412 protein-coding genes, 2 tRNA genes, 3 rRNA genes, 12 pseudogenes and 1 riboswitch (2 of these 430 running past the window's edge) are annotated in these 457,335 nt (G+C 70.4%); of the genes and pseudogenes, 252 read left to right on the plus strand and 177 right to left on the minus strand.

All coding sequences use genetic code 11. The annotated features are described in order from the left end of the window. Window positions 1–422, plus strand: the 3' end of a protein-coding gene (gene pyk / locus OG844_RS36475) for a pyruvate kinase (protein ID WP_406389368.1). 1,012 nt of this gene lie to the left of the window's left edge; the window shows 422 of its 1,434 coding nt (coding positions 1,013–1,434); the start codon falls outside the window, past its left edge; the stop codon is at window positions 420–422. A 13-nt stretch (window positions 423–435) separates the two neighbouring features. On the opposite strand, the gene OG844_RS36480 is transcribed toward pyk, so the two are convergent. Then, on the minus strand, window positions 436–1,224 hold the full coding sequence (locus OG844_RS36480; protein ID WP_406389366.1) for a helix-turn-helix domain-containing protein: 789 nt from the start codon (window positions 1,222–1,224) through the stop codon (window positions 436–438). An 84-nt stretch (window positions 1,225–1,308) separates the two neighbouring features. Continuing rightward, a tRNA-Leu gene (locus OG844_RS36485) sits at window positions 1,309–1,392 on the minus strand. Between the two features lie 93 nt (window positions 1,393–1,485). Here OG844_RS36485 and OG844_RS36490 point away from each other — a divergent pair. Further along, window positions 1,486–2,142, plus strand: coding sequence for a response regulator (locus OG844_RS36490; RefSeq protein ID WP_329212156.1), 657 nt, complete (start codon window positions 1,486–1,488; stop codon window positions 2,140–2,142). Between the two features lie 81 nt (window positions 2,143–2,223). On the opposite strand, the gene OG844_RS36495 is transcribed toward OG844_RS36490, so the two are convergent. From OG844_RS36495 to OG844_RS36525, 7 genes are all read right to left on the minus strand, one after another. Further along, window positions 2,224–2,940 (minus strand): ABC transporter ATP-binding protein, encoded by a 717-nt coding sequence (locus tag OG844_RS36495; RefSeq protein ID WP_406389365.1) that lies wholly within the window; start codon window positions 2,938–2,940, stop codon window positions 2,224–2,226. Continuing rightward, on the minus strand, window positions 2,937–3,914 hold the full coding sequence (locus tag OG844_RS36500) for an ABC transporter ATP-binding protein (protein WP_406396059.1): 978 nt from the start codon (window positions 3,912–3,914) through the stop codon (window positions 2,937–2,939). Before OG844_RS36500 ends, OG844_RS36495 begins: the two co-directional genes overlap by 4 nt. A 5-nt stretch (window positions 3,915–3,919) precedes the next feature. Next, entirely contained in the window at window positions 3,920–5,653 is a 1,734-nt protein-coding gene (locus tag OG844_RS36505; protein ID WP_406396058.1) for a branched-chain amino acid ABC transporter permease, read from the minus strand. Window positions 5,654–5,658: 5 nt separating this feature from the next. Next, a complete protein-coding gene (locus tag OG844_RS36510) occupies window positions 5,659–6,591 on the minus strand; it encodes a branched-chain amino acid ABC transporter permease (RefSeq protein ID WP_406389364.1) in 933 nt (310 codons plus the stop codon). Window positions 6,592–6,692: 101 nt separating this feature from the next. Continuing rightward, window positions 6,693–7,925 (minus strand): branched-chain amino acid ABC transporter substrate-binding protein, encoded by a 1,233-nt coding sequence (locus OG844_RS36515; RefSeq protein ID WP_406389363.1) that lies wholly within the window; start codon window positions 7,923–7,925, stop codon window positions 6,693–6,695. Window positions 7,926–8,509: 584 nt separating this feature from the next. After that, window positions 8,510–8,980: a PaaI family thioesterase gene (locus OG844_RS36520; protein WP_406389362.1), complete on the minus strand. Its 471-nt coding sequence runs from the start codon at window positions 8,978–8,980 to the stop codon at window positions 8,510–8,512. A gap of 98 nt (window positions 8,981–9,078) precedes the next feature. Continuing rightward, window positions 9,079–11,349: an FdhF/YdeP family oxidoreductase gene (locus OG844_RS36525; RefSeq protein WP_406389361.1), complete on the minus strand. Its 2,271-nt coding sequence runs from the start codon at window positions 11,347–11,349 to the stop codon at window positions 9,079–9,081. A gap of 250 nt (window positions 11,350–11,599) precedes the next feature. On the opposite strand from OG844_RS36525, the gene polA reads away from it, so the two are divergent. Beyond that, a complete protein-coding gene (gene polA, locus OG844_RS36530; RefSeq protein WP_406389360.1) occupies window positions 11,600–14,311 on the plus strand; it encodes a DNA polymerase I in 2,712 nt (903 codons plus the stop codon). Window positions 14,312–14,371: 60 nt separating this feature from the next. On the opposite strand, the gene OG844_RS36535 is transcribed toward polA, so the two are convergent. Beyond that, window positions 14,372–15,238 (minus strand): DUF4184 family protein, encoded by an 867-nt coding sequence (locus OG844_RS36535; protein WP_406389359.1) that lies wholly within the window; start codon window positions 15,236–15,238, stop codon window positions 14,372–14,374. 188 nt (window positions 15,239–15,426) lie between these two features. On the opposite strand from OG844_RS36535, the gene OG844_RS36540 reads away from it, so the two are divergent. Next, window positions 15,427–17,109: a lytic transglycosylase domain-containing protein gene (locus OG844_RS36540; protein WP_406389358.1), complete on the plus strand. Its 1,683-nt coding sequence runs from the start codon at window positions 15,427–15,429 to the stop codon at window positions 17,107–17,109. A gap of 72 nt (window positions 17,110–17,181) precedes the next feature. Here OG844_RS36540 and hrpB read toward each other — a convergent pair whose 3' ends face one another. Then, window positions 17,182–19,683, minus strand: coding sequence for an ATP-dependent helicase HrpB (hrpB, locus tag OG844_RS36545; RefSeq protein WP_406389357.1), 2,502 nt, complete (start codon window positions 19,681–19,683; stop codon window positions 17,182–17,184). A gap of 25 nt (window positions 19,684–19,708) precedes the next feature. Continuing rightward, a complete protein-coding gene (locus OG844_RS36550; RefSeq protein ID WP_383806101.1) occupies window positions 19,709–20,533 on the minus strand; it encodes a class I SAM-dependent methyltransferase in 825 nt (274 codons plus the stop codon). Between the two features lie 395 nt (window positions 20,534–20,928). Here OG844_RS36550 and rpsA point away from each other — a divergent pair, with 395 nt between their 5' ends. After that, the gene (gene rpsA / locus OG844_RS36555; RefSeq protein ID WP_406389356.1) at window positions 20,929–22,443 is read left to right on the plus strand and encodes a 30S ribosomal protein S1; all 1,515 of its coding nucleotides are present in this window, start codon (window positions 20,929–20,931) and stop codon (window positions 22,441–22,443) included. Window positions 22,444–22,572: 129 nt separating this feature from the next. Here the strand turns inward: rpsA and OG844_RS36560 are convergent, their stop codons facing one another. Then, a complete protein-coding gene (locus tag OG844_RS36560; protein WP_406389355.1) occupies window positions 22,573–23,535 on the minus strand; it encodes a right-handed parallel beta-helix repeat-containing protein in 963 nt (320 codons plus the stop codon). A gap of 362 nt (window positions 23,536–23,897) precedes the next feature. Here OG844_RS36560 and OG844_RS36565 point away from each other — a divergent pair, with 362 nt between their 5' ends. The 4 genes from OG844_RS36565 to OG844_RS36580 all read left to right on the plus strand — a co-directional run bounded on the left by OG844_RS36565 (window position 23,898) and on the right by OG844_RS36580 (window position 27,546). Then, the gene (locus tag OG844_RS36565; protein ID WP_406396056.1) at window positions 23,898–25,421 is read left to right on the plus strand and encodes a flavin monoamine oxidase family protein; all 1,524 of its coding nucleotides are present in this window, start codon (window positions 23,898–23,900) and stop codon (window positions 25,419–25,421) included. An 81-nt stretch (window positions 25,422–25,502) separates the two neighbouring features. After that, window positions 25,503–26,441 (plus strand): PAC2 family protein, encoded by a 939-nt coding sequence (locus OG844_RS36570; RefSeq protein ID WP_406389354.1) that lies wholly within the window; start codon window positions 25,503–25,505, stop codon window positions 26,439–26,441. A gap of 43 nt (window positions 26,442–26,484) precedes the next feature. Beyond that, the gene (gene coaE, locus OG844_RS36575; RefSeq protein ID WP_406389353.1) at window positions 26,485–27,087 is read left to right on the plus strand and encodes a dephospho-CoA kinase; all 603 of its coding nucleotides are present in this window, start codon (window positions 26,485–26,487) and stop codon (window positions 27,085–27,087) included. Window positions 27,088–27,177: 90 nt separating this feature from the next. Next, window positions 27,178–27,546, plus strand: a complete 369-nt coding sequence (locus tag OG844_RS36580) for a tetratricopeptide repeat protein (RefSeq protein WP_406389352.1) — start codon at window positions 27,178–27,180, stop codon at window positions 27,544–27,546. A gap of 15 nt (window positions 27,547–27,561) precedes the next feature. Here the strand turns inward: OG844_RS36580 and OG844_RS36585 are convergent, their stop codons facing one another. Then, the gene (locus OG844_RS36585) at window positions 27,562–27,840 is read right to left on the minus strand and encodes a DUF6343 family protein (RefSeq protein ID WP_406389351.1); all 279 of its coding nucleotides are present in this window, start codon (window positions 27,838–27,840) and stop codon (window positions 27,562–27,564) included. A 51-nt stretch (window positions 27,841–27,891) separates the two neighbouring features. Here OG844_RS36585 and OG844_RS36590 point away from each other — a divergent pair, with 51 nt between their 5' ends. From OG844_RS36590 to OG844_RS36600, 3 genes are read left to right on the plus strand one after another with little or no spacing between them, the layout of a single operon-like run. Then, window positions 27,892–29,067 carry an ADP-ribosylglycohydrolase family protein gene (locus OG844_RS36590; protein WP_406389349.1) on the plus strand — a complete coding sequence of 392 codons (1,176 nt, stop codon included), beginning with the start codon at window positions 27,892–27,894 and terminating at the stop codon, window positions 29,065–29,067. A 60-nt stretch (window positions 29,068–29,127) separates the two neighbouring features. Then, complete coding sequence (locus tag OG844_RS36595) at window positions 29,128–29,826, plus strand: class I SAM-dependent methyltransferase (protein ID WP_406389348.1); 699 nt, start codon at window positions 29,128–29,130, stop codon at window positions 29,824–29,826. A 35-nt stretch (window positions 29,827–29,861) separates the two neighbouring features. Beyond that, window positions 29,862–30,437 carry a DoxX family protein gene (locus tag OG844_RS36600; protein ID WP_406389347.1) on the plus strand — a complete coding sequence of 192 codons (576 nt, stop codon included), beginning with the start codon at window positions 29,862–29,864 and terminating at the stop codon, window positions 30,435–30,437. On the opposite strand, the gene OG844_RS36605 is transcribed toward OG844_RS36600, so the two are convergent. Continuing rightward, window positions 30,431–30,805 (minus strand): hypothetical protein, encoded by a 375-nt coding sequence (locus OG844_RS36605; protein WP_406389346.1) that lies wholly within the window; start codon window positions 30,803–30,805, stop codon window positions 30,431–30,433. The two genes, OG844_RS36600 and OG844_RS36605, sit on opposite strands and share 7 nt — an antisense overlap. 220 nt (window positions 30,806–31,025) lie before the next feature. Here OG844_RS36605 and OG844_RS36610 point away from each other — a divergent pair, with 220 nt between their 5' ends. The 3 genes from OG844_RS36610 to OG844_RS36620 all read left to right on the plus strand — a co-directional run bounded on the left by OG844_RS36610 (window position 31,026) and on the right by OG844_RS36620 (window position 36,441). Beyond that, window positions 31,026–32,138 (plus strand): SPFH domain-containing protein, encoded by a 1,113-nt coding sequence (locus OG844_RS36610; protein ID WP_406389345.1) that lies wholly within the window; start codon window positions 31,026–31,028, stop codon window positions 32,136–32,138. A 122-nt stretch (window positions 32,139–32,260) separates the two neighbouring features. Next, window positions 32,261–35,161, plus strand: a complete 2,901-nt coding sequence (locus OG844_RS36615; protein WP_406389344.1) for an SNF2-related protein — start codon at window positions 32,261–32,263, stop codon at window positions 35,159–35,161. After that, a complete protein-coding gene (locus OG844_RS36620; protein ID WP_406389343.1) occupies window positions 35,158–36,441 on the plus strand; it encodes an SWIM zinc finger family protein in 1,284 nt (427 codons plus the stop codon). The genes OG844_RS36615 and OG844_RS36620 overlap by 4 nt, the downstream gene beginning before the upstream one ends. On the opposite strand, the gene OG844_RS36625 is transcribed toward OG844_RS36620, so the two are convergent. The 4 genes from OG844_RS36625 to OG844_RS36640 all read right to left on the minus strand — a co-directional run bounded on the left by OG844_RS36625 (window position 36,422) and on the right by OG844_RS36640 (window position 39,669). Next, window positions 36,422–37,081, minus strand: coding sequence for a TetR-like C-terminal domain-containing protein (locus OG844_RS36625; protein WP_406389342.1), 660 nt, complete (start codon window positions 37,079–37,081; stop codon window positions 36,422–36,424). The two genes, OG844_RS36620 and OG844_RS36625, sit on opposite strands and share 20 nt — an antisense overlap. A 128-nt stretch (window positions 37,082–37,209) precedes the next feature. After that, complete coding sequence (locus OG844_RS36630) at window positions 37,210–37,644, minus strand: DUF3574 domain-containing protein (RefSeq protein WP_406396055.1); 435 nt, start codon at window positions 37,642–37,644, stop codon at window positions 37,210–37,212. Window positions 37,645–37,822: 178 nt separating this feature from the next. Continuing rightward, window positions 37,823–38,461: a peptidase gene (locus OG844_RS36635; RefSeq protein WP_406389341.1), complete on the minus strand. Its 639-nt coding sequence runs from the start codon at window positions 38,459–38,461 to the stop codon at window positions 37,823–37,825. Then, window positions 38,458–39,669 (minus strand): pyridoxal phosphate-dependent aminotransferase, encoded by a 1,212-nt coding sequence (locus OG844_RS36640; RefSeq protein WP_406389339.1) that lies wholly within the window; start codon window positions 39,667–39,669, stop codon window positions 38,458–38,460. The genes OG844_RS36635 and OG844_RS36640 overlap by 4 nt, the downstream gene beginning before the upstream one ends. A gap of 88 nt (window positions 39,670–39,757) precedes the next feature. On the opposite strand from OG844_RS36640, the gene OG844_RS36645 reads away from it, so the two are divergent. The 3 genes from OG844_RS36645 to OG844_RS36655 all read left to right on the plus strand — a co-directional run bounded on the left by OG844_RS36645 (window position 39,758) and on the right by OG844_RS36655 (window position 41,709). After that, window positions 39,758–40,423 carry a winged helix-turn-helix transcriptional regulator gene (locus OG844_RS36645; RefSeq protein WP_406389338.1) on the plus strand — a complete coding sequence of 222 codons (666 nt, stop codon included), beginning with the start codon at window positions 39,758–39,760 and terminating at the stop codon, window positions 40,421–40,423. Between the two features lie 83 nt (window positions 40,424–40,506). Continuing rightward, window positions 40,507–41,001 carry a cupin domain-containing protein gene (locus OG844_RS36650; RefSeq protein ID WP_406389337.1) on the plus strand — a complete coding sequence of 165 codons (495 nt, stop codon included), beginning with the start codon at window positions 40,507–40,509 and terminating at the stop codon, window positions 40,999–41,001. A gap of 66 nt (window positions 41,002–41,067) precedes the next feature. Beyond that, on the plus strand, window positions 41,068–41,709 hold the full coding sequence (locus OG844_RS36655) for a uridine kinase (RefSeq protein ID WP_406389336.1): 642 nt from the start codon (window positions 41,068–41,070) through the stop codon (window positions 41,707–41,709). Window positions 41,710–41,712: 3 nt separating this feature from the next. Here the strand turns inward: OG844_RS36655 and OG844_RS36660 are convergent, their stop codons facing one another. The 5 genes from OG844_RS36660 to OG844_RS36680 form a co-directional block, all read right to left on the minus strand. After that, window positions 41,713–42,618 carry a carbohydrate kinase family protein gene (locus OG844_RS36660; protein WP_406389335.1) on the minus strand — a complete coding sequence of 302 codons (906 nt, stop codon included), beginning with the start codon at window positions 42,616–42,618 and terminating at the stop codon, window positions 41,713–41,715. Continuing rightward, window positions 42,615–43,562: a pseudouridine-5'-phosphate glycosidase gene (locus OG844_RS36665; RefSeq protein WP_406389334.1), complete on the minus strand. Its 948-nt coding sequence runs from the start codon at window positions 43,560–43,562 to the stop codon at window positions 42,615–42,617. Before OG844_RS36665 ends, OG844_RS36660 begins: the two co-directional genes overlap by 4 nt. Before the next feature lie 61 nt (window positions 43,563–43,623). Then, entirely contained in the window at window positions 43,624–44,904 is a 1,281-nt protein-coding gene (locus OG844_RS36670; RefSeq protein ID WP_406389333.1) for an MFS transporter, read from the minus strand. Between the two features lie 107 nt (window positions 44,905–45,011). Further along, window positions 45,012–45,557, minus strand: a complete 546-nt coding sequence (locus OG844_RS36675) for a methylated-DNA--[protein]-cysteine S-methyltransferase (RefSeq protein WP_406389332.1) — start codon at window positions 45,555–45,557, stop codon at window positions 45,012–45,014. A gap of 55 nt (window positions 45,558–45,612) precedes the next feature. Continuing rightward, on the minus strand, window positions 45,613–46,485 hold the full coding sequence (locus tag OG844_RS36680) for a glycerophosphodiester phosphodiesterase (protein WP_406389331.1): 873 nt from the start codon (window positions 46,483–46,485) through the stop codon (window positions 45,613–45,615). Between the two features lie 213 nt (window positions 46,486–46,698). Here OG844_RS36680 and OG844_RS36685 point away from each other — a divergent pair, with 213 nt between their 5' ends. The 5 genes and pseudogenes from OG844_RS36685 to OG844_RS36705 all read left to right on the plus strand — a co-directional run bounded on the left by OG844_RS36685 (window position 46,699) and on the right by OG844_RS36705 (window position 53,784). Then, entirely contained in the window at window positions 46,699–47,571 is an 873-nt protein-coding gene (locus OG844_RS36685) for an MHYT domain-containing protein (RefSeq protein ID WP_406389330.1), read from the plus strand. Between the two features lie 39 nt (window positions 47,572–47,610). After that, window positions 47,611–49,727, plus strand: a pseudogene (uvrB, locus tag OG844_RS36690) (excinuclease ABC subunit UvrB). 132 nt (window positions 49,728–49,859) lie between these two features. Continuing rightward, window positions 49,860–50,438, plus strand: coding sequence for a TerD family protein (locus OG844_RS36695; protein ID WP_351175929.1), 579 nt, complete (start codon window positions 49,860–49,862; stop codon window positions 50,436–50,438). A gap of 109 nt (window positions 50,439–50,547) precedes the next feature. Then, entirely contained in the window at window positions 50,548–52,518 is a 1,971-nt protein-coding gene (locus tag OG844_RS36700) for a TerD family protein (RefSeq protein WP_406389328.1), read from the plus strand. 258 nt (window positions 52,519–52,776) lie between these two features. Further along, the gene (locus tag OG844_RS36705; RefSeq protein ID WP_406389327.1) at window positions 52,777–53,784 is read left to right on the plus strand and encodes a TerC family protein; all 1,008 of its coding nucleotides are present in this window, start codon (window positions 52,777–52,779) and stop codon (window positions 53,782–53,784) included. A 96-nt stretch (window positions 53,785–53,880) separates the two neighbouring features. Here OG844_RS36705 and OG844_RS36710 read toward each other — a convergent pair whose 3' ends face one another. Further along, window positions 53,881–54,537, minus strand: a complete 657-nt coding sequence (locus OG844_RS36710) for an MBL fold metallo-hydrolase (RefSeq protein ID WP_406389326.1) — start codon at window positions 54,535–54,537, stop codon at window positions 53,881–53,883. A 10-nt stretch (window positions 54,538–54,547) separates the two neighbouring features. Beyond that, window positions 54,548–55,237 carry a maleylpyruvate isomerase family mycothiol-dependent enzyme gene (locus OG844_RS36715; RefSeq protein ID WP_406389325.1) on the minus strand — a complete coding sequence of 230 codons (690 nt, stop codon included), beginning with the start codon at window positions 55,235–55,237 and terminating at the stop codon, window positions 54,548–54,550. Between the two features lie 174 nt (window positions 55,238–55,411). Between OG844_RS36715 and uvrA the strand changes: the two genes are divergently transcribed. From uvrA to OG844_RS36790, 15 genes are all read left to right on the plus strand, one after another. Further along, window positions 55,412–58,435 (plus strand): excinuclease ABC subunit UvrA, encoded by a 3,024-nt coding sequence (uvrA, locus tag OG844_RS36720; RefSeq protein WP_406389324.1) that lies wholly within the window; start codon window positions 55,412–55,414, stop codon window positions 58,433–58,435. A 276-nt stretch (window positions 58,436–58,711) separates the two neighbouring features. After that, a complete protein-coding gene (locus OG844_RS36725; protein WP_406389323.1) occupies window positions 58,712–59,140 on the plus strand; it encodes a Rieske (2Fe-2S) protein in 429 nt (142 codons plus the stop codon). Window positions 59,141–59,268: 128 nt separating this feature from the next. Next, on the plus strand, window positions 59,269–61,410 hold the full coding sequence (uvrC, locus tag OG844_RS36730; protein ID WP_406389322.1) for an excinuclease ABC subunit UvrC: 2,142 nt from the start codon (window positions 59,269–59,271) through the stop codon (window positions 61,408–61,410). Beyond that, window positions 61,407–62,366: an RNase adapter RapZ gene (rapZ, locus tag OG844_RS36735; RefSeq protein WP_406389321.1), complete on the plus strand. Its 960-nt coding sequence runs from the start codon at window positions 61,407–61,409 to the stop codon at window positions 62,364–62,366. Before uvrC ends, rapZ begins: the two co-directional genes overlap by 4 nt. After that, window positions 62,363–63,397, plus strand: coding sequence for a uridine diphosphate-N-acetylglucosamine-binding protein YvcK (yvcK, locus tag OG844_RS36740; protein ID WP_406389320.1), 1,035 nt, complete (start codon window positions 62,363–62,365; stop codon window positions 63,395–63,397). Before rapZ ends, yvcK begins: the two co-directional genes overlap by 4 nt. After that, a complete protein-coding gene (gene whiA, locus OG844_RS36745) occupies window positions 63,388–64,377 on the plus strand; it encodes a DNA-binding protein WhiA (RefSeq protein WP_030919772.1) in 990 nt (329 codons plus the stop codon). The genes yvcK and whiA overlap by 10 nt, the downstream gene beginning before the upstream one ends. 211 nt (window positions 64,378–64,588) lie before the next feature. Next, window positions 64,589–67,522 carry a M14 family zinc carboxypeptidase gene (locus OG844_RS36750; protein ID WP_406389319.1) on the plus strand — a complete coding sequence of 978 codons (2,934 nt, stop codon included), beginning with the start codon at window positions 64,589–64,591 and terminating at the stop codon, window positions 67,520–67,522. 223 nt (window positions 67,523–67,745) lie between these two features. Continuing rightward, on the plus strand, window positions 67,746–68,756 hold the full coding sequence (gene gap / locus OG844_RS36755) for a type I glyceraldehyde-3-phosphate dehydrogenase (RefSeq protein ID WP_351176312.1): 1,011 nt from the start codon (window positions 67,746–67,748) through the stop codon (window positions 68,754–68,756). A 112-nt stretch (window positions 68,757–68,868) separates the two neighbouring features. Next, on the plus strand, window positions 68,869–70,080 hold the full coding sequence (locus OG844_RS36760) for a phosphoglycerate kinase (RefSeq protein WP_406389318.1): 1,212 nt from the start codon (window positions 68,869–68,871) through the stop codon (window positions 70,078–70,080). Window positions 70,081–70,086: 6 nt separating this feature from the next. Continuing rightward, window positions 70,087–70,863, plus strand: a complete 777-nt coding sequence (tpiA, locus tag OG844_RS36765; RefSeq protein ID WP_406389317.1) for a triose-phosphate isomerase — start codon at window positions 70,087–70,089, stop codon at window positions 70,861–70,863. A gap of 114 nt (window positions 70,864–70,977) precedes the next feature. Further along, window positions 70,978–71,214 carry a preprotein translocase subunit SecG gene (secG, locus tag OG844_RS36770; RefSeq protein ID WP_069172160.1) on the plus strand — a complete coding sequence of 79 codons (237 nt, stop codon included), beginning with the start codon at window positions 70,978–70,980 and terminating at the stop codon, window positions 71,212–71,214. A 109-nt stretch (window positions 71,215–71,323) separates the two neighbouring features. After that, window positions 71,324–71,659, plus strand: a complete 336-nt coding sequence (locus OG844_RS36775; RefSeq protein WP_079099553.1) for an RNA polymerase-binding protein RbpA — start codon at window positions 71,324–71,326, stop codon at window positions 71,657–71,659. A gap of 154 nt (window positions 71,660–71,813) precedes the next feature. Then, window positions 71,814–73,466 carry a glucose-6-phosphate isomerase gene (pgi, locus tag OG844_RS36780; RefSeq protein ID WP_406389316.1) on the plus strand — a complete coding sequence of 551 codons (1,653 nt, stop codon included), beginning with the start codon at window positions 71,814–71,816 and terminating at the stop codon, window positions 73,464–73,466. A gap of 4 nt (window positions 73,467–73,470) precedes the next feature. Then, a complete protein-coding gene (locus tag OG844_RS36785) occupies window positions 73,471–73,974 on the plus strand; it encodes a PH domain-containing protein (protein ID WP_406389315.1) in 504 nt (167 codons plus the stop codon). Further along, the gene (locus OG844_RS36790; protein WP_406389314.1) at window positions 73,971–75,479 is read left to right on the plus strand and encodes a PH domain-containing protein; all 1,509 of its coding nucleotides are present in this window, start codon (window positions 73,971–73,973) and stop codon (window positions 75,477–75,479) included. The genes OG844_RS36785 and OG844_RS36790 overlap by 4 nt, the downstream gene beginning before the upstream one ends. A 13-nt stretch (window positions 75,480–75,492) precedes the next feature. Here the strand turns inward: OG844_RS36790 and OG844_RS36795 are convergent, their stop codons facing one another. The 6 genes from OG844_RS36795 to tkt form a co-directional block, all read right to left on the minus strand. Next, window positions 75,493–75,852, minus strand: a complete 360-nt coding sequence (locus OG844_RS36795; protein ID WP_406389313.1) for a VOC family protein — start codon at window positions 75,850–75,852, stop codon at window positions 75,493–75,495. A gap of 70 nt (window positions 75,853–75,922) precedes the next feature. Continuing rightward, window positions 75,923–76,705: a 6-phosphogluconolactonase gene (gene pgl / locus OG844_RS36800; protein ID WP_383182105.1), complete on the minus strand. Its 783-nt coding sequence runs from the start codon at window positions 76,703–76,705 to the stop codon at window positions 75,923–75,925. Beyond that, complete coding sequence (opcA, locus tag OG844_RS36805) at window positions 76,702–77,733, minus strand: glucose-6-phosphate dehydrogenase assembly protein OpcA (RefSeq protein ID WP_406389312.1); 1,032 nt, start codon at window positions 77,731–77,733, stop codon at window positions 76,702–76,704. Before opcA ends, pgl begins: the two co-directional genes overlap by 4 nt. Beyond that, a complete protein-coding gene (zwf, locus tag OG844_RS36810) occupies window positions 77,730–79,262 on the minus strand; it encodes a glucose-6-phosphate dehydrogenase (RefSeq protein WP_406389311.1) in 1,533 nt (510 codons plus the stop codon). The genes opcA and zwf overlap by 4 nt, the downstream gene beginning before the upstream one ends. A 5-nt stretch (window positions 79,263–79,267) precedes the next feature. After that, window positions 79,268–80,386: a transaldolase gene (gene tal / locus OG844_RS36815; RefSeq protein WP_406389309.1), complete on the minus strand. Its 1,119-nt coding sequence runs from the start codon at window positions 80,384–80,386 to the stop codon at window positions 79,268–79,270. 34 nt (window positions 80,387–80,420) lie between these two features. Next, on the minus strand, window positions 80,421–82,508 hold the full coding sequence (gene tkt, locus OG844_RS36820) for a transketolase (protein ID WP_406389308.1): 2,088 nt from the start codon (window positions 82,506–82,508) through the stop codon (window positions 80,421–80,423). 285 nt (window positions 82,509–82,793) lie between these two features. Here tkt and OG844_RS36825 point away from each other — a divergent pair, with 285 nt between their 5' ends. Together OG844_RS36825 and OG844_RS36830 are read left to right on the plus strand one after the other, a co-directional pair. Next, complete coding sequence (locus tag OG844_RS36825) at window positions 82,794–83,747, plus strand: heme o synthase (RefSeq protein ID WP_406389306.1); 954 nt, start codon at window positions 82,794–82,796, stop codon at window positions 83,745–83,747. 97 nt (window positions 83,748–83,844) lie between these two features. Further along, window positions 83,845–84,207 carry a hypothetical protein gene (locus OG844_RS36830; RefSeq protein ID WP_406389304.1) on the plus strand — a complete coding sequence of 121 codons (363 nt, stop codon included), beginning with the start codon at window positions 83,845–83,847 and terminating at the stop codon, window positions 84,205–84,207. A 72-nt stretch (window positions 84,208–84,279) separates the two neighbouring features. On the opposite strand, the gene OG844_RS36835 is transcribed toward OG844_RS36830, so the two are convergent. The 3 genes from OG844_RS36835 to OG844_RS36845 all read right to left on the minus strand — a co-directional run bounded on the left by OG844_RS36835 (window position 84,280) and on the right by OG844_RS36845 (window position 87,037). Then, a complete protein-coding gene (locus tag OG844_RS36835) occupies window positions 84,280–85,260 on the minus strand; it encodes a COX15/CtaA family protein (RefSeq protein ID WP_406389302.1) in 981 nt (326 codons plus the stop codon). A gap of 86 nt (window positions 85,261–85,346) precedes the next feature. Continuing rightward, on the minus strand, window positions 85,347–86,114 hold the full coding sequence (locus OG844_RS36840) for an ABC transporter permease (protein ID WP_406389300.1): 768 nt from the start codon (window positions 86,112–86,114) through the stop codon (window positions 85,347–85,349). After that, on the minus strand, window positions 86,111–87,037 hold the full coding sequence (locus OG844_RS36845; RefSeq protein WP_406389298.1) for an ABC transporter ATP-binding protein: 927 nt from the start codon (window positions 87,035–87,037) through the stop codon (window positions 86,111–86,113). The genes OG844_RS36840 and OG844_RS36845 overlap by 4 nt, the downstream gene beginning before the upstream one ends. Before the next feature lie 343 nt (window positions 87,038–87,380). Here OG844_RS36845 and OG844_RS36850 point away from each other — a divergent pair, with 343 nt between their 5' ends. The 10 genes from OG844_RS36850 to OG844_RS36895 all read left to right on the plus strand — a co-directional run bounded on the left by OG844_RS36850 (window position 87,381) and on the right by OG844_RS36895 (window position 98,130). Further along, window positions 87,381–90,911 carry a S8 family serine peptidase gene (locus tag OG844_RS36850; protein WP_406389296.1) on the plus strand — a complete coding sequence of 1,177 codons (3,531 nt, stop codon included), beginning with the start codon at window positions 87,381–87,383 and terminating at the stop codon, window positions 90,909–90,911. Window positions 90,912–91,141: 230 nt separating this feature from the next. Beyond that, window positions 91,142–91,882, plus strand: a complete 741-nt coding sequence (locus OG844_RS36855; protein ID WP_406389294.1) for a helix-turn-helix transcriptional regulator — start codon at window positions 91,142–91,144, stop codon at window positions 91,880–91,882. Then, window positions 91,879–93,300, plus strand: coding sequence for a Fe-S cluster assembly protein SufB (gene sufB, locus OG844_RS36860; RefSeq protein ID WP_329212265.1), 1,422 nt, complete (start codon window positions 91,879–91,881; stop codon window positions 93,298–93,300). Before OG844_RS36855 ends, sufB begins: the two co-directional genes overlap by 4 nt. A 59-nt stretch (window positions 93,301–93,359) precedes the next feature. Further along, a complete protein-coding gene (gene sufD / locus OG844_RS36865) occupies window positions 93,360–94,541 on the plus strand; it encodes a Fe-S cluster assembly protein SufD (protein ID WP_406389292.1) in 1,182 nt (393 codons plus the stop codon). Then, window positions 94,541–94,858 (plus strand): bifunctional 3-phenylpropionate/cinnamic acid dioxygenase ferredoxin subunit, encoded by a 318-nt coding sequence (locus OG844_RS36870; protein WP_329212268.1) that lies wholly within the window; start codon window positions 94,541–94,543, stop codon window positions 94,856–94,858. The genes sufD and OG844_RS36870 overlap by 1 nt, the downstream gene beginning before the upstream one ends. 7 nt (window positions 94,859–94,865) lie before the next feature. Next, entirely contained in the window at window positions 94,866–95,630 is a 765-nt protein-coding gene (sufC, locus tag OG844_RS36875; protein WP_406389290.1) for a Fe-S cluster assembly ATPase SufC, read from the plus strand. Then, window positions 95,627–96,895 (plus strand): cysteine desulfurase, encoded by a 1,269-nt coding sequence (locus OG844_RS36880; RefSeq protein WP_384611488.1) that lies wholly within the window; start codon window positions 95,627–95,629, stop codon window positions 96,893–96,895. Before sufC ends, OG844_RS36880 begins: the two co-directional genes overlap by 4 nt. 16 nt (window positions 96,896–96,911) lie before the next feature. After that, window positions 96,912–97,367 carry a Fe-S cluster assembly sulfur transfer protein SufU gene (sufU, locus tag OG844_RS36885; RefSeq protein WP_329212275.1) on the plus strand — a complete coding sequence of 152 codons (456 nt, stop codon included), beginning with the start codon at window positions 96,912–96,914 and terminating at the stop codon, window positions 97,365–97,367. Further along, on the plus strand, window positions 97,364–97,702 hold the full coding sequence (locus OG844_RS36890; RefSeq protein WP_014156915.1) for a metal-sulfur cluster assembly factor: 339 nt from the start codon (window positions 97,364–97,366) through the stop codon (window positions 97,700–97,702). The genes sufU and OG844_RS36890 overlap by 4 nt, the downstream gene beginning before the upstream one ends. A 62-nt stretch (window positions 97,703–97,764) precedes the next feature. Further along, window positions 97,765–98,130 carry a VOC family protein gene (locus OG844_RS36895; RefSeq protein ID WP_406389287.1) on the plus strand — a complete coding sequence of 122 codons (366 nt, stop codon included), beginning with the start codon at window positions 97,765–97,767 and terminating at the stop codon, window positions 98,128–98,130. A 9-nt stretch (window positions 98,131–98,139) separates the two neighbouring features. On the opposite strand, the gene OG844_RS36900 is transcribed toward OG844_RS36895, so the two are convergent. Beyond that, window positions 98,140–99,156 (minus strand): hypothetical protein, encoded by a 1,017-nt coding sequence (locus OG844_RS36900; RefSeq protein ID WP_406389285.1) that lies wholly within the window; start codon window positions 99,154–99,156, stop codon window positions 98,140–98,142. A 325-nt stretch (window positions 99,157–99,481) separates the two neighbouring features. Between OG844_RS36900 and OG844_RS36905 the strand changes: the two genes are divergently transcribed. From OG844_RS36905 to dapD, 4 genes are all read left to right on the plus strand, one after another. After that, window positions 99,482–99,802: a DMT family transporter gene (locus OG844_RS36905; RefSeq protein ID WP_406389283.1), complete on the plus strand. Its 321-nt coding sequence runs from the start codon at window positions 99,482–99,484 to the stop codon at window positions 99,800–99,802. After that, the gene (locus OG844_RS36910; RefSeq protein WP_406389281.1) at window positions 99,802–100,350 is read left to right on the plus strand and encodes a TetR/AcrR family transcriptional regulator; all 549 of its coding nucleotides are present in this window, start codon (window positions 99,802–99,804) and stop codon (window positions 100,348–100,350) included. The genes OG844_RS36905 and OG844_RS36910 overlap by 1 nt, the downstream gene beginning before the upstream one ends. After that, window positions 100,337–100,639 (plus strand): hypothetical protein, encoded by a 303-nt coding sequence (locus tag OG844_RS36915; protein ID WP_406389280.1) that lies wholly within the window; start codon window positions 100,337–100,339, stop codon window positions 100,637–100,639. Before OG844_RS36910 ends, OG844_RS36915 begins: the two co-directional genes overlap by 14 nt. 81 nt (window positions 100,640–100,720) lie before the next feature. Continuing rightward, window positions 100,721–101,719, plus strand: coding sequence for a 2,3,4,5-tetrahydropyridine-2,6-dicarboxylate N-succinyltransferase (dapD, locus tag OG844_RS36920; RefSeq protein WP_351174238.1), 999 nt, complete (start codon window positions 100,721–100,723; stop codon window positions 101,717–101,719). Here dapD and dapA read toward each other — a convergent pair. Beyond that, a complete protein-coding gene (gene dapA / locus OG844_RS36925) occupies window positions 101,716–102,603 on the minus strand; it encodes a 4-hydroxy-tetrahydrodipicolinate synthase (RefSeq protein WP_406389278.1) in 888 nt (295 codons plus the stop codon). The two genes, dapD and dapA, sit on opposite strands and share 4 nt — an antisense overlap. Before the next feature lie 138 nt (window positions 102,604–102,741). Here dapA and OG844_RS36930 point away from each other — a divergent pair, with 138 nt between their 5' ends. After that, window positions 102,742–103,401, plus strand: a complete 660-nt coding sequence (locus tag OG844_RS36930) for a DUF4232 domain-containing protein (RefSeq protein ID WP_406396053.1) — start codon at window positions 102,742–102,744, stop codon at window positions 103,399–103,401. Window positions 103,402–103,419: 18 nt separating this feature from the next. Here OG844_RS36930 and OG844_RS36935 read toward each other — a convergent pair whose 3' ends face one another. Next, on the minus strand, window positions 103,420–103,863 hold the full coding sequence (locus OG844_RS36935) for a GNAT family N-acetyltransferase (RefSeq protein WP_406389277.1): 444 nt from the start codon (window positions 103,861–103,863) through the stop codon (window positions 103,420–103,422). Window positions 103,864–103,985: 122 nt separating this feature from the next. On the opposite strand from OG844_RS36935, the gene OG844_RS36940 reads away from it, so the two are divergent. The 5 genes from OG844_RS36940 (at window position 103,986) to OG844_RS36960 (ending at window position 110,237) form a co-directional block, all read left to right on the plus strand. Next, window positions 103,986–104,693 (plus strand): antibiotic biosynthesis monooxygenase, encoded by a 708-nt coding sequence (locus tag OG844_RS36940; RefSeq protein WP_406389275.1) that lies wholly within the window; start codon window positions 103,986–103,988, stop codon window positions 104,691–104,693. Between the two features lie 186 nt (window positions 104,694–104,879). Then, complete coding sequence (locus tag OG844_RS36945; RefSeq protein WP_406389273.1) at window positions 104,880–106,352, plus strand: hypothetical protein; 1,473 nt, start codon at window positions 104,880–104,882, stop codon at window positions 106,350–106,352. A gap of 184 nt (window positions 106,353–106,536) precedes the next feature. Then, window positions 106,537–108,009, plus strand: coding sequence for an alkaline phosphatase PhoX (locus tag OG844_RS36950; protein ID WP_406389272.1), 1,473 nt, complete (start codon window positions 106,537–106,539; stop codon window positions 108,007–108,009). A gap of 338 nt (window positions 108,010–108,347) precedes the next feature. Then, window positions 108,348–109,928, plus strand: coding sequence for a TROVE domain-containing protein (locus OG844_RS36955; RefSeq protein ID WP_406389271.1), 1,581 nt, complete (start codon window positions 108,348–108,350; stop codon window positions 109,926–109,928). A gap of 78 nt (window positions 109,929–110,006) precedes the next feature. Next, the gene (locus tag OG844_RS36960; RefSeq protein WP_014156926.1) at window positions 110,007–110,237 is read left to right on the plus strand and encodes a hypothetical protein; all 231 of its coding nucleotides are present in this window, start codon (window positions 110,007–110,009) and stop codon (window positions 110,235–110,237) included. 116 nt (window positions 110,238–110,353) lie between these two features. On the opposite strand, the gene OG844_RS36965 is transcribed toward OG844_RS36960, so the two are convergent. The 3 genes from OG844_RS36965 to OG844_RS36975 all read right to left on the minus strand — a co-directional run bounded on the left by OG844_RS36965 (window position 110,354) and on the right by OG844_RS36975 (window position 112,779). Next, entirely contained in the window at window positions 110,354–111,595 is a 1,242-nt protein-coding gene (locus OG844_RS36965; protein ID WP_406389270.1) for a TerD family protein, read from the minus strand. 64 nt (window positions 111,596–111,659) lie between these two features. After that, window positions 111,660–111,893, minus strand: a complete 234-nt coding sequence (locus tag OG844_RS36970) for a hypothetical protein (RefSeq protein WP_351174211.1) — start codon at window positions 111,891–111,893, stop codon at window positions 111,660–111,662. Window positions 111,894–111,969: 76 nt separating this feature from the next. Next, window positions 111,970–112,779, minus strand: coding sequence for an NAD-dependent epimerase/dehydratase family protein (locus OG844_RS36975; RefSeq protein ID WP_406389268.1), 810 nt, complete (start codon window positions 112,777–112,779; stop codon window positions 111,970–111,972). A 334-nt stretch (window positions 112,780–113,113) separates the two neighbouring features. Between OG844_RS36975 and OG844_RS36980 the strand changes: the two genes are divergently transcribed. Both OG844_RS36980 and OG844_RS36985 read left to right on the plus strand, forming a co-directional pair. After that, the gene (locus OG844_RS36980; protein ID WP_406389266.1) at window positions 113,114–114,079 is read left to right on the plus strand and encodes a 5-dehydro-4-deoxyglucarate dehydratase; all 966 of its coding nucleotides are present in this window, start codon (window positions 113,114–113,116) and stop codon (window positions 114,077–114,079) included. Continuing rightward, a complete protein-coding gene (locus tag OG844_RS36985) occupies window positions 114,076–115,257 on the plus strand; it encodes a hypothetical protein (protein WP_406389265.1) in 1,182 nt (393 codons plus the stop codon). Before OG844_RS36980 ends, OG844_RS36985 begins: the two co-directional genes overlap by 4 nt. A 26-nt stretch (window positions 115,258–115,283) precedes the next feature. On the opposite strand, the pseudogene OG844_RS36990 reads toward OG844_RS36985, so the two are convergent. Beyond that, window positions 115,284–116,552: pseudogene (locus OG844_RS36990) on the minus strand (MFS transporter). A gap of 170 nt (window positions 116,553–116,722) precedes the next feature. Here OG844_RS36990 and OG844_RS36995 point away from each other — a divergent pair. The 13 genes from OG844_RS36995 to OG844_RS37055 all read left to right on the plus strand — a co-directional run bounded on the left by OG844_RS36995 (window position 116,723) and on the right by OG844_RS37055 (window position 131,954). After that, window positions 116,723–117,379, plus strand: a complete 657-nt coding sequence (locus OG844_RS36995) for a GntR family transcriptional regulator (protein WP_383183942.1) — start codon at window positions 116,723–116,725, stop codon at window positions 117,377–117,379. Between the two features lie 50 nt (window positions 117,380–117,429). Next, window positions 117,430–118,332 carry a dihydrodipicolinate synthase family protein gene (locus OG844_RS37000; protein ID WP_406396051.1) on the plus strand — a complete coding sequence of 301 codons (903 nt, stop codon included), beginning with the start codon at window positions 117,430–117,432 and terminating at the stop codon, window positions 118,330–118,332. After that, the gene (araD, locus tag OG844_RS37005; protein ID WP_406389263.1) at window positions 118,329–120,068 is read left to right on the plus strand and encodes an L-arabinonate dehydratase; all 1,740 of its coding nucleotides are present in this window, start codon (window positions 118,329–118,331) and stop codon (window positions 120,066–120,068) included. The genes OG844_RS37000 and araD overlap by 4 nt, the downstream gene beginning before the upstream one ends. 145 nt (window positions 120,069–120,213) lie before the next feature. Next, a complete protein-coding gene (locus OG844_RS37010) occupies window positions 120,214–121,146 on the plus strand; it encodes a sugar ABC transporter permease (protein ID WP_329212320.1) in 933 nt (310 codons plus the stop codon). Further along, on the plus strand, window positions 121,143–122,054 hold the full coding sequence (locus OG844_RS37015) for a carbohydrate ABC transporter permease (protein ID WP_329212322.1): 912 nt from the start codon (window positions 121,143–121,145) through the stop codon (window positions 122,052–122,054). The genes OG844_RS37010 and OG844_RS37015 overlap by 4 nt, the downstream gene beginning before the upstream one ends. A 5-nt stretch (window positions 122,055–122,059) precedes the next feature. After that, window positions 122,060–123,406 (plus strand): polysaccharide lyase family 1 protein, encoded by a 1,347-nt coding sequence (locus tag OG844_RS37020; protein ID WP_406389262.1) that lies wholly within the window; start codon window positions 122,060–122,062, stop codon window positions 123,404–123,406. Continuing rightward, the gene (locus OG844_RS37025) at window positions 123,403–124,572 is read left to right on the plus strand and encodes a Gfo/Idh/MocA family protein (RefSeq protein WP_406389261.1); all 1,170 of its coding nucleotides are present in this window, start codon (window positions 123,403–123,405) and stop codon (window positions 124,570–124,572) included. The genes OG844_RS37020 and OG844_RS37025 overlap by 4 nt, the downstream gene beginning before the upstream one ends. After that, window positions 124,569–125,393, plus strand: coding sequence for a PmoA family protein (locus OG844_RS37030; RefSeq protein ID WP_406389260.1), 825 nt, complete (start codon window positions 124,569–124,571; stop codon window positions 125,391–125,393). The genes OG844_RS37025 and OG844_RS37030 overlap by 4 nt, the downstream gene beginning before the upstream one ends. Then, on the plus strand, window positions 125,390–126,934 hold the full coding sequence (locus OG844_RS37035; protein WP_406389258.1) for a family 43 glycosylhydrolase: 1,545 nt from the start codon (window positions 125,390–125,392) through the stop codon (window positions 126,932–126,934). Before OG844_RS37030 ends, OG844_RS37035 begins: the two co-directional genes overlap by 4 nt. A 107-nt stretch (window positions 126,935–127,041) precedes the next feature. Further along, window positions 127,042–128,373, plus strand: a complete 1,332-nt coding sequence (locus OG844_RS37040) for an ABC transporter substrate-binding protein (RefSeq protein WP_406389257.1) — start codon at window positions 127,042–127,044, stop codon at window positions 128,371–128,373. Window positions 128,374–128,542: 169 nt separating this feature from the next. Further along, window positions 128,543–129,364 (plus strand): rhamnogalacturonan acetylesterase, encoded by an 822-nt coding sequence (locus OG844_RS37045; RefSeq protein ID WP_406389256.1) that lies wholly within the window; start codon window positions 128,543–128,545, stop codon window positions 129,362–129,364. A 50-nt stretch (window positions 129,365–129,414) separates the two neighbouring features. Then, window positions 129,415–130,743 (plus strand): polysaccharide lyase family 1 protein, encoded by a 1,329-nt coding sequence (locus tag OG844_RS37050; protein WP_406389254.1) that lies wholly within the window; start codon window positions 129,415–129,417, stop codon window positions 130,741–130,743. 107 nt (window positions 130,744–130,850) lie between these two features. Further along, window positions 130,851–131,954, plus strand: a complete 1,104-nt coding sequence (locus OG844_RS37055; protein ID WP_406389252.1) for a pectinesterase family protein — start codon at window positions 130,851–130,853, stop codon at window positions 131,952–131,954. Window positions 131,955–132,469: 515 nt separating this feature from the next. Here the strand turns inward: OG844_RS37055 and OG844_RS37060 are convergent. From OG844_RS37060 to OG844_RS37075, 4 genes are all read right to left on the minus strand, one after another. Then, window positions 132,470–133,312 (minus strand): pectate lyase, encoded by an 843-nt coding sequence (locus OG844_RS37060; protein ID WP_406389251.1) that lies wholly within the window; start codon window positions 133,310–133,312, stop codon window positions 132,470–132,472. A 136-nt stretch (window positions 133,313–133,448) separates the two neighbouring features. After that, window positions 133,449–134,171 carry a hypothetical protein gene (locus OG844_RS37065; protein WP_406389249.1) on the minus strand — a complete coding sequence of 241 codons (723 nt, stop codon included), beginning with the start codon at window positions 134,169–134,171 and terminating at the stop codon, window positions 133,449–133,451. Continuing rightward, window positions 134,171–134,743: a SigE family RNA polymerase sigma factor gene (locus tag OG844_RS37070; protein ID WP_406389248.1), complete on the minus strand. Its 573-nt coding sequence runs from the start codon at window positions 134,741–134,743 to the stop codon at window positions 134,171–134,173. Before OG844_RS37070 ends, OG844_RS37065 begins: the two co-directional genes overlap by 1 nt. 181 nt (window positions 134,744–134,924) lie before the next feature. Next, complete coding sequence (locus tag OG844_RS37075; RefSeq protein ID WP_406389247.1) at window positions 134,925–135,554, minus strand: XRE family transcriptional regulator; 630 nt, start codon at window positions 135,552–135,554, stop codon at window positions 134,925–134,927. A 429-nt stretch (window positions 135,555–135,983) separates the two neighbouring features. Between OG844_RS37075 and OG844_RS37080 the strand changes: the two genes are divergently transcribed. After that, window positions 135,984–137,456: an NCS2 family permease gene (locus OG844_RS37080; RefSeq protein ID WP_406389246.1), complete on the plus strand. Its 1,473-nt coding sequence runs from the start codon at window positions 135,984–135,986 to the stop codon at window positions 137,454–137,456. A gap of 42 nt (window positions 137,457–137,498) precedes the next feature. Here the strand turns inward: OG844_RS37080 and OG844_RS37085 are convergent, their stop codons facing one another. The 3 genes from OG844_RS37085 to OG844_RS37095 all read right to left on the minus strand — a co-directional run bounded on the left by OG844_RS37085 (window position 137,499) and on the right by OG844_RS37095 (window position 140,291). Further along, window positions 137,499–138,950 (minus strand): peptidoglycan D,D-transpeptidase FtsI family protein, encoded by a 1,452-nt coding sequence (locus OG844_RS37085; RefSeq protein WP_406389245.1) that lies wholly within the window; start codon window positions 138,948–138,950, stop codon window positions 137,499–137,501. 92 nt (window positions 138,951–139,042) lie between these two features. Then, the gene (locus tag OG844_RS37090; protein ID WP_406389243.1) at window positions 139,043–139,516 is read right to left on the minus strand and encodes a GNAT family N-acetyltransferase; all 474 of its coding nucleotides are present in this window, start codon (window positions 139,514–139,516) and stop codon (window positions 139,043–139,045) included. Window positions 139,517–139,520: 4 nt separating this feature from the next. Beyond that, window positions 139,521–140,291: an IclR family transcriptional regulator gene (locus tag OG844_RS37095; RefSeq protein WP_406389242.1), complete on the minus strand. Its 771-nt coding sequence runs from the start codon at window positions 140,289–140,291 to the stop codon at window positions 139,521–139,523. A 165-nt stretch (window positions 140,292–140,456) separates the two neighbouring features. Here OG844_RS37095 and OG844_RS37100 point away from each other — a divergent pair, with 165 nt between their 5' ends. From OG844_RS37100 to OG844_RS37110, 3 genes are all read left to right on the plus strand, one after another. Continuing rightward, window positions 140,457–141,977 carry an aldehyde dehydrogenase (NADP(+)) gene (locus OG844_RS37100; protein WP_406389241.1) on the plus strand — a complete coding sequence of 507 codons (1,521 nt, stop codon included), beginning with the start codon at window positions 140,457–140,459 and terminating at the stop codon, window positions 141,975–141,977. After that, entirely contained in the window at window positions 141,974–142,579 is a 606-nt protein-coding gene (locus tag OG844_RS37105) for a DUF1349 domain-containing protein (protein WP_406389239.1), read from the plus strand. The genes OG844_RS37100 and OG844_RS37105 overlap by 4 nt, the downstream gene beginning before the upstream one ends. 641 nt (window positions 142,580–143,220) lie before the next feature. Further along, window positions 143,221–144,195, plus strand: a complete 975-nt coding sequence (locus OG844_RS37110) for a polysaccharide lyase family 1 protein (protein WP_406389238.1) — start codon at window positions 143,221–143,223, stop codon at window positions 144,193–144,195. Between the two features lie 52 nt (window positions 144,196–144,247). On the opposite strand, the gene OG844_RS37115 is transcribed toward OG844_RS37110, so the two are convergent. Continuing rightward, complete coding sequence (locus OG844_RS37115) at window positions 144,248–144,454, minus strand: DUF397 domain-containing protein (RefSeq protein WP_406389237.1); 207 nt, start codon at window positions 144,452–144,454, stop codon at window positions 144,248–144,250. Further along, a pseudogene (locus OG844_RS37120) lies at window positions 144,451–145,310 on the minus strand (Scr1 family TA system antitoxin-like transcriptional regulator). Before OG844_RS37120 ends, OG844_RS37115 begins: the two are co-directional and overlap by 4 nt. A 158-nt stretch (window positions 145,311–145,468) precedes the next feature. Here OG844_RS37120 and OG844_RS37125 point away from each other — a divergent pair. Further along, window positions 145,469–145,870: an ATP-binding protein gene (locus OG844_RS37125; protein ID WP_406389236.1), complete on the plus strand. Its 402-nt coding sequence runs from the start codon at window positions 145,469–145,471 to the stop codon at window positions 145,868–145,870. Here the strand turns inward: OG844_RS37125 and OG844_RS37130 are convergent. Next, window positions 145,863–146,273 (minus strand): SgcJ/EcaC family oxidoreductase, encoded by a 411-nt coding sequence (locus OG844_RS37130; protein WP_406389235.1) that lies wholly within the window; start codon window positions 146,271–146,273, stop codon window positions 145,863–145,865. The two genes, OG844_RS37125 and OG844_RS37130, sit on opposite strands and share 8 nt — an antisense overlap. Window positions 146,274–146,368: 95 nt before the next feature. On the opposite strand from OG844_RS37130, the gene cpt reads away from it, so the two are divergent. Beyond that, window positions 146,369–146,902, plus strand: coding sequence for a chloramphenicol phosphotransferase CPT (gene cpt, locus OG844_RS37135; RefSeq protein ID WP_406389234.1), 534 nt, complete (start codon window positions 146,369–146,371; stop codon window positions 146,900–146,902). A gap of 30 nt (window positions 146,903–146,932) precedes the next feature. On the opposite strand, the gene OG844_RS37140 is transcribed toward cpt, so the two are convergent. After that, entirely contained in the window at window positions 146,933–147,211 is a 279-nt protein-coding gene (locus OG844_RS37140; RefSeq protein ID WP_406389233.1) for a DUF664 domain-containing protein, read from the minus strand. A 353-nt stretch (window positions 147,212–147,564) separates the two neighbouring features. Between OG844_RS37140 and OG844_RS37145 the strand changes: the two genes are divergently transcribed. Together OG844_RS37145 and OG844_RS37150 are read left to right on the plus strand one after the other, a co-directional pair. After that, on the plus strand, window positions 147,565–148,296 hold the full coding sequence (locus OG844_RS37145) for a DsbA family oxidoreductase (RefSeq protein ID WP_406389231.1): 732 nt from the start codon (window positions 147,565–147,567) through the stop codon (window positions 148,294–148,296). Between the two features lie 69 nt (window positions 148,297–148,365). Continuing rightward, complete coding sequence (locus OG844_RS37150; protein ID WP_406389230.1) at window positions 148,366–149,427, plus strand: aminotransferase class V-fold PLP-dependent enzyme; 1,062 nt, start codon at window positions 148,366–148,368, stop codon at window positions 149,425–149,427. Window positions 149,428–149,446: 19 nt separating this feature from the next. Here the strand turns inward: OG844_RS37150 and OG844_RS37155 are convergent, their stop codons facing one another. Further along, on the minus strand, window positions 149,447–149,953 hold the full coding sequence (locus tag OG844_RS37155) for a MarR family winged helix-turn-helix transcriptional regulator (protein ID WP_406389229.1): 507 nt from the start codon (window positions 149,951–149,953) through the stop codon (window positions 149,447–149,449). Window positions 149,954–150,121: 168 nt separating this feature from the next. On the opposite strand from OG844_RS37155, the gene OG844_RS37160 reads away from it, so the two are divergent. Continuing rightward, a complete protein-coding gene (locus OG844_RS37160) occupies window positions 150,122–151,192 on the plus strand; it encodes an alkene reductase (RefSeq protein WP_406389227.1) in 1,071 nt (356 codons plus the stop codon). Between the two features lie 102 nt (window positions 151,193–151,294). On the opposite strand, the gene OG844_RS37165 is transcribed toward OG844_RS37160, so the two are convergent. Genes OG844_RS37165 through OG844_RS37180 form a run of 4 tightly spaced genes read right to left on the minus strand, consistent with a single transcriptional unit; the run spans window position 151,295 to window position 155,465 of the window. Then, window positions 151,295–152,329, minus strand: coding sequence for a LacI family DNA-binding transcriptional regulator (locus OG844_RS37165; RefSeq protein WP_406389226.1), 1,035 nt, complete (start codon window positions 152,327–152,329; stop codon window positions 151,295–151,297). 42 nt (window positions 152,330–152,371) lie between these two features. After that, complete coding sequence (locus OG844_RS37170; protein WP_406389225.1) at window positions 152,372–153,229, minus strand: carbohydrate ABC transporter permease; 858 nt, start codon at window positions 153,227–153,229, stop codon at window positions 152,372–152,374. Continuing rightward, window positions 153,226–154,152, minus strand: coding sequence for a carbohydrate ABC transporter permease (locus OG844_RS37175; RefSeq protein WP_406389224.1), 927 nt, complete (start codon window positions 154,150–154,152; stop codon window positions 153,226–153,228). Before OG844_RS37175 ends, OG844_RS37170 begins: the two co-directional genes overlap by 4 nt. Continuing rightward, complete coding sequence (locus OG844_RS37180) at window positions 154,149–155,465, minus strand: ABC transporter substrate-binding protein (RefSeq protein ID WP_406389222.1); 1,317 nt, start codon at window positions 155,463–155,465, stop codon at window positions 154,149–154,151. Before OG844_RS37180 ends, OG844_RS37175 begins: the two co-directional genes overlap by 4 nt. A 189-nt stretch (window positions 155,466–155,654) precedes the next feature. On the opposite strand from OG844_RS37180, the gene OG844_RS37185 reads away from it, so the two are divergent. Next, the gene (locus tag OG844_RS37185) at window positions 155,655–157,700 is read left to right on the plus strand and encodes a beta-galactosidase (protein WP_406389221.1); all 2,046 of its coding nucleotides are present in this window, start codon (window positions 155,655–155,657) and stop codon (window positions 157,698–157,700) included. Window positions 157,701–157,776: 76 nt separating this feature from the next. Further along, complete coding sequence (locus tag OG844_RS37190) at window positions 157,777–159,333, plus strand: arabinogalactan endo-beta-1,4-galactanase (RefSeq protein WP_406389219.1); 1,557 nt, start codon at window positions 157,777–157,779, stop codon at window positions 159,331–159,333. A 3-nt stretch (window positions 159,334–159,336) separates the two neighbouring features. Here the strand turns inward: OG844_RS37190 and OG844_RS37195 are convergent, their stop codons facing one another. The 7 genes from OG844_RS37195 to OG844_RS37225 form a co-directional block, all read right to left on the minus strand. Then, a complete protein-coding gene (locus OG844_RS37195) occupies window positions 159,337–160,344 on the minus strand; it encodes a VOC family protein (protein WP_406389217.1) in 1,008 nt (335 codons plus the stop codon). A gap of 99 nt (window positions 160,345–160,443) precedes the next feature. Continuing rightward, window positions 160,444–160,809 carry a cupin domain-containing protein gene (locus OG844_RS37200; RefSeq protein ID WP_406389215.1) on the minus strand — a complete coding sequence of 122 codons (366 nt, stop codon included), beginning with the start codon at window positions 160,807–160,809 and terminating at the stop codon, window positions 160,444–160,446. A gap of 171 nt (window positions 160,810–160,980) precedes the next feature. Then, entirely contained in the window at window positions 160,981–161,874 is an 894-nt protein-coding gene (gene thpD, locus OG844_RS37205) for an ectoine hydroxylase (protein ID WP_406389214.1), read from the minus strand. Window positions 161,875–161,879: 5 nt separating this feature from the next. Further along, the gene (locus tag OG844_RS37210) at window positions 161,880–162,278 is read right to left on the minus strand and encodes an ectoine synthase (RefSeq protein WP_037691652.1); all 399 of its coding nucleotides are present in this window, start codon (window positions 162,276–162,278) and stop codon (window positions 161,880–161,882) included. Between the two features lie 63 nt (window positions 162,279–162,341). Continuing rightward, window positions 162,342–163,610 carry a diaminobutyrate--2-oxoglutarate transaminase gene (ectB, locus tag OG844_RS37215; RefSeq protein ID WP_406389213.1) on the minus strand — a complete coding sequence of 423 codons (1,269 nt, stop codon included), beginning with the start codon at window positions 163,608–163,610 and terminating at the stop codon, window positions 162,342–162,344. A 73-nt stretch (window positions 163,611–163,683) separates the two neighbouring features. Beyond that, window positions 163,684–164,214 (minus strand): diaminobutyrate acetyltransferase, encoded by a 531-nt coding sequence (ectA, locus tag OG844_RS37220; protein WP_406389211.1) that lies wholly within the window; start codon window positions 164,212–164,214, stop codon window positions 163,684–163,686. 336 nt (window positions 164,215–164,550) lie between these two features. Beyond that, window positions 164,551–165,657, minus strand: a complete 1,107-nt coding sequence (locus OG844_RS37225) for a pyridoxal-phosphate-dependent aminotransferase family protein (protein ID WP_406389209.1) — start codon at window positions 165,655–165,657, stop codon at window positions 164,551–164,553. A gap of 102 nt (window positions 165,658–165,759) precedes the next feature. Here OG844_RS37225 and OG844_RS37230 point away from each other — a divergent pair, with 102 nt between their 5' ends. Then, window positions 165,760–166,860 (plus strand): amidohydrolase family protein, encoded by a 1,101-nt coding sequence (locus OG844_RS37230; RefSeq protein WP_406389207.1) that lies wholly within the window; start codon window positions 165,760–165,762, stop codon window positions 166,858–166,860. Window positions 166,861–167,175: 315 nt separating this feature from the next. Beyond that, complete coding sequence (locus tag OG844_RS37235; protein ID WP_406389206.1) at window positions 167,176–168,324, plus strand: SCO1860 family LAETG-anchored protein; 1,149 nt, start codon at window positions 167,176–167,178, stop codon at window positions 168,322–168,324. A 77-nt stretch (window positions 168,325–168,401) separates the two neighbouring features. On the opposite strand, the gene cobC is transcribed toward OG844_RS37235, so the two are convergent. Then, the gene (gene cobC / locus OG844_RS37240) at window positions 168,402–169,913 is read right to left on the minus strand and encodes an Rv2231c family pyridoxal phosphate-dependent protein CobC (protein ID WP_406389205.1); all 1,512 of its coding nucleotides are present in this window, start codon (window positions 169,911–169,913) and stop codon (window positions 168,402–168,404) included. 78 nt (window positions 169,914–169,991) lie between these two features. Between cobC and OG844_RS37245 the strand changes: the two genes are divergently transcribed. Next, complete coding sequence (locus OG844_RS37245; RefSeq protein WP_356419606.1) at window positions 169,992–170,714, plus strand: ZIP family metal transporter; 723 nt, start codon at window positions 169,992–169,994, stop codon at window positions 170,712–170,714. A 14-nt stretch (window positions 170,715–170,728) separates the two neighbouring features. Here OG844_RS37245 and OG844_RS37250 read toward each other — a convergent pair whose 3' ends face one another. The 7 genes from OG844_RS37250 to OG844_RS37280 form a co-directional block, all read right to left on the minus strand. Then, a complete protein-coding gene (locus OG844_RS37250; RefSeq protein WP_406389204.1) occupies window positions 170,729–172,075 on the minus strand; it encodes a cobyrinate a,c-diamide synthase in 1,347 nt (448 codons plus the stop codon). Next, entirely contained in the window at window positions 172,069–172,677 is a 609-nt protein-coding gene (cobO, locus tag OG844_RS37255; protein WP_406389203.1) for a cob(I)yrinic acid a,c-diamide adenosyltransferase, read from the minus strand. Before cobO ends, OG844_RS37250 begins: the two co-directional genes overlap by 7 nt. Then, entirely contained in the window at window positions 172,677–174,716 is a 2,040-nt protein-coding gene (locus OG844_RS37260) for a putative cobaltochelatase (RefSeq protein WP_406389202.1), read from the minus strand. The genes cobO and OG844_RS37260 overlap by 1 nt, the downstream gene beginning before the upstream one ends. Beyond that, complete coding sequence (locus OG844_RS37265) at window positions 174,713–176,365, minus strand: cobyric acid synthase (protein WP_406389200.1); 1,653 nt, start codon at window positions 176,363–176,365, stop codon at window positions 174,713–174,715. The genes OG844_RS37260 and OG844_RS37265 overlap by 4 nt, the downstream gene beginning before the upstream one ends. Beyond that, window positions 176,362–177,309, minus strand: a complete 948-nt coding sequence (locus OG844_RS37270) for a cobalamin biosynthesis protein (RefSeq protein ID WP_406389199.1) — start codon at window positions 177,307–177,309, stop codon at window positions 176,362–176,364. Before OG844_RS37270 ends, OG844_RS37265 begins: the two co-directional genes overlap by 4 nt. A gap of 129 nt (window positions 177,310–177,438) precedes the next feature. Next, a riboswitch (cobalamin riboswitch) is annotated at window positions 177,439–177,566 on the minus strand. Window positions 177,567–177,729: 163 nt separating this feature from the next. Continuing rightward, the gene (locus OG844_RS37275) at window positions 177,730–177,951 is read right to left on the minus strand and encodes a hypothetical protein (protein WP_329212435.1); all 222 of its coding nucleotides are present in this window, start codon (window positions 177,949–177,951) and stop codon (window positions 177,730–177,732) included. Between the two features lie 12 nt (window positions 177,952–177,963). Then, the gene (locus OG844_RS37280) at window positions 177,964–179,226 is read right to left on the minus strand and encodes an anion permease (protein WP_406389197.1); all 1,263 of its coding nucleotides are present in this window, start codon (window positions 179,224–179,226) and stop codon (window positions 177,964–177,966) included. Between the two features lie 304 nt (window positions 179,227–179,530). On the opposite strand from OG844_RS37280, the gene OG844_RS37285 reads away from it, so the two are divergent. The 3 genes from OG844_RS37285 to OG844_RS37295 all read left to right on the plus strand — a co-directional run bounded on the left by OG844_RS37285 (window position 179,531) and on the right by OG844_RS37295 (window position 182,881). Next, window positions 179,531–180,190 carry a class II aldolase/adducin family protein gene (locus tag OG844_RS37285; protein WP_406389196.1) on the plus strand — a complete coding sequence of 220 codons (660 nt, stop codon included), beginning with the start codon at window positions 179,531–179,533 and terminating at the stop codon, window positions 180,188–180,190. Window positions 180,191–180,258: 68 nt separating this feature from the next. After that, window positions 180,259–181,389, plus strand: coding sequence for an alpha/beta hydrolase (locus tag OG844_RS37290; RefSeq protein WP_406389194.1), 1,131 nt, complete (start codon window positions 180,259–180,261; stop codon window positions 181,387–181,389). Window positions 181,390–181,573: 184 nt separating this feature from the next. Beyond that, window positions 181,574–182,881: a hypothetical protein gene (locus OG844_RS37295; protein WP_406396049.1), complete on the plus strand. Its 1,308-nt coding sequence runs from the start codon at window positions 181,574–181,576 to the stop codon at window positions 182,879–182,881. A gap of 30 nt (window positions 182,882–182,911) precedes the next feature. Here the strand turns inward: OG844_RS37295 and OG844_RS37300 are convergent, their stop codons facing one another. The 3 genes and pseudogenes from OG844_RS37300 to OG844_RS37310 all read right to left on the minus strand — a co-directional run bounded on the left by OG844_RS37300 (window position 182,912) and on the right by OG844_RS37310 (window position 184,414). Then, window positions 182,912–183,322 carry a VOC family protein gene (locus OG844_RS37300; RefSeq protein WP_406389193.1) on the minus strand — a complete coding sequence of 137 codons (411 nt, stop codon included), beginning with the start codon at window positions 183,320–183,322 and terminating at the stop codon, window positions 182,912–182,914. 98 nt (window positions 183,323–183,420) lie between these two features. Continuing rightward, window positions 183,421–183,876 (minus strand): annotated as a pseudogene (locus OG844_RS37305) (neutral zinc metallopeptidase); the annotation flags it as partial. Between the two features lie 10 nt (window positions 183,877–183,886). Further along, a complete protein-coding gene (locus OG844_RS37310) occupies window positions 183,887–184,414 on the minus strand; it encodes a neutral zinc metallopeptidase (protein WP_406389192.1) in 528 nt (175 codons plus the stop codon). Between the two features lie 147 nt (window positions 184,415–184,561). Here OG844_RS37310 and OG844_RS37315 point away from each other — a divergent pair, with 147 nt between their 5' ends. The 3 genes from OG844_RS37315 to OG844_RS37325 all read left to right on the plus strand — a co-directional run bounded on the left by OG844_RS37315 (window position 184,562) and on the right by OG844_RS37325 (window position 187,691). Then, window positions 184,562–186,160, plus strand: coding sequence for an ABC-F family ATP-binding cassette domain-containing protein (locus OG844_RS37315; protein ID WP_351168700.1), 1,599 nt, complete (start codon window positions 184,562–184,564; stop codon window positions 186,158–186,160). Window positions 186,161–186,527: 367 nt separating this feature from the next. Beyond that, a complete protein-coding gene (locus tag OG844_RS37320) occupies window positions 186,528–186,749 on the plus strand; it encodes a helix-turn-helix domain-containing protein (protein ID WP_018518904.1) in 222 nt (73 codons plus the stop codon). Between the two features lie 150 nt (window positions 186,750–186,899). Further along, window positions 186,900–187,691 carry an enoyl-CoA hydratase/isomerase family protein gene (locus tag OG844_RS37325; protein WP_356419568.1) on the plus strand — a complete coding sequence of 264 codons (792 nt, stop codon included), beginning with the start codon at window positions 186,900–186,902 and terminating at the stop codon, window positions 187,689–187,691. 46 nt (window positions 187,692–187,737) lie between these two features. On the opposite strand, the gene OG844_RS37330 is transcribed toward OG844_RS37325, so the two are convergent. Continuing rightward, entirely contained in the window at window positions 187,738–188,433 is a 696-nt protein-coding gene (locus tag OG844_RS37330) for a hypothetical protein (protein ID WP_406389190.1), read from the minus strand. A 94-nt stretch (window positions 188,434–188,527) separates the two neighbouring features. Here OG844_RS37330 and OG844_RS37335 point away from each other — a divergent pair, with 94 nt between their 5' ends. Genes OG844_RS37335 through amaP form a run of 5 tightly spaced genes read left to right on the plus strand, consistent with a single transcriptional unit; the run spans window position 188,528 to window position 190,858 of the window. Then, entirely contained in the window at window positions 188,528–189,019 is a 492-nt protein-coding gene (locus OG844_RS37335) for an Asp23/Gls24 family envelope stress response protein (RefSeq protein ID WP_406389189.1), read from the plus strand. A 36-nt stretch (window positions 189,020–189,055) separates the two neighbouring features. Next, a complete protein-coding gene (locus tag OG844_RS37340; protein WP_406389187.1) occupies window positions 189,056–189,250 on the plus strand; it encodes a hypothetical protein in 195 nt (64 codons plus the stop codon). After that, the gene (locus tag OG844_RS37345) at window positions 189,247–189,591 is read left to right on the plus strand and encodes a hypothetical protein (RefSeq protein WP_406389185.1); all 345 of its coding nucleotides are present in this window, start codon (window positions 189,247–189,249) and stop codon (window positions 189,589–189,591) included. The genes OG844_RS37340 and OG844_RS37345 overlap by 4 nt, the downstream gene beginning before the upstream one ends. Then, window positions 189,588–190,274 carry a DUF6286 domain-containing protein gene (locus tag OG844_RS37350; RefSeq protein WP_406389184.1) on the plus strand — a complete coding sequence of 229 codons (687 nt, stop codon included), beginning with the start codon at window positions 189,588–189,590 and terminating at the stop codon, window positions 190,272–190,274. The genes OG844_RS37345 and OG844_RS37350 overlap by 4 nt, the downstream gene beginning before the upstream one ends. Before the next feature lie 5 nt (window positions 190,275–190,279). Then, entirely contained in the window at window positions 190,280–190,858 is a 579-nt protein-coding gene (gene amaP, locus OG844_RS37355) for an alkaline shock response membrane anchor protein AmaP (RefSeq protein ID WP_406389183.1), read from the plus strand. A 22-nt stretch (window positions 190,859–190,880) separates the two neighbouring features. On the opposite strand, the gene OG844_RS37360 is transcribed toward amaP, so the two are convergent. The 5 genes from OG844_RS37360 to OG844_RS37380 form a co-directional block, all read right to left on the minus strand. Then, complete coding sequence (locus OG844_RS37360) at window positions 190,881–191,636, minus strand: SDR family oxidoreductase (protein ID WP_406395900.1); 756 nt, start codon at window positions 191,634–191,636, stop codon at window positions 190,881–190,883. A 4-nt stretch (window positions 191,637–191,640) separates the two neighbouring features. Beyond that, the gene (locus OG844_RS37365; protein WP_406389182.1) at window positions 191,641–193,434 is read right to left on the minus strand and encodes a glycoside hydrolase family 15 protein; all 1,794 of its coding nucleotides are present in this window, start codon (window positions 193,432–193,434) and stop codon (window positions 191,641–191,643) included. Between the two features lie 133 nt (window positions 193,435–193,567). Further along, window positions 193,568–194,362 carry an SURF1 family protein gene (locus OG844_RS37370; protein ID WP_406389181.1) on the minus strand — a complete coding sequence of 265 codons (795 nt, stop codon included), beginning with the start codon at window positions 194,360–194,362 and terminating at the stop codon, window positions 193,568–193,570. Window positions 194,363–194,430: 68 nt separating this feature from the next. After that, on the minus strand, window positions 194,431–194,664 hold the full coding sequence (locus tag OG844_RS37375) for a hypothetical protein (RefSeq protein WP_073747930.1): 234 nt from the start codon (window positions 194,662–194,664) through the stop codon (window positions 194,431–194,433). 64 nt (window positions 194,665–194,728) lie between these two features. Further along, complete coding sequence (locus OG844_RS37380; RefSeq protein ID WP_406389179.1) at window positions 194,729–195,730, minus strand: DEDDh family exonuclease; 1,002 nt, start codon at window positions 195,728–195,730, stop codon at window positions 194,729–194,731. Between the two features lie 142 nt (window positions 195,731–195,872). On the opposite strand from OG844_RS37380, the gene OG844_RS37385 reads away from it, so the two are divergent. The 4 genes from OG844_RS37385 (at window position 195,873) to OG844_RS37400 (ending at window position 199,335) form a co-directional block, all read left to right on the plus strand. Beyond that, window positions 195,873–196,592: a VIT family protein gene (locus tag OG844_RS37385; protein ID WP_406389177.1), complete on the plus strand. Its 720-nt coding sequence runs from the start codon at window positions 195,873–195,875 to the stop codon at window positions 196,590–196,592. 110 nt (window positions 196,593–196,702) lie between these two features. After that, complete coding sequence (locus OG844_RS37390) at window positions 196,703–197,593, plus strand: sterol desaturase family protein (RefSeq protein ID WP_406389176.1); 891 nt, start codon at window positions 196,703–196,705, stop codon at window positions 197,591–197,593. Beyond that, a complete protein-coding gene (locus OG844_RS37395) occupies window positions 197,590–198,270 on the plus strand; it encodes a lysoplasmalogenase (protein ID WP_406389174.1) in 681 nt (226 codons plus the stop codon). The genes OG844_RS37390 and OG844_RS37395 overlap by 4 nt, the downstream gene beginning before the upstream one ends. A gap of 21 nt (window positions 198,271–198,291) precedes the next feature. After that, the gene (locus OG844_RS37400; RefSeq protein WP_406389172.1) at window positions 198,292–199,335 is read left to right on the plus strand and encodes a zinc-dependent alcohol dehydrogenase family protein; all 1,044 of its coding nucleotides are present in this window, start codon (window positions 198,292–198,294) and stop codon (window positions 199,333–199,335) included. Between the two features lie 70 nt (window positions 199,336–199,405). Here the strand turns inward: OG844_RS37400 and OG844_RS37405 are convergent, their stop codons facing one another. Beyond that, window positions 199,406–200,935: a S8 family peptidase gene (locus OG844_RS37405; RefSeq protein WP_406389171.1), complete on the minus strand. Its 1,530-nt coding sequence runs from the start codon at window positions 200,933–200,935 to the stop codon at window positions 199,406–199,408. Between the two features lie 302 nt (window positions 200,936–201,237). Between OG844_RS37405 and OG844_RS37410 the strand changes: the two genes are divergently transcribed. The 3 genes from OG844_RS37410 (at window position 201,238) to moaA (ending at window position 204,399) form a co-directional block, all read left to right on the plus strand. Continuing rightward, window positions 201,238–201,603: a DUF485 domain-containing protein gene (locus OG844_RS37410; protein ID WP_406389170.1), complete on the plus strand. Its 366-nt coding sequence runs from the start codon at window positions 201,238–201,240 to the stop codon at window positions 201,601–201,603. Continuing rightward, window positions 201,600–203,252, plus strand: coding sequence for a cation acetate symporter (locus OG844_RS37415; RefSeq protein ID WP_406389169.1), 1,653 nt, complete (start codon window positions 201,600–201,602; stop codon window positions 203,250–203,252). Before OG844_RS37410 ends, OG844_RS37415 begins: the two co-directional genes overlap by 4 nt. Before the next feature lie 157 nt (window positions 203,253–203,409). Beyond that, entirely contained in the window at window positions 203,410–204,399 is a 990-nt protein-coding gene (gene moaA / locus OG844_RS37420; RefSeq protein ID WP_406389168.1) for a GTP 3',8-cyclase MoaA, read from the plus strand. Here the strand turns inward: moaA and OG844_RS37425 are convergent. Together OG844_RS37425 and OG844_RS37430 are read right to left on the minus strand one after the other, a co-directional pair. Further along, on the minus strand, window positions 204,382–204,630 hold the full coding sequence (locus OG844_RS37425) for a hypothetical protein (RefSeq protein WP_406389167.1): 249 nt from the start codon (window positions 204,628–204,630) through the stop codon (window positions 204,382–204,384). The genes moaA and OG844_RS37425 overlap by 18 nt on opposite strands. A 207-nt stretch (window positions 204,631–204,837) precedes the next feature. Then, window positions 204,838–205,215 (minus strand): DUF3099 domain-containing protein, encoded by a 378-nt coding sequence (locus tag OG844_RS37430; protein ID WP_406389165.1) that lies wholly within the window; start codon window positions 205,213–205,215, stop codon window positions 204,838–204,840. A 209-nt stretch (window positions 205,216–205,424) separates the two neighbouring features. Here OG844_RS37430 and OG844_RS37435 point away from each other — a divergent pair, with 209 nt between their 5' ends. After that, entirely contained in the window at window positions 205,425–205,706 is a 282-nt protein-coding gene (locus tag OG844_RS37435) for a GlsB/YeaQ/YmgE family stress response membrane protein (protein ID WP_356419508.1), read from the plus strand. Window positions 205,707–205,788: 82 nt separating this feature from the next. Here OG844_RS37435 and tyrS read toward each other — a convergent pair whose 3' ends face one another. The 3 genes from tyrS to OG844_RS37450 all read right to left on the minus strand — a co-directional run bounded on the left by tyrS (window position 205,789) and on the right by OG844_RS37450 (window position 210,035). Continuing rightward, window positions 205,789–207,057, minus strand: coding sequence for a tyrosine--tRNA ligase (gene tyrS, locus OG844_RS37440; protein WP_406389163.1), 1,269 nt, complete (start codon window positions 207,055–207,057; stop codon window positions 205,789–205,791). Between the two features lie 63 nt (window positions 207,058–207,120). Then, window positions 207,121–208,515, minus strand: a complete 1,395-nt coding sequence (locus tag OG844_RS37445) for a metallopeptidase TldD-related protein (RefSeq protein WP_406389162.1) — start codon at window positions 208,513–208,515, stop codon at window positions 207,121–207,123. After that, entirely contained in the window at window positions 208,512–210,035 is a 1,524-nt protein-coding gene (locus OG844_RS37450; RefSeq protein WP_406389160.1) for a TldD/PmbA family protein, read from the minus strand. The genes OG844_RS37445 and OG844_RS37450 overlap by 4 nt, the downstream gene beginning before the upstream one ends. Window positions 210,036–210,255: 220 nt before the next feature. Between OG844_RS37450 and fabG the strand changes: the two genes are divergently transcribed. The 3 genes from fabG to OG844_RS37465 all read left to right on the plus strand — a co-directional run bounded on the left by fabG (window position 210,256) and on the right by OG844_RS37465 (window position 212,262). Next, window positions 210,256–210,975, plus strand: a complete 720-nt coding sequence (fabG, locus tag OG844_RS37455) for a 3-oxoacyl-[acyl-carrier-protein] reductase (RefSeq protein ID WP_329212497.1) — start codon at window positions 210,256–210,258, stop codon at window positions 210,973–210,975. A 5-nt stretch (window positions 210,976–210,980) separates the two neighbouring features. After that, entirely contained in the window at window positions 210,981–211,748 is a 768-nt protein-coding gene (fabI, locus tag OG844_RS37460; protein WP_406389159.1) for an enoyl-ACP reductase FabI, read from the plus strand. Between the two features lie 148 nt (window positions 211,749–211,896). After that, complete coding sequence (locus OG844_RS37465) at window positions 211,897–212,262, plus strand: hypothetical protein (protein ID WP_406396048.1); 366 nt, start codon at window positions 211,897–211,899, stop codon at window positions 212,260–212,262. Window positions 212,263–212,378: 116 nt separating this feature from the next. On the opposite strand, the gene OG844_RS37470 is transcribed toward OG844_RS37465, so the two are convergent. Beyond that, window positions 212,379–213,053 carry a FadR/GntR family transcriptional regulator gene (locus OG844_RS37470; RefSeq protein ID WP_406389158.1) on the minus strand — a complete coding sequence of 225 codons (675 nt, stop codon included), beginning with the start codon at window positions 213,051–213,053 and terminating at the stop codon, window positions 212,379–212,381. Between the two features lie 128 nt (window positions 213,054–213,181). Between OG844_RS37470 and OG844_RS37475 the strand changes: the two genes are divergently transcribed. The 4 genes from OG844_RS37475 (at window position 213,182) to OG844_RS37490 (ending at window position 215,611) form a co-directional block, all read left to right on the plus strand. Beyond that, window positions 213,182–214,495 carry a CynX/NimT family MFS transporter gene (locus OG844_RS37475; RefSeq protein ID WP_406389156.1) on the plus strand — a complete coding sequence of 438 codons (1,314 nt, stop codon included), beginning with the start codon at window positions 213,182–213,184 and terminating at the stop codon, window positions 214,493–214,495. Between the two features lie 17 nt (window positions 214,496–214,512). Beyond that, a complete protein-coding gene (locus OG844_RS37480) occupies window positions 214,513–214,632 on the plus strand; it encodes an SGM_5486 family transporter-associated protein (protein WP_329212505.1) in 120 nt (39 codons plus the stop codon). Between the two features lie 146 nt (window positions 214,633–214,778). Continuing rightward, window positions 214,779–214,985, plus strand: a complete 207-nt coding sequence (locus OG844_RS37485) for a hypothetical protein (protein WP_406389155.1) — start codon at window positions 214,779–214,781, stop codon at window positions 214,983–214,985. Window positions 214,986–215,092: 107 nt separating this feature from the next. After that, window positions 215,093–215,611 (plus strand): SixA phosphatase family protein, encoded by a 519-nt coding sequence (locus tag OG844_RS37490; RefSeq protein WP_384611318.1) that lies wholly within the window; start codon window positions 215,093–215,095, stop codon window positions 215,609–215,611. A 67-nt stretch (window positions 215,612–215,678) separates the two neighbouring features. Here OG844_RS37490 and serB read toward each other — a convergent pair whose 3' ends face one another. Continuing rightward, window positions 215,679–216,926, minus strand: coding sequence for a phosphoserine phosphatase SerB (gene serB / locus OG844_RS37495; RefSeq protein ID WP_406389153.1), 1,248 nt, complete (start codon window positions 216,924–216,926; stop codon window positions 215,679–215,681). A gap of 279 nt (window positions 216,927–217,205) precedes the next feature. On the opposite strand from serB, the gene OG844_RS37500 reads away from it, so the two are divergent. Next, on the plus strand, window positions 217,206–219,779 hold the full coding sequence (locus OG844_RS37500; RefSeq protein WP_406389152.1) for an FHA domain-containing protein: 2,574 nt from the start codon (window positions 217,206–217,208) through the stop codon (window positions 219,777–219,779). Window positions 219,780–219,917: 138 nt separating this feature from the next. Here the strand turns inward: OG844_RS37500 and OG844_RS37505 are convergent, their stop codons facing one another. From OG844_RS37505 to OG844_RS37515, 3 genes are all read right to left on the minus strand, one after another. After that, a complete protein-coding gene (locus OG844_RS37505; protein ID WP_406389150.1) occupies window positions 219,918–220,670 on the minus strand; it encodes a transglycosylase SLT domain-containing protein in 753 nt (250 codons plus the stop codon). Window positions 220,671–220,973: 303 nt separating this feature from the next. Further along, window positions 220,974–222,029: an S-adenosylmethionine:tRNA ribosyltransferase-isomerase gene (locus OG844_RS37510; protein WP_406389149.1), complete on the minus strand. Its 1,056-nt coding sequence runs from the start codon at window positions 222,027–222,029 to the stop codon at window positions 220,974–220,976. Beyond that, window positions 222,026–222,730, minus strand: coding sequence for an SDR family NAD(P)-dependent oxidoreductase (locus OG844_RS37515; protein ID WP_406389147.1), 705 nt, complete (start codon window positions 222,728–222,730; stop codon window positions 222,026–222,028). The genes OG844_RS37510 and OG844_RS37515 overlap by 4 nt, the downstream gene beginning before the upstream one ends. A 381-nt stretch (window positions 222,731–223,111) precedes the next feature. Here OG844_RS37515 and OG844_RS37520 point away from each other — a divergent pair, with 381 nt between their 5' ends. The 3 genes from OG844_RS37520 (at window position 223,112) to OG844_RS37530 (ending at window position 225,307) form a co-directional block, all read left to right on the plus strand. Further along, window positions 223,112–224,257: a GAF domain-containing sensor histidine kinase gene (locus OG844_RS37520; protein ID WP_406389145.1), complete on the plus strand. Its 1,146-nt coding sequence runs from the start codon at window positions 223,112–223,114 to the stop codon at window positions 224,255–224,257. Then, window positions 224,250–224,894 carry a response regulator transcription factor gene (locus OG844_RS37525; RefSeq protein WP_329212524.1) on the plus strand — a complete coding sequence of 215 codons (645 nt, stop codon included), beginning with the start codon at window positions 224,250–224,252 and terminating at the stop codon, window positions 224,892–224,894. The genes OG844_RS37520 and OG844_RS37525 overlap by 8 nt, the downstream gene beginning before the upstream one ends. Window positions 224,895–225,055: 161 nt before the next feature. After that, complete coding sequence (locus OG844_RS37530) at window positions 225,056–225,307, plus strand: chaplin family protein (protein WP_406396047.1); 252 nt, start codon at window positions 225,056–225,058, stop codon at window positions 225,305–225,307. Between the two features lie 145 nt (window positions 225,308–225,452). Here the strand turns inward: OG844_RS37530 and OG844_RS37535 are convergent, their stop codons facing one another. After that, a complete protein-coding gene (locus OG844_RS37535; RefSeq protein WP_406395902.1) occupies window positions 225,453–226,232 on the minus strand; it encodes a hypothetical protein in 780 nt (259 codons plus the stop codon). A 122-nt stretch (window positions 226,233–226,354) separates the two neighbouring features. On the opposite strand from OG844_RS37535, the gene OG844_RS37540 reads away from it, so the two are divergent. The 4 genes from OG844_RS37540 (at window position 226,355) to OG844_RS37555 (ending at window position 229,558) form a co-directional block, all read left to right on the plus strand. Then, window positions 226,355–227,152, plus strand: a complete 798-nt coding sequence (locus OG844_RS37540; protein WP_406389143.1) for an ABC transporter ATP-binding protein — start codon at window positions 226,355–226,357, stop codon at window positions 227,150–227,152. 67 nt (window positions 227,153–227,219) lie between these two features. Further along, window positions 227,220–227,648 carry an NfeD family protein gene (locus tag OG844_RS37545; protein WP_406389142.1) on the plus strand — a complete coding sequence of 143 codons (429 nt, stop codon included), beginning with the start codon at window positions 227,220–227,222 and terminating at the stop codon, window positions 227,646–227,648. A gap of 128 nt (window positions 227,649–227,776) precedes the next feature. Next, window positions 227,777–228,706 (plus strand): SPFH domain-containing protein, encoded by a 930-nt coding sequence (locus OG844_RS37550; RefSeq protein WP_329212534.1) that lies wholly within the window; start codon window positions 227,777–227,779, stop codon window positions 228,704–228,706. Between the two features lie 84 nt (window positions 228,707–228,790). Beyond that, window positions 228,791–229,558 carry a sulfite exporter TauE/SafE family protein gene (locus tag OG844_RS37555; RefSeq protein ID WP_351177476.1) on the plus strand — a complete coding sequence of 256 codons (768 nt, stop codon included), beginning with the start codon at window positions 228,791–228,793 and terminating at the stop codon, window positions 229,556–229,558. A gap of 51 nt (window positions 229,559–229,609) precedes the next feature. Here OG844_RS37555 and OG844_RS37560 read toward each other — a convergent pair whose 3' ends face one another. From OG844_RS37560 to OG844_RS37570, 3 genes are all read right to left on the minus strand, one after another. Then, window positions 229,610–230,116 carry an HNH endonuclease gene (locus OG844_RS37560; RefSeq protein ID WP_329212538.1) on the minus strand — a complete coding sequence of 169 codons (507 nt, stop codon included), beginning with the start codon at window positions 230,114–230,116 and terminating at the stop codon, window positions 229,610–229,612. Window positions 230,117–230,257: 141 nt separating this feature from the next. Next, entirely contained in the window at window positions 230,258–230,791 is a 534-nt protein-coding gene (locus OG844_RS37565) for a YbhB/YbcL family Raf kinase inhibitor-like protein (protein ID WP_406389140.1), read from the minus strand. A gap of 53 nt (window positions 230,792–230,844) precedes the next feature. Then, on the minus strand, window positions 230,845–231,627 hold the full coding sequence (locus tag OG844_RS37570; RefSeq protein WP_406389138.1) for a sporulation protein: 783 nt from the start codon (window positions 231,625–231,627) through the stop codon (window positions 230,845–230,847). Window positions 231,628–231,713: 86 nt separating this feature from the next. On the opposite strand from OG844_RS37570, the pseudogene OG844_RS37575 reads away from it, so the two are divergent. Continuing rightward, a pseudogene (locus tag OG844_RS37575) lies at window positions 231,714–231,971 on the plus strand (DNA-3-methyladenine glycosylase); the annotation flags it as partial. 14 nt (window positions 231,972–231,985) lie between these two features. After that, window positions 231,986–232,597: a DNA-3-methyladenine glycosylase gene (locus OG844_RS37580; RefSeq protein WP_406389136.1), complete on the plus strand. Its 612-nt coding sequence runs from the start codon at window positions 231,986–231,988 to the stop codon at window positions 232,595–232,597. A 359-nt stretch (window positions 232,598–232,956) separates the two neighbouring features. Here the strand turns inward: OG844_RS37580 and OG844_RS37585 are convergent. The 4 genes and pseudogenes from OG844_RS37585 to OG844_RS37600 form a co-directional block, all read right to left on the minus strand. After that, a pseudogene (locus OG844_RS37585) lies at window positions 232,957–233,482 on the minus strand (DUF6879 family protein). A gap of 286 nt (window positions 233,483–233,768) precedes the next feature. Then, window positions 233,769–234,065 carry a hypothetical protein gene (locus OG844_RS37590; RefSeq protein ID WP_406389135.1) on the minus strand — a complete coding sequence of 99 codons (297 nt, stop codon included), beginning with the start codon at window positions 234,063–234,065 and terminating at the stop codon, window positions 233,769–233,771. Between the two features lie 189 nt (window positions 234,066–234,254). Then, entirely contained in the window at window positions 234,255–234,959 is a 705-nt protein-coding gene (locus tag OG844_RS37595) for a recombinase family protein (RefSeq protein WP_406389134.1), read from the minus strand. A 59-nt stretch (window positions 234,960–235,018) separates the two neighbouring features. Next, window positions 235,019–235,219 (minus strand): annotated as a pseudogene (locus OG844_RS37600) (recombinase family protein); the annotation flags it as partial. A 69-nt stretch (window positions 235,220–235,288) separates the two neighbouring features. Here OG844_RS37600 and OG844_RS37605 point away from each other — a divergent pair. The 6 genes and pseudogenes from OG844_RS37605 to OG844_RS37630 form a co-directional block, all read left to right on the plus strand. Then, a pseudogene (locus tag OG844_RS37605) lies at window positions 235,289–235,668 on the plus strand (DNA-3-methyladenine glycosylase); the annotation flags it as partial. A gap of 676 nt (window positions 235,669–236,344) precedes the next feature. Next, window positions 236,345–237,870: ribosomal RNA gene (locus tag OG844_RS37610) — 16S ribosomal RNA — on the plus strand. Between the two features lie 301 nt (window positions 237,871–238,171). Further along, window positions 238,172–241,296: ribosomal RNA gene (locus tag OG844_RS37615) — 23S ribosomal RNA — on the plus strand. Between the two features lie 138 nt (window positions 241,297–241,434). Continuing rightward, a 5S ribosomal RNA gene (gene rrf, locus OG844_RS37620) occupies window positions 241,435–241,551 on the plus strand. The 16S, 23S and 5S rRNA genes sit together here, the layout of an rRNA operon. A gap of 284 nt (window positions 241,552–241,835) precedes the next feature. Next, window positions 241,836–243,284 (plus strand): hypothetical protein, encoded by a 1,449-nt coding sequence (locus tag OG844_RS37625; protein ID WP_406389133.1) that lies wholly within the window; start codon window positions 241,836–241,838, stop codon window positions 243,282–243,284. Next, complete coding sequence (locus OG844_RS37630) at window positions 243,284–244,018, plus strand: hypothetical protein (RefSeq protein WP_406389131.1); 735 nt, start codon at window positions 243,284–243,286, stop codon at window positions 244,016–244,018. The genes OG844_RS37625 and OG844_RS37630 overlap by 1 nt, the downstream gene beginning before the upstream one ends. A 71-nt stretch (window positions 244,019–244,089) precedes the next feature. Here the strand turns inward: OG844_RS37630 and OG844_RS37635 are convergent, their stop codons facing one another. Beyond that, window positions 244,090–245,367, minus strand: a complete 1,278-nt coding sequence (locus tag OG844_RS37635; protein ID WP_406389130.1) for a DUF1015 domain-containing protein — start codon at window positions 245,365–245,367, stop codon at window positions 244,090–244,092. 72 nt (window positions 245,368–245,439) lie between these two features. On the opposite strand from OG844_RS37635, the gene OG844_RS37640 reads away from it, so the two are divergent. From OG844_RS37640 to OG844_RS37655, 4 genes are all read left to right on the plus strand, one after another. Then, window positions 245,440–246,468 (plus strand): HAD hydrolase-like protein, encoded by a 1,029-nt coding sequence (locus OG844_RS37640; RefSeq protein WP_406389128.1) that lies wholly within the window; start codon window positions 245,440–245,442, stop codon window positions 246,466–246,468. Between the two features lie 149 nt (window positions 246,469–246,617). Next, window positions 246,618–247,598, plus strand: a complete 981-nt coding sequence (locus OG844_RS37645) for a FecCD family ABC transporter permease (protein ID WP_406396045.1) — start codon at window positions 246,618–246,620, stop codon at window positions 247,596–247,598. Beyond that, on the plus strand, window positions 247,595–248,653 hold the full coding sequence (locus OG844_RS37650; protein ID WP_406389127.1) for a FecCD family ABC transporter permease: 1,059 nt from the start codon (window positions 247,595–247,597) through the stop codon (window positions 248,651–248,653). Before OG844_RS37645 ends, OG844_RS37650 begins: the two co-directional genes overlap by 4 nt. Before the next feature lie 68 nt (window positions 248,654–248,721). Beyond that, a complete protein-coding gene (locus tag OG844_RS37655) occupies window positions 248,722–249,537 on the plus strand; it encodes an ABC transporter ATP-binding protein (RefSeq protein WP_406396043.1) in 816 nt (271 codons plus the stop codon). 10 nt (window positions 249,538–249,547) lie between these two features. Here OG844_RS37655 and OG844_RS37660 read toward each other — a convergent pair whose 3' ends face one another. Beyond that, window positions 249,548–249,895 (minus strand): SCP2 sterol-binding domain-containing protein, encoded by a 348-nt coding sequence (locus OG844_RS37660; RefSeq protein WP_406389126.1) that lies wholly within the window; start codon window positions 249,893–249,895, stop codon window positions 249,548–249,550. Window positions 249,896–249,938: 43 nt separating this feature from the next. Between OG844_RS37660 and OG844_RS37665 the strand changes: the two genes are divergently transcribed. From OG844_RS37665 to OG844_RS37685, 5 genes are all read left to right on the plus strand, one after another. Next, window positions 249,939–250,247 carry a hypothetical protein gene (locus tag OG844_RS37665; protein WP_406389124.1) on the plus strand — a complete coding sequence of 103 codons (309 nt, stop codon included), beginning with the start codon at window positions 249,939–249,941 and terminating at the stop codon, window positions 250,245–250,247. Window positions 250,248–250,254: 7 nt separating this feature from the next. Then, complete coding sequence (locus OG844_RS37670) at window positions 250,255–251,070, plus strand: TlyA family RNA methyltransferase (RefSeq protein ID WP_406389123.1); 816 nt, start codon at window positions 250,255–250,257, stop codon at window positions 251,068–251,070. Next, window positions 251,067–251,990 carry an NAD kinase gene (locus OG844_RS37675; RefSeq protein ID WP_406389122.1) on the plus strand — a complete coding sequence of 308 codons (924 nt, stop codon included), beginning with the start codon at window positions 251,067–251,069 and terminating at the stop codon, window positions 251,988–251,990. The genes OG844_RS37670 and OG844_RS37675 overlap by 4 nt, the downstream gene beginning before the upstream one ends. An 81-nt stretch (window positions 251,991–252,071) precedes the next feature. Then, on the plus strand, window positions 252,072–253,817 hold the full coding sequence (gene recN / locus OG844_RS37680) for a DNA repair protein RecN (RefSeq protein ID WP_406389120.1): 1,746 nt from the start codon (window positions 252,072–252,074) through the stop codon (window positions 253,815–253,817). 173 nt (window positions 253,818–253,990) lie between these two features. Beyond that, a complete protein-coding gene (locus tag OG844_RS37685) occupies window positions 253,991–255,085 on the plus strand; it encodes a glycosyltransferase family 4 protein (protein WP_406389119.1) in 1,095 nt (364 codons plus the stop codon). A gap of 50 nt (window positions 255,086–255,135) precedes the next feature. Here the strand turns inward: OG844_RS37685 and OG844_RS37690 are convergent, their stop codons facing one another. The 3 genes from OG844_RS37690 to OG844_RS37700 form a co-directional block, all read right to left on the minus strand. Beyond that, on the minus strand, window positions 255,136–256,761 hold the full coding sequence (locus OG844_RS37690; RefSeq protein WP_406389118.1) for a PucR family transcriptional regulator: 1,626 nt from the start codon (window positions 256,759–256,761) through the stop codon (window positions 255,136–255,138). A gap of 82 nt (window positions 256,762–256,843) precedes the next feature. Then, a complete protein-coding gene (locus OG844_RS37695) occupies window positions 256,844–258,241 on the minus strand; it encodes an FAD-binding oxidoreductase (protein WP_406389117.1) in 1,398 nt (465 codons plus the stop codon). A 113-nt stretch (window positions 258,242–258,354) separates the two neighbouring features. After that, on the minus strand, window positions 258,355–260,157 hold the full coding sequence (locus tag OG844_RS37700) for a glycoside hydrolase family 15 protein (protein WP_406389115.1): 1,803 nt from the start codon (window positions 260,155–260,157) through the stop codon (window positions 258,355–258,357). Between the two features lie 440 nt (window positions 260,158–260,597). Between OG844_RS37700 and OG844_RS37705 the strand changes: the two genes are divergently transcribed. The 14 genes from OG844_RS37705 to OG844_RS37770 all read left to right on the plus strand — a co-directional run bounded on the left by OG844_RS37705 (window position 260,598) and on the right by OG844_RS37770 (window position 276,131). After that, window positions 260,598–262,268: a CTP synthase gene (locus OG844_RS37705; protein WP_406389113.1), complete on the plus strand. Its 1,671-nt coding sequence runs from the start codon at window positions 260,598–260,600 to the stop codon at window positions 262,266–262,268. A gap of 74 nt (window positions 262,269–262,342) precedes the next feature. Then, window positions 262,343–262,969, plus strand: coding sequence for an NUDIX domain-containing protein (locus tag OG844_RS37710; protein WP_406389112.1), 627 nt, complete (start codon window positions 262,343–262,345; stop codon window positions 262,967–262,969). A 343-nt stretch (window positions 262,970–263,312) separates the two neighbouring features. Then, entirely contained in the window at window positions 263,313–265,385 is a 2,073-nt protein-coding gene (locus tag OG844_RS37715) for an NB-ARC domain-containing protein (RefSeq protein WP_406389110.1), read from the plus strand. Window positions 265,386–265,529: 144 nt separating this feature from the next. Further along, window positions 265,530–266,645, plus strand: a complete 1,116-nt coding sequence (gene ald / locus OG844_RS37720; RefSeq protein ID WP_406396042.1) for an alanine dehydrogenase — start codon at window positions 265,530–265,532, stop codon at window positions 266,643–266,645. A 369-nt stretch (window positions 266,646–267,014) separates the two neighbouring features. Next, complete coding sequence (locus OG844_RS37725) at window positions 267,015–268,133, plus strand: ParA family protein (RefSeq protein ID WP_406389108.1); 1,119 nt, start codon at window positions 267,015–267,017, stop codon at window positions 268,131–268,133. Continuing rightward, on the plus strand, window positions 268,130–268,732 hold the full coding sequence (locus OG844_RS37730; protein WP_406396041.1) for a hypothetical protein: 603 nt from the start codon (window positions 268,130–268,132) through the stop codon (window positions 268,730–268,732). The genes OG844_RS37725 and OG844_RS37730 overlap by 4 nt, the downstream gene beginning before the upstream one ends. Window positions 268,733–268,840: 108 nt before the next feature. Next, window positions 268,841–269,947 (plus strand): segregation and condensation protein A, encoded by a 1,107-nt coding sequence (locus tag OG844_RS37735; RefSeq protein WP_406389107.1) that lies wholly within the window; start codon window positions 268,841–268,843, stop codon window positions 269,945–269,947. Next, window positions 269,944–270,594, plus strand: coding sequence for an SMC-Scp complex subunit ScpB (scpB, locus tag OG844_RS37740; RefSeq protein WP_406389106.1), 651 nt, complete (start codon window positions 269,944–269,946; stop codon window positions 270,592–270,594). Before OG844_RS37735 ends, scpB begins: the two co-directional genes overlap by 4 nt. After that, window positions 270,594–271,745 carry a pseudouridine synthase gene (locus OG844_RS37745; RefSeq protein WP_406389104.1) on the plus strand — a complete coding sequence of 384 codons (1,152 nt, stop codon included), beginning with the start codon at window positions 270,594–270,596 and terminating at the stop codon, window positions 271,743–271,745. The genes scpB and OG844_RS37745 overlap by 1 nt, the downstream gene beginning before the upstream one ends. Window positions 271,746–271,877: 132 nt before the next feature. Next, entirely contained in the window at window positions 271,878–272,528 is a 651-nt protein-coding gene (gene pnuC, locus OG844_RS37750; protein ID WP_406389103.1) for a nicotinamide riboside transporter PnuC, read from the plus strand. Further along, on the plus strand, window positions 272,525–273,604 hold the full coding sequence (locus tag OG844_RS37755; RefSeq protein WP_406389101.1) for an AAA family ATPase: 1,080 nt from the start codon (window positions 272,525–272,527) through the stop codon (window positions 273,602–273,604). Before pnuC ends, OG844_RS37755 begins: the two co-directional genes overlap by 4 nt. Then, window positions 273,601–274,332: an NUDIX hydrolase gene (locus tag OG844_RS37760; RefSeq protein ID WP_406389100.1), complete on the plus strand. Its 732-nt coding sequence runs from the start codon at window positions 273,601–273,603 to the stop codon at window positions 274,330–274,332. The genes OG844_RS37755 and OG844_RS37760 overlap by 4 nt, the downstream gene beginning before the upstream one ends. Continuing rightward, on the plus strand, window positions 274,329–275,351 hold the full coding sequence (locus tag OG844_RS37765) for an ADP-ribosylglycohydrolase family protein (protein ID WP_406389099.1): 1,023 nt from the start codon (window positions 274,329–274,331) through the stop codon (window positions 275,349–275,351). The genes OG844_RS37760 and OG844_RS37765 overlap by 4 nt, the downstream gene beginning before the upstream one ends. A gap of 3 nt (window positions 275,352–275,354) precedes the next feature. Beyond that, complete coding sequence (locus tag OG844_RS37770) at window positions 275,355–276,131, plus strand: DNA polymerase beta superfamily protein (RefSeq protein WP_406389097.1); 777 nt, start codon at window positions 275,355–275,357, stop codon at window positions 276,129–276,131. Here the strand turns inward: OG844_RS37770 and OG844_RS37775 are convergent. Together OG844_RS37775 and OG844_RS37780 are read right to left on the minus strand one after the other, a co-directional pair. Next, window positions 276,128–276,823 carry a DNA polymerase beta superfamily protein gene (locus OG844_RS37775; protein ID WP_406389095.1) on the minus strand — a complete coding sequence of 232 codons (696 nt, stop codon included), beginning with the start codon at window positions 276,821–276,823 and terminating at the stop codon, window positions 276,128–276,130. The two genes, OG844_RS37770 and OG844_RS37775, sit on opposite strands and share 4 nt — an antisense overlap. An 18-nt stretch (window positions 276,824–276,841) precedes the next feature. After that, entirely contained in the window at window positions 276,842–277,288 is a 447-nt protein-coding gene (locus OG844_RS37780) for a Rieske (2Fe-2S) protein (protein WP_406389093.1), read from the minus strand. Between the two features lie 152 nt (window positions 277,289–277,440). Here OG844_RS37780 and OG844_RS37785 point away from each other — a divergent pair, with 152 nt between their 5' ends. The 7 genes from OG844_RS37785 to der all read left to right on the plus strand — a co-directional run bounded on the left by OG844_RS37785 (window position 277,441) and on the right by der (window position 282,958). Next, window positions 277,441–277,803 (plus strand): DUF1304 domain-containing protein, encoded by a 363-nt coding sequence (locus OG844_RS37785; protein ID WP_351179172.1) that lies wholly within the window; start codon window positions 277,441–277,443, stop codon window positions 277,801–277,803. Window positions 277,804–277,808: 5 nt separating this feature from the next. Further along, a complete protein-coding gene (locus OG844_RS37790) occupies window positions 277,809–278,435 on the plus strand; it encodes a TetR/AcrR family transcriptional regulator (RefSeq protein ID WP_406389091.1) in 627 nt (208 codons plus the stop codon). A 36-nt stretch (window positions 278,436–278,471) separates the two neighbouring features. Continuing rightward, complete coding sequence (gene aroH, locus OG844_RS37795) at window positions 278,472–278,834, plus strand: chorismate mutase (protein ID WP_406389090.1); 363 nt, start codon at window positions 278,472–278,474, stop codon at window positions 278,832–278,834. Then, entirely contained in the window at window positions 278,831–279,916 is a 1,086-nt protein-coding gene (locus tag OG844_RS37800; protein WP_406389088.1) for a prephenate dehydrogenase, read from the plus strand. The genes aroH and OG844_RS37800 overlap by 4 nt, the downstream gene beginning before the upstream one ends. Before the next feature lie 102 nt (window positions 279,917–280,018). After that, on the plus strand, window positions 280,019–280,735 hold the full coding sequence (gene cmk / locus OG844_RS37805) for a (d)CMP kinase (protein ID WP_406389086.1): 717 nt from the start codon (window positions 280,019–280,021) through the stop codon (window positions 280,733–280,735). Then, entirely contained in the window at window positions 280,732–281,409 is a 678-nt protein-coding gene (locus OG844_RS37810; RefSeq protein ID WP_406389084.1) for a lysophospholipid acyltransferase family protein, read from the plus strand. Before cmk ends, OG844_RS37810 begins: the two co-directional genes overlap by 4 nt. Before the next feature lie 79 nt (window positions 281,410–281,488). Then, window positions 281,489–282,958, plus strand: a complete 1,470-nt coding sequence (gene der, locus OG844_RS37815; protein ID WP_406389083.1) for a ribosome biogenesis GTPase Der — start codon at window positions 281,489–281,491, stop codon at window positions 282,956–282,958. Window positions 282,959–283,021: 63 nt separating this feature from the next. On the opposite strand, the gene OG844_RS37820 is transcribed toward der, so the two are convergent. Together OG844_RS37820 and OG844_RS37825 are read right to left on the minus strand one after the other, a co-directional pair. Continuing rightward, on the minus strand, window positions 283,022–283,324 hold the full coding sequence (locus tag OG844_RS37820) for a hypothetical protein (RefSeq protein WP_406389081.1): 303 nt from the start codon (window positions 283,322–283,324) through the stop codon (window positions 283,022–283,024). A gap of 137 nt (window positions 283,325–283,461) precedes the next feature. Next, window positions 283,462–284,244 carry a hypothetical protein gene (locus tag OG844_RS37825; protein ID WP_406389079.1) on the minus strand — a complete coding sequence of 261 codons (783 nt, stop codon included), beginning with the start codon at window positions 284,242–284,244 and terminating at the stop codon, window positions 283,462–283,464. Window positions 284,245–284,546: 302 nt separating this feature from the next. On the opposite strand from OG844_RS37825, the gene OG844_RS37830 reads away from it, so the two are divergent. Both OG844_RS37830 and OG844_RS37835 read left to right on the plus strand, forming a co-directional pair. Further along, the gene (locus tag OG844_RS37830; RefSeq protein ID WP_406389078.1) at window positions 284,547–285,830 is read left to right on the plus strand and encodes a glycosyltransferase; all 1,284 of its coding nucleotides are present in this window, start codon (window positions 284,547–284,549) and stop codon (window positions 285,828–285,830) included. Window positions 285,831–286,237: 407 nt separating this feature from the next. After that, on the plus strand, window positions 286,238–286,453 hold the full coding sequence (locus OG844_RS37835) for an I78 family peptidase inhibitor (protein ID WP_406389076.1): 216 nt from the start codon (window positions 286,238–286,240) through the stop codon (window positions 286,451–286,453). An 85-nt stretch (window positions 286,454–286,538) separates the two neighbouring features. Here OG844_RS37835 and OG844_RS37840 read toward each other — a convergent pair whose 3' ends face one another. Then, window positions 286,539–287,570, minus strand: a complete 1,032-nt coding sequence (locus OG844_RS37840) for a phosphatase PAP2 family protein (RefSeq protein WP_406389074.1) — start codon at window positions 287,568–287,570, stop codon at window positions 286,539–286,541. Between the two features lie 500 nt (window positions 287,571–288,070). Between OG844_RS37840 and OG844_RS37845 the strand changes: the two genes are divergently transcribed. Both OG844_RS37845 and OG844_RS37850 read left to right on the plus strand, forming a co-directional pair. After that, on the plus strand, window positions 288,071–289,771 hold the full coding sequence (locus OG844_RS37845) for an MFS transporter (RefSeq protein WP_406389072.1): 1,701 nt from the start codon (window positions 288,071–288,073) through the stop codon (window positions 289,769–289,771). A gap of 73 nt (window positions 289,772–289,844) precedes the next feature. Beyond that, window positions 289,845–291,053, plus strand: a complete 1,209-nt coding sequence (locus OG844_RS37850; RefSeq protein ID WP_406389070.1) for an acyl-CoA dehydrogenase family protein — start codon at window positions 289,845–289,847, stop codon at window positions 291,051–291,053. Between the two features lie 41 nt (window positions 291,054–291,094). Here the strand turns inward: OG844_RS37850 and OG844_RS37855 are convergent, their stop codons facing one another. Beyond that, window positions 291,095–291,535: a cell division protein SepF gene (locus OG844_RS37855; protein ID WP_406389068.1), complete on the minus strand. Its 441-nt coding sequence runs from the start codon at window positions 291,533–291,535 to the stop codon at window positions 291,095–291,097. 308 nt (window positions 291,536–291,843) lie between these two features. On the opposite strand from OG844_RS37855, the gene OG844_RS37860 reads away from it, so the two are divergent. Next, window positions 291,844–293,040, plus strand: a complete 1,197-nt coding sequence (locus tag OG844_RS37860; protein ID WP_406389067.1) for a DUF5685 family protein — start codon at window positions 291,844–291,846, stop codon at window positions 293,038–293,040. 68 nt (window positions 293,041–293,108) lie between these two features. Here the strand turns inward: OG844_RS37860 and OG844_RS37865 are convergent, their stop codons facing one another. Next, window positions 293,109–294,047 carry an ABC transporter substrate-binding protein gene (locus OG844_RS37865; RefSeq protein ID WP_406389066.1) on the minus strand — a complete coding sequence of 313 codons (939 nt, stop codon included), beginning with the start codon at window positions 294,045–294,047 and terminating at the stop codon, window positions 293,109–293,111. Window positions 294,048–294,496: 449 nt separating this feature from the next. Between OG844_RS37865 and OG844_RS37870 the strand changes: the two genes are divergently transcribed. From OG844_RS37870 to OG844_RS37915, 10 genes are all read left to right on the plus strand, one after another. Next, the gene (locus tag OG844_RS37870; RefSeq protein WP_406389064.1) at window positions 294,497–295,363 is read left to right on the plus strand and encodes an amino acid ABC transporter permease; all 867 of its coding nucleotides are present in this window, start codon (window positions 294,497–294,499) and stop codon (window positions 295,361–295,363) included. Then, complete coding sequence (locus tag OG844_RS37875; protein WP_406389063.1) at window positions 295,360–297,201, plus strand: FAD/NAD(P)-binding protein; 1,842 nt, start codon at window positions 295,360–295,362, stop codon at window positions 297,199–297,201. The genes OG844_RS37870 and OG844_RS37875 overlap by 4 nt, the downstream gene beginning before the upstream one ends. A 41-nt stretch (window positions 297,202–297,242) precedes the next feature. Further along, entirely contained in the window at window positions 297,243–298,139 is an 897-nt protein-coding gene (locus tag OG844_RS37880) for an amino acid ABC transporter permease (protein WP_406389061.1), read from the plus strand. A 50-nt stretch (window positions 298,140–298,189) separates the two neighbouring features. Continuing rightward, window positions 298,190–298,942 (plus strand): amino acid ABC transporter ATP-binding protein, encoded by a 753-nt coding sequence (locus OG844_RS37885; protein WP_406396040.1) that lies wholly within the window; start codon window positions 298,190–298,192, stop codon window positions 298,940–298,942. 60 nt (window positions 298,943–299,002) lie between these two features. Continuing rightward, the gene (locus tag OG844_RS37890; protein ID WP_406389059.1) at window positions 299,003–299,977 is read left to right on the plus strand and encodes an ABC transporter substrate-binding protein; all 975 of its coding nucleotides are present in this window, start codon (window positions 299,003–299,005) and stop codon (window positions 299,975–299,977) included. Between the two features lie 18 nt (window positions 299,978–299,995). Next, window positions 299,996–301,072: an LLM class flavin-dependent oxidoreductase gene (locus OG844_RS37895; protein ID WP_406389057.1), complete on the plus strand. Its 1,077-nt coding sequence runs from the start codon at window positions 299,996–299,998 to the stop codon at window positions 301,070–301,072. Then, window positions 301,069–302,358 (plus strand): NtaA/DmoA family FMN-dependent monooxygenase, encoded by a 1,290-nt coding sequence (locus OG844_RS37900; RefSeq protein ID WP_406389055.1) that lies wholly within the window; start codon window positions 301,069–301,071, stop codon window positions 302,356–302,358. Before OG844_RS37895 ends, OG844_RS37900 begins: the two co-directional genes overlap by 4 nt. A gap of 4 nt (window positions 302,359–302,362) precedes the next feature. After that, the gene (locus tag OG844_RS37905; RefSeq protein ID WP_406389053.1) at window positions 302,363–303,169 is read left to right on the plus strand and encodes a DUF1684 domain-containing protein; all 807 of its coding nucleotides are present in this window, start codon (window positions 302,363–302,365) and stop codon (window positions 303,167–303,169) included. Between the two features lie 267 nt (window positions 303,170–303,436). After that, window positions 303,437–304,336: a S1 family peptidase gene (locus OG844_RS37910; protein ID WP_406389051.1), complete on the plus strand. Its 900-nt coding sequence runs from the start codon at window positions 303,437–303,439 to the stop codon at window positions 304,334–304,336. Between the two features lie 185 nt (window positions 304,337–304,521). Then, on the plus strand, window positions 304,522–305,001 hold the full coding sequence (locus tag OG844_RS37915) for a hypothetical protein (RefSeq protein WP_406389049.1): 480 nt from the start codon (window positions 304,522–304,524) through the stop codon (window positions 304,999–305,001). 10 nt (window positions 305,002–305,011) lie between these two features. On the opposite strand, the gene OG844_RS37920 is transcribed toward OG844_RS37915, so the two are convergent. Further along, window positions 305,012–305,941: a DUF4231 domain-containing protein gene (locus tag OG844_RS37920; protein ID WP_406389047.1), complete on the minus strand. Its 930-nt coding sequence runs from the start codon at window positions 305,939–305,941 to the stop codon at window positions 305,012–305,014. Between the two features lie 312 nt (window positions 305,942–306,253). Between OG844_RS37920 and OG844_RS37925 the strand changes: the two genes are divergently transcribed. From OG844_RS37925 to fxsT, 5 genes are all read left to right on the plus strand, one after another. After that, window positions 306,254–306,940: a hypothetical protein gene (locus OG844_RS37925; protein ID WP_406389045.1), complete on the plus strand. Its 687-nt coding sequence runs from the start codon at window positions 306,254–306,256 to the stop codon at window positions 306,938–306,940. Between the two features lie 412 nt (window positions 306,941–307,352). After that, window positions 307,353–307,526, plus strand: a complete 174-nt coding sequence (locus OG844_RS37930) for an FXSXX-COOH protein (protein WP_351171290.1) — start codon at window positions 307,353–307,355, stop codon at window positions 307,524–307,526. Between the two features lie 55 nt (window positions 307,527–307,581). Then, window positions 307,582–309,831 (plus strand): radical SAM/SPASM protein FxsBH, inactivated beta-hydroxylase extension form, encoded by a 2,250-nt coding sequence (gene fxsBH, locus OG844_RS37935; RefSeq protein WP_406389043.1) that lies wholly within the window; start codon window positions 307,582–307,584, stop codon window positions 309,829–309,831. Between the two features lie 148 nt (window positions 309,832–309,979). Then, window positions 309,980–311,326, plus strand: coding sequence for an FxsC protein (gene fsxC, locus OG844_RS37940; RefSeq protein ID WP_406389041.1), 1,347 nt, complete (start codon window positions 309,980–309,982; stop codon window positions 311,324–311,326). Then, on the plus strand, window positions 311,323–315,258 hold the full coding sequence (gene fxsT / locus OG844_RS37945; RefSeq protein ID WP_406389039.1) for an FxSxx-COOH system tetratricopeptide repeat protein: 3,936 nt from the start codon (window positions 311,323–311,325) through the stop codon (window positions 315,256–315,258). The genes fsxC and fxsT overlap by 4 nt, the downstream gene beginning before the upstream one ends. Before the next feature lie 61 nt (window positions 315,259–315,319). On the opposite strand, the gene OG844_RS37950 is transcribed toward fxsT, so the two are convergent. Beyond that, complete coding sequence (locus OG844_RS37950) at window positions 315,320–316,204, minus strand: alpha/beta fold hydrolase (protein ID WP_406389037.1); 885 nt, start codon at window positions 316,202–316,204, stop codon at window positions 315,320–315,322. Window positions 316,205–316,630: 426 nt separating this feature from the next. Here OG844_RS37950 and OG844_RS37955 point away from each other — a divergent pair, with 426 nt between their 5' ends. Then, window positions 316,631–317,716: a S1 family peptidase gene (locus OG844_RS37955; protein ID WP_406389035.1), complete on the plus strand. Its 1,086-nt coding sequence runs from the start codon at window positions 316,631–316,633 to the stop codon at window positions 317,714–317,716. Window positions 317,717–317,845: 129 nt separating this feature from the next. Here OG844_RS37955 and OG844_RS37960 read toward each other — a convergent pair whose 3' ends face one another. Continuing rightward, window positions 317,846–319,846, minus strand: coding sequence for an N-6 DNA methylase (locus OG844_RS37960; protein ID WP_406389033.1), 2,001 nt, complete (start codon window positions 319,844–319,846; stop codon window positions 317,846–317,848). Window positions 319,847–320,110: 264 nt separating this feature from the next. On the opposite strand from OG844_RS37960, the pseudogene OG844_RS37965 reads away from it, so the two are divergent. Beyond that, window positions 320,111–320,377, plus strand: a pseudogene (locus OG844_RS37965) (PIN-like domain-containing protein); the annotation flags it as partial. A gap of 11 nt (window positions 320,378–320,388) precedes the next feature. Here the strand turns inward: OG844_RS37965 and OG844_RS37970 are convergent. From OG844_RS37970 to OG844_RS37980, 3 genes are all read right to left on the minus strand, one after another. Then, window positions 320,389–321,798, minus strand: a complete 1,410-nt coding sequence (locus tag OG844_RS37970; RefSeq protein WP_406389031.1) for a hypothetical protein — start codon at window positions 321,796–321,798, stop codon at window positions 320,389–320,391. After that, window positions 321,795–322,148, minus strand: coding sequence for a hypothetical protein (locus OG844_RS37975; RefSeq protein WP_329212645.1), 354 nt, complete (start codon window positions 322,146–322,148; stop codon window positions 321,795–321,797). The genes OG844_RS37970 and OG844_RS37975 overlap by 4 nt, the downstream gene beginning before the upstream one ends. Before the next feature lie 211 nt (window positions 322,149–322,359). Further along, window positions 322,360–322,908: a hypothetical protein gene (locus OG844_RS37980; protein WP_406389030.1), complete on the minus strand. Its 549-nt coding sequence runs from the start codon at window positions 322,906–322,908 to the stop codon at window positions 322,360–322,362. A gap of 605 nt (window positions 322,909–323,513) precedes the next feature. On the opposite strand from OG844_RS37980, the gene OG844_RS37985 reads away from it, so the two are divergent. Both OG844_RS37985 and OG844_RS37990 read left to right on the plus strand, forming a co-directional pair. Then, entirely contained in the window at window positions 323,514–324,767 is a 1,254-nt protein-coding gene (locus OG844_RS37985; RefSeq protein WP_406389028.1) for a hypothetical protein, read from the plus strand. A 101-nt stretch (window positions 324,768–324,868) separates the two neighbouring features. Then, entirely contained in the window at window positions 324,869–327,280 is a 2,412-nt protein-coding gene (locus tag OG844_RS37990) for a hypothetical protein (RefSeq protein WP_406389026.1), read from the plus strand. 504 nt (window positions 327,281–327,784) lie between these two features. Here the strand turns inward: OG844_RS37990 and OG844_RS37995 are convergent. From OG844_RS37995 to OG844_RS38005, 3 genes are all read right to left on the minus strand, one after another. Further along, window positions 327,785–327,967 carry a hypothetical protein gene (locus OG844_RS37995; RefSeq protein ID WP_406389024.1) on the minus strand — a complete coding sequence of 61 codons (183 nt, stop codon included), beginning with the start codon at window positions 327,965–327,967 and terminating at the stop codon, window positions 327,785–327,787. Between the two features lie 173 nt (window positions 327,968–328,140). Beyond that, window positions 328,141–328,638 (minus strand): phospholipase, encoded by a 498-nt coding sequence (locus OG844_RS38000; protein ID WP_406389022.1) that lies wholly within the window; start codon window positions 328,636–328,638, stop codon window positions 328,141–328,143. A 227-nt stretch (window positions 328,639–328,865) separates the two neighbouring features. Beyond that, window positions 328,866–329,906, minus strand: a complete 1,041-nt coding sequence (locus tag OG844_RS38005) for a DUF3533 domain-containing protein (protein ID WP_406389020.1) — start codon at window positions 329,904–329,906, stop codon at window positions 328,866–328,868. Window positions 329,907–330,242: 336 nt separating this feature from the next. Here OG844_RS38005 and OG844_RS38010 point away from each other — a divergent pair, with 336 nt between their 5' ends. The 3 genes from OG844_RS38010 to OG844_RS38020 all read left to right on the plus strand — a co-directional run bounded on the left by OG844_RS38010 (window position 330,243) and on the right by OG844_RS38020 (window position 335,747). After that, a complete protein-coding gene (locus tag OG844_RS38010; RefSeq protein WP_406389018.1) occupies window positions 330,243–333,698 on the plus strand; it encodes a DNA polymerase III subunit alpha in 3,456 nt (1,151 codons plus the stop codon). Next, window positions 333,695–334,675, plus strand: a complete 981-nt coding sequence (locus tag OG844_RS38015; protein ID WP_406389016.1) for a DNA polymerase thumb domain-containing protein — start codon at window positions 333,695–333,697, stop codon at window positions 334,673–334,675. Before OG844_RS38010 ends, OG844_RS38015 begins: the two co-directional genes overlap by 4 nt. A 166-nt stretch (window positions 334,676–334,841) precedes the next feature. Then, a complete protein-coding gene (locus OG844_RS38020) occupies window positions 334,842–335,747 on the plus strand; it encodes an esterase/lipase family protein (protein ID WP_406389014.1) in 906 nt (301 codons plus the stop codon). 53 nt (window positions 335,748–335,800) lie between these two features. Here the strand turns inward: OG844_RS38020 and OG844_RS38025 are convergent, their stop codons facing one another. After that, window positions 335,801–336,835, minus strand: a complete 1,035-nt coding sequence (locus tag OG844_RS38025; protein ID WP_406389012.1) for a lytic polysaccharide monooxygenase — start codon at window positions 336,833–336,835, stop codon at window positions 335,801–335,803. 422 nt (window positions 336,836–337,257) lie between these two features. On the opposite strand from OG844_RS38025, the gene OG844_RS38030 reads away from it, so the two are divergent. Beyond that, the gene (locus OG844_RS38030) at window positions 337,258–338,427 is read left to right on the plus strand and encodes a right-handed parallel beta-helix repeat-containing protein (RefSeq protein ID WP_406389010.1); all 1,170 of its coding nucleotides are present in this window, start codon (window positions 337,258–337,260) and stop codon (window positions 338,425–338,427) included. Window positions 338,428–338,523: 96 nt separating this feature from the next. Here the strand turns inward: OG844_RS38030 and OG844_RS38035 are convergent, their stop codons facing one another. Then, window positions 338,524–340,098 carry an alkaline phosphatase D family protein gene (locus tag OG844_RS38035; RefSeq protein WP_406389008.1) on the minus strand — a complete coding sequence of 525 codons (1,575 nt, stop codon included), beginning with the start codon at window positions 340,096–340,098 and terminating at the stop codon, window positions 338,524–338,526. A gap of 261 nt (window positions 340,099–340,359) precedes the next feature. Between OG844_RS38035 and OG844_RS38040 the strand changes: the two are divergent. Both OG844_RS38040 and OG844_RS38045 read left to right on the plus strand, forming a co-directional pair. Further along, window positions 340,360–340,623: pseudogene (locus OG844_RS38040) on the plus strand (tripartite tricarboxylate transporter permease); the annotation flags it as partial. A 13-nt stretch (window positions 340,624–340,636) separates the two neighbouring features. Next, window positions 340,637–342,115 (plus strand): trifunctional class I SAM-dependent methyltransferase/NUDIX hydrolase/VOC family protein, encoded by a 1,479-nt coding sequence (locus OG844_RS38045; protein WP_406389006.1) that lies wholly within the window; start codon window positions 340,637–340,639, stop codon window positions 342,113–342,115. A 21-nt stretch (window positions 342,116–342,136) separates the two neighbouring features. Here OG844_RS38045 and OG844_RS38050 read toward each other — a convergent pair whose 3' ends face one another. Continuing rightward, window positions 342,137–342,631, minus strand: a complete 495-nt coding sequence (locus tag OG844_RS38050) for a DUF402 domain-containing protein (protein WP_406389004.1) — start codon at window positions 342,629–342,631, stop codon at window positions 342,137–342,139. Next, window positions 342,612–343,532, minus strand: a complete 921-nt coding sequence (locus OG844_RS38055) for a GNAT family N-acetyltransferase (RefSeq protein ID WP_406389002.1) — start codon at window positions 343,530–343,532, stop codon at window positions 342,612–342,614. Before OG844_RS38055 ends, OG844_RS38050 begins: the two co-directional genes overlap by 20 nt. 114 nt (window positions 343,533–343,646) lie before the next feature. On the opposite strand from OG844_RS38055, the gene OG844_RS38060 reads away from it, so the two are divergent. Next, a complete protein-coding gene (locus tag OG844_RS38060) occupies window positions 343,647–344,021 on the plus strand; it encodes a GntR family transcriptional regulator (protein ID WP_351179308.1) in 375 nt (124 codons plus the stop codon). A 75-nt stretch (window positions 344,022–344,096) separates the two neighbouring features. On the opposite strand, the gene OG844_RS38065 is transcribed toward OG844_RS38060, so the two are convergent. From OG844_RS38065 to OG844_RS38090, 6 genes are all read right to left on the minus strand, one after another. Next, window positions 344,097–345,191, minus strand: coding sequence for a DUF5925 domain-containing protein (locus tag OG844_RS38065; RefSeq protein WP_406389000.1), 1,095 nt, complete (start codon window positions 345,189–345,191; stop codon window positions 344,097–344,099). Further along, a complete protein-coding gene (locus OG844_RS38070; RefSeq protein WP_406388998.1) occupies window positions 345,175–345,744 on the minus strand; it encodes a hypothetical protein in 570 nt (189 codons plus the stop codon). Before OG844_RS38070 ends, OG844_RS38065 begins: the two co-directional genes overlap by 17 nt. A 58-nt stretch (window positions 345,745–345,802) precedes the next feature. Then, window positions 345,803–346,576, minus strand: a complete 774-nt coding sequence (locus OG844_RS38075) for a polysaccharide deacetylase family protein (protein ID WP_406396039.1) — start codon at window positions 346,574–346,576, stop codon at window positions 345,803–345,805. A gap of 20 nt (window positions 346,577–346,596) precedes the next feature. Beyond that, window positions 346,597–347,640: a glycosyltransferase gene (locus OG844_RS38080; RefSeq protein ID WP_406388996.1), complete on the minus strand. Its 1,044-nt coding sequence runs from the start codon at window positions 347,638–347,640 to the stop codon at window positions 346,597–346,599. Then, window positions 347,637–348,407 carry a glycosyltransferase family 2 protein gene (locus OG844_RS38085; protein ID WP_406396038.1) on the minus strand — a complete coding sequence of 257 codons (771 nt, stop codon included), beginning with the start codon at window positions 348,405–348,407 and terminating at the stop codon, window positions 347,637–347,639. Before OG844_RS38085 ends, OG844_RS38080 begins: the two co-directional genes overlap by 4 nt. A 408-nt stretch (window positions 348,408–348,815) precedes the next feature. Further along, the gene (locus OG844_RS38090; protein WP_406388994.1) at window positions 348,816–349,157 is read right to left on the minus strand and encodes a hypothetical protein; all 342 of its coding nucleotides are present in this window, start codon (window positions 349,155–349,157) and stop codon (window positions 348,816–348,818) included. A 232-nt stretch (window positions 349,158–349,389) separates the two neighbouring features. On the opposite strand from OG844_RS38090, the gene OG844_RS38095 reads away from it, so the two are divergent. Both OG844_RS38095 and OG844_RS38100 read left to right on the plus strand, forming a co-directional pair. Beyond that, window positions 349,390–350,199, plus strand: coding sequence for an SGNH/GDSL hydrolase family protein (locus OG844_RS38095; protein WP_406388992.1), 810 nt, complete (start codon window positions 349,390–349,392; stop codon window positions 350,197–350,199). 213 nt (window positions 350,200–350,412) lie between these two features. After that, window positions 350,413–350,676 (plus strand): hypothetical protein, encoded by a 264-nt coding sequence (locus tag OG844_RS38100; RefSeq protein ID WP_329212691.1) that lies wholly within the window; start codon window positions 350,413–350,415, stop codon window positions 350,674–350,676. An 11-nt stretch (window positions 350,677–350,687) separates the two neighbouring features. Here the strand turns inward: OG844_RS38100 and OG844_RS38105 are convergent, their stop codons facing one another. The 3 genes from OG844_RS38105 to OG844_RS38115 form a co-directional block, all read right to left on the minus strand. Next, window positions 350,688–351,917, minus strand: a complete 1,230-nt coding sequence (locus OG844_RS38105) for a CaiB/BaiF CoA transferase family protein (protein ID WP_406388990.1) — start codon at window positions 351,915–351,917, stop codon at window positions 350,688–350,690. Between the two features lie 70 nt (window positions 351,918–351,987). Next, complete coding sequence (locus OG844_RS38110) at window positions 351,988–352,740, minus strand: ABC transporter permease (RefSeq protein WP_406396036.1); 753 nt, start codon at window positions 352,738–352,740, stop codon at window positions 351,988–351,990. Between the two features lie 86 nt (window positions 352,741–352,826). Beyond that, window positions 352,827–353,795 (minus strand): ATP-binding cassette domain-containing protein, encoded by a 969-nt coding sequence (locus tag OG844_RS38115; RefSeq protein WP_406395905.1) that lies wholly within the window; start codon window positions 353,793–353,795, stop codon window positions 352,827–352,829. Window positions 353,796–353,858: 63 nt separating this feature from the next. On the opposite strand from OG844_RS38115, the gene OG844_RS38120 reads away from it, so the two are divergent. Further along, on the plus strand, window positions 353,859–354,569 hold the full coding sequence (locus tag OG844_RS38120; protein WP_406388988.1) for a TetR/AcrR family transcriptional regulator C-terminal domain-containing protein: 711 nt from the start codon (window positions 353,859–353,861) through the stop codon (window positions 354,567–354,569). A 19-nt stretch (window positions 354,570–354,588) separates the two neighbouring features. On the opposite strand, the gene OG844_RS38125 is transcribed toward OG844_RS38120, so the two are convergent. The 3 genes from OG844_RS38125 to hmgA all read right to left on the minus strand — a co-directional run bounded on the left by OG844_RS38125 (window position 354,589) and on the right by hmgA (window position 358,040). Further along, on the minus strand, window positions 354,589–355,830 hold the full coding sequence (locus OG844_RS38125) for a type ISP restriction/modification enzyme (protein WP_406388986.1): 1,242 nt from the start codon (window positions 355,828–355,830) through the stop codon (window positions 354,589–354,591). A gap of 70 nt (window positions 355,831–355,900) precedes the next feature. After that, window positions 355,901–356,677, minus strand: a complete 777-nt coding sequence (locus OG844_RS38130) for a GntR family transcriptional regulator (protein WP_406388985.1) — start codon at window positions 356,675–356,677, stop codon at window positions 355,901–355,903. A gap of 43 nt (window positions 356,678–356,720) precedes the next feature. Beyond that, window positions 356,721–358,040 carry a homogentisate 1,2-dioxygenase gene (gene hmgA / locus OG844_RS38135; protein ID WP_406388984.1) on the minus strand — a complete coding sequence of 440 codons (1,320 nt, stop codon included), beginning with the start codon at window positions 358,038–358,040 and terminating at the stop codon, window positions 356,721–356,723. Window positions 358,041–358,255: 215 nt separating this feature from the next. Between hmgA and OG844_RS38140 the strand changes: the two genes are divergently transcribed. From OG844_RS38140 to OG844_RS38170, 7 genes are all read left to right on the plus strand, one after another. Beyond that, a complete protein-coding gene (locus tag OG844_RS38140; RefSeq protein ID WP_406388982.1) occupies window positions 358,256–358,903 on the plus strand; it encodes a TetR/AcrR family transcriptional regulator in 648 nt (215 codons plus the stop codon). Between the two features lie 138 nt (window positions 358,904–359,041). Continuing rightward, window positions 359,042–361,222 carry a molybdopterin oxidoreductase family protein gene (locus OG844_RS38145; RefSeq protein WP_406388981.1) on the plus strand — a complete coding sequence of 727 codons (2,181 nt, stop codon included), beginning with the start codon at window positions 359,042–359,044 and terminating at the stop codon, window positions 361,220–361,222. A 121-nt stretch (window positions 361,223–361,343) separates the two neighbouring features. After that, complete coding sequence (locus tag OG844_RS38150; RefSeq protein ID WP_406388979.1) at window positions 361,344–362,747, plus strand: CitMHS family transporter; 1,404 nt, start codon at window positions 361,344–361,346, stop codon at window positions 362,745–362,747. Continuing rightward, window positions 362,747–364,015, plus strand: a complete 1,269-nt coding sequence (locus OG844_RS38155) for an MFS transporter (RefSeq protein WP_406388977.1) — start codon at window positions 362,747–362,749, stop codon at window positions 364,013–364,015. The genes OG844_RS38150 and OG844_RS38155 overlap by 1 nt, the downstream gene beginning before the upstream one ends. 140 nt (window positions 364,016–364,155) lie before the next feature. Further along, the gene (locus OG844_RS38160; protein ID WP_406388975.1) at window positions 364,156–365,493 is read left to right on the plus strand and encodes an ABC transporter ATP-binding protein; all 1,338 of its coding nucleotides are present in this window, start codon (window positions 364,156–364,158) and stop codon (window positions 365,491–365,493) included. A 146-nt stretch (window positions 365,494–365,639) separates the two neighbouring features. Further along, window positions 365,640–367,034: an aldehyde dehydrogenase family protein gene (locus OG844_RS38165; protein WP_406388973.1), complete on the plus strand. Its 1,395-nt coding sequence runs from the start codon at window positions 365,640–365,642 to the stop codon at window positions 367,032–367,034. Window positions 367,035–367,124: 90 nt separating this feature from the next. Then, window positions 367,125–368,204, plus strand: coding sequence for a Zn-dependent alcohol dehydrogenase (locus OG844_RS38170; protein WP_406388971.1), 1,080 nt, complete (start codon window positions 367,125–367,127; stop codon window positions 368,202–368,204). Window positions 368,205–368,292: 88 nt separating this feature from the next. Here the strand turns inward: OG844_RS38170 and OG844_RS38175 are convergent, their stop codons facing one another. Beyond that, entirely contained in the window at window positions 368,293–369,015 is a 723-nt protein-coding gene (locus OG844_RS38175; protein ID WP_406388969.1) for an ArsR/SmtB family transcription factor, read from the minus strand. A gap of 15 nt (window positions 369,016–369,030) precedes the next feature. Next, the gene (locus OG844_RS38180; RefSeq protein WP_406388967.1) at window positions 369,031–369,705 is read right to left on the minus strand and encodes a TetR/AcrR family transcriptional regulator; all 675 of its coding nucleotides are present in this window, start codon (window positions 369,703–369,705) and stop codon (window positions 369,031–369,033) included. A 64-nt stretch (window positions 369,706–369,769) separates the two neighbouring features. On the opposite strand from OG844_RS38180, the gene OG844_RS38185 reads away from it, so the two are divergent. From OG844_RS38185 to OG844_RS38195, 3 genes are all read left to right on the plus strand, one after another. Beyond that, window positions 369,770–370,921: an acyl-CoA dehydrogenase family protein gene (locus OG844_RS38185; protein WP_406388965.1), complete on the plus strand. Its 1,152-nt coding sequence runs from the start codon at window positions 369,770–369,772 to the stop codon at window positions 370,919–370,921. 60 nt (window positions 370,922–370,981) lie between these two features. After that, window positions 370,982–371,272 (plus strand): YiaA/YiaB family inner membrane protein, encoded by a 291-nt coding sequence (locus tag OG844_RS38190; RefSeq protein ID WP_329212709.1) that lies wholly within the window; start codon window positions 370,982–370,984, stop codon window positions 371,270–371,272. A gap of 85 nt (window positions 371,273–371,357) precedes the next feature. After that, on the plus strand, window positions 371,358–371,981 hold the full coding sequence (locus OG844_RS38195; protein WP_356416091.1) for a TetR/AcrR family transcriptional regulator: 624 nt from the start codon (window positions 371,358–371,360) through the stop codon (window positions 371,979–371,981). Between the two features lie 51 nt (window positions 371,982–372,032). On the opposite strand, the gene OG844_RS38200 is transcribed toward OG844_RS38195, so the two are convergent. Beyond that, window positions 372,033–372,494, minus strand: coding sequence for a MaoC family dehydratase (locus tag OG844_RS38200; RefSeq protein WP_406388962.1), 462 nt, complete (start codon window positions 372,492–372,494; stop codon window positions 372,033–372,035). Window positions 372,495–372,653: 159 nt separating this feature from the next. On the opposite strand from OG844_RS38200, the gene soxR reads away from it, so the two are divergent. Then, a complete protein-coding gene (soxR, locus tag OG844_RS38205) occupies window positions 372,654–373,136 on the plus strand; it encodes a redox-sensitive transcriptional activator SoxR (RefSeq protein ID WP_406388960.1) in 483 nt (160 codons plus the stop codon). Window positions 373,137–373,265: 129 nt separating this feature from the next. On the opposite strand, the gene OG844_RS38210 is transcribed toward soxR, so the two are convergent. Continuing rightward, a complete protein-coding gene (locus OG844_RS38210) occupies window positions 373,266–373,877 on the minus strand; it encodes a hypothetical protein (RefSeq protein ID WP_406388959.1) in 612 nt (203 codons plus the stop codon). A gap of 223 nt (window positions 373,878–374,100) precedes the next feature. Between OG844_RS38210 and OG844_RS38215 the strand changes: the two genes are divergently transcribed. Continuing rightward, entirely contained in the window at window positions 374,101–376,929 is a 2,829-nt protein-coding gene (locus tag OG844_RS38215) for a penicillin acylase family protein (RefSeq protein WP_406388958.1), read from the plus strand. A 75-nt stretch (window positions 376,930–377,004) separates the two neighbouring features. Here OG844_RS38215 and OG844_RS38220 read toward each other — a convergent pair whose 3' ends face one another. Further along, complete coding sequence (locus OG844_RS38220) at window positions 377,005–378,273, minus strand: exo-beta-N-acetylmuramidase NamZ domain-containing protein (protein WP_406388956.1); 1,269 nt, start codon at window positions 378,271–378,273, stop codon at window positions 377,005–377,007. A gap of 172 nt (window positions 378,274–378,445) precedes the next feature. Between OG844_RS38220 and OG844_RS38225 the strand changes: the two genes are divergently transcribed. From OG844_RS38225 to OG844_RS38235, 3 genes are read left to right on the plus strand one after another with little or no spacing between them, the layout of a single operon-like run. Further along, window positions 378,446–379,210 (plus strand): SDR family oxidoreductase, encoded by a 765-nt coding sequence (locus OG844_RS38225; RefSeq protein ID WP_406388955.1) that lies wholly within the window; start codon window positions 378,446–378,448, stop codon window positions 379,208–379,210. Next, entirely contained in the window at window positions 379,207–380,874 is a 1,668-nt protein-coding gene (locus tag OG844_RS38230; RefSeq protein ID WP_406388954.1) for an AMP-binding protein, read from the plus strand. The genes OG844_RS38225 and OG844_RS38230 overlap by 4 nt, the downstream gene beginning before the upstream one ends. A 37-nt stretch (window positions 380,875–380,911) precedes the next feature. Then, window positions 380,912–381,505 carry a TetR/AcrR family transcriptional regulator gene (locus OG844_RS38235; RefSeq protein ID WP_406388953.1) on the plus strand — a complete coding sequence of 198 codons (594 nt, stop codon included), beginning with the start codon at window positions 380,912–380,914 and terminating at the stop codon, window positions 381,503–381,505. Between the two features lie 54 nt (window positions 381,506–381,559). Here the strand turns inward: OG844_RS38235 and OG844_RS38240 are convergent, their stop codons facing one another. Continuing rightward, window positions 381,560–382,270 (minus strand): DUF6215 domain-containing protein, encoded by a 711-nt coding sequence (locus OG844_RS38240; protein ID WP_406388951.1) that lies wholly within the window; start codon window positions 382,268–382,270, stop codon window positions 381,560–381,562. Window positions 382,271–382,615: 345 nt separating this feature from the next. On the opposite strand from OG844_RS38240, the gene OG844_RS38245 reads away from it, so the two are divergent. After that, entirely contained in the window at window positions 382,616–383,950 is a 1,335-nt protein-coding gene (locus OG844_RS38245) for a M28 family metallopeptidase (RefSeq protein WP_406388949.1), read from the plus strand. A 75-nt stretch (window positions 383,951–384,025) separates the two neighbouring features. Here OG844_RS38245 and OG844_RS38250 read toward each other — a convergent pair whose 3' ends face one another. Together OG844_RS38250 and OG844_RS38255 are read right to left on the minus strand one after the other, a co-directional pair. Continuing rightward, window positions 384,026–385,240: an acyl-CoA dehydrogenase family protein gene (locus tag OG844_RS38250; RefSeq protein WP_406388948.1), complete on the minus strand. Its 1,215-nt coding sequence runs from the start codon at window positions 385,238–385,240 to the stop codon at window positions 384,026–384,028. Window positions 385,241–385,246: 6 nt separating this feature from the next. After that, window positions 385,247–386,269 carry a phosphotransferase family protein gene (locus tag OG844_RS38255; protein WP_406388946.1) on the minus strand — a complete coding sequence of 341 codons (1,023 nt, stop codon included), beginning with the start codon at window positions 386,267–386,269 and terminating at the stop codon, window positions 385,247–385,249. A 140-nt stretch (window positions 386,270–386,409) separates the two neighbouring features. Between OG844_RS38255 and OG844_RS38260 the strand changes: the two genes are divergently transcribed. Beyond that, on the plus strand, window positions 386,410–387,699 hold the full coding sequence (locus tag OG844_RS38260; RefSeq protein WP_406388944.1) for a glucarate dehydratase family protein: 1,290 nt from the start codon (window positions 386,410–386,412) through the stop codon (window positions 387,697–387,699). Window positions 387,700–387,736: 37 nt separating this feature from the next. Here OG844_RS38260 and OG844_RS38265 read toward each other — a convergent pair whose 3' ends face one another. After that, window positions 387,737–388,078 carry a winged helix-turn-helix transcriptional regulator gene (locus tag OG844_RS38265; RefSeq protein ID WP_406388942.1) on the minus strand — a complete coding sequence of 114 codons (342 nt, stop codon included), beginning with the start codon at window positions 388,076–388,078 and terminating at the stop codon, window positions 387,737–387,739. Between the two features lie 98 nt (window positions 388,079–388,176). Between OG844_RS38265 and OG844_RS38270 the strand changes: the two genes are divergently transcribed. The 3 genes from OG844_RS38270 to OG844_RS38280 are packed head-to-tail and all read left to right on the plus strand — an operon-like array spanning window position 388,177 to window position 389,786. Next, entirely contained in the window at window positions 388,177–388,440 is a 264-nt protein-coding gene (locus OG844_RS38270; protein ID WP_406388941.1) for an NAD(P)-binding domain-containing protein, read from the plus strand. Further along, on the plus strand, window positions 388,380–388,814 hold the full coding sequence (locus OG844_RS38275; protein ID WP_406388940.1) for an NADPH-dependent F420 reductase: 435 nt from the start codon (window positions 388,380–388,382) through the stop codon (window positions 388,812–388,814). The genes OG844_RS38270 and OG844_RS38275 overlap by 61 nt, the downstream gene beginning before the upstream one ends. Before the next feature lie 36 nt (window positions 388,815–388,850). After that, complete coding sequence (locus tag OG844_RS38280) at window positions 388,851–389,786, plus strand: NADP-dependent oxidoreductase (RefSeq protein WP_406388939.1); 936 nt, start codon at window positions 388,851–388,853, stop codon at window positions 389,784–389,786. A 14-nt stretch (window positions 389,787–389,800) separates the two neighbouring features. On the opposite strand, the gene OG844_RS38285 is transcribed toward OG844_RS38280, so the two are convergent. From OG844_RS38285 to OG844_RS38300, 4 genes are read right to left on the minus strand one after another with little or no spacing between them, the layout of a single operon-like run. Continuing rightward, complete coding sequence (locus OG844_RS38285) at window positions 389,801–390,112, minus strand: DUF202 domain-containing protein (protein WP_406388938.1); 312 nt, start codon at window positions 390,110–390,112, stop codon at window positions 389,801–389,803. After that, complete coding sequence (locus OG844_RS38290; RefSeq protein ID WP_406396034.1) at window positions 390,109–390,492, minus strand: YidH family protein; 384 nt, start codon at window positions 390,490–390,492, stop codon at window positions 390,109–390,111. The genes OG844_RS38285 and OG844_RS38290 overlap by 4 nt, the downstream gene beginning before the upstream one ends. Before the next feature lie 17 nt (window positions 390,493–390,509). Further along, entirely contained in the window at window positions 390,510–391,037 is a 528-nt protein-coding gene (locus OG844_RS38295; protein ID WP_406396033.1) for an NUDIX hydrolase, read from the minus strand. Beyond that, on the minus strand, window positions 391,024–391,941 hold the full coding sequence (locus tag OG844_RS38300) for a DMT family transporter (RefSeq protein WP_406388936.1): 918 nt from the start codon (window positions 391,939–391,941) through the stop codon (window positions 391,024–391,026). The genes OG844_RS38295 and OG844_RS38300 overlap by 14 nt, the downstream gene beginning before the upstream one ends. A gap of 142 nt (window positions 391,942–392,083) precedes the next feature. Between OG844_RS38300 and OG844_RS38305 the strand changes: the two genes are divergently transcribed. Further along, entirely contained in the window at window positions 392,084–393,739 is a 1,656-nt protein-coding gene (locus OG844_RS38305; RefSeq protein ID WP_406388934.1) for an FAD-binding dehydrogenase, read from the plus strand. Window positions 393,740–393,910: 171 nt separating this feature from the next. On the opposite strand, the gene OG844_RS38310 is transcribed toward OG844_RS38305, so the two are convergent. After that, on the minus strand, window positions 393,911–394,147 hold the full coding sequence (locus OG844_RS38310; protein ID WP_406388933.1) for a hypothetical protein: 237 nt from the start codon (window positions 394,145–394,147) through the stop codon (window positions 393,911–393,913). Window positions 394,148–394,231: 84 nt separating this feature from the next. Here OG844_RS38310 and OG844_RS38315 point away from each other — a divergent pair, with 84 nt between their 5' ends. Continuing rightward, complete coding sequence (locus OG844_RS38315) at window positions 394,232–394,402, plus strand: hypothetical protein (protein WP_406388931.1); 171 nt, start codon at window positions 394,232–394,234, stop codon at window positions 394,400–394,402. 115 nt (window positions 394,403–394,517) lie between these two features. On the opposite strand, the gene OG844_RS38320 is transcribed toward OG844_RS38315, so the two are convergent. Then, complete coding sequence (locus tag OG844_RS38320) at window positions 394,518–394,943, minus strand: ASCH domain-containing protein (protein WP_406388929.1); 426 nt, start codon at window positions 394,941–394,943, stop codon at window positions 394,518–394,520. Window positions 394,944–395,180: 237 nt separating this feature from the next. On the opposite strand from OG844_RS38320, the gene OG844_RS38325 reads away from it, so the two are divergent. From OG844_RS38325 to OG844_RS38340, 4 genes are all read left to right on the plus strand, one after another. Next, window positions 395,181–396,146, plus strand: a complete 966-nt coding sequence (locus OG844_RS38325) for a hypothetical protein (protein ID WP_406388927.1) — start codon at window positions 395,181–395,183, stop codon at window positions 396,144–396,146. Between the two features lie 35 nt (window positions 396,147–396,181). Next, complete coding sequence (locus OG844_RS38330) at window positions 396,182–397,753, plus strand: APC family permease (protein ID WP_406388925.1); 1,572 nt, start codon at window positions 396,182–396,184, stop codon at window positions 397,751–397,753. Between the two features lie 69 nt (window positions 397,754–397,822). Next, entirely contained in the window at window positions 397,823–398,575 is a 753-nt protein-coding gene (locus OG844_RS38335) for a molybdopterin-dependent oxidoreductase (protein ID WP_406388923.1), read from the plus strand. Then, the gene (locus OG844_RS38340) at window positions 398,517–399,182 is read left to right on the plus strand and encodes a cytochrome b/b6 domain-containing protein (RefSeq protein ID WP_406388921.1); all 666 of its coding nucleotides are present in this window, start codon (window positions 398,517–398,519) and stop codon (window positions 399,180–399,182) included. Before OG844_RS38335 ends, OG844_RS38340 begins: the two co-directional genes overlap by 59 nt. Here the strand turns inward: OG844_RS38340 and OG844_RS38345 are convergent, their stop codons facing one another. Further along, on the minus strand, window positions 399,183–400,580 hold the full coding sequence (locus OG844_RS38345; protein WP_406388919.1) for a GntP family permease: 1,398 nt from the start codon (window positions 400,578–400,580) through the stop codon (window positions 399,183–399,185). A gap of 8 nt (window positions 400,581–400,588) precedes the next feature. Then, window positions 400,589–401,098 carry a gluconokinase gene (locus tag OG844_RS38350; RefSeq protein WP_406388917.1) on the minus strand — a complete coding sequence of 170 codons (510 nt, stop codon included), beginning with the start codon at window positions 401,096–401,098 and terminating at the stop codon, window positions 400,589–400,591. A 131-nt stretch (window positions 401,099–401,229) separates the two neighbouring features. Between OG844_RS38350 and OG844_RS38355 the strand changes: the two genes are divergently transcribed. Next, window positions 401,230–401,931, plus strand: coding sequence for a FadR/GntR family transcriptional regulator (locus tag OG844_RS38355; RefSeq protein WP_406388915.1), 702 nt, complete (start codon window positions 401,230–401,232; stop codon window positions 401,929–401,931). Between the two features lie 79 nt (window positions 401,932–402,010). Here OG844_RS38355 and OG844_RS38360 read toward each other — a convergent pair whose 3' ends face one another. Then, entirely contained in the window at window positions 402,011–402,151 is a 141-nt protein-coding gene (locus OG844_RS38360) for a hypothetical protein (RefSeq protein WP_406388913.1), read from the minus strand. 119 nt (window positions 402,152–402,270) lie between these two features. Here OG844_RS38360 and OG844_RS38365 point away from each other — a divergent pair, with 119 nt between their 5' ends. Together OG844_RS38365 and OG844_RS38370 are read left to right on the plus strand one after the other, a co-directional pair. Beyond that, window positions 402,271–403,356 carry an S-(hydroxymethyl)mycothiol dehydrogenase gene (locus OG844_RS38365; protein WP_406388911.1) on the plus strand — a complete coding sequence of 362 codons (1,086 nt, stop codon included), beginning with the start codon at window positions 402,271–402,273 and terminating at the stop codon, window positions 403,354–403,356. Then, the gene (locus tag OG844_RS38370) at window positions 403,356–403,985 is read left to right on the plus strand and encodes an MBL fold metallo-hydrolase (protein ID WP_406388909.1); all 630 of its coding nucleotides are present in this window, start codon (window positions 403,356–403,358) and stop codon (window positions 403,983–403,985) included. The genes OG844_RS38365 and OG844_RS38370 overlap by 1 nt, the downstream gene beginning before the upstream one ends. Before the next feature lie 12 nt (window positions 403,986–403,997). Here the strand turns inward: OG844_RS38370 and OG844_RS38375 are convergent, their stop codons facing one another. Further along, complete coding sequence (locus tag OG844_RS38375) at window positions 403,998–404,936, minus strand: RluA family pseudouridine synthase (RefSeq protein ID WP_406388907.1); 939 nt, start codon at window positions 404,934–404,936, stop codon at window positions 403,998–404,000. Between the two features lie 466 nt (window positions 404,937–405,402). Here OG844_RS38375 and OG844_RS38380 point away from each other — a divergent pair, with 466 nt between their 5' ends. After that, window positions 405,403–405,795, plus strand: a complete 393-nt coding sequence (locus OG844_RS38380) for a hypothetical protein (protein ID WP_406388905.1) — start codon at window positions 405,403–405,405, stop codon at window positions 405,793–405,795. Between the two features lie 59 nt (window positions 405,796–405,854). On the opposite strand, the gene OG844_RS38385 is transcribed toward OG844_RS38380, so the two are convergent. The 3 genes from OG844_RS38385 to OG844_RS38395 are packed head-to-tail and all read right to left on the minus strand — an operon-like array spanning window position 405,855 to window position 407,454. Continuing rightward, window positions 405,855–406,730, minus strand: a complete 876-nt coding sequence (locus tag OG844_RS38385) for a hypothetical protein (protein ID WP_406388903.1) — start codon at window positions 406,728–406,730, stop codon at window positions 405,855–405,857. After that, complete coding sequence (locus OG844_RS38390; RefSeq protein WP_406388901.1) at window positions 406,727–407,254, minus strand: sigma-70 family RNA polymerase sigma factor; 528 nt, start codon at window positions 407,252–407,254, stop codon at window positions 406,727–406,729. The genes OG844_RS38385 and OG844_RS38390 overlap by 4 nt, the downstream gene beginning before the upstream one ends. 38 nt (window positions 407,255–407,292) lie before the next feature. Beyond that, entirely contained in the window at window positions 407,293–407,454 is a 162-nt protein-coding gene (locus tag OG844_RS38395; RefSeq protein ID WP_406388899.1) for a hypothetical protein, read from the minus strand. A 517-nt stretch (window positions 407,455–407,971) separates the two neighbouring features. Between OG844_RS38395 and OG844_RS38400 the strand changes: the two genes are divergently transcribed. Continuing rightward, complete coding sequence (locus tag OG844_RS38400; RefSeq protein WP_406388898.1) at window positions 407,972–408,703, plus strand: SUKH-3 domain-containing protein; 732 nt, start codon at window positions 407,972–407,974, stop codon at window positions 408,701–408,703. A gap of 202 nt (window positions 408,704–408,905) precedes the next feature. On the opposite strand, the pseudogene OG844_RS38405 reads toward OG844_RS38400, so the two are convergent. Continuing rightward, window positions 408,906–410,117, minus strand: a pseudogene (locus tag OG844_RS38405) (immunoglobulin-like domain-containing protein); the annotation flags it as partial. Window positions 410,118–410,503: 386 nt separating this feature from the next. Here OG844_RS38405 and OG844_RS38410 point away from each other — a divergent pair. The 3 genes and pseudogenes from OG844_RS38410 (at window position 410,504) to OG844_RS38420 (ending at window position 415,319) form a co-directional block, all read left to right on the plus strand. After that, window positions 410,504–411,562, plus strand: a complete 1,059-nt coding sequence (locus OG844_RS38410; protein ID WP_406388896.1) for a rhamnogalacturonan acetylesterase — start codon at window positions 410,504–410,506, stop codon at window positions 411,560–411,562. A 43-nt stretch (window positions 411,563–411,605) separates the two neighbouring features. After that, window positions 411,606–412,633: pseudogene (locus tag OG844_RS38415) on the plus strand (family 43 glycosylhydrolase). 133 nt (window positions 412,634–412,766) lie between these two features. After that, window positions 412,767–415,319 carry an alpha-L-arabinofuranosidase C-terminal domain-containing protein gene (locus OG844_RS38420; RefSeq protein ID WP_406388894.1) on the plus strand — a complete coding sequence of 851 codons (2,553 nt, stop codon included), beginning with the start codon at window positions 412,767–412,769 and terminating at the stop codon, window positions 415,317–415,319. A gap of 45 nt (window positions 415,320–415,364) precedes the next feature. Here OG844_RS38420 and OG844_RS38425 read toward each other — a convergent pair. Next, a tRNA-Leu gene (locus OG844_RS38425) sits at window positions 415,365–415,452 on the minus strand. A 181-nt stretch (window positions 415,453–415,633) separates the two neighbouring features. Between OG844_RS38425 and OG844_RS38430 the strand changes: the two genes are divergently transcribed. The 3 genes from OG844_RS38430 (at window position 415,634) to OG844_RS38440 (ending at window position 418,257) form a co-directional block, all read left to right on the plus strand. After that, entirely contained in the window at window positions 415,634–416,959 is a 1,326-nt protein-coding gene (locus OG844_RS38430) for a M20/M25/M40 family metallo-hydrolase (RefSeq protein WP_406388892.1), read from the plus strand. A 164-nt stretch (window positions 416,960–417,123) separates the two neighbouring features. Continuing rightward, a complete protein-coding gene (gene chpH, locus OG844_RS38435; protein WP_406388891.1) occupies window positions 417,124–417,357 on the plus strand; it encodes a chaplin ChpH in 234 nt (77 codons plus the stop codon). A 135-nt stretch (window positions 417,358–417,492) separates the two neighbouring features. Continuing rightward, window positions 417,493–418,257 (plus strand): chaplin family protein, encoded by a 765-nt coding sequence (locus tag OG844_RS38440; protein ID WP_406388889.1) that lies wholly within the window; start codon window positions 417,493–417,495, stop codon window positions 418,255–418,257. A gap of 69 nt (window positions 418,258–418,326) precedes the next feature. Here the strand turns inward: OG844_RS38440 and OG844_RS38445 are convergent, their stop codons facing one another. Beyond that, a complete protein-coding gene (locus OG844_RS38445; protein ID WP_185301746.1) occupies window positions 418,327–418,515 on the minus strand; it encodes a DUF5703 family protein in 189 nt (62 codons plus the stop codon). Window positions 418,516–418,562: 47 nt separating this feature from the next. Here OG844_RS38445 and OG844_RS38450 point away from each other — a divergent pair, with 47 nt between their 5' ends. Further along, window positions 418,563–419,222 (plus strand): hypothetical protein, encoded by a 660-nt coding sequence (locus tag OG844_RS38450; RefSeq protein WP_384603578.1) that lies wholly within the window; start codon window positions 418,563–418,565, stop codon window positions 419,220–419,222. A gap of 69 nt (window positions 419,223–419,291) precedes the next feature. Here the strand turns inward: OG844_RS38450 and OG844_RS38455 are convergent, their stop codons facing one another. Both OG844_RS38455 and OG844_RS38460 read right to left on the minus strand, forming a co-directional pair. After that, a complete protein-coding gene (locus OG844_RS38455) occupies window positions 419,292–421,625 on the minus strand; it encodes a helix-hairpin-helix domain-containing protein (protein ID WP_406388887.1) in 2,334 nt (777 codons plus the stop codon). Further along, window positions 421,622–422,605 (minus strand): aldo/keto reductase, encoded by a 984-nt coding sequence (locus tag OG844_RS38460; protein WP_406388886.1) that lies wholly within the window; start codon window positions 422,603–422,605, stop codon window positions 421,622–421,624. The genes OG844_RS38455 and OG844_RS38460 overlap by 4 nt, the downstream gene beginning before the upstream one ends. A gap of 144 nt (window positions 422,606–422,749) precedes the next feature. Here OG844_RS38460 and OG844_RS38465 point away from each other — a divergent pair, with 144 nt between their 5' ends. After that, a complete protein-coding gene (locus OG844_RS38465; protein ID WP_406388884.1) occupies window positions 422,750–423,802 on the plus strand; it encodes an LLM class F420-dependent oxidoreductase in 1,053 nt (350 codons plus the stop codon). A 249-nt stretch (window positions 423,803–424,051) separates the two neighbouring features. Next, window positions 424,052–424,840 (plus strand): ferritin-like domain-containing protein, encoded by a 789-nt coding sequence (locus OG844_RS38470; protein WP_406396032.1) that lies wholly within the window; start codon window positions 424,052–424,054, stop codon window positions 424,838–424,840. Window positions 424,841–424,873: 33 nt separating this feature from the next. Here the strand turns inward: OG844_RS38470 and corA are convergent, their stop codons facing one another. Then, window positions 424,874–425,860 carry a magnesium/cobalt transporter CorA gene (corA, locus tag OG844_RS38475; RefSeq protein WP_406388882.1) on the minus strand — a complete coding sequence of 329 codons (987 nt, stop codon included), beginning with the start codon at window positions 425,858–425,860 and terminating at the stop codon, window positions 424,874–424,876. A 63-nt stretch (window positions 425,861–425,923) separates the two neighbouring features. Between corA and OG844_RS38480 the strand changes: the two genes are divergently transcribed. The 4 genes from OG844_RS38480 (at window position 425,924) to mshC (ending at window position 429,593) form a co-directional block, all read left to right on the plus strand. Next, window positions 425,924–426,634: a histidine phosphatase family protein gene (locus OG844_RS38480; protein WP_384603587.1), complete on the plus strand. Its 711-nt coding sequence runs from the start codon at window positions 425,924–425,926 to the stop codon at window positions 426,632–426,634. A gap of 108 nt (window positions 426,635–426,742) precedes the next feature. Further along, on the plus strand, window positions 426,743–427,333 hold the full coding sequence (locus OG844_RS38485) for a DUF3090 domain-containing protein (protein ID WP_406388881.1): 591 nt from the start codon (window positions 426,743–426,745) through the stop codon (window positions 427,331–427,333). After that, window positions 427,297–428,166: an SCO1664 family protein gene (locus tag OG844_RS38490; RefSeq protein ID WP_406388879.1), complete on the plus strand. Its 870-nt coding sequence runs from the start codon at window positions 427,297–427,299 to the stop codon at window positions 428,164–428,166. Before OG844_RS38485 ends, OG844_RS38490 begins: the two co-directional genes overlap by 37 nt. Window positions 428,167–428,363: 197 nt before the next feature. Continuing rightward, window positions 428,364–429,593, plus strand: a complete 1,230-nt coding sequence (mshC, locus tag OG844_RS38495) for a cysteine--1-D-myo-inosityl 2-amino-2-deoxy-alpha-D-glucopyranoside ligase (protein ID WP_406388877.1) — start codon at window positions 428,364–428,366, stop codon at window positions 429,591–429,593. A gap of 96 nt (window positions 429,594–429,689) precedes the next feature. Here mshC and OG844_RS38500 read toward each other — a convergent pair whose 3' ends face one another. After that, window positions 429,690–430,772: a PAC2 family protein gene (locus OG844_RS38500; protein WP_406388875.1), complete on the minus strand. Its 1,083-nt coding sequence runs from the start codon at window positions 430,770–430,772 to the stop codon at window positions 429,690–429,692. 329 nt (window positions 430,773–431,101) lie between these two features. Then, a complete protein-coding gene (locus OG844_RS38505; RefSeq protein ID WP_406388873.1) occupies window positions 431,102–431,773 on the minus strand; it encodes a FadR/GntR family transcriptional regulator in 672 nt (223 codons plus the stop codon). 249 nt (window positions 431,774–432,022) lie between these two features. Between OG844_RS38505 and OG844_RS38510 the strand changes: the two genes are divergently transcribed. From OG844_RS38510 to OG844_RS38525, 4 genes are all read left to right on the plus strand, one after another. Continuing rightward, window positions 432,023–432,106, plus strand: a complete 84-nt coding sequence (locus tag OG844_RS38510) for a putative leader peptide (protein WP_383805710.1) — start codon at window positions 432,023–432,025, stop codon at window positions 432,104–432,106. 228 nt (window positions 432,107–432,334) lie between these two features. Beyond that, on the plus strand, window positions 432,335–432,889 hold the full coding sequence (gene ssuE / locus OG844_RS38515; RefSeq protein WP_406388870.1) for an NADPH-dependent FMN reductase: 555 nt from the start codon (window positions 432,335–432,337) through the stop codon (window positions 432,887–432,889). Next, window positions 432,882–434,063: an SfnB family sulfur acquisition oxidoreductase gene (locus OG844_RS38520; RefSeq protein WP_406388868.1), complete on the plus strand. Its 1,182-nt coding sequence runs from the start codon at window positions 432,882–432,884 to the stop codon at window positions 434,061–434,063. The genes ssuE and OG844_RS38520 overlap by 8 nt, the downstream gene beginning before the upstream one ends. Window positions 434,064–434,085: 22 nt before the next feature. Next, entirely contained in the window at window positions 434,086–435,243 is a 1,158-nt protein-coding gene (locus OG844_RS38525) for an LLM class flavin-dependent oxidoreductase (RefSeq protein ID WP_406388867.1), read from the plus strand. A 35-nt stretch (window positions 435,244–435,278) separates the two neighbouring features. Here OG844_RS38525 and OG844_RS38530 read toward each other — a convergent pair whose 3' ends face one another. The 6 genes from OG844_RS38530 to OG844_RS38555 form a co-directional block, all read right to left on the minus strand. Then, window positions 435,279–436,337, minus strand: a complete 1,059-nt coding sequence (locus OG844_RS38530; RefSeq protein WP_406388865.1) for an LLM class flavin-dependent oxidoreductase — start codon at window positions 436,335–436,337, stop codon at window positions 435,279–435,281. A gap of 37 nt (window positions 436,338–436,374) precedes the next feature. Next, window positions 436,375–436,632 (minus strand): hypothetical protein, encoded by a 258-nt coding sequence (locus OG844_RS38535; RefSeq protein WP_406388863.1) that lies wholly within the window; start codon window positions 436,630–436,632, stop codon window positions 436,375–436,377. Between the two features lie 118 nt (window positions 436,633–436,750). Beyond that, window positions 436,751–438,361, minus strand: a complete 1,611-nt coding sequence (locus OG844_RS38540) for an FAD-dependent oxidoreductase (protein ID WP_406388862.1) — start codon at window positions 438,359–438,361, stop codon at window positions 436,751–436,753. 6 nt (window positions 438,362–438,367) lie between these two features. Continuing rightward, entirely contained in the window at window positions 438,368–439,903 is a 1,536-nt protein-coding gene (gene glpK / locus OG844_RS38545) for a glycerol kinase GlpK (protein ID WP_406388860.1), read from the minus strand. A 42-nt stretch (window positions 439,904–439,945) separates the two neighbouring features. Then, window positions 439,946–440,737: an MIP/aquaporin family protein gene (locus tag OG844_RS38550; protein ID WP_406388858.1), complete on the minus strand. Its 792-nt coding sequence runs from the start codon at window positions 440,735–440,737 to the stop codon at window positions 439,946–439,948. A gap of 274 nt (window positions 440,738–441,011) precedes the next feature. Further along, window positions 441,012–441,776, minus strand: a complete 765-nt coding sequence (locus OG844_RS38555) for an IclR family transcriptional regulator (RefSeq protein WP_406388856.1) — start codon at window positions 441,774–441,776, stop codon at window positions 441,012–441,014. Window positions 441,777–442,016: 240 nt separating this feature from the next. On the opposite strand from OG844_RS38555, the gene metH reads away from it, so the two are divergent. The 3 genes from metH to OG844_RS38570 all read left to right on the plus strand — a co-directional run bounded on the left by metH (window position 442,017) and on the right by OG844_RS38570 (window position 448,238). Next, a complete protein-coding gene (metH, locus tag OG844_RS38560; protein ID WP_406388854.1) occupies window positions 442,017–445,529 on the plus strand; it encodes a methionine synthase in 3,513 nt (1,170 codons plus the stop codon). Window positions 445,530–445,669: 140 nt separating this feature from the next. Beyond that, window positions 445,670–446,374, plus strand: coding sequence for an HAD-IA family hydrolase (locus tag OG844_RS38565; RefSeq protein ID WP_406388852.1), 705 nt, complete (start codon window positions 445,670–445,672; stop codon window positions 446,372–446,374). A gap of 277 nt (window positions 446,375–446,651) precedes the next feature. After that, on the plus strand, window positions 446,652–448,238 hold the full coding sequence (locus OG844_RS38570; protein ID WP_406388851.1) for an ABC transporter substrate-binding protein: 1,587 nt from the start codon (window positions 446,652–446,654) through the stop codon (window positions 448,236–448,238). A gap of 84 nt (window positions 448,239–448,322) precedes the next feature. Here OG844_RS38570 and OG844_RS38575 read toward each other — a convergent pair whose 3' ends face one another. Together OG844_RS38575 and OG844_RS38580 are read right to left on the minus strand one after the other, a co-directional pair. Beyond that, entirely contained in the window at window positions 448,323–448,994 is a 672-nt protein-coding gene (locus OG844_RS38575; protein ID WP_385610509.1) for a response regulator, read from the minus strand. Window positions 448,995–449,003: 9 nt separating this feature from the next. Then, window positions 449,004–449,849, minus strand: coding sequence for a RecB family exonuclease (locus tag OG844_RS38580; RefSeq protein ID WP_406396031.1), 846 nt, complete (start codon window positions 449,847–449,849; stop codon window positions 449,004–449,006). 171 nt (window positions 449,850–450,020) lie between these two features. Between OG844_RS38580 and OG844_RS38585 the strand changes: the two genes are divergently transcribed. The 3 genes from OG844_RS38585 (at window position 450,021) to OG844_RS38595 (ending at window position 453,065) form a co-directional block, all read left to right on the plus strand. Next, window positions 450,021–451,271: a site-2 protease family protein gene (locus OG844_RS38585; RefSeq protein WP_383811499.1), complete on the plus strand. Its 1,251-nt coding sequence runs from the start codon at window positions 450,021–450,023 to the stop codon at window positions 451,269–451,271. An 88-nt stretch (window positions 451,272–451,359) separates the two neighbouring features. Next, window positions 451,360–452,268 carry a tRNA (adenine-N1)-methyltransferase gene (locus OG844_RS38590; protein ID WP_406388848.1) on the plus strand — a complete coding sequence of 303 codons (909 nt, stop codon included), beginning with the start codon at window positions 451,360–451,362 and terminating at the stop codon, window positions 452,266–452,268. Window positions 452,269–452,477: 209 nt separating this feature from the next. After that, window positions 452,478–453,065: a hypothetical protein gene (locus OG844_RS38595; RefSeq protein ID WP_406388846.1), complete on the plus strand. Its 588-nt coding sequence runs from the start codon at window positions 452,478–452,480 to the stop codon at window positions 453,063–453,065. A 4-nt stretch (window positions 453,066–453,069) separates the two neighbouring features. Here the strand turns inward: OG844_RS38595 and OG844_RS38600 are convergent, their stop codons facing one another. Continuing rightward, window positions 453,070–453,381 (minus strand): ferredoxin, encoded by a 312-nt coding sequence (locus tag OG844_RS38600; protein ID WP_351175720.1) that lies wholly within the window; start codon window positions 453,379–453,381, stop codon window positions 453,070–453,072. Window positions 453,382–453,622: 241 nt separating this feature from the next. On the opposite strand from OG844_RS38600, the gene arc reads away from it, so the two are divergent. From arc to OG844_RS38615, 3 genes are all read left to right on the plus strand, one after another. Further along, window positions 453,623–455,389 (plus strand): proteasome ATPase, encoded by a 1,767-nt coding sequence (gene arc / locus OG844_RS38605; RefSeq protein WP_406388844.1) that lies wholly within the window; start codon window positions 453,623–453,625, stop codon window positions 455,387–455,389. A gap of 236 nt (window positions 455,390–455,625) precedes the next feature. Beyond that, window positions 455,626–457,137, plus strand: a complete 1,512-nt coding sequence (gene dop / locus OG844_RS38610; protein ID WP_406388842.1) for a depupylase/deamidase Dop — start codon at window positions 455,626–455,628, stop codon at window positions 457,135–457,137. Window positions 457,138–457,257: 120 nt separating this feature from the next. Next, window positions 457,258–457,335 carry the 5' end (the start) of a ubiquitin-like protein Pup gene (locus tag OG844_RS38615; protein ID WP_329212782.1) on the plus strand. 141 nt of this gene lie beyond the right edge of the window, so only the first 78 of its 219 coding nucleotides appear in the window; the start codon lies at window positions 457,258–457,260; its stop codon lies beyond the right edge, outside the window.

A 457,335-nucleotide genomic window follows, 5' to 3' on the forward strand; every position in this document is an offset into this window, starting at 1 on the left:
CCAAGGGCCTCCCGCCCCTCACCGACCGCAACAAGCCCCGCACCCAGGGCGGCGCGGTCGCCCGCGCGGCGGCCGAGATGGGCGACTTCCTCGGCGCCAAATTCCTGGTCGCCTTCACCCAGAGCGGCGACACGGTCAAGCGGCTCTCCCGCTACCGCTCCCCGATCCCGCTCCTGGCCTTCACCCCGGACGAGGCCACCCGTGCCCAGCTGAACCTCACGTGGGGCGTGGAGACGTTCCTCGGGCCGCACGTGGACTCGACGGACGCGATGGTGGCGCAGGTGGACGAGGAGCTGCTGAGGATCGGGCGGTGCCAGAAGGGGGACGTCGTCGTGATCACGGCCGGCTCCCCGCCCGGAGTCGCGGGCTCGACGAACCTGGTGCGGGTGCACCACATCGGCGAGGACGACAGCCCGAAGTAGGGGCGCGCTCGGCTCAGTATTTCGGCCCGACGTGAGCATCCATGAGCGCGACGGATGCCCGTCGGGCGACGGAGATGTTGTACTTCTTGCCCGCGCGGGTGCAGTGCGTCCACTCGATGCCGAGCTTGTCGAGAGTGTCCGTGTAGAGCGTCCGGATGTCGTCCGAGACGTTGGTGAACCAGTACCGCGGATACTCGTACCGCTTCCGTACGCCGCCGACCATCCGGGTCGTCCAGTTCATGTTCCGGCAGCCGTCGGAGTGGATGAGGCCGCGGATGAAGTCCCAGGGGTGCGCGTCGACGATTTCCTGCTGCCAGGGTTCGAGGATGATCGGGCGTTCGTGCTTCCTGCCCGGGCCGTGCTGAGGGAAGAGGCATTCAAGGTGCTTGGAATAGACCTTGACGTTCTGGCACCCAATCTTGCGCACCCGGCACACCTTGTTGTCGGGAAAGACATCGCGCAGTGCCCGCTCGGCGGCGTCCATGAGACCGGGCCAGACGTTGCCGCACGTGATCATGAGATTCGGGACCCGGTGGCCGGAGTAGTGGCTGACGTGGCCGTCGCCCAGGTAGAGACCCAGCAGGTACGCGTAGGCGGGCTCGTCCAGTGCACGGCGATCGCAGCGCGGGCACTTGGGATCATGTGAGCCGGGGCACTCGCCGCGTTTGGTGCGGTCCATGTGTTTCCAGTAGCTGATGGTGCCTGCGGGGATGTTGAGCTTGCGGGCCACATCGGCATTCCTGGCACCGTTCCGGAGCATTGTGACTGCCCTGAGCCGGACTTCAGATCCATGGAAGTTCATATGACCACCATGAGTTACTGCGAGTCGCCTTGTGTAATGCAAAGCGGATGTTCACGAGAACGTGAACATCCGCTTTGACTGTTGTGCCGGGTATGGGATTCGAACCCACATGTCCTTTCGGACAGAGGTGTTTGAGACCTCCGCGTCAGCCAGTTGCGCCAACCCGGCTTGGTAGCCGGTCAGAAGTGTACCTGGTGACCAACGGGCGCAGCAGGTAGGTAGGCTCGTGGGAGCAGTATCTGCCCCATACCGAGGAGCCCCGTGACCACCCCCGAGTCGCCCCAGCCCGTAGACGCCGCCGACGACGACAAGTCGCACGTCCCGCCGCTGACGACCCGTGTCGTCATCGCCGAGGACGAGGCGCTCATCCGTCTCGACCTCAAGGAGATGCTGGAGGAGGAGGGCTACTCGGTCGTCGGTGAGGCCGGCGACGGCCAGCAGGCCATCGAGCTCGCCCGGGAGCACAAGCCGGACCTGGTGATCCTCGACGTGAAGATGCCCGTACTGGACGGGATCTCCGCTGCCGAGAAGATCACGGAGGAGTCCATCGCCCCCGTGCTGATGCTCACCGCGTTCTCGCAGCGCGACCTCGTCGAGCGGGCCAGGGACGCCGGTGCGATGGCGTACCTGGTGAAGCCGTTCAGCAAGAGCGACGTCGTGCCGGCCATCGAGATGGCCGTGTCCCGTTTCTCGGAGCTGAAGGCCCTGGAGAACGAGGTCGCCGACCTCTCGCAGCGGCTGGAGACCCGGAAGCTGGTGGACCGGGCGAAGAGCATTCTGCAGACGGACTACGGCCTCTCCGAGCCCGCCGCGTTCCGGTGGATCCAGAAGACGTCGATGGACCGCCGGCTTTCCATGCAGCAGCTCGCCGAGGCGCTGATCGAGGACGCCGAGGAGAAGAAGAAGGCGGCCGAGTAGGCCCGTACGGACATACGAAGGAGGCCCGCACCCCGGATCGATCGGGGTGCGGGCCTCCTTCGTGTACGGGAGCGGAGGGTGTCAGTCCTCGCCGAGGTAGGCCTTGCGGACCGACTCGTCGTGGAGGAGGTCCGCGCCGGTGCCCGAGAGCACGACCTTGCCGACCTCCATGACGTGGCCCTGGTCCGCGAGGGAGAGGGCCGCCTGGGCGTTCTGCTCGACGAGCAGGATCGTGGTGCCTGCCGCCTTGAGCTCGACGATGGTCTCCATGATCTTCTGCATCATGATCGGCGAGAGTCCCATGGAGGGCTCGTCGAGCATGAGCAGCTTGGGCTGGGACATGAGTGCGCGTCCCATGGCGAGCATCTGCTGCTCGCCGCCGGAGAGGGTTCCTGCTGCCTGCTTGCGGCGTTCCCCGAGGATGGGGAAGAGGTCGTAGGCGCGCTGGATGTCCTTCTCGATGCCTGCTTTGTCCGTGCGGAGGAAGGCGCCGAGCTGGAGGTTCTCCGCGATGGTGAGGCGGGGGAAGATGTGTCGGCCCTCGGGGGAGTGGGCGAGGCCGAGTGACACGATCTTGTGTGCCGGGATGCCGGTGAGGGGCTTCCCGTCGAAGAGGATCCGGCCGCCGGAGGGCTTGAGGAGGCCGGAGAGGGTGCGCAGGGTGGTGGTCTTACCGGCGCCGTTGGTGCCGATGAGGGTGACGACCTGGCCGGCTTCGACGCTGAAGGAGATTCCCTTGACGGCTTCGATCTTGCCGTAGGCGACCCTGAGGTCCTCGACCTCGAGCAGTGCGGTCACTGGTCTTCCCCTTCTGTGCTGGTGGTGCGCTCCGTCTTGCCCGCCTTGAGGGCTTCGGATCCGGGCGTTGCCGCCTCGGCCGGGGCTTCCTCGGCTTCTGCCTCCTGGGCCTCGGGCGTGGTGTCGGCTTCGGGGGCCGGCTCCGGCTCGGGTGCCTGTGCGGGGGTTTCGGCCTTCTCGGGGGTGTCCGCCTCGAAGGGCGTGCCGAGGTAGGCGGCGACGACTCGTTCGTCGCTCTGGACGACGGAGGGCGTGCCCTCGACGAGCTTTTCGCCCTGGACGAGACAGGCGACGCGGTCGCAGAGGTTGAAGATGAAGCGCATGTCGTGCTCGATGACGAGTACGGCGATGCCCATGTCCCGGATGGCGAAGATGAGCTCTTCGGTGACGCGGGTTTCCTGCGGGTTCATGCCGGCGGTGGGCTCGTCCAGGAGGAGGAGGCCGGGGTCGCTGGCGAGGGCGCGCGCGATTTCCAGCTTGCGCTGGTCTCCGTAGGGGAGGTTGCGTGCGAGGTGGTCGGCCTTGTCCTGCAGGCCGATGAACTCGAGGAGTTCCATGGCGCGTGCGTGGGAGGCGGCTTCGGCCCTCTTGAATCCGGGGCCGCGCACGAGGGCGGACCAGAGGCCTTCCTTGGTCCTGGTGTGGCGTCCGACGAGGACGTTCTCCAGGACGGTCATGTTGGCGAAGAGCCGGATGTTCTGGAAGGTGCGGGCGATGCCGGCCTGGGTGACGAGGTGGGGCTTGGGCGGCAGGACGGTGCCCTTGTAGCTGACCTTGCCCTCGGTGGGGATGTAGAGGCCGGTGAGGCAGTTGAAGAAGGTGGTCTTGCCGGCACCGTTGGGGCCGATGAGGCCCACGATCTCGCCCGCGTTGACGGTGAGGTCGACGTTGCGTACGGCGGTGAGGCCGCCGAAGCGCATGGTGACGCCGCTGGCGTCCAGCACGGGCGTGGTGGTTGCGGTGGTGGTCGTCATGTCGTTCACGCCCCCGCCTTCACGGTGCCGACGCCGGATTCGGGCAAGGTGCCTTCGGGCGTGTCGAGTTGGCCGGTCTCGTGGTATTCGAGCTGGGCCCGCCGGTTGGCGATGAGGCCTTCCGGGCGGAAGCGCATCAGCAGGATGAGCGCGAGGCCGAAGCCGAGGAGCTGGTAGTCCTGGAGGAACTGCAGCTTCGCCGGGATCATGTACAGGAGCGTGGCGCCGATCAGGGGTCCGCTGATCGTTCCCATGCCGCCGAGGATGACTGCGGCGAGGAGGAAGGCGGAGTTGGGCGGCACGGGGCCGGCGAAGACGTACATCTCCGGGACGACGGTGCTCTGTACGTGTGCCTGGACGGTGCCGGCGAGGCCGGCGAGGGTGGCGCCGAGGGCGAAGGCGATGAGCTTGACGCGGAAGCCGTTGATGCCCATGGCGGTGGCGGCGGTCTCGTCCTCGCGGATGGCGACCCAGGCGCGGCCGATGCGGGAGCTGCCTGCGCGGCTGAAGACGAGGACCACGAGGATCATCGCGAGCAGCATGAGCAGGTAGTAGTTGGCGTATCCGCCGAGTTCGAAGCCCAGGATGGTGTGGGAGTCGCCGAAGTCGTATCCGAAGAAGACGAGGTCGGGGACGTTGGGCACGCCGTTGGGGCCGTTGGTGATCTGGGGTCCGGATACGCCGTCGAGGTTGCCGACGGTGATGCGGAAGATCTCGCCGAAGCCGAGGGTGACGATGGCGAGGTAGTCGCCGCGGAGGCGCAGTGTGGGCGCTCCGATGACGACACCGAAGATCAGGGAGACGGCTGCTCCGGTGAGGACCGCTGCCCAGAAGGGGAAGTGGACGTCGAAGGCGGAGGCGGTGGTTCCGGAGACGAGTGCGGCGGTGTAGGCGCCGACGCCGAGGAACGCGACGTATCCGAGGTCGAGGAGTCCGGCGAGGCCGACGACGATGTTCAGCCCGAGTGCGACGGTCGCGAAGATGAGGATGTTGACCGCGATGAGGGTGAACTGGTCGGTGCTCTGGGTGAAGGGGAATGCTGCGGCGGCCACGAAGGCGGCGGCCACGGCGATGGGGCGGTACTTGGTGGTGAGTGCGGAGAGCCGGGCCATGATGCCGGACTTGAACAGCGCGCCGACGGCGAAGCCTGCGGTGATCATGTAGCCGGTGAAGAGCTCGGCGTACTCGGTGTCGATGCCGTAGGTGACGACGAAGAGGCCGGTTCCGAAGGCGGCGACGATGATGAGGATCTCGGCCCAGGAGGGGAGGTCCTTGGGGCGCGTGGCCTTGCGGGTGTCGTCGGGCAGACGGAATGCGACGAGGGGGATGAGGGAGGCCACCGCTGCGACGTAGCCGCCGGGTTCCAGGTTGACCACGCCACCGAGTTCGACGGCGATGGCGATGACGGTGAACCAGGTGGTGGCGACGGCGCCGAGGGCCAGGAACTGGAGGGCCTTGGTGGTGCCGGTCGGGGCGAGCCAGCGGAAGCCCCGGATGTCGAGGGCGGCGAGTGCGTACAGGAGTACGAGGGCGCCTGCGACGAGGGTGAGGACCTGGAGGCCGCCGGGGTAGCCGTAGACGGTGAGGTCGCCGGGGAACTCGTCGGTGTAGGTCCAGGACATGAACGTGCTGGCGATGGTCGCGATGCCGCCGAGGGCGGTGAGGCGGCGCAGGCCTGCCGTCCGGGAGCCGGTGTCGGCCGGTGCGGCGGCGGTGATGTCGGTGGTTTCGGTTGTCATGGCACTCACGCCCGATCCGCGACGCGCTCGCCGAGCAGGCCTTGTGGCCTGACGAGGAGGACGACGATGAGAAGTACGAATGCCCAGACGTTGGCCCAGGCGCCGCCGCCGAGCTGCTGCATGCCGGGGATCTCTTCGATGTAGGCGATCGAGAGGGCCTCGGCGAGACCGAGGACGACTCCTCCGACCATGGCTCCGTAGATGTTGCCGATGCCGCCGAGGACTGCGGCGGTGAAGGCCTTGAGTCCGAGGAGGAAGCCCATCTCCCAGCCGATCTGGCCCTTGTCGACTCCGTAGGCGACGGCTGCGACGGCTGCGAACGCGGCACCGATGGCGAAGGCCATCACGATGATGCGGTCGGTGTTGATGCCCATGAGCTTGGCCGTGTCGGGGTCCTGTGCGGTGGCCTGCATGGCGCGGCCGCTGCGGCTCTTGGAGACGAACATGCCGAGGGCGAGCATGCACATGGGGGCGAGCACGAGGATGAAGGCATCGGCGCGCTGGATGTACAGGTTGTCGAACAGCTGGAAGGAGCCGCCGTGGAACTCGGGGAAGCTGAGGGGCTTCTTCGCGTCGGGGTAGAAGCCCCAGACGAGCTGCTGGAGGACGATCGAGAGGCCGATCGCGGTGATGAGCGGGGCGAGCCGGGGGGCGCCGCGCAGTGGTCGGTAGGCGAAGCGTTCCGCGGCTGTGGCTATGGCGACGGAGGCGATTGCGCCGCCGACGATCATGAGGGGTATGGCCACCAGTAGGGACGTTCCGCTGGGGAGCGCCATGTAGGTGGTGAGGGCGCCGAAGCCCCCGATCATGAAAATCTCGCCGTGGGCGAAATTGATGAGCTGGACGATCCCGTACACCATGGTGTACCCGATGGCTATGAGGCCATAGAGCGCGCCGAGTGCGAGACCGTTGGCCAGCTGTTGCGGCAGTTCGTTCACCGCAGGGCCTCCGATGAGCTTGTCGGATATGACGCCGCGCGAGGGCGCTGTTTTCGCCCTCGCGCGGCTACGAGCAGGTGGGACGGGGGTTGAGCGGTGGGTCAGTCCTCGAACGTGGCGCTCTTGACGTCCTTCCAGGCACCCTTCTGGACCTCGTAGACGGTGAGCTGCTTGTTCGTGGTGTCACCGAACTCGTCGAAGGCGACCTTGCCGGTCACGCCGTCGAAGGAGACCTTGGCCATGGCCTCGACGACCTTGGCGCGGGCGTCCTCGGGGAGCTTGCCGTCGTTCGCGGCGACGACGGCCTTGACGGCCTGGATGATGGCCCAGCCGGCGTCGTACGAGTAGCCGCCGTAAGCCGCGTACGGGTCCTTGTACTTCTCGGCCGCGTAGTCCGCGATGAACTTCTTGGCGGTCGGGAGGGCCTCGACCGGGTAGCCGATGGAGGTGGCGAGGTCGGTCTCGTTGGCCTCACCGGAGGCGCTGATGAAGGCCGGGTCGTAGATGCCGTCTCCACCCATGGTGGGGATCTTCGCGCCGGTCTTCTTGATCTGGTCGGAGAGCAGGCCGCCCTCGGGGTACTGGCCGCCGAAGTAGACGGAGTCGGCGCCGGATCCCTTGACCTTGTCGGCGGTGCTGGAGAAGTCGGTCTCCTTCACCGTGACGTGGTCGGTGCCGACGACCTTGCCGCCGAGGCGCTCGAACTCCGCGGAGAAGATGGCGGCGAGGCCGGCGCCGTAGGTCTGCTTGTCGTCGACGACGTAGACCTTCTTCTTCTTGGCGTCGTTGTACAGGTACTGGGCGGCGAACTTGCCCTGGACGACGTCGGTGGCGCAGGTGCGGAAGTACGTCGCGAAGGGACGCTTGAAGTCGCCCTTGCCCCAGTTGTCACCCTGGCTGAGTGCCGGGTTGGTGTTGGCCGGGGAGACCTGGACGAGGTTGGCCTTCTCGAAGTCGCCCTGCATCGACTGGGCGACGCCGGAGTTCAGCGGGCCGACGGCTCCGATGACGTCCTTCATGCCGACGAGCTTGGCTGCGTTGGCCTTGCCGGAGGCGGGGACGGCCTGGTCGTCGAGGGCTTCGATCTTGAACTCGATGCCCGGGACTTCGTTGTTCTTGTTCGCCGTCTTGGCGGCGAGGTCAACGGAGTTCTTGATGCCCTGGCCGAGTGCGGAGAGAGAGCCGGTCAGCGGGGCGTCGACGCCGATGACGACGGTGGTCTTCTTGCCGCTGTCGTCGTTCTTGCCACTGTCGTCGCGCGACCCGCAGGCGGTGAGGGTGAGTGCTCCTGTGGTGAGCACTGCGGTGAGGATGAGCGAGGAACGGTGTCGCACGAAAGGTCCTTTCCCTGGCGCGGCCTCCTCTGCTGAGGTGCCGTGACGATCGCCGGGCCGTACTGGTGGTTTAAAAGGCTGTGCAGCAGTGGCGCCCGGCGGCGCGGTGACTGGCCGTGACTCTATGGGCAGCCGAGGGGGTGCGGGACAGGTCCGCTGATGATGTGACTGTCTTGTTATGCCATGGGGAAGGGTTGGTGGGAGCAGTGTGGACATTTACGGCTTGCGAAGTGACCGCATGCTGAGAACGCGCAGCTCTGCTAAGGCGCTTGAGGCGATCTTGGTGCTGTCGCACGAATCGGGGCGCAAGGGGCGCGGCGAGGCTGTCCCTCCGGACCGGGGACGCGGCGCGCGCTATTTTTCGTGTATTGCACACCTGTTACGCAGTGTTACATCTGGGTGATGTGTTCGATTCGCTGCGGTGACCGCTGTGGCTGCTGAAGTGGCTCATGGAACGTGTGCCGTGGTCAAGGGTGTTGACCGAGCGTGGTGGTCAACGTCTCAGCCCTGCTCCGGATATGGGTCTGCCCGGTCCGGAATGCGGTGCGATTTCCGGACCGGGCAGGGGTGTTGTGGCGATCGGTTCAGCCGGCGGCGGGCGGGGGGACGTCGCGGAGCAGGCAGGTGAGGCGGGCCGTGCAGACGCGCTTGTCCTGCTCGTCGGTGATGACGATCTCGTACGTGGCGGTGGACCGGCCGCGGTGTACGGGGGTGGCGACGCCCGTGACGAGGCCGTTCCGCACCCCGCGGTGGTGGGTGCAGTTCAGGTCGACGCCGACGGCGATCTTGGTGGCGCCGCCGTGGAGCATGGTGCCGATGGAGCCGAGTGTCTCGGCGAGGACGGCGGAGGCGCCGCCGTGGAGCAGTCCGTAGGGCTGGGTGTTGCCTTCCACGGGCATGGTGCCCACGACGCGCTCGGCGGAGGCCTCGACGATCTGCACGCCCATGCGCTCGCCGAGGTGTCCGGCGGAGAAGAGGGCGGGGAGGTCGACGCCGAGTGCGGCGTACTCGTCGATGATCTCCTGGGGGAACGTGGGTGCGATGTGCTCGCCCATGGGGTCCGGCTCCGTTCGTCTGCGGTCGTTCGTTGCTGTGTGCACTGTTCTTACCAGACGGCTGAGCGAACGCTTAGCCGCTGGTGGGTCCAGGATTCTCAGGCCTTCTCGAAACGGATGACGACGGACTTGCTGGCCGGGGTGTTGCTGGTGTCGGCGGTGGCGTCGAGCGGGACGAGCACGTTGGTCTCGGGGTAGTACGCGGCGGCGCACCCGCGCGCGGTCGGGTAGTGGACGACGCGGAAGCCCGGTGCGCGGCGCTCGGCGCCGTCCTTCCACTCGCTGACCAGGTCGGTGTACGAGCCGTCGGCGAGCCCCAGGGCGCGGGCGTCCTCGGGGTTGACCATCACGATGCGCCTGCCGCCCTTGATGCCGCGGTAGCGGTCGTCGAGGCCGTAGATCGTGGTGTTGTACTGGTCGTGGGAGCGCAGGGTCTGCAGCAGCAGCCTGCCTTCGGGGAGCTCGGGGTACTCGACGGGTGCGGCGGTGAAGTTGGCCTTGCCGGTGGCGGTGGGGAAGCGCCGTTCGTCGCGGGGGGCGTGGGGGAGCGCGAAGCCGCCCGGGCGGGCGACGCGGGCGTTGAAGTCCTCGAAGCCGGGTACGACGCGTGAGATGCGGTCCCGGATCGTCCCGTAGTCCTTCTCGAACTCCTCCCACGGTGTCGTGGAGGCGGGGCCGAGGACGGCGCGGGCCAGGCGGGCGACGATCGCCGGCTCGGAGAGCAGGTGGGGGCTCGCGGGCGTGAGGTTGCCGCGGGAGGAGTGGACCAGGCCCATGGAGTCCTCGACGGTGACGAACTGCTTCTGCCCGGCCTGGACGTCCTTGTCGGTGCGGCCCAGGGTGGGCAGGATCAGGGCGCGGGTGCCGGTCACGGCGTGGGAGCGGTTGAGCTTGGTCGACACGTGCACGGTGAGCCGTGCGCGGCGCATAGCCGCTTCGGTGACGGTGGTGTCGGGTGTGGCGGCGACGAAGTTGCCGCCCATGGCGAAGAAGACCTTGGCCTCGCCGTCGCGCAGCGCCTGGATGGACCGTACGACGTCGTAGCCGTGGTGGCGCGGCGAGGTGATGGCGAATTCCCTGTCCAGGGCGTCCAGGAAGGCGGCGGAGGGCCGTTCGAAGATGCCCATGGTGCGGTCGCCCTGGACGTTGGAGTGGCCGCGCACGGGGCAGACGCCGGCGCCGGGCCTGCCGATGTTGCCGCGCAGCAGGAGGAAGTTGACGACTTCGCGGATGGTCGGCACGGAGTGCTTGTGCTGGGTGAGGCCCATGGCCCAGCAGACGATGGTCCGCTGGGAGGCGAGGACCATGGCGAGCGCTTCTTCGATGTCGGCGCGGTCCAGGCCGGTGGCGGTGAGTGTCTGCGCCCACTCGGCGGCGCGGGCCGCTTCGGCGAAGTCCTCGTATCCGTGGGTGTGCCGGGCGACGAAGTCGGTGTCGACGGCGCCCTCGGTGTCGAGGATCAGCTTGTTGAGCAGGCGGAAGAGGGCCTGGTCGCCGCCGATGCGGATCTGCAGGAAGAGGTCGTTGAGGGCGGCGCCCCTGATCATGCCGCGGGCGGTCTGCGGGTTCTTGAACCGCTCCATGCCGGCCTCGGGCAGCGGGTTCACCGAGATGATCTTCGCTCCGGCGGCTTTGGCCTCTTCGAGGGCGGAGAGCATCCGGGGGTGGTTGGTGCCCGGGTTCTGCCCGGCGACGATGATCAGGTCGGCGTGGTGGAGGTCCTCCAGGCTGACGCTGCCCTTGCCGATGCCGATGGTCTCGGTGAGTGCGGATCCGGACGACTCGTGGCACATGTTGGAGCAGTCCGGCAGGTTGTTGGTGCCGAACTCGCGGGCGAAGAGCTGGAGCAGGAACGCCGCTTCGTTGCTGGTGCGGCCCGAGGTGTAGAAGAGGGCCTCGTCGGGGGAGCCGAGCGCGGTGAGTTCCTCGGCGAGGATCCGGAAGGCGCGCTCCCAGGTCACGGCCTCGTACCGGTCGGCGCCCGCGGGCAGGTACATGGGTTGCGTGATGCGGCCCTGCTGGCCGAGCCAGTAGCCGCTGCGGGTGGCCAGGTCGGCGACGGGGTGCGCGGCGAAGAAGTCGGGGGTGACGCGGCGCAGGGTCGCCTCCTCGGCGACGGCCTTGGCACCGTTCTCGCAGAACTCGGCGGTGTGCCGCTTGTCGCCCTCGGGCCAGGCGCAGCCGGGGCAGTCGAAGCCGTCCTTCTGGTTCACCTTGAGGAGGGTCTGCGCGGTGCGGCGCACCCCCATCTGCTGCTGGGCGACGCGCAGGCTGTGGGCGACGGCGGGCAGCCCCGCGGCGGCGTGCTGGACCGCTTCGACCTGCGGCGCGTCCTGGACCGGGTCACCGGTCGGGGGCTTGGTGGCCATGGTGCTCCCCTTCGAGCGCTTGCGAACCCGCGATCCGCGCGTACGCGTCGTGGCGTCCTGTCACGTTTTCCCTGTCGGCGATGTGACTGTCTCCGATCCTGTCACGCACGGCCGCCGCGGCGTCCGGAGGGCGGCGGGGGTGCTGCGGTTTCGGGCGGGGTGCGCGGTCAGGGGCGCCCGGGCCGTGCTCGACCGGGGGACGAGCGGCGGCCGGTCCGGATTGTCGGTGGTCCGTGGCAGGATCGGGGGCGTGGCTGAGACGGCATCGAAGAAGACGGCAGACAACCGACCGCGCCTGCTCCTGATGGACGGGCACTCCCTGGCGTACCGGGCGTTCTTCGCCCTGCCCGCGGAGAATTTCACGACGGCGACGGGGCAGCCGACGAACGCCGTGTACGGCTTCATGTCGATGCTGGCGAACACGCTGCGCGACGAGGCGCCCACGCATTTCGCGGTCGCGTTCGACGTGTCCCGCAAGACATGGCGTGCGCAGAAGTTCCCTGAGTACAAGGCGAACCGTTCCAAGACCCCCGACGAGTTCAAGGGGCAGGTCGAGCTGATCGGCGAGCTCCTGGACGCGATGCACGCGGACCGGTTCGCGGTGGACGGGTTCGAGGCGGACGACGTCATCGCGACGCTGGCCACACAGGCCGAGGCGGCGGGCTTCGAGGTGCTGATCGTCACGGGCGACCGTGATTCGTTCCAGCTGATCACGGACAACGTGACGGTGCTCTATCCGACGAAGGGCGTCTCGGAGCTGACGCGTTTCACCCCGGAGAAGGTCCAGGAGAAGTACGGGCTCACGCCGGGGCAGTATCCGGATTTCGCGGCGCTGCGCGGTGACCCCTCGGACAACCTTCCGGGGATCCCCGGTGTGGGTGAGAAGACGGCTGCCAAGTGGATCAACGAGTTCGGGTCGTTCGCGGAGCTGGTCGAGCGGGCCGACGAGGTCAAGGGCAAGGCCGGCCAGAATTTCCGGGACCACCTGGACGCGGTGAAGATGAACCGCGTGCTGACCGAGATGGTCCGTGACGTGGTACTGCCGAAGTTCCCGGCCGAGCTCGAGCGTGCTCCGTACGACCGCACGGCCGTCACGGGTGTGCTGGACGTCCTGGAGATCCGCAACCCGAGCCTGCGCGAGCGGCTGCTCGCCGTCGATCCGGGTGCGGAGGAGGCCGGTCCGGCGGAGCCCGCGGCCGGCATCGAGCTGGACGGATCGGTTCTGGGCTCGGGCGAGGTCGCCCCGTGGCTGGAGGCCCATGGCGGGCAGCCGCTCGGCATGATGACCGTCGACACCTGGTCGCTGGGCACCGGCACGGTCACGGAGGTCGCGCTCGCAGCCGCTGACGGGGCCGCCGCCTGGCTGGACCCGGCCGAGCTCGACGAGGCCGACGAGCGGGCTCTGGCCGCATGGCTCGCGGACCCGGAGCGGCCGAAGGTCCTGCACAACGCCAAGAACGCCCTGCGGGTCCTCCCGGAGCAGGGCTGGCGGCTGGACGGCATCGCCATGGACACCGCGCTCGCCGCCTATCTCGTCAAGCCCGGCCGCCGCTCCTTCGCGCTGGACGCGCTGGCCGTGGAGTACCTCGGCCGTGAGCTGGCCCCCGCCCCCGCCTCCGACGGGCAACTGGCCTTCGGCGCGGACGACCGCGCGGAGGCCGATGCCCTGATGGCGCAGGCCCGCGCGGTGCTGGACCTCGGGGACGCGTTCACGACGCGTCTGCAGGAGGCCGGTGCCACCGAGCTGCTGTACGACATGGAGCTGCCCACGTCGATCATGCTGGCGCGCCTGGAGCGGCACGGCATCGCCGCCGACCGGGCCCATCTGGAGGGCATGGAGCAGCAGTTCGCCGGTGCGGTGCAGCAGGCGGTGAAGGAGGCGCATGCGGCCGTGGGCCGTGAGTTCAACCTCGGCTCGCCCAAGCAGCTCCAGGAAGTGCTCTTCGGTGAGCTGGCCCTGCCGAAGACGAAGAAGACGAAGACGGGCTACACGACCGACGCGGACGCGCTGGCGTGGCTGGCCGCGCAGACCGAGCACGAGCTGCCGGTCATCATGTTGCGCCACCGGGAGCAGGCGAAGCTGCGGGTCACGGTCGAAGGCCTGATCAAGACGATCGGTGCGGACGGCCGTATCCACACCACGTTCAACCAGACGGTCGCGGCGACGGGCCGGCTCTCCTCCACCGACCCCAACCTGCAGAACATCCCCGTCCGTACGGACGAGGGGCGGGCGATCCGCCGGGGCTTCGTCGTCGGCGAGGGTTTCGAGACGCTGATGACGGCGGACTACAGCCAGATCGAGCTGCGGGTGATGGCCCATCTCTCCGAGGACGCCGGTCTGATCGAGGCGTTCACCTCGGGCGAGGACCTGCACACGACGGTCGCCTCGCAGGTGTTCGGTGTCGAGAAGTCGGCCGTCGACGCGGAGATGCGCCGCAAGATCAAGGCGATGTCGTACGGGCTGGCCTACGGGCTCTCCGCGTTCGGGCTCTCCCAGCAGCTGAACATCGAGGCCGGGGAGGCGCGCGGTCTGATGGACACCTACTTCCTGCGGTTCGGCGGGGTGCGCGACTACCTTCACCGGGTCGTGGAGGAAGCCAGGTCCACCGGGTACACGGAGACGGTCTTCGGTCGGCGCCGCTACCTCCCGGACCTGAACAGCGACAACCGTCAGCGGCGTGAGACGGCCGAGCGGATGGCGCTCAACGCCCCGATCCAGGGGACGGCCGCCGACATCGTGAAGGTCGCGATGCTGAACGTGGACCGCGCGCTGACGGAGGCGAAGCTGACGTCGCGGATGCTGCTCCAGGTCCACGACGAAATCGTTCTGGAGATCGCGAAGGGTGAGCGGGAGCAGGTCGAGGAGATCCTGCGCCGGGAGATGTCCACGGCGGTCGAGCTCCGTGCGCCGCTGGACGTCTCCGTGGGTGTCGGCACGGACTGGGAGACGGCCGCGCACTGACGCGTCTGCCGCCTGAAAGGGGCCGCCTTCGGGGAGTGGGCCCTCCTCGATGGCGGTCCCTCAGTGCGCGTCCTCGTTCGCCGGGCGGGTCCGTGTACCGGGCCTGCCCGGCGGGCGGTGGTGGCGCGGTGTCCGCAGCCGCATCCACGCCCCGTACAGCACGAGTCCGACCGCCAGGCCCGCGCCCGCCCCGAAGCACGCGGTCGGGATGATGTCGAGCGGTGTGCTGAGCTGCCCGAAGTAGGCGTACCAGCGGGCACACCGGTGGACGACACCGAGCAGTACGCACACGGCGAGCAGGACGCCCGCCCATCGGCGCTCCGCCCGGCCGAGTACCGGTACGGACTCCGGGGCGGCCGCCGGCCCGGTCCGGCGCAGGCCCGTGTACGTGAACCAGGCCAGGACCGTCAGGGCCACGGCCGAACTCCCGTACTGGACGAACTGGAACACCGGGAAGCCGCCGATGCTGCGGCTGAGCACGGGAACGAGTTCGGTCCCCCACCGGTCGTGATGGGTGAAGGCGTCCCACACGACATGCGTGCCCGCGCCGATGACCGCGGACAGGACGAACCACAGAGCTTCGGGCACGGTCGGCAGTGTTCCGGGATCCCGCCGCCGGCCCCGTACGAAGGTGTGCACGCGGCCCTGCCACGCGGTGGGCAGGATTGCGACGAGCGGTTCGCGCAGCAGCAGCCAGAGCGCCACCAGGGCCGAGGCGATGGCCACGTCCACCGTGAACACCCCCCACACCGCGTGGGTGACCGCGCCGAACTCCATCGCCCCGGGAACGGCCGTGTCCGCGAAGTAGGTCATATCGGGTGCGAACGAACCCGCGACGAGTGCGGAGGCGGCCAGCGGGCCACGACCCGTCCCGGACCGGCGGATGCCCGGTAGTACGGCTGCGGCGTGGCTGAGCGTGAACGGCATGACGGCAAGTATGCGTGAGCCCCCGTCACTTGCCCGATCCGCCTGACCAAGGCAACGACAGCTTCGTGAAAAGTCGGTAAGAACCGGTCATGTGCCAGTGTTCGGGCGGCACAAGTTGCCGTAGGGTCGCCTGAGTCCTCGCGCTGGGGAGAGCGCGAACAGCCGTCGACGGGGAGGGACCAGAACGTATGGCAGCGCAATTCGGCCGACGGCTTCGCAGGGGGGCCACCACCACTGCGGTGGCGGCAGCCGCTGTCGCGGCCCTCTCCGCCTCGCAGGCTCCCGGGGCCCCGCTCGCCGAAGGCGGTGACCCGACGGCGTCCGGTTCCGCATCGCCCGGCGACAGTGCGGCCACCGGCAACTCGCCTTACTACACGGACCTGCCGCCGCTCAACACGCCCAACAAGCCCGGTTCGTCCGTCAATCTGCCGGTCACCGGCAGTGCGGAAGCGGGCATACCGGCATCGATCCTGGCGGCGTACAAGAAGGCCGAGCAGGACCTCGCGAGCTCCGACGCGGCCTGCGCCCTGCCCTGGCAACTCCTCGCGGCGATCGGCAAGGTCGAGTCCGGCCAGGCCCGCGGCGGCAAGGTCGACGCCAACGGCACCACGTTCTCCCCGATCCTCGGCCCGGCCCTCAACGGCCAGGGCTTCGCGCTGATCAAGGACACCGACGGCGGAGCGTACGACGGGGACTCCACCCACGACCGCGCGGTCGGCCCGATGCAGTTCATCCCGCAGACCTGGGCCACCTGGGGCCAGGACGGCAACGGCGACGGACGCAAGGACCCCAACAACATCTACGACGCGGCGCTGGCCGCAGGGCGCTACCTCTGCGCGGGCCCCCGGAACCTGGCCGTCGCCGCCGACCTCGACAAGGCCGTGCTGAGCTACAACCACTCGACGGAGTACCTGCGGACGGTGCGCTCCTGGTTCGAGTTCTACAAGCGCGGCACCCACGAGGTCCCCGACGGCACGGGCGTCCTCCCCTCGGGCGACACCAGCGGCTCCGGCTCGTCGCCGGACCCCAGCCCCTCCCCGCCCGGGACGGGCGGCAGCGGCGCGACCCCGAGCCCTTCGCCGACCCCGCCCAAGCCGGGCGGCAGCGGTACGCCCAGCCCCTCGCCGACGCCGCCGCCCGAGCCGACGCCGCCTCCCGCGCCGTCCCGGACGCTGGGCAGCCTCGAGAACGCGGGCACCGGCCCCCTCGCCGCGACGGCGGGCGAGGCGTTCACCGAGCGCGTCAAGGTGCGGGCCAGGGACACGCTCGGCTCGCCCCTCGCCAAGACCTCGGTCACCTTCACGATCACCGGCGACACCGACACCCGCTTCTCCGGCCAACGGAGCACGGTCACGATGCCCACCGCGGCGGACGGCACCGTCACCGCGCCCGTCCTCAACGCGGGTGAGAAGACCGGCGGGTTCAGGGTGACGGTCGTGGCCGGCACCAGCAAGCCGCGCATCCTCACCTACACGGCGGCCGTCGCCGCCCGGCAGGCCGACACGATCGCCCGGACCGACGAGAAGGCCCTGACGGCCGCCCCCGGCGCCGAGTTCGCCGACACCGTCGAGGTCAAGGCGACGTACAAGGGCATCGCAGTGGCGGGCACCGCCGTCACCGCAACGATGATCACCGACAGGGAGACACCGGCCGAGAACGACAAGGGCCCCCACTTCAAGGACGCGGACGGCAACACGGTCAGGACCCTGACGGACCTCAAGACCGGCGACGACGGGGTCCTGAAGCTCCCGAAGATCTTCGCCGACGACACGGCGGGCACCTTCCTGCTGCGTCTCACCACCGCGAGCGGCGCCACGCTCGTCGTCGAACTCGTGGTCGAGGCACCGGCTGTCGAGGCGCCCGCCGCCTGACCCGGACCGCCGGCACACCAGCCCCCCTGCCGCACCTGCGGCAGGGGGGCTGGTGCGTACCGGACCCAGCGCCTACTCGCGCCGCAGCCTGGCCGAGGTGAAGCGCGTCGCCTCCACCGTCGTCGGGTCCTCGGGCCACGGGTGCTTCGGGTACCGGCCGCGCAGCTCGGCCCGCACCGACTTGTAGCCCTCCCGCCAGAACGACGCCAGATCCGCCGTCACCGCCGCGGGCCGCCCGGCGGGGGAGAGCAGATGGACCAGGACGGGCACCCCGGCCACCCGGGGCGTCTCCCGCAGCCCGAACAGCTCCTGGAGCTTCACCGCGAGGACCGGCTGCTCGCCGCCGTACTCCACCCTGATCCTCGACCCGCTCGGCACCGCGATCCGCTCCGGGGCCAGTTCGTCGAGCCGGGCGGCATCGCCCGTCGCCCACGGCAGCAGCCGCCGCACCGCCTGCCCGGCATCGATCCGCGCCAGATCCGAGCGCCGCCGCGCCCGCGACAGTTCCGGCTCCAGCCACTCCTCGGTACGCGACAGCAGTGCGCCGTCCGACACATCGGGCCACGGAGTCCCCAGCTCCCGGTACAGGAACGCGAGCCGCAGCCGCAGCTGCTCGCTGTCCCGGGTCCACCGCAGCAGCCCCGTGCCCTCGCGCCGCAGACCGTCCAGCAGCGCGCCGCGCACCAGTGCGGGGTCGGGCTGCCTCAGCGCGCGCACCGACAGCTCGACAGCCCCGAGCCGCTCCACGGAACGGGCCACCACGTCGCCGTCCACCCAGCGGACCTCCTCGCCGGAGAACCGCAGATGCCCGGCCGCCAGCCGTGCCGTGTCCTCGTCGACGACCGCCGCCAGGCGCACCCGGGCGGACGCCGAGTGCGCCGGGCGGTCGGCGACCGCGACGGCCAGCCACGGTGCGCTGCGCAGCCGCGAGCCCTCCCGGAGCTCCGCCCCGGTCCCCGAAGCCATCAGGAAAGCCCCCTCGCCCCGGGCCCGCGCCACCCGCTCCGGGAACGCCAGCGCCGCCACCAGTCCCGCGGCCACGTCGTCCGACCCCGCACCCGAGCCGGTGGTGCTGCCGAGCGAGGACGACAGCCGCCTCACCTCCTGCCGCCAGCGCGCCGCGTAACCGTCGCCACCCCGCCGCGCGGTGCGCAGCGCTGCCGCCAGATCGTCCCCGTACTCCCGCGGCGGTTCCTCGCTGAGCAGCGCCACGACCTCCGAGGCCCGGCGCCCGCCCACCTCGTCCGCACCGTCCAGCAGGGCCCGCGCGAGGCGCGGGTGCAGGCCCAGGCGGGACATCCGCACGCCCCGGTCAGTCACCCGCCCCGACGCGTCCACCGCGCCCACCGCGGTCAGGACCTCCCGTGCCGCGCCCATCGCCCCGGCCGGCGGCGGATCCAGCAGGGCGAGCCCGGAGGCGTCCGGATCGCCCCAGCACGCCGCCTGCAGCGCGAACGCGGCCAGATCGGCCACCTTGATCTCCGGGGACGGGAACCGGGCGAGCCGCCCGTCCTCGGCCTGCTCCCAGCAGCGGTACACGGCGCCGGGCGCCTCACGTCCGGCCCGGCCCGCGCGCTGCCGTCCGGCCGCCTGGGACGCCCGTACGGTCGTGAGCGCGCTCAGGCCACGCGCATGGTCGGTGCGGGGCTCCCTGGCCAGCCCGCAGTCCACGACGACCCGCACCCCCGGCACCGTCAGCGACGACTCCGCCACGGAGGTCGCGAGCACCACCCGGCGCCCCTGCGACGACCCCGCGAGCACCGCGTCCTGCACGGCCGCGGGTGCCCGGCCGTGCACCTGGAGCACCTCGGCACCCACTCCCGCGAGCTGCCCGGCCACCCGGCCGATCTCCCCGACGCCGGGCAGGAAGCACAGCACGTCGCCCTCACGCTCGGCGAGCGCGCGGCGCACCACGGCGGCCACGTGCGTCAGCAGTGCCGGATCGACCCTCATGCCGTGCGGCGGGCGCACGGACCCGGCCGGCGGCGCCCACACCACCTCGACCGGGTGGGACACCCCCTGCGCCTCGATCACGGGAGCGCCGCCCAGCAGACGGGCCCAGCCCTCCGCGTCCGTCGTCGCCGACGCGGCGACCAGCCGCAGGTCCGGCCTGATGGCCGCCCGCACGTCGAGGAGGAACGCGGCGACCGTGTCGGCGTCCAGATGGCGCTCGTGGCACTCGTCGATGATCACGACATCGACGCCGGCCAGCTCCTGGTCGCGCTGCAGCCGCTGGAGCAGCACCCCGGTGGTCACGACCTCGACCACCGTGTCGCGCCCCACCACCCGCTCCCCGCGCACGGTGAAGCCGACGCGGCCGCCCGGCTGCTCACCGATAAGCCAGGCCATCCGCCGCGCCGCCGCCCGTGCCGCGATCCGCCGGGGCTCGGCGACCACCACCCGGCGCGCCGGACCGCCGCCGGTGAGGCCGGCGAGCACCAGGGGTACGAGGGTCGTCTTGCCTGTCCCGGGCGGTGCGCAGAGCACCGCGACCCCCCGGTCGTCGAGTGCCCGCTCCAGAGCGGGCACAGCGGTGCGTACGGGCAACTGGCCGAGGGCGTCGGTACGGATCACGCCCCCAGTCTCGTACGCCGGCCCTTCACCAGGTCCGGCGGTCCCGCTCGCACACGAAGATCGCGGTCCCGGGGATGAGGTTGCCACGCAGGGGGGACCAGCCGCCCCACTCCTGGTTGTTCCAGGCGGGCCACTCGGGCTCCACCAGGTCCGTGAGCCGGAAGCCGCCCGCCACCACGTCGCGCACCCGGTCGCCGAGTGTCCTGTGGTGCTCCACGTACACGGCGTCGCCCCGCTCGTCCTGCTCCACGTAGGGGACCCGGTCGAAGTAGGAGGCGGCGACCGAGAGCCCTTCGGGGCCCGGCTCGTCGGGAAACGCCCAGCGGACCGGGTGCGTCACCGAGAAGACCCAGCGGCCCCCGGGCCTGAGCACCCGGTGTACCTCACGGAACACCTGTACGGGGTCGGCGACGAAGGGCACCGCCCCGTAGGCGGAACAAGCCAGGTCGAAGGAGCCGTCCCGGAACGGGAGCCTGCCCGCGTCGGCCTCCACGAGGGGGACGTCGTCGCCGATCCGCAGCGCGTGCTGGAGCTGGCGGTGCGAGAGGTCCAGGGCCACCGGACGGGCGCCCTGCGCCGCCAGCCACCGCGAGCACTGGGCCGCGCCGGCGCCGATCTCGAGGATGTCCAGGCCCTTCAGCCCGGCGGCGGGGCCCAGCAGACCTGCCTCGGCCTCGTCGAGGCCCTCCGGGCCCCAGATGAAGCGGTCGTCCCCCAGGAAGGCCCCGTGGTCGCTCTGGTACTCGTCGGCGTTCCGGTCCCACCAGCCGCGACTTGCCCGGCTGCTCTCCGATTCCCCGGCCTCCCGGCGGGTCGCTTCAGGTTCGGACCCACGGATCTCTTGGCTCATCGTGCCCGTCGTTGTAGTTTGCCTTCACCCGCCCCACACGGTGCCCGACCGGGCTGTACGGGTGAGTACGGCCGCGTGCGTGCGGAACGGTGCCGTGGCCGATGTGGCCTCGGACAACATGAGTTGTGCCGGGAATGGGCTGTTGTGCCCCGCGTGTGCGCCTTCGCGCATTGACCGCTTCCGGCTGCCCCCGTATGCTACAAGTTGCGCCGCGAGCCTGCGCGCTTCAGACCTAGCAGGCCGCGCTCGCGTCTGTCGTACTCCCCTCGGTTGTCGAGGCTCCTTCCGGAATCCGGTCGGGTGCTTCCAGAGCTGTCCGGCGTCTTCAGAGGCGATACGGGCTTACGGCGTAGCAGTAACTTCGACTCTCTGTCCGTACCGGAGCCCTTTCCCACATGACGAGCAGCACCGAGACCACCGCCACCACTCCGCAGGTTGCGGTCAACGACATCGGCGACGCGGACGCGTTCCTCGCGGCGATCGACGAGACGATCAAGTACTTCAACGATGGCGACATCGTTGAAGGCGTCATCGTCAAGGTTGACCGGGACGAGGTTCTCCTCGACATCGGTTACAAGACCGAAGGCGTCATCCCGAGCCGCGAGCTCTCGATCAAGCACGACGTCGACCCGAACGAGGTCGTCAAGGTCGGCGACGAGATCGAGGCCCTGGTTCTCCAGAAGGAGGACAAGGAAGGCCGCCTGATCCTCTCGAAGAAGCGCGCTCAGTACGAGCGTGCCTGGGGCACCATCGAGAAGATCAAGGAAGAAGACGGCATCGTCACCGGTACCGTCATCGAGGTCGTCAAGGGTGGTCTCATCCTCGACATCGGCCTCCGTGGCTTCCTGCCGGCGTCCCTCGTCGAGATGCGTCGTGTCCGCGACCTCCAGCCCTACGTGGGCAAGGAGCTCGAGGCCAAGATCATCGAGCTGGACAAGAACCGCAACAACGTGGTCCTGTCCCGCCGCGCCTGGCTCGAGCAGACCCAGTCCGAGGTGCGCCAGACGTTCCTCACGACCCTGCAGAAGGGTCAGGTCCGCTCCGGCGTCGTCTCCTCGATCGTCAACTTCGGTGCCTTCGTGGACCTGGGTGGCGTCGACGGTCTCGTGCACGTCTCGGAGCTCTCCTGGAAGCACATCGACCACCCCTCCGAGGTTGTCGAGGTCGGCCAGGAAGTCACCGTCGAGGTTCTCGACGTGGACATGGACCGCGAGCGTGTCTCCCTGTCGCTCAAGGCGACGCAGGAAGACCCGTGGCAGCAGTTCGCCCGTACGCACCAGATCGGGCAGGTCGTCCCCGGTAAGGTCACCAAGCTCGTTCCCTTCGGTGCGTTCGTGCGCGTCGACGAGGGCATCGAGGGCCTGGTCCACATCTCCGAGCTGGCCGAGCGTCACGTGGAGATCCCGGAGCAGGTCGTCCAGGTCAACGACGAGATCTTCGTCAAGGTCATCGACATCGACCTCGAGCGCCGTCGCATCAGCCTCTCGCTGAAGCAGGCCAACGAGGCCTTCGGTGGCGACCCGGCTTCGGTCGAGTTCGACCCGACGCTGTACGGCATGGCCGCGTCGTACGACGACCAGGGCAACTACATCTACCCCGAGGGCTTCGACCCCGAGACCAACGACTGGCTCGAGGGCTTCGAGGCTCAGCGCGAGGTCTGGGAGACCCAGTACGCCGAGGCGCAGACGCGCTTCGAGCAGCACCAGGCCCAGGTCATCAAGTCCCGCGAGGCCGACGAGGCCGCTGCTGCCGAGGGCGCTGCTGCCCCGGCCGCCGGCGCCCCGGCTGCCTCCGGCGGCAGCGGTGGCGGCGGCTCGTACTCCTCGGAGTCCGACGACAACTCCGGCGCCCTGGCGTCGGACGAGGCGCTGGCTGCCCTGCGCGAGAAGCTGGCCGGTGGCCAGAGCTGACGCTCTGACCCCAGTCGCTCATCGGCCGTAGAGCTGTAGAGCTTGTCGGTAAGGCCCGCTCCCTTCGGGGGGCGGGCCTTACTCGTATCCGCGAACGCATCGGGACCGGGGGCCGGCCCGACAGGGGCCCTACGGGGTGACGGCGATGTTCGTCAATCCCCTGCCGCCGGTGACCGTGTTGTCGCTGTGGACGGTCGTGCGGCACGTGGAGCTCTGGTTGGTGACGTTGACGGCGAGCTGCTTGTCACCGGTGGCGCCGGTCAGGTCCGAGGCGTTGTTGCGGAACACCGTGCCGCAGCCCCAGCCACTCTGCTGGGTGTGCGTCTCGTACCCGTTGTTCGTCGTACGGGAGCCCCTGTTGTCCTGGACCAGGACGTCGTTCCCCTTCACGTCGACCCAGGAGTCGTCGTAGTTGGCACCGGTCAGCCCGTTGCCGTCGAAGGTGTTGCCGATGATCCGCGCCCCGGTGGTGCCTTCCTTGATGTCGATGTTCTCGCCGCCGACGCCGGGCCCGATGACGTTGCCGAGGATCTGCACCCCGTCACTGCGGTCGGACAGATCGCCCGCGGACCCGACGTACACGCCCTCGCCCATGCCGCGACCGTCGTGCCCCGTGTCGTAGATCCGGGAGTTCTTGATGACGCCGTCCCTGCTGGACTTCCGGAAGTGGACGCCTTCCATGTCGAGGTCGTACACAGTCACGCCGTCGATGACGACACCGGTGGCGGCGTCGGCCATGATCCCCTTCTGGCCGCCGGTGACGGTGATGCCCCGCACGGTCCAGTAGGACGCGCCGTTGAGATGCAGCCCGTAGCCGCCGCCCGCGGTGAGTACCGCTTTGGCGGAGCCGGTGAGGGTGATCCGGGCGGAGGAGGTGGCGGCGACCGTCGCCTTGAAGTTGCCCGTGTACGTGCCGTCGGCGAGCCGGATCGTATCGCCGGGGGCCGCGGCGGTGAGTGCCGCCTTGAGCTGGGCCGCTGTGGTCACGTCGATGACCGCCTCCGCCGACGCGCTGCCGGCGGAGGCGAGGGACAGACCTCCTGCGGTGAGCGCGGTGGCCAGCAGGGCGGGGAGCAGTGTGCGGGTGCGCATGGGGGTGCCTTCCCGTCGAAGGGTTCAGAGGTTCCCGCAGATGAGCATGTTTTTGTACATGAACGTGGGGCGAGTTTCTGAATCTGCTGCCCAGTGACGCTAGGGATGAGATGTGGCCATGTCAAGGTCTGGACCATTGCCCGCCCGCGTGGTGAACGGAGGGAAACGTGCGGGATACACGAGTAACTGACGGCCTGTAACAAGCGCTTGCCAAGATCCCGGCAACCCCAGGAACGAAGGTGAGCCAGGACATGACATACACGTCGAACACCTCGCGCGACGCGCAGACTTCCCCCGTGGCGGCCGGTGCCAGCCGTCGGAGTTTTCTGCGCAACGTAGGCATCACCGGCGGCGCGGGCGCCATGTTCGCCACCATGGGAGCGCTCGGTCTCGCGCCCACCGCCCAGGCCGCAGGCCGTGAACCCGCCTTCCGGGCTCCGAGCGAAGGGGACTTCACCCTCAAGGGGAGGGCGGCGGCGAAGGTCGTCGTGGTCGGCGGAGGCATCGCCGGTCTGGCAGCCGCGTACGAACTGGGAAAGGCGGGCTACGACTGTACGGTCCTGGAGGCCCGGGGCCGCACGGGCGGTCGTAACCTCACCGTGCGTGGCGAGGACTCGACCACCGACACGTACGGCAACGAGCAGACCGCGAAGTTCCACGACGGGCAGTACATGAACGCCGGTCCCGGCCGGATCCCGCAGTGGATGGTCACCCTCGACTACTGCCGTGAACTGGGCGTACCTGTTGAGGTGTTCACCAACGTGAACGCCAATGCCTATATATACAACGAATCGGCGGGCATGAAGGCTCCGGTGCGCTACCGCACCGCGAAGGCCGACGTGTACGGCTACGTCGCCGAACTCCTCGCGAAGGCCACCGACAAGGGCGCCCTCGACCGGCGGATCACCGTCGAGGACCAGGAACGGCTCCTGGAGTTCCTGAAGGACTTCGGGGACATCGGCGACAGCCTCGACTACACCGGAAGCCCGCGCCGCGGCTACCGCGTCGACCCGGCGGCGGCCGGCACCCCGGGCGAGGAGCTCGGCTCCGTACCCACCGCGTCCGAGGTGTTCGCGAGCGGTGTCGGACGGTACTTCTCCTTCGAGTTCGAGTACGACCAGGCCATGCTGATGTTCCAGCCGGTCGGCGGCATGGACCGGATCCCGGCCGCGCTCACCCGGGCCGTCGGGGAGCGCCGTATCAGGACGGGCGCGGCGGTCACCGACATCACCGACACGGCGCACGGCGTCACCGTGACCTACACCCGGTCCGGACGCACCCGGACCATCGACGCCGACTACTGCATCGCCGCGCTGCCGCCCAACATCCTCGCCAAGACCGCTCACAACCTCGGTCCCGCCGTCCAGACCGCGCTGGAGGCGTGCAAGCCGTCCTCGGCCGGGAAGATCGGTCTGGAGTACCGCAGCCGCTGGTGGGAGAGCGACCACCGGATCTACGGCGGCATCACGGAGACGGACCTGGACCTTTCCCACATCTGGTACCCGTCCTACGGTCACAACGGGGACCGGGGGCTCGTCATCGGGTACTACAACTACGGTTCCCAGGCCGACTCGTACGCCGCGCTCGCCCCGCGGGAGCGTGAGGCGCGCGCCGTCGCCCAGGGGGTCAAGATCCACGGCGAGAAGTACCGCACGGAACTCTCCTCGTCGTTCTCCCACCACTGGCGCCAGACCCCCTACCTGGAGGCCGCCTGGCACTCACTCTCCGGTGGCCCCGACGCCCCGGCCTTCGCACCGCTCAACCAGGCCGCGGGGCACGTCTACTTCGCCGGTGACTACCTCAGCCACACGGACGCCTGGCAGCACGGGGCCTTCACGTCCGCGCGGAAGGCGGTCACCGCGCTCCATAGCCGTGTTCTGACGTAACGACCGCGAAAGGGGTGCGGGCGGGAATGCCGGTGCCGTGCGGGGTGTTCTTGTCGAGGAACACGAGGAGGAGCGGTAACCGTGCCTGATCCGCAGAGTTTGTACGAATGGGAGCCGAAGGGCCTGGCCGTCGTCGACATGGCGCTCGCCCAGGAGTCGGCCGGCCTGGTCATGCTCTACCACTTCGACGGATACATCGACGCGGGCGAGACCGGCGAGCAGATCGTCGACGGCGTGCTCGAGACGCTGCCGCACCAGATCGTGGCCCGCTTCGACCACGACAGGCTCGTGGACTACCGCGCACGGCGCCCGCTGCTCACCTTCAAGCGGGACCGCTGGACGGCCTTCGAGACGCCGACGCTGGACGTGCGCGTGGTCCAGGACGCGACGGGCGCACCCTTCCTGCTGCTGTCCGGCCCCGAGCCGGATGTGGAGTGGGAGCGGTTCGCCGCCGCGGTCGAGCAGATCGTCGAGCGGCTCGGCGTCCGCCTCGCGGTCAACTTCCACGGCATCCCGATGGGCGTCCCGCACACCCGCCCGGTCGGAATCACCCCGCACGGCAACCGCACCGACCTCATGCCGGGTCACCGCAGCCCGTTCGACGAGGCACAGGTCCCCGGCTCCGCCGAGGCGCTCGTCGAGTACCGGCTGATGGAATCGGGCCACGACGTCCTCGGCGTCGCCGCCCACGTCCCGCACTACGTCGCACGGTCCTCGTACCCGGACGCGGCCCTCACCGCGCTCGAGGCGATCACCGCCGCGACCGGCCTGGTCCTGCCGAGCGTCGCGCACGGTCTGCGCGCGGAGGCACACCGCACCCAGACGGAGATCGACCGGCAGATCGGCCAGGGCGACGAGGAGCTCGTCTCGCTCGTCGAGGGGCTCGAGCACCAGTACGACGCGGTGGCGGGCTCCGAAACGCGTCGCAATCTCGTCGCGGAGCCGGTCGACCTGCCGTCGGCGGACGAGATCGGCCTCGAGTTCGAACGTTTCCTGGCCGAGCGCGAAGGCGACTCCTGAGGGCGGCTCCCGGCCGCCCGCAGGGCACCTCTAGGCTCGGCGCATGCTGAAAGTGGGCCTGACCGGCGGGATCGGCGCCGGCAAGAGCGAAGTGTCACGGCTGCTCGTGAGCTACGGAGCCGTACTGATCGACGCCGACCGGATCGCGCGTGAGGTCGTCGAGCCCGGCACACCCGGGCTCGATGCCGTCGTCGAGGCCTTCGGGCCCGGGATCCTCACCCCGCAGGGCACGCTGGACCGGCCGGCACTCGGCGCGATCGTCTTCGCCGACCCCGAGCGCCTGGCCGCGCTGAACGCCATCGTCCACCCGCTCGTCGGCGCCCGGTCCGCGGAGCTGGAGCGGGTGGCCGGACCGGACGCCGTCGTCGTCCACGACGTCCCCCTCCTCACCGAGAACGGCCTCGCCCCGCTGTACGACCTGGTCGTGGTCGTGGACGCCACCCCCGGGACGCAGCTCGACCGGCTCGTCGCGCTGCGCGGGATGACGGAGTCCGACGCCCGCGCGAGGATGGCCGCGCAGGCCACCCGCGAGGAGCGAAAGTCCGTCGCCGACCTGGTCGTCGACAACGACGGGCCGCTGGAGGCCCTGGAGCCGCAGGTCCGCGCCCTCTGGTCGGAACTGACCGCGCGGGCCGCCGGAGGCTGAGCCCGCGCCGGGGACGGAATACGAGGATCCGGCCGGACGTTGAAGTGCCCCGGACGTTGAAGTACCGCAGCCGAGGGGAAGGATGCCGGCATGCCCGAGCGAAACCCGGAAACCCATGTCATCGACTTCCGTGCGGCGGAGCAGCTCCTCGCGGCGCGGGACCCGAGGGGCGCGGTAAAACTCCTCGACTCGGTGATAGCCGCCCATCCGGAGAACACGGCGGCCCGGCTGCTGCGTGCGCGGGCCTTCTTCGCCGCCGCCCAACTCCGCCCGGCCGAGCTCGAGTTCGAGCTGGTCCTGGAGCGGGAGCCGGACAACGCCTTCGCGCACTTCGCCCTGGCCCGCACCTTCCAGCGCGCCGGCCGCCCCGAGCAGGCCACCCGCCATTTCCGGCTGGCGGCAGCGCTCGACCCGAATCCGGAGTACCTCAAGGCAGCCCGCTTCGACGAGGCCCCCTGACCCGCCCATCCGTGTTCATCGGCCGGGTCCGCCCCGCTCGCCGCGGTCGGGCTCGTACGGCGGGACGTCCCTGCCCGGCTGGTAGTGCGGGCCCTGGCGGATGCGGTGGACGACGAAGCAGAAGTCCGTGACCGTCACGACGAGGAGCACGCCGCACGCCGCCGCCCAGCCGGCGCGTCCGGTCAGCACGAAGGCCGTCAGGCCGAAAGCGGCCCAGATCATGCCCCATAGACTCAGCCAGAGTCGCATCCGCAGGGGACTGCGCGCGGTGGACGGTTCACTTCCGGTACGCATCGGCATCGCCTCTCCTCCAGCATGAACCCGCGGTGCGGCGTACGGAAACCGATGCCGGAGGATGAGGGGGAGCGGACCGTGGACGTCAGGGAACAGGGAAACGCCACCGGGGGAAGGGCGGCGTGGGGCGACGCCGTCGCCCGCCGGGCCCGGGTGCGCGGCGCCCTGCTGGGCGGCGCCGTCGGGGACGCGCTGGGGAACCCGGTCGAATTCCTCTCGCTCGGCGGCATCCGCCGCGCCTACGGGGAGCGGGGCGTGCGGGAGCCCGTCGCGGACGCGGACGGGGTCGTCGGGCGGATCACGGACGACACCCAGATGACGCTGTTCACGGTCGAAGGGCTGATCAGGGCCCATGCCAGGGCCAGGTCGAAGGGGGCCGGCGGCTCGGAGACCGCCCTCGTACGCCATGCCTACCTGCGCTGGCTCGACACCCAGAACCACCCCGCCCCGCCGACGCGGGGCGGGGAGAACGCCGTACGGACCGGATGGCTCAGGCAGCAGCCCTGGCTGTACGCGCGCCGGGCACCCGGCAACGCCTGCCTGACGGGGCTCGCGGCCGGCCACGTCCCCGGCGCCGACGCGCCGTTCGACGTACCGGGCCCCGTCAACCCGCACTCCAAGGGCTGCGGAACGGTGATGAGGTCCGCACCCTTCGGGCTGCTCGGAGCGGACGCGCCCAAGGGATTCGAACTGGCCGCCCGGTGCGCGCAGATCACCCACGGCCACCCCACAGGGGCGTACGCGGCTGGAGCGCTCGCCGCGATCGTCACACATCTGCTGGAGGGCGACTCCCCGGCGGGCGCCGTCCTGCGGGCCATGGATCTGCTGGCCCGCCACCGCGGCCACGAGGAGACGACGGCCGCGCTGCGGGCCGCCGTCGACCTGGCCGCCCGCGGCCGGCCGACCGCCGAGCGGGTGGAGTCACTGGGGGCGGGATGGGTCGCCGAGGAAGCCCTCGCCATCGCCGTCTACTGCACGCTCGTGCTGCCGGGATCCGACGACGTGGCCGAGGCGCTGCTGCTGTCCGTCAACCACTCGGGCGACAGCGACTCCACGGGCTCGGTCTGCGGCAACCTGCTCGGCGCGCACCACGGGGACGTGGCGCTGCCGGCCTCCTGGCTCGCCCCGACGGAGGGCAGGGCCGTGATCGCGGAGCTTGCAGACGACCTGTGCATGGAGCTCGAGCAGCCGGTGGTGTGGCCGGACGGCCGCTACCCGCAGTACTGACGGGGCACCGCCCACGGCGGCCCGGGGAACGGGGCCCGGCTGCCGTGCGTTCGGCCGGGTATGAGCGGACGACGGATACGTGAGGGACATTCGGGTACAGGGCCGGGCTCCATCACGCCGGACGGCTGCGCGGTCGAGCTGTATGCGCGGCTGTCCGCCGGAAACGAACCGGATGTGATCGAGGCGGCCGTGCCCGCCGGAGCGAGCATTCTCGAACTGGGCTGCGGGGCGGGCCGGGTGACGCACCCACTGGTCGAACGCGGCTTCGTGGTGACCGCCGTGGACGAGTCGGCGCAGATGCTGGGACACGTCGCAGGCGCACGCACGGTGCGGAGCCCCATCGAGTCGCTGGACCTCGGCGACGAGAGGTTCGACGTGGTCATGCTCGCTTCGTTCCTGGTGCACACGAGTGACCACCGCGTCCGGGAGGGGCTGTTGCGGACCTGCCGCAGGTACGTCAAGGACGGCGGCGCCGTCCTCCTCCAGCGGGAGGGTGCCGACTACCGCACCGATCTGCCGCGGGAGCGCGAGGATCCGGCCGCGGGCTGCACCGTACGCATCGTTTCGGCGGAGCCCCTGGGCGACGGGGTGAGCGAGGTCCGTGCCGAGTACGTGTTCGAGGACGCGCGGTGGACCCAGACCTTCCGGTCACGGGAACTGTCCCCCGAGCAGTTCGAAGCCTGTCTCGAAGCGGCCGGACTGACCGTCGACGGCTACCTCACCGACGACGGCGTCTGGGTGCTCGCCCGCCCCAAGTAGCCACCGGTCCAAGTGAATCCGAGGTCCGGAGCGCGATGAGTTCCGGACCCCGGCGGGGTCTACCCCTCGGTAAGCGCCGGGAAGGCGTAGCGGCAGGTTCGCCCCCGCCCCGGCGCACGTCATCCACGACGCCCTCCGAGGAGACCCCCCTGTCCGAAACCGGTACTGCCGCCGTTTCCCCCGCCGCACAGGCCACCGCTTCGCCGCGCCGCAGCCGGGCTTCCGTCGTCCTGACGGCGGCCCGGATCGTCCTCGCGCTCTTCTTCGGGCTGAGCGCCGTGCCCAAGCTCATCGCCCACGAGTCCGCGGTGGAGTCCTTCGACCGCATGGGCTGGAGCAGCGGCGCGATGTACACGATCGGCGGCCTGGAGACGGCCGGCGCCCTCGCCCTCCTGGTCCCGCTGCTGTCCGGGGTGGCAGCCATGGCCTTCGCCGGGCTGCTCGCCGGGGCCGCGATCGTGCAGCTGACGCTCCTGGACCCTCCGAACGCGGTCATGCCGGCGCTGCTCATCGCTGTGGTGATCCTGATCGCCCGGGACCGGAGGGACCGTACGGCGGAGCTGGTCGCGCTGGTCAAAGGGCGCGGCCGTACACGGCGCCGCGGTCAGTGAACGAACCTGTAGCTGCGCCAGGGCAGGCTGCGCGGGGAGTTCGCGTCGGTCAGCGTGGTGGCGACGTAGGTGGTGCCACCGCCGGTGCAGTCGCGGGTGCGGTACAGGATCATGTCGATCAGGGTCCTGTTGGCGACCTCGTCGGCGCCCGCGGGCGCCAGCCGGTGGCAGCCTTTCACCGAAGGGCTGTGCACGCTGACGACCCTGTCCCGCTCGGTGGTGTAGATGACCGGTCCGACCGCGGTGCGCCCGAGGCCGGAGCAGCTCGTGAGGCCGAGAGTGAGCAGGGCCGCGCCGACTGCGATGCCGGTGTGTCGGCGGTGGCGTCGGGGGCGGTCGGTGGCGGTCGCGGTCGCGGTGACGGACATGGGCGGGTCCTCGTCTGCTCGTCCGGCTCATCGGTACGGCACGGAGACGTGCTGGTGCTGGTCAGCCTGCCTGTTACGCGGAGCCCCGGCACCCGGTGCGCGGCCGGTCGGGCCACTGACACCCGGACAGAGGTTCGACGGGTGCGCATACCGGGCATACCGTGGTAATAGGGCGTGATCGACGGGTGCTGGAACGCACTCCCGGACGCAGGGGGCCGTGATGGTCCAGGAGCTGGTGATCGCAGCGGTGGCGGCGGTCTCGGGCGTGGCGGTGTACGGAATGGCCGCGGCCCGGGTGGTCAAGCAGTACGAACGCGGAGTGGTGCTCCGGCTCGGCAGGCTCCACGACCGTGTGCGACCGCCGGGATTCACCATGATCGTTCCGGGTGTGGACCGGCTCCGCAAGGTGAACATGCAGATCGTGACGATGCCGGTGCCCGCGCAGGACGGCATCACGCGGGACAACGTGACGGTCCGCGTGGACGCCGTCATCTACTTCAAGGTGGTGGACCCGGCGAGCGCGGTGATCGCGGTGGAGGACTACCGCTTCGCGGTCTCGCAGATGGCGCAGACGTCCCTCCGGTCGATCATCGGTAAGAGCGACCTGGACGATCTGCTGTCCAACCGGGAGAAGCTGAACCAAGGACTGGAACTGATGATCGACAGTCCGTCGGTCGGCTGGGGTGTGCAGATCGACCGCGTCGAGATCAAGGACGTGTCCCTGCCGGAGACGATGAAGCGGTCCATGGCCAGGCAGGCCGAGGCCGACCGTGAGCGGCGCGCGCGGGTCATCAACGCCGACGCGGAACTGCAGGCCTCGAAGAAGCTGGCCCAGGCGGCCCAGGAGATGTCCAGCCAGCCGGCGGCGCTGCAGCTCCGACTGCTGCAGACCGTGGTCGCGGTGGCGGCCGAGAAGAACTCCACGCTGGTGCTGCCGTTCCCCGTCGAGCTGCTCCGCTTCCTGGAGCGTGCGCAGCAGGGGCAGCCGCCCGCGGAGGTGCGGCAGCCGCAGAGTCCGTCCGGGTACGACGGGTCCTCCCCGCGGACCGAGCCCTCTTCGCGGACCGAGTCCCTGGCGCAGCCGGAGTCCCGGCCGCAGGGCGAGGACCTTGCGCAGGACGGGTCACGGGCCGCGCGCATCCCGGCGGATGAGCCTCCCGCGCCGCGTGACCCCGCGACCGCGTTGCCCGACCCCGGGACCACGCCGCGTGATCCCCAGACCGCGTTGCCCGACCCCGCGACGACGCCGCGTGACCCCGCGACCGCGCCGCCGGACTCCGCGGAGGAGCCGCAGCACGGCGGGGCCCACGCCGAGCCCTTCGCCCGTCACTGACGCGGAAACCACGCCCGCCCCGGCCCGTGGGAACACGTGCGGGGCGGGTGTTGTCGTACCCCCCGCCTAGACTCGCGAAGACAGGATTCGGGCACTCGGACCAGGCGGGAGGGGCAGTGGACATGGCACAGCGGACCACGGTCCCGGCCGCCGAGCGGCTGATGCGGTGCGCGGCGGTCTTCCTGCCGGCCGCGCTGCCCCGTGACGGCCGGATCGCCTTCTGGGACCCCGAGGGCAGTATCGCTTTCACCGGTCCCGACGAGCCGCCGGGCGACAGCGGGGATCCGCCGTACACCGTCACGGAGCTGGCGGTCGTCGGGCCGCACGGCGCGGGCGCGGCCCGGCGCCGCACGGTTCCCGCCGTGGTGCTGTCCGTCGCGGATGCCGTGCCGCTCCTCTCGGGCGCCCGGCACCGGGCCTCCGCCCACCCCGCCACGCGCGCCTGGGGCGCGGCCGCGCTGCACGCGCTCACCCTGGTGGCGCGCGGCAAGCTCCTGCCCGGTCTGACGGCCGACGACCACGACGCATGGCGGGCCGGGCCCCGCGACGCGGAGGACATCGCCCACCTCAGGGCCGTCGCCGCCTCGATGCCCCCCGAGGGATACGCGGTCCCGCTGGACGGCACACCGCTGCGGGTCCCGGACCCCCTGGCCCTGCTCGGAGCCTTCCTCGACGCCGTGGCGGACACCCTGCCCCGGACCCCTGCCGCGGGCCACGCGATGGGCGCACCGTTCGCCGCGCGCGAGGCACAGCGGCTGCCCGGCGCCCGCGCCTGGGCCGTCGAGGTGGCTGCCGGACTCGACGCGGGGGTGCGCGTCTCCCTCCGGCTCGACCTGTCCGTCCACGAACTCTTCGACACCGCCGGGCCCACCGCGGAGACGGACGAGGACGCGCACGGATCCCCGGCAGCAGCCCGCCACGCCGCCGCGGCCGTCACGCAGGTGCACAGCCTGGCCGACCCGACGTACGTCACCGATGCGGCGACGTTGTGGAGCGGCGGGGCAGGGGAGCCCTTCGGGCCGCGGGCGAGGATCGACGCGGTGCTCGCCCTGCGCCGCGCCGCCCGGATCTGGCCCCCGCTGGAGCGGCTGCTGGACCAGCCGGTCCCCGACGTGCTCGCGCTCGCCGAGGACGAGCTGTACGAACTGATCGGCGAAGCGGGACCACGGCTCGCGGCGGCCGGGGTCGCCGTCCACTGGCCCCGGGAGCTCGCCCGCTCGCTCACCGCCACGGCCGTCGTCCGGCCCGCGCCGGGCTCGGCCACCGACGGCACCTCCTTCTTCGACGCGGAGCAGCTCTTCGCGTTCAACTGGCAGCTGTCCCTGGGTGACGAGCAGCTCACCGAGGCCGAGATGGACACGCTGGCCGAGGCGCACAGGCCGGTGGTGCGGCTGCGCGACCAGTGGGTGGTCGTGGATCCCGCGCTCGTACGCAAGGCGCGCAAGCGGGAGCTCGGTCTGCTGGATCCGGTGGACGCGCTCGCCGTCGCACTGACCGGCGTTGCCGAGGTCGACGGCGAACAGGTCGAGGCGGTGCCGGCCGGAGCGCTCGCGGCACTCCGCTCGCGCATCCTCGACGAGGGCGCCACCCTCCCGCCGCCGCCCGGCCTCGACGCCACCCTCCGCGACTACCAGCTGCGGGGCCTGGCCTGGCTGGACCGGATGACCTCGCTCGGCCTGGGCGGCTGCCTCGCCGACGACATGGGCCTGGGCAAGACCATCACCGTCATCGCCCTCCATCTGCACCGCGCCCACGCCGCCCCCACGCTGGTCGTCTGTCCCGCCTCCCTCCTCGGCAACTGGCACCGGGAGATCAACCGCTTCGCGCCCGGTGTCGCCGTGCGCCGCTTCCACGGCACCGACCGCACGCTCACCGACCCGGACGGCGGCTTCGTCCTCACCACCTACGGCACGATGCGGTCCAGCGCGGGCCGGCTCGCCGAGCACACCTGGGGGCTGGTCGTCGCCGACGAGGCCCAGCACGTGAAGAATCCGCACTCCTCCACGGCCAAGGCGCTGCGCACCATCCCGGCCCCGGCCCGCGTCGCGCTGACCGGCACGCCCGTCGAGAACAATCTCTCCGAGCTCTGGGCCCTGCTCGACTGGACCACCCCCGGGCTGCTCGGCCCGCTCAAGGCGTTCCGGTCCCGGCACGCCCGGATCGTCGAGAACACCGGCACCGCGGCGGGCCTGGGCAACGAGGAGGCGGTCGAGCGGCTCTCCCGGCTGGTCCGCCCCTTCCTCCTGCGCCGCAAGAAGTCGGACCCGGGCATCGCGCCCGAGCTGCCGCCGAAGACGGAGACCGACCACGCCGTTTCCCTCACCCGCGAGCAGGCCACGCTCTACGAGGCGGCCGTGCGCGAGACCATGGCCTTCATCGAGCAGTCCGAGGGCATCGCCCGCCGCGGGCTGATCATGAAACTGCTCGGTTCGCTCAAGCAGATCTGCAACCACCCCGCGCAGTACCTCAAGGAGGAGCCGACCCGGCTCACGGGACGCTCGGGCAAGCTCGCCCTGCTCGACGAGCTCCTCGACACGATCCTCTCCGAGGACGCCTCCGTCCTGATCTTCACCCAGTACGTGTCGATGGCCCGCCTCCTCTCCGCCCACCTGGCATCCCGCTCCGTCCCCTCCCAGCTCCTGCACGGCGGTACGCCGGTGCCCGAGCGGGAGCGGATGGTGGACCGCTTCCAGTCCGCCGAGGTCCCCGTCTTCCTGCTCTCCCTCAAGGCGGCCGGCACCGGGCTGAACCTCACCCGGGCCGCCCACGTCATCCACTACGACCGCTGGTGGAATCCCGCGGTCGAGGAGCAGGCCACCGACCGTGCCTACCGCATCGGCCAGACGCAGCCCGTGCAGGTGCACCGGCTCATCGCGGAAGGCACCGTCGAGGACCGGATCAGCGAACTGCTGGAGTCCAAGCGTGCCCTCGCCGACGCGGTGCTCGGATCCGGCGAGGCCGCTCTGACCGAGCTCAGCGACCGTGACCTGGCCGATCTCGTCTCGCTCCGGAGGACGGCATGAGCCCGGCCGCGCACCCCCGTCCCACGGCGCGTCCCGGCCCCGACGACCTGCGGCGCACCTTCGAGGCGGTGCCCGCCCGCGCCTCGGACACCGCGGAACCCTTCGCGGACAGCTGGTGGGGCCGGGCGTGGGTGGACGCCCTGGAGTCCCTGTCGATGGACGAGGGACGCCTCGCCCGCGGCCGGACGTACGCCGACGGCGGCCAAGTCGCCGCGATCACCGTGACTCCCGGCCGGGTCATCGCCTACGTCCACGGCAGCCGCCCCCGCCCGTACCGGGCGGAGCTGCGCCTGCGTACGTTCTCGGCCTCCGACTGGGACACCTTCCTGGACGCCGTCGCGGCGCGGCCCGGGCATCTGTCCGCGCTGCTCGACAAGGACATGCCGCACTCCCTGGTCGACATGGCGGGGGAGACCGGCATCCGGCTGCTGCCCGCCGCCGGCGACCTCGACCCGGACTGCTCCTGCCCGGACCGCGGCTGGCCCTGCAAGCACGTGGCGGCGCTCTGCTTCCAGACGGCACGACTCCTGGACAGCGACCCCTTCGTCCTGCTGCTGATGCGCGGCCGGGGGGAGCGTGAACTCCTCGACGAGCTCGGCCGCCGCAACGCCGAGCACTCCGCCCGAGAACGCCCCGCCACACCGGCGATGCCCTCGCTCGCGGCGGCCGAGGCCCTGGCCGGCCGCTTCCTGCCGCCGCTCCCGGCACCGCTGCCCGTGCCGCCGTACCCCGGGCAGCCGCCCTCCTACCCGGACCTGCCCGGCGCCCATGACCCGCTGTCCCTGGACCACCTCGCCTCGGACGCGGCTGCCCGCGCCCACGCACTCCTGACCACCGGGGACGATCCGATCGCCGGGCTCAGCACTTGGCAGGACGCGGTGCGCATCGCCGCGTCCCGGCCGACCGCGGGGCTCACGGCAACCACCCGGGCGCTCTACCGCGAGCTGGCCTACGCCACCGGCCGCAGCACCACCGACCTGGCCCGCGCCGTCGCCGCCTGGAGGCAGGGCGGCGCGGAGGGCCTCGCGGTCCTGGAAAGCCCCTGGGACCCACCGGCGGGCCCGTTCGACCGGGCCCGCCCCGCCCTCGCGGCGGCCGACTTCCCGCGCTTCCAGCCCTGGCGCAACCACCTCACCAACACCGGGGGCACCCTCCAGCTCCGCTTCGGCCAGGACGGCCGCTGGTACGGCTACGAGTCGGACCCTGGCGCGGACGACTGGTGGCCCCGCGCCACCCCGGACCCCGACCCGGTGGCCGCGCTCACCGCCCTGCGGGGCTGACCCCTGTGCTCGGCTCTCGTTCCTGTGCGCTCGCGCGCGGCGGCGGAACCATGCGGCACACGGGGTGGACGACGCGGACCACGGACTCGGCGAAGCCTCGTGGCAACGGTGGTGCCTCGCGCAGCGCCGCCCGTACCCACTCGGAATCGGCCACGAGCTTCACGAGCAGCAGGGGCTCGGCTTCCGCGGGGAGTTCGCCGCGTTCGACGGCCCGAAGGAAGACCGGATGCTCGCGGGTGAAGCGGTCGGCGAAGAAGTCGCGGGCCAGGAGACCGAGTTCGTCCTCGAACGTGTCGCTGCCCGCAGCCAACGCGCGGACGGCCGACCGCGTGAGCTCACTCGTGAGCAGGGTGAGCACCTGGTCCACCAGAAACTCCAGATCGCCCCGAAGGCTGCCCGTGTCGGGGCTGCCGCTGCCGCGCGTCTCCGCCTCGATGAGAGCCGCACGCACAAGGCCGGGCGGCCCGAGGGGCCACGCCCGGCGGATCGCCTTGCTGTCGACACCCGACTCCAGGGCGACCGACTCGATGGTGAGCCGCTCGTGACCGCCTTCGGCAAGCAGGCGCAGCGTTGCGTCGAAGACCGGCTCGGAGACGCGGGGGCCCGGGAGGCTGGGGCGGGCAGGGGTCGGTTCCGGCACGGCGGCTCCAGACGGACGACGCGTAAGGCCACCGTCATCCTGGCACAGAGTTCTGCGGTCGGTGCGAGGCCCCTTCACCCGGGTGGGGCGCACGGGCCGCCCGTGGGGGCGCCACGCGGCCCCGGGGCTCAGAAGTCGGCGAGGGTGCGTTCGTCGAGGCGGGCCACCGAGTCCTGGGCGTAGGCCTTCTCGTACGCTGCGCGGATCCGCTCGATCTGCGGGTCGCGCAGGCGCGCCTCCGACGCCGGGTAGAGCAGGATCAGTTCGTACGAACGCTCCCGTTCGATCACCCCGTCGGAGTCGCGCCACTGCCCCCGGCCGTCCTGGATCGTGAGGCCGGCCGGGAAGTCCGGTGTGACATACCGGTCGACGAAGGCGAGGAACTGCGGGTCGGTCACATCCGGTCCGCCGTCGGGGCGTTCGGTACCGAAGAACAGCCGGGTCTCCACGTACTCGGCGCCCCGGACGGCCGTCGCCCGCGCCGCCGGTGCCTCGCCGCCGAGTGTGGCGTACGCGAGCGGTGCGCCCGTGGCGAGTACGGCGCAGGCGGCCACGCCCGCCATGACCGCGGTGCGCCGCGTGGATCGCTCGGGGCCCGGCTTCGGGCGGTTGCGCAGACGCAGCAAGGTGATCTCCCACGGGCGGTCGGAAGCCGTAATGGCGCTCACCGTGGCACGCGGTCGGCGCAACGGCCCGGCAGGACACCGGGATCCGGGCCGGACCACCCGTAAGGGTGAGGTGCTACGGCCCCGCGGCACCCGGCGTCGTGACTCCGGGCAACGACACCCCGCGGCCCGCGAAGAAGCGCTCGAAGACCGGCAGCGGCAGCTCGGCCGCGCGTGTGTCCGCCGTCGTCCCCGACGGGTTGTGGAAGTGCACCCCCGATCCGTCCGCGGTGCGCGAGGTCAGCAGGACCAGATGCCCGCCACGCCCCGGCGCCGGCAGTTCCGGGTGCCGGATTCCGTAGTGCACGGACGCCATCACGCTCCTGCCTTCGTCCAGCAGCCCGAGGATCCCGGCGGGGGACAGGTGCCGGTGGACGGTCGCGTCGAGGCCGTGCGCCTCGGTCGCGTACGCGGCGAACGGGGCGTAGACCAGGCCCCGGATCACCCTCTGGGCGTCCTCGGTGTACGCGCCGTACTCGAGGGCGCCGTCGCGCAGCGCGAACAGGGTCGGAGCGGTGGGGCCGAGCGCCATGCGCAGGCAGGTCATACCGCACAGATGGCCTGCCCATCGCGCGTACTCGGCGGGCGAGGCCGCGCCGGAGTCCGCCCAGCGCGGGTCCTCGGCCGGATCGAGCCCGCCCTCCACGATCGCGCCCACCAGGCCGGGCGACGCGAACTGTGTGTGCACGGGGGTCCGGCAGCGGGTGCAGATCACTGGCGGTATCCGTTCAGGAAGCGGCCGATGCGGCTGATCGCCGCGTCGAGGACGTCGGCGTGCGGGAGGGTCAGGATCCGGAAGTGGTCGGGGCGCGGCCAGTTGAAGCCGGTGCCCTGAACGACCTGGATCTTCTCCCGCAGCAGGAGGTCCAGGACGAACCGCTCGTCGTCGACGATGTCGTGGACCTTGGGGTCGATGCGAGGGAACGCGTACAGGGCGCCCTTCGGCTTCACGCACGACACCCCCGGAATCTCGTTCAGCCGCTCCCAGGCCCGGTCGCGCTGCTCGTGGAGCCTGCCCCCGGGGGCGACGAGCCCGCGGATCGACTGCCGGCCGCCGAGCGCCGCCTGGATCGCGTACTGGGCGGGGGCGTTGGGGCACAGCCGCATGGAGGCGAGCATGGTGAGCCCCTCCAGGTAGTTGCGGGCGTGCTGCTGGGGGCCCGACACCACCAGCCAGCCGGAGCGGAATCCCGCCACGCGGTACGTCTTGGACAGCCCGCTGAAGGTGAGGCAGAGCAGATCCGGGGCCAGGACCGCCACGGAGTGGTGCTCGGCGTCGTCATAGACGATCTGGTCGTAGATCTCGTCGGCGAACACCATCAGCCCGTGCCTGCGTGCCAGATCGAGCATGCCCTCGAGGATCTCGCGGGGATAGACGGCACCTGTCGGGTTGTTCGGGTTGATGATCACCATGGCCCTGGTGCGGTCGGTGATCTTCGAGGCCATGTCCGCGAGGTCCGGATTCCAGTCCGCGGCCTCGTCGCAGGTGTAGTGCACGGCCTTGCCGCCCGCGAGTGTGGTGACGGCGGTCCACAGCGGGTAGTCGGGGCTCGGGACGAGGATCTCGTCGCCGTCCTCCAGAAGTGCCTGTACGGACATGGAGATCAGCTCGGAGACGCCGTTGCCGAGGAAGATGTCGTCGACGTCGACGTCGGTCAGGCCCATCGCCTGGTAGCGCTGCGCCACGGCCCGCCGGGCGGAGAGGATGCCGCGCGAATCGGTGTAGCCATGTGCCTGCGGGAGCATCCGGATCATGTCCTGGACGATCTCCTCGGGCGCCTCGAACCCGAAGAGCGCCGGGTTGCCCGTGTTGAGGCGGAGCACGCTGTGGCCCGCCTCCTCGAGGGCGTTGGCCTCCTCGATGACCGGGCCCCGGATCTCGTAACAGACCTCGTTGAGCTTGCTGGACTGCCGGAACTCCATGCTGTGCCCTCCCCGACCCCGAACTGTGTTACTTGGTTTTACCAAGTTGGAGCTTGGAAAGTCCAACAACATGTCTAGACTGCGTCGCATGCCACGTCAGCAGCCGCCAACACGCCCCGCCCGCCGCCGGAGTTACGACCAGTTCTGTGCCACCGCCCGGGCCCTCGACTCCGTGGGCGACCGGTGGACGCTGCTGATTGTCCGTGAACTGCTGGCCGGCCCGCGCCGGTACACGGATCTGCACGCCGACCTGCCGGGAGTCAGCACGGACGTGCTCGCCTCCCGGCTCAAGGACATGGAGCAGAGCGGCCTCGCCGTGCGCCGGCGCCTTCCGCCGCCGGCGGCCGCTTCGGTCTACGAACTGACCGAACACGGTCGCGGACTGCTCCCGGTCCTCACCGCGCTCGCGCGGTGGGGCACACCCGCACTCGCCGAACGCCGCCCCACCGACGCGGTCCGCGCCCACTGGTTCGCCCTGCCCCTGCTGCGCGCGATGGACGGGACGAAGCATGCAGGTGTCGTCGAAGTCCGGCTGGAGGAAGGGGAGTTCCACATCCGAACGGGCGGGGACGTGCAGCGGGACGATGCCTACGGGTACGGCCCGGCCCCGCACCCCGACGCCCGCATCGTGCTCGAAGCCGAGCTCTGCCTGGCGCTGGGGCGCGGCGAACTGACACTGGCCGAAGCGGTCGCGGAGGGCCGGGCCGAGGTGCAGGGGGAAGGCCCGCTCGCCACCGAACTCCGCGGGGGATGACACCCGCGTCACCGGTGACGGCAGCCCGACTCGCGCGTAGCGTGGGTTCGTTCATCCGGTCCGGCGGGACGAGGGAGATGTCCATGGAGTTCGGCAGCAGGGTCGGCACGAAGCAGCGGGGCACGCTGCGCAAGGTCATGCTCGTGGGCGCCTGTGTGACGGCGCTCGGTCTCGTCCCGGCAGCCGCGGTCGCGACGCCCGGCAGCGGTGTGAGCGGCACCGTCGTCGCCAAGGGCACGTCCGAGGGCAAGCTGAAGGTGAAGACCCCCAAGGGCGAGACGGATGTGACCGTCCGGACCATCACCATCGCGCCCGGCGGCTCCACCGGCTGGCACACCCACCCGGGCCAGCTGATCGCCGTCGTCCAGGCCGGGACGCTGACCCGGACCCTCGACGACTGCTCGGTCGAGGTGACACCCGCGGGAACGGCGTTCATCGAGCCGTCCGGAACCAAACACCGGCACATCGGGCGCAACCTCGGCACGGAACCCGTGGTGCTGTGGGTGACCTATCTGCTTCCCGAGGGCAGCGAACTCTCCGACGACGCCGACGCGGTGGACTGCCCCGCGGCGAAGTAGATCCGGCACCGGGGCGGGGTGCGCTCTCGTACGGAAGCCGGCGCGGTCCCGGGTGATGATGGAAACGTGCGATTCGAACCGATCACCTGGGAACGCCTGGCCGAAGCGCTGGCCGCGCACGCCGACGGCCTGAAACCGGCCGACGGCGGGCCCTGGCTCAGAATCGGCATCGACGGCGCTCCGGCCGCCCGCCCCGGTGAGCCCGCCGAACGCGTCGCCGAGGAACTGCGGGCGCGCGGCCGCGCGGTGCTCACCGTCTCCACCGGAGGGTTCCTGCGGCCGGCGAGTCTGCGCTACGAGTACGGCAAGGAGGACCCCGACTCGTACGCCGACAGCTGGTTCGACACCAACGCACTGTGGCGCGAGGTGTTCCGTCCGCTGGAGCCCGGCGGCAGCGGACGGGTGCTGCCCGACCTCTGGGACCCGGTGACGGACCGGGCCACCCGCAGCCCGTACCGGGTCCTGCCCGAGGGCGGGGTGCTGATCGTGCACGGGCCGCTGCTCCTCGGGCAGTGGTTCCCCTTCGACCTCGCCGTTCACCTTCGCCTGTCGCCCGGTGCGCTGCGGCGGCGCACCGAGGAGAACGAGCGGTGGACATGGCCCGCCTTCGCCCGGTACGAGGACGAGGTGGCGCCCGCCGACCGCGCGGACGCGGTGGTGCGGGCCGACGACCCGCACCACCCCGCCTGGACCGGCATCGGCACGTGACCACTACGCCGGACGCGGCCCCGGACGCCCGCCGACCGTCGCGACCGCCTCGGCCCCGGCCCGGCAGCCGGTCGCGGCTGCCGCGGCATCGTCCGCCCCGGCGATGAGAGCGGCGAGGAAACCGCCGGTGAAGGCGTCCCCCGCGCCGGTCGAATCGACCGGATCCAGTACGGCCGGGGCGGATACACGCGTGGTCACCGTGCCCCCGGCCGCCAGCAGGACGCCCCGGTCCCCGACGGTGACGGCGACCCGCCCGGCGTGACGGCTCAGCTTGGCCGCCGCGTCGGCCGGGTCCGGCAGGCCGGTCAGCTCCCGGGCCTCGTCCGCGTTGGGGAGGAGCAGGTCCACGCCCTCGACCAGGTCGAGGAAGGCGCCGGCGCCGAGAGAGGCGAGGAAGCCCGCCGACGCAGGGTCCACACTCACCGGGATGTCCCGACGCCGGGCCTCACGCAGGGCAAGCCGCACCGTCGCGCGGCTGGTCGCCGCGAAGAAGAGATAGCCGGAGAGGTGGAGCCGGGCGACGCCGTCCAGGAATGACGCCGACCAGTCGTCGGGGGAGAGGCGCAGGACCGCGCCGCTGTCGGTGAGGAAGGTGCGCTCGGCCGAGGAGTCGACCAGGGCCACCACCGTGCCGGTCGGCGCCTCCCCGTCCACGGACAGCAGCGGCCGCACCCCCGCCCGTTCCAGCGCGCCCCGGTGCCAGGCCTCCGAATCCGCCCCTGCCCGCGCCAGCAGACGCACGTCCCGGCAGCCCGAACGAACCGCCCAGCAAGCGACGTTGGCGCCCGCTCCGCCCGGCGTCGTGCTGATGCGCGCAGCCGTGTCCGTACCGTGGACCACGGCCGAGCCGTGCCGGACGACCACGTCGGTGACCACGTCGCCGACGACGAGGAGACCGCCCTCGGTCACCGCGCCGCCGCCGCGATCCGGGCGGCCAGCCGCACGTTCCCGCGCACGGCGGCCAGATTCGCTTCCAGGGACGCTCCGTCGGTCTCCCGCATCAGGTACTCCAGCAGGAACGGAGTGACTGCCTGCCCCACGATCCCGCGCTCCCGGCAGGCGTCCAGAGCCTGCGCGAGCACCCGGTCGTGCACCTCGGGGTCCAACTGCTCCTCCTGCGGTACGGGATTGGCGACGATCAGCGCGGCGGGAGGACCCCCGAGCTCCTCCCGGGCCCGCATCACGTCAGCGACCTCCCGCGGTGTGCGGACCGTCCAGTCGACGGGCTCGCCCGAACTGCTCAGATAGAACCCGGGGAAGTACTCCGTGCCGTAACCGAGCACGCCGACGCCGAGCGTCTCCAGGCGCTGGAGCGTGGCCGGCACGTCCAGGATCGACTTCACGCCCGCGCAGACCACGGTGATGCCGGTCCTGGCGAGCAGCCGCAGATCCGCGGACTCGTCCTGCGTCTCGGTCCACTCCCGGTGTACGCCGCCGAGCCCCCCGGTCGCGAAGACGTTCAGGCCGGCCCGCGCCGCCAGGAACGCGGTCGCGGACACGGTCGTCGCCCCGCTCGCTCCCTGGGCGAGAGCGGGTGCGAGGTCGCGGTGGCCCAGCTTTCGCATCGCCGGGTCACCGGCCACCCGCTCCAACCGGTCGGCCGTCAGACCCACATGGGCCCGGCCGTCGAGCACGGCGACCGTGGCGGGCACGGCCCCCGCCTTGCGTACGAGCTCCTCCAGTTCCTCCGCGACCTGGAGGTTGCGGGGGCGCGGAAGACCATGGGCGATGATCGTCGACTCCAGGGCGACGACGGGGCGGTGGTCGGCGAGAGCGTCGCGCACCTCGGTGGAGAGCACGGGGGCGTGGCGGCCGGTTTCCTGCGACGTGGATGCCGATGGGTTCCGATGCATGCCCCATCCCTGTCGCAGGCACGGCGCCCGCAAACCCGGACGGGGAGGGGAGCCGCCGGTCTCAGACCTTCCCGGACACCGGGGGCTGCCGGTTCAGGGTCCGGCGCAGGGCGAGCGCGGCCAGCGGCAGCAGCAGACAGGCGGCGGCCGTGTTCAGCCAGCCGTAGCTCAGCCGGGAGATGATCACTCCGGCGACGGCGCCGCCGATGCACGCCGCCGTGTTCATCGTGAGATCCGAGAGGCCCTGCACCGCGGCGCGGGCGGCCTGCGGCACGGAGTCGGTGAGCAGTGCCGAACCGGCGACCAGGCCGGCCGACCAGCCGAGGCCCAGGACGAACAGACCCGCGGCGGTCCGGCCGTGCCCCGCGCCCGACGTACCGGCCAGCACCGCGGCGCAGCACAGCAGGCCGACGGCAAGACCGATCACGGACAGCCTCCCCACCCGGTCGGAGAGCCAGCCCGTGATGGGCGAGAACGCGTACATGCCCGCGATATGACCGCTGAGGACCAGCCCGATCAGCTGGATGCCCGCGCCGTGGTGTCCGAGGTGGACGGGGGTCATGACCATGATCGAGACCATGGTGGTGTGCGACACCGCGATGGTCACCAGCGCGAGACGGGCCATCGGGGAGGCCCGCACCGCCGCGATGCCCGCCCGCAGGGAGCGCTTCTCGACGGTCCCGGTTTCCTGCGGGGCCAGCGCGCGGGCGGTGAGCAGCGGATCGGGGCGCAGCAGCACGGCGACCACGGCACCGGTGAGCAGGAAGATGGCGGCTGCCCAGGCGAACGCACCGGCCGTCTCGGGCACGGAGGTGTCGCGGAAGACGTGTCCGGCGGGTGCCGAGATGTTGGGGCCGAGGACCGAACCGATCGTGGTGGCCCAGACGACGTTTGAGATCGCCCGGCCGCGGCGTTCCGGCTCGGCCAGATCGGCTGCGGCGAACCTGGCCTGGAGATTGGCCGACGAGCCTGCGCCGAAACCGGCCATGCCGAGGAGCAGCAGCGGGAAGCTGCCCACCACGGCGGCGGTCACCACCAGGGACGCGCCCACCGCGCCGATCAGATAGGCGAGAACGAGTCCGGGGCGCCTGCCCCGTGAGGTCATCAGGGCGGCCAGGGGCAGTGACAACAGCGCAGTACCCGCCACCGAGGCGGTCGGAGCGAGCCCGGACAGAGCCTCGGAGCCGCTCACCTCCGCTGCCAGGACCGGTGCCAGGGCGATACCGATGGCCACGCCGAGGCCGCCGAGTATCTGGCTGCCGATGAGTACGGCGGTGGTCCTGCGCTGCAGCGCGGGCAGGTCCGCAGCCGTGATCCGGGAGGTGGGGAGGGCTACTGTCACCGCCGAAGTGTGCCAGTTCGCACACCCGTGCGACATCCCTTTCCGGACCCGGTGTGCCCGTGCGGGACCGCGCCGGTGTGCGCGTGCGGGACCGCGCCGGACGGTCCTCAGAACAGCGGCTGCGGAAGGACCCCCTCGAGCGCCAGCAGTTGCCGCTTGGTCTCCAGACCGCCGCCGAAGCCGCCGAGCCCTCCGTCGCTCTCCACCACGCGGTGGCACGGCACCACCACCGGCAGCGGATTGGAACCCATCGCCGCCCCGACGGCCTGGGCGGCCCCCGGCTGCCCCACCCGCCCGGCCAGGTCCCCGTATCCGACGACGGTGCCGTAGGGCACGCCGGCTGCCAGCTCGCGGAGCACCTCGCGGTTGAAACCGGAGGTCAGCGACCAGTCCAGGTCGAGCGAGAACGCGCGCAGCCCGCCCGCGAAATACGCCGCGAGCTGGCGCTCGGGCTCGGCGAGCCGCGTGGAGCCGGGTGCCTGCGCGGGCTCCGCGCCCAGCCGCGCCCGTATGTGCCCGAGTGCCTTGTCCCGGACGGCGGGGCTCGCATGGAAGACCACGTTCACCAGGCCGGTGCCGGTCGCGGCGAGCAACAGCGGCCCGATGTCGCTCCGCACGACGGACCACTCCACGACCTGCTCGTTGCTGTCCATGCGACCACCGTACGGCCCTCCACCGACAACCCGGCCACGGCCCTTCCCGGATCCCTCAGCGGGTGGCGTCCCGCACGACGTCGGGGTTGTTGGTGATGATGCCGTCGACACCGAAGCCGGCCACCTTCGCCGCGTTCGCCGCGTCGTTGACCGTCCAGGTGTTCACCTGGAGCGGCTTCCCATGGGGGCCCTTCAGCTTCTGGACCGCCGCGACGTAGTCGGCGCCGATCGTCGTGTACGACGGATTGATCTGGTCGGTGAAGGCCGCGTACGACGGCAGATCCGCCACCGCGGGTGTGCCGAGGAAGCCGGTGACGACGTCGGGACGCTGAGCGTGGACAGCTTTCACACTCTCTGCACCGAAGCTCTGGACGATCAGCCGGCGCTTGACGTGACCGCGGTCCAGCCACCCCTCCTCGCGCAGGATCCGCAGGGTTTCCCTCTCGATTCCCGGGTACGTCTCCGGGCTCTTGATCTCCAGGAGGAGCTTCTGGCGGTTGCGCTCGACACGGTGCAGATACTGCGTGAGCGTCGGCACCCGTGCCCCCGCGTACCCGGCGCCGAACCAGCTGCCCGCGTCCAGCCGCGCGATCTCTGCGGCGGTGAAGTCCTTGACCGCCCAGGGGGCGCGGCCGGGGAAGACCTGCTCGGCGTCGGTGGTCCGCCCGAGGGTGGTGTCGTGTACGACGACCAGCACACCGTCCTTGGTGAGCTGCACGTCGTTCTCCACCCAGTCGATGCCCATACGGTCGGCCGCGTCCACGGCCGCCAGGGTGTTCTCCGGGGCGTAGGCGGAAGCCCCGCGGTGGGCGAAGACGACCGGGCCGTCCTTCGGGCCCGCCGCCTGCGCCTGGGTGGCGGGCAGCAGGACACAGCCACCGAGCAGAGCGGCGACAGCGGCGGAGGCGGTTGCGGTGCGTACGGACACGTGTACTCCTCGCGTCGGGGTGCGGACATGCAGAGACTCCCAGCCGATACCCAACGGACGACAGGAAGGCGATGACCACAATGTGAACGGATTGTTCGCCACCGGATCGTGGACCGGCTCCAAGGCGGATAAAATGCCCCTCTTATGTTTGCCTGCCGGGCCTCGCCCTTTAGGGTCACCCCGAACCCGGGCTTCCGCGAAGGGCGTACCAGCATGCAGGGCACAGTCGACGGCTTCAGCTACGGCCTCTTGACCCCGGTCGTGGCATTCCTCATGGCGTGCCTCGGCGCGGCCCTCGGGCTGCGCTGCACCACACGGTCCCTGCGCACCGAACGCTCCTTCAAAGCGGGCTGGCTGGCCCTGGGCGCCACCTCCATAGGCTCCGGCATCTGGACGATGCACTTCGTCGCGATGCTGGGCTTCTCCGTCGAGGAGGCGCCGCTCAGCTACGACAGGCCGCTCACCTTCGCCAGCCTCGCCGTGGCGATCGTGATGGTCGGCATCGGCATATTCATCGTCGGCTACCGGGGCGCCGCGCGCATGGCACTGGTCACCGGCGGCACGATCACGGGCCTCGGCGTGGCCTCGATGCACTACCTCGGCATGGCCGGAATGCAGCTCGAGGGGCAGTTCGCGTACGACACGGTCACCGTCTCGCTCTCCGTCGTCATCGCCGTGGTGGCCGCGACCGCCTCGCTGTGGGCCGCCGTCTCCATCCACGGTTTCCTGCCCAGCCTCGGCGCGAGCCTGGTCATGGGCGTCGCCGTGAGCGGGATGCACTACACGGGAATGGCCGCGCTCAGCGTGCACCTGCACCCGGCCGTGGCCCAAGGGGCGGCGGCCGGCGACACACCCGCCTCGCTGCTCATGCCGATGCTGATCGGGCCGGGCTGCTTCCTCCTCCTCGCCGGGGTGGTCGTGCTGTTCGATCCGCTGGTGGTGATGGGCGCTCCAGACGGGCCGGACCGCCGGCCCGGTGACCGCCCGCGCAGCCCCGGTCAGGTCCCCGGCATTCCCGTCCAGCGGCTCCACACCTCGTACGGGACCGAGGCCCGCGGGGAGTACCGGCAGCTGCGGAATCGCTGATCCGGCGCCGTTGTCAGTGGCGAGTCGTACGGTGGGTGCATGCGGCCCGTTTCGAAGATCGAACGTTCGATGGCGCCTTTCGAGGTCATCAGTCCCTACCAGCCCAGCGGTGACCAGCCCGCGGCCATCGCCGAGCTGGAGCGGCGTGTCCGCGGCGCCGAGAAGGACGTCGTCCTGCTCGGCGCGACCGGCACCGGCAAGTCGGCGACGACCGCGTGGATGATCGAGAAGCTGCAGCGGCCGACCCTGGTGATGGCGCCCAACAAGACGCTGGCCGCACAGCTGGCCAACGAGTTCCGCGAGCTCCTCCCGAACAACGCCGTCGAGTACTTCGTCTCGTACTACGACTACTACCAGCCCGAGGCGTACGTCCCGCAGTCGGACACCTACATCGAGAAGGACTCCTCGATCAACGAGGAGGTCGAACGGCTGCGCCACTCCGCCACGAACTCGCTTCTGACCCGGCGCGACGTCGTCGTGGTCGCCTCCGTCTCCTGCATCTACGGCCTCGGCACACCGCAGGAGTACGTGGACCGGATGGTCCAGCTCAAGGTCGGCGACGAGATCGACCGCGACCAGCTGCTGCGCCGCTTCGTCGAGATCCAGTACACCCGCAACGACCTGGCGTTCGCCCGCGGCACCTTCCGGGTGCGCGGCGACACCATCGAGATCTTCCCGGTGTACGAGGAGCTCGCCGTCCGGATCGAGATGTTCGGCGACGAGATCGAGGCGCTCTCCACCCTCCACCCGCTCACCGGCGAGGTCATCAGCGAGGACCAGTCGCTCCACGTCTTTCCCGCCAGCCACTACGTGGCGGGCCCCGAGCGCATGGAGAAGGCGGTCGGCGGCATCGAGGCGGAGCTCCAGCAGCGCCTCGCGGAGCTGGAGAAGCAGGGCAAGATGCTGGAGGCCCAGCGGCTGCGCATGCGCACGACGTACGACATCGAGATGCTCCGCCAGATCGGCACCTGCTCCGGCGTGGAGAACTACTCGATGCACTTCGACGGCCGTGATCCGGGCACCGCGCCCAACACCCTCCTCGACTACTTCCCCGAGGACTTCCTCCTCGTCCTGGACGAGTCGCACGTCACGGTGCCGCAGATCGGCGCCATGTACGAGGGCGACGCCTCCCGGAAGCGGACTCTCGTCGACCACGGCTTCCGCCTGCCCTCCGCCCTGGACAACCGCCCGCTGAAATGGGAGGAGTTCCTGGGCCGGATCAACCAGACCGTCTATCTGTCCGCCACCCCGGGGAAGTACGAGCTCTCCCGGGGCGACGGATTCGTGGAGCAGATCATCCGGCCCACCGGGCTCGTCGACCCCGAGGTCGTCGTCAAGCCCACCGAGGGCCAGATCGACGACCTGGTGCACGAGATCCGCAAGCGGACCGAGAAGGACGAGCGGGTCCTGGTCACCACCCTCACCAAGAAGATGTCCGAGGACCTCACCGACTACTTCCTCGAGCTCGGCATCCAGGTCCGCTACCTGCACAGCGACGTCGACACCCTGCGCCGCATCGAGCTGCTGCGCGAACTGCGCTCCGGCGAGTACGACGTCCTGGTCGGGATCAACCTGCTGCGTGAGGGCCTCGACCTTCCCGAGGTGTCACTCGTGGCCATCCTCGACGCGGACAAGCAGGGCTTCCTGCGGTCCGGCACCTCCCTGATCCAGACCATCGGCCGTGCGGCCCGAAACGTGTCCGGTCAGGTCCATATGTACGCGGACAAGATCACTCCGGCGATGGCTCAGGCCATCGACGAGACCAACCGCCGCCGTGAGAAGCAGATCGCGTACAACACCGAGCGCGGGCTCGACCCGCAGCCGCTCCGCAAGAAGATCAACGACATCGTCGCGACCATCGCCCGCGAGGAGGTCGACACCGAGCAGCTCCTCGGCACCGGCTACCGGCAGGGCAAGGGGGCCAAGGCCCCCGTGCCCGCGCTCGGCGGCAAGGCCTCCGCCGGCAAGGCCAAGGGGGTGGCGCGGCGGTCACCGACCGGCCCGCCACGGAACTCGCCGGGATCATCGAGGAGATGACGGACCGGATGCGGGCGGCCGCCGCGGACCTGCAGTTCGAGGTGGCCGCCCGACTGCGCGACGAGGTGGGCGAGTTGAAGAAGGAGCTGCGCCAGATGAGGGAGGCGGGACTGGCCTGACCGGCGTGCACCAGGTGTGTTGCAAGAACGACACAAAAACGCCCCTTACCTGCTTCCGCCCCGAGTGGACTGCGTAGGGTGCGGGGAAACCGCACACGGACGGTTGCGGGGCAAGCGGAGAGGGGACAGCGCGTGACGGTCAATATGACCAAGGGTCAGGCCATCAGCCTGCAGAAGAGCGACGGGGGGACCCTGACCGCGGTACGGATGGGGCTCGGCTGGCAGGCGGCTCCGCGCCGCGGTCTGTTCGGCTCGCGCACCCGGGAGATCGACCTGGACGCCTCGGCGGTGCTCTTCGCCGACAAGCAGCCGGTGGACGTCGTGTTCTTCCGCCACCTCGTCAGCGACGACGGCTCGGTCAAGCACACCGGCGACAACCTGGTCGGCGGCGCAGGCTCGGGGGGCGACGACGAGGCGATCCTCGTCGACCTGCAGCGGATCCCGGTCCACATCGACCAGATCGTCTTCACGGTGAACTCCTTCACCGGCCAGACGTTCCAGGAAGTGCAGAACGCCTTCTGCCGCATCGTCGACGAGACGAACGGCCAGGAGCTCGCCCGCTACACGCTCGACGGCGGCGGCCAGTACACGGCCCAGATCATGGCCAAGGTGCACCGTGCGGGCAACGGATGGCAGATGACCGCCCTCGGAAACCCGGCGAACGGCCGGACCTTCCAGGACCTGATGCCGTCCATCCTGCCGCACCTGTAGCAGGACCGGACCGCGGTCCGACGTCAGTACGAGCAGCTCCCGGAGGCATCCGCCGCCGGGAGCTGCGCCCATGGCAGGGCACCACACCGAACGTCGAGGGGACAGGGCAATGACGGCCGAGCTGGTCCGGGGGCAGAATCACACGTTGCCCCAGACCCGTCTGGAGATCAGGGTGTCGGCGGGCTCGCCCGTCGTGGCCGGTGCCACGCTCGGGGACGAGCAGGGCACGGTCCATGGCGTCGAGTGGATCGCCCACCCCGGATCGCCCCAGCTGCCCGGACTCGAGGTGTCCAGGCAGGCCGCGGCCGACCACCGGCTCGCAGTCGACCTGGAGGCGCTTCCCGGCGCGGTGCACCGCGTCACCGTGCTCCTGGCCCTGCCCCTGGGGGCGGGCAGGCCCGTCCGGTTCGGTGCGGTCGCCGCACCGTTCGTCGCCGTCACCGGGCTCGACGGCACCGAGATCGCCACCTTCACCCTCACGGGCCTGGACGCCGAGTCTGCCGTGACGGCGCTGGAGCTCTACCGCCGGCAGGGGGTATGGAAGGTCCGTGCCGTCGGCCAGGGATACGCCGCCGGGCTCGCCGAGATGCTCGCCGACCAGGGCGTGGCACAGGCCGTGGAGCTGGCACGCTCGATACAGGAGGCGGTCGCCTCCGGCCTGGCCCGTTCCGTGACACCCCCGCCGCCCCGCCCCGCGGACGGCGGGCGCGTACGTCACCCGGCCGGACCGGCTCCGGCCACCGGACCGGCTCCGGCCACCGGACCGGCCCCGGCCACCGGACCGGGCCGACCCCACACCCGGGGTTCCGAACCCGTCGGTGAACCGTCCCCGACGGTGGCCGATCCCACCACGGGCGGCCCCATCGACTACGCCCATCCGCGCCGCCAGACCACCGCCCCGCCGCCGCCCCCTCCGGTGGCCCCGCCCGCGGCACCGGGACAGCCCGCCCAGCCCGTCGCCGGTGACGCCACCGGCTGGTCCATGGACGAGCGCCTCTACAACCAGATCTGGGGCATGTTCGAGGACCTGGCCCGGGCCACCGCCGCCTATCGCAGCGCGGTCGACTTCGCCGAGTCCCGGATGGACCAGGAGCTCGACAGGGCCCTGTCCGACCCGCGCAGCCGCATCGGCGGCACGGGTGACCGGGCCCGTGAGGAAGCCCGGGCCAAGCGCGACGAGCTGACCGCGCGGGCGCGTGAGGCGCTGGATCGCGATCTCGCCCAGCTGGCCGCCGAGTCCGCCGTGGTCGAGCCCGCTCTCCCCGCCGCGTACGCGGGCTGGGGCAACCCCGTCTGGCACGCCTACCGGGTGCCCATGGAGATTCCGATGGCGCTGCGCATCGGTGACCTCCATCTGCCCGAGCGCACCGACCTGCACATCCCGCTGCTGGTGCGGCTGCCGCTGGAACGCGGGATCTGGGTGGACAGCGGCCGTACGGCGTCCGAGGCCTCCGCTCTGACGGACAGCGACCAGTTGCGCAGGCTGGGCATGGAAACCGCGGTCGCCCTGGCGGCCCGGATGCTCGCCGTCTATCCCGCGGACGAGTTCTCGGTGCATGTCATCGACCCCGCAGGCTCCGCGGCCGGTGCGCTGGCGCCCCTGACCGGCTCCGGGGCTCTGGCGGAGCCGCCTGCCGCAGGTCCCGGAGGAGTGGCCGCGGTGCTCGCCCGTCTGACGCGACGCGTCGACCTGGTGCAGATGGCCATCAGGGCCGGTGCCGCCGACTCGCTCCCGCCGGACCTGGACACGGGCGAGCAGCTGCTGATCGTCAACGACTTCCCGCACGGTTTCGACGACCGGGCGGTCACGCAGTTGCGCTATCTGGCCGACGAGGGGCCCGCCGTGGGCGTGCACCTGCTGATGGTGGCCGACCGCGAGGACGCGCGGGCCTACGGTCCCGTGCTCGATCCGCTGTGGCGGTCGCTGCTGCGGATCACCCCGGTCGCCGACGACCATCTGGCCGACCCGTGGGTGGGCCACGCCTGGACGTACGAGCCCTTGAGGCCGCCGCAGGGCAGCCGCGTCCTGGAGCAGGTCCTCGCACTGGTGGCCGCCGCTCGGCGTAACGGCTATCGCTGAGCCAGGGTGCAGCGCTACACCAAACCGGCCTGACCAGCCATTTTGGGGCCCCCTTGCCTGGGACTTTACCTTTTCTTGGGAGTTCCTGTACTGTTCTTTGGGCGGAGGGGAGTACTCCCGATCGCGACGTTCCCGTCAGTACGGACTGTGACCGGTCCCGGGGCGTCGGCCCCGTGCGCATCCCGCGCACCCTGGGTGGAAGAGACCTCCGGCAGCGACGACGCTGATCTATAGCCGTAGCGAACTGCCGGAGGCGCAGTGGACGTTTCATGGACCCTTTGGACGCTGACCATTCTCGGTCTCGTCGCCCTCATCGCCGTCGACTTCTTCATCGGGCGCAAGCCCCATGACGTGTCGACCAAGGAAGCCGGAATCTGGACCATCGTCTGGATCGTGCTGGCCGCGCTCTTCGGGCTCGGCCTGCTGCTCGTCGGCGAGACCCAGGCTTCGGGCGAATTCTTCGCCGGTTACATCACCGAGAAATCGCTCAGCGTCGACAATCTCTTCGTCTTCGTCCTGATCATGGCGAAGTTCGCGGTGCCCTCACACCTCCAGCAGCGGGTGCTGCTCGTCGGTGTGCTGATCGCCCTGGTGCTCCGAGCGATCTTCATCGCCGCCGGCGCCGCGGTCATCGCCAACTTCTCGTGGATCTTCTACATCTTCGGTGCGTTCCTGATCTACACCGCCTGGAAGCTCATCCAGGAGGCGCGAGCCGGCGACGAGGAGGACGAGTTCGAGGAGAACCGTCTCCTGAAGTCGATCGAGCACCGCTTCGGTGTCGCCGACAGGTACCACGGGACGAAGCTCTTCATCCGCAACAACGGCAAGCGCGTCATGACCCCGCTCATGGTGGTCATGCTCGCCATCGGCACCACCGATGTGCTGTTCGCGCTGGACTCCATCCCCGCGATCTTCGGGCTGACCCAGGACCCGTACATCGTCTTCACCGCCAACGCGTTCGCTCTGATGGGCCTGCGGCAGCTGTACTTCCTCATCGGCGGTCTGCTGAAGAAGCTGGTCCACCTCAGCTACGGGCTCTCGGTGATCCTCGGCTTCATCGGCGTCAAGCTGGTGCTGCACGCACTCCACGAGTCCGGGGTGCACGTCCCCGAGATCTCCATCCCGTTCTCCCTCGCCTTCATCTGCGGCGTCCTGGTGGTCACCACGATCACCAGCCTGATCGCCAACAAGAGGACGGCGGCGGCGGAGGCCGAGCAGGCGGAGGCGTCCGACGAGGAGAGCAAGAGCATCGGCGCCCAGAAGTAGGCGGGAAGCAGGACCGGCGGAAGCAGAGCCGGTAGAAGCACGATCAGCGGACGAATCGGCGGGCCGGGGCCATCAGGCACCCGGCCCGCCGGTGTGTCACCAGCCGCGCTCGCGCCACTCCGGCAGCCGTGGCCGCTCGGCGCCGAGCGTCGTGTCGTGTCCGTGCCCCGGATAGACCCAGGTCTCGTCCGGCAGCGGGTCGAAGAGTTTGGTCTGCACATCGTGGAGCAGGCTCGCGAACGCTTCTGGGTCGTTGCGCGTATTGCCGACCCCGCCGGGGAAGAGGCAGTCCCCCGTGAACAGGTGGGGTGCCCCGTGCGGGTCGTCGTAGACCAGCGCGATGGAGCCCGGGGTGTGGCCGACCAGGTGGCGGGCGGTCAGCGAGACCCGGCCCACCCGGATCGTGTCCCCGTCCTCGACGAGTACATCGGTGGGGACCGGAATGCCCTCGGCGTCGTACCGTCCCGCGTACGTGCGCGCCCCGGTGGCCGCCACGACGTCGCCCAGGGCCTGCCAGTGGTCACCGTGCCGATGCGTGGTGACGACCGCGGTGATCGAGTCGTCGCCGATCAGCTGCAGCAGGGTCCCGGCCTCGTTCGCCGCGTCGATCAGGAGCTGCTCGCCGGTGGCCCGGCAGCGCAGCAGATAGGCGTTGTTGTCCATCGGGCCGACAGCGACCTTGGAGATCATCAGATCCGTCAGCTCGTGCACATTCGCAGGTCCGCCGACCTTGACCGCTCCGCTGTACGTCATACGTCTCAGCCTATAGCGGGGGCAGTGCGGGAAGGGGCCCGCCTTCCGCGGTGAGCCCGGAACCGTCGCGGCGCCCGCAGAGCCAGCCGAGGATGTCGGTCGCGCTGCCCCGGACGACGACCGCTCCGGCTTCCCCGCCCCCGCCGGTGGTCCAGAGGCGGCCGTCCGGGGTCACCGCCGTCGTGGGAGGCACATCGGGGTGCCCGGCGAACCGCTCCGCCAGGAAGTCGTTCTCCCGGATCACGAACTCCTCCGGAAGGTCCTCCAGCTCGTAGCCGATCCCCAGGTCGACATGGTGCAGCTCGACCTCGACCCGGCGGCGGAAGGGGACCCGGGAGGCGGAGTCCGTCACGCCGTTGCGCATCGTGATCGTGCGCGACCAGTCGGCGGGCGCCGCCGCGGCGGCCAGGAAGCCGTCCCCGCTGACGCGCAGGTCGGCGAAGTGCTCGGCGAGGGAGCGGGGCGCGTCGCGGTCGATGTCGGCGTCCCGGGTTTCGCTGTTCGCGTACATGGGGCGGTCCTGGAGAACATTTACGAGCGCGTCGGCGTTACGTGACAGGTGGGCGAGGACATGTCCTCTGCTCCAGCCCGGCAGCCGTGACGGCTCGGCGAGGGCGGCGTCGTCCAGTTTGCCCGTCGCGCTCAGGAGCCGTTCGGTCGCTTCACGTACGGCGTCCAGGTCGTGCACATGATCAATCATGAGGCCGAGCCTAGCCTCGCCACTCATTCGGGTGAAGGAGTCGTCAGTCGTCCGTAAATCGAATGCGCGTGCTATACGCTCGGAGTCGAAACTCCCTACATCGCTGTGGCGCCCCCCATACCCTGGGACAGGGGCTCAGTTCCCCCACTTCTCTCCAGAAAGGTGCGGACCGGCGTGGCCGACCGTCTCATCGTCCGTGGCGCGCGCGAGCACAACCTGAAGAACGTCTCGCTCGACCTCCCCCGTGACTCCCTCATCGTCTTCACCGGGCTCTCCGGGTCGGGCAAGTCCTCGCTCGCGTTCGACACGATCTTCGCCGAGGGCCAGCGGCGCTACGTGGAGTCGCTCTCCTCGTACGCCCGGCAGTTCCTCGGCCAGATGGACAAGCCGGACGTCGACTTCATCGAAGGTCTGTCGCCCGCCGTCTCCATCGACCAGAAGTCGACCTCGCGCAACCCGCGCTCGACGGTCGGCACCATCACCGAGGTCTACGACTACCTCCGGCTGCTCTTCGCCAGGATCGGCAAGCCGCACTGCCCCGAGTGCGCCAGGCCCATCTCCCGCCAGTCGCCCCAGGCCATCGTCGACAAGGTCCTCGGCCTGCCCGAGGGCAGCCGCTTCCAGGTGCTCTCCCCGCTGGTGCGCGAGCGCAAGGGCGAGTTCGTCGACCTCTTCGCCGATCTGCAGACCAAGGGCTACAGCAGGGCGCGGGTCGACGGCGCGACGATCCAGCTCTCCGAGCCGCCCACGCTGAAGAAGCAGGAGAAGCACACCATCGAGGTGGTCATCGACCGCCTCACGGTGAAGGACAGCGCGAAGCGCCGGCTGACCGACTCGGTCGAGACCGCGCTCGGCCTCTCCGGCGGCATGGTCGTACTCGACTTCGTCGACCTCCCGGAGGACGACCCCGAGCGCGAGCGGATGTTCTCCGAGCACCTCTACTGCCCGTACGACGACCTGTCCTTCGAGGAGCTCGAGCCCCGCTCCTTCTCCTTCAACTCCCCCTTCGGCGCCTGCCCGGACTGCACGGGCATCGGTACGCGCATGGAGGTCGACCCGGAGCTGATCGTCCCGGACGAGGACAAGTCGCTCGACGAGGGCGCGATCCACCCCTGGTCGCACGGCCACACCAAGGAGTACTTCGGGCGCCAGATCAACGCACTGGCCGAAGCGCTCGGATTCCGTACGGACATCCCCTGGGCGGGGCTGCCGCAGCGCGCCAGGAAGGCCCTGCTGCACGGCCACAAGATCCAGACCGAGGTGCGCTACCGCAACCGCTACGGGCGCGAGCGCGCCTACACCACCCCCGCCTTCGAGGGTGCGGTGCAGTTCGTCAAGCGGCGGCACTCCGAGGCCGAGAGCGACTCCAGCCGGGAGCGCTTCGAGGGCTACATGCGTGAGGTGCCCTGCCCGACCTGTGAGGGCACCCGGCTCAAGCCGATCGTGCTCGCGGTGACGGTGATGGACAAGTCCATCGCCGAGGTCGCTGCGATGTCGATCAGCGAGTGCGCCGAGTTCCTCGGCCGCCTCAAGCTGAACGCCCGCGACAAGAAGATCGCCGAGCGGGTGCTCAAGGAGGTCAACGAGCGGCTGAAGTTCCTCGTCGACGTCGGCCTGGACTACCTCTCGCTGAACCGTGCCGCAGGCACGCTGTCCGGTGGCGAGGCCCAGCGCATCAGGCTCGCCACCCAGATCGGCTCCGGACTCGTCGGCGTGCTGTACGTGCTGGACGAGCCGTCCATCGGCCTGCACCAGCGCGACAACCACCGGCTGATCGAGACCCTGGTCAGGCTGCGCGACATGGGCAACACGCTCATCGTCGTCGAGCACGACGAGGACACCATCAAGGTGGCCGACTGGGTCGTCGACATCGGCCCCGGTGCCGGTGAGCACGGCGGCAAGGTCGTCCACTCCGGCTCGCTCAAGGACCTGCTGGCCAACAAGGCCTCGGTCACCGGGCAGTACCTGTCCGGCAAGAAGTCCATCGCGATGCCCGACATCCGGCGCCCCGTCGACCCGACACGCCTGCTCACGGTGCACGGCGCCCGGGAGAACAACCTCCAGGACATCGACGTGTCCTTCCCGCTGGGTGTCCTCACCGCGGTCACGGGTGTCTCCGGTTCCGGGAAGTCGACCCTGGTCAACGACATCCTCTACACCCACCTGGCCCGCGAGCTCAACGGGGCCAAGTCGGTCCCCGGGCGGCACACCCGGGTCGAGGGCGACGACCTCGTCGACAAGGTGGTGCACGTCGACCAGTCGCCGATCGGCCGTACGCCCCGGTCCAACCCGGCCACGTACACCGGGGTCTTCGACCACGTCCGCAGGCTGTTCGCCGAGACGATGGAGGCGAAGGTGCGCGGCTATCTGCCGGGCCGCTTCTCCTTCAACGTCAAGGGCGGCCGCTGCGAGAACTGCTCGGGCGACGGCACGATCAAGATCGAGATGAACTTCCTGCCCGACGTGTACGTCCCGTGCGAGGTCTGTCACGGAGCGCGGTACAACAGGGAGACGCTGGAGGTCCACTACAAGGGCAAGTCCATCGCGGAGGTGCTGGACATGCCGATCGAGGAGGGCCTGGAGTTCTTCGAGGCCGTCCCGACGATCGCCCGCCACCTCCGCACGCTCAACGAGGTCGGCCTCGGATACGTCAGGCTCGGGCAGTCCGCGCCTACGCTCTCCGGCGGTGAGGCGCAGCGCGTGAAGCTGGCGAGCGAGCTGCAGAAGCGCTCCACAGGCCGCACGGTCTACGTCCTGGACGAGCCGACGACCGGTCTGCACTTCGAGGACATCAGCAAGCTCATCACGGTGCTCTCCGGGCTGGTCGACAAGGGCAACACGGTGATCGTCATCGAGCACAACCTCGATGTCATCAAGACCGCCGACTGGGTCATCGACATGGGCCCCGAGGGCGGCAAGGGCGGCGGCCTGGTCATCGCCGAAGGCTCCCCGGAGCATGTCGCCTCGGTGCCTGCCAGCCACACCGGGAAGTTCCTGCAGACCGTCCTGGGCGCGGACCGGATCAGTGAGGCCACGGTGCCCGCAGCCCGCAAGCCGGTCCGCAGGACGGCCGCCAAGAAGGCGGTCGCCGCGAAGGCGGCCCCGGCCCGCAGGACGGCCACGGCCAGGACGGCCAAGAAGGCCGCGGCCGAGGAGCCCGCATCGAAGAAGAAGGCCACCCGCACGCGGAAGGCCTGACACCGTCCGGACGAGGCTGCCCCCGGCACCCCGGGGGCCGCCTCGGTGCTGTTCCCGGTCACAGGGCCGACCCGCTCCCCGGCCCGTACCCGGCCTTCGCCGGTCCGGGTCCCGCCGGGGTCCGGGCGGGGCCGGTCGAAGGGGCGGCGTTCTCCGCCGGTATCGTCGGGTCTGTCGCCGATGCCTTCAGGCGCGGCCTGTGCCCGATGTCCGTGGGCATCCAGGACCCCGGAGCGGGAACGGCGGCGCTCTGTCCCCCCGACCAGTGGAGACCGCATGTCCGGCCTGCCCGCCGCCCGCCGCACCGTACTGAAGGGCGCCGCTCTCGCCGGTGCCGCCGGGCTGGGAGTGGCCGCCTGCTCGACCGAGTCGAAGCTCGGCCACGCACGGACGCCGACGCCCACCGCGCCCGTCGAGCTCGGCGCCGCCGAAGAGGTCCCGGTCGGCGGGGCGAAGCTCTACCGGGAGCAGAGGCTCGTCGTGAGCTGCCCGGCGAAGGGCCAGTACAAGGCGTTCAGCGCACAGTGCACCCACGCCGGCTGCCTCCTGGACAAGGTCGAGGGCAACGAGGGCAACTGCCCGTGCCACGGCAGCCGGTTCGACATGACGACCGGCAAGGCGCTCCAAGGCCCGGCCACCGTGCCGCTGCCCGCCGTCCCGGTGAAGGTCGAGGGCGGAAAGCTGGTCGCGGGCCCCGAGGCCTGACGCGAGCGGCGGACCGCTCCCGGACCTCCGCCGGGCGAACCCCGGGCCGCCCCCTCCTCGCGCTCGCCGGAGGGCGGATCCCCTGCGAGAATGCCGCGCTGTCACCACCCGCAAGTAGGGTGTGAGACATGGCAGACCCCTCCAGCTACCGCCCCAAGCCGGGACAGATCCCCGACTCCCCGGGGGTCTACAAATTCCGCGACGAGCACCGCCGGGTGATCTACGTCGGGAAGGCCAAGAACCTGCGCCAGCGCCTGGCGAACTACTTCCAGGACCTGGCCGGCCTCCACCCGCGCACGCGCACGATGGTCACGACTGCCGCCTCCGTCGAGTGGACCGTCGTCTCCACCGAGGTCGAGGCGCTCCAGCTGGAGTACTCCTGGATCAAGGAGTTCGACCCCCGGTTCAACGTCAAGTACCGCGACGACAAGAGCTATCCCTACCTCGCGGTCACGCTCAACGAGGAGTTCCCGCGCGTGCAGGTCATGCGCGGAGCCAAGAAGAAGGGCGTGCGCTACTTCGGTCCGTACGGTCACGCCTGGGCGATCCGCGAGACGGTCGACCTCATGCTCCGGGTCTTCCCCGTGCGCACCTGCTCCGCAGGTGTGTTCAAGAACGCCGCCAGGACCGGCCGCCCCTGCCTCCTCGGCTACATCGGCAAGTGCTCGGCACCGTGCGTCGGCCGGGTCAGCCCCGACGAACACCGCGAACTGGCCGAGGACTTCTGCGACTTCATGGCCGGACGGACGGGCACGTACATCCGCCGCCTGGAGAAGGACATGATGCAGGCGGCCGAGGAGATGGAGTACGAGCGGGCGGCCCGGCTGCGCGACGACGCCGAGGCGCTCAGGCGGGCCATGGAGAAGAGCGCCGTCGTCCTCGCCGACGCCACCGACGCCGACCTGATCGCGGTGGCCGAGGACGAGCTCGAGGCCGCCGTCCAGATCTTCCACGTCCGCGGCGGCAGGGTGCGCGGCCAGCGCGGCTGGGTCACCGACAAGGTCGAGGCCGTCGACACGGCGGGCCTGGTCGAGCACGCGCTCCAGCAGCTGTACGGGGAGGAGACGGGCGACTCCGTCCCCAAGGAGGTCCTCGTCCCGGCGCTCCCCGAGGACCCGGAAGCCGTCTCCCAGTGGCTCGCGGACCGCCGCGGCTCCCTGGTCAGCCTGCGCATCCCGCAGCGGGGGGACAAGAAGGACCTGATGGTCACGGTCCAGCGCAACGCCCAGCAGGCTCTGGGGCTGCACAAGACCAAACGCGCCTCCGACCTCACGACCCGCTCCCGTGCCCTGGAGGAGATCGCCGAGGCGCTCGGCCTGGACACGGCACCGCTGCGGGTCGAGTGCTTCGACATCTCGCATCTGCAGGGTGACGACGTGGTCGCCTCCATGGTGGTCTTCGAGGACGGACTCGCGCGCAAGAGCGAGTACCGCCGCTTCCAGATCAAGGGCTTCGAGGGCCAGGACGATGTCCGGTCGATGCACGAGGTCATCGGCCGCCGCTTCAAGCGCTACCTCCAGGAGAAGGAACGGACGGGGGAGTGGGAGGAGACTCCGGCCGCCACCGGCCCCGTACCGGCACCCGCGTCCGCCGCGCCCGTGGAGCCCGCACCCGGGTCGCCCGCGTCCGCCCCGTCCGTGGAGCCCGCACCCGCGGGCGCCGCCGGGGGCACACCCACCGCCCTGGCCGACGCCCCCGCCGAGCCCGGCGGAGAGCCCCGTGAGGAGCCCCGTGAGGACGACGGCCGTCCCAAGCGGTTCGCCTACCCGCCGCAGCTCGTCGTCGTCGACGGCGGGCAGCCCCAGGTCGCCGCGGCCAAGCGCGCCCTGGACGAGCTGGGAATCGACGACATCGCCGTCTGCGGCCTCGCCAAGCGCCTCGAAGAGGTCTGGCTGCCCGATGACGACGACCCGGTGGTCCTGCCGCGGTCCAGCGAGGGCCTCTACCTCCTCCAGCGCATCCGCGACGAGGCCCACCGCTTCGCGATCACCTATCAGCGCGCCAAGCGGGCCAAGCGCATCCGCAGCAGCCCGCTGGACGACGTCGCCGGTCTCGGCGCGACCCGCAAGCAGGCGCTGATCAAGCATTTCGGCTCCGTGAGGAAGCTGCGGCAGGCGACAATCGACGAGATCTGCGAGGTTCCGGGGATAGGCCGCAGGACGGCGGAATCAGTGGCCGCGGCCCTCGCCACGGCCGCCCCGGCCGCGCCCGCCGTGAACACGGCCACAGGAGAGATCATTGAAGAGGACGACGGGGGCAGCACGTCATGACCGAGCACGCGCATGAACGCCAGGACGACCGAGCAGACGGAGCAGCAGACGTGAGTACGGGAAGCACCAAGGAGAAGGCCGAGGCCGCAGTGCCGGCCATCCCCGAGCTGGTGATCATCTCGGGTATGTCGGGCGCCGGGCGCAGTACCGCCGCCAAGTGTCTGGAGGACCTCGGCTGGTTCGTCGTCGACAACCTCCCGCCCGAGCTGATCCCCACGATGGTGGAGCTCGGCGCCCGGTCCCAGGGCAACGTCGCCCGTATCGCGGTCGTCGTCGACGTACGGGGCCGCCGCTTCTTCGACAACCTCCGGCAGTCCCTCGCGGACCTGGAGGCCAAGCACGTCACCCGGCGGATCGTCTTCCTGGAGTCCTCCGACGACGCACTCGTACGCCGGTTCGAGTCGGTCCGCCGTCCGCACCCCCTCCAGGGCGACGGCCGGATCGTCGACGGCATCGCCGCCGAGCGCGATCTGCTGCGCGAGTTGCGGGGCGACGCCGACCTGGTGATCGACACCTCCAGCCTCAACGTGCACGAGCTGCGGGCCAAGATGGACGCGCAGTTCGCCGGCGACGAGGAACCGGAGCTGCGGGCCACGGTGATGTCGTTCGGCTTCAAGTACGGCCTGCCCGTCGACGCCGACCTCGTGGTCGACTGCCGCTTCCTGCCGAACCCGCACTGGGTCCCCGAGCTGCGTCCCTTCACCGGGCTCAACGAGGAGGTGTCCGACTACGTCTTCGACCAGCCCGGCGCCAAGGAGTTCCTCAACCAGTACACGGAGCTGCTCCAGCTGATCGCCGCGGGCTACCGCCGCGAGGGCAAGCGCTATGTGACCATCGCGGTCGGCTGTACGGGCGGCAAGCACCGTTCCGTCGCGATGTCGGAGAAGCTGGCCGCCCGGCTGGCCACCGAGGGGATCGAGACCGTGCTGGTACACCGGGACATGGGGCGCGAGTGACCAGTCGCAACATGCGCCTGCGCAGGCTGAGCAGAGCCACCTCCGCGCTCTCCGGCCGCAAGCGGGGCGCGCAGCCCAAGGTCGTCGCCCTCGGCGGCGGCATGGGCCTGTCGGCGTCGCTCACGGCGCTGCGCCGGATCACCGGCGATCTCACGGCCGTCGTCACCGTCGCCGACGACGGGGGATCCAGCGGCAGGCTCCGCGAGGAGCTGGGCGTCCTGCCGCCCGGCGACCTGCGCAAGGCGCTGGCCGCGCTGTGCGGGGACGACGAATGGGGCCAGACCTGGGCCCAGGTCATCCAGCACCGCTTCGAGTCCAAGGGCGATCTGCACGAGCACGCGGTGGGCAACCTGCTGATCGTCGCCCTCTGGGAACAGCTGGGCGACCACGTGCAGGCGCTCGACCTGGTCGGCAAGCTGCTCGGCGCCCACGGCAGGGTGCTGCCCATGTCCGCCGTACCCCTGGAGCTCCAGGCGCTCGTACGGGGTCACGACCCGGAGCGCCCAGAGGACATAGTCACCGTGCGGGGGCAGGCCACCGTGGCGCTCACCCCCGGTGAGGTGCAGTCCGTCCATGTGGTGCCCGCCGACCCGCCGGCGGTCCCGGAGGCCGTCGCGGCCGTCCTCGACGCCGACTGGGTGGTCCTCGGCCCGGGGTCCTGGTTCTCCTCCGTGATTCCGCACCTGCTGGTGCCCGAACTGCTCGACGCGCTGGTCTCCACGAAGGCCCGAAAGGTCCTCTCGCTGAACCTCGCACCGCAACCCGGTGAAACAGAAGGCTTCTCACCGCAGCGTCATTTGGAGGTTTTGGGACGACACGCCCCTAAACTCGCCTTGGACGTGGTGCTGGCCGACGAGGCTGCCGTGCCCGACCGTGAGTCCCTCGCCGACGCCGCCAAGCGGCTCGGAGCCGCGGTCGAGCTGGCCCCGGTGGCTTCGCCCGACGGTGTTCCGATTCACGATCCGGAGCTGTTGGCTGCCGCGTACGACCGTATTTTTCGGATGCATGGAAGGATCGGCCCATGGCGATGACGCCAGCGGTGAAGGACGAAATCTCTCGGCTTCCCGTGACCCGGACCTGCTGCAGAAAAGCAGAGGTTTCGGCGATTCTTCGATTCGCGGGCGGGCTGCACCTGGTGAGCGGCCGGATTGTGATCGAGGCCGAACTCGACACGGCGATGGCGGCGCGCCGGCTGAAGCGGGACATCCTGGAGATCTTCGGGCACAGCTCGGAGCTGATCGTGATGGCTCCCGGCGGACTGCGCCGGGGCTCCCGCTATGTCGTACGCGTGGTGGCGGGCGGCGATCAGCTCGCGCGCCAGACCGGGCTGGTGGACGGCCGCGGCCGGCCGATCCGCGGACTGCCCCCGCAGGTGGTCTCGGGGGCCACCTGTGATGCCGAGGCCGCCTGGCGCGGGGCCTTCCTGGCCCACGGTTCGCTCACCGAGCCCGGCCGCTCCTCCTCGCTGGAGGTGACCTGCCCCGGCCCGGAGGCCGCCCTCGCCCTGGTCGGAGCCGCCCGCAGGCTCTCGATCGCGGCCAAGGCCCGCGAGGTGCGTGGGGTGGACCGCGTCGTCGTCCGGGACGGCGACGCCATCGGAGCGCTGCTGACCCGTCTCGGCGCCCATGAGTCCGTGCTGGCCTGGGAGGAGCGCCGGATGCGGCGCGAGGTCCGCGCCACCGCCAACCGGCTCGCCAACTTCGACGACGCCAACCTCCGGCGGTCCGCCCGGGCCGCGGTGGCCGCAGGGGCCCGTGTGGGGCGCGCGCTGGAGATCCTGGGCGAGGAGGTCCCGGAGCACCTCGCGGCGGCCGGACGGCTGCGCATGGAGCACAAGCAGGCCTCCCTGGAGGAGCTGGGTGCCCTCGCCGACCCGCCGCTGACCAAGGACGCGGTCGCGGGCCGGATCCGGCGGCTGCTGGCCATGGCCGACAAGCGGGCCCAGGACCTCGGTATCCCGGGCACGGAATCCACCCTCAGCGAGGAGCTGGCCGACGGTCTCGTCGGCTGAGCGGTCGCGCACCTCCCGTCGCCGGCGCACCTCCCGAGGGTGTCGGCGACGGCATGGCCGGGACAGCCCTCGGGCCAGCCCTCATGCTTGCCCGGTACACGCTCTTTGTGCCGCAACGAGGCCCTATTGACATGGCCATGGACCATCACGAACCTGTCCTCTGTCCGCCGACCGGGCGGACGGAAGTGACAGACAACTGCATGGGGGGCTCATGAGACGCAGAGCGCGAGCGATCCTCGCCGCGGCTTCATTACTGATGGCCGGACTGGCGGTACCCGTTGCCCAGGCGGACCAGGGGAGGGGCGGCGGCGCGGACGGCCTGGGCGTCTGGCACGCGGAGGTCTCCGCGGCCCAGCTGCCGCTGCTGGCCGACGCGGGCACGGACAGCCACGAGCTGAGCGAGCAGGTGCCCGAACGGGGCTCGGCCACCGTGGAGCTCTACCTCACCGACGGGCAGGCCGGGGAGCTGCGCGGCAAGGGCGTCGAGATCACCGAGCACACCCTCTCCGCCAAGGCCTCGAAGCGGGTCGCGGCAGCCGGCGACGGCGTCTTCCGCCCGTACAGCGGCGAGAACGGCCTGCAGAAGGAGATCCTCGCGACCGCACAGGCCAACCCCGGCCTCACCAAGGTCGTCAGCATCGGCCGAACCGTCCGCGGCCAGGACATCCTCGCCCTGAAGGTCACCAAGGGCGCCAAGAAGGCCAAGGACGGCTCCAGGCCCGCCACGCTGTACATGTCCAACCAGCACGCCCGGGAGTGGATCACCCCGGAGATGACCCGCCGGCTGATGCACCACTACCTCGACGGGTACGGCAAGGACCCGAGGATCACGAGGATCGTCGACACCACCGAACTGTGGTTCGTGCTCTCCGCCAACCCCGACGGCTACGACTTCACCTTCACCGGCGAACGGGACTGGCGCAAGAACCTCCGCGACAACAACGGCGACGGCACCGTCACCCCCGGCGACGGCGTCGACCTCAACCGCAACTTCCGCTACAAGTGGGGCTACGACAACGAGGGTTCGTCGCCGGACCCGGGCGACGAGACCTTCCGCGGCACCGCGCCCTCCTCCGAGCCGGAGACCAGGGCGCTGGACGCCTTCCAGAAGCGCATCGGCTTCCAGTACGGGATCAACTACCACTCCGCCGCACAGCTGTTGCTGTACGGGGTGGGCTGGCAGGTCGCCACGGACACACCCGACGACATCGTCTACAAGGCGCTCGCCGGAACGCCCGAGAAGTCCGCCGTCCCGGGATACCGCCCACAGGTCTCCTCCGAGCTGTACGTCACCAACGGCGAGGCCGACGGACACGCGGCCAACGTCAACAGGATGATGATGTTCACGCCGGAGATGTCGACGTGCGCAACCGCCTCCCGGGTCGACCCCGACGACGCGTGGGAACCGGCCGACTGCGGCTCGATCTTCCGCTTCCCGGACGACGAGAAGCTGATCCAGCAGGAGTTCGCCAAGAACGTCCCGTTCGCGCTCGCGGTCGCCGAGTCCGCCGCTCACCCCGACCGGCCGGTCTCCCCGGTCGGCATCGACGCGCCCGACTTCACCCCTGACGCCTTCACCACCTCCTACGCCCGCGGCGGCGACCAGGAAGTGGCGGTCACCGTCCGCAAGTCCGTCCGCGACAAGCGCCTCAACTACCGCATCGACGGCGGCCGTACGCACACCGAGCGGCTCAAGGCCTGGGAGGGCGGCGAGACCTACGGCGGCGAGGACAACCTCCACTTCGACCAGTACCGCGCCGAGGTCGAGGACGCCGACGAGGGCGACACCGTCACGGTCTGGTTCACCGGCCGCACGACGGCCGGCAAGCGCACCTCCAGCACCCCCTTCACCTACACCGTCGCCGACCGGCCGCGCGGCGACACCCTGGTGATCGCCGATGAGGGCGCCCCCGCCCGGCACACCGCCGCGTACACCGGGGCGCTCGCGGCCAACGGGCACGGAGCGGCCGTCTGGGACGTCGCCGCGAACGGCGCCCCGCACGCCCTCGGGGTGCTCGGCCACTTCCGCACCGTCCTCTGGTACACCGGAGCGCAGCGCCCGGCTGCCGCGACCATGCTCGCGGTCCGTTCCTACGTCAACGAGGGCGGGAAGCTGATCAACGCCGGCGAGCAGGCGGGCGGGAACGTCACCGGCGCCGGGGGCACCGACGACTTCTCCCAGTACTACCTCGGTGCGTACAACAGGGTCGGGCTCAAGTCCCCGCCCTCCTTCGCAGGCTCCGGACGGCTGTCCGGGGCGACGGGAACGCTCGGCGACGTCCCGGACAACGCCCTGGAGGCGGCGGGCGCGTACACGGTCACCTCCGACACGCTGGACCCGGAGGAGTTCCCCCAGTTCCGCAGCGCCGCGGCGGGTGACTACCCGGGGGTCCGCACACCCTTCGAGCCGTACGAGGGCTCCTGGTTCGCCGCCGCCACCCACCAGGACGCCTCCTACAAGAGGCTCTCGCGCACCGTCGACCTGACGGGCACCACCGCGGCGGACGACCCCGGCCTGCGGTTCCAGCTCAGCTACGACACCGAGGAGGGGTACGACAACGTCGTCGTCGAGGCCCGCACCGTGGGCCAGGACGACTGGACGACCCTGCCCGACGCCAACGGCGGCACCGACACCGGCCTGCCCACGGACTGCGAGGAGGGCTACTACGCCCAGCTCCACCCCTTCCTCACCCACTACCTGACCGTGGGCGGAGACGCCTGCACCGGTACCGGGACCACCGGCGGCTGGCACCGGTTCACGGGCAGCTCCAACGGCTGGCAGCAGGTCTCCGTGGACCTCGGCGCGTACGCGGGCAAGCAGGTCGAGCTCTCGGTCTCCTACGTCACCGACCCGGGCTCGGGCGGCATCGGGGTCTTCGTGGACGACACCGAGCTCGTCGTCGGCGGGACGTCCCGGGACACCGAGGGCTTCGAGACCGCCCTCGGCCCCTGGAGCACTCCCGGGGCGCCGGCCGGCAGCCCGCAGAACACGGCCGACTGGACCCGTTCCGGACCGCTGTTCCATTCGCAGGCCGCCGTCACGACCCGTGACACCGTGCTGCTCGGCTTCGGCCTCGAACACGTGGCCGGTGCCGTCGAGCGGAAGCAGTTGATCGGAAAGGCGCTGAGAAGCCTGGGGCGTTGACGCTCCGTAACGATCGCACGGGCGGGGCCGGCGCCCCGCCCGTGCGATCGGCGCAGTGACGGAGGTCCGTATTCCTACTCGGGAGTACGGACCTCGCCGTCCGTTCCGTCCCTACTCGATGTCACTACCGGGCCCTCGGAGAGGTAGGGTCGGAGGCGGTCGGGGACATCCCATACAACTCGCCGGCGTCGAAAACCGGCGTACCTAACGAGGAGATCGGTTCGTGACGATCCGCGTAGGCATCAACGGCTTTGGCCGCATCGGTCGTAACTACTTCCGCGCGCTGCTGGAGCAGGGTGCGGACATCGAGATCGTGGCTGTCAACGACCTGGGTGACACTGCGACCACGGCCCACCTGCTGAAGTACGACACCATTCTGGGTCGTCTCAAGGCAGAGGTGAGCCACACCGCCGACACCATCACCGTCGACGGTCACACCATCAAGGTGCTCTCCGAGCGCAACCCGGCCGACATCCCCTGGGGTCAGCTGGGCGTCGACATCGTGATCGAGTCGACCGGCATCTTCACCAAGAAGGCCGACGCGGCGAAGCACATCGCGGGTGGCGCCAAGAAGGTCCTCATCTCGGCTCCGGCCAAGGACGAGGACATCACCATCGTGATGGGCGTCAACCAGGACAAGTACGACGCGGCCAACCACCACGTCATCTCCAACGCCTCCTGCACCACCAACTGTGTGGCGCCGATGGCCAAGGTTCTCGACGAGAACTTCGGCATCGTCAAGGGCCTGATGACGACGGTCCACGCGTACACCAACGACCAGCGGATCCTGGACTTCCCGCACTCGGACCTGCGTCGCGCCCGCGCCGCGGCCGAGAACATCATTCCGACCACGACCGGTGCCGCCAAGGCGACCGCTCTGGTCCTGCCGCAGCTCAAGGGCAAGCTCGACGGCATCGCGATGCGCGTCCCGGTCCCGACCGGTTCCGCTACCGACCTCGTCGTGACGCTGCAGCGCGAGGTCACCAAGGACGAGGTCAACGCCGCGTTCAAGAAGGCCTCCGACGACGGCGACCTCAAGGGTTTCCTGACCTACACCGAGGACCCGATCGTGTCCTCCGACATCGTCGGCGACCCGTCGTCCTGCACCTTCGACTCCTCCCTGACCATGGTCCAGGAGGGTACGTCGGTGAAGATCCTCGGCTGGTACGACAACGAGTGGGGTTACTCCAACCGCCTCGTCGACCTGACGGTCTTCGTCGGCGAGCAGCTCTGATCCTCGGATCGGCAGGCATCTCGATGTGAGCAAGGGGCTCGGGCGGCGCAACGTGGCGCCGTCCGAGCCCCTTGCGTGCTCATCCGTCCTTCCAAGGAGTACCGCAAACAAGATGAAGACGATCGACGAACTTCTCGCCGAAGGGGTCGCCGGAAAGCGGGTATTCGTCCGCGCCGACCTCAACGTGCCGCTCGACGGCACCACGATCACCGACGACGGCCGCATCCGCGCCGTCCAGCCGACGGTCGCCAGGCTCGCCGAAGCCGGCGCGCGGGTCGTCGTCGCCTCGCACCTCGGCCGCCCCAAGGGCGCCCCGGACCCGGCGTTCTCGCTGGCTCCCGCGGCCGCGCGCCTCGGTGAGCTGCTCGGTGCCGAGGTCGCCTTCGCGACCGACACCGTCGGCGAGTCCGCCCGCGCCACGGTCGGCGCCCTCACCGACGGCCGGGTCGCCGTCATCGAGAACCTCCGCTTCAACGCCGGCGAGACGTCGAAGGACGACGCCGAGCGCGGCGCCTTCGCCGATCAGCTCGCCGAGCTCGCCGACGTGTACGTGGGCGACGGCTTCGGTGCCGTCCACCGCAAGCACGCCTCGGTCTTCGACCTTCCGGCCCGGCTGCCGCACGCGGCCGGCGGCCTGATCGCCACCGAGGTCGGCGTTCTCAAGAAGCTCACCGAGGACGTCACGCGCCCCTACGTCGTGGTCCTCGGCGGTTCCAAGGTCTCCGACAAGCTCGGCGTGATCGACCACCTGCTGGAGAAGGCGGACCGCATCCTCATCGGAGGCGGCATGGCCTACACCTTCCTCAAGGCCCAGGGCCACGAGGTCGGCAGCTCCCTCCTCCAGGAGGACCAGATCCCGGCGGTGCTCGGCTACCTCAAGCGTGCCGAGGAGAAGGGCGTGGAGTTCGTGCTCCCCGTCGACGTCGTCGTCTCGGCGCAGTTCCCGGACCTCAAGGCCAAGACCCCGGGCCATCCCACCACCGTCGCCGCCGACGCCATTCCGGCCGGCGTGATGGGTCTGGACAACGGCCCGGAGACCAACAAGCTCTACGCCTCGAAGCTCGCCGACGCGGCCACCGTCTTCTGGAACGGCCCGATGGGCGTCTTCGAGCACCCCGACTACGCCGAGGGCACCAAGGCGGTCGCCCAGGCCCTCGTCGACTCCCCGGCCTTCAGCGTCGTCGGCGGCGGGGACTCCGCAGCCGCCGTCCGCATCCTGGGCTTCGACGAGAACGCATTCGGCCACATCTCGACCGGTGGCGGCGCCAGCCTCGAATACCTCGAGGGCAAGACGCTTCCCGGCCTCGCCGCACTGGAGGACTGACCCTTAATGAGCACCCGCACCCCGCTGATGGCGGGCAACTGGAAGATGAACCTCAACCACCTCGAGGCCATCGCCCACACCCAGAAGCTCGCCTTCGCGCTGGCCGACAAGGACTACGACGCCGTAGAGGTCGCCGTCCTGCCGCCCTTCACCGACCTGCGCTCCGTGCAGACCCTGATCGACGGCGACAAGCTGAAGATCAAGTACGGCGCCCAGGACATCTCCGCGCACGACTCCGGCGCGTACACCGGTGAGATCTCCGGCCCGATGCTCGCCAAGCTGAAGTGCACGTACGTGGCCGTCGGCCACAGCGAGCGCCGCCAGTACCACAGCGAGAACGACGAGATCTGCAACGCCAAGGTGAAGGCCGCCTACAAGCACGGTCTGACGCCGATCCTCTGCGTCGGTGAGGGCCTGGACATCCGCAAGGCCGGTGAGCAGGTCTCCTACACCCTCGCGCAGCTCGACGGCGCCCTGAAGGACGTCCCGGCCGAGCAGGCCGAGTCCATCGTGATCGCGTACGAGCCGGTCTGGGCCATCGGGACCGGCGAGGTCGCCACCCCCGAGGACGCCCAGGAGGTCTGCGGTGCGATCCGCCGCCGGCTCGCCGAGCTGTACTCGCAGGAACTGGCCGACGCCGTCCGTATCCAGTACGGCGGCTCGGTGAAGTCCGGCAACGTCGCGGCCATCATGGCGCAGCCCGATGTGGACGGTGCGCTCATCGGCGGCGCCGCCCTGGACGCCGACGAGTTCGTCAAGATCGTCCGCTTCCGCGACCAGTGAGTATGCGGTAGCGCCGATCCGTCGTACCCTTGCGGGGGCCGAGAGGGGTATCCCCCTCAGGCCCCCGCTGTTCGTACATGCAGTCCTAAAGATTCCGGAAAGTAGGGACCAGCCGTGATTTTGGCGTTCGAGATCGCCCTGATCGTCTTCAGCCTGCTGCTGATGCTGCTGGTGCTGATGCACAAGGGAAAGGGCGGCGGCCTCTCCGACATGTTCGGTGGCGGAATGCAGTCGTCCGTGGGCGGCTCGTCGGTCGCCGAGCGTAACCTCGACCGCATCACCGTTGTGGTTGGTCTGGCCTGGTTCGCGTGCATTGTCGTCCTTGGTCTGCTCATCAAGCTGGACAGCTGACCCGTCGTTCGCGATTCCCGGTGAGGGTGTAACTCCTTCCACTGGACGCGCGTTGGGCCTTACGTAGACTGGGGCATCTTCGAGCACCATCACGCAGGGAGTTACGACCGTGGCAAGTGGCAACGCGATCCGGGGAAGCCGGGTCGGAGCGGGGCCGATGGGGGAGGCCGAGCGCGGCGAGTCCGCGCCGCGCCTCCGCATCTCCTTCTGGTGCTCGAACGAGCACGAGACGCAGCCGAGCTTCGCCCATGACGCGCAGGTACCGGAGACCTGGGACTGCCCGCGGTGCGGCTTCCCGGCCGGCCAGGACCGGGACAATCCGCCGGCACCACCGCGCACCGAGCCGTACAAGACGCACCTGGCGTACGTGCGCGAGCGGCGCAGCGACGCGGACGGCGAAGCGATCCTCGCCGAAGCCCTCGCGAAACTCCGCGGCGAAATCTGAGAGCTGTTCACCGGCCGGTCACCCCACGGGTGCCCGGCCGGAATCCGTATGTCGTCCCACGGTCCGCTGCTGCCCCGTCGCGCCCTTCAGATCAATTAGGTTGGAGGGGCAGCGGGGATGTTGCAGGTACGAGAAGAAGTGGGCGATTTCCCGGATGAACGCACAAAGCCGAACGAAGCTCAATCAGACTCCCGAGTGGACGGCTCTCGGCAAGCACCGTGAGGAGCTCGGCGGCACCCATCTGCGTCAGCTGTTCGCGGACGCGCCGGACCGCGGGAGCGCGTACACCCTCCGGGTCGGCGACCTCCACATCGACTACGCCAAGCACCTGGTCACCGACGAGACGCTGGGCCTGCTGCGCGAGCTCGCCGTCGCCACGGACGTCGCCGGGCTGCGGGACGCGATGTTCCGCGGCGAGAAGATCAACACCACCGAGGACCGGGCCGTCCTGCACACCGCGCTCCGCGCCCCGCGCGACGCCGTGATCGAGGTCGACGGCGAGAACGTGGTGCCGGCCGTGCACGCCGTCCTCGACAAGATGGCCGCCTTCTCCGACCGGGTCAGGGCGGGCGAGTGGACCGGTCACACCGGCAAGCCCATCAAGAACATCGTGAACATCGGCATCGGCGGCTCCGACCTCGGCCCCGCCATGGCGTACGAGGTGCTGCGCTCCTTCACGGACCGCTCGCTCACCGTCCGATTCGTGTCCAACGTCGACGGCGCGGACCTGCACGAGGCCGTACAGGGCCTCGACCCGGCGGAGACGCTGTTCATCGTCGCGTCCAAGACCTTCACCACGATCGAGACGATCACCAACGCCACCTCCGCCCGCGACTGGCTGCTCACCGAGCTGAGGGCCGGTCAGGACGCCGTCGCCAAGCACTTCGTGGCGCTGTCGACCAATACGGAGAAGGTCACGGACTTCGGTATCGACACGGCGAACATGTTCGAGTTCTGGGACTGGGTCGGCGGCCGCTACTCCTTCGACTCGGCGATCGGCCTCTCGCTGATGATCGCCATCGGTCCGGACCGGTTCCGCGAGATGCTCGACGGGTTCCACCTCGTCGACGAGCACTTCCGCACCGCGCCCGCCGAGGAGAACGCCCCGCTCCTGCTGGGTCTGCTGGGTGTCTGGTACGGCGCGTTCTTCGACGCCCAGTCCCACGCCGTGCTGCCCTACAGCCACTACCTGTCCAAGTTCACCGCGTACTTGCAGCAGCTGGACATGGAGTCCAACGGCAAGTCCGTGGACCGGGACGGCAATCCGGTCGACTGGCAGACCGGCCCCGTCGTCTGGGGCACCCCCGGCACCAACGGCCAGCACGCCTACTATCAGCTGATCCACCAGGGCACCAAGGTCATCCCGGCGGACTTCATCGGCTTCGCCGCGCCCGTCGGCGACCTGCTGCCCGGCCTGATCGCCCAGCACGACCTGCTGATGGCCAACTTCTTCGCCCAGACCCAGGCCCTCGCCTTCGGCAAGACGCCCGACGAGGTCCGCGCGGAGGGCGTCGCCGAGGAGCTCGTTCCGCACAAGACGTTCCGCGGCAACCACCCGACGACCACGATCCTCGCCGACCGGCTCACCCCGTCGGTGCTCGGCCAGCTGATCGCGCTGTACGAGCACAAGGTCTTCGTCCAGGGTGCCGTCTGGAACATCGACTCCTTCGACCAGTGGGGCGTCGAACTCGGCAAGGTCCTCGCCAGGAAGATCGAGCCGGTCCTGACCGACGGCACCGGCGCGGAGGAGCTCGACAGCTCCACCGCAGCCCTCGTCTCCGCGTACCGCACGCTGCGGGGTCGCTGAGCCGATGGGCTGGGGGGCGGGGACGGTAGCACTCAGGCCGCCACGGAACACACCGGCTCCGCGGGCCGTCGGATGGTGGCGGGCCCAGTGGCTGCTGCTGACGGCCGCTCCGGTGGCCGTGCTGGGCTTGCTGGGAGCCTTCATCGCTCCGGCCAGGTTGTGGCTGCTGGTGCCCGCGGCGGCGCTGGCGGTCATCGGCCTGCTGTGCGCCGTCCTCTTCCCCCTCTGGTGGTTCCGCACCCATCGGTGGGAGGTCACCGACGACGCGGTCTACGTACGGACCGGTGTCTTCCTGCAGGAGTGGCGGATCGCGCCGATGTCCCGCATCCAGACGGTGGACACGGTGCGCGGCCCGCTGGAGCAGCTCTTCGGACTGGCCACGGTCACGGTCACCACCGCGTCCGCCAAGGGGGCCGTGCGGATCGAGGGCCTCGGCCACGAGGCCGCGGCCGAGCTCGTCGAACGGCTGACCAGGGTCACGCAGGCCACGCCCGGGGACGCCACGTGAGCACCGCCGCGGCCGAGGACCTCCGGTGGCGGCGGATCCACCCGCGCACGGTGCTGGTCACCGCGCTCGTCACGGCAGGAGTCGTGGCCGGCGCGGCCGTACCGGCCGTCCTCGCGCTGTCCGGCCGGTTCGGATACACGCGGGCCATCGGCTGGGCGCTGGCCGGGGCGGCCGTCCTGATCGGGTGCGCCGCCGCCGGTGACTACGTGCGGTGGCGGCGCACCCGCTACCGCATCGGCCCCGAACGCGTCGATCTGCACACCGGACTTCTGCTGGTCAGACGGCGCTCACTGGACCGGACGCGGATCCGCAGCGTCGACCTCACCGCCCCCGTGCACCTTCGGCTCCTCGACCTGGTCACGGTGCGCATCGGCACCGGCGAACATACGGGCGGCGAATCCACCCTGGAGCTGGACCCCGTCTCCCGGGCGGAGGGGGAGCGGCTTCGCCACGAACTCCTCGACCGTGCCGCGGAGTCAGGCTCCGGGACGCACCGCGAGGGCGAACTGGCCACGCTCGACCCGCGCTGGATCCGCTACGCACCGGTCTCCTTCGTCGCCCCCGCGCTGGGCGGTGCCGCGGTCGGCGGTCTGCTGCAGATCAGCGAATGGGCCGGGGTGCAGGGAGAGGTGATCGACTGGGTCGCCGACCGGTTCCTCGACACCCCGCTGGTCCGGGCGATCGCGGTCATGGCGGGAGCCGCCCTGGCCGCCGGTGTCGTCGGGGCACTCGGCCTCTGGGTCGAGATGTGGTGGAACTACCGTCTGGAACGCGAACCCGGCGGCACCCTGCGCGTGCGGCGGGGACTGCTGACCTCCCGCTCCCTCTCCGTCGAGGAACAGCGGCTGCGCGGCGTGGACCTGGTGGAACCGCTCGGCGTACGGCTGTTCGGCGCCGCGCGGGTGGACGCGATCACCACGGGGCTGACCAAGGACGAGGAATCACAGGGCGCCGACCACAACACCCTGCTCCCGGCGGCGCCCCGCCCGCTGGCCGACACGATCGCGGGCGAGGTCCTGCGCGAGACGAGGACCCCGACCGGTGCCACGCTGACCGCCCACCCCCGCGCGGCCCGGAGCAGGCGGCTGCGCCGCGCGCTGGGGGCCGTTCTGGTCCCCGTGCTGACCCTGGCTGTTCTGGGCGCCGCACTCACGCCCGTACTGCTGTGGATCGCGACGGCCTGTGCCGTGGTGTTCCTCCCCCTCGCCGTGCTGCTGGCCCTCGACGCGTACCGGGCACTGGGGCACACCGTCAGCGGCGACTACCTCGTGACCCGGTCCGGCACCGTCCGGCGCTCCACGGCAGCCCTGCAGCGGACCGGGGTGATCGGCTGGACGGTGAAGCAGTCCTGCTTCCAGCGCCGGGCAGGACTGCTGAGCGTCACCGCCACGACGGCAGCCGGGGCCGGTGCGTACACCGCGCACGACACCGACGCCTCCGAAGGCCTCACCTTCGCCGCGGAGGCCGTGCCCGGCCTGCTGGAGCCGTTCCTGGAGCGCACCTGAGGCGCGCGGGTGGTCAGCCGTGCGTCGTATCGATGACGCAGAAGCGGTTGCCCTCGGTGTCCGCGAGAACCACGAAGTCCGGATCCGGCGGATAGAGCTCCCACGCCACCGGCTGCGCCCCCAGCCCCGTCAGCCGGGCCACCTCGGCGTCCTGCTCGTCGGTGTACAGATCGAGGTGGACGCGCGGCACCTCCTGCACGGGCGACTCGCTCCGCCCCAGGGCCAGTCCGGCGCCCGGCCCCTCGGCCGGGACCAGCACCACCCAGTCGTTCTCGAGCGGCTCACGCTCCACATAGCCCAGCGCCGCCATCCAGAAGTCCGCAGCGCGCCGTACGTCCGACGCGCCCATCACCACAGTCCCGATTCGCACCATGGTGCCACCCTGGCACGACGGAGGCCCGGCCCGCTCCTGGGAGCGGAACCGGGCCTCGGACGACCAGTGCCTACGCGGAGGCAGGCGGGTAGAGCGCACGCGGCAGCCGCGAGGCCGCCGCCGCGTCCAGCAGCCACAGCGTGCGGCTGCGGCCGTACGCGCCCGCCGCCGGGGCCTGGATCTCCCCGGCACCGGACAGCGCGATCTCCGCCGCCTCGGCCTTGTCCTCACCGGCCGCCAGGAGCCACACCTCGCGCGCGGCCCGGATGGCGGGCAGCGTGAGCGAGACACGGGTGGGCGGCGGCTTGGGAGCGCCGTGCACACCGACGACGGTGCGCTCGGTCTCCCGTACCGCCGGCAACTCCGGGAAGAGCGACGCGACATGCGTGTCCGGGCCGACGCCCAGCATCAGCACATCGAACGTCGGTACGGGCCCGTGGTCCTCCGGGCCCGCCGCGGCAGCCAGTTCGGCCGCGTACCCCGCGGCGGCGGCATCCGCGTCACCGCCATAGGGACCGTCCGACGCGGGCATCGCGTGCACCCGGGACGGGTCCAGGGCCACCGCGTCCAGCAGGGCCTCGCGGGCCTGCGTGACGTTGCGCTCCGGATCGCCCTCGGGCAGGAACCGCTCGTCGCCCCACCACAGGTCGAGCCGCGACCAGTCGATCGCGTCCCGCGCGGGCGAACCGGCGAGCGCGGCCAGCAGGCCGTTGCCGTTGCGCCCGCCGGTGAGGACCACCGAGGCCGATCCGCGCGCGGCCTGGGCGTCCACGATCTTCGTGATCAGCCGGGCCGCCGCGGCCTGGGCCATCAGCTCCTTGTCGCGGTGCACGACGAGCTGCGGAGCACTCACTTCGAGGCCGCCTTCTTGGCCGCGGCCTTCTTCGCGGCCGGGGCCGCGGCACCGGCCGGGGACGACGGCTTGTGACCGGCACCGACCGAGGACGCCTCGGTGGGACCGCCGAGACGCTCCACGCCGAACTTCACCGTGGCCTCGTAGATGTTGTCCGGGTCCAGCCGCCGCAGCTCCTCCGCGAGGAGCTCGGCGGTCTCCCGCCGCTTCAGCGCCACCGCACGGTCCGGCTGGCCCACCATGGAGAGCGTGGCCAGGGAACCGTCGGCCCGGTCCAGAACGATGACACCGTTCCTGGTCTCCAGCCGCACGGCCGTCAGACCGGGACCGGCGGACAGGGTGCGCTCCACCGGGACACCGAGCCGGTCCGCGAGCCACATGGCCAGCAGTTCGCAGCTCGGGTTGTCCGACTCGCCCTCGACCGTCGCCGAGACGACCTGGGCGGGCTGCTGGTCGAGCGCGGCCGCCAGCATCGAGCGCCACGGCGTGATGCGGGTCCACGCCAGGTCGGTGTCACCCGGCTGGTACGTCGCCGCACGCACCGCGAGCTCGTCGAGCGGGTGCTCGGCCGAGTACGTGTCGGTGATACGGCGCTGGGCCAGCGCACCCAGCGGGTCCTTGGCCGGGTCCGCCGGGGCGTCCTCGGGCCACCACACCACGACCGGGGCGTCCGGCAGCAGCAGCGGCAGGACGACCGACTGGGCGTGGTTGGCCAGCTCGCCGTGCAGACGCAGGACGACGGTCTCGCCGGAGCCCGAGTCGGAACCGACCCGCACCTCGGCGTCGAGGCGGGCGTCACGCCGGCTGCGCGGCGAACGGCTGATCCGCTTGATCACCGCGATGATCCGCGAGGGGTGCTCGCGAGAGGAGTCGGCCGCCGCCCGGAGGGCGTCGTAGGCGTTCTCCTCGTCGGTGACCACGACGAGGGTGAGCACCATTCCGATGGCCGGGGTGCCGATGGAACGGCGGGCCGACACCAGGGCCTGGTTGATCTTGCTGGACGTGGTTTCCGTGAGATCGATCTTCATGGCCGGCGCCAGCTCCGTCCGTCGCGTGCGAGCATCTCGTCGGCCTCGGCCGGACCCCAGGTGCCGGCCGCGTACTGGGCGGGCTTGCCGTGCTTGTCCCAGTACTCCTCGATCGGGTCGAGGATGTTCCAGGAGAGCTCGACCTCCTGGTGGCGCGGGAAGAGGTTGGCGTCGCCGAGCAGGACATCCAGGAGAAGCCGCTCGTACGCCTCCGGGCTGGACTCCGTGAAGGACTCGCCGTACGCGAAGTCCATCGTGACGTCCCGTACCTCCATGGAGGTACCGGGCACCTTGGAGCCGAACCGCACCGTGACGCCCTCGTCCGGCTGCACCCGGATGACCAGGGCGTTGCCGCCCAGCTCCTCCGTCGCACCGGACTCGAAGGGCAGGTACGGGGCGCGCTTGAAGACGACCGCGATCTCCGTGACCCGGCGGCCGAGCCGCTTTCCGGTACGGAGATAGAACGGCACGCCCGCCCAGCGGCGGTTGTTGATCGTCAGCTTGATCGCGGCGAAGGTGTCGGTCTTCGACTTGGGGTCGATACCGTCCTCCTCCAGATAGCCGGGGACCTCCTCGCCGCCCTGCCACGCGTGCGCGTACTGGCCGCGCACGGTGTGCTTGCCCAGGTCCTCCGGCAGCTCCACCGCCGTGAGCACCTTGAGCTTCTCGGCGACCAGGGCCTTCGGGTGGAAGGAGCCGGGCTCCTCCATCGCGGTCAGCGCCAGCAGCTGGAGCAGGTGGTTCTGGATGACGTCACGGGCCGCGCCGATGCCGTCGTAGTAGCCGGCCCGGCCGCCGATGCCGATGTCCTCGGCCATCGTGATCTGGATGTGGTCGACGTACGACCTGTTCCAGATCGGCTCGAACATCGTGTTGGCGAAGCGCAGCGCCAGGATGTTCTGGACCGTCTCCTTGCCGAGGTAGTGGTCGATACGGAAGACCTCGTTCGGCGGGAACACATCGTGCACGAGCTGGTTGAGCTCCTGCGCGCTGGTGAGGTCGTGCCCGAACGGCTTCTCGATGACGGCACGCCGCCAGGAGCCCTCCTTCTGGTCCGCCAGCCCGTGCTTCTTGAGCTGCTGGACGACCTTGGGGAAGAACTTCGGCGGTACGGACAGGTAGAAGGCGAAGTTGCCTCCCGTGCCCTGTGCCTTGTCGAGCTCCTGGATCGTGTCCTTCAGGGTCTCGAAGGCGTCGTCGTCGTCGAAGTTGCCCTGGACGAAGCGCATCCCCTGGATGAGCTGCTGCCAGACCTCTTCACGGAACGGCGTACGCGCGTGCTGCTTGACGGCGTCGTGGACCTCCTGGGCGAAGTCCTCGTCCTGCCACTCGCGGCGTGCGAAACCGATGAGCGAGAAGCCCGGCGGCAGCAGGCCGCGGTTGGCCAGGTCGTAGACGGCGGGCATCAGCTTTTTACGGGACAAATCGCCCGTGACGCCAAAGATCACCAGGCCCGACGGCCCCGCGATACGCGGGAGCCGTCGGTCCTGTGCGTCACGGAGCGGGTTCACTCCGGGAACACCAGACAAGGTGGTCAGCCCTCCGAAGGAGCGAGGCGCTTGAGCTCGGCCTCGGTGGAGTTGAGCAGGTCGATCCAGGCAGCCTCGAACTTCTCGACGCCCTCGTCCTCGAGGAGCTGGACGACGTCGTCGTAGCTGATCCCGAGCTTCCCGACGGCGTCGAGCTCGGCACGTGCCTGCTCGTAGGTGCCGGCGACGGTGTTGCCCGTGATCTGTCCGTGGTCCGCCGTGGCGTTCAGGGTGCCCTCGGGCATGGTGTTCACCGTGCCGGGGGCGACCAGGTCGTCCACGTACAGGGTGTCCTTGTACGCGGGGTCCTTCACGCCCGTGGAGGCCCACAGCGGACGCTGCTTGTTGGCGCGGGCCCTGTCCAGGGCCGCCCAGCGGTCGGAGGAGAAGACCTCCTCGTACGCCTCGTAGGCGAGGCGGGCGTTGGCCAGAGCGGCCTTGCCCTTCAGCGCCTTCGCCTCGTCGGTGCCCACGGCGTCCAGACGCTTGTCGATCTCGCTGTCCACACGGGACACGAAGAACGAGGCCACCGAGTGGATCTTGGAGAGGTCCAGGCCCGCGGCCTTCGCCTTCTCCAGGCCCGCCAGATAGGCGTCCATGACCTCGCGGTAGCGCTCCAGCGAGAAGATCAGCGTCACGTTGACGCTGATGCCCTTGCCGATGACCTCGGTGATCGCCGGCAGGCCGGCCTTCGTCGCCGGGATCTTGATGAGTGTGTTCGGCCGGTCCACCAGCCAGGCCAGCTGCTTGGCCTCGGCGACGGTGGCCGCCGTGCGGTGGGCCAGGCGCGGGTCGACCTCGATGGAGACCCGGCCGTCCTGGCCGTCGGTGGCGTCGAAGACCGGGCGCAGGATGTCGGCCGCGTCGCGGACGTCGGCCGTCGTGATCATGCGGATGGCCTCGTCGACCGTGACCTTGCGGGTGGCGAGGTCGGTGAGCTGCTGGTCGTAACCGTGGCCCTCGGAGATCGCCTTCTGGAAGATCGACGGGTTGGTCGTGACACCCACGACGTGGCTCTGGTCGATCAGCTCGGCCAGGTTGCCGGAGGTGATCCGTGTACGGGACAGGTCATCCAGCCAGATCGCCACGCCCTCGTCGGAGAGGCGCTTGAGTGCGTCTGTCATGAGAATTGCATCTCCTACTTGTCGTATGACCGGGTCAGCGCGCGGTGGCGGCGAGAGATTCCCGGGCGGCGGCGGCCACGTGGCCGGCGGTGAAGCCGAACTCGCGGAAGAGGACCTTGGCGTCGGCCGAGGCACCGAAGTGCTCCAGCGAGACGATCCGGCCCGCGTCGCCCACGTACCGGTGCCAGGTCAGACCGATACCGGCCTCGACCGCGACACGGGCCTTGACGGACGGCGGCAGCACGCTGTCCTTGTACTCCTGGTCCTGCTCCTCGAACCACTCGACACACGGCATCGAGACCACACGGGTCGGCACACCGGCCGCCTGGAGCTCGTCCCGCGCCTCGACGGCCAGCTGGACCTCGGAGCCCGTACCGATCAGAACGGCCTGCGGCTCGCCGCCCTCGGCCTCGAACAGGACGTAGCCGCCCTTGGCCGCGTCGTCGTTCGGCGGGTACGTCGGCACACCCTGGCGGGTCAGCGCCAGACCGTGCGGGGCGCCCTTGCCGAACACCTTGGTGTAGCGGCGCAGGATCTCGCGCCAGGCGATCGTGGTCTCGTTGGCGTCGGCCGGGCGGACGACGTTGAGACCCGGGATGGCGCGCAGCGAGGCGATGTGCTCCACCGGCTGGTGCGTCGGACCGTCCTCGCCGAGGCCGACCGAGTCGTGCGTCCACACGTACGTCACCGGCAGGTGCATCAGCGCGGACAGGCGCACGGCGTTGCGCATGTAGTCGGAGAACACCAGGAAGGTGCCGCCGTAGATGCGGGTGTTGCCGTGCAGCGCGATGCCGTTCATGGCCGCGGCCATCGCGTGCTCGCGGATGCCGAAGTGGATCGTCCGGCCGTACGGGTCGGCCTCGGGCAGCGGGTTGCCGACCGGGAGGAACGACGACGTCTTGTCGATCGTGGTGTTGTTCGAGCCGGCCAGGTCGGCCGAGCCGCCCCACAGCTCGGGGATGACCCCGCCGAGCGCCTGCAGGACCTTGCCGGAGGCCGCACGGGTGGCGACACCGTGGCCGGCCTCGAAGACGGGGAGCTTGTCCTCCCAGCCCTCGGGCAGCTCGCCGGCGGCGATGCGGTCGAACTCGGCGGCGCGCTCGGGGCTGGCGGTGCGCCACGCGGCGAAGGACTTCTCCCACGCGGCCTTGGCCTCGCGGCCGCGGTCCAGTGCCTCACGGGTGTGCGAGATGACCTCGTCGGAGACCTCGAAGGTCTTCTCGGGGTCGAAGCCGAGCACCCGCTTGGTGGCCGCGATCTCCTCGTCGCCGAGCGCCGAGCCATGCGCGGCCTCGGTGTTCTGGGCGTTCGGGGCGGGCCAGGCGATGATCGAACGGGCCGCGATGAACGACGGGCGCTCCGTCTCGGCCTTGGCGGCCAGCAGCGCCCGGTAGAGGCCCTCGGGGTCCAGGTCGCCGCTGGGCGACTGGTCGACGCGCTGGACGTGCCAGCCGTAGGACTCGTACCGCTTGAGGGTGTCCTCGGAGACCGCGGTCTCCGTGTCGCCCTCGATCGAGATGTGGTTGTCGTCCCACAGGAGCACCAGGTTGCCGAGCTTCTGGTGGCCGGCCAGCGAGGACGCCTCGGCGGAGATGCCCTCCTGGAGGCAGCCGTCACCGGCGATGACCCAGACGGTGTGGTCGAACGGGGAGGTGCCGGGGGCCGCCTCCGGGTCGAACAGGCCGCGCTCGTAACGGGAGGCCATCGCCATGCCCACGGCGTTGGCGACACCCTGGCCGAGGGGGCCGGTCGTCGTCTCGACACCGGTGGTGTGGCCGTACTCCGGGTGGCCGGGGGTCTTGGAGCCCCAGGTGCGGAAGGCCTTGAGATCGTCCAGTTCCAGGCCGTAACCGGCCAGGTAGAGCTGGATGTAGAGCGTCAGGCTGGAGTGGCCCGCGGAAAGGACGAACCGGTCACGGCCGGTCCAGTCGGCGTCCGCCGGGTCGTGGCGCATCACCTTCTGGAAGAGGGTGTACGCGGCAGGAGCCAGGCTCATCGCCGTACCCGGGTGGCCGTTTCCGACCTTCTGTACGGCGTCCGCGGCGAGGACGCGGACAGTGTCCACGGCCCGCTGGTCCAATTCGGTCCACTGGAGGTCTGTGGTGGTCGGCTTGGTGCTCACCCTGAGTCAGGGCTCCTCTCCACTGTTTGTAAACCGGTGGCTGTTACCGCACCGGGCATTGCCGAGCCTACCCCCGGAACAAGGCCTCACTTCTGCCCTTTCCACAGTGCGGGCGACCTGCGGAGTTCGCCTCCCGTATGAGCGCCACCGTTCACTTCTGCGCCACCCCAACACGACCCCACCCCCGCGAAGAGGGGCGTATCCGCAACGTCTACAGTGGTCTGGTTCGCGCAAGTCTTTACCGGGCCTTCATGCCCGGAGCTTGCTGGGATTTCTCTGTCAGGGGTGTGCGTGACGGCCGTCGAGTCCCGACCCGCAGGGGTCGCCTTGACTCCGAGCCCAGTGGGCCAGCGCCCGTTCGGGGCCCGCATCAAGGCATTCGTGGCACTTACCAAGCCGCGCATCATCGAGTTGCTGCTGATCACCACCGTTCCGGTGATGTTTCTTGCCGCTCAAGGCGTGCCCGACCTATGGCTCGTAGTCACCACCACCATCGGCGGATATCTCTCCGCGGGCGGTGCCAATGCGCTCAACATGTATATCGACCGTGACATCGACGCACTGATGGACCGCACGTCCCAGAGGCCGCTGGTCACGGGCATGGTGAGCCCGCGCGAGTGCCTGGTGTTCGGAATCGCCCTCGGAGTGATTTCCACGGTCTGGTTCGGCCTGCTCGTCAACTGGCTCTCGGCCGCGCTCTCGCTCGGCGCACTTCTGTTCTACGTCGTCGTCTACACGATGCTGCTGAAGCGCCGGACCTCGCAGAACATCGTCTGGGGCGGAATCGCCGGCTGTATGCCCGTACTCATCGGCTGGTCCGCCGTGACCAATTCGATGTCCTGGGCCGCGGTCATTCTCTTCGCCGTCATCTTCTTCTGGACGCCGCCGCACTACTGGCCGCTGTCGATGAAGGTGAAGGAGGACTACGCCCGGGTCGGCGTCCCGATGCTCCCGGTCGTCGCCTCCAACCGGGTGGTGGCCCGCCAGATCGTCATCTACAGCTGGGTGATGGTCGGCGTCTCGCTGCTCCTCACCCCACTGGGCTACACCGGCTGGTTCTACACGGCGGTGGCCCTGCTGGCCGGCGGCTTCTGGCTCTGGGAGGCGCACGGCCTGCAGAACCGGGCCAGGGCCGGGGTGACCGGCGGCAAGCTCAAGGAGATGCGGCTGTTCCACTGGTCCATCACCTATGTCTCCCTCCTCTTCGTCGCCATCGCGGTGGACCCCTTCCTGCGGTAGTCCCGCAGGTACGAAGCGCCGCCGACGGGCGGGGACGTGGCCTATGCCACGTCCCCGCCCGTCGCCCGTTGAAGTACCCGTCGGTAGCATCATTTTCATGGCAGAGACGGCAGAGCCCCAGACCCAGCAGACGGACGACAGCAAGCACGCGGCCCGCGCGGAGCGCAGGGCTGCGAAGCTCGCCAGGCAGATCGGCGCCTTCGCCAAGGCGCACGGCGGCGCCGAGGGGCAGCTCGCCTACCTCGGCCAGACGGGCACCCGCATCGTCCTCGTGGGTGAGGACGGCGGCTGGGGCGACCTGGTCGCCCCCTCCTACGCCGTCGCCGAGAGCGCCGCGCAGAAGTCCGGGATCACGATGCACGAGAGCTTCGACGGCGACTTCGCCTCCAAGATCCGCACGGGACCGTACGAGTGGACCCGGATGGCCGGTATCCAGCTCGGCGGCCCGTCGAACGGCTGAACCAGCACACGGCAACGGCCTCCGCCGTCGTACCCGCTCGGGTACGACGGCGGAGGCCGTTGTCTGCTCGGATCAGGCTACGGGCGTGTGCTCAGGCCGCTGTCCGGCCGCCGGGGCGGGAACGGTGGCCGTCGCCACCGGGCGCTCGCGCAGCGACAGCAGCAGCCGCAGCACGGCGATCCACATCAGGCCCGAGCCGAGCATGTGGAGGCCGACCAGGATCTCGGGGACGTCGCTGAAGTACTGCACGTACCCGATGGTGCCCTGTGCCACCAGGACGATCAGCAGGTCGCGGGAGCGCGCCCGGGTGTCGGCGGGGGCGTCCACGATCCGCAAGGCCAGCCACATCGCGATGGCCAGGGCGCAGACCACCCAGGCGGCGACGGCGTGCACATGGGCCGCGGCGGACCAGTCCCACGGCATGCGCGGTACGTCGCTGCTGTCCCCGGCGTGCTTGCCCGAGCCGGTCACCGTGGTGCCGAGAGCGATCAGGACGACCGAGGTCGCCACGATCGCCCCGGACAGGGTGCGCACCGGCTTCGGGGCGCGAGGGCGGCGCGGGCCGTCGCCCTCGCCGATCCGCACCCAGGTGAGGACGGCCACGGTGAGCAGGCAGTTGGCGAGCAGGAAGTGCCCGGCCACCGACCACGGGTTGAGGCCCGCCCAGACCGTGATACCGCCGATGACGGCGTTCCCCATCACGAGCCAGAACTGCGACCAGGCGAGCCGGGTCAGACCGTGCCGGCGGGGCTTCAGGGAGCGCGCCGCGATGATCGCCCAGCCGACCGCGGCCGACAGGACGTACGTGAGCATGCGGTTGCCGAACTCGATGGCGCCGTGCAGGCCCTGCTCCGGCGTGGCGAAGAGGCTGTCGTCCGTGCACTTGGGCCAGGTGTCGCAGCCCAGACCGGAACCGGTCAGCCGGACGGCACCGCCGGTGACGATGATGAACACCGTCATGACGACTGCGGACAGTGCGGCACGCCGGGCCGTCGTCATGGACGGCGTCCAGCGCTTGGCGATGTAGGAGAGGGGGGTTTCCACGCGCACCATCGTAGGCAACGGCTTGTGCATGTTTTCACGAGGGGTGGTGGTCATTCCCGGATGTCTCGCGACATCAGCGGTATGTCACCGCAAGCTCACTCCCAGCGGAAGAACTTCGCCGCCGCGCCCAGCCCGAGCACCGCCCACACGGCAAGGATCCCCAGGTCGCCCCAGGGCATCGGGGCGCCGTGCTGGAGGACGTCCCTGAGGCCGTCCGAGAGCGCCGAGATCGGCAGCAGCCCGAGGACCGACTGCGCCGCGTCGGGGAACCTGTCCAGCGGCACGATGACCCCGCCGCCGACCAGCAGGAGCAGGAAGACCAGGTTGGCCGCCGCGAGGGTCGCCTCGGCCTTCAGCGTCCCCGCCATCAGCAGTCCGAGGCCGGAGAAGGCCACGGTGCCCAGCACCAGGAGCAGCAGGACGGCGAACGGATTGCCCTCGGGCGACCAGCCCAGCGCGAAGGCGATCACCGTGAGCAGGACGATCTGCAGCACCTCGGTGACCAGCACCGCGAGGGTCTTCGCCGCCATCAGGCCCCAGCGCGGCAGCGGTGAGGCGCCGAGTCGCTTGAGTACCCCGTAGCGCCGCTCGAACCCCGTCGCGATGGCCTGGCCGGTGAAGGCCGTGGACATCACCGCGAGCGCGAGAATGCCGGGCGCCAGGAAGTCGACCGGCTCGCCCGCTCCCGTGTCCACGATGTCGACCGCGCTGAACAGCACCAGCAGCAGCGTCGGAATGACCACCGTCAGCAGCAGCTGCTCGCCGTTGCGCAGCAGCATCCGCGTCTCCAGCGCGGCCTGGGCGGCGATCATGCGCGGCAGCGGGGCGGCGCCGGGGCGGGGGGAGTACGTACCGGCGCTCATGCGCGCAGCTCCTTGCCGGTCAGTTCGAGGAAGACGTCCTCGAGGGTGTGCCGCTCCACCGCGATGCCGTCCGGCATCACGCCGTGCTGGGCGCACCAGGAGGTCACGGTGGCCAGCAGCTCCGGGTCGATCCTCCCGGTGATGCGGTACGCGCCCGTGGTGAGCTCGGCCGCCTCGGTGCCGTCGGGCAGAGCCTTCAGGAGCGAGGCGAGATCCAGCCCGGGCCGGCCGGTGAAGCGCAGGGTGTTCTCGGCGCCGCCGCGGCACAGCTGCTCCGGGCTGCCCTGGGCGATGACCCGGCCCGCGTCGATGACGGCGATGTCATCGGCGAGTTCCTCGGCCTCGTCCATGAAGTGGGTGGTGAGGACGACCGACACGCCGTCGGTGCGCAGCTCCCGGACCAGATCCCAGGTGGAGCGGCGGGCCTGCGGGTCGAGGCCCGCGGTCGGTTCGTCCAGGAAGACCAGCTCGGGCCGGCCGACGACGGCCATCGCCAGGGCGAGGCGCTGCTGCTGGCCACCGGAGAGCCGGCGATAGGTGGTGCGGCCGCAGCTGCCGAGCCCGAGACGTTCGATGAGCATGCCGACGTCCAGCGGGTGGGCGTGCAGCTTCGCCATGTGCCTGAGCATCTCGTCGGCGCGCGCACCGGAGTAGACGCCGCCGGACTGCAGCATCACGCCGATACGGGGACGGAGATCGGCCGCGTCGGCGACCGGGTCGAGGCCGAGGACCCGCACGGTCCCGTCGTCCGGCCTGCGGTAGCCCTCGCAGGTCTCGACGGTGGTGGTCTTGCCGGCGCCGTTGGGGCCGAGGACCGCGGTCACCGCGCCCGCCCGGACCTCCAGGTCGAGGCCGTCCACGGCGGTCTTGGTGCCGTAGCGCTTCACCAGGGCCTTGACCTGTACGACGGGCTCGCTGCTCATGGCGGGTAAGTCTAGGCAGTGACCGAAGGACCCCGGGGCCTGGGTCCCGTGGAGCGCGAATCGGCCAATGTGGGGCCGGGCCGGGGCCGGGAGTCCCCTCCGGGAGCCGGGCGTACTTCCCTGGGCGATACCTCGGTACACCTCAAAGCTCGGCCAATGACGCCCCAGGCGCCCCGCTGCCCCCTTCCGTGTCCTGCGTCACGTCCCCCATGCTCCTTCCTGAGCTCATGCGGTTGCTGCGCCCCCCACACGTACACGGGCAGCGGCAGTTGTGAGTGGCACCCGCGCCTGTTCCTTCATCCCCTACGGCGGGCGATCCCCGCCTGTTCCTGAAGGAGAGCTCGTGACCAGACGTTCCACGCGTCTCAGACGGCGGTCCGCCGCCGCACTCCTCACCGCGGCAGCGACCGCGATACCGCTCCTGATCAGCGCATCCCCGGCCCAGGCCAGGGAGGCCGAGCCGGCGCCGCAGTCCGCGTACCAGGCCAAGTCCGAGGGCAAACTGCTCAAGCAGTTCGCCGTGCAGGACGAGGTGACCTTCTGGGTCGGCCTGAAGGCGGAAGCGGATGTCACGTCCGCTCACAAGGCGAAGGGCAAGACGGCCAAGGCCCGCGCCGTTCTCGAAACGAAGACCGCGTTCGCCAAGAAGTCCCAGGCCGGGGTCATCGGACTGGCCAAGGACGCCGGAGCGCGGTACACGTCGTTCTGGATCGCCAACACCGTGCAGATCACCGGCGACAAGGCACTAGCCGAGAAGATCGCGGCCCGTTCCGACGTGGCCAGCATCGAGGCCGACGACCCGGTCACGCTTCCCGACCCGCTGCCCGGCACCGGCGAGCCCGAGGTCGACGCCGTCGAGTGGAACATCGACCGGATCAACGCGCCCAAGGTGTGGAGCAGCTTCGGCGTCAAGGGCGAGGGCGTCGTCGTCGCCAACATCGACTCCGGCGTCCAGTTCGACCACCCGGCGCTCCAGGCCGCCTATCGCGGCACCAAGGCCGACGGCACGTACAGCCACGACTACAACTGGTTCGACCCGGCCTCCGTCTGCGCCACGGCCGCACCGTGCGACAACAACGGCCACGGCACGCACACCATGGGCACCATGGTGGGCGCCGACGGCATCGGCGTCGCGCCCGGCGCCAAGTGGATCGCCGCGAAGGGCTGCGCGACCAGCTCCTGCGCCCGGGACACCCTGCTCGCCTCCGGTCAGTGGGTCGTCGCCCCCACCGACTCCGCCGGCGCCAACCCGCGCCCGGAGCTGGCACCCGACGTGGTGAACAACTCCTGGGGCGCCAACGTCTACGACGCCTGGTACCGGGACACCGTCCGGTCCTGGAGGGACGCCGGCATCTTCCCGGCCTTCTCCAACGGCAACAACGGCCCCAGCTGCACCACCTCGGGCAGCCCCGGCTCGTACACCAACTCCTACTCCTCGGGCGCGTTCGACATCAACAACGCCATCGCCTCCTTCTCCGCCCGCGGGACCGGCGAGAACGCCGAGATCAAGCCCGACCTCGCGGCGCCGGGAGTCAACGTCCGCTCCTCCTGGGCGGGCGGCGGCTACAACACGATCTCCGGTACGTCGATGGCCTCGCCGCACACCGCGGCGACCGTCGCCCTGATGTGGGCGGCCTCGCCCGCCATCGCCGGTGACGTCGCGGCCACGGAGGCGCTGCTCGACTCCACCGCCATCGACACCGCCGCCGACCAGTGCGGCGGCACGCCCGCCCGCAACAACGTCTTCGGCGAGGGCCGGCTCGACGCCTTCGAGGCGGTCGACGCCACCCCGCGCGGAGCGCTCGGAGCAGTCAGCGGCAGCGTCACCTCCGGCGGCGCGGCCGTCGCCGACGCCGTCGTCACCTTCGCGGGGCCGATGCGCGCGACCGCGACGACCGCGGCGGACGGCGCCTACGCCCTGCCCAAGCTGATGGTCGGCGACTACGAGGTCTCCGTCACCAAGTTCGGGTACCTCCCGGCGAAGGGTGCGGTGACCGTCGTCGAGAACGGTGCGGCGGTCAAGGACTTCCCGCTGGCCCAGGCTCCCGAGGCCACCCTGTCGGGCAAGGTCACCAGCTCCGCGGGCGCCGAGGCGGGCGCCGTCGTCGCCGCCCAGGGAACCCCGGTCACCACGACGGCCGGGGCCGACGGCTCGTACAGCCTCACGCTCCCGCAGGGCTCGTACACCCTGGCGGTCACCCCGGCGGGCGCCTGTGCCACCGCGACCTCGCTCACGGTCGACATCGCCGCCGACCTCACCCAGGACATCGTCCTGGACGACCGGACCGATACCTTCGGCTACTCCTGCAGCACCGAGAGCGCCGCCGACTTCCCGGCCGGCACCGAGAAGCTGACCTACACCTCCACCACCTCGGGCGCGGCCTCCTTCAGCCTGCCGTTCACCTTCGCGCTGTACGGCAAGGGCTACACGACGGCGACCGCGACTCTGGAGGGTGTGCTGGCGTTCGGCACCTCGTCCACCAGCAGCACCAACGCCACGCTGCCCAGCACCGGGACCCCCAACGGGGCGCTCTACCCGCTGTGGGACAACATGACGGTCGACGCTTCGGGAGGCGTGTACTGGGCGGTCACCGGCACCGCGCCGCACCGCAGGGCCGTCGTCGAGTGGCGGGACGCCCTGGTCGTGACCGGCGGCACGCGCGCCACGTTCTCCGCCGTGATCGGCGAGGACGGCTCGATCTCGTACCACTACAAGAGCGTGCCGGGCAACGGCGCCACCGCGACGGTGGGCCTGGAGAACGCCACGGGCACGGACGCGCTCCTCTACTCCTTCAACGCCCCGGTCATCACGGACGGCACCACCCTGTCCTTCGGTGCCAAGGCCCGCGGCGTCGTGGCCGGCAAGGTGGTCGACGCCAACGACGACGAGCCACTGGCCGGTGCCACGGTCACCGTCGCCGGGGAGAGCGTGACCACGGCGGGCAACGGTACGTACGCGCTTCAGCCGGCCGCGGGGGAGTACACCGTGGAGGTGTCCGCCGACCGCTACGCGACCGCCTCCGCACCGGTCGACGCGAAGGCGGGCGACGTCGCGTACACCACGACGGCGCTCGGCACCCCGCTGGTGCGGTCCGCGCAGGACGCCGTGAAACTGGTCGTTCCGGCAGGGCAGTCCCGTACCCGGACGCTGGACCTGGCGAACGCCGGAACGGAGTCGGCCTACGCCGTGACCGAGAAGCAGGACGCGGGCTGGCTCGGGCTGTCCTCCGCCGAGGGCACACTGGCCCGGGGAGCGGAGGCATCCGTTCCGCTCGCCTTCGACACGAGCGGCGCCACGCCCGGCACCGTTCTCACCGCGACCCTGGTGCTCACCAGCGGCAGCGGCCGTGCGCCGGTGGTCGAGATCCCGGTGAGCGTCGTCGTTCCGGCGTACCAGACGGCGCTGGACACCGGCGCCAGGAACTCGGCCGTCGATGCGCTGGGTGACACCTGGGCGGTCGACCCGGCCTACACCGCGGGCGCCTTCGGGTACCTCGGGAGCACCTCGCGTGTCACCACGTCGAGGACCGTCTCGGGGACCGTCGACCCGGCGCGCTACGCGACGGCGCGGCAGGGCATGTACGAGTACCGCTTCGACGGGCTGCCCTCGGGCACGTACCGGATCGAGCTCGGCTTCGCCGAGCTCGCCTCCAACGATCCGACCGACCGGGTCTTCGACGTGATGGCGGAGGGGGCGCAGGTCGTGCCCAACCTGGACCTGGCGCTGGAGGCCGGGCGGTACACCGCGCACGACCGTGCGTTCACCGTCACGGTCACCGACGGCCAGCTGAACCTCCGGTTCGTGGCCAATGAGGGCAGGACGCTGGTCAACTCGATCAGAGTGACCGAGCGGTCCGACCTCGCGGCGGGCTGACCGGCCCGCAGTCACTCGACCGGCCCCCGGCGGATCTCCTTCCGCCGGGGGCCGGTCCCGCGTCTTCGCAGGCCCGGCCGCTGCCCGTGGTCTGGACCTCCCACCTGCGAAGCCTTGCCGGAGATCATCATTTCCGCAGGTCAACTTAGGTTCGCCTAAGTGATGAAGCGCACCGCGCCCGATCCGGGGGCGGGTTGTCAGGCCCGGATGAATTACGCAACAATGGCGTTGTGAAATACGTTGGCGAGGCTCCTCAGGAGGAACTCGCGACCGGTGAGCGCTCGACGCGCAACCGTGTCGCGCGCTCCATCCTGGATCACGGCCCGTCCACCGCCGCCGATCTGGCCAAGCGCGTCGGCCTGACCCAGGCCGCCGTACGCCGCCATCTCGACGCCCTCGTCTCCGACGACGTCGTCGAGGCCCGCGAACAGCGGGTGTACGGAGCGCGCACCCGTGGCCGCCCGGCCAAGGTGTTCGCGCTGACCGACTGCGGCCGGGACGCCTTCGACCAGTCCTACGACGAGCTCGCCGCCGACGCCCTGCGCTGGATCGCCGAAACGGGCGGGGACGAGGCGCTCGTCGCCTTCGCCCGCGCGCGGATGGCCGCCCAGTGGGAGACGTACCGCGCCGCGGTCGACGCCGTGGCCCCCGAGGCACGGACCGAGGCGCTGGCCAAGGCCTTGTCGGCCGACGGGTACGCTGCTACGGCGCGCAGCGCGCCGGGCCCCCAGCAGGGCGAGCAGCTGTGCCAGCACCACTGCCCGGTGGCGCACGTCGCCGAGCAGTTCCCGCAGCTGTGCGAGGCGGAGACGGAATTCTTCTCCAGCCTGCTCGGGACGCACGTACAGCGTCTGGCCACCCTCGCCCACGGCGACGGGGTGTGCACGACGTTCGTTCCGCGCAGCAGCCCCGCAGCACCACAGACCACCCCATCAGCATCTGCAAGTACGGCCGGGAGGAACCCCGCATGACGCTCCCTACGGAGACTGCCCACCCTGAGCTCGATGGCCTGGGCACGTACGAATTCGGCTGGGCCGACTCCGACGCGGCAGGCGCGGCGGCGAAGCGCGGCCTGTCCGAAGCTGTCGTCCGCGACATCTCGGAGAAGAAGAACGAGCCGGAGTGGATGCTGAAGCTCCGTCTCAAGGGCCTGAAGCTGTTCGGCAAGAAGCCCATGCCGAACTGGGGCTCGGACCTGTCGGGCATCGACTTCGACAACATCAAGTACTTCGTGCGGTCCACGGAGAAGCAGGCGGAGTCCTGGGAGGACCTGCCCGAGGACATCAAGAACACGTACGACAAGCTCGGCATCCCCGAGGCGGAGAAGCAGCGCCTGGTCGCCGGTGTCGCCGCGCAGTACGAGTCCGAGGTGGTCTACCACCAGATCAACGAGGAGCTCGAGGCGCAGGGTGTCATCTTCATGGACACCGACACCGCGCTGAAGGAGCACCCGGAGCTCTTCCAGGAGTACTTCGGCACCGTCATCCCCGTCGGTGACAACAAGTTCGCCTCGCTGAACTCGGCCGTGTGGTCCGGCGGCTCCTTCATCTACGTGCCGAAGGGCGTGCACGTCGAGATCCCGCTCCAGGCCTACTTCCGTATCAACACGGAGAACATGGGCCAGTTCGAGCGGACGCTGATCATCGTCGACGAGGACGCCTACGTCCACTACGTCGAGGGCTGCACGGCGCCGATCTACTCCTCGGACTCGCTGCACTCCGCGGTCGTCGAGATCATCGTGAAGAAGGGCGGCCGCTGCCGCTACACGACCATCCAGAACTGGTCGAACAACGTCTACAACCTCGTCACCAAGCGCGCCGTGGCGTACGAGGGCGCGACCATGGAGTGGGTCGACGGCAACATCGGCTCCAAGGTCACCATGAAGTACCCGGCCATCTACCTGATGGGCGAGCACGCCAAGGGCGAGACCCTGTCCATCGCCTTCGCGGGCGAGGGCCAGCACCAGGACGCCGGCGCCAAGATGGTGCACATGGCCCCGAACACCTCCTCCAACATCGTCTCCAAGTCGGTGGCACGAGGCGGCGGCCGCACCTCCTACCGCGGTCTGATCGAGATCGGTGAGGGCGCCCCCGGCGCCAAGTCGAACGTGCTGTGCGACGCACTGCTCGTCGACACCATCTCGCGCTCCGACACCTACCCGTACGTCGACGTCCGCGAGGACGACGTGTCGATGGGTCACGAGGCGACCGTCTCGAAGGTTTCCGAGGACCAGCTCTTCTACCTGATGAGCCGCGGCATGACCGAGTTCGAGGCCATGGCGATGATCGTGCGCGGATTCGTCGAGCCGATCGCCAAGGAGCTGCCCATGGAGTATGCCCTGGAGCTCAACCGGCTGATCGAGCTGCAGATGGAGGGCTCGGTCGGCTAGCAGGCCCGCCGACCGGAACCCCCTGACATTTGACTGAGAAAGCGAGCACTACGACAGCCATGGCTGAGGCTCAGAACATTCCGGCGGGCTCCACCACCGCCGGGTCCATCGCGGTGGCGGCCGAGTCCACCGTCGCCACGCGCATGAGCGCCCCCCCTTCCTTCGACGTCGCGGACTTCCCGGTCCCGCACGGCCGCGAGGAGGAGTGGCGGTTCACGCCGCTGGAGCGGCTGCGCGGACTGCACGACGGCACCGCCGTCGCCACCGGCGACGGGGTCAAGGTCGTGATCGAGGCGCCCTCCGGCGTCACGGTCGAGACCGTCGGCCGCGACGACGCGCGGCTCGGCAGGGCCGGCACGCCCGTGGACCGGGTCGCCGCCCAGGCGTACTCGTCCTTCCAGCAGGCCTCGGTCGTCACGGTCGCCAAGGAGGCCGTGCTCACCGAGCCGGTCCGGATCGCCGTGCACGGCCAGGGCGGTGTGGCCTACGGCCACCAGGTCATCGAGCTGGGTGCCTTCGCCGAGGCAGTCGTCGTCATCGACCACACCGGCGACGCGGTGCTCGCCGCGAACGTCGACTACGTCCTGGGTGACGGAGCGAAGCTCACCGTCGTCTCCGTCCAGGACTGGGACGAGAACGCCGTCCACGTCGGTCAGCACAACGCGCTGATCGGCCGGGACGCCTCGTTCAAGTCCATCGTCGTCACCTTCGGCGGCGACGTCGTCCGCATCCACCCCCGGGTCGCCTACGCGTCCACCGGTGGCGAGGCGGAGCTCTTCGGTCTGTACTTCACCGACAAGGGCCAGCACCAGGAGCACCGCCTCCTGGTCGACCACAACGCCCCGCACTGCAAGTCCAACGTGGCCTACAAGGGCGCGCTCCAGGGCGACGGCGCGCACGCCGTGTGGATCGGTGACGTCCTCATCCAGGCCGCCGCCGAGGGCACCGACACGTACGAGATGAACCGCAACCTGGTTCTCACCGACGGCGCCCGCGTCGACTCCGTACCGAACCTCGAGATCGAGACCGGCGAGATCGTCGGCGCCGGACACGCCTCGGCGACCGGCCGCTTCGACGACGAGCAGCTGTTCTACCTGCAGTCCCGGGGTATCCCGGCCGAGGAGGCCCGCCGGCTCGTCGTGCGCGGCTTCTTCGCCGAGCTCGTCCAGCAGATCGGTCTGCCCGACGTCGAAGCCCGTCTCCTCGACAAGATCGAGACCGAGCTGAAGGCGTCGGTCTGATGGCCTTCGTCAAAGCCTGTGCGCTGAGCGAGCTGGAGGACGACACCCCGAAGCGGGTGGAGCTCGACGGCACGCCGGTGTCCGTCGTCCGCACCGAGGGCGAGGTGTTCGCGATCAACGACATCTGCTCGCACGCGAACGTCTCGCTGTCGGAGGGCGAGGTCGAGGACTGCTCGATCGAGTGCTGGCTGCACGGATCGAGTTTCGACCTCCGCACCGGCAAGCCGTCCGGTCTTCCCGCGACGCGCCCCGTCCCCGTATACCCCGTAAAGATCCAAGGGGACGATGTGCTCGTCTCCGTCACCCAGGAGTCCTGAGTCACCCATGGCAACGCTTGAAATCCGCGACCTGCACGTCTCCGTCGAGGCCGACAACGCCACGAAGGAGATCCTCAAGGGCGTCGACCTGATCGTGAAGCAGGGCGAGACCCACGCCATCATGGGCCCCAACGGGTCCGGCAAGTCGACCCTCGCCTACTCGCTCGCGGGTCACCCCAAGTACACGATCACGAGCGGCACGGTGACCCTGGACGGCGAGGACGTCCTGGAGATGTCCGTGGACGAGCGCGCCCGCGCGGGCCTGTTCCTCGCCATGCAGTACCCGGTCGAGATCCCCGGTGTCTCGGTCTCCAACTTCCTGCGCACCTCCGCCACCGCCGTCCGCGGCGAGGCGCCCAAGCTGCGTACGTGGGTGAAGGAGGTCAAGGAGACGATGGCCGGGCTCCAGATGGACCCCGCCTTCGCCGAGCGCAACGTCAACGAGGGCTTCTCCGGCGGTGAGAAGAAGCGCCACGAGATCCTCCAGCTGGAGCTCCTCAAGCCGAAGATCGCGATCCTCGACGAGACCGACTCCGGCCTGGACGTCGACGCGCTGAAGACCGTCTCCGAGGGCGTCAACCGGGTCCGCGAGACCGGCGAGGTCGGCACCCTGCTGATCACGCACTACACACGCATCCTCAAGTACATCAAGCCCGACTACGTGCATGTCTTCGCCAACGGCCGGATCGCCGCCTCCGGTGGCGCCGAGCTCGCTGACACGCTGGAGAACGAGGGCTACGAGGCCTACACGAAGGGTGGCGCTTCCGCGTGACTGACGCCCGACAGGGGCTCTCCGGCCTCCTCGACACCGAGGCGATCCGCAAGGACTTCCCGATCCTGGACCGCACGGTCCACGACGGCAAGAAGATCGTTTACCTGGACAGTGCGGCGACCTCGCAGAAGCCGCGCCAGGTCCTCGACGCGCTCAACGAGTACTACGAGCGGCACAACGCCAACGTCCACCGCGGTGTCTACACGATCGCGGAGGAGGCCACCGCGCTGTACGAAGGCGCTCGCGACAAGGTCGCGGCCTTCATCAACGCACCCAGCCGCAACGAGGTGATCTTCACCAAGAACGCCTCGGAGTCGCTGAACCTCGTCGCCAACATGCTCGGCTGGGCGGACGAGCCCTACAGGGTCGACAGCGACACGGAGATCGTCACCACGGAGATGGAGCACCACTCCAACATCGTGCCGTGGCAGCTGCTCTCGCAGCGCACGGGCGCGAAGCTGAAGTGGTTCGGCATCACGGACGACGGCCGGCTGGACCTGTCCAACATCGACGAGATCATCACGGAGAAGACGAAGATCGTCTCCTTCACGCTGGTCTCCAACATCATGGGCACGATCAACCCGGTCGAGAAGATCATCCGTCGCGCGCAGCAGGTCGGCGCGCTGGTCTGCATCGACGCCTCGCAGGCCGCCCCGCACATGGTGCTCGACGTGCAGGCGCTGCAGGCCGACTTCGTGGCCTTCACCGGCCACAAGATGGTCGGCCCGACCGGCATCGGCGTGCTCTGGGGGCGGCAGGAGCTCCTGGAGGACCTGCCGCCGTTCCTCGGTGGCGGCGAGATGATCGAGACCGTGTCGATGCACTCGTCCACGTACGCTCCGGCGCCGCACAAGTTCGAGGCCGGTACGCCCCCGATCGCGCAGGCCGTCGGCCTCGGCGCGGCCGTGGACTACCTCTCGGCCATCGGCATGGAGAACATCCACCGCCATGAGCAGGCGATCACGGAGTACGCGGTGAAGCGGCTCCTGGAGGTCCCCGACCTCAGGATCATCGGTCCTGCGACGGCCGAGGACCGCGGCGCGACGATCTCCTTCACGCTCGGCGACATCCACCCGCACGACGTGGGCCAGGTACTCGACGAGCTGGGCATCGCGGTCCGGGTCGGACACCACTGCGCACGGCCGGTGTGCCTGCGGTACGGAATTCCTGCGACGACGCGAGCGTCGTTCTATCTGTACTCCACGCCCGCCGAGGTCGATGCCCTGGTGGACGGCCTGGAGCACGTGCGGAACTTTTTCGGTTAATGGCGAGGGTTGACTGGTGAAGCTTGACTCCATGTACCAGGAAGTGATCCTGGACCACTACAAGCACCCCCACGGGCGTGGCCTGCGGGAGGGCGACGCCGAGGTGCATCACGTCAACCCGACGTGCGGCGACGAGATCACGCTCCGTGTGAAGTACGACGGCGAGACCATCACCGACGTCAGTTACGAGGGCCAGGGCTGCTCCATCAGCCAGGCCAGCGCTTCCGTGCTCAACGAACTGCTGGTCGGCAAGCAGCTCGGCGAGGCGCAGAAGATCCAGGAGACCTTCCTGGAACTGATGCAGTCCAAGGGCCAGCTGGAGCCGGACGACGCGATGGAGGAGGTGCTGGAGGACGCGGTCGCGTTCGCCGGTGTCTCCAAGTACCCGGCCCGGGTCAAGTGCGCGCTGCTGAGCTGGATGGCGTGGAAGGACGCGACGGCGCAGGCGCTGTCCGAAGGGAAGACGGCATGAGCGAGAACGAGACTCTTACGACCAAGCCGGCCTCCGAGGAGGAGGTCCGCGAGGCGCTGTACGACGTGGTCGACCCCGAGCTGGGCATCGATGTCGTCAACCTCGGCCTGATCTACGGCATCCACATCGACGACGCCAACATCGCCACCCTCGACATGACCCTGACGTCCGCGGCGTGCCCGCTGACCGATGTCATCGAGGACCAGGCGAAGTCCGCGACGGACGGCATCGTCAACGAGCTGCGGATCAACTGGGTCTGGATGCCGCCGTGGGGCCCGGACAAGATCACCGACGACGGCCGCGAGCAGCTTCGCGCACTGGGCTTCAACGTCTGAGTCCAGTCGTCGCCCCGTTTCGGTACGACGAACGGCCATGCCCGCCAGGCAGACTGGCGGGCATGGCCGTTCGCTTCTACCACCTCGCCGTCGACGCCCACGATCTGCCGTCGCTGGCACGCTTCTGGTGCCGTGTCATGGACTGGCAGGTGCTGTTCGAGGACGAGGGCGAGATCGTCATCGGTGCCGACGAGTTCGCGATGCCGGGCATGTGCTTCCTCCCCGTACCAGAGGCGAAGACGGTCAAGAACCGGCTGCACATCGATCTGGCGCCCGACGACCAGGCCGCCGAGGTCGAGCGGATCATCGCGCTCGGTGCCCGGCGGCTGGACGTGGGGCAGGGCGAGGACGTGACCTGGGTGGTGCTGGCCGACCCCGAGGGCAACGAGTTCTGCGTACTGCGCCCGAAGAACTCCCTCGTGGACTGAGTCCGTCCGCTACCGCGGGGGACCGTAGGGGGCCTCGCCCTGCTGCCCTCCGTACGGGGCCCGGCCGGGTTGGCCTCCGTACGGGGCCCCGCCCTGCTGCGGTACGCCGGCCGCCTCGGCCAGTACCGGGCCCAGGTCCTCCGTCCGTATCCGCCGGTCCACGTACAGCAGACCGGTCACCAGCTGCGGGAACGTCGTCGAGATGATCTGGCTGAGCATCTGTCCCAGCATCATCGCGACGAAGTAGCCGCTCATCGCGACCACGATCGCCGTGGGGCTCGGGTCGTCGTCCAGCGAGGACGTGCTGATGATGCCGGGGAACATGCCGAGGATCGAGAACGGCATCTGGATGAAGTAGCCGGCCGTCGCGGCCATGACGTAGACGAGCAGCGTGATGCCGAAGATCCGCCACCAGTCGCCGCGTACCAGCTGGGCGGAGCGGCGCAGGGCGGCCACCGGGCGCTGGCCCTCGAAGACCACGATCGCCGGTGCCAGGCAGAACTTGACCCAGAGCCAGGCGGCCAGCGGCCCGGTCGCCAGGGCGCCGAGGATGCCGACCGTCATGGCCGTGGCCGCGCCGGAGTCGCTTTCCAGGGTGACCGCAGCGATGATCACCCCGACGAAGGCCGTCATGATCAGCGCCACAGGCACGACCACGATCAGCGCCGTGAGGAGCAGCGTGCCGATCACCGGGGTGAGATGGGACCAGGCCCGGCGCCACACGGTGGAGAAGTCGGCGGGCCTGCCCAGCACCGCCTCCTGAAGCACCGTGGGGACCGCCGCGTACATCAGGCCCGAGACGATCATCATCGTGACGATCCCGAGTACCGCGAGGGCGCCCACCGCGGTCACGAGCGAGACGACGTCCGACGAGACCGCCTCCTCCTCGTAGTCGAGCGAGACCACCCGTTCCAGCGGATCGGCGACCGCGGAGTAGGCGACGGCCACCGCCGCCGCCATCAGCAGTGCCGCGCCGCCGTACAGGGCGATGCCCAGGCCGAACAGCTGCTTCCAGTACTTGCCCATCGTCGAGAACGCACCGTTGAGTACATCCCCGAGCCTGAGAGGCGCGAGGGGTATCACCCCTGGCTTCGACGGCGGACCCCAGCCGCCCCATCCCGGCGGCCCCGGAGGCCCCCCGTACGGAAATCCGCCGTACGGTGCGCCCCCGTGCGCGCCGCCGCCCCACCCTGCGTCCTGCGCCACTGCTACTCCGTTGTGTTGTTGTCGTGCATTCATCATCCGGTACGACCGGTCGGGACACCGTAGCGTCCCGTGACGACAGTGCGTCCGGGGAGGACACCCCAGCTGTTGTGTACGGTCGTACACAACGATGTGTACACTCGTACGCATGGGATACGGACTGCTGGCCGTCGCGATCGCGGCCGAGGTGGCCGGGACGACGGCCATGAAGTACAGCGAAGGATTCACCCGGTTGTGGCCCTCGCTCATCACGGTCGTGGGCTACGTGCTGGCGTTCGTGCTGCTCGCCCAGACCCTCAAGACGCTCTCCGTCGGCACCGCCTATGCCATCTGGGCGGGTGCGGGCACGGCGGCCGTCGCCGCCATCGGGATCCTGTGGATGGGCGAGTCCGCGGGGGCCGCCAAGCTGGCCGGCATCGCGCTCGTCATCGCGGGGGTCGTGGTGCTCAACCTCGGCGGTGCCCACTGATGGTGCGCCGTTACGACCCCGAGCGGCGCGACCGCATCATCGACGCGGCGATCCGTGTCGTCGCGGACCGGGGTATCGCGGGCCTCAGCCACCGCTCCGTGGCCGCCGAGGCCGACGTGCCGCTCGGCTCGACGACCTACCACTTCGCCTCGCTCGACGAACTGCTGATCGCGGCGCTGCGCCGGTGCAACGACGACTTCGCCCGCGTCGCGAGGGAGAGTGCGTACCTCGCGGACCCGGACGCCGATCTCGCCGACGAGCTGACACGGTTGCTGACGGAGTGCTTCGAGGGCGGCCGCGGCCCGCTGGAGCTGGAGTACGAGCTGTATCTGGCCGCCCTGCGAAGGCCTGCCCTGCGGCCCGTCGCCGCGGAGTGGACCGACGGCGTGAGCCGCCTGCTGGCCGACCGCACCGACCCGGCCACCGCGCGGGCCGTGGTCGCCCTGCTGGACGGGATCAGCCTGCAGGTGCTCCTTACCGGGAGCGACTTCGATCCGGAGTACGCCCGGGAGATGCTGGCCAGGATCGTGGACGGTGCCGCGCGCTGATCACCGCCGCCGGACGGCCGCCGACCAGGCACCCGCCCACGCGCAGGGCCGCTTCCAGAGCCTGTACGGGGGTGCGTCCATCAGCGGCCAGGTCCTGGCGCCGCGTCGCGGTGGCGCGCTCTGCGTGGCCTCGCCCGCCCTGCTCCGGCCGGTCTGCGCAGCCGTGGCGTGCGGTGCGGGGGTGGCCGTGCTGGCGGCACGGCGGGCGGCCCCCGCAAGCCGCGCCTCCACGACGCCGCGCACCTGTCCGCCCACCGGCCTGCCGGGGGCGGCGACCCCGTCGGCCTAGCGTGCGCCGGGACCGGACGGGCGGCCTCCCCGTCCTGAGACCGGTTCGCCCGCGCACCGCCCGGGCGGTTAGGTTCTGTTCATGACCGACACGACTTCCCAGGGCTCCGCCCGCACCACCGGCGCCGTCGCCGCCGGCCTCGCCACCATCGCCGGTGACGGCACCGTCCTCGACACCTGGTTCCCCGCCCCCGAGCTCGTCGCCGACCCCGGGCCGGCAGGCACGCAGCGCCTCGGCGCAGACGAGGCGGTGAACCGGCTCGGCGAGGGCGCGGCCAGGGCCATCGGTGTGGACGCCCGTCGGGGGGTGGAGGTCGTCGCCGTCGCCACGGTCATCTCCTCGCTCGACGACAAGCCGCTCGACGCGCACGACACCTACCTGCGGCTGCACCTGCTCTCGCACCGCCTCGTCCAGCCCCACGGGCAGAACCTCGACGGCATCTTCGGCTTCCTCGCCAACGTCGCCTGGACCTCGCTCGGCCCCGTGGCCGTCGACGACCTGGAGAAGGTGCGGCTCAACGCCCGCGCGGAGGGCCTGCACCTCCAGGTCACCTCGGTGGACAAGTTCCCCCGGATGACGGACTACGTCGCGCCCAAGGGTGTACGGATCGCCGACGCCGACCGGGTCCGCCTCGGGGCGCACCTGGCCGCCGGCACGACCGTGATGCACGAGGGCTTCGTCAACTTCAACGCGGGCACGCTCGGCACCTCCATGGTCGAGGGCCGCATCTCCGCGGGCGTCGTCGTCGGTGACGGCTCCGACATCGGCGGCGGCGCGTCCACCATGGGCACCCTGTCGGGCGGCGGCAAGGAGCGCATCGTCATCGGACAGCGCTGCCTCATCGGCGCCGAGGCCGGCATCGGGATCGCGCTCGGCGACGAGTGCGTCGTGGAGGCCGGGCTGTACGTCACGGCCGGCACGCGGGTCACGCTGCCGGACGGGCAGGTCGTCAAGGCCCGGGAGCTCTCCGGTGCTTCGAACATCCTCTTCCGCCGCAACTCGGTCTCCGGCGCCGTCGAGGCCCGTCCGAACAACGCGGTCTGGGGCGGCCTCAACGACGTACTGCACAGCCACAACTAACCGGTAACGGCGAGAAGTTCCTCGTACACCCTGCGCAGCCCGTCGGTCGCCTCGCGGCCGGCGGGCTGCAGCGGTTCCCGGACCGGGCCCGCGTCGAGCAGTGCCTTCGCCGTGACCGTGCCGGGCAGACCGGAGGCCATCATGGCCTCGATCAGGCCGATGGTGAGCGCGTTCAGGCGGGCCGCCTCCGCGGTGTCACCGGCGTCGAAGGCGTCCAGGACGGCCCGCATCCGGCGCGGCACCACGTTCGCCACCGTACTGACGTAGCCGGCGCCGCCGACCGCGTACAGCGGAAGGTTCATCTCCTCGCAGCCCGAGTAGTAGGCCAGCCGGGTGCGTGCCATCACCTTCGTCGCCCCGAGCAGGTCGTACGCGCAGTCCTTGACCGCCACGATGCGCGGGTGCTCCGCCAGCCGCAGCAGGGTCCGCGGTTCGATCCTCGTTCCCGTGCGGCCCGGGATGTCGTACAGCATCAGGGGAATGCCCGTGGCCTCCGCGACCCGGAGGAAGTGCGCTTCCACGGCGGCCTGCGGGGGGCGGCTGTAGTACGGGGTGACCACCAGCAGCCCGTCCGCGCCGGCTGCCTCCGCCTCCTGGGCCAGCCGGACGGTGTGCCGGGTGTCGGAACTCCCGACCCCCGCGAGGAGCGGGACGCTGTCGCCGACCGCCTCGCGGACCGCCCGCAGCAGGGCGGTCTTCTCCTCGTCGGTGGTGGTCGGGGACTCGCCCGTGGTGCCGCTCAGTACGAGTCCGTCGCAGCCTTCCCCGATCAGGCGCAGAGCGTGTTCGCGGGCGGTGGCCAGGTCCAGGTCACCGGCGGCCGCGAACGGAGTGATCATGGCGCAGAGGGCGCGGCCGAAGGGCCTGGCCGGGGTTTCTGTCATGCCGGAAGTGTCCGGGCGGCTGTCCGTACAGGTCCACTTAGTTCTGCTTGGAGTGATGGTGAAGAGATGCTGAACTCACCGTCTGGCATGATCGAACAGACAGGCGGCAGACCGTTCCAGGGGTGGGGGTACACGGGTATGCGGGTACGGAAAACGATGTCGGCGGTAGTGATCATGGCCGGTGCGCTGGCGCTTTCCGGCTGTTCCGGCTTCCTCGTCCCCGCGGGCGAGGGGGAGCCCGGCCCGACGTCGAGCGCGGCGGGCACCGGAAGCGCGCAGGCCGGCGCGGGCGGGGTGCGCGCCGAGCCGTTTCCCACGCCCTCCGTCACGGCGGACGTACCCGCCCAGGGTGCTCCGAGCCCTGCCGAGTCGACGGCGGACTGCCCCGCCTCCGGGGTCCGGGTCGACGTGGGCCCCGTGCAGACCGCGATGTTCCACCGGGCCGTCCCCCTCACGCTCGTGAACTGCGGTACGAAGCCCTACCGCGTGAACGGCTATCCGTCCGTCCGGGCGCTGGGTGAGGACGGCGAGCGGATTCCCGTCCCCGTGAACGCGGGCGGCTCGATGTTCGGCAACGACCAGGGAGCGAAGGGCGTCACCCTGAAGCCGGGCGGAACCGTCAGGTCGATCCTGGCCTGGGTCTCCACCAAGGAGGGCGGCGACCTCATCGAGGGGTACGCCCTGGAGATCGCTCCCGCCCCCGACACGGGAGCCCGGGTCTTCCCGCTGGAGGGCCACGACCTGCGCCTGATGGACGAGCTGAACACGACGGCGTGGCGCACCGAACTGCCGGAATGAGCCGGGGGACGGCCGGAGTCAGAGAGGGAGCTTGAAGCCCTCGTGGCTGCGGGCGAAGCCCAGTGACTCGTAGAACCTGTGGGCGTCCGTCCGCTGTCTGTTGCTCGTCAGCTGCACGAGCGCGCAGCCCCGCAGCCGGGCTCGCTCCACGGCCTGCCGCATGAGGTCACGCCCCAGACCGCCGCCCCGCAGGTCGGCCCTGATCCGCACCGCCTCGACCAGCGCACGCTCGGCTCCGTGCTTCCCGAGACCGGGGATGTACGTCATCTGCAGGCACCCCAGGACGCCGTTGCCGTCTGCCAGGACCAGCATCTCGTTCCTGGGATCGCTGTCGATGGCCGCGAAGGCCGTCTCGTAGGCCGCGTCGACGACGACCGACGCCGGGTCCACCACCCGGTCCTCGTCCGCGAGGAGTGCGAGAACGGCAGGGAGATCGTGGCGCGTCGCCGGTCGGAGGTTCACAGGTGCGCAGTCTGGCACGAGCACCCGGCCGAGGGCCCGCCGCCCTTGACCTCGAGCGCGCTTGACGTACGAGGGTGAACCGGCGGCGCACCGAAGGAGTGCGCGCGGAGAGGAGCACCGTCATGCCGTCCACGCAGTTCAACTCCCGCCCTGAGATCCGGCGTTCCGACTCGGGCCTCGTCAACGTCAGCACCTGGGACGTCGGTTCCCCCGAGCGGCAGCGGCAGACGGTCGAAGCCGTGCGCTCGGCATGGGCCGGCCGTGACTGGCCGCACCCGGGCCTGCTCTCGTACACCGTGCACACCGGGGAGGACGGCAGGACGCTGCTCCACTACTCGCAGTGGACCGGTGAGGAGGCCTACCAGGACTTCGTGCGCGGCGGCCGTGACGCGCGCAACGCAGAGATCGACGCGGCCGTCCCCGGTATCGAACGGCTCGGGCCGCGCACGTTCGAGCTGTACCGCTCGGGGGTCACGGAGGGCGACACCCGAGAGCCGGGCTGCGTGGTGATCGTCGACGTCGAGTTCGACGGACCGGACCCGGCCCGCCAACGGGCCTGGGTGGACGCGGTGTTCGAGGCACTGGGCACCGATCCGGCCCCGGCACCCGGCGGCATCGCGGCGTACTTCCACCTCGGTACGGGGGGCGACCGCGTGCTCAACTACGCCGAGTGGGAGACGGCGCAGGCCCACGTGGACGCGCTCGCCTCGGCCGGTGAGGGCGTCGGGTCCCCGACACCGCAGTGGCAGCGGGTCCGGAACTACCCGGGTACGAGCGGCGGCGGTGTGCACCGCTACACCCCGGTGCTCAGCCTCGGAGCGGGCCTGTAGCAGAACCGGGCGGCTCGGGACGAAATGCGTCTACGCTGGGGCTGCGGCGCCAGGCCCGTACGCAAGGGCCCGCGCCGTGCGCAACGGGATCCGCCCGTACGCACGGGGGCCCGGCGCAACGGGTCCGGGCCCGCGCAACGGCTCCGCCCCGCACCTGTCCCGAGCACGCCCGAGGAGAACCCCCAGATGTCCGCAGAGCGCCCCTCCCTGCCGCCGGTGCGGCTGCACACCGAGGCCGAGCTGGCACGGGACGCGCTGGCCGCTCCGCTGCTCGCCCGCGCCGTCCGGCTCGCCCGCTGGGCCGGACCCGCGACCCGGGTCGGCGCCGGTGGCGAGCTCGTCGAAGCGCAGCTGCCCGCGGCGGCCGAGCACCTCGGTCTGACCGACGACGAGGACGGGGCCGCGTCCGCCAGCGAGGCGTGGCGCCTCGCTGTCGACGCCGGGCTCGTGGACGTCGAGGACCCGCAGGACGAGGACGGCGAGCCGGACGACGGAGCGGAGGGCACCGTCACCGCCGGAGAGAACCTGGCGCTGCTGACCGCCGGATCCCCGCAGGACGTCCTCGCGATCTGGCTCGACGGTCTGGAGGCCGTGCACGCGGACGCCACCGCGCCGGCGTTCGACGACTTCGCCGATCTCATCCGTGAGGACGGCAGCGTCGACTTCGAGGCCCTGGACTGGGACCCGGACGTCGAGGCCGAATTCCTCGACGGGGTGCTCGGCAACCTGTACCTGCTCAGCCTCTCCGACGGTGGACCGGGCGAGCGCCCCGTGCCGTTGCCCGCCCTCGCCGCTTCGATGGTCGTGCCCGACGACATGGGCGAGCCCACCGACGACGTCCTTGAACAGGTGTCGGAGGTGATGATGCGGCTGGACGACCAGTTCCGGCTGCTCGAGCCCATCGGGATCGTCGAATACCGGCCGGTGGACGAGGCGTTGCTGGCAGAGGAGGGCGAGGAGGCGGAGCCGCCCGCCGACGACGAGGACGTCACCCGGTACGGGCTGGTGAAACTGACGCCGCTCGGCTTCTACGGCATCCGGGAGCGGATGCTGGAGGCCGGAGTGGACGCACCCGCGGTCGGTGACCTCGCGGACAAGGGTGCCGACGCGCTCCTCGACGGCATCGCGTACTACCCCGAGGGCGCCTTCCTGGCCGAGGTCGGGCTGTGGCTCGGCCGGCACGGAGCGGACGGAGCGGTGGCCGCCGCGGCCGAGCTGCTGGTCGCGGCGCGCGGCGCGGACCAGGGCGGCCCGCTGCGCAGGCTCCACTGCCAGCAGGCCCTCGCCCTGGTGGGCCCGGAGGCCGAACCCGCGGTGCGCGCGGTGCTCGGCGACCCGGAGCTCGGCGGGCTGGCCCGGGTCTGGCTCGCCGAACGGGGCGCGGCCGACGTGCCCGCCCCGCCGGAGTCGATGATCTTCTGGCTCGCCGTCGACACGATCGCCGCGCAACTGGACGCCGACGGCGACATGGACGAGCTCCAGGAACTGGTAGAGGGGCTCTCCGGTCAGCACAGCGGCTTCTTCGACGAGGCGTGGCGGGTGGAACACCCGGCGACGGCCGATGTGCTCGAGGCGATCGGACGGCTGCACCGCGACAGGAGGACAGCGAAGGCCGCACGCAAGGCCGCCTTCAAGGCGCGGTCGCGCGGCAGGAGCTGAGCGGGAGCCTTTTCGGCCAGCGGAGAGCGGCCGGGATACGGCCGGATGCCGGGTTCGTCCTTAAACGCCGTACGGGCTTGGCGTCAGGGCCCGCTCGAAGTCGTGCGGCGTTCAACTGGTGTTGGTGCGAGGGCGGGAGTGTGATCGCGCCAACCACCCGGCCACGTCGCACCAGGAGTCCGTGATGTCGTTCACTCGCAGGGAATTCACCAGACAGTCCGCCCTCACCGGTGCCGGTATCGCTCTCACCGGCACCGTCGGCGCGCTGGCCACCGCACCGGGTGCCCTGGCCGCCGAGGACGCACGGCACGGACACGGGAACGACCACGACGACCACGACCACGGGCACGGACACAGCAAGGAGCTGGGCTACGGCCCACTGCTCCCCGACCCGAAGGGCATCCTCGCGCTGCCCGCCGGATTCTCGTACCGCATCGTCACGCACAGCGGTGTCACCAAGCTGGAGACCGGCGAGTCCACCCCCTCCAACCACGACGGCACCGCTGCCTTCGAGGGCCCGCGCGGTGTCACCCTCCTCGTCAACAACCATGAGCTGAGCGGTACCAGGGCCGGCTGGGAGCACCCCGTCCCGCTCATCGAGGGCTACGTCTACGACCCGGTCGCGGCCGGTGGCTGCACCGTCGTGGAGACCCGCCGCGACGGACGCACCGCCGAGTGGGTCGGCATCGCCGGCACGTCGACCAACTGCGCGGGCGGCAGCACCTCCTGGGGCACCTGGCTCACCTGTGAGGAGACCGAGGACAAGGCCGGCAAGAACGGTCTGCTCAAGGACCACGGCTACGTCTTCGAGGTCGACCCCTACGACAGGCGCGCCAACCGCGACCCGCGCCCGATCAAGGCGTTCGGCCGGTACGCCCACGAGGCCGTCGTCATCGACCCCAAGCGGGGCCACGCCTATCTGACGGAGGACGCGTCGGGCCCCAACGGCCTGCTCTACCGCTGGGTCCCGCCGCACGGCTTCGAGCACGGCCGCGGCAAGCTGCGTACCCTCGCCGACGACGCGGGTGTCCTGCAGGCCACCAAGTGCTTCGACAAGAACGGCGCGTTCGTCGACGACCTGGCCCGGGCCACGAAGATCGGCACGGTCTACGGCGTGGACTGGGTCGACGTACCCGACCGTGACGCGAGGACCGTCCCCGTGCGCAAGCAGTTCGACGCCACCCAGGTCACCCGCGCCCGCAAGCTCGAGGGCATGTGGTGGGGAGACGGCGGTGCCTACCTCGTCTCCTCGTTCGCCCGGAGCGAGAGCCCCGCCCAGCACGACGGCCAGGTCTGGTTCTACGACCCCAAGCGCCGCACGCTCACCCTGAAGGTGCTCCTCGGCGTCAACCCCGACCCGTCCAAGGACGGCGCCCTCGACGGCCCGGACAACATCACCGTGTCCCCGTACGGCGGTCTGGTCATCTCCGAGGACGGCGAAGGCATCCAGCACCTCTTCGGTGCCACGGACAGCGGTCGTACGTACGCGATCGCACGCAACGACCTGAACGCGGGCACCGAGGACGACCCCTCGTACAGCGAATTCACCGGTGTCACCTTCTCGCCGGACGGCAGGACACTGTTCGCCAATATCCAGTCGCCCGGAATCATGCTCGCCATCACGGGCCCGTGGAAGCGCCAGCCGAACCGGCACTGACATCCGCCCGGTGCGCGGCACGCGAGGGAAATTCCCTCGCGTGCCGCGCAGTTGTTCTCCTAGAGTCAGGGCCATGCACCTCCCGGTGCGAAGGCAGCGGCTACTTCCTTTCCAGAAATCACGCCGCAGCCGTCCTGACCTCGGGAGGCACAAGCGTCGGGGTGCCCGGTGCGCAGGCAACGGATACTTCCCGGATCCGAAGGTTGCGGGTTCGAATCCCGTCCGGCCACGGCCGGTAGCTCAATCGGACAGAGCATCAGACATGAGCCCGTCGCCGACTCCTGATCTCGGGCACCCCATTCGCTGTGCCTTCTCCCACGAATTCGGGGGGAATTCACATGGCACGCTTCAATACCCGTCTCAGCAGGCCCCGCGTCACCTCGCCCGTGAAGTCCACCGGGCGCACCGCGCGCAACCACCAGGGCGCCGTCGGACATGTCCGGGACAGCCGCTCCGAGCTCTTCCTCCTCGCGGTCGCGAACTTCGTGTCGCAGCAGACCTTCCACGAGGGAGGCGACGAGCGCGACAGCCGGTTCGCGGCGCTGGTGCGGGAGCTCGCCGTCGAGGACCCGCAGTGGACCGCGGGGCTGCTGCACTGGCTGCGCCGCGAGGGCGGGATGCGTACGGCGTCGATCGTCGGCGCCGCCGAGTACGTGAAGGCCCGGCTCGACGCGGGCACCGTGGACGGCCCGTCCAACCGGCAGGTCGTGGACTCGGTGCTGCTGCGTGCGGACGAGCCCGGTGAGCTGCTCGGCTACTGGACCTCCCAGTACGGCCGTGCCGTGCCCAAGCCCGTCAAGCGCGGCATCGCCGACGCCGTACGCCGGCTCTACAACGGCAAGGCGCTGCTGAAGTACGACACCGCGTCCAAGGGGTACCGCTTCGGCGACATCCTCAACCTGGTGCACGCCGCGCCCGACCCGGCCAAGGCCTGGCAGGGCGAGCTGTTCCGGTACGCGCTGGACCGCAGGCACCACCCCGAGGACGCCGTGCCGCCCGTCTCGAACCGGACCCTGACCGCCCACCGGGCGCTGATGGACCTGCCGGTCGCCGAGCGTCGCGCCGTCGTCACAGGACCCGGTGGAGCGGACCGGCTGGCCGCCGCAGGCATGACCTGGGAGGCACTCGCGGGCTGGCTGCAGGGTCCGATGGACGCCGCGGTCTGGGAAGCGGTCATTCCCTCCATGGGGGCGATGGCGCTCGTACGCAACCTCCGCAACTTCGACGAGGCCGGGGTCTCCGACGCGGTCGCGGCCGAGGTGGCAGCGAGGATCTCCGACCCGGTGGCGGTCAAGGCCTCCCGGCAGTTCCCCTTCCGCTACCTCGCGGCCTACCAGCACGCGCCCTCGCTGCGCTGGGCCTACCCGCTGGAGCAGGCGCTCGGGCACTCGCTGGCGAACATTCCGGCACTGCCCGGCCGCACCCTGATCCTCGTCGACCGTTCCGGTTCCATGTGGGCGCGGCTCTCGGACCGCTCGCAGCTGAACCGGGCCGACGCCGCGGCCGTCTTCGGTGCGGCGCTCGCGCTGCGGGCCGCAGATGCCGACCTGGTGGAGTTCGGCACGAGCAGCGCGCCGGTGCGCCACCGCAGCGGCGAGTCGGTCCTGAAGATCCTGGAGCGCTTCCACAGCCTGGGCGGAACCAACACCGTGGAGGCCGTGCGCAGGCACTACAGGAAGCACGACAGGGTGCTGATCGTCACCGATGAGCAGGCCTCGTTCACGTACTACGGGGACGTCGCCGAGGGGATCCCGCCGACCGTTCCGGTCTACACCTGGAACCTCGCCGGGTACCGGATCGGGCACGGCCCTTCGGGGAGCGATAACCGCCACACCTTCGGGGGTCTTTCCGACGCGGCATTCCGCATGGTGCCCCTGCTGGAAGCGGGCAGGAGCGCCGACTGGCCCTGGAACGGCTGATTACGAATCCGGCACTACTGCGGCCCCGGGAGTGGTCGGGCATGGCGTCGGGCGCTCCCAAGGCGCATACTCAACGTAATGAAACAGTCAGCCGGATCCCGGCGTCACCTGCCTTCCAGTCCCTTCAACCGCCCGGCCCAGGCGGCCCCACCGGTCGAATGCTTCGATGTGGGCGACAGGGTGTCGCATGACCAGTTCGGACTCGGCCGAGTCCTTGCTGTCGAGGGCGACAACGACGCAGTGCTCATCGACTTCTCGGGGCGACAGGGGAGGATCCTGAGCCCGTACTCCAAGCTGACCAAGCTCTGAGAAGGAGGACGAGCACCTACAGCGTCCGACCGGATACTCTCCGGATCCGGGGCACCTGAGGAGAAATCCGTCGGGTGCCCCGGAAGCCGTTCCAGGGGTACGCGGGCGGCTGCGGCCTACAGCGCCTTCGCGGCGGGCTTCACCATGCCGCGAACGGTCCGCGACTTCACGAACTCGCCCATGCCGGTCATCTCCCACTCGCCGGTGAACTGCTTGATCAGCTTGGCCATCATCACGCCGGTCTGCGGCTCCGCACCCGTCAGGTCGAAGCGGACCAGCTCCTCGCCGGTCGCCGCGTCGATCAGCCGGCAGTAGGCCTTGGCGACCTCGGTGAACTTCTGGCCCGTGAACGAGTTGACCGTGAAGACCAGACCGGTCGCGTCGGCGGGGATCCGCCCGAGGTCCACGACGATCACCTCGTCGTCACCCGCGCCCTCACCCGTGAGGTTGTCGCCGGAGTGCTGGATCGCGCCGTTGAGGATGGAGAGCTTGCCGAAGTAGCAGCTCTCCAGGTGGTTGCGGTTGGGGCCGAAAGCGATCACCGAGGCGTCGAGGTCGATGTCCTTGCCACGGAACGCGGGCTCCCAGCCGAGGCCCATCTTGACCTGGGACAGCAGCGGCTTGCCGCCCTTGACCAGGGATACTGTCTGGTTCTTCTGGAGGCTGATCCGGCCCTTGTCGAGGTTGATCTTGCCGGAGGCGGCGGGAGCCGGTGCGGCGGCCGGCGGGGCCGGCGGGGCGGGCGGAGCGATCCGCGGGTCCACGGGGGTGTGCACCGGGGGAGCGGGCGGAGCAGGCTGAACGTTCCGCGGTTGCGCCGGTGAGGGGGGCGCGACCGGTGCGGCGGGCGCTGCCGGCTCCTCCACCGACACGCCGAAGTCCGTGGCGATGCCGGCCAGGCCGTTCGTGTAGCCCTGGCCGACGGCGCGTGCCTTCCAGGCGCCGTTGCGCAGATAGATCTCGATGACCACCAGCGCCGTCTCCGCGCCCAGCTGGGGCGGGGTGAAGGTGGCGAGCGCGCTGCCGTCGTCCGCGTTGCGCACCGTCGCGGTCGGCTCGACCCCCTGGAAGGTCTGGCCCGCGGCGTCGGGGCTCGCGGTGACGACGATCTTCTCGATGCCCGGCGGGACCGCGGAGGTGTCCACGACGATCGCGTCGGGCGCGGAGCCGCCGCCCGAGCGGTACGTCACGCCGGGGCCGGAGGGCTGGTTGTAGAAGATGAAGTCGTCGTCGGAGCGGACCTTGCCGTCGGCGGTGAGCAGCAGGCCCGAGACGTCGAGCCGCACCGGGGCGGCGACGTCCACCGCCACGCGGACGGCGGAGAGAGGGATGTTCGAGCCGGGGGTCATTGCGGTCATGCTCGGGCTAACGAATGACCCCGCTTTGCCGTTCCCTTACCTTCGGGTACGTGCTCCGTACGGCTCAGCGCCCGCCCACGGGCCGGTTCCGGGGGTGGTTGCGCGCCATGCGTTCGTTGCCGTGCTTGTACGCGCCCGTCCAGCGCGCCATGACCAGCTGGGCGTCGCCGGACGTCACCTCGGCGAGGAACTTCTCCGCACGGCCGCCACGCAGGGTCCCCGCAGGGCGGCCGTGATGGGTGATCGTGACGCTCGCGTCGGCATGCTGCTCGTACAGGAATCCGGAAGGTTTCGGCATGCGCCCCATGCTGCCCGCGCCCCGGGTGCGCCGTCGCGCTATTTTCCCGGGCCCCGCCGACGGAGCCGGGCCGGGTCTAGTACGGCCACATCGGCGGGTCCGTGACGAAATGACCGCCGATGTGGGCGTGGTCCGGGTTCTCCGGATCCAGTTCCCCGTGCTCGGCGACGAGTTTGTCGGCGTACTGCTCGGAGTCGTCCTGCGGCTCGTACCCGAGGGACCTGGCCGTCGTCAGGTCCCACCACAGGCGGGTGTTGTCGGAGGAGCCGTAGATCACCGTGTGGCGCACGTCCTCGGCGGTGAGCGCGGCGTGGAAGAGGCGCGCACCGTCGCCGGGGCTCATCCAGACCGACAGCATCCGGACCGATGTCGGCTCCATGAAGCAGGAGCCGATGCGCACCGAGACGGTCTCGACGCCGTACTTGTCCCAGTAGAGCTGCGCGAGGTCCTCGCCGAAGGACTTCGACAGACCGTAGAAGGTGTCGGGGCGGTGCGCGGTGTCGATCGGGATCAGCGGATCGCCGGGCAGGGGGCGCGGGGTGTAGCCGACGGCATGGTTGGAGGAGGCGAACACGATGCGCCCGACGCCCTCCTCGCGTGCGGCCTCGTACAGGTTGTAGGTGCCCTCGATGTTGGAGCGCAGGATCTTGTCGAACGACGCTTCCAGGGAGATGCCCGCGAGATGGATGATCGCGTCGACGCCCCGTACGGCTTCCCTCAGGGCCTCCTTGTCACCGAGGTCGGCGGTGATCGCGTCGGGTTCTCCCTCGATGGGGACGACGTCGAAGAGGCGCAGCTCATAGCCGTACGCGGGCAGCAGTCCCCGCATCAGGGTGCCGAGGCCGCCGGCGGCGCCGGTGAGCAGGACGGTGCGGGGAGCGGGCATACGGAAATCTCCTCGGTGCGGGCACAGGACGGGGGCGCGGCGTACGCGGACGTGCCGTGCGTTGCGGTGGTGCGTACGGACAGCAAGGTACGCGCGGCACGCAGGCATGACACATCAGCACGGTGCGTCAAATCCATGGACGACATTCACATGCATGGACAAGCTAAGAAGTCCTGGCGGATCACGTCAAGTGTGACCCGGAGTGAGCTGCTCTGCCTCCAGGTTGGGCGTTTTCGTCTTGACCTGCCCCGCGCGGCTGCCTTAGCGTGGCGGCGTTCAGAAATATGGACACCGATCAGAATTGTGCACGCCTGAATCTGCTCAGGGAGCGCCCGTGACCTCAGCCCCCCTTGCCGCCCGACTCACCGATGTCGCCGGGCCGCTCTTCTTCCCCGTCACCGCCTACGGGCCGGACGGCACCGTGGACCTCGACGCCTTCCGTGCGCATGTGCGCGCCGGCATCGATGCCGGCGCCGCAGCGGTCTTCGCCTGCTGCGGCACCGGCGAGTTCCACGCGCTGACGCCGGAGGAGTTCCGGATCGTCGTGGCCGCGGCCGTCGAGGAGACCGCCGGGCAGGTGCCCGTCGTCGCGGGCGCCGGCTACGGCACGGCGCTCGCGATCCAGTACGCGAAGCTCGCCGATGACGCGGGAGCGGACGGACTCCTCGCCATGCCCCCGTACCTCGTCGTCGCCGGCCAGGAAGGCCTGCTGGGCCACTACACCGCGCTCGCCGCGGCCACCGGCCTGGAGACGATCGTCTACCAGCGCGACAACGCCGTCTTCACCCCGGAGACCGTCCTCGCCCTCGCGCGGACACCCGGGATCATCGGCCTCAAGGACGGCTTGGGCGACCTCGACCTGATGCAGCGCATCGTCAGCGCCGTACGCACCGGCCTGCCCGGCCAGGACTTCCTGTACTTCAACGGCCTGCCCACCGCCGAGCTCACCGGGCTCGCCTACCGCGGCATCGGCGTCACCCTCTACTCCTCCGCGGTGTTCGCCTTCGCACCCGACATCGCCCTCGCCTTCTACCGGGCGATGGAGTCCGGCGACGACGACCTGGTGAACGCGCTGCTCGACCACTTCTACCGGCCGCTCGTCGAACTGCGCGCCAAGGGGCGCGGTTACGCGGTGTCCCTGGTGAAGGCGGGCGTCCGGCTCGAGGGCCTGGAGGTCGGCGAGGTGCGCACCCCGCTCACCGAACCGCCCGCCGAGCACGTCGAGGAACTGACCGTGATCATCGCGAACGGCCGTGCCCTGCTGGAGAAGCACGGGGCCGGGCAGGAGGAGCGCGGGTGAAGACCTCCGCCTTCCTCTATCCGTGGGACGTCGTCGGGGACCCGGACGCCGCCACGCGCGTCGCGGACCTCGGTGTCCAGCAGGTGACGCTCGCCTCCGCGTACCACTCGACCCGGGCCCTGACCCCGCGTCACCCGAACAGCCGGATCGTCACGGCCGAGCACGCCGCGGTCCTCTACCCGCCGGACCCGGCGCGCTGGGCGGGACGCGAGCTGCGGCCGTTCGGGCAAGCCTGGGTGGCGGGCGAGGACCCGTACGCCGAGGCGGCCGAGGCCCTGACCGAGGCCGGTCTCCAGGTGAACTCCTGGGTCGTCCTCGCGCACAACTCCCGCCTGGGCGCCGAGCATCCGGACACCTCCGTGGTCAACGCCTACGGCGACCGCTACCCCTGGGCACCGTGCATCGCGCAGCCCGCCGTCCACACCTATCTGGTGGACCTGGCGGCGGAGGCGGCCGTGCGCCCCGGGGCGCACGGCACCGAGCTGGAGTCCTGCGGCTGGTACGGCTTCGCCCATCTGCACGCCCACGACAAGATCGCGGGTGTGGGCCTCGGGGACGCGGCGCAGTACCTGATGTCGCTCTGCTTCTGCGCCGCGTGCCGGGACGGGTACGGCGGGCACGGTCTGGACCCGGACGAGCTGGGTGCGGCGGTACGCCGTGCCCTGGAGCCGGTCTGGGCCGGATCCGGTTCCGGGGAGACCGGCTGGTCCGGCGTCGAGAAGCTGCTGGGGGCCGGCCTCGCCGATGCCACCCTGCGATGGCGCGGCCAGGTGGCCAGGACGCTCCAGGAGTCGGCCGTCGCCGCGGTGCGGCAGGCGGCGGAGGGCCGGGACTTCCAGGTCCTGCTGCACGCCGACCCCGCCCCGTACCGCACGGGCGCCAACGTCGGAGTCGACGCCGCCCACATCCTGTCCACCGCGGACGGAGTGGTGCTGCCCTGCACCGGCGGCGACGCGGCGCGCGAGGCGGTGCTCGGCCCGTTCGCCGGGCTGTCCGGAGTGCGGGCCGCCAACTTCGGTGTGGTCACCGGCATGGGCGGCAGCCCCGGAACGCTGGAGCGGGACGCGGCGCACGCGCTCTCGCTCGGCGCCACCGAACTGCGCCTGTACCACGCCGGACTGGCCTCCGGGCCGGACCTCGAGGCCGTCGCCGACGCACTCTCACGCGTCGGTCGATGAAGGAGGCGGGCCGGTGAGGGCGCCCGTCAGCCGTCCCCAAGCTCTCGACTTCGTTCGAGCAGGGGAGACCCCATCCGCCGGCCCGTGCCCAGCCATGCCGCGGTGGCCAGTCCGGCCACCGCGGTCAGCGGCAGCAGCACGGTGACGTCCACCACCGCGACCAGCCCCGCCCCGAGCGCCGGGGCCACCGCGTGCGGCACCGTCATCAGCGAGTCGGCCGCCGCCGGCGTGCGGCCGAGCACCGCGTCCGGGGTCTCCCGCTGCACGGCCGTCACCGTGGCGATCAGCACACACGGCAGACCCGGACCGATGGCCGCGCTCGCCTCCAGGGCCACGGGCTCGCAGGGCGGTGCCCGCGCCCCCACGGCCACCGCGAACACAGCGGTCCCCGCCGCCGCGAAGACACGCTCGGGCATGCGCCGGAGCAGTGGCCCGGCCAGCAGCCCGGCCGCCACCGAACCGGCGCCCCGGGCCGCGTGCAGCACCCCTGCGTAGGCGGGGGACCGGCCCAGGACGTCGTCGACGACGGCGTACACCGCAGCGCCGTTGAGCCCGGCCAACGGCATCGTCAGCGCCTCGGCGCACACCAGTGGCCGCAGCACCCGCGAGCCGCGCAGCAGCCGTGCGCCCGCCGCCGCGACACCCGCCCCGCCCTGTCGGGCCCCCTCACCCGCAACGGCGCGAACACCAGCGTGGCCAGGGCGAACGTCACCGCGTCCAGGAGTGCCGCCGGCCCGCCGCCGTACCGCGCCAACAGCCCCGCGCCCGCCGGCGGCGCAAGCAGTTCCATGCCCTCGTTCGCCATGGTCCGCAGCCCGTTGAAGTCACCCAGCAGCCGCGCGTCGACCGTCCGGGCGACCAGCGCCGCCTCGGCCGGCCGCGTCCAGCAGGACGCCACTCACCCCGTAGGCGAACAGAACGGCGAAGAGCACCCGGACCCGGCCGGCCGGATCGACCATGAGCAGCGAGGTCATCAGCCCCGCCATGGACAGATTCACCCCAGATCACCAGCTGTTTGCGGGGCAGCGGATCGGCGAGCGCGCCGAGGGCGGGGCCGGCGAGCACCGGTGCCCACCTCGCGAACACGGTCAGGACCACCAGGCTGTCCGAACCGGTGAGCGGCCTGACCCGGATCCCGGCGGTGAGCCACATCGCCGACGTACCGAATCCGGGGACGAGCACCCCGTCAGAACGAGCAGGGCCGTCCGATCGCATACCACTCCGCCCACGGCGCCGCCCGCCCTCGCACCACCGTGACCTGCGCACTCGCCTCCTGGCCACGCCAACGGGGCCATGCCGGCGACTGAGGGCGCCTCCGGACATCGGGCAGAAGCCCTAGAGATGCGTTGAAACATCTTCTGTCAGAAGCGTTGACGAAACATTCACGACCGCTCTAACTTCATCGCGTCGTACTTCGTACGTCATATATGAGACGCGATACGCGAGATGCGAGAGCCCTTCACTCATGACCTTTGCTCCCACCCCGATCCCCTCCCGGACCCAGTACGTGCTGGAGGCGATCAAGCACGCCATCCTGACCGCGCAGCTGAGACCGGGGCAGGCGCTCGTCGAGACCGAGCTCGCCGCGCAGTTCGGGGTGTCGAAGACTCCTGTACGTGAGGCGCTGAAGACGCTCGCCGGTACGGGACTCGTGGTCATGAGCCAGTACAAGGGCGCCACCGTGCGACTCGTCGACGCGACCATGGCGCGGGAGGTGTACGACGTTCGCCTGCTCCTGGAGCCCGAAGCGCTGCGCCGCTCCATCACCCGCAAGGCCTCGCTCGACGCGGCGCAGGAAGCCCTGGAGCGCTCCGACTCGGCGGTCGACAAGGCCGACAGGTCGCTCGCGAACCGGGACTTCCACCGCGCCCTCTACCTGCCCTGCGGCAACCCGCTGCTCTCCCGGATGCTGGACGAGATCCGCGACCAGGCCGCCCTCGTGTCGACCGTGGCCTGGTCGGCCATCCCGTCGTGGGAGCGGGAGGCGGCCGAGCACCGGGAGATCCTGCGGCTCGCGCTCGCGGACGACGCGGCGGCGGCGGCCGGGGCTCTGCACGACCACATCGCGTCGTTCGTGCGCCGCGCCTTCCCCGACGACGAAGACGGGGGTGACGCGGCGTGAACAACCAGCTGGAGCTCAATCACCAGCACCTCGACGAAAGGCCAGTCCGCATGGACCTCACCCCGCTGAAGGCGGCCCTCGCAGACGTTGTGGCGATCCCGGTGACCCCGTTCGCCGAGGACGGGAGCATCGACACGACGGCGCACCGTGCCCTGCTGCGACGGCTCCTCGACGGCGGCGTCCGCATCGTCACCCCGAACGGCAACACCGGGGAGTTCTACGCGCTGACCCCCGACGAGCGGCGCACCGTCACCGAGCTCACCATCGAAGAGGCGGGCGGCCGTGCCACCGTCCTCGTGGGCGTCGGACACGACGTACCGACCGCCGTGGCCGCCGCCGAGCACGCCCGGGACGCCGGCGCGGAGATGGTGATGGTGCACCAGCCCGTGCACCCCTACATCTCGCAGGAAGGCTGGATCGACTACCACCGGGCCATCGCCCAGGCGGTCCCGGAGCTCGGTGTCGTCCCGTACATCCGCAACCCGCTCCTCGCCGGCGAGCGCCTCGCCGAACTCGCGGACACCTGCCCCAACGTCATCGGCGTGAAGTACGCCGTCCCGGACGCCGCCCGCTTCGGCGCCTTCGCCCGGGACGCCGGCCTGGAACGCTTCGTCTGGGTCGCGGGACTCGCCGAGCTGTACGCACCCTCCTACTTCGCCACCGGCGCCACCGGATTCACCTCCGGCCTGGTCAATGTCGCCCCCGGTGTCTCGCTGGCCATGCTGGGGGCACTGCGGGCCGGTGACTACGCGGCGGCGATGAAGGTCTGGGAGCAGATCCGCCGCTTCGAGGACCTGCGCGCCGACCGGCAGTCCGCCAACAACGTGACCGTCGTCAAGGAGGCCCTGGCCGCACTCGGGCTCTGCCGCCGCGACGTCCGCGCACCGAGCAGGGTCCTGCCCGAGGCGCAGCGCGCCGAGGTCGCCGACCTGGTCGCAGGGTGGTCCATATGACGGGTACCGAAGGCACGCGCATCACTCCCGAGGAACTGCGCAGCCACCAGTGGTACGGAACGGACGGGCTCCGCTCGTTCAGCCACCGCGCCCGCACCCGCCAGCTCGGCTACCTCCCCGAGGAGCACCTGGGCAAGCCGGTCATCGCGATCCTCAACACCTGGTCCGACATCAACCCCTGTCACGTCCATCTGCGCGACCGCGCACAGGCGGTCAAGCGGGGCGTCTGGCAGGCGGGCGGCTTCCCGCTCGAGTTCCCGGTCTCCACACTCTCGGAGACCTTCCAGAAGCCGACCCCGATGCTCTACCGCAACATGCTGGCGATGGAGACGGAGGAGCTCCTGCGCTCCTACCCCGTCGACGGCGCCGTGCTGCTGGGCGGCTGCGACAAGTCGACGCCCGCCCTCCTCATGGGCGCGGCCTCCGTCGACCTGCCGACCGTGTTCGTGCCCGCCGGGCCGATGCTGCCGGGCCACTGGCGCAACGAAGTGCTCGGCTCCGGTACGGACATGTGGAAGTACTGGGACGACAAGCGGGCCGGGCTCATCGGTGACTGCGAGATGGCCGAGCTGGAGAACGGGCTCGCGCGATCGCCCGGCCACTGCATGACGATGGGAACCGCCTCGACCCTGACGGCCGCCGCCGAGGCGCTGGGCGTCACGGTGCCGGGCGCCTCGTCCATCCCGGCCGTCGACTCCGGTCACGACCGGATGGCCGCGCAGTCCGGGCTCCGGATCGTCGAACTGGTGTGGCAGCAGCTCACGTTGTCGAAGATCCTCACCGCCGACGCGTACGAGGACGCCGTAGCCACCGTTCTCGCGCTCGGCGGCTCCACCAACGCCGTCATCCACCTCACCGCGATGGCGGGGCGGTCCGGGGTGAAGCTCACCCTGGACGACTTCGACCGCATCGCCCGGACCGTCCCGGTCCTCGCCAACCTCCGCCCCGGCGGCAAGTACCTGATGGAGGACTTCCACTTCGCCGGCGGGCTGCCAGGATTCCTGGCCCGGCTCACCGACGTACTGCATCTGGACCGTCCCACCGTCTCGCACACCACGCTGCGCGAACAGCTCGACGGGGCGCTGGTGCACAACGCCGACGTCATCCGGGAGCGGGACAACCCCCTGGCCGAGGAGGGCGGCGTGGCGGTGCTGCGCGGCAACCTCTGCCCCGACGGCGCGGTCATCAAGCACATCGCCGCCGAGCCCCACCTGCTGCGCCACACCGGCCCCGCGGTCGTCTTCGACGACTACAAGGAGATGCAGCGCACCATCAACGACCCGGCCCTGGCCCTCACCGCGGACCACGTCCTGGTGCTGCGCAACGCCGGACCCAAGGGCGGTCCCGGCATGCCCGAGTACGGCATGCTGCCGATCCCGGACTACCTGCTGAAGCAGGGCGTACGGGACATGGTGCGGATCTCCGACGCCCGGATGAGCGGCACCAGTTACGGGGCGTGCGTGCTGCACATCGCGCCCGAGTCGTTCGTCGGCGGGCCGCTCGCCCTGGTGCGCACCGGTGACCTGATCACCCTGGACGTCGAGGCGCGCCGGCTCCATCTCGATGTTCCCGACGAGGAGCTGGAGCTGCGCAGGGCCCGGTGGACACCGCCGCCCGCCCGGTACGGCCGCGGCTACGGGGCGCTCTACCAGGACCAGATCACCCAGGCCGACACCGGATGCGACTTCGCGTTCCTGGCGAGGCAGGGAGAAGTGCCCGACCCGTACGCGGGCTGAAACCGGGCGAAGAGAATTCCGCGCACCGATCCGTTCGGCACACCGAACGGCATGCGGTAAGCGCTTGCACGGCACACGTACCACCGCACGGCACACGCACCACCGCACGGCACATCCAGCACTTCCCAGAGATCGGAGACGTGTCATGGCCCAATCCGCAGCCGTGGCCACACCGCCGCCCAAGGTGCCCCGGCGCCGCTCGGCGAGCCCCCGCCGCCTGCCGTATTTGCTGATAGCGCCCGCGGGCCTGCTGATGCTGGGCTTCATCGCCTATCCGGTGATCAGCGTCTTCTACTACAGCCTGCAGAACTACAACGTCACCAAGCCGTGGCGGAACGGCTTCGCCGGTTTCGACAACTTCACCCGCATCTTCACCGAGGACGAGCAGTTCTGGCCGACGCTCGGCTTCAGCGCCCAATGGGTCTTCACCCAGGTCACGTTGCAGCTCGCGCTCGGTCTCGCACTCGCCCTGATCGTCAACCAGAGCTTCATCGGCCGCGGCATCTCACGCGCCATGGTCTTCTCGCCCTGGGCCGTCTCCGGGGTGCTGACCAGCACCATCTGGATCCTGCTCTACAACTCCTCGACCGGCTTCAGCCGCTATCTCGCGGACGCCGGAATCGGCGAGTACGGCACCTCGGTGCTCTCCGACACCGGGACCGTCTTCTGGGCGGCGACCATCTCCGAACTCTGGCGCGGTGTCCCCTTCTTCGCCATCCTCATCCTCGCCGACCTGCAGTCCGTCTCGAAGGAGCTGTACGAGGCGGCATCGGTCGACGGCGCGGGCCGGCTGCGGCAGTTCTTCCACATCACCCTCCCGCACCTGCGGGACGCGATCATCCTCGCCACACTGCTGCGCGGTGTCTGGGAGTTCAACAACGTCGACCTCCTCTACACCCTGACCGGCGGCGGACCGGCCGGAGAAACCACCACCCTGCCGCTCTATGTCGCCAATACCGGCATCGAGGGCCACGACTTCGGCTACGCCTCGGCACTCACCACCGTCGCCTTCGTGATCCTCCTCTTCTGCTCGATCGTCTATCTGCGCCTGAGCAAGTTCGGAGGCGACCACAAGTGACTGCCGCACTCGCAGAGAAGAACAGCGCCCCGGGACGGTCTGTGCGACACAGCGCCCCGCCGCCCTCCTCGACCCGCCGACCCAAGCGCGAGCGTGCCTTCGACGACGTACCGCGCTGGCAGATCTACGTGCCGCTCGGCATCTACCTGCTCTTCACGCTCATCCCCTTCTACTGGATGTTCCTGTTCGCCGTTCGGCCCGCCGGTTCCACCTCGCTGGTGCCCTGGCCGATGACGGGGGAGCACTTCTCCAAGGTCTGGAACGAGCGGAGCTTCGCGCTCTTCTTCCAGAACAGCATGATCGTCGGCGTCTGCACGCTGTTCGCCACGACCCTGGTCGCGCTGGCCGGCGGCTATGCCCTGGCCCGGTTCAACTTCAAGATCAAGAGCGCGTTCATGCTGGCGCTGCTCTGCTCGCAGTTCATCCCGGGCGCGCTGATGCTCGTACCGCTCTTCGAGATCTTCAAGAACCTCCAGATGATCAACTCCCTCGGGAGCGTCGTCATCGCGGAGACCGTCTTCCAGCTTCCCCTGTCGATCATCCTGATCAGCGGCTTCATCAAGAACGTGCCGGTCTCCCTGGAGGAGGCCGCCTGGGTGGACGGCTGCTCGCGCTTCCGGGCCTTCTGCGCGGTCGTCCTGCCGCTGCTGCGCCCCGGACTGATCGCCGTCGGCTCCTTCGCCTTCGTCCACAGCTGGAACCACTTCCTGTTCGCCCTGATGTTCCTCAGCGAGCAGGACAAGCAGACGATCCCGGTCGGACTGAACACCCTGATCGGCGCCGACAGCGTCGACCTCGGGGCGCTCGCCGCGGGCGGTGTCATCGCCGCCGTGCCCGTGGTGATCGTCTTCGCCTTCATCCAGAAGTGGCTGATCACCGGCTTCAGCGCCGGCGCAGTGAAGGGCTGACGGACATGACCCCACGCCCCCGCGCCGCGCGCCGCGCCGCCGCCGCGCTCGCCCTGCTCCTCGGCAGCCTGGCCCTCCAGCCGGGCGCCGAGGCCGCCACCCCGGCACCGGCGGCGCAGCCGCCCGCCGCGGACCGCGACCTCGGCCGGGAGGTCCTCGCCGCCGACGACGGCTGGGCCGCCGAAGGCACCGGGACCACCGGCGGCTCGGCCGCCGACGACGCCCACGTCTTCACCGTGCGCACCAGGGCCCAGCTCGTCGCCGCGCTCGACGGCGGCAGCTCCGTACCCAAGATCATCCGTGTCGCCGGGACCATCGACGCCAACACCGACGACCGGGGACGGCGGCTGGACTGCGACGACTACGCCACCGACGGCTACGCCCTCGACGCGTACCTCGCCGCCTACGACCCCCGTACCTGGGGCGGCGCCAAGCCCGCCGGACCCCAGGAGGACGCCCGCAAGGCGTCCGCCGCCCGCCAGGCCGAACGCGTCGAGCTGCTCGTCGGCTCCCACACCACGCTCGTCGGCGTGGGCCGCAACGGCGTACTGAAGGGCGCGAGCCTCCAGGTCAAGGACGCCGACAACGTCATCGTCCGCAACCTCGAACTCCGCGACGCCTACGACTGCTTCCCGGCCTGGCAGCCCAACACCGGCGGACTCGGCGACTGGAAGACCGCGTACGACACCCTGTGGCTGCGCGGCGCCACCCACGTCTGGGTCGACCACGTCACCGCGAGCGACAAGGGCCACCCGGACGACCGGGAACCCACCTACTTCGGACGCAACTTCCTGCGCCACGACGGGCTGCTCGACATCACCAACGGCGCCGACCTGGTCACCGTCTCCTGGAGCCGGTTCGCCGACCACGACAAGGCGATGCTCATCGGCAACGGCGACGGGGTCACCACCGACCGCGGCAAGCTGCGCGTCACCCTGCACCACAACGAGTTCCACTCCGTCGTGCAGCGCGCACCGCGCGTCCGCTTCGGCCAGGTCCACCTCTACAACAACCGCTACGTCATCCCCGGGGAGGGCGACTACCGCTACTCCCTCGGCGTCTCGACCGAGTCCCGGATCGTCGCCGAGAACAACTCCTTCGAGAGCCCCGGCCACGTGGAGGTCGCCGACCTGCTGAAGAGCTGGAACGGCAGCGCCCTCACCCAGCGCGGCACCGTGTTCAACGGCTTCCCCGTCGACCTGGTCTCCATCTACAACGCCTACAACTCCGGCAGCGAGACCGACCTCGCCACCGACACCGGCTGGACACCCACCCTGCACGGCCCGGTCGACAGCGCCGAACGCGCCGCCGCCGACGTCGCCCGCGGGGCCGGAGCGGGGAGGGCCGGATGACCACGACACCGCTGACCGTCGTCCTGGCAGGCGCCCGGGGCCACGGCCGCTGGCACCTCGCCAACATCCGCCGCCTCCAGCACCAGGGCCTCGTCAGGCTGGCCGGGATCTGCGAACTGAACCCGCTGACCGACGGCGAACTCGACGCTTTCGCCGCCGAGATGCCCGAGCAGTCCGCCGACTTCGGGGCGCTCCTGGACTCCACCGGCGCCCGCGCCGCCATCATCTGCACCCCCATCCCGACCCACACCGCGCTCGCCCTGACGGCGGCGGACCGCGGCGTCCATCTCCTCCTGGAGAAGCCGCCCGCCGCGACCTGGGCCGACTACGCCCGCATGGCCGACGGTGTGCGGGAAGCCGGCATCGCCTGCCAGGTCGGCTTCCAGTCCTTCGGCTCGCACGCCGTGCCCGCCATCAAGGAACTCGTACGTTCCGGAGCCATCGGCAACGTACGCGGCATCGGCGCCGCCGGTGCCTGGGTCCGCGACGACGCCTACTTCCGGCGGGCACCCTGGGCGGGCCGCCGCACCCTGGGCGGCACGGACGTGGTCGACGGTGTGCTGACCAACCCCTTGGCACACGCCCTCGCCACGGCGCTCGAACTCGCCGACCGGGGCTCCGCCGAGGACGTGGCGTCCATCGAGACCGAGCTGTTCCGGGCCCACGACATCGAGGCGGACGACACCAGCAGCGTCCGCGTCACCACCACGGACGGGCTGCCGGTCACCGCCGCGGTCACCCTCTGCGCCGAACAGGCCGGGGAGCCCTATGTGATCGTCCACGGCGACCGGGGGCGCATCACCTTCTGGTACAAGCAGGACCGGGTCCTCGTCCAGCGCGCGGGACACGGTCCCGAGGAAGCCGTGCACGGGCGGACCGATCTCCTGGAGAACCTCGTCGACCACCTGCTGCGGGGCACCGAGCTGCTCGTACCGCCCCACCGCACCGGCGCGTTCATGCGGGTCGTCGAGGCAGTGCGCACCGCCCCCGAACCCACCGCGCTGCCCGCCGGCGCCTGGGTCACCCGGCCCGCCGAGACCGGTGACGGGGTGCGGCGCATCGTGCGCGGCATCGACGCCATGGTCGCCGCGGGGGCCGACACCCTCACCCTCTTCTCCGAACTAGGCGCCCCCTGGGCGCAACCCAGCGAGGTGAGCACACCGTGACCACCGCACTCCTCAGCTGCGCCGGACGCCCCGTGGGCCGCTACAGCTACCGGCCCGGGACGGACAGCCGCCCCTACCTCCACCCCGTCACCACCCTGGCTGGCACCCCCGTCACCGAGGAACGCCCCGCCGACCACATCCACCACCTGGGCGCCTCCGTCGCCGTCCCCGACGTGGCCGGGCACAACTTCTGGGGCGGGCGCACCTTCGTCCGCGACCAGGGCCCCACCGAGCTCGACAACCACGGGGTCCAGCGCCACCTCGGCTGGAAGCTCCGCGACCCGGACGGCTTCGTGGAGGAGCTCAGCTGGGAGGCCGACGGCACCGAGCTGCTGCGCGAGCACCGCACCGTGGCCGTCAGCGAACTCACCGACACCGCCTGGGCGCTGGACTTCTCCTTCTCGCTGACCAACCGCGGCAGCACGGACCTCTCCATCGGCAGCCCCGCCACCAACGGCCGGCCCGGCGCCGGATACGGCGGCTTCTTCTGGCGCGCCCCCAAGGAACCCACCCCGCCCGGCGTGTTCAGCGGCACCCTCGACGGCGAGGAGGCGGTGCACGGAAGGGCCGCCGACTGGCTGGCCCTGACCGGCGACGGCTGGACCCTCGTCTTCGCCGGGGCGACCGACGAGACCCGGCGCGACCCGTGGTTCGTGCGGACCACCGAGTACCCGGGCGTCGGATCCTCCCTCGCCGCGGACCGGCGGCTCCCCGTCGCGGCCGGTGCCACCGTCGTACGCAGGGTGGTCACCGTCATCGCCGACGGCACGCTCGACCGCGAGACCGCCGCCGGCTACGTCCGCAAGGTGGCGACCGCATGAGCAGACCCTGGACCGCGGACCTCGGCAACGGCACGTACCGCAACCCCGTCCTGAACTCCGACTGGTCCGATCCGGACGTCGTGCGGGTCGGCGAGGACTACTACCTCACCGCGTCCAGCTTCGGCCGGGTCCCCGGCCTGCCCCTGCTGCACTCGCGCGACCTCGTCAACTGGTCACTCCTCGGCCATGCGCTCGAACGCCTCGAACCGGCCGCCGACTTCGCGGTGCCCCGCCACGACTGCGGGGTGTGGGCCCCCTCACTGCGGCACCACGCCGGACGCTTCTGGATCTTCTGGGGCGACCCCGACCACGGGATCCACCAGATCAACGCCGAGGACATCCGCGGCCCGTGGAGCGCCCCGCACCTCGTGAAGGCAGGAAAAGGGCTGATCGACGCCTGCCCCCTGTGGGACGAGGAGACCGGCGAGGCCTATCTCGTGCATGCCTGGGCCAAGTCCCGCTCCGGCATCAAGAACCGGCTCACCGGCCACCGGATGAGCCCCGACGGACGCGAGCTGCTCGACGAGGGCAAGACCCTCGTCGACGCCGACACGATCCCCGGCTGGTTCACCCTGGAAGGGCCCAAGCTCTACCGCCACGACGGGTACTTCTGGATCTTCGCCCCGGCCGGCGGAGTGGAGACCGGCTGGCAGGGTGCCTTCCGGTCGCGCAACTTCTTCGGCCCGTACGAGGAGAAGGTCGTCCTGGCCCAGGGCGCGACCGGCGTCAACGGGCCGCACCAGGGCGCCTGGGTGCAGACCGCGGAAGGCGGTCCCTCCTCCCACTGGTTCCTCCACTTCCAGTCCCGCGGGCCCTACGGGCGGGTGGTCCACCTCCAGCCCATGAGCTGGCCCGTCGACAGCGACGGCTGGCCGGTCATCGGCGACGGGGGAGAACCCGTCGCCGTGCACGCCAAGCCCGAGGCGCCCGAACAGCCCGTCGAGGCCCCGGCCTCCAGCGACGACTTCCCCGGCGGGCGGTACGGCAGGCAGTGGCAGTGGACGGCGACCCCCCGGCCCGGCTGGACCGTCGAACACGGCGGTGACGGGCTGCGGCTGAGCTGCGTACGGACCGCGTACGCGCACGATCTGCGGGCCCTGTCCAACGTCCTGGTCCAACGCCTGCCGGCCGAGGAGTTCAGCGTCGAGGTCGACCTCGCGCTGCACAGCCGGGAGCCCGGTGCCAACGCCGGACTCGCGGTGTTGGGGGACGCCTTCAGCTGGATCGGGCTGGAGGCCGGGGAGGACGGGACGGCCCGGCTCGTCCACCGCTACGCCGAGGCCGTCGCCGAACACGAACGGGACGCCGAACACCCCCGCGCGGCACCCGAGGGGCGGGTCCGGATCCGCATCGCGGTCACCACGGGGGCCCGCTGCCGCTTCTTCGCCGACACCGGTGACGGATTCCGGCTCTCGGGCCAGGTCTTCGCCGCCACACCCTGGCGCTGGGTCGGCGCCCTGCTCGGCCTCTTCGCCACCGCACCGGCCGGGACCGGCCCCGCCGGGACGGCTTCCTTCACCGCTTTCCGTACCAGCGGCTGACCGCACACACCACAGACCACCCCCACGGCAGCCCCCCACTGACGTAACGCACAGCACCTGCGACACCAGCGATTTCACCGATCAGTACCGAGAGAGAAGAGCCGACGATGACCATCTCCAAGACGCAGCGGGGGCGCGCCATGGCCGCGATGTCCCTCACAGCGGCGCTCGCCCTGACGGCCACCGCGTGCGGTGACGACGGCAGTGGCACCGGCAACGAGGGCAGCGGCAAGGGCGAGATCACCTTCTGGGACAACAACGGCGGTCCGCGCACCGCCATCTGGACCGAGATCATCAAGGACTTCGAGAAGAAGTACCCCGACATCAAGGTCAAGTACGTCCCGATCCCGATCGCCGACGTCCAGTCCAAGTACGACACGGCGATCGCGGGCGGCGGCCTGCCCGATGTGGGCGGCGTCGGAACCGCGTACCTCGCCAACATCGTGTCGCAGGAAGCCCTTGTGCCGGTCACCGACCGGATCAAGGAGTCGTCGCTGAACGGCAAGCTGGTCCAGACCATGGTCGACAGCGTCAAGGACGCGGGCGGCCGGGGCGACGACCTGTACAGCGTGCCGACCTCCGCGAACAACGGTGCGCTCTGGTACCGCACCGACCTGTTCGAGGCGGCGAACCTCGAGGCGCCCACCACCTGGGACAGCTTCTACACGGCTGCCGACAAGCTCACCGACGCGAAGAACAACAAATTCGGCTACACCATCCGCGGCGGCGCCGGCTCCATCGCGCAGGCCCTGGACGCGTCCTACGGCCAGTCCGGCATCACGGAGTTCTGGGCCGGCGACAAGACGACGCTCAACGACCCCAAGAACGTCGCCGCGCTGGAGAAGTACGCCGCCCTCTTCAAGAAGACGACGCCCGCGGCCGACGTCAACAACGACTTCACCAAGATGGTCGCCCAGTGGGACACCGGCACCATCGGCATGCTCAGCCACAACCTCGGTTCCTACCAGGACCACCTGAAGGCACTGGGGGCGGAGAAGTTCGCCGGCATCCCGGCACCGATCGGCGCGGGCGGCACCCGGGTCCAGGTCTCCAACCCGGTCGACGGGCTCGGCCTGTTCCGGGCGAGCGAGAACAAGACGGCGGCCTGGAAGTTCATCGAGTTCGCCGCCTCGCACGAGTCGAACAGCAAGTGGAACGAGGCCGCGGGTGCCATCCCGGCCAACACCGAGGCCGCCAAGGACCCCTGGATCTCCAAGACCGAGCCGACGGCGCTCGCCGCGAAGGCGCTCACCGACGGTTCCACCAAGATCGTGCAGCTGCCGTACTACCTGCCCGACTGGAACAACATCAGCAAGGCGGACAACGAGCCGGAGTTCCAGAAGCTGCTGCTCGGCAAGGTCACGGCCAAGCAGTTCCTGGACAAGATGGCCGACGAGCTGAACACCGCCCAGAAGGAGTGGAAGGACCTGGGCCACTGATCCGTCCGTCTCGCCACGGCCGGTACCCGATGACCGGGATCCGGCGGCGGTTCGGGTCGCGCCCCGCCGCCGGTCCCTCTCCCCCTGTACACCAGGCCCAGTACGTCAGGTACGTCGAGCACGTTCGGTACGTCGTACGAGCCAGTCGTACGAGAGAGGCAGTCCCGCTGTGTCACTCACCCGCAGGCAGACGGCAGCCGCGCTCCTCGCGCTGCCGCTCGCACTCACCGCCACCCCCGCACTCGCCCACGGCGGGGGCCGGCCACGGTCCCGGACGCTCCACATCGCGGGCGACTCCACGGCCGCCCAGAAGTACGCCGACGCCGCACCCGAGACCGGGTGGGGCATGGCCCTCCCCTTCTTCCTCGGCCGTGGGCTCACCGTCGCCAACCACGCGATGAACGGCCGGAGTTCCAAGAGCTTCATCGACGAGGGCCGCCTCACCGCCCTCCTCGAAGGTGTCCGCCCCGGCGACCTCGTCCTCATCCAGTTCGGGCACAACGACGAGAAGACGGAGGACCCGGCCCGCGGCACCGACCCGTACACCACGTACCAGGAGTACCTGCGCCAGTACGTGAACGGCGCGCGGGCCCGCCGGGCGGAGCCCGTGCTGCTGACGCCGGTGGAGCGACGCCGTTTCGCGGCCGACGGCACCGCCAAGCCCACCCACGGCGAGTATCCCGCCGCCATGCGCGCCCTGGCGGCCGAGGAGCGCGTGCCGCTGCTCGACCTCCAGGCGCTCTCCCTCGCCCGCTGGCAGGAACTCGGCCCGGACGGGACCGAGCCCTACTTCAACTGGCTGGAGCCGGGGGAGTCCCCGAACTACCCGGACGGCAAGCAGGACAACACCCACTTCCGGCCTGCGGGCGCGATCGACGTGGCCCGGGCGACCGCCCGCGCCCTCGGCGCGGAACGCGTGCTCGCCCCGCGGGACCTGCGCCGTCTCGACGACCCGGTCCCCGTCGAGTGGATCACCTGGCCGCAGGCCTGAACCGCTTCACCCCCTTCTTCTTCCTCCCGTACGACAGTTAAGGATTCGCCATGCCCGCACGCATGTCCCACGCCCGTGCCACCGCCGTGGTGCTGGGCTGCGCATCGCTGGCCCTCGCCGTGAGCGTCCCCGCCCAGGCGGCCACGCACCACGGCAAGGGGATCGAGCGCGCCGTACTTCCCGCAGGCGACGGCTGGGCCGCGGCCGACGGCTCCACCACCGGCGGCTCGCAGGCCACTCCCGACCACATCTACACCGTCACGAACCGCGCCGAGCTCATCGCGGCCTTCCAGGACGCGGGCGACGCCCCCAAGATCATCAGAATCGCCGGCACCGTCCACGGCAACTCCGATGTCAACGGCACCCCGATCGGCTGCGAGGACTACGAGCAGGACGGCTACACCCTGGAGAAGTACCTCGCGGCCTACGACCCCGCGGTATGGGGCACGACCGAGGTTCCGGCGGGTCCGCTGGAGGACGCCCGTGTGGCCTCCGCGAAGCTGCAGGCGGCCGCGGTCAACGTGAAGGTCCCCTCCAACACCACCCTCGTCGGCGTCGGCGACGACGCGACGATCATCGGCGCCAGCCTGCAGGTGAAGGGCGTCTCCAACGTCATCATCCGCAACATCGCCTTCGAGGACACCTACGACTGCTTCCCGCAGTGGGACCCCACCGACGGGGACAAGGGCGCCTGGAACTCCGAGTACGACAACCTCGTCGTCTACGGCTCCACCCACGTCTGGGTCGACCACAACACCTTCAGCGACGGCGACCGGCCCGACGCCGACCAGCCCCTCTACTTCGGCCAGGTGTTCCAGCAGCACGACGGGCTCTTCGACATCGTCCGCGGCGCCGACCTCGTCACCGTGTCGTGGAACGTCCTCAAGGACCACGACAAGACCATGCTCATCGGCAACAGCGACGGCGCCGGGGCGAGCGACCGCGGCAAGCTCCGCGTCACGCTGCACCACAACCTCTTCAAGGACGTGAAGGAGCGCGCGCCCCGCGTCCGCTTCGGCCAGGTCGACTCGTACAACAACCACTTCGTCGCCACCACCGGCAGCGCCTACGGCTACTCGTACGGCATCGGATTCGAATCCAAGCTCGTCGCCGAGCACAACGCGTTCAGCCTCGGCAGCGGCTTCGACAAGGCCACCATCCTCAAGAAGTGGTCCGAGTCCCCGCTCACCGCGGACAACAACTACGTCAACGGGCGCAAGACCGACCTGATCGCCGTGCACAACGCGGGTGTGCCCGCCGAGCAGCTCACCGTGGGCGCCGGCTGGACGCCCGAGCTGCGCACGAAGGTCGACCACCCGCTCGTCGTCCCCGTGCTCGTCGCACTCAAGGCCGGAGCGGGCAGGGTCTCGGGCCGCTGACGACGCACATCCGAACCGGCCGGAGCGGCACCGCACTCTCCCCACCACCCCGGAGAGAGCCGCTCCGGCCACTCACTTTCCCCGCCTCGCATGTCAGGAGTACCGCCATGACCAGCAGACGCAGCGCGCTGTCACTGCTCGCCGGCGCGGGCGCCGCCCTCGCCGTCGGCGCCCCCACCGCACACGCCCGGCCCGCGCAGGTCCGTCCGTTCGGCCGCTACGGCGCACCCGACCGCCGCCTGGACTCCCGCACCCTCTACGTCGACCCGCAGGGCCGGGGCGACCACACCGACGTCCGGTCCGCCGTGGCCGCGGCCACCGGTACGGGGCACACCCTGGTGCTCGCCCCCGGCGTCTACCGCGGAACGGTCACCGTCCCGGCGGACCGGGCCGGCCTCACCCTCATCGGGGCGAGCGGCGACCCGCGTGACACCGTCATCGTCCACAACAACGCGGCCGGCACGCCCAAGCCCGACGGCTCGGGCACCTACGGCACCAGCGGATCGGCCACCGTCACGGTCCAGGCCGCCGACTTCACCGCCCGCGACCTGACGTTCGCCAACGACTGGCTGCGCTCGGACAACCCCGAGTACACCGGTACCCAGGCCGTCGCGATCAAGGTCCAGGGCGACCGTTCGGCGTTCTACGGCTGCCGCTTCCTCGGCCACCAGGACACCCTGTACGCCGACTCGCTGTCCCTGACCGCGTTCGCCCGCCAGTACTACCGCGACTGCTACGTGGAGGGTGACGTCGACTTCGTGTTCGGCCGCGCCACCGCCGTGTACGACCGCTGTCACTTCCGCACCCTGACCCGTACCGACCTCGCGTCGGCCCCGTACGGCTTCGTCTTCGCGCCCAGCACCGCCGGTGCGAACCCGCACGGCTACCTGGTCCTGCGCTCCCGGGTCACCGGTACCGCCCCCGACGCGTACTACAAACTGGCCCGCCCGTGGGTGCCCTCGTCCGATCCCACCGCACGGCCGATGCTGACCGTCCGCGACAGCCACCTCGGCGCGGGCATCGACGCCGTCACGCCGTACGCCACCATGTCCGCCGGCTTCCCCTGGCAGGACCAGCGCTTCGCCGAATACCGCAACACCGGCCCCGGCGCCCGCGTCACCGTCCCCGAAAACCGCCCCCAGCTCGCAGCCTCCGAGGCCCGCTCGCACACCCCCGCCGACTACCTCGGCGACTGGCGGCCCTGCGTGTGACCTGGTGTCGCCGCCCGGCAGCCCGTTACGCGGTGCCGGGTTCGGCGAGCCACCGGTCCGCAGGTCCGTGCGGCGCGCGATCGTTTCGAAGTCGGCATCGTAGTGGCGGAGCGTGAGGTCCGACATCTCGGCGACGGCGGCGACGACCGGGTCGACCGGCCCTGCCGAGTGGTGCTCTCCGTACCCGGTCAGGATCTCCTGGACCTCCCGAGCCCCGCGGAAGACGCCGTCGGGGGTGGGCGCCCAGGTCAACAGGTGGTGCAGCCGTTCCTGTTTGGCCAGTCGGTCCGTTCCCGAACGGGCCGGGTGGAGGATCTCGCTCGGCGGCCCGGCAGGAGCGGCGTCGTCGATTTCGAGCAGAAACTTGGACATGCGATCTCTTCGTACAGATGACTTACCTTGAGCGTATATACGAGGGGGTGTACCGGCGATCGACCCTGCGGCCGCGAAGGGCCGTGGTCCGGCGCCGACAGCGCCGGACCACGGCCCTTGTGCCTGATCCGGAAGGAAGACTCCTAGTCGTAACTGATGTCCGACGAGGAGTAGCGGCAGTACGTGCCGTCCGGGCCGCTGCCGGTCTCCTTCGGCTCGGCACCCGTGTTGTTGCCCGTGTAGCGGACACAGGGCTTGATCTTCTTGCTGCTGTCGCCGTGGATGCGGACCGAGCGGAGCGCGGCCGTGTCCCCGTAGTTGGTGTTGATGCCGACGAGGGACTTGCCGGGCGCCGTCACGTCCACGTCGTTGACGATGATGTCGCGCTTGTACTGCTTGGAACAGTTGCCGCAGGACCGGACGAGCTTGCCGAAGTCGGCGACCTGGAACTTCGTGATGACCAGCTTGCCGGCCCCGTTGAACTGGAAGACCTTGTCGGAGGCCTTTCGGGCGCCGCCGCCGTACACCGTGTACACGGAGCCGGTCGACGTGCCCTTGAAGGACGCGGCGTCCTCGCCGACGTCCTCCCACCAGACGTTCTGGAGCGTGCAACTGCCGGAGCAGTGGATGCCGTCGGCGGCGGGCGAGCCCAGGATGACGTTCTTGAGCGTCGCCCCGTCCTTCAGCTTGAAGATCGGGTCCTGGCCCTCGTCCTGGCCCCCGTCGCCGAGGTCGCCGCTCCCGTAGAAGCGCTTCAGGCCGCCGTCGTACGTCCCCGAGACCTCGATGGTCGACGAGGCCGCCTGGCTGCCTTTGGCCGTGGGCCAGGCGGGCACCGCGGCGGCTGCCGCGCCGGCCGGCTGGAGCATCACGTTGGTGGCCAGGGCGGCGCCGGTGAGGCCCAGCGCCGCGGTGAGCGCGGCTGCCATGCGGCGGCGGCCGGGACGGCGCCGGTGGGTGTGCCGGAGTGCGGCTCGTTCCCTCATGTTCCTTGTTCCGTTCCTCGGTGGTGGGGGAGTGTTGCGCTCCTTGGTCGCCACCGACGCGCGGAAGGGTTGCCGTGTACGGATCATTTTCCGGCGCTCGTTCCTCGCACCACCTGCCCCGGCCGGCCCGGGTGCCTCAGCGGCCCAGGCCGAAGCCGCCGCCCACCGAGGCCTGTCCGCCCGCCCCACGGGCCCGCGCCGTGTAGTCGTCCCGTCCCGCGCTCCGGACGCCTTCGGTGTGGTTGTACTGCGCCGCGAAGGTGTACGTGCCCGCCTGCACGTTCCGTCCCGGCTTCAGCGTCCACCGGTAGACGAGGAACCCGTCCTCCTCCTGCGCGGAGGCCACGAAGTCCTCCTCCGGCAGGGACCGCCAGGATCCGGTGGTGTTCACCCCGCCGTTCAGCGCGACCCGGAGTTCGACGGCGAGCGCGGTCAGCGGCTGCGTGGTCCTGAGCGTCACATTGCTCTGCGCCCAGTACCTGTTGCTGTGGGCGTCGACCGAACCGTCCGACCACAGCGGCCCGTTCTCGGCGGGCAGCGCACCGCCCCGCGCGGTGGGCCGCGACTCCGGCGCGGGTGACACGGGTTCACCGGCCACCTGCTGCCCCGGCCGTCCCATGCCCTGCTCGCCCTGCCCCGCCGAGGTCACGGCGATCGCGCCGGCCACCAGGACCCCGCACACCGCCGCCGTCGCGCCCACGACCCGGAGCCACGGCTTCGGGGCGTGCGGGGCGCGCAGGGGGAGACGGACCGGCGGCTCCTCGGCCATGCTCCGCTCGATCCGGGCCAGCATCCGCTCCCGGTCGGGGCGGTGCGAGGCGGCGGCGTGGCGCAGCCGCTCACGCAGGTCGTCGTCCATCAGTGCCTTCCTCCGGTGCGCTGCCCCGCGGTGGCCACCTGCTTCTGCGCCGCCGGGGCTTCGGGGCCCAGCAGTCGTTGCAGCTCCGCCACACCGCGCGAGGTCTGGCTCTTCACCGTACCGACCGTTATCCCCAGCACCAGCGAGGTGTCCCGTTCGGACAGATCGAAGGCGTGCCGCAGCACCACGCACGCGCGCTTACGGAACGGCAGCCTCCGCAGAGCCCCCTGCACGTCCACCACCGCCGACACATCGGGGTCGTCCACGGCGTATCCGTCACCGGACCCGCGCGGCGCCCAGAACAGTGCGATCCTGCGGCGCTCCCGCACGGCGCTGCGGATGCGCGTACGGGCCAGGTTGGCGACGACCCCGCGCGCGTACGCGACGGGGTGGTCGGCGCCCCTGACCCGGTCCCACCGGTGCCAGAGCGCCATGAGCGCATCGGCCGCCAGATCGTCCGCCGCGTCGGCCTCACCGGTCAGCAGATGGGCGAGCCGGGCGAGTTCGGCATAGTGCGCCTCGAAGAACGCATGGAACTCGGCGGCGGCAGCATCGTCGACGACTGTGCCCACGGGTACGTCTCCCTGCATCCGATTCCGTGCGCTCAGGCTGTTGGCTGCGTACGCTCCCGGTCCGGCCCGCGGAGCGCGGGCAAGGTGCGTGAGCGTACCAGCGCACCGCGGAAGCGCTTCGACACGGTGCACAACCCAGTAAGACGTAACACAGCGAAAACGTGAACCCTGTGGACCAAGGTCAACTACCCGCACCCGAGGGCGGGAGTTTCGACCAGAAGTGGTCCAGGATCTCCTCCAGGTAGCGCTGACCCGCCTCGCCCGAGGCGGACGAACCGCCGGCCCTGCTCAGGGTCGCGGTCATCAGTGCCTGGTACTCCTGGTGCATCTCGCGCAACGGGTCCGACAGCTCGCGGCGGTCCACGGACAGCAGGCGGGCGATCGGGCGGGTGTGGGCCTGCCAGCGAGTGCCGACCGCGTCGTGCAGCATCTGCGTCAGTTCCCCGTCCAGTCCGGTCACTGTGATGAAGTCCCGGGGGTTGAGCGCGAGGACCCTCGCGAGTGCCGCGGACTGGCGGCTGGTGCCGGTCCACTCCCCGGTCGACTCCATGAGCTGGTAGGCGTGAACATCCAGTCCGGTGGCGCGGGCTATGTCGTCGACGGCGAGTCCGCGCGCGAGTCGGTGCTCCCGCAAGTTTCGTGGCGCCCCGATGAGTTGACTCTGCGAACACCACAATGCCCCGGCCAGCGCCGCGAGTTCGGATGCCGAGGGTAAGGAGGTGCCGCGCTCCCAGGCGGTGATGTGATCCGCGGTGACGTGGGTCATCCCGTATGAGGCGCGCATGCCGTAGGCCACATGCCCGGGCGCCATGCCCAAACTCTCGCGCATGGCCCGAGAGGCACGCGCGTTGAAGGGGGGCGCCGGGTCGGCTGAGGAGTGATGCTGCACGGGCACAGGGTAGGGGGCGATCGTCATGCTGCCCATTGGTCTGTATCGCCAGTTGTCGGATTTGGTGGAAACCTGCTGGCTCGATTTGTGGAAAATGACAAGAAGCAGTGCACGAATGGCGCGTCTCGAACACCCGAGGATCCTGTAACTCCCCTTTTCCGTAAGGGAATCAGGCACTCCTGTGGCGCGCGTATGATCCGCACACGCGTCCCGTCGTCGCGTGTGCGTTCGTCCGTGACGTCCGCTGTGCGGCTATCGGCGTATCCCACCAGGGCGTTGACCCCTCCATGCCGTGCCGTGCGCTTGGGGGTGTGCACTCCTCGCGCCCATCCGTAGACAACAGGAGAAACCATGCAGACCAGCGCGACCGGCAAGGCGGATTCCGCCAGAACGCCTGCCGCAGGGCCAGGGCCAGGATCAGGATCAGGATCGGCCGTGGATCGCTACTTCCGCATCACGGAGCGCGGTTCGACGTACGGAAGGGAGATACGCGGCGGGTTCGCCACGTTCTTCACGATGGCGTACATTCTCGTGCTCAATCCGATCATCCTGGGCAGCGCCAAGGACAAGTTCGGCGACCAGCTCGATCCGGTCCAACTCGTCACGGCCACGGCTCTGGTGGCCGCCGTGATGACAGTGATCATGGGTGTGGGCGGCAATCTGCCGCTGGCTCTGGCTGCCGGGCTCGGACTCAACGCAGTCGTCGCCTTCCAGATCGCGCCTCTCATGAGCTGGGACGACGCGATGGGTCTCATCGTGCTCGAGGGCCTGCTGATCTGCGTTCTCGTCCTGACGGGTCTGCGAGAGGCGGTGATGCACGCCATTCCGCAGCCGCTCAAGCAAGCCATCAGCGTCGGCATCGGCCTGTTCATCGCCTTCATCGGCTTCGTCGACGCCGGATTCGTCACACGCATCCCGGATGTCGCCCAGACCACCGTGCCGGTCCAGCTCGGCACCGGCACGCTGAGCGGCTGGCCCATGCTGGTCTTCTGCGCCGGGCTGCTCCTGACGATCGTGCTGCTCGCCCGCAAGGTCAAGGGTGCGATCCTCATCAGCATCCTCCTGATGACCGTGGTCGCCATTGCGGTCAACGAGTTCGCCGAGGTCAAGTCCTGGGGCCTGACCGTGCCCCAGATGCCGGACGAGATCGTCGCCTCGCCGGACTTCGGGCTCCTCGGCAACTTCGACCTGTTCGGCTCCTTCGGTCAGGTGAGCGTGCTGACCGTGGTGCTCCTGGTCTTCACCCTGATCCTGTCGGACTTCTTCGACACGATGGGCACCGTCGTCGGCGTCACGGCCGAGGCCGGACTGCTCGACGAGCGCGGCCAGGTCCCGGGCCTCGGCCGGGTCCTGCTCATCGACGGCGCGGCTGCCGTCGCGGGTGGCGCGGCGTCCGCTTCCTCCGCCACGACCTACATCGAGTCGGCCGCGGGCGTCGGCGAGGGCGCACGCACCGGGTTCGCCAACATGGTCACCGGCGGCCTGTTCGCGCTCGCCCTGTTCCTCACCCCGGTCCTGACCATCGTGCCGATGCAGGCCGCGGCGCCTGCGCTGATCGCGGTCGGCTTCCTGATGATGACCCAGGTCAAGCACATCGACTGGGACCGCTTCGAGCTGGCCATCCCGGCCTTCCTGACCATCGCCGTGATGCCGTTCACGTACTCCATCACCAATGGCATCGGCGCCGGCTTCGTCGCGTACGTCGTCATCAAGGCGTTCCTCGGCAAGGCGCGCGAGGTGCACTGGCTGCTGTGGGGCACCTCGGCGCTGTTCGCGGTGTACTTCGCCATCGACCCGATCGAGCAGCTGCTCGGGGTGAAGTAGCGGGCACGGTGGGTTCCGGCCGCTGCCGGAACCCACCGTGCGTCAGCCCTTGAGCGCCGCCTTCGTCATCTTCTGCGCGATCGGCGCCGCCAGACCGTTGCCGCTGACCTCCGAGCGGGCCGCCCCCGAGTCCTCGACGACCACCGCGACCGCGACCTGCTTGCCGGTGGAGTCGTCCTTCGCGTACGAGGTGAACCAGGCGTACGGGGTGTTGCTGTTGTCCACGCCGTTCTGCGCCGTGCCCGTCTTGCCGCCCACCTCCGCGCCGTCGATCCGGGCGTTGGTGCCCGTGCCCTCCTCCACGACGGTGACCATCGCACTGCGCAGCTGCTCGGCCGTGGACTCCGACACGACCCGCTCGGTGTCGCCGTCCTCGAACTCCTGCAGCGCGGAGCCGCCGGCGTCGGTCACCTCGGAGACCATGTGCGGCGCGGCCAGCTCACCGCCGTTCGCGAGGGCCGCCGAGACCATGGCCATCTGCATCGGGGTCGCCGTCACCTCGAACTGGCCGATACCGGTCAGCGCGGTCTGCGCCTCGTCCATGCCCGTCGGGTACACGCTCTCGGCGGCCCGCACCGGCACGTCCAGCTTCCCGGTGTCGAACCCGAACGCGTCCGCCATCGCCTTCAGCTCGTCCTGCCCGAGGTCGGCGGCCGCCTTCGCGAAGACGTTGTTGCAGGAGTACTGGAGCGCGGTGCGCAGCGTGGCGTTCTCGCAGGGGGCGGAGGGGTTCTCGTTCGACAGGACCGTCGTCGTGCCCGGCAGGGTGTACGGGTCGGGGCTGTCCGTCGGCTCGTCGACCGAGTCGTACAGACCGTTGTCCAGGGCCGCCGAGGCCACCACCAGCTTGAAGGTCGAGCCGGGCGGGAGCGGCTGCCGCAGCGCCCGGTTGACCAGGGGCTTGCTCCTGTCGTCGAGCAGCTTCTGCCATGCGTCCCCGTCGGTCGTCCCGCTGATGGCGGACGGGTCGTACGACGGCGAGGACACCATGCCGAGGATCCGGCCGGTCTCCGGATCCATCGCGACGGCTGCGCCCCGGTCGTCCCCGAGCGCCTCGAAGGCCGCCTTCTGGACGTCCGGGTCGATGGTCGTCAGAACCTGCCCCGGGGCTGACTGCTCGCCCGTGAGCACCGCGGCGGGATCCTTCAGCCGGTTGTCGGTGCCGTCGAGCACATCGCTGTAGATGCCTTCGAGCTGCGTGGCGCCGTAGGCCTGTGAGCTGTAGCCCGTGACCGACGCGTACAGCTCGCCCCGGGTGTAGGTCCGCTTGTGGCGGAGATCGCCGCCCGTGGTCTCCTTCGAACCGGTGACCGGGGAACCGGCCACGATGATGTCACCGAGCGGCTGCGCGTACCGCGCGATCGTGTTCCGCCGGTTGTGTTCGTCGTCCGCGAGCGCCCGGGCCTCGTACGCCTGCACCCAGGTCGCCCGCACCAGCAGGGCGAGGACCATGAGCAGACAGAAGACCGAAGCGCGCCTGATTGTCTTGTTCATCCCGCTGGAGGACGAGCGGGGGAGCCCGGGACGTTCCCGTTCGTGTCCCTTCTCACCGTTTTCTCAGCTGCCGTGCCATCGGCCCAGGTGTGTCAGGCGTCCAGGCGCAGGAGCACCTCGTCGGTCTCCTCGCCCCTCGCCTCCGCATAGCCCCGGTCCGTGCCGGTCAGGGTGAACCCGCACTTCTGCAGCACCCGCACCGAACCGGTGTTGTCGGCCGCGGCACGCGCGTGCAGCGGACGCTCGGGCACGGCGTCGAGCATGGCCCGCAGCGCGGCGGTCGCCAGCCCCCGGCCCCACTGCGCCCTGTCCAGCCAGTAGGTCACCTCACGCTCGGCAGGCGGCCCGTACACCCCCACGCTGCCGACCACCACGTCATCCGCGAGCACCGTGCGTATGATCACCGTGTCCGAGGCGCGGATGCGCTGCCAGTGGGCGTCGAACATGGCACGGTCGGAGGGGTCGGCGCTGGTGAAGGCCGCCATCCGGGTCGCTTCCGGGTCGCTCATGAACGCGAAGAACAGGGGCAGGTCGCCGTCCCGCACCTCGCGCAGTTCGATGCGCACGGTGTCAGAGCCTCCGGGTCGCCAGGGTCAGCCGGTCGCGGGCGTCGAACAGGGCGTCCTTGACCATCTGTTCGTGCGCGGGCGTGAGCCGGGCGACCGGCACCGAGCAGCTGATCGCGTCGCGCGCCGGGGTGCGGTACGGGATCGCGACCCCGAAGCAGCGCAGTCCCAGCGTGTTCTCCTCGCGGTCCACCGAGTACCCCTGCTCGCGGATGAGGTGCAGTTCCTCGATCAGCTTCTCGCGGTCGGTGAGGGTGTGCTCCGTCAGCGCGGGCAGCGTCTCGGGCAGCATCTTGCGGACCTGCTCGTCGCTGTGGGTGGCCAGCAGCGCCTTGCCGAGCGAGGTGGAGTGGGCGGGCAGCCGGCGGCCGACGCGGGTGAACGGGCGCAGATAGTGCTGGGACTGCCGGGTGGCGAGGTACACCACGTTCGTCCCGTCCAGACGGGCCAGGTGGATGGTCTCCGTGGTGTCGTCGGAGAGCCGGTCCAGGGTGGGACGGGCGGCCGCGACCACCTCGTCACCGTCGATGTACGAGGTGCCGACGAGCAGGGCACGCACCCCGATCCCGTACCGCGTGCCCGTCGCGTCGGTCTCGACCCAGCCCAGCTCCACCAGCGTGCGGAGCAGCATGTAGAGGCTGGACTTGGGGTACCCGACGGCCTCCTGCACGGCGGCCAGTGAGTGCATACCGGGGCGCCCCGCGAAGTATTCGAGGAGCTCCACCGTCCGTACCGCTGACTTGACCTGTGTCCCACCGGACTCGGCAACCGACATCGCCCTATGCCCCTTCCAGCCATCTTGTACAACCTGCGCAACGCTGCGACTTCTTGCCAACACGGAACGCCCGGAAATAGAGTCCCCTGCATATTCACGATCAGGAACTCTGTTCAGAATACCGAACAACTCCTGATGTGTGGCAGTGGACCGGAAGGAAACACGGTGGCAGCAGCACCAGTCTGGAGTGTCGACCCCCGAACCGGGAACCCGCGTGAGCAGGTTGCGGTGGAGGCTACAGCGGAGGAGGTCGACCGCGCGGTCAGGGCCGCGCATGCCGTGCGCGACACGCTGGCCGACCGCACGGTGCGCGCCGCGTTCCTGCGTACCGCGGCCGATCTGCTCGCCGGTGCGGGGGAGCACGTCATCGAGGCCGCCGACGCGGAGACCGCGCTCGGCCCGGCCCGGCTCACCGGCGAACTCGCCCGCACGGCAGCCCAGTTGCGGGCCTTCGCGGAGGTCGTCGAGGAGGGTTCCTTCCTCGACATCCACATCGACCACGAGGACGGCAGCAGGACCCCGCCCTGGCCGGACCTGCGCCGCTACAAGATCCCGCTCGGCGTCGTCGCCGTCTACGCGGCCAGCAACTTCCCGCTCGCCTTCTCCGTCCCCGGCGGCGACACCGCGAGCGCGCTCGCCGCGGGCTGCCCGGTCGTCGTCAAGGCGCACCCCGACCACCCGGCCACCTCCGAACTCTGCGCCTCGCTCCTGCGCAGGGCCGCCGCGCAGAACGGCCTGCCCGAAGACGTGGTGACCGTGGTGCACGGCTTCGACGCGGGCGTCGAGCTGGTCAAGCACCCCCTCGTCACCGCCGCCGGGTTCACGGGCTCGATCCGTGGCGGCAGGGCACTCTTCGACGCCGCGGCGGCCCGGCCCACCCCGATCCCCTTCCACGGCGAGCTCGGCTCCCTCAACCCCGTCGTCATCACCGCGGCCGCCGCCGCGGAGCGCGGCGAGCAGCTCGGTGCCGGGCTCGGCGGCTCCATGACCATGGGCGCGGGACAGTTCTGCACCAAGCCCGGCTTCGTCTTCGCCCCGTCCGGCGAGGCCGGTGACCGACTGCTGAAGTCCCTCACCGAGACGGTCAGCGACACCGGTGCGGGCGTCATGCTCGACCACCGCATGCGGGACGCCTTCGTCGCGGGAGTGGCCGAGAGGGCGGCACTCGCGGACGTGGAGGCCCCCGTCACCCCCGGCGCGGGCAGCGAGCACACCGTCTCTGCGGGCTTCCTGACCGTCCCCGCACAGCGGCTGGCCGCCGAAGGGCCGCACGACGCGCTGCTGGAGGAGTGCTTCGGCCCGGTCACCGTCGTCGCACGCTACGACTCCGAGGACGAGATCACCGCCGTCCTCTCCCGCCTCCCCGGCAACCTCACGGCCACCCTCCAGATCGCCACCGAGGAGGCCGACGGAAGCGCCGCCGGTCTGCTCGCGGCGCTCACCCCGCTGGCCGGACGCGTCCTGGTCAACGGCTGGCCGACCGGGGTCGCCGTCGCCCCGGCCCAGCACCACGGCGGCCCGTACCCGGCCACCACCTCCACCTCGACCTCGGTCGGCGCGACGGCGATCGAGCGCTGGCTGCGCCCGGTCAGCTACCAGTCGACGCCCGAGGCGCTGCTCCCTCCGGAGCTGCGCGAGGACAACCCGCAGGGCCTGCCCCGCCGGGTCGACGGGCGCCGCGCATGACCGTGCACCTCCCCGAAGTGCCCTTTCCGCTGGAGCCGTTCGGCCCGGAGGGGTCCTGGGGGTACGAGGACGGCGTGCTGACCGGCCGGGCGGGCGCCCAGCAGGACCGCTTCGTCCCGCCGGGCGGCGACGCCCTGGAACCCGCCTCCGACGCCCCGCGCCTGCTGGGTGCCGTGCCGGAGGGAGACTTCCGGCTGGCCGCCCGGGTGAAGGTCGGCTTCGCGGGGGCGTTCGACGCGGGCGTGCTCTATCTGCACGCCGGCGAACGGGAGTGGGCGAAGCTCTGCTTCGAGCTGTCCCCGGAGCGCCCCACCATCTGCACGGTCGTCACCCGAGGCCACTCCGACGACGCCAACTCCTTCGTCGTGGACGGTGACACCGTCTGGCTGCGGCTCAGCCGCACCGGCAAGGCGTTCGCCTTCCACGCCTCCGAGGACGGCGAGAAGTGGACCTTCGTGCGCGTCTTCGCCCTCGGGGCGGAGCGTGCCCCGGTACTGGCCGGCTTCCTCGCCCAGGCGCCCACGGGCGAGGGCTGCGAGGTGGCCTTCGACCGGATCGCGTACCGGCCCGGCGGCCTCGGCGACCTGCGCGACGGCAGCTGACGACCGGCGGCGCCCACCCCCCGGCCCCGGCCGGGGGGTGGGCCCCGTTGTCCACAGCGTGAGCCAGAGGTAGCCCACGAGGCCGACGGGCGTCAGGACGCACAGCAGCCCCGTCACCAGGAACACGACGGACGGGACCCCCATCGCCCTTGCCTGCTGGGCACGCATGCGGCGAAGCACGTGAAGCCCAGCGCACCCATGGCCGATCCCCCTGTTGTTCCCGCCCGCGCGCCTGCCCGTCCGCCTGTGTCGTGGAGGAACCGTACGCAGAACCGCTCCGGGCAGGTGCGGTCGGGCCACTACGGTGCGATGAACGCCGGAGTCAGGTGGGCGGGGGCCGACAGGGCGCGGTGCGCCGCGGGCTGCTCCAGCAGCGCCTCACGGGAGGCGGGGGCGCGTCCGGGTCACGCTCGCCGGCGTCGACCGCCGGGTTGCCCAACTGGACGGCATGCACCAGTGCGTCGCCGGTGACGACGACGTCCCGGCCGCCCGGCTGCCGCAGACGGCGGCAGCCGACGGTGTCACATATCCAAGTCCAGTTCCACGTACGTGAATTAATCGTCCCGACCCGGCAACCTGAGCGCCACCTGCGGCGACCCATGAGTGCACCCCGTACTCAGTCGTACCGAGAAAGGGCCCCCATGCGCACCCCTCTCCGCAGCCGCCGAAGCCGTATCACGGCACTGGCCGCCGCCTCCGCCGTCGCGGCGCTCACCGTCGCGGTGCTCCCCCACTCCGCAGGTGCCGCCGAGTCCAGCCCCGTGGGCTTCGGCGCGGGTACCACCGGCGGTGGCAGCGCCGCCGCGGTGACCGTCAGCAGCCTCGCCGCGTTCAAGTCGGCCGTCACCGGCGACACCGCCAAGACGGTCAAGGTGAGCGGGCTCATCTCACTCAGCGGCCAGGTCGACATCGGCTCCAACACCACCGTGCTCGGCGTCGGTTCGTCCTCCGGATTCACCGGCGGTGGCCTGCGCCTCAAGAGCGAGTCGAACATCGTCATCCGCAACCTGAACATCAGCAAGCCGCTCGCCCCCTCCGACGGCATCACCGTCCAGAACTCCACCAAGGTCTGGATCGACCACAACTCCTTCTTCGCGGACCGCGACCACGACAAGGACTACTACGACGGCCTGCTGGACATCACGCACGCGTCCGACAACGTCACCGTGTCCTGGAACACCTTCAAGAACCACTTCAAGGGCAGCCTCGTCGGCCACAGCGACAGCAACGAGAGCGAGGACAAGGGCCATCTGCGCGTGACGTACCACCACAACCACTTCCAGAACATCTTCTCCCGCATCCCGAGCCTCCGCTTCGGCACGGGCCACTTCTACGACAACTACGTCGAAGGCGCGGACACCGCCGTGCACTCCCGCATGGGCGCGCAGATGCTGGTCGAGAACAACGTCTTCCGCAACACGAAGATCGCCATCACGACCAGCCGCAGCAGCGACGAGGACGGCTATGTCGTCCAGCGGGGCAACGACCTCGGCGGCGCGGCCACGGAGATCTCGCAGACGGGCTCGTTCACCACGCCGCCGTACTCGTACACGGCCGAGCCCGCCTCGTCCGTCGCGGCCTCGGTGACCGGTGGCGCGGGCGCCGGCAAGATCTGACCCGCGACGGATGAGCGAGGGGTGCGCGGCCCGGACGCGGGCGGCGCACCCCTCAGCGGTCGGCCGCGAATCGCAGGAAACGGGCCCAGTGGGCGGGGGAGACGGTCAGGTGGGGGCGGGTGACGTCCTTCGAGTCACGTACGAGGACGACGGGTCCGCCGGAGGCGACCTCGACGCACGCTCCCCCTTCGTTGGAGCTGTAGGTGCTCTTGGTCCACGTGAGGGATGCCGTCATGTCCACAGCGCCGTTGTCACTCATGCCGCTCCCAGCAACTCCATGATGACAGCGAGGGATTCGGGCGGGTTGAGTGCCTGTGCCCTGATGCTGCCGTAGCGTGCGGCCAGGATACGGACTTCGTCCGGATCGGTGACCAGACGGCTGATGTTCTGAATCTCCAGGTACGCGACCTGGGCTCGCCCCTTGGGCGTCAGAAGAATGAACGGCCCACCCATACCGGCATGCTGCTCCCGGTCGGTCGGCATGACCTGAAGCTCCAGGCTTCTCAGCCGGCCCAGTTCGAGCAGCTTCTCCAGTTGCGCCGTGTGCACTGCGGAACCGCCGATCGGCCGACGCAGCACGGCCTCCTCGATGATGCATGTCAGGATCGCCGCAGGCCATCGCGTCAGGAGCTCCTGACGAACCATGCGCGACGCGACCCGTAGTTCGATGGTCGCATCGTCCAGCAGCGGCTTGCGCATCGCGAACAGGGCACGCGCGTGGTCCTCGGTCTGCAGAAGGCCGGGCACGACATGGCTGCCGTACTCGTGGACCTCCACCGCATCCGCCTCCAGCCGCGCATAGTCCCTGAACCACGCCGGATGCTTCACCCGCGCCCGGGCCTTCGCCCGGGCGACGTCCTCCGTTGCGGCCCGCAGCAGCCCGCCCGCATCCAGCGCGTCGTCCGCGCAGCGTCCAGGAACTCCGGCTGCGGCGTCCTGCGTCCGCCCTCCAGCGAGCGGACCAGGTCCTCGCTGTAGCCGAGCCGCTCACCGAGTTCCCGCTGGGTGAGCCCCGCCCGTTCACGGAGCAGCCTGACCTGGCGGCCGATCACCCGGAACAGGTCCGTCGCACCCTCCGAGTCGTCGTTCTCCCCGATCGCGTCCGTCAGCCCCATCGCCGGCCCCGTTCGTCCCGCGTGCCGCACGGCGGACGACCGGTACCGATCACCACCCGCACCGGTACACGCACGCTGCGTACCGTAGTCACTCCTGGTCAGCGTACGGTCACCCGGCCACGCTGAGTGGCGTGAAGAGCGAATCCGTACACACAGGCATGCGCCGACCGGTAACACCCGCACCACAGTTCACGCAGCTGCTGAGCGCCACCCGGCGGGGTGCGCGCCTCGCCCGGCTGCTCGCCGTGGAGCAGCTCGCCGCCTGGGGGTGGCCGCGCGGCGGCGAACCCATCGACGCGGCCGCGCTCGTCGTCGCCGAACTGGCGGCCAACGCCGTGCGGCACGGGCGGCTGGAGGGGCGGGGTTTCCGGCTCGGGCTCGTACTCCTGCCGGGTGCGCGGTTGCGCATCGAGGTCACGGACCCGCGTGGTGAACGGGCCCTGGCCCCGTCCGGCGGGGGGTGCGGGCTGGTCATCGTCGACGCGCTCGCTGTGGACTGGGGCGTGAGGCCGTTCCCGCCCTCGGGGAAGACGGTCTGGGCGGAGATCGGAATCAGGTGACGACCACGGTGTTCTGGCAGGCGGTCAGCAGCCAACGGCCGTCGTCCTGCTTGGAGATGACGTAGAGCGGTGCGCCCTCGCTCTCCTCGCCCAAGGCCAGGTAGCGCTGACGGACCTTGACCGCCGCGACGTCGGGGCGGATGAACAGGACGTGGGCGACCTCGTAGGTGACCCTGCCGTCCCAGTTCGAGGCGGGGAGCACCTCGCGGGTGAATTCCGAGATGGCGTCGCGGCCGACGAGGACCTTGCCGTGGGCGGTCGTCCAGATCGCGTCCGGGTGGAAGAGGCCGAGGAACTCCTCGGGGTCCTTGGCCTGCTGGGAGTGCTCGACGGTGGCGACGAGCCGGCTGATCGCTTCGAGGTCAGCCGCGCGGGACGTGGATTGCGTAGTCATGGGAGACATCGTCGGACCTCAAGTCTGATTGAGGTCAAGGGGAGATCGTCACAGGGGCGGGAAAATCGCTTCGGGCGCCGAGGGGTTGCCTCTACCGTGCCCGGATGGCCACTCAGGTGATTGTGTTGAACGGCGGGTCCAGCTCGGGCAAGTCCGGGATCGTCCGGTGTCTGCAGGCGGTACTGCGGGATCCGTGGCTCGCCGCGGCGGTCGACTCGCTGATCGAGGCGATGCCCGCGTCCATGCAGACATCCGACGCGGGAATCGAGTTCGCCGCGGACGGCGGGGTGACTGTCGGCGCGCAGTTCCGGGAGCTGGAGGCGGCGTGGATGGAGGGGGTGGCCGCGATGGCCCGTGCGGGCGCCCGGATCATCGTCGACGACGTCTTCCTCGGCGGAGCGGCGTCCCAGGAGCGGTGGCGGAAGGCCCTGGGCGGACTGGACGTGCTGTGGGTCGGCGTCAGGTGCGAGGGTGAGGTCGCCGCGGCCCGCGAGGTCGCCCGCGGGGACCGTGCCCAGGGGATGGCCGCCCTGCAGGCGGAGACGGTCCACCGGGGCGTGGTCTACGACCTCGAGGTCGACACCACGCACACGGAGTCCCTGGACTGTGCGCGGGTTGTCGCCGCGCGGGCCGGGTGACCGCAACGCCACCGGGATCGCGCGGCGCCGTCACCGGACCCGGCGGGCCGTGCTGCTCGCACCGTCGAGCGACTCACGGATGATGTCCGCGTGCCCCGTGTGCTGGGCCGTCTCCTGGAGGAGGTGCAGCGGGATCCGGCGCACCGGCCAGTGGTGCACGACGCCCGGCTCCCAGGGTGCCTCCGGCAGGTGTACCTCCGTGGCAGGGTCCGCCTTCGAGACGGCCTCGTCGGTGGCGCGCGCGGCCTCCTCGTAGGCGGTGCGCAGACCGGCGGTCGTCGCGCCTTCCGGTGCCAGGTACTGGGTCATGTCCCCATGCCGTCCGGGGGCCGGCCGGGGGTGTCGGTCAGGATGTGCGTCCAGACCCGCTCGCCATGGGTGAGGTGGTTGAGGATGCCTCCGAGCGCCAGCTCGCTCACGGTGGACGCTCCGCGACCTGCGTGTCCGTGATGTCCTGCACGGTGATGAGGAGGAGTCGCCGCGCATCGTGCAGAGCGGTCAGGACGCCCTCGGTCTCAGGTGTCATGCGGACAGGCCAGGAAGCCATCAGGTCAGGTTCCGGCCCCATGGGCACCTGGGAATCAGCCGTCGCCCTTGAACGTTGAACGGGCGGCGGAGGGTGGCTCCGCACCCGTACGGCAGAGCTGGAGAGAAGAAGAGTCATGCGCGTCGAGATCTGGAGCGACATCGCCTGCCCCTGGTGCTACATCGGGAAGGCGCGCTTCGAGAAGGGCCTGGCCGAGTTCGCCCACCGTGACGAGGTCGAGGTGGTGCACCGCTCCTTCGAGCTCGACCCCGGGCGTGCGAAGGGCGACACCGACAAGGTGATCGACATGCTGGCGCAGAAGTACGGGCGCACCCTCGAGGAGGCCCGCGGCATGGAGGCCAATGTCGCGGCGAACGCGCAGTCCGAAGGGCTCGGCTACCGCTCCGAGGGGCGTGACCACGGCAGCACCTTCGACATCCACCGGCTGCTGCACCTGGCCAAGGCGCGCGGTCGCCAGGACGAGCTGCTGAGCCTCGCCTACCGGGCGAACTTCGCCGAGGAGCGCTCGGTCTTCGACGACGCGGTACTTGCCGACCTCGCCGAGGAGGCGGGACTCGACCGGGAGGAGGCCCTGGCGGTGCTGGCCGACCCCGCGGCGTACGCCGACGAGGTGCGGGCCGATGAGCGCGAGGCGGCCGAGTTGGGCGCGAACGCGGTGCCGTTCTTCGTGTTCGACCGGCGCTACGGAATCTCCGGCGGCCAGCCCTCCGAGGTCTTCGTCCAGGCCCTGGAGCGGGCGTGGAAGGACCGTCCGGTCAGCGCGCTCACCACCCTCGGCGACGCCGAGGCCTGCGACGCGGACGGGGCCTGCGAGGTCCCCCAGGGCGCCTCCGACCGCCACGCATAAGCACTTCTTGGGTCCGCCCCTCAACTCTTCGTGATTGACGAGGGGTTGAGGGGAAGACAGGCTGGACACATGGAGACGTCTACGATTCACCAGGTCACAGCCGCCGAGTTCGCACCGGAGACCACCTACCTCAACACGTCCAGCTGCGGTCTGCTGCCCCGCCGGACCGTCGAGGCGGTCAAGGAACTGGCCGACGACAACGCCACGGGCCGCCGGGCCGGTGCGGGCAGCTTCGAGTCGGTGGACGCCGCACGGGCCGGCTTCGCCCGGCTCGCCGGTGTCGGTCCCGACCGGGTAGCCACCGGCGGCTCCGTCGCCGCCCATGTGGGGCTCGTCGCGGCCTCGCTGGCGCCGGGCTCCGAGGTCCTCGCCCCGGAGGGCGAGTTCAGCTCGGTCGTCAGCCCGTTCGCCGTCCGCGGTGATCTGAAGATGCGGTACGTCCCGCTGGAGGAGCTCGCCGAGTCCGTACGGCCGGAGACCGCGCTCGTCGCCTTCTCCGCCGTCCAGTCCGCCGACGGCAGGGTCGCCGACCTGGACGCGGTCCGGGCGGCAGCCACCGCGCACGGCGCGCGGACCCTCCTCGACGCCAGCCAGTCCGCGGGCTGGCTGCCGCTGGACGCCGGGGCCTACGACTACACGGTCACCGGAGGCTTCAAGTTCCTGCTCTGCCCCCGGGGCGCGTCGTTCCTGACCGTGACCGAGGAGGCGCAGGAGACGATTCCCGTGCTGTACGCGGGCTGGGTCTCCGCCGAGGACCGCTGGAACAGCACGTACGGGCCGGTCGAGCAACTGGCCGTCACCGCACGGCGCTTCGACGAACCGGCCGCCTTCCTCGCGTACCACGGCGCCGAGCACTCCCTGGAGCTGCTCGCGGAGGTCGGGGTCGACGCGCTGTACGCCCATGCCACCGGGCTCGCCGCACTCTTCCGGGACGGGCTGGCCGGGATCGGGCACGAGGCGGTACCGGGGGAGTCGGCGATCGTCGCCGTGCCGGGACTCGGCGGCCGCCTGGACGAGCTGACGCGGGCGGGGGTCATGGTCTCGGACCGGGCGGGGAACCTGCGGGCGGCGTTCCACCTGTACAACACCGAGGCCGACGTGGACCGTGCGCTGGACGTGCTCTCGGGCTGAAGCGGCCCGGCCGAACCGGTCACTCCGTGCCGGGGCACCCCTCGGTCTCCCGGCAGAGGTTCGCCTCGACCTTGGCCAGGAGCCTGGCCAGCTCGGTACGCTCCGCCGGGTCCAGCCCCGCCAGTGTGTGCTCCTCCAGGCTGGACCAGGCGTCGCGCACGGAGGTGTGGAGCCCGCAGCTGTCCGCGGTGGCCTCGACCAGGACGGCCCGCCGGTCGTCGGGGTCGGGGCAGCGGCGCACATGCCCGGCCTGGTCGAGCCGCTGGAGCATCTTGGTGACGGTGGACGGGTCGAGGTCCACGGCCTTGATGAGCTCCGACTGGCGGACCGCCCCGCCGTCCCACAGGTGCATCATCAGGAGTTCCTGGCCGGGATAGAGGCCGAGCCCCTTGAGCAGCCTGCCCGCCGCGATGCGGTGCAGCCTGGCGATGCGCGAAACGGCATGGCTGACGGGGCCGCCGCGGGCGGCGCTGGGCAGCGCCTCGGCACAGACGGGATCTGCGGGGGCCGTGCTGTCGGCCTTCATCGGGACTCCTCGGGGCGGTGGTGCTGCCCGGTCGTTTCCGCTGCCGGGTCCGCGACGTCGCCTGGTCCATGACGTCTCCATGAACTTTACCTTGGCCGACCAACTAATGGGTTACAGTGCGGCGGAGATAATTACTTGGCCGACCATGTAAATTTCACGGGAGCTTCCATGACCACCGTGTTCGACCCCATCGACCTCTCCGGAACACAGCTCGCCAACCGCATCGCGCTCGCCCCGATGACCCGCAGCCGGGCCGGTCACGGCGGTACGGCCACCGATCTCGTCGTCGAGTACTACACCCAGCGGGCTTCGGCCGGACTGATCATCACCGAGGGCATCCAGCCGTCGGTGGTGGGACAGGGCTACCCCGCGACCCCCGGACTGCACAGTGCCGAGCAGGTCGCCTCGTGGCGCAGGGTCACCGACTCCGTCCACGAGGCCGGCGGGCGCATCTTCGCCCAGATCATGCACGCGGGCCGGATCGGCCACCCCGTACTGCTGCCGGACGGACTCACCCCGGTCGCCCCCTCCCCGGTCGCGGCGCCCGGCCAGGTCTACACGCAGGTGGGCCCGAAGGACTTCGTCGAGCCGCGCGAGCTGACCGACGCCGAGATCCGGGCGACCGTCGGGGACTTCGCCACGGCCGCCCGCAACGCCGTCGACGCGGGCTTCGACGGGGTCGAGCTGCACGGCGCCAACGGCTACCTGATCCACCAGTTCCTCGCACCGAACACCAACCTGCGCACCGACGAGTGGGGCGGCTCAGAGCAGGCCCGCATCCGGTTCGCCGTCGAGGTGACCAAAGCCGTCGTCGCCGAGATCGGCGGGGAGCGCACCGGGCTGCGCATCTCGCCCGGAAACCCGTACAACGGCATCGAGGAGCCCGCTCCCGACGCCGTCTACACCGCGCTCGTCGCGGAGCTCGAACCGCTCGGGCTCGCCTATCTGCACATCCTGGAGGAGGCCGAGATCCGTGAGCTGACACTCGCGCTGCGCAAGCAGTTCTCCGGAACGGTGGTCCTCAACGTCTTCACCGACGGGCCGACCGGACCGGAGCACCACACGGTGATCGACGACGGGATCGCGGACCTCATCTCCTACGGCGCGCTCTTCCTCGCCAACCCGGACCTGCCGGCCCGCCTGAAGGCCGGCGGGCCGTTCAACACTCCGGACCCGTCGACGTTCTTCGGCGGCGGGGCGAAGGGCTACACCGACTACCCGGCGCTGCAGGACCGGTAACCGGCCTGCTGTCACACCGCGTGCTCCGGCCCCCTGACGGGCTTCGGCCCGCCAGGGGCGACGCGTGTGATCACCGAGAGGTGCGGGGCCCGCCCGACGACATCACGCCGAGTCCCGGCGGACCAGTTCGGTGGGCAGGATCACCGCCGCCGGGTCCTCCCCGCCGATCTGCGCCAGCAGCACCCGTACCATCTCGGAGCTGATCCGGTCCCACGGCTGACGGACCGTCGTCAGAGCGGGACGGGCCGCGAGCGCCGCGGGCGAGTCGTCGAAACCGCCGACCGCGATGTCCTGCGGCACCCGTCGGCCCGCCTGCTCCATGGCGGTCAGCACCCCCTGCGCCATCAGGTCGGACGCCACGAACACCGCGTCGATGTCCGGTGCGCGCTCCAGCAGGAGCGATGCCGCGGCCTGACCGCCCGCACGGCTGTAGTCGCCCGGCACGACCAGCGCCTCGTCGAAGGGCAGCCCGCACTCGGCGAGCGTCTCGCGGTAACCCGCCAGCCGCTCCACGCCGCCGGGGGTGTCCAGCGGGCCGGTGACCGTGGCGATCCGGCGGCGCCCGGACTCGTGCAGGAACCGCACCATGTCCCGTGCGCCGTCCCGGTCGGCCGCCGCCACGTAGCTGACCTTCGATCCCTGCCCGAGCGGCTTCCCGCAGGCGACCAGCGGCACGCCCGCCTCGTGCAGCTGGGCGGCGACCGGGTCGCCCGAGTGGCTGGACACCAGCAGCACCCCGTCGACGTGCCCGGCGATGTACCGCATGTTCCGGCGGCGCTCCGCCTCCGTACCCGCGATCATCAGCAGCAGCGGGATGTCGTGCGCGGCGAGCGCCGTGGTGCAGCCGCGCAGCAGGACGTTGAAGTTCGGGTCCTCGAAGAACCGCTCCTGCGGTTCGGTCAGCAGGAACGCCACGGAGTCGGAACGGCCGGTGATCAGCGACCGGGCGTGCCGGTTCACGGTGTACCCGGTCTTGTGTATGGCGGAGTTGACCGCGTCGAGCGCGGCGGGGCTGACGTTGTGGCCGCCGTTGAGCACGCGGGAGACCGTGCCCCGGGATACTCCGGCCTCCCGTGCGACATCGTGGATCGTCGGCGGCCGGCGCCGTCCCGCGCCGTTCTGTTCTGTGCGGCTCATGGTGCATGATCTTTCATCAAGGGGAGCCCTGTTGAGGAGCTGTCAGGACTTTACGGCGCCGGAGAGCAGGTCGAGGCTCCAGAACCGCTGGATCACGAGGAACAGGGCGATGAGCGGGATGATCGCCAGCAGGGCGCCCGTGATGACCAGCGTGTACAGCGCCGGGGTGCTCGAACCCTGCTGGAGCAGGGTGTAGAGCCCCAGGGTCACCGGGAACTTCTCGTCGTCACCGAGCATGATGTACGGGAGCAGGAAGTTGTTCCAGACAGCCACGAACTGGAACAGGAACACCGTCACCAGTCCCGGCAGCATCATCGGCAGCGCGATGGTCCGGAAGATCCGCCACTCGCCGCCGCCGTCCATGCGCCCGGCCTCGATCACATCGGCCGGCACGGCCGCCGCGGCGTAGATCCGGGCCAGGTAGACGCCGTACGGGGAGAGGATCACCGGCAGCAGCACCGACAGGTAGGAGTCGGTCATGTCCGCCTTGGCCAGCAGCAGGTACTGCGGTACGGCGAGGATCACCGGCGGCATCAGCACCCCGGCCAGCAGGATGTTGAAGACGGTCTCCTTCCCGCGGAAGCGGTACACGGCCAGCGCGTACCCCGAGACCGCGGACACCGCCGTGGACAGCAGGGCGCCCACCCCGGCGTAGAAGGCCGAGTTGGCCATCCACTTCCAGTACACGCCGTCCCGGTACGCCGTCAGGTCGGCGACGTTGTCGGAGAAGCCGGAGCCGGGCAGGAAGGTGAAGGTGGAGAACAGCTCGCTGCCGGACTTGGTCGAGGCGACCAGGACCCAGACGACGGGCAGCAGGCAGTACAGCGCGCCGAAGAGCAGCGCGGCCGTCGGGACGAGCGGAAAACGGCGGGGGCCGGTGGCAAGGGACTGCGTACTCATCGGGAGTCTCCCTGCTTCGTACGGGAGTTGGCCGCCTTGAGGAAGCCGAAGGACAGGGCCAGCGTGGCCAGGGCGATGATGACCGCCTGCGCCGCCGCCGCGTAGATGTCGTTGTTGACGAAGGCGTCCTGGTAGACCTTCATCAGCGGACTCCAGGTGGTGGAGAGCGAGTTGGTCAGCGGCTTCAGCGTGGTGGGCTCGCTGAACACCTGGAGCGTCGCGATGATCGAGAAGAAGAAGGTCAGGATCAGCGAGGGCGCCACCATCGGGATCTTGATCCGCAGCGCGATCTGCAGCTGCGAGCAGCCGTCGAGGCGCGCGGCCTCGAAGATCTCGACGGGGATCGCCCGCAGCGACGTGTAGATCACGATCATGTTGAATCCGGTGCCGCCCCACACCGCGATGTTGGCCAGGGAGAGGTACAGCGGGCCGCCGTCCAGGAGGTCCGGCTGCGGCAGCCCCGCCTTGTCGAGCAGGTAGAGGAAGGGGCTGACGTCGGGCAGGTACAGGAAGCCCCACATCAGCGCGGCGATGACACCAGGGATCGCGTACGGCAGGAAGATCGCCAGCCGGGTGAAGCCGCGCAGCCGGACCCGTTCGGTGTCCAGCAGCAGGGCGAACAGCAGGGCCAGCCCGAGCATCACGGGGACGACGATCGCGCCGTACCCGAGGATGCGCAGCGCTCCGTGCAGCAGCTCCGAGTCGGAGAGCGCGTCGGTGTAGTTGGCCGGTCCCGCCCAGATCTCGTCCCTGGCGCCCTTGCCCAGGCCGAGCCCCTTGACCTCGGTCCTGCGGAAACTCAGGTAGAGCGCGTACCCGATGGGCAGGGCGAAGAAGAGGAGGAAGAGGACGGTCGCGGGTATCAGGAAGGCGTACGGGGCGCTCTTGACCCCGTACGGCCTCCTGCGGGGTGCGCGTGTCACTCGGAGACTCCGAAGCCCTGCTTCTTGAGGTCGGCGACGGTGGCGTCCTGCATCGCGGTCAGCGCGGGACCGAAGTCCGACTTGTTCTTGGCGGCCTGCGCGAAGTTGTCCTTGAAGGCGGTGTACGCGACGTTGACGTTCGGCCCCCACGCGGCGGGCGCGGTGCCCTGGGCGATCCTGGCGGCCTCGGTGTAGAAGTCGGGCTGGTTGGAGAAGTAGTCCGGGGCCTGGGCGAGCGCCCCACCGGTCTGGGCGGCCGTCGCGGCGGGGTAGATGCCGCTCTCCTTGACGAGGGCGGCGAGCGCGGCCGGGTCCGTGTTCAGCCACTTCGCGAACGTGGCCGCGGCCTTCTTGTTCTTGGAGTCATTGGTGACCGCGGTGGAGGAGCCGCCCCAGCTGCCGGTGACGTTCTCGCCGGCCGTCCACTGGGGGAGCGGGGCCATCGCCCACTTGCCCTTCGTCTCCGGCGCCGCCGTGGTCAGGGTGCCCGGCGCCCAGACGGCGCTGACCCAGGCCACCTGCTTGCCGGTGTTGAGCGCCTTGTTCCAGGCCGGGGTGTACATCGGCTGGTTGTCGATGGCGCCCTCCTTGACGAGGCCGCCCCAGAAGTCGGCGACCTTCTGCGTGGCGGGGTCGTCGATCGCGACCTTCCACTTGTCGCCGCCGGTGGTCCACCACTGGGCGCCGGCCTGCTGGGCGAGGCCCGCGAAGAGGCCCGAGTCGTTGGAGGAGAAGGTCGTGAGGTCCTTGTCCGGCGCCTTCTTCTTCAGCGCGCGGGCGGTCTCGGCGAACTCGTCCCAGGTGGTCGGCACGGTCAGGCCGTACTGCTTGAAGAGGTCCTGGCGGTAGTAGAACATCAGCGGGCCCGAGTCCTGCGGCAGGGCGTACAGGGCGTCGGAGCCCAGGGTCGTCTGCTGCCAGACCCCGTCCGCGAAGGCGCTCTTCGCGTCGCCCGCCTCCTTGGATATGTCGGCGAGGACGTCGTTGGAGACCAGGGTGGGGAGGGCCTGGTACTCGGCCTGGACCAGGTCGGGGGCCTTGTGCGCCTTCGCCGCGGTGATGATCTTGGTGACGAGGTCGTCGCCCGACGCCTGCTTCTTCACCGTGACCGTGATGCCGGCTTCCTTGCCCGGTCCCTTGTTCCAGATGTCCGCGACCTTGTCCAGGCCGGGGGCCCAGGCCCAGTAGGTCAGCGAGGCGGGCCCGGAGGCGGCCGGCTCGTCGCCCCCGTCGTCCGAGGAGCCGCAGCCCGAGAGCAGGGCGCCGGCGGCGAGTGCGGCTGCGGTGGTCACCGCGACGGAGCGGTATTTCATGGGTTTCTCCCCTGACGAGACGGGCGGGCGCATCGGCGGACCGGCCGATCGGACGCTGTGAGCGTTCACAGTAGAGAAACGAAACCGACACTTGTCAATGGTTGTTGCTGTGCGGTTATGTTGGGCCTGCGTCGCCACGAGTGTGTGTGCACGTTCCCAGAAGTTGTTCCAAAGAGCCAGGAGACGTCCATGCCGCACTCAGCGCCCGCTGCCACCCCGATCGGTCTGCACAAGCTGGCCTTCGGCGGCGACTACAACCCCGAGCAGTGGCCCGAGGAGGTCTGGCACGAGGACGTGCGCCTGATGCGGGAAGCCGGCGTCACCATGGTCAGCGTCGGGATCTTCTCCTGGGCGCTGCTGGAACCCGAGCCGGGCAGCTACGACTTCGGATGGCTCGACCGCCTCCTGGACCTGCTGCACGTCAACGGCATCCGCGCCGACCTCGGCACCCCCACCGTGGCCCCGCCCGCCTGGTTCTACCGCGCCCACCCCGAAGCCCTCCCGGTCAGCCGCGACGGGGTCCGCCACGCCTTCGGATCACGCGGCGCGATCTGCCACAGCTCGGCCCCGTACCGTGCGGCCGCCGCGAACATCACCGAACAGCTCGCCCGCCGGTACGCGAAACACCCGGCCCTCGCGATGTGGCACGTCCACAACGAGTACGGCGTCCCCGTCAGCGCCTGTTACTGCGACAACTGCGCCGCCCACTTCCGCCGCTGGCTCACCGATCGGCACGGCTCCGTCGAAGCGGTCAACGAGGCCTGGGGCACCAACTTCTGGGGCCAGCGCTACCGCACCCTCGACGAGATCGACCCGCCCCGCACCACCCCCACGGTGGGCAATCCCGCCCAGCAGCTGGACTACGCCCGCTTCGCCGACGCCACGATGCGCGAGAACTTCACCGCCGAACGCGACATCCTGCACCGGCTCGCCCCCGGCGTCCCCGTCACCACCAACTTCATGACCGCCCTCAGCCAGTGCGACTCCGTCGACTACTGGGCCTGGGGCCGCGAGGTCGACATCGTCACCAACGACCACTACCTGATCACCGACGGCCGCCGCACCCACGTCAACCTCGCCATGGCGGCCGACCTCACCCGCTCCGTGGCGGGCGGCGCCCCCTGGCTGCTCCTGGAGCACTCCACCAGCGGCGTCAACTGGCAGCCCCGCAACCCCGCCAAGCGCCCCGGCGAAATGGCCCGCAACAGCCTCGCCCACGTCGCCCGCGGCTCCGAGGGCGCGATGTTCTTCCAGTGGCGCCAGTCCCGGCGCGGCGCCGAGAAGTTCCACTCCGCGATGGTTCCGCACGCCGGCACCGACTCCCGTGTCTGGCGGGAAGTGACGGCGCTCGGTGCGGGCCTCGGCCTGCTGGAGGGCATCCGGGGCACCCGTACCGTCGCCGACGCCGCGATGCTCTGGGACTGGCAGTCCTGGTGGGCGCAGTCCCTGGAGTGGCGCCCCAGCGAGGACCACGACGCCCGCGAGCGCGCCGACACGTTCTACGCCTCGCTCTACGACCGCCACCTCACCGTGGACTTCGCCCACCCGGACGCCGACCTGTCCGCGTACCCCCTCGTCGTCGTCCCCGCCCTCTACCTCGCCACCGAGGAGACCGGCCGCAACCTGCGCCGCTACGTCGAGAACGGCGGCACCCTCGTCGTCTCGTACTTCTCCGGCATCGTCGACACCCACGACGCCGTGCACCCCGGCCCCTACCCGGGCGCGCTGCGGGACGTCCTGGGCCTGACGATCGAGGAGTTCTCCCCGCTCGGCGAAGGCGAGAACGTCCGCCTGATCACTCCCGAGGGCGCACCCGAAGGACCGGAACTGACCGGCGACCTCTGGACGGACGTGGTGATCCCGCGCGGCGCCGAGACCCTCTGGTCCTACGCCGACGGCATCCCGGGCGGCCGCCCCGCCGTCACCCGCAACAGGCTCGGCAAGGGCACCGCCTGGTACGTCTCCACGCGGCTCTCCGGCCCCCACCTGGACGCCGTCCTGGACCGTGCCTGCGCCGACGCCGCCATCACACCGCGCGTCGGCCTCGCCCATGACGTCGAGATCGTACGGCGCACCGGGGACGACGGCACGTACCTCTTCGCGATCAACCACACCGGCACCGACACCGAGGTGGCGCTGGACGCCCCCGGCACCGAACTCCTCACCGGCGAGCCCGCCGCCCACTCCCTCGCCGTCCCGGCGGGCGCGGTGCGCGTCGTACGGCTCGACGGCTGAGGCGCACCGAGAACCCCCGCAGGACCCGCACACACATCCCCCGTTACCCCGCACAACTGTCGAAGGGACATCGACGATGTACGGAACGACGCACACCCGCAGAGCCGCAGGAACGGTGGCCGCACTCTCCGGCCTGCTGTTCGCCGCCCTCCCCGCCCAGGCCGCCCACGCGGCCACCACCCCCGCCAACCCCGGTTTCGAATCGGGCAGCACCGGCTGGTCGACCTACTCGGCGGGCGGGCAGTCCGCCGCCTCCTTCACCGAGGCGGGCGGCCACGCAGGCAGCACCAGGCTCAGCCACTGGTCCGCCTCGGCGTACAAGGTCGAGACCTACCAGTACCTCTCCGGTCTCACCGACGGCACGTACACCCTCAGCGCCTGGGTCCGTTCCGGCGGCGGCCAGAACTCCGCCTACATGGCCCTGCGCAACTGCGGCGGCGCCGAGCAGCGCACCGACCTGCCGCCCACCGCCAACGGCGCCTGGATCCGGCTCGTCACCTCCGTCAAGGTGACCGGAGGGGCCTGCACGATCAGCCTCAACTCCGACGCGCACGCGGGGGAGTGGGCCAACTTCGACGACATCACCTTCACCCGGGGCACCACCGGGCTGAGCGTCAAGGGCGGTGACCTCTCCACCCTCCCGAAGAACGAGGCGCACGGCGCCACGTACCGCAACGCGAGCGGTACGGCCGGCGACGCGATGACCATCCTCAAGAACTCCGGGATGAACTACGTGCGTCTCAAGGTCTGGGTGAACCCGGCCGACGGCTACAACAACAAGGCCCGTGTGCTCGCCATGGCCAAGCGCGCCAAGGCACTCGGCATGAAGACGCTCATCGACTTCCACTACTCCGACGCCTGGGCCGACCCGGGCAAGCAGAACAAGCCCGCCGCCTGGGCCGGCCACAGCTACAGCCAGCTCCGCACCGACGTCTACAGCCACACATACGACGTGCTGAACGCGCTGAAGGCCCAGGGCACCACCGCCGACATGGTGCAGATCGGCAACGAGACCAACGCCGGAATGCTGTGGCCCGAGGGGTCCACGGACAACTGGTCCCAGCTGGCCGGCCTCCTGACCTCCGGGGCGAACGCCGCCAAGGCCGTCTCCTCCGGTACGAAGGTGGCGCTGCACCTCGCCAAGGGCGGCGACAACGCCGGCACCCGCTGGTGGTTCGACAACGCCGTGTCGCGGGGCGTCCCCTTCGACGTCATCGCCCTCTCCTACTACGGCTACTGGCACGGCTCGCTGTCCGAGCTGCAGACCAACCTCGACGACACCGCCTCCCGGTACGGAAAGCCGGTGCTGGTCGCCGAGACCGCGTACGCCCACACGCTCGCGGACGACGACGGCCTGGAGAACAACGTGGCCACCGCCTCCCAGCTGGTCACCGGCTACCCGGCGACGCCGGCCGGCCAGGCCGCCAACCTCCGCGACGTCATGAACGTCGTCGAGGCCGTCCCGAACGGCCGCGGGCTCGGCGCCGTCTACTGGGAGCCGTCCTGGACCGCGGTCACCGGCAGCGGCTGGGACCCGGCCGACCCCTCTTCGGGCAACGCGTGGGAGAACCAGGCGGTGTTCGACTACGACGGGAAGCTGCTCCCGGCGGCGAGCTGGTTCTCGCACCGGTAGGGGTTACAGGGGCGCGCCGTGCCACTTCCACGAGGTGACACGGTCGCGGCCCGGGAGTTCGGCGCGGCCGGTGGACCAGAGCAGGACGGCCCACCGGTCCTCGTCGTCCGGCGCACCGGGGAAGAGCCGGGCCAGCACCCGGTCGCACAGATCCGCGGGCGGCGCCCAGGACAGGGACAGGCCCTCGGCGATGTCGTGGGTGTGCACGAGGGTCTCCACGATGCCCATCGCGGCGAAGCCCTCCGGGTCGGAGAGCCCGAACACATGGTGCGAACGGACGTCCGCCGGAGTCGTCCGCACCATCGCCGTGAGCAGGGCGCCGCTCGCCTCCAGGGTCTGCAGCAGCCCGGCGGACCCGGCCGCCGGATCCGCGAAGATCGAGTTCGCCGGGCCGCCCTCGCGCTCCGCAGCCCACCGATAGGGCACTTCGGTGCCCGTCGGCGGCTTCCGGGGGCCGAGCTGGACCGCGTACGCGAAAAGATCGTCGCTCAGGTGCTCGACGGTCTCCCAGCAGCTCCACTCCAACGACCCCGCCGGTGCGTGCCAGTTGTCCGCCGGGGACTCCTTGAGGACGTCGACCGCGAGATGCACGGCCCGTGCCACGTCGTCCGCGGAGACCGGCATCCGGGTCCCGCTCAACGCCGCGCGCTCGGCGGCGCTGCACTCCACGCAGAACTCGTTGCCCTCGGGGTCGGCCATCGTCGCCCAGCCCCGCCCGTTGGGCTTGCGGTGGTCGGCGACCAGCGTGGCACCGAGAGCGAGCAGCCGCTCGACCTCCGCGTCACGGCTGCGGTCGTCGGGGCGCAGATCGAGGTGGACGCGGTTCTTGGTGCGTTTGGGTTCGGGAACCGTGACGAAGAGCAGTGCGGCACGAGGCGTCTCGACGAGCGCCTCGGGGTCCCCGGGCTCGTCGTCGTCGGACACGGAGGAACCGAGGACCTCGGCCCAGAAACCGGCCAGCTCGTAGGCGTCGGCGCAGTCGATGGTGACGTGCTGTACGAGGGATGTCATGGGCGCCACCCTCTCCGCTGACCCGGTCCGAGGTCCAGCGACGTGAACGGACGGGGTGGGGCCCGCGGTGGTGGACGCCGGTGGCGCTCCTCGTTCCCGTCAGCCGAGGATCTCGGCCGCCTTGGTCATCGGCCCCCCTGCGTCACCGGTGTTCATCGTTCCCGCCGGTTCGAACAGCAGGATCGCGGTCTCCTCCTCGGCCACGGGGCAGTGTTCGACACCGCGGGGCACCACGAACAACTCGCCGGGCTCCAGCACCACATCGGTATCCCTGAGCCGGATCGTGAGCCGCCCGCTGATGACCAGGAACAGTTCATCGGTGTCCTCGTGGGAGTGCCAGACGAACTCCCCTTTCAATTTGGCCAGTTTGACCTCGTAGTCGTTGAGGACAGCTACCTTCTTCTGCGACCACAGGTCGCTGAACTGCGAGAGCTTGTCAGCGAGGTTGACAGGAAGAGCGGACATGGACACAGGGAGTCCTTCCTCGAGGGACGGCGGCCTCTCAGGTGGCCGCCCGGCGTCACGAGCCTGCCGTGCTCGGGCTCCGCACGTCTTGTACGTTCCTGGCAATGGCCGAAGAACGCCGGAGGGGCGGGACGCGTGACGCGACCCGCCCCTCCTGACCGTCGTACGTCCCTACTTCACCGGCGTGAAGTCGCGCGCCCCGATGAACTCGGGGCGGCGGATCGGAGCCGCGAAGGGCTCCTCGGCCGTGTTCTCCACGCTGTTGAACACGATGAAGACATTGCTGCGCGCGTACGGGGTGATGTTGTCCCCCGAGCCGTGCATGCAGTTGCAGTCGAACCAGGTCGCCGAACCGGCCCTGCCCGTGAAGAGCCTGATGCCGTGCCGGTCGGCCATCTTCGTCAGCGCCTCGTCGGACGGGGTGCCGGCGTCCTGCATCTGCAGTGACCTCTTGTAGTTGTCCTTCGGCGTCTCGCCCGCACAGCCGAGGAACGACTTGTGCGAACCGGGCATGATCATCAGCCCGCCGTTGGTGTCGTAGTTCTCGGTCAGCGCGATCGAGACGGACACCGTCCGCATGTTCGGCAGGCCGTCCTCGGCGTGCCAGGTCTCGAAGTCCGAGTGCCAGTAGAAGCCCGAAGCACCGAAGCCCGGCTTCACGTTGATCCGGGACTGGTGGACGTACACGTCCGAGCCGAGGATCTGACGGGCCCTGCCCACCACGCGCTCGTCGCTCACGAGCCGGGCGAAGACCTCACTGAGCTTGTGGACCTCGAAGACGGACCGCACGCTCTGCGACGTCGGCTCGATGATCGAGCGCTCGTCGGCACGGACCGCGGGATCGGCGATGAGCCGTTCCAGCTCGGCGTGGTAGCCGGCCACCTCGTCGTCCGTGATGATCTGGTCGACGGTGAGGAAGCCGTCCTGCTCGAAGCCCTGTAGGTCCTTCGCGGCGACGGGACCGGGTACGCCCGGCGCGGACCAGATGACCGGGTCCTGGCGGGGAGTGGTCATCTCGGCGGCGCCGCGCGAGGGGTACAGGTCGGCGCGTACTTCGGTGGTCATGGGGTTCAGCCCTCCTCTGTCAGCAGCGGATAGACACCGTTCTCGTCATGGTCCTCCCGTCCGGTGACGGGGGGGTTGAAGACGCACACGCAGCGGAAGTCGGTCTTGGGCCGCAGCGTGTGGTGCTCGTGCCCGTTCAGCAGGTACATCGTTCCCGGGGAGATCCAGTGCTTCTCGCCGGTCTCGTCGTTGGTGAGCTCGGCCTCGCCCTCGGTGCACAGCACGGCCTCGATGTGGTTCGCGTACCACATGGACGTCTCCGTGCCCGCGTACAGCACGGTTTCGTGGAGCGAGAAGCCCACCTTCTCCTTGGCGAGCACGATGCGCTTGCTCTCCCAGGTGCCGGAGGCGGCCTTGACATGCCGGTCGGTGTTCTCGATGTCACTGAACGATCGGACGATCACGGTGGGATGGTGCCTTTCTCTTCTGTACTGCTCAGCTGTGCCTGCCCCGGGGGCGTACCCCGGTCAGGCGGTCTCACGGACGGACCGGGCCAGTGTGCGCAGGCCCTCGTCCAGCTCTTCGGGGGTGATGGTCAGCGACGGAAGCAGCTTCACGACCTCGCTCTGCGGGCCCGAGGTCTCCAGCAGCAGGCCCAGCTCGAAGGCGCGGGCGCAGACGGCGGTGGCGCGCGAGGCGTCGGGGAACTCCAGGCCCCAGACCAGGCCGCGACCGCGGAAGTGACCGCCGAGCTGCGGGTTCTCGTCGCAGATCGCGAGCAGCGCACGCTCCACCTGCTCGCCGCGTGCCAGGGTCTGCTTCTCCATCTGGCCGTCCGCCCAGTAGGCGTCGAGCGCGGCGGCGGCCGTGACGAAGGCCGGGTTGTTGCCGCGGAAGGTGCCGTTGTGCTCGCCCGGCTCCCAGATGTCCAGCTCGGGCTTGAACAGGCAGAGCGCCATCGGCATGCCGTAGCCGCTGATGGACTTCGACAGCGTGACGATGTCCGGGACGATGCCGGCCTCCTCGAAGGAGAAGAAGCCGCCGGTACGCCCGCAGCCCATCTGGATGTCGTCGACGATCAGGAGCATGTCCTGGCGGTGGCAGAGGTCCTGGAGCGCGCGGAGCCACTCGGCGCGGGCGACGTTGATGCCGCCCTCGCCCTGCACGGTCTCCACGATCACGGCGGCGGGCTTGTTGAGCCCGGAGCCCTGGTCCTCCAGGAGCCGCTCGAACCACAGGAAGTCGGGGACCTGGCCGTCGAAGTAGTTGTCGAACGGCATCGGGGTGCCGTGCACCAGCGGGATGCCGGCACCGGCGCGCTTGAAGGCGTTGCCGGTCACGGCGAGCGAGCCGAGCGACATGCCGTGGAAGGCGTTGGTGAACGAGACGACGGACTCGCGGCCCTTGACCTTGCGGGCGAGCTTCAACGCCGACTCGACCGCGTTGGTGCCGGTCGGGCCGGGGAACATCACCTTGTACGGCAGGTCACGGGGGCGCAGGATCACGTTCTGGAAGGTCTCCAGGAAGGCGCGTTTGGCCGTCGTGGCCATGTCCAGACCGTGGGTGATGCCGTCGCGCTCGATGTAGTCGATCAGCGCGCGTTTCAGCACCGGGTTGTTGTGGCCGTAGTTGAGGGATCCGGCACCGGCGAAGAAGTCGAGGTACGAGTGTCCGTCCTCGTCCGTCAGCCGGGCGCCCTGCGCGCGGTCGAAGACTGCGGGCCAACCGCGGCAGTAGCTCCGTACTTCCGACTCCAGGGTCTCGAAGACACTCAGGGCGGGCGGGGTGATGGTCACAGCGAATCTCCTGCTCGAGGGGGGTGTGACGGGCGGTGGGTGAGGCGCGCCCGGGCGGGGGGCGGGTCAGGCCCTACGCGTGGAGCGGGCCGATGCGGTACAGGACCTCCGGCAGGTGCGTTCCCTCCGGGAACAGCCCGCCGTCGAAGAGCACCTCGCGCTCCAGGGGAACGTCGTGGCGCTGCGCGAAGGAGGTGAACAGGCGGTCGGACGCGGTGTTGTCCGGAGTGACGGTCGTCTCGACCGAAGCCAGGCCCTGGGCGGCGGCGACGCGGGTGGTCAGGGCGTCCAACAGCGTGGCGGCCAGTCCCCTCCCGCGGTGGGCACGGTCGACGGCCACCTGCCAGACGACGAGCGTCTCGGGGCGGTCGGGGCGGATGTATCCCGTAACGAAGGCGACCGGGGCGCCGTTCTCGTCGCGGGCGACCACGGAGGTCGCCGCGAAGTCACGGCACCACAGCAGGTAGCTGTACGAGGAGTTGAGGTCCAGGACCTCGGAGTCGCGGGCAAGGCGCCAGATCGCGGCTCCGTCCTCCACTCGCGGGGTGTCGATTCTGAGGAATTCGCTTCGGGCACGTGCAAAGTCTGCTGGTGCTGCGGTCATGCGAATTGAATTTACCCAGCAAAAATCAAAATTGCATCGACGTAGAGGGTTGGGCGAGAGGCCTCACTGTGTTATCACGCGGGTGCGATCCGGGCCGGATCGGTGGACGTTTTCTCGCCATTTGACCGGAATTTATCCGGCATAACGGCCTCTCTGTGGAGTCGGTCACAGGGCTGTAACTCTCGTGACACGCATCCGGATTACGCGGCCCGGCCATGTCGGAACTGGGGCGTTTAGCTGCGAGGAAAGCGGGAAGAAGAATGCGGGGAGCTGCTTCGGATAAAGCAGCTCCCCGCATTCATCGATTCAGGCTCCGGATTGCGGATCCGGGTGAATTCACTTCCCCGGCCAGGTTTCCGACACGGCCTTGCGGGCAGCCTCCGGGTCGGTCGTCCGTCCGGCGCCGTCCAGTGCGGCGCCCAGGGCGGCGAGGGAGGACCGCACCGCGTCCGGCGTCGCGTCCACGCCGTAGTGGTTGACCCGGATCATCTCCTTGGACAGCGCGCCGCCGCCCGCGATCAGCGGCAGCGACCGGTCGGCGGCGAGCGCCCGCTCGACCAGGGCGGAGGCGTCGACGCCCTCGGGGGCGCGCAGCGTCGTGGCGACCGGCGCCGCGTCGCGGGCGTCGTGGACGTACGGCTCCAGCCCGCCGCCGAGCGCCAGGGCGCCCGCCCGGGTCGCCGCCGCCGCCGAGGCGTGCCGGGCCATCAGGGAGTCCAGGCCCTCGGCCTCGATCCGCTCCAGACAAGCCTCCAGCGCCAGCATCTCCAGCTGTGCGGGCGCGTGCAGCAGCGCCTTGCGCCCACCGTCGATCCAGCGCGTCTTCCAGTCCAGGAGAGAGAGGTACGAGTGCCGCGGGGCCTTCGGGTTGGCCGAGATCCGCTCCCAGGCCCGCCCGCTCACCGACACCGCCGAGACCCCGGCCGGGCCGCCCATCGCCTTCTGGGCGCCGATGACACACAGATCCACGCCCCAGGCGTCCGGCAGCAGCGGCTCCGCCCCCACCGACGCGACGGCGTCCAGCATGAACAGCGCGCCGTGGGCCCGGACCACCTCGCCGATCTCCGCGACCGGATTGGTGTTGCCCGTCGCGGCCTCGGCGTGCACCAGCGACACCAAGTCGATCTCCGGGCGCGCGGCGAGCGCCTGTGCGACCTGCTCGGCGGTGACCGCCGTGTGGAACGGCACCGCGAGATCGACGACATCGGCGCCGCAGTCGCGCAGCCAGTTCCCGAAGGTCTGGCCGTAAGGACCCGTGACGATGTTCAGCGCGGTCGAACCGGGCCCGGCCCCGCCCCGGATGCAGCCTTCGAGGGGCAGCAGCGCCTCGCCCTGCATGATGACGACGTCCTGCTCGGTGGCGAGGAGGCCGGCCACCCGACGCTCGATCGCCGCGAAATGCGCGGCGGTGAGCGGGGGAAGGCCGAGGAAGGGGTGCGTCACGGTGGTGCTCTCTTCGGATCGGTCCAGCTGCGGTCAGCGCTTGCGTCGAGGGTACCCAGCGCCTCTTCGGGAGCCTTGTCCACCGCCTCGTACAGTGCTGGTATGAGTGATCACGAGGTGGCCCCGGTGCTGCGGATCAAGGGGCGGGTGCTCGTCGGCCCCGACGACGTCAGGGACGGTCTCTGGGCCGTCGACGGGCGGATCACCTACGAGCGGCCGCCCGGCGCGGACGACGCGGTGACCGTCACCGGCTGGGCCCTGCCCGGTCTCGTCGACGCGCACTGCCATGTCGGCCTCGACCGCCACGGGCCCGTCGACGCGGCGACCAGCGAGAAGCAGGCACTCAGCGACCGGGAGGCGGGCACGCTGCTCATCCGGGACGCGGGATCACCCTCCGACACGCGGTGGATCGACGACCGCGAGGACCTGCCGAAGATCATCAGGGCGGGCCGTCACATCGCCAGGACCCGCCGGTACATCAGGAACTACGCCCATGAGATCGAGCCCGGTGACCTGGTCGCGTACGTCGCGCGGGAGGCGAGGCGCGGGGACGGCTGGGTGAAGCTGGTAGGCGACTGGATCGACCGCGACGCCGGCGACCTGACCGCCTGCTGGCCGCGCGCCGAGGTCGAGGCAGCCATCGCCGAGGCGCACCGCCTGGGCGCCAGGGTCACCGCACACTGCTTCGCCGAGGCGGCCCTGCGCGACCTGGTGGAGGCCGGGATCGACTGCATCGAGCATGCGACGGGGCTGACCGAGGACACCATTCCGCTCTTCGCGGAGCGAGGCGTCGCGATCGTCCCGACGCTGGTCAACATCGCCACGTTCCCCGCCCTCGCGGCGGGCGGCGAGTCCAAGTTCCCCCGGTGGTCCGCACACATGCGGCAGCTGTACGAGCGCCGCTACGACACCGTGCGCGCGGCGTACGACGCGGGCATCCCGGTCTTCGTCGGCACCGATGCGGGCGGCTCGCTGGCCCACGGCCTGGTGGCGGCGGAGGTCGCCGAACTGGTGAAGGCGGGCATCCCGCCCCTCGAAGCCCTCTCCGCGACGGCCTGGGGCGCCCGGAAGTGGCTCGGCCGGCCGGTGCTGGAGGAGGGCGCTCCGGCGGACCTGGTGGTGTACGACGAGGATCCGCGGGCGGACGTGCGCGTGCTGGCGGATCCGCGGCGGGTGGTGCTCGACGGACGGGTGGTCGGCTGACCTGCCGGGGGAGGCGCCGAGTTGACCGGCAGGTGACCAGGCCGCCGCCCACTCGTTGAAGCACCTTGTTGCGTCTCCCCGTCGTTCGGTGACCGCGCTGCCCACGCTGGGCGAAAAGAGTGACTCCGGGGAACTCCTGTGCCGGAATATTCGAAGAGGCACGCGAAAACCCCCCTTTGGAGTGAACTGACGCCAGGTGTCTGTCAGTTCACTCTCAGTGAGTGAAGATTCACGGAGTCGAGGCCCCCGGCGCACGCGATGTCCCCCATTGACGGCGCCGGAGGGCTCCATGTCTCTTGTGGGGGTTCCACCATTTTGAACAGCAACACCTTCCGCCTGGCTGCCCTGGCGGTCGCCGCCGCGCCCGTCGCACTGCTGGTCGCCGTCCCCGCACAGGCCGCCACCGCGACGGCGCCGGCCACCCCGGCCGAAGGCCGCGGAAAGGCGAGCGCGGTCGTGCTCCGTGCCGCACTCGACGTCTCGCTCCTGAACAAGTCGGTCGAGGTGCCGCTCAAGGCCACGCTGAACGAGGTGCAGGCACCCGCGAGTGCCGACGAGACCGCGCTCAGCGTGGAGCTCGACGGAGCGGAGCGTGGCCGCCCCGTCCATGTGCTGAAGGCTGACGTGGCCACCGCGAAGGCGACCGTCGACAGGCGCAGGGCCGAGGGCTACACCAACCTCGTGAAGGCCCGGGTGCATGTGCCCGGACTGCCGCTGCTCTCTCTCGTCGAAGTCGAGAAGGTCACGTCCAAGGCGCTCTGCGAGGTGGGGAAGAAGCCGGTCGCGGAGTCGAACGTGCTGGGGCACGTCTCGGTGCTCGGCAAGCGGGTCAGGCTGACCTCGGGCGGTCGGACGCAGGTCGAGGTACCGGGCGTGGGCGAGGTGACCCTCGACCTGTCGAGGACCAGCACCACCTCACGCACGGCCGCCGCGACGGCGCTCCAGCTGCGGGTGTCCGTGAACCCGGGCAAGCTCAATGTGGCCGATGTGCAGGGAGAGGTCACGCTGGCCGAGGCCACGTGCAGGACGCCGAAGGGCCATGGCGGCTCGGAGGACGGCGGCGCCAATGACGGCGGTTCGCACAACGGCGGTTCGGACAACGGCGGTTCGGAAAACGGCGGTTCGGACAATGGCGGTTCGAGCGCCGGCGGTTCGGACAGTGGCGGTTCGGACAGTGGTGGGTCGGACAGCGGTGGTTCGCAGGACGGCGGCTCGACCGCCGGTTCCTCCGGCAGCGGCGGCTCGACCGGCGGATCCGGGGACACCGGCAGCACGGGCGACAAGGGCGATGCCGTGGACGTGAAGCCCCAGACCGGCGCCGACCCGGTCCAGGCAGCCGGCAGCGGCGACCTCGCCGAGACCGGATCCAGCTCCTCGCCCCCGTACATCGCAGCCGGTGCGGCCCTTCTGCTGGCGGTCGGCGCCGGAGCCACGGTCGTCGCCCGCAGGCGCGCCCGGAGCTGAACCGCCCGAGGGGGAATGGGGCGGGGCGGGAAGCGGCGTTCGTGTGACGGAACACCGTCTCCCGCCCCGTGGGTCCGTCAGCCGACGGCTCTCCGGGGCAGCCCCTGGAGTGCCAGGTCGAGCGCCTGGAGGAATCTGTTGGTCGTCACACGGTCGCGTACGGCCAGCCGCAGCCAGTCGCTGCCCAGCCCGGGGAACGTGTCACCGCGCCGCGCGGCGAACCCCCGTGAGCGCAGCCGCTCCCTCACCTCGTCCGCACGGTCCACCCGCACGAGAACGAACGGCCCCGCCGCCGGCTCCACCACCTGCACCTCGCTGAACTCCGCCAGCCCGGCCAGCAGATGCGCCCGGTCCACCACGACACGGTCCGCCGCGTCGGCCGCCTCCACCAGCGCACGCGGCTCCATGCAGGCTTCCGCCGCCGCCAGGGCGGGGGAGGACACCGGCCACAGCGGCTGCGCCTCCTGCAGCAGAGCCAGCGTCGCCGGATCCGCGAGCACGTAGCCGATCCGCAGCCCCGCGAGACCCCAGGTCTTGGTCAGGCTCCGCAGCACGACGAGCCCGGGGACGTCCTCGCGCCCGCACAGCGCCTCCCGTTCGCCCGGAACAGCGTCCATGAACGCCTCGTCGACCACCAGCGTGCGACCGGGCCGCGCCAGTTGCTCCAGCACACCCGCGGGATGGAGCACGGACGTCGGGTTGGTCGGATTGCCGACCACCACCAGATCGGCGTCCTCGGGCACCGCCGACGGATCCAGCCGGAAGCCGTCCTCCGGACGCAGCACCACCCGCCCGACGTCGTGCCCGGCCGCGCGCAGCGCCGCCTCCGGCTCGGTGAACTGAGGATGCACGACGACCGGCCGCCGGGCCGGCAGCGCCCGTGCGATCAGTACGAAGGCCTCGGCCGCCCCCGCCGTCAGCAGGACACGCTCCTCGGGCAGTCCGTGCCGTGCGGCCACCGCCGCCCGTGCCGAACGCCCGTCCGGATAGGCGGCCAGCGAGACCAGTGACCCGGCTATCCGCTCCCGCAGCCAGTCCGGGGGCGTACCGGTCCGTACGTTCACGGCGAGGTCGGTCAGATCCAGGCCGCGTACTTCCGCGTCGCCGTGGTGCCGCAAGTCCGGCCCGGCGCTGTCGATGTGCTTCGTGGGGGGCAGCATGGCAGCCATGGTGAACGGCTCAGCGCCATTCGTCGACGCCGGGGTGCCGACAGAATGCAGCCGGCGCGCCACCGCGCAGGTCGCCGAGGCCGACTTCCGCTTCGGTACGAGGAGTTCGTCCGCCCCGACGAGTGCGGCAGCCTCCGCGACGGACGGTGTGCCCACGGCGTCCCGCGGCACCCCCGAGGGGTTCGGTACGCGGACGGCGGCCAGTACCGCGGCGGGAAACGAGCGCACCGGCACCCCGAGCCGTGCCGCCGCACCCGTGATCCCCGGTTCGTCCGCCCTCGTGTCGAGCGTTGCGACCTCCACCACGTCGGAGGCGGCCGACCCGGCCGCGCGCAGTGCCCCGAGAATCAGCCCGAGGACCTCGTCGGCCGAGACACCCCGGCGGGCACCGACGCCGACGACGAGTGCGGTGCGGGTCATGAGCGGAGTCCTTCTCGGAGTGGTGGGTTAGGGCTGCCTGAGATGCGGGCCCGGGGGTCGATCGGCTAGCAAGGGCCCATGGCGGTGTTCGTCGCGCTCGGCGCGTTCCTGATGACCCTGGCCGGCGGCTGGGTCGCTCAACGCGTCACCGACCGCCGTCACCTGGTGCTCGGCCTCGCCGGCGGACTGATGCTCGGCGTCGTCGGTCTCGATCTGCTGCCCGAAGCGGTGGAGGCCGCGGGCGGAGCGGTCTTCGGTGTCCCCGCCGCGCTGCTGCTCTTCGTGGGCGGCTTCCTGGTGGCCCATGTCGTGGAGCGTTCACTGGCCGTACGCCAGGCGGCACATGGTGCGAGCGAGGAAAGGGTGCCGCAGGTAGGGATGACGGCCGCGGCCGCGATGGTGGGCCACAGCCTGATGGACGGCATCGCGCTCGGCGCCGCCTTCCAGATCGGCGGCGGCATGGGAGCCGCCGTCGCACTCGCCGTCATCACCCACGACTTCGCCGACGGATTCAACACCTACACGATCGCCAGCCTCTACGGGAACGCCCGCCGCAAGGCCCTCCTGATGCTGTACGCGGACGCCCTGGCCCCGATCGTGGGCGCGGCGACCACCCTGCTGTTCACCCTTCCGGAGGAACTGCTCGGCTGCTATCTCGGCTTCTTCGGCGGGGCACTCCTCTACCTCGCCGCCGCCGAGATCCTGCCCGAGGCCCACCACGACCACCCGGCCCGCTCCACGCTGCTGTGCACCGTCGCGGGAGTGGGCTTCATCTGGCTGGTCGTCGGCATCGCGGAGTAGCCTCGCCGTGCTGCTCATGCCCGGCAGTGCTCCACGAAGCGCCGGGCCACCCCGGGTGACGCCGCCCAGTGCGTGTGCAGATAGCTCGCGTGCACACCCTGCTGGACGAAGCCCTCCACCCGCCGTTCCGGCTGGTGCATGCCCCAGGCGGGAGTGGCACCCGCGCCCGGCTCCAGCACCGTCCGGTGGAACTCGTGCCCGCGCAGCCGGGTTCCAGCCGCCGCCAGCACACTGTCGGACACCGCGACCGCCTGCCGGTAGCCGAGCGTCAGCCGCTCGGACATCCGGGCCGAGGCATCCAGGACCCCGCACATCGGACGCCCGTCCAGCTCACGCGCCAGGTACAGCAGCCCCGCGCACTCCGCCGCCACCGGGGCGCCGGACAGGGCCAGTTCGGTCACCGACCTGCGCAGCGGCTCGTTCGCCGAGAGCTCCGGCGCGTACATCTCGGGGAAGCCGCCACCTATGACCAGCCCCGCCGTCCCCGCGGGCAGCTTCTCGTCGTGCAACGGGTCGAAGACCACCACATCCGCTCCGGCGGCCGTCAGCAGCTCGGCGTGTTCCGCGTACGCGAACGTGAACGCTGCCCCGCCCGCCACGGCCACCACCGGCCGCAGCCCCTCGACGGGATGCCGCTCCGGCTCCCACACCTCGGCGGGCAGTGCGGGCGCCGAACGGGCCAGCGCCAGCAGGGCGTCCAGGTCGCAGCCCGCCCGTACCCGCTCCGCCATCGCCCGTACCGCGTCGACGGCCTCGGTCTGCCGCTCCGCCACCGGAACCAGACCCAGATGGCGCGAAGGCGTCACCACCTGCGGTGCCCGCCGCAGCGCCCCGAGGACCGGCAGGCCCGTCTCCTCGAGGGCCTCCCGCAGGAGGGCCTCGTGCCGGTCGGACGCCACCTTGTTGAGGATGACCCCGCCGATCCGCACCTCCGGATCCCAGGACGCGAAACCGTGCACGAGGGCAGCGACCGAACGGGACTGCGACGAGGCGTCGACGACCAGCACGACGGGAGCCCGGAGCAGCTTCGACACCTGGGCCGTGGAGGCGAGTTCACCCTGCCCCGAAGCACCGTCGTACAGCCCCATCACACCTTCGACGACCGCCAGGTCGGCACCGGCGGCACCGTGCGCGAACAACGGGGCGATCAGCTCCGGACCGCACATGTACGCATCCAGATTGCGCCCCGGCCGGCCGGTGGCCAGGGCGTGGTACCCCGGGTCGATGTAGTCCGGGCCCACCTTGTGCGGGGACACGGCGAGGCCGCGGCCCGCGAAGGCCGCCATCAGGCCCGTCGCGACCGTGGTCTTTCCGCTGTTGGAGGCCGGCGCGGCAATGACCAGACGAGGAACACTCACCACTCGATGCCCCTCTGGCCCTTCTGGCCGGCGTCCATCGGGTGCTTGACCTTCGACATGTCGGTCACCAGATCGGCGGCCTCGATCAGCTTCCCGGGAGCGTTGCGCCCGGTGATCACGACATGCTGCGTCCCCGGACGGTCGCGCATCACCTCGACGACCTCGTCGGTGTCGATCCAGCCCCAGTGCATCGGATAGGCGAACTCGTCCAGCACGTACAGCTTGTACGTCTGGGCCGCCAGGTCGCGCTTGACCTGCTCCCAGCCCTCACGGGCCTTCTCCTCGTTGTCGGAGTTGTCGCCGTGGAGGCCACGCTGGACCCACGACCAGCCCTCGCCCATCTTGTGCCAGTCGACGGTGCCGCCCTCGCCGCTCGCCCCGAGGACCTTCAGCGCGTTCTCCTCGCCGACCTTCCACTTCGCCGACTTCACGAACTGGAACACCCCGATCGGCCAGCCCTGGTTCCAGGCCCGCAGCGCGAGCCCGAAGGCCGCCGTCGACTTGCCCTTGCCGATGCCCGTGTGGACGAAGAGGAGCGGACGATTGCGTCGCTGACGTGTCGTCAGTCCGTCGTCCGGCACCGATACAGGCTGTCCCAGTGGCATTACGCGGCCCTCCCGGCTGCTTGAACATCCTTGACCAGTCCGGCGATCGAGTCGGCGCGCAGCTCGTCGAGCGTGACCGCGCTGCCCCCCAGGTCCCGGGCGAGCTGTGCGGCGAGCCCGAGGCGCACGAACCCCGACTCGCAGTCCACGACGACGGACGCCGTGCCCTCGGCGGCGTGCAGTCGGCCGGCCCGCGCGGCCAGCGCCACCGGGTCCGGACCACCGGTCGCCCGGCCGTCCGTCACCACGACGAGCAGCGGCCGCCGGGACGGATCGCGCATCCGCTCCACCCGCAGGACGTCGTGCGCCCTCAGCAGCCCCGCGGCCAGCGGGGTGCGCCCGCCGGTCGGCAGCGACTCCAGCCGCGCCGCCGCCGCGTCCACCGAAGAGGTGGGCGGCAGTACGACCTCGGCGTCCTTGCCGCGGAACGTCACCAGGCCCACCTTGTCCCGCCGTTGATAGGCGTCCAGCAGCAGCGACATCACGGCGCCCTTCACGGCGCTCATCCGCTGCCGGGCCGCCATCGACCCCGAGGCGTCCACCACGAACAGCACCAGGTTCCCCTCGCGCCCCTCCCGCGTCGCCTGCCGCAGATCGTCACGCCGTACGACGAGCCCCCGCCCTGACCGCCCGCGTGCCCGCTGGTGCGGCGCCGCCGCCTGCACGGTCGCCGCGAGGTGCAGCTTCGTCAGCGCCCCCTGGGGCCGCCGCGCTCCCGTCGTCCGCCCGTGCTCGGTACGCGCCCGGGACCGCCGCCCGGCCGCGCCCTCGCCGAGACCCGGCACGCTGAGCATCTTCGTGCGGAACGGCTCCGAGGCACGTACCGGCTGCTGCTCCCCGCCGCCGGGCGGCGCGGGCGCGTCGGGACGGCCGGTTCCGGGACCGCTCTCCTCCCCGGGACCGCTCTCCGTGCCCGGACCGCCCTCCGTGCCCGGACCGCCCTCCGCGTCGGGACCGCCGCCCTGAGGGGGCAGCCCGCCGCCACCGGGCCCGTCGGGATCCGGATCGTCCTCGCCCCCGGCCGCGTCGTCGGCCGCCTCCCTGAGCGTGTCGTCGAGCTTGTCCTCGTCCAGCCCGGGGGCGTCGAAGGGGTTCCTCCGCCGCCGGTGGGGGAGCGCCAGGAGCGCGGCCTGCCGCACGTCCTCGGCGGTGACCTCGACGCGCCCCGCCCACGCGGCCAGCGCCGTGGCGGTGCGGGCCATGACGATGTCGGCACGCATGCCGTCCACCTCGAAGGCCGCGCACGTCGCCGCGATCTGCCGCAACACGCCGTCCCCGAGCACCACTTCGGGCAACAGGACACGCGCGGCGGCGATCCGTGCCCGCAACGCGCCCTCCTCCTGAGCCCACCGGGCGGCGAACCCGTCCGGATCGTCGTCGTACGCGAGCCGCCGCCGCACGACCTCGACCCGCTGGTCGGTGTCGCGGGAAGCGGCCACCTCGACGGTCAGCCCGAAGCGGTCCAGCAACTGCGGGCGCAGCTCGCCCTCTTCGGGGTTCATCGTCCCGACCAGCAGGAACCGCGCCGCGTGCCGTACGGAGACGCCTTCGCGCTCGACGTACGAAGCACCCATGGCCGCCGCGTCGAGCAGCAGGTCCACCAGGTGGTCATGGAGCAGGTTGACCTCGTCCACGTACAGGATCCCGCGGTGGGCGTCGGCGAGGAGCCCCGGCTCGAAGGCCTTGACCCCCTCCGAGAGCGCCCGCTCGATGTCCAGCGCACCCACGAGCCGGTCCTCGGACGCGCCGACGGGCAGCTCCACGGTCCGCGCGGCACGTGACACGCCGGTCCCGGCCTCGTGCGGACCGTCGGGACACGCCGGGTCGGGCGCGGCCGGATCGCAGGAGAACCGGCACCCGAAGACCACGGACACCTCCGGCATGAGCGCGGCGAGCGCCCGTACGGCGGTGGACTTGGCAGTGCCCTTCTCGCCCCGCACGAGAACACCGCCGACGGCCGGGCTGACGGCGTTCAGCAACAGCCCGAGCCGCAGATCGTCCTGTCCGACGATGGCGGTGAAGGGATACGGGGTACTCACGGTGCCTCCTCTGTCACGAGATCAACTGCTCCATCCGCACCGGGCGTCGGCTCGGCGCTCCGGGGCGCGAAGTCAAGCCTGTCCGGAGATCGAGGACCGGGGGCCGGGGCGGAACCGCGGTCACGGGATGCCCGCGGCGGCCCCGGCGGCACGAACGGCAGCCCCGCCGGCGCCCCCTCCTCGATCAGCCGCCACAACGCATCCGTGTCCGCGTGCTCCTCGATCAGATCCCCCAGCCGGTCCAGCTGCTCCTCCCGGAGCTCCGAGAAGCTCGTGTCCGGAGCCGCCACGAAGCGCCGCCCGGCCGCGCGCGCCACCTCCGCCAGGAACCGCCGCCTGAACGCGTCGCTCTCCAGCGACCCGTGCCAGTGCGTGCCCCACACGGCGCCCACCCGGCACCCGTCCAGGAACGTCTCACCGCCGCGCACATCGGCGACCCCGTGATGGATCTCGTACCCCTCCACGGGCTCTCCGAGCGCCGACCCGACAGGCCGGCCAAGCACCTTCTCCCGGCCGAACCGGATCCGCACCGGCAGCAGCCCCAGCCCTTCGACCAGCCCCGCCCGCGACTCCACCTCGTCCTCGATGGACTCACCGAGCACCTGGAAGCCGCCGCAGATCCCCAGCACCGGCAGCCCTTCGGCGGCCCGCCGCAGCAGCGCGTCGGCCAGCCCTCGCTCGCGCAGCCACGCCAGCGCCTTCACCGTGCCGCGCGTACCGGGCACGATCACCAGGTCCGCGTCGGCGAGCTCCTCGGCCCGGTCCACGAACCGCACCACCACACCCGGCTCGGCCGCCAGCGCGTCCACATCGGTGAAGTTCGACATCAGCGGCACGGCGCACACCGCGACCCGCAGGACGTCCTGCCCGTGCGGAGGCGCGACGACCGACTCCCGGACGGCGCCGCGCATCGACACCCGCAGCCCGTCCTCCTCGTCGATGCCGAGGCCGTGGGCGAACGGCAGCACGCCGTACGTACGGCGCCCGGTGAGCTCATACAGCATGTCCAGGCCGGGCTCCAGCAACGACACATCGCCGCGGAACTTGTTGACGAGGTACCCGGCGACCAGCGACTGGTCCTCGGCGCTCAGCAGCGCCGTCGTACCGAAGAACGAAGCGAACACCCCGCCCCGGTCGATGTCCCCGACGACCAGCACCGGGAAGCGAGCCGCCCGCGCGATGCCCATGTTCACGATGTCCGTGCGCCGCAGATTGATCTCGGCCGGACTGCCCGCCCCCTCGCAGATCACGGCGTCATACGTGCCCCGGAGCTGCTCCAGACAGTCCACGACCGTCCCCAGCAGCGATTCCTGGCGCCCGCCGTGGTAGCCCCGCGCGCTCATCTCGCCGACCGGCTTGCCCATCAGGACCACCTGACTGGAGCGGTCACCACCGGGCTTGAGCAGCACCGGATTCATCAGCACGCTCGGCTCCACCCGGGCGGCCTGCGCCTGCATCGCCTGGGCGCGGCCGATCTCCGCACCCTCGCGGGTGACGAACGAGTTCAGCGACATGTTCTGCGCCTTGAACGGCGCGACCTTCACCCCCCGGCGCACCAGCCACCGGCAGATTCCCGCCGTGACGACACTCTTGCCCGCGTCCGAGGTCGTTCCCGCGACCAGCAGCCCGCCGCCCTGTCCGCCGCTCATGCCCGGCCCCTCCTTCCCGAAGCCAGCCGCGCGGCCGCACACACGCCGAGGGCCAGCACACTCACCCGGCGCGACAGCCGCACCGCGCGTTCGATATCCGTCACCCGCACGTCCCGGCCGGTCTCCCCGTTGAGCACGGGCCGGTGCTCGACCCGCCCGCCGTACGCGAGGGTCCCGCCGAGGCGCACACCGAGCACACCCGCGAACGAGGCCTCCACCGGGCCCGCGTTGGGGCTCGGGTGCTTGCCCGCGTCGGCCCGCCAGGCCCGTACGGCCTCGCGCGGACGGCCACCGGCGGCCACGGCGAGCACGGCGGTGAGGCGGGCACCGGGCCAGCCGGCGAGGTCGTCGAGGCGGGCCGAGGCCCAGCCGTAGCGCCGGTGGCGCGGAGACCTGTGACCGACCATGGCGTCGAGGGTGTTGACGGCCCGGAATCCGACGAGGCCCGGGACACCACCGATGGCGCCCCACACCAGAGCGCCGACGACGGCGTCCGAGGTGTTCTCGGCGACGGACTCCACCACCGCGCGGGCGATCTGCGGTCCGTCGAGGGACTGGGGGTCACGGCCGCAGAGGTGCGGCAGCCGCTCCCGGGCCACCTCGATGTCACCGGCGGCGAGCGCACCGCCGATGGCCCGGGCCTCCCGGCCCAGCGACGTACCGCCGACGACGGACCAGGTGGCGACGGCGGTCAGTGCCACGGCCGCGGCGGGACGGTTGCGTACGGCACGGGCGGCCAGCGCGGCGGCGCCCGCTGCGCCCCCGGCGCAGACCAGCGCGTGCAGGGCGCCCCAGCCGCGGTGATCGCGCCACAGCCGGCTCTCGAGGCCTGCCGCGGCCTGCCCGAAGGCGGCGACGGGGTGGCCCCGCCGGGGGTCACCGAGCAGCAGGTCGCCGATCAGACCGGCGGTGGCGCCGTACGCGAAGATGCGGTCGGCTCGCACGGTTCAGCCGGCCGTCGTGCCTCGAAGGATGTTCGGAGCGGGTGACACAGGGACCGACGCACGGCAGCCAGGCATGGCAGATGTCCTTAACTCAGGGTCCGCGCCCTGGTTCGACGTGACCGGCGACGAGAGTCTCCTGGCTTCCGGATCCGCAGTTCCCCCGGCCTTCCAGTCCGTGCCGGACCGTGACTTCCGTGTGGGGGCCTGCTCCCCGGTGACAGTGGCGGGACCGCGCCGGATTCGCACCGGCTTCCTCTCCTGTCGCCGTAAATGGCACCGGCAGTCCACCACGCCCCGTGAACGCCCGTCAACCTGCCGTTGACCTGCGGAAGTGCAGTGTGCGCAGACGCACATCGGGCCGGACACACACGTGGTGTGTCCGGCCCGATGCGAGGAGACGGTGGCGTGGCGCCGGAGTGGTCAGACGACGATCAGATAGATCCCGTAGGCGACCGCCGCCGCGCACAGCCCGAAGCAGGCGTACGCGCCGGTGCGCGCCAGCGTGAGAGATCCGCCGGACTGCACCGCCGAGGCCTGCTTGGAGAGGCCGATGATGCCGAGAGTGAAGAGGCCGACCAGTGCGACGGTGACCACGAGGCTGACGCCGAAGACGGAGGCGAGAGCTGCCCAGTCGATGTTCATGCGGATCTGTCCTTACACCGTGGCCGGTCGGGCCGGGTCGGCCGGGGATCCGGCCGTCGGGGCCGGGGCCGGGATGGTGGTCTTGAGGTCCGGGACGCCGGAGCCGACGGGCGGAGGGCTGACGGCCGCGATGGCGGTGGTGACGACGCCCGCGGGCTCGGCGTCCGTCTCGTTGACGTTGGTGTGGTCGACCGGCTTGCGGCGCGACAGCAGCCAGATGGCAGCGGAGCCCGCGACGAGGAGCACGGCGACCACGCCGACACCCCAGGGGCCCTGCTTGGTGAGGAACTCCGCGCCCGCGCCGACCAGACCGGCGGCCGGCAGGGTCAGGCCCCAGGCGATGAACATGCGGGTGGCCGTGGACCAGCGGACCACGCCCCCCTTGCGTCCGAGACCGGCGCCCATCACGGCACCGGAGCAGGACTGGGTGGTGGAGAGCGAGAAGCCGAGGTGCGAGGAGGCCAGGATGACCGTGGCCGCACTGGTCTGGGCGGCGAAGCCCTGCGGCGGCTTGAGCTCGGTGAGGCCGCTGCCCATGGTGCGGATGATGCGCCAGCCGCCGAGATAGGTGCCCAGCGCGATGGCGATACCGGCGGAGGCGATGACCCAGACCGGCGGGTTGGAGCCGGGGGCGAGCACGCCACCGGTGACCAGGGCCAGGGTGATGATGCCCATCGTCTTCTGGGCGTCGTTGGTGCCGTGGGCGAGCGAGACGAGACCCGCCGAGGCGATCTGTCCGGCCCGGTAGCCCTTGGCGGTCGACTTCAGCTGCGCCTCGTCGGTGATCTTCCGGTTGAGGCGGTACGTCAGCTTCGTGGCCAGCAGTGCGGCCAGACCGGCGACGAGGGGGGCCGCGATCGCGGGCAGGAGGACCTTCGTGACGACGGTGCCGCCGTTGATCGAGGACCAGCCGGCCGACATCACCGCGGCGCCGATGAGGCCGCCGAAGAGTGCGTGGGAGGAGCTGGAGGGCAGGCCGACCAGCCAGGTCAGTAGATTCCACAGGATGGCGCCGACGAGCGCCGCGAAGATGACCTCGGTTCTGAGGCCGTCCTCATTGATGATCCCGCCGGAGATCGTCTTGGCGACCTCCACCGACAGGAACGCGCCGACGAGGTTGAGAACGGCGGACATGGCCACCGCTGTCTTGGGCTTGAGGGCGCCGGTCGAGATGGTGGTGGCCATCGCGTTGGCGGTGTCGTGGAAACCGTTCGTGAAATCGAACACGAGAGCTGTCACGATCACGATCGCGAGCAGCAGCGTGATGTGTTCCATTTACCCAGGCAATCGTTCGACGTCAGTGGCTGTAGGAACGTAAGCAACCTGGGTGAACGGAAGGTGAACTGGGCAGGGCGTTGCGGTGACCCCAAGCGCGAATGGCCATTCCGCTTGTGTGCACCCGGGGCGGTCGCACCGGCCTGCGACGGTGCGGGAACCGGCCTTCGCCGGGTTCCGGCGTATCCCCGGTCTGCCGTATTTGCCCCATTGGGGAGACATCGCTCACGTGCTCCGCGACGGATTCGCCCGACACGTCCGGTGGGCCCGGCGTCATCCGAACGCATGACCCTAGGATCGCCGCATGGGCGATCAGCACCGGGACGCGATCGAGCGGGCATGGGACGGCGTCGTGGCGACGGCCCGCAGGACTGCCGCGGACGGTCTGGTCGTCGGCACCTCGGGCAATGTGTCGGCGCGGGTCGGCGGAGTCGTCCTGGTCACCCCCAGCGGAGTGCCCTACGACCGGCTGGGTCCCGGGGACGCGGTCGGCGTCGACCTCGAAGGGCGCCAGGTCCTCGGCGACATGGCCCCGACCAGCGAGCTTCCCCTCCACCTGGCCGTCTACAGGAACAGCGGCGCCGCCGCCGTCGTACACACCCACGCGGTCCACGCCACGGCCGTCTCCACCCTCGTCGACGAGGTCCCGCTGGTGCACTACGCCGCCGCCGTGCTCGGCGGCCCCGTCCGCACCGCCGCCTACGCCCGGTACGGGACGGCGGAGCTTGCCGGGAACATGCTCACCGCACTGCGCGACCGCACGGGCTGCCTGCTGCAGAACCACGGAACGGTCACCTACGGGGACACCCTCGACGAGGCTTACGAGCGCACTGCGCAGCTCGAATGGATGTGCAGGCTCTGGCTCACCGCGAGCTCCGTGCCCGGCCACCACCCGTCCCTGCTCTCCCGCGCCCAGTTGCGCGACGTACAGGACGCCCTCAAGGGGTACGGCCAGCCCGGCTGAGCCCGGGGCCGGCACCGTACGGCCCCGTTCCGCTGGCAGCACGCGCCGCAGCCCAGGACACTGGAGCCGTGCGCCCGGCAACAGTGACGGCAGCAGCCGTCTCCACGATCCTCGGCGTCGGAGCGGCAGCGGTCGCGGCCGGCCGGTACGCCAGCGACGCCGCCCTCGGGGCCCCGTCACCACGCCCCTTCCCCGGAGACCGAAAACTCACCGTGCACGCCACGGCGCCCGGGCAGGTCACTCTGACCCGCTCCTTCGCCGCGCTGCGCCCCGGCACGTACGGACTGGTGGGCCGCGACGTCCGCGCGATCGTCGGCCCGGTCGTCGAGCAGGCGCCGCACGGCTCCGCCGACACCGTCGTGCGCAGGCTGGAACGCGTCACCCGGGGCAGCCTGGAACCTGGCGCCAAGGTCCGCCTCACCCCCGAGCTCCACAGCGGCGACCCGCTCGACGCACTCGGCCTCACGTACAAGGAGGTGGAGATCCCCGGCGAGCTGGGCGCCCTGCCCGCGTGGTTCCTCCCCGGCGCCCGCGACACCTGGGTGATCACCGTGCACGGTCTCGGAACCACCCGCGAACACCCCCTGAACGTGACGGGATTCCTGCAGGAGCAGCAGTTCCCGGTGCTCGACCTCGCCTACCGGGGTGACACCGGAGCGCCCCGCTCCCCGGACGGGCTCGGCCACCTCGGCGAGTCCGAGTGGCGCGACCTGGACGCGGCCATCCGCTACGCCGTGCGCTACGGGGCCGAACGCGTCGTGGTCCACGGCTGGTCCACCGGCGCCACGATGGCCCTGCATGCCGCCGTCAACTCCGCACTCCGCGACCGCATCAGCGGTCTCGTCCTGGACTCCCCGGTGCTGGACTGGAAGGTCACCCTCCGTGCCCTGACCGTCGCCCACGGCATCCCCGCCGCACTCCTGCCCCTCGCCGTCCGGGCCGCCCAGGGCCAGACCGGACTGCGCGGCGCCCCGCTCCTGGACACCTCCGTACCGACCGCCCTGCACGCCCCCACGCTGATCTTCCACGGCCCCGACGACACCCTGGCGCCCTGGCAGCCGTCCCGGCGACTGGCCGCACTGCGTCCCGACCTGGTCACCCTGCACCCCGTGACCCAGGCTCCGCATGCGGCGATGTGGAATGCCGATCCGGCACGCTACGAAGAGGCCCTCAGACGCTTCCTCACGCCTCTGATGTGAGCTGATGGGATGGATCGGCCCGCTTGGTGACCGGGCCCGAAACCTTCCCGTACCCATGGGATCCGGCTTCCGTTTGGGCTTTCGGGCCGTCAGAGGCAAGACTGCTCCTGTGACGTCCCGTACCCCGCGCGACTCCAGGCTGCGACTTGTCCGCCCGCGACCCCTTGCCACCGCCCGCAAGGCCGTGACCACCCGGCGCACCAGGCCGGCCCCCCGCCCTCCCGAGGGCACACCGCCCCCTGCGGAACTGGCACGCCAGGCCAGGGCCGTGCTCGCCCACGCCGTCCGGATCGCCCACTGGGCCGCCGACGCGGCGGGCCCGGGGGCAGCCCCGCTCGCCACCGAGGCCCTGGAACGGGCCGCGGCGGCGCTGGAACTGTCCCCCGCCCAGATACAGACCGGCTGGGACCGGGCCAGGCTGGCCGGGCTGATCGAACTCCACGGCGACACCGCGCGCCCCGGCTGGAGGCTGCGCGCCTGGGACCGGGACGACTCCGCCGTGCTCCGCGGCTGGGTGGCGCTCTTCGACGCCTGGTCGCTCGTCCACGCCGCACCCGAAGGAATCGAGGCGACCGCCGTCGCCGAAGCCGTCGAGGCGGTGCCCCAGGTGCTCTCGCTCCTGCAGCTCTCCGCCGGGCCCGTCACCGTGCCCGCCCTCCTCGACCTCCTCGGCCAGCGCGTCGCGGAACTCCACGAGGAGCGGTGCGAGGTGCCGTACGGGCCGCCGCAGCAGCCCGCGCCCGGCAGCACCGCGACCGGGCAGCCCGAGGACCTGAACGCGCTCCTGCTCGACTGGGCCCTCGAAGGCCTCGCCGCCGTCGGCGCGCTGACGCTCGGAGCCGGACAGGCCACACTCACCCCCCTCGGCAACTGGGCGGTCTGGGTCAAGCTGGAACAGATCTGCGTCGCCGCCCAGAGCCCGGCCGGGAACATCGAGCAGTCCGCGGCCGACATGCTGCTCGGCTGCGCCCGGCTCACCCCCGGGCCCGCCCGCGTCGAATACCGGGCCTGGCTCGCCGCCCGGACCGTCGGCAGCGCGGTGACAGAACTGCTCGCCGTCGCCCGCGGCGAGGACGCCCTGCTGCGCGGTCTCGCCTTCGAGGCGCTGCGCGTCGTCGGTGCTCCCGCGGAGCCCGTGGTGCGCACCGTCGTCAGCGAACCGCCGCTGCGTCCGTACGCCCTGCTCTGGCTCGCCGAGTACGAGGGTGCCGACCCGGACGACGCCCAGGACGTCCTCAGCCGTGAGGAAGCCACCTGGCTCTGGATCGACACCGCCGCGGCGGTCGCGGACCACGGCGAGACCGGACTCCTGGTCCGCCATCTCGACTCCGCCGTCCAGGGCACGGTCCCGGCCCTGCTCGACGAGGTCCGCGCGGTCGGACACCCGCGCACCGTGCAGGTACTGGTCGCCCTGGCCGCCGCCCACCCCGACCCGGCACTCGCCAAGGCCGTACGCCGGGCGGCCTTCCAGGTGCACACCGGCGGCGCCTGAGCACGGAACGCGAAACCCCGGGGGAGTCGGTCAGCCCGCCGAACCCGGGGCGTACGTCCCGAAGCTCCAGACGTTGCCCTCCGCGTCCCGCGCCATGTAGTCACGCGAGCCGTAGTCCTGGTCGGTGGGCGGCATCAGGATCTCCACGCCGTGCTCGACGGCCCGCGCGTGGTGCTCGTCCACCTCGTCCACGACGACGTACACCCCCGCGGGTCCCGCCCCCGCCATCGCCTTGGCGAACACGCCTTCGCCCCCCTTGGAGCCGAGCATCACCCTGCCGTTGCCGCAGGACAGCTCGGCGTGCAGGACGCTGCCGTCCTTCCCCTCGTACACCGCCTCCTCCGTGAAGCCCAGGGCCTGGGTCAGCGTCCTGATCGCGGCCCTCGCGTCGTCGTACAGAACCGTCGGACAGATCGTCGGAACACCGCCCGCGCCTGCCATCGAGCTCACCTTCTCCCAGCCGTTCCCACCGGTTTGCTGTGATCTGCGTCTCAGTGTTCCACCCGGCACCGACAGTGCGCCCCCGCAGGGTCGGCGGTTCAGCGGAAGGTGTCGCAGCGGCTCGCGTCCCTGGTACGGAATCCGGTCGTGAACCACTGCCGGCGCTGCTCCGACGAGCCGTGCGTCCACGACTCCGGATTCACGCTCTCCTGGAACCGCTCCTGGATCCGGTCGTCACCGACCGCCGCCGCGGCGTCCAGGCCGTCCCGGATGTCCACCTCCGTCAGCTCGGTGATCAGGGGGCGCCCCGACTCGGCGGCGGCGGTGGTGGTCGCGTCGTTCGCCCACACCCCGGCGTAGCAGTCCGCCTGCAGCTCCACCTTCACGGAAGTGCTGTCGGCGCCCTGCCGCCCGTCCTGCGCCCTGCTCGGCGTGCCCAGCTGGTTCTGCACGTGGTGGCCGTACTCGTGGGCGACGACATACGCCTCGGCGAACGGCCCGCCGCTCGATCCGAACGTCGTGCGCAGCTCGTCGAAGAACCCCAGGTCCAGATAGACCTGCCGGTCACCCGGGCAGGAGAGCGGCCCGACCGCCGAGGTGGCCGACCCGCAGGAGGGTGGCGATCCGGTCGCTGAACAGGACGGTCCGCGCCGGCGTGTACCTCTCGCCGTTCAGGGCGAATTCCTGGCCCCAGTAGTTCTGCACGCTGTTGACCACCGCCACGGTCCGGCAGTCGTCCTTGGTGTTCGCGTCCTCGCCCGTCAGGCAGCTCTGCTGGACCTGGGCGGCGGACGACGCGATCGCGGTCGTGTCGGGGTCGCCCGAGGAGAGTCCGAGCTGGTCCGGACCGACGCCGAAGAAGAGCCCCAGGACCAGCGCGACGATGCCGCCCCGCCCATGGTGGCCCTGCCACCCGGGATCCGGCTGCCGCGCACCTCCTGGACCTCGGACGTGTCCAGGTCGGCGTCGTCGTCGAACTGCATGGGGCGCACCACCCTCTGCTCCGGCTGCGGCACGGCACCCTTGCCGCCCCGCGCCGAGTATCGGGCAGTTCGGTAGGGGATGCCCTTTTATGTGACGCGCCGTGGTCACGGGGTGGCAGGCCGGAAGCACGCGGAAAACCAGGTGGACACCGCCAGTAGAATGAGCTCCATGGCAATTCTCCTTGTGCATTAGACGGCGTCGAGTCGTGAGTCCGTAACCGTCCCTCCGCCGTCCATACCGCCCTGGAGTTTTTCCGTGATCACCGCTTCCGGCATCGAGCTGCGCGCCGGCGCCCGCATCCTCATCGAGTCCGCCTCCTTCCGTATCGCCAAGGGCGATCGCATCGGCCTGGTCGGCCGTAACGGAGCGGGCAAGACCACCCTCACCAAATGCCTCGCCGGTGAAGGAACCCCGGCCGGCGGCACCATCACGCGCTCCGGCGAGGTCGGCTACCTCCCGCAGGACCCGCGCACCGGCGACCTCGAGGTCCTGGCCCGCGACCGCATCCTCTCCGCCCGCGGACTCGACGAGATCCTGCGCAAGATGCGGGAGAACGAGCAGCGGATGGCGACCGGCCAGGGCGCCACCCGCGAGAAGGCGATGAAGAAGTACGAGCGCCTGGAGACGGAGTTCCTCACCAAGGGCGGATACGCCGCCGAGGCCGAGGCCGCCACCATCGCCGCCGCGCTCAGCCTGCCCGACCGGGTGCTCGGTCAGCCCCTGCACACGCTCTCCGGTGGTCAGCGCCGCCGTGTCGAGCTCGCCCGCATCCTGTTCTCGGACGCCGACACCCTGCTCCTCGACGAGCCCACCAACCACCTGGACGCGGACTCGATCGTCTGGCTGCGCGACTACCTGAAGACCTACCGCGGCGGCTTCATCGTGATCTCCCACGATGTCGATCTCGTCGAGACGGTGGTCAACAAGGTCTTCTACCTCGACGCCAACCGCGCGCAGATCGACGTCTACAACATGGGCTGGAAGCTCTACCAGCAGCAGCGTGAGGCGGACGAGAAGCGCCGCAAGCGCGAGCGCCAGAACGCCGAGAAGAAGGCCGCGACACTCAACGCGCAGGCCGACAAGATGCGCGCCAAGGCCACCAAGACCGTCGCCGCTCAGAACATGGCCAAGCGCGCCGACCGGCTGCTCTCGGGCCTGGAGGCCGTCCGGGTCTCCGACAAGGTCGCCAAGCTGCGCTTCCCCGACCCCTCGCCCTGCGGCAAGACCCCGCTGATGGCGGAAGGCCTCTCCAAGTCGTACGGGTCGCTCGAGATCTTCACGGACGTCGACCTCGCCATCGACAAGGGCTCCCGCGTCGTCATCCTCGGCCTCAACGGTGCGGGCAAGACCACGCTGCTGCGCCTCCTCGGCGGCGCCGAGAAGCCCGACACCGGCGACATCATCGAGGGGCACGGGCTCAAGCTCGGGTACTACGCCCAGGAGCACGAGACCCTCGACCCGGACCGGACCGTCCTGGAGAACATGCGCTCCGCGGCGCCCGACCTCGACCTCGTCGCGGTCCGCAAGACGCTCGGCTCCTTCCTCTTCTCCGGCGACGACGTCGACAAGCCCGCGGGAGTGCTCTCCGGCGGTGAGAAGACCCGGCTCGCCCTGGCGACGCTGGTCGTCTCGTCCGCCAACGTGCTGCTCCTCGACGAGCCGACGAACAACCTCGACCCGGCCAGCCGCGAGGAGATCCTCGGCGCGCTGCGCACGTACAAGGGCGCGGTCGTGCTCGTCACCCACGACGAGGGCGCTGTCGAGGCGCTCCAGCCGGAGCGGATCATTTTGCTGCCCGACGGGGTCGAGGACCTCTGGGGTGCGGACTACCGGGACCTGGTCGCCCTGGCCTGATCCCGGGGGCCGGTCGTCGCGACCACCCGGCCCCGCCGGGATTCGGCGATCCACCGCGTCTGGATCATTCGGCCTATGTGTGATCCATCATCTGGGTGAGCGGGTCTCGTACCCCGGCGCGGCGCCCGGCAGATGCCTGGCAGGTGCACCCATTTAGGGCGACTCGCCCCGTACGGCCCTGACCTGGCCGTTCTTTCGAACAGCCGCCCCGTAGGCCACCGCAATCCCTCGGAATGCTTGATTCCACTTGTGTCTCCCCGCTTCAGGACCCGGAAACCGGTCGGACGGACCTTGCCGAATGGGTGGCCAGGAAGCCCAGGAGGGGTGATCATGAGAGTCCAGAGCGCACTTCCTTGAGGAGGCACGGGTGGCCGAGACTCTGAAGAAGGGCAGCCGGGTAACCGGCGCCGCGCGCGACAAGCTCGCGGCAGACCTGAAGAAGAAGTACGACTCCGGTGCGAGCATCCGGGCGCTGGCCGAGGAAACCGGCCGCTCCTACGGGTTCGTCCACCGGATGCTCAGCGAGTCCGGAGTGACGCTGCGGGGACGCGGCGGAGCGACACGAGGCAAGAAGGCCGCTACGGCCTGACGGCGGGCAGCGGTCCGGGGCCGGAGTGTGCCGACCCCGGGGGCTCACCGGAACACCGGGTGGCCACCCGGCCGATCGTCAGGTCGTCCGGGTGGTTACTGTTCAGTACTTGCCAGTAAGTGCTGACTGCACCCGATCCGGAGGCGCCCCATGACCTCGCTCGACTCTGTGCTCGACAAGGACGGCGTACGGCTCACCGTCGATGACGCGGTTGCCACGGTGACGCTCACCAACCCGGCCAAGCGCAACGCTCAGTCTCCCGCTCTGTGGCGGGCGTTGGCAGAGGCCGGACGGGTACTGCCCGGCAACGTGCGGGTCGTCGTGCTGCGTGGCGAGGGCAAGTCCTTCTCCGCGGGCCTCGACCGGCAGGCGTTCACCCCTGAGGGGTTCGACGGTGAGCCGTCCTTCCTCGACATGGCGCGTGGCTCCGAGGCCGACCTCGACGCGACCATCGCCGAGTACCAGGAGGGGTTCACCTGGTGGCGCCGCAACGACATCGTGTCGATCGCGGCCGTCCAGGGCCACGCGATCGGCGCCGGCTTCCAGCTCGCCCTCGCCTGCGACCTCCGGATCGCCGCCGAGGACGTGCAGTTCGCCATGCGCGAGACCGGCCTCGGTCTCGTCCCCGACCTCACGGGCACCCACCCCCTGGTGAACCTCGTGGGGTACGCCCGCGCGCTCGAGATCTGCGCCACCGGCCGCTTCGTGCACGCCGAGGAGGCCGAGCGCACCGGCCTCGCCAACCTCGTGGTCCCCGCCGACCAGCTGGACGCGGCAGCCCGCGACCTGGCCGCCGCACTGCTCGCCGCCCCGCGCGACGCGGTCATCGAGACCAAGGCCCTGCTCAGCGGCGCCGTCTCCCGCACGTACGAGGAGCAGCGCACCGCCGAGCGTGCCGCACAGGGCCGCCGGCTGCGCGACCTCGCCGGCGTCACCGACTGAACCGCCCGACCCTGACCCCGCCCCCGTCCCTGCGCCGGGGGCGGGGTCAGCCCTGCTCCACCACGGCCGTGACCAGTACGGCGACGGACGGCCTGCCCTCCACGGCGAAGGCCACCGCTTCGCGCACGGCCTGCGCCACATCGAGCGCACGGTGGTCCCCGGCCGTCGCCAGCTCCACCCGGACATGCCCCGCACCCGTGTGCACCGCGCTGCCCAGCACTCGCGTCAGCGAGACCACCCCGGGCACCCCGGCGGCCGCGGTCCCCGCCACCCCGTCCGGCTCGGCCCTGCGCACCTCGGCCTGCGGTACCGCGGCGGGCTCGGGCTCCTCGTCCAGCAGCCCCGTCACCCGAAGGTCCACCTCGGTGACGTCCAGGCCCAGTCGTACGGATGCCGCAACGAGCAACGCGGAGCGGAGCGCGTCCGCGGTGACGTGCAGCGGACGCTGCGCCGTCGTGGAGAAGCCCGCCTCGATCCGCAGCGGCCCCGGCGGCAGCGCGCTGGGCGGAGGAGGCACCACCGGGTCGGGCGCACTGTCCGCGTCTGCCGAGGCGATCCTGAGCCGCCCCAGCACCGCCCCCGAGCCGGCCGCGGCATCCCGCAGTACTGCAGCCGCCGCCCGTTCCGCGATCCAGGCCCCGTCGGCCGGCCCACCCAGAGGGAGTAACCGGCCGAGGTCGAGCCGTAGCCGTACCGCAGCGGTCCATCCGTCGGCCCGGTGCGAACTGTCAGCCGTTGTCATTGCCCCAGCCTGCCGCATCCACGGCGCGGGATGTGGAAAGCGCACCTAATGTGAGCGACGGAAGTCCAATCCTGACCCGAAGGGAAGAGCGGCGATGACCGAGACCCCACAGCGGAACCGGCCCGACAACCCCGGCGGTGTGCCCGGCGGGGACGACGGCAGGAAGAATCCGCTCGCCAAGCGCGGCGGGGGAGCCCCCGCCACCCGCGGCCGCACGACGATCGCCGACGGTGTGGTCGAGAAGATCGCCGGAATGGCCGCGCGCGATGTCGTGGGCGTCCACGCGATGGGCAGCGGCTTCTCCCGGACCTTCGGAGCGGTACGCGACCGGGTGCCGGGCGGAGGCAAGTCCGTGACCCGCGGCGTCAAGGCGGAGGTCGGCGAGTCCCAGACCGCCCTCGACCTGGAGATCGTCGTCGACTACGGCGTGTCGATCGCCGACGTGGCCCGCGATGTGCGTGAGAACGTCGTCGCCGCCGTCGAGCGGATGACCGGCCTCGAAGTCGTCGAGGTCAACATCGCGGTCAGCGATGTCAAACTGCCCGACGAGGAGGACGAGTCCGAGCCCGAGCCCCGTCTGCAGTAGACCTCCCTTCCCCATGAGGCAGTTGAGGAGCGCACGATGAGCATGGCTGTGGCCGGCCTGTTGGCCGGCATGGCGCTCGGTTTCGCCGGATACTTCGGCGGGTTCGGGGCCTTTCTCCTGGTGGCAGCCCTGGGCGCGGTCGGCTTCATCGCCGGCCGGTTCCTGGACGGCGACCTTGAACCCGGCGACTTCTTCCGCAGTCGCGAGCGCGGCGACCGGCGACGGCGGTGACAGACCGGGTCGCCGTCGCGGAGCGCGGGGAGACCCGGATCGCCGACCGGGTCGTCGCGAAGATCGCCGCGCAGGCGGCGAAGGAGGCGGTCGACAAGCCTCCCGAGGACGGCGCGCCGCCGAGCGCCACGGTCACCGTGCACCGGGACACCGCCCGGGTGCTGGTCAGCCTCGAGCTCGGCTACCCCAGTGATATCGGCCGCCAGTGCGGTGCGGTGCGTCGCCGTGTCATCGAGCGGGTAGAAGCATTGGCGGGCATGGAGGTGCCCGAAGTAGCGGTGCAGGTCGAGCGGCTGCATCCCGCAGGAGCGGGCGCGATGCCGGAGGGGAGCATCCGATGAGCGAGCCCCAGGATCCGCAGAACAGCACACGACGCCTGCCGGCCGCGGAGTCCGCGGCACCCACGGGCGTACTCGACATGGACCAGTCCGCGGCGGGGTCTTCCTACGACCCCGTTCCCGTACTGGACCGGCCCGGCGGTCACGCCGGCCGGTTCCGGTCCGAGCGCCGGATCCCCGCCACGCTCGTCGGTCTGGTGGTCCTCGGCGGCGCCGGGCTCCTGCTCTACGACATCGCGGCGGTACGGACCGGCCACCCGGCCATGCAGTGGCGGCGCTCGCTCGCCGACGAACTGGCGACCCGTCACCTCGACGACGTCTGGGTGCTGGCGGGCTCCGCGGCGGCAGCGGCCATCGGCCTGTGGCTGCTCTGGCTGGCCGTCACACCCGGACTGCGCGCGCTGCTGCCGATGCGCCGCGACCACCCCGGAATCCGGGCCGCACTCGACCGGAACGCCGCCGGCCTGGTCCTGCGCGACCGGGCCGTGGAGGTGTCCGGTGTGCAGTCCGTACGGGTCAGGACGGGACGCGGCAAGGTGGCCGTCCGCGCCGTGTCGCACTTCCGTGAACTCGACGACGTCCGCAACGACCTGGACACCGCGCTGGGCGCGGGAATCAAGGAGTTGGGCCTGGCCAGGCCGCCGCGCCTGTCCGTTCACGTCCGCAGGGCGGCGAAGAAGGGGTGAACCGCGTGATCGGAACCGTCAACCGGGTGCTGCTCGCCCTGGCCGGGCTGGTCCTCCTCGTCGTGGGCGGGGCCGTCCTGACGACGGGGCTCGGTGTGACCGTGCCGTCCTGGTGGCCCTTCGACGGCAAGGACGATGTGCTGCTCAGCCGGGGCGACCGGTACCGCTGGCGGGACGAGGGCTGGTGGTGGCCGGCCGTCATCGCGGGCCTGGCCGTCCTGGTGGTCCTCGCCCTGTGGTGGCTGCTCGCCCAGCTCCGCCGCGGCCGTCTCGCCGAGGTACTCGTCGACAGCGGCGACGGCCAGGGCGCGCTCCTGCGGGGCAGGGCACTGGAGGGCGTGCTCGGCAACGAGGCACGCACCCTGGACGGGGTCTCCGACGCCAAGGTCATGCTGACCGGTCGGCGCACCGCTCCGCAGGCCCGCGTCCGGTTGCTGCTGGAGCCGCACGCCGCCCCGGATCAGGCACTGCGAGGTCTCGCCGACGAGGCGCTGGCCCATGCGCGTACCTCGGCGGGCCTGGACGAGCTGCCCGCCGAGGTACGGCTCAAGGCCGTCAAGCACCGTGCGGAGCGGGTGAGCTGACGGCGCTGTCCGCTCCGGACCGTCAGAAGCCGTGCCGGGCACCGCCGTCGACGGGCACCATGATGCCCGTCAGATACGAGGCGGCAGGGGAGAGCAGGAAGGCCGAGGTCTTCCCGAACTCCTCCGGCGTGCCGTAGCGGCGCAGCGGGATGCGCGCCTCGTGTGCCCTGCGGGCCGCCTCCGCGTCACCCGACAGGGCGTCCAGCTCGCGCACCCGGTCCGTTTCGATCCGGGACGGCAGCACCCCGACGACCCGGATCCCCTGCGGGCCCAGCTCGTCGGCGAGGGACTTGGCGAAGCCGGCGAGGCCGGGGCGCAGGCCGTTGGAGATGGTGAGCCCGGCGATCGGCTCGTGCACCGACGCGGACAGTACGAAGCCGATGACACCGCCCTCGCCCAGTGCGGCAGCCGCCGTACGGGCCAGCCGTACGGCACCGAGGAAGACCGACTCGAACGCCGTCTGCCACTGATCGTCCGTGTTGTCGGCGGCGAAGCCCGGTGCGGGTCCGCCGACGCTGATGAGGATGCCGTCCAGCCTGCCGAAGCGTTCCTTCGCGGCATCCACCAGGCGCTGCGCGGCAGTCGGGTCGGCGTTGTCGGCGACGACGCCGAGAGCGCCGGGCCCCAGGTCCTCGGCGGCCGCCGCGACCCCCCTTTCGTCCCGGCCGGAGACGATCACCTTCGCCCCGTCGGCGACCAGTTCGTGCGCGGTCGCACGGCCCAGCCCACGGGTCGCACCGGTGACGATGTAGACGCGGTCCTTCAGTCCAAGATCCATGGCCTCATCCTGCCGTGTCCTGCCGGGCGAGGTCGACCGCGCTGTTCACCAGCCCGATGTGGCTGAACGCCTGCGGGTAGTTGCCGAGCTGGCGCCCGGCCACCGTGTCGTACTCCTCGGCCAGCAGCCCCACGTCGTTGCGCAGCTCCAGCAGCCGTCCGAACAGTTCCTCGGCGTCGTCCGTCCTGCCGATCCGCAGCAACGCGTCCACCAGCCAGAACGAGCAGGCGATGAACGCCCCTTCGTCGCCGGGCAGACCGTCCACGGAAACGCCCTCGGTGCTGTAGCGGCGGATCATGCCGTCCCGGGCGAGCCCGGCCCGTACGGCATCGACCGTGCCGATGACCCGGGGGTCGTCGGGCGGCAGGAAACCGGTCCGCACGATGAGCAGCGTGGAGGCATCGAGCTCCTGCGAGCCGTAGTACTGCGTGAACGTATTGCGTACGGCGTCGTAGCCCTTCTCGCAGACCTCCGCGTGCACGGCGTCCCGCATCGCCCGCCAGCGGTCCGCGTCGCCCGGCAGCCCGGGGTCCTCCTCCAGCGTGCGCACCGCTCGGTCGGCGGCCACCCAGGCCATCACCTTGGAGTGCACGAAGTGGCGGCGCTGCCCGCGGACCTCCCACAGGCCCTCGTCCGGTTCGCGCCAGGTGGATTCCAGGAAGCCGAGCAGACTGAGCTGCAGGTTCCAGGCATGCGGCTTGTTGCCGAGTCCGGCCTCGCGGGCCACCCTGAGCGAGTCGATGACCTCGCCGTACACGTCGAGCTGCCGCTGCCGGACCGCCGCGTTGCCCGTCCGGACCGGCCGGGAGTGCTCGTAGCCGCTCAGCCACGGCAGCTCGGTCTCGGGGAGTCTGCGCTCGCCCGCGAGGCCGTACATGATCTGCAGGTCCGCCGGGTCGCCGGCCACGGCCCGCAGCAGCCAGTCCCGCCAGGCGGCGGCCTCCTCCAGGTAGCCGGCCGCGACCATGGCGGCCAGTGTGAGGGTGGAGTCCCGCAGCCAGCAGTAGCGGTAGTCCCAGTTCCGTACGCCGCCGATCTCCTCCGGCAGCGAGGTCGTGAGGGCCGCGACGATTCCGCCGGTGGGCGCGTAGGTGAGCGCCTTCAGAGTGATCAGGGAGCGGAGCACGGCTTCCCGGTGCCTGCCCTGATAGGTACATCGCGCCGACCACTTCGCCCAGTCGGTGAGGGTGTGCTTCAGCGCCTTGTACGGATCGATCAGCTTCGGACGCGGGGCGTGCGAGGGATGCCAGGTGAGGACGAACGCCACCTTCTCCCCCTCGGCGACGGTGAACGAGGAGCAGGTGCTGAACTGCTGGCCCCAGGTCTTGACCGGCGGCTCGCTGCGCAGCCAGACGGAGTCGGGCCCCGCGACGGCCACCCGGTGGCCGTGCGAGCGGCGCATCCACGGCACCACGGAACCGAAGTCGAAGCGCAGCCGCAGGACGGAGCTCATGTCGACGCTGCCGCTGACCCCCTCGACGATGCGCATGATGTCGGGCGCCTTGTCGCGCTGCGGCATGAAGTCGATGACCTTGACCGTGCCGGTCCTGGTCTCCCAGAACGTCTCCAGCACCAGGGAGTCGCCCACGTACGCGCGCCGGGTGCAGGTGTCGGCGCTGTCGGTGCCCCGGGGGGCGATGCGCCAGTGGCCGTTGTCCTCGTCGCCGAGAAGGGCGGCGAAGCAGGCACCCGAGTCGAAGCGGGGCAGGCACAGCCAGTCGACAGAACCGTTCCTGCCGACCAGGGCGGCGGTCTGGAGATCGCCGATGAGTGCGTAGTCCTCGATACGTGGGGTCACGCTCTGGCGTCTTCCCGAACCTGGGCCCCGTTAAGCAGCCCTGCCGGGCCCAACACACCGGCGCGAGGCGGTGCACGGACACGTTCGCGGGCTGCGCGGCGACGTTCGCGGGCTACACGGCGACGGGCGCGGGCTACACGGAGACGGGTGCGGGCTCCCCGGCCGTCTCGCTCTCCCGTGAGGCCTGTTCACGGTCGTGCTTCTCGCGCCGTACGAGGATCACCCAGCCGACGGGCACGCCGGCGGCGAAGAGCCACCACTGGACGGCATAGGCCATGTGCGAGCCGATGGAGCCGTCGTCGGGGGCGGGGATCATCTCGGGGGTGCCGTCGGCCGTTTCAGGGGCGGTCAGTTCGAGATATCCGCCCAGGACGGGCCTGCCGAGCAGCTGCGACTGCTGGGCGCTGTTGATGAGCATCACCTGGCGGTCGGGAAGGCCTGCCAGGTCCTTGATCCCACTGGCGCCCGTCGTCTCGTCGGCCTTCAGTCGGCCGGTGACGGTGACCTCGCCCCGGGGCGGGGCCGGGACCTCCGGGAATGCCTGCTGGCTGTCGGCTGAGGGAACCCACCCGCGGTTGACCAGCACGGTGCCGCCGCCCTTGAGGTCCAGCGGGGTCAGGACGTGGACACCGATGCGCTCGTCCTTCGAGGTGCGGCGCCGTACGACCACCTCGTGCGCGGTGTCGAACGTGCCGGTGGCCGTCACCGCGCGCCAGTAGTCGGAACGGGGAACGGTGTGTCCCGGGGAGGTGAGGCGGGAGACCGGGACCGGCTTCGCCTCGAGGTTCTGCGAGATCAGCGCATTCTGCGCGACGCGGTGCTGATGCCGGTGCAGCTGCCAGAAACCGAGCTCGACCATCGTGGGAATCAGGACGAGGACGAGGAGGGTGAGAATCACCCACTGCCGGGTCAACAGGAAGCGGTACACCCCATGACCGTACAACCGGGGTCATGGGGTGCAGCACGCAGGGGTCCCCGGGGGGCCGGGGCGGACTGTCACACTTTGTCCACGATGCCCGCCCTTCCCTCGGCCCGGGCGCAGTGTCCGCCGCAGTACCAGTGGCCGTCGACCTCGACGCCCTGGCCGATCACCTGGACCCGGCAGTGCTCACAGATGGGCGCCATGCGGTGGATGGCGCAGGAGAAGCAGTCGAAGACATGCACCGCGCCCTGCGCGTGCACCTCGAAGGACATCCCGTAGTCGTTTCCGCAAACCTCGCAACGTGCCATGCGCCACAGGGTCGGACGAGAGGGCGGTGGCGGGCGAGCGGGCGGCGGGCGAGTCGCGCCCGGTTCACTCCGATGACGGCGGCGGCACGATCCGCGAGCGCGCCGGTGCCACGTCCCGCAGGAGATGGGTGAAGGCGCTCTCCTCGAGGATCGGCGTGCCGAACGACTTCGCCTTCACCGTCTTCGACGTCGCCGCGTCCGGATCGTTGCTGACGAGCAGACTCGTGAGCCGGGAGACGCTGGTCGCCACGTGCAGGCCCGCCTCCACGGCGCGGTCCTCCAGCAGCTCGCGGTCGATCGAGGTGTCTCCGGAGAACGCCACCCGCATCCCCTGCATGAGGGGTTTGTCCGACTCGTACCGGCCCGGATTCGGGTACGGGCACGCGGGGCGCTTGCGTGAGGGCCGCCAGCTGCCCTGGCCGTGCGACGCCTGGTAGCCGATGCGCGGGGTGACGGGGGAGTCGGACCACTCGGTCAGCGGCCGGCACTCCAGCAGGGGCAGCCGCATCCCGTCCCGGGCCGCCGCGTGCAGACTCGGCCGGAAGGCCTCGGCCAGCACCCGGGCATCGTCCAGCGCATGGTGCGCCCGCTGCTGCACCACGCCGAAGTGCGCGGCGAGCGACTCCAGCTTGTGGTTGGGGAGGGGAAGCCGGAGCTCCTTGGAGAGCGCGATGGTGCACAGCCGCTGCTCGACGGGCGCGACGACCGCCGCGCGCGCGTACTCGCGGGCGAGCATCGACCAGTCGAACGCCGCGTTGTGCGCGACGAGTACCCGGCCGGCGAGCCGCTCGGACAACTGCGCGGCCACCTCCGGGAAGAGCGGTGCGCCCTCCAGGACGGCACTGGTCAGGCCATGGATCCAGACGGGCCCCGGATCCCTCTGGGGGTTCACCAGCGTGTACCAGTGGTCCTCGACGTTACCCAGGGCGTCCAGGCGGTAGACGGCCGCGGACACTATCCGGTCGTCGCGGGCGAGTCCCGTGGTCTCCACGTCGACGACCGCGTACCCCTGGGGGTAGGCGGTCGGCCACGGCGTTGCGGTCTGGCGGTCGTCGAGCATGGTCACAGAGAATACGGGCCGCGACCGACAGTGCCCTATTCGGGCGCCTGTGGACCGCGAACCCGGAGCGGGTGCCGAGCAGTTGGCCGAGTCGGCGGACGGGCGGGTCGGGGTGCGGCGGGCGACCGTGCGGTGAGACCCTCCCGAGGTGACGGACACACAGACGCAGACACACGACGAACCCCATCAAAACGGACTGGGTGCCCGGCTCAACTGGCTCCGGGCCGCGGTCCTCGGCGCCAACGACGGCGTGGTCTCCACCGCGGGCCTCGTCGTCGGCGTCGCCGGGGCGACGGACAACAGGGCCGCCCTGCTGACGGCGGGTCTGGCCGGGCTGCTCGCCGGGTCCATGTCGATGGCGGCCGGGGAGTACGTATCGGTGTCCACCCAGCGCGACTCCGAGAGGGCGGCGCTGGCCACGGAGAAGCGCGAGCTGGAGGAGGCCCCGGAGGCAGAACTCGTCGAACTGACCGGCCTGTTGGAGGAGAAAGGGCTGAGCGCGAAGGTGGCCCGCGAGGCGGCTGTCCAGCTCACGGAGCGCGATGCGCTGCGCGCCCACGCGGAGGTCGAGCTGGGCATCGACCCGGACGAGCTGACGAACCCGTGGCACGCGGCGGGCGCGAGTTTCCTGGCGTTCACGGTGGGTGCGCTGCTGCCCCTGCTGGCGATCGTGCTGCCGCCTCCCTCGGTGCGGCTCGCGGTCACGGTGGTGTCGGTACTCGCGGCCCTGGCGCTCACCGGCTGGTGGAGCGCGCGGCTCGGTGACGCGGCGGTGGGGCGTGCGGTGCTGCGGAACATGGGCGGGGGAGCGGTGGCGATGGCGGTGACCTACGGCGCGGGGGCGTTGCTGGGGGCCGCGGGGGTCTGAGGCGGGGCTGCCCTTGGTGGAACCTGCCAACGGCTGCTGACGTCCGGTCTCCCATACTTGTGGGTAACAACGTCTAGCCCCCGGCCGTCCGGCAGCTCTACGGTGCTCGCATGGAGCCGAACCTGCCCGATGTCGTGCTGTGGTCGATCCCGGCCTTCGTCCTGCTCACCGTCCTCGAAATGGTGGTCCACCGCGTTCACCCGGACGAGGACGCCGCCGGGTACGACGCCAAGGACGCCGCCACCAGCGTCACCATGGGCCTCGGCAGCCTGGCCTTCGACCTGCTGTGGAAGATCCCCATCGTCGCGATCTACGCCGCGGTGTACGAACTGACCCCGCTGCGCATTCCCGTCCTGTGGTGGACGATCCTGCTGATGCTGCTCGCGCAGGACTTCTTCTACTACTGGTCCCACCGCGGCCATCACGTCATACGGATCCTCTGGGCCTGCCACGTGGTCCACCACTCCAGCCGGAAGTTCAACCTCACCACCGCGCTGCGCCAGCCCTGGACCTCGCTGACCGTCTGGCCGTTCTACGTCCCGCTCATCGCCTGCGGCGTCCACCCGGCGGCACTCGCCTTCTGCTCCTCGGCGAATCTCGTCTACCAGTTCTGGGTGCACACCGAACGGATCGACAGGCTGCCCCGCCCATGCGAGTACGTACTCAACACGCCCTCGCACCACCGGGTGCACCACGCCTCCCAGGGCGGCTACCTCGACCGGAACTTCGGCGGGATCCTGATCATCTGGGACCGGCTCTTCGGCTCCTTCACCGCGGAGACCGAACGGCCCGTCTTCGGCCTCACCAAGAACATCGCCACCAACAACCCGCTCCGCGTCGCGACCCATGAGTACGCCGCCATAGCCCGTGACGTACGGGCGGCGGACACCTGGAGCGAGCGGGCGGGCCGGGTCTTCCGTGGGCCGGGCTGGCAGCCCGCGGGCCGGGCCACCGCAGCCGCCCCCGTACAGCCGCTCACCTCCGTGGAGCGCACCGGATGAGCCCCCGCACCGGCGCTCCCCGGCTCGTCCGCCCGCTGCTCGCGGCCTTCCTCGCCGCCGCCGCCCTCCACCTGGCCGGGCTCCTCGCCGGCATCGACACCGCCCACCTGGTCACCAAGCCGCTGCTGATGCCCCTGCTCGCCGCCTATGCCGCCGCCCGGGGAGGTCCCCGGCTGCTCATCGCCGCGCTGCTCCTCGGCTGGGGCGGGGACGTGCTCCTGATGCCCGACGCGGAGGCGGCCTTCCTCGCCGGAATGGGCTCCTTCGCCGCAGGCCACCTCTGCTACCTGTGGCTCTTCGGGCGTGCCCGGGCCTCCAGGCCGGCCGGCCTCGCGTACGCCGCCGTCCTCGTGACCTTCCTCGTCCTGCTCTGGCCCGGCCTGCCCGCGGACCTGCGGATCCCGTTGACCGGCTACAGCCTGCTCCTCACCACCATGGCCTGGCGGGCCGGCATCCTCGGCCGGTACGCGGCACTCGGCGGCGCGCTCTTCCTGCTCTCCGACGCGCTCATCGCGACCGGCATCGCCGACTGGCCGCAGCTGCCCGTCCACGACTTCTGGATCATGCTGACCTATCTGGCCGCGCAGTACCTGCTCACCACGGGAGCGCTCGCCGGCCGAGGTGATTCCACCGGCCAGGCCCGCGGGGCGTACCGTGAGGGGAGTACCAGCATCTGAGACCAGCGAGGACCCCCACGCATGCGCGCCACCGTGATCCATGCCCCCCACGACATCCGCGTCGAGGAGGTGCCCGACCCGACGGTCCAGCAGCCGACCGACGTGGTCCTGCGGGTCCTGCGTGCCTGTATCTGCGGCAGCGACCTGTGGGCCTACCGCGGCGAATCGGCCCGGCAGCCCGGCCAGCGCATCGGCCACGAGTTCCTCGGCATCGTCGAGGAAGCGGGCTCCGCGGTCAACGGCTTCGCCGTCGGCGACCTCGTCGTCGCCCCGTTCGTCTGGTCCGACGGCACGTGCGCCTACTGCGCGGAGGGTCTCACCACGTCCTGCGCCCAAGGCGGATTCTGGGGATCGGTCGGATCCGACGGCGGCCAGGGCGAGGCCGTGCGGGTCCCGTTCGCCGACGGAACCCTCGTCAAGCTCCCGGCGGCAGCCGCCTCCGACGACCGGCTGCTCACCGCGCTCCTGGCACTCTCCGACGTCCTCGGCACCGGGCACCACGCCGCGATCGGCGCGGAGGTGAAGCCCGGCAGCACCGTCGCGGTCGTCGGTGACGGTGCGGTCGGTCTGTGCGGTGTCATGGCCGCCAAGCGGCTCGGGGCCGAGCGGATCATCGCGCTGGGCCGCCACGAGGCCCGTACCGACATCGCCCGGGCCTTCGGTGCCACGGACGTCGTCGCCGAGCGCGGCGAGGCCGCCGTCGCCGCCGTGCGTGAACTGACCGGCGGCGAGGGCACCCACGGGGTGATCGAGGCGGTCGGCACCGAGCAGTCGATGCGCACGGCCATCGGCATCGTCCGCGACGGCGGCTCCATCGGGTACGTCGGCGTCCCGCACGGCAGCGGTACCGGACTCGACCTCGGTGTCATGTTCGACCGGAACATCGCGCTGCGCGGCGGCGTGGCCCCCGTGCGCACGTACATCCCGGAACTGCTCCCCGACGTGCTGGACGGCACGATCGACCCCTCTCCCGTCTTCGACCTGAGCGTCGGACTGGACGGGGTTCCCGGCGGCTACAAGGCGATGGACGAGCGCACCGCCCTCAAGGTGCTCATCAAGCCGTAGCCGCTTCCCGAAGCGGCAGGAGGGGCCGGGGACAGCGTCCCCGGCCCCTCCTCACGCCCTGCCGCAGGTGTTACCTGCGGACCGCGTCGAGCGCGTCCACGACACCGGCTCCGTAGAAGCCGTTGTAGTTGGTGCCGCCCTCGCAGACCGCGTCGATCGTTCCGTCACGGTTGATGTCGTACGGGGCGCCACAGGCCGTGGCGTCCGCCTGGTGCGTCAGCAGTGCCTTCACCGTGCGCGCCGAGGCGTACGGGTGGGTCGACTTGATCAGGGCCGCGACTCCCGCGACGTGCGGGGACGCCATGGACGTACCGGCCTTGTAGCCGAACCCGCCGCCGGGCAGCGTGGACAGGATCAGGCCGCTGGTGGCAGGGGCGTCGGGCGTCTGGTAGACCGTCGAGTCGCCGCCCGGGGCAGCCACGTCGATGACGCCGAGACCGTAGTTGGAGTAAGAGGACTTGAGGCCCTTGGCGCCGGTTGCCGAGACCGTCACGACGCCCGGGAGCTGCGTCGGGATGTCGGGGCAGAGGCTCGGGTCGATGGTCCGGGTGACCGGTTCGGTGTCGTTCGGGCTGCTCGCGTCCTCGATCGCGTCGGACGCCAGGTCGAACCGGGAGTTGCCCGCGGCCGCGACGTTGACGGTTCCCTTGCTCTCCGCGTAGCGGGTCGCCCGGGTGATCGCGTCGACCAGGGCGCCCTGGTCGGGATCGTTCGTGCAGTTGAACATCCACGGGTCTGTGTAATAGCTGTTGTTCGTCACGTCGACACCGTGGTCGGCGGCCCACACGAAGCCGCAGACGACGGCCTCGGTGTAGAAGAATCCGTCCGGCGTGGACACCTTGATGCCGGAGACCTTGACGCCGGGTGCGACGCCGGTGACGCCGACGCCGTTCTTCGCCGCGGCTATGGTGCCCGCGACGTGCGTACCGTGGTCGCTCTCCCCGGCGGCGGGGCGCCAGGCGCCGTCCGTGGTGTCCGGGGCGCCGGACACACAGTTCACCGATGCCTTGCGGTCGAAGTTGGGCGCCAGGTCCGGGTGCGTGTCGTCCACACCCGTGTCGATGACGGCGACCGTGACCTTGCTGCTGCCGAGCGACTTCTCGTGCGCCTTGTCCGCCTTGATGGCGGGCAGGTCCCACTGCAGGGGCTCCAGCGGGTCCTGACCGGCCTTCGCGTCCGCCGCGGCGGCCTCGGCCTGTCCGGCCGTGAGTGGCTGCTCGACCCCGATGTCCTTGGTGGCCTGCGGGACGATCGGGCTGGTGCGCGTGGACCCCGCCGACTGAACGCCCTTGGCCCTGCGGATCGTCGGGCCGAAGTCCGGGTTCTGCGAGTGGACGACGATGACGCCGATCCTGTCGTACGACGTCACGACGGTGCCGCCGGCCTTGGCTATCGCCTTCTTCACCTGCTTGACGGTGCCGTGACCGGCCCGCGTGTTCACGACGTACGACAGCTTCGGGCCGTCGGTCGAGACAGCCGCGGTCGGCTCCTGGGCCGGAGCGGCCGTCGCGGTTCCCGGGAGGAAACCGAGCGAGGCCGTGAGGGCCAGTCCGACGGGCAGCGTGAGTGCGCGTGTCCGTCTGGATGCCAGATGAGCCATGGGTTCTCCACATCATCCGTGCCTGCGGCCGGACACACGGCGTGTCCGGCTGGGTACATATCGAGTGAAGCTATCGCCGATCATGCCGCCGCATCAATGAATAAGGGCAAGTGAGTTCGAGGTGTGATCTCGGGGAGGCCCACCCGTGGAGGCGGGTCCGAGAACGGCGAATCTGCGGTGAACCGCTTCGCCGCGCTCTCCGTGCCGTTGTCAGGGAGTCGCACGCCAACCCCCCACCACACAGAGGACTCCCTGTGAAGACCACTACCGAGACCACCGCACCCGCGTCGCGAGGAGAATCCGTGGCTACCGATGCACCGCCGCCCCCGGGCACGACGGACACCAGTCCCGCCCAGCCCACGACCGAGGCATTCCTCGAGGTGCAGAAGAGCGCGGAGTTCGCCGAACTGCGCCGCTCACAGCGCTCCTTCGCCTTTCCGCTGACCGTCGGCTTCATCGCCTGGTATCTGCTGTACGTGCTGCTGTCCAGCTACGCCGGCGACTTCATGGGCACCGTCGTCGTCGCCAACTTCAACGTGGCCTTCGTCTTCGGCCTCGCCCAGTTCGCCACCACGTTCCTCATCGCCTGGCTCTACTCGCGCCACGCCTCGGCGAAGCTCGACCCCAAGGCGGAGGCCATCAAGTCCCGTATGGAGGCCGACGCATGAGCGCCGTATACCACTCGCAGTCCGCGATCCAGCTCGCCGCCTCGTCCACGAGCGAGCACCGGCCGCTGATCATCAGCCTCTTCGCGGTCTTCGTCGCCGCGACCCTGGCCATCACCGTCTGGGCGGGCCGGCAGACCAAGAGCGCCTCCGACTTCTACGCGGGCGGACGCCAGTTCACCGCCTTCCAGAACGGCCTCGCCGTCTCCGGCGACTACATGTCCGCGGCGTCCTTCCTCGGCATCGCCGGTGCCATCGCGCTCTTCGGGTACGACGGCTTCCTCTACTCCATCGGCTTCCTCGTCGCCTGGCTCGTGGCACTGCTGCTCGTCGCGGAACCGCTGCGCAACTCCGGCCGCTACACCATGGGCGACGTCCTCGCGTACCGGATGCGGCAGCGGCCGGTCCGCACCGCCGCGGGCGCCTCCACCATCGTCGTGTCGATCTTCTACCTGCTGGCGCAGATGGCGGGCGCGGGCGTCCTCGTCTCGCTGCTGCTCGGTATCACCAGCGACGCGGGCAAGATCGTCATCGTGGCGCTGGTCGGCGTGCTCATGATCCTCTACGTCACCATCGGCGGCATGAAGGGCACCACCTGGGTGCAGATGGTCAAGGCGGTGCTGCTCATCGCGGGCGCCCTGCTGATGACGTTCATGGTGCTGTGGAAGTTCAACTTCAACATCTCCGACCTGCTGGGCACCGCGGCCGAGAAGAGTCTCGCCGGACAGCAGGGCGACGCGAAGGCGTTCCTCGAGCCCGGCCTCAAGTACGGTGCGGACGCGATCACCAAGCTGGACTTCATCTCCCTCGGTATCGCACTCGTCCTGGGCACCGCAGGCCTGCCGCACATCCTGATCCGCTTCTACACGGTGCCGACCTCCAAGGCCGCCCGGAAGTCCGTCAACTGGGCCATCGGCATCATCGGCTCCTTCTACCTGATGACGATCGCCCTCGGCTTCGGCGCCGCGGCACTGATCGGACCGGAGGAGATCAAGGCGAAGAACCCGGCGGGCAACGCGGCGGCACCCCAGCTCGCCGAGTACCTCGGAGGCGTCGGCACCACGGGCGGCGCGATCATGCTCGCCGTGATCTCGGCCGTCGCCTTCGCCACGATCCTCGCCGTCGTCGCGGGCCTCACCCTCGCGTCCTCGTCCTCCTTCGCCCACGACATCTACGCCAACGTCATCCGCAAGGGGAAGGCCACGGAGAAGGAGGAGATGCGCGCCGCGAAGTGGGCCACCGTCGCCATCGGCGTCGTCTCCATCGCACTCGGCGCGATGGCCCGCGACCTGAACGTGGCGGGGCTCGTCGCCCTGGCCTTCGCCGTCGCCGCGTCGGCCAACCTGCCGACCATCCTCTACAGCCTCTTCTGGAAGCGGTTCACCACCCAGGGCGCGCTGTGGTCCATCTACGGCGGACTCTTCTCGTCCGTCTTCCTGGTGCTGTTCTCCACGGTCGTCTCCGGGAAGGCCACCTCGATGTTCCCGGAGGTCGACTTCGCCTGGTTCCCCCTGGAGAACCCGGGCCTCGTCTCCATCCCGCTGGGCTTCCTGCTCGGCTGGATCGGCTCGCTCCTCTCCAAGGAGGAACCGGACGCGGGCAAGTACGCCGAACTCGAGGTCAAGTCCCTCACCGGCGTCGGCGCCCACTGACGCACGCCGCACCCCGGCGGGGCCCCGTCGTAGAGACCTACGACGGGGCCCCGCCGCAGCTCGTGTCAATCGGGCACCCGCGATGTCACCGGTCTCGCGTAGTCTCGGAGCAGTCAGACCGCGCAACCGCGGACATCACCGGGGGAGGGGGCCCACAGTGCTCATCGACACCTACGGCAGAGTCGCCACGGACCTGCGTGTATCGCTGACCGACAAGTGCAACCTGCGCTGCACCTACTGCATGCCCGAGGAAGGCCTGCAGTGGCTGGCCAAGCAGGAACTGCTGAGCGACGACGAGATCGTCAGGCTCATCCGCATCGCCGTCACCGACCTCGGCATCCGAGAGGTCCGCTTCACCGGCGGCGAGCCGCTGCTGCGCCCCGGGCTCGTCTCCATCGTCGAACAGTGCGCCGCCCTGGAACCCCGCCCCAGGATGTCGCTCACGACCAACGGCATCGGACTCAAGCGCACCGCCGCGGCCCTGAAGGCCGCGGGCCTGGACCGGGTCAACGTCTCCCTGGACACCCTGCGCCCCGACGTCTTCAAGACCCTCACCCGCCGTGACCGGCACCGGGACGTGCTGGACGGACTCGAGGCCGCCCGCGACGCCGGACTCACCCCGGTCAAGGTCAACGCGGTCCTGATGCCCGGACTCAACGACGACGAGGCCCCCGAGCTCCTCGCCTGGGCCGTCGAGCACGGCTACGAGCTCCGCTTCATCGAGCAGATGCCCCTCGATGCCCAGCACGGCTGGAAGCGCGACGGAATGATCACGGCCGGTGACATCCTCGAGTCACTGCGCACCCGCTTCACCCTCACCGCCGAGGGCGAGGACGCGCGCGGATCCGCCCCCGCCGAGCGCTGGACCGTGGACGGCGGCCCGCACCGCGTCGGTGTCATCGCCTCCGTGACCAGGCCGTTCTGCCGGGCCTGCGACCGCACCAGGCTCACCGCCGACGGCCAGGTCCGCACGTGCCTGTTCGCCCGCGAGGAGACGGACCTGCGCGGCGCCCTGCGCTCGGACGCCCCGGACGAGGAGATCGCGAGGATCTGGAAGCTTGCGATGTGGGGCAAGAAGGCGGGCTCCGGACTCGACGACCCGACCTTCCTGCAGCCCGACCGGCCGATGTCAGCGATCGGTGGCTGAGGACTCCCACTCCGCGAGGGGCACGACATCCTTCAGGAATCCTCGTACCCCGAGGAAGGAGGAGAGGTGCTCCCGGTGCTCGTCACAGGCCAGCCAGGTCTTGCGCCGCTCCGGGGTGTGCAACTTCGGGTTGTTCCAGGCGAGCACCCACACGGCATCGGTGCGGCAGCCCTTGGCGGAACAGACAGGCGCACCGGTGGCGCTCTCGGCGGAAGTCTCGGGGAGGTTCACGACCTCAACCCTAGGGCCTCTCGTCGACGCATCCCCGCCGGAGAAAAGGCGACGCCGAGCAGCCACGGGGGGAGCTGCCCGGCGTCGGTCCGTCGCTCCGACGGGGGATGCGGAGCGCGTACGAAGTATGTCACGGGGACCGGGGTGCGGTGCACAGGAACTTCATGATTGATCTGAGCTTTTCCTGAGCTTTCCCGACCTGCCGGCTCACTCGTTCTCGCGCACGTTTCCGGTGCTGCCCGTCTGCCCGGCCTCCGGGGCCGGCTCCGGAGTACCCGCCGCAGGGGCGGTGCCGAGAGCGGGCCGCATGGGTGCGGGCACGAACGTCGAGGGGAGTGAAGGGGCGTTCTCGCGACCGGCGTTGGCGATGACCACCGCGACATAGGGGAGCAGGACGCCCAGCACGAGGGCCACCACGGCCACATGCCTCTCGACGTTCCACAGCGTCGCCGCGAGCACCACCGAGACGGTCCGCACGGACATCGAGATGATGTAGCGCCGTTGCCTGCCACGCACGTCGTCGGCGAGTCCCTGGCGGGCTCCGGTGATCCGGAAGACCTCTGTGCCGCTCTGCTTCCGCGCCATGTTCCACCACCAGATCTCTGTGCCGGGCAACCCCGGACCGGGCCGCTCCTACGGTACGCCCGGCATCCGCCGGGTTCGAGACCGGGGCATGTCCCGTCCGTCCCGATCCGTACCGCCTCACCACGTACGGACCTGTCCGGCATGCGGTGTAGGTCCCATGCGCCGAGACTGGGCGGACGTGCGCACACCGCGCCGCACGAGGAGGCGATATGGGCTGGTTGTGGGCAATCATCGTGGGATTGGTCCTGGGGCTGCTCGCCCGGGCCATCCTGCCGGGCAAGCAGGACATCCCCCTCTGGCTGACGGTTGTGTTCGGTATCCTCGGCAGCATCCTGGGCAACGCCGTGGCGACCTGGATCGGTGTCAACGAGACCAAGGGTATCGACTGGATGCGCCACCTGCTGCAGCTGATCGGCGCAGTGGCCGTTGTCGGAGTCGGCGACATGCTCTGGCAGTCGATCAGGAGCAGTCGCGGCAAACAGCGGACCTGACCACACCCACAGCACGGCGGCCGGCCACGCGTCACGCGTGGCCGGCCGCCGTGCTGTGCCCCCGTGAGTGCCGTCGGCCGGATCAGCCGGCCGTGACTTCGACGGCCGCCAGGTTCTTCTTGCCCCGGCGCAGCACCAGCCAGCGCCCGTGCAGCAGCTCCTCGCGGGCCGGGGCGGCCTCGCCGTCCGTGACCTTCACATTGTTCACGTAGGCCCCGCCCTCCTTGACCGTGCGGCGGGCGGCCGACTTGCTCGGCGCCAGACCGACCTCGACCAGGAGATCCACCACCGGACCGAGCTCGGCGACCTCGGCGTGCGGCACCTCGGACAGTGCGGCACCCAGCGTCGCCCCGTCCAGCTCGCCGAGATCTCCCTGGCCGAACAGCGCCTTCGAAGCCGCGATGACCGCCGCGCACTGCGCGCCGCCGTGCACCAGCGTCGTCAGCTCCTCGGCCAGCGCACGCTGGGCCGAACGGGCCTGCGGGCGCTCCTCGGTGAGCTGCTCCAGCTCCTCGAGCTCCTCACGGCTCTTGAAGCTGAGGATGCGCATGTACGTGGAGATGTCCCGGTCGTCCACATTCAGCCAGAACTGGTAGAAGGCGTACGGCGTCGTCATCTCCGGGTCGAGCCAGACGGCCCCGCTCTCGGACTTGCCGAACTTGGTGCCGTCCGCCTTCACCATCAGCGGGGTCGCCAGCGCGTGCACGGTGGCAGCCGGATCCACGCGGTGGATCAGGTCGATCCCCGCCGTGAGGTTGCCCCACTGGTCGCTGCCGCCCTGCTGGAGGGTGCAGCCGTAGCGCCGGTACAGCTCCAGGAAGTCCATGCCCTGCAGCAGCTGGTAACTGAACTCCGTGTAGCTGATGCCCTCCTGGGACTCCAGCCGGCGGGCGACCGAGTCCTTGGTGAGCATCTTGTTGACCCGGAAGTGCTTGCCGATGTCCCGCAGGAACTCGATCGCGGACAGGCCCGCGGTCCAGTCCAGGTTGTTCACCATCGTCGCGGCGTTCGGACCCTCGAAGGCGAGGAAGGGCTCGATCTGCCCGCGCAGCCGCTGGACCCACGCGGCAATGGTCTCCGGGTCGTTCAGCGTGCGCTCCGCGGTCGGCCGCGGGTCACCGATCTGACCGGTGGCCCCGCCGACCAGGGCGAGCGGCTTCAGCCCGGCCTGCTGGAGCCGGCGCATGGTGAGCACCTGCACCAGGTGACCGACGTGCAGACTCGCCGCGGTCGGGTCGAACCCGCAATAGAACGTGACCGGGCCGTCCGCGAGAGCCTTGCGCAGTGCGTCCTCGTCAGTGGACTGGGCGAACAGCCCACGCCACTTCAGCTCGTCGACGATGTCCGTCACGGTCTTTTCGCTCCTCGTGGGGTCGAGATGGGTCGATGGAATACGCGGTTCAGTCTAGGACGGTCAGACGCCCCGGCTGACCGAGCTCATGTGGAAATCGGGGATCCGCAGCGCGGGCATGGCGGCCCGGGTGAAGTAGTCGCCCCACTCGCGCGGCAGCGTCTTCTCCGTGCGGCCCGCCTCCGACGCCCGGGACAGCAGATCGACCGGCGACTCGTTGAACCGGAAGTTGTTCACCTCGCCGAGGACCTCCCCGTCCTCCACCAGATAGACCCCGTCCCGGGTCAGGCCGGTCAGCAGCAGCGTCGCCGGATCCACCTCCCGGATGTACCACATGCAGGTCAGCAGCAGGGCCCGGCCTTTCGTGGCGGCCACCATCTCCTCCAGTGAGCGCTTGCCGCCGCCGTCCATCACCAGGTTGTCCACGGCCGGGGCCAGCGGCAGGTCCGTGAGCCCCGCCGAGTGCCGTGTCGTGGTCAGCCGCTCCAGCTTGCCCTCCCTGACCCAGTCCGTGGGCGCCAGCGGCAGGCCGTTGTCGAAGACGGAGGCGTCGTCGCCGGACGCGTGGGCGATCACGAACGGTGCGGACTCCAGGCCCGGCTCGTGCGGGTCGCTGCGCAGGGTCAGCGGCAGGGCGGAGAGCTTCTCGCCGAGCCGCGTACCGCCTCCCGGCCTGGAGAAGACCGTCCGGCCCTCCGCGGCGTCCCGGGCGCTCGACGACCAGAACTGGTAGATGAGCAGGTCGGCCACCGCGGTCGGCGGCAGCAGCGTCTCGTACCGGCCGGCCGGCAGCTCGATCCGGCGCTCGGCCCAGCCCAGCCGCTGCGCGAGCTCCGCGTCCAGGACCGCCGGGTCGACGTCCGTGAAGTCCCGGGTCGCCCGTCCCGCCCAGGCGGACCGGGTCCGGTCGGGCGACTTGGCGTTCAGCTCCAGCGTCCCGTTCGGCTGGTCGTGGCGCAGCCGCAGCCCCGTCGACGTACCCAGGTAGGTCGAGGTCATCTCGTGGTTGGCGAAGCCGTACAGCTCACGGCCGCCGGAGCGGGCGCGGGCGAAGGCGTCACCGAGCGCCGGGGCGAAGGCGGCGAAGACATCGGAGCCCGTCTCCGCGGGGGCATCCGTGAAAGCGGCGGACACCGGCACCCCGGAGACGAGCGGCTGCGCGTCCTCTGCGGGCCCGGCCCCGCGCGCGGCGGCCTCGGCTGCCCGTACGAGCGGTTCCAGGTCGTCGGCGGTGACGGCGGAGCGCGACACCACGCCGGACGCCGTCCCCCGGGCGCCGTCCACGGTCGCGATCACGGTCAGGGTCCGGCCGCGCGTCACCCCGTTCGTGGTGAGCGCGTTGCCGGCCCAGCGCAGATTGGCGGAGGAGTTCTCGTCCGCGATGACCACACAGCCATCGGTGGTGGACAGCTCGAGAGCGCGCTCGACGATCTCGTACGGCTTGCTGACGCGGCTCATCGCCCGGCCTCCTGCGTCGTGTTGAGGATGTTCACGCCTCGGAAGAGGGCGGAGGGGCAGCCGTGCGAGACGGCCGCGACCTGGCCCGGCTGGGCCTTGCCGCAGTTGAACGCGCCGCCCAGGACGTAGGTCTGCGGCCCGCCGACCTTCTCCATCGAGCCCCAGAAGTCCGTGGTCGTCGCCTGGTAGGCCACGTCCCGCAGCTGACCGGCCAGCCTGCCGTTCTCGATGCGGAAGAACCGCTGCCCGGTGAACTGGAAGTTGTAGCGCTGCATGTCGATCGACCAGGACCGGTCGCCGACCACGTAGATCCCGCGCTCCACCCCGCCGATCAGGTCCTCCGTGGAGAGCCCGCCCGGATCCGGCCGCAGCGACACGTTCGCCATGCGCTGTACGGGGACGTGGCCCGGCGAGTCCGCGTAGGCGCACCCGTTGGACCGGCCGAGACCGGTCAGCTTCGCGATCCGCCGGTCCGTCTGGTAGCCCACGAGAGTCCCGTCCTTGACCAGGTCCCACGACTGCGCCTCGACGCCCTCGTCGTCGTACCCGATCGTGGCGAGCCCGTGCTCGGCGGTGCGGTCGCCCGTCACGTTCATCACGGGGGAGCCGTACGCCAGCTTCCCCAGCTGGTCGAACGTGGCGAACGACGTACCGGCGTACGCCGCCTCGTAGCCCAGCGCCCGGTCCAGCTCGGTGGCGTGGCCGATCGACTCGTGGATGGTCAGCCACAGGTTGGACGGGTCGACGACCAGGTCGTACGTCCCCGCCTCGACGCTCGGCGCCCGCATCTTCTCGGCCAGCAGCCCCGGGATCCGCTCCAGTTCGGCGTCCCAGTCCCAGCCGGTGCCGGTGAGGTACTCCCAACCCCGTCCCACTGGTGGTGCGATGGTCCGCATCGAGTCGAACTCGCCGGTCGTGGAGTCCACGGCCACCGCGGTCAGCTGGGGATGCACGCGCACGCGCTGCTGCGTGGTGACGGTCCCCGCCGTGTCCGCGTAGAACTTGTTCTCGTGGACGGTCATCAGCGAGGCGTCCACGTGCGCGACCCCGTCCGCCGCCAGCAGCCGCGAGCTCCACTCCGCGAGCAGCCCGGCCTTCTCCTCGTCCGGTACGGAGAAGGGGTCGATCTCGTACGCCGAGACCCAGCTCCGCTCACCGTGCACCGGCTCGTCCGCCAGCTCGACACGCTCGTCCGATCCCGCCGACGCGATCACCTTCGCCGACAGCTTCGCCATGGCGACGGCCTGCGAGGCCACCTTCGCCGCGGCGTCCATCGTCAGGTCCACCCCGGACGCGAACCCCCACGCACCGCCGTGCACCACCCGCACCGCGTAACCGAGGTCGGTGGTGTCCGAGGTCCCGGAGGGCCGTGCGTCCCGCAGCCGCCAGGTGGCGCCCCGTACCCGCTCGAACCGGAAGTCGGCGTGCACCGCGCCGAGCGCACGCGCGCGGGCGAGCGCCGCGTCGGCGAGGGCACGCAGTGGCAGGGCCAGAAACGACTGATCTACCTCGTGGGCCACGCGGGCCTCCCCTTCTCCACCTCTGGAAATGTCTCCGCAGTGAATCATGGGGGGTCCCGGGGCCCGGGTGCGCCGGATTTTACGTGTCCGGCCCCCGCAGGTCCGTTCTGTAGGGATCCAACAGTCGCGGCACTGCGGCGCTGTCAGAGGCCGATTCCCTGGATGAGGGGTGGTACCGATAGGTTTCGATGTACCAGACCGCCAAGGAAAGGGTGATCCGTTGAGCCGCTCGGTTCTCGTCACCGGAGGAAACCGGGGCATCGGCCTCGCCATCGCCCGCGCCTTCGCCGACAACGGCGACAAGGTCGCGATCACCTACCGCTCCGGCGAGCCGCCCCAGGCGCTCACCGACGCGGGCTGCCTGGCGGTCCGGTGCGACATCACCGACACCGAGCAGGTGGAACAGGCCTACAAGGAGATCGAGGAGAAGCACGGTCCCGTGGAGGTACTGGTCGCCAACGCCGGTATCACCAAGGACCAGTTGCTGATGCGGATGTCCGAGGACGACTTCACGTCGGTACTCGACACCAACCTCACCGGCACCTTCCGGGTCGTCAAGCGGGCCAACCGCGCGATGCTGCGCGCGAAGAAGGGCCGCGTCGTCCTCATCTCCTCCGTCGTCGGCCTCCTCGGCTCGGCGGGACAGGCCAACTACGCGGCGTCCAAGGCGGGCCTGGTCGGCTTCGCCCGGTCGCTGGCCCGTGAGCTCGGCTCGCGGAACATCACGTTCAACGTCGTCGCACCCGGGTTCGTCGACACCGACATGACGCAGGCGCTCACCGATGAGCAGCGCAAGGGCATCGTGTCCCAGGTGCCGCTCGGCCGCTACGCGCAGCCCGCTGAGATCGCCGCCGCGGTGCGCTTCCTCGCGTCCGACGACGCGTCGTACATCACTGGAGCCGTCATTCCCGTTGACGGCGGATTGGGCATGGGTCACTGATCACCATGAGCGGAATTCTCGACGGCAAGCGCATCCTCATCACGGGTGTGCTGATGGAGTCGTCCATCGCGTTCCACACCGCGAAGGTGGCACAGGAGCAGGGCGCCGAGGTCATCCTGACGGCGTTCCCCCGGCCGACACTGACCGAGCGCATCGCCAAGAAGCTGCCCAAGCCGGCCAAGGTCATCGAGCTGGACGTGACCAACGACGAGCACCTGGACCGGCTCGCGGGCCTGGTCAAGGAGGAGCTCGGTTCGCTGGACGGCGTCGTCCACTCCATCGGCTTCGCGCCGCAGGACGCGCTCGGCGGCAACTTCCTGAACACCCCGTTCGAGTCGGTCGCCACCGCGATGCACGTCTCGGCGTTCTCGCTGAAGTCCCTCGCCATGGCCTGCAAGCCCCTGATGAGCGACGGCGGCTCGATCGTCGGCCTCACCTTCGACGCGCAGTTCGCCTGGCCCCAGTACGACTGGATGGGCCCGGCCAAGGCCGCGCTGGAGGCCACCTCCCGCTACCTCGCCCGTGATCTGGGCACGGACAGCATCCGCTGCAACCTGATCTCCGCCGGACCGCTCGCTTCCATGGCGGCCAAGTCCATCCCGGGCTTCACCGAGCTCGCGGACGTCTGGAACCACCGCTCCCCGCTGGCGTGGGACATGGCCGACCCCGAGCCGGCCGGCCGCGGTGTCGTGGCGCTGCTCTCGGACTTCTTCCCGAAGACGACGGGCGAGATCATCCACGTCGACGGTGGCGTGCACATGATGGGCGCCTGAGTCCCGCAGACCGCTCACGGCCGCGTACCGCCCCTCGCGAGGGGCGGTACGCGGCCGTCGTGTGTCTCAGGTCGAAAAGATGGTCGATCCACCGCAGAATGTGGAGGAACCGGACTTTTGGTCAGGCTGTGGGGAGGAGATCGCTGTGCTGCGCTCCACACGTCGCCGAACCTGGGCCCTCTTGGCCGCAGCGGCTGCCGTCGCCGGTCTCCTCGCGCCGGTCGCCGTGAACGCGGCGAACCGGGCGGGGTCCGGGGCCGCCGCACCCCTCGCACCGGTCCTGGAACCTTCGGGCGCCGAATGCCGAACCTCGGTCGACGGCTCCCGGGTCGTCGCCTACTGCCACAACCCGGACTCCACCACCGACCACGTCCAGCTCCACACCGAGTGCAGCCGCTGGTGGGACGTCGACGCGGACGGAGAGGCTGTCGTGGTCCAGCCGGGACGGACCGTGCGCCTCGAGGACCGGTGCTGGAAAGAGGTCGGCTCGGCCTGGGTCAGTCATAGGTCCTGAGCGTCCCCAAGTCCCCAAGTCCCGGAGTCCCGGAGTCCCGGAGTCCCGGAGTCCCGGAGTCCCGGAGTCCCGGACCATTGGACCTGCGGAGCCCCGAGCCGCAGTACACCAGAGCCTCAGACCCGGTCCCTCAAACAGTTCAGCGCATGACTGGCGGCCTCGGCGGCGGCCGTCTCCGCGTCTCCCGCCCGGATCGCCTCGACCAGCCGTGCGTGGTCCATGTGCTCCTCGGGGCGCAGCTCCGAGCCCACGTCGTCGCGCAGATAGTCGCGGAGCAGGCCGTTCAGGTCGGCGTAGAGCTCGGTCAGTACGTCGTTGTGCGAGGCGGCGACCACGGCCAGGTGCAGCGTCGCGTCGGCGGCGACGAATGCCTCCGCGTCCCCGGCGGCCCAGGTCGCCTCGCGCCGCGCCATCAGCGCGTCCAACTGGCGCAGATCCCGCTCCGTGCGCCGGGCGGCGGCCAGCCGGGCCGCCGAGGACTCCAGCGTGGAGCGCAGCTCGGCGACGTGGCGCGGGTCTGCGTCGGCGAAGCGGCGGTGCATCACGCCGGCGAGCTCGCTGGTGGCGACGACGTACGTCCCCGACCCCTGCCGGATGTCCAGGAGGCCGTTGTGCGCCAGCGCGCGTACCGCCTCGCGCACGGTGTTGCGGGCGACCCCCAGCTGCTCGACCAGCTCGGGCTCGGTGGGAATCCGTGAGCCCACGGGCCACTCGCCCGAAGTGATCTGATTTCTCAGCTGGGCAATCACCTGATCGGCGAGAGCCGAACGCCGCGGAGACGTCAGCGCCATGGTGCTCCTTGCTCGGGGTTTTTGGAACGGGGGCTGGTTTTGCTGTGTGGAGCGGGTGCCGGGATTCTCTCAGGAGGGAGAGGCCCGGAGTGGACAACCAATCATCCCATGATTCTATGATGGGCCTCATGCCCGACGACGAAACCCGGACCCTGAGCCCCACCTCCCACCGGAGCGCAACCATCCCGAGCGCCCTCGCTTCCCGGGCGGCCATCCCCGTACCCGGCTCGGGCTCGGGCTCGGCACCGGGACCCGCCCCGTGGCTGCTGCGCCTGGTCGTCGTCGGCCTCGTCCTCGCCGCGCTCAATCTGCGGCCCGCCATCACCAGCCTCGGGCCTCTCCTGGAAGAAGTGCGGGACGGGCTGCACATGAGCGGCAGCGTCGCCGGAGTGCTCACCTCCGTACCGCCGCTCTGTTTCGCGCTCTTCGGCTTCATGGCGCCGCGGCTCGCCCGCCGGTTCGGGCCGGGCGCCGTCGTCTGCGCGGGCATGGTCGCCATCACGGCGGGCCTGCTGATCCGCCCCTTCGTCGGCAGCACCGCGGGGTTCCTCGCCGCCAGCGCCCTCGCACTGATGGGCATCGCCGTCAGCAACGTCCTGATGCCCGTCATCGTCAAGCGCTGGTTCCCGGACCGCGTCGGCAGCATGACCGGCCTCTACTCGATGGCCCTAGCCCTCGGCACCGCACTCGCGGCAGCCGTCACCGTGCCCTTGACCGACGCGCTGGGCGGCAGTTGGAAGACCGGGCTGGCCGTCTGGGCCGCCCTCGCCGCCGCGGCGATCCTGCCCTGGACGGCCCTCGCACGGGACCGCGGCAGCGCCCACGGGGAGCCGGCCGACAAGCACAGGCAGCAGGCCCCCGCCCTCAGGATCACCCGCAGCCGCACCTCCTGGGCGCTCGCCTGCTTCTTCGGCCTCCAGGCCACGGCCGCGTACATCACCATGGGCTGGATGCCGCAGATCTTCCGCGACGCGGGGATCCCGGCAGGCACCGCCGGTGTCCTGCTGGCCGTGACCATGGCCATGGGCGTACCCCTCGCCTTCGTGATCCCCCGGGCGGCCGCCCGTCTGAAGAACCAGGGACCGATCGTCCTCGTCCTGGGCGGCTGCGGCCTCGTCGGCTACGCGGGGCTCTACCTCGCCCCCGCAGGCGGCGCCTGGCTCTGGGCACTGCTGCTCGGCATCGCCAACTGCGCCTTCCCGCTCGCGCTCACCATGATCGGCATGCGCTCGCGCACCGGTGCGGGCGTGGTCAGGCTCTCCGCCTTCGCCCAGTCCACCGGCTACCTGCTCTCGATCCCGGGCCCGCTGCTCGTCGGCGTGCTCTACCAGCACAGCGGCGGCTGGGGCCTGCCGATCGCCCTGATGGCGGGGCTCATGGTGCCGCAGATGGTGGCGGGAGTGCTGGCAGGACGGGACCGGACGATCGAGGACGAATGCTGAGATGCGAGACTGGACCCATGCCGGTGCTCGATCCGAATCCTCAGAACGGCCAGAAGAAGTTTCTCCTCGTCCTCGGGGCGATGCTTCTCATCGGGGTCGTCATCAGTGTCATCGCCACGATCGCCTCACCCTCCTGAGCAGGTCGCGTGAGCGAGGGTGGTGCTAGCCCCCCATCCCCTAGGGGGCCAGGTTCAGGGTCGAGTGGGTGGGTCGCCGGATGGGACCGCCTCACCGCGATCCGTAGGTTCTAGGTATTCAGTGCCGAGGACCCACGGAGGCGGACATGTCGGCCCGTATGCACCCCCGGACCCACCGCCCGGCCCCGGACGGCGTGGAGATCCGGCTGCCGTGGTGGGCCGTCGCGCTGCCCGCCGTCGCCTTCGCCGCCCTCCTCCTGCTGATCGTGGGACCGGGCCAGGCGCACGCCGCCACCGGGGATCCCGCGATCGGACGGCTGCTCGGGCGCATCCTGGAGCTGCTCTCCGGCTGACGGCTCCCGGACAGACACGCACAGGTCACCCGGCGTCATTCACCCTCAACGGGGTAGCACGTCAACACCCTGCGCCCGGACACGCATTTCGTGCGAAGCTGAGGTGTATGAGCGCCGATACACCTCGCAGGATCGTCCTTCTCAGGCACGCAAAAGCGGAATGGTCGCAAGCGGCCGACCATGAGCGGCCCCTGGCCGAGCGGGGACGGAAAGACGCCCCCGTCGCCGGCCGCAAGCTCGCCGATTCCGGCACCGTCTTCGATCTGGCTCTGTGTTCGACCGCCACCAGGACGCGCGAGACCTGGAAGCTCGCGGTCCACGAATTCCCGCAGCGCCCCAGGACCGTGTACGAGGAGAGGCTGTACGAGGCCTCCCTCGGAGAACTGATTGCCCTGTTCAACGAGACCCCGGACGACGTGCGGAACCTGCTGGTCATCGGCCACAACCCCGGCATGCACGGTGCCGCGGACGCGCTGTCCGGCCAGGCGGAGGGGGAGACACTCGCCCGGATGACCAGGGACGGCTTCCCGACGGCCGCCTATGCCGTCGTCGAGTTCTCCGGATCCTGGAAGGGCCTGGAGCAGGGTGTGGGCAAGCTCGTCGAGTACTGGACGCCGAACGACTGAGCAGGATGCACGGGGCCCCGGCACATCACAGTGCCGGGGCCCCTTCGTACGTACGCGTCCGGAGGGATCAGTCGACGAGACCGTCGGCTGCCTCCACCTCCTCGCGGGTGATACCGAGCAGATACAGAACCGTGTCCAGGAACGGGACGTTCACCGCTGTGTGCGCCGCCTCGCGCACGACCGGCTTGGCGTTGAACGCGACGCCGAGACCGGCCGTGTTGAGCATGTCCAGATCGTTCGCGCCGTCCCCGATCGCGACCGTCTGTGCCAGCGGCACCCCCGCCTGCTCGGCGAAGCTGCGCAGCAGCCGGGCCTTGCCCGCACGGTCCACGATGTCGCCCACGACCCGGCCCGTGAGTTTCCCGTCGACGACCTCCAGCGTGTTGGCGGAGGCGAAGTCGAGCCCGAGGCGTTCCTTGAGGTCGTCCGTGACCTGAGTGAATCCGCCCGAGACCACGCCGACTTGGTAACCGAGCCGCTTCAGCGTACGGATGAGGGTGCGGGCACCCGGTGTCAGCCGGACCTCGGTCCGCACCTTGTCCACCACCGACTCGTCGAGCCCTGCCAGCAGCGCCACACGTGCGTGCAGCGACTGCTCGAAGTCGAGCTCGCCCCGCATCGCCTGCTCGGTCACCTCGGCGACCTTGTCCTCGCAGCCCGCATGGGCAGCGAAGAGCTCGATGACCTCGTCCTGGATGAGTGTCGAGTCCACATCCATGACGACGAGCCGCTGCGCCCGGCGGCTGAGCCCGGCCGACACGACGGCGATGTCGACGCCGATTCCGGCGGCCTCGGTCGCCAGCGCGGTCCGCAGCTCCTCCGTCCCGGTGCCGGACACCGCGAACTCCACTGCGGTGACCGGGTACTTCGCCAGCCGGAAGATCCGGTCGATGTTGCCACCGGTCGACGTGATCCGAGCAGCTATGGCCGCCGTCGACTCCGCGGTCAGCGGGTGTCCCAGCACGGTCACATGGGAACGGCCGTCGCCACGGGGCCGGTTGTCACCCGTACCGGAGATGATCTCGGCCTGCAGTTTCAGCGACTCCGCCCAGCTGTGGACGGTCGCCCGGAGGTCGCCCTCGGTCGTACCGCCCGAGACCGGCGAGGTGACCAGCGCGCACAGGACGATGCGGCCGCGGGTGACCACCTGCTCGATGTCCACGACGTCGACGGAGTACGCGGCCAGGGTGTCGAAGAGCCCGGCGGTGATGCCGGGACGGTCCTTCCCGAAGATCTTGACGAGAAGAGTGGGTTCGTCTGTGCCCCGAAGGGGCTCAGGGGGCTCAGGAGACCGGGGAGACTGAGGTGCGCTCATGGTGGTTCCACCGTATAGGTCCGGCGCACGGCCCCCGAAGCCCGTCCCGAGTGGCGGACAGCACCCCCGACCCGGGTGGCCGCACCGACGTGTCTGCGCCGGACGCCCCGGTTGCCATGCTCCGGTCCGATATCTCCCGAGTCGGCCCGGGTGCCGCACAGGCCTCCGCGCTGTCTACACCCGCCCGGCTTTCCGTTCGGTGACTGCTCCTGGAATAGTTCCCCACGATGTTCAGCATCCCTAGACTCCCTGCAACGGGGGTAACTCGGGGGACAACTAGTGGGGCGCGGAGTGCCGGAACTCGTACTGGAATTGAATGGAAGGACCTGGACGCTCGATCCGTCCAGGTCGTACACCCTCGGACGCGATCCGCAGGGCGACCTGATGATCGACGACGCCAGGGTCTCCTGGCGGCATGCCACGATCAGCTGGGGTGGTCGCAGCTGGGTCATCGAGGACCACGGCAGCACCAACGGCACCTATGTGCAGGGCCATCGGATCCAGAAGATGGAGATCGGCCCCGGCTCGTCGGTGCACCTGGGCAACGCGACGGACGGGCCGCGGCTGAGCCTGACCGGCGCTGCCGCGGCTGCCGGTGTCCACAGCGGCCAGGCCGCGGCGGCGCAACAGGCGCCCGCACCCGTGCAGCCCCAGCAGCCCCCGCAGGGTGTCGCCGGCTGGCACGACCCCGCACAGCAACAGCAGCAGGCAGGCTGGCAGCAGGCGCAGCAGGCGCAGCAGGCGCAGCAGGCGCAGCAGCCGCAGGTCCCGCATCAGCAGGGTCCCGCGGCACCTGGACCGGGAGGGCCCGGCGGTGTCGCGGGGGCCCCGCCGGTGTACGGCGACCGGAGCCCGACCACGTTCCACCAGCTGGACCTCGGCCGGGTCATGCGCATCGGCCGTGCGCTGGAGAACGAGCTGGTCGTCTCCGACCTCCAGGTCTCGCGCCTCCACGCCGAATTCCGTGCGACGCCCGACGGCCGCTTCGAGATCCGCGACCTCGGATCCCACAACGGCACGTACGTCAACGGCCAGCCGCTCAGCAAGTCCGGCTCCGCGCTCATCGGCCCGAACGACATCGTCGGCGTCGGTCACTCGACCTTCCGGCTGGTCGGGGACCGGCTGGAAGAGTTCGTCGACACCGGTGAGGTCTCCTTCTCCGCCCGCCACCTCACGGTGACGGTCGACGGAGGGAAGGACATCCTCAAGGACGTCTCGTTCGGCGTTCCGGAGAAGTCCCTGATCGCCGTCATCGGCCCGTCCGGATCCGGTAAGTCCACCCTGCTCAAGGCGCTCACCGGCTACCGGCCCGCCAACAGGGGCGACGTCCTCTACGACAACCGGAACCTGTACAAGCAGTTCGCCGAGCTGCGGCAGCGCATCGGACTGGTCCCGCAGGACGACATCCTGCACAAGGAGCTCACGGTCACCCGGGCTCTGCGGTACGCGGCCAAGCTGCGCTTCCCCGCGGACACCACCGAGGCCGAGCGCACCGCCCGGATCCACGAGGTCCTCGCCGAGCTCAAGCTCGACATCCACAAGGACAAGAAGATCACCTCGCTCTCCGGCGGCCAGCGCAAGCGCGTCTCGGTCGCCCTGGAGCTGCTGACCAAGCCGTCGCTGATCTTCCTCGACGAGCCGACCTCGGGCCTCGACCCGGGCATGGACCGCGACGTCATGCAGCTGCTGCGCGGGCTCGCCGACGACGGCCGTACGGTCCTCGTCGTCACGCACTCCGTGGCCGAGCTGGCGATCTGCGACAAGCTCCTGGTGATGGCCCCCGGCGGATCCGTTGCCTACTTCGGTCCGCCCGAGGAGGCGCTGAACTTCTTCGGCTACAGCACCTGGGCCGACGTCTTCTCCGCGTTCGAGAACTACCGCGACTACGACTGGGCGGGCCGCTGGCGCGGTTCGCAGCACTACCAGATGTACGCGGCGGACATCGACGCCGTCGCCGCGCAGCCCGTACACATGCCGCCGCCGCAGTCGATCCGGCCCCCCAAGCCCTCCGGCTGGGTGGCCCAGCTGTGGACGCTGATGCGCCGCTACATCTCGGTGATCGCGTCCGACAAGGGCTTCCTGCTCCTGATGGTGCTCCTGCCGGCGGTGCTCGGCGTGGTGAGCGTGGTCATCCCCGCGGAGTTCGGCCTGGCGGAGCCCGAGCCGCCCTCCCGGTTCAACGGCAAGGCCGGGACGATCATGCTGATCCTCGCGGTCGGCATGTGCTTCGCCGCCGCGGCCAACTCCGTACGGGAGTTGATCAAGGAACGGGTGATCTACGAGCGGGAGCGGGCCACCGGTCTGTCCCGTTCCGCCTATCTGCTGTCCAAGGTGATCGTCCTCGGCGTGATCACCGCCTTCCAGGGCGTGATCATCTGCGGGATCGGCTTCTCCACCCGGAAGCTTCCGGACGAGGGCCTGTTCATGCCGCCCGCCGTGGAGATCTGCGTGTCGATCATCGTGCTCGGCTTCACGTCGATGATGTTCGGCCTGATGATCTCCGCGCTGGTGAAGACCGCCGAGAAGACCATGCCGCTGCTCGTCATGTTCGCCATCGTCCAGGTCGTCTTCACCGGAGTGCTCTTCCAGGTCTACGGTTCCCCGGGCCTGGAGCAGTTCGCCTGGCTGATGCCGTCGCGCTGGGCCGTGGCCGCGGCCGGTACCACGCTGGACCTGGCCCATCTCATGCCGCCGTGGGACCCCGAGAACCCGACCGACCTGGACCCGCTCTGGGAGCACGCGGCCGGCCAGTGGGGGATCAACATCGCGGTGATGCTCTTCATGAGCGTCATCCTCTTCTTCGCGGTCTCGCGGATGCTGCGGCGCCACGAGCCCGAGGTGATGCGCAAGTAACGCGTCCGGCCCGACCGGGCCCGGAAACGCCCGAGGGCGGCAACCCCGTGGGGTGCCGCCCTTCGGCATGTGCCGGCCGGTCACGCGACGCTGCGGACCGGCTGGCCCTCAAATGCCAGGCCTGACTCGGTGCGTGGCTCAGTACGCGCTGTCGACGTTGTCGATCGAGCCGTACTTGTCCGCGGCGTAGTTGGCCGCAGCGGTGATGTTGGCGACCGGGTCGTACTGGTCGTGCTTGGTGCCGGGCACGTGGTAGAAGTCGAACGTCGGCTTGATGACCTGCAGCAGGCCCTTCGACGGGACGCCGTTGATGGCGTTGATGTCCCAGTCGTTGATGGCGCGCGGGTTACCGCTGGACTCGCGGATGATGTTGCGGTGCAGACCCTCGTACGTGCCGGGGATGTTCTTCTTGTCCATGATCGCGAGAGCCTCGCGAATCCAGCCGTCCAGGTTGTTGGCGTAGACCGGCTTGCGGTCGGCGGCACGGCTGGCCTTCTTGGCGGCACGCTTCTTCGCGTCGGCCTTGGCCTCGGCGGCAGCCTTCTTCTTGGCTGCGGCGTCCTTCTTGGCCTCGGCGACGGCCTTGGCCTTCGCCTCGTTCTTCGCGGCTGCCTTCTTCTCGGCGGCCTTGGCGGAGTCGGCGGCCTTCACCAGCTGAGCGGCGGTGGAGTGCTGCTCGAGGATGCTGGACTGGACGCTCTGGGTCTGCGCGGCACCGGCGAAGGCGACCGGCGCACCGGATATGGCCTGCGGCTCGGTCGACGCCGCGGCGTTGTCCGGGACGAGGGAGAAAGCGAGAGCGGCGGCGGCCAGGGTGGAGACCCCCGCGACGGAGAGCTTCTGCGCCTTGTTCAGGCGACGGCTACGGCTGGAGATGCGGGACACGGACATACAGTCGTACCTCTTCGAATTGCAGGGGGTCCTCGGCGAGGACGCAGACGGAAGCGGCGGTGCGCATCTCCGTCGGGGACGAGTGCAATTCTTAGCGACCGCAAAACGGCCTGGCAAAGGTGTGACGTACGAAGCTGAGTAGTGGACCCCGGGGGTGTTCATACCCCCTTGTCCGGTTTGGGGCCCGGAATATTGCCCGTTTTGCTCCAACTATTCATCTTCGTAAGTGACGTGGGCCCTATGCCTGGGCTCACATGGGGACCCCTCCGCGCTCACGAAACGTTGCTCATGTAATGCGGAGTGTTAGCTTCCGGAACCCGGTAGGAGGAGATGGACGTCCCCGAACTCGTGCCAGAGGTACCGGTGGCGCAGGGCCTGGGCGTAACCGCGCTGCAGCACGGCCCGCCCGGCTGTCGCCTCCAGCATCAGCAGGTGCGAGGCCTCCGGCTCGTGCAGCCCGGTCAGCAGCCCGTCCACCACCCGCACGCCCCGCTGCGGCGTCACCACCAGGTCCGTCCAGCCCGAGGCGGCCCGCACCACTCCGTCCGCCCCCGCCGCCGATTCCAGGGCCCGCACCGCCGTCGTCCCCACGGCCACGACCCTGCCGCCACCCGTCCGTGCCGCGTTGACCAGCCACGCCGTCGTACGAGGCACCGCGAAGCGCTCCGGATACGGCGGCTCGTGCGCCTCGGCCGACGCCACCCCCGTATGAAGGGAGAGCGGGGCGAACTGCACCCCGCGGCTCACCAGCGCCGCCACCAGCCCCGGGGTGAACGGCCTCGCCGCACTCGGCATCTCCGCCGACCCCGCCCCGTCGGGCGAGGGCACGGCGAACACCGTCTGATACGCGGACAGCGGCTGGTCCCGCTCCGTGTACGCGTACCGGATCGGCCGCCCGTACCGGCCCAGCAGCCCGGGTACGTCCCGCGGCACCCGCGCCCTCCACAGCCTGGCGCCCGCCGGGGGACCCAGCGGCTCGTCCAGCACCAGCACGTTCCCGCCCGGCAGCCGCACGGCGGCTCCCGCCCGGCCGCCGGGGCGCGGCCGCGTGGTCCCGTTCCCGTCCGGGCGGCGCAGCTCCACCGCCCACCTGCCGTCCTCGCCGCGGGTCGAGAAGTGCACGACGACGCGCTCACCGCCGACGCGCCCGTTCACGGCGGCCGCCAGCGTCGTCGACGTGTTCACCACGAGTACGTCCCCGGCCCGCAGCTCCCGGGGCAGGTCCCGGAAGGCCCGGTGCGAAACCGCCGTACCCCGCGACACCAGCAGCCGCATGTCGTCCCGCCCCGCACCCCGCTGCTCGGCCGGGACCCGGGCGGACAGCTCCTCGGGCACCCGCAGGGCATCCAGCGCCGTCATCGCCGCTCCCCGTCCTTCTCCTCCAGCAGGGCGGCGGCCGCATACCGCCCGCCGGCCGGCCGCCGCTCCAGCAGCCGGACGAACGCGGGCGCCACGCTCTCCGGACCCGGCCGCGGCCCCGCGTCCCCGGGTACCGCCGCCGTAGAGAGGTCCGTCCGCATGTCGCCCGGATCCACGGCCCACACCCGCAGACCCGGTTCCTCCTCGCCCAGCACCGCGGCCAGCTGGTCGAGCGCGGCCTTGGACGCCCCGTACCCGCCCCACGTCGGATACGGCTCGGCCGCCGCGTCCGAGCTCACCGTCACCACCGCTCCGGCCGCCGATGCCCTCAGCAGCGGCAGCGCCTCCTGCGCCAAGCCGAGCGCCGCCACCACATTCGTCTCCAGTGCCTCCCGCAGCCCGGCCAGGGGCAGCGACTCCAGCGGTACGAGCGGTTCGGCACCCAGGGCGCTCGCATTGCTCACCAGCACGTCCAGCTCCCCGGCGGCGGCCACCAGGGCCTTGCGGTGCGCCCCGTCCGTGACATCCCCGGCGACGGCCACCACCCGTGTCCCGTACAGGCGGCTCAGCTCCCGCGCCGTCTCCCGCAGCACCCCGGCCGTCCGGGCGTCCAGGACGAGATCCCAGCCCAACTGCGCCAGCGCCGCCGCCAGCGCACGCCCCAGCCCCTTCGACGCACCCGTGATCATCGCGATCGGCACGGCAACCGTCCCCTCGAACCTCGTGAATCTCCGACCCCACCAACGTAGGAACCCGGCTCCCGCCGCCGCCTCGTCCATCGGCCGCACCCCGACAAGGCACTTCGACCTAGGTCCTCGCGTCTGGATCAGGCCGGGCTCGCGGGGGCCGGCACGCACATCTGCCGCGTTGTCGTCAGTCGCCTACTTCCCCGAGCTCTCGGCTTCGCTCGAGCAGGGGAGACCCCATCGCGTGGGCTCCCTCCTCCGCCTTGCAGCCGCACGCACCAGCCCCCGCTCCCCGATCCGGCCTGATCCAGAAGCGAGGACCTAGTCCCCGAGCCCCACCCGACGGCCGTCCACAGCCCGATACGGCGGCCGAGGGACCGCCGGTACGGTGAGGACATGAGCCATCGCCCACCGTCGGGCCTCGCCGCGGTGAGTGCCGCGCTGCTCGCCATGAGCCGGCACCTCGAAATGCGGGACGTCCTCAAGACGATCGTCGCCTCCGCGCGCGAACTGCTCGACGCCGAGTACGCGGCCCTGGGCGTCCCCGACGACCACGGGGGCTTCGCCCAGTTCGTCGTGGACGGGGTCAGCGACGAGCAGTGGAAGGCCATCGGGCCGCTGCCCAGGCAGCACGGCATCCTCGCCGCGATGCTCCACGAGGCGAAGCCCGAGCGGCTCGCCGACGTCCGCAAGGACCCCCGCTTCGAAGGCTGGCCCGTCGCCCACCCGGACATGTCCGACTTCCTGGGCCTGCCCATCCAGGACGGCGACGAGATCATCGGCGCACTCTTCCTCGCCAACAAGCGCTGCCCCAAGCCCGAGGGCAGCTGCGGCTTCACGGAGGAGGACGAGGAACTCCTCGCGATCCTCGCCCAGCACGCGGCGATCGCGCTCGTCAACGCCAGACTGTACGAACGCAGCCGCGAGCTCACGATCGCCGAGGAGCGCTCGCGGCTCGCGCATGAGCTGCACGACGCGGTCAGCCAGAAGCTCTTCTCGCTCCGGCTGACCGCCCAGGCCGCCGCCGCGCTCGTCGACCGCGACCCCGCCCGCGCCAAGGGCGAGCTCCAGCAGGTCGCGGCCCTGGCCGCGGAAGCCGTGGACGAGCTGCGCGCGGCCGTCGTGGAGCTGCGCCCGGCCGCCCTGGACGAGGACGGTCTCGTCGCCACGCTGCGTACCCAGATCCAGGTACTGGACCGCGCGCACAGTGCCCGGGTCACCTTCGAGAGCGCCGGAGTCCGGGCGATGCCCTCCGTGCAGGAGGAGGCCCTGCTCCGGGTCGCCCAGGAGGCCCTGCACAACGCCCTCCGCCACTCCGGCGCCGAACAGGTCGCCGTCACGCTCAGTCGGCACACCTCCGCCACGGTGCTGCGGATCACCGACGACGGCCGCGGCTTCGACGCCCATGCCGTCCGGCACGCGGGCCGCCATCTGGGCCTCGTCTCGATGCGCCACCGGGCGGGCAGCGTCGGGGGAAGGCTCACCGTTGCATCGGAGCCCGGCAAGGGCACCACGATCGAGATGGAGGTCCCCTGTGCCTGACAAGATCATCAGGGTGCTGCTGGTCGACGACCACCAGGTCGTCCGCCGGGGGCTGCGCACGTTCCTCGAGATCCAGGACGACATAGAGGTCGTCGGGGAAGCCTCCGACGGAGCCGAGGGAGTCGCCAGGACCGAGGAGCTCCGGCCCGATGTCGTCCTGATGGACATCAAGATGCCCGGTACGGACGGGATCGAGGCCCTGCGCAAACTCAGGGAGCTGGGGAACCCCGCGAAGGTACTGATCGTCACCAGCTTCACCGAACAGCGCACGGTCGTTCCCGCCCTGCGCGCGGGCGCGTCCGGCTACGTGTACAAGGACGTCGACCCGGACGCGCTGGCCGGCGCCATCCGCTCGGTCCACGCTGGGCACGTCCTGCTCCAGCCGGAGGTCGCAGGCGCGCTCCTGGCCCAGGAGGACGCCGGTAGCGGTACGGGCCGGGGGAGCACCCTGACCGAACGGGAACGGGAAGTGCTCGGGCTGATCGCCGACGGCCGCTCCAACCGGGAGATCGCCCGGGCGCTGGTCCTGTCGGAGAAGACCGTCAAGACGCACGTGTCGAACATCCTGATGAAGCTCGATCTGTCGGACAGGACGCAGGCCGCACTCTGGGCGGTCCGGCACGGGGCGGCAGGCTGACGGGCCCGAGGTCCGAGGGAGGGGAGCGGATGGTTCCACTCCAGTCCGAGATTCATACTGTCGGGTGTATGTCACTCGAACAGCGCAACCTGTGCGGCGTCGAGGCGTTCTCCATGGCGTGCTGCGGCGGTCGGTCGCAGCGACGCGAGGAGGATCCTGAAGTGAAGAACCTGAAGAAGGCCGCTGCCGTCACCATGATCGCCGGTGGACTCATCGCCGCCGGTGCCGGGGCTGCCTCCGCCACGGGCCACAACGGCGCCGGTGCTCACGGCGCGGCCGTGGGCTCCCCGGGCGTCGCCTCGGGCAACCTCGTCCAGGTCCCCGTGCACGTCCCCGTGAACGTGGTCGGCAACACGGTCAACGTGATCGGCCTGCTCAACCCGGCCTTCGGCAACTTCGGCCTGAACGGCTGACCCGCGCTGCCGCACCCAACCGCCGGACGGGCCGATCGAGCCCGTCCGGCGGTTCGCGTGCGGGGCCGCCAGGGTCTTCCGTACGGATCAGGGCCCGCGAGCCCGGCACGATCCGAACGAGGGGGCCATGATCCGACGAGGGGACCTAGCGCCCCCGCTCCTCCACATACGCGTTGTACGCCGCGACCTGCGCCCGCCGGGCAACCCGTTCCACCGGCCGCAGCGCCTCGCCCCGAGCCGCGATCTCCGAGGAGCTCACCGCGCCGCCGTGCCCGTTCTCATGGGCCACCGAGATCAGCAGCCCCACCCGCTGGGCCAGTTCGAGCACCCGTACCGCCCGCGCCGGATACCCCGGAGCCAGCACCTCACGGCCCCGCTCCGCCCGTGCCCGGTACGCATCCACCGCGGCCTCGGCAACCGGCCCGGAACCTGCCACATCCAGCCGGGACAGCACCGCCGTCGCATCCCGCAGGGCCTCCGCCAGCTCCCGCTCCGCCTCGCTCAGCGACGGCACATCCGCCGGCGGCGCCTCCCGCACCGGCAGGCAGCGCCACACCACCTCGACGTGCACGTCCCCGGCCGGCCCTGCCTCGCTCACCTCCGGGACGAGTCCGTACGGCGCTCCGGACGTGACCACCGCCTCCTCGGCGTCCAGTGCCCGCGCGTTGAAGTCCGGCGGCCCGCTGAGCCCCAGCGGATGCCCGGGCACCGGCAGCGCGACCCGGAAACCGGTCGCGCCGAGCCCCCTCAGCCGGCCGAGCGCCAGCGTGAGCCCGACCGGCCCCGCCTCACCCGGCAGGCCCTCGACGCGGTGCACCGCGTCCTCCCCGACAATCGCGAGCGCAGCGTCGTCCGGTGACACAAGTCCGGCCAAAAGTGCGTTTCCCCATGCGGTCAGCCGCCCTGAGCGTGGTTCCGAAAGCATGGGGACAGCCTAGGCAACCGCCCTAAGGGCTGGAGCACTCTTCGGGTGGCGTAGGTTTTCCCTGGGAGCTGTGCCCACAGGCACGCGACGATCTCGAGACTGCATGGGGAGACAACGCGCTCATGAGCGATGTACTGGAGCTGGTGGACGTATCCGTGGTCCGCGACGGACGCGCTCTGGTGGACGACGTCTCCTGGTCGGTCAAGGAGGGGGAGCGCTGGGTCATCCTCGGACCGAACGGCGCCGGCAAGACCACGCTGCTCAACATTGCGTCCAGCTACCTCTTCCCGAGCACCGGCAAGGCCAGGATCCTCGGTGAGGAGCTCGGCGGCGTCGGCACCGACGTCTTCGAGCTCCGGCCCCGCATCGGGATCGCCGGTATCGCCATGGCCGAGAAGCTCCCCAAGCGCCAGACCGTGCTGCAGACGGTGCTCACCGCCGCGTACGGCATGACCGCGACCTGGCACGAGAACTACGAGGCCGTCGACGAGGAGCGCGCCCGCGCCTTCCTCGACCGGCTGGGCATGACCGACTACCTCGACCGCAAGTTCGGCACCCTTTCCGAGGGTGAGCGCAAGCGGACCCTGATCGCCCGCGCCATGATGACCGACCCCGAGCTGCTCCTGCTCGACGAGCCCGCCGCAGGCCTCGACCTCGGCGGCCGCGAGGACCTGGTCCGCCGCCTGGGCCGGCTCGCCCGTGACCAGTACGCCCCCTCCATGATCATGGTCACCCACCACGTCGAGGAGATCGCGCCCGGCTTCACCCACGTCCTGATGATCCGTCAGGGAAAGGTGCTCGCCGCAGGCCCGATGGAGACGGAGCTCAGCTCCCGCAACCTCTCCCTCTGCTTCGGCCTGCCGCTCGTCGTCGAGCACACCGGCGACCGCTACACCGCCAAGGGGCTTCCGCTCTCCTGAGGATCCGCACAACAGCCGTCCCCCGGCGCCCTGTCCGCGAGGGCACCTGCGGTCCTACGATGAACACGTGGAAATCGACGCGTGGGTATGGTGGTTGATCGGCGCCGTGGGACTGGGTATCCCCCTCGTCCTGACCGCGATGCCCGAGTTCGGAATGTTCGCCGTGGGAGCCGTGGCCGCGGCGGTCGTCGCCGCACTCGGCGGTGGCATCGTCGCCCAAGTACTGGTCTTCGTCCTGGTGTCCGTGGCGCTGGTCGCGGTCGTACGCCCGATCGCCGCCAGGCACCGCGCCGGCCAGACCCACCACGCCTCCGGCATCGACGCGCTGAAAGGCCGTCAAGCCGTCGTGCTGGAACGGGTGGACGGCAGCGGCGGCCGCATCAAGCTGGCCGGTGAGGTCTGGTCCGCGCGCACGCTCGACAGCGATCAGAGCTTCGAACCCGGACAACAGGTCGATGTCGTCGAGATCGACGGTGCAACGGCCGTCGTCATGTGAGCGAACCGGTCACGCGGCAGCCCGCAGTCTGCCAAACTCGAAGTCGATCATCATGAGAATGCAACCGTCATGAGCACTCGACCTCGATCATCGCGATCCGTCGGCAACCGAAGGGCACGAGGCACACGATGCAACCGATCATCATCGTCCTGATCATTCTGGTGGTGCTCGTCTTCATCGCCCTGATCAAGACGATCCAGGTCATCCCACAGGCCAGTGCCGCCATCGTGGAGCGCTTCGGCCGCTACACCCGCACCCTCAACGCCGGGCTGAACATCGTCGTCCCGTTCATCGACTCGATCCGCAACCGGATCGACCTCCGCGAACAGGTCGTTCCCTTCCCGCCCCAGCCGGTGATCACCCAGGACAACCTGGTGGTCAACATCGACACCGTCATCTACTACCAGGTGACCGACGCCCGGGCCGCGACCTACGAGGTCGCCAGCTACATCCAGGCGATCGAGCAGCTCACCGTCACCACCCTCCGCAACATCATCGGCGGCATGGACCTCGAACGGACCCTGACCTCCCGCGAGGAGATCAACGCGGCCCTGCGCGGAGTCCTCGACGAAGCCACCGGCAAGTGGGGCATCCGCGTCAACCGCGTCGAGCTCAAGGCCATCGAACCGCCCACCTCCATCCAGGACTCGATGGAGAAGCAGATGCGCGCCGACCGCGACAAGCGCGCCGCGATCCTGACCGCGGAAGGCATCAGGCAGTCCGCCATCCTCACCGCCGAGGGCGAGAAGCAGTCCGCGATCCTGCGCGCCGAAGGTGAGGCCAAGGCATCCGCCCTGCGCGCCGAAGGCGAGTCCCAGGCCATTCGTACGGTCTTCGAGGCCATCCACGCCGGAGACCCCGACCAGAAGCTGCTCTCCTACCAGTACCTCCAGATGCTTCCGAAGATCGCCGAGGGTGACGCCAACAAGCTCTGGATCGTGCCCAGCGAGATCGGCGACGCGCTCAAGGGCCTCAGCGGTGCCTTCGGCAACCTCGGCAGCGGCGCCCCCGGCTTCAGCACGGGACCCGAGCGCCGCGAGCAGCCCCCGGTCGACTGACCGCGAATGACCTTCGTGCATGATCAGTGAGGCCCCTCGACCTTGATGGCGGGGAGGCGTCACTGACCATCGAAGGGGATGGCCTTGTCCATCTGGGAAATTCTCGCGGTCTTCGCGGCCGGAGTCGGCGCGGGCACGATCAACACGATCGTCGGCTCAGGCACGTTGATCACCTTCCCCGTCCTGCTCGCCACCGGACTGCCGCCGGTCACCGCCACCGTCTCCAACGCCCTCGGCCTGATCCCCGGCTCGATCAGCGGCGCCATCGGGTACCGGGCCGAACTCGCAGGCCAGCGCCGCCGCATCATCAAGCTGAGCATCGGCGCACTCATCGGCGGCCTCACCGGCGCCACACTCCTGCTGGCCCTGCCCTCCACGGCGTTCGAGACGATCGTCCCCGTCCTGGTGGCACTCGCCCTCGTACTGGTCATTCTGCAGCCCCGCATCAGCAAGGCCGTCCAGCGCCGCCGCGCACACAGTGGGGCTCCGGCCCACCCCGACGGCGGGCCGCTCCTGTTCACGGGACTGACACTCGCCAGCGTCTACGGCGGCTACTTCACGGCGGCCCAGGGAATCATCTACCTCTCCCTGATGGGCATGCTGCTCGACGACACGATGCAGCGCCTCAACGCCGTCAAGAACGTACTCGCCGCCGTCGTCAACAGCGTCGCGGCACTCTTCTTCCTCTTCGTCGCGGACTTCGACTGGACGGCCGTCGTCCTCATCGCCGTGGGGTCGGCGATCGGCGGCCAGATAGGCGCCAAGGTCGGCCGCAAGCTCAGCCCGGGCTTCCTGCGCGCCCTCATCGTCGTCGTCGGCACCGCGGCCATCGTCCAGCTGCTGCTCCGCTGACGGAGAAGCCCGCCTCCCGGGGGAGACGGGCTTCTCCGTGAACCTCGCGGGCTACGCGGCGGACCGCGCCAGCCACTCCGGCAGCACCGACCGGTCACCGGCCCCGAGCGCGAGCAGCATCGCGTCCGCGGGCGAGGGCACGAACGGCTTACGGAGCAGCGGCATGTCCGCCTGCTCCGGCGTCCGCGCCGCCTTGCGGTGGTTGTCCTCGGCGCACGAGGCCACGGTGTTCAGCCAGGTGTCCTGACCCCCCTGTGCACGCGGCACCACGTGGTCGACGGTGCTGGCCCGCCGTCCGCAGTACGCGCACCGGTGCTGGTCCCGTATGAGTACACCCCTTCTGGACCACGGGGCGTGTCTTCGGAACGGCACCCGTACGTACCGGCAGAGCCTGATCACCACGGGCACCGGGATGTCGACGGCCGCACCACGCATACGGAGTCCCGGGTGCGACTGCTCGACGACAGCCTTGTCCTGCAGGATCAGAACCACCGCGCGGTTGAGTGTCACCGTCGACAGCGGCTCGAAGCTCGCGTTGAGCACCAGTGTGTCCCGCATCCTGCCCACCTCCCGTGTGCCGGCCGCCTCCTGGCTGGCCCGGATCAACTCTGGCCGGGCGAGCCGTGATGGACAACGCAATAAAAATTGCCCTGCCCTGATCTCTCCAAGACCAGGGCAGGGCAAACAGGAGGCGAACCCTCAGCTTTCGGGAGACGCGTACTCACCGATCAGCTGGGCCCGTCCCAGGGTGTGGAACCGCAGATTGAATCCCACCGCGGCAGGCGAGGCGTCGCTGTCCGGCCCGAGCTTCTCGGTGTCCACCGCGTACACGGTGAAGACATAGCGGTGGTTCTCCCCCGCCGGTGGCGCGGCACCTCCGAAGTCCTTCGACCCGTAGTCGTTACGGGCCTGAACGGCGCCCGCGGGCAGCCCCTCGAACGTGCCGCTCCCCGCGCCGGCCGGGAGTTCCGTGACCGAAGCCGGGATGTCGAAGACCACCCAGTGCCAGAACCCGCTGCCCGTCGGGGCGTCCGGGTCGAAACACGTCACGGCGAAGCTCTTCGTATCCGTGGGGAAGCCCTCCCACCGCAACTGCGGCGAAGTGTTACCCGCCGCGAACACCTGCGCGTCCGCCAGCACGGCTCCCGGCGCGAGGTCCTTGCTCACCACGGTGAACGGGGGTACCTCGGGATGGAAGTCGTGCGGCAACGGCGCCCTCTTCGGCTCGGTCACGTCAGAACCTCTCCTGGTCGGCTGTGAAGTCTCCCCACCGACCCTAGAGCCCGTCAGAGCCAGTTGCGCTGTCCGCCGACCTGGGCGAGCCACTGGTTGAGGTACGCGGCCCAGTCCGTGCCCTGGAAGTCGTTGTGGCCGACCTTGAACGCGCGGTAGGAGTCGCTGCCTTCGCTGAAGAGACCCGGCTTCTTGTCCATTTCCAGCACGACGTCCATCTCGCGGTCGTCGGCGACGAACGTCAGCTCGACCTGGTTGAGCCCGCGGTACTGCTGCGGCGGGACGAACTCGATCTCCTGGTAGAAGGGCAGACGCTGGCGCGTGCCACGGATGTGGCCGCGCTCCATGTCCGCGCTGCGGAACCCGAAGCCGAGCTGCGCGAAGGCGTCCAGGATGGCCTGCTGCGCAGGCAGGGGGTGCACGTTGATCGGGTCCAGGTCACCCGAGTCCACGGCACGGGCGATCTCCAGCTCCGTGGTCACTCCGATGTTCATGCCGTGCAGGTGCTGCCCGGCGAACGTCGTGATCGGGGTCTCCCACGGAATCTCGAGCCCGAACGGCACGACGTGGACGGCGCCCGCCTTGACCTCGAAGGCACCGCCGAGACGCAGCTTGGTGAACTCGATGTCCTGCTTGGTCTCCTGGTCCGCGCCCTCGATCTCGACCCGGGCCTGCAGACCGACCGAAAGTCCCTCGATCTGCTGGTCGACGGAACCGCCCTGGATCCGCACCTCGCCCTGAACGACCCCACCGGGGACGACGTTGAGTTCGGTCAGCTCGGTTTCCACCGAAGCACCGCCGGCACCCATGCTCGCGAGCAACCGCTTGAAGCCCATGATTTTCCTCCTTGGTCCTGACCCCTACATACGCGTCACGACCGTAGCCGGTTCCCGGAGCCGCGAGCCCAGTACCCTCGGACGCCATGAACGAGGGCATGGACCGTACGCCGCTGACGCGGGACTTCTTCGACCGGCCGGTCCTGGACGTGGCCCCCGACCTCCTGGGCCGCGTGCTCGTCCGCGCCGGTGAGGACGGCCCCATCGAGCTGCGGCTGACCGAGGTGGAGGCGTACGCAGGCGAGATCGATCCCGGCTCCCACGCCTTCCGCGGTTCCACACCACGCAACAGCGTGATGTTCGGCCCGCCCGGTCATTCGTACGTCTACTTCACGTACGGGATGTCAAGGCGGTCAGCATGAACATCGACTTCCTCGCCCATCCTGCCGAAGAGGTCGCCCCCAAGCTGCTCGGGACCGTCCTCACCTGCAAGACCCCCGAGGGAACCGTGAGCATCGCCATCACGGAGACCGAGGCGTATTCCGGTATGACTGATCCAGCTTCCCACGCCTACGGGGGCCGGACTGCCCGCAATGCCACCATGTTCGGGCCCGCAGGACACCTCTACGTCTACCGGTCCCACGGTCTCCACTGGTGCGCCAACGTGGTCACCGGTACGGATGGCATCGCCTCGGGTGTCCTCATCCGGGCAGGCAGGGTCATCGAGGGTGAAGACCTGGCACGCAAGCGGCGAGGGGCGAAGGTCGAGAGTCCACGTCTCGCTCGCGGTCCGGGGAACGTCGGCCAGGCACTCGGCATCACGGCAGAGCACAACGGCGCAGACCTCCTAACGGGTCCCTCGGTCACGCTGTCCGAGGGGGAGCCGGTGCCTGCCGCGCTCATCCGGGTTGGTCCTCGGGTAGGCGTGAGCAAGGCCCACGACTGGCAACACCGGTTCTACCTTGCCGACGATCCAACGGTCTCGGCGTACCGACTGAGCCCGAGAGCCAAACCGACCACAGGAGCCTGACTCGCTGTGCGCCTTGCTGACGGCCCGCCGGTGAGTCGGTGCGGAGAGTTGGGTCAGTCGGTGCGTGATCGTCCGCGAGCGCGCCCTGTGGCGCATCCCTGGCCGGTCGAGTGCCTGCTGGCGGGGGCCCGCCGGGTCTGATGTCGTACTCCGCTTCTGTCCTCCTGCGATGACGTCTTACGAAGGAACGCATCCCACCGTTCTCGTCCGGGTCGGCAACCTCCAGGCCAGATCGACGAGCAGCTCGCACCAGCTGTCCAGGCGATCTGGGAGAGAGCGTCAGTGCCATCGCCAAGGCCCTCGGAATCTCCCGAGCCACAGTTCAGTACCAGACTCGCCAAGCTGCTCAGCTTCGAACGTCACTCCGTCACGCGCTCCGCGTACTCCAGGAAGGGAACCGACTCGGCAACGGCGATGCGCTGCCGCTCGATGAACGGCGCAGGGTCGCCCTCGTACAGCTCCCGGCTGATCTGCGTGCCGTCGCCCTCGTAGTGCATCAGGACGACCGTCGAGCGGTCGAACATCCAGAAGTCCCCGGACTTCCGGCAACGGGTTCTCTCGCTCGGTCACGTCAAGGATGCGGATGTCCTCCCCGGCGACCCCGTGTGGGGCGTAGTACCGGGAGAACTCGAAGCGCAGGTACTCGGAGAGCGGTCGAGTCAGGACGTGTACTCGCCCCTTGCTCTTACCCTCGCCGCGCAACCGCTTCAGGTCTTCCGTGTACGCGGAGGAGTAGGCGTGCGGGTCGACGCGCTTGCCTGCCCGGAAGGCTTCGAGCTCTTCCGCCCCCTGCGGCACGAGGTACTGGGGCAGGGTTTCCAGTCGCCACGCCTCCGACTGGAAGCCTCGGAGCGTCGCCCGCCACTCCTCACCATCCAAGAGCACGAACGGCCTCCCGAAGAACGCTCTCGGGGACCTCCACGAGTCCTTCCCTTTGCGGGGGAGCGAAGGCCTTGACTTGGCGGCCCGGTCAGGCCGCCTGAGACGACCGTAAAGGGGCCGCTTGCGGCCGTCCATGCACGGACGTGACTCATGCACGTTGTTGCATGAACTGGGAAGCGAAAGGCGCGCTTCCTCGACGGGCATGGCGAAGGGCCCTGCCCGACACTCGTCAGACAGGGCCAGTGCTCACCGAGCGCCGACGGCCGACTCGGCTCTCCGCGGTCGGATCTCAAGGGTTCCGGAACGTGATCCGGCAGTGCTCGCCCTTGAAGGATCGGACCCCGCGACCGCGCGGCATCGACTCGACGCGCTCGCAGACCCGCATGACGACGGTCCGCACGTAGTCGATGCGGTCGGGGTCCTCGTAGTCCAGCTCCTCCCACAGGTACTCGATGTCGCCGAGGTCGACACGCACCCGCTGCGATGCCAGGTCTGCCAGCTCGGCCCGGATCTCGGTCAGGTCGGCGTCACACCTGCCGATGCCCGTTCGCAGGGCCGACGCGTCGATGTCCCCTACGGCGAACATCTCCGCCAGGGCGGTCCGCCTCTCGGATGCGGCCGTCTCCTTGGCCAGCAGCTCGGCCTCCCGCTCCTCGTCTGCGGCATCTGTGGCCGGTGCAGCGTTCCACTCCTCGGCCCTGTCGATGACCTTCCTGACTACGAAGGAGTCCAGCGGGTCAGCCGGGCAGGTGATGCACCGGCCACCCGAACAGGTCTAGATGCGGTACCGCTCGCCTGCCGCGTTCTTCTTGCTCCACCCCTGAGTGACGATGGCCTGGCACTTCGAGCAGCGGACCACGCCGGACAGCAGGGCCTTGCGCTTGCCGCCGCCGCCCGTGTTGCGCTCCGGGTCGCTCAGGTAGCGGACCAGGGCCCGGAACATGCCCTCGGAGACGATCGCCTCCCAGTTGCCCGCGCCGGTCTCCTCGGTCCGCCGCACGCGCGTCCCGTCCCGCTTCTCGACCCACTGCGAGTACGTCTGGATTCCCGCGTTCCTCGGCTTCAAGAGGACCACCCGGAGGTTCGAGCTGCGCCACTCCTTGCCGTGCGGCGAGAGCAGGCCACGCGTGTTCCAGTCCTTCGCGATGGACCAGAGGGTGACGCCGGCCAGGACATCCCGGTACGCCTGCCGCAGGGCCTCCGCCTCCGCTTCCCGGTGCCTGCCGTCCCGCTCGAAGCCGAAGGGGCGAGTACTCCAGAAGGGCCTCCCCGACTCCCTGCGCCGCTGGTGTCCGAGCACCTGACGCTCGACTCGCATCTCGGTCTCGTTGCGAGCCACCACAGCGCCGATGCGAGCAGCGAGACGGCCGGACGGGGTGGACAGGTCGAGCACTCCCTGCGCCTGTGCCGCTGCCAGCGTGACGCCGGTCGCCTCGGCCAGGTCCACCAGGTCTTCAAGATCCCCGGGGGTGCGGTACATATGCGGTCGTAGTGGCGGGACACGATGGCGTCCGCCTTACCGTCCTCCACCAGAGCTTTGACGCGTTCCCACTCCGCGCTCCGCTTGGTTCCCCGCTTCGTCGAAGCCGACGTGTCCTTCTCAACGATCGTGACTACGACTGACCAGCCCTTCCGGTCGCACAGCGCCTGACTCAGCTCGACCTGTTGTGTCAGGTTCCCACCCTTGGATTCCTCGCCCCTCGGGGTGGGGCTGAGCCTGGCGTAGATGATCGCTCGCACTGCCCGTCTCCTGCTTGTCGTCGCTTTGCCGATGCTGCCCAACGACGTACATGCCTGACGTACCTATGGATGTGGCACTGTCTGAACCTCGCGTGTGGCCCGACGGCGAGCGGTGTCCTGCTCCGGGCCGGCGAGATCGGCGAGGGTGCCGAGACGGCCCGCAAACGTCGGTTCTCGGCCCGCAATGACAGAGAACTGGCCAAAGGGCCGGCCCGCCTGGCCATGGCCCTCGGAGTCGACCGAACGCTCAACGGCAGCGATGTCGTAGAAGGACCGTGCCGCCCCCTGTCCTTGCTGCGTGGCACCCCGCCACTTCGTGACCAGGTGCGAAGCGGCCCGCGCACCGGGGTGGGCGGTGACGGTTCCCATCAGCCGTGGCGCTTCTGGATCGACGGCGACCCCACGGTGAGCCCTTACAGGCCCATGCGCCACGCCGCCGCGCAACTTGACTCGCCCCTGCCCGTTGCCTAATGTAGTCCGAGCCGCTTGAACGGATGCAGTTGTTGTTGGCACGGTCCATCGGACCGGGTCGGAGCATCGGGAGAGGGCCAACCACTACCTTCGATTCGCCCTGACGGGTGCAATTTCGGCATGCCGAAATTGTCCCGCGGCTCGATTATGAGTCGCCACGGAAATCGGCTAGCGTAGTGAACATGCCGAAAGGCAAAGGCCAGTCCACAGGCCACCGGAATCACATTCGGACCGGAAACGGAACGGAAAAGAGTCTGGTAAAGTTGGAATCGCTGGAAAGGGAAAGCGCGAAAGCGAAGAACTGGAAAGCGCAGTAAGAATTCTCCTGCTTCGCAGGGGGCCCGCTTCGGCCGGGAATCGGACACGAAAGAGTCTGATAGAGTCGGAAACGCAAGAACGAAGGGAAGCGCCCGGAGGGCCCCGGTGAAACGGGACCGAAGGAAGCGTCCGTTCCTTGAGAACTCAACAGCGTGCCAAAAGTCAACGCCAAATTTGTTGATACCCCGGCCCACTTCGGTGGGTTGGTGGTTCCTTTGAAGTCCTACTGGCCCATGTGGCGGGTAGGCAACATCAGCGAGGACGCTGTGGATGACCAGCCCTATTCCGGTTGGTTGTCCCGCTCTTTTATGGTGCTCTCCCGATTACGGGAAAACATTCATGGAGAGTTTGATCCTGGCTCAGGACGAACGCTGGCGGCGTGCTTAACACATGCAAGTCGAACGATGAAGCCCTTCGGGGTGGATTAGTGGCGAACGGGTGAGTAACACGTGGGCAATCTGCCCTTCACTCTGGGACAAGCCCTGGAAACGGGGTCTAATACCGGATAATACTCTGTCCTGCATGGGACGGGGTTAAAAGCTCCGGCGGTGAAGGATGAGCCCGCGGCCTATCAGCTTGTTGGTGGGGTAATGGCCTACCAAGGCGACGACGGGTAGCCGGCCTGAGAGGGCGACCGGCCACACTGGGACTGAGACACGGCCCAGACTCCTACGGGAGGCAGCAGTGGGGAATATTGCACAATGGGCGAAAGCCTGATGCAGCGACGCCGCGTGAGGGATGACGGCCTTCGGGTTGTAAACCTCTTTCAGCAGGGAAGAAGCGCAAGTGACGGTACCTGCAGAAGAAGCACCGGCTAACTACGTGCCAGCAGCCGCGGTAATACGTAGGGTGCGAGCGTTGTCCGGAATTATTGGGCGTAAAGAGCTCGTAGGCGGCTTGTCACGTCGGATGTGAAAGCTCGGGGCTTAACCCCGAGTCTGCATTCGATACGGGCTAGCTAGAGTGTGGTAGGGGAGATCGGAATTCCTGGTGTAGCGGTGAAATGCGCAGATATCAGGAGGAACACCGGTGGCGAAGGCGGATCTCTGGGCCATTACTGACGCTGAGGAGCGAAAGCGTGGGGAGCGAACAGGATTAGATACCCTGGTAGTCCACGCCGTAAACGTTGGGAACTAGGTGTTGGCGACATTCCACGTCGTCGGTGCCGCAGCTAACGCATTAAGTTCCCCGCCTGGGGAGTACGGCCGCAAGGCTAAAACTCAAAGGAATTGACGGGGGCCCGCACAAGCAGCGGAGCATGTGGCTTAATTCGACGCAACGCGAAGAACCTTACCAAGGCTTGACATATACCGGAAAGCATCAGAGATGGTGCCCCCCTTGTGGTCGGTATACAGGTGGTGCATGGCTGTCGTCAGCTCGTGTCGTGAGATGTTGGGTTAAGTCCCGCAACGAGCGCAACCCTTGTTCTGTGTTGCCAGCATGCCCTTCGGGGTGATGGGGACTCACAGGAGACTGCCGGGGTCAACTCGGAGGAAGGTGGGGACGACGTCAAGTCATCATGCCCCTTATGTCTTGGGCTGCACACGTGCTACAATGGCCGGTACAATGAGCTGCGATGCCGCGAGGCGGAGCGAATCTCAAAAAGCCGGTCTCAGTTCGGATTGGGGTCTGCAACTCGACCCCATGAAGTCGGAGTTGCTAGTAATCGCAGATCAGCATTGCTGCGGTGAATACGTTCCCGGGCCTTGTACACACCGCCCGTCACGTCACGAAAGTCGGTAACACCCGAAGCCGGTGGCCCAACCCCTTGTGGGAGGGAGCTGTCGAAGGTGGGACTGGCGATTGGGACGAAGTCGTAACAAGGTAGCCGTACCGGAAGGTGCGGCTGGATCACCTCCTTTCTAAGGAGCATCTAGGTTCTCTTCGGGGAATCCAGAGACCATTTCGTCGGCAAATGTTCGACGGTGGTTGCTCATGGGTGGAACGTTGACTATTCGGCACGACAGGTTGTTTTTGCGAGTACTGCTTCGGCGTGGAAAGTGAGAGGGATCGGTCGGGTCGGGCACGCTGTTGGGTATCTGAAGGTACGGGCTCGTTGAGTCTGGATCTTCGGTTGCCGGCCCCAGTGCACTCGTTCTTCGGAACGGGGTGATGGGTGGCTGGTCGTTGTTTGAGAACTGCACAGTGGACGCGAGCATCTGTGGCCAAGTTTTTAAGGGCGCACGGTGGATGCCTTGGCACCAGGAACCGATGAAGGACGTGGGAGGCCACGATAGTCCCCGGGGAGCTGTCAACCAAGCTTTGATCCGGGGGTTTCCGAATGGGGAAACCCGGCAGTCGTCATGGGCTGTCACCCACTGCTGAACACATAGGCAGTGTGGAGGGAACGCGGGGAAGTGAAACATCTCAGTACCCGCAGGAAGAGAAAACAACCGTGATTCCGGGAGTAGTGGCGAGCGAAACTGGATGAGGCCAAACCGTATGCGTGTGATACCCGGCAGGGGTTGCGCATGCGGGGTTGTGGGATCTCTTTTTCATGGTCTGCCGACTGTGAGACGAGTCAGAAACCGTTGGTGTAGGCGAAGGACATGCGAAAGGTCCGGCGTAGAGGGTAAGACCCCCGTAGCTGAAACATCAACGGCTCGTTTAAGAGACACCCAAGTAGCACGGGGCCCGAGAAATCCCGTGTGAATCTGGCGGGACCACCCGCTAAGCCTAAATATTCCCTGGTGACCGATAGCGGATAGTACCGTGAGGGAATGGTGAAAAGTACCGCGGGAGCGGAGTGAAATAGTACCTGAAACCGTGTGCCTACAAGCCGTGGGAGCGTCGCTGTTGTTCTTCGGAACAGCAGTCGTGACTGCGTGCCTTTTGAAGAATGAGCCTGCGAGTTTGCGGTGTGTTGCGAGGTTAACCCGTGTGGGGAAGCCGTAGCGAAAGCGAGTCCGAATAGGGCGATTTAGTAGCGCGCTCAAGACCCGAAGCGGAGTGATCTAGCCATGGGCAGGTTGAAGCGGAGGTAAGACTTCGTGGAGGACCGAACCCACCAGGGTTGAAAACCTGGGGGATGACCTGTGGTTAGGGGTGAAAGGCCAATCAAACTCCGTGATAGCTGGTTCTCCCCGAAATGCATTTAGGTGCAGCGTCGTGTGTTTCTTGCCGGAGGTAGAGCACTGGATAGGCGATGGGCCCTACCGGGTTACTGACCTTAGCCAAACTCCGAATGCCGGTAAGTGAGAGCACGGCAGTGAGACTGTGGGGGATAAGCTCCATGGTCGAGAGGGAAACAGCCCAGAGCATCGACTAAGGCCCCTAAGCGTACGCTAAGTGGGAAAGGATGTGGAGTCGCAGAGACAACCAGGAGGTTGGCTTAGAAGCAGCCACCCTTGAAAGAGTGCGTAATAGCTCACTGGTCAAGTGATTCCGCGCCGACAATGTAGCGGGGCTCAAGCGTACCGCCGAAGTCGTGTCATTCCAGCACATACCCCCAACGGGGGCTGGGATGGGTAGGGGAGCGTCGTGTGCCGGGTGAAGCAGCCGCGGAAGCGAGTTGTGGACGGTTCACGAGTGAGAATGCAGGCATGAGTAGCGATACACACGTGAGAAACGTGTGCGCCGATTGACTAAGGGTTCCTGGGTCAAGCTGATCTGCCCAGGGTAAGTCGGGACCTAAGGCGAGGCCGACAGGCGTAGTCGATGGACAACCGGTTGATATTCCGGTACCCGCTTTGAAACGCCCAATACTGAATCAGGCGATGCTAAGTCCGTGAAGCCGGCCCGATCTCTTCGGAGTTGAGGGTAGTGGTGGAGCCGATGAACCAGACTTGTATTAGGTAAGCGATGGGGTGACGCAGGAAGGTAGTCCAGCCCGGGCGGTGGTAGTCCCGGGGTAAGGGTGTAGGCCGTGTGGCAGGTAAATCCGTCACACATTAAGGCTGAGACCTGATGCCGAGCCGATTGTGGTGAAGTGGATGATCCTATGCTGTCGAGAAAAGCCTCTAGCGAGTTTCATGGCGGCCCGTACCCTAAACCGACTCAGGTAGTCAGGTAGAGAATACCGAGGCGTTCGGGTGAACTATGGTTAAGGAACTCGGCAAAATGCCCCCGTAACTTCGGGAGAAGGGGGGCCATCACTGGTGAGGGAACTTGCTTCCTGAGCTGGGGGTGGCCGCAGAGACCAGCGAGAAGCGACTGTTTACTAAAAACACAGGTCCGTGCGAAGCCGTAAGGCGATGTATACGGACTGACGCCTGCCCGGTGCTGGAACGTTAAGGGGACCGGTTAGTGCACTTTCGGGTGTGCGAAGCTGAGAACTTAAGCGCCAGTAAACGGCGGTGGTAACTATAACCATCCTAAGGTAGCGAAATTCCTTGTCGGGTAAGTTCCGACCTGCACGAATGGCGTAACGACTTCTCGACTGTCTCAACCATAGGCCCGGTGAAATTGCACTACGAGTAAAGATGCTCGTTTCGCGCAGCAGGACGGAAAGACCCCGGGACCTTTACTATAGTTTGATATTGGTGTTCGGTTCGGCTTGTGTAGGATAGGTGGGAGACTTTGAAGCGGCCACGCCAGTGGTTGTGGAGTCGTCGTTGAAATACCACTCTGGTCGTGCTGGATGTCTAACCTAGGTCCGTGATCCGGATCAGGGACAGTGTCTGATGGGTAGTTTAACTGGGGCGGTTGCCTCCTAAAGAGTAACGGAGGCGCCCAAAGGTTCCCTCAGCCTGGTTGGCAATCAGGTGTTGAGTGTAAGTGCACAAGGGAGCTTGACTGTGAGACCGACGGGTCGAGCAGGGACGAAAGTCGGGACTAGTGATCCGGCAGTGGCTTGTGGAAGCGCTGTCGCTCAACGGATAAAAGGTACCCCGGGGATAACAGGCTGATCTTCCCCAAGAGTCCATATCGACGGGATGGTTTGGCACCTCGATGTCGGCTCGTCGCATCCTGGGGCTGGAGTCGGTCCCAAGGGTTGGGCTGTTCGCCCATTAAAGCGGTACGCGAGCTGGGTTTAGAACGTCGTGAGACAGTTCGGTCCCTATCCGCTGTGCGCGTAGGAATATTGAGAAGGGCTGTCCCTAGTACGAGAGGACCGGGACGGACGAACCTCTGGTGTGCCAGTTGTCCTGCCAAGGGCATGGCTGGTTGGCTACGTTCGGAAAGGATAACCGCTGAAAGCATCTAAGCGGGAAGCCTGCTTCGAGATGAGTATTCCCACCACCTTGAGTGGTTAAGGCTCCCAGTAGACGACTGGGTTGATAGGCCAGATGTGGAAGCCCGGTAACGGGTGGAGCTGACTGGTACTAATAGGCCGAGGGCTTGTCCTCAGTTGCTCGCGTCCACTGTGTTGTTCCCAGGCCACGAATAGTCGTGCTGGTTGAACAGTTTCACTACTTAATTGAAAAGTGTGCTTGTTCGCTAAGTGCCGATGCTCTGCTTTTCATTGCGGAGCTGGCCGATAGTGTTTCGGTGGTCATTGCGTTAGGGAAACGCCCGGTTACATTCCGAACCCGGAAGCTAAGCCTTTCAGCGCCGATGGTACTGCAGGGGGGACCCTGTGGGAGAGTAGGACGCCGCCGAACAATCTTTCAAGGACCCTTGGTCCCAGCGTTCATGCTGGGACCAAGGGTCCTTTTGTTTTTGTCGAAGCGCGTCGGATGGTCGGCTGCGCGAGAATGTCTGTGGTACCCGATGACAGGAGTCACCCCCATGTCCACCAACTCTTCCGACGACCGTCCGGAGCGCGAGCCGCGTCGCCGTGACGGCGGTGACAGGGGCGGTTTCCGTGGCGGTCGTGACGACCGGTCCGGCGCGCCTCGACGTGACACCAACGACCGTGCCAGCGGCCCCCGCCGGGACGACAGCCGTGGTGGCAGCACCGGCGGCGGCCCCCGCCGGGACGACAGCCGTGGTGGCAGCACCGGCGGTGGCTTCCGTCGCGATGACAGCCGTGGTGGCAGCACCGGCGGTGGCTTCCGTCGTGATGATCGTGCGCCGCGTCGTGATGACGAGCGTGGTGGGTACCGCGGTGGTCAGCGTGACGACCGTGGCGGTCGCCCCACCGGTGGCTTCGAGCGCCGTGACGACCGTCCCAGCAGCGGCCCCCGCCGGGACGACAGCCGTGGCGGCAGCACCGGCGGCGGCTTCCGTCGTGATGACCGTGCTCCGCGGCGTGATGACCGTCCCAGCAGCGGCCCCCGTCGCGATGACAGCCGTGGTGGCAGCACCGGTGGTGGCTTCCGCCGTGATGACAGCCGTGGTGGCACCGCCGGCGGCGGTTTCCGTCGTGATGATCGTGCGCCGCGTCGTGATGACGAGCGTGGTGGGTACCGCGGTGGTCAGCGTGACGACCGTGGCGGTCGCCCCACCGGTGGGTTTGAGCGCCGTGACGACCGTCCCAGCAGCGGCCCCCGCCGGGACGACAGCCGTGGCGGCAGCACCGGCGGCGGCTTCCGTCGTGATGACCGTGCTCCGCGGCGTGATGACCGTCCCAGCAGCGGCCCCCGTCGCGATGACAGCCGTGGTGGCAGCACCGGTGGTGGCTTCCGCCGTGATGACAGCCGTGGTGGCACCGCCGGCGGCGGTTTCCGTCGTGATGATCGTGCGCCGCGTCGTGATGACGAGCGTGGTGGGTACCGCGGTGGTCAGCGTGACGACCGTGGCGGTCGCCCCACCGGTGGGTTTGAGCGCCGTGAGGACCGCGGTGGTCGCCCCAGCGGCGGCTTCGAGCGCCGTGACGACCGTCCCAGCAGCGGCCCCCGCCGGGACGACAGCCGTGGTGGCACCGCCGGCTTTGGCTTCCGTCGTGATGATCGTGCGCCGCGTCGTGATGACGAGCGTGGTGGGTACCGCGGTGGTCAGCGTGACGACCGTGGCGGTCGCCCCACCGGTGGGTTTGAGCGCCGTGACGACCGTCCCAGCAGCGGCCCCCGCCGCGACGACAACCGTGGCGGCAGCACCGGCGGTGGCTTCCGTCGTGACGACAACCGTGGCGGCAGCACCGGTGGTGGCTTCCGCCGTGACGACAACCGTGGCGGCAGCACCGGTGGTGGCTTCCGCCGCGACGACCGTGGTGGTCGTGACGACAGGAGCCGTGACCGGGACCGTGCGCCCCGTCGCGACAACGACCGCGGTGGCTACCAGGGTCGCGACGACCGCGGTGGTTACCAGGGTCGCGACGACCGCGACCGTGAGCCGATCAAGCGGCTTCCCATCCCGGACGACGTCACGGGCCAAGAGATCGACAAGGATGTCCGGCAGGAGCTGTACAGCCTGCCCAAGACCCTGGCCGATGACGTCGCTCGTAACCTCGTGATGGTGGCCCGCCTCCTCGATGAGGACCCCGAGCAGGCATACGCGTACTCGCGTATCGCACTGCGTCTTGCCTCGCGCGTCGCAGCGGTGCGTGAGGCGGCCGGCTTCGCGGCGTACGCGACGCAGAAGTACGCGGAGGCACTGGCCGAGTTCAGGGCGTCCCGTCGCATGACCGGCTCCGTGGACCTGTGGCCCGTCATGGCCGACTGCGAGCGCGGACTCGGCAGGCCCGAGCGGGCGATGGACATGGCCGGTGGGCCCGAGGTCCAGAAGCTGGACAAGGCAGGCCAGGTCGAGATGCGCCTGGTAGCCGCCGGAGCCCGCAGGGACATGGGGCAGATCGACGCGGCAATCGTCACCCTGCAGGGCCCCGAGCTCGCCTCCAGCTCCGTGCACTCGTGGACGCCGCGCCTGCGGTACGCGTACGCGGACGCACTCCTGGAAGCCGGGCGCGAGGACGAGGCACGTGAGTGGTTCGGCAAGGCCCTCGAGGCGGACAAGGACGGGGCGACCGACGCGTCGGACCGGCTCGCCCAGCTCGACGGTGTGGAGTTCGTCGACGCCATGGGTGAGGACGACGAGCACCCGGCTGTGGCCGAGGCCGAGGCCGAGGCCGAGGCGCCGGGCGCCGCGGAGCAGGACGAGGACGACGGCGTCGAGGAGTACTACGACGAGGACGACCTGGAGATCGAGGAAGTCGACGACGACGACGCGGAGGGTTCCGCGAAGGCGTAAGCGCTGAACGGCTGAAAGAAGGAGGGCGGCACCCGTGACGGGTGCCGCCCTCTTCTGTTTGTCGCCCGTCCTCAGTCCGTGTCGAGACTGCGCAGAACGAGACCCGTGGCCGGCTTGGGGCCGAACGAGGTCGACTTGCGGGGCATGGTGACGCCCTGTCTGGCCAGGTCCCGGACGACGTCCTCGCGGACCGGATGCATCAGCACCGCCGTGGCATTGTGCCGCTCGGCCTGCTCGACGGCCGCCGCGGTGTCGTGGATGTACGCGATGTGCTCCGGCGCGTCGGGAATCCTCCAGACATGGTCCAGGAGTGTGGAGTGCAGCACGGTCGCGTCCAGTGCCCGCCAGGCCGCCGGCCGGTCGGCACGAACCGTGCGGGCGAGGAGGTCTCCGTCCGGCCGGTCGACGAGGTGGAAACTGCCGTCGCCGGCGAACAGAAAGGCGTTGCCCTCCGCGGCGGCCTCCGTGAGCGCGTCGAGGGCCCGGGGGAGCGGCCCCTCGATCTCCCTGACCCGGAAGCTGCTGCCCAGGGCCTCGATCGCCTCGGCGACCGGAAGGCGGTGCAGCAGCCGGTGGATGGCACGGACCTGCAGGGGATAGCGGGCCGTATCGACGAGGAGGACCAGCCCGAAGTCCCAGGGGCCCGGCGCCGGCTGTTCCTTCTGGAGCCGGAGATAGGTGGCCCAACGATGGTGGCCGTCGGCGATCAGCGCCTGGCGGCGGGAGAGATCCGCCTGGATCTCCGCGTGCTCGCCGGGATCGGTGACGGCCCAGAGGCGGTGGCTGAAGCCGTCCTCCGTCGTGGTGGTGAGCAGCGGGAGGCGTTCCAGCACGCGTTCGATGACGGCGTTCGCTCCCGCTCGCGCGCCGTCGCTGACGTAGCTGAGCAGCAGAGGTTCGAGGTGGGCCGCCGCGGTGCGCATCAGGTCGGCGCGGTCCTCCACGACATCGGCCATGACGTCTTCGTGCGGGAGCACGATGCCCTCGCCGGCGGGGGAGAGCGCCAGGGCCCCGATCACACCACGCTGCAGGATTCCGCCGCGTCGCTGTTCGTAGACGTAGAGCGCCGGGACGGGGTCCGGAGCGAGAACGCCCTCGGCGAGCCAGCGCTTCAGGGTCTCGGCTGCCTGCTGGTGGCGCGCCGCGGCGGTGCCGGCCTGCGGAAGGATCAGCCGCACGATGTTGTGCGGGTCCGCGGACTCCAGGTGGTGCAGCCCGTCGGGCCTGACCACGACGTCGTACGGCGGTGAGGTCACCGCGGCAAGGCTGCCGACCCGCTCGGGGACGTACCGCAGCCCGCGGAAGGGGATCAGCCGCAGTCCCTGCTCGGCGGGCCCTGATGTGTTCATTTGTGCATCGTATGTGCGGTCCCTATATGCGCGATGATCGGGGCAGAGGCATGGAAAGAGGAGCACAGGCATATGAGTCAGCAGTACAGGTCACGGCCGCTCGGGAGCACCACGGCGCTGAGCGAGGCGTACGACACGGCTCTGCTCGATCTCGACGGGGTGGTGTACGCGGGCGGGCACGCCATCGTCCACGCCGTCGAATCGCTGGGCAGCGCACGTGAGGGCGGGATGCGGCTGGCGTACGTCACGAACAACGCCCTGCGCACCCCCGACGCGGTGGCGGAGCACCTGACGGAGCTCGGGGTGCCGGCGGAGCCCGCCGATGTGATCACGTCGGCGCAGGCGGTGGCCCGGCTGATGGCCGATCAACTGCCCTCCGGGGCCAGGGTGCTCGTGGTCGGCGGGGAAGGGCTGCGCGTCGCCCTGCGCGAGCGGGGGCTGGTGCCGGTGGAGTCGGTGGACGACGAGCCGGTGGCGGTGGCGCAGGGGTACGGCGGACCGGACCTGGCGTGGGGGCGGTTCGCCGAGGCGGCGTACGCGATCGCGCGCGGGGCAGTGTGGTTCGCGTCCAATACGGACCTGACGATTCCCGGCGCCCGCGGCATAGCGCCGGGCAACGGTGCGGCGGTGGAGGTCGTACGCATCGCCACCGGTGCCGAGCCGCAGGTCGCCGGCAAGCCGTTGCCCCCGATGCACCGGGAGACGGTCCTGCGGACCGGTGCCGAGAGGCCGCTGGTCGTCGGGGACCGGCTGGACACGGACATCGAGGGCGCGTTCAACGGAGGAGTCGACTCGCTGCTGGTGCTCACCGGCGTGACCGACGCGGCACAGTTGCTGGCCGCCGAGCCGAAGTACCGGCCGACGTATGTGGACCGGGACCTTCGGGGGCTGCTCACCGGTCAGCCGGAGGTGGCGGAGGAGGGCGGCCGGGTCAGCTGTGGTGGCTGGACGGCCGAGGCACAGGGGGACGCCCTGGTGCTGGAGGGCGACGGCGATCCGTTGGACGGGCTGAGGGCCCTGTGCGGTGCGGCATGGACGTACGCCGGTGAAGGTGCCTGCGGGCTCGACTCGGCGAAGGCGGTGGCCAGGCTCGGGCTGTAGGCGCCGGGGCGGAGGCGCACGCCGAACCGGCCAGGTGAGACAACTGGAGGGTAGGCTAACCTAACCCGGTGTTGGTTGAGAGTCCCCCCGAATCGAGCGCCGGCCCCGCGGCCACGCCGGAAAAGCCCACGCGCCCCGCGCGTCATGCGGTGCGTGCCGCAGGTCTGCTGGCAGCCGTGGGCGTCCTGGTCCTGGTCTGCCTCGCGAGTGTCGCGATCGGGGCCAAGGCGCTGCCCCTGTCCGAGGTCTGGCACGGCCTGTTTCACTACTCGGGAACCAACGGTGACGTCCTCGTACGGGACGTGCGCGTCCCGCGGACCGTGCTCGGGCTGATCGTCGGGGCGGCACTCGGCCTCTCCGGCGCGGTGATGCAGGCCCTGACCCGTAACCCGCTCGCCGAGCCCGGCCTGCTGGGTGTCAACGCGGGCGCTGCCGCGGCGGTCGTCTCCGCGATCAGCTTCTTCGGCGTCACCTCGCTGACGGGGTACGTCTGGTTCGCGTTCGCCGGTGCCGCGGTGGTGTCCGTGGCCGTGTATCTGCTGGGCGGCAGCCGGTCCGCGAACCCGGTGCGGCTCGCGCTCGCCGGTACGGCGGTCACCGCGGCGCTGTTCGGCTACGTCAACGCCGTACAGCTGCTGGACGCGGCGGCGCTGGACCGGCTCCGGTTCTGGACCGTCGGTTCGCTGGCCTCCGCCACCATGGAGACCGTCGGCAAGGTGTGGCCGTTCATCGCGCTCGGCGTGCTGCTCGCGCTCCTCATCGCCCGGCCGCTGAACGCCCTGGAGATGGGCGACGACACGGCCAGGGCGCTCGGTGCCCATCTGACCCGGACCCGCGTCCTCGCGATGGCGGCCGTCACCCTGCTCTGCGGGGCGGCCACCGCCGCCTGCGGGCCGATCGTCTTCATCGGGCTGATGATCCCGCACCTCGTCCGCACCATCACGGGGCCGGACATGCGGTGGATCCTGCCGTACGCGGCCGTGCTGTCGCCCGTGCTGCTGCTCGGCGCGGATGTGGTCGGCCGGGTCATGGCTCGCCCCTCCGAACTGCAGGTCGGCATCGTCACCGCACTGCTCGGCGGACCCGTCTTCATCCATCTCGTACGACGCAAGAGGATGGCCCAGCTGTGAAGGCCCCGCAGGACACAGCGAAGTCCGTCCGCGCCGTACGGACCGCCGGCGGCTTCTCCTTCCGGGTGGACGTCCGGGCGCTCGTCGTGATCGTGCTGCTCGCCCTGGTGGCGGCAGCGGCGGCCGTGGTGCTCACCGGCAGCGGCGACTACTCCATGACGCCGGGCGAGGTCCTCACCACGCTGTTCGGCAACGGGACCTTCCAGCAGGAGTTCATCGTCACGGACCTGCGCCTGCCGAGGGTCCTGGTCGGACTCCTGGTCGGTGCCGCGCTCGGCGTGGGCGGAGCCGTCTTCCAGAGCGTCTCCCGCAACCCGCTGGGCAGCCCCGACGTGCTCGGCTTCGGCCAGGGCTCCGCGGTCGGCGCCCTCACCGTGATCGTGCTCTTCCACGGAGGGCCGACCGAGGTCGCCGCGGGGGCCGTGGCCGGAGGCGTGCTCACCGGTGTCGCCGTCTACCTGCTGGCCTGGAAGCGGGGGGTGCACGGCTACCGGCTCGTCCTCGTCGGCATCGGCGCGGCCGCGATGCTCACCGCGGCCATCCACTACCTGATCACCAAGGCCAACCTCGTCGACGCCACCCGCGCCGTCGTCTGGATGACAGGCTCACTCGACGGCCGGGACTGGGCCCAGGTCTGGCCGCTCCTCGCGGTCTGCGGCGTTCTCGTCCCCCTGGTCCTGGGCCACGGACGCGCCCTGCGCATGCTGGAGATGGGCGACGACGCCGCACACGCCCTGGGCGTACGGGTGGAACGCACCCGGCTCGTCCTGCTGGGCTGCGCCGTGATCCTCGTCGCCGTCGCCACGGCTGCCGCCGGCCCCATCGTCTTCGTCTCGCTGAGCGCCCCGCAGGTCGCCCGCAGGCTCACCCGCTCGCCCGGCCCCAACCTGGCCGCCGCGGCGTGCACGGGCGCGGCCCTGCTGCTCGTCGCCGACTGGACCGCGACGAACGCCTTCGGGGACCGCCGGCTTCCGGTGGGTGTGGTCACCGGTGTGCTGGGTGGCTGCTACCTGCTGTGGCTGCTGGTGTCCGAGCGCAAGGCGGGACGCATATGAAGCCCGGTACACCGGTGGCGGCACCGGACACCTCGCAGACGAACCCCATCAACTCCGGGAGTACGACCATGCAGCGCCTCACCGCAGACTCGGTGACCCTCGGCTACGACCAGCGCGTCATCGCCGAGGACCTCTCGGTCGAGATCCCCGACAACTCCTTCACGGTGATCGTCGGTCCCAACGCCTGCGGCAAGTCGACCCTGCTGCGCGCGCTGTCCCGGATGCTGAGGCCGAGCCGGGGCGAGGTCCTGCTGGACGGACAGGCCATCCACCGGATGCCCGCGAAGAAGGTCGCCAGGACCCTGGGCCTGCTGCCCCAGACCTCCATAGCCCCCGACGGCATCACGGTCGCCGACCTCGTCTCGCGCGGCCGGTACCCGCACCAGGGGCTGCTGCGCCAGTGGTCTCCCGAGGACGAACGGATCGTCGTGGAGTCCATGGCGTCCACCGGAGTCGGCGACCTCGCCGACCGCTACGTCGACGAACTGTCCGGCGGTCAGCGCCAGCGCGTCTGGATCGCCATGGCGCTCGCCCAGCAGACCCCGCTGCTCCTGCTCGACGAGCCGACGACGTACCTCGACATCCAGCACCAGATCGACGTGCTCGACCTGTGTGCCGAACTCCACGAGACACAGGGACGCACGCTGGTCGCCGTGCTGCACGACCTCAACCACGCCGCCCGGTACGCCACCCACCTCATCGCCATGCGCCGGGGCGAGATCGTCGCCGAGGGCGTCCCCGGCGATGTGGTCACGGCGGAGCTGGTGGAGGAGGTCTTCGGGCTGCCGTGCCAGGTCATCGACGACCCGGAGACGGGAACACCGCTCGTGGTCCCGGCCGCCCGCCGGAAGCGGGCCGGCGCCAGGGCCACCGCCGGGGCCTGAGGGGCACGGCCTACAACAGGGACCTGAGCTTCAGCAGATCGCGGAAGCCCGCCTCCAGCCGGACCCGGCCCGAGCCCCAGGCCTTCGCGAAATTGAGCTCGCCGTTCACCATGGCCACCAGATCGTCCCCGGTCATCGCGAGCCGGATCTCGGCCTTCTCGCGGGGGGGACCCTCGACCGTGTCGAGTACCCGGATCCGGCCACCCGACAGCCGCCCGATGAACGTGACGTCGAGATCCTTGATGTGGCAGCTCAGCGAGCGGTCGAGAGCAGCAGCGCTGCGTACGTCGCCGTCGGCACCTGCCAGGTTGCCGGAAAGTGTGTCGAGTGCGCTGCGGCACTCCGCCATGGTCGCCATCGCCACCGACGGTACCCCAGCCGTTCGGGGTAGCGTTTCGGGCATGAGCGACTGGATGCCGGAGCCGGGGACGGCACAGGAGGGCGACGCGGAACCCGGGGCCGCGGCACAGCCCGACGTGCCGCCCGCGCCCTCCTTCGACCCGGCCCCGCCCGCCCCCCTCGGTGTCGCACGCACCGCCACCGGGCATCCCGGGGTCGATGCGCAGCTGGAGCGACTGGCCGACGCGGACCACCTCCCGGCGGACGGGCACACCGCGGTGTACGAGGATGTACACCGCGGGCTGCGCGACGCGCTGACCGAGCTGGACGCCGGACCCGCACCCGCACCCCCGTACAACAACAGGAGCTGAACGAGAAGTGGCAGGAGTGGCACGTCGCCGCCTCGACGCCGAGCTGGTGCGCCGCAAGCTCGCGCGCTCGCGCGAGCACGCGAGCCAGCTGATCGCGGCGGGGCGGGTGACCGTCGGCGGCAGCACCGCGACCAAGCCCGCCACCCAGGTCGAGACGAGCGCCGCCGTCGTCGTCGTGAAGGACGACAGCGACCCCGAGTACGTCTCGCGCGGCGGGCACAAACTCGCGGGCGCGCTCGACGCCTTCGTCCCCCTCGGGCTGAAGGTCGAAGGACGACGGGCCCTGGACGCCGGCGCGTCCACGGGCGGATTCACCGATGTGCTGCTGCGGGCCGGAGCCAGGCACGTCGTCGCCGTCGACGTCGGCTACGGGCAGCTGGCCTGGTCCCTGCAGTCGGATGAACGCGTCATCGTCAAGGACCGTACCAATGTGCGGGAGCTGACGCTGGAGCAGCTCGACGGAGAGGCGGTGGACCTGGTGGTGGGCGATCTGTCGTTCATCCCGCTCGGTCTCGTACTGCCCGCCCTGGCGCGCTGCGCAGCACCCGACGCGGACCTGGTCCTCATGGTCAAGCCGCAGTTCGAGGTGGGCAAGGAGCGCCTCGGAAGCGGTGGTGTGGTCCGCAGCCCCGAGCTGCGGGCCGAAGCGGTACGGGAAGTGGCGCGCCGGGCCGGCCTCCTGGGCCTCGGCGTCCGGGGTGTCACGGCGAGCCCGCTGCCCGGGCCGTCGGGAAATGTCGAGTACTTTCTGTGGCTGCGGGCCGGAGCTCCTGAACTGGATCCCGCGGATGTCGACCGTGCAGTGGCGGAGGGGCCTCGTTGACGACGCATGCGGCACAACCCGAGAACGCGGTACGAACTGTCTTCCTGCTGGCGCACACCGGCCGCTCGGCAGCGATCCGCAGCGCCGAGCTCGTCGTCCAGGGCCTGCTGCGCAACGGCCTCGGCGTCCGGGTCCTGGCGGTCGAGGCGGCCGACCTGCCGCTTCCGCCGTCCGTGGTGACGGTCACCGATGCCACGCCCGCGGCCGTGGACGGCTGCGAACTGCTGATCGTGCTCGGCGGGGACGGGACGCTGCTGCGCGGCGCCGAGATCTCCCGGGCATCCGGCGTACCCATGCTGGGCGTCAACCTCGGGCGCGTCGGATTCCTCGCCGAGGCCGAGCGGGACGACCTCGACAAGGTCGTCGACCGGGTCGTCACCCGCGCGTACCAGGTCGAGGAGCGCATGACGCTCGACGTCATCGTCCACAGCAACGGCGACATCGTGCACACCGACTGGGCGCTCAACGAGGCGGCCGTGCAGAAGGTCTCGCCCGAGCGGATGCTGGAGGTCGTGCTCGAGATCGACGGCCGGCCGGTGACCGGCTTCGGCTGTGACGGAATCGTCTGCGCCACGCCGACCGGCTCGACCGCCTACGCCTTCTCGGCGGGCGGCCCCGTCGTCTGGCCCGAGGTCGAGGCCCTGCTGATGGTGCCGATCAGCGCCCACGCGCTGTTCGCCAAGCCGCTGGTGACCTCACCCGACTCGGTACTCGCGGTCGAGGTACAGCCGCACACCCCGCACGGGGTGCTGTGGTGCGACGGCCGCAGGACCGTCGAGCTGCCTGCGGGGGCACGCGTCGAAGTGCGGCGCGGTGCGGTTCCCGTACGGCTGGCACGGCTGCACCAGGCCTCGTTCACGGACCGTCTGGTCGCCAAGTTCGCGCTTCCGGTGCAGGGCTGGCGCGGCGCTCCGCACTGAGCGGAAAGCGGTCCCGGGGCCCGGGAGAGTGAACCGGTACCCGGGGCCCTTGGCGCACCGGGGTCCGGACCTCGTAAGGTCATGTCCGTGTTGGAGGAGATGCGGATACGGTCGCTCGGAGTCATCGACGACGCGGTGGTCGAGCTGTCACCCGGTTTCACCGCGGTGACGGGCGAGACCGGCGCGGGCAAGACCATGGTCGTCACCAGCCTGGGGCTACTGCTCGGGGGGCGTGCAGACCCTGCCCTGGTACGGATCGGGGCCAAGGCCGCGGTCGTCGAGGGGCGGATCACGGTGTCCGAGGGCGACGCGGCGGCGCTGCGCGCCCAGGAGGCGGGGGCCGAGATCGAGGACGGTGCGCTGCTCATCAGCCGTACCGTTTCGGCGGAGGGGCGCTCCCGCGCCCACCTCGGGGGCAGATCGGTGCCCGTGGGGGTCCTCGCCGAGCTCGCCGACGAACTCGTGGCGGTACACGGCCAGACCGACCAGCAGGGACTGCTCAAGCCCGCGCGGCAGCGGCAGGCCCTCGACCGGTACGCCGGCGACGGCGTCGAGGGTCCGCACACCAAGTACGCGGCGGCCTACCGGCGGCTGCGCGCGGTCGTCGTGGAGCTCGACGAGATCACCACGCGTACCAGGGAGCGGGCCCAGGAAGCGGATCTGCTGCGCTTCGGCCTCAACGAGGTCGCCGCGGTCGAGCCACTGCCCGGTGAGGACACCGAACTGGCCGCGGAGGCCGAGCGGCTCGGCCACGCCGAGGCGCTCGCCTCCGCGGCGGCCCTCGCGCACGCGGCGCTCGCGGGCGACCCGGAGGACCAGGAGGGCGTGGACGCCACGACCGTCGTCGCGGCGGCAGGCCGGTCCCTGGACGCCGTGCGGGCCCACGACCCGGCGCTGGCCGCGCTCGCCGACCGCATCGGCGAGATCTCCATCCTGCTCGCCGACGTGTCCGGGGAACTCGCCGGGTACGCCGACCAGCTGGACGCCGACCCGCGGCGGCTCGCCGCCGTCGAGGAGCGGCGCTCGGCGCTGACAGCGCTGACCCGCAAGTACGGTCAGGACGTCTCCGCCGTGCTCGCCTGGGCCGAGGAGGGTGCTGCCCGGCTGACGGAGCTCGAGGGCGACGACGACCGCATCGGTGAGCTGACGGCGGAGCGCGACGCGCTGCGCAGCGAGCTCTCCGGGCTCGGGCAGGCGCTGACCGACGCGCGTACGGAAGCGGCGGCACGTTTCGCCGGGGCGGTGACGGAGGAACTGGCGTCGCTCGCGATGCCGCACGCCCGTGTGTCCTTCGCCATCCGGCAGACGGAGGCGGCGGACGAGGCGTCCGGCATCGACATCGGCGGGCGGAGCGTGCTCTACGGGCCGTCCGGCGCCGACGAGGTCGAACTCCTGCTGGCACCGCACCCCGGGGCCCAGCCCCGGCCGATCGCCAAGGGGGCGTCGGGCGGTGAGCTGTCGCGGGTGATGCTCGCCGTCGAGGTGGTCTTCGCGGGTTCCGACCCCGTACCGACGTACCTCTTCGACGAGGTCGACGCGGGTGTCGGCGGCAAGGCCGCCGTCGAGGTGGGCCGTCGGCTGGCCAAGCTGGCCAGGTCCGCGCAGGTCGTGGTGGTGACGCACCTGCCCCAGGTGGCGGCCTTCGCCGACCGGCAGCTGCTGGTCGAGAAGACGGTGGACGGCTCGGTGACGAGCAGTGGCGTCACAATCCTGGAGGGCGAGGACCGGGTGCGCGAACTCTCCCGGATGCTGGCCGGACAGGAGGACTCGGAGACGGCACGGGCCCACGCCGAGGAGCTGCTGGCGACGGCACGGGCGGACGGATAGCGGATTCTGGTGTCAATACCGGGCCGCCGATCTCACTCCAACGGGTGGGGTGGCCCGGTCGCCTGTCGCCGCAAGGACGGGAACAACGTTTCGTCAGTCCCGGAACGTGCGTACGGACTGGCATCCTTGGTCTGTACATACCGCCGACTCCGGAGCTCCGGGAGCCATTCGACGTGTCACAGCTGCGTACGGTCCAAGTCCTGGGCGGTGGTGCCGGAAGCAGCGCTCATGTCGTCTCGCTCGCCGCAGGTCTGGTCGCCAGAGGGGTGCAGGTCACGGTCTGCGCCCCCGCCGGAGCCGACCGCGGCCATGACTTCCCCGCGACGGGAGCCCGCTTCGTCGCGGTACCCCGGCGCAGCGACCCCGCAGCCGTCGCCGCCCTGCGCGCCGCCTGCGCCGGCGCAGACGTGGTCCACGCGCACGGTCTGCACGCCGCCGTCCGGACCGGGCTCGCGCTCAGCGGCCGCCGTACGCCGCTGGTCGTGACCTGGCGTGCCCGTGCCCACACCGAAGGCGCCCGCCGCCGGCTGCTGCACCTGCTGGAGCGAAGGGCCGCCCGGGCGGCGGCCGTCGTGCTGGGTACGTCCTCGGATCTGGTCGACCGGGCCCGCCGCCGGGGCGCCAGGGACGCGCGCCTCGCACTGGCCGCGATCCCGGCGGGCCCCTCTGCCGCCACCGGTCACGACGGCAAGGCGCGCGTCGAACTGGGAGCGGTGGGAAGGCCGTTGCTCGTATCGGTCGGAAGTCTCCTGCCGCACCACGGCTTCGGCGCGCTGCTGGACGCCGCCCGCGTCTGGCGTGAACTGGACCCCGTACCCCTGCTGGTGATCGTGGGGGAGGGGCAGGAGCGGGCCGCCCTGCAGCGCAGGATCACCGACGAGCAACTGCCCGTCCTCCTTGCCGGCAGCCGGGACGACACCGTCGAGATCCTCGCCGCGGCGGACCTTGCCGTGCTGACCTGCGGCGGGGAGTCGCCGCCGCCGACGGCGGCGCACGAGGCGCTGCGGCTGGGGGTGCCCCTCGTGGCGGCCACGACCGGCGGGCCGGCCGAACTGGCGGGCGACGCGGCGGAACTGGTTCCCCCCGGGGACGCGGAGGCGCTCGCGCGCGCCGTCGTAAGGCTCCTCGGCGACCGGGAACGGCGCGAGCGGCTCGCAGCGGCGGGGCTCGTGCAGGCCGCGGGGTGGCCGACCGAGGACGACACGATCGCCCATGTGCTGTCCGTCTACGACGAGTTGGCGCAGCCACTGGCCACGGTCCGCACATGAGGCCCCGGGGGCGCGAGCCCCGGGAGTACGGGGCACCGGGGGCGTGGGTCTCACGGCGTGTGGCGCCGGGCACGCAGGGCCAGGCTCAGGGCCAGGACCGTCTGCGGGTCGTCCAGATCGGCGCCGAGCAGCTCCCCGATGCGGGCCAGCCGGTTGTAGAGCGTCTGGCGGTTCAGATGCAGCTCGCGTGCGGCCTCCGCCTTGCGGCCCGCATGGTCGATGTACGCCTCGAGCGTGGGCAGCAGCGGGGGGCGGGAGGTCCGGTCGTGCTCCCGCAGCGGCCCGATCGTCCGGTCCACGAAGGACGCCAGATCCGGGTGCTCCCGCAGCCGCCACAGCAGCAGATCGATGTCGAGGCGCTGGGCGTCGTACCAGGGAAGCTCGTCGAGCCCCTGGGCGGCCGTCGCCGCTTCCGCCGCGTGCCGCAGTCCGGCACCGGCCGCCGCCCAGCTGCCGGCCGCCCCGACCACCACGACCGGCGCACGGTCACCGGCCCGTTCGAGACCCGCCCGCTCGACGCCCGCCCGCAGCGCCGCCGCCACCCGGTCCGCGACCGCCGCGCGCCCCGTCTCCGGACGCAATGCCAGCAGCAGCGGGATCCTGCCCTCCACGGGCCGCACCCCGAGCAGCACGGGTACGCCCACGGCCGACAGCTCCTCCAGCACCGCCCGTGCCAGCAGAGCCCAGTTGCCCGACGGCGACAGCTCGGGTGCGATACGCATCACCACCGGCAGCAGGGGGTCCCCGCCCGGCTTGAACCCCAGGACCTTGGCCTGCGCGGGCGCGTCCTCGGGGGCGATCCTGCCCTCGGCGAGATCCGTGAGGAAGTCACCGCGCCCCCGAGCCGCCAGCTCCTCGTCCTGACGCGCCTGCATCAGGACGACGGCGAGGATGCCCGCAGCCCGCTCGGCCGCCATCCGGTGCACCACCACCAACGGCCCCGACACCGCGAGCAGCACCAACCGGGCCCGCACGGAACCGGTCCCGGAACCTCCGCCGGGCACCTCCACCAAAAGCGCCCCGGCGGGCGGTGCCTCGCGGGCCGCACGGCCACCGCGCAGCCCCTCCCAGACCTGTAGCGGATCGGCTCCCACCGGCCCGGTCCCCGTCCCCGCCGCGTACAGCAGCCGGCCGTCCGGGGTTTCGAGGAAGACGGGGTTCGCGGTGAAGTCCGCCAGGATGCCCAGCACCTGCGGCACCCCACCGCCGCCGAGCACCGCCTGCGTGCAGCGCCGGTGCACCTCCTCGGCCCGCTGGAGCAGCGCGTAGTGCCCGTTGACGATCTCCGTGTGGATCTCCTCGGTCACCGACACGAACGGGACCTCACGGTGCAGCTGTACGAGCGGCAGCCCCGCCGTCCGTGCCGTGTCCACGATCGCCGCGGGCAGCCGGCTGAAACGGGGGCCGAGCTCCACCACCAGGGCGGCGATGCCCCGGTCGGCGAGCCGCCGCACGAAGGCGCGCTGTTCGGCGGGCCGGGAGCCCAGCACGAGACCCGTGGTGAGCAGCAGCTCACCGCCCTTGAGGAGGGAGGCGATGTTCGGCACCTCACCCGTGTGCACCCAGCGCACCGTACGGTCCAGCCGGTCCGCCCCCGCCAGCACCTCCGGGACTCCGCCGCGCAGCCCCGGCAGTTCCAGCGCCCGCCGCACGGTGATTCCGCCCTGTGTCTCCACTGACTCCGACCTTCGTGCTTCCTGCTCGCGTGCGACGGGGCAATCGCCCCGGTCAGGAAGTTACCGGGCCCGGCGGGGTACGTCACACCGCGGCTGCGGCGGGACGGATGTTGTGGTTCAGGTGGAAGACGTTGCCGGGGTCGTACTGCGCCTTGACGGCGGCCAGCCGGGCGTAGTTCTCCTCGCCCACTCCGGCGACGACGCGGTCCTGCCCCTCGCGTCCGATGAAGTTGAGGTAGACCGCACCGTTCGCCCAGGGACGGACGCCCGCGCGCACCTCACGCACCCACTGCTTGCCCCGTTCGTCGTCCGCGGCGCTCTCCCAGATCCCGAACGGGTGCACACCCCACGGGGACGAGCGCCAGGGGACCGGATAGTCGGCGGGGCCGCGCGCCGTCGCGCCGCCCATCGGGAACAGCACATGCTGAGAGCCGGAGGGAACGGGCATCGCCTCCGCGGTGGAGCAGAAGACGGACACGGCCTCGTCGGGGAAGCTGTCCAGGTACTCGGCGGACCAGTAGTTCCGCATGCCGGGCGGATCGTCCAGCATGCACTGGAGCTCCGCGTAGGGGAGTTCGGCCACGAGCTCCGACTCATGCCCGAGCGCGAGCAGCGGGGCCGCCGCCTCGCGGAGCTCGGCCTCCGTCCCGGCATAGGTGAACACGATCGCGCAGACGAGCGTGCCCACCAGCTGCTCGGGCACGAACTCCTCGGGCGGGGCGGTGAGATACAGGCAGCCGCCACCCGCCTCGTCCGGTGCGGACCCCATCAGATCCCGGTACACACGGACGGCCCCGGGGCCGTCCTCGGGCCGGAAGAGAATCAGGGCCATACTCATCGCGGGCAGGTCGTGCAGCCGCAGGGTGAGCGAGGTGACCACGCCGAAGTTCCCGCCGCCGCCGTGCAGCGCCCAGAAGAGCTCCGGGTTCTCCTCGGGCGTGGCGCGGACGCTGCCACCGTCCGCGGTGACCAGATCGGCGGCCAGCAGATTGTCGCAGGCCAGCCCGAACTTGCGTTCCAGCCAGCCGGATCCGCCGCCCAGGGTGAAGCCGCCGACCCCGGTGGTGGAGACCCGTCCGCCGGTGGTCGCCAGGGCGTACGGCTGGGCCGCCCGGTCCAGATCGCTCATGGTCGCCCCGCCGCCGACGCGGGCCGAACGGCCCTCCCGGTCGACCCTCACGCTGTTCATACGGCGCAGATCCACCACCAGGCCGCCATCGCTCAGGGCCATACCCGCGACGCTGTGACCGCCTCCGCGCACGGCGACCTCCAGCCCGTGCTCCCGTGCGAAACGCAGCGCCCGTGCCACATCCACCTCGGAGGCACACTGCGCCACCACCGACGGCCTGCGGTCGATCATGCTGTTGAAGACGGCGCGGGCCTCGTCGTAACCCGGATCGCCGGGCACATGGACAGCGCCGGTGAGATCGGTGCGCAGACCGCTCAGAGCGGCTTCCGGCAAGGTGCTGCGGGGCGTCATGATGTCCCCTTCGCAGGGCGTGACAGGACCTTTCCATCGTAGGCCCGGCCCCGGAGATCGGCCGTTCCACCCGGTCCTGTCACACCGCCCGCGTACGCCTTCGGGCGCGCCCCTCAGCCGACGTACGCCCCGCTGGCCGTCAGCCGCAGCGCCGTGTCGATCAGGGGCACATGGCTGAACGCCTGCGGGAAGTTCCCCACCTGACGTTGCAGCCTGGCGTCCCACTCCTCGGCCAGCAGCCCCAGGTCGTTGCGCAGGGACAGCAGCCTCTCGAAGAGCTGGCGGGCCTCGTCGACCCGGCCGATCATCGCGAGGTCGTCCGCCAGCCAGAACGAGCAGGCCAGGAACGCGCCCTCGTCGCCCTCCAGGCCGTCCACGCCCGCGTTCTCACCGGCGGTGGGGTAGCGCAGGACGAAGCCGTCCTCCGTGGACAACTCCCGCTGGATCGCCTCGATCGTGCCGATGACCCGCTTGTCGTCGGGCGGCAGGAAGCCCATCTGCGGAATCAGCAGCAGGGACGCGTCGAGCTCCTTCGACCCGTAGGACTGGGTGAAGGTGTTGCGTTCCTTGTCGTAGCCCCGTTCGCAGACATCGCGGTGGATGTCCTCGCGCAACTGGAGCCACCGCTCCAGCGGCCCGTCCGTGTCCCCGGACTCGATCAGCTTGATGGTGCGGTCGACCGCGACCCAGGCCATCACCTTGGAGTGCACGAAGTGCCGGCGGGGGCCGCGCACCTCCCAGATGCCCTCGTCGGGCTCCTCCCAGTGCTTCTCCAGATAGCTGATCAGCTTGAGCTGGAGCCCCATCGCGTAGTCGTTGCGGGTCAGGCCCGTCATGTGCGCCAGGTGCAGCGCCTCGGTGACCTCGCCGTACACATCGAGCTGGAGCTGGTTCGCCGCACCGTTCCCGACCCGGACCGGCCCGGAGTTCTCGTAGCCGGGCAGCCAGTCCAGCTCCGCCTCGCCGAGCTCCCGCTCACCCGCGATGCCGTACATGATCTGCAGGTTCTCCGGGTCGCCCGCGACGGCCCGCAGCAGCCACTCGCGCCAGGCGCGGGCCTCCTCGCGGTAGCCGGTGCGCAGCAGCGAGGACAGCGTGATCGCCGCGTCCCGCAGCCAGGTGTAGCGGTAGTCCCAGTTCCGTACGCCCCCGATCTCCTCGGGCAGGGAGGTGGTCGGAGCCGCCACGATGCCGCCGGTGGGCGCGTACGTGAGGGCTTTGAGGGTGATCAGGGAGCGGACCACGGCTTCCCGGTAGGGCCCGTGGTACGTGCACTGGTCGACCCATTCGCGCCAGAAGTTCTCGGTCGCCTCGAGGGAACCCTCGGGGTCCGGCAGGCTGGGAGGCTCGTGGTGCGAGGGCTGCCAGCTGATCGTGAACGCGATCCGGTCGCCGGGGGCGACGGTGAAATCGGAGTACGTCGTCAGATTCTGGCCGTACGTCTCCGCCTGCGTGTCCAGCCAGACCGAGTCGGGGCCCGCCACGGCGACCGTCCGGCCGTCGACCTTGTGCACCCAGGGGGTGACGCGTCCGTAGCTGAAACGCATCCGCAGTTCCGAGCGCATCTGCACCCGGCCGCTGACACCTTCCACGATGCGGATGAGCTGGGGGGCGCCGTCACGCGGCGGCATGAAATCGGTCACGCGGACCGTGCCGCGCGGGGTGTCCCACTCCGATTCCAGGACGAGCGAGTCCCCGCGATATCGGCGGCGGTCCGCGGCGAGGGGCTGTTCCCCTTCCGCGCGTGCGGGTCCCAGACGCCAGAAGCCGTGCTCCTCGGTACCGAGGAGCCCGGCGAAAACGGCGTGCGAGTCGAAGCGGGGGAGGCACAGCCAGTCTGCTGTGCCGTCCCGGCAGACCAGGGCAGCGGTCTGCATGTCTCCGATGAGTGCGTAATCCTCGATGCGCCCGGCCACGTGCGTCTCCAGTCGAACGGCCAATTCGCCCCGTGGGGCGCTTATTGCTGGTCAAGGGGTCGTTGTAATAGAACCGACGAGCTCTTGCACGGGTGAGCGGGCTGGGGTGGAGCCGCTGGCCGGCCAACTCGGCAGCGAGTGGTCCGAGCAGGATACGACGCACCAGGAAGATCCGCGCGGTGCTGTCCATAAGTTCTCCGCGGCCCGTCCGTGGCGAACGGGTGGGACGTGAAGTGCCTGCGGGGTTTCTGTGACTCCGGTGTGAGAGGCGTGGCCGGAAGCAGCCTCCTCTCGTCGCTGTTACCCTGGTAGCCCGTGGACCGGTGGTCGTCCCGACAGTGGACGAGGCCCCCGAACCGCAGCGACGGCGCCTCCGGAACTCTCCGGACGGCACGCCGGTACGCACCTCACGATCGCGACCACGGGAGCCCCCTTTGGCTATGCAGCCCACATCCACGACGACCAAGCACATCTTCGTCACCGGGGGTGTCGCCTCCTCCCTCGGCAAGGGTCTGACTGCCTCCAGCCTGGGTGCCCTGCTCAAGGCACGTGGCCTGCGGGTCACCATGCAGAAGCTCGACCCCTATCTCAACGTCGACCCCGGCACGATGAACCCCTTCCAGCACGGTGAGGTGTTCGTCACCAACGACGGCGCCGAGACCGACCTGGACATCGGCCACTACGAGCGCTTCCTCGACGTCGACCTCGACGGCTCGGCCAACGTCACCACCGGCCAGGTCTACTCGCAGGTCATCGCCAAGGAGCGGCGCGGCGAGTACCTCGGCGACACCGTCCAGGTCATCCCGCACATCACCAACGAGATCAAGCACCGCATCCGCCGCATGGCCACCGCGGACGTCGACGTCGTCATCACCGAGGTCGGCGGCACGGTCGGCGACATCGAGTCGCTGCCGTTCCTGGAGACCGTCCGCCAGGTCCGTCACGAGGTCGGCCGGGACAACGTCTTCGTCGTGCACATCTCGCTGCTCCCCTACATCGGCCCGTCCGGTGAGCTCAAGACCAAGCCGACCCAGCACTCGGTGGCGGCCCTGCGCAACATCGGTATCCAGCCGGACGCCATCGTGCTGCGCGCCGACCGCGACGTACCGCTCTCCATCAAGCGCAAGATCTCGCTGATGTGCGACGTCGACGAGGCCGCCGTGGTGGCCTGTCCGGACGCCAAGTCGATCTACGACATCCCCAAGGTGCTGCACTCCGAGGGCCTGGACGCCTACGTCGTGCGCAAGCTCGACCTGCCGTTCCGCGACGTCGACTGGACCACGTGGGGCGATCTGCTGGACCGCGTCCACAACCCCGACCACGAGGTCACCGTCGCCCTGGTCGGCAAGTACATCGACCTGCCCGACGCCTACCTCTCGGTCACCGAGGCCATCCGGGCCGGCGGCTTCGCCAACAAGGCCCGCGTCAAGGTCAAGTGGGTCGCCTCCGACGACTGCAAGACACCGGCCGGCGCGCAGAAGCAGCTCGGTGACGTCGACGCCATCTGCATCCCCGGCGGCTTCGGCGAGCGCGGTGTGGTCGGCAAGGTCGGCGCCATCCAGTACGCCCGCGAGAACAAGGTGCCGCTGCTGGGCCTCTGCCTCGGCCTCCAGTGCATCGTGATCGAGGCCGCGCGCAACCTCGCCGGAATCCCCGACGCCAACTCCACCGAGTTCGACGCCGCCACGAGCCACCCCGTCATCTCGACGATGGAGGAGCAGCTCGCCTATGTCGAGGGCGCGGGCGACCTCGGCGGCACCATGCGGCTCGGCCTGTACCCGGCGAAGCTCGCCGAGGGCTCCGTGGTCCGCGAGGCGTACGACGGCCAGCCGTACGTGGAGGAGCGCCACCGCCACCGCTACGAGGTCAACAACGCCTACCGCACGGAGCTCGAGAAGAAGGCCGGCCTGGTCTTCTCCGGCACCTCCCCGGACAACAAGCTCGTCGAGTACGTCGAGTACCCGCGCGAGGTGCACCCCTACCTGGTCGCCACCCAGGCGCACCCGGAGCTGCGTTCCCGCCCGACCCGCCCGCACCCGCTCTTCGCCGGTCTGGTGAAGGCGGCCGTGGAGCGCCAGGCCGCAGCGCGGGGGACCGGCGCCAAGGCCTGAGGCGATACGGTTGACCGGGGTACGGATCCTTCGTGGATGCGTGCCCCGGTTTCTGTTTTCGTGGGAGGACGTACATGGGTTTCCAGGACACGCCCGAGGAGTGGCAGGTCACCGCGACGGTGACCCCCTTCACCGGTAACAAGACCAGCGTCCGCACCGACGACGTGGTGATGCCCGACGGCACCGTCGCGCGCCGCGACTACCAGGTCCACCCCGGATCCGTCGCCGTCCTCGCACTCGACGAGGCCGGCCGTGTCCTGATCCTGCGGCAGTACCGGCACCCGGTGCGCCACAAGCTGTGGGAGATCCCGGCCGGGCTCCTCGACATCCCCGGCGAGAACCCGCTGCACGCCGCGCAGCGGGAGCTGTACGAGGAGGCGCACGTCAAGGCCGAGGACTGGCGGGTGCTGACCGACGTCTACACCACGCCCGGCGGATGCGACGAAGCCGTACGCATCTTCCTCGCCCGGAACCTCTCCGAGGCGCAGGGTGAGCGTTTCGAGGTCTCCGAGGAGGAGGCCGACATGGAGCAGGCCCGGGTGCCGCTGCAGGAGCTCGTGCAGGGAGTGCTCGCGGGAGACCTGCACAACAACTGCCTCGTCGTGGGCGTCCTCTCGCTCACCGCGGTGCTCGCGGGCGACGGGGTGGACTCGCTGCGCCCGGCCGAGGCGCCGTGGCCGGCCCGGCCGTTCGAGGTCTGAACCGGCCGGTAAGGGGTTGAACCCGCCGGTCCGGGGCCTGAACCGGTCGGTACGGGGGCATGACGACCCGCCGTCGGGGTGCGCGTCCGTTGTTCCGGGTGCGCCCCCGCCGGCGGGGGCCGTCCCGCCGTTCGAGAGCCTGCCCCGCCAAGCGGGTGCCTGCCCGGACATCGCGAGGTCCGCATCAGCATCCGATCGGCATTCGATCGTAAGAATCGCTGATCCGATCGGGGGATGTGTCCGCCGCGCGCGACCGTGATCGTCCGCACCACTGAACTACGCTCGAAAGGCCCCGACCGGAGTTCCGGCGGGCAACCGCGTGCAGTGAAGTGGAGCGTGGCTCGTGACCGATCAGGCGGTGGACACCAGCGGTCCGGCCGGTGCGGCGGGAACGGCGGGGGCCGAGAAGCCGTCCGATCCCACCCCACCTCAATTCTTCGGCCGTGAACGTGAGCTGAAAGCCCTTCAGGCGGACATCGAGCGAGCGGGGCTGGACACCCTCGCCGGCCGGAAGGCCGCACGCGCCAGGGTCCTGCTGATCGCCGGACGGCCCGGATCCGGACGCACCGCCCTCGCCGCCGAACTCGCCCGCAGGCTCGCGGAACCCGGCGACTACCCCGATGGGGTGTTCCGGCTCCCGCTCACCGATCCCGGAGGCGAACGCGTCCCCGTCGAGCGCACCGCACGCGAACTCCTCGACCTGCTCGCCATTGCCGCCCCGCCCGGCGCGGACGAGGACGAACTCTCCGAGATGGTCCGCGAGGCGTTCGCCGTACGCCGCGCCCTGATCGTGCTCGACGACGCCGTGGACGCCGAACAGGTCGACCCGCTGCTGCCGGACAACCCGGACTGCCTGGTCGTCGCCACCTCAACCGGCCCGCTCACCGGAATTCCGGGCGTCCGGCCGTGCACCATCGGGGGCCTGGACGCCGGCTCCGCCGTACAGCTGCTCGCCCGCACCATCGGCCAGGTCCGCATCACCGTCGATCCGCGCACCGCCGAGACGCTGACGGAGGAGTGCGCGGGACAGCCCGCCGCCCTGACGCTGGTCGCGGGCTGGCTCGCGGCCCGCCCGGGCGCCTCGGTCGCCGACGTCACCAAGCAGCTGCACGACCTGCCGGGCGACGCCGAACAGCCCACCGGCGCCCGCCCGCTGGCCCGTGCCTTCCGACTGGTCCACGAGTCGCTGCCGCAGGCAGCCGCCCGGATACTGCGACTGCTCGCGCTCGCCCCCGCCGGACTGGCCGACGCCCACACCGCCTCCGCGCTGGCAGGGTGCTCCGTCTCGGCCGCGCAGACCACCCTGGACGATTTCGTCCGGCTCGGTCTCCTGCGGACGAACGGCGCGGTCCTGCCCCAGTACGAGGTCCCCGGCTGCCTCGCACCCCTGCTGCGCGCCCTGTTGGAGGAGCGGGACCGGCCGGCCGAGATCCAGCTGGCACGGGCCAGGATGCTGGAGCGGACCGTACGTCAGCTCCAGTCCTGCCGGGCCGTCACCGATCCGGAGGGTTCCCCGGCCCGCCGCAAACTTGCCGGGCTGCCCCGCTCGCTGCGCTTCCCCAACCCTGAGGCCGCCGCCGAGTGGCTGCGGATCCGCAGGCCCGCCCTGCTGGCCTCCGCCCGGATCGCGGTCGAGGACGGGGAGCTGGACACCCTCGCCCGCCGCCTGGTCGCCGCACTCGTCCGGGCGCTCGCCGTGCACCGGGGCACCGAGGACGCCGCACCCGACCTGTACGGGCTGCACGGTCTGGTCCTGGACGTGGCCGAGCGCCGCGATCTTCCCCGGGAGAAGGCCGCGGCCCTGCTCAATCTCGCCGACCTCGACGCCGGCACCGGCCGCACCCGGGCGGCGCTGGCCCGGTACCGGGCCGCTCTGGACGCCGGACGCGCGGCGAACGACCTGTACGCGACCGGCCGCGCCATGGAATCCGTGGGCGGTGCCTACGCGGAGCTCGGCGACTTCAACCGTGCCTCCGACTGGTACGGCCGGGCCCTCGCGCAGCGGCTCACCCAGGGCGAGGGGGCCGACGAGGCGCGGTTGTACGGCCGGCTCGGGGCCGTCCACACGTACGCCGGGCGCTACGGCGAGGCCCTGCGCAAATGGCGGGCCGCGGCCGCGGGCCACCGCAGGCTCGGTGACCTGCCCGCGCAGGCGCGGGCGCTCAGTGAGGCCGCGCGGGTCCAGGAGTACGCGGGCAGGCCGCAGGAGTCGCTGCACACCTGCCACGAGGCGGTCGACCTGGCGCGCCGGGCGGGTGACGTGCGGCTCCAGGCGGCCCTGCAGCTCAGGCTGGCCGACACGCTGGACCGGCTCGGTGACCCCGCAGCGGCCAGGCTGCACCGGGGTGCAGCCGACAGATTACTGGCGGAGGAGGGGTCAGCCTATGAAATCCGTAGTACTTCGACGGAAACTTAATGCTTTGTAAGGCTGGACAGCGGGAAGTCCTTCATTAATGATGGCTCTGCCGCGCATCCCTGCGGTGTCTCCATTTATGCTTGATTCATGCGGGTATCTCCCGTCATGTCCGAGCCATCCTCCGAGCCAAGGACCGTGATCGACGTGAAGGTCGGCATCCCCCGCGAAGTCAAGAACAACGAGTTCCGGGTGGCGATCACCCCCGCCGGAGTGCATGAGCTCGTCCGTCACGGCCACCAGGTCATCGTCGAGCAGCACGCCGGCGAGGGCTCCTCCATCCCGGACGAGGAGTACGTCGCCGCCGGGGCGCAGATCCTGCCCACCGCCGACGAGGTCTGGGCCGCCGCCGACCTGCTGCTCAAGGTCAAGGAGCCGGTCGCCGAGGAGTACCACCGCCTCCGCAAGGGCCAGACCCTCTTCACGTACCTGCACCTCGCCGCCTCCCGCGAGTGCACGGACGCGCTCCTGGAGTCGGGCACGACCGCGATCGCGTACGAGACGGTCGAGACCGTGACCCGCGCGCTGCCGCTGCTCGCTCCGATGTCCGAGGTCGCGGGCCGCCTCGCCCCGCAGGTCGGCGCGTACCACCTGATGCGCTCGGTCGGCGGTCGCGGTGTGCTTCCCGGCGGTGTCCCCGGTACGGGCTCGGCCAGGGCCGTCGTCATCGGCGGCGGCGTGTCCGGCTGGAACGCCACGCAGATCGCCGTCGGTCTCGGCTTCCACGTCACGCTGCTCGACCGCGACATCAACAAGCTCCGCGAGGCCGACAAGATCTTCGGCACCAAGGTGCGGACGGTCGTCTCCAACGCGCTCGAGCTCGAGAAGGCCGTCGTCGAGGCCGACCTCGTCGTGGGTGCCGTACTCATCCCCGGCGCGAAGGCCCCGAAGCTCGTCACCAACGAGCTGGTCGCCAAGATGAAGCCCGGAAGTGTCCTTGTCGACATTGCGATCGACCAGGGCGGCTGCTTCGAGGACTCGCATCCGACGACGCACGCCGAGCCGACCTTCATGGTTCACAACTCGGTCTTCTACTGCGTCGCGAACATGCCGGGCGCCGTGCCGAACACCTCCACCTACGCGCTCACGAACGCCACGCTGCCCTACATCCTGGAGCTCGCGAACCGCGGCTGGGTCGACGCGCTGCGCCGTGACGCCGCCCTCGCCCGCGGTCTCAACACCCATGACGGACAGGTGGTTTACCGTGAGGTGGCCGAGGCGCACGGCCTCGACCACGTCGAACTGAGCACGCTTCTCGGCTGAGCGGTCAACGCCGTTCGTCAACCTCATGATTCCGGCCGGACCTTGCCCAGCAAGGTCCGGCCGGACTCATGCCGTGGCCCATCGGGAGCCCCGCTCAACTCGCCGTAGACGTAACCCTCTACCCGTTCTGCACCCCCGTGAATGATGCGCTCCGCTCCCCGTGCACTCTTGACAGAGGGGTGTTCGATTGCCGACACATCGGGCCGGGTCCGGCGGATTGTGTTGCTGCGAACCGGTGACACGCCATAGAGTCGCCAATCGTCGGCATGGTGCCACGCTGACCTATCGATAAGTTTCCTGGTCACATCCAAGGAGGTAAGACGACTTGTGAATGAGTCGACAATTACTCCCGGGGGTGGTCAACCAGGGATGCCTGCACGGGGTCTGAGCCCGATCGGGCTCGAAGCTGTCGGCTCCGTCGCTGTCCGCACCTTCGCCACCCACCAGCACATGACGACAGCCCCCCAGATGATGGACGGCCTACACGTGAACGCCATGGCCGGCAACGAAAGTGGCCGAGACACAGCCCACTTCGCCGACTTCGCCGAGGTGCCCGAGGGGCACTTCTACGACCCCGATGCCGAGTACGAGCCCGATCCGGAGTACGCGGCCACCCTCGCGCCCGACGCCGCTCGCCAGCGCCGCGAGCGGATCGGCCCGACCGGCCGGCCGCTGCCGTACTTCCCGATTCCCGGTCCGCTGCCCGATCACGGCCCCGCGAAGATCATCGCGATGTGCAACCAGAAGGGCGGTGTCGGCAAGACCACGTCGACCATCAACCTCGGTGCCGCGCTCGCGGAGTACGGACGACGCGTCCTGCTCGTCGACTTCGACCCGCAGGGTGCCCTGTCGGTCGGACTCGGGGTCAACCCGATGGAGCTCGACCTCACGGTCTACAACCTGCTCATGGAGCGGGGCATGGCGGCCGACGAGGTCCTGCTGAAGACCGCCGTACCCAACATGGACCTGCTCCCGAGCAACATCGACCTCTCGGCCGCCGAAGTGCAGCTGGTGAGCGAGGTGGCGAGGGAGTCGACGCTGCAGCGGGCCCTCAAGCCGCTGATGGCCGACTACGACTACATCGTGATCGACTGTCAGCCCTCGCTCGGCCTGCTCACCGTGAACGCCCTGACGGCAGCTCACAAGGTGATAGTCCCGCTCGAGTGCGAGTTCTTCGCACTGCGCGGGGTGGCGCTGCTCACCGAGACCATCGAGAAGGTCCAGGAGCGGCTCAACCCGGAGCTGGAGCTCGACGGCATCCTCGCGACGATGTACGACTCCCGTACGGTGCACAGCCGTGAGGTGCTCGCGCGCGTGGTCGAGGCCTTCGACGAGCACGTCTACCACACCGTCATCGGGCGCACGGTGCGCTTCCCGGAGACCACGGTCGCCGGCGAGCCCATCACCACGTACGCCTCCAACTCGGTCGGTGCCGCCGCCTATCGCCAGCTCGCCAGGGAGGTGCTCGCCCGGTGTCACGCCGAGTGAGTCTGCCGGGGGCCGACGAGCTGTTCCGCACCACCGGGGGCATGGGCCTTCAGGCCTCGTCCCCGGCCGAACGGCGACGCAAGGCGAACGGTGAGGCACGCGTGCCCGCGCCGGCCGGGGAGAGCGACACCTCGGCAGCCGCGGACACGGCCGGGCAGAGCGGATCCGCCGGGGGAGCGGGCGGTACCTCCGCCGCTCCGTCCCGGGAGGAGCACTCCGCGGCGGACTCCGACGGGGGCGGCTCCCGCAGCCGCGCCGACGGGGGCGAACGGGCCGGGACCGGGTCTGCCGCGGGCAGACCGGGCGGTAACGCACCGCAGGAGGCTCCTCCGGTCGTCCAGCCGCAGCGCGGTCGCGGCGGCGGTCGCGGCGCGAACCGCCGGCCCAGCGGTCGTGAGCGCCACGACGAGAAGATCACCGTCTACGTGTCCGCCGAGGAACTGATGGACCTCGAGCACGCACGCCTCGTGCTGCGCGGTGAGCACGGGCTGGCGGTCGACCGCGGGCGCATCGTCCGCGAGGCGGTCGCGGTGGTGCTCGCCGACCTGGAGTCGCGGGGCGACGCGAGCATCCTCGTACGAAGGCTGCGGGGCCGCTGACCGGTGCGGCGCCGGTAGCCTGCCGGGGAGCGGGCCGCCCCACGGGCGGCCCGGCCCGTGTGTACGGGCCAGCGCCCGTCCGTCCCTCCGCCGCACCCCTGGACCGCAATGCCGACTGCCGACGACCCCGCCCGCCCGCCCCGCCGTGCTCTCGGCCGCGGACCGGGTGTCCGGCCCGCGGACCCGCCGGCCGCACCCGTGGGGCCGGTGGACGCGCCGCAGGAGGCCGGAGAGGCCCCAGGAGCCCCGGAGGAGGGTCCGGGCGCCGGTGGCCCCCCTGAGGGCGCCACAGACGTGCCGCAGGCCGCCCGGGCGGACACGGAGCCCTCTCCGGCTCCGGATCCCGCCCCGTGTCCTGCCTCGGACCCGCGGACGCCCGAGGGGGATCCGGCGCCCGAGGCGGCCGACGACAAGCGGTTCACCGTGCGGCTGGTCAATTTCGAGGGCCCCTTCGACCTGCTGCTCCAGCTGATCTCCAAGCACAAGCTCGACGTGACCGAGGTCGCGCTGTCCAAGGTCACCGACGAGTTCATGGGACACATCCGGGCCATGGGCCCGGACTGGGATCTCGACCAGACCACCGAATTCCTCGTCGTCGCCGCGACCCTGCTCGACCTGAAGGCCGCCCGGCTGCTGCCCACCGCCGAAGTGGAGGACGAGGCGGACCTCGCACTCCTGGAGGCGCGGGACCTGCTCTTCGCGCGGCTCCTGCAGTACCGGGCGTACAAGCGGATCGCCGAGATCTTCAGCGAGCGGCTGGAGTCCGAATCCCGCCGCTACCCCCGTACCGTCGGGCTCGAACCCCACCACGCGGCGCTGCTGCCCGAGGTCGTCATCAGCATCGGCCCGGACGGCTTCGCCAGGCTCGCGGTGAAGGCGATGCAGCCGAAGCCCAAGCCACAGGTCTACGTCGACCACATCCACGCACCTCTGGTCAGCGTCCGTGAACAGGGAGAGATCGTGGTGGCGCGGCTGCGCGCGGAGGGCGAGCTCAGCTTCCGGACGCTCACCGAGGACGCCCCGGACACCCTCACCGTGGTCGCCCGGTTCCTGGCGCTCCTGGAGCTCTACCGGGAGAAGGCGGTCGTCCTGGACCAGGAGGAGGCACTCGGTGATCTCATCGTGCGCTGGGCGGGCGTGGAAGGGGCCGAAGCCCTTGTGACGGACGAGTTCGACCAAGAGGCGCGCGAGGTACTGGAGGGCGAACGGGAATGAGCGCAGAAGACGACGGACACGGCGGTACGGTCGCCGGTCTCGACCTCAAGCCCGCCCTGGAGGCGGTCCTGATGGTCGTCGACGAGCCCGCCACCGAGGAACACCTCGCCAAGGTGCTCCAGCGGCCCCGCCGGGCCGTCGCGGACGCCCTGCGGGAGCTGGCGGACGAGTACACCGTCCAGCGCCGCGGCTTCGACCTGAGGCTCGTCGCCGGGGGCTGGCGCTTCTACACCCGCCCGGAGTACGCGGAGGCGGTCGAGGGCTTCGTCCTTGACGGACAGCACGCCCGGCTCACCCAGGCGGCCCTGGAGACGCTCGCGGTGGTCGCCTACCGCCAGCCGGTGAGCCGGTCGAGGGTCTCGGCGGTGCGCGGAGTCAACTGCGACGGCGTCATGCGGACCCTCCTCCAGAGGGGTCTGGTCGAGGAGGCGGGCGCGGAACCCGAAACAGGTGCGATCCTGTACAGGACGACGAACTACTTTCTGGAGCGCATGGGCCTGCGAGGCCTGGACGAGCTCCCGGAGCTCGCGCCCTTCCTCCCGGAGGCGGACGCGATCGAGGCTGAGACGCTAGAGGGTGTGCCGTCGTTCGATCCGGACGCACCGGACACCCCGGAAACTCACGCAGACGACAAGACGGAATTTTGATGCGAAGCAGTGGCAGCAGCAACGGAAGCGGCAGCGGCAAGAGCGGCGGCAACCGGAATCCCCGGGGCGGCTCGGGCGGTTCCTTCCGGCCCAAGGCCGGGGGACCGAAGGCCGACGGCGGGCGGGACGGCGCGCGCGACGACAAGCAGGAGCAGCGCCCCCGCCGGCCCCGCCCCGAGGAGCGCCGCTACGACGTGGGCTCCGACAAGCCGGGCGGCGACGGCGGCGCCCGCAAGGGCCGCGGCGCGGCGGCCCGCGGCGGGGCCAAGGGCGGCCCCAAGTCCGCACAGAACGTGACCAAGGGCGGACGCCGCGTGGGTGCTCCGTCCCGCCCCCGCGAGCTCGACGCCAAGATCGAGCAGCGCAACCGTGACAGGTACGCGGACAAGCCCGACGTCAAGACGCCCAAGACGCACCCGGGCGCCGAGCAGGAGGGCGAGCGGCTGCAGAAGATCCTCGCCCGGGCCGGCATGGGCTCGCGCCGGGCGTGCGAAGAGCTCATCGAGCAGGCCAGGGTCGAGGTCAACGGCGAGATCGTCCTCGAGCAGGGCAAGCGTGTCGACCCGCAGAAGGACGAGATCAAGGTCGACGGCCTGACCGTCGCCACCCAGTCGCACCTCTTCTTCGCGCTGAACAAGCCCGCAGGTGTGGTCTCCACGATGGGGGACCCGGACGGCCGCCAGAACCTCGGCGACTACGTCAACAACCGCGAGACGCGGCTGTTCCACGTCGGCCGGCTCGACACCGAGACCGAGGGCATCATCCTGCTCACCAACCACGGTGAGCTGGCCCACCGCCTCACGCACCCCGGGTACGGGGTGAAGAAGATCTACCTGGCCGCCATCCAGGGCCCGCTCCCGCGCGACCTCGGCAAGCGGCTCAAGGACGGCATCCAGCTGGAGGACGGGTACGCCCGCGCCGACCACTTCCGGGTCGTCGAGAACACCGGCAAGAACTACCTGGTCGAGGTGACCCTCCACGAGGGCCGCAAGCACATCGTCCGCCGGATGCTGGCCGAGGCCGGCTTCCCGGTCGAGCGGCTCGTGCGTACGTCCTTCGGGCCGATCCCGCTCGGCGACCAGAAGTCCGGCTGGCTGCGCCGCCTGACCAACACCGAGGTCGGCATGCTGATGCGCGAGGTCGGTCTGTAACCGCGCCCGCACCGAACGGCCCGCGGCCGGTTCCTGGTTCGTTTTTCGAACAGGAACCGGCCGCGGGCCCTTTTGCTGGCGCCGTTTCTTCTTTATAGTCAGAGTGACCATAAAGAAGAGAGAAGGAACGGCGTGACGCTCGCGGAGATACTCGACCCCCTGCAACAGCCCCTGGTGACGGTCCTGGACACCCCGGTCAGCTGGACCGAGGTGCTCGGTTTCGGCAGCGGGGCGCTGTGCGTGTGGCTCGTGGCCCGCCAGCACCTCGCCAACTGGCCGATCGGCATCGCCAACAACCTGTTCTTCATCCTGCTGTTCGCCCAGTCCGGTCTGTACGCCGACGCCGGCCTGCAGATCGTCTTCATCACCCTCGCCGCGTACGGCTGGTGGACCTGGACCCACGGGGGTGGACCAGGTGCGACCGTCCTGCCGGTGCGCAGAACCACGCGCGCCGAATGGACCTGGCTGCTCGCGGCGGGGGTGGCGGGGACCCTCGGGCTCACCCTGCTGCTGTCCCGGGCCACGGACTCCACCGTGCCGTTCTGGGACGCCCTGACGACCTCGCTGTCCCTCATGGCGACGTACGGGCAGTGCCGCAAGCGGGTCGAGTCCTGGTGGCTGTGGATCGCCGCCGACGTGGTCTACATCCCGCTGTACGCGTACAAGGAGCTCTACCTGACCTCCCTGCTGTACGCCGGCTTCCTCACGCTCTGCCTCATCGGGCTGCGCAACTGGAGCCGCGACCTCGCTGTGGCCCCGGGCCGGGAGCGGGTGCCCGCATGAAGAGCTACGGGCACGGTCTGGTCCTCGGCAAGTTCTACCCGCCGCACGCCGGCCACCACCACCTCGTCCGCACCGCCCGGGACCGGTGCGAGCGGCTCACCGTCCTGGTCTGCGCTGCCTCCGTCGAGTCGGTGCCCCTGGCCGACCGGGTCGCCTGGATGCGCGAAGTGCACCCGGACGTAAGGGTGGTGGGCGCCGTCGACGACACCCCCATGGACCTGAACGACCCCGCGATATGGGACGCGCACATGGCCGTGTTCACCGGGGCCGTACCCGAACAGGTCGACGCCGTCTTCACCTCGGAGTCGTACGGCGACGAACTTGCCCGCCGCTTCGGCGCCCGGTCCGTCCTCGTCGACCCCGGCCGCACCGTCTTCCCCGTCTCCGGCACCGCGGTCCGCGCGGACCCGGCCGGCAGCTGGGACTTCCTCGAACCGCCCGTACGGGCCGCGCTCACCCGCCGGATCGTCGTCCTCGGCGCCGAGTCCACCGGCACCACGACCCTGGCCCGGGCACTGACCGAGCACTACCGGCAGCGGGGCGGCACCTGGGCGCACACCCAGTACGTCCCCGAGTACGGACGGGAGTTCAGCGAACGGAAGCTGTCGGACCTGCGCAGCCGGTGGCCCGGAGCGCAGTGGGAGGACGTCGCCTTCACCACCGACGACTTCCCCCTCATCGCCGAGACCCAGAACGACCGCGAGGAGGCTGCCGCCCGGATCGGCTCCCCGGTGCTCCTCTGCGACACGGACTCCTTCGCCACCACCGTCTGGCACGAGAGGTACATCGGCGGACGCAACCCGCTCGTGGAGAAGACCGCCGACCGGATCACCCACCACCTCTGGCTGCTCACCGATCACGAGGGCGTCGCCTTCGAGGACGACGGACTGCGCGACGGCGAGGAGCTGCGGCCCTGGATGACGGACCGCTTCCGTGCCGAACTCACCCGTACAGGAAGGGACTTCATCGAGATCACGGGCCCGCACGGGACACGGCTGGACACGGCGGTCGCCGCCGTCGACGAACTCCTCGCCTCCGGCCCGTACTTCACCGAACCCCTCCCGGAGAAGCGATGAGCACCGTCCCCGAGGGATACGACCCCCATGCCTTCGCGCCCTTCGCCGTCACCGTCGACCTCGCCGTCTTCACCGTCCGGGAAAGCAGGCTCCACGTGCTGCTCGTGGAACGGGGCGAGGACCCCTACAAAGGCCACTGGGCGCTGCCGGGCGGATTCGTCCTGCCCCGCGAGTCGGCCGAGGAGGCGGCACGCCGAGAACTCGCCGAGGAGACAGGCCTCACCCAGAACACCGTGAGCGCCTTCCACCTGGAACAGCTGCGCACCTACAGCGACCCGGACCGCGACCCCAGGATGCGGGTCGTCTCCGTCGCCTACGCCGCTCTCGTGCCCGACCTGCCCGAACCGCGGGGCGGCGGGGACGCGGCACGCGCGCAGTGGTGGGACACCGGCGGAACCGGGCCGCTCGCCTTCGACCACGACGGCGTCCTGGCCGACGCGCACGACCGGATCTGCGCCAAGCTCGAGTACTCCTGCCTGGCGACGGCCTTCTGTCCCGCCGAGTTCACGCTCGGGGACCTCCAGCAGGTCTACGAGACCGTCTGGGGCGTCGAACTCGACCGGCCCAACTTCCGGCGCAAGGTCCTGACCACGCCCGGCTTCGTCGAGGCCGTCGACGGACCGCCGCGCCGCACCGGCGGACGGGGGAAACCGGCCGCCCTGTACCGGGCGGGTGCCGCCACCGCCCTGCACCCTCCACTCCTGCGCCCGGAAGGACGGACATCATGATCCCGACGAGAATTCTCACCAAACAGGCGGCCTCGGGCGCGCTGACCGGGCTCGCGCTCGGTGACGCGCTCGGCTTCCCCACAGAGTTCAACAACGTGCCGTCCATCCTCGCCAAGTGCGGGCCGTGGCGGCAGATGCGGCTCCCGAAGCCGGCGATCGTCAGCGACGACACCCAGATGACACTCGCCCTGGGACGTGGCATACGCACCGCCATGGACCGCGGACTGCTCACCCCGCTGCGGCTGGTGCGCCCCGTCCGCGAGGAGTTCGTCGACTGGTACCACTCGCCGGACAACAACCGCGCCCCCGGACGCACCTGCATGACGGCCTGCCGTCTGCTCGACAGTGAGCGGCCCTGGCAGGAGGCCAGCCAGACAGGCTCCAAGGGCTGCGGCGCCAACATGAGGGTCGCACCCGTCGGGCTCGTACCCGGCCTCAGCGAGGAGCAGCGCTCCGGCGCGGCCCAGCTCCAGGCCGCCCTCACCCACGGCCACCCCACCGCCCTGGCCGCCTCCGACCTGATGGCCCGCGCGGTGTTCCTGCTGGCGCAGGGGGCCGAACCCATGGGCCTGGTAGGGCAGTTGCGCAGCTACGCGTTCGAGAACAGGGGCCGCTACCTGGAGCGCTGGCTCGGCGACCTCTGGCGGTACGCGGGCGACGCCTCGCCGGAGGAGTACATCGGCCGGGGCTGGGACGAGTGCCTGACCGCCCTGTCCAAGGTCCAGGACGCGATTCGCCACCCCTCCCCGGAGACCGACCCCTGCGAGGTCACCGGCGACGGCTGGATCGCCGAGGAGGCCCTCGCCACGGCCCTGCACTGCTTCCTGCTCTTCCCGGAGGAACCGGCCACCGCCCTGCGCAGGGCCGCCTGCACCCGGGGCGACTCGGACTCACTCGGCTGCCTGACGGGAGCGCTGGCCGGGGCGCATCTGGGGGCGGCGGCCTGGCCCAAGGAATGGTCGGAACGCATCGAGTACCGGAGCGACCTGCTGTCGCTGGGCGCGCTCTGGGACTCTTGATCCATGCACCTCGACACGACGTCCCTCCTACGGGCCGGGCTGCCGGTCACCGACTTCGCCCCGGTCCTCGCCGAGGAGCCCGGCCCGCTCCTGTTCGCCACGGTCTCCGGCGCGCATCTGTACGGCTTCCCCTCCCGCGACTCGGACGTGGACCTGCGGGGGGTCCACGTCCTTCCCGCGGAGGACCTCGTGGGGCTGCGCGACCCCGAGGAGACGCGCTCGCGCATGTGGGACCGCGACGGTGTCGAGATGGATCTCGTCACCCACGATCTCCGCAAGTTCGTCCGCCTCATGCTGAAGCCCAACGGCTACGTACTGGAGCAGCTGCTGTCCCCGCTGGTCGTGCACACCACCGCACTCCACGCGGAACTGACCGCACTGGCGCCGAGCGTGCTGACCCGCAACCACGCCCACCACTACCGCGGGTTCGCCGGCACCCAGTGGCGGCTCTTCGAGAGGACCGGTGAACTGAAACCGCTGCTCTACACGTTCCGGGCCCTGCTCACCGGAATCCACCTCATGCGCAGCGGTGAACTGGTGGCGCACCTGCCGACGCTGCTGGGGGAGGTGGCGGCACCCGCCTGTCTGCCCTCCCTGATCGAGGCCAAGGCGGAGGCCGAGCACGGGGGTGCCCACACCGTGGACGGTGCGGTGGCGGCGCGGGACGTCGAGGCACTGCACACGGTCCTGGACGAGGCCCAGGCCCGATCACGGCTGGCCGACGCCGGGTCGGGGTTCGACGCGCTGCACGACCTGGTGGTCCGCGCGCGGCTCGGCTAGCCGCCGGCCGCCGACGCCCTCCGGGCCCGGACCAGGAACGCCTCCACGCGCTCCAGGTCCGGCTCCGGGGGCAGGGGCGAACGAGTGACCGCCTCGTCGTTGTCCTCGGACAGGCGTGCCATCCGGCGCTCCACCTCGGACCACGGCACCTCACCCCGCTTCACCGCGAGGAGCTCCTCCCGCGCGTCGCCGACCTCGATCGTCAGCCGGCCCGTCCGCAACAGGTCCCGGCTGCTCGCCAGCAGCCGCAGCAGGTGCATGGCGTGCTTCCAGCGCGGGGCGCCGAACTGCCGGACGTCCGCCTCCAGCTTCCTGCGCTGGCCCATCGCATAGCGGACGAACGTCTCGTGGGCCCGGCGGGACAGGAACGCCTCGCGCAGGCCGAGCAGTTCCCGGCCTGTGTCGTCGATCCGCTCCACGAGAGGCGAGTGCAGGCACTCCAGCACATTGGGGTTGGCCCGGAGTGCCAGCTCGCAGAAGCGCTCCAGCTCCCAGGAGAACTGCTCCCGATCGGGTCCGTCGACATGCGTCGGAGGTTTGGTGAAGCGCCAGAACAGCGGGGTCGGCGCCAGGAAGATCCCGCGCCGGTCCGTGTCGCTGTCGTCCGTGGCCAGCCCGAAGGCGCGGGAGCCCATCACACACGAGTAGACCGTGTGGTCGCGTACGAGGGCCTCGGCCTCAGGGGTGATCATGCGCGCGAGGCTACCGGCCTACCCGAGCCGGATGCCGTCGCCCTCGACGGTGATCTGCTCGGGCGGCAGCGGGCGCGTGGCCGGGCCGGCTTCGACGGCGGCGTCCGTGATGCTGAACTTGCTGCCGTGGCAGGCGCAGTTGATCGTGCCGTCGCTCACCGACGCGACGATGCAGCCCGCGTGGGTGCAGACGGCGGAGAAGGCCTTGAACTCGCCCGCCTCCGGCTGGGTCACCACGACCTTGCGGTCCTTGAAGATCGTGCCACCGCCGACCGGGACGTCGGAGGTCCGGGTCAGCTCCCCGGTGGGGGTCCCCGAGGTCCCCGAGGCCTCCGGGGTCCTCCCGGTCCCCGAGGCGGAGGCCGGGGCCGTGCTTCCGTCACTGTCCCCGTCACCGGACGAGCCGCAGCCGGTCGCCAGTGCGGCGGCGCCCGCCGTCAGGACCGTCCTTCGCCGTGCGTTCATGGCTCTCCTCGCGTGGTGGTCGATGAGAGGCATCGTGGCGCCGCGGGCCGGACGGACGAAGCAACCGCGCGGAGGGTGCGCCCGGGCGGGTGGCAGTGGAGGAACTTCCTGTACGATTGTCCAGGAAATCCCTTCGCAGGAGGCCGAACCCCATGCAGACCGCCGCCCAGGTGCTGGTCGCGCTCGTCGCGCTGATCCACGCCTACTTCCTCGTCCTGGAGATGTTCCTCTGGGACACCCCGCGCGGCCGGAAGGCCTTCGGCACGACCGAGGAGTTCTCCGGCCGGAGCGCCGCGCTCGCCGCCAACCAGGGGCTCTACAACGGATTCATGGCCGCCGGGCTGGTGTGGAGCCTGATCGCGGGCGATCCCGTCGCGTACCAGGCGCAGATCTTCTTCCTGAGCTGCCTCATCGTCGCCGGGGTGTACGGGGCGGTCACCGTCAGCCGCAAGATCCTGTACGTCCAGGCGGCGCCCGCCGCCCTCGCACTCGCCCTCGTCCTGTCGGCGGGCTGAGCACCATGACGCCGGCGGTGACGGACGGCAGCGGCGACCCGCGGACCGCGCGCACCCGCGGCAGGCTCCGCGAGGCGCTGCTGGCGGCCTGCGCCGAGCGGTCGCTGGACCGGGTCAGCGTCGCGGACGTGGTGCGCGGGGCGGGCGTCGGGCGCGCCACCTTCTATCTGCACTACGACGATCTGCGCGCCCTGGCCCTGGACGCCTGTGCCGGGCCCGTACGGGAGGCGGTCGACGCCCTCCACGCCTGGGACCGGACACCCCCCGGACCCGACGCACCACCGGATGAGCTGGTCGCCCTGCTCGCGGACGTGCGCGACCGTGCCCCGGTCTTCCGGAGCCTGCTCGGCCCCGGCGGCCCTCTCGGCGACCTGCTGCACCGGGAGCTGCGGCAGCGCAGCATCGACGAGCTGCGGCGGCGCAGGCCCGGCGGCAGCGGCCACGACCTCACCGCGAGCGCCGTGGCCGGGCTGTTCACCGGAATGCTCGCCGACTGGGTCCACGACCGGACCGACGCCACACCGGAACAGCTCGCCGGGCGGATCTGGCGCAACCTCCTCGCCGTGCACGCCGCGGCGGCGTCTCACGGACAGAGCACGGCGACCGCGGGTCCCGCCGCACCTCTAGGCTGAAAGAGCACGCAGATCGAAGAAGCAGGGGGTTACGACGTGGCGGTACGAGCGATCCGAGGCGCCGTCCAGCTGGAGCGGGACGAAGCCGGGCACATGGACGAGCAGGTGGGTGCGCTGCTCACCGCGATCCTGGAGCGCAACCAGATCGTCCCCGACGACCTGATCAGCGTCTGGTTCACCGCCACCCCCGATCTGCACAGCGACTTCCCGGCCGCCGCCGCACGCGGCCTCGGCATCGTCGACGTACCGCTGATCTGCGCCCAGGAGCTCGACATCACGGGGGCCATGCCCCGGGTGGTCCGCATACTCGCGCACGTCGAGACGTATCTCTCCAAAGCAGAGATCAGCCACGTCTACCTCGGCGCCACCGGCGCCCTCCGCAAGGACATCGCCCAGTGAGAACAGTCGTCGTCATCGGAACCGGCCTGGTCGGCACCTCCGCGGCCCTCGCTCTCGCGGGGCGGGGTGTCCATGTCCACCTCGTCGACCGGGACACCACGTCGGCCGGGACGGCGGCGGCTCTCGGGGCCGGTACGGAAGAGGCGCCCGAGGGCCCCGTCGACCTGGCGATCATCGCCGTACCGCCCGCTCACACCGCGTCCGTACTCGCCACCGCCATGCGTGACGGTGTCGCCCGCGGCTACCTGGACGTCGCCAGCGTCAAGGGCGGCCCGCGCCGCGAACTGGAGGCGCGCGGCATCGATCTCACCACGTACATCGGTACGCACCCCATGGCCGGCAAGGAGCGCTCAGGCCCCCTCGCGGCCACCGCCGACCTCTTCGAGGGCCGCCCCTGGGTCCTCACCCCGACCAGGGACACCGACACCGAGGTCCTCAACCTCGCCCTGGAACTGGTCGCGCTCTGCCGCGCCGTCCCCGTCGTCATGGACGCCGACGCGCACGACCGCGCCGTCGCCCTGGTCTCCCACACCCCGCAGCTGATCTCCTCGATGGTCGCCGCCCGCCTGGAGGAGGCCGACGAGACCGCCGTACGCCTGTGCGGCCAGGGAATACGGGACGTCACCCGGATCGCCGCCTCCGACCCCCGGATGTGGGTGGAGATCCTCTCCGCCAATCCCGGCCCGGTCGCCGACGTCCTGGCCGGCGTCGCCACCGACCTGAACGAGACGGTGCGGGCGCTGCGCGGCCTCCAGTCCGCCGACGAGGACAAGCGCCGCGCGGGCACCGAAGGCATCGAGGACGTCCTGCGTCGCGGCAACGCCGGCCGGGTGAGGGTGCCGGGCAAGCACGGCGCAGGGCCGGCCTCGTACGAGATCGTGGCCGTGCTCATCAGCGACCGGCCCGGTGAACTGGCCGCGATCTTCGCCGACGCCGGGCGGGCCGGGGTCAACGTCGAGGACGTACGCATCGAGCACGCCACCGGGCAGCAGGCCGGTCTGGTCCAGCTCATGGTCGAGCCGAGCGCGGCGCCCGCACTGAGCGCGGCGCTCAGCGAGCGGGGCTGGTCGATCCGCCCGTAGCGGGACGGCGGGACAGGGGTGCGCAAGGGCCCTCCCCGCACTCGGTAACCTTGGGGGAGGCCGTCCCGTGGCCCCGCTCCGCCCACCCCGTGTACCAGGAAGGTGTCCACCACCGTGGAAACCGTAAGCGCCGCCGCCCGGACCGCACCGGCTGCAGTGATCGTCGCCATCGACGGACCCTCCGGCACCGGCAAGTCGAGCACCTCCAAGGCCGTCGCCGCCCAGCTCGGCCTGAGCTACCTGGACACCGGCGCCCAGTACCGGGCGATCACGTGGTGGATGCTGAACAACGGCATCGACGTGCAGAACCCGTCCGAGATCGCCACCGCCGCCGCCAAGCCGGTCATCGTCTCCGGTACGGACCCGGCCGCCCCGACGATCACCGTCGACGGCGAGGACGCCTCCGGTCCGATCCGCACCCAGGAGGTCACCTCCAAGGTCAGCGCCGTCAGCGCCGTCCCGGAGGTGCGCACCCTGATCACCGGGCTGCAGCGCTCCATCGCCGCGGAGGCCGAGCGCGGCATCGTCGTCGAGGGCCGGGACATCGGCACGACCGTCCTGCCCGACGCCGACATCAAGATCTTCCTGACCGCTTCCCCGGAGGCGCGCGCCGCCCGTCGCAGTGGTGAGGTCAAGGGTTCCGATCTCGCCACCACCAAGGAGGCGCTGATCAAGCGGGACGCAGCCGACTCCGGCCGCAAGACCTCGCCGCTGGCCAAGGCCGCCGACGCGGTCGAGGTGGACACCACCGAGCTGACCCTTCAGCAGGTCATCGAGTGCGTCGTCACCCTCGTCGGGGAGAAGCAGGCCGTGAAGTGACCGAAGCCACCGCCGCACCCGCACTGCGTGGAGCGGCCGTCGGACGGGGCATCGGCATCGGGCTCATGTACGGGCTGTTCAAGCCACGAGTCCTCGGTGCGTGGCGGGTACCTGCCGCCGGACCCGTCATACTCGCCGTGAACCATGCGCACAACATCGACGGACCGATGCTGATGGGCACCGCGCCCCGGCCCGTCCACTTCCTGATCAAGAAAGAGGCGTTCGTCGGCCCCCTCGACCCGTTCCTGCGCGGAATCGGTCAGCTGAAGGTGGACCGTGCGACCGTCGACCGCACCGCCATCACCCGGGCACTCGGTGTGCTGGACGACGGCGGGGTCCTCGGGATCTTCCCCGAGGGCACCAGGGGCGAGGGGGACTTCGCCTCCCTGCGGGCAGGACTCGCGTACTTCGCGGTACGCGGCGGGGCACCGATCGTCCCCGTGGCGGTCCTGGGAAGCACCGAGAGCCGCGGACGGCTGATACCGGCACTGCCCCCGCTGCGCAGCCGGGTCGACGTCGTCTTCGGCGACGCCTTCCAGGCCGGCGACGGCAGCGGACGGCGCACCAGGAAGGCGCTGGACGAGGCGACGCTCCGTATCCAGGGAAAGCTGACCGCTCACCTGGAGCACGCCAGGCGCCTCACCGGGCGCCAGGCCCGGCCGTCAGCGGTTTGACGGCAGGGCCTGCGAGACTTGAGTAGTGGGCCGCGCGATCGTGGCCCATCGATGATGATGCAAAGAGGGAACGGACTTCATGAACGACCAGATTCACTCCGACGGCTCGGACCACGAGCACGGAGCGCTTGGCGATGCCGAGTACGCGGAGTTCATGGAGCTCGCCGCGCAGGAGGGGTTCGACCCCGAAGAGGTCGAGGGCGCGATCGGTGAGGCCGGTCACGGCCCGCTTCCCGTCCTCGCCGTCGTCGGCCGTCCCAATGTCGGCAAGTCGACCTTGGTGAACCGCATCCTCGGCCGCCGCGAGGCCGTCGTGCAGGACAAGCCGGGCGTCACCCGCGACCGGGTGAACTACGAGGCCGAATGGGCCGGCCGCCGCTTCAGGCTCGTCGACACCGGCGGCTGGGAGCAGGACGTGCTGGGCCTCGACGCCTCCGTCGCCGCCCAGGCCGAGTACGCGATCTCGACGGCCGACGCGGTCGTCTTCGTCGTCGACGCGACGGTCGGCGCGACCGACACCGACGAGGCCGTCGTCAGGCTGCTGCGCAAGGCGAAGAAGCCTGTCGTCCTGTGCGCGAACAAGGTCGACGGACAGAGCGGCGAGGCGGACGCGACCGCGCTCTGGTCGCTCGGTCTCGGCCAGCCCCACCCGGTCTCCTCGCTGCACGGCCGCGGCACCGGCGACATGCTCGACGCCGTGCTGGAGGCGCTGCCCGAGGCGCCGGCCCAGACGTTCGGCACCGCCCTCGGAGGCCCGCGCCGCATCGCGCTCATCGGCCGCCCGAACGTCGGCAAGTCCTCGCTCCTGAACAAGGTCGCCAACGAGGACCGGGTCGTCGTCAACGAACTCGCCGGCACCACCCGTGACCCGGTCGACGAACTGATCGAGCTCGGCGGCATCACCTGGAAGTTCATCGACACGGCCGGCATCCGTCGCAAGGTCCACCTCCAGGAGGGCGCGGACTACTACGCCTCCCTGCGCACCGCGGCCGCCGTGGAGAAGTCCGAGGTCGCCGTCATCCTGATCGACTCGAGCGAGTCCATCAGCGTCCAGGACCAGCGGATCGTCACCATGGCCGTCGAGGCGGGCCGCGCGATCGTGCTCGCCTTCAACAAGTGGGACACCCTCGACGAGGAGCGTCGCTACTACCTCGAGCGCGAGATCGAGACGGAGCTCGCGCAGGTCGCCTGGGCTCCCCGCGTCAACGTCTCGGCCGTCACCGGCCGTCACATGGAGCGGCTGGTCCCGGCGATCGAGACCGCGATCGAGGGCTGGGAGACCCGTATCCCCACCGGTCGGCTGAACGCCTTCCTCGGTGAGATCGTCGCCTCCCACCCGCACCCGGTCCGCGGCGGCAAGCAGCCCCGCATCCTCTTCGGGACGCAGGCCGGCGTGAAGCCGCCGCGGTTCGTGCTCTTCGCCTCCGGCTTCCTGGAGCACGGCTACCGTCGCTTCGTCGAGCGCCGCCTGCGCGAGGAGTTCGGCTTCGAGGGGACTCCGCTCCACATCTCGGTCCGCGTGCGCGAGAAGCGCGGCCGCAAGAAGTAACGGCACGACGGAAAGCCCCGGACCGCTCGCACGGAGCGAGTGGTCCGGGGCTTCGTCGTGCCGTCAGGCGTCCGAGGACCCGGGCGGCAGCGCCGCGGGCCGGGCGTGCCCGGCATGTCGTCCGACCCGCTGCCAGGATCCGAGGTTCCCGGTGTGGGCGCTCTGGCTGCCCTGCCCGTTCGCCGCGCGGCCGCCCAGCGGCGCACGACTGCCGAACATCCCGGTGCCGAACGTTCTGAAGCCGAGATTCTCCTCACCGTTCCGGTCCCCAGGCAGCGCCCGGAACGACCGCCGGTACTCGGAGTACAGCGCGTCGTAGATCGGGGTGGGGGACTTGCCGTCCGAGGGTTCCTGCGACGGGCGCATGGCAGGGATCGGGGTCTGCTGCTGGCGCGGAGGGTCGTATGAGTGCACGTAGGTGCCAACGACCTCACCGCCCGTCGGATGCGGGCCCGGCGGAGAAAACGCTGTTCGGCGGGTGTGGGAAGGCAGCACGGACACGGTCAGGTTCCGGCCAGCGGCATCGACGCGGCGACCAGGAGCCCGTTGACCGCGGCCTTGTCCAGCGCGTCGCGGAGCAGGTCCTCGCGCGGCTGCTGGCCGATCGAGCCCGCCGGGGCGGCGAAGACGAGCACGGTCTGCGACTTGTTCACCGCAGCCCGCCAGCCCTCGGTGACCTGGAGCGGCTGATGGGCCTGCCACCAGGCGACCGGGTTGCCGCCTCCGGCGCCCGGCTGCAGCACTGCGTGCAGCTGCCCCATGGCGAGGAGGACCGACCAGCCGGGGAGCACGGCCGGCAGACGGTTCAGATCGGGCGTGTGCAGGAAACCCTGTTCCTGCAGCAGCTGGAGGAACTGGTCGCCCGCGAGGCCGTCCGTGCCCGGCCGGGCGATCGGGCCGGTCGGTTCGACGACCAGGGCCGGGCGGAGATCATCCTCGATGAGGACGAGACCGCTGGTGATGCCGAGGACGGCCTGCTGGGGCATGAGGCTCTCCGCGTTCTGTGGCTCGCTGCCGGTGATGGATCGCACGGCGCCCTGCAGCTGGTTCTCGGTGACCTGGACGACCTGCGACGGGATGCAGGTCGCGTGGGCGAACGCGAGCACGGCGGTCTCCTCGCCGATGAACAGCACCGTGCTGGTGCGCTCCTGGTCGGAGTCGCCGGGAGTGCGGCAGGAGGTGCAGTCGTAACTGCCTGGGGCGTTGTCGCCGACGAGCAGCCGGTCGGCTTCGGCGTCGCCGATCTCGGCGCGTACGTCCTCGCTGACGTCGAGCATGCGCGGCACGGGTGGCTCCTCGAACTCGGTGCGTGGGCCGGGCGGTTCCCGGCTCATGAAGAGACAACGGGCGATCCGGGGCCGGGGTCACGCGCGAATCGTGAGGAGAAAAGCGGGAGAGTCGGCAGGCCGATACATCGACAGATCGGGAAACTGATGCGGAGTCGGGTATTCCGCGGATGAATCCTCCATGCACGGGCGTTCGTTCGAATTGTTACGACTCTGTACGACTCCTGTGCGAACCCTGGGACCGTTCCTGACGCCGCGTAATGTCCGTTGCAGACCAGTCGACCAGGGGAAACGACTACGTAATGCACCTTTCATTTCTGCTCCACAACGCGTACGGCATCGGGGGAACGATCCGTACCACCTTCACGCTCGCGCAGACCTTGGCCGAGCAGCACGACGTCGACATCGTGTCGGTCTTCCGGCACCGTGACGAACCCGCGCTGGGTGCGCCCGGCGGCGTACGGATGAGCCACCTCGTCGATCTGCGCAAGGCGAGTCCGTACTACGAGGGCGGCGACGGTGAGCATGCCAGGCCTGCCGCGGTGTTCCCGCGCGGCGACACCAGGCACCGGCAGTACAGCAGGCTCACCGACACCCGGATCGCGGCGCATCTGGGCGCGCTCGAAGCGGATGTCGTCATCGGTACGCGCCCCGGCCTCAACGTCCACATCAGCGCACAGGCGCGGCGCGGGCCCGTGCGCATCGGCCAGGAGCACCTCACCCTCGACAGCCACAGCTACCGGCTGCGGCGGGAGATAAGCCACCGGTACGGACTGCTCGACGCGGTCACCACCGTCACCCGGGCGGACGCCCGCGACTACCGGAACAGACTGCGGCTGCCCGGCGTACGGATCGAGTCCATCCCGAACAGCGTGCCGGAGCCCGCGGGCCCGCCCGCGGAGTCCGACGCCAAGTGGGTCATCGCGGCGGGCCGGCTGCACCGGGTCAAGCGGTACGACTTACTGGTGCGCGCCTTCGCCGAGGTGGCGGCTGCCCGCCCCGGCTGGCGACTGCGGATCTACGGAGGTGGCGACGCGACCGGCAACGAGCAGAAGACACTGCGCGGACTCATCGACGCACTCGGCCTCCAGGACCGGGTGCGCCTCATGGGCTCGGTCCATCCGATGGAGGCGGAGTGGCCCAAGGGCTCCATCGCCGCTGTCACCTCGGAGCGCGAGTCGTTCGGCATGACCATCGTCGAGGCGATGCGCTGCGGACTGCCGGTCGTCGCCACCGACTGCCCGCACGGTCCGGCCGAGATCATCGACGACGGCACGGACGGGCGGCTCGTGCCGGTGGGTGACACCGACGCGTTCGCGCGGGCCCTTCTCGCCCTGATCGACGACGACGAGCTGAGGCGTCGGATGGGACGCGCCGCGCGGGCCTCCTCCGCGCGGTTCGACCCGGCACCGATCGCGGAACGGCACGAGAAGCTCTTCACCGAGCTGGTCGCGCAAGGTCCGCGGGGCCGTTCCCGGAGCGCACTGCGCACCGTGCTCCACCGCTCCAGGGGCACTGTCCTGGACGGGGCGTACGCGCTGCGCTACAAGGCGGCCGACGCGGTGCGCAAGGGGCGTGCCGGGTGAGCTCTGGCCACGACATCCCGGATCGTTTCATTCCGGATAGTGCGGACGGACGGACGGGGCCCGGGTGAGGGGCACTGCGGGGATCGCGGTTTCATAAGACCCGCATAAGGCCGCGCACATTCAGGGTGGCGAAACTGTTTACGCCCGCCTTCGTGAGCCGGGGGGAATGCGGACCTCGTGCCGTATCTCTCCCGCAATTCCCTTCGTGGGCACCGGATAGTCATTCTCCGGACAGTCCGCATTCTTACTGTGTGCGCCCGGATGGCTCGTTCGGGTGAAGCGGTTCGAAGTAAACGGGTGTGGGGATCCTGTGACACAAGCGTGACCGGTGAGGTACGTGGGGATGCATCGCCGCTTGTTACCGCCCAGGCTTCCGTCACGGTGCGGTGCCGCCTACGGTGAGAGGTATGGCACCTATACCGACCCCTCCCGCCCAGCCGGACGACACCCCCCAGTCGTACGTCGGCCTCGACGCCGAAACCGCCGAACGGCAGGCCAGAGCGCGTGGCTGGAGCACGGTGAGGGCTCTTGCGCCCGGCACCTTCATCACCATGGAGTTCGTCGGCGGGCGGATCAACTTCGAGGTCGACGCCTCCACCGTGACCCGCTGCTGGGTGGGCTGAACCCCCTCCGTACGAGTGAAGGCCCCGACCGGAGTCGGGGCCTTCACTCATGCAGGGAAGCGGCTGTGCTTACCGTCCGGGCAGCTCAGGGGGCGACCGATCCGCCCGTCACCGGGTGGGCCGGAGTCGTGCCGCCCCGGGGGGTGCGGTCCGCGTGCGGCGGGCGCCGCGAGCCGGCCGGGGTGATCGGCGTCCGTTCCGAGCGGGCCCCGTGCGCGGGGTGGGCCCTCGCCCGGGTGCCCGTGCCGGTATGGCCACCGGCCGTCGGTGCGTCCGGCGCGGAGTCACGGCTTTCGGCCCGCTCGGTGCCGAGCGTGCTCAGCGACTGGGGCAGGAGCACCGGCGCGGGGCCGTCCGCGGCCACCGGGGCGGCGGCCTGCGCCCTGCGCCGAGCGCGCCACTGCTCGCGCACGGACAGGATCCAGACCTCCGTACGGGTGATCAGCGGCTCGAACCAGGGCAGGGCCAGCAGGATCAGCAGACCGGCGGCCCAGCCCAGCAGGACGTCGCTGAGCCAGTGCGTGCCGATGTAGACGGTGGTCAGCCCCACGCCCAGCGAGACGAACGCGGACAGGGCCGACAGGTAGCGCCTGGCGCGCGGCGTGGTGGCCAGATAGGCAAGGATTCCCCAGGTCACCACGGCGTTGGCGGTGTGTCCCGAAGGAAATATATCGCCGCCCGCGAAGAGCTCCGCGGAGCCGATCTGGGTGGCGTAGTGCGGGCCGAGCCGCCCCAGGCCGAGCTTGACCGCCCCGACCGTCACGTTGAGCAGCAGCAGCGAGGCACCCAGCGTGAGCAGGGGGCGCAGCGTGTGCTGGCGCCAGGAGCGCCAGCCGAGCCAGGAGGCGACCATCACGGCCGTCGGGCCACGCTGGCCGAGCACGACGTAGTAGTCGAGGAAGGCATGGAGTCCGGGCCACTGCTGGTAAGGCCGGAACAGCATGACCTTCCAGTCGAGAGCCACCAGCCAGGACGAGACCAGCACGGCAACGACGATGGCGAGATAGAACGCCAAAGTCCCGCCGAAGAGAGCGATGCGGTGACGACTCATCCGCGGGATCTCTATCTTCGGCGGTTCCGGCTCCCGGTCCAGCCGGGCAAAGATGTCGGTACGCACGCAAAGGACGTTACAGCGAGTGAGTGTGCGATCCGGTCGATCCCGGCTCTTTGTGATGACGATGTGATGTGGACTTTGTCTCAGACCGGTATCCATTACGGGTGCCGCGAAGAATCCGATCCGCCGTGCGGCCTATTCGCTCCGATGGCAATTCGTGGGAATGTTTGATCATCGACGTAATGGTGTGACGCATCTTTCGTATGTATTCACCCGGCCATTCGGAGGAGACGCGATGCGGCGCCCGGAGCGCCGCCCCGGGAGCCCTCCGGGCCGCCCCCACACCGGTGCGGGGGGCCTCGGATACGGCCCCGCCGATGGGTCGGAAGTGGCGTACGACACACTCGGGGCCGGGCGAAGGTATGAGCTGGACCACGTGTGACCACGTGGAACTCGCGTACGCTGACGGCTCACTCGCCCGTCGATGCCGGACCTGAGGGACGCCGAAAGCCGGGGCCCCGGTAGGTCTGCCGAGCGCGAGGGACTCATTGGGAGGTACGTATATGAGCGGGACGTCCACGGCTGTGACCCGGCTGCGCGCAGCAGCCGGCGGTGCCAACCGCTGGGTCGTCCTGGTCGTCCTCTGCCTCAGTCTGCTGCTGGTCGCGCTCGACGCGACCGTGCTGCACGTCGCCGTCCCCGCCGTCACCGAGGACCTGCGGCCCAGCGCCGTCGGCCTGCTGTGGATCGTGGACGCCTATCCGCTGGTCTGTGCCTCGCTGCTGATCCTCTTCGGCACGCTCGGTGACCGGATCGGCAGACGGCGTGTCCTGCTGTTCGGCTACGCGCTCTTCGGGATCGCCTCCGCGCTGGCGGCGGCAGCCGATACTCCCGCCCTGCTGATAGCTGCCCGTGCCCTGCTCGGTGTCGGCGGCGCGATGATCATGCCCGCGACGCTGTCGATACTGCGCCAGGTCTTCCCCGACCGGCGCGAGCGCGCCCTGGCCATCGGCATATGGACCGCGGTCGCCGCCGTGGGCGCCGCCGCCGGACCGGTCATCGGCGGATTCCTCGTCGAGCACTACTGGTGGGGTTCGGTCTTCCTCATCAACATCCCGCTCATGGCCATGATCCTTCCGCTCGGACGCTTCCTGCTGCCCGAGTCCCGCGGCACCGGAGACGGCCCCTGGGACGTGGTCGGCGCCCTGGTGGCCGCGGCAGGCGTGCTCGGAGTCGTCCTCGGGGTCAAGCGGATGGGTGGTGGAGGGCTGGACCTCGCCGGTGTCGCCCCGCTGCTCGCGGGAGCCGCGCTGCTGGTGTTCTTCGTGCGCAGACAGAAACGCCGTACGCATCCGCTGATCGACATCGCGATGTTCTCCCGGCCCGCCTTCACCACCGCCGTCGGCTGCATCGTCCTCGCGATGCTGGCCCTGGTCGGACTGGAGCTGATCGCCGTCCAGTACCTCCAGCTGGTGCTGGACCTCAGCCCACTGGAAACCGGTCTGCGGCTCCTCCCGCTGACCTTCGCCGCGATGGCGGCCGGCGCCACCGGTTCGTACACCCTGAGCCGGATCGGCCCCCGCCGCATGGTTGGCTGGGGCTTCGTCCTCACGGCGGCCTCGGTGCTCCTGCTGACCCTGATGGGGCAGCACGACCGGCCGGTGCTGCTCACCGCGGGCTTCGTGCTGCTGGGCTTCGGGCTGCAGTCCACGCTCTTCGGGGCGTACGAATCGATGCTGAGCGAGGCGCCCGCCGAACGCGCCGGCGGCGCGGCGGCGATCGGCGAGACCTCGTACCAGCTGGGCGCCGGACTGGGTATCGCCCTGCTCGGCAGTGTCATGAACGCGGCCTACGCGCCCGGACTGGCACGGCTCCACGAGGAGGGTGTGCCCGCCGCGGCCGGCTCGGCCGCCTCGAACTCGCTCGGCGAGGCGTACCAGGTGGCGGGCCGGCTGGGCGGACCGATGGGTGATCTGCTCCGGAACACGGCCCGGCACGCGTTCGTCCAGGGTCTGCATGTCACCCTGCTGGTCAGCGCCGGACTGCTGCTGCTCGGGGCACTGGCGGCGCTGCGGCTGCCGAAGGTCATGGACTGTGCTCCGGCCAGGGAGACCTGCCGACCGCGCGCGGCCGAACAGGCGGCCTCGGGGCAACGCTCCGAGCCGCGTGCACTGCCGGTGCAGAAGCGGCCGGGCCGCCGGCTCGCACTGCCCGCGCGGCGCGAACCCGCCGAGGCCACGGGCTCTGGACGGGCGCCGCGCTGAGCCGTAACGTCGGCACGACGCCATAACTATCACTGCTAGTTTTAGTACCGTGCGAGCCGCCGGAGGCACTTCCATGTCCGTCAAGCCGTCGAAACTCCCGCCGTTCGACCCGGCCGACCCCATCGGCATCGACGATCTCCTCGAGCCGGAGGACCTCGCGATCCGCGACACCGTGCGCACCTGGGCCACCGACCGCGTCCTGCCGCACATCGCCGAGTGGTACGAGAACGGCGAGCTCCCCGGAATCCGCGAGCTGGCCCGCGAACTCGGCTCCCTCGGCGCCCTGGGCATGTCCCTGCAGGGATACGGCTGTGCCGGCGCCACCGCGGTCCAGTACGGCCTGGCCTGTCTGGAGCTGGAGGCGGCCGACTCCGGCATCCGCTCCCTCGTCTCCGTCCAGGGCTCTCTCGCCATGTACGCGATCCACCGCTTCGGCTCCGAGGAGCAGAAGCAGCAGTGGCTGCCCGGCATGGCGGCCGGCGAGATCATCGGCTGCTTCGGCCTCACCGAGCCGGACCACGGTTCGGACCCGGCCGGGATGCGGACGTACGCCGAGCGTGACGGCGACGACTGGATCCTCACCGGCCGCAAGATGTGGATCACCAACGGATCGGTCGCCGGGGTCGCCGTCGTCTGGGCGCAGACCGACGGGGCCGACGGCGGCTCCGGCATCCGCGGCTTCGTCGTGCCCACGGACAGCCCGGGATTCTCCGCGCCGGAGATCCGGCACAAGTGGTCACTGCGTGCCTCGGTCACCAGCGAGCTCGTCCTCGACGGGGTGCGGCTGCCCGCCGATGCCGTACTTCCCGGCGTCACCGGTCTGCGCGGCCCGCTCAGCTGTCTCAGCCATGCCCGTTACGGCATCGTCTGGGGGGCCATGGGCGCGGCGCGCGCCAGCTTCGAGTCGGCCGTGGACTACGCGAAGACCCGGGAGCAGTTCGGCAAGCCGATCGGCGGCTTCCAGCTGACCCAGGCCAAGCTCGCCGACATGGCCGTCGAACTGCACAAGGGAATCCTGCTCGCCCACCACCTGGGCCGGCGGATGGACGCGGGCAGGCTCCGTCCCGAGCAGGTCAGTTTCGGCAAGCTCAACAACGTGCGGGAAGCCATCGAGATCTGCCGCACCTCGCGCACGATTCTCGGCGCGAACGGGATCTCGCTGGAGTACCCGGTGATGCGGCACGCCACGAATCTGGAGTCGGTGCTCACCTACGAGGGCACCGTGGAGATGCACCAGCTGGTGCTGGGCAAGGCGCTCACCGGTCTGGACGCCTTCCGGTAGAAGGCGGACGGTGAACCGGATCTGTCCGGCGAGCGCCCTGCTCAGCTCTGGTTGAAGAAGCCGTCGGCCTTCCGGCCGGCGGCTTCGCCGGTCACCACCTGGGTGTCGGCGGGGGTCAGGAGGAAGACCCGTGTGGCCACGCGCTCGATCGAGCCGCGCAGCCCGAACGTCAGACCTGCGGCGAAGTCCACGACGCGCTTGGCGTCGGCGGGGTCCATGGCCGTGAGGTTGACGATCACCGGTACACCGTCCCGGAAGAGCTCGCCGATGCCGCGCGCGTCCCGGAAGCTGTCCGGGGTGACGGTGGCGATCCGGCGGCCTCTGTCCTCGGCCGTCTCGACAGCCACCTGCACGCGGGGGTCGGTCGTCCAGGCCTGGTTCGTGCCGGTCTCAGCATCCTCGGAGTACTCGTCGTCGTAGTACCGCTCGTCGTTGTCCTCTACGAGGCCCAGCCAGGCACTCGCCTTGCGCACCGATCCCATGGACGCCTCCTCTCACCGCGGTTCCTTGCTGTCCGCATCTCTTTCCTGTCCCCATCGTCGTCCATGATGCGGATACTGCGCCAAGGGGATAGTCGGCGCGCAGGGGATTCGTGACGGTACTGGTGCAGAAGATGTGGCGTTTCGTCAAGGTTCCTCCTGTGTAGGGCCGCTCACGGAAAGAAAATACGATCCTCCGGTCCGTACGGGTGACATGGGGGACGTACGGGTGAACGGGTCACTCGATACGATGCACGCCGCGCATGTGCACGAGCGCGGCACATCAGGTGAACGGCTCCCGGGGGATCGTCGTGTTCGGAATAGTGAGGCCCTGTACCCATCGGCTCTCCGAGAGGCTCAAGACGGAGTGGATGGCCCATCTCTGCGGGCTGTGTCTCGCCCTTCGCGCGGACCACGGCCAGTTCGCCCGGATCGTCACCAACTACGACGGCCTGATCGTCTCGGTCCTGACGGAGGCTCAGAGCGAACGGGTCACGGGACAGCGGCGCACCGCGGGCCCCTGCCCGTTGCGCTCGATGCGGACGGCTCCGGTCGCCCACGGTGAAGGGGCCAGACTCGCCGCCGCCGTCTCGCTCGTGCTGGCGTCGGCGAAGGTGCGCGACCACGTGGCCGACAGGGACGGGCTGTTGAAGCGGCGTCCGGTCGCCGCCGCGGCGCGCCGGGTGGCCGCAGGCTGGGACAGGGCCGGCGCGCGGACCGGCGCCGAGCTCGGATTCGACACGGCGGTACTGGTCGACGCCGTCGACCGGCAGACCGGGATCGAATCACTCGCCGGACCGGGTACACCCCTGCTGACGGTCACCGAACCCACCGAGACGGCGACGGCCGCGGCCTTCGCGCACACCGCCGTACTCGCGGGCAAGCCGCAGAACGCCGCGCCGCTCGCCGAGGCCGGGCGGCTCTTCGGACGGCTGGCCCACCTGCTGGACGCCGTGGAGGACCAGGAAACTGACGCGGCGTCGGGTGCCTGGAACCCGCTCACCGCCACCGGCACGCCGCTCTCCGAGGCCCGGCGGCTGTGCGACGACGCACTCCACGGGGTGCGCCTCGCGATGCGCGACGCGGAGTTCACCGACGGCAAGCTGGCGCATGTGCTGCTGGTGCACGAGCTGCGGCGCTCGGTGGACCGGGCCTTCGGCTCGGCGTCCTGCTCGCATCAGCCGGACCTGCCGTCGGGATCCTTCGGCCCGGCACCCGGCAACCCGTACGCGCCGACACCCGGTGGTCCGTACGGCCCGCCGCTCCCGCCCGAGCCGCCCCGCAACCGGCGCGGTCTGATCGCCGGCTGCCTGGTCTGGGCGGGACTCGCCTGCACCTGCCAGATGTGCTGCGGAAGCTTCCACGACCCCTGGTCGGGGCAGGAACGCGAAGGCCTCTGCCAGAAGTGCGACTGCAGTGACTGCTGCGACGCCTGCGACTGCTGCAGCAACTGCTGCAGCTGCGGCGGGGAGGACGGCGGCTGCTGCGACTGCGGGTGCGACTGCTGAACCGGCCGGTCGGGCCGCCGCACCCGGGCAACGCGGGGGGCGGTCGTACGTGAGGCGGTCGCCCGCCCTCACCCGATCTCGGGCGGCGAGATCTGCGACGCCTCGATCGCCGAACCCTTCGTGCCCCACTTCTGCAGGATGCGGTCGTAGGTCCCGTCCGTCTTGAGGCCGTTGACCGCCGCCTGGAAGGCGGGCGCGAGCGGGGTGCCCTTCTTGAAGGCGAAGCCGACATCGAGCCGCTTGAACTCGCTCAGGAAGCGCAGCCCCTTCTGCTGGGTCACGGCGTAGCGCAGCCCGTTGATCGTCGACATGACGACATCGCTGCGGCCCTGCTGGAGCGAGATCCAGACGGCGGCCTGGTCGGCGTACGTCTTCACGTCGTACGCCTCCTTGCCCGCGTCGGCGCACACGTGCTTGTTCTCCTCCAGCGTCGCCTCGAACGTGGTCCCGGCGCTGGTGCCCACGGTCAGGCCGCAGAGCTGGGTGAGGTCGGTGACGTCCTTCAGCTTGCTGTCGTCGCGGACGGCGAAGCCCTGGCCGTCGTTGATGTACGTCACGAAGTCGATCGTCTTCAGGCGCTCGTCGGTCACCCCGAAGTTGCCGGTGCCCAGGTCGTACTTCCCGCTGCCGAGCGCCGGGAGGATCGCCTCGAAGGAGGCGACCTCACGCTTCAGTTCCAGTCCGAGGGCCTTGGCCGCCGCGTCCGCGAACTCTATGTCCGCGCCGCTCAGGGTCTTGCCGTCCTCCAGGTAGAACGCTCCGGGCGGGGTGCCGACGCCGGAGGCGATGGTGAGGGTGCCCGAGTCGCGTACATCGGCGGGCAGCAGCTTCGCCGCAGCCTCGTTCTTCTTCACCGACGAGACGACATCGACCGTGGAGAACTTCCCCTTGCCCGCGGGGCCGGTGCCGGCCGAGGAGGCCGCCGGGTCACCCGATCCGCAGGCGGTGAGCGTGAGTGCGGCAACGGTGATCAGGGCGAAGGCAGCGGTGTGCCGGGTTCGGGGCATGACGGAAACTCTCCGGGTTCGTCGACCGCGCTCCGGTGCGTGGGCGCACGGAGCCACGGGGCGGGAGATCAGCTGTACGAGGGGAGGGTGGAGCGGCGTCGTGTACGGGAAGGCACGTGGAAGATCAGCTCGAGCGCCGGCAGGGGCGCGAGCGGGGAACAGCGGAAAAGCAGGGGGGTCAGCTCAACAGGAAGAGGACCACACGCGACCGAAGTCGATGTGGGAGCGGGTGACCAGCCACTGCTGCGAATACATGGCCCAAGTGGAGCAGGCATCCGGTTGCACGTCAACTGGCCTGAGACGTAAGGCTCACAGTGTGGACAAGCTTGACAACCGGCCCCGGACAGCGGTTGTCTCGGAACCGGACCGGCGCTGAGGGGCCCGGTCCACGTTGTGTTTCTGCTGAAGGCACATCCCGTGTTCGATCTCTGCATCCACGGAGCCTTCGCATGTCTGCGCAGACAGATACCCTCCCGCCACCGCTTCCGGCCCCGCCCGCACAGCACGACGAAGCCTCCGCCCCACGCATCGTCCCGGTACGACGAACAGGGCAGTGGGCAGCGGCCGTTGCCGTCCTGCTGCTTCTCGCGGGGGCCTTGAGCTCGGTCATCCGCAACGACGCGTTCCAGTGGGACGTCGTCGGCGACTACCTCACCACCGCCTCCGTACTGCGCGGCCTCGGGCTCACCCTGTGGCTCACCGCCCTCGTGATGGTGCTCGGCTTCGCCCTCGGGACGCTCCTCGCCGTGCTCAGGCTCTCCGGCAACCGTGTGCTGCAGGCCGTCAGCTGGGGATACATCTGGCTGTTCAGGTCCACCCCGATCCTGGTCCAGCTGCTCTTCTGGTTCAACATCGGCGCGCTGTACCCGGAGGTCCTCGGCGTCAGCACGGTGAACATCCTCGGCCCCCTCGCCGTGGCCGTCATCGGACTCACCCTCCACGAGGCCGCGTACGCCGCCGAAGTGGTCCGCGGCGGCATCCTCTCCGTCGAGCGCGGACAGCTGGAGGCCGCCCAGTCGCTCGGCCTCGGACCCTGGCGCCGGCTCCGGCGGATCGTGCTGCCGCAGGCCATGCGCTCCATCGTCCCGCCCGCCGGGAACATGCTGATCGGCACGCTCAAGGGCACCTCGATCGTCAGCATCATCGCCGTGCAGGACCTGCTCTACTCGGTGCAGCTCGTCTACCACCGCACGTACGAAGTCATCCCGCTGCTGCTGGTCGCCACCCTCTGGTACATCGCCGTCACCTCCCTCCTGTCCCTCGGGCAGTACTACGTCGAACGCCACTACGCGCGCGGCACGGCAGACGCCCGATGAGCGGCGTACCGACCCTGGTCATCATCGGCGGCGGACCCCGCGGCACCGGCGTCATCGAACGCATCGCCGCCAACGCGGAGGACCTGTACGAGGGCCTGCGCCTGGACGTCCACCTCGTCGACCCGTATCCGCCCGGCGGCGGCCGGATCTGGCGGCAGGAACAGTCCCCGCTGCTCTGGATGAACTCCATGGCCGAGGACGTCACCATGTTCACCGACGACACGGTGCAGCAGGACGGCCCCGTACGCCCCGGCCCCGCCCTGCACACCTGGGCCGCCGACATCCGCGAGGGGCGGACCACGACCGGCGCCGCCCCCGCGATACTGGAGGAGATACGAGGGCTCGGCGCCCAGGACTTCCCGAGCCGCCGACTGCAGAGCGCCTATCTGCGCTGGGTGTACGAGCAGGCGCTCGCCTCACTCCCGCCGGGCATCACCGTCCACGAACACCTGGGCCGCGCACGGCAGATCACCGGTCCCCGCGACGGCCGGCAGCGCGTCTGGCTCGACGGGCGCACCGAGCCCGTCGTCGCCGACCTCGTCGTCCTCACCGTCGGTCACCTCGACGCCGAACTCGACCCCGCACAGCGGGAACTGGGCGACTTCGCGGCACGGCACGGGCTGGTCCACCTGCCACCCGACTTCACCGCCGACACCGACCTGACGGCCCTGACCGCGGGCGAGCCGGTCATCGTCCGCGGCTTCGGGCTCGCCTTCATCGATCTCATGGTCCTGCTCACCGAGGGCCGGGGCGGACGGTACGAGAACGGCGTCTACGTCGCCTCGGGCCAGGAACCCGTCCTGTACGTCGGATCGCGGCGCGGCGTTCCGTACCACTCGAAGATCGGCTACCCCTGGACGGGTGAACGGCCGCCCCTGCCGCGGCACTTCGGACCCGACCGGGTGGAGGAACTGCTGAGCGGCCCCGGCCCCGTGGACTTCCGGCGCGAACTGTGGCCGCTGGTCGGCAAGGAGCTCGGCCACGCCCACTACCACCGGCTCTTCACCACCCACCCCGAGCGCACCACCGTCGAATGGGGCGACTTCGAGGAGAAGTACGCCGTCGCGGAGCCCGGCAGCGCCGAACTGCGGGCCCTCGTCTCCTCGGCCGTACCCGACCCCGCCGACCGGCTCGACCTGGAGGCGCTCGACCACCCGCTGGACGGGGTGCGCCACGCCTCGTACGACACCCTGCAGGACGGGCTGCGCGACTACATCACCGCCGACCTGGCACGCCGCCACGACCCGGCCAACAGTTCCGATCTCGCGGTCTTCCTCGGACTGCTGTCCGTCTACGGGCAGCTGATCCACTTCGGCGACATCGGCGAGAAGTGGCACAGCTTCTTCAGCTACCTCGCCTCCGGACCACCCGGCCCCCGGCTGCGCCAGCTCCTCGCCCTGTCCCGCGCCGGAGTCGTCCGCTTCCTCGGAGCCGGGCTCACCGTCGAGGCCGACGAGGAGCGGGGAGTCTTCAGGGCCTCCGGCACGACCGTGCCCGGAGAGTTCACCGAGGCGCGGGCACTGGTCGAGGCCAGACTCCCCGACCCGTCCCTGCACCGCACCCGCAGCCGGCTGCTGCGCGGACTGTACGAGGACGGGGCCGCCGGCACCGACACGGGACTGCTCTCCGTGGACGCCCGCGACAGCCGGATCCTGGGCGTCGACGGCCGGCCGCACCCGCGCCGCTTCGCCCTCGGCCCGTACACCACCGCACGGTCGAGCGGCGCCTTCACCAGGCCGCGCACCGGCGGCCCCGCGTTCCGGCAGAACGACGCCACCGCCCGCACGGCGCTCGCGTTCCTGCGCGACCTCTCCTGTCGTGACCGCCGCACCGCGTGAGTGCGGCACCTCCTCCCGTACACGTCGCCGAAGGAATCCGAATGCCGCTGACCAGTGATCCACCCATCGAAAAAGAGACCGTACGAACACCCCCGCACGACGGGCCCGGCTTCGCCGAGCTGACCGTCGTCCCACTGCGCCACCCCTTGCGCTGGGTCGCCGTCGCGGCCACCGCGGTCCTGCTCGCCCAGTTCCTGAACGGGCTGATCACCAACCCCGGCTGGGAATGGGACGTCTTCGCCCAGTTCTTCACCACCGAGACCATCCTCAAGGCGGTCTGGGTCACCCTCCAGCTGACCTTCTACGGAACGGTCCTCGGCTTCGCGCTCGGCATCGTCCTCGCCTTCATGCGGCTGTCGGCCAGCCCCTTCCTCAGGGCCGTCGCGTACGCCTACATCTGGGCGTTCCGTTCGATCCCGCTCATCGTCCAGCTGCTGTTCTGGTTCAACCTCGCCTACCTCTACAAGGAGCTGCAGTTCGGCATCCCGTTCGGACCCGGCTTCCTCTCCTTCGACACGATGAACCTCGTCGGAGCGATGAGCGCGGCCGTCCTCGGGCTCGCGCTGCACCAGGCGGCGTACGCCGCGGAGATCGTCCGGGGCGGCGTACTGGCCGTGGACAGCGGCCAGTTGGAGGCCGCCGCCGCCCTCGGGATCCCCCGGCTGCGGCAGCTGCGGCGGATCGTGCTGCCGCAGGCGATGCGCTCCATCCTGCCGAACGCCGCCAACGAGATCATCTCCCTCTTCAAGGGCACCTCGATCGTCTCCGTGATGGCGATCGGCGAACTCTTCTACCAGGTCCAGGTCGTCTACGGCCGCAACGGCAGGGTCGTGCCCCTGCTGATGGTCGCCACGGTCTGGTACATCCTCCTGACCACCGTGCTCTCCGTCCTCCAGTACTACGTCGAACGCCACTACGCCAAGGGGACAGTGCGATGAGCGCACCCACAGATGCATCCACCGACGCACCGGCGAACACCGCGGACGCCATGGTCGAGATCCGCGCCGTGCACAAGAGCTTCGGCTCCCTCGAAGTGCTCCGCGGCATCGACCTGTCCGTACGGGCGGGAGAGGTGACCGTCGTCCTCGGCCCCTCCGGCTCGGGGAAGTCCACCCTGCTGCGCACCATCAACCACCTGGAGAAGGTCGACCAGGGCTGGATCAGCGTCGACGGCACCCTCGTCGGCTACCGCCGGTCCGGCAACAAGCTGTACGAGCTCCGCGAACGCGAGGTCCTGCGCCAGCGCACCCAGATCGGCTTCGTCTTCCAGAACTTCAACCTCTTCCCGCACCTGACCGTCCTGGAGAACATCATCGAGGCCCCGGTCGCAGCACTCGGCCGCACCCGCAAGGACGCCGTCGCCGCTGCGGAGACCCTCCTCGCCCGGGTCGGGCTCGCCGACAAGTCGGGGGCGTACCCCAAGCAGCTCTCCGGCGGCCAGCAGCAGCGCGTCGCCATCGCCCGCGCGCTCGCTCTCGAACCGAAGCTGCTGCTCTTCGACGAGCCGACCTCCGCGCTCGACCCCGAACTCGTCGGCGAGGTCCTCGACGTCATCAAGGACCTGGCGCACCAGGGCACCACGATGATCGTCGTCACACACGAGATCGGCTTCGCCCGTGAGGTCGCCGACACCGTCGTGTTCATGGACGGGGGGCGGATCGTCGAGCAGGGGACGCCCGCCGACGTACTCGACCGCCCCGTCCAGGAGCGCACCCGCGCCTTCCTCTCCAAGGTCCTCTGAGCCATGGCCCCGCAGTCCCTGTCCCCGAAGTCCGTGTCCCCGCAGTCAAGGAGCAGTCACGTGTCCGTCCGCCGCACCCTCGCCGTCGCCCTCGCCACTCTCACAGCCGCCGGTCTGCTCACCGCCTGCGGCAGCAGCGACGCCGCCACCGACGTGGTCCGTCCCGCAGGGGAGAAGGACACAGGGATCAACATCGGGCCCGACCAGAAGCGGATCAGGGGCGAGAAGGTCGACGCCATCGCCGCCAAGGTGCCCGCCGCCGTCCGTGAGCGCGGCACGCTCCGGCTCGGTGCGAGCGCCGACGCATCACCCCCGCTCGGCTTCTACGCGACCGACGACAAGACCCGGATCGGCAGCGAGATCGACATAGCGACCCTGATCGCCGACACGCTCGGGCTGAAGCCGCAGTTCGAAGAGGTCTCCTGGGAGAACCTCTTCGTCGGCCTCGACAGCTCCAAGTTCGACGGCGTCCTGTCCAACGTCACCGTGACCGAGGAGCGCAAGGAGAAGTACGACTTCGCCACCTACCGGCTCGACAACATCGCCTTCGAGGCCAAGAAGGGCTCCGGCTGGAAGGTGAAGGGCCCCGAGGACGTGGCGGGGAAGACGATCTCCGTCTCCTCGGGCACCAACCAGGAGAAGATCCTCGTCGACTGGAGCGAGCAGAACGTCAAGGCCGGCCGGAAGCCGGTGGAGATCAAGTATTTCCAGAAGGACACCGACTACTACCTGGCCCTGCAGTCGGGCCGGATCGACGCCCACCTCGGCCCGAGCCCCTCGGCCAACTACCACGTCGCCGCGGCCGGGCAGTCCGAGATCATCGGCACGCTCTCCGGCGGCGGTGACGGCGTCCAGGGGAAGATCGCCGTCACCACGAAGAAGGACAGCGGCCTGGTCGAGGCCTACGGCGCGGCGATCGACCACATCGTCCAGGACGGCTCCTACGCCGAGGTGCTGAAGCGCTGGGGGCTGTCCAACGAGGCCGTCGAGAAGTCGGAGATCAACCCGCCCGGCCTCCCCAAGACCAAGAACTGACCCCGAGAGGTCCCCGCAATGTCTGCCACCAGGCCACTCCATCTGGCCGCCGAGATCGGCGGTCCGCCGCGCTACGACGCCGCCTCCCACGTCGCGCTCGCCCGCCTCGCCGAGCAGGGCGCGCTCGACTTCGTCACCCTCGGCGACTCCTTCGCCCCGCCGGGCCCGGACGCGCTCGCCGTGCTCGCCCGGGTCGCCCCCGCCACCACCCGGATCGGTCTCGTACCGACCGTCACCACCACACACACCGAGCCCTTCCACGTCTCGTCCGCCGTCGCCACTCTCGACTGGGTCAGCGGAGGCCGGGCCGGCTGGCACGCCGACGTGTCGACGACCGAGGCCGAGGCCCGGCTGTTCGGCCGCCGCGGTGCCGCACCCGCCGCCGCCCTGTGGCAGGAGGCCGGGGAGACGGCCGACGTCGGAGCCCGGCTGTGGGACAGCTGGGAGGACGACGCGGAGATCCGGGACGCCGCCACCGGCCGGTTCATCGACCGCGACAAACTGCACTACGTCGACTTCGAGGGCAGCACCTTCTCCGTACGGGGCCCGGCCATCGTGCCCCGGCCGCCGCAGGGCAGGCCCGTCACCGTCTTCGACGGCACGGGCGGCCCGGCCCGGGAATCCGCGGGGCGGTACGCCGACGTGGTGTACGTACGGGCCACCTCGCCCGAGCAGGCGGCCTCCCTTCGCACGGATGTGCGCCGCATCGCTGCTGCGCACGGCCGCGATCCCGACACCCTGCGGGTGCTGGTCTCCCTCACCGTCGACCTCGGGGACGCGGAGACGGCACCGGAACCGGGGCTGGCGAACGGTCCGCAGCTCGCCGGGCGGGGCACCTACTTCCGGGGCGGCCCGGTCGACCTCGCCGAACTCATCACCCAGTGGCACCGGGGCGGGGCCGTCGACGGATTCCACCTCACCCCCATCACCCCCGAGCGAGACCTCGAAAGGATCGTCAACGGCACCGTGGCCCTGCTCCAGCACCGCAGCCTCTTCCGCACCTTCTATCCGGGGGGCACACTGCGCGAGCACCTCGGCCTGGCCCGCCCGGCCAACCGCTACGCGCACGCAAGGACTTCGGGGGCGACCTCATGAAGCAGATGCACCTCGCCGCCCACTTCCCCGGCGTCAACAGCACCACCGTGTGGGCGGACCCCCGCTCCCGCAGCCAGATCGACTTCGCCTCCTTCGAGCACCTGGCCAGAACCGCGGAACGCGGCCGGTTCGACTTCTTCTTCCTCGCCGAAGGGCTGCGGCTGCGCGAGCACAACGGCCGGATCCACGACCTGGACGTGGTCGGCCGCCCGGAGTCCCTCACCGTCCTGAACGCCCTGGCCGCCGTCACCGACCGCCTGGGGCTCGCGGCCACCGTCAACGCCACCTTCAACGAGCCGTACGAACTCGCCCGCCGCCTCGCCACGCTCGACCACCTCAGTGACGGGCGTGCCGCCTGGAACGTCGTGACCTCCTCCGACGCCTTCACCGGGGAGAACTTCCGCCGCGGCGGCTACCTCGACCGCGCGGACCGCTACACCCGCGCCGCCGAATTCGTCGCCACCGCACGGGAGTTGTGGGACGCCTGGACTCCGGACGGGACCTCCCGGCCGTTCGCGCACTCCGGACAGCACTTCGAGGTCTCCGGAGAGTTCACCGTCCCCCGCTCCCCACAGGGGCACCCCGTGGTCATCCAGGCCGGGGACTCCGACGAAGGCCGGGAGTTCGCCGCATCGGCCGCCGATGTCATCTTCACCCGGCACGGCACCCTGGAAGCGGGGCGGATCTTCTACGCCGACGTCAAGGAACGGCTCGCGAAGTACGGCAGGCAGCCCGACGACCTGAAGATCATGCCCGGAGTCACCGTCGTCCTCGGCGACACCGACGCCGAGGCGCAGGAGAACGCCGCCGAGATCCGCCGGCAGCAGGTCTCCCCGCAGAACGCCATTCTCGCCCTCGAACAGGTCTGGGGCCGCGACCTCTCCTCGTACGACCCGGACGGCCCCCTGCCCGACATCGAGCCGGACCCCGAGTCCGGGCTGGTGAAGGGCAGGGTCCGGGTCGCCGATCCGCTGGCCGTGGTGGCCAAGTGGCGTGCCCTGTCGGCAGCCAAGGGGCTGTCCATCCGCCGGACGGTCATCGAATCCACGGCCCGCCAGTCATTCATCGGCTCACCGCAGTCGGTGGCCGCCGAACTGGAGAGGTTCGTCGCCACCGACGCGGCCGACGGCTTCATCCTCGTACCGCAACTCACACCGGGCGGCCTCGACGACTTCGTCGACCGGGTCGTCCCGCTCCTCCAGGAACGGGGAGCGTTTCGCTCCGAGTACACCGGCTCCACCCTGCGGTCGCACCTCGGTCTGGCCGAGCCGGTATGGAAAGGTTGATCACATGAGCACGGACGTACAGCAGGGCAGCCAGGACTTCCAGGACTGGCAGCGGTGGCACGAGGCGCGCATCGTCGCGGTGGCGGCGCCGCACGGGCCGCTCTCCCTCACGGGCACCCACTGGCTCTCCGACCACCCGGACGGTCGAATTCCGGCCGTGCCGGGGCAGTGGCGTGAGGACGGGGACGAGGTGGTGCTCACCGCCGCCGCCGAGGACGGGCTGACCGTCGACGGGAAGGCGCTGGACGGCGAGGTCCGCCTGGGCGCCGACCGCGGGCCGATCGACGCGTCCCGGGTGGCGCAGGGTGAGCGCCGGCTGGTCGTACTGAGCCGCGAAGGCCTCTGGGCAGTGAGGGACTTCGACCCGCAGTCACCCGCACGGCACTCCTTCCGCACCATCGACGCCACCCCCTACGACGTGCGCTGGTCGCTGGGGGGCACCTTCCGCCCGTACGGCTCCGACCGGACCGTCCGGGTGGCGAACGCCGACGGGCGCGAGCGGGGGCTGGGTCTCGGCGGCGAGATCGCCTTCCGGCTGGACGGCGCGGAGCACACGCTCCAGGTCGCCGTCGAGCCCGACGGCTCGCTCTGGGCCGTCTTCGCCGATGCCACCAGCGGAGACAGCAGCTACCGCTTCCGCTTCCTGCGGCCCGAGGCCCCGGACGCGGCCGGCAAGGTCAGGGTCGACCTCAACCGCGCGCTGCTGCCGCCCTGCGCCTTCGCCGACCACTTCATCTGCCCCTTCCCGCCGCCCGGCAACACGCTCGCGGTCGCGGTCCCGGCGGGGGAGCGGAACCGCATCGACGCCTGATCCGTCCCACCGGCGACGCAGCGCCCGGCCATCCGGCCCCGTCAGCCACAGAGCCGACGGGGCCGTCCCCGCTGCGCGTCCGCCGCGGCCGAAAGGCGCCCTTGCGCGGCGAGTTGACGCACCCGATACTCCCGAGCAGCGCTTGTCAGGGGCACATGGCATCCGGAATTCGAACGCCTTCGGGATGCGGACGCGCCCGCTGACTGCGCCTCACGGGTCCGGCCACCCCACAGGCGGGCCCCCGATTCCCCTCGGGAGGAACGAAAAGTGAGGATCAAGCGCACCACCCCCCGCAGCGGCACAGCGAGACGCAGCAGGATCATCGCCGTCTCCGCAGGCCTCGTCGCCGTCGCTGCACTCGCCGTCCCCGCGGCCGACGCCAACTCGACCGGGACGTTCGGCGCCGACCAGCTCACCGCCGCCCAGGACGCCGTACTCGGCGCCGACGTCGCCGGTACCGCCTGGAACATCGACCCCGCGACCAAGCGCCTCGTCGTCACGGTGGACAGCACCGTCTCGCAGGCGGAGATCAACCGGATCAAGAAGTCCGCCGGAGCCAACGCGGGCGCCCTGGACATCGAACGCACTCCCGGAACGTTCAGCAAGCTGATCTCCGGCGGCGACGCCATCTACGCCTCCAGCTGGCGCTGCTCCCTCGGCTTCAACGTCCGCAGTGGCAGTACCTACTACTTCCTGACGGCCGGGCACTGCACCGACGGCGCCGGAACCTGGTGGTCCAACTCGGGGCGCACCACCGTCCTCGGCACCACCTCGGGCTCCAGCTTCCCGACCAACGACTACGGCATCGTGCGGTACACCAACACCTCGGTCACCAAGTCGGGCACCGTGGGCAGCCAGGACATCACCAGTGCCGCCAACGCCACGGTCGGCATGTCCGTCACCCGCCGCGGCTCCACCACCGGCACCCACAGCGGCTCCGTCACCGGCCTCAACGCCACGGTCAACTACGGCGGCGGGGACATCGTCTACGGCATGATCCGCACCAACGTGTGCGCCGAGCCCGGCGACTCCGGCGGCCCGCTCTACTCGGGGACCCGGGCGATCGGTCTCACCTCGGGCGGCAGCGGCAACTGCAGCTCCGGCGGAACGACCTTCTTCCAGCCGGTCACCGAAGCGCTGAGCGCCTACGGCGTCAGCGTGTTCTGACAAGGCCGGGCGCGGCCGTACCCCCGTGAGCCCCCGTCGATTCCCGGCGGGGGCTCCCCTTCGGTCCGCGGCTTTTGAGAGGATGTCAGGACGGTCGGTCGCAGAGGCACCACGGGGGCGGACGCTGCACCTGTCCGGAGGGATGCCCTCCGGGCCCCCACAGACTCCCAGGGGGTTCCAGGTCCGTGAAACGCATCGGAGTGACCGGTCACCGATCCATCCCCCAGGAGGCCTACGCGCACGTCCTGGAAGGGATGCGGGCGGCACTGTGCGGCCTCGAAGGCTCCACGGAAGCCCTCTCCAGCCTGGCGGTCGGAGCCGACCAGCTCTTCGCCGACCTCGCACTGGCCTGCGGGGCGGAGCTGACCGTGGTGATCCCCAGCGGGGACTACGAGGCGGGCTTCGCCGACGAGGCCGACCTCGCGCGCTACCGGATGCTCAAGGCCCGGGCGGCCCGCGAGGTCCGGCTGGACTACCCACACTCCACCGACGAGGCCTACTACGCGGCGGGCGCCTACATCGCCGACCACTGCGACCGGCTGCTCGCGGTGTGGGACGGCCGGCCCGCACGCGGCCTGGGCGGTACCGGCGACATCGTGACGTACGCCCGGAGCCTCGGCCGGCCGGTCACGGTCATCTGGCGCGCCGGCGTGGAGCGGGCCTGACGACGCGCGCTCACATCCGGTGACGGACCAGCCAGTCCGTGTGCTCGGGGGAGACGATCCGCTCGGTCTCGAACACGGCGGCCGCCCACTGCCGCTCCGTCAGAGTGGTCTCCATCGCCGCCTGCATGTTCTCCAGATCGTCCTCCACCAGGGAGTGCGCGGAGACCAGCGGGTGGTGGCGGCGCATCTCGTTCCAGGCGAGACAGGCGGCAGCGGCGGCGGACAGCGATCCCGTCAGCGCGAAGGACCCTGCGGTGCCGAACGCCTGCAGCAGGGCGAGGACCAGGGCGGGCAGTGTCAGTGCGGCGATCGTGCTCGACCAGACGAACGCACCGCGCCGGGAGACCTGCCGGCGCCTGCGGTACCAGCGCCGCTGCTCGATCAGCCGGTCCCGGATGTACGTCTCCTTGCGCACCGTGAACGCCTTGTCCCGTAACTCGCGCATGGACTCGGTGATGAGTCCGCCGCCCGCGTCCGTCATCTCCTCCCGGGGGTCGTCCCACCCCACCTTCCTCAGCTCCTGGAGGCCGTCCTCCAGCCGGTTGGCGAACACGGCCTCCGGATGGTGCGTGCCGGTGTCGAACGGCGAGCCGTGGACCGCGTAGCGCCAGCAGTTGGACTTGATGTACTCCGCTGCCGACCGGTTGAGCTGCCAGTGCGACTTGGCCTTGCGCCGTGAGGCGACATACGTGGTGACCAGGACGCCTAGATACGCCAGTACGGCCACGGAGTCGAGGAGTTGGAACGAGTCGCCGACCTCGACGTGCCAGGGCAGAGCGCCGGGAACGGTGCCGAGGACGAGCAGGATCAGCTGCCCGCGGGTGGTGTTGACCGCCTCCCGCTGGCGTGCGATGGCGATGGCGTCCGTGTGGTGGAAGAGCGCCGGAAGGTCCTCGCTCCGGAAGACCATGGACTGAAGTGGCCCGGGAATCGCGGTCATGTTCACCCCCGTGTGCAGTTGTGGGCATGCTCCGTCGGTCATACGGCCGGTCAGACCGTGTGTGCTGCCCGGGGCTCAGGAGGACGCGTGGGCCGAGGCCTGCCGGGGCCATGAGAGTAGGGTCGCCTCCCCGCAGACTGCAATGGTGCCTCCCGGCCGGACCGTGCCCGAAGGGCGCTCTCGTGCGATCCGTCGCCCCATGAGAGGGTCTGACAACTGAGTATGTATACAGGTGAGTTGACCCGCAGCAATGGAAACAGGGTCTCGCCTGCCACGGGGGGAGACAGTGTGAACAACGCAGGCCCTGGCCCTATGGTTCCGCCGTCCGAGGCGCAGCGCAGGGTCCGCAGGAGCCCCCTGCTCTTCACCGCGCCGCTGGTGCTGCTGGGGCTGCTGGTCGTCGTCCTGTTCTGGGAGGCGGTCCGTGCCAATGTGACGGCCGATGCGCGCACCCAATGGCCGTGGCGTCTCCAGCTGCTCGAGATGGAGGCGCTGGGGAGCCTGCTGGCCGTCGCGGTCGGCGCCGTACTGGCCAGGGCCCAGTACGCCCGCACCGTCCGGCCCTATCTGGGCTGGCGGGGAGCCTGGGCCAAGGGTCTCCTCAAGGCGGACGCGCAGGCGTGGCGGGTGGGCGTACTCAACGGCGGTCAGCACATCGCGGCGATCGAGGCCTTCGACTGCCGGGTGGTGCTGGCGGGGGATACCGAGTCCGGTGCCGCCTCGTGGGTCGACGTCTCCGGGGCCGTGGCCGAACTGACCGCGGCCGGACTGGTCGTGGCCGAGGACTTCCAGCTCGTCGAGTTCGGCAGGGGCTTCCCCCTGGTGGGGACCGGAAGCTACGAGACGGTGCTGGTGGGTGCCTTCTCGAAGAGGTTCGTCGAGAAGGTCGACGCGCTGTACGTACGCGTCCGTGTGACCGACGTGGTGGGCGACAGCCATGAGCGCATCGGCGACTGCATGAAGAGTGCGCGAGGGGTTGTCCACGCCCCGCTCGACTGACTTTCGTCCCCGCCGCGAGAGGCCGGGCAGACCGTTCACGCGCAGGATCGGTCACCCCGGACCACCGGACGGGTGAACGGGCCGGAAGTGAACACCTGTTGTCCTGGGAGTGTCCCGAAGCCGACGCCGGGAGTGTTCCCGGTCCGAGCGGGATCCGCGGAGCGGTGGCCTCCGCGGCGTCCGCCGGAGCGGTCCCCGCCGCAGGTGCTTTGGCCTGCGGATTCATTCATCACCCAGGTGGGCGAACCCCGGCCGGCATTTCCTTCTCCGAAATGCTCCATTGCCGCAAGGTTTCACGTCAGGGCGGCGTGTGAGAGAGGCCGGTTGGGAGTAAAGTCGTGCTGAATATGCGGACTCCGACGTCCGAGTCGTTGTCCGAAAACACCCCCTCCAAGGACCCTCAAGGACGGCCGTGAAGACCTACGAAACCTCCCCCTCCTCCGCTTCCGACCACGCGAAGAAGAGTCGTGTGGCGCTTGCCGAGATCGATGCACGGAGCATCGAGGCATCCAGGAAGCTCGGCCGGGTATTCGGCACGCCCGTGGGTCGTCCTGTCCAGACGTCGAGCTTCAGCTCTGCGCTCTGAGCCAAGCTTCCGCTCCGAGCTCCGAGAGGGGTCCTGGCGTGGCTAGACTGGGAGAATGACAGGACCCCTGGTCCCTTTTCGCGAGATCGTACTCAAGGTGCACAGCAGGTGCGATCTCGCGTGTGACCATTGCTATATCTATGAACACGCAGATCAGAGCTGGCGTACCCGCCCGAGAACGATCTCTGACGAAGCCATTTCATGGACAGCTCGACGACTGGCCGAGCATGCCTCGGCGCATGCGCTCGATTCGATGTCAGTGATCCTGCATGGAGGAGAGCCGCTCCTGGCCGGACCCGCGCAACTGCGTCGTGTCTGCGAGGAGCTCACATCGGCGATGAACGGTGTCGCTGAGCTGGACCTCAGGATCCACACCAACGGTGTCCAGCTCAGCCCCCGCTACCTCGACCTCTTCGACGAGTTCCACGTCAGGGTCGGCATCTCGCTCGACGGCGATCGCACGGCGAACGACCGGCACCGCCGCTTCGCCAACGGGCGTACCAGCCATCCGCAGGTTCTCAGAGCCGTGGATCTGCTCCGTCAGGAGCGCTACCGCCACCTGGACCTCGGGCTCCTGTGCACCATCGACATCCGGAACGACCCGGTCGCCGTGTTCGACGCGCTCGCGGAGCTCGAACCGCCTCGTGTCGACTTCCTTCTGCCGCATGCCACCTGGGACGATCCCCCGCTGCGGCCGGACGGCTCGCCCACCGCCTACGCCGACTGGCTCCTCGCGGTCTTCGACCGCCGGCAGGAGCAGGATCCGGAACACCGGCTGCCGGTGCGCCTCTTCTCCTCGGTGCTCTCCACCCTGAGCGGCGGCCCCAGCCTCACCGAGTCCCTGGGCCTCGCACCCACCGATCTGGTGGTCGTCGAGACCGATGGCCAGCTGGAGCAGGTGGATTCGCTCAAGAGTGCGTACGAGGGTGCGGCGGCCACCGGATTCGATGTCTTCTCACACTCCTTCGACGACGTCGCCGCCCACCCCGGCGTGCGGGCGAGGCAGCTCGGGCTGGCGGGTGTCAGCGAGACGTGCCGCCGGTGCCCCGTCGTACGTTCGTGCGGTGGAGGCCTTTATACGCACCGCTACAGCTCGGCCACCGACTTCGACAACCCGTCCGTGTACTGCCATGACCTGGAAGCGCTGGTGCGTGGCATCGAGGCGCGTACCGCTCACCTCACGGTCCCCCCGGCGGTGACCGACCCGCAGGAACTGGCCGCCGAGCAGCAGGACCTGACCCGCACCCTGCTTGCCGGGCTCCATTCCGAGCTGGACGGCCGGGGTGGGGAGCGCTGGGACGAGGCCTGGGAGCTGGCAGCGGTGCTCGAGTCGTCCGAGGAGGGCGCCTCGGCGCTCGACCGGGTACTGGCGCATCCGTACACGCGGACCTGGCTGCTGGACACGCTCGAGGGCCTGCACGCAGGACGGCCCGGAGCGGTCGACGACGCCCTGAGGTTCCCGGCCTATGCGGCGGCAGCCGCCGTACGGGCGGGTCTCCCCCTGGCGGCGGAGGTTCCGTACCGGGACGGCAGGCTCTATCTGCCCACGCTCGGCGAGCTGCGGACCGGTGGGGCCGGGCAGGCCGGCACGGTCCGGGTCTGCGCCACGGACGGCGGGTTCGTGGTGCGGCCGGACAGCGGCTGGGCCGAGTGGCGGATCGTGACGGACAGGCAGGGTGACGAACCCGACTGGCTCCCGGTACGCCTCCTCGGCCAGGACCGCATGCCCCGCTTCGTACTCGACGACCTCGACCCGTACCGGGACTGCTTCGGCGCTCCGGCCGCACCCCGGCTCGAACAGGCCGAGGCCGAGGCGTGGGGCGCCGGCCTCGCGGAGGCATGGGAGCTGCTGGAGGCGTCGGCGCCCGCCGCGGTCGCGGCTGCTGGGGGCGGTCCGACGACGCTGACCCCGCTCACCACGGGGCGGAGCGAGGAGCGGCGCCACGGCCACGGCGCGATCGGCCTCCCCGTGGCGGGGGACGCGACGGAACTGGCGCTGGGACTGATGAGCGGGTTCCGGCGGACCACGTTGCGGGCCATTCTCGACATCACAGAGCTTTATGCGTCGGACGGTGCCTGGGAACATCGCCTGCCATGGACGGAGGAATTGGTTCCGTTTTCACGGCTGCTGGCCGACACCTATGAACGGGTGGCAATCGCCGCTCTTGATCCCCGTTACATGGAGGGTGTGGAACAGGCACTCGACATGATCGGGACAGCGGCCGAGCCCACGGTCGCGGGAAGGCGACTCGTCGGAGTGCTCACGGAGGAGATGAAGGAAACACGGGACAAGTGGGCCGAATAGCCACAGGATTTCTGTGAATCACGAAGGCACCGGATGAACCTGGGTATGGATGACTGAAAAGCGGCGTTGATTGACCGAACGCCATGGGGGTGGAGCAAGGTCCGCTCCGGAATGATGAATTCGCTCGCACCCTCTCCACAGTCCTGGGATGCGGGTGCTCACACAGGACGGGGGTCGTGTGCACGCATCGACGCAGCAGCGAGCGGCGGACCATCGGCCGTACTTCTTTCTGAGTTACGCGCACACACCGGGGTACGGCGGTGGAACAGACCCCGATATGTGGGTCGAACGGCTTTTCCAAGATCTTTGTGGTCATGTGATGGCCATGACCGATCTGCCCGCGGGCGCGCCCGCGGGGTTCATGGACCGGGAGATACGTTCCGGTGAGGGCTGGTCGGAGCGCCTGGGCGGGGTGCTCGCCACCTGCCGTGTCTTCGTACCGCTGTTCTCGCCGCGCTACTTCGCCAGCGAGATGTGCGGCAAGGAGTGGTACGCCTTCGAACAGCGTGCCATCCACCACCGCGCCCGCTCGAACCAGCCCGCCGAAGCGATCGTTCCGGCGCTCTGGGTTCCGGTGCCGCCCAACCAACTGCCCGGATCAGCCGAGCGGTTACAGTTCAACCACCGCGATTTCGGGGACCGTTACGTCAGCGACGGGCTCTACGGGCTGATCAAACTCAGGCTCTTCGCCCAGGAATACGAGCGGGCCGTCTACGAACTGGCCAAACGCATCGTCAGCGTCGCCGACACGGTCCAGATCGACACCGGAAGGCCGGTCGACTACCGCCTCGCTCCCAGCGCCTTCGGATCACCGAGCAGCGGAGTCGGAGCACCCCGGCCGATGCAGATCACCATCGCCGCTCCCACACGCCACGACCTGCCGGCGGGACGCAACCCCGACTACTACGGGGACAACCCGCACGACTGGAACCCGTACCATCCGGCCGCCGCGAAACCGCTGGCCTACGTCGCCGAGGAACTGGTCCGTTCCCTCAACTACCAGGCAGTCATCACCTCGTTCGACGAGGAGTCCGGGCAGCTGGAGGGAAAACAGCCGCCCAGCACCCCGGAGATACTCCTGGTCGACCGCTGGGCCCTGCAGGACGAGGACCGGCGGCGCCGGCTCGCGGCCTTCGACGCGGAGAACCGGCCCTGGGTGACCATGGTCGTGCCGTGGTGCCGCGACGACCACCAGAGCAGAGCCGCCGAAGCCGAACTCACCGAGAAGCTCGAGCAGACGATGCCCGCCAAGATGCGGCAGGGGCGGGCCTTCTGCCGGGTGGCGGCCAAAGGGGTACCCACCATGGAGGCGTTCGGACAGATCCTTCCCCAGGTGGTCGAGGTGGCCGCTCAGCAGTATCTGAGGCATGCCACGGTCTATCCGCCCGCGACCGGCGGACGGCACACCGAACGGACGCGACTGATGGGGCCCATGGGTAACACGCAGTTCATACCCGACATGCACGACCCTGCGACGGATGCGGAGGACGTATGACAGCCGGTCGTGACGGGCGCATCGTCACTTTCTACTCGTACAAGGGCGGCACGGGGCGCACCATGGCCCTGGCCAACACCGCCTGGATCCTCGCCGCCAACGGCAAGCGGGTGCTGGCCGTCGACTGGGACCTGGAAGCCCCCGGGCTCCACCGGTTCTTCCACCCCTTCCTCGACCCGTCGACGCTCGGTGCCACCACCGGTGTGATCGACCTGATCACCGAGTACGCCTGGGCCGCGACCAACCCCGCCCAGCGCGCGGACGACTGGCACCGCGACTACGCCCGCATCCAGCCGCACGCCGTCTCGCTCAACCCCGAGGCGCTCGGCTGGGAGTTCCCGCAGGGCGGCACGCTCGACTTCGTCTCCGCCGGACGCCAGAACCGCGAGTACTCCGCGACCGTCTCCACCTTCGACTGGGACAACTTCTACGACCGGCTGGGCGGCGGGCACTTCTTCGACGCCCTGCGCGACGACATGAAGGCCAACTACGACTACGTCCTCATCGACAGCCGTACCGGCCTCAGCGACATCGCCGACATCTGCACCGTCCACCTCCCGGACGTGCTCGTCGACTGCTTCACCCTCAGCGACCAGTCCATCGACGGCGCGGCCTCCGTCGCCCGGCAGATCGCCGAGCGCTACACCGGCCGCCCTATCTCCATCTTCCCCGTCCCGATGCGCATCGACGAGGGCGAGAAGGAGAAGGCCGACGCGGGCAGGGCCCTGGCCCGGCTGAAGTTCGACCGGCTGCCCCGGGACCTCTCCGGCGACGAACTCACCGCCTACTGGGGTGCGGTGGAGATTCCCTACCGCCCCTACTACGCGTACGAGGAGACCCTCGCCACCTTCGGCGACGAGGCCGGCCTCAGCAACTCGCTCCTGTCCGCCTTCGAACGGCTGACCGCGGTCGTCACCGCCCAGGAGATCACCTCGATGCCGCCGGTGGGCGAGGAGGTACGGCTGCGCATCCGCGACGCCTTCACCCGGCGCCGCCCCGCCATGCCGGCCGATCTCTTCCTCAGTTACGTGGCGGAGAACCGGATGTGGGCCGACTGGATCGAATCGGTCCTCACCCGGGCCGGATTCCGGGTGGTCCCGCGTGACGTCTCCGCCGACCCCGCCACCGTGGACGCCCCGCACAGCGCGCCCGAGGCCGCGGCCCGTACCGTCGTGCTGCTCTCCAGCGCCTACCTCAAGTCCCAGCGGGCCGTCGACCTGTGGACCCGGGCGGTCTCCGAGGATCCCGGCGGCGGGCGGCGTCAGCTGCTGCCGCTCAGGGTCACCGATGTGCGCCTCTCGGCGCCGTACATCGACCGCAACCCGGTCGACCTGTTCCGGCTGGACGAGGTCCACGCCACCACCGCCCTGATGCGCGCCCTGGACAGGCCGGTCCAGCTCGGCGACGGAGTGTCGCCCGGACCCCGCTTCCCCGGTACCGTGCCGAGGATCTGGAACGCACCGCCCCGCAACCCCGGCTTCACCGGCCGCTCACTGGTCCTGGAGCGGATGCGGGACCAGCTCGGCGGCGGCATGGCCGTCGTGCTGCCGCAGCCGCAGACGCTGTACGGGCTCGGCGGCGTCGGCAAGACGCAGGTGGCACTGGAGTACGTGCACCGCTTCATGGCGGACTACGACCTGGTGTGGTGGATATCGTCCGAACAGTCCGACGACGTGGTGGCCAGCCTCGCCGAACTCGCCGTCCGGCTCGGTGCCCAGGGCGGCGACGACATGGCCACGGCCTCGCTGGAGGCCGTGGACCTGCTGCGGCGGGGTGTGCCCTCGGACCGCTGGCTGCTGGTCTTCGACAACGCGGACGACCCCGAGCGGCTCAGGCGCTACTTCCCGCAGGGCGGCTCCGGCCACATCCTGGTCACCTCGAGGAACCAGGCGTGGTCCCAGCACGGTGACGCGCTGCCCGTCGACGTCTTCCTGCGGGAGGAGTCGATCGAACACCTCCAGCGCCGCGCCCCGGGGCTGAGCGTGGAGGACGCCGCCCAGGTGGCCACCGCCGTCGGTGACCTGCCGCTGGCCGTCGAACAGGCCGCGGCCTGGATCGCGGAGACCGCCACCCCCATCGGGACCTACCTGGAGCAGCTGGCCCGCCAGGCCCCCCAGGTACTGGCCCTCAACCAGCCCGCGGGCTACCCGGAGCCCGTCGCGGCCACCTGGAACATCTCCATCGAACGTCTCAAGGAGCGTTCGCCCGCGGCGGTGCGGCTGCTCCAGCTCTGTGCCTTCTTCGCCCCGGAGCCGATCTCCGCGGACCTCCTCTACAGCAAGGAGATGATCGAGGCGCTGAAGCCGTACGACTCCTCGCTCCAGGAGAAGCTGGTCCTGGGCCGGGTCATCCGGGAGATCGGCCGGTTCGCCCTCGCCAAGGTCGACCAGGTCTCCAACTCGATCCAGGTCCACCGCCTCGTACAGGCCGTCATCAAGGCCCAGCTCAGCGAGGAGGAGCAGCGCGAGGCCCGGCATGTCGTGCACCGGATCCTGGCCGGGGCCCGGCCCGACAGCGACGAGCCGATCGACAACCCGGAGACCTGGTCCCGCTTCGCCTCGATCTGGCCGCACCTCGGCCCGTCCGACGCGCGCAACTGCAAGGAGCCGGAGACCCGCAGGCTGCTGATCGACCGGGTGCGCTACCTGTGGAAGCGCGGAGACGTCAGGACCGCGGCCACGCTCGGCGACGAACTGCGCGAGACCTGGCTGGAGATGCTGGGGGAACAGGATCTGCAGTACCTGTACCTCTGCTTCCACATCTCCAACATCCTGCGCACCCGCGGCCGGTACGTGGAGGCGAAGGAGCTCGACGAGTTCACCCTCCAGCAGCAGCGGGAGGTGCTGGGGCCGGAGCACCCGCACACGTACATGACCACCAGCAGTCTGGCCATCGACCTGGGACTGCTCGGTGACTACGGCAAGGCGATCGAACTGGCGACCAAGGCCCACGAGGGCTTCGGGCAGATCTTCCACGAACGGCATCCCAGGACGCTGGCGGCGGCCAACAACCTGGCACTGAACCTGCGGAGCATCGGGCAGTACGCCCGGGCCAGGGAGATCGACCAGGACTGCTACGACCTGCGTTCCGAGGTGCTGGGACAGGAGCACCCGCACAGCCTGTCCTCCGCCATGAACCTGGCACGCGACCTGCGCGAGGTCGGACGGTACGAGGACTCCGTCAGTCTGCTCAGCCGCACCTACGACAGCTTCAAGTCCACGCTCGGCCGGACCTATCCGACCACTCTGAGCGTCGCGAAGAGCCTCGCGGTCTCGCTGCGCAGGGCCGGGCAGCTGGAGGACGCCCGCAGGCTGACGGTGGCCACCCGCGCCAGGTACCGGGGCAAGTACACCTCGGCCAACCCCGAATCGCTGGCCTGCGACCTGAACCTGGCGGCGGACCTGTTCGCGGCAGGCGAGGCGGCCGAGGCCAGGAACACCGCCCAGGAGGTCGTCGACCAGTACATGAAGGTGCCGGGGGAGCAGCACCCGTACACCTTGGCCGCACAGAACAACCTCGGTGTGTACCTCTTGGGGTCCGGTGCGTCGGAGGAGTCGGAAACGTTGCTGACGCGGGTGGTCGCCTCGATGCGCGACGTGTTCGGCCGCCAACACCCGAACACCCTGTTCTGCGTCATGAACCTGGCCAACGCGACGGCCGAGCGCGGCGATCTCGAGCTCGTGCTGGAGACGGAGCGCAAGGTCTCCGGTCAGCTCAGGGAGGTCCTCGGGGCGCACCACCCGGAGACCCTGGCCATGACCTCCAACCTCGCGGTCACCCTCGATGCGATGGGGCGCAAGGACGAGGCACTGGGGCTGCGGGCGGAGACGGGCGACGAGCTGGCACGCCAGCTCGGCGACGATCACCCGCTGACCCGGATAGCGCGGGACGAGACCAGGTTCCTGCGCGAACTGGAACCGATGTCGGTGTGACCGTGCCTGCCGCGGGCCCGGGGTGCGGTGTCCATACGGACACCGCACCCCGGGCCGCGGGTCAGCAGACCGGTGCCTCCCGGTCGTCCAGCAGCCAGTTGAGCACCTCGGGGAGCACGGACAGCGCGTCGAAGTGTGCCGCCGCGGGTTCCATCACGGCGGTGACGCCCGGGATCTGTTCCGCGAGCCAGCGGGAGTGGCCGACGGGTGAGAACACGTCCTTCTCGCCGTGCCACAGCATCACGGGTCCCTTGATGTCGGCCGGGTCGAAACCCCACGGCCGGCAGAACGCGATCGCGTCGTCGATCCAGCCGTACGCCGATGTGCGCAGCCCTTCGCGGTAGTTGGCGAGCAGCATCGTACGGATCCCGGCGTCGTTGACCACGATCCGGTCGGAGTCGGTCAGCTCCCGACGCAGGTCGTCCAGGAGCCGGACCGGGTCCTGCCGGATCTCCGCCGAGCGGCTGATGAAGGACTCCGCGAGCCCGTCGGGATCGGCGGCGGCCGCGGAGTAGGCGAGGACGTTCGACGCGGCCATCCCCTCGAACCAGTCGAGCCCCTCGGCATCCCAGGGAGCCAGACCGACCAGTGCGGCGGTACGGGTGACCCGCTCGGGCATCATCGCCGCGCACGCCAGGGCGTGCGGCGCGCCGCCGGACCGGCCGACCACGGCGAAGCGCTCCAGGCCGAGCGAGTCGGCGATCGCCCGTACGTCCTCGACGACATCCACCACCCGGCGTCCCGCCAGCCGGTCGGAACCGCCGTACCCCGGTCGGTCGTAGGCGATCAGCTGCATCTTGCGCTGGTAGAGGATCATCCCGCGGGGAGCGGGGCCGAGCCGGCTGCCCGGCATTCCGTGCAGGAGGAAGACCGGTCTGCCGCGCGGATCCCCCTGACGCTCGACCATCAGATGCCGCCCGTCCGCCACGCGCACCCGACTGCGCACCCCGCCGCCTCCGCTCGGTCACCCCGCCCGGTCCGGACATCAAGTGCCCGGTGTGTGCTGCCAGTTCGATGATGACCCATCAAGGGCACCACCGGGACTCCTTGTCGGAAGGAACCCGTGTTTGCCCGGTTCCGGCTCGCACCGCATCCGGACGGGCGACCCCAGCATCCGGACTCACGAGAGCGAAAACAGGACAGGACTAGTCCTCACCCGCTGCCGACAATCGATTGCACGCGGTGTTCGCACATGGAACCGACGTGGTCCGACCTCCCGGTTGTGAACGGGTCAGGAGTGAGGCGTCGTTGTCGTGTGTGCGTCCTGAAGTCGACCTTGTGTGCTATCGCCCGCATCGGAATAGTGGGCGCCCCATCCTCCGTGTTCCGGACCCCCCACTGGTCCGTACCACGGCCCCACAGGAGGTCGAAGTTGAAGCACCGACGCATATCCAGGAAGCGCGCGGCCATTGCGGGATCGGCCGTCGTCGCCCTGGTTGCAGCAGGAGTCACCTTCCAGACTGCGAACGCCAGTGATGACGTGCCCCAGTTCACGGCACGGACACTGACGGCGAACGCGGCCGGAAATCTCGCCACGACCCTGGACAGGACCCTGGGCGGCGACACGGCCGGCGCGTACTACGACGCCAAGGCGAAGAACCTGGTCGTGAACGTCCTCGACGACGCCGCCGCGGAGCAGGTGCGCCAGGCGGGCGGCAAGGCCAGAGTCGTACAGAACTCGCTCACCGAGCTGACGTCGGCCCGGCAGACCCTCACCGCCGAGGCCACCATCCCCGGCACCTCCTGGGCGGTCGACCCCGTCAGCAACAAGGTGGTCGTCACCGCCGACCGTACCGTCGAGGGCGCGGCGTGGGACAAGCTCAGCGCCGTGGTCGAGGGCCTCGGCGACAAGGCGGAACTCAACAAGTCCGCAGGGGAGTTCAAGCCCCTCATCGCGGGCGGCGACGCCATCTTCGGTGGCAGCGGACGCTGCTCGCTCGGCTTCAACGTGGTCAAGGACGGCGAGCCGTACTTCCTGACCGCCGGACACTGCACCGAGGGGATCACCAGCTGGTCCGACTCGCAGGGCGGCGCCGAGATCGGTGCCAACGAGGGCTCCAGCTTCCCGGACAACGACTACGGCCTGGTCAAGTACACCGCGGACGTGCCGCACCCCAGCGAGGTGAACCTCTACAACGGCTCCACCCAGCCGATCACCAAGGCGGGCGAGGCCACCGTCGGCATGTCGGTGACCCGCAGCGGCTCCACCACCCAGGTGCACGACGGTGAGGTCACCGCACTGGACGCCACGGTCAACTACGGCAACGGCGACATCGTCAACGGGCTCATCCGGACGACGGTCTGCGCCGAGCCGGGCGACAGCGGCGGCTCGCTCTTCTCGGGCGACACCGCCATCGGCCTGACCTCGGGCGGCAGCGGCGACTGCTCCTCGGGCGGCGAGACCTTCTTCCAGCCGGTCCCGGAGGCGCTGTCCGCCTTCGGAGCCGAGATCGGCTGACCTTCGGTTCGTCAGTTGCGGGCCCGCTCGCTCACTTCGTGTGAGGCGAGCGGGCCCGTTGCCGTGTCCGGGTTTCGGGCGGGTCGGGCGATCATCCGGTCGCGCCGGCCGGGCTCGGGCCTGCCCGCATCACCTCCCGGGCGTCAGTCCGCCCGCTGCGAGCCGGTCACCGATGTCGCCCGCGAGCTGCTCGCCCAAGGCGTCTGCACGTGTCAGCAGCCGTGTGAAGGACGTGAGGTGGAGGAACGCCTCCGCGTATGCGGCCTGCTCCTGCAGAGGTAGTTGCAGTACCTGCAGGCGTCTGATGTCGACGCGGGACGAGCTGGAGGCGTGCGTGCCGGCCTGGCGGCCGTTGGACGGGGCGCGCAGGCACCCTGCCAGGAAATGGGTGCTCAGCTTTTCGGGGTCCACGCGCAGGACGTGGAGCTGGGGGCCCAGAGCGATCGGTGGCCCTTCGTGCACCCAGGCCCGGAAGGCGCGAACTACCCCGGCGACCACGACATCGCCCTCCTCGGCCACGGTCACGGAGGCTCCGGGAGCGACCTCGGTGCGCGGGGTCCCATCCATCAGCAGGTCGGCGACGGTGAGAAGCGGCAAACCTGTGTCACGGGGCAGCGGTGTCGCGGTATTCCCCGGTTGCTGCCCGGCGCGCAGGGTGAGGGCGCCGGCTTTGACGAGGTCGCCGACCGTGGCCGTCGTGCGGGACTCCCCGGAGGAGAGGCCGAGCCTGGACAGGTTCTGTACCAGTTCGGTCAGCCGGCCGAGAGAGCCGGTCAACTCCTCCCACGACGCGGCGAGTTCCACGCCCGATGGGTCATTGCCCGCAGGGGCGTAGCGCCCCGGGGTCACATCCACCTCGTCGTCCAGCAGATCGAGGAGGGGAATCCTTACGGCACCGTCCGGGAGCTCCCCTTCCGGCGCGTCGAGCTGAGATACGGCGGACAGCACGAACTCCGTCAATGGGGCCCAGTCGGGGCCCTGCTCACGCGCACCGGGCTTCGCGAGTCTGGTCGCGTCGACCAGGAGGGCATCCTGGGCGCCCGAGACTGCTGAGGCAGGACCGTCGGGGGCAGCTCGCAGAACCCACAGCTGGAGCGAGACGCTGTGCGGCTGGGCGCAGCCCGGCGGCAGGGCGACGACCGCCCGCAGGGTTCCCGTGCGCAGCAGGGACCCGCGGATGCGGCGGCCAGCCTTGCGTGAGGCGACGGCCGGGGGAAGGACGACCACGGCGGTGCCGCCGGGCCGGAGGTGAGCCAGCAGGTGTTGGACCCAGGCCAGCTCGGGTTCGGTACGGGGCGGCAGTCCGTGGGTCCAGCGCTGGTCCGTGGCCAGCTCCTCGTAACCCCAGTCGCGCTCGTTGAACGGTGGGTTGCACAGGGCGATGTCGGCCCGCAGACCCGCAAACGGATCGGCGCGCAGGGCATCGGCTGTGACGATCTCCGTACGCACCTCGGTCCGGGTCTCTGTGGCGAATCCGAGGCGAGCCGTGGCGAGTGCGGCAAGCGCCGGATCGCGTTCGCTTCCCAGCAGCGCCAAGCCCGGGCCGGTGTACTCCTGTGCGGCCGCCACCGGCAGATGCCCTGTGCCGCACGCCGGATCGAAGACCGTGAGGCCGCCGGTGCCCTCGCCGAGCCGGGCGTCGAGCGCGATACGGGCCATCAGCGACGCCAGTTGAGCGGGCGTGGAGCTGAGCTGGCGGACGTGGGTGTCCAGCCACCGCTGCAACAGGAACTCGAACGTCTCGCGCGGTCCCTCGCTCCGCCCCAGCCGGGCGGCCTCGCCTGCCAGGTCCCGTGCCTCCTCGGAGAGGTCCGAGGAGTGGGAACGGGCTCGCGGGGAGCGCATCCGGCGGGCAGCCTCGGCCACGGCGAGCCCTGATTCGTCCCTGCTGCCGAGCGCTTCGAACCGGGGCCACAGGAATTCGCGGCCGGCGACGTCGTGCAGTTTGCCGTTGCTGCGCAGCCATTGCTCGACTTCGGCCAGCGAGAACTGAGGGCTCACGTCCGTCCCGCCGATGCGGGAAGGGAACGAGTCGTGGCGCCGGCGCCAGTTGCTGACCGCCGCACGTCCCACACCCGCGATCCGGGCGATCTCGGCCAGACTGACCGGTACGGCGTCGGTAGTACGCATTCGAGGCTCTCCGGGTCCTAGGCGGGCCGGGCGGGGTCGGCGTCCCAGCGGCCTCAGTGATGGCAGGCTACTACGATCATTGACTTTGTTCACAGGTCTGACCCGTGATGTCGGCGTGCAGGAAATGTGGAGGCTTGGGAATAGGGGTGCATTTGCTCCGGGAGTAGTGCTGCGCGACCGGTACCGGCTCGACTCCGTACGGGGGCGTGGCGTGATGGGCCAGGTGTGGCGGGGGTGCTCGAACGGCAGGCCACGGACGACCAGGTGCCGGGTGCACCGGACACGTCGGCGGACCCGGTGATCGGGAAGCTGGAGGTGCTGCTCCAGGGGAAGGCCGGGGCCCGGCCGACGGATGGCCGGCTCACGCGATGGCGCTCGGAAGCCAAGGAGCGGTCACAGCACAGGCAGCCGCCAGGCTTTCGCGACTTGGAGGAAGGAAAGCCCGATCAGGCTGCGGCGGGCGGCTGCATCGTGTGGAGACAGCTCTCCGCGGAGGTGGCAGCGCGCGGCACGGACGTCCTCTTCGTCACCAGGGACCTCAATCAGGTCAGGTGTCGGGCAGCCAATGTCGCCGCAGCCAGGGCATACCCATTCGTGCGCATGCTCTCCACCCCTCGTGCCTTGAAGCCCTCCCTCAGGCTGTCCAGAAGCGTGAAGAACAGGAGCGGCCTCCCCAGGTCGCAGAGCGGGGCGATGCCGCTCTTGCGTACGCCCCAGAGGCGCAGCGCCTCCGCAGGGTTTCCGCCGACGGCAAGGCGTGCCGCCTCGCCAAGCCAGGCGCCGGAGTGCCGGCTCTCGCTCTCCAGCAGAGCCAGAAGCCAGGACTCCGAGCGGCACTGCAACGCGTCGAGCTGGGCAACGTTGAGCACGTCCGTATGAGGCAACGACGTGTAGACCGGCGCTGTTCCGGCCAACTCCCAGGAGAAGAGCTGGGCTTCTTCGGAGATGGTCGAGGCCGCTTCCGTCGCAGCCAACGGCGTGCTGAGGAAGATTCTGGCGAACTGCTGCTCCCGCTCGCCGACCTGGTCGAGAAGCAGCGCGGACCGGACACGGGCGGACGGGTGAGTGCAGCCTCGGCGGATGAACAGCGCTCGCTCCGTCAGGTGCACGGCCAGCATGGCGATCAAGGCCCCCAGGAGGGAGAAGGTCGCAGCGTGGGCAGCCTCGGCATGGCCGGTGAGTTCCTGCTCGATCAGCCGCTTGCCCGCACGGTAAGCGAACAGATCCGCCTCCAGTTCCCTGGCCTGGTTGTCCGAACAGACCGGAATGTGTTCGTCAGGTGAGAAGCCGCTCACGGCGGACTGATGCCCCAGTGCGTGGTGGGCTATTTCGTGCCCGATGATGAACTGGCTGGCCTGGAGGTAGAGGAACGCGGCGTTCTTCTCGGCCTCGATGTCCAGCCGCAGGCCCAGTTTCGCCGCCAACGCGTACACCCGCTGGTTCGTGCTGTAGTAGCGCAGCAGGCCGGTGAGCACGGCCGGGTCCCCGCCCATGTTTCCTGCTCCGGCCGCCCGTACGCTCGCGGGAAAGGACCCGGAGGCAAGCTGGGTCAGGGAGATCGAGATGTACCGGGCGTAGTGGGAGCACAGGGTGAGGGTCGCGTCGGCGACATTGACCAGCCCTGAACCGTCGGAGAACGGGGTCATCTGTGCCGAGACGTCTTCCCTGAGGGTCTTCACGACGCGGACGGAGGCGAGGCGCTCCGTACTCGCACCGAGATCGGCCATGGCGGCTTTCAGCTGCTCTGTCACCAACTCCTCGGGCGCGGTCATCATGTCCCCGTACTTGTCGGCCCACTCGCTCCGCTGCCAGGCGGCTGTGGCGGCTTCGAGCTGTCGGAGGCCCTCCTCGTCCCCGAGCTCACGCAGCCGCTTCCTCATTTCGCCGAGCTGCACGTCGCGGTCGGCCCGGAGCAGCTCGTACTTGCGGTCCGCCATCGTCTTGCGCGTCACGACGGAGCCGGTGACGTGCGGCAGAAGGCGCCGAGACCTACCCGCGCAACCAGGACGGCGATCAGTGCGGCTGTGGTGGGGTCGTCATCCAGGTCGGTGAGGAGCTCGTGGATGGTGAACGCGTCGATCAGCCTGTCCGATCCCGTGGTCCCCAACAGGCCTTGCGTCTTCTCGTGATGGCAGATCTTCCGCTGCAGTTCACTGTGCTTGTTGCCGAACCACTGTTTCCCGAAGCGACGGTGGTTCTCCTGATCCTCGGGGGAGAGCCCCAAGCCCTCGCCCAGCAGCTCCGCCCCGAGCAGGGAGTAGAGCTCTTCGTCGGATTTATCCCAGTAGGCCTCGACAGTCACCTTGTCCCGTCCTTCGTACTGGATTCCGGTTATCAGATGGTCCGACCGATTCCTGCATCTTAGAGACCCCGCAACCCCAGGAGGGGGAGAACGGGAAACATGGGTACCACCGCGCTCGCTCCCCGAGCCTTTCCGGCTACCGGCGGCCCGCGCATGGTCGGGCGGGAAGCGCGCGTCGGCAAGGTGAGGCGTCAGTGGCGAACGCCCCGGTTCACGGGTGGGGTGGTGTCGAGATGCCGAGGTCCTGGTGCATGGCGAGCTGCATCGCCGTGATCGCGTCCCACATCTGGATCAGAAAGGTGTGGGTTTCCTGCCACTTCTGCTGGTCGTGTGCACCGTCCTCGGTCAGCGACTCCATGAGCTTCTTGGCCTCTGCGAGCGCCACACGGACGGCTTGGCAGGGCTGCAGGACGTTATCGGGGACGAGCATTTGAGCCTGGGCATAGGTGTCCTGGAACTCGGCCCGGACCACCTCTGTCGCGGGGTTCGGGTCTGCCTCGGAACGCATCGCGTAGAGGTCTTCCATCATGTGGAACCGATACCGTCGGGCACCGGAGTTCAGCGCGACGTAGATGTCGCGTCGACGCTCCAGGTTGGCCTGGGCGTCGTCGAGGTGCCGCTTGGTCCGCTCCGATCGCTGCTGGAGCTCGAAGTCCTGGCGGCGCGACCGTGAGCTCACCCAAGCGGTGGTGATCGGAGCGAGCAAGGTGCCGGCCACACCCACCACGGCAACCAGTAACGCTATGAGTCCAGTGCTCATTCTTGCCCCCTGGCACGGCGTGGTCCAGGTCAGCCGCCGCATTGCGTCACCGGCTCCTGCCCCACGATTCGATGGCACGCGACCCGTCACCCATCGCGTTGGCCTTTCGCTGTCGGAACACACTCAGACGTCCAGGGTGTGCAGTCAAGGCCGCCAGGGGGTGTTCCCCTGGTGCCCCATCGCCTCGTCTTCCGTGTCGGGCCGCGGCATGGCCGCCCCGGCCGTGATTTCCGCCTGGCTCTCGGGTTCCTGCCCTGCCGTGCGCATCGCAGTGACGGACACCCGCCCCGAACGCCTGCTGCCGAACCCCTCGCTCGCCCTCCCTGAGGGCGCCGCGGGACGGGGCTCTTTTCATTGACGCGTACGCGGATCGATGGGGCTGCACAGCTCGTGACTCCTCCACCAAGACGGTCCGGGCGGAAGTGGCATCCATGCATCTTGTGAACTCAGTTAACGAGTGACAGTCTTGTCGTCGAGGGGGGGGCGTCCCGACGAGGCGTTCCGATGTGAAGGATCGACGTGCCGGCCCGGACGGGACAAGACGGCTTCGACCGGCGATCACCGCGCGCACCCTCAACTGTGAGAAGCCACTTCAGGAGCCCACGATGGACAACGAGATCCAGCTGATCAGTGACGGTGACGGACTGGCGGTCCTCGGGAACGAGGCCGACGTCGAACGCTTCCTCGTCTCGGAAGGGCTGTCGTCGAAGGACCTCGGAGTGCAGCGGCTCAAGTCCGCCGTCGGCATCGGCGCTGTAGCCGCACAGGTGGGTTCGGACATTGCCGCCAACTCCGGTCGCTGGGTGAAGCTGACCCCGAAGTCGGCACGGCTCGTCAAGAAGTACGGGCTGAGGGAGAGTTCGAAGACGGGTCTCGGTACAGGTGTGGTGAAGGGGCAGAAGGGGCAGATCAGGGGATTCGTCGAGTTCGTGAAGGGCCCCCGCTCGCTGCTGAGTAACCCGGCGGTTCTCGCCAATGCCGCGAAGCTCATGTCGCAGGTCGCGATGCAGCAGACCATGGACGAGATCACCGACTATCTCGCGACGATCGACGCGAAGGTCGACGACGTGCTGCGTGCCCAGAAGGACGCTGTGTTGGCCCGCATGATCGGAGTGGGCTTCGTCGTCGAGGAGGTCATGACCATCCGCGAGAAGAGGCGGGGAGTCGACGAGATCACCTGGTCGAAAGTCCAGGCCGCGCCGACGGCGATCGCGGAGACCCAGGTGTACGCGTTGCGTCAGCTCGACGCAGTCGCCGAGAAGATGGAGCGCAAGGACAAGATCGGTGGTCTCGCCACGACGGCCAAGGAAGCCGAGTCCGCCGTCCGCGAGTGGCTCGCTGTTCTGGCTCGCTGCTTCCAGCTGCAGGACGCGATGGCTGTGCTCGAACTCGACCGAGTGCTGGACGTGTCACCGGAGGAGCTGAACGAGCATCGCCTCGGGTTGAAGGCCGCCCGTCAGGACCGCCTGGAACTCATCCTGCGGACCACCGAGCGTCTGCTGGCCAGGATGAACGCGGCTGCCGATACGGCCAACGCGAAGGTGCTGCTGCACCCGGCCAAGTCCCCGGCCGTGGTGCAGTCGAGCAACCATGTCGCGACCTGCGTTTCCGACTTCCACGCGCTGCTCGGGATCGAGGCCGGTGGGCAGTCGTCGGAGGAGAGGCGATGGGCGCATGCGGCTGCGGAGGTGAGGGACAAGGCGCTTGAGGCAGGAGTCAAGGGTGTCGATACCGCCAGAAGCCTCGGCAGCGACACCCTCGACCGGGCCGGTTCGGTGACGGAGAAGCTCTCCAGTGGGATCGCCGAGCGAGTACGCCGTCGGCGCGGACGCGATGAAGAGCCCGACGGGAAAGGCTGAGCGGGCACCGGCCATCAGGTACGTGTGCAGCCGGCTGCGCCGCCAAGCGTAGGAGGCGTAGATACTTGTGAACTGAGTCAATGATTGCCATGCTTACCGGGATGCTTCTCACGGGGAGGGTGCCCGCCTTGCACGACCACCGCCTGGTCCAGACTGCCGTGATCGGTCAGAAGAACTCCGACCTCCCGATCATCCTGCCCATGGACGCATTCGAGCTGGACATCTGGCGCAAGAGGCACCCGGACTACACGTACTGGTGCGGACTGCAACTCGGTGGCTGCGGCGGTGAGCTGAGCGACCGCCGGTACACCAACAAGGTGTGCCACTTCGCCCACCAACCGGACGCCCCCGTCTGCCGTCGCAAGGCCACCGGCGAATCCAGTGCGGACCATCTCTTCATCAAGCAGGGCGTCCGGCGCCTGATGGAGGTGCGGAAGCTCAAGGGCAAGGTGCAGACATATGATCTCGGGACCGGCCCCGGAGACGCCGTCGATGTGTATCTCGCCGACAGCCGCCGTCGACTGCGCTTCCAGCTCAGCGCCGTGGACTACCGGACCTGGCGCAGCAGCGCCGAGGACCTCGGCGCGCAGGGCGGTGACATCGATTGGATCTTCGGCACCGAAGGGCCTGTCACCCAGCAGTTCCTCGGCCGGCAGGGCTACTGCCTCCGCGTGCGCTGCGAAACGGTCGGAGGGGAGCGGCGCGTGGACATCGGCGCCGAGGCCCGGGACCGTACGGTCGCCTGGACCCCGCTCGAGGACTGCACCCTGACGCCCTCCGGCATCGTCACGCCTCATGTCGAGGAGATCCGCCTGTCCCGGCCGCTGCCCAGGCCGATCGCTTTCCCCGTCCAGGGTTCGGTGGTGTTCGCACCCGTTCCGGGAGCCATGACGCCCGAGCGTTCGCCCTTCGAGGAGAACGGCAGACGACTCCTCCTCGCGGACGTGAAGCCGGTGGACGGCCCCATCGTCCGGACCGTTGTCTCCCTGCCGGGCGACACCGACAGCCCACCCGCCGAACACGTCTACCGCGTCTCCGAAGGTGCTCGCGTCCTGATGGCCGAGGACGGCGGCGGCTGGGCCGTCAAGGCGGACCGTTACCAAAGGCTCAACGCACACGAAGCCCAGCGCACGGGACTGTGGACCCCGCCTCCCGGGGGCAGCACCGAGCCGGTGGCCGCGACGGCACCTCGCCGCGAGCAGCCGGCGGGCAGGAATTCCGCAGGAGCGCCCACGGTGGCTCAGCCCTCGAAGAAGGCATTGAAGAGGGCAGCGAAGAAGCTCTCGGAGAAGGTCTCGGAGAAGGCGCAGGCCCCTCGCGGCCCCAGCACCCGGCCCAAGCAGGTGAACGCCCTGCGCGAGGCTCTCAGGCAGAGCGCCCGCCGGGGCCGTACCACAACGTGGGAAGAGCTCGCCCGGACCGTCGGTCGCGCACTCGACACCTGCACGACCGAGGACCGGATCTCCCTGCTCCTGGACGTGGATCAGCCGCTGTGGGAGAACGTGCCGGTGCTATCCGCGCTCGTCAGGGAGAACGGGGCGCCCCCGTCGTATCTGCCGCGGCTTCTTTCCCGGCTGGGCGTTGCTGACTCCGAGCGCTCGTCGCAGATCACACGTTGGGCCGATGTGGAGGCCGACCGGGCCTTCGCCGCCTACGCGAAGCCCGCACGCCTGATGAGGCCTCGGCTGTCGCTCAGGCCCGAGCGGCGCGTGCCGCAGCAGCGGGAGCAGGAGACCGCACCGCAGCAACCCACCAAGACCCGGACCGCCCCGGCCGTGAAAGAGCCCAGGGCGGAGCCGAAGGTCCAGAACCCAGATGACACACGGCGCGTACGGGCGCTCGTCACGCGACTCGACGCGTTGATACCCGGGCTGGGTAAGGACGCCCGCAGACCGGCGATCAGGGCTCTCGGTCGTGCGGAAGCCTGGCTCGCCTACCGGGAAGGTGAGAGGCGGCCCCAGGGGCAGCAGCAGAAAAAGGTGGCGTGTGAGACCCCGGAGTTCGTCGTCAGTCTGCTGGAGTACACGCTTCGGGAAGCCGAGCGGGGGCGCGAGTCCGCAGGGGTGCAGGGACAGCGGCGTGCGACAGCTCCCGCAGCTCCGCACCGGTCTGCCGAGCAGGCGAAGGCGGCTGCGGGAGACCCGGTGGAGTGGCTGACCAGACAACTTATCGGTGTGGCGGCCCTGGGGCAGACCATTCCGGCCCTGCACCTGGACGGGGGCGTGCGCCGACCCGATCTGCGGCAGCGGATGGAATCGCTGGACAGTCAGCTTCCGCACGACGTGCCGGTGCTCTCGGCGCTCGTGCTGGGAGCGGACGGCGGGCCCGTCCCCTTCTTCCGCGACGTACTCGGTGCTGCGGGTCTTGCGGTTCCCTCGACCGATGAGGCGTTGCGCAGAGTATGGCGTCGCGAGCAGGAACGGGCCCACGCCGCCTACGGGAACCCGCCTAGAGAGCTGCCGCCCCGCCTTACCCCCGAAGCGAGCTCCTGGGAGGGAGCGGGAGTCCAATGATGCGCAGCAGGGCGATTCTCGTCCCGACGATCCGGAACGCAGGGTGACAAGATGACGCCGTTTTCCGGCAGGACTGCCCTCGACCTCCTCGACGCCCATCTGGAAGACCTCCGGGACGGAGCGGATCTTCCGCTGCTGCCGGATGGACTCGACGGTCACGCCGTCGATGAGGCGGGCGACCCCGTTCACCGGGCTCTCGACCGGCTCAAGGGCTTTTCGCGGCAGCCCGGGGACGTCTTCACGCAGGAAGTCGGCGGAGGAGTTCCGCACGCGGCTGTGCCCTTGGAACGTGGCGGCCGTCCGGCTGCTCGGCGACCCGTACGTCTTCGTGGCCACAGGGCCTCGCTCGCACGAGTGCTGGGCGCACGACGTGCCGGCGGTACCGCACCGCTCGGTCCGTGACCCGCGCGGGTGGGTCCGACTGGATCCGGACCGCACCAACAGCGCTCGCGACAGCGTGCCCGCTTACCCCTTCGATCCGCCTGTCGCATCAGAGCCGGCCGATCACCGTGCACATGAGCCGAGTGCCTCGGACACTTCGTGGTGGGTGCGTGGTACCCGGGCCGTCACGGTCAGCTCCCCGTCGGGACGACCTTGGTAGAGCAGTCCGGCAAGCTCTACCGGCAGGTTGGAGTTGCCATTGATGGAAGCGCCGCTGACCGCGTAACCGTCGCTGTGACCTGTCATGTTCCGTCCCCCGATTGGATCACGGTCGCAGGATAGGGGAGGGCGTGTTCTGCCGTCGCACGGACGTGCCCTATATGCAAAGGAGTTGATCCGCTGCGTCCGGTGACCGCTTCGAGCGCCGACCCGATCCGGGCCGGGCCGCAATGCGCGCGCCCGGTCCGGATCGGCGACGGTCAGGCGGTTTGAAGCGATCTGTCGGAGCCCGCCTCGGCCGGTGCGACGCCGAGGATGTCCACGGCGTGGTAGTACGTCCAGGCCGTGGCGTTGCACGACGTCAGTGTTGCGCCGGAGTAGGCGGCGCATACGCGCTTGAGGTCCGAATAGAACGCGGAGTCGATGCGTGCTTTGTTGGCGGAGAAGGTGCCGGCTGCCTTGTAGTTCCGGTAGCCGAAGTCGTGGCGGGCGCACGCCGTTCGGAAGGGGAAGCCGAACGGGTTGTCGGGGGAGGTGCTGCAGTAGTCCGTCCCCCAGTCGAAGCCGTACGCGGCCCATGCGCCCTGGTTGTTGCGGGCGGAGTTCCAGGCGTTGTAGCTGGAGACGCTCGTCTGGGTCCAGGAGCTGAGGACCTGGGGCTTGTCCGCGGGTGCGGCCGAGGCGGATGCGGCGGGTATCAGGGCGAGCGGGAGCGACAGGGCGACTGCGGCGATCAGGGTGGCGAAGCGGCGACGCATGAGCAACCTCCGTGGGATGAAAGAGAGCTGTGGTGGCCGTGCTCCTCGCGGGTCGCACGAGGCCGCTCCAGAATGCCGCCATGTACCTGCCATGCCTAGCTGTTTGGCCGACCGGACGCCAAGAGTTGGCGCACTGGTCGGGCAGCAGTCACGGGGACTACCGGGCGCGTGCGGGAGCCCGGCGCAGAGGAGTGCTCCGGCCGCTCCGGACGTGATCGCTCACAGCCTCAGGCGCCGTTCGAGCCGCCGTGGCCCGTCGCCGCTCTCGTCGCCTCGTCCGGCTTGCGCCGCATCGCGGTCAGCAGGGTGACGACCGTGCCGGCGACCGCCCAGGCCGAGAGCACCAGCAGGGGTCCGGTGACCGCGTTGCCCTTGAAGTACGCGATCGAGCGGGCCACCCAGGTTCCCGCGCCCGGCGGCAGGGCGGGGCCGATCGCGCGCCAGAAGTCCGGCAGCATCGGCAGCGGGAAGGCGCCGCCGGCGCTCGGGTTGCCCGCGATCACGATGATCAGCACGGCCAGGCCGATGCCGACGATGCCGGTGAGCGCCTCCAGGGCGAGTGTGATCATGCCGACCGAGAAGACGACCAGGGCGCCGAGCCCGGACAGGGCCCACACGCTGCCCGGGAGTGCGCCGAGCACCGGTCCGACGATGACCGCGCCGCCGATCCCGCCCGCGATCGAGTACAGCGCCATGACTCCGGTGCGGATGAGCGCGCGCTGCCGGTTGGCGGGCCTGGTGCCCGCGCTGATCGCCAGGATCGAGGCGCAGAGGTAGCCGCCGACACACCAGCCCACGACCAGGTAGAAGGACGACAGGCCGTCGAAGTCCTCCGGGGAGGCCGGGGCCACGTCCACGGCTCGCACCGTGCGCTGCCGGGGCTCCTCCGCCCTGGCGATGATCCTGACCAGGCTGTCCGCCAGTACGGTGCCGCCGCCGGAGGCGACGAGGACGGTGTCCGTCCTCCCGGTGGGGCTGACGACCAGGGCACCGTCGATGTCGCGGTTCATGATCTGCCTGCGGGCCTCGGCCGCGTCACTGACGGCGCGCGGGTCCAGCGGGCCGCCCGGGAGGTCGTCCAGCTGGGTGACGAGCTGCCCGGACATCTGCTGCGGGGCTACGACACCGAAGGGGACGTCCGTCGGGTCGGGCTTGTGCAGCGCCCCGACGTACGACGCGATGAACAGCAGCTGCAGCCCGAGCACGCCGATGACGAGCAGTGCGGCCCGGGTGGTGACGGCGTTCTTCACTTCACCGGCGAAAGTCATGCCCCCACGGTCCGGGCGGTCCGCCGTTCACGCAGGCGGGGCGGGGCCGAATGGCCCAGGGGGGACAGAGGGGCCGACACGGGCGCCGGAGGTGACGAAGCTCTCGCCGCGAAGGGATGTGTGCGGTTCGGAGGCCGATCTGGACCAACCCTCCTGCCGAGCAAAGGAGGTGACGGTGAGACAGCTGTTCCGGCCATGCCAACGACATTCCGTAATCCGTTCACGCGTTCGAATCATGTCGCCGACCTGCGGTGATGGAGCTAAGGTAATCGAACGAGCGTACGATAGACGTATCGGGTGAATGGGTTAAGTGGGGTGAAGTGATGGAGGTGCGACATGGCGGGCTTCGCCCATCTGCACGTCGCGTCCGGTTACTCCGTCCGCTACGGCGCAGCCCATCCCGAGCACCTCGTCCGGCGGACCGCCGAGCGCGGTATGGCGGCGGTCGCGCTCACCGACCGGGACACGGTCACCGGGGCCGTACGGTTCGCGCGGGCCTGCGCGAAATCCGGCGTCCGGCCGGTCTTCGGCGTCGATCTGGCGGTCGAGGCCATCGCACCACCGCCCCCGGCACAGCGGCGTCGCACCCCGGCACGCGGCGGCGCGCACGTCGTCGAGCCGCCGCTGCGGTTCGTGCTGCTCGCGCAGAACCGGGCCGGATGGGCGCGGCTGTGCCGCATCACGTCGGCCGCGCACGCAGGTACCGCGTCCGGCGCGGCACCGGTGACGGTGCCGTGGGAGGCGCTGCGCGAGCACGGCGGCCCCGGTCTGATCGTGCTGCTCGGGCCGCTCTCGGAGCCGGTACGGGCACTGGCGGCAGGCCGGGAGGACGTCGCCGTGAAACTGCTGGCGCCGTGGCAGGAGATCTTCGGGGACGGCGTCCGGCTGGAGGCCGTCGCGCAGAAGCGTTCCGGCCTCGGCCCCGGATCGCTCCGCCTGGCCGCCCGCACCCTGGCGCTGGCCGACCGCACCCGCACCACCGCCGTGCTGTCGAACGCCGTCCGCTACGCCGACCCGGACCAGCACCGGCTCGCCGACGTCCTGGACGCCGCGCGGCTGCTGCGGCCGATCGACCGGCGCCGCCTGGACAGCGGGCAGCGCTGGCTCAAGGACGAGGGCGCGATGGCGGGCATCGCACGGATGATCGCCGAGTGCGCCGGAGCCGACCCCCGGCGGGCCGCCCGCCTGCTAGCGGACACCGCCGCCACCGCCGCCTCCTGCGCCGTCGACCCCGTGGCGGACCTCGGGCTGGGAACGCCGCACTTCCCGGAACCGGAGGTGCTCGGCGCCGGGAACCGGACGGGCGGAGCGTCGCAGTTGCTGCGCAGGCAGTGCGAGACGGGTATGGCCCGACGCGGCCTGGACCGGGACCGGGCGGCGCTCGACCGGCTGGACGAAGAACTCGGCGTGATCGCGGAGCTGACGTACGACTCGTACTTCCTCGCCGTCGGCCAGGTCGTCACCGACATCCGGGCCAAGGGCATCCGAGTCGCCGCCCGCGGCTCGGGCGCCGGGTCGATGGTCTGCCACGCGCTCGGCATCGCCACCGCCAACCCGCTCGACCACCACCTGCTGTTCGAACGCTTCCTCAGCGTGCGACGGGCGTCCCTGCCGGACATCGACATCGACGTGGAGTCCGCCAGGAGGCTGGAGTGCTACGACGCGATCTTCGACCGGTTCGGCAGGGAACGGGTGGCGGTCACCGCGATGCCCGAGACCTACCGGGCCCGCCGCGCCCTGCGCGACACCGGCCTGGCCCTGGGGATCGCGCCCGCAGAAGTCGACCGGATCGCCAAGAGCTTTCCGCACCTGCGGGCCTGTGACATCACCGGTGCGCTTGCCGAGCTGCCCGAACTGCGGCAACTGGCGGCCGAGGCGAACCGGTACGGACCGCTGTGGGAGCTCGCCGAGGGCCTCGACTCCCTGGTCCACGGCATGGCCATGCACCCCTGCGGTGTGGTCATCAGCAACGCGACACTCCTGGACCGGCTGCCGGTGCAGCCGACCCCGCAGGGCGACTACCCGATGGCGATGGCGGCGAAGGAGGAGATCGAGGCGCTGGGCAACATCAAGCTCGACGTCCTGGGCGTGCGGATGCAGTCCGCGATGGCCCACGCCGTCACCCAGATCGAAGGAGCGACCGGCAACCACATCGACCTGGACGACCCGCAGCAGGTGCCGCTCGACGACGTCTTCGCGTTCAAGCTCATCCAGGAGAGCCAGACCCTGGGCCTGTTCCAGCTCGAGTCACCCGGCCAGCAGGACCTGCTGTCCAGGCTGCAGCCCCGCGACCCGCAGGACGTCATCGCCGACATCAGCCTCTTCCGTCCCGGACCGGTCGCCGGCGGCATGCCCGAGCGGTACATCGCCGCACGTCACGGCGGTACACCGCACTACGCCCACCCGGACCTCGAACCCGTACTCGCCGACACCTACGGCGTGACCATCTGGCACGAGCAGATCATCGAGACGCTGTCCGTGCTGACGGGCTGCGACCGCGCACTGGCCGAGATCGCCCGGCGGGCACTCGGCGACAAGAACCGGCTGCCCGGGATCAAGGACTGGTTCCATCGCCAGGCACGCGCTCGCGGTTACCGCGCGGAGGTCCTCGACGAGGTGTGGGGGACCGTCGAGGCCTTCGGCGCCTACGGCTTCTGCCGGGCCCATGCGGTCGCCTTCGCCGTACCGGCCCTGCAGAGCGCCTGGCTCAAGGCGCACTACCCGGCGTTCCTGCTGGCGGGCCTCCTCGAACACGATCCCGGGATGTGGCCCAAGCGCGTCCTCGTCGCCGACGCCCGCCGCCGCGGAGTGCCGGTCCTGTCCGTCGACATCAACCACTCCAAGGTGGAGCACATCGTGGAGCGGACCGACACGGAGCAGTGGGGGGTACGTCTCGCACTGTCCGCGGTGCACGGCATCAGCAAGGAGGAGTGCGTACGGATCGAGGAAGGGCAGCCGTACGGATCACTGTCGGACTTCTGGCAGCGGGCCCGCCCCGGCCGGCCGGTCGCCGAACGCCTCGCGGAGATCGGTGCCCTGACCTGCCTCCACGACGGCCGCCTCACGCGGCGCGACCTGCTGCTGCAGATCGCCGAACTCCACCGGGCCTCCCGCACCCGGTCCGCGGGCAAGGGCCAGCTGCCCTTCGACGCTGACGTGGCCGGCGGAGCGGAGCCGAGCGGCCTTCCGGAGATGACCGGGCGCGAGGCCCTGAGCGCGGAGCTGGGCACACTCGGCATCGATGTCTCCAGGCACCTGATGGAGCACCACCACCGCCTGCTGCGCGAGATCGGCGCGACCGACGCGGCCCACCTGGCCGGACTGCGCGCCGGTCAGCAGGTCCTCGTCGCCGGTGTACGGGCCTCCACCCAGACCCCGCCCATCGCCAGCGGCAAGCGCATCATCTTCGTCACCCTGGAGGACGGTGCGGGACTGGTGGACCTGGCGTTCTTCGAGGACTCCCACCCGGCCTGCGCGCACACCGTCTTCCACAGCGGACTGCTGCTGGTCCGCGGCACGGTCCAGGTGCGCGGCACCCGCCGCACCGTCGTCGGCACCATGGCCTGGGACCTGGACGAGATCGCCGCGGCCCGCCGCGACAACGGCCCCGAGGCCGCGCTCGCCCTGCTCGGCGCCGACCATCCGCAACCGACTCCCGCACAGCCGCAGCGCGCCCTGGTCAACGGCACCACGGGCGCCCGGCTGCACCCGTACGCCGACCTGCAACCCGCCGGCAGTCGCACGGCCGACCTGAAGAAGTTCGGCTACACGAGCCCGGGGAGCGCGGGATGACCACTCGTCAGCGGCACATCGCCCACCTCCATCTGCACGACGCGCTCACCGAGACCCAGTACGCCGACGTAATCGAACTGGTGTCCGGTATCACGCCTCACGTCCAGGCTGTTCCGCCCGACGCCGTTCAACTGGACCTTGCCTCGGCGCTCCGGTACTTCGACATGTCTCCCTACGACGTGGTCCAGTTGGCGAAGATCAGGATGAAGGCCCTGTACGGCATCGACAGCAGCGCCGGCCTCGCGGGCAACCGCATGCTGGCGGCCATGGCGGCCGACGCGTCCGCGCCCGGGCACACCACCTGGGTCCCTGCCGAGCGGGCCGCCGAATGGCTGTACCCCCGCCCGGTCACCGCACTGCCGGGGATCGGCCGCGCCACGGCGTCGACGCTCAGCAGATACGGCTTGCACACCGTCGGCCAGGTCGCCGACGTACCTCCGGCGACTCTGCAGCGCCTTCTCGGCGCCGGTCAGGCACGGCTGCTGGCCGAACGTGCCCGCGGTCACGACCCCCGTCCGGTCATCCCCATGGAGCCGGCGGCGTACCTGGTCGACGATCTCGTGCTCGACCGGGACTGCCTCGATCCGGCACGGCACCACCGATCCGTCCTGGGACTCGCCGACCGGATCGGCCAGCGCCTGCGCGGTGAAGGTCAGGTCGCCGCCCGAATCACCCTCACGGTGCGGTACGCCGACCGCAGTTCCACCACCCGCATGCACAAGCTGCCGGAACCCACCAACCACTCGCCCGCCCTCGTCGCAGCAGCTCTGGGCCTGCTGACCGCCCTCGGGCTGCAGCGCGCACGAGTCCGCGCCTTCGCCGTCCGCGCCGACGACCTGCTGCCGGCCGACGGTGCCTACCGCCAGCTCTCCCTGGACCACGGGGACGCCAGGGCCCGCGCCGCCGAAGCCGCCGCGGACCGGGCACGCCGGCGCTTCGGGGCGGGGGCCGTGCGGCCGGCGGCCCTCGCCGACTGACCGTGTGGGCTACCGGCATTTCTTTACCGACGCGTAACTTCCCCCGCTACCTTACTCGCGCGTAATTTGGCATGAGCACATAGAAATGCCAGCACATTCAGCTTGTGGTCCGGGCCACAGGGCGCACAGACATCGCAACTCCCTTGAGCCGCAAGGAGATCGCTCGATGCTGCCCTGGACCCGTGCCCTGCGTACCCCACGCGCACGCCGACCCCTCACCGCACTCTTCCTCGCCGTCGCCGTACTCGCCACCCCCATGGCGACCGCGACCGCAGCCACCCCCACGGAAGCCGCCGCCACGTCCGCCGCGTCCTCCCGTGGCTGGAACGACTACTCCTGCAAGCCCTCCGCCGCCCATCCCCGCCCCGTCGTCCTGGTCCACGGGACCTTCGGGAACTCGATCGACAACTGGCTCGTCCTCGCGCCGTACCTCGTCAACCGGGGCTACTGCGTCTTCTCGCTCGACTACGGGCAACTCCCGGGCGTGCCGTTCTTCAACGGCCTCGGCCCCATCGACAAGTCGGCCGAGCAGCTCAAGGTGTTCGTCGACAAGGTGCTCGGCGCCACCGGCGCACCCAAGGCCGACATCGTCGGCCACTCCCAGGGCGGCATGATGCCCAACTACTACCTGAAGTTCCTCGGCGGCGCCGCCAAGGTGAACGCCCTGGTCGGGATCGCCCCCGACAACCACGGCACCACGCTCCTCGGCCTGACCAAGCTCCTGCCGTACTTCCCCGGCATCGAGGACCTGCTCACCATGAACACCCCCGGCCTCGCCGACCAGGTCGCCGGATCCGCCTTCATCACCAAGCTCAACGCGGGCGGCGACACCGTGCCCGGTGTCCGCTACACCGTCATCGCGACCCAGTACGACGAGGTGGTGACCCCGTACCGCACGCAGTACCTGAGCGGCCCGAACGTACGCAACGTCCTGCTCCAGAACCTGTGCGCCGTCGACCTGTCCGAACACGTCGCGATCGGGACCATCGACCGCATCGCCTTCCACGAGGTCGAGAACGCGCTCGACCCGGCGCACGCCACCCCGACGGACTGCCTGTCGGTGATCGGCTGAGCCTGCCGGGTCCCCCGCGCGGCAGCGCCGCGCGGGGACCCGGCCGTGAGCGGTCAGCCCCGGTGCGAGCCGGTGGCTGCCCGGCGGCGGACCGAGGCGAACAGGGCGCTCGCGCCGATCGCCAGCGCGGCGGCTCCGCCGATCGCCAGGTACGTGGTGCTGCCGCTGCCACCGGTCTCGGCGAGAGTCTCGTCCGCGGCGCCGGCCGGAGCGGCGGCGCTGTTCGGCTCCGGAGCGTTGGCCCCGTCCTCGTTCGCGTCCTCGCTCCTGCCCCCGTCGGCCGGGGCCGCCTCGGTGACCTTCGCGCCCGTCGCGGCGTCGCTGTCACCATGCCCGTTGTGCTCGACGGACGACTTGTCGGCGCCCTCGTCGATGTCCTGGTCCGACGGGGCGGAGGCGGCAGGGGCCGGGACGGCGGCAACGGAACCGCTGCCGGTCCCCTCGCCACCGAAGACCACGTCGGAGCAGGCGTAGAACGCCTCGGGGGAGTCCGAACGCTGCCAGACGGTGTAGACCAACTGCCGCCCCGAGGCCTGCGGCACGGTGCCGTCGAAGACGTACGAACCGTTCTCCAGCTTCGGGTCGGTCGCCTCGGCGAACGGCTTCTCCTGGAGGTCCGACCACTTCAGCGGCTGTGAGGGGTCGTAGCCGGCCTTGGTGAGGTACAGCTCGAAGGAACCCTTGTGCGGCGCGGTCGCCCGGAACCGGAAGGTGTGGCTGCCCGCCTTCATCGGAGTGGACGGCCAGTCCGCGCGCGGCAGGTCGAGCCCCTTGAACTTGTCGTTGCCCGCGCTGCACAGCTTGCCGTCCGGGATCAGCTCACGGTGCTTGCCCGCCGCGTTGGCGATGTTCACACCGTTCCAGTCGTACAGCGCCTGGGTGCCGCCCGCCGCGACCGCAGCCTGGCACGCCGCGGACTTCGGGCTCTCCGGCCCCTCCGCGAAACAGGCCGAGACCCGGCTCACCGGGTCGGTCAGCGAACCGTGGGCGGCCGCCGGGGCGGCGGACAGCCCGGTCAGCGCGAGCGGAGCGATGCCGAGCGCGACGATCGGGGCGAGCCTGCGGCGAGCGGTCTTGATGGCGGCCATGGTGGCGGTTCTCCTTCGACGGACGCGTCTGTGAGGGGACGGCACAGGGCCGAACGCCGGTGCGGCCCCCCGTACGAATGCCGCACCGACGGAACGGACCCCGTCCCGGTGATCAGCAAACTAGCCGCCGTCCAGGGCGGATCCAGCCGTGGAAAGCCGCAGGTGGCCATCGTTATGGCGGGCTTAAGGGACCGCTAAGAGAGGCCTCAGGAAGCGGGCGGGCGAGGTGCTTCGGGGGCGGGGGAGCGGTGAGGGCGCCGCACCGTACGGACCGAAGTTTCGTTCATGTTCGTGAACAAGAAACAAGGACGAGACCGTTGACGCGTCCACGGCAAACACTCTAGCGTCAGCAGAAAGCGCTTTCGTCTCGCGCTCTCCTCCTTCCCCCCATGGTCGGACGAGTCGACCAACCTGGAGACACGATGCATCTGAGACCTGTCATCGCATGCGTCAGCCTGCTGGCCGGCATGCTTGTCGCGCTGTCCGGCAACGCGGTGCACGCCGCGGGCACCGAGCTGTATGTGTCGCCCCACGGCACCGACAGCGCCGCCGGAACCGAGTCGGACCCCACGACGCTCACCTCGGCCATCAGCCGCGTCACTCCCGGCGGGACGGTCTACCTGCGCGGTGGGACCTACGAGTACTCGCAGACGGTCACCATCCCGCAGGGCAACGACGGCACCTCGGGCGACCGCACGGAGCTGTCCGCCTACCCGGGTGAGACCCCGGTCCTGAACTTCTCGGCCATGGCCGAGGAGACGACGAACCGCGGGCTCGCCGTGAACGGGTCGTTCTGGCACGTGAACGGAATCGTCGTCGAGCACGCCGGTGACAACGGGATCTTCGTCGGTGGCAGCAACAACATCATCGAGCGCACCGTGACGCGGTTCAACCGCGACACGGGTCTGCAGCTCTCACGGATCCTCTCCACCACCCCCAGCGACGAGTGGCCGTCCAACAACCTCATCCTGAGCGCGGAGTCGCACGACAACGCGGACTCCGACGGTGAGGACGCCGACGGCTTCGCCGCGAAGCTCACCGTCGGCCCCGGAAACGTCTTCCGCTACGCCGTGTCCCACAACAACATCGACGACGGCTGGGACCTCTACACCAAGTCGGAGACGGGGCCGATCGGCGCGGTGACCATCGAGGACTCCCTCGCCTACGGCAACGGCACCCTGAGTGACGGCAGTCAGGACTCGAACGGCGACCGGAACGGCTACAAGCTCGGCGGCGACGACATCGAGGTCGACCACGTCGTCCGGCGCAGTATCGCCTACGACAACGGCAAGCACGGGTTCACCTACAACAGCAACCCCGGGCACATGTCGGTGTCGGGCAACGTCAGCATCGACAACGCCGAGCGCAACTTCCAGTTCGACGACGGCACTTCGGTGTTCCAGGACAACGTGTCCTGCCGTAGCGGCGACGGGACGAACGACCGGACCATCGGTGACGTCGACGGTTCGAACCAGTTCTGGACCGGTACCAACGGGTCCCGGTGCTCCGACTACGCCGGTGCCCTGGACTGGTCGTTCGCCACGGACGGCAGCCTCGCCGTGACCTTCGGCGGAAATGCTGTGACGCCGTAACCGACTCCCGACCGGTCCGTCCTGTGGTGTCGGACGGACCGGCCGGGCCTCAACGGTGCCGTAACGGGGGTGTGCGACAGTACCGATGACCTTCGGTCAGATCTGCACGCCGGGCACCTTGTCCTCCACGACCACGCTCGCACGCGTACTGATCGGCGCGTCCGGCTTCGTCACGAAGGGCAGGACGCGGAAGTCGCTCGTCCACCGCTCACGGTCCACCGTGACCCGCACGTAGCCGCGCTGGCTGTTGAAGAACTTCATGTGCGGGTTCGCCGCGAGGAACGTCTCGCCCTGCGGCGTCATGTCCGCGCCGTCGCCGCCGCTGGTGACCGAAGTGCCCACGAACTCCGAACCGACGGTCGCCGAGGCCGGATCGGCGTAGTCGCGCTTCAGGTCCCACGCGTAGTTCTGGTGCCGGTCGCCCGTGATGACGACCAGGTTGCGCACCCCGCGGGTGTCGGCCTCGGCCAGCAGCCGGTTGCGCTCGGTGACATAGCCGTCCCACGGGTCCATCCAGACCGTCGTGCCGGGACCCGGGTCCTGGTCGGTCTGGCCCATCGGGGCCTGGTTGCCGAGGATCTGCCAGCGGGCGGACGAGCGGCTGAAGCCCTTGAGGACCCAGTCCCGCTGCCGGGCACCGAGCAGGGTCCGGGCCGGGTCGAAGCGCTCGGCGCAGTCCGCGGACGTACCGTCACCGCACGGCTGGTCGTCACGGTACTGGCGGGTGTCGAGCATGGTGAAGTCGGCGAGCCGCCCGTAGGAGAGCCTGCGGTACATCTGTACGTCCGGGCCGTTCGGCAGCTGGGTGCGGCGCAGCGGCGCGTGCTCGTACAGGGCCTGGAACGCGTCGGCCCGGCGCTTCAGGAAGGTCTCGGGGTTCTCGTTGTTCTCGGAGACCTCGTCGGCCCAGTTGTTCTCCACCTCGTGGTCGTCGAAGGTCATGATCCAGGGGAAGTTGGCGTGCGCCTCGCGCAGCGGGGCCTCGGACTTGTAGAGGCCGTACTGCAGCCGGTAGCGCGCCAGGTCGAGGGTCTCCGTGTGGAACCTGGGGTCGGTGGTAACGCCGCGCCTGTTCGTCCTGACGCCGGACTCGTACAGGTAGTCACCGAGGTGCACCACCAGGTCCAGGTCCTCCTGCGCCATGTGGTGGTACGCGGTGAAGTAGCCGTCCTGCCACGCCTGGCAGGACGCGAAGGCGAACTTCAGCCGACGGGGGGAGTCCCAGGGCGCCGGAGCGGTGCGCGTACGTCCGACGGGGGAGACGGCGGTGCCGGCCCGGAAGCGGAACCAGTACACGCGGTCGGGGGCGAGGCCGTCGACCTCGGGGTGGACGGAGTGCGCCAGTTCAGGAGTCGCGATCACGCTGCCGCGCCGTACGACCCGGCGGAACCGCTCGTCGAGCGCCACCTCGTACTGAACACGGACGGGTGTGGCAGGCATGCCGCCGAGGCCGTCCTGGGCGAACGGGTCGGGAGCGAGACGCGTCCAGAGAACGACCCCGTCCGACGTGGGTTCGCCCGACGCGACACCCAGGGTGAACGGGTCACCCTTCAGGGCGGGCGCGGCGAACGCGGACTGCGCGTCCCACGCCCCCGTCCCGAGCATCACCGCGGCGGCTGCGGCCCCGCCGAATCCGAACATCTGCCTGCGGGACACGGACATCGCGACCACGGGTCCTCCTCGGTTGCTCTGCGCCAACCTCGGACACGCTGCCGGGAGTTGATGTCATGCTCACGCGCAACGTATGGCCGGGGGCCGAGCGATGCGTGAACAGGACACCTATACGTCGAGCGACTCAGGACACCTGTACGGCGAGCGGCTCAGGACACCTGTACGTCGAGCGGCTCAGGACACCGCCCGGTAGCGCCGCTCCGGCCGCCCCGTCCCCCGTACCGCAACGACACCTCGGCCCGCCCCGTCTCCGCGAAGTACTTCGGAATGCGGAGGTACGGACTGCCGGTGCTCCCCGCGATCATCGCCGTCATCCTCGGCCCGGCCGCCGAACAGCAGGTGCGCCGCGCACTGCAGATCAGCGACGGCAGTGCCACCGGTCTGGTCAACACCCCGTTCGCCGTGACGGTGTACGCGATTGTCCTGCTCGTCCTGGTGTGGCCGCTGGTGAGGAAGCCGGTGACGAGGCTGCTGGTGAGGCGCAGGGCAGGCGCAGAAGTAGCGGGTGCTGTCGGCGGCGGCTGAGAGGATCGCGGGTATGACCACGATCGACTGGGACGCCGCTGCCGACTCCTTCGACGAGGAGCCCGACCACGGGCTCCTCGATCCCGCGATACGCCACGCCTGGGCGCAGCGGCTGGAGAGCTGGCTGCCCACGGCGCGCTCCGAGGTGCTCGATCTCGGGTGCGGTACGGGAAGCCTGGCGCTCCTCGTCGCCGGGCAGGGGCACCGGGTCACCGCCGTCGACCGCTCGCCGCGCATGGCCGAGCAGGCGCGGGCCAAGCTCGCCGGTACCGGCACCGAGGTGCTCGTGGGCGACGCGGGGCAACCCCCCGTCGGCAAGCAGCGGTTCGACGTGATCCTGGCCCGGCACACGGTGTGGCTGCTGCCCGACCCCGCAGCGGCACTGCGGCACTGGTTCACGCTGCTGAAGCCGGGCGGCCGGCTGGTGCTGATCGAAGGCGTGTGGGGCGGCGTGGGACTCTCCGCGGCCCGTCTCACCGGACTGCTCGCCCCGCACACGGAGCGCATCCACCACGAGCCGCTCTCCGGCGACGCCCGGCTCTGGGGCAGGGTGGTCGACGACGAGAGGTACGCCCTGGTGGCCCGCGCCGAGCCGGCACACCGGCACACGGAGGTCGTCGACGTCCATCTGATCCTGCGCCGCGGACCCGATGTACTGCTCGCCCGGCGGGCGGGCACGGGATACGCGGACGGGCTGCTCCACGCCCCCTCCGGCCATGCGGAGGACGGGGAGGACGTCCGGGAGGCGATGATCAGGGAGACGGCCGAGGAGATCGGCGTCGTCCTGGATCCGGACGAGCTGCGGGTGGCCCTGGTCATGCAGCACCGGGGGCCCGGAGGCAGTCCCAGGATGGGCTGGTTCTTCGAGGCGGAGTACGACCCGGCCAGGCCGCCCCGCAACGCCGAACCGGAGAAGTGCTCCGAGCTCGGCTGGTACCCGCTGGACTCGCTGCCGGACGACATGGTGGCGTACTGCCGTGCCGGCCTCGACGGGTACCTGGCCGAGGAGCGCTTCCTGGTCCACTGGCACGAGGACGGTGACCCGATCGGGTACGCGCCGGACGCGGAACGGCGCGCCGTACCGCTGCCGGTCTCCGTGGCCCCCACCGGCCGTGTCCACCACATCGAGCTGTGGGTGCCCGACCTGGCGGCGGCCGAGGCGGAGTGGGGCTGGCTGCTGGGCGAGCTGGGCCATGTCCCGTACCAGCGCTGGGCGCAGGGCCTCAGCTGGCGGCGCGGCGGGAGCTACCTGGTGGTCGCGCAGTCACCGGACCTGTCCGGCGACACGCACGACAGGCTGCGCCCCGGCCTGAACCACCTGGCCTTCCACGTCCGGGACCGTGCCACGCTCGACGCGCTGGTGGCACGCGCACCCGGGCACGGCTGGCGGCTGCTCTTCCCGGACCGCCATCCGTACGCGGGCGGCAGCGGGCACTACGCGGCGTACCTGGAGAACGCCGCGGGGTACGAGGTCGAGCTGGTCGCTCCCTGATCCGGCCCGATCCGAAGGGTTCTAGCTCAGGAGTTCCGCCAGGCCTCCGGTGCGGGCCAGCTGTTCCAAGTCGTCCAGCGCCCGCACGGCGGCCTCGGCCGCCACCGGGTCCCGGTCGGCCAGGCCGCTCTCCTCGAACTCGTCCTCGTCCAGCCGCAGCACGGACGAGCCGTCCGCCGACACCCACAGGTCGAGATCCAGGTCCTCGACCAGGAGTTCGGCGTCCCGCAGTACGGCAGGCCTGGTGATGTCGCAGTACCAGCCCTTGAGCTCCCCGCCGCCGGTGCGGACCTCCTTCACCGCGAACCACCGGTCGCGCCAGTAGTGCTCGGTGAAGACGTCGCCCGGCTCGAACCGTACGAAGCCGAAGTCCCGGGTGTGCGGGGCCGCCCAGGGGGCCCGGACCGTGATGCGGGTGCTGTCGTCCCGGACGAGGTCCGCCGGGTACCGGATCTTGGTGCTGCCCGCCTTGACCAAGGTGACGAACAGGGCGTTCTCAGGTGAGACGGTGGACATGCCGTACCTCCGTGGCGCAGATCTCGTAGCCGAACCATGTGTTGATCGCCAGCATCGGGCCGTTCCCGGCGTCGTTGCCGGTGTAGGCGTCCGTGTACCCGGCGGCCCGCGCCCGGTGCAGCGAGTCGTTCTTCGCGAGCTTCGCCAGACCCCGGCCGCGGAAGGCGCGCCGGGTGCCGGTCATGCCCGACCAGTAGCGGGTCAGACCGTCGGTCTCCGCCACGCTGAACGCCGCCACCGCACCGTCCGCCACCACCACCGAAGTGAGGTCGTGGTCGAAGCCGGGCCGGTGCCAGGTCGTCCTCAGCCAGTCCTCGTAGTCGGTGAGTTCGGACGGGGTGTCGCTCGGCTCGTCCGCGGTCGTCTCGGCGTCCGCCTCGAACAGCGGGCGCGGGTCGTCCTCGAAGTCGGCGGCGGTGAGCAACTCCACGCCTGTCGAGGCCTTCCCGAGCGGAGGCAGTGTGCGGTTCGCCAGATCGAGATGGAGGAAGTGGGCCGGACGGCCCGCCACGTAGCCGCGCTTCTCCGCGAACGCCCGGTTGGCCGGTGCGTCGAGCACCCACGTGTGGACGGCGACCGCACCGACGCCGGCCAGATACTCCTCGGCGGTCCGCACCAGGAGCGAACCCGCCCCGCGCCCCATCCTGTCCGGACGGGTGTACGGATTGCAGAACCCCTGGCCCGGTTCCGGGGTCTCGTAGGCGATACCGACCTGCGCGGTCCCGATCAGCTCGCCGTCCTCCTCGGCGACCAGCAGCCGGAAGTGCTTGTCGGGATGGGCGTCGGCCAGGTCACGCAGGACCTGCTCCGGAGTCGTCACCATGTAGGGCAGGGCCGCCCGCCGCACCTGCACCCAGGTCCCCGCGTCGGCCGGCCGGAAGTCACGAACGATCACCGTCATGGGCCGGACGGTACGCGGAGCCCGAGGCACCCCGCCTCCGAATTTCCGGGGGGGCACCCCCGGACCGGTCACCTGGTTGGCGGCGGCGGGCGGCCGGTGCGGGAGAATCGGCCCGTGACCCTGACGATCGCCATTGATCCGGATTCCGCCACCGCCCCGTACGAGCAGCTGCGCACCCAGCTGTCCGAGCAGGCCAGGTCCGGCGCCCTGCCCGTCGGCTACCGGCTGCCGACCGTACGCGGCCTCGCCGAGGAACTGGGCCTCGCCGCCAACACCGTCGCCAAGGCCTACCGGGCGCTGGAGGCCGACGGAGTGATCGAGACCCGCGGCCGCAACGGCACGTTCATCGCCGCCGCGGGTGACGCTGCGGCGCGGAAGGCCGCGACGGCGGCGCAGGAGTACGCCGACCGGGCCAGGCGCCTCGGTCTGTCGCGGGCCGAGGCACTCTCGCTGGCCGAGGACGCCGTGCGGGCCGCCTACGGTCAGTGAACCCAGGAGCCCTGAGCCGCGAGGGCCTGGAGACGCAGGAACCCTGAGCCGCGGAGGCCCGGAGACGTGGGGTGCTCAGAGGTACAGGCCCTCGTCCGCCCTCGCGTCCTGCTTCGGCACGGAGGGGGGAACGCTGCCACGCCGCAGCGAGTACAGCTCGGCGAGCGTCGCACCCTCCCGGCCCAGGCCCTCCTCCGTACCCAGCCAGGACACCGACTCCGCCCGGGTCAGCGAGCCCACCTCGATCCGGGCCAGGCAGCGGCCCGGCCTGACGACCGCGGGGTGCAGCCGCTCCAGGTCCTCGTTGGTCGTCACCCCCACCAGGACGTTGCGCCCCTGGCCCAGCAGACCGTCCGTCAGGTTCAGCAGCCGGGACAGCGCCTGGCCCGCCGTGTGCTTGGCCTCGCCGCGGATCAGCTCGTCGCAGTCCTCCAGGAGCAGCAGCCGCCACCGGCCCTTCGCCGAGCCGTCGTCCTCACCGATCGCGATGTCCATCAGATAGCCGACGTCGTTGAAGAGCCGCTCCGGATCCAGCACGCAGTCGACCTGGCACCAGTCGCGCCACGACCGGGCCAGCGTGCGCAGCGCGGAGGTCTTGCCCGTGCCCGGAGGGCCGTGCAGCAGGAGCAGTCGGCCGGAGATGTCGTCCGGAGTGACCTTCATCAGCCGGTCCATGGCATCGGCCACCGGAGCCGTGTAGTTGGTGCGCACCTCGTCCCACGTCCCGGCGGCGATCTGCCGGGTGGTGCGGTGCGGGCCGCGACGCGGGGACACGTACCAGAACCCCATCGTCACGTTCTCGGGCTGGGGCTCCGGTTCGTCCTTCGCACCGTCCGTCGCCTGCCCCAGTACCTTCTCCGCGAGCTCGGGGCTGGTGGCCGTGACAGTCACGTCCGCGCCCCGGTTCCACCGCGAGATCAGCAGGGTCCATCCGTCACCCTCGGCGAGCGTGGCACTGCGGTCGTCGTCCCGGGCGGCCCGCAGCACCGTGGCCGCCGGCGGCAGCAGGGTCGCCCCCGACTTCACACGATCGAGGGAGGAACTGTGCGAGTACGGCTGCTCGCCCGTCGCGAAGCGCCCGAGGAACAGCGCGTCGACGACGTCGGACGGCGAATCGCTGTCGTCGACGGTGAGCCGGATCGGCAGAGCGGACTCAGGGTTGGCAGACATGGCGCCCATGATCCGGCACGGCGGCACCCCGTGCACCCAGGTTTCGCGAGCTGCTCCCGGCCGGTGCACACGGCACCCCGGCGCGGCCTCCCCCGAGGTCAGCGCGGCGCGCGCCCCTCGAAGTCACCCGTCGCGACCGGGACCGGGGCGGGCCGCCACCCGTCCCGCGCAGCGCGTACAGATGCGCGTCGTCGTTCGACAGGACGCGCACCGGATCGGGCCGGGCGTCGAGACTGCGGACCAGCCGCCGCTCCCACGACGCGGAGTGCCCCGCGGTGAGCCGCAGGTACTCCGCCTGACGGTGACCGGCCATCAGATACGCCTGCGGGCCCGCCTCCCGCAGCGCGGCGACCAGTCCGCCCACCAGGACCGGATCGCGGGGCGCGGCCGTCGGACGCAGGATGCCGGGGGAGAGTGCGGGCCCGGCCCCGGCCCCGCTGCCGTCGCTCAGCCACAACAGCCGCCCCGGTCCGCCGGGAAGCCCCTCCACGTACGCGACAGCTTCGGCCTCACCGCGAGTGATCCGTTCGAACGGGGCATCGCCGCCCGGCACCACGAGGAAGCCACCGGTCAGCGCGAGCCCCGCGAGGACGCGCCGACCGGGGCCGCGCTCATCCGGCCGAGCCGCCGAACCGGCGGCGCACCCGGCGCACGCCGCGTACGACCGCGAACCCCTTCGTGAGCGTCCGGTCCACGGCGAAGGTGCGGGTGACCGCCCGGCCCTCGACCAGTCGTGCGAACTCGGCGGTACCGGTGCTGCGGCGGACCGTCACCCGTTCCAGGGCGTACGGCCCCTGCCGGCGGTGTGCCAGGGCGTTGCCCACGGCGAGTGACTGCGCGAAGCCCGCCGCCCGAACCGCCTGTCGCACCCGGCGGCTGGAGTAGCCGTAGGGATAGGCGAAGGAGGCCGGGCGAGCGCCCAGTTCACCGGCGATGATCTCCCGGCAGCGCACGGTCTCGGCCCGCAGCCGCGCGTCGTCGAGCTGGTCGAGCTGGGGATGGGTGTGGCTGTGGCCGCCGATCTCCACACCCGCCGCCGTGAGTTCCCGTACCTGGCCCCAGTCGAGCATGGTGTCCGGGGCGCCGCCCTCGTCGTACGCACCGCGCAGCCATCCGGTGGAGACGAAGACGGTGGCGGCGAAGCCGTGTTCGGCCAGCACCGGCAGGGCGTGCCGGTGCACCCCCTCGTAACCGTCGTCGAAGGTGATCAGCACGGGCCGGGACGGCAGGGGCCGCCCGGAGCGCCAGCCCTCGCCGAGTGCCGCCGTGGTGAGCGGGGTGAAGCCTCGCCCGGCGAGGGTCTCCATCTGCGCCCGGAACGCGCCGGGCGACACGGAGAGTCCGTACGCGGCGGCGGCCGGACGGTGACCCACGGCGTGGTACATGAGGATCGGTACGGCCACGCTCACGACGGCTCACCCCGCACGTCGCGGCCCGGGGCGCAGGCGTCCTCCGCGTCCGGGTGCCGTTCGACGGCCGGTACGGAGAACGCCGCCCCGCTGCCCCGCGACCGGACGCTCCCCACGGCGTAGCCGCCCGCGGCTGCCAGCACACCGGTCACGACGGCGCCCGCCCGGCCGGCGCCTCCCGACCTGCCGAGCAACGCGTCCCGCACACCCCGCACCACCCCGGCCGGAAGCACCCGGGTGGTGTAGCGGCGCTCGGACTCGAGGCCCTTGCCCGCGCCGACGCTCCGGGACACGAGTGCCTTGGAGAGCCCCTCGGCGTAGCAGCGGGTACGGAAGTAGCGGAACCGCTCCCGTACCGCGGGGACCTTGTGGTGGATCACCGCGCGGTCGTCGATCAGCAGGACCGCGCGGGGCAGCGCACGGGCCAGCCGGATGCAGAGTTCCGTCTCCTCACCGCCCAGCGGCCGCTTGTCTCCGTCCCGCCCGATGCCGGTGGCGAAGCCGCCCGCGGCGTCGAACGCCGTGCGCCGGAACGACGCGTTGCCCCCGAGGACGTTGCGGACCCGGACCGTGCCGGGCGGCAGCCCCCTGTACGTACACCCGACGACCCAGTCGAACTCCTCGGGAAACCAGGCAGGCCTGCGGCCCGACGACCAGGCGGGCACGGTCCGCCCGCCGACGGCCATCACCCGCGGATCGTCGTAGCCCTTGTCGAAGTGGCGCAGCCAGTCCTCCTCGGCCACGGCGTCGTCGTCGAGGAACGCGACGATCTCCCCGCGGGCCGCGGCGATGCCGGTGTTGCGGCCGGCCGAGAGGCCGCGGGGGCCCGCGTTCGCGAGCACCCGCACCGCCCCGGACCGCCCCGGCTGCCCGTACTCCTTGCCCAGCCGCTCCAGCAGCGCCGGGTTGTGGTCCACCACCAGCAGGATCTCCCGGGCCGGCAGGGACTGCGCACGTACCGAGCCGACGGCCGCGAGGATGTCCTCCCAGCGGTCCTCGGTGTACACGCAGATGACCACGGAGAAGTCGCGCAGGTTCACAGCACCCGTCCCCGGCCGATGACCGCGGGCACGGCGGCCGCCCGGCGCCCGCCGCGGCGCACGCGCTTCTCCGTGAGGATCACCTTGAGCACCCGGATCCCGTCGCGCACGGCACTGAGGTTGCTCACGCCGTGGATCCGGTTGTACTCGTGACTCGGGACCTCCTGGACCCTGAGCCCGGCCTTGACCACCCGGATGTTCATCAGCGTCTCGATCTCGAAGCCCGTGCAGTCCAGGGTGATCCTGTCCAGGCAGTGCTTCCAGAAGGCGTTGTAGCCGTAGCAGAGGTCGGTGTAGCGGGCCCCGAACTTGCGGTTGACGACGGTGCACAGCGCCCAGTTGCCGAACTTGCGGACCGGCGTCATGTCGTCCGTTCCGCCCCCGTTGGCGAAGCGGGAGCCCTTGGCGAAGTCGGCGCCGCCGACCAGGGCCGAGACGTAGCTGACGATCTCCTCGCCGTCCGCCGAACCGTCCGCGTCGACCATCACGATGATCTCACCGGTGCAGGCGGCGAAGCCGCTGATCAGGGCGTCACCCTTGCCCTTGCCGACCTGCTTGACGACCACGACGTCAGGGCGCAGCTCACGGGCCACCCTGATCGTGTCGTCGGTGGAATTCCCGTCCACGAGCACGACCTCATGAATCCAGTCGGGCAGGGTCTTGAACACATAGGGAAGATTCTCCGCCTCGTTCATGGCGGGGATCACGACACTTACCGGCGGCGCTATCGCGAGATGCGAAGAGATCGGTCGGTATTCGCTCTCCATTCGAGCGACTTCGGTCTCTTCGGCGGTCGATCTGATCGAGGAAGGCAGAACTGAACTCATGAGTCTTTTCCCTCTCGTCCGGTGGACGGCCCGCCCCCGGGCAGTCCGGATAAAGGTCCGGTTCGAAAGGGGGGTTCTCACCCCGGCCATGACGGCATGGCACGCCGAGCCGGCTGGATGAGCTGGCGCAACTGGCCGCACGGCGGCCGACTCGACTGAGTACGGCCGCTGGGCACGGCACCCCCCTACCGCGCCCCGCCCGGTATCCACCGCGGCTGCCTGAGCCCTCCCCTGGAGCCGCCTTGCGTGATGGACCGTTGCGGGTGGATGTACGACGGTATTAACGAGTGGAACTATATGGCAAGACCTCCCATGAGGTCTCGCTTTTTCCGGTTTTTTGCCCGACTGTCACGCTCGCGCGCGGAATTGGGACTTCCTATTGCTTCGGCCTTTCCGGGTCTTCGGAATCCGGGACGACAGAAAAATGATCAGCGCAGCGACGGAAATGATCAGAACGGAATTCCGCGCTGACCTGCTGTCCAGTGCGGTCAGCGCCTGCGCCGCCAGGAGATTGACGGCGAGGGACCCCGAGACCGAGACGACCAGCCGGCTCGTGCGGTCCATGCCGGGCAGCCACGCGGAGAGCGCGGCGGCCGGGGTTGCGAAGAGGTGATAGAGCGCGAAAGGGGCGCGCAATGCCGAGCCGAAGTCGCTGAGTGCCAGCACGGCGCCCACCCCCGCCACCGCCACGGCGGCACCTGTCGCAACAGGCGGCACATCTGTCCGAACTGACCCTGTCTCACTACTGATGATCCGCATTGGCGACTTTGCCCCCTGTGCGCCGGATGCCGGATTTCAATGTGACGTAACGCCAGGAGGGCGTCAAGAAGCACTTGCTGAATGGTCTTGGCATGGACACTTCCGGAATCGCGGCCGTGACTGCTACCACGGAGTAGGCAGAGATCCTGCCCAAGGAGGTTCCATGAAAATGTCCAGACTCGTGGCGTTCTCGTCCTCTCTCCTGCTCGGCACCCTTCTCGCTCTGGCAGGGGCCGGTGTCGCCAACGCCGATGAATCCGCAGCCGCGGTCGACTACGTGGCTCTCGGCGACTCGTACTCCTCCGGCGTGGGCGCCGGCAGCTACGACGGCGCGAGCGGCAACTGCAAGCGCAGCACCCGGGCCTACCCGGCCCTCTGGGCCGCCGCCAACGCGCCCGCCTCGTTCTCCTTCACCGCGTGCTCGGGAGCGCGTACGGCCGATGTCACGGCCGGTCAGCTCGGGCCCGTCAACTCCTCGACCGACCTCGTCTCGATCTCCATCGGGGGCAATGACGCGGGCTTCGCCGACGTCATGACCACCTGCGTCCTGCAGTCGGAGTCCACCTGCCTGAGCCGGATCGCCACCGCCCGTTCCTTCGTCGACTCGACCCTGCCCGGCCGGCTCGACTCCGTGTACTCGGCGATCAGCGCCAAGGCACCCGCCGCCCGTGTCGTCGTCCTCGGCTATCCCCGCTTCTACAAGCTCGGCGGCAGCTGCCTCGCAGGTCTCAGCGAGAAGGAACGCGCCGCCATCAACAGCGCTGCCGACTACCTCAACGCGGCCACCGCCAAGCGGGCCGCCGACCACGGCTTCACCTTCGGTGACGTCACCTCCACCTTCACCAACCACGAGATCTGCTCGGGCAGTGCCTGGCTGCACAGTGTGAACTGGCTCAACATCGGCGAGTCCTACCACCCCACCGCCGCCGGGCAGTCGGGCGGCTATCTGCCGGTCTTCAACTCGACGGCCTGACACCGCCCGTAGTCGCGCAGCTCAACCGGCCCGGCCGTCCGCCGGGGAGGAGACCCCGCCCTTCGGGGTCTCCTCCATCCGCGGCACTCGGTGACCGCCCGTCAACCTCCGTATGCATGTACGTAATCCCGCAACCGGGATACGCGAGTGTCATCGCGGGGCGATAGGGTTAACCTGCCCGGGCCGGGTGCCCTCGTACGGGTGGGGAGTGACATGGAACAGATAACGGTGCGCAGCAGGGCGCGTGTACCTGCCATTACATGTGGGAGCAGTGCGACCAGTTCGCGCCTCGACCGCCATCTCGCAGTGCTGGGCGGCCCCGCCGTTCCGCAGCGTGAGTCCGCGGAAGCGACGCTGCTGATGCTCGAGCTCACCTCGCGCGACGCCGCGCACACCCGCAGGAGCAGGAGCGCGCGTGTCTCGCTCTTCGCGCCGCTGCGGCGACTGCGCCGTTCGCTCTTCGGCAGCCGCCGCTGACCGACGGCCTCTCACGACCGGTCCGGCCCACCGCTCAGGGCCGTGCCCACGATCACTCCGTCCCGGCGCAGTGCTGCTGTCTGCTCGTCCGTCATTCCCAGGGCCCGCAGCGTTGCGTCGGTGTGTTCCCCCAGCGCCGGTACGGCACCCATCGGCGTCTCCGCCCCGCCCGGCAGTGTGATCGGCGGCAGCAGCGTGCGCAACGCGCCGACCGGTGAGGCCACTTCCCGCCACCGGTCCCGTGCGGCCAGCTGGGGGTGGGCCGCCACGTCCGCGACGGTGTTCAGCCGTGCGCAGGCGATACCCGCCGTGTCCAGCCCGGCGAGCGCCTCCGCGCCGGTCAGCCGCGCGAGAGCCTGCCCCACGACCGCGTCGGTCCGCTCCCGGTTCGCCGTCCGGGCGGTGTTCGTCGCGAAGTCCGGATCGTCCGCGAGCTCCGGCTGCTCCAGCACCTGTTCGGCGAGGCGGCGCCACTCCCGGTCGTTCTGTACGGAGAGCAGCACCTGTTCCCCGTCCGCGGTGCTGTAGGCGTCGTACGGGGCGATGATGGCATGCGCGAGCCCCGTGCGCGCCGGGGTATCACCCCCGTACATCCCGTGGTGCAGCGGATGCCCCATCCACTCGGCCAGCGAGTCCAGCATCGAGATCTCCACCGGACCGCCGCGTCCCGTGGTGGCGCGCCGCAGCAGCGCCGCCAGCACACCGGAGAAGGCGTACATCCCGGCCGCGATGTCGGCGGCGGGAATCCCCGCCTTCACCGGCTGCCCGGGGGTTCCCGTGACGGACACCAGGCCGGCCTCGCACTGGACGAGCATGTCGTAGGCGCGCTTGTGCGCGTACGGCCCCTCGGCGCCGTACCCGGAGATGTCCACGGCCACCAGACGCGGATGTGCGGCACAGAGGGCGGCGGCGTCCAGCCCGAGCCGAGCGGCCGCTCCCTGCGCCAGGTTCTGGACGAACACATCGGCGTCCGCGACGAGGCGGCGCACCACGGCCAGCCCGCGTGGGTCCTTGAGATCGATCGCGACGGACTCCTTGCCGCGGTTACACCAGACGAAGTGGGAGGCGAGTCCGCGCGCAGCGGTGTCGTAGCCGCGGGCGAAGTCCCCGCCGTCGGGACGCTCGATCTTGATGACCCTGGCGCCGAGGTCGGCGAGCTGGCGGGTGGCGAAGGGGGCGGCGACGGCCTGCTCGACCGCGACCACGGTGATGCCGTCCAGGGGGAGGGGCTGAGTGCTCATGAGCACCGTGCCTACCTTGTACGCGGCACTTCTGTCATCCCGTCCGCCCACGCTCACGGGCGCTGGTGGTTCAGTGCGTGCCCCGTGCGTACCTGCGCACGGTCAGCGGGACGAACACGGCGAGCAGGACGGCCGCCCAGGCCAGCGTGCCCGCCACCGGGTGCGCGACCGGCCAGGCGGCGCCCTCGGCCGGGGCCGCGTTGCCGAAGAGGTCGCGGGTGGCCGAGGCGAGGGCGCTGATCGGGTTCCACTCGGCGACGGTGCGCAGCCAGCCCGGCATGTTGTCCGTCGGGATGTACGCGCTGGAGAGCAGCGGCAGGATGAAGGTGGCGCTGCCCAGCTGCCCCGCGGCCTCCTCGTTGCGGATGACCAGGCCCAGCCAGTAGCCCGCCCAGGACGTGGCGAACCGGAACAGCAGCAGCAGCCCGTACGCCCCGAGCGCGGCGGCCGGGCCTCCCTCGATCCGCCAGCCCGCCGCGAGTCCGACGAGCATCAGCGGGATCATGCCGACGGCCGTGGTCAGCACCTCGGCGGCGGTGGAGCCGAGCGGCACGGCGGCCCGGCTCATCGGCAGCGTACGGAAGCGGTCCATCACCCCGCGGTCGCAGTCCTGGGCCGCCTGGAACATTCCGGTCATGAGGCCGTTGGCCGCCGTTGCGGCGAGGAGGCCCGGCACCAGGAAGGAGCGGTACTCCTGCCCCGGGACCGCCAGCGCGCTGCCGAACACGTAGCCGAAGAACAGCAGCATCGTGATCGGCATGGTCTGCGTCAGGATCAGCACGCCGGGCGCGGCCTTGATCTTCTGCAGGTGGCGTCCCACCATGGCCAGGCCGTCGGCCGCCAGGGAGCCCGTGGGGGCGTGTGCGGGGGCGGGTGCAGGGATCCGCTCGTGGACCGGGGTCGTCGTGCTCATGCTGCCGGCTCCTTCGGGGCGCGGACGTCGCCGCGGTCGGTCAGTCGGAGAAAGGCCTCGTCGAGGGTGGGCGGGCGCAGGCTCGCATCGATCACCGGGACACCCGCGGCGTCCAGTTCGCGGACGATGCGCGGCAGCGTGAGCGTGGCGTCGGACGCGACGACGCCGATGGTGCGGTGCTCGTGGTCGAGCGTCGGTTCGGCGCCGGTCAGCTGGTCGAGCACCGCCGCCGCGGCCCAGAGCGCCGACTCGTGTGCGACGACGACCTCCGCGTAACTGCCGATGAGGGACTTGAGTTCGGCCGGAGTGCCCCGGTGGGCGGCGCGGCCCCGGTCGATCAGCACGATGTCGTCGGCGAGCTGATCGGCCTCCTCCAGGTACTGCGTGGTCAGCAGGACGGTGGTGCCGCGCCCCGCCAGTTCGCGTACCGCCTCCCAGATCTGGTTGCGGCTGTGCGGGTCGAGGCCGGTCGTCGGCTCGTCCAGGAAGAGCACCTGCGGGCGGGTGAGGAGTCCGGCGGCGAGGTCGAGGCGGCGGCGCATGCCACCCGAGTAGGTGCGGGCGGGGCGGTCGGCCGCCTCGGTCAGCCCGAAGCGTTCGAGGAGCTCGTCGGCGCGCGAGCGGCCCCCGGGCCCCCGGAGGCGGAGCAGCCGCGCGAAGAGGCGGAGATTCTGCCGCCCGGAGAGCTCGCCGTCGATCGAGGTGCTCTGCCCGGTGACCCCGATGGCCGCGCGCACGGCGGCGGCCTCGCGGACCACGTCGTGGCCGGCGACCCGCGCGCTGCCGCCGTCCGGGCTCGTCAGCGTGGTGAGCAGCCGGACGGCGGTGCTCTTTCCGGCGCCGTTCGGCCCCAGCACACCGCAGACGGAGCCCTCGGCGACGGCGAGGTCGAGCCCGCGCAGGGCGTGGACGTCTCCGTAGTGCTTCTCCAGACCTTCACTAAGTACAGCGTACGTAGTTGTCATGGGCCTACCGTAGCGCACTACGTACGGTGTACGTAACTACGATGGTGAGCGAGGTGATGACCGATGGCGGGGCGACCCCCTGTACCCGAAGTGATCTGGGCGCGCCCCGAGCGGGCGGGCCGCGGGCCCAAGCCCGCTTTCAGCCGTGCGGACATCGCGGCAGCCGCCGTGCGTATCGCCGACGCCGAGGGCCTGGACGCGGTGTCGATGCGCAAGGTGGCCGCGGAGCTGGGCTGCGGCACGATGTCGCTCTACAACTACGTGCCGCGCAAGGAGGACCTGTACGAACTGATGCTCGACGCGGTCAGTGGCGGCTACGACCTGCCGGAGAAGCCGTCCGGCGACTGGCGTGCCGACATGACGGCGCTCGCGCGCCAGGCCCGCGCGATGATGCACCGCCACACCTGGGTGCCGCGGCTGATGTCACCGGTCTACGGGTTCAGCCCGAACGTGCTGGCCTACATGGAGTACTCCCTGAGCATCCTGGACGGGCTCGATGCCCGGTTCGGCGAGAAGATGGAACTCATCGCCATGGTCAACGGCGTGGTCACCACCTACACGGCCAACGAGATCGCCACGGCCGAACGCAGCCGCTCGCTGCCCTGGACCGAGGAGCAGGAGCACGCGGCCCGCACCACGTACCTGATCAGCCAGATCGCGACCGGCACGTACCCGCGCCTGGCGGCCGGGTTCGCCGAGGACTCCGGGCCGATCGATCTGGAGGGGGTCTTCGACCGGGCGCTGGGCCGGGTGCTGGACTCGTTCGAGCGGTAGCCGCCTGCCGGGGCCGGGGTCACAGCAGCGCGAACTGCCCCTCCGGGCCCTCCTCGTGGTGGTCGAGGACCGAGGCGGGCCGCCGAGCCGTCGCGGGCGCCGGGACCACCCCGGCCGCGCGTAGCGCGTCGCGGGTGAGAGCGGGCTGCGCCGAGAGCCGCTTCCGCAACGCCTCCTGCGCGGACCGCAGTTCACCCAACAGGGCGAGCACGGTGATCAGTTCGAGCAGTTCGGACGTCCACTCCTGCGGCCAGTCGCGCGGGCGCAGTGCCTCCAGGCCGTCCCGCCCGTCCCGGTCCGTGCGGCGCTCGAACCAGAGCTCCAGCATCCGCACGCCGCTCACCCGGAACTCCCACGCCCCGGCCGGAACGGGTGAGACGCGCCCCTCGCCCGGCCCTTCGCCGAGCGTGAGCACCTCGTCCTCGGGGTCGTAGCGCAGCGCGGACGGCCGGGGCGGTATCGAGGCCCGCACATAGGGCCGGCGCCCGCCCGGCAGCCGGGGACGCTGCCCGCCGCGCGCCCCGCGCAGCTGCAGGCGCAACAGCTCCCGGCCGAGCTCCACACCCTCGGCCCACAGGGTGCCGTCGGCGGGCAGCGGCACGAGACATCCGGCGGGGGAGGGGCGGGCGGCGGCAAGGGCCCAGGCAAGGACGGACTCCGGGCAGACCGGGGCCCCGTACCTGGCGCCCAGCAGAGCGGGCAGGCCCGGCGCGAGATTGGGCTCCCGGCCGCCGGGACGCCGGTAGAGCGGCCGGATCCGGCCCGGGCGGCCTGCGGGGGAGTGCCCGTCCGGCAGCAGCGCCGTCACGGACAGGGCGGGCCCGGTGTCCTGCGGTACGTATCCGTGCTCGACGGCGAAGACCTGGTGCCCGTCGGCGACCCGCCACAGCTCGGGACGGGCCGCGTCGAGCAGCCGCTGGTCGGGGATCAGCCACTGCTCGTCGAAGGGGCCGTGCAGGATCCGTACCGGTTCGGGGTACGGGCCCGGGTCCCGGGCGAACCGGCCCGTCGCGGTGGTGCGGCCCGGCAGCGCCGCGGCCGGGGTCAGGGGGCTGCGCGAGCGGCTGGACCGGAACAGCCGTTCCTGCTCGGCGCCCTCGGCCTGTACGAGCAGATTCCAGCGGGCCCTGAGGGAGGCCGCGTCCGGCGCGGTCACCCAGGGGCGCCCCGTCCTCAGGGGCCGCACCGACCAGGGCATGAGGTCGTCGAGCAGCGGGATCCCCTCGGCCCCGCCGGCTCCGGCCGCCACCCGTGCTGCCACCGTGTCGTCCTCCCCGTCGCCACGTCCGCCGCCCAGGGCATCGTAACGGCGGGCGGTCGGGGCGGGGTGGTCAGTGCGCTTCCACCGTCACGGAGAAGGAGAAGCGGTCCCCCCGGTACCGGATCCGCGCCACGTCCACCACCCGCCCGTCGTCGTCGTACGTCACGCCCGTGTAGTGCAGGATCGGGCTGAGCAGCGGGACCTGGAGCAGTTCCGCCGTCGCCGGGTCGGCGAGACGGGCCTCGACCGTGTCCGTGATCCGGGAGATCCGCACGCCGATCGCGTCGCGCAGCACCTTCGTCATCGGCCAGCGCTCGAGATCGGCCACGTCGATCCCGGCCGCGATGTCGGGACGCACCGCGTTCTCCGCCCAGTTGGTGGGCTCGCCCGTCCCGTCGTCGCAGCGCAGCCGCCGGTAGTCGACCACCTCGGAGCAGTCGGGGAAGAACTCGGCGAGATCGCCCGGGACGGGGGTGGCGCCATGGCCGAGGACGGTGGTCCGCTCACCCGACTGCTGGGCGACGATGGCGTCGATCGAACCCAGCAGCCGGACCGGCGACACCCGCCGGGCGCGCGGCTCGATGAACGTTCCGCGCCTCCGGTGCCTGCTGATCAGGCCCTCGGTCTCCAGCTCCTTGAGGGCCTGGCGCATGGTCAGGACGCTGACGCCGTAGTGCGCGGCGAGCTGCTCCTCGGTGGGCAGCCGCGGTGAGGCGTCCTGGGGGCGGCCCAGTATCGAGGCCCGCAGCGACTGCGAGACCTGGTACCACAGGGGCAGCTTCCGGTTCAGCACGAGGGAGTCGGGGGCGAAGGCGGGGGTGTGATTCACCTCGTTCACCTGGTTCATCCGGTTCACCTGGACTCTCTGGGCAGTGGCCGGCTTCGGGGTTTCACGGCCGGAAGTTGCGGCTCAGACCCTGCCACACGTCGTCGTACCCGTGCTGCAGATGGTCCGCGGCAGCGGCCTGCGCGGTCGCCGTGACCGGCCAGCGGGTCTCGAACATGAACGCCAGCCCGTCGTCGATCTTCTGCGGCTTCAGCTCTGCGGCACTCGCCCGGTCGAAGGTCTCACGGTCCGGTCCGTGCGCCGACATCATGTTGTGGAGCGAGCCGCCGCCGGGCACGAAACCGCCGGCCTTCGCGTCGTACGCGCCCTCGATGAGTCCCATGTACTCGCTCATCACGTTGCGGTGGAAGTACGGCGGACGGAAGGTGTCCTCGCCGACCAGCCAGCGCGGGGCGAAGACGACGAAGTCGACTCCGGCCAGCCCCGGGGTGTCGGACGGCGAGGTCAGCACGGTGAAGATCGACGGATCCGGGTGGTCGAAGCTGATGCTGCCGAGGACGTTGAAGCGGCGCAGGTCGTAGACGTACGGGGTGTGGTTGCCGTGCCAGGCGACGACGTCGAGCGGGGAGTGGTCGTACGTCGCCGACCAGAGGTTCCCGCAGAACTTGTTGACGACCTCGACCGGTCCCTCACGGTCCTCGAACGCCGCGACGGGTGCGAGGAAGTCCCGCGCGGCCGCCAGGCCGTTGGCGCCGATCGGGCCCAGGTCGGGGAGGACGAACGGCTGACCGTAGTTCTCGCAGACGTACCCGCGGGCGGTGGTGTCCAGGAGCTCGACGCGGAAGCGGACGCCGCGCGGGACGAGCACCACCTGGCCGGGTTCGGCGCGCAGCAGTCCCAGTTCGGTACGGACCATGAGGCCGCCGCGCTCGGGCACGATCAGGAGCTCGCCGTCGGAGTCGCTGAACACCCTGTCCGTCATGGAGGAGTTCGCACTGTAGAGGTGAATGGCCATTCCGGTGCGCTGCGTCGCGTCGCCGTTGCCGCCCAGCGTCCACAGGCCGGCCAGGAAGTCCGTACCCGGCGCCGGCTCGGGGAGCGGGTCCCAGCGCAGCCGGTTGGGGTCGGGAACCGCTTCGGCGAAGGGAGCGGTGCGCACGGCGCCGTTGTCGACGCGGACGAACGGGGGATGGGCCGCCGAGGGGCGGATCCGGTAGAGCCAGGAGCGGCGGTTGTGTGCGCGGGGTTCGGTGAAGGCCGAGCCGCTCAGCTGCTCCGCGTACAGCCCGAGGGGTGCGCGCTGCGGTGAGTTCCGGCCGTGCGGAAGCGCTCCCGGGACGGCCTCCGAGCCGTGCTCGTTGCCGAAACCGGCGCTGTACGTGAGAGTCTCCGCCGTCTTCCTGGCCTGTTCGGTGCCACTCATCATGCGCTCCCGTTGGAAGAGGAATCCCATGGATCCCCTGACGAAGAATCCTATGGACAACCGTAGGAATCGAAACGCCGCCCGTCAACGGCATACGGGGACCGCTGTGCCGTGTCCGTGACGGCCGACGCGGCGACGCGGTGGGACCGGGTGCGGCCAGGGTGCTGCGGCCGGGCGGGACCGGCTCGGCGGGTCCCCGGGGGCACGCACGGTGGATGAACACCCGGCCGGACCCACGGCATCATGGAGCCGTGCCCCATGCGAACACGAACCTCCGGCGCGTCCCCGTGCAGCAGCGCAGTGCCGACCGCCTCGCCCGGATCCTCGACGCCTGCGCCGGGCTCCTCGACGAGACCGGCTACGAACAGCTCTCCACCCGGGCGGTGGCCGACCGTGCCGGTGTGCCCATCGGATCCGTCTACCGGTTCTTCTCCAACAAGCGGGGGCTGGTCGACGCACTGGCCGAGCGCAATCTGGACCTCTACGCCGAGCGCATCGTGGCGCGCCTCGCGGACATCCCCACCGAGGACTGGCGGAGCGCCATCGACGCCGTACTCGACGAGTACCTGGCGATGAAGCGCTCGGTCCCCGGCTTCGCCCTCGTCGACTTCGGCCCCCCCGCGCCGGCCGGCGACCCGCTCGGCGAATCGAACCGCAGGGTCGCGGGCCGGCTGGCCACCCTGCTCTCCGGCCACCTCGGCCGCGACCCCGACACCGATCTGCTACGGACGGTACTGGTCTGCGTCGAGGCCGCCGACGCGGTGCTCCAACTCGCCTTCCACGCCGATCCGTCGGGCGACCCGGCCCTGATAAAGGAGACCCGCGTGCTGATCCAGGCCTATCTCGCGCGGGTCCTCGAATGACAGGTGGCGCCAACACCTCGCCAGCATCCGTACCGGTCGGTATGCTCGATCCGGCCGGGAGCTCGCACCCGATGTGCGGTCCGCGGCCCGACGGCGCATGCCCGTGCGCCACCGCTGTCGCCGCCCCGGGGAGGGCCCATGTCCCACGATTCCCGCACCGCTCTGCGTATCTGCCCGCTCTGCGAAGCCACCTGCGGACTCACCCTCACCATCGAGGGAACGACGGTCACCGGCGCCCGCGGCGACCGTGACGACGTCCTGAGTCAGGGCTTCATCTGCCCCAAGGGCGCGTCCTTCGGAGGTCTGGACGCCGACCCCGACCGGCTGCGCACCCCACTCGTGCGCACGGACGGCGTCCTGCGGGAGGCGACCTGGAGCGAGGCCTTCGACATGATCGCCGCGAGGATCCCGGCCCTGACCGAGGAGCACGGCAAGCAGTCGGTCGGTGTCGTCCTCGGCAACCCCAACGTGCACACGATGGCCGGCGGGCTCTATCCGCAACTGCTGCTCTCCACGCTCGGCACCCGCAACGTCTTCACCGCGAGCACCCTCGACCAGATGCCCAAGCACGTCTCCAGCGGCCTGCTCTTCGGCGATGCCAACGCCATCGCCGTACCCGACCTGGACCGCACCGCGCATCTGCTGCTGATCGGCGCCAATCCGCTCGAGTCCAACGGGAGCCTGTGCACCGCCCCCGACTTCCCGGGCAAGCTCAAGGCGCTGCGCAAACGCGGCGGCACCCTCACCGTCATCGACCCGCGCCGCACCCGCACCGCCCGCCTCGCGGACCGGCACGTCGCGATCCGCCCCGGGGCCGACGCCCTGCTGCTCGCCGCGCTCACTCAGGTCCTGCTCGAGGAGAAGCTCGCGGACCCCGGCGCGCTGGCCGAGCATCTCGACGGCTACGACGAACTCGCGGAGGCCATCGAGGACTTCACGCCCGAAGCGGTGGCAGCCGCCTGCGACATCGACGCCGGCACCATTCGTGCGATCGCCCGCGAACTGGCAGCCGCCCCCGCCGCGGCCGTCTACGGGCGCATCGGCAGCTGCACCGTCGAACACGGCACCCTGGCGAGCTGGCTGGTCGACGTGCTCAACATCCTCACGGGGAATCTCGACCGCCCGGGCGGCGCACTCTTCCCGCTCTCCGCCACCGCCCGCGCACCCCGTGCCGCCGCCCCCGGCAAGGGCTTCGCGCTCGGCCGCTGGGCGAGCCGTGTCTCCGGGCACCCCGAGGCCAAGGGTGAACTCCCCGTCGTCGCGCTCGCCGAGGAGATCGAGACCCCGGGGGAGGGGCGGATCCGTGCACTCATCGTCGTCGCGGGCAACCCGGTGCTCTCCGCGCCCGACGGTGACCGGCTCGACCGGGCGCTCGCCGAGGGCCTCGACTTCATGGTCAGCGTCGACCCGTACCTCAACGAGACCTCACGCCACGCGGACGTCGTGCTGCCGCCGCCACCGCCCTCGCAGAGCGCCCACTTCGACTTCGCCCTCAACTCCCTCGCCGTGCACAACCAGGTCCGCTACACCCGCGCGGCCGTCCCGCTGGAGGACGACCGCATGGCCGAGAGCGAGATCCTCGCCCGGCTCGTCCTCGCCGTCGGCGGTATGCACGGCGCACCGCCCGAGACGGTCGACGACATGGCCATCGCCGCCGCCCTCACCCGGGCCGGCCTCCCGGAGGAGTTCGCCGCCGAGCTCACGGGCCGTACCGGCGCGGAGCGTCGCCTCGACCTGATGCTGCGCCTCGGCCCGTACGACCTCACGCTGGAAGGGCTCCTCGCGCACCCGCACGGCATCGACCTCGGTCCGCTGAAGCCCCGCGTCCCGCAGTTGCTCAGGACCCGCAGCGGCCGCATCGAGCTGTTGCCGGCCCCCATCGCCGCCGACCTGCCACGGCTGCGGGAGGCGCTGGACGAACGGCCCACGGGCCTCGTCCTCGTCGGCCGCCGCCATCTGCGCTCCAACAACAGCTGGATGCACAACGTCTCCTCCCTCCGCGGCGGCTCGAACGTCTGCACCCTGCAGATCCACCCCGACGACGCCGCCCGCATCGGGCTCGCCGACGGTGCCACGGCACGCATCACCGCGGCGGGCGGCGAGGTCGAGGCGCCCGCCGAGGTCACCGACGCGGTACGGACCGGAGTCGTGAGCCTTCCGCACGGCTGGGGGCACAGCCGTCCGGGCACGCGCATGTCCGTCGCCGAGACCGGGCCGGGAGTCAACGTGAACCAGCTGCTCGACGGCACCCTCCTGGACCCGCTGTCCGGCACCGCTGTGCTCAACGCCGTCCCGGTCTCCGTAACGCCAACGCTCTGACCTGGGGTTTTGCTCGTATTGCTCACACGTCAACGTCTTGTTAACAGCCCGACGGGACACCTAACGTCATCCGAACCGCCGAGACCGGTGAGAGTTCAAAGGTGAACGTTAGGTAACCCCCATGCTGACAATCCTCGGATTTGCCATGATCGCGACCTTCCTGGTCCTGATCATGATGAAGAAGATGTCGCCGATCGCGGCGCTGGTCCTGATCCCCGCACTCTTCTGCGTAGCCGTCGGGCAGGGCGCGAAGCTCGGCGACTTCGTCATCGAAGGCGTCGGCACCCTCGCGCCGACCGCGGCGATGCTGATGTTCGCCATCGTCTACTTCGGCGTGATGATCGACGTCGGTCTCTTCGATCCCGTCGTCCGGGGCATCCTGCGCTTCTGCAAGGCCGACCCGATGCGGATCGTCATCGGCACGGCGGTGCTCGCCGCGATCGTCTCGCTGGACGGCGACGGCTCCACCACCTTCATGATCACCGTCTCGGCCATGTACCCGCTCTACAAGCGGCTGAAGATGAGCCTGGTCGTGATGACCGGTGTCGCCGCCACGGCGAACGGTGTCATGAACACCCTGCCCTGGGGCGGTCCCACCGCCCGCGCGGCCACCGCGCTCAAGCTGGACGCGGCCGACATCTTCGTCCCGATGATCCCGGCCCTCGCCGTCGGACTGCTCGCCGTCATCCTCCTGGCGTGCGTCCTGGGCCGTCGAGAGCGCAAGCGCCTCGGCACACTCACTCTCGACGAGGTGCTCGTGCGGGAACCCGAGACCGTTCTCGTCGGCGCGGGCGGCAGCGACGACCGGCCGGTGAAGGGCACGCCCTCCGCGGGCGGCGGTGACGGCGCCGAGGACCACGCGGCCGGTGACAGCGACCAGGACCTCAAGGGGCTCGACCCCGACAGGCCGACCCTGCGCCCCAGGCTCTACTGGTTCAACGCTGGCCTCACCGTCGCCCTGCTGGCGTCGATGATCCTGGAAATGATGCCGATCCCGGTGCTCTTCCTCCTCGGCGCGGCCCTCGCCCTCACGGTCAACTTCCCCCACATGCCCGACCAGCGGGCCCGCATCGCCGCCCACGCCGACAACGTGCTCAACGTCTCCGGCATGGTCTTCGCGGCCGCCGTCTTCACCGGGGTGCTCACCGGCACCGGCATGGTCGATCACATGGCCGACTGGCTGGTCGGGGCCATCCCCGAGGCGATGGGCCCGCACATGGCCGTCGTCACCGGCGTACTGAGCCTCCCTCTCACCTACTTCATGTCCAACGACGGCTTCTACTTCGGCGTCCTGCCCGTGCTCGCCGAGGCCGGTGCCGCCCACGGCGTCTCCTCGCTGGAGATCGCCCGGGCCTCCCTGGTGGGCCAGCCCCTGCACATGTCGTCCCCGCTCGTGCCCGCGGTCTACGTCCTGGTCGGCATGGCGAAGGTCGAGTTCGGCGACCACACCAGGTTCACCGTCAAGTGGGCCGTGCTCACCTCGCTGGTGGTCCTCGGCGCCGGAATCCTCTTCGGCATCATCTGATGCCTGCGGAACCACGGCCCGGCAGGGGCTGGCTGCTGCGCCTCGTCATCGCCTTCGCCTTCGCCCAGGGAGCGGTGTCGATGGCGCGGCCCGCCGTCTCCTACCGGGCCCTCTCGCTCGGCGCGGACGAGAGCGCGATCGGCGTCATCGCCGGTGTGTACGCGCTCCTGCCGCTCTTCGCCGCCGTACCGCTGGGCCGCAGGACCGACCACGGCCGCTGCGGCCCCCTGCTGCCGCTCGGGGTCGTACTGATCGGCGGGGGTTGCGCACTCAGCGGCACGGCCGGCTCCCTCCCGGCCCTGGCGGCCTGGAGCGGACTCATGGGCCTCGGACACCTCTGCTTCGTGATCGGCGCGCAGTCACTCGTCGCACGGCAGTCGGCGCCCGCCGAACAGGACCGCAACTTCGGCCACTTCACGATCGGCGCCTCCCTCGGCCAGCTCATCGGCCCGATCGTCGCCGGCTACCTCATCTCGGAGCGGGACGGCGCCCTGGCCCGTACCAGCGCCCTCGCCCTCCTCGTCTCCGCAGCCGTCGCGGTCCTGTCCTTCACCGCGCTGTGGCGCATCGAGCACCGGACGGCCGTCGACTCCCCCTCGGAGGCGGCACAGAAGGTGCCGGTCGGCCGGATCCTGCGCACCCGTGGCGTCCCGGCCGGCATCTTCATCAGCCTTGCCGTGCTCTCCGCCACCGACATCCTCACCGCCTACCTGCCGGTCGTCGGCGAACAACGCGGCATCGCACCCGCCACGGTCGGACTGCTGCTGAGTCTCCGGGCCGCCGCGACCATCGCCTGTCGGCTGGCGATGACACCGATGCTGCGGATCCTCGGCCGGAACGCGCTGCTCACCACGACCTGCCTGCTCGGGGGCCTGATCTGCGCGGGCATCGCGCTGCCCGTGCCCGTTCCGGTGCTCGCCGTGATGCTCGCCCTGCTCGGCTTCTGCCTGGGAGTGGGCCAGCCCCTGTCGATGACCACCGTCGTCCGCGCCGCGCCTGCGAAGGCGCGCTCCACCGCGCTGGCCCTCCGGCTGACCGGGAACCGCCTCGGCCAGGTGGCCGCCCCCGCGACGGCGGGCCTCACCGCGGGAGTCGCGGGCAGCGCCGCACCGTTCGTGATGCTGGGCGTGCTGCTCGTCGGGGCCGCGGGGCTCGGTCTGCGCGGCGGCCGGACGCAGGCGTCAGACGTACCTCCCGTCCCTTCCACCTCACCTGTCCCACCCGTCCCAGTGACCGGACACCCCTGCGCAAACCGGAACCCCACCTGACACATCCGGCCTGCTCCGCAACTTCGCCGACTTAACTGCTTAACCTGCGCACGAGTCATTCCCACACCCCGCCCGGTGGGCTAACTTCGGCCACGCAGCCGCTCCCCACGTGCAGCCCACCCACCTCCCCGGGCGGAACCATGACTCGTGCCATCTCCTTGCACAGCGTCAGTAAGACGTACGGACGGGCTCCGCGTGCCGTCGACAACTTCTCGCTGTCCGTCGACCCGGGCGAGTTCGTCGTGCTGCTGGGGCCCTCCGGCTGCGGCAAGTCGACCGTGCTCCGCATGATCGCGGGCCTGGAGGAGATCTCCGAGGGGGAGCTGCTGCTCGACGGCGAGCCCGCGAACCACGTGTCGCCGCGCGAACGCGGCATGGCGATGGTCTTCCAGAACTTCGCGCTCTACCCGAACATGACCAATCGCGCCAACATCGGCTTCCCGCTGAAGCTGGAGAACCCGCGCAGGGACAACAGCGAGCGCGTCGAGGCCACGGCCAGGATGCTCGGCATCGAAAGCGTGCTCGACCGCTATCCGGGCCAGCTCTCCGGCGGCGAACGTCAGCGGGTCGCGATGGGCCGGGCCATCTCGCGCCATCCCTCCGCCTTCCTGATGGACGAGCCCCTGTCCAACCTGGACGCGAAGCTACGCAACCACCTGCGGGCCGAGATCTCCCAGCTCACCCGGGAGCTGGGCGTCACCACCGTGTACGTCACGCACGACCAGGCCGAGGCGATGTCGCTCGGCGACCGGGTTGCGGTGATGCGCGGCGGGGTGCTCCAGCAGGTCAGCACGCCGCGTGAGGTCTACGCGACACCCGAGAACGTGTTCGTCGCCGCGTTCATCGGCACCCCCAGGATCAATCTGCTCCAGGCCGTCGTGCACGCCCCGCTCGATGGGCGCATGTCCATCGACCTCGGGCGCCAGCGCCTGCCGCTGGCCGAACCGCTCAGCCCCGACCACCAGCTGCTCCGCATCCAGCAGGGACGCCGGATCATCGTCGGCCTGCGCTCCGAGGCCGTCCGGATCGCCCCGCCCAGCCATGCCCGCCGCGGCGAGGTCGCGCTCAGCGGCATCGTCGAGCACGTCGAGTACCAGGGGCACGAGGCGCTCGTCCACCTCAACACGGGTTCACAGCCCGCGGTCGTGCCCGACCTGGAGTCGGCCAGCCGGCAGGCGCCGCAACGCCGCCGTCGCGCACCCGGTGGCGGGATCGGAGTACTGGAACGCCTGAAGCAGCGCGCCACGGGATCCGTCGCCGTACTCGACGAGCCGGACGCGGAACCGTACGCCGTGCGCAGCCCCGACCGGCCGGCCGTCACGGCGAGCGACCTCGTGGTGCGCACCGGCCCCGACATGCGGCTGCGGGCCGGCGGGCAGGTTCCGCTCCTCGTCGACCTGGCGCATCTGTACGTCTTCGACCACTCGGGGCGCCGGATCTGCCCCCTGCCCAAGGTCATTCCGGGGCTCGACGTGTGACTGCCGGCCGCGGCCGTGCGTGACCTGTGTCTCCAGCCGTTCCCTGGCGCCGAAAAACTAACAGCGCTAGTTTGGGGCCGGGACGGCATCCGTCCGTACGACGCACGGCTACGGCGGCAGGCACAGCAAGCCCGGGAGGAACAGCCATGAAGGCGCATGACGGGATGTACATCGGCGGGGAGTGGCGGCCCGCCGCGGGCCGGGACACGATCGCGGTCGTGAATCCGGCGGACGAGCAGGTCATCGGTCACGTCCCGGCGGGCACCGCCGAGGACGTCGACGCCGCGGTACGCGCCGCACGCGCCGCGTTCCCCGGCTGGGCGGCCACCCCGCCCGCCGAGCGCGCCGCACGGATCGCCGCCCTGCGCGACGCGCTGGCCGCCCGCAAGGACGAGATCGCCGAGACCGTCACCGCGGAACTGGGCTCGCCGCTGCCGCTGTCCCAGATGGTGCACGCGGGCGTACCGGTGCTGGTCGCCGGCTCGTACGCCGAACTGGCCGCCTCCTACTCCTTCGAGGATAAGCTGGGCAACTCCACCGTCCTGCTGGAGCCCGTCGGCGTGGTCGGGGCGATCACCCCCTGGAACTACCCGCTCCACCAGATCGTCGCCAAGGTGGCCCCCGCGCTCGCGGCCGGCTGCACCGTCGTGCTCAAGCCGGCCGAGGACACCCCGCTCACCGCCCAGCTCTTCGCCGAGGTCACCCAGGAGGCGGGACTGCCCGCAGGCGTCTTCAACCTGGTCACCGGTCTCGGCCCGGTCGCAGGACAGGCACTCGCCGAGCACGCGGACGTCGACCTCGTCTCCTTCACCGGGTCCACGGCCGTCGGCAGGCGGATCGGCGCCACGGCGGGAGCGGCGGTCAAGCGCGTCGCCCTGGAACTCGGCGGCAAGTCCGCCAACGTCATCCTCCCCGGCGCCGATCTCGCCAAGGCGGTCAACGTCGGCGTCGCCAACGTGATGTCCAACTCGGGCCAGACGTGCAGCGCGTGGACCCGGATGCTGGTCGACGGCGAGCGGTACGAGGAGGCCGTGGCTCTCGCCGTGGCGGCCGTGGCGAAGTACGTACCCGGGGAGCGGGTCGGCCCCGTCGTCAACGCCAAGCAGCAGGCCCGGGTGCGCGGATACATCGAGAAGGGCATCGAGGAAGGCGCCCGCCTCGTCGCAGGAGGACCCGAGGCGCCCAAGGAGCGGGGGTACTACGTCAGCCCCACCGTGTTCGCCGACGTCACCCCCGGTATGACCATCGCGCGCGAGGAGATCTTCGGCCCGGTGCTCTCGATCCTGCGGTACGAGGACGTGGACGACGCCCTGCGGATCGCCAACGACACCGTGTACGGGCTGGCCGGGGCGGTCTGGGCCGCCGACGACGCCGAGGCCGTCGCCTTCGCCCGCCGCATGGACACCGGGCAGGTGGACATCAACGGCGGCCGCTTCAACCCGCTGGCGCCGTTCGGCGGTTACAAGCAGTCCGGAGTGGGGCGCGAGCTCGGCCCGCACGGCCTCGCCGAGTACCTGCAGACCAAGTCCCTCCAGTTCTAGGGCGTGTCCTGCACGTCCCGCCTGCACCGCCCGCGGGCGGGACTGCTTCCAGGACACGCACCGCCCCACCGACCGTCAAGGAGTCTGTTCGTGGTCCGCGCCGCTGTACTGCCCGCCGTCGGAGCTCCCCTGGAGATCACCGACATCGAACTCCCCGAGCCCGGCCCCGGCCAGGTGAACATCTCGCTCGCCGCCGCAGGCGTCTGCCACTCGGACCTGTCCCTGACGAACGGCACCATGCGGCTGCCCGTCCCCGCCGTCCTCGGCCACGAGGGCGCCGGTACCGTCCTGTCCGTCGGTGAAGGGGTGACCGACATCGCCCCCGGTGACGCGGTCGTCCTCAACTGGGCGCCGTCCTGCGGGAACTGCTTCCACTGCGGCATCGGTGAGGTCTGGCTCTGCGCCGACGCGCTGAAGGGCGCGGCCAACGTCCACGCCCGCACGGCCGACGGCACGGAGCTCCACCCGGGGCTGAACGTCGCGGCGTTCGCGCAGGAGACCGTCGTCGCCGCGAACTGCGTGCTGCCCGCCCCGGCCGGCATCCCGCTCACCGACGCCGCGCTGCTCGGCTGCGCGGTCCTGACCGGATACGGCGCGGTGCACCACTCCGCCCGGGTCCGTGAGGGCGAGAGCGTCGTCGTCTTCGGGGTCGGCGGGGTCGGCCTCGCCGTCCTGCAGGCCGCGCGGATCGCCGGGGCATCGAAGATCATCGCGGTCGATGTCTCACCGCAGAAGGAGGAGCTCGCCCGCAAGGCGGGTGCCACCGACTACGTCATCGCCTCCGACACCACCCCGCGCGAGATCCGCAAGCTCACCGGCGGCCAGGGCGCGGACGTAGCCGTGGAGTGCGTGGGGCGGCCCGCCACGATCCGCGGGGCCTGGGAGTCCACCCGCCGCGGCGGCCGCACCACGGTCGTCGGTATCGGCGGCAAGGACCAGGTGGTGTCCTTCAACGCCCTGGAGATCTTCCACTGGGGCCGCTCGCTCACGGGCTGTGTGTACGGGAACAGTGACCCGGCCCGAGACCTTCCGGTGCTCGCCGAACACATCCGCGCCGGACGGTTCGACCTCTCCATGCTGGTGACGGAGCGGATCGCGCTGGACGGCATTCCGGCGGCCTTCGAGAACATGATCGCGGGCAAGGGCGGCCGCGCGCTCGTCGTCTTCTAGGAGCTCCCGGCCGGTGGCCCGGGTCAGGGAACCGGGGCCACCGGCTCCGCCCGGGGCCTGCCATTGAGCCCGGGGACGCTTCGGCAACCTACCGAATGGTTTCCGCTTCGATTCCGAGCAGTTCCGACAGGGCGCGCTCCCCGGCCGGCGTCGCCTTCACCGCGCGGCCGGACCCGATGCGAACGCACCATCCCGCCTCCGTTGCGTGACCGCACAGCACGGCCCCGGCGGCCCCCGCGAGGTGCGGGCGGCGCTCCGTCCAGTCCAGGCACCCCCGTACGAGCGGCCGTCGTCCGTCGGGTTCCAGGACGATTCCCGGCGCCGCGAACCAGTCGAGTCCGTCGTCGGTGAGGGCGAACCCGGTGTCCTGGCGCAGCGGCCCCCGTGCGGTCATCGCGTCCGTGACCGTGATGCCGAGCCGCCCCGCGAGATGGTCGTAGCAGGTGCGTCCCCTGGCCAGGGCGCTGCTGATGCCTGCCGCGCGCAGGGTGCGTGGACGCTCCTCGTCACGCTCGGGAAGGGAGTGGGCGGCCAGCTCCTCGACGAGGCGAGCGTTGCGGCTGCCGGCGAGCCGCACGTAGCGGTGGCGGCCTTGGCGCTCCTGCGTCAGCAGACCGCCCGCGACCAGCTTCCCCAGGTGCTCGCTCGCCGTCGAAGGGGCCACTGCGGCATGCCGGGTCGGCTCGCCCGCCGTCCAGGCGCGGCCGTCGAGCAGGACGAGACAGAAGGCGGCGCGGGTCTCGTCGGCGAGCAGCGAGGCCAGGGCGGCGAGGTGGGACGCGGCCGGACCGTGCGGGGTCTTGCGAGCCATACGGTCCAGGATGCGTCAGCGACCGTTCGGCGAGTGCCGAAGAGTGCCGCTCGGCGCGGTCTGCTCGTACTGCAGCGCGAGCCCGTCCAGCAGGGCCCGCAGGCCTGTCTCGAAGGCTCCCTCGTCGACCTGCTGGCGACGGTCGGCCAGCAGGTGGGCCTGACCGAGGTGGGGGTAGTCGGCGGGGTCGTACGCCGTTTCGTCGTCGACGAATCCGCGGGCGAAGGAGCCGAGCGCCGAGCCGGTGATGAAGTAGCGCATCAGCGCGCCGATGTAGGTCGCCTGGGCGGGGGGCCAGCCGGCCCGGACCATCGCGCCGAAGACGGCGTCGGCGACCCGCAGGCCGGCCGGTCTGCGCCCGGGGCCCTGGGCCAGCACGGGGACGATGTGCGGGTGCGCGGCGAGTGCCGCACGGTAGGAGACGGCCCAGTCGTGCAGGGCGGCCGGCCAGTCGCGGGGGTCGGCCTCCTCGAACATCGACAGGTCGACCTTCGCGGACACGGCGTCGGCCACCGCGTCGAGGATCTCGTCCTTGTTGCGGAAGTGGTTGTAGAGCGAGGGCCCGCTGACCCCCAGCTCCGCCGCGAGCCGACGGGTCGAGACGGCGTCGAGTCCCTCGGCGTCCACGAGCGCGCTCGCCGCCTCGACGATGCGGTCTCTACTCAGGAGGGGCTTGCGCGGTCGGGCCATGCGGCACATAGTAGGCCTGCAAACATAAAACTAGCAGTGCTAATTAAAAGTGGGGTGTCGCAGGATGAACCTGGAGCTGAGCGAGGAGCAGGCAGCCGTCCGGGAGCTCGCCGAGAACTTCGTCGCACGGGAGATCACCCCGCATGTCGTCGAGTGGGACCGTGCCGAGAGCGTCGACAAGTCGATCGTGAAGAAGCTGGGCTCCCTCGGCTTCCTCGGACTGACCGTTCCCGAGGAGTACGGCGGCTCGGGCGGTGACCACCTCGCGTACTGCCTGGTGACCGAGGAGCTCGGGCGCGGCGACTCGTCCGTGCGCGGCATCGTGTCCGTCTCGCTCGGCCTGGTGGCCAAGACCATCGCCTCCTGGGGCAGCGAGGAGCAGAAGCGGCAGTGGCTGCCGAGGCTCACCGCCGGCGAGGCCGTCGGATGCTTCGGCCTCACCGAGCCGGGCACCGGATCCGACGCGGGGAACCTCACGACGAAGGCCGTGCGCGACGGGGGCGACTACGTCGTCAACGGCTCCAAGATGTTCATCACCAACGGCACCTGGGCCGATGTGGTGCTGCTCTTCGCCCGTACCGGGGACGCCCCCGGCCACCGGGGCGTCTCCGCCTTCCTGGTGCCGGCCGACAGCCCCGGCCTGACCCGGCGCACCGTCCACGGCAAACTCGGCCTGCGCGGCCAGGCGACGGCCGAGATCGTGCTGGAGGACGTCCGCGTTCCCGCCGACACGCTCCTGGGGCCGGAGGGCAAGGGCTTCTCCATCGCCATGTCCGCCCTCGCGAAGGGCCGGATGTCGGTCGCGGCCGGCTGTGTCGGCATCGCGCAGGCCGCCCTCGACGCCGCCGTACGGTACGCGGGCGAGCGCGAGCAGTTCGGCAAGTCCATCGCGAGCTACCAGCTCGTCCAGGAGCTGATCAGCGACATCTCCGTGGACGTCGACGCGGCGCGCATGCTGACCTGGCGCGTGGCCGACCTCGTCGACCGCGGCCAGGACTTCGCCACGGCCGCGTCCACGGCGAAGCTCTTCGCCTCCGAGGCGGCCGTCCGCGCAGCCAACAACGCCCTCCAGGTGTTCGGCGGCTACGGGTACATCGACGAGTACCCGGTCGGCAAGCTGGTCAGGGACGCCCGCGTGATGACCCTCTACGAGGGCACCAGCCAGATCCAGAAGCTGATCATCGGCCGCGCGCTGACGGGGGTCTCCGCCTTCTGAGTGCCGGACTGAGTACGAGGACGGATGTGCCGGACGCCGCCGCGCCGGATGCTGTGCGACATGAGTGAGACAACATCGGTCAAGCAGCAGAGCACCGCCGCCTTCTACGGCCAGGCCGTCCTCTCCTTCGGAGTGGCCATGGGCGCGGTGGCCCTCGGCATCTTCTTCCTCGACGCCGACGCCTGGGTGCGGGCCTTCCTCGCCATCGGCGTCCTCTACCTCGTCACTTCGTGCTTCACTCTGGCCAAGGTCATCAGGGACCGTCAGGAGGCGGGGCAGATCATCAGCCGCGTCGACCAGGCCAGGCTGGAGAAGATCCTCGCCGAGCACGACCCCTTCCAGAAGCTCTGACGGTCTCGGTCACCGGCGACCCCTAAGCGCTTGCTCAGGATCGCGGTATGGTGTTCGTCCTGCAGAGGGAGAGGGGCACGTGACCATGAGCACGGCGGAGCAGACCGACGGTGACGAGACGCCGTGGAGTGAGGTCACGCCCGAGGCGGCCCGGCGACTGCTCGTCGCCGCCGTCGAGGCCTTCGCCGAACGTGGGTATCACGCGACCACCACCCGGGACATCGCGGGGCGGGCCGGGATGAGTCCGGCCGCGCTGTACATCCACTACAAGACGAAGGAAGAGCTGCTCCACCGGATCAGCAGGATCGGTCACGACCGGGCCCTGCTCCTCCTGGAGACGGCCGCCGACAGGGACGGCACGGCGACCGAGAGGCTCGCCGGCGCCGTACAGGCCTTCGTCCGCTGGCACGCCGAGCGGCACACCACGGCCCGGGTCGTCCAGTACGAACTCGAGGCCCTCGGCGACGAGCACCGCGTGGAGATCGTCGAGCTGCGCAGGAAGAGCGACGCCGCGGTGCGCCGGATCATCAGCGAGGGCGTTCGGGCGGGGGAGTTCGACGTCCCCGACGTCCCGGGCACCACGCTGGCCGTGCTCTCGCTCTGCATCGATGTGGCCCGCTGGTTCAACGCGCAGGGGAGCCGGACGCCCGACGAGGTCGGCACGCTCTACGCCGACCTCGTCCTGCGGATGGTCGGGGCGCAGAAGTAGCGCACGTGTGCGGGGCGGGCCTCGGGCCAGCCCCGCACACGTGCGCACGGCTCAGAAGTAGAAGCGCGAAACCGCTTCGGCGACACAGGCCGGCTTGTCGCCGCCCTCGCGCTCGATGGTGACGAGGGTGGTCACCTGCACACCGCCGCCCACCTCCTCGACGTTCTTGAGCACACCCGTGGCGCGCAGCCGCGAGCCCACCGGAACGGTCGAAGGGAAGCGGACCTTGTTGCTGCCGTAGTTGATGCCCATCTTCACTCCCTCGACCCGCATGATCTGCGGTACGAATGCGGGCAGCAGCGAGAGCGTCAGATAGCCGTGGGCGATCGTCGTGCCGAAGGGGCCGGCGGCGGCGCGCTCCGGATCCACATGGATCCACTGGTGGTCGCCGGTGGCCTCGGCGAACTGGTCGATCCTCTTCTGCTCGATCTCCAGCCACTCGCTGTGCCCGAGCTCCTCGCCCACCCCGTCCCGCAGCTCCTGTGCGGACGTGAAGATCTTCGGCTCTGCCATGTTCCTGGTCCCTGCCTTCCGGCTGTCTGCCGTCGTCCCCGAACGAATGTCTAAGCGCTTGCTCAGCATGGTTGGGCGGTGCGTCCCTGTCAACGACGGACCGGCCAGGTTTTCGAAGCGGGCGGCAGGGTTCGAGGCGGGACCAGTAGGGTTCGGGGAGTGCCACAGATCCCGCAGACACTTCACGAACTCACGGTCGGCCAGCTTTCCGCACGCAGCGGCGCCGCCGTATCGGCCCTGCACTTCTACGAGTCCAAGGGCCTGATCACCAGCAGTCGTACCAGCGGCAACCAGCGTCGCTACACCAGGGACGCCCTGCGCCGGGTCGCGTTCGTACGCGCGGCGCAGCGGGTCGGTATCCCGCTCGCCACCATCAGGCAGGCGCTCGCCGAGCTCCCGCAGGAGCGCACGCCGAACCGGGAGGACTGGGCGCGGCTGTCCGAGGCGTGGCGCTCGGAGCTGGATGAACGCATCAAGCAGCTGGGGCGGCTGCGGGACCATCTCACCGACTGCATCGGCTGCGGATGCCTGTCGCTGGAGACGTGTGTGCTGTCCAACCCCGACGACGTGTCCGGCGAACGGATCACGGGGTCGCGCCTGATGCCCGAGCGCAAGGCGGCGGACGGCTCCAAGGCGTCCTAGTGCCTCTCGTTCGGATCAGGCCGGACCCCGCTCCCTGATCCGGCCTGATCCAAACGAAAGACCCTGGCCCTGCCGGCTCCGGACACGGACGACGCGGGGTGCGCGCAGGCGAGCGCCCCCCCGCGCGCTTCAGGCCACCGACGCCAGATCCCTCGGCCGCATCCCCCTGGCCCTGGCCAGTGCTCCCGGGGTCAGGACGGGGCGGGGGACGACGATGCCGCACCCCGTGCAGACCGGGCCCGACCAGGGTTCCCGGTCCAGGTCCTGCCGCCAGACGATGCCGGTCGCCGTGCAGACCGGGCAGGCCACGCCCGGCTCCGCGCTCAGGGCGGCGATCAGGCGCCCCAGTACGTCGGCGAGCGGTGCGGCGGGATGGACCCCCGGGTTGTCGCACGGGGCGATGCCGTTGCCGCCCCAGGTCCTGCGGTGCCAGTCGTCGAACGCGCCCGGCCGACGCAGTCCGTCGTGCTTCTCACGTCGCCGCCGTTCGGCGAACCCCGTCTCGTACGCGAGCCAGACGTCCCGCGCCTCCTCCAGCTCCTCCAGCGCACCGATCAGGCGCACCGGGTCGGGAGCCCGGTCCTCGGGTTCGATCCCGTGCCGGGCACACAGGTGATCCCAGGTGGCCCGGTGGCCGTAAGGGGCGAATCGCTCCAGGCATTTGCGCAGCGAGTACCTCCGCAATGCCAGATCGCCCCGCGGATCGCGGACCTGTCTCGCAAGACTCCGGAAACCGGCCATGACACTGCCACCTCCGTCGGTCGTACTTCGGCGTCAAGGGATGGACGTACGACTGCCCGTTTCGGCTCCATCGAAAGGTGAAAAGTGTCCACTACCTGAGATGGCCCATGTGGGGCGGCGTGGCGACGGGTGTGGTGATTCGGAAAAAGTGACTGATGTTCATCTTACTGACGGGGTGTACCGCCAGTAACCTCCGGCGCATCGGCCATCCGGAGGAGCACGCATGCCCCCACGCACCCGCACGCTCAGAGCCGCCACAGTCGCGGCCGTTCTCGCCCTCGGTACGTCCCTGCTCGCCTCGGCCCCCCAGGCCGGCGCGGCCCAGCCGGAACCCGTCGCTGTCACCGATCACTGCCAGGGACAGTGCGCGGACATCCTGCCACCCGGCGAGAACGGCAACGCCACCCTCGTCGAGATCCTCGGCAACAAGGCGTTCGGCACCCACCCGGCTCACAGCGACGACCAGCTCGACCGCTACGACGGCCTGGTGGCGGGGCATACGAGCCTCACCGACCAGAAACTGACCGACTTCTTCAACGACGCCTCCTTCGGGGTCGCCGCGGACCAGGTCGAGTCCGTCACGAAGCCGCGCGAGGACGTCACCATCACCCGCGACAAGAAGAGCGGCGTTCCGCACATCAAGGGAACCACCCGCTACGGCACCGAGTTCGGCGCCGGGTTCGCGGCGGGGCAGGACCGCCTCTGGCTGATGGACCTCTTCCGGCACATCGGGCGCGGTGAGCTGACCTCGTTCGCCGGGGGAGCGCTCGCCAACCAGGGCCTGGAACAGCAGTTCTGGCCGCAGGCCCCGTACACCGAAGCGGACCTCGAAGCCCAGGTCGAATGGATCAGGACCACCGAGGGCCCACACGGTGAGCAGGCGATGGCCGATGCCCAGGCCTACGTCGACGGCATCAACGCCTACCGGGTGAAGTCGAAGAACGGCCGCTACTTCCCGGGCGAGTACGTCCTCACCGGAAAGATCGACTCGATCACCAACATAGGCGAGATCCAGCCGTTCAAACTGACCGACCTGATCTCCATCGCGTCGGTCGTCGGCGGACAGTTCGGCGGGGGAGGAGGCGGCGAGGTGCAGGCCGCGCTCTCGCTGCTCGCCGCCCAGCAGAAGTACGGCGTCGAGGAGGGGACCAGGGTCTGGGAGTCGTTCCGCCAGCGCAACGACCCCGAGGCCGTCCTCACCGTCCACGACGGCACCTCGTTCCCGTACGCGGGCAAGCCCGACCAGGCCCGCGGCGCCGCCCTTCCCGATGCGGGCTCCGTCACACCCGAACCCCTGATCCACGACCGCACGGGCTCGGCGGGCACCGGCGCGAAGGCCCCGGTCAAGGCGCCGGCCGCCCTCAAGCCGCTGCAGGGCATGTACGACGACGGCGTCATCCCGGAGGGATCGCTCCCCGGAACCGGCGGCGGCGCCCAGAAGCGCGGCATGTCCAACGCCCTCCTCGTGTCCGGCAAGCACACCGCGAGCGGCAACCCGATCGCCGTCATGGGCCCCCAGACCGGCTACTTCGCCCCCCAGCTGATGATGCTCCAGGAGCTCCAGGGGCCCGGCATCAGCGCCCGCGGCGTCTCGTTCGCCGGCGTCGGCATGTACATCCAGATGGGCCGCGGCCAGGACTACGCCTGGAGCGCCACATCGGCCGCCCAGGACATCACCGACACGTACGCCGTCGAGCTCTGCGAACCGGACGGCTCCACGCCCTCCAAGGACTCCACGCACTACCGCAACGACGGCGCCTGCACCCCCATGGAGAAGCTGGAGCGCACCAACTCCTGGAAGCCCACGGTCGCCGACTCCACCGCCAAGGGCTCCTACCGGATGCAGGTGTGGCGCACGGACTACGGCATCGTCACCCACCGCGCCACGGTGGGCGGAAAACCGGTCGCGTACACCTCGCTGCGCACCACCTACCGCCACGAAGCCGACTCGATCATCGGCTTCCAGCTCTTCAACGACCCGGCGTACATCACCGACGCGGCCTCGTTCCAGCAGGCGGCCAGTCACATCGACTACGCCTTCAACTGGTTCTACGCGGACTCGCGCACCGCGGCCTTCTACAACAGCGGTATGAACCCCGTGCGCGCGGCCGGAGTCGACCCGGCGCTGCCGGTCAAGGCCGAGAAGGCGTACGAGTGGCAGGGCTACGACCCGGCCGCCAACACCACCGACTACACGCCGTTCGCCGAGCACCCGCAGTCCAGCGGCCAGGACTACTACATCTCCTGGAACAACCGCCAGGCCAAGGACTACGCCACCGCCGCGTTCGGCTTCGGCGCGGTGCACCGGGGCGACCTGCTCGACGACCGGGTGGCGGAACTGGTCGACGACGGCGGAGTGACCCGCGCCTCCCTCACCCGCGCCATGGCGGAGGCCGCCGTCACGGACCTGCGGGGCGAGCAGCTGCTGCCCGAGCTCCTGAAGGTGCTGCGCTCCCAGCCGGTCACCGATCCCGCGCTCAACGCGGTGGTGCAGCAGCTGGACTCATGGCGCGCGGCGGGATCGCAGCGCAAGGAGACCGGTCCGGGATCGCACACCTACACGCACGCGGACGCGGTACGGATCATGGATGCCTGGTGGCCGAAACTCATCGAGGCGGAATTCCGGCCCGGTCTGGGTGACGGCCTCTACACGGCGCTCACCGCGAACCTGGCCACGGACGAGTCGCCGGCCGCGAGCCACGGGCCGAGCGGGGCGCACAGCGGTTCCGCGTTCCAGTACGGCTGGTGGGGCTTCGCCGACAAGGACCTGCGACAGGTCCTCGGACAGCCCGTCAAGGGACCGCTGGCGAAGACGTACTGCGGCAACGGCGACCTGAGCACCTGCCGCCAGGCGCTGCTCGCCACGCTGAAGCAGGCGGCTGCCGAGCCCGCGACGGCGGTCTACCCCGGGGACGACAGCTGCGGGGCGGGCGAGCAGTGGTGCACCGACGCGATCGTCCACCGCGCGCTCGGCGGGATCACGCACAAGACGATCCACTGGCAGAACCGGCCGACGTACCAGCAGGTCGTGGAGTTCCCCTCCCACCGCTGACCTGGACTCCTCGAACGCCGGACGGGCATGTCGAGCCCGTCCGGCGGTCGAGGACGAGGCAGGTGCCTTCGGCACTCACCGGTACTGGAGGTACCTCTTGCGCTTGGCCCGGAACGCCGCCAGATCGGCGTTCCACGCCCCCACCACCTCATCGGTGTCCGCACCGGCGTCGATCATCGTGCGGACCCGGGTGTTGCCCGTGAGCTTGTCGATCCAGTTGTCCGGGCGCCACGCGAACCCGCTCCACGTCCGCTTCGCCGTCACCAGCAGCGCGATGCCGGTACGCACCGGGTCGAAGACCTCCCGGTCCTGGACGTGCACCTGGACCCCGCCCACCGTCTTCCCCTGGAACTTGGAGAACGTCGGCGCGAAGTAGGCCTCACGGAAGGCCACCCCGGGCAGCTCCAGCGCGTTCGCCGCCGCCGCCCACCGGTAGTCGATCCCCTCCGCCCCGAGCAGTTCGAACGGCCGGGTCGTGCCGCGGCCCTCGGACAGGTTCGTGCCCTCGAACAGGCACGTCCCCGAGTAGACCAGCGCCGTCTCCGGCGTCGGCATGTTGGGGCTCGGCGGCACCCACGGCAGCCCCGTCACGTCGAAGAAGTCCGAACGCCGCCACCCCGACATCTTCACGATGTCCAGCTCCGCCGGCCGCGCCGCCAGGAACTCCCCGTTGAAGAGCAGCGCCAGCTCGGCGACCGTCATCCCGTGCGCCTGCGAGATCTCCCTGCGCCCCACGAACGTCGCGAAGGCCGGGTCGAGCACAGGCCCCAGCGCCGCCCGCCCGGTCACCGGGTTCGGCCGGTCGAGGACCACGAACCGCTTGCCGGCGAGGGCCGCCGCCTCCATGCAGTCGTACAGGGTCCAGATGTAGGTGTAGAAGCGGGCGCCCGCGTCCTGGATGTCGAAGACGACCGTGTCCACGCCGGAAGCCGTGAAGACGTCCGCGAGCGGTTGCCCGCTCTTGAGGTAGGTGTCGTAGACCGGCAGCCCCGTCGCCGGGTCGTCGTAGCGTCCCTCGGAGCCACCGGCCTGCGCGGTCCCCCGGAAGCCGTGCTCCGGTCCGAAGACAGCGGTCAGATTCACCCGCTCGTCCGGGTGCATCACATCGACGATGTGCCGTACGTCCGCTGTGATCCCGGTCGGATTGGTGACGACACCGACCTTCTCGCCCGCCAGAAGCCGGTACCCGTCGGCGGCCAGCCGTTCGAAGCCGGTACGGACCCCGGCGCGCCCGGCACCGTGCCCCCGGCCTGCGGCCGAGGCCGTGCCGGGCCCCGCCGCGGTGGCCGCGACGGCACCCATCGCTCCGCCGACGGCGAGCAAACCACGTCTGGACAGGGTCATTCCGCTACCTCCATGATCGCGCCGACTGTCATGGCCACGCACGCTAGCGCGGGCGCGGGCCGCTCGGAACGGCTCTGACTGGGCAGATTCCCAGTCCTGCCCGGGACCCCTTCCCTGATCACATACCGACTGGTTAGTCTGCCGGGGAAGACGGCTGAGAGAGGCGGGACCGATGAGTACGGTGCAGGGCGCTGGCGTAGTGGTGACCGGAGCCGGAGGCGGCATCGGAGCCGCTCTGGCCCGCAGATTCGCCGCGGAGGGTGCACGGGTCGTCGTCAACGATCTCGACATCGACCGGATCAAGGCGCTCGCCGAAGAGATCGGCGCGACCGCCGTCGCAGGTGACGCCTCGGGGATCGTGGACGCGGCCCGGGACGCACTGGACGGCACGGTGGACATCTACTGCGCCAACGCGGGCCTGGCATCCGGCGGCGACGTCTTCGCCGACGAGGACGTCTGGGCGGCGGCCTGGGACGTCAACGTGATGTCCCACGTCCGCGCGGCAAAGGCGCTGCTGCCGGACTGGCTGGAGCGCGGCAGCGGCCGTTTCGTCTCCACCGCCTCCGCGGCCGGTCTGCTCACGATGATCGGCGCGGCCCCGTACAGCGTCACCAAGCACGGCGCGGTGGCCTTCGCCGAGTGGCTCGCGCTCACCTACCGCCACCGCGGCATCAAGGTCCACACGATCTGCCCGCAGGGCGTGCGCACGGACATGCTCACCGCCGCGGGCTCCGCGGGCGATCTCGTACTCGCCCCCACCGCGATCGAGCCGGAGGCCGTCGCCGAGGCCCTGTTCGACGCCATGGAGCAGGACCGCTTCCTGGTCCTGCCGCACCCGGAGGTGGCCGGGTACTACCGCGCCCGCGCCAAGGACCCCGACCACTGGATCGGCAGCATGAACCACCTGCAGCAGAAGTGGGAGGAGGCCGGCGCATGACCGAGTCGATCTACGCGGCAAAGCCCTGGACCGCCCTGCTCAGCGAGGCCCAGCGGGCCCCCGTCCACCCGGCCGAGACCCTGGTGCACGCCTTCCGCGCCGCTGTCGGGCGGGCTCCGGAGCACCCGGCCCTCGCCTACTTCGACGGCCGGCTCGGCTACCGCGAGACCGATGAGCTCTCCGACTCCGTGGCCGGACACCTCGCCGCCGAAGGGCTGCGGCGCGGCGACCGTGTGGCGATCATGCTGCAGAACACCCCGCACTTCGTCCTCGCGCTGCTGGGCGCCTGGAAGGCCGGCGCGACCGTCGTCCCGCTGAACCCGATGTACAAGTCCGGCGAGGTCGGCCACGTACTGAAGGACGCGGCGGTGACCGCGCTGATCTGCTCGGACCGGGCCTGGGAGTCCTACCTGCGGGACGCCGCCGAGGCCGCGCCCGACGTGAAGATCGCCGTCACCGCCTGCGAGCGCGACCTGCAGACGGCCGACGACCCCCGGGTGCTCGGCTTCGAGCGGCTCCCCGCCCCCGGCCCCGACGACTGGGCGGCGGACCTGGTGGCCGTGGCCCGCCGGGGCCTCGCCGCCCCCGAGGGCCGCGAGCTCACCGCCGCCGACGTGGCGCTGATCAGCTACACCTCCGGGACGAGCGGCACCCCCAAGGGCGCCATGAACTCCCACGGCAACATCATGGTCAACGCGGAGCGGCAGCGGACCGGCCACCCCATCGCCGAGGGCGCCGCCTACTTCGCGCTGGCTCCGCTCTTCCACATCACCGGCATGGTGTGCCAGCTCGCCGCCTGCGTCGCCAACGCGGGCACCCTGGTCCTCGCCTACCGCTTCGAGGCGAGCGTCGTCCTGGAGGCCTTCGCCGAGCACCGCCCCGCCTACACCGTCGGCCCCTCGACCGCCTTCATGGCACTCGCCGCGCACCCCGGGGCCACCCGCGAGCACTTCGCCTCCTTCAAGGTGATCTCCTCGGGCGGTGCGCCGCTGCCGCCCGCGCTCGTGGAGAAGTTCCGCGACGGCTTCGGCCCGTACATCCGCAACGGCTACGGCCTCACCGAGTGCACGGCGCCCTGCGCCGCCGTACCGCCGGAGCACGAGGCACCCGTCGATCCGGTGTCCGGGACCCTGTCCGTCGGTGTTCCCGGACCCGACACGCTGGTCAGGATCATCGACGAGAACGGCGACGACGTCCCCCTCGGCGAACAGGGCGAGATAGCCGTACGCGGGCCGCAGGTCGTCTCCGGCTACTGGAACCTCCCCGAGGCGACCGAGGCCGCCTTCCCCGGCGGGGAACTGCGCACCGGCGACATCGGCTTCATGGACGCGGCCGGCTGGCTCTACGTCGTCGACCGCAAGAAGGACATGATCAACGCCTCCGGCTTCAAGGTCTGGCCCCGTGAGGTGGAGGACGTCCTCTACACCCACCCCGCGGTACGAGAGGCGGCCGTCGTGGGCGTCCCCGACACCTACCGCGGGGAGACCGTCCGGGCCTACGTCAGCCTGCGTCCGGGGGCCGAGACGGAGCCCGGCGAACTGAGCGCGTACTGCAAGGAAAGGCTCGCCGCGTACAAGTACCCGCGCGAAGTGGAGATCCTGACGGAACTCCCGAAGACCGCAAGTGGGAAGATCCTCAGGCGGGAACTGCGTTCCCCCCGGTAGAACACCTCACGCACAGACGAAAGGGCAGGTGGCGGCAATGGCCAAGGCGACGGACGGGGACGGTACGCCCGTTCCTCAACGGCTGCTGGCCGCCGCCACCCGGCTCTTCGCCGAGCGCGGCTACGACCGCACCTCGGTCCAGGAGATCGTCGAGGCGGCGGGCGTCACCAAGGGCGCCCTCTACCACTACTTCGGATCCAAGGAGGACCTCCTCCAGGAGGTCTACGCCAGGGTGCTGCGGCTCCAGCAGGAGCGGCTCGACGCGTACGCGAACGCCGAGGCGCCGATCGAGCAGCGGCTGCGCGACGCGGCGGCGGACGTGGTCGTCACGACCATCGAGAACCTCGACGACGCCGCGATCTTCTTCCGCTCGATGCACCACCTGAGCCCGGAGAAGAACAAGCAGGTGCGGATGGAGAGGCGCCGCTACCACGAGGGCTTCCGGGCGCTCGTCGAGGAGGGGCAGCGCAGCGGGGTGTTCTCCTCGGCGACCCCGGCCGACCTGGTGGTCGACTACCACTTCGGTTCGGTCCACCACCTGTCCACGTGGTACAGCCCGGACGGCCCCCTCAGCCAGCAGGAGGTCGCCGACCACCTGGCCGACCTGCTGCTGAGGGCACTGCGCCCCTGACGGCCGGAGCCACCGGACGCGCCTTGCCGTGCGACAGAACACTGCTGGAGGCCGTCAGCCGGCGGCGGCCCACCGCGGGACCGTCGGCAGGACCTTCTCGGCGACGCCGAGCAGCACCCCGTCGTCCGGCGTCATGCCGTCCGCACGCCACACGGCCACCTCGTAGGACCCGCCGCTGTCCTTCGCGTCCTGGGCCACGCTCAGGACGCGGGCCGGAACACCGGGACCGCTGTCGGAGTCGCTGCCATCGAGGCGGAAGCTGATGCTGATGGTGCGCTGCGAGTAGAGGACCGCCGGGCGGCCCAGAAACGTCTCCTGCCGGGCATCGGCGCCCAGGAGCGCCGCGGACCCGTCCACCGGGAGACCGTCGTAGGTGGCCGACAACGTCACGGTGTAGGTCCCGAACTCGACCTGGGCCGAGGGGGTGTCGATCTCCTCGGCGCCGGAGAAGTCCAGGGAGCCGCCGTTGCCGCCGGCCGACTTCACGGTCTCGCCGGGCGTACCCAGCACTTCGGCCAGGCCGGGACGGTTCAGTGCCTCGCACAGCTGCGCCCCGGAGACGCGCCAGGGTGCCTTCCCGGGCTTTCCCGTGGCCTTCTCGGGCTCCCCGCCCGAGCATCTGACAGGCGGCGGGACGCTGTCCGCGGACGACGTCTCCTGGACCGTCCACAGTCCGACCCCCAGTGCCCCCACCATCACGACGGCCGTGACGGCCTGCCCCCATGCGCCCGCGCCCTTCGTGGGCGCGCCTGTTACGTCTGCCATGTCCCCCGCCTGTCATGATCACCCCATATGTGCCCGGGGACCTTATCCCGTGATCATCGGGCGGGCAAGCGGGATTGCCGCGACCCCTACGCCAACTCCGTTCCTGTGCGCGGTGGTTGCGGTCCGTTGCGCGGTGCGACGGTGTTCTCCTGCTCCCGTACGGCCGTCCCCGCCATCCCTGTCCGCTGAGCGAACGGGGCTGTCCGGATTCAGCTCTTGACGGTACGCGGCCATCTCGCTGACCATCGGTCACGCATATCGCACCACCAGCTCCAGGCCCCGGCCGTGCACGGCCGGGTACCCCCCGCACGTTCCGTCAGTCCCCGAACGGAATCGGAGCCTTCGATGAGCCCAACCAGATACAGACCCGTGTCCGCATCCGCCCTCGCCGTCGTGGCCCTGCTCGCGACAGCCGCCCCCGCGGCACAGGCGGCGCCCGCCTCCTCCGCGCCGGCCACCTCCACCGCGGTGGCCGCGGCGCCCGACATACCCCTCGCCAACGTCAAGGCGCACCTCACCCAGCTCCAGTCGATCGCCACCGCCAACGGCGGCAACCGGGCCCACGGCCGGACCGGCTACAAGGCGTCCATCGACTACGTGAAGGCCAAGCTGGACGCGGCCGGATACACCACGGCACTCCAGCAGTTCACCTCCGGCGGAGCCACCGGGTACAACCTCGTCGCCGACTGGCCGGGAGGGGATCCGAACCAGGTACTCATGGCCGGCTCCCACCTCGACTCGGTGACCTCGGGCGCGGGGATCAACGACAACGGCTCCGGCTCGGCGGCCGTACTCGAAACCGCCCTCGCCGTCTCCCGGGCGCAGCTCGCACCCGACAAGCACCTGCGCTTCGCCTGGTGGGGTGCCGAGGAGCTGGGGCTCGTCGGCTCGAAGTACTACGTGAACAACCTCGCCACCACCGAGCGTGCCAAGCTCGACGGATATCTCAACTTCGACATGATCGGCTCGCCCAACGCCGGCTACTTCGTCTACGACGACGACCCGGTCATCGAGCAGACCTTCAAGAGCTACTTCGCCGGTCTTTCGGTGCCCACCGAGATAGAGACCGAGGGCGACGGCCGCTCCGACCACGCCCCGTTCAAGAGCGCGGGCGTGCCCGTCGGCGGCCTGTTCACCGGGGCGAGCAACACGAAGAGCAGCGCCCAGGCCACGAAGTGGGGCGGCACCGCGGGGCAGTCCTTCGACCGCTGCTACCACTCGTCCTGCGACACCACGGCCAACATCAACGACACGGCCCTGGACCGCAACAGCGACGCGGTGGCCCACGCGATCTGGACCCTGTCCGCAGGCACCGTCGAACCGCCCACGGGCGAGGGCGTGTTCACCAGCACCACCGATGTCGCCGTACCGGACGCGGGGGCCGCCGTGACCTCCTCCATCGCGGTCACCGGCCGGACCGGCAACGCTCCCACCGCACTTCAGGTGGGCGTGGACATCAAGCACACCTGGCGCGGTGACCTCGTCGTCGATCTGCTCGCGCCGGACGGCACCGCGTACCGGCTGAAGAGCGCGAGCAGCAGCGACTCGGCCGACAACGTGATCGCGACCTACACCGTCAACGCGTCGAGCGAGACCGCGAACGGCACCTGGAAGCTCCAGGTGCGGGACACGGCCTCGCAGGACACCGGCTACATCGACAGCTGGAAGCTCACCTTCTGATCCCCTTCGGCGGTGCGGCCAGTAGGAGCGGGCCGCACCGTCGTCGGTCAGAGGCCGGAGCCCAGGACTCAGAACTCAGAGGTACTTCTTGATCTCGCGCCGGGCGAGCGACCGCTGGTGCACCTCGTCCGGCCCGTCCGCAAGCCGCAGCGTCCGTGCCGAGGACCACAGTTCGGCCAGCGGGAAGTCCTGGCTCACGCCGCCGGCGCCGTACAGCTGCACCGCCTGGTCGAGAATGCCGACGACCGCGCGCGGCGTGGCGATCTTGATCGACTGGATCTCGGTGTGCGCCCCGCGGTTGCCCACCGTGTCCATCAGCCAGGCCGTCTTCAGGACGAGCAGCCTCAGCTGCTCCACCGTCACCCGGGCGTCCGCGATCCAGTTCTGCACGACACCCTGCTGGGCGAGCGGCTTGCCGAAGGCCGTACGGGACACGGCCCGCCTGCACATCAGCTCGATCGCACGCTCGGCCATCCCGATCAGCCGCATGCAGTGGTGGATCCGGCCCGGGCCCAGCCGCGCCTGGGCGATGGCGAAGCCGCCGCCCTCCTCGCCGATCAGATTCGCGGCGGGCACCCGCACATCGGTGAACACGACCTCGGCGTGGCCGCCGTGGGAGTGGTCCTCGTAGCCGTACACCTGCATCGCACGGCGCACCTCCAGGCCGGGGGTGTCGCGCGGGACGAGGATCATGGACTGCTGGCGGCGGATGTCCTCGCCGTCCGGGTCGGTCTTGCCCATCACGATGAAGACGGCGCAGTCCGGGTTCATCGCCCCGGAGATGTACCACTTGCGCCCGTTGATGACGTAGTCATCGCCGTCCCGCACGATCCGCGTCTCGATGTTCGTCGCGTCCGACGAGGCCACCTCGGGCTCCGTCATCGCGAACGCCGAGCGGATCTCGCCGGCGAGCAGCGGCTCCAGCCACTGCTTCTTCTGCTCGTCCGTGGCGAACTGGAAGAGCACCTCCATGTTCCCGGTGTCCGGGGCCGCGCAGTTCAGCGCGGTCGGCGCCAGATGCGGGCTGCGGCCGGTGATCTCGGCGAGCGGGGCGTACTGGAGGTTCGTCAGTCCGGCGCCGTACTCCGCGTCCGGGAGGAAGAGGTTCCACAGACCCTGCCTGCGCGCCTCCGCCTTGAGGTCCTCCACGATCTGCGGGGTGTCCCACGGCGAGGCGAGCAGGGCGCGCTGCTCCTCCGCGACCGCCTCGGCCGGGTACACGTGCTCGTCCATGAAGGCCAGCAGCTTGGTGCGCAGCTCTTCGGTACGGGCGTCGAATGCGAAGTCCATAAGTGATCAGCCTTCCTGGAGGGTGGTGAGGCCGTGCGCGATGAAGACGGGGACGAGGTCGCCGATGCGGTCGAAGCCCGGGCCGACGGTCTGGCCGAGGGTGTAGCGGTAGTGGATGCCCTCGAGGATCACGGCGAGCTTGAACCACGCGAAGGCCGTGTACCAGGAGATGCCGGAGGTGTCCCGGCCGGAGCGTGCGGCGTAGCGCTCGATCAGCTCGGCGGGAGTGGGGTGACCGGCCGCGCCGCTGGTGGTGGACACCGGGGAGGCGGGCAGATCGAGGTCGGAGCTGTACATCACGAGCAGGCCGAGGTCGGTCAGTGGGTCGCCCAGCGTGGACATCTCCCAGTCCAGGACGGCCTTGATCCGGTCGTCCTCCCCGATCAGCACGTTGTCCAGGCGGTAGTCGCCGTGCACGACGGTGGGTGCGGGGGAGACGGGCAGCGCCCGGCCGAGCGCGGCGTGCAGTTCGTCGATGCCGGCCAGCTCACGGTTGCGGGAGGCGTCCAGCTGCTTCCCCCAGCGCCGCAGCTGGCGGTCCAGGAAGCCCTCGGGACGCCCGAAGTCGCCGAGGCCGACGGCCTCGGGGTCGACGGCGTGCAGATCGACGAGCGTGTCGACGAGTCCGAGGACGGCGGCGCGGGTGCGCTCGGGGCCGAGGGGAGCGAGCTGCTCGGCGGTGCGGTACGGGGTTCCCGCGACGTACTCCATGACGTAGAACGACGCGCCGATGACCGACTCGTCCTCGCACAGCAGTACCGGCTCGGGCACCGGCACGGCGGTCGGATGCAGGGCGCTGATCACCCGGTGCTCGCGCTTCATGTCGTGCGCGGTGGCCAGCACGTGGCCCAGCGGCGGTCTGCGGACGACCCACTGGCCCGTGCCGTCGGTGACGATGTAGGTCAGGTTGGAGCGTCCGCCCTCGATCAGCCGGCCTTCGAGCGGTCCGTTCACCAGCCCGGGCCGCTCGCGGTCGAGGAACCCACGCAGCAGGCCGAGGTCGAGACCTGGCGGATGGACTGGGCTCATGGGCGCACCTCCGGGACGGTTGAACGATCGGGACCATGATGCCGACCAGTCGGTATGTCGTCCAGTGAACTCCCGGAATCAAGTGGATGATCTCGGCCCTCGGTCTGGCGTTCAGTCGTATCCCTGAATAAGGTTCACGTATGGATACAGCATTGTTGATCGACGACGTCCGGCTGACCCCGATCCTCATCGCCGATCCGCCGTTGCTGAACACCCAGGGCGTCCACCAGCCGTACACCCCGCGGCTCATCGTGGAGGTCGTCACACGCGGCGGGGTGACCGGAGTCGGGGAGACCTACGGCGACGGCACCTACCTCGAACTGGCCGAACCGCTGGCCCATGCTCTCCCCGGCCGCTCGGTCAGCGACCTGAACGGCCTCTTCGCCCTGGCCGACGAGGTGTGCGGCGACTCACGTGCCACCGACGGGCGGGTCGACGCGGGTGGGCTGCGTGGCGTGCAGACCGCCGACAAGCTGCGGCTCTCCGTCGTCTCCGGGTTCGAGGTCGCCTGCCTGGACGCGCTCGGCAAGACCCTCGGCCTGCCCGTGCACGCACTGCTCGGCGGCAAGGTCCGCGACAGCGTCGAGTACAGCGCGTACCTCTTCTACCGCTGGGCAGCCCATCCCGCAGGCGGTGAACAGGACGACTGGGGCGCGGCCCTGGACCCCGCCGGAGTCGTCGCGCAGGCCCGGCGCTTCTCCCGCGAGCACGGGTTCACCTCCTTCAAGCTCAAGGGCGGAGTCTTCGAGCCCGACCAGGAGATCGCCGCCGTCCGCGCGCTCGCCGAGGCCTTCCCGGGACAGCCGCTGAGGCTGGACCCCAACGGGGCCTGGTCCGTCGAGACCTCGCTGTACGTCGCCGATCAGCTCAAGGGCGTACTCGAATACCTGGAGGACCCGGCGAGCGGCACAGCGGCGATGGCGGAGGTCTCCGCCGGCACGGACCTCCCGCTCGCCACGAACATGTGTGTCACCACCCTCGCGGAAGTCCCCGAGGCCTTCGCCCGTGACGCGGTCCAGGTGATCCTCTCCGACCACCACTACTGGGGCGGCCTGCACCGCACCCGTGAACTGGCCGGGATCTGCCGCACCTTCGGCGTGGGACTCTCCATGCACTCCAACACCCACCTCGGCATCAGCCTCGCCGCGATGACCCACGTCGCCGCCACGGTGCCCAACCTCGACTACGCCTGCGACAGCCACTACCCCTGGCAGACCGAGGACGTCATCACGGCACGCCACACCTTCGAGGGCGGACACCTCGCCGTCTCCGACGCCCCCGGACTCGGTGTCGAACTCGACCGCGACCGGCTGGCCGTGCTCCACCGGCGCTGGCTCGACGACGACGGCACGATGCGCGCACGCGACGACGCGGCGGCGATGCGCACGGCCGACCCGGAGTGGGTGACCCCGCCGATCCCGCGCTGGTGAGGCCGGTGAGGCCGGTGAGGCTCCAGGGCGAGGAGCTCTACTCCTCCCAGCCCTGCGCCGCCACGAACGCGTCCCCGTAACGGGCCGACCAGCGGCCCAGTGCCTCGATCGGTTCGAGCAGCGTCCGGCGGGGCGCCGTCAGCGCGTACTCCACGCGCGGCGGCGCCTCGGCGGACGCGCACCGCTCGACCAGTCCGTACCCCTCCAGTCGGCGCAGCGTCTCGGTCAGCACCTCGGCGCTGATGCCACCGATCTCCGCCCGCGGCTCACCGGGCCGGCACGGGCCCTCGGCCAGTGCGTACAGGATGACGGGATTCCAGGCGTACGCCAGCAGATCGAAGCCGAGCCTGGCCCCGCAGTCCGCGAGCAGCCGGTCCACGGTTCCCCCCGGCCCGTCGGGCACCGAACGGTGCGCAACGGATCTCCTAGCGTTCCGACAGGACGACGCTACGCGAACAGCGGCCACGGGGGACGGACATGCGGATCGGCATCATCGGTACGGGCAACACAGCGGAAGCCCTCGGCACCCAGTGGGGGAGAGCCGGGCACGACGTCCTCTTCGGCGGCCGGTCACCCGACCGCACCCGTGCCCTCGCCGGCCGCACGGCCAGAGCGCGGGCACGGTCACCGAGGCGGCGGCCTTCGGCGACGCGATCCTGCTCGCCCTGCCGTACGACGCCGTGGCCGGTGTCCTCGGCGGCCTCGGGGCCGCGGACGGCGCCCTGCGGGACCGGCTGCTGATCGACTGCACCAACGCCGTCGGACCCGGATTCAGGCTCACCACGAACGGGGGCCCGGGCGCCGCCCGTACGATCGCCGACTCCACCGGCGCACGGGTCGTCAAGGTGTTCAACCACCTCCCGGACTCCGTGTGGCGGCGCACCCCGCCCGCCTTCGTCGACGGGCCGGTCACCGTCCCGCTGCGCGGGGACGACGAGCAGGCCCTGGAGGCGGTACGGGTCCTGGTGCGGGCCCTGGGATGCGTACCGCTGGCCGTGGGCGGGCTCGACCGGGCCGGGTATCTCGAGACGGCGACCGCCTTTCTCATCGGGCTCCGGCACCGCGGTCATGACCCGCGCACACTGCTGCCGCCCTTCCACGCCGCCACAGCCTGAGTTGCGGGGACCCTGACCTGCGCCGATCGTCGGAGGATGAAGGCGATCAGCTACAGCAGCTACGGTCCGGCCGATGTCCTGGAGTACGGCGACCGGCCCGACCCCAAGGTCGGCCCGGACTCGGTCCTGGTGAAGGTGCGGGCCGCGGCCGTCAACCCCGTCGACTGGAAGGCGCGCGAGGGCTACCTCCAGTCGGCGCTGGAAGCCGTCTTCCCGGTCATTCCCGGCTGGGACGTCTCCGGGGTCGTCGTCCAACCCGGTGCCGCCGTCGACGAGTTCTCCGTGGGCGACGAGGTCATCGGCTACGTGCGCGAGGACTTCCTCTCGCGCGGGACCCTCGCCGAATACGTCGCCGCGCCCGTGCGGACCCTCGCCCGCAAGCCCCTGAACCTGAGCTTCGAGGAGGCCGCGGGCCTCCCCCTGTGCGGACTCACCGCCTACCAGGTGCTCCACCGCACCCTGGAGGTCCGGGACGGCGAGACGGTCCTCGTCCACGCCGCCGCCGGAGGAGTCGGCTCGTTCGCCGTCCAGCTCGCCCGGCACGCGGGCTGCCGGGTCATCGGCACGGCGGGCCCCCACAACCACGAGTACGTGCGTCAGCTGGGCGCCGAGCCCGTGGAGTACGGCGAGGGGCTCGCCGACCGGCTGAGGGCCCTGGCCCCCGAGGGCATCGACGCCGCGTTCGACACCGTCGGCGGGGAAGCCCTGCAGGTCTCCGCGGAGACGCTCGCCCCCGACGGCAGGCTCGCCTCCATCGCGGACGCGGAGGTCTTCTCCTACGGCGGCCGCTACGCCTTCGTGCGCCCCGACGCCCAGGACCTCGCACAGATCGCGGAGCTGGCCGAGCAGGGCGTCCTCACCGTCCACGTCGACCAGGTCTTCACCCTGGAGCAGGCAGCGGACGCCTACCGCCTCAACGAGCAGGGGCGCACCCGCGGCAAGATCGTCGTCACCGTGGACTGGGAGAACTGAGACCGGCTGTCGGCTCAGAACAGCATGGCTGCGGCGAACGCCGCGATCGCGACCGTGCACGCCGCTGCCGTCGCCGCGTCGCGCGGCGACAGCGCCGGCGGCGCGGAGGATCCCAGGCCCACCACCCGGCGGTGCGTCACCCGCAGGAATCCCAGCCAGGCCAGCAGGCTCAGCGCCACGGCGACCACCCCCGCCGCGTCGGCCCCGCCGTGCAGGGCCTGCCTGACCGCGAGCAGGGCCACCACCGTGCAGGACAACGTCGTACGCCGCCAGGCCAGCCTCGTCCGTTCCGGCTGCAGACCCGGATCGCGCTCCGCCGTGGTCACCGGCCCTCCCAGCCGAACAGGACCACCACCACCATCGCGAGGGCGACCACGGCGACGACCATGCTCAGGATCGCCGGGAAGCGGGACACCGGCAGATCCTCACCGCGCCGCATCGCCCGCTCGCACCGCACCCAGTGATTCACCGCGCGCAGGGCACACAGGACACCGGCCACGAGCAGGCCGAGGGCCAGGCCCGCCCGGAGGCCCCAGCTCAGACCGGGCAGGAACTGGTCGACGGCGAAACCACCGCCGATCAGCGCGAGAGCCGTCCGGAGCCACGCGAGGAACGTGCGCTCGTTGGCGAGCGAGAAGCGGTAGTCCGGGGTGTCGCCCTCCGCGCGGATCTGCTGCGGCGCGAACCACAGCCGCAGGCTCTGCATGACGTCGCCGCGCCGGCTCACGAGGTGAACCCCGCTTCCCCGGCCCTGAACTCCCGCAGGCGGTGGTAGGTCTCCAGCCCGTCCGGAACCCACAGCCGGTCGCCGAGCCGCCGCTCCAGTTCCGCATCGGTCAGGAACGTGTGCCAGGCGACCTCCTCCACCTGCGGATTCACCGGCAGCTCGCACCGCACCCGGTACACGTAGGACCACCAGCTGTGCTCGGCGCTCGTGTAGAGGAACTTGAACAGGGGCTCGGGGCGGGGCAGGTCCGGCACCCCCAGCTCCTCACCGGCCTCCCGCAGCGCAGCCTCGTCGTAGGACTCGCCCGCGCCCACGACCCCGCCGACGAACATGTCGTAGTGCGAGGGGAAGACCAGCTTCGTCGCCGTCCTGCGGTGCACGAAGAGCCGCCCCCCGGCGTCCCTGGCCTCGATGAAGACACAGCGGTGGCGCAGGTTCCGCGCGGTCGCCTCGCCACGCGGCGCCTGCCCGACGACCTTGTCGTTCTCATCGACGATGTCCAGGATCTCGTCATCCGGAGTCATGCTGCTCATCCAACATCACCCGGTCGGCAGCAGTGGACCCGTGCCTGTCCTTCCCCTCCGGCATCGCCGGATGGAGCCCGAGCAGCACGATCCCCGCCACGATCGCCGCGAGTCCGGCAGCCTGCCAGGCCAGGGCACCCGTGTCGGTGCGCACCTGGTCGCCCAGGAACCCGATTCCGCACGCGATCCCGGCCAGCGGCTGCGCGGCCGTCAGCGCGGGCAGCGACATCCGCAGCGGCCCCGCCTCGAACGCGCTCTGGACCAGGATCAGACCGGTCACCCCGATCACGACGACCGCGTACGGATGCCAGCCCGTCATCAGTGCCGCCCAGCCGCCGTCGTCCAGCCGCTCCCCGCAGAGTCTGGTCAGGGCATCCTGCAGTCCGTACAGCAGCCCCGCCGCCAGCCCGAGCAGCACGGGGGTTCCGGGGGTCCGCGGGTGCCTGGCAGAGGCGGTCAGGACCACCGCGAGCCCCGCGACCGTGCCGATCACCAGCCACTGCCGCAGCGGATCCGCGGTCGCCTCCCCGCCTTCCGGCTGGCCGGCCAGCAGGAACGCGGTGACGCCGCCCGCCAGCAGACAGAGCCCGCCCCAGCCCTGCCGGCCGAGTGACTGACCGGTGCGGTGGCGCGACAGTGCCATCGCGAAGACCAGATTCGTCGCCAGCAGCGGCTCGACGAGCGACACCTCGCCCTGGCCGAGCGCGAGCGCGCCGAGGACCATGCCGCAGACCATCAGGCCGATCCCGGCGAGCCAGCTCGGCACCCGCATCAGGTCGAGCAGCAGCCGGGGCGACAGGAAGTCGCTCAGGGGCGCACGTCGGGCGGCGTCCTGCTGGAGGACGAACCCGAAGCCCAGACAGCACGCGGCGCCCACGGAGAGCAGGAGAACCAGCACCGACACGGATCCGACGATAGCCCCGCGGACCCGCGGGAGCGGTGAGGGCGGCGCCGACCGGGCGGTTGACGTGGAAGCGGCCGGTACCGAAGATCTGACGCACAAGTAACTTCGTGCACCGCACGGCATCGCCCCGAAGGATGGAACCATGGCGTACGACGCTGATGTGATCGTGATCGGGGCCGGACTCGCGGGCCTGGTGGCCACCGCCGAGCTCGTCGAGGCGGGCCGGACGGTGATCCTGCTGGACCAGGAGCCCGAACAGTCCATAGGCGGCCAGGCGCACTGGTCCTTCGGCGGCCTCTTCCTCGTCGACTCGCCCGAGCAGCGCCGACTGCGCATCAAGGACAGCCACGAGCTGGCCCTCCAGGACTGGTACGGCACGGCGGGCTTCGACCGCAAGGAGGACCACTGGCCGCGCAAGTGGGCCGAGGCGTACGTCGACTTCGCGGCCGGTGAGAAGCGGTCCTGGCTGCACGCTCAGGGGATGCGGTTCTTCCCCGTCGTCGGCTGGGCCGAACGGGGCGGGTACGACGCGAACGGCCACGGCAACTCCGTCCCGCGCTTCCACATCACCTGGGGCACCGGGCCCGGTGTCGTCGCCCCCTTCGAGCGGCGGGTGCGCGAAGGCGTCGCGAAGGGCCTCGTCCAGCTGCGGTTCCGCCACCGGGTCACCGGCCTCGGGGGCTCGGCCGGGGCCATCGACACGGTCACCGGCGAACTCCTCGACGCGAGCGGCGCCGAGCGGGGCACGGCCAGCAGCCGCGAGGTCACGGGAGCCTTCGAGCTGAAGGCGCAGGCAGTGATCGTCACCTCGGGCGGCATCGGCGGCAACCACGACCTCGTACGCGCCCAGTGGCCCGAGCGGCTCGGCACCCCGCCCGAGAAGCTGCTCTCCGGGGTGCCCGCCCATGTCGACGGGCTGATGCTGGGCATCACCGAGGAGGCCGGCGCCCATCACATCAACCGCGACCGGATGTGGCACTACACCGAGGGCATCGAGAACTGGAACCCGATCTGGGCCAAGCACGGCATCCGCATCCTGCCCGGCCCGTCCTCGCTCTGGCTGGACGCCCGCGGGAAGCGGCTGCCGGTCCCGCTCTTTCCCGGCTTCGACACGCTGGGCACCCTCGAACACATCATGAAGTCCGGGTACGGGTACACCTGGTTCGTCCTCGACCAGAAGATCATCGGGAAGGAGTTCGCGCTCTCCGGCTCCGAGCAGAACCCCGACCTGACCGGAAAGTCGGTCCGGGACGTGATCGGCAGGGCGCGCGCCGACATCCCCGCACCGGTCAGGGCGTTCATGGACAAGGGCGTCGACTTCGTCGTCGAGAAGGACCTCGGCGCGCTGGTCCGCGGGATGAACGCACTGACCGACGAGCCGCTGATCGACGAGGACGACCTGCGCCGCGAGATCACCGCCCGCGACCGAGAGGTCGCCAACCCCTTCACCAAGGACCTCCAGATCACGGCGATCAACGGCGCCCGCGCCTACCTGGGCGACAGGCTCATCCGTACGGCCAAGCCGCACCGCATCCTCGACCCCGGGGCGGGGCCGCTGATCGCCGTCCGGCTCAACATCCTCACCCGCAAGTCCCTGGGGGGCCTGGAGACGGATCTGTCCTCCCGCGTCCTGACGGCGGACGGTACCCCGCTGTCCGGTGTGTACGCGGCGGGAGAGGCGGCCGGCTTCGGCGGTGGGGGAGTCCACGGCTACCGCTCGCTGGAGGGCACGTTCCTCGGCGGCTGCATCTTCTCGGGCCGCGCGGCGGGCCGGGCGGCTGCCGAGGCGACCGGCTGAGGCAACTGGCTGACCGGCCGCGGCGACCACTGGGCGGACGGCCCGGCGGCCGTTCTGTGACGGGGCGACGGGAGCTTCACGGCCCTGTCCCGATTCCGTACTGCTCAGGCGGACGGGGACGGGGACGGGCCTGGCCGGGGTCGTCGGTTGCGGTCCCGAGGGGGAGGCGGTCTAGCCGGGAGGCAGTCCGACGCCGGGCGGGGGCGAGAACGGTGACCCCTTCACGACTCCGCCGCCGGGCACCGCACCCGAGCCGCTGTGGCAGCAGAACGCGGCGAACAGCGACCTGACCGGCGACGGCGCGTTCGCGCCGGCCGACGGCAAGGAGAGCTGGTCCCTCGCGGCGAGCGATTTCAGCGCCTTCAGCGACCCGCACGTCCTGGACGGAGTGCTCCACGCCTCCGACACCGCCCGCAGCCTGCGGGCGGTGGATCACGCGAGGGGCAAGCAGATCTGGCACAACGAGGACCTGCGGGACACGGCCACGCAGGCATGGCAGTTCGCCAAGGTGGACAACACCCGTACCGCGCGACCGAGTTCGACAAGGGCGGGGGCGTGCACGCCTTCGACGCGACGACCGGGAAGCTGCGCTGGACCTACAACGACAGAACCGGCGACATCCAGCAGTGGAACGCGGTGGCGGCGGCAAGCGGCCGGCCGTGATGCACGGCAAGAGGTTCTACGCGCTCCCCGCCGTGTGACCCCGCCTCCCGGTCCGGATTCCCGCCGCGTCCGCACGCGGGGCCGGGCCGGGCACCGTCACTCCGGTCCCCACCCCTCACTCCCACCGCTCCACCACTCGGAACCTCTCCACGACGATCTGCGTGTCGTCGTCCACGGTGAACGCCGGGTCCCCCAGGGCCTCCCGCATCTCCTCGCTGTGCCAGAACGCCTCGTGCCCCGCACGCCACCCGGCGACCGACGTGTACCCCTCGCCCTCGTCGAGTGCGTGCTGCAGGCCGACCGAGCCCAGGGCCACCACCCGAACCTCCGTCAGCTCCACGACGGCGACCTCCTGCCCCCGGGAGTCGATCAGCGCGGACCGCTCGCCCACCGGCGGAAGGTCCTCCTTCTCCACCTCGTACTCCGCGAGCAGCCCCGACGTCGACACCTTCTCGCCGGAGAGCACGGCCGCCACCAGCCGGTCGCGCAGCGGTCCGGGGAAGGCGAGGAGGAAGGGTTTGAGCGGTTCACGGTTCTCCATGACGGCAGTGTGGCACGCGTCACCCCAGCCGTTCCGTGTCTCCGCGACCCCCGCGACGAGCTGCGCGAATGGTTCAGACCACGCCCCCCGACCATCAACTGCATGGCTCACGCATGCAGTTGACGGAGGGTTGCCCTTGACGTGGAGCATTGCCTACCGCTTTGCTGTGCGCGATCGTTTGCTCGCACACAGCATCGAACCAACTCGCACACCGCGTCGAAAAAAGGAAGCCTGCGGATGTCCCCGCCTCCGCCGCCCCTGGGCCGCGCCCGCCGCAAGGGCGGTCGCTCGGACCACGCTTTCGACCCGGCTCTCGACGACAGCGAACTGATCGACGTACGAGGTCAGTTCGCCCAGGGCCGGTGGGCCAGGGCCCGCGCTCTTCTTGCCGCCACCGATACCGACTGGGACCGCCGCGGCCACCGTGTGCTCGCACTCGCCGCCACCCCGTCCGCGGCCGACTGGGCACGCGAGTGGCTGCTCGCCGAACCGGACAGCCCCGACGCCTCCACCCTTCTCGCCTGCGCCACCGTGACCAGGGCCCTGAGCCCCAAGTCCGGTGCCGGAGAACGGGAAAAGGCCCGCGAGGCCTGCCTGGGCGCAGCCCGGCTCGACCCCGCGGACCCGACCCCCTGGCTGGGCCTGATGCTGCTCGACCGCACGTACGGCACCCGGGAGGAGACCGCCAGGCAGTTCGAGGCGATCCGGTCCCGTCACCCCGAGCACCACCAGGCGCACCACCTGATGACGGCCCTGCTGGCCGAGACCGATCCCGAGGGCGGCGACCCGCTGCACGAGGTCTACGACTTCGCCGCATGGGCGGCCGAACAGGCCCCGGCCGACTCGCCGCTCGCCGTACTCCCCGTCGTCGCGCACGCGGAGCGCTACCGCGTCCTGGCCGCGGCGGGCAGCGTGTCCGACGACCCGGCGGGCTCGGGGCACTGGACCGGCCGCCGGGCCAGACAGGTGATGAAGGCAGCCTTCGACTGGTGGCTGGAATGGGAGCGCGAGGACCACCCCCGCCACCACGTCGACCTCAACTTCCTCGCCCACGCCAAGATCTGCGAGGGGCGCCCCGCCGAGGCCGCCGCGCTCTTCCACCGCATCGGCCCCCACGCGACCGCGGCCCCCTGGTCGTACTCCGGCCGCGATCCGTACCCCGCATTTCTTGCCGCGCGCACCTACGCGCTCGGTACCCCGTGATGCACCTTGCTTTCAACGAAGGGACCAACCCCGCCATGTCGACGGGCAGAACAGATACGACCGGGACCGGAACGGCCGCGACGAACGGCGACACCGGCGGGATCAACACGTACAAGGGGGAGGAACGCGCCCTGCGCGCCGACCGGCTCGGCACCCCCGGACTGCTGCTCTCGGTCCTGGCGGCCAGCGCCCCGCTGATGGTCGTCGCGGGGGTGATGCCCACGGTCTTCGGTGTGATGGGCATCGTCGGGCAGCCGCTGCTCTACGTCGTCCTCGGCATCGTCCTCATGCTGTTCAGCGTCGGTTACGCGGAGATGAGCCGGCACGTCCACAACGCCGGTGCGTTCTACGCCTACATCGCCCGCGGTCTCGGCCCGACGGCCGGCGCGGGCGCCTCGCTCGTCGCGCTGGTCGCGTACAGCGCCATGCAGGTCGGCATCTACGGCATCCTCGGCTTCGAGGTCTCCGGTCTCTTCGCCACCTATCTCGACATCGACATGCCCTGGTGGCTTCCCGCCCTCGTCTCGGTGGCCGTCGTCGGCGTCCTCGGCTGGCTGAAGATCGACCTCAACGCCAAGGTGCTCGGCGTCCTGCTGGTCATCGAGTGCGCCCTGGTCGTGATCTTCGACATCGCCGCCGTGAGCAAGCCCGGCCCCGAGGGCCTGTCCTTCCACGCGTTCAACCCCGACACCCTCACCGGCGCGGGGCTGGGCACGGCGCTCTGCTTCTGCATCGCCGCGTTCGTCGGCTTCGAGCAGGCCCCCGTGTACGCGGAGGAGACCAGCCGTCCGCAGGTCGTCGTGTCCCGGGTGATGTTCCTGGCCGTCGGCTACGCCGCCCTGTTCCTCGCGGTGAGCTCCTGGGCGCTGACCGTCGCCGCGGGCCCCGGCTTCATCTCGGACACCTCCCTCAGGGAGGGCCCGGGCATGCTCTTCGGTCTGACGGAGGAGAGGCTCGGCGCCACGTTCACGGACGTGCTGCACGTCCTCTTCGTCACGGGCATGTTCGCCGCGCTGCTCAGCTTCCACAACGTGGTCGCCCGCTACGCCTTCGCGATGGGCCGTGAGGGCCTGCTTCCTGCGGGCTTCGGCCGGACCAGCAAGACCAGCGGCGCGCCCGCCACCGGCTCGATGCTCCAGTCCGTGATCTCCGTCGTGATCGTGGCGGCCTTCGCCCTCACGGACGACCACCCGGTCGGCGACCCCACGGCGCCCGTCCTGCGGCTGTTCACGTGGATGGGCAACGTCGGTGCGCTCGGAGTGATCCTGCTGATGGCGGCGGCCTCCTTCGCCGTGATCGCCTTCTTCGTACGCCGCGGTGCGGGCCGCGCCCAGGCACCCCGGCTCGTGGCCTCCGGCCTCGCCGGGATCGCGCTGCTGGCCATCGCGGTGTTCACCGTCCGGGACTTCGACGTACTGGTCGGCTCGGGCCCCGGCTCCGTACTCAACTGGCTGCTGCCCGGCGTCATCGGTGTCGCCCTCGTCGGCGGCCTGGCGTACGGGGCGGTGCTGCGCTCCACGAAGCCCGAGGTGCACGCCAGGATCGGCCTCGGCAACGAGGCGTTCCAGCTGGAGAAGGCCGCGGAGAGCACGACGGCCCCCCGGTAGTTCTTACCGGGTGGTGACGAACGCCCGCGGCTCCTGGTGACGGACGGCCGCGGGTGTTCGAATGGGCGGGTGAACAGTCGCCCTCCCGACAGCGAAGATCCTCCTGACGGCAGCCGTGCCGAAGGCGCGCCCGTCGGCCGCCGCCTCGTCCTGGCCATGCTCGGCCTGGGCGTCGCCGGAGTGGTTGCCGCCCCGGTGCTCCAGCGGGGCCTGGAGACCGGGCTCGGAGCGGTCGCGGACAAGGACCCCACCGGGCTGACCGGGCTCCTGCCCAACGGCGGCGGTTTCCGCTACTACTCCGTCGCCACGTCCGTACCGGAGAAGACCGCCGCCGACTACCGCCTCACCGTGGACGGCCTGGTCGACCGCCCCGCCACCTACACCCTGGACTCCCTGAAGGCGCTCCCGCAGAGCCGCCTGGTGCGCGATGTCCAGTGCGTCACCGGCTGGCGCGTCCCCGAGACCCCGTTCGAGGGGGTCAGGCTGTCCGTGCTGCTGGACGCGGCAGGAGTACGTCCCGGCGCGAAGGCGGTCCGCTTCACCTGCTTCGACGGCGCCTACAGCGAGAGCCTCACCCTGGAGCAGGCCCGCCGGGCGGACGTCCTGGTCGCGCTGCGCATGCAGGACAAGCCGGTCACCCACTCGCACGGCGGCCCCGTCCGTCTCTACGTGGCACCGATGTACTTCTACAAATCGGCGAAATGGCTCTCCGGGATCACCGTCACCGACGCCGTACGCCCCGGCTACTGGGAGGAGCTCGGCTATGACGTCGACGCCTGGGTGGGCCGGTCCAACGGCCGGGACGACGCCCCCACCGTCTGAACACCCCACGAGGATCCGCCGCTTCACCCGCACCGAGCGCTGGGTGCACCGCACCACCGCCTGGCTGACGCTGCTGTGCGTGGCCACCGCGGCCTTTCTGTACGTCCCCCAGCTCGCCGAACTCGTCGGCCGCCGCCACCTCGTGGTCACCGTCCACGAATGGTCCGGGCTGCTCGTCCCCGTACCGCTGCTCGCCGGGCTGGTCTCCCGGGCCCTGCGCGCCGACCTCTCCCGGCTCAACCGGTTCGGACCGCACGACCGGCAGTGGCTGAAGGCCGCTCTGCGCCGCGACCGCACGCCCGGCGCCCGGCCGGCCGGGAAGTTCAACGCGGGCCAGAAGCTCTACGCCGCCTGGATCGCGGGCGCCGTGCTCGTGATGCTCGGCACCGGCCTGCTGATGTGGTTCACGGACCTCGCCCCGCTGGTGTGGCGCACGGGCGCGACCTTCGTGCACGACTGGCTGGCACTCGCGATCGGCATCGTCCTGGCCGGACATACGGCAATGGCGCTCGCCGACCCGGAGGCACGCCGTGGCATGCGCACCGGGTCGGTCGAGCGCCCTTGGGCCCGCTCCGAGCACCCGCTGTGGCGGGATCCGGAGGAGTAGCTACAGGACCAGCGACAGCAGCAGGATGAAGCCCAGCGAGACGACGGAGATGATGGTCTCCATCACCGACCAGGTCTTGATCGTCTGACCGACGTCCATGCCGAAGTACTCCTTCACCAGCCAGAACCCCGCGTCGTTGACGTGGCTGAAGAAGAGCGAGCCCGCACCGACGGCCAGGACGAGCAGGGCCGCCTCCGGGGTGGACATGCCGGCCGCCAGCGGAGCGACGAGACCGGCCGCCGAGATGGTGGCCACGGTCGCCGAACCCGTCGCCAGGCGGATCGCGACGGCGATCAGCCAGCCGAGCAGCAGGGCGGGTATCGACCAGTTCTCGGAGAACTCGAGGATCATCCGGCCCACACCGGCGTCGATGAGGGTCGTCTTGAAGCCGCCGCCGGCACCGACGATCATCAGCACCCCGGCGATCGGGGCGAGCGACTTCTCGACGGTCGTGGAGAGCCGCGCCTTCGTGAATCCGGCGGCCCGGCCCAGCGTGAACATGCCGACGATCACTGCGGCGAGCAGGGCGATCAGCGGCGAACCGATCACATCGGTGACCCGCTGGACGTGGTTCTCCGGGTCGTCCACCACGATGTCGACGAGGGCCTTGGCCAGCATCAGGACGACGGGCAGCAGCACGGTGGCCAGGGTGGCGCCGAAGCCCGGGCGGCGGTCCAGGTCCTCCGAGGGGCGCTCGGGGATCATCTTCTCCGGTGCCTGGATGTCCACCCAGCGGGCGGCGTACCGGGAGAAGACCGGGCCCGCGATGATCACGGTCGGGATGGCGACGAGGACACCCAGCGCGAGGGTGACCCCCAGGTTGGCGTCGAGCGCGTCGATGGCGACCAGCGGGCCGGGGTGCGGCGGGATCAGGCCGTGCATCACCGAGAGTCCGGCGAGCGCGGGGATACCGATCCGCATCAGGGAGTAGTTGCCGCGCTTGGCGACCAGCAGCACCACCGGGATCAGCAGCACGATGCCGACCTCGAAGAACAACGGCAGACCGATGATCGAGGCGATCAGGACCATCGCCCAGGGCATGGCGCGCCCGCTCGCCCTCGCGAGAATCGTGTCGACGATCTGGTCGGCGCCGCCCGAGTCGGCGAGCAGCTTGCCCAGGATCGCGCCGAGCGCGATCAGCACACCGACACTGGCGACGGTGGCGCCGAGGCCCGTGGAGAAGCTGGTGATCGTCTTGTCCAGCGGGGCACCGGCGAAGACGCCGAGCGCCAGTGAACCGATGGTCAGCGCCAGGAAGGCGTGCACCTTGAACTTGGTGATGAGTACGACGATGACGGCGATGCCCGCCAGGACGGCGATGCCCAACTGCGCGTTGCCGGCCGAGGTGATCGGCTCGACGGCATCCGCTGCCAGCATCTCGACGCTGAGACTGCTCACGGTGATCCTTAAGAGGCGAGCCGGCGCAACGCGGCGACGGCCCGGTCGGTTATTTCTTCGGGGGTGCCGGACACGTCCACTGCCACGCCCGCCTCGTCCTCCTGCAGTTCCTGCAGGGTCGCGAACTGGGAGTCGAGCAGTGCGGTCGGCATGAAGTGGCCCTTGCGGTCCGCCATCCGGCGCTCGATGAGAGCCCGGTCACCGGTCAGATGGAGGAAGACGGCACCAGGGGCTTCGGCGCGCAGCCGGTCACGGTAGACGCGCTTGAGCGCGGAGCTGCTGACGACGCCGCCGAGCCCCGCCCGGCCGTGGGCCCACCGGCCGATCGCGTCCAGCCAGGGCCGGCGGTCGGTGTCGTCCAGCGGGGTCCCCGCCGACATCTTGGCGATGTTGGCCGGCGGGTGGAAGTCGTCGCCCTCGGCGTAGGGAACGCCGAGTTCGGCGGCGAGCAGGGGACCGATCGTGGTCTTGCCGGTCCCTGCTACGCCCATCACCACGACGACGTGGGGGGTGCTCATTGGTGCCTCGCTGTCTTCTTCGACATCGGTCCGTCGCGCTACTGAAACTCATTACATACGACTTATTCAAGTAGCTGTGACATAAACGTCGTACTTAATGTTCCCGCGGGCCTCCCCGTAGGCTTGCGGGCATGACCACACAGGGCCAGGGGCTGCATACACATGTGCTGGACACCCTGGGTCTGGAGATCGCCGCCGGGGACTTCCCGCCCGGCCGGGTCCTGCGCACCGACGAGCTGGCGCAGCGCTTCGAGGTGTCCCGCACCGTCGTACGCGAAGTGATCCGCGTCCTGGAGTCCATGCACCTGGTCGAGTCCCGCCGCCGGGTCGGCGTGACCGTGCGGCCCACCGAGGAGTGGAACGTCTACGACCCCCAGGTCATCCGCTGGCGGCTGGCCGGCTCCGACCGCCCCCGGCAGCTGCGCTCCCTCACCGTGCTGAGGTCCGCCGTCGAACCCGTCGCCGCCGGACTCGCCGCCCGGCACGCCACCCCCGAACAGTGCGCCGCCCTCACCGAATGCGCCCTCGGCATGGTCGCCACCTCGCGCGGCCAGCAGTTGGAGGGCTATCTGCGGCACGACATCGCGTTCCACCGCATCGTGCTCAACGCCTCCGGGAACGAGATGTTCGCGCGGCTCGGCGACGTCGTCGCCGAGGTCCTCGCCGGCCGTACCCACCACCAGGTGATGTTCGAGGACCCCGACCCCGCCGCCGTCACCCTCCACGTACGCCTGGCCGAGGCGGTCCGCGAGGGGGACGCGGCAGCCGCGGAACGGCTGACGAAGGAGATCGCGGTGGGCGCCCTCCACGAACTGGACGTACTCGCGCCCTGAGCTCCGCCCTCGGTCGCCGGGCGGGCACGGTCCTTCACGCACGTGCGCCGACCGCCTGGCAGCGGCCGCGAGCACCGGCTCACTCCGCGCCGGAGCCCTCGCCGGCCTGGTGGTCCTGGACCGCGACCCGTAGCGAAACCCGTCCGACGAGATCGGCCGGACACGTGTGCTGCGGACCTGCGTCGGCGGCCGGAAGGCCCACGACTCCGGGGCCTGACACCGAACCTCCTCCGTGGAACGCAACGCCCCGGAGGGTGCCGACGCGGCACCCTCCGGGGCGTACGGTTGTCCGTGATCAACCTTCGCAGGAGTCCCACTCGGAAACAGGGAGACCACGGTATGGCGCAGCAGGTGCAAGGGGTCATCGCACCGGGGAAGAACGAGCCGGTACGGGTCGAGACCATCGTGATCCCGGACCCCGGGCCCGGCGAGGCAGTCGTGAAGATCCAGGCGTGCGGCGTCTGCCACACCGACCTGCACTACAAGCAGGGCGGCATCAACGACGACTTCCCGTTCCTCCTCGGCCACGAGGCCGCGGGCATCGTGGAGTCCGTGGGCGAGGGCGTCGGCGACGTCGCGCCCGGCGACTTCGTCGTCCTCAACTGGCGTGCGGTGTGCGGACAGTGCCGCGCCTGTCTGCGCGGCCGTCCCTGGTACTGCTTCAACACCCACAACGCCGCGCAGAAGATGACCCTGCTGGACGGCACCGAACTCTCCCCGGCACTCGGGATCGGCGCCTTCGCCGAGAAGACCCTCGTCGCGGCCGGCCAGTGCACCAAGGTCGACCCCGAGGTCTCCCCGGCCGTCGCCGGACTGCTCGGCTGCGGTGTCATGGCGGGCATCGGCGCCGCCATCAACACCGGCCAGGTCGGCCGCGGCGACTCCGTGGCCGTCATCGGCTGCGGCGGCGTCGGCGACGCGGCCGTCGTCGGCGCCCGGCTCGCAGGCGCGGCGAAGATCATCGCGGTCGACATCGACGACCGCAAGCTGGAGACGGCGAAGAAGATGGGTGCCACCCACACCGTCAACTCACGCTCCGACGACCCCGTCGAGGCGATCCGCGCACTGACCGGCGGCAACGGCGCGGACGTCGTCATCGAGGCCGTCGGCCGCCCGGAGACGTACAAGCAGGCCTTCTACGCCCGCGACCTCGCCGGCACCGTCGTCCTCGTCGGCGTCCCCACCCCGGAGATGCAGCTCGAACTCCCGCTGCTCGACGTGTTCGGCCGCGGCGGCTCGCTCAAGTCCTCCTGGTACGGCGACTGCCTGCCCTCGCGCGACTTCCCGGTGCTCATCGACCTGCACCAGCAGGGCCGCATCGACCTCGGCGCGTTCGTCACCGAGACGATCGGACTCGGCGACATCGAACAGGCCTTCGCCCGCATGCACGACGGTGACGTCCTGCGTTCGGTGGTGGTGTTCTGATGACCGCCCGCATCGACCACCTGGTCACCTCCGGCACCTTCGCCCTCGACGGCGGTGAGTGGGACGTCGACAACAACGTCTGGATCATCGGCGACGAGACCGAGGCGGTCGTCATCGACGCCGCCCACGACGCCCTCGCGATCGAGGCCGCACTCGGCGGCCGTACGCTGCGCGCCATCATCTGCACCCACGCGCACAACGACCACATCGACGCGGCCCCCGCCCTCGCCGACGCGACCGGCGCACCGATCCTCCTGCACCCCGACGACCTGCCGCTGTGGAAGCAGACCCACCCGCACCGCACCCCCGACGCCGAACTGGCCGACGGGCAGGAGCTGGAGGTCGCCGGAACACGCCTGTCGGTCCTGCACACCCCGGGCCATGCGCCGGGCGCTGTCTGCCTCTACGCCCCGGACCTGGCCACCGTCTTCACCGGTGACACCCTGTTCCACGGCGGGCCCGGGGCGACCGGACGGTCCTTCTCCCACTTCCCGACGATCGTCGACTCGATCAGGGACCGGCTGCTCGGACTCCCGCCCGAGACCGTCGTGCGCACCGGACACGGGGACTCCACCACGATCGGCGACGAGGCCCCGCACCTGGACGAATGGATCGCCCGCGGCCACTGACCCGGCCCGGGTTCACCGGTCCGGCCACGCGGTGAGCCGCAGGCCGCTCTCGAAGCGGTGCGGCGTGCCCGTGACCGGATCGGTGAACTCCAGCACCCTGGCCAGCAGTTGCATGGGCCGCGTGTAGTCGTCACGGTCCTGCTCCGGTTCCACCACCGGATAGACGGGATCGTGGACGAGCGGCAGCCCCAGCGCGTTCATGTGGACCCGGAGCTGATGGGTACGCCCCGTGGCGGGCAGCAGCCGGTAACGGCCGAACCCGCCCCGGTGCTCCAGGAGCTCGATCCGGCTCTCACTGTTCGCCTCGCCCGGCTCCTCGCGCGCGGCGATGACCCCGCGCTCCTTGACGATCCGGCTGCGCACGGTGCGGGGGAGCGTCACACCCGCGTCGTACGGTGCCACGGCCTCGTACTCCTTGCGCACCAGCCGGTCCCGGAACAGGGTCTGGTACGCCCCCCGCTCCCCGGGCCGTACGACGAACAGGACGAGCCCCGCCGTCAGCCGGTCGAGGCGGTGGGCGGGCTGCAGCTCCGGCAGATCCAGCTCCCTGCGCAACCGGGCCACCGCCGTCTCGGTGATGTGCCGGCCGCGCGGAGTCGTGGCGAGGAAGTGCGGCTTGTCCGCGATGACGAGGTGCTCGTCGCGGTACACCACACCGACGGGGAACGGCACCGGATCCTCCGGCGCGAAGTCCCGGTGGAACCAGAGGTACCGGCCCGCTGTGTACGGCTCGTCGCCACGCACCGCACCGCCGTCGGCCCCGACGAACAGCCCCTCGGCGAGCATCGCCTCCACCCGCCGCGCCCCGACCGCCCCTGCGAACCGGTCCAGCAGATGGTCCCGGACGCATCCCCAGACCCCGTCCGGGTCCTCCGGCAGCCTCACCCGCACCGGATCGATGCCGTCCCGCTGGGGCAGCGGGGCGGCGGGGGGCTTCGCCCGTCCTCTCATCGCGTCGGTCCTTGTCATGGGTGGGGGCCTGGAGGACTGCCCATCATGGCACCGCCCGGTTGCCGGTGACCTCTGACAGCGCGCCCCCCGGTGCTGCCGATCGCCGATCGCCGAGCGCCTGATCGAGATCGGCGTGCTCGACCGGCTCAAGGGCGACCGGACACGGTGCGACCCGGCATGCAGCCCGGTTCCCCACAGTTGCCTGCTTGCGGGGCAGTTGCTGGGTGGGACGGTGGTCCCGGTATCAGCCGCTACGGCGCGGTGGTGCTCGAGGTCGTCGTGCTCAGCCTTGAGCCGGCCAAGGGGTGAGCGAGGGACGGCGGCGAGCCAGGACCGCTACGCCTGCACCAGCTCGTCCGGGAATCCTGGCCGGGTGCTCGGAGCGCGCCGAGGCCACGTCCCGGCACTGCAGCGCGCCGGCCGCCCCGCCGCCGCTCCGGCCCCACCCGCCTGCCAGAGTGCCCCGATGCTTCTGAATCCTGAGAAGACCCAGTTCATTCGGGGGGCCACCCCTGTGCTCCTGCTGTCCGTAGCCCCGGTTCATGGCGTTCTACCCGTTCTGGCCGCACCTGACGGCGCGGTACCCCGGCGCGAGGGGTGGAACATCGTCTCCAAACTCACCCTGTGTGTCGTGGACGGGCCCGGCGAGGCTGGGTTCATCATCCCTGCCGCAGCGGCCCCGGTCATCGATACGGGCAACGGTGCCGAGGCCGGCGAAATGGGCGACTGGTGCACGGACACAGAACGAGCCGGTGGCGCCGTCGTCCTGTCACTCGACGAACTGCCCGAGGTGCTCGATCGGGCCTACCTGGTCGGCTCCGGCTCCGCCCACGGGGGCTTCATGGCGAGTCTGAACTGACGTCTGGGGGCGTGACACCCGTGTGCGCAGCAGACCTTCCCGAAGGTCTACCGGCGGCTTCACCCCCAGCACCAGGTGGAATGCCGACGCGCGGAGGCAATGAGCGAGCCTGCGGCCTTGGGGCGGGTCTGGAGCCGGTTGCGTACCCGCGGTCGGCTGGGAGCGGGCGGGCCGGTGGTCTTGGTGAGGGTGCGGATGTGGTCGGTGAAGCCAGGGGCAGGCAGGGGGAGTTCGAAGTCGCCGATGGGGCCGACGGCTGCGGGGACGTAGTCGAGTACGGCGCCTACCACCTCCGGCACCGGAGCCGGTTCGGATTCGGTTTTGAGTGCGCCCAGGATGCGCAGAGCAGTGGGCAACAGGCTCGCGTCGGTAGTCGTTACGGCGTGCAGTGCGTCGGTGACGGCATCGGACACGTCGTTCTTGATGCGGGGCTCTGCGTCGGTGGAGTCGTCGCTGGAGGGCAGAGCGCTCTGGATCTGCTCGGTCTGTTCGTGCCACCAGTCGGCTTCACCGTGCTCGCCGAGCGCGAGGTGGTGGAGGTACAGGCAGTAGGAGGCTGCAGGGTCTCCGGCGCCGGCCGCGTACTGCCACCAGAAGCGGGCGTTCTCTTCGGACTCGGCGAGCTGGAGGATGCAGCCCAGGACCCGGGCGCCCGGGGGCTCGGGGAGTTGCGGGGTGAGGAAGGTGTTCAGGGTGCTGAGGGCGGTTTTGCGGGTGACGACGGCTTCGCAGAGGGTGTTCAGGTTCTGCGCTGCCTGCTGCTCCGTCGGCTCTTCCGGGACAGCAGCGGGTGGCGCCGGAGGCGCGGCGGCGGGTGGTGTGCTCGTGTGGATGCGAGCGATGAGGCGGGCCTCGGCGGCGTCGATGTCTTCTTGGGTGTAGGGGGTGGTGACCAGGCGGGCTCGGGAGAGGAACTCCGTGATGTGGGGGGTCATCGCCGTCCTTCCATGGTGTGGTCGGTGCCCAGGATGTCGCGCAGTCTGCGCGTTGCGTGGCGGACCGTGGATCGGACGGTAGCGCTGGTGATGCCGAGCGCTTCGGCGACCTGGGTCGCGTTGAGTGCGTGGAGGCAAGTCATCACCATGACGTCGAGCTGGCGTTCGGTGAGCTGGCGCATGGCGCGCATAAGTGCGAGGGACTCGGTGATCTGGCCGTACGGATCGACGGCGTCGCGCAAGGCGACCGTGTTGAAGGCCTCGTCGTCGAGCAGTGGGGGCCGGCGGTTACGGGCGCGGACGTGGTCGGTGACCTTGTTGCGCATGACGGTCCAGGCATAGCCGTCCGGATTGTCGCTGCTCAGGACTTTGCCCCAGGAACGGTAGAGCTGCTCGAAGGCGCTGTCGGTCGCCTCCTCGGCGTCGTGACGGTTGTGCAGGAACGTCTCGGCGTAGTGGACGTAGTGCGGGCGCTTCATCCGGTGGAAGGCAGTGAAGGCGTGGTCGGGGGGCTGCTGTGTCATCGGCTCGCCACCCCGCCGGGTGCAGTGTCGGTTCTCGGTCACCGCCCTTCCTTCCCGTCGTGGGGGCGGCGGCTCATCTCGCTCACCCCGGCCCGGACGCCTGCGGCTGCCAGACGGCGAAGCAGCGTGATGGCGTCCTGACCGAAGACGCGGATCGTGACAGCCAGCATCATCAGGTCACCTACGAGTTGGATCGTCACAGGCGCAGGCCTCTGCTCGTACGAAGAGCCGGGCGGATTTCTCAAGCCCGGGAAGTGCGCGGGTTGTGCGCCCTTCACTTACAACGACGCCACCCAATGGCCAGGTGTGCAGGGGTAATTCGAGAAAGGTTACGCAGCGCCAAGCCTTGGTGACACACAGGTGTTCCCTACTGCTTATCCAGAATCAATAGCCATCCCGCGCCACCCGAACGCCAGAGCTACCACCAGCAAATTCATCGTACGATCAGCAATTTGCGTAAATTTGCGCGAATGCAGCAAACTTTTGGAGTGATGTAGCTCACGCTTCGACAAGGTTCGGAACCTACGTGCCGGCGCGGTGGCCTCTTCGTCCGGCGTCGGCCGATCTGATGCGCCTGGCCTCGAGACAACAAGTACGGTTGCAACCGCATAACCCCTTTGCCGTGATTCCGCTGCGAGAATGCGCTTCATGGTCAGCGTCGAAGAGTGGATCCGGGCTCGGAGAGGCCTGTGGTTGGGGCAGAGGCTTTCAGGGACGGTGACCGCGGTTCCGAATCCGGGTGCGACGGGGATCTTCGTCGACATCGGCCTTCCGGTTGGCGGGTTCGTCGACGTGCTGCTGCTTCCGTCCGCCGCGGAGCGCTGGCCGACGGTGGGGACCGTGGCGGAGTTCGAGGTCTGGTGGGCCGATATGCGGCCGCAGGTGCGACTCAAGCCCGTAGTGCGCCAGTTCCTGCGCGAGGACTTCGACGAGTGGCTGGCCCAGTGGCGGCCGGGCTGGCCTGAGAACGTGCCCGTGGATCAGGCGTGGGTCGAGGCAGATGCGGCGGCCCGGCGGGATGCCGGTGAGGTCGAGGAGACGCTGCGCGCGGCCGGATGGCGGCCGGAGCGACGCGTCCCCGTTCAACAGTGGCGCGAGAGGCTGGAGGCAACTGGGCTGGTGCGGTTGCATGAGGCCGCCGACCGCTTCCTGACGGAGTTCGGAGGTTTGGACGTCCAGATCAGCGGGCCGGGCATCACCTGTGCGAGAACGCCCTTCACCTTCGATCCCGAACTCGCGGTGGGCGAGGAGGACCGATTCGCAGACTGGAGCTCGACGGTGGGACGGGACATCTTCCCCATCGGTGAACTCGACGAGGGCAGATTCTTCCTCGGCATCGACGAGACCAGCGAGATCTATCTGATCGAGACGTGGATAGCGACGTTCGGCCCGGCCCGGGAGGCACTGGAGAAACTCGTCCTGGGCATATCTCCACGGCGTATCGGTTGAGGTGAGTCGCCATCGCATACCGTGCAACGGCAGTGGTGCTCCGAACCGGCTGTCTCAACACGCCTCGTCAACAGGGGTCCTGCCCCAGCGACTTGTCCGACGCCCGCTGAGACCCGCTGGTCCACGTCCGTCGCCTGGCGTGCGGCGCGACGAGCGAAGGGCCTGGACATAGGCCGGCCTCACAGCTCGGCCGTCAGGAGCCGAGCAGCCGCTCGTACTCCTCCTGCGTGACCGGAAGTACCGTGCCGTGCCGGGCGCCCGCCGGGAGTGCGTAGTCCGCGGACATCGTCCACCTGCCCGAGTCGAGGTCGTCCGTCTCGAACGGTACGTAGCCGCGCCCGCCGAACTCGTCGATGAGGAGGTACCACGTCTCCTCGGTGTTGGACCTGAAGACCGCGGGGCCCTCGCCCCGGTCGACCGAGCCCTTACCGATGCAGTCGGTCACGAAGCCGTACGAACGGGATGTGAGGTCCTGAGACTTCTCCGCCGTGATGAACTTGGAGCACGGGGTGTCCGACGACGGGTTCCGCTCGTCCTTGGTGAAGCGGTAGTAGCTGCCGTCGTGGCGGATGACCGTCGAGTCGATCACCGAGTACCCGGGGTCGTGCCACACCTCCGGCTCGGTGAAGGTGCGGAAGTCGCGCGTGGTCGCGTACAGCATCTTGTTGTAGGTGCTGCCGGTGTGCTCCGGGTCGTCCGCCGCGTAGATCTTGGAGGCCCAGAAGACGACGTACGAGCCGAGCTTCTCGTCGTAGTACGCCTCCGGGGCCCAGGTGTTGCCGGCGGTGTCGGGCGCGACCTCCACCAGGCGCCGGTCGGTCCAGTTCACCAGGTCCGTGGACTCCCAGACCATGACCGATCTGCTGCCGGTGCGCTGGACCTGGTCCCAGCTGCCGCCCGCGCCGCCGTACATCCGCAGGTCGGTGGCGATCTGGTAGAACTTGTCGCCCTCCGGTGAGCGGATGACGAACGGGTCGCGGAGCCCCTTGGTGCCGAGGTCCGAAGTGAGCACCGGCTCGCCGCCGTTCAGCTCCTGCCAGTGCAGCGGGTCGTCGCCACGGCTGAGCGACATCCGTATCTGCTCGCCGTCCTCGGTGCCCTCGCCCGTGAAGTAGCTCATGGCGTAGCCGGTGTACGTCCGCTCCTGCGGCAGTTCGGGCACGGCCGCGGTGAAGGTACGGCGCGCGGCCGCCCTGCCCCGGGTGACCAGGGCGGTGAGCTCCACGCTCGTCGGTCCCGCACCCGGCGCCGGGCGGTGCACGATGCCCGTCGCGTCGATGACCCGGGGCCGGTGGGACCTCCACGTGACGGTGGTGCCGTGGGCCCCGGCGGCGGGCAGCGTCAGATTGCCGCGCACGTCGGCGAGGTCGTGCACCGTGAGCGCGGCCGCGGCTTGCGAGGTCGCGGCCCCGTCGCTGATCCCCGCGGGTCCGGCGTGGGCGGGGCCGCTGCCGGGGAACGCGAGCAGGCCGACGACGAGGGACAGGAGAGGCAGCAGAGGGGCAAGGGCTCTTCTCGCGGGGTGCGGACGCATGTCTCTCCCGAAGTCGTTCGGAATACCGGACGCTGTTCGTCAAATCGGACCGACGCTAGGGGTGTTGAGGGCCCTCGTCAAGGGTCGCGGACGAATTCGCACGCCCTGTAGAAAGCGCTTGCCGACCCGCGTAGGGTCCTGCCCGCTGAATCCATTCAATCCGTTGACGTCCAACCCTGAATCACCCAGCCCCGAATCACCCAACCCTGAATCACTCGACCCCGAATCACTCGACCCCGAATCACTCGACCCGGAGGAGCCTCGCCATGCGCCGAGCCGGAACACTCCTGCTGACCGCCTGCACCGCCGCTGCCGCCCTGACCGCCCTGGCGGTCACTCCCGCGGTGGCCCAGGGCCGCACCGCCGCCGGGCCGGACGGCCTGGACCGCTGCACCGGGACGGCCCCGGTCGTCTGCCACTTCGACGTCGCTCCCGGTACGTACCGGGTCCGGGTCCTTCTCGGAGGTGTGGAGGCCGGCTCGACGGCGGTCACCGCCGAGACGCGAAGAGCCGTGCTCGCCGAGACCCCGAACGCGGCCGGTGAGACCCTGCGCCGCAGCTTCACGGTGGATGTGCGCGAGCCGGAGGGCGAGCCCACGGGGCCGGCCGGCAGCCCCGGACTGGACCTCGCCTTCGGCGGCACGGCACCGCGGCTCGCGGCACTCCGGGTCGAGCGGGTCCGCACGCCCCAGATCCTCCTCGCGGGCGACTCCACCGTCTGTGACCAGCCCGGTGAGCCCTACTCGGGTTGGGGGCAGCAGCTCCCGCAGTACCTCACGGACCGGCTCTCCGTCGCCAACTACGCCGACTCCGGGGAGAGCTCGCAGACCTTCCGGGACAACCCGGCCCTGTTCCCCGCCCTCCGGGCCCGAATCCACCGCGGCGACCTCGTCCTCATCCAGCTCGCCCACAACGACAAGCAGACCGACCGCGCCACCTACCGGGCCAACCTCACCGCGATGATCGAGGACGTGCGCGCCGAGGGCGGCCGGCCCGTGCTCGTCACCCCGATCGTCCGCCGCTGGTTCAACACCGACGGCACGCTCGACAACGGCACCGCGCTGATCGTCAACGGCCTGGGCGTGGACCTGCCTGCCGAGGCGCGCACCCTCGCCGCCGAGCAGGACACCCCGCTCGTCGACCTCACCGCCCTGACCAGGGCGAGGGTCGAGGAGCTCGGCCCCGAGGCCTCCAAAGCCCTCTACCTCTACAACGAGAAGCGCGACAACACCCACACCTCCACGCGAGGCGCCACCGAGTACGCCGCGCTCGTCCTCGGTGAACTGCGCGCCCAGCAGCTCCTTGCGCCGCGCACGGTCCGGTGACCCCGCACCCCGACGAAAGGCCATCGCCGTGAACCATGCCGAAATGCCCAGCCGCAGGGCCGTGCTGAGGGGAGCCCTGGGTGCGGGAGCCCTCACCGCCGTACCAGGCGTCGCCCACGCCGCGGCGCCACGCGCCCCGTACCGCAATCCACTGGTCGAGCAACGTGCCGACCCGCACATCACCCGGCACACCGACGGCCGTTACTACTTCACCGCCAGCGCCCCCGAGTACGACCGGATCATCCTGCGTTCCTCCCGCACCCTGCGCGGCCTGAGCACCGCCGAGGAAGCGGTGATCTGGACCCGGCACACCACCGGGGACATGGCCGCCCACATCTGGGCGCCGGAACTCCACCGCATCGGCGGCAAGTGGTACGTCTATTTCGCCTCGGCGCCCGCGGACGACGTGTGGAGGATACGGATCTGGGTGCTGGAGAACGCGAGCGCCGACCCCTTCCGCGGCACCTGGACCGAGAAGGGGCAGCTTGCCACGGCCTGGGACACGTTCTCGCTCGACGCCCACACCTTCACCCACCGGGGAGACCGCTACCTCGTCTGGGCCCAGCACGAGCCCGGCCTGGACAGCAACACCGGGCTCTTCCTCTCCCGGATGGCCGGCCCGTGGAAGCTGACCGGGCCCCAGATCCGCCTCAGCACACCCGAGTACGACTGGGAATGTGTCGGCTTCAAGGTCAACGAAGGGCCCGCGGTGATCAAGCGGAACGGCCGCGTCTTCATGTCGTACTCCGCGAGCGCGACCGATGCCAACTACTGCGTGGGCCTCCTCACCGCGGACGCCCGCAGCGACCTGATGAACCCTGCCTCCTGGACCAAGTCCCCGGAGCCCGTCTTCACCAGCAGCGAGGAACGGGTCAGTACGGCCCGGGCCACAACTCCTTCACCGTGGCCGAGGACGGCCGCACCGACGTGCTCGTCTACCACGCACGGCCGTACCGGGAGATCGCCGGCGACCCGCTGCACGACCCCAACCGGCACACCCGGATCCAGCGGCTGGCCTGGAAGGCGGACGGCACACCGGACTTCGGCATCCCGGTGGCCGACTCCGAGTGACATCCGGAACCGGCCCCGCCCACCGGTGCCGGGACCCGTCCGCGGCATTGACGCGCCCCATGTCCCTGCCTATCTTGCGTTCGAAGTTCTGGGCAACGTCCGATATATCGAACAGTGAACTCCTGGAGCATCCATGCCGTACCCGCACCTGTGGCCCCGGCTCACCGTCCCCGTCGTCGCGCTCCTCCTCGGAACGCTGGTGGCCGCACCCGCCCGCGCCGACGGCACCGCACCGGTGGCCGAGCCGACCGACTACTCCCTCACCGTGCACCCGGACCGCACCGGCCCCACCATCGACGACACGATGTACGGGGTCTTCTACGAAGACATCAACCACGCGGCCGACGGAGGGCTGTACGCCGAACTCGTCCAGAACAGATCCTTCGAGTACGACCGTGCCGACAACGCCGCGTACTCGGCCATGACCGCCTGGAGTCCGACCGCGGTGTCCGGCGGCACGGGGCAGGCCCTGACCGTGGACGACGACGACCGTCTGAACGAACGCAACCGCCGGTACCTGCGCCTCGACCTCGCCGGCGGCGCGGGCGGACAGGCCGGTTTCGGGGTGACCAACTCGGGTTACAACGAGGGCCTGCGCATACGCCGGGGCGCCCGCTACGACTTCTCCGTCTGGGCGCGCACCGACCGGGCCGAGGGCACCGCGCTGACCGTCGGAGCGACCGCCGCGGACGGCACCGCGCTCACCGCACCGCTGCGCATCACCGTGCGTGGAGACCGCTGGGCGAAGTACACGGGCACCCTCACCGCCCGCACCGCGGCCGCGGACGGCCGGCTCACCGTGACGGCCGGCGGCAGCGGCACCGTACGGCTCGACATGATCTCCCTCTTCCCCCGGGACACCTACAAGGGACGGGCGAACGGCCTCCGCAAGGACCTCGCGGAGAAGACCGCCGCACTGGAACCCGGCTTCCTGCGCTTCCCCGGAGGCTGCCTCGTCAACACGGGAAGCCATGAGGCGTACGAGGCGCCCGGCTGGGAGCGCAAGCGCTCCTACCAGTGGAAGGACACCATCGGCCCGGTCGAGCAGCGTCCCGTCAACGCCAACTTCTGGGGCTACAACCAGACCTACGGCCTCGGCTACTACGAGTACTTCCAGTTCGCCGAGGACATCGGCGCGATGGCGCTGCCCGTCGTGCCCGCACTGGTCACCGGCTGCGGCCAGAACAAGGCGACCGACGACCCGGACCTGCTGCAACGGCACATCCAGGACGCGCTCGACCTGATCGAGTTCGCCAACGGCCCGGCCGGCTCCACCTGGGGCGCCAAGCGCGCCGCCATGGGCCACCGCGCGCCGTTCGGACTCACCCACCTGGAGGTCGGCAACGAGGAGAACCTCCCGGACGAGTTCTTCACCCGCTTCACCGAGTTCCGCGAGGCCATCGAGGCCAGGTACCCGGACATCACCGTGGTCAGCAACTCCGGCCCGGACGACAGCGGCACCACCTTCGACCGCGCCTGGCAGCTCAACCGTGCCGCGGACGTCGCCATGGTCGACGAGCACTACTACAACAGCCCGCAGTGGTTCCTCGAGAACAACGCCCGCTACGACACCTACGACCGCAACGGCCCCGAGGTGTTCCTCGGCGAATACGCGTCGCTCGACAACCGCTTCTCCAACGCCCTTGCCGAAGCCGCCTTCATGACCGGCCTCGAACGCAACGCGGATGTCGTGAAGCTCGCCTCCTACGCCCCGCTGCTCGCCGACACGAGCGACGCGCAGTGGCGCCCGGACATGATCTGGTTCGACAACGAGAAGTCATGGGGGTCGGCGAACTATGAGGTGCAGAAGCTCTTCATGAACAACGTCGGCGACCGGGTCGTGCCGAGCACCGCCTCCACCACACCCGCGGTCTCCGCGCCGATCACCGGCGCCGTCGGGCTGTCGACCTGGGCGACCAGCGCCGCGTACGACCACGTCGAGGTCACCGGCGAGGACGGCACCCCTCTGCTGAGCGACGACTTCTCGGCCGGGGACGCGCAGTGGACGAAGGCGGCGGGCTGCGGCGCCTGGGCCGTCGAGGACGGCGCGTACGTCCAGTCCGACGAGAGCGCCGAGAACACCCTGGTCACGGCCGGCGACACCGGCTGGCAGAACTACGACCTGCGGGTCAAGGCGACGAAGAAGGCGGGCAAGGAGGGCTTCCTCGTCGCCTTCGGGGTCAAGGATACCGGGAACAAGTACTGGTGGAACCTCGGAGGCTGGGGCAACACCCGCTCCGCAGTGGAGAAGACGGTCGACGGCGCCAACCAGACGATGACCGAGGACAGCACGAAGATCGAGACGGGACGCGCGTACGACCTCAGGATCCAGGTGCGCGACCGGCAGGTCACCCTCTTCCTCGACGGGAAGCAGTGGGGCACCTTCACCGACGACAAGCCCGCCGAACCCTTCCGGCAGGTGGTCACCCGGGACGACGCCACGGGCGAGCTCGTGGTCAAGGTGGTCAACGCCCAGGCGTCGGATGCCAGGACCAGGATCGACCTGGGGGCGAGGCCGGCCTCGCGGACCGCCCGGCTGACCACGCTCCAGGCGGCCCCGGACGCGGTGAACACCGCAGACGACCGGCAGGTGGCGCCACGGAAATCGACCCTGAGGGTCGACGGACGCGTACTCACCCACACGTTCCCGGCGCACTCCGTGACCTTCCTGCGCATCAGGGAATAGGGCCGGAACAGCGAAAACCCCCAGGGTGACCTGGGGGTTTTCTGCTGGTGTCCGAGGGGGGACTTGAACCCCCACGCCCGATAAAGGGCACTAGCACCTCAAGCTAGCGCGTCTGCCATTCCGCCACCCGGACCGGGTGTGTGTCGATCGGGCAGGGCCCGTTCCGACGTGGAAAACCATAGCAAACATTCGGGGGTGCTCGATCACGCCCCATGGTGTGAAAGGCACGTAACGAGGAGCGGGCGGTCTTGGGTGTGCGGGGCAGGCGCGCGAGGATGAGGGGGAGCACCACCGCGACAGTGGAAGGAAGCAGCGTGAGCGAGACCAACACGACTCGGACCGTCTCCGGTGAGGATGAGGTCGTGGACCTCTGTCGTGACCTGATCAGGATCGACACCAGCAACTACGGCGACCACTCGGGCCCCGGGGAGCGGCTCGCCGCCGAGTACGTCGCCGAGAAGCTCGCCGAGGTCGGGCTGGAACCGAAGATCATCGAGTCCCACAAGGGCCGGGCATCCACCGTGGCCCGGATCGAGGGCGAGGACCCCTCCAAGCCCGCGCTGCTGATCCACGGGCACACCGACGTGGTCCCCGCCAACGCGGTCGACTGGACGCACGACCCGTTTTCCGGCGAGATCGCGGACGGCTGCGTCTGGGGCCGGGGCGCGGTCGACATGAAGGACATGGACGCGATGACCCTCGCGGTCGTCCGCGACCGCATGCGCAGCGGACGCAAGCCCCCGCGTGACATCGTGCTGGCCTTCCTCGCGGACGAGGAGGCGGGCGGCACGTACGGGGCGCGGCACCTCGTCGACCACCACCGTGACCTCTTCGACGGCGTCACCGAGGCGATCGGCGAGGTCGGCGGCTTCTCGTTCACCGTCAACGAGAACCTGCGGCTCTACCTGGTGGAGACCGCGCAGAAGGGCATGCACTGGATGCGGCTCACCGTGGACGGCACGGCCGGGCACGGATCCATGACCAACAACGACAACGCGATCACGGAGCTCTGCGAGGCCGTGGGCAGGCTCGGCCGCCACAAATGGCCGGTCCGGGTGACCAAGACCGTGCGGTCCTTCCTCGACGAGCTGTCCGACGCGCTGGGCACCCCGCTCGACCCGGAGGACATGGAGGCGACGCTCGCCAAGCTCGGCGGGATCGCCAAGATGGTCGGCGCCACCCTGCGGAACTCCGCCGCCCCGACCATGCTCGGCGCCGGGTACAAGGTGAACGTGATCCCCGGACAGGCCACCGCGCACGTGGACGGGCGCTTCCTGCCCGGTTACGAGGACGAGTTCCTGGCCGACCTCGACCGGATCCTCGGCCCGCGGGTGAAGCGCGAGGACGTGCACGGCGACAAGGCGCTGGAGACCAGTTTCGACGGCTCCCTGGTGGACGCGATCCAGCTCGCGCTCAAGGCCGAGGACCCGATCGCCCGCGCCGTTCCCTACATGCTCTCCGGCGGTACCGACGCGAAGTCCTTCGACGACCTCGGCATCCGCTGCTTCGGCTTCGCCCCGTTGAAGCTGCCGCCGGAGCTGGACTTCGCCGGCATGTTCCACGGTGTGGACGAGCGGGTGCCGGTGGACGGCCTGAAATTCGGCACCCGGGTGCTCGACCGCTTCATCGACCATTCCTGAGGTCCTGGAGCAGAGGGCGCGCTGCCGGCAGCCGAATTCGCCAGCGTGTGCGTACCTCACCGGAAAGGATGAAAGGGGTCGCGCACTCGTAGCCCCCCAACTCCCTCCTCGTTACAGGTGATGCGGTCCGCGGCTGGGATCGCACTTGTCAACCAGGAGGAATAATGATCAAGAAGGTCGTCGCGGTCGCGGCTGCTACCGGTGGTCTCGTGCTCGCGGGTGCGGGTATGGCTTCTGCCGACGCCGGCGCCCAGGGTGCTGCCATCGGCAGCCCCGGCGTGCTCTCGGGCAACGTTGTCCAGGTCCCGGTCCACGTTCCGGTGAACGTGTGCGGCAACACCATTTCCGTCATCGGCCTGCTGAACCCGGCCTTCGGCAACGTCTGCGTCAACAGCTGACGTTGAACACCAACCCGTAAGGGTGTGAGTCCGGTCGGCCCCGGAGTGCGCCATGCACTCCGGGGCCACTGGGCATTCGGCCCTCGCACGGCTGTGCCGAGGGCATTCGGAAGGCAGAAGGCAGGAAACGAACCTATGCGACAGGTCACACGTAAAGGCCTGATCACCATGGCAGCGGCGGGCGGCGTGCTCGCGCTCAGTGGTGGCTACGCACACGCCGACTCGGGAGCCGCAGGCGGCGCGTCGAACTCACCGGGGGTGCTGTCGGGGAACTCGATCCAGGTCCCGATCGACGTACCGGTCAACGTCTGCGGAAACTCCGTGAACGTCGTCGGCCTGCTCAATCCCACGGGCGGGAACGACTGCGGAAACGGATCGGCGGACGCCGGTCCCGGCCACTCCAGGGAAGACGGCGCCTCGTCCGGTCACGGACACGGCAGGTCCGGCTCCGGCAGCCGGGCCTCCGGGCACGAGGGCCTGGGCGGCGGAGAGGGGACCGGCAGGCACCGCGCCCCGGGCGCCTCCGCTCAGGGGGAGGCGAAGGGGTCACCCGGTATCGGCTCCGGCAACCAGGTGCAGGTGCCGGTCGAGATCTCCGTGAACGTCTGCGGCAACAGCGTCACCATCGGTGGCCTGCTCAACCCGGTCTTCGGCAACAGTTGCGAGAACGACGCGGAGGTCAGCCCTCCGCCCGTCGTACCGCAGACGCCCCACACCCCCGAGGAGCCGGCCCTGCCGCCCGCGCAGGTTCCGCCCGCTCCCGAGGCCCAGCTCGTGCCCGGCCCGCAGCTCGCACAGACCGGTGCGGGCGGGCTCGACCTGCTGGTCCCGGCGAGCGCAGGCCTGCTGCTCGCCGGTGCGGGTACGGTCCTGTACCGCCGCTCGCGCAGCGCCGCATAACGGCACCGCGACTTCGGCGTACGGCGTCGTTCAGGGAGCGGGTTCCGCAGGCGCGGGACCCGCTCCGCGCTACCAGGTGGCCCGGAGCTGGCGGATGATCCGGCGGCGCAACCGGACGCGGCGGCTGCCGTCCAGGCGCAGGGTCAGGCGGTCCAACTCCCAGTGCCCGTACTCGGCATGGTCGGTCAGCAGGCGGGTCGCTTCCTTGCGGGAGACCCCGCGCGGCACGTACACGTCGACAAATTCGTATTCCGGCATCGCATCTATTGTGCGTGCAGAGCCCCGGTACGGATAGCGTCTGCACTATGTCTGATGCTGCGCAGCCCACCGCTGCCGAGGTACGCGCCGCCGCCGATGCAGTCAAAACCGCGCTCGACCGCCACCTCGAGGCGGTCGAACGACGTACGGGGGACGACGACCCCGCTGTTTTCGACGCGTTCAACGCACTGGCCGCTGCGGCCGAGGTCTACGACGAATTCCTCTACGACCGCTACGACGAGGTCACCCCCTTCGAGATCCCCGGCGCTGAGGACTCGCTGCCGCCGTACGCGGGTCCGGAGGAGCCGCACGCCCTCAGTGTGCTGATCAGGCGCGACTACGCGGTGGTGGAACCCCCGCGGCTGCTGGCCCAGGCCCAGCGGCTCGCCGACCTGGACCCGGACCAGCACGACAGCGACACCGTGCCGGTGGTCGGCACCAGCGTGCATGCCGCGCTGGGCGTGCTGTTCGGCGAGTACGAGGTGGACGAGATCGCGTCCCGGCACAAGGAATTCGGACTGGAAGAGGGCGACTCCACGCTGTGGGTCTCCGCAGTGGACGAGCTTCCCGAGCCGGGGGAGTGGCTCGGGGCACCGTTCGACGACGCCGATCCGGCGCAGGTGGTCTGCCGCTTCGACGTCAGCTCGGTCTTCGACGAGGACGAGCTGGACGGAGACGCGGACGTGTCGGTGGTCGGCGGCTCCTGACTCCGCGGACGAAGGCCCCGGCGCGCACCGGGGGCCTTCGTCGGGCGGTCCGGGGCACGCCGGGGTTCCCTAGGACGCGTCCGGGGTCGGCAGCGCCTCCAGCAGGGGGCGCAGCCGCGTCGTCCGCTCCTGGGCGGGGATCTCGGCGACCGCGCGCGGCAGTGCCTGGTCCACGCCGTGCACCACGGACAGGTGGTGCTCACCGCGGCTGAACGCGGTGTACACCCATGGGCGGCTCAGGCCCTGAGCCGCATCGCCAGGCAGGACGACGACCACGGCGGGCCAGCGCATTCCGGCCGCCTGATGGGCGCTGAGGGCCCAGCCGTGGCGTACCGACGACTCCACCGCGTCCGGGGGTACGACGACGGGGGTGCCCGCACAGTCCAGGTGCAGTCCCTCGGCGTCGGCCGAGACGACCGAACCCGGAACGGTCCTGCCGGGAGCCGGTACGTGGACGACCCGGTCGCCCGGGTCGAAGCCGCCGAATCTGCCGGGGCCCGGATTGAGCCGCTCCTTGAGCGCCGCGTTGAGCGCCTTGGTGCCGGCGGAGCCACCGTGTCCGACGGTGATCACCTGCGTGTCGGACGAAGGCACGCCGATGGCACGCGGCACCGAGTCGGCGACGAGCTGCACGGTGCGGTGGACCGCCTCACCCGCATCGCGGACGGGGACGATCACGACTTCCCGGCCCGGCGCGTCGACCTGGGTGAGCTCACCGATTCCGATGCCCGAGACGAGTTCGCCGATCGGTCCGGGGTCCGGTGTGCGCGACACCACCTGCGGGCAGGCGCGTGCCGCCAGCACGTCCGCGAACACCCGGCCCGCACCGGCGGAACCCAGCACACCCGGGTCGCCGCTCAGCACCAGCCGGGTCCCGTCGGCGAGGGACTCCACCAGCATCGCGGCGGTCTCCACATCGAGCTGCGGCGCGTCCAGCACGACCAGCAGGTCCAAGGCGAGGGCACCGTCAGTGTCCCGTCCGGGGCCCGACGCACCGGAGAGCAGATCCAGGAGGGTGACCGCGGTCCGCGGATCACCGACCGCGGTGGCCAGCCGGTGCCTGCCGTCCACACTGTGGGTCGCGCCGAGGGCGCGCAGTCCCAGGCCCTGCGCGGCGGCGACGAGGGCGGCGGGTTCCGCCCGGGCACTCTCGCCACCGCTGTGGGCGACGAGTCCGGCGGTCGCCACCGTCCTGATCAGCTCGGCCGCCGAGGGCGACGGGGCGGCGTCAGCGGCCTCCGTCCAGTCGGCGCCCTTCTCGCAGGCGTTGACCAGCCGTGCCAGGCCGTCGGCGAGGCTCTCCTCGGCCAGCGCGTACCGGTCGAGGCCCAGTAGGACCTGTACCGGCTCCTGCTCGTCGTGTGCGTCCTGAGCGCCGTCCTCGTCGTCCCCCTCCGACTCCTCGGCCTCCGCGGCGTCCGCGGGGTCGAGGCCGTCCTGGAAGACGAGCACGACACCCTCGGCGACGGCGTGCTCGACGGCGGCTTCGGGATCGGTGACCGCGCGCTCGGCCAGTGCCGCACGTACCTGCGACGCGTCCAGTGCGGTATGGCCCTGGAGGGCGGCACGCTCCAGCAGCCAGCCCACGAGCGCCGCCGTGCGCCGCTCGTCGTCCGGGCCGCACTCCGCCCCGAGCAGAGCCCTGGCGAAGCCGTCAGCCTGCTCGGGGCGGACCCCGGGCACGGACAGCAGCTGCCAGGGGTCCTCGCGCAGGAGACCGGCGGCCTGTTCGCCGAGCGTCACAGCAGCCGGCCGTGCCAGGGCCTCGGGCGCGCCGCCCTCGGCGAGCACCGCCGCGACGGCGCCGGCCGCCTCGGGGGAGGCGCTGTGCGTGGGCTGCTGTCCGGCGGGCCGGGGCCGGGCGGCAGCGGGTACGGACGCGGGTCCGGTGGCGGCCGGGCGGGGCGCGGGCGCCGACGCGCGCGGCTCGAAGAACGCGGTGCCGGCCTTCTCGCCGCTCTCGACGGCGCGCACGGCCGCGAGCAGGTCGGCAGCCGGGCCGCTCAGCTTCGTACCGGCGGCGATGGGTCCTTCCTTCTCCGCCTTGCGCTTCTCGATCCGCTCCCGGAGCTCGCGCTGAGCCGCCAGCTCGATCTCGGCCTCCGAGAGCGCGGGATCCGCGACGGTCCCGGGCGTGCCGCCGGCCTCGGTGCCGCCGGAAGCCTCGGCGTCTGCGGATTCTGCGGAGGGCTCGAGGTCGGCCGAGGCCTCGGCGTCCGCGGCGGTCTCGGACTCTGCGGAGGCTTCGGGGCTCGCGGGAACCTGCTCCGCACCGCCCTCCGCGGCCCCGTCGTCGCCGGGCGCACCGGAGGCGCCGACGGCGTCGTCGGAGCCCGCGTCCTCGCGGTCCTCGTGGTTCTCGGCCGCGGGGTCCGGGGTTTCCCCCCGGGGAAGGGCAGTCACAGCGTGCTCCAGTCCTGGTCGGGATAGCGGTGCACGGGCGCCGACACATCGTCGAGCGCCTGGCAGATCTCGTCAGGAAGACTAAGCGCCTCCACTGACAAGGCCTCGGAGAGTTGCTGCGCGTTGCGCGCGCCGATGATCGGGGCCACCACTCCCGGGCGGTCCCGCACCCAGGCGAGCGCGACCATGAGAGGTGTCGTGGCGAGGCCGTCCGCGGCTGTGGCCACCGCGTCCACGATCCGGCTCGCAGGTTCGTCGAGATACGGCTCGACGAAGGGGGCGAGGTGCTCCGAGGCGCCCCGTGAATCGGACGGCGTGCCGGTGCGGTACTTGCCGGTCAGTACCCCGCGGCCGAGCGGGGACGAAGGCAGCAGCCCCACTCCGAGATCCAGTGCCGCGGGCAGCACCTCCCGCTCGATGCCCCGCTGCAGCAGTGAGTACTCCATCTGCGTGCTGGCCAGCCGGGTACGCAGACCGGGCGCCGCGAGCTGCCAGGTGGCCGCCTTGGCCAGCTGCCAGCCGCTGAAGTTCGACACTCCCGCATAGCGGACCCGTCCCGAGGACACCGCCAGGTCCAGTGTCTGAAGGGTCTCGTCCAGCGGAGTCACGGGGTCGAAGGCGTGGACCTGCCACAGGTCGACGTAGTCCGTCCCGAGCCGCTCCAGGGACGCGTCGAGCGCGGCCAGCAGATGCCCGCGCGATCCGTCGAAGCGGCGGTACGGATCGGGCACGCTGCCGGCCTTGGTCGCGATGACCAGATCCTGCCGGGGCACCAGGTTGTCGACGAGCCGCCCGAGGAGGTACTCGGCCTCCCCGCCGCCGTACACATCGGCGGTGTCGACCAGCGTGCCGCCGGCGTCCCAGAAGGCTTTCAGCTGGTCGGCAGCATCGTGCTCGTCGGTGTCCCGGCCCCAGGTGAGGGTGCCGAGCCCGACCCGGGACACGCGAAGGCCGGTACGGCCGAGATGCCTCTGCTCCATGGGCGCTGAGATTACTGGCCAAGGCCCCACAGGGTGGAAGCCTGTGGACAACCGAACTGAGGGCCGTCCAGCCTGCCGGATCCCCGGCATGCGCGCTAGAGTCCGGGACACAGGGACGTTACTCATCAGTAGAGGGAGCGCGGCATGCGGCTCGGCATCAATCTCGGTTACTGGGGCGCGGGCATGGACGGCGACAACCTCGCCGTCGCCCAGGAGGCCGACCGGCTCGGTTACGACGTCTGCTGGGCGGCCGAGGCCTACGGCTCCGACGTACCGACCGTGCTTGCCTGGGTCGCCGCCCAGACCGAGTCCATCGACGTCGGGTCCGCCATCATGCAGATCCCGGCCCGTCAGCCCGCCATGACGGCGATGACCGCGGCCACTCTCGACTCGCTCTCCGGAGGCCGGTTCCGCCTCGGCCTCGGTGTGTCGGGACCGCAGGTCTCCGAGGGCTGGTACGGCGTCAAGTTCGACAAGCCGCTGGCCCGCACCCGCGAGTACGTCGACATCGTGCGCAAGGCCATGTCCCGCGAGCGCCTCTCCTACGAGGGGGAGCACTGGACGCTGCCGCTCCCCGACGGCCCGGGCAAGCCCATCAAGCTCACCGTCCACCCACAGCGCGAGCACATCCCGCTCTACATTGCGGCGATCGGCCCGAAGAACCTGGAGCAGACCGGCGAGATCGCCGACGGAGCCCTGCTGATCTTCCCCTCCGCCGAACACCTCGAGGACACCGCGGTGAAGCACCTGCGGGCCGGCCGTGAGAAGGCCGGGAAGACCATGGAGGGCTTCGACGTCTGTCCGACGCTGCCGCTCGCCGTCGGCGACGACATCAACGGCCTCGCCGACATGTTCCGCCCGTACACCGCGCTGTACGTCGGCGGCATGGGCAGCCGCAAGCAGAACTTCTACAACCAGCTGGCCCGGCGCATGGGGTACGAGAAGGAAGCCGCCGAGATCCAGGACAAGTACCTGGCCGGTGACAAGGCGGGCGCCGCCGCCGCCGTGCCGCACCAGCTCATCGACCAGACCACGCTGCTCGGCTCGGTGGAGCGGATCGCCGAACGCATGCAGGCCTACGCCGCCGCCGGAGTCACCACGCTGACGCTCGCCCCGGCCGGCTTCACGCTCGAGGAGCGGCTTGCGGCCCTGCGCGCCGGCACGGACGCCCTGGAGCACTCCGGCATCGCCGCCTAGGGCCTTCCACGCCCCCGGGGACAGCACTACGGCCGTGGTGGGGGCTTCTGGGGTCCTCCCCGCCACGGCCGTCACAGGGAACAACGCGCACCGCGCCCGACGGTTACGCCCCGACGCCCCGACGCCCCGACGCCGCCGACCGGACGGGGCGGGGGCCCGTTCGGCCCTGTCCGGCCCCCCTCGTGTTGCCTGCCGCCCGGTTCCGCCTTTGACTTTGTTTCTGCGGACACGGTGCGAAGGGTGGCAGTGATGCTCTCGGCAAAGAGTCTTTTTCAGGAGATCCTGGACGACGACGACGCCTTCCGGCTGTTCTGCTCGATCGCAGCCAGCGGGGAGTCCCAGGGCGGCTGGGAGAACGGCCGCATCGCCGCCCTCGTCCCGGGAACCTTGCGCGATCTCGCCCCCAAGATCACCCGGCACGGGGCCGACGAGGACAAGCACGGCCGGATCTTCAACGCCCTGCTGAAGCAGCGCGGGCTCGAACCCGTGGTCGTGCCGTACGAGACCGACTACACGCGGCTCCTGGAGAGGCACGGCATCGGCCTCGCCCATGACCAGCTCAACCGAGACGAACCGCTGTCGGAGCGGGACATCATCGTCTACCTCGCCCACAGCAGGGTCACGGAACAGCGCGCCTCCGAGCAGATGCAGCTGCTGCGCAGGCACTTCGCGGACCATCCGGCACTCGGCCGCGCGGTGAAGATGATCTCGCGGGACGAGGACAACCACCTTGCCTACTGCCATGAGGAACTGCTCCGCTTCGCCCGGGCCGGGCACGGCCGGACGATTCAGACCGTCCTGCGGGAGTGCGCCCTCGCCGAGATCCGGGTGTACCGGGACGTCAGCCTCGCCGTGATGAGCCACATGGGCACCGTGCTGCGCTGGCCCCGCGCCAAGGCGGCCGTCCTGGCCGCGGGGATCCACGGGATGTACGCGTACGAGCGGCTGGCCGGCTGGCGGCGCATGGTGAGCCTGGAGCCGCCCGCACGGCCCGACGCGCTGGGCGGCCCGGCGACGCCGGAAGTCGAGTACGCCTGACGGACGGGCCCGGCCCGCCCCGAACGCGGAGCGCTACATCCAGCCGCGGTGTTTGAACAGGCGGTACAGGCCGAAAACGGCGCAGCCCATCAGCCCGATCACCACCGGGTACGTCCACACCCAGTGCAGCTCGGGCATGTGGTCGAAGTTCATGCCGTAGATGCCGGCCACCATGGTCGGTACGGCGGCCATGGCCGCCCACGCCGAGATCTTCCTCATGTCGTCGTTCTGCCGTACCCCCATCTGTGCCAGATGCGCCGACAGAATGTCCGAGAGCAGCCGGTCGAGCCCCTCCACATGCTCGTTGGCACGCGTCAGGTGGTCGCTGACGTCCCGGAAGAACGGCTGAGAGTGCTTGTCGACGAAAGGCACGCCCGCGCCCGCGAGCCGGGTCATCGGCGCGGTCAGCGGGCCGGTCGCCCGGCGGAATTCCAGCACCTGCCGTTTGAAGGTGTAGATGCGGGCAGCGGTGTTCTTGGCGTCCCCGGTGCCGCTCGGGGCGAACACCTGCGCCTCCAGCTCCGACAGGTCCGCCTGGAGCTCGGCGGCGACCTCGATGTAGTGGTCGACCGCCGCGTCGCTGACCGCGTACAGCACTGCCGTGGGGCCGTGCCTGAGCACCTCGGGCTCGGCCTCGAGCCGGCGGCGTACCGCTGCGAGGGGTGCCCCCTCGCCGTGGCGGACGGTCACCACGAAGGAGTCGCCTATGAAGATCATCAGCTCATCGGTGCTGACCGTGTCGCTCTCCGGCTCGTAGACCACGGGCTTGATGACGGCGAACAGGGAGTCGTCGTAGACCTCGAGCTTGGGACGCTGATGGGCGCGCAGGGCGTCCTCCACCGCCAGGGGGTGCAGGCCGAACTCGCTGCTGACGAGGTCGAACTCCTTCTCCGTCGGCTCGTGCAGTCCGATCCAGACAAAGGCGTCCCCGACCTGCCGCGCTTCGCCCAGGGCGTCGGAGAAGTCGGCGGGGCCGTCGGTCCGGCGCCCGTCCCGGTAAATGCCGCAGTCCACGATCACGCGCGCATTCTTCCCTGCATCGTGCCTCCTCGCACCTTCGACGTTCCCTCTACGCTGGCACGTATGCCCACGCTCATCCTTGTACGCCACGGACGCTCGACCGCCAACACCGCCGGAGTGCTCGCGGGGCGGACCCCCGGTGTCTCCCTCGACGAGCGCGGCGCCGAACAGGCGGCCGCGCTGCCCGGACGACTGGCCGCGATCAACCTCGTCGCGGCCGTCAGCAGCCCCCTGCAGCGCTGTCGTGAGACCCTCCAGCCCCTGCTCGACGCCCGGCCCGGCCTCGTCCTGCGGACCGAGGACCGGATCAGCGAATGCGACTACGGCGACTGGTCGGGGCGCAAGCTCGCCGAACTCTCCGACGAACCGCTGATGTCCGTCGTGCAGCAGCACCCCTCGGCCGCCGCGTTCCCCGGCGGCGAGTCCATGCGGGCCATGCAGGCCAGGGCCGTGGACGCCGTACGGGACTGGAACAGCCGCATCGAGGCGGAACACGGCGACGACGCCACGTACGTGATGTGCTCGCACGGCGACATCATCAAGGCCCTCGTGGCCGACGCGCTCGGCATGCACCTCGACCTCTTCCAGCGCATTCACGCCGACCCCTGCTCGGTCACCGCGATCCGCTACACCCGCCTCCGGCCCTTCCTCCTCCGCCTCGGTGACACCGGCGACTTCGCGTCCCTGGCACCGCGCGAACAGCCCCTGGGGGCCGACGCGGCGGGGGAGGAGGCAACGGATGCGGCCGTCGGGGGCGGCGCGGGGGCGCCGTGATCTCTCCGCGCAGTAGGGTGGACGCGCCGTGGAGGCCTTGCGGGGGAATCCCCCCCCCCGGGGCCCGGGCGGCCCCCATTCGCCTTCATATTTCAAGGGAGACAGGACGTGTCCCGTCAGGTGTTCCTCTACGACCCCCCGGACCGTTTCGTGGCCGGTACGGTCGGGCTGCCTGGCCGCCGTACGTTTTTCCTGCAGGCATCCTCGACGGGACGGGTCACCAGTGTGGCCCTGGAGAAGACCCAGGTTGCCGCGTTGGCCGAACGGATCGACGAACTCCTCGACGAGGTCGTCCGGCGGACCGGCGGCAATTCACCGGTGCCGGCGGTGGCACCCATGGACGTCACCGACACCGCCCCGCTCGACGCCCCGGTCGAGGAGGAGTTCAGGGTCGGCACGATGGCGCTCGCCTGGGACGGCGAGGAACAGCGCATGATCGTCGAGGCGCAGGCCCTCGTCGAGCTGGACGCGGACTCCGCGGACGACCTCGCGGAGGCCGAGGAAAGGCTCCTGCAGGACGAGGAGAACGGCCCGCCGATGCTCCGGGTCCGGCTGAGCGGCGCGCAGGCCCGGGCGTTCGCCAAGCGCGCCCTGGACGTCGTGAACGCAGGCCGCCCGCCGTGCCCGCTCTGCAGCCTGCCGCTCGACCCGGAAGGACACGTATGCCCGCGCCAGAACGGATACCGTCGCGGAGCCTGACGGAGGCCGGACTGAAGACCCTGCTCGCCCAGGGGGAGCTCACGGTCCTCGGACAGGTCCGCGGCGCGTCGAACGCCGTGCTCTACTGCACGGTCGCGTACGAGGGCGAGGAACGCCCCTGCGTGTACAAGCCGGTGGCCGGGGAGCAGCCGCTGTGGGACTTCCCGGACGGCACGCTCGCCCAGCGCGAGGTTGCGGCCTACGAGCTCTCCGAGGCGACCGGGTGGGGGCTCGTGCCGCCGACGGTGCTGCGCGAGGGCCCCTACGGCGAGGGCATGTGCCAACTGTGGATCGAGGCGGACGAGACCGCCGAGGAGTCCGCGGCCGACGGCGGCGGTGTCCACGGACTGCCGCCGCTGCTCGGGCTCGTCGAGGACGAGGAGCCGGGGGACGGCTGGAAGGCTGTGGGCTTCGCCGAGGTGGGAGAGGGGAAGACCGCGCTGCTGGTGCACGCTGACGACCCCCGGCTGCGCAGGCTCGCGGTCCTGGACGCGGTGATCAACAACGGCGACCGCAAGGGCGGGCATCTGCTGCCCGCCCCCGGAGGCCGGCTGTTCGGCATCGATCACGGTGTCACCTTCAACGCCGATGACAAGCTGCGGACGTTGCTGTGGGGCTGGGCGGGCGAGCCGCTGACGGCCGAGGCGGTCGAGGTACTGGACGCGCTGTCCGCCGACCTGGAACCAGGTGCGGCGCTGGCCACCCGGTTGGGGGAACTCATCACCGCGGTGGAGCTCGACGCGCTGCGGGGGCGGGTTGCCGGGCTGCGGAAGTCCGGGAGGCACCCGCAGCCGAGCGGGGAGTGGCCGGCGATTCCGTGGCCACCGGTCTGAGAGCGGCCCTCTCGCGGGGGCAGGTGGCCGAAGGCCGGACAGCGGGTCCGGAGGGCGGATCGACCGGTGCGGGAGTGGGCCTCCGGCAGCCCGTTCCCGGCCGCCGGCGGAAAACTGCCGCCCGTACAAGACGCCTCTTCGGCCAGGATCCTTGATCCGGTTCGTATCCGGAAGCATCGTCCGGTTACGCTCATGACATGCATGCCTGGCCCGCTTCTGAGGTCCCCGCCCTGCCTGGCAAGGGCCGCGACCTTCGGATCCACGACACCGCGACCGGCGGACGGATCACCCTTGACCCCGGTCCCGTCGCCCGCATCTATGTCTGCGGCATCACGCCGTACGACGCGACCCACATGGGTCATGCGGCGACCTACAACGCGTTCGACCTCGTTCAGCGCGTGTGGCTCGACACCAAGCGGCAGGTTCACTACGTCCAGAATGTGACCGACGTGGACGATCCGCTGCTGGAGCGGGCCGTGCGCGACGGTCAGGACTGGACCGAGCTCGCGGAGCGCGAGACGGCACTCTTCAGGGAGGACATGACCGCCCTGCGCATGCTTCCGCCCCAGCACTACATCGGGGCGGTCGAGGCGATACCGGGCATCGTCCCGCTGGTCGAACGCCTCAGGGACGCGGGTGCCGCCTACGAGCTCGACGGCGACGTGTACTTCTCCGTCGACTGCGACCCGCACTTCGGTGAGGTCTCGGGGCTCGACGCCGATGCGATGCGCCTCCTCTCCGCGGAACGCGGCGGTGACCCGGACCGGCCGGGCAAGAAGAACCCGCTCGACCCGATACTCTGGATGGCCGCTCGCGAGGGCGAGCCGAGCTGGGACGGCGGCAGTCTCGGCCGTGGCCGGCCCGGCTGGCACATCGAGTGCGTCGCCATCGCGCTGGACCACCTCGGCATGGGCTTCGACATCCAGGGGGGCGGTTCCGACCTCGCCTTCCCGCACCACGAGATGGGTGCCTCCCACGCGCAGGCACTGACCGGCGAGCATCCGTTCGCCCGCGCCTACGTGCACGCCGGCATGGTCGCCCTGAACGGCCAGAAGATGTCCAAATCCAAGGGCAACCTCGTCTTCGTCTCGGCCCTGCGCCGCGACGACGTGGACCCCGCGGCGATCAGGCTGGCGCTGCTCTCGCACCACTACCGGTCCGACTGGGAGTGGACCGACCAGGTGCTCGCCGACGCCGTCGCGCGTCTCGCGACCTGGCGTGCCGCCGTCTCCCGGCCCGACGGGCTCTCCGCGGACGCACTCGTCGAGGAGGTCCGGGAGGCCCTGGCCGACGACCTGGACGCTCCGGCGGCGCTCGCCGCCGTGGACCGCTGGGCAGCCCGGCAGAACTCCGACGGCGGTACCGACGAGGGCGCACCCGGTCTCGTCTCGCGCACCGTCGACGCCCTGCTCGGTGTCGCACTCTGACCCGACCACCCCTGCCGACACGAACCGGCCCCGGACTTCGACGAGAAGTCCGGGGCGGGGCCTCGTGTACGGAGGCGGGTGGTGCGCCGTGCGGAGTCAGTCCCCGGCAGGACCTGCCGGCCCCTCGTCGGTCCCGGCGGACGGGTCCTCCGGCGAGTCCTGGGACCCGGGACCCGAGCCGGACCCGCCCTCGGGGGCGTCCTTCGGGGTGTCCTTGGGCCGCCCGCTCTCCGGACGCTGCGGCTTCGGCGGTCTCGTGCGACCGCTCGACGTGTCCCGCAGATAGGACACGTCGCCGCTCTCCGTTGCATGGCCGCCCGGCCCCTGGCCGGGACCTCCGACATCCCGGCGTCTGAGATACCGCTCGAATTCCCGGGCGATGGCCTCGCCGGACGCCTCGGGCAGCTCCGCGGTGTCCCGAGCCTCCTCCAGTGTCTGCACGTACTCGGCCACCTCGCTGTCCTCGGCGGCCAGTTGATCGACGCCGAGCTGCCACGCGCGTGCGTCCTCGGCCAGTTCGCCCAGCGGGATCCGCAGCCCGAGCAGGTCCTCCAGACGGTTCAGCAGGGCGAGCGTCGCCTTCGGGTTCGGGGGCTGCGACACGTAGTGCGGCACCGCCGCCCACAGGCTCACCGCAGGCACACCGGCGTGCGTACAGGCCTCCTGGAGGATGCCGACGATGCCGGTCGGGCCCTCGTACCGGGTTTCCTCCAGATCCATCGTCCTGGCCAGATCCGGGTCCGACGTGACCCCGCTGACCGGCACCGGCCTGGTGTGCGGGGTGTCGCCGAGCAGTGCCCCCAGGATGACGACCATCTCGACGCCCAGCTCATGGGCGAAACCCAGGATCTCGTTGCAGAACGAGCGCCAGCGCATCGAGGGTTCGATGCCTCGGACCAGCACCAGGTCGCGGGGTTTCTCCCCGCCGATACGGACCACGGAGAGCCGCGTGGTGGGCCAGGTGATCTTGCGCACCCCACCGTCCAGCCACACCGTGGGCCGGTTGACCTGGAAGTCGTAGTAGTCCTCGGCGTCGAGCGCCGCGAACACCTCGCCCTTCCATTCCCGGTCCAGATGTCCGACCGCTGTGGAGGCGGCGTCACCGGCGTCGTTCCAGCCTTCGAACGCGGCCACCATGACCGGGTCGATCAGCTCGGGTACCCCCTCGAGCTCGATCACCCAGGCCTCCTTCCGAAGTTTCCTTGCGTACGGACCAACCTTACGGCTTCCGCCCCCTCCCCCTGCAGTCCGTTTGCGTGGGCGAGTGAACCGTGCATGTTCCCTGATTCATCCGAGCTGTAGGCCAGGAAAACAGGTCGAGTTGTCGCTCTGTCCTGGGGCTGCGTGCTGCGCGCGACGTCATGCACCGGCCGCCCGGTCGGGCAGTTCCTCCGGCCGAGGCCGTGGAGTGGATGCGCGCGTCAGCGCCGCACGGCCCGTACCGGCTCGACCACCGGCGCCGCCACCGGCGAACACGCCGCGAGCCGCGTCGTGTTCGGGCCCGCCCGTCACAGCGCCGAGCGCAGCCACTGCTCGACACTCGCCACATGCACCGTCGCCCAGGAACGGGCCGCCTCGGCGTCCCGGTCCCGCAGCGCCGCGAGAATCGCCCGGTGCTCGTGCAGGGTGCGGCTGACCGCGTCCTCCTGGGTCAGCCCACGCCAGACCCTGGCGCGGGTGGTCGGCCCGGAGAGCCCGTCCAGCAACGAGCAGAGGACGGAGTTCCCGGACGCCTGGACGATCCCGCGGTGGAACTCCAGATCGCCGGCGACCAGCTCCTCCACCGAGGGATCGGCACCCAGTGCGTCCAGCTGGGCGTCCAGCGCGTCCAGTTGGGAATCCTCGATCAGCGGGGCCGCCATCGCCGTGGCCGCAGGCTCCAGGATCCTGCGGACCGCGAGGAACTCGAGCACGGTGTCGTCCCGGTGGAAGTCCACCACGAAACTCAGGGCCTCCAGCAGCAGCTGAGGATCCAGGCTGGTCACATAGGTGCCGTCACCCTGGCGCACGTCGAGGATCCGGATGAGGGACAGCGCCCGCACCGCCTCGCGCAGCGAGTTGCGTGACAGGCCCAGCTCGGCCGCGAGTTCGCTCTCCTTGGGGAGCCGGTCGCCGGGTCGCAGGGCGCCCGTGACGATCATTCCCTTGATCTTCTCGATCGCTTCGTCGGTGACGGCCATGGTGGGCCTCCTCGCGCACACAAGACATCCGATGTATGCCCCCATTATGTGGCCCTCTGCCCGTGGCACGGCCACCCGCGGGCTCCAAAGGCTCCGGGGGGTGCTCCACAAAGAGCCGGTGGAGGGACTCGCCGCATGAGGCGGAGCCCGACCGCGGTGTTTCGCCCCGTGAGGCGGAGCCCGACCGCGGTGTTCGGCCCGTGGACACCCACTCGACTGCCGGCGCCGTGGATGGCTAGTCTGACGGGCATGAAGGACCGACGGAACCTCACACAGCGACGTCACATCGACCTCGCACGTGTTGCCAGCTCCTTCTGTTGTCGCGAAGTCTGAGGGACCCCTCCTTCGCGCGCTGTCCCATGCCCTCCTGACCAGGACGGGCCGGCCCGTCTCCGGGACCCCCTCCGCCGGTGACCCGGCATTTCCCGCCGACGCCGACGCCGACGCCGACGCCCCGCTCCGCCCCGGCCGACCCGGCGCCTCGTGCCGCTCCGCGCCGTCCGGCGCGGGTCCGTGCGCCGTCCGCGGTCCTGCCTGCACCGCCCCACGAGAAGAGAGCCCATGGCCACCGTCCTGTCCGTCTCGGGAAGCCCCTCCGCCACCTCCCGCACCGCCCGGCTGCTGCGCCACCTCGACGACCGCCTCGCAGGCCAGGGCCACACGGTCATACCGTTCGACGTCCGCACGCTGCCCGCGGACGCCCTGCTCCGCGCAGACTTCGGCCATCCGGCCGTGGTGGGCGCCCTCGATCTGTTCGCGCGTGCCGACGGCGTCGTCATCGGCACGCCCATCTACAAGGCCGCGTACTCGGGACTGCTCAAGTCCCTGCTCGACCTGCTGCCGCAGTCCGCCCTCGCCGGGAAGACCGTCCTGCCCCTGGCCACCGGAGGCAGCACCGCCCACGTCCTGGCCATCGACTACGCGCTGCGCCCGGTGCTCAGTTCGATGGGCGCGTCCCACATCACCCAGGGCTGGTTCGTCCTGGACCGGCACATCACGGTGTCCACCGACGGGGCACTCACCGTCGAGGCGGCGGATGCCGAGGCGCTGGACCGGATCGTCGACGGGTTCTCGGCCGCGCTGGAGCGCACGGCACCGGTGGCAGTCCATGGCTGAGATCATCCGCGACGACGCCGAGGCACTGAAGAAGGCTGCCGAACTCGCCGCGGAATTCCGCGAAGGAGCCCCGCGGCGCGACGCCGAACGCCTGCTGCCGCGCACCGAACTGGAGAAGCTCTCGGCATCCGGCCTGCTGGCCGTGACCGTCCCCGCGGACCACGGCGGCGCGGACGTCAGCGCCCTCACCCTCGCCCACGTATTCCGGCTGCTCGCCTCGGCCGACGCGAGCCTCGCCCAGATCCCGCAGAGCCATTTCGCGTACGTCAACGTGATCCGCAGGCAGGGCACCCGCGAGCAGCAGGCCTTCTTCCACGCGGAGCTGCTGGCGGGCAAGCGGTTCGGCAACGCCCAGTCCGAGGCGGGGACGAGGCACGTCCAGGACATCCGCACCCGGCTGGAACCCGCCCCCGACGGCTCGTACCTGCTGACGGGTGTGAAGAACTACGCGACCGGCGCACTCTTCGCCGACTGGATCCCCGTGCTCGCCCGCGGCGTCGAGGACAAGCTGCACGTCGCCCTCGTCCCCGCCGGGGCACCCGGTCTGACCGTCCTCGACGACTGGGACGGCATGGGCCAGCGCACCACCGCGAGCGGCACCGTACGCCTGGAGGGCGTGCGCGTGCCCGCAGACCGGGTGTTCGCGCACCATCTGACCTTCGAGGGTCCGCAACTGCACGGCGCGGTGGCCCAGTTGCTGCACGCGGCGATCGACGCGGGGATCGCGGCCGGAGCCCTGGCCGAGGCGGCGGATTTCGTGACGACGAAGAGCCGCCCCTGGTTCGAGAGCGGGTACGACACCGCGGCCGAGGACCCGCTGCTCATCCAGCGGTTCGGCGAACTCGACCTCCGGGTGCGGGCCGCCGACGCGCTCCTGGACACCGCCGCCCGTGCCGTCGACACCGCGCAGACCACCCTCACCGACGGGACCGCCGCCGAGGCGTCACTCGCCGTCGCCGCAGCCAAGGCGTACGCCGCGAGCGCCGCCGTCGAGGTCGCGGGAGCCCTGTTCGAGGTGGCCGGCACCCGCTCGGCCCTCGACTCGCTCAACCTGCACCGGCACTGGCGCGACGCCCGCACCCACACCCTCCACGACCCGGCCCGCTGGAAGATCCAGCACCTCGGCCGCCACGCCCTCAGCGGCACCCGACCGCCCCGCCACGGCCTGCTGTGACACCCCCGAACGGAGATCACCGGTGACTCTCACCTTCCACTGGTTCCTGCCCACCAACGGCGACAGCCGCCACGTCGTCGGAGGCGGGCACGGCACCCCCGTCACGGCGGCGGGCGGCGACCGTCCGCCCACCGTCCGCTACCTGGCCCAGATCGCCCGTGCCGCCGAGGACCTCGGCTTCGAAGGGGTGCTGACCCCCACCGGTGCCTGGTGCGAGGACGCCTGGCTGACCACGGCCATGGTCAGCCAGCACACCGAACGCCTGAAGTTCCTGGTCGCCTTCAGGCCCGGTTTCCTCTCGCCCACCCTCGCCGCGCAGATGGCCTCCACCTACCAGCGCCAGACCGGGGGACGGCTGCTGCTCAACGTGGTGACGGGCGGGGAGAGCCATGAGCAGCGCGCGTACGGGGACTTCCTCGACAAGGACGCGCGCTACGCCCGGACCGGAGAGTTCCTGGAGATCGTCCGGGACCTGTGGGCGGGCAGGACCGTGGACATGAAGGGCGAGCACCTCACCGTCGAGGACGCCCGGCTCACCCGGGTGCCCGACCCGGTGCCCGAGGTGTACTTCGGCGGCTCCTCGCCCGCCGCCGGTGTGGTCGCAGCCCGCCACGCGGACGTCTACCTCACCTGGGGCGAACCGCCCGCCCAGGTAGCGGAGAAGATCGCCTGGATACGCGGGCTGGCCGAGCGCGAGGGCCGCACCCTGCGCTTCGGCATCCGGCTCCACGTCATCGCCCGTGACACCTCCGAGCGGGCCTGGGCCGAGGCGGACCGCCTCCTGGCGGGCTTCGACCCCGCCACCGTGCGCTCCGTCCAGGAGGGCCTGGCCCGCAGCGAGTCCGACGGGCAGAAGCGGATGCTCGCCCTGCACGGCGGCGGCCGCGACGGCCTGGAGATCCACCCCAACCTGTGGGCGGGCATCGGCCTGGTCCGGGGCGGTGCGGGCACCGCGCTCGTCGGCAGCCACGAGGAGGTCGTCGAGCGCATCGAGGAGTACCACCGGCTCGGCATCGACGAGTTCATCCTCTCCGGGTACCCGCACCTCGAGGAGGCGTACTGGTTCGGCGAAGGCGTCCTTCCCCGGCTCGCCGCCCGGGGCCTGTGGGCCCACCCGGACGGTCCGGCCGACCCCGGCCCCGCCCAGGTCCCCTTCGCCAAGGCTCCGGCAAGGGCCTGAGGGCCCGGCGCCCCGGGCCCCGTGCGGGCCCGGGGTCACTCCCAGAGCGTGGAGGGCGCCTCGCGTCGCAGTACCGGGGCGACCTCCTCGGCGAACCGCTGCAGGGTCTCCAGCTGTTCGCCGTGCGGCAGACCGAAACCGTCCACGGTGATCGACTGCAGGTCGTGCCGGTACACCGAGTGGCAGCCGAGGACCTTGTCGATGATCTGCTGCGGGGACCCGATGAGCTGCGGCCCGTTCGCGATGGCGTCCTCGATCGTGCGGAACGGGGTGTTGTAGCCTGCCCTGCCCTCCAGATGCGGTCTGAACGACTGGGCGACCCTGGCCTCGTAGAGCTCCTTGTATCGTTCGACGGCACGCTGCGAGCTGTCCGCGATGAGCAGCCCGCCCGACCCCGCCGCCACCCGCGCATCGGCCGGGTCGTGTCCGTGCGCCTCGAACCGTTCCCGGTAGTGGGCGATGAGCCGGGCGTACGCCTCACGGGGCTGGATCGCGTTGGCCGTGAAGAGCGGATCGCCGTGCTTCGCGGCGAGTTCGGGGGAGTTGAGGCTGGTCGCCGAGCCGTGCCAGATGCGCGGCAGCCCGGCGTACGGACGCGGCACGGTCGTCACGTTCTTCAGGGACGGACGGAACTCGCCCTCCCAGTCGACCCCTTCCTCGGTCCACAGCCGCCGCAGCAGCTCGTACTTCTCCTTCTGCAGATCCCACTGCCGCTCCTCGTCGAGCCCGAACAGATCGAAGTGCCCGGCCTCCGCACCCTTGCCCACGACGAGCTCGATCCGGCCGCGCGATATCTGGTCGAGCGTCGCGAAGTCCTCCGCCACCCGCACCGGATCGAGGATCGCGACGACCGTGACCCCGGTCAGCAGCCTGATGGTGCTCGTACGTGCGGCCAGCGCGCCCAGTACCACGCCGGGACTGGAGGAGAGGAACGGCCCGGCGTGCCGCTCCCCGACCGAACAGGCGTCGAAACCGAGGCGCTCCGCAGCCGTCGCGGTCTCGATCACCTCGTGGAACCGGTCGGCCGCCGAGGGGAGTTCGCCCGTCAGCGGGTGCGGGGCGTGCCCGATGAGGGAGAGCACGGAGAACTTCACGAGGACCTTTCCTTCCGATGCGTGGAGAGACGGGGCGTCAGACCCCGGCCGGACCGAGGTGGCCGCGCAGGGTCAGGGCGGTGTACTCGGTGCGGAAGAGCCCCCGCCGCTGCAGGACGGGCACCAGGTCGGCGGTGACCGGGAGTACGGCGGGCCGCAGCCGGAACCCGTCCTCCTCGGCGCCGCGCACCAGGGAGGCGTACGCCTCGGGCGTGAACGGCCGTGCGGGTGCGGCGGGATGGGACCCGGCACCGTTCAGTGCCACCGACAGACGGAAACCCTCGTGTGCGGTCATCCCTCCACTGTCCCCGCGTCACGTTGCACCCGTATGGCAGCTGTGTGGCGCGTCCCACGGAGGCACACCGCAGGGGCGGCTCCCCCGGAGCCGCCCCTGCGGTGTGCTGTGCCGACCGTCAGCGCCTGTCGGCCAGTACCTCCTCGACCTGGGCCCGGATCCCGTCCGTCGCCAGACCCCGGATCGTGAGCGTCGTCCGGCGGCGCAGCACGTCGTCCGCCGTCTCGGCCCACTCGCGGTCACGTGCGTACGCGACCTGCGCCCAGATCTCCGGCGCGTCCGGGTGGATACGGGCCGCCAGCGCCGGGTTCTCGTTCGCCAGCCGCGCGATGTCGAAGGCGAGCGATCCGTAGTGGGTGGCGAGGTGCCGGGCCGTGTCGGCCGGCATCCGCGGACCGGGCGTGCCACCGTCGACCATCAGCCGGTGCGCGACCGCGTTGGGGTTCGCGATGCCGGGGAGCGGCAGCTTCCGCGGCAGCCGCGACATCGGCTCCATGTCCTCGGTGAGGGGGTGCCCGGGCAGTGCGGCCAGCTTGTTCATCACCGTACGGCCGATGTGGCGGAACGTCGTCCACTTGCCGCCCGCGACCGACAGCATGCCGCCGCGGCCCTCCGTCACGACGGTCTCCCGCTTCGCCTTGGACGTGCCGCCGGGACCGCCCGGCAGGACGCGCAGGCCCGCGAACGCGTACGTGATCAGGTCGCGTGACAGCTGCTGGTCGCGGACGGAGAACGCCGCCTCGTCCAGGATCTGCGCGGTGTCCTTCTCGGTGACCGCGACATCGGCCGGGTCGCCCTCGTACTCCTCGTCGGTCGTGCCGAGCAGCAGCATGTCCTCCCACGGCAGCGCGAACGTGATCCTGTACTTGTCGATCGGGGTGGCCAGCGCGGCCTTCCAGGGGCGGGTGCGCTTGAGGACCAGGTGCGCGCCCTTGGACAGGCGTATGGAAGGAGCCGCGTCGGGGTTCTCCATCTTCCGCAGGTGGTCGACCCACGGGCCGGTGGCGTTCAGGACGAGACGGGCGTCCACACCGAACTCCGTGCCGTCCTGACGGTCCTCCAGCTCCGCCCCGGTGACCCGGCCCCGGGTGAAGCGCAGCCCGGTCACCGCGGCGTGGTTGAGGACGACGGCGCCGGCGTCGACGGCCGCGCGGACCGTCATCAGCGCCATCCTGGCGTCGTTCATCTGGTCGTCGCCGTAGACCGCGACGGCCTTCAGATTGTCCGTGCGCAGCTCGGGCACATCGCGCTGTGCCCTCGCCGGGCTGATCACATGGCCGACGCCGTCACCGAACCCGGACAGCGCCGAGTAGGCGAAGACGCCCGCCCCGAGCTTGGCCGCGCCGTGCGGCCCGCCCTTGTAGACGGGGAGGTAGAAGGTGAGCGGATTGGCCAGGTGCGGGGCTACCTGACGGGACACCGCGCGCCGCTCGAAGTGGTTCTCCGCGACCAGCTTCACCGCGCCGGTCTGCAGGTAGCGCAGACCGCCGTGGAGGAGCTTGGAGGAGGCGGAGGAGGTGGCGCCGGCGAAGTCGCCGGCGTCCACCAGAGCCACCCGCAGCCCGGACTGCGCGGCGTGCCAGGCGGTGGAGATGCCCAGGATGCCGCCGCCGATCACCAGGAGGTCGTACGTCGCCTTGGAAAGCTGCTCCCGGGTCTCGGCGCGGCTCGGAAGGGAGCCGGAGGCCGGATGCGTCCCGAGGGCGGGGACGCTCTGCAGGGTGGTCATGTCGTTTTACTCCTCGGCAGTGTCTTCGTCGAGCCAGCCCATGGAACGCTCCACGGCCTTGAGCCAGCTCTTGTACTCGCGGTCGCGGGTGCCCGCGTCCATCCGGGGTGTCCACTCGGCGGCCCGGCGCCAGTTGGCGCGCAGCGCGTCGGTGTCCGGCCAGAAGCCGACGGCGAGGCCGGCGGCGTAGGCGGCGCCGAGGCAGGTGGTCTCGGCGACCATGGGACGCACCACGGGCGCGTCCAGGAAGTCGGAGAGCGTCTGCATCAGCAGGTTGTTGGAGGTCATGCCGCCGTCGACCTTGAGAGCGGTCAGCTCGACGCCGGAGTCCTTGGTCATGGCGTCACTGATCTCGCGGGTCTGCCAGGCGGTGGCCTCGAGCACGGCACGGGCGATGTGCGCCTTGGTCACGTACCGGGTGAGGCCGGCGATGACACCGCGGGCGTCGGGACGCCAGTAGGGGGCGAACAGACCGGAGAACGCCGGCACGAAGTACGCGCCCCCGTTGTCCTCGACCGAGGACGCGAGCGTCTCGATCTCGGCCGCGGACTTGATCAGACCCATCTGGTCGCGCATCCACTGCACCAGCGAACCGGTGACGGCGATGGACCCCTCCAGGGCGTACACCGGCTTCTGGTCGCCGATCTGGTAACCGACGGTCGTCAGCAGTCCGTTGTACGAGTTCACCGGGGTGTGGCCGGTGTTCATCAGCATGAAGGTGCCGGTGCCGTACGTGGACTTGGCCTCGCCCTGGGAGAAACAGGTCTGGCCGAACAGCGCGGCCTGCTGGTCGCCGAGCGCGGAGGCCACCGGGATGCCGTCGAGGACGCCGCCCTTGGCGGTTCCGTACACCTCGGCGGAGGACCGGATCTCCGGCAGCACGGCCGGCGGGATGTTCATCGACTGGACGATCTTGTCGTCCCACCGCATCGTGTGCAGGTTCATCAGGAGGGTGCGGGAGGCGTTGGTGACGTCGGTGACGTGGACGCCGCCGTCGGTGCCGCCGGTCAGGTTCCAGATGACCCAGGAGTCCATGGTGCCGAAGAGGATGTCGCCCCGCTCGGCGCGCTCGCGCAGCCCTTCGACGTTGTCGAGCAGCCAGCGGACCTTCGGACCGGCGAAGTACGACGCGAGCGGCAGCCCCGTCTCGCGGCGGAAGCGGTCCTGGCCGACGTTGCGGCCGAGTTCCTTGCAGAGCGCGTCGGTGCGGGTGTCCTGCCAGACGAGGGCGTTGTGGACGGGCTCACCGGTGTTCTTGTCCCAGAGCAGGGTGGTCTCGCGCTGGTTGGTGATGCCGATCGCCTTGACGTCGGCGGAGGTGATTCCCGCCTTGACGACCGCCCCGGCGACGACTTCCTGGACGTTCTCCCAGATCTCTGTCGCGTTGTGCTCGACCCAGCCCGGCTTGGGGAAGATCTGCTCGTGCTCCTTCTGGTCGACGGAGACGATCCGGCCGTCCTTGTCGAAGACGATGCAGCGACTGGACGTGGTGCCCTGGTCGATGGCCGCGATGAACGGCCCGGTGGTGTGTGCGTCGGTCACGGTGTGCTCCCGGAGGTCTGTGGTGTCGAGGGGTTTTACGGCTCAGGCGAAGGCGAGGTTGTAGAGCCCGCCCGCCAGGGCGGCGCCTACGAGGGGTCCTACTACCGGTACCCAGGCGTAGCCCCAGTCGGAACCGCCCTTGTTCGGCAGTGGCAGCAGCGCGTGCACGATACGCGGACCGAGGTCGCGAACCGGGTTGATCGCGTAGCCGGTCGGACCACCGAGCGAGAGACCGATTCCGACGACCACCAGAGCGGTGATCAGGACGCCGAGCGTCCCGAGGCCCTTGCCCTCGTTGTTGAGGCCCTGGGTGAGGATCGCCAGGATCAGGACGGCGGTGGCGATGATCTCCGTGACCAGGTTCTGTACGACGTTGCGGATCTCAGGACCCGTGGAGAAGATCCCGAGTACGGGGCCCGCCTTCGGAGCGGCCGACTGGTCGACCATGCCCTCCTCGGCGGGAGGGCCCTTCACGATCTCCGGGTCGTTGAGGTGTGCGTGGAACTGCCCGTAGTACACGGCCCAGACCAGCACCGCGCCGATCATCGCGCCGAGCAGCTGGGAAGCGAAGTACAGCGGTACTTCGCTCCACGGGGTGCCGCCCTGAATCGCGACGCCGATCGTGACGGCCGGATTGAGGTGGGCACCGGACACGCCGGCCGAGAGATAGGCGCCGGTCAGTACGGCGAAGCCCCACCCGAAGGTGATGGCCAGCCAGCCGGCGTTCCGCGCCTTCGAGTGCTTGAGCGTGACGGCGGCACAGACACCGCCGCCGAGCAGGATGAGTATGGCGGTACCGATGGTCTCGCCGATGAAGATGTCGGAGCTGGACACCCGCGACTCCTTTGTCCTTCGTCCATGGGAAGGCGAAACACCGGGTCCCTCCGGTGGATCGCGCCCCAGGTGGGTACCCCTCATTGAGGGCACGTCACCTGTAAGGGCTTGACCGGCCCTCGGCACTGTCACACCCTAACGCGTATTGCCGTTAGGTGTTCGGCAATGCCGACCGGTGAACGGCAATGTTTCTCCCCAATGAACGACGCGTCAAGAGTTCTGTGGCTCGGGACCCGGTGCGGGACTCGATCGTTACCGACGGCGCGGTGCGGGCTCAGAAGCGCCCGGCACCCAGATCCCGGGAGACGGCGCGGGCGCAGTCCCGTACCGCGGCGATGAGCTCGGGGCGCAGGTCACCGCCGGGGCTGACCCGCTCCACGGCGCCCGTCACGGCCACGGCGCCCACGGGCATCCGCCGCCGGTCGTGAATGGGTGCGGCCACCGCGGCCACCCCCTCCCAGGTCTCCTCCACGTCGGAGGCCCAGCCCTGCGCCCGGATCAGGTCGAGCAGTGACTCGAACTCCTGCTCGGCGGTGACCGTGCGCGGCGTGAAGGGCCGGCGCTCCACCTCGACGACCTCGCTGTGCGCCACGGGGTCGTAGGCGGAGAGCACCTTGCCGAGAGCGGTGGAGTGCAGCGGCTGCATGGCCCCGACCTCCAGTACCTGGCGGCTGTCGTCGGGCCGGAAGACGTGGTGGACGATCAGCACGCCGTGCTGGTGCAGCACGCCCAGGTGGACGCTCTCGCCGCTGGAACGTGCCAGGTCGTCGGTCCAGACGAGGGCGCGGGCCCGCAGCTCGTGCACGTCGAGATAGCTGTTGCCCAGGCGCAGCAGTTCGGCGCCGAGCTGATAGCGGCCGGAGGCGGCGTCCTGCTCGACGAAGCCCTCGTGCTGCAGGGTGCGCAGGATGCCGTGCGCGGTGCCCTTGGCCAGCCCCAGCGAGGAGGAGATGTCGGACAGCCCGAGCCGACGCTCGCCGCCCGCCAGCAGACGCAGCATCGCTGCTGCCCGCTCGAGCGACTGGATGTTCTTGGCCATCGCGCCGTACTCCTCCACCTCGGTTCGACAATGCTGAACACTATCGGTCGATGCCGACCTATGTCCGGTCGGTCGAAGATTCTGCGTCACCGCGCGACCGGGCCCGTTCCTCGCACAGCATGCAGTCCGCCCCGTGGGACGCGACGACCGGGCCGGGCCCCGCCCGGCTAGGCTGGCGGCGTGCCCTCCTCCGCAGAAGGGCGCAAAGCCGACAGCCGTCGCATCCCAGGGAGAACATCCATGGCCTCGTTGCAGACCCCCGCCGCTGACAGCCGCACCCGAGCCGCAGCCCTCCGCGAGGCGCTCGCCACCCGTGTGGTGGTGGCCGACGGCGCCATGGGCACGATGCTGCAGGCCCAGGACCCCACCCTCGAGGACTTCGAGGACCTGGAGGGCTGTAACGAGATCCTCAACGTCACCCGGCCCGACATCGTCCGTTCGGTGCATGAGGAGTACTTCGCCGTCGGCGTGGACTGCGTCGAGACGAACACGTTCGGAGCCAACCTCGCGGCCCTGGGCGAGTACGACATTCCCGAGCGGGTCTTCGAGCTCTCCGAATCCGGAGCCCGTATCGCCCGTGAGGTCGCCGACGAGTTCACCGCCTCCACCGGGCAGCAGCGCTGGGTGCTCGGCTCGATGGGGCCGGGTACCAAACTGCCGACCCTCGGCCACGCCCCGTACGGCAAGCTCCGCGACGCCTACCAGCAGAACGCCGAAGGCATGATCGCCGGCGGCGCCGACGCGCTCCTGATCGAGACCACCCAGGACCTGCTGCAGACCAAGGCCTCCGTCATCGGCGCCCGGCGCGCCCTCGAAGCCACCGGCGCCGACCTGCCGGTCATCTGCTCCGTCACCGTCGAGACGACCGGCACGATGCTGCTCGGCTCCGAGATCGGCGCCGCACTGACCGCGCTCGAGCCGCTCGGCATCGACATGATCGGCCTGAACTGTGCCACCGGCCCGGCCGAGATGAGCGAGCACCTGCGCTACCTCGCCCGGCACTCCCGCATCCCGCTCTCCTGCATGCCGAACGCGGGCCTGCCGGTGCTCGGCAAGAACGGCGCGCACTACCCGCTGTCCCCGTCGGAACTGGCCGACGCCCAGGAGACCTTCGTACGCGAGTACGGCCTCTCCCTGATCGGCGGCTGCTGCGGGACCACGCCCGAACACCTGCGCCAGGTCGTCGAGCGCGTGCGGGGCGTGGCCCCCACCGTCCGCGAGCCGCGCCCCGAGCCGGGCGCCGCCTCCCTCTACCAGACCGTTCCGTTCCGCCAGGACACCTCCTACCTGGCGATCGGCGAGCGTACGAACGCCAACGGGTCGAAGAAGTTCCGCGAGGCCATGCTCGAGGCGCGCTGGGACGACTGCGTGGAGATGGCCCGCGACCAGATCCGGGAGGGCGCGCACATGCTCGACCTCTGCGTCGACTACGTCGGCCGCGACGGCGTGGCCGACATGGAGGAGCTGGCGGGACGCTTCGCCACGGCCTCCACGCTGCCCATCGTCCTGGACTCCACCGAGCTGCCCGTCCTGCGGGCCGGCCTGGAGAAGCTCGGCGGACGAGCGGTGCTCAACTCCGTCAACTACGAGGACGGCGACGGGCCCGAGTCCCGCTTCGCCCAGGTCAGCGCGCTGGCCTCAGAGCACGGCGCCGCGCTGATCGCGCTGACCATCGACGAGGAGGGCCAGGCCCGCACCGTCGAGCACAAGGTCGCCATCGCCGAGCGCCTGATCGAGGACCTGACCGGGAACTGGGGCATCCACGAGTCCGACATCCTCATCGACACCCTGACCTTCACCATCTGCACCGGTCAGGAGGAGTCCCGCAAGGACGGCGTCGCCACGATCGGAGCAATCCGGGAGCTGAAGAAGCGCCACCCCGACGTCCAGACCACGCTCGGCCTGTCCAACATCTCCTTCGGCCTCAACCCGGCCGCCCGCGTCGTCCTGAACTCCGTGTTCCTCGACGAGTGCGTCAAGGCCGGCCTGGACTCCGCGATCGTGCACGCCTCCAAGATCCTGCCCATCGCGCGGCTGGAGGAGGAACAGGTCAAGGTCGCACTCGATCTCGTCTACGACCGGCGCGCCGAGGGGTACGACCCCCTCCAGCGGCTCATGGAGCTGTTCGAGGGCGTCAACATGAAGTCGATGAAGGAGGGCAAGGCCGAGGAGCTCCTGGCCCTGCCGCTGGACGAGCGACTGCAGCGCCGCATCATCGACGGTGAGAAGAACGGTCTGGAGACGGACCTCGACGAAGCCCTGCAGAGCCGTCCCGCGCTCGACATCGTCAACGACACCCTGCTCGCGGGCATGAAGGTCGTCGGCGAGCTCTTCGGCTCCGGGCAGATGCAGCTGCCCTTCGTGCTGCAGTCCGCCGAGGTCATGAAGACGGCGGTGGCCCACCTCGAACCGCACATGGAGAAGTCGGACGCCGAGGGCAAGGGCACCATCGTGCTGGCCACCGTCCGCGGCGACGTCCACGACATCGGCAAGAACCTCGTCGACATCATCCTGTCGAACAACGGCTACAACGTCGTCAACCTGGGCATCAAGCAGCCCGTCGCCGCGATCCTGGACGCCGCCGAGGAGCACCGGGCCGATGTCATCGGCATGTCCGGTCTCCTGGTGAAGTCGACGGTGATCATGAAGGAGAACCTGGAGGAGCTGAACCAGCGCAGGATGGCGGCCGACTACCCGGTCATCCTGGGCGGTGCCGCCCTCACCCGGGCCTACGTCGAGCAGGACCTGCACGAGATCTACGAGGGCGAGGTCCGCTACGCCCGCGACGCGTTCGAGGGGCTGCGGCTCATGGACGCCCTCATCGCGGTCAAGCGGGGCGTCCCGGGTGCCACGCTTCCCGAGCTGAAGCAGCGCAGGGTGCCCAAGCGGGACACCGCCGTACCGGAGGTCGAGGAGCCGGAGGAGGGCGTGCGTTCCGACGTCTCCGTCACCAACCCGGTCCCCGAGCCGCCGTTCTGGGGCACCCGCGTGGTCAAGGGCATCCAGCTCAAGGAGTACGCCTCCTGGCTGGACGAGGGAGCCCTCTTCAAGGGCCAGTGGGGCCTCAAGCAGGCCCGTGCGGGCGACGGGCCGACGTACGAGGAGCTGGTGGAGACCGAGGGCCGCCCGCACCTGCGCGGCTGGCTCGACAAGCTCCACACCGAGAACCTGCTGGAGGCGGCCGTCGTCTACGGCTACTTCCCGTGCGTGTCCAAGGGTGACGACCTGATCCTGCTGCACGAGGACGGCTCGGAGCGCACCCGCTTCACCTTCCCGCGCCAGCGCCGCGGCCGCCGTCTGTGCCTCGCGGACTTCTTCCGCCCCGAGGAGTCGGGTGAGACGGACGTGATCGGCCTCCAGGTCGTCACGGTCGGCTCGAAGATCGGCGGGGCCACCGCCGAGCTCTTCGAGGCGAACTCCTACCGCGACTACCTGGAGCTGCACGGGCTGTCCGTGCAGCTGGCCGAGGCGCTCGCCGAGTACTGGCACGCACGGGTCCGCAGCGAGCTGGGCTTCGCCGGGGAGGACCCTTCGGACGTCGAGGACATGTTCGCCCTGAAGTACCGCGGAGCGCGCTTCTCCCTCGGCTACGGGGCCTGCCCGGACCTGGAGGACCGGGCGAAGATCGCGGCGCTCCTGGAGCCCGAGCGCATCGGGGTGAAGCTCTCCGAGGAGTTCCAGCTGCACCCCGAGCAGTCCACCGACGCGATCGTCATCCACCACCCCGAGGCCAAGTACTTCAACGCACGGTAGTCAGCTGTTCAACGCGCGGCAGGGCGCCGCTCCATGCGTCGTCCCCGCACGAGTCGTAGACTGGTCGGTCCAGTGCAGGCCGGTCGCCGTTCCCACCGGGAAGGCGGCCGGCCTTCTCGTCCCTCATGGAGGTGTACCGGATGACCAGTACGGTCCCCGCGTCCTTGACCCGTACGGCCGAAGGCTCCGCCCTGCAGGCCGTCCTTCTCGACATGGACGGCACCCTGGTCGATACCGAGGGATTCTGGTGGGACGTGGAGGCCGAGGTCTTCGCCGACCTCGGGCACCGCCTGGACGAATCCTGGCGCGACATCGTCGTCGGAGGTCCGATGACCCGCAGCGCCGGGTACCTGATCGAGGTCACCGGTGCCGACATCTCCATCGAAGAGCTCACGGTGCTCCTCAACGACCGCTTCGAGAAGCGCATCGCACGTGGCGTGCCGCTCATGCCGGGCGCCGCACGGCTGCTCGCCGAGCTCGCCGCGCACAGGGTGCCCACCGCCCTCGTGTCCGCCTCGCACCGGCGCATCATCGACCGGGTGCTGGACTCGGTGGGGCACCACCACTTCGCGCTCACTGTCGCGGGTGACGAGGTCACCCGCACGAAGCCCCACCCGGAGCCGTACCTCGCGGCGGCCGCCGGATTCGCGGCCGACCCCCGGCGCTGCGCGGTCGTCGAGGACACCGCGACGGGCGTCGCCGCGGCGGAGGCCGCGGGCTGCCGTGTGGTCGCCGTGCCGTCCGTCGCTCCGATCGCCGCCGCGCCCGGACGCGTGGTGGTGCCCTCCCTCGAGCACGTGGATCTCGCGTTCCTGCGCCGGCTGATCACGGAACAGCACGCGTAATGCAGGTTCATGTCAAGACGTCGTCATCAGTCCGGGCGTGAGGTTCGTCACGCGCCGTGACGGTCGGACCCTTTCGGGATCACCCCGAGTGTCCGTTTCGGCAGCCCATGTGTCCCGGTTCATGAAGCGGTGTACGAATCATTCCCGAGCGTGATGTGAACGCGCGGTCATCTGTCATCACCGAGTGCATACGTGGCCGGATCGCCCCGGTCAAGCCCTTCCACGGCTCCCACTAACCTCGGTCATCTCACATGTCGGAATGAGGGAGTACGTCCAGATGAACCGCAAGACGCTGGTGCTGCCGGCCGTGATCGGCCTGCTCGCGCCCGTTCTCGCCGCCTGTGGCGGGTCGGACGACGGGGGCGATGCCATCGTCGTCGGGACAACGGACCAGTTCGTCGCCTCCAAGGACAACACCGCGCCGCTCGACCCGGCGATCGGCTACGAAGCGGGTGTCTGGAACGTCCTGCGCCAGACGGTGCAGACCCTGACCCACATCCCGCGCGGCGGCGGTGAGCCCGTTCCCGAAGCGGCCCGGAGCTGCGAGTTCACCGACACGGCGAGCGAGAGCTACCGCTGCACCCTGCGCGACGGCCTCACCTTCTCCGACGGCACGCCCGTCACGCCGGAGGACGTGAAGTACTCGATCCAGCGCGTCCTGGACATCAAGGACGAAAGCGGCCCGGTGGGCCTGCTCGCGAACATCGACACGATCGAGACCAAGGGTCCGAAGCAGATCGTCTTCCACCTGAAGACCTCGGACGCGACCTTCCCCTACAAGCTCGCCACGCCGCCCGCCGGGATCGTCCAGAAGGACAAGTACCCCGCCAAGGCCGCCCGCGACGGCTTCCAGGTCGACGGCTCGGGTCCGTACACCATGGAGCCCGAGGTCAAGGACGACCAGGTCGTCAAGGTCGTCTTCACCCGGAACCCCAAGTACAAGGGCGACCTGAAGGTCCTCAACGACAAGGTCGAGCTGAACCTCTTCCCCGACGCGGCGGCGATGGGCAAGGCGCTCGAGGACGACGAGATCGACATGATGACGCGCACCATGTCGCCCGAGCAGGCCCAGCAGATGCTCGAGCAGCCGAAGGAAGGCATCGAGCTCACCGAGATGCCCGGCCTCGCCATCAGCTACCTCGCCTTCAACACCGAGGACCCGGCGGTGAAGGACAAGGCCGTGCGCCAGGCGATGGCCCAGGTCATCGACCGGGGGTCCATCGCGACCGGCGTGTACGGCAGCACCGCCGAGCCGCTCTACTCGCTGATCCCGTCCGGAGTGACCGGACACACCAACTCGTTCTTCAACAAGTACGGGGAGCCGAGCGTCACAGGCGCCGCGGAAACCCTGGAGAAGGCCGGCATCGACACCCCGGTGAAGTTCACGCTGAACTACACGACCGACCACTACGGTCCCGCCACCGCCTCCGAGTACAAGCTGCTGGCGAAGCAGCTCAACGACTCGAAGCTCTTCGAGGTCGACGTCGTGGGCACTCCGTGGTCCAAGTACCGCCCGGCCCAGAAGAACGGTGACTACGCCGTTTACGGGATGGGCTGGTTCCCGGACTTCCCGGACCCGGACAACTACACGGCGCCGTTCCTCGACAAGAACAACTTCCTCAACTCGCCCTACGAGTCGGCGCTCGCCCAGGACACGCTCATTCCCCAGTCCCGCCGCGCGGCCGACCGCAGCGCGGCGTCCGGGACCTTCACGAAGATCCAGGACATCGTGGCCGACGACGTCCCCGTCCTCCCGGTCTGGCAGGGCAAGCAGTACGTCGCCTCGCGTGTCGGCCTGAACGGTGTGGAGTGGGCGGTCAACGCCTCGGCCGACCTGCAGCTCTGGGAGCTCGCCCGCAGCTGACGCGGCACCTTGCGGAACGGCGATGCGGTCCGGGGCAACTGCCCCGGACCGCATCACCGTACGCACCGCCTGTACCGCCCCGGCTCACTGGGCGCCGGGACGCACCAGACCGCTCTCGTAGGCGTAGACAGCCGCCTGCACCCGGTCGCGCAGGCCCAGCTTCGTCAGCACGTGGCCCACATGGGTCTTGACCGTCGTCTCGCTCACGAACAGGTCGGCGGCGATCTCCGCGTTCGACAGGCCCCGCGCCACGAGCTTCAGCACTTCCACCTCGCGCTCCGTGAGCGTGTGGAGCGCGTCCGGGACGGGCTCCTCGCCCGACGGCAGATGGTCCGCGTACTTGTCGAGCAGCCGGCGCGTGATGCTCGGCGCCAGCATCGCCTCGCCCGCCGCCACCACGCGGATGGCCTGCACCAGCTCATTGGCCGGAGCGTCCTTCAGCAGGAAGCCGCTGGCTCCGGCGCGCAGCGCCTCCACCACGTACTCGTCGAGATCGAACGTCGTCAGCACGAGGACCTTCGCCGGACCGTCGCGTCCGGGGCCGGTGATCTGACGGGTCGCCTCGACACCGTCCATCCGCGGCATCCGGATGTCCATGAGCACGACATCGGGCTGCAGCGCCCGCACCTGGTCGATGGCCTGCAGACCGTCGCCGGCCTCCCCGACCACCGCGAGATCGCCCTCGGCCTCCAGGATCATCCGGAAACCGGTGCGCAGCAGTGGTTGGTCATCGACCAGCAGGACGCGGATAGCCACGGAATCTCCTTAAGGGCCTTCGAGGGCCGCCGGTTGGCCGGCCTCTGCCCGGACCGGCTCCATTCTGCCCTGGACACCTTCCTCCGACTCCGCAGGGCGTACCGACAGGGGATACACCGGGGGAGTCCCACCGAACTCGGGACAGACCGCACGGTGATCGCACCAGCCGCAGAGCTTCGTCGGCCGCGGCCGCCACTCGCCCGTCTCCGTAGCCAGCCGGATCGCGTCCCACAGGGCCAGCAGTTTGCGCTCCACCCGCTCCAGGTCGGCCGGAACGGGGTCGTACGTCAGGACGTCACCGCTGCCCAGATAGACGAGCTGGAGCCGCCTGGGCAGCACGTTCTTCAGACGCCAGATCACCAGGGCGTAGAACTTCATCTGGAACAGCGCGCCCTCCGCGTACTCCGGACGCGGGGCCTTGCCCGTCTTGTAGTCCACGATCCGGACCTCGCCGGTGGGAGCCACGTCGATCCGGTCGATCACACCGCGCAGCCGCAGCCCCGAATCCAGCTCCGTCTCGACGAACAGCTCACGCTCGGCCGGCTCCAGCCGGGTCGGGTCCTCCAGCGAGAACCACCGCTCCACCAGCTGCTCCGCCTCGCGCAGCCACCCGGCGAGGCGCTCACTCCCGGCGTCCCCGTCGAACAGCTCGGTCAGCTCGGGCTTCGACTCGAGCAGCCGGTCCCACTGGCCGGGGATCAGCGCCTTGGCCTTCGGCGCCGTACGGTCCCCCGCCGGGGAGTCGAACAGGCGCTCCAGCACCGCATGCACCAGCGTGCCCCGGGTAGCTGCCTCACTGGGCTTCTCGGGCAGCTTGTCGATGACCCGGAAGCGGTACAGCAACGGGCATTGCATGAAATCGCTCGCGCGCGACGGCGACAGGGACGAGGGTGGCCGAGGCGGGCGCGGTACGGAGGTCATGTCGCAGACCCTACGACCCGCCACCGACACCCAGCGGCATACCATCGACCACAGAGCTCGCAGACTGCATGATCGTGGCAGGACGCCACCGACCGAAAGGACCCCGTGGACGAGAGCGGCGACAGCGGGCGCCCGAAGCCCGGCGCAGGGGGTTCCGACCCCGGCACCGGGCCGGAGAAAGGCAAACCGCGCCGCCCCGCAGATCCGGGCGGCGGCCTCCTCATGGGCCGCCCCTTCGGCGTGCCCGTGTACGTGGCGCCCAGCTGGTTCGTCGTCGCCGCGCTGATCACGTGGGTCTTCGGCGGTCAGCTCGACCGCGTGCTGCCGGAACTCGGCGCCGCCCGCTACCTGGTCGCACTGTTCTTCGCGATCGCCTTCTACGCCTCCGTCCTCGTCCACGAGCTCGCGCACACCGTCGCCGCCCTGCGCTACAAGCTGCCGGTCCGCCGCATCCAGCTCCAGTTCTTCGGCGGCGTCTCCGAGATCGAGAAGGAGTCCGAGACCCCCGGCCGCGAGTTCGTCCTCGCCTTCGTGGGTCCCCTGCTCTCCCTGGTGCTGGGCGGCCTCTTCTACATCCCCCTGCAGTTCGTCGAAGCCGGCACCGTCCCCGGGGTGCTCCTCGCCGGACTGATGATCTCCAACCTCATCGTCGCCGCCTTCAACCTGCTGCCCGGCCTCCCCCTCGACGGCGGACGCATGCTGCGCGCCGTCGTCTGGAAGATCACCGGCAAGCCGATGAGCGGCACCATCGCCGCCGCATGGGTCGGCCGGGGCCTGGCCGTCGCCGTTCTCGTCGGCCTGCCCCTCCTCACCCACACCGGCGCCCTCGGCAACGCCACCAGCGAGATCAGCGGCTTCGAGACCGTGACCGACGCTCTGCTCGCCGCGATCCTCGCCGGAATCATCTGGACCGGCGCGGGCAACAGCCTGCGCATGGCCAGGCTGCGCGAGCACCTCCCGGACCTGCGCGCCCGCACCCTGACGCGGCGCGCGGTCCCCGTCGAGTCCGCCACTCCGCTCTCCGAGGCACTCCGCCGTGCCAACGAGGCGGGCGCCCGTGCCCTCGTGGTCGTCGACGGACAGGGCAACCCCAAGGGCGTCGTCCGCGAGGCAGCCATCGTCGGAGTCCCCGAACACCGCCGCCCCTGGGTAGCCGTCAGCGGCCTCGCCCAGGACCTCACCGAGGGCATGAAGGTCCCCGCGGAACTCGCGGGCGAGGCTCTGCTGGACCGGCTCAAGGCGACCCCCGCCACCGAGTACCTGGTCGTCGAGGACACCGGCGAGATCTACGGAGTCCTCTCCACCGCCGACGTCGAACGCGCCTTCGTCGCGGCGATGGCCCGGCCCGCGGCCTGACTCTCCGCCACCGGGCACGCGGGCGGCCGAAGGCCCCCGGAAAGGCCCCCGAAAATGGGGGACTCCGAAATACCGGTAGGCTGGCCGCATGTCCGAACCGACCGGTGCCGCCCGTCGTCGCGGCCCATTCAAAGTCGGGGACCAGGTCCAGCTCACCGACCCCAAGGGACGCCACTACACCTTCACGCTCGAGGCCGGAAAGAACTTCCACACCCACAAGGGTTCTTTCCCGCACGACGAGCTGATCGGTGCTCCCGAGGGCAGTGTTGTCCGTACCACGGGAAACGTCGCCTATCTCGCGCTGCGCCCCCTGCTCCCCGACTACGTCCTGTCCATGCCCCGCGGCGCCGCCGTGGTCTATCCCAAGGACGCGGGGCAGATCCTGGCCTTCGGCGACATCTTCCCCGGCGCCCGCGTCGTGGAAGCCGGTGTCGGCTCCGGAGCGCTCAGTACCTTCCTCCTGCGCGCCATCGGCGAGCAGGGCATGCTGCACTCCTACGAGCGCCGCGAGGACTTCGCCGAGATCGCCCGGCAGAACGTGGAGCGTTACTTCGGCTCTCCGCACCCCGCCTGGCAGCTCACCGTCGGCGACCTCCAGGACAACCTCTCGGACACCGACGTCGACCGTGTCGTCCTGGACATGCTCGCCCCGTGGGAATGCCTCGAGGCCGTCTCCAAGGCACTCGTGCCCGGCGGCATCCTCTGCGCGTACGTCGCGACCACCACGCAGCTGTCGCGGACCGTCGAATCCATCCGGGAGATCGGCTGCTTCGCGGAGCCGCAGCCCTGGGAGTCGATGATCCGCAACTGGCACGTCGAAGGCCTGGCCGTCCGTCCCGACCACAGGATGATCGGCCACACCGGCTTCCTGGTCACCGCCCGCCGTCTCGCGGACGGCGTCGAGGCGCCGCTGCGCCGCCGCCGCCCGTCCAAGGGCGCCTACGGCGAGGACTACAGCGGTCCCGGCAGCAAGAGCGGCTCCGCCAACCGCGACTGACCCGTACAACGCTCAGGCGCCGCCGCCCAGTTCCCCGGACCGACCCGGGAGCCGGCAGGCGGCGCCTTTTCGTCCTCCGCGGCAACGGGCGGTGACCCCGCCGTTCCCCTGCGGTGTGAGGTGTGGCACGATGCTGGCCACCCCCACCCGCCGATTTCCCGTCGGCCGCCGCCTGTCCAGGCCTCCAGGAACCACAGGAGAGAAACCGCGTGCAGTCCTCCGCGCTCCCGGATCTCGCGCACACCGACACCAAGCCGGTGCACTGGCTCGCCACGGCCGCGGCCATGGCCGCCGTCGTCGCAGCGGCAGGCCTGCTCCAGCCGGAGGCGGCCACCGCGACCGCCTCCGCGTCCGAGCACCGCACCAACGCCCAGCACGGCGCCGCGCCCGCCGCCGCAGCACCCGACCCGGCCGACGCCGACTTCCCGCTGGACTGCGGCACAGCCGGGTACACCGTCGCCGAACAGGCCGCCGGCGACCTCGACGGCGACAAGAGGCCCGAGACCGTCGCCGTCGTGCACTGCGCCGCGGGTTCCGGCACACCGCCCAGCGGGATCTACGTCCTGACACAGGCGAGCGGGGCCGCACCGCGGGTTGTGGCAACCCTGGTGGACCCCGCCCAGAAGATGACGGTCACGGATCTCGCGGTCCGTGACGGCCTCGTCGCGGCGACGCTCCTCGGCTACTCCTCGGCCGAGGTGCCGCGCTGCTGCCCCGACGAGCAGGAGAGCGCCACCTGGCAGTGGAAGGGCAACGCGTTCATCAAGTCCGCCGGGGACACCGCGCTGAGCGCCTGAGGCGTTACGCCGCGTCCGGGCCGAAGACTTCCACGTTGTCCGAAACGCGACGTACATGAATGCAGTCGCCCGGGCATTCCTTGGCCGAGTCCACCACGTCCTGGAGCAGCGGCAGCGGCACCGGGGTGGTCGCCCCCTTGTCCTGGAGCAGCTCGTCCTCGGCGCTCTTGACATATGCCAGACCGTCGATGTCCAGCTCGAACACCTCAGGTGCGTACTGCACGCAGATGCCGTCGCCCGTACAGAGGTCCTGGTCGATCCAGACCTCCAGGTCCTGCGTGTCACTGCTGCCCGGAGCGTCCTGCTGCGCGGTCATGTGTCCTGCCGTTCCCTGCGTATCTGCACCAATTGAAGCCAGCCCTGACGGGTGTTGAACGGTTCGACGATACAACCGGCAGCTTCCCGGTGCCGAAGGGTGGGTATTCCCTTGGCGTGAGGGAGAGCGCAAGGGTGAAGATCGGACACACCACCGGGTCTTTGTGATCTAGGGGTTTCAATCATCACCCACCCAGGTAGGGTCAGGAAGCGTCCAGCTCCCCTTGGAGGAGGTGAGGACCGTGGCAGCCCACGACGACGACATCAACCGCGGCATCCGGCCCGGGCGGGGGTCAGAAGACCCAGCCGGCCAGGTTGCCTATCTCGAGCAGGAAATCGCCGTCCTGCGACGCAAGCTCGCCGACTCTCCGCGTCATACGAGGATTCTCGAAGAGCGGATCGTCGAGTTGCAGACCAACCTGGCAGGCGTGTCCGCACAGAACGAGCGGCTCGCCAATACGCTCCGCGAGGCCCGCGACCAGATCGTGGCCCTCAAGGAGGAAGTCGACCGGCTTGCCCAGCCACCGGCCGGCTTCGGTGTCTTCCTGCAGGTCAACGAGGACGGCACCTGCGACATCTTCACCGGGGGCCGCAAGCTCCGGGTGAATGTGAGCCCCAGCGTCGAGATCGAAGGCCTTCGGCGGGGCCAGGAAGTCATGCTCAACGAGGCGCTCAACGTGGTCGAGGCCATGGAATTCGAGCGGGCCGGGGACATCGTCACCCTCAAGGAGATCCTCGAGGACGGCGAACGCGCCCTGGTCGTCGGGCACACCGACGAGGAGCGGGTGGTGAGGCTCGCCGAGCCTCTGCTGGACATCACCATCCGCCCCGGCGACGCCCTCCTGCTCGAACCCAGGTCCGGCTACGTCTACGAAGTGGTCCCCAAGAGCGAGGTCGAAGAGCTCGTCCTCGAAGAGGTTCCGGACATCGACTACGAGAAGATCGGCGGCCTGGGCGACCAGATCGAGCTGATCCGCGACGCGGTCGAGCTCCCCTACCTGCACCCGGACCTCTTCAAAGAGCACGAACTGCGTCCGCCGAAGGGCATCCTGCTCTACGGTCCCCCCGGCTGCGGCAAGACACTCATTGCCAAGGCCGTAGCCAACTCGCTGGCCAAAAAGGTCGCCGAGGTCACCGGACAGCCCGCGGGGAAGAGCTACTTCCTCAATATCAAGGGCCCCGAGCTCCTCAACAAGTACGTCGGTGAGACCGAGCGGCACATCCGTCTGGTCTTCCAGCGTGCTCGGGAGAAGGCGAGCGAGGGCACCCCCGTCATCGTCTTCTTCGACGAGATGGAGTCCCTCTTCCGCACCCGTGGTTCCGGTGTCAGCTCGGACGTGGAGAACACCATCGTCCCCCAGCTGCTCGCCGAGATCGACGGTGTGGAGGGCCTGGAGAACGTCATCGTCATCGGTGCCTCCAACCGCGAGGACATGATCGACCCCGCCATCCTGCGGCCCGGCCGTCTCGATGTGAAGATCAAGATCGAGCGCCCGGACGCGGAGGCCGCGAAGGACATCTTCGCGAAGTACCTCACTCCTTCGCTGCCGCTGCACGCGGACGACCTCACCGAGCACTCCGGCTCGAAGGAGGCCGCCGCCCACGCGATGATCCAGTCGGTCGTGGAGCGGATGTACACGGAGTCCGAGGAGAACCGCTTCCTCGAGGTCACCTACGCCAACGGCGACAAGGAAGTCCTGTACTTCAAGGACTTCAACTCCGGAGCGATGATTCAGAACATCGTGGACCGGGCAAAGAAAATGGCCATCAAGGCATTCCTCGAGCAGCGCCAAAAGGGCCTGCGCGTCTCCCACCTTCTCCAGGCGTGCGTGGACGAGTTCAAGGAGAACGAGGACCTGCCCAACACCACGAACCCGGACGACTGGGCCAGGATTTCCGGAAAGAAGGGCGAGCGGATCGTCTTCATCCGCACACTCGTCACCGGAAAGCAGGGCGCGGACACCGGTCGCTCCATCGACACGGTGGCAAATACCGGACAGTACCTGTAAAACGCAGACCGGCTGCGGATGCCCGGCAGGGCATTCGCAGCCGGCCGTTTTCCCGGCAGCTCCGGCCATACCCGAACAATGACGTAATTGATCTCCCCACCGGCGCAGAGGCGCTCTAGGCTCTGCTGTACCGCCGAGTCGCGCAGTGCGGGGACGGGCACCGCACGCGTACCGGACCAGCAGCGGTACTTGAGCGGCGCTCCCGGACGGGGGCACCGCCGGGCAAGGAGGGCCGCATGACCGTACGGCGAGTAATGGGCATCGAGACGGAGTACGGGATCTCCGTCCCCGGTCACCCCAACGCCAATGCCATGCTCACCTCGTCCCAGATCGTCAACGCCTACGCGGCGGCGATGCACCGGGCGCGCCGCGCCCGCTGGGACTTCGAGGAGGAGAATCCGCTGCGCGACGCGCGAGGCTTCGACCTCGCCCGCGAGACCGCCGACTCCAGTCAGCTCACCGACGAGGACATCGGCCTCGCCAATGTCATCCTCACCAACGGTGCGCGGCTGTACGTCGACCACGCGCACCCCGAATACAGCTCACCGGAGATCACCAATCCGCTGGACGCGGTGCTCTGGGACAAGGCCGGCGAGCGCGTCATGGCCGAAGCCGCCGAGCGGGCCGCGGCCATCCCCGGTGCCCAGCCGATCCACCTCTACAAGAACAACACCGACAACAAGGGCGCGTCCTACGGCACGCACGAGAACTACCTGATGAAGCGGGAGACCCCCTTCTCGGACATCGTGCGCCATCTGACGCCGTTCTTCGTGTCCCGGCAGGTCGTCACCGGTGCCGGCCGGGTCGGCATCGGCCAGGACGGCCACGAGCACGGGTTCCAGATCAGTCAGCGTGCCGACTACTTCGAGGTCGAGGTCGGTCTCGAGACCACTCTCAAGCGCCCCATCATCAACACCCGCGACGAACCGCACTCGGACGCCGAGAAGTACCGCAGGCTGCATGTGATCATCGGCGATGCCAATCTCTCCGAGATCTCGACCTATCTGAAGCTCGGCACCACGGCACTGGTGCTCTCCATGATCGAGGACGGCTTCATCAACGTCGACCTGGCCGTCGACCAGCCGGTGCGCACCCTGCACCAGGTCTCGCACGACCCGACCCTGCAGCAGCTGATCACGCTCCGCAGCGGCCGGACACTCTCCGCGGTACAACTCCAGATGGAGTACTTCGAGCTGGGCCGCAAATACGTCGAGGAGCGCTACGGGGCGGACGCCGACGAGCAGACCAAGGACGTCCTGGTCCGCTGGGAGGACACGCTGAACCGCCTGGAGACCGATCCGATGAGCCTGTCGGGCGAACTGGACTGGATCGCCAAACGGGAACTCATGGAGGCCTACAGGCGGCGCGACAGCCTGGACTGGGACGCCCCCCGCCTGCACCTGGTGGACCTCCAGTACGCCGACGTGAGGGCCGACAAGGGCCTCTACAACCGCCTGGCGGCCCGCGGGAAGATGAAGCGACTGCTCGACGAGAACGACGTCGAGCGGGCCCGTACGAAGCCTCCCGAGGACACCAGGGCCTATTTCCGGGGCCGCTGCCTGGAGCAGTACGCGGACGACGTGGCCGCGGCCTCCTGGGATTCGGTCATCTTCGATCTGCCCGATCGTGACTCTCTGCAACGGGTGCCCACGATGGAGCCGCTGCGCGGTACACGGGAGCACGTGAAGGAGCTCCTGGACCGCTGCCGCACGGCGGAAGAGCTGGTCCGGACGCTGTCGGGCGGCTGAAAGGCCCCTCGACTGGGAATCAATCAGATGACCTCCGGACGTTGAGACAAGTACCGGGCCAATGTCGGACTCCGTAGGTAGGGTCTGATCAAGTGCTTCGAACCGAGCGGGGTGAGCTACATGGCGACCAAGGACACCGGCGGCGGACAGCAGAAGGCGACACGTTCCACCGAGGAGGCCGAGGAGCAGGCGCAGGAG

It is taken from the genome of Streptomyces sp. NBC_00887, from assembly GCF_045207585.1.

Excerpts from the sequence above, each read along its gene's own strand:
- OG844_RS37790 (WP_406389091.1), top strand. The coding sequence starts at position 277,809 with ATGACGCCGGCGGTGACGGACGGCAGCGGCGACCCGCGGACCGCGCGC.
- OG844_RS38480 (WP_384603587.1), top strand. The coding sequence starts at position 425,924 with ATGCCCACGCTCATCCTTGTACGCCACGGACGCTCGACCGCCAACACC.
- OG844_RS37115 (WP_406389237.1), bottom strand. The coding sequence starts at position 144,454 with ATGAGTGACAACGGCGCTGTGGACATGACGGCATCCCTCACGTGGACC.
- serB (WP_406389153.1), bottom strand. The coding sequence starts at position 216,926 with ATGAGCGCACCTCAGTCTCCCCGGTCTCCTGAGCCCCCTGAGCCCCTT.
- OG844_RS37195 (WP_406389217.1), bottom strand. The coding sequence starts at position 160,344 with ATGACATCCCTCGTACAGCACGTCACCATCGACTGCGCCGACGCCTAC.
- OG844_RS37875 (WP_406389063.1), top strand. The coding sequence starts at position 295,360 with ATGAGCGGCGTACCGACCCTGGTCATCATCGGCGGCGGACCCCGCGGC.
- OG844_RS37905 (WP_406389053.1), top strand. The coding sequence starts at position 302,363 with ATGAGCACGGACGTACAGCAGGGCAGCCAGGACTTCCAGGACTGGCAG.
- OG844_RS36785 (WP_406389315.1), top strand. The coding sequence starts at position 73,471 with ATGGGCTGGGGGGCGGGGACGGTAGCACTCAGGCCGCCACGGAACACA.
- fxsT (WP_406389039.1), top strand. The coding sequence starts at position 311,323 with ATGACAGCCGGTCGTGACGGGCGCATCGTCACTTTCTACTCGTACAAG.
- OG844_RS37165 (WP_406389226.1), bottom strand. The coding sequence starts at position 152,329 with ATGAGCCGCACAGAACAGAACGGCGCGGGACGGCGCCGGCCGCCGACG.
- OG844_RS37745 (WP_406389104.1), top strand. The coding sequence starts at position 270,594 with ATGCGAAGCAGTGGCAGCAGCAACGGAAGCGGCAGCGGCAAGAGCGGC.
- tal (WP_406389309.1), bottom strand. The coding sequence starts at position 80,386 with ATGACAGACGCACTCAAGCGCCTCTCCGACGAGGGCGTGGCGATCTGG.
- OG844_RS37635 (WP_406389130.1), bottom strand. The coding sequence starts at position 245,367 with ATGAACACATCAGGGCCCGCCGAGCAGGGACTGCGGCTGATCCCCTTC.
- sufB (WP_329212265.1), top strand. The coding sequence starts at position 91,879 with ATGACGCTCCCTACGGAGACTGCCCACCCTGAGCTCGATGGCCTGGGC.
- OG844_RS36640 (WP_406389339.1), bottom strand. The coding sequence starts at position 39,669 with ATGGAGTTCCGGCAGTCCAGCAAGCTCAACGAGGTCTGTTACGAGATC.
- whiA (WP_030919772.1), top strand. The coding sequence starts at position 63,388 with ATGGCGATGACGCCAGCGGTGAAGGACGAAATCTCTCGGCTTCCCGTG.
- OG844_RS37130 (WP_406389235.1), bottom strand. The coding sequence starts at position 146,273 with ATGTCTCCCATGACTACGCAATCCACGTCCCGCGCGGCTGACCTCGAA.
- OG844_RS38220 (WP_406388956.1), bottom strand. The coding sequence starts at position 378,273 with ATGACCCTGTCCAGACGTGGTTTGCTCGCCGTCGGCGGAGCGATGGGT.
- OG844_RS37435 (WP_356419508.1), top strand. The coding sequence starts at position 205,425 with ATGGGCTGGTTGTGGGCAATCATCGTGGGATTGGTCCTGGGGCTGCTC.
- OG844_RS36540 (WP_406389358.1), top strand. The coding sequence starts at position 15,427 with ATGGCAGCGCAATTCGGCCGACGGCTTCGCAGGGGGGCCACCACCACT.
- OG844_RS37095 (WP_406389242.1), bottom strand. The coding sequence starts at position 140,291 with ATGTCGGTTGCCGAGTCCGGTGGGACACAGGTCAAGTCAGCGGTACGG.
- OG844_RS36955 (WP_406389271.1), top strand. The coding sequence starts at position 108,348 with ATGGCACGCTTCAATACCCGTCTCAGCAGGCCCCGCGTCACCTCGCCC.
- OG844_RS37695 (WP_406389117.1), bottom strand. The coding sequence starts at position 258,241 with ATGACGCCCCGCAGCACCTTGCCGGAAGCCGCTCTGAGCGGTCTGCGC.
- OG844_RS36600 (WP_406389347.1), top strand. The coding sequence starts at position 29,862 with ATGAGTTCCGGACCCCGGCGGGGTCTACCCCTCGGTAAGCGCCGGGAA.
- OG844_RS36565 (WP_406396056.1), top strand. The coding sequence starts at position 23,898 with ATGTTCGCCACCATGGGAGCGCTCGGTCTCGCGCCCACCGCCCAGGCC.
- OG844_RS37415 (WP_406389169.1), top strand. The coding sequence starts at position 201,600 with ATGAGCGCCGTATACCACTCGCAGTCCGCGATCCAGCTCGCCGCCTCG.
- OG844_RS37760 (WP_406389100.1), top strand. The coding sequence starts at position 273,601 with ATGAGCACCGTCCCCGAGGGATACGACCCCCATGCCTTCGCGCCCTTC.
- dop (WP_406388842.1), top strand. The coding sequence starts at position 455,626 with ATGACCGTACGGCGAGTAATGGGCATCGAGACGGAGTACGGGATCTCC.
- OG844_RS38380 (WP_406388905.1), top strand. The coding sequence starts at position 405,403 with ATGCTTCTGAATCCTGAGAAGACCCAGTTCATTCGGGGGGCCACCCCT.
- OG844_RS37995 (WP_406389024.1), bottom strand. The coding sequence starts at position 327,967 with ATGACAGGTCACAGCGACGGTTACGCGGTCAGCGGCGCTTCCATCAAT.
- OG844_RS37820 (WP_406389081.1), bottom strand. The coding sequence starts at position 283,324 with ATGCGCCCGTCGCAGGAACCCTCGGACGGCAAGTCCCCCACCCCGATC.
- sufC (WP_406389290.1), top strand. The coding sequence starts at position 94,866 with ATGGCAACGCTTGAAATCCGCGACCTGCACGTCTCCGTCGAGGCCGAC.
- OG844_RS37780 (WP_406389093.1), bottom strand. The coding sequence starts at position 277,288 with ATGAACGCACGGCGAAGGACGGTCCTGACGGCGGGCGCCGCCGCACTG.
- OG844_RS36970 (WP_351174211.1), bottom strand. The coding sequence starts at position 111,893 with ATGCCGAAACCTTCCGGATTCCTGTACGAGCAGCATGCCGACGCGAGC.
- OG844_RS37885 (WP_406396040.1), top strand. The coding sequence starts at position 298,190 with ATGGTCGAGATCCGCGCCGTGCACAAGAGCTTCGGCTCCCTCGAAGTG.
- hmgA (WP_406388984.1), bottom strand. The coding sequence starts at position 358,040 with ATGAGTGGCACCGAACAGGCCAGGAAGACGGCGGAGACTCTCACGTAC.
- OG844_RS37490 (WP_384611318.1), top strand. The coding sequence starts at position 215,093 with ATGAGCGCCGATACACCTCGCAGGATCGTCCTTCTCAGGCACGCAAAA.
- OG844_RS37655 (WP_406396043.1), top strand. The coding sequence starts at position 248,722 with ATGCAGCGCCTCACCGCAGACTCGGTGACCCTCGGCTACGACCAGCGC.
- OG844_RS38120 (WP_406388988.1), top strand. The coding sequence starts at position 353,859 with ATGGCGGGGCGACCCCCTGTACCCGAAGTGATCTGGGCGCGCCCCGAG.
- OG844_RS38240 (WP_406388951.1), bottom strand. The coding sequence starts at position 382,270 with ATGGCAGACGTAACAGGCGCGCCCACGAAGGGCGCGGGCGCATGGGGG.
- OG844_RS36610 (WP_406389345.1), top strand. The coding sequence starts at position 31,026 with ATGGTCCAGGAGCTGGTGATCGCAGCGGTGGCGGCGGTCTCGGGCGTG.
- ectA (WP_406389211.1), bottom strand. The coding sequence starts at position 164,214 with ATGACCGCAGCACCAGCAGACTTTGCACGTGCCCGAAGCGAATTCCTC.
- OG844_RS38305 (WP_406388934.1), top strand. The coding sequence starts at position 392,084 with ATGGCGTACGACGCTGATGTGATCGTGATCGGGGCCGGACTCGCGGGC.
- OG844_RS38150 (WP_406388979.1), top strand. The coding sequence starts at position 361,344 with ATGCTGACAATCCTCGGATTTGCCATGATCGCGACCTTCCTGGTCCTG.
- chpH (WP_406388891.1), top strand. The coding sequence starts at position 417,124 with ATGATCAAGAAGGTCGTCGCGGTCGCGGCTGCTACCGGTGGTCTCGTG.
- OG844_RS38105 (WP_406388990.1), bottom strand. The coding sequence starts at position 351,917 with ATGAGCACTCAGCCCCTCCCCCTGGACGGCATCACCGTGGTCGCGGTC.
- OG844_RS37360 (WP_406395900.1), bottom strand. The coding sequence starts at position 191,636 with ATGGATCTTGGACTGAAGGACCGCGTCTACATCGTCACCGGTGCGACC.
- OG844_RS37180 (WP_406389222.1), bottom strand. The coding sequence starts at position 155,465 with ATGAAATACCGCTCCGTCGCGGTGACCACCGCAGCCGCACTCGCCGCC.
- OG844_RS37520 (WP_406389145.1), top strand. The coding sequence starts at position 223,112 with ATGAGCCATCGCCCACCGTCGGGCCTCGCCGCGGTGAGTGCCGCGCTG.
- OG844_RS37640 (WP_406389128.1), top strand. The coding sequence starts at position 245,440 with ATGAGTCAGCAGTACAGGTCACGGCCGCTCGGGAGCACCACGGCGCTG.
- OG844_RS37145 (WP_406389231.1), top strand. The coding sequence starts at position 147,565 with ATGCGCGTCGAGATCTGGAGCGACATCGCCTGCCCCTGGTGCTACATC.
- OG844_RS38355 (WP_406388915.1), top strand. The coding sequence starts at position 401,230 with ATGACCACACAGGGCCAGGGGCTGCATACACATGTGCTGGACACCCTG.
- OG844_RS38055 (WP_406389002.1), bottom strand. The coding sequence starts at position 343,532 with ATGACGGTGATCGTTCGTGACTTCCGGCCGGCCGACGCGGGGACCTGG.
- OG844_RS38260 (WP_406388944.1), top strand. The coding sequence starts at position 386,410 with ATGGATACAGCATTGTTGATCGACGACGTCCGGCTGACCCCGATCCTC.
- rapZ (WP_406389321.1), top strand. The coding sequence starts at position 61,407 with ATGACCGAGCACGCGCATGAACGCCAGGACGACCGAGCAGACGGAGCA.
- OG844_RS38570 (WP_406388851.1), top strand. The coding sequence starts at position 446,652 with ATGAACCGCAAGACGCTGGTGCTGCCGGCCGTGATCGGCCTGCTCGCG.
- OG844_RS37960 (WP_406389033.1), bottom strand. The coding sequence starts at position 319,846 with ATGCGTACTACCGACGCCGTACCGGTCAGTCTGGCCGAGATCGCCCGG.
- OG844_RS38020 (WP_406389014.1), top strand. The coding sequence starts at position 334,842 with ATGCTGCCCTGGACCCGTGCCCTGCGTACCCCACGCGCACGCCGACCC.
- OG844_RS36715 (WP_406389325.1), bottom strand. The coding sequence starts at position 55,237 with ATGATTGATCATGTGCACGACCTGGACGCCGTACGTGAAGCGACCGAA.
- OG844_RS37880 (WP_406389061.1), top strand. The coding sequence starts at position 297,243 with ATGCCGCTGACCAGTGATCCACCCATCGAAAAAGAGACCGTACGAACA.
- OG844_RS37475 (WP_406389156.1), top strand. The coding sequence starts at position 213,182 with ATGCCCGACGACGAAACCCGGACCCTGAGCCCCACCTCCCACCGGAGC.
- OG844_RS36605 (WP_406389346.1), bottom strand. The coding sequence starts at position 30,805 with ATGTCCGTCACCGCGACCGCGACCGCCACCGACCGCCCCCGACGCCAC.
- OG844_RS37060 (WP_406389251.1), bottom strand. The coding sequence starts at position 133,312 with ATGAGGGAACGAGCCGCACTCCGGCACACCCACCGGCGCCGTCCCGGC.
- OG844_RS38045 (WP_406389006.1), top strand. The coding sequence starts at position 340,637 with ATGACCACGATCGACTGGGACGCCGCTGCCGACTCCTTCGACGAGGAG.
- OG844_RS37110 (WP_406389238.1), top strand. The coding sequence starts at position 143,221 with ATGCGCACCCCTCTCCGCAGCCGCCGAAGCCGTATCACGGCACTGGCC.
- OG844_RS38325 (WP_406388927.1), top strand. The coding sequence starts at position 395,181 with ATGTCCCCGCCTCCGCCGCCCCTGGGCCGCGCCCGCCGCAAGGGCGGT.
- OG844_RS38290 (WP_406396034.1), bottom strand. The coding sequence starts at position 390,492 with ATGCAGAGCCTGCGGCTGTGGTTCGCGCCGCAGCAGATCCGCGCGGAG.
- OG844_RS38030 (WP_406389010.1), top strand. The coding sequence starts at position 337,258 with ATGCATCTGAGACCTGTCATCGCATGCGTCAGCCTGCTGGCCGGCATG.
- OG844_RS37785 (WP_351179172.1), top strand. The coding sequence starts at position 277,441 with ATGCAGACCGCCGCCCAGGTGCTGGTCGCGCTCGTCGCGCTGATCCAC.
- OG844_RS37895 (WP_406389057.1), top strand. The coding sequence starts at position 299,996 with ATGTCTGCCACCAGGCCACTCCATCTGGCCGCCGAGATCGGCGGTCCG.
- OG844_RS37335 (WP_406389189.1), top strand. The coding sequence starts at position 188,528 with ATGACCGAGACCCCACAGCGGAACCGGCCCGACAACCCCGGCGGTGTG.
- OG844_RS38190 (WP_329212709.1), top strand. The coding sequence starts at position 370,982 with ATGAGTGAGACAACATCGGTCAAGCAGCAGAGCACCGCCGCCTTCTAC.
- OG844_RS38520 (WP_406388868.1), top strand. The coding sequence starts at position 432,882 with ATGGCTGAGATCATCCGCGACGACGCCGAGGCACTGAAGAAGGCTGCC.
- OG844_RS37595 (WP_406389134.1), bottom strand. The coding sequence starts at position 234,959 with ATGTACCGCACCCCCGGGGATCTTGAAGACCTGGTGGACCTGGCCGAG.
- OG844_RS37140 (WP_406389233.1), bottom strand. The coding sequence starts at position 147,211 with ATGACCCAGTACCTGGCACCGGAAGGCGCGACGACCGCCGGTCTGCGC.
- OG844_RS38160 (WP_406388975.1), top strand. The coding sequence starts at position 364,156 with ATGACTCGTGCCATCTCCTTGCACAGCGTCAGTAAGACGTACGGACGG.
- OG844_RS38180 (WP_406388967.1), bottom strand. The coding sequence starts at position 369,705 with ATGGCCCGACCGCGCAAGCCCCTCCTGAGTAGAGACCGCATCGTCGAG.
- OG844_RS37765 (WP_406389099.1), top strand. The coding sequence starts at position 274,329 with ATGATCCCGACGAGAATTCTCACCAAACAGGCGGCCTCGGGCGCGCTG.
- OG844_RS36480 (WP_406389366.1), bottom strand. The coding sequence starts at position 1,224 with ATGAACTTCCATGGATCTGAAGTCCGGCTCAGGGCAGTCACAATGCTC.
- OG844_RS36975 (WP_406389268.1), bottom strand. The coding sequence starts at position 112,779 with ATGCCCGCTCCCCGCACCGTCCTGCTCACCGGCGCCGCCGGCGGCCTC.
- OG844_RS38280 (WP_406388939.1), top strand. The coding sequence starts at position 388,851 with ATGAAGGCGATCAGCTACAGCAGCTACGGTCCGGCCGATGTCCTGGAG.
- OG844_RS36505 (WP_406396058.1), bottom strand. The coding sequence starts at position 5,653 with ATGACAACCGAAACCACCGACATCACCGCCGCCGCACCGGCCGACACC.
- OG844_RS38350 (WP_406388917.1), bottom strand. The coding sequence starts at position 401,098 with ATGAGCACCCCCCACGTCGTCGTGGTGATGGGCGTAGCAGGGACCGGC.
- OG844_RS37105 (WP_406389239.1), top strand. The coding sequence starts at position 141,974 with ATGACCGTGCACCTCCCCGAAGTGCCCTTTCCGCTGGAGCCGTTCGGC.
- OG844_RS37505 (WP_406389150.1), bottom strand. The coding sequence starts at position 220,670 with ATGTCCGTGTCCCGCATCTCCAGCCGTAGCCGTCGCCTGAACAAGGCG.
- OG844_RS37265 (WP_406389200.1), bottom strand. The coding sequence starts at position 176,365 with ATGAGCGGCGGACAGGGCGGCGGGCTGCTGGTCGCGGGAACGACCTCG.
- opcA (WP_406389312.1), bottom strand. The coding sequence starts at position 77,733 with ATGAAGATCGATCTCACGGAAACCACGTCCAGCAAGATCAACCAGGCC.
- OG844_RS36700 (WP_406389328.1), top strand. The coding sequence starts at position 50,548 with ATGACGGCCGAGCTGGTCCGGGGGCAGAATCACACGTTGCCCCAGACC.
- OG844_RS36710 (WP_406389326.1), bottom strand. The coding sequence starts at position 54,537 with ATGACGTACAGCGGAGCGGTCAAGGTCGGCGGACCTGCGAATGTGCAC.
- OG844_RS37340 (WP_406389187.1), top strand. The coding sequence starts at position 189,056 with ATGAGCATGGCTGTGGCCGGCCTGTTGGCCGGCATGGCGCTCGGTTTC.
- OG844_RS38465 (WP_406388884.1), top strand. The coding sequence starts at position 422,750 with ATGCGGCTCGGCATCAATCTCGGTTACTGGGGCGCGGGCATGGACGGC.
- OG844_RS36905 (WP_406389283.1), top strand. The coding sequence starts at position 99,482 with ATGGGATACGGACTGCTGGCCGTCGCGATCGCGGCCGAGGTGGCCGGG.
- OG844_RS37710 (WP_406389112.1), top strand. The coding sequence starts at position 262,343 with ATGGGTTTCCAGGACACGCCCGAGGAGTGGCAGGTCACCGCGACGGTG.
- OG844_RS37275 (WP_329212435.1), bottom strand. The coding sequence starts at position 177,951 with ATGAACATCGACTGGGCAGCTCTCGCCTCCGTCTTCGGCGTCAGCCTC.
- OG844_RS36535 (WP_406389359.1), bottom strand. The coding sequence starts at position 15,238 with ATGCCGTTCACGCTCAGCCACGCCGCAGCCGTACTACCGGGCATCCGC.
- OG844_RS37480 (WP_329212505.1), top strand. The coding sequence starts at position 214,513 with ATGCCGGTGCTCGATCCGAATCCTCAGAACGGCCAGAAGAAGTTTCTC.
- fsxC (WP_406389041.1), top strand. The coding sequence starts at position 309,980 with ATGCGGGTGCTCACACAGGACGGGGGTCGTGTGCACGCATCGACGCAG.
- OG844_RS38420 (WP_406388894.1), top strand. The coding sequence starts at position 412,767 with ATGCCGTACCCGCACCTGTGGCCCCGGCTCACCGTCCCCGTCGTCGCG.
- OG844_RS38095 (WP_406388992.1), top strand. The coding sequence starts at position 349,390 with ATGAAAATGTCCAGACTCGTGGCGTTCTCGTCCTCTCTCCTGCTCGGC.
- OG844_RS37025 (WP_406389261.1), top strand. The coding sequence starts at position 123,403 with ATGACCACGACACCGCTGACCGTCGTCCTGGCAGGCGCCCGGGGCCAC.
- OG844_RS37245 (WP_356419606.1), top strand. The coding sequence starts at position 169,992 with ATGGCGGTGTTCGTCGCGCTCGGCGCGTTCCTGATGACCCTGGCCGGC.
- OG844_RS38200 (WP_406388962.1), bottom strand. The coding sequence starts at position 372,494 with ATGGCAGAGCCGAAGATCTTCACGTCCGCACAGGAGCTGCGGGACGGG.
- OG844_RS38390 (WP_406388901.1), bottom strand. The coding sequence starts at position 407,254 with ATGACACAGCAGCCCCCCGACCACGCCTTCACTGCCTTCCACCGGATG.
- rpsA (WP_406389356.1), top strand. The coding sequence starts at position 20,929 with ATGACGAGCAGCACCGAGACCACCGCCACCACTCCGCAGGTTGCGGTC.
- OG844_RS37040 (WP_406389257.1), top strand. The coding sequence starts at position 127,042 with ATGACCATCTCCAAGACGCAGCGGGGGCGCGCCATGGCCGCGATGTCC.
- OG844_RS38505 (WP_406388873.1), bottom strand. The coding sequence starts at position 431,773 with ATGGCCGTCACCGACGAAGCGATCGAGAAGATCAAGGGAATGATCGTC.
- OG844_RS38100 (WP_329212691.1), top strand. The coding sequence starts at position 350,413 with ATGGAACAGATAACGGTGCGCAGCAGGGCGCGTGTACCTGCCATTACA.
- araD (WP_406389263.1), top strand. The coding sequence starts at position 118,329 with ATGACGGGTACCGAAGGCACGCGCATCACTCCCGAGGAACTGCGCAGC.
- OG844_RS37430 (WP_406389165.1), bottom strand. The coding sequence starts at position 205,215 with ATGGCGCGGAAGCAGAGCGGCACAGAGGTCTTCCGGATCACCGGAGCC.
- OG844_RS37540 (WP_406389143.1), top strand. The coding sequence starts at position 226,355 with ATGAGCGATGTACTGGAGCTGGTGGACGTATCCGTGGTCCGCGACGGA.
- OG844_RS38330 (WP_406388925.1), top strand. The coding sequence starts at position 396,182 with ATGTCGACGGGCAGAACAGATACGACCGGGACCGGAACGGCCGCGACG.
- dapD (WP_351174238.1), top strand. The coding sequence starts at position 100,721 with ATGACCGACACGACTTCCCAGGGCTCCGCCCGCACCACCGGCGCCGTC.
- OG844_RS36590 (WP_406389349.1), top strand. The coding sequence starts at position 27,892 with ATGCCGGAGGATGAGGGGGAGCGGACCGTGGACGTCAGGGAACAGGGA.
- OG844_RS37925 (WP_406389045.1), top strand. The coding sequence starts at position 306,254 with ATGGTTCCGCCGTCCGAGGCGCAGCGCAGGGTCCGCAGGAGCCCCCTG.
- OG844_RS37900 (WP_406389055.1), top strand. The coding sequence starts at position 301,069 with ATGAAGCAGATGCACCTCGCCGCCCACTTCCCCGGCGTCAACAGCACC.
- OG844_RS36525 (WP_406389361.1), bottom strand. The coding sequence starts at position 11,349 with ATGGCCACCAAGCCCCCGACCGGTGACCCGGTCCAGGACGCGCCGCAG.
- OG844_RS38385 (WP_406388903.1), bottom strand. The coding sequence starts at position 406,730 with ATGACCCCCCACATCACGGAGTTCCTCTCCCGAGCCCGCCTGGTCACC.
- cobO (WP_406389203.1), bottom strand. The coding sequence starts at position 172,677 with ATGCCACTGGGACAGCCTGTATCGGTGCCGGACGACGGACTGACGACA.
- OG844_RS36675 (WP_406389332.1), bottom strand. The coding sequence starts at position 45,557 with ATGGACAGCAACGAGCAGGTCGTGGAGTGGTCCGTCGTGCGGAGCGAC.
- OG844_RS37055 (WP_406389252.1), top strand. The coding sequence starts at position 130,851 with ATGACCAGCAGACGCAGCGCGCTGTCACTGCTCGCCGGCGCGGGCGCC.
- OG844_RS38075 (WP_406396039.1), bottom strand. The coding sequence starts at position 346,576 with ATGTACCACGCCGTGGGTCACCGTCCGGCCGCCGCCGCGTACGGACTC.
- OG844_RS36870 (WP_329212268.1), top strand. The coding sequence starts at position 94,541 with ATGGCCTTCGTCAAAGCCTGTGCGCTGAGCGAGCTGGAGGACGACACC.
- OG844_RS36760 (WP_406389318.1), top strand. The coding sequence starts at position 68,869 with ATGAAGACGATCGACGAACTTCTCGCCGAAGGGGTCGCCGGAAAGCGG.
- OG844_RS37445 (WP_406389162.1), bottom strand. The coding sequence starts at position 208,515 with ATGAGCCGCGTCAGCAAGCCGTACGAGATCGTCGAGCGCGCTCTCGAG.
- OG844_RS38250 (WP_406388948.1), bottom strand. The coding sequence starts at position 385,240 with ATGGACTTCGCATTCGACGCCCGTACCGAAGAGCTGCGCACCAAGCTG.
- OG844_RS38340 (WP_406388921.1), top strand. The coding sequence starts at position 398,517 with ATGACGTCGACGCCTGGGTGGGCCGGTCCAACGGCCGGGACGACGCCC.
- OG844_RS36900 (WP_406389285.1), bottom strand. The coding sequence starts at position 99,156 with ATGGGCAAGTACTGGAAGCAGCTGTTCGGCCTGGGCATCGCCCTGTAC.
- OG844_RS37350 (WP_406389184.1), top strand. The coding sequence starts at position 189,588 with ATGAGCGAGCCCCAGGATCCGCAGAACAGCACACGACGCCTGCCGGCC.
- OG844_RS36725 (WP_406389323.1), top strand. The coding sequence starts at position 58,712 with ATGTCCGGCCTGCCCGCCGCCCGCCGCACCGTACTGAAGGGCGCCGCT.
- sufD (WP_406389292.1), top strand. The coding sequence starts at position 93,360 with ATGGCTGAGGCTCAGAACATTCCGGCGGGCTCCACCACCGCCGGGTCC.
- OG844_RS36520 (WP_406389362.1), bottom strand. The coding sequence starts at position 8,980 with ATGGGCGAGCACATCGCACCCACGTTCCCCCAGGAGATCATCGACGAG.
- OG844_RS37830 (WP_406389078.1), top strand. The coding sequence starts at position 284,547 with ATGCACCTTTCATTTCTGCTCCACAACGCGTACGGCATCGGGGGAACG.
- ssuE (WP_406388870.1), top strand. The coding sequence starts at position 432,335 with ATGGCCACCGTCCTGTCCGTCTCGGGAAGCCCCTCCGCCACCTCCCGC.
- OG844_RS38555 (WP_406388856.1), bottom strand. The coding sequence starts at position 441,776 with ATGGCCAAGAACATCCAGTCGCTCGAGCGGGCAGCAGCGATGCTGCGT.
- OG844_RS36595 (WP_406389348.1), top strand. The coding sequence starts at position 29,128 with ATGAGCGGACGACGGATACGTGAGGGACATTCGGGTACAGGGCCGGGC.
- OG844_RS37590 (WP_406389135.1), bottom strand. The coding sequence starts at position 234,065 with ATGTTCGCCGTAGGGGACATCGACGCGTCGGCCCTGCGAACGGGCATC.
- OG844_RS38255 (WP_406388946.1), bottom strand. The coding sequence starts at position 386,269 with ATGAGCCCAGTCCATCCGCCAGGTCTCGACCTCGGCCTGCTGCGTGGG.
- OG844_RS37855 (WP_406389068.1), bottom strand. The coding sequence starts at position 291,535 with ATGGGATCGGTGCGCAAGGCGAGTGCCTGGCTGGGCCTCGTAGAGGAC.
- OG844_RS38295 (WP_406396033.1), bottom strand. The coding sequence starts at position 391,037 with ATGACTCCGGATGACGAGATCCTGGACATCGTCGATGAGAACGACAAG.
- OG844_RS38370 (WP_406388909.1), top strand. The coding sequence starts at position 403,356 with ATGACCGCCCGCATCGACCACCTGGTCACCTCCGGCACCTTCGCCCTC.
- OG844_RS36560 (WP_406389355.1), bottom strand. The coding sequence starts at position 23,535 with ATGCGCACCCGCACACTGCTCCCCGCCCTGCTGGCCACCGCGCTCACC.
- OG844_RS37125 (WP_406389236.1), top strand. The coding sequence starts at position 145,469 with ATGCGCCGACCGGTAACACCCGCACCACAGTTCACGCAGCTGCTGAGC.
- OG844_RS38185 (WP_406388965.1), top strand. The coding sequence starts at position 369,770 with ATGAACCTGGAGCTGAGCGAGGAGCAGGCAGCCGTCCGGGAGCTCGCC.
- OG844_RS38245 (WP_406388949.1), top strand. The coding sequence starts at position 382,616 with ATGAGCCCAACCAGATACAGACCCGTGTCCGCATCCGCCCTCGCCGTC.
- OG844_RS38580 (WP_406396031.1), bottom strand. The coding sequence starts at position 449,849 with ATGCAATGCCCGTTGCTGTACCGCTTCCGGGTCATCGACAAGCTGCCC.
- OG844_RS38510 (WP_383805710.1), top strand. The coding sequence starts at position 432,023 with ATGAAGGACCGACGGAACCTCACACAGCGACGTCACATCGACCTCGCA.
- OG844_RS37735 (WP_406389107.1), top strand. The coding sequence starts at position 268,841 with ATGCCGACTGCCGACGACCCCGCCCGCCCGCCCCGCCGTGCTCTCGGC.
- OG844_RS36930 (WP_406396053.1), top strand. The coding sequence starts at position 102,742 with ATGCGGGTACGGAAAACGATGTCGGCGGTAGTGATCATGGCCGGTGCG.
- OG844_RS37985 (WP_406389028.1), top strand. The coding sequence starts at position 323,514 with ATGGACAACGAGATCCAGCTGATCAGTGACGGTGACGGACTGGCGGTC.
- OG844_RS37485 (WP_406389155.1), top strand. The coding sequence starts at position 214,779 with ATGTCGGCCCGTATGCACCCCCGGACCCACCGCCCGGCCCCGGACGGC.
- OG844_RS38000 (WP_406389022.1), bottom strand. The coding sequence starts at position 328,638 with ATGCGTCGCCGCTTCGCCACCCTGATCGCCGCAGTCGCCCTGTCGCTC.
- OG844_RS37075 (WP_406389247.1), bottom strand. The coding sequence starts at position 135,554 with ATGGCGCCCGGGCATGTGGCCTACGGCATGCGCGCCTCATACGGGATG.
- OG844_RS38065 (WP_406389000.1), bottom strand. The coding sequence starts at position 345,191 with ATGTCTGCCAACCCTGAGTCCGCTCTGCCGATCCGGCTCACCGTCGAC.
- metH (WP_406388854.1), top strand. The coding sequence starts at position 442,017 with ATGGCCTCGTTGCAGACCCCCGCCGCTGACAGCCGCACCCGAGCCGCA.
- OG844_RS37570 (WP_406389138.1), bottom strand. The coding sequence starts at position 231,627 with ATGGGCTTCAAGCGGTTGCTCGCGAGCATGGGTGCCGGCGGTGCTTCG.
- OG844_RS37390 (WP_406389176.1), top strand. The coding sequence starts at position 196,703 with ATGGAGCCGAACCTGCCCGATGTCGTGCTGTGGTCGATCCCGGCCTTC.
- OG844_RS38210 (WP_406388959.1), bottom strand. The coding sequence starts at position 373,877 with ATGGCCGGTTTCCGGAGTCTTGCGAGACAGGTCCGCGATCCGCGGGGC.
- OG844_RS36960 (WP_014156926.1), top strand. The coding sequence starts at position 110,007 with ATGAAACAGTCAGCCGGATCCCGGCGTCACCTGCCTTCCAGTCCCTTC.
- OG844_RS37065 (WP_406389249.1), bottom strand. The coding sequence starts at position 134,171 with ATGGACGACGACCTGCGTGAGCGGCTGCGCCACGCCGCCGCCTCGCAC.
- OG844_RS37230 (WP_406389207.1), top strand. The coding sequence starts at position 165,760 with ATGAGTGATCACGAGGTGGCCCCGGTGCTGCGGATCAAGGGGCGGGTG.
- OG844_RS36995 (WP_383183942.1), top strand. The coding sequence starts at position 116,723 with ATGACCTTTGCTCCCACCCCGATCCCCTCCCGGACCCAGTACGTGCTG.
- OG844_RS37300 (WP_406389193.1), bottom strand. The coding sequence starts at position 183,322 with ATGGCAGGCGCGGGCGGTGTTCCGACGATCTGTCCGACGGTTCTGTAC.
- OG844_RS37325 (WP_356419568.1), top strand. The coding sequence starts at position 186,900 with ATGACCTCGCTCGACTCTGTGCTCGACAAGGACGGCGTACGGCTCACC.
- OG844_RS38215 (WP_406388958.1), top strand. The coding sequence starts at position 374,101 with ATGCCCCCACGCACCCGCACGCTCAGAGCCGCCACAGTCGCGGCCGTT.
- OG844_RS38085 (WP_406396038.1), bottom strand. The coding sequence starts at position 348,407 with ATGGAGAGCGAATACCGACCGATCTCTTCGCATCTCGCGATAGCGCCG.
- OG844_RS37705 (WP_406389113.1), top strand. The coding sequence starts at position 260,598 with ATGCAGCCCACATCCACGACGACCAAGCACATCTTCGTCACCGGGGGT.
- OG844_RS36645 (WP_406389338.1), top strand. The coding sequence starts at position 39,758 with ATGCCACGTCAGCAGCCGCCAACACGCCCCGCCCGCCGCCGGAGTTAC.
- OG844_RS36890 (WP_014156915.1), top strand. The coding sequence starts at position 97,364 with ATGAGCGAGAACGAGACTCTTACGACCAAGCCGGCCTCCGAGGAGGAG.
- OG844_RS37550 (WP_329212534.1), top strand. The coding sequence starts at position 227,777 with ATGCAACCGATCATCATCGTCCTGATCATTCTGGTGGTGCTCGTCTTC.
- OG844_RS38375 (WP_406388907.1), bottom strand. The coding sequence starts at position 404,936 with ATGAGAGGACGGGCGAAGCCCCCCGCCGCCCCGCTGCCCCAGCGGGAC.
- OG844_RS36950 (WP_406389272.1), top strand. The coding sequence starts at position 106,537 with ATGTCGTTCACTCGCAGGGAATTCACCAGACAGTCCGCCCTCACCGGT.
- OG844_RS38230 (WP_406388954.1), top strand. The coding sequence starts at position 379,207 with ATGACCGAGTCGATCTACGCGGCAAAGCCCTGGACCGCCCTGCTCAGC.
- OG844_RS38470 (WP_406396032.1), top strand. The coding sequence starts at position 424,052 with ATGCTCTCGGCAAAGAGTCTTTTTCAGGAGATCCTGGACGACGACGAC.
- OG844_RS38315 (WP_406388931.1), top strand. The coding sequence starts at position 394,232 with ATGGCAGTTCGCCAAGGTGGACAACACCCGTACCGCGCGACCGAGTTC.
- OG844_RS36630 (WP_406396055.1), bottom strand. The coding sequence starts at position 37,644 with ATGGCGGGCGTGGCCGCCTGCGCCGTACTCGCCACGGGCGCACCGCTC.
- OG844_RS38365 (WP_406388911.1), top strand. The coding sequence starts at position 402,271 with ATGGCGCAGCAGGTGCAAGGGGTCATCGCACCGGGGAAGAACGAGCCG.
- OG844_RS37035 (WP_406389258.1), top strand. The coding sequence starts at position 125,390 with ATGAGCAGACCCTGGACCGCGGACCTCGGCAACGGCACGTACCGCAAC.
- OG844_RS36910 (WP_406389281.1), top strand. The coding sequence starts at position 99,802 with ATGGTGCGCCGTTACGACCCCGAGCGGCGCGACCGCATCATCGACGCG.
- OG844_RS37080 (WP_406389246.1), top strand. The coding sequence starts at position 135,984 with ATGCAGACCAGCGCGACCGGCAAGGCGGATTCCGCCAGAACGCCTGCC.
- OG844_RS38175 (WP_406388969.1), bottom strand. The coding sequence starts at position 369,015 with ATGGCTCGCAAGACCCCGCACGGTCCGGCCGCGTCCCACCTCGCCGCC.
- OG844_RS37470 (WP_406389158.1), bottom strand. The coding sequence starts at position 213,053 with ATGGCGCTGACGTCTCCGCGGCGTTCGGCTCTCGCCGATCAGGTGATT.
- OG844_RS38165 (WP_406388973.1), top strand. The coding sequence starts at position 365,640 with ATGAAGGCGCATGACGGGATGTACATCGGCGGGGAGTGGCGGCCCGCC.
- OG844_RS37725 (WP_406389108.1), top strand. The coding sequence starts at position 267,015 with ATGCCTGCACGGGGTCTGAGCCCGATCGGGCTCGAAGCTGTCGGCTCC.
- OG844_RS38565 (WP_406388852.1), top strand. The coding sequence starts at position 445,670 with ATGACCAGTACGGTCCCCGCGTCCTTGACCCGTACGGCCGAAGGCTCC.
- OG844_RS37665 (WP_406389124.1), top strand. The coding sequence starts at position 249,939 with ATGAGCGACTGGATGCCGGAGCCGGGGACGGCACAGGAGGGCGACGCG.
- OG844_RS37990 (WP_406389026.1), top strand. The coding sequence starts at position 324,869 with ATGCTTCTCACGGGGAGGGTGCCCGCCTTGCACGACCACCGCCTGGTC.
- OG844_RS36835 (WP_406389302.1), bottom strand. The coding sequence starts at position 85,260 with ATGGTGCGCGTGGAAACCCCCCTCTCCTACATCGCCAAGCGCTGGACG.
- OG844_RS36845 (WP_406389298.1), bottom strand. The coding sequence starts at position 87,037 with ATGAGCAGCGAGCCCGTCGTACAGGTCAAGGCCCTGGTGAAGCGCTAC.
- OG844_RS38015 (WP_406389016.1), top strand. The coding sequence starts at position 333,695 with ATGACCACTCGTCAGCGGCACATCGCCCACCTCCATCTGCACGACGCG.
- OG844_RS36840 (WP_406389300.1), bottom strand. The coding sequence starts at position 86,114 with ATGAGCGCCGGTACGTACTCCCCCCGCCCCGGCGCCGCCCCGCTGCCG.
- OG844_RS37170 (WP_406389225.1), bottom strand. The coding sequence starts at position 153,229 with ATGAGTACGCAGTCCCTTGCCACCGGCCCCCGCCGTTTTCCGCTCGTC.
- OG844_RS37395 (WP_406389174.1), top strand. The coding sequence starts at position 197,590 with ATGAGCCCCCGCACCGGCGCTCCCCGGCTCGTCCGCCCGCTGCTCGCG.
- OG844_RS36945 (WP_406389273.1), top strand. The coding sequence starts at position 104,880 with ATGTCCGCAGAGCGCCCCTCCCTGCCGCCGGTGCGGCTGCACACCGAG.
- scpB (WP_406389106.1), top strand. The coding sequence starts at position 269,944 with ATGAGCGCAGAAGACGACGGACACGGCGGTACGGTCGCCGGTCTCGAC.
- OG844_RS37870 (WP_406389064.1), top strand. The coding sequence starts at position 294,497 with ATGTCTGCGCAGACAGATACCCTCCCGCCACCGCTTCCGGCCCCGCCC.
- OG844_RS37850 (WP_406389070.1), top strand. The coding sequence starts at position 289,845 with ATGTCCGTCAAGCCGTCGAAACTCCCGCCGTTCGACCCGGCCGACCCC.
- cpt (WP_406389234.1), top strand. The coding sequence starts at position 146,369 with ATGGCCACTCAGGTGATTGTGTTGAACGGCGGGTCCAGCTCGGGCAAG.
- OG844_RS37375 (WP_073747930.1), bottom strand. The coding sequence starts at position 194,664 with ATGGCACGTTGCGAGGTTTGCGGAAACGACTACGGGATGTCCTTCGAG.
- OG844_RS37280 (WP_406389197.1), bottom strand. The coding sequence starts at position 179,226 with ATGGAACACATCACGCTGCTGCTCGCGATCGTGATCGTGACAGCTCTC.
- OG844_RS38445 (WP_185301746.1), bottom strand. The coding sequence starts at position 418,515 with ATGCCGGAATACGAATTTGTCGACGTGTACGTGCCGCGCGGGGTCTCC.
- fabI (WP_406389159.1), top strand. The coding sequence starts at position 210,981 with ATGAGCGGAATTCTCGACGGCAAGCGCATCCTCATCACGGGTGTGCTG.
- OG844_RS37150 (WP_406389230.1), top strand. The coding sequence starts at position 148,366 with ATGGAGACGTCTACGATTCACCAGGTCACAGCCGCCGAGTTCGCACCG.
- OG844_RS37405 (WP_406389171.1), bottom strand. The coding sequence starts at position 200,935 with ATGGCTCATCTGGCATCCAGACGGACACGCGCACTCACGCTGCCCGTC.
- OG844_RS38140 (WP_406388982.1), top strand. The coding sequence starts at position 358,256 with ATGAACACCCGGCCGGACCCACGGCATCATGGAGCCGTGCCCCATGCG.
- OG844_RS36665 (WP_406389334.1), bottom strand. The coding sequence starts at position 43,562 with ATGCATCGGAACCCATCGGCATCCACGTCGCAGGAAACCGGCCGCCAC.
- OG844_RS37835 (WP_406389076.1), top strand. The coding sequence starts at position 286,238 with ATGGCACCTATACCGACCCCTCCCGCCCAGCCGGACGACACCCCCCAG.
- OG844_RS38320 (WP_406388929.1), bottom strand. The coding sequence starts at position 394,943 with ATGGAGAACCGTGAACCGCTCAAACCCTTCCTCCTCGCCTTCCCCGGA.
- OG844_RS38235 (WP_406388953.1), top strand. The coding sequence starts at position 380,912 with ATGGCCAAGGCGACGGACGGGGACGGTACGCCCGTTCCTCAACGGCTG.
- OG844_RS36650 (WP_406389337.1), top strand. The coding sequence starts at position 40,507 with ATGGAGTTCGGCAGCAGGGTCGGCACGAAGCAGCGGGGCACGCTGCGC.
- OG844_RS38115 (WP_406395905.1), bottom strand. The coding sequence starts at position 353,795 with ATGACAACTACGTACGCTGTACTTAGTGAAGGTCTGGAGAAGCACTAC.
- OG844_RS38155 (WP_406388977.1), top strand. The coding sequence starts at position 362,747 with ATGCCTGCGGAACCACGGCCCGGCAGGGGCTGGCTGCTGCGCCTCGTC.
- OG844_RS37400 (WP_406389172.1), top strand. The coding sequence starts at position 198,292 with ATGCGCGCCACCGTGATCCATGCCCCCCACGACATCCGCGTCGAGGAG.
- OG844_RS38010 (WP_406389018.1), top strand. The coding sequence starts at position 330,243 with ATGGCGGGCTTCGCCCATCTGCACGTCGCGTCCGGTTACTCCGTCCGC.
- OG844_RS37330 (WP_406389190.1), bottom strand. The coding sequence starts at position 188,433 with ATGACAACGGCTGACAGTTCGCACCGGGCCGACGGATGGACCGCTGCG.
- OG844_RS37660 (WP_406389126.1), bottom strand. The coding sequence starts at position 249,895 with ATGGCGACCATGGCGGAGTGCCGCAGCGCACTCGACACACTTTCCGGC.
- OG844_RS37630 (WP_406389131.1), top strand. The coding sequence starts at position 243,284 with ATGGTGGCCCGCCTCCTCGATGAGGACCCCGAGCAGGCATACGCGTAC.
- OG844_RS37775 (WP_406389095.1), bottom strand. The coding sequence starts at position 276,823 with ATGATCACCCCTGAGGCCGAGGCCCTCGTACGCGACCACACGGTCTAC.
- OG844_RS36550 (WP_383806101.1), bottom strand. The coding sequence starts at position 20,533 with ATGAGCCAAGAGATCCGTGGGTCCGAACCTGAAGCGACCCGCCGGGAG.
- OG844_RS38195 (WP_356416091.1), top strand. The coding sequence starts at position 371,358 with ATGAGCACGGCGGAGCAGACCGACGGTGACGAGACGCCGTGGAGTGAG.
- OG844_RS38130 (WP_406388985.1), bottom strand. The coding sequence starts at position 356,677 with ATGAACCAGGTGAACGAGGTGAATCACACCCCCGCCTTCGCCCCCGAC.
- OG844_RS38410 (WP_406388896.1), top strand. The coding sequence starts at position 410,504 with ATGCGCCGAGCCGGAACACTCCTGCTGACCGCCTGCACCGCCGCTGCC.
- OG844_RS37980 (WP_406389030.1), bottom strand. The coding sequence starts at position 322,908 with ATGAGCACTGGACTCATAGCGTTACTGGTTGCCGTGGTGGGTGTGGCC.
- OG844_RS36620 (WP_406389343.1), top strand. The coding sequence starts at position 35,158 with ATGAGCCCGGCCGCGCACCCCCGTCCCACGGCGCGTCCCGGCCCCGAC.
- OG844_RS36830 (WP_406389304.1), top strand. The coding sequence starts at position 83,845 with ATGGCAGAGACGGCAGAGCCCCAGACCCAGCAGACGGACGACAGCAAG.
- mshC (WP_406388877.1), top strand. The coding sequence starts at position 428,364 with ATGCATGCCTGGCCCGCTTCTGAGGTCCCCGCCCTGCCTGGCAAGGGC.
- OG844_RS38600 (WP_351175720.1), bottom strand. The coding sequence starts at position 453,381 with ATGACCGCGCAGCAGGACGCTCCGGGCAGCAGTGACACGCAGGACCTG.
- OG844_RS37020 (WP_406389262.1), top strand. The coding sequence starts at position 122,060 with ATGACCCCACGCCCCCGCGCCGCGCGCCGCGCCGCCGCCGCGCTCGCC.
- OG844_RS36895 (WP_406389287.1), top strand. The coding sequence starts at position 97,765 with ATGGCCGTTCGCTTCTACCACCTCGCCGTCGACGCCCACGATCTGCCG.
- pgi (WP_406389316.1), top strand. The coding sequence starts at position 71,814 with ATGAACGCACAAAGCCGAACGAAGCTCAATCAGACTCCCGAGTGGACG.
- OG844_RS37160 (WP_406389227.1), top strand. The coding sequence starts at position 150,122 with ATGACCACCGTGTTCGACCCCATCGACCTCTCCGGAACACAGCTCGCC.
- OG844_RS37050 (WP_406389254.1), top strand. The coding sequence starts at position 129,415 with ATGCCCGCACGCATGTCCCACGCCCGTGCCACCGCCGTGGTGCTGGGC.
- OG844_RS37580 (WP_406389136.1), top strand. The coding sequence starts at position 231,986 with ATGAACATCGACTTCCTCGCCCATCCTGCCGAAGAGGTCGCCCCCAAG.
- OG844_RS37185 (WP_406389221.1), top strand. The coding sequence starts at position 155,655 with ATGCCGCACTCAGCGCCCGCTGCCACCCCGATCGGTCTGCACAAGCTG.
- OG844_RS36580 (WP_406389352.1), top strand. The coding sequence starts at position 27,178 with ATGCCCGAGCGAAACCCGGAAACCCATGTCATCGACTTCCGTGCGGCG.
- OG844_RS37535 (WP_406395902.1), bottom strand. The coding sequence starts at position 226,232 with ATGCTTTCGGAACCACGCTCAGGGCGGCTGACCGCATGGGGAAACGCA.
- OG844_RS37920 (WP_406389047.1), bottom strand. The coding sequence starts at position 305,941 with ATGACCGCGATTCCCGGGCCACTTCAGTCCATGGTCTTCCGGAGCGAG.
- der (WP_406389083.1), top strand. The coding sequence starts at position 281,489 with ATGAACGACCAGATTCACTCCGACGGCTCGGACCACGAGCACGGAGCG.
- OG844_RS37865 (WP_406389066.1), bottom strand. The coding sequence starts at position 294,047 with ATGCCCCGAACCCGGCACACCGCTGCCTTCGCCCTGATCACCGTTGCC.
- OG844_RS37000 (WP_406396051.1), top strand. The coding sequence starts at position 117,430 with ATGGACCTCACCCCGCTGAAGGCGGCCCTCGCAGACGTTGTGGCGATC.
- OG844_RS38535 (WP_406388863.1), bottom strand. The coding sequence starts at position 436,632 with ATGACCGCACACGAGGGTTTCCGTCTGTCGGTGGCACTGAACGGTGCC.
- coaE (WP_406389353.1), top strand. The coding sequence starts at position 26,485 with ATGCTGAAAGTGGGCCTGACCGGCGGGATCGGCGCCGGCAAGAGCGAA.
- cobC (WP_406389205.1), bottom strand. The coding sequence starts at position 169,913 with ATGACCCGCACCGCACTCGTCGTCGGCGTCGGTGCCCGCCGGGGTGTC.
- OG844_RS38590 (WP_406388848.1), top strand. The coding sequence starts at position 451,360 with ATGTCCGAACCGACCGGTGCCGCCCGTCGTCGCGGCCCATTCAAAGTC.
- OG844_RS37285 (WP_406389196.1), top strand. The coding sequence starts at position 179,531 with ATGGGCGATCAGCACCGGGACGCGATCGAGCGGGCATGGGACGGCGTC.
- OG844_RS37200 (WP_406389215.1), bottom strand. The coding sequence starts at position 160,809 with ATGTCCGCTCTTCCTGTCAACCTCGCTGACAAGCTCTCGCAGTTCAGC.
- OG844_RS36585 (WP_406389351.1), bottom strand. The coding sequence starts at position 27,840 with ATGCGTACCGGAAGTGAACCGTCCACCGCGCGCAGTCCCCTGCGGATG.
- recN (WP_406389120.1), top strand. The coding sequence starts at position 252,072 with ATGTCCGTGTTGGAGGAGATGCGGATACGGTCGCTCGGAGTCATCGAC.
- OG844_RS37560 (WP_329212538.1), bottom strand. The coding sequence starts at position 230,116 with ATGCGGGACACACTGGTGCTCAACGCGAGCTTCGAGCCGCTGTCGACG.
- OG844_RS37755 (WP_406389101.1), top strand. The coding sequence starts at position 272,525 with ATGAAGAGCTACGGGCACGGTCTGGTCCTCGGCAAGTTCTACCCGCCG.
- OG844_RS36965 (WP_406389270.1), bottom strand. The coding sequence starts at position 111,595 with ATGACCGCAATGACCCCCGGCTCGAACATCCCTCTCTCCGCCGTCCGC.
- OG844_RS38270 (WP_406388941.1), top strand. The coding sequence starts at position 388,177 with ATGCGGATCGGCATCATCGGTACGGGCAACACAGCGGAAGCCCTCGGC.
- OG844_RS38145 (WP_406388981.1), top strand. The coding sequence starts at position 359,042 with ATGTCCCACGATTCCCGCACCGCTCTGCGTATCTGCCCGCTCTGCGAA.
- OG844_RS37770 (WP_406389097.1), top strand. The coding sequence starts at position 275,355 with ATGCACCTCGACACGACGTCCCTCCTACGGGCCGGGCTGCCGGTCACC.
- OG844_RS38490 (WP_406388879.1), top strand. The coding sequence starts at position 427,297 with ATGCCCGCGCCAGAACGGATACCGTCGCGGAGCCTGACGGAGGCCGGA.
- OG844_RS36795 (WP_406389313.1), bottom strand. The coding sequence starts at position 75,852 with ATGGTGCGAATCGGGACTGTGGTGATGGGCGCGTCGGACGTACGGCGC.
- OG844_RS38005 (WP_406389020.1), bottom strand. The coding sequence starts at position 329,906 with ATGACTTTCGCCGGTGAAGTGAAGAACGCCGTCACCACCCGGGCCGCA.
- OG844_RS38025 (WP_406389012.1), bottom strand. The coding sequence starts at position 336,835 with ATGGCCGCCATCAAGACCGCTCGCCGCAGGCTCGCCCCGATCGTCGCG.
- OG844_RS37845 (WP_406389072.1), top strand. The coding sequence starts at position 288,071 with ATGAGCGGGACGTCCACGGCTGTGACCCGGCTGCGCGCAGCAGCCGGC.
- OG844_RS38440 (WP_406388889.1), top strand. The coding sequence starts at position 417,493 with ATGCGACAGGTCACACGTAAAGGCCTGATCACCATGGCAGCGGCGGGC.
- OG844_RS36940 (WP_406389275.1), top strand. The coding sequence starts at position 103,986 with ATGCCGTCCACGCAGTTCAACTCCCGCCCTGAGATCCGGCGTTCCGAC.
- OG844_RS37155 (WP_406389229.1), bottom strand. The coding sequence starts at position 149,953 with ATGAAGGCCGACAGCACGGCCCCCGCAGATCCCGTCTGTGCCGAGGCG.
- thpD (WP_406389214.1), bottom strand. The coding sequence starts at position 161,874 with ATGACCACCGAAGTACGCGCCGACCTGTACCCCTCGCGCGGCGCCGCC.
- uvrC (WP_406389322.1), top strand. The coding sequence starts at position 59,269 with ATGGCAGACCCCTCCAGCTACCGCCCCAAGCCGGGACAGATCCCCGAC.
- OG844_RS38460 (WP_406388886.1), bottom strand. The coding sequence starts at position 422,605 with ATGGAGCAGAGGCATCTCGGCCGTACCGGCCTTCGCGTGTCCCGGGTC.
- OG844_RS38540 (WP_406388862.1), bottom strand. The coding sequence starts at position 438,361 with ATGACCACCCTGCAGAGCGTCCCCGCCCTCGGGACGCATCCGGCCTCC.
- OG844_RS37510 (WP_406389149.1), bottom strand. The coding sequence starts at position 222,029 with ATGACGGCGCTGGATGCCCTGCGGGTGCCCGAGGAGCTGTCCGCCCGG.
- OG844_RS36615 (WP_406389344.1), top strand. The coding sequence starts at position 32,261 with ATGGCACAGCGGACCACGGTCCCGGCCGCCGAGCGGCTGATGCGGTGC.
- OG844_RS38050 (WP_406389004.1), bottom strand. The coding sequence starts at position 342,631 with ATGTCCACCGTCTCACCTGAGAACGCCCTGTTCGTCACCTTGGTCAAG.
- OG844_RS37085 (WP_406389245.1), bottom strand. The coding sequence starts at position 138,950 with ATGAACAAGACAATCAGGCGCGCTTCGGTCTTCTGTCTGCTCATGGTC.
- OG844_RS38450 (WP_384603578.1), top strand. The coding sequence starts at position 418,563 with ATGTCTGATGCTGCGCAGCCCACCGCTGCCGAGGTACGCGCCGCCGCC.
- dapA (WP_406389278.1), bottom strand. The coding sequence starts at position 102,603 with ATGACAGAAACCCCGGCCAGGCCCTTCGGCCGCGCCCTCTGCGCCATG.
- OG844_RS36685 (WP_406389330.1), top strand. The coding sequence starts at position 46,699 with ATGCAGGGCACAGTCGACGGCTTCAGCTACGGCCTCTTGACCCCGGTC.
- OG844_RS36750 (WP_406389319.1), top strand. The coding sequence starts at position 64,589 with ATGAGACGCAGAGCGCGAGCGATCCTCGCCGCGGCTTCATTACTGATG.
- tpiA (WP_406389317.1), top strand. The coding sequence starts at position 70,087 with ATGAGCACCCGCACCCCGCTGATGGCGGGCAACTGGAAGATGAACCTC.
- OG844_RS38110 (WP_406396036.1), bottom strand. The coding sequence starts at position 352,740 with ATGGTGGGACGCCACCTGCAGAAGATCAAGGCCGCGCCCGGCGTGCTG.
- OG844_RS37190 (WP_406389219.1), top strand. The coding sequence starts at position 157,777 with ATGTACGGAACGACGCACACCCGCAGAGCCGCAGGAACGGTGGCCGCA.
- OG844_RS38225 (WP_406388955.1), top strand. The coding sequence starts at position 378,446 with ATGAGTACGGTGCAGGGCGCTGGCGTAGTGGTGACCGGAGCCGGAGGC.
- fxsBH (WP_406389043.1), top strand. The coding sequence starts at position 307,582 with ATGACAGGACCCCTGGTCCCTTTTCGCGAGATCGTACTCAAGGTGCAC.
- OG844_RS36500 (WP_406396059.1), bottom strand. The coding sequence starts at position 3,914 with ATGACGACCACCACCGCAACCACCACGCCCGTGCTGGACGCCAGCGGC.
- OG844_RS37010 (WP_329212320.1), top strand. The coding sequence starts at position 120,214 with ATGGCCCAATCCGCAGCCGTGGCCACACCGCCGCCCAAGGTGCCCCGG.